Source organism: Pseudomonas sp. R4-34-07, assembly GCF_003852375.1.
In the GTDB taxonomy this organism is placed as follows: Bacteria; Pseudomonadota; Gammaproteobacteria; order Pseudomonadales; family Pseudomonadaceae; genus Aquipseudomonas.
The window spans coordinates 2,346,188-2,807,560 of the sequence record NZ_CP027760.1 but is presented as its reverse complement, the minus strand read 5'-3'; the positions used below and the strand labels follow the sequence as shown (position 1 = coordinate 2,807,560).

General features: G+C 61.7%; 371 protein-coding genes and 4 pseudogenes. 201 read left to right on the top strand and 174 right to left on the bottom strand.

All coding sequences use genetic code 11. From position 1 onward, the window contains the following. Positions 1–9 precede the first annotated feature (9 nt). From C4J85_RS12780 to C4J85_RS12765, 4 genes are read left to right on the top strand one after another with little or no spacing between them, the layout of a single operon-like run. Positions 10–1,188, top strand: a complete 1,179-nt coding sequence (locus C4J85_RS12780; RefSeq protein ID WP_124409788.1) for a sensor histidine kinase — start codon at positions 10–12, stop codon at positions 1,186–1,188. Then, a complete protein-coding gene (locus C4J85_RS12775; protein ID WP_124409787.1) occupies positions 1,185–1,838 on the top strand; it encodes a response regulator transcription factor in 654 nt (217 codons plus the stop codon). The genes C4J85_RS12780 and C4J85_RS12775 overlap by 4 nt, the downstream gene beginning before the upstream one ends. Positions 1,839–1,848: 10 nt before the next feature. Further along, positions 1,849–4,164 (top strand): ATP-binding protein, encoded by a 2,316-nt coding sequence (locus C4J85_RS12770; protein WP_124409786.1) that lies wholly within the window; start codon positions 1,849–1,851, stop codon positions 4,162–4,164. Further along, complete coding sequence (locus C4J85_RS12765; RefSeq protein WP_124362759.1) at positions 4,161–4,631, top strand: response regulator; 471 nt, start codon at positions 4,161–4,163, stop codon at positions 4,629–4,631. The genes C4J85_RS12770 and C4J85_RS12765 overlap by 4 nt, the downstream gene beginning before the upstream one ends. Here the strand turns inward: C4J85_RS12765 and C4J85_RS12760 are convergent. Further along, entirely contained in the window at positions 4,628–5,512 is an 885-nt protein-coding gene (locus C4J85_RS12760; protein WP_124409785.1) for an NmrA/HSCARG family protein, read from the bottom strand. The genes C4J85_RS12765 and C4J85_RS12760 overlap by 4 nt on opposite strands. A gap of 140 nt (positions 5,513–5,652) precedes the next feature. Here C4J85_RS12760 and C4J85_RS12755 point away from each other — a divergent pair, with 140 nt between their 5' ends. The 10 genes from C4J85_RS12755 to C4J85_RS12715 all read left to right on the top strand — a co-directional run bounded on the left by C4J85_RS12755 (position 5,653) and on the right by C4J85_RS12715 (position 19,311). After that, on the top strand, positions 5,653–6,528 hold the full coding sequence (locus tag C4J85_RS12755) for a LysR family transcriptional regulator (RefSeq protein WP_124409784.1): 876 nt from the start codon (positions 5,653–5,655) through the stop codon (positions 6,526–6,528). A gap of 209 nt (positions 6,529–6,737) precedes the next feature. Beyond that, positions 6,738–7,979: a multidrug efflux RND transporter periplasmic adaptor subunit MexE gene (gene mexE / locus C4J85_RS12750; RefSeq protein ID WP_124362756.1), complete on the top strand. Its 1,242-nt coding sequence runs from the start codon at positions 6,738–6,740 to the stop codon at positions 7,977–7,979. A gap of 15 nt (positions 7,980–7,994) precedes the next feature. Then, a complete protein-coding gene (locus C4J85_RS12745; RefSeq protein ID WP_124409783.1) occupies positions 7,995–11,174 on the top strand; it encodes an efflux RND transporter permease subunit in 3,180 nt (1,059 codons plus the stop codon). Beyond that, complete coding sequence (locus tag C4J85_RS12740; protein WP_124362754.1) at positions 11,171–12,586, top strand: efflux transporter outer membrane subunit; 1,416 nt, start codon at positions 11,171–11,173, stop codon at positions 12,584–12,586. Before C4J85_RS12745 ends, C4J85_RS12740 begins: the two co-directional genes overlap by 4 nt. A 433-nt stretch (positions 12,587–13,019) precedes the next feature. Further along, positions 13,020–13,160, top strand: coding sequence for a hypothetical protein (locus C4J85_RS27490; RefSeq protein ID WP_164487859.1), 141 nt, complete (start codon positions 13,020–13,022; stop codon positions 13,158–13,160). Between the two features lie 90 nt (positions 13,161–13,250). Then, complete coding sequence (locus tag C4J85_RS12735; protein WP_124409782.1) at positions 13,251–14,228, top strand: cupin-like domain-containing protein; 978 nt, start codon at positions 13,251–13,253, stop codon at positions 14,226–14,228. A gap of 158 nt (positions 14,229–14,386) precedes the next feature. Continuing rightward, positions 14,387–15,616 (top strand): hypothetical protein, encoded by a 1,230-nt coding sequence (locus C4J85_RS12730; RefSeq protein WP_124409781.1) that lies wholly within the window; start codon positions 14,387–14,389, stop codon positions 15,614–15,616. 39 nt (positions 15,617–15,655) lie between these two features. Then, on the top strand, positions 15,656–17,089 hold the full coding sequence (locus C4J85_RS12725; RefSeq protein ID WP_124409780.1) for a hypothetical protein: 1,434 nt from the start codon (positions 15,656–15,658) through the stop codon (positions 17,087–17,089). Next, a complete protein-coding gene (locus tag C4J85_RS12720) occupies positions 17,082–18,062 on the top strand; it encodes a ThiF family adenylyltransferase (protein ID WP_124409779.1) in 981 nt (326 codons plus the stop codon). Before C4J85_RS12725 ends, C4J85_RS12720 begins: the two co-directional genes overlap by 8 nt. A 70-nt stretch (positions 18,063–18,132) precedes the next feature. Then, positions 18,133–19,311 carry an MFS transporter gene (locus C4J85_RS12715; protein WP_124409778.1) on the top strand — a complete coding sequence of 393 codons (1,179 nt, stop codon included), beginning with the start codon at positions 18,133–18,135 and terminating at the stop codon, positions 19,309–19,311. A gap of 201 nt (positions 19,312–19,512) precedes the next feature. On the opposite strand, the gene C4J85_RS12710 is transcribed toward C4J85_RS12715, so the two are convergent. Then, a complete protein-coding gene (locus tag C4J85_RS12710; RefSeq protein WP_124409777.1) occupies positions 19,513–20,529 on the bottom strand; it encodes an AraC family transcriptional regulator in 1,017 nt (338 codons plus the stop codon). 168 nt (positions 20,530–20,697) lie between these two features. Between C4J85_RS12710 and efeU the strand changes: the two genes are divergently transcribed. The 4 genes from efeU to efeO (C4J85_RS12690) are packed head-to-tail and all read left to right on the top strand — an operon-like array spanning position 20,698 to position 24,910. Next, on the top strand, positions 20,698–21,543 hold the full coding sequence (efeU, locus tag C4J85_RS12705) for an iron uptake transporter permease EfeU (protein ID WP_124366950.1): 846 nt from the start codon (positions 20,698–20,700) through the stop codon (positions 21,541–21,543). Between the two features lie 10 nt (positions 21,544–21,553). Next, complete coding sequence (efeO, locus tag C4J85_RS12700) at positions 21,554–22,756, top strand: iron uptake system protein EfeO (RefSeq protein WP_124409776.1); 1,203 nt, start codon at positions 21,554–21,556, stop codon at positions 22,754–22,756. 13 nt (positions 22,757–22,769) lie between these two features. Next, positions 22,770–24,065 carry an iron uptake transporter deferrochelatase/peroxidase subunit gene (gene efeB, locus C4J85_RS12695; RefSeq protein WP_124409775.1) on the top strand — a complete coding sequence of 432 codons (1,296 nt, stop codon included), beginning with the start codon at positions 22,770–22,772 and terminating at the stop codon, positions 24,063–24,065. 26 nt (positions 24,066–24,091) lie between these two features. Then, positions 24,092–24,910 (top strand): iron uptake system protein EfeO, encoded by an 819-nt coding sequence (gene efeO, locus C4J85_RS12690; RefSeq protein WP_124409774.1) that lies wholly within the window; start codon positions 24,092–24,094, stop codon positions 24,908–24,910. A 66-nt stretch (positions 24,911–24,976) separates the two neighbouring features. Here the strand turns inward: efeO (C4J85_RS12690) and pssA are convergent, their stop codons facing one another. Beyond that, positions 24,977–26,320 carry a CDP-diacylglycerol--serine O-phosphatidyltransferase gene (gene pssA, locus C4J85_RS12685; protein ID WP_124409773.1) on the bottom strand — a complete coding sequence of 448 codons (1,344 nt, stop codon included), beginning with the start codon at positions 26,318–26,320 and terminating at the stop codon, positions 24,977–24,979. A 125-nt stretch (positions 26,321–26,445) separates the two neighbouring features. Between pssA and C4J85_RS12680 the strand changes: the two genes are divergently transcribed. Together C4J85_RS12680 and C4J85_RS12675 are read left to right on the top strand one after the other, a co-directional pair. After that, positions 26,446–27,009: a TetR/AcrR family transcriptional regulator gene (locus C4J85_RS12680; RefSeq protein ID WP_124366945.1), complete on the top strand. Its 564-nt coding sequence runs from the start codon at positions 26,446–26,448 to the stop codon at positions 27,007–27,009. A 42-nt stretch (positions 27,010–27,051) separates the two neighbouring features. Then, entirely contained in the window at positions 27,052–27,531 is a 480-nt protein-coding gene (locus C4J85_RS12675) for a nuclear transport factor 2 family protein (RefSeq protein ID WP_124366944.1), read from the top strand. Between the two features lie 132 nt (positions 27,532–27,663). On the opposite strand, the gene C4J85_RS12670 is transcribed toward C4J85_RS12675, so the two are convergent. Together C4J85_RS12670 and C4J85_RS12665 are read right to left on the bottom strand one after the other, a co-directional pair. Then, positions 27,664–28,821 carry a PQQ-dependent sugar dehydrogenase gene (locus C4J85_RS12670; protein ID WP_124409772.1) on the bottom strand — a complete coding sequence of 386 codons (1,158 nt, stop codon included), beginning with the start codon at positions 28,819–28,821 and terminating at the stop codon, positions 27,664–27,666. 11 nt (positions 28,822–28,832) lie between these two features. Next, complete coding sequence (locus C4J85_RS12665) at positions 28,833–29,159, bottom strand: hypothetical protein (protein WP_124409771.1); 327 nt, start codon at positions 29,157–29,159, stop codon at positions 28,833–28,835. A gap of 186 nt (positions 29,160–29,345) precedes the next feature. Between C4J85_RS12665 and C4J85_RS12660 the strand changes: the two genes are divergently transcribed. After that, a complete protein-coding gene (locus C4J85_RS12660; protein ID WP_124362743.1) occupies positions 29,346–30,185 on the top strand; it encodes a Ku protein in 840 nt (279 codons plus the stop codon). A gap of 24 nt (positions 30,186–30,209) precedes the next feature. Continuing rightward, a complete protein-coding gene (gene ligD / locus C4J85_RS12655; RefSeq protein WP_124409770.1) occupies positions 30,210–32,741 on the top strand; it encodes a DNA ligase D in 2,532 nt (843 codons plus the stop codon). 19 nt (positions 32,742–32,760) lie between these two features. On the opposite strand, the gene lpxO is transcribed toward ligD, so the two are convergent. Together lpxO and C4J85_RS12645 are read right to left on the bottom strand one after the other, a co-directional pair. After that, a complete protein-coding gene (gene lpxO / locus C4J85_RS12650) occupies positions 32,761–33,660 on the bottom strand; it encodes a lipid A hydroxylase LpxO (protein ID WP_124409769.1) in 900 nt (299 codons plus the stop codon). A gap of 267 nt (positions 33,661–33,927) precedes the next feature. Beyond that, entirely contained in the window at positions 33,928–35,265 is a 1,338-nt protein-coding gene (locus C4J85_RS12645; RefSeq protein ID WP_124409768.1) for a Wzz/FepE/Etk N-terminal domain-containing protein, read from the bottom strand. A gap of 333 nt (positions 35,266–35,598) precedes the next feature. Here C4J85_RS12645 and C4J85_RS12640 point away from each other — a divergent pair, with 333 nt between their 5' ends. From C4J85_RS12640 to C4J85_RS12625, 4 genes are all read left to right on the top strand, one after another. Beyond that, positions 35,599–35,985 (top strand): TIGR03067 domain-containing protein, encoded by a 387-nt coding sequence (locus tag C4J85_RS12640; protein ID WP_124409767.1) that lies wholly within the window; start codon positions 35,599–35,601, stop codon positions 35,983–35,985. Positions 35,986–36,214: 229 nt separating this feature from the next. Then, positions 36,215–37,453, top strand: coding sequence for an MFS transporter (locus tag C4J85_RS12635; protein ID WP_124409766.1), 1,239 nt, complete (start codon positions 36,215–36,217; stop codon positions 37,451–37,453). Positions 37,454–37,595: 142 nt separating this feature from the next. Then, complete coding sequence (locus C4J85_RS12630; RefSeq protein ID WP_124362737.1) at positions 37,596–39,182, top strand: ABC-F family ATPase; 1,587 nt, start codon at positions 37,596–37,598, stop codon at positions 39,180–39,182. Between the two features lie 177 nt (positions 39,183–39,359). Then, positions 39,360–40,532, top strand: a complete 1,173-nt coding sequence (locus tag C4J85_RS12625) for an MFS transporter (protein WP_124407116.1) — start codon at positions 39,360–39,362, stop codon at positions 40,530–40,532. Here the strand turns inward: C4J85_RS12625 and C4J85_RS12620 are convergent. Beyond that, complete coding sequence (locus C4J85_RS12620; RefSeq protein WP_124366929.1) at positions 40,526–41,563, bottom strand: dienelactone hydrolase; 1,038 nt, start codon at positions 41,561–41,563, stop codon at positions 40,526–40,528. The two genes, C4J85_RS12625 and C4J85_RS12620, sit on opposite strands and share 7 nt — an antisense overlap. Positions 41,564–41,755: 192 nt before the next feature. Next, complete coding sequence (locus C4J85_RS12615) at positions 41,756–42,367, bottom strand: FMN-dependent NADH-azoreductase (RefSeq protein ID WP_124407114.1); 612 nt, start codon at positions 42,365–42,367, stop codon at positions 41,756–41,758. 126 nt (positions 42,368–42,493) lie between these two features. Between C4J85_RS12615 and C4J85_RS12610 the strand changes: the two genes are divergently transcribed. Continuing rightward, a complete protein-coding gene (locus C4J85_RS12610) occupies positions 42,494–43,402 on the top strand; it encodes a LysR substrate-binding domain-containing protein (protein ID WP_124362733.1) in 909 nt (302 codons plus the stop codon). Next, the gene (locus C4J85_RS12605) at positions 43,399–43,749 is read left to right on the top strand and encodes an MmcQ/YjbR family DNA-binding protein (RefSeq protein WP_124409765.1); all 351 of its coding nucleotides are present in this window, start codon (positions 43,399–43,401) and stop codon (positions 43,747–43,749) included. The genes C4J85_RS12610 and C4J85_RS12605 overlap by 4 nt, the downstream gene beginning before the upstream one ends. On the opposite strand, the gene C4J85_RS12600 is transcribed toward C4J85_RS12605, so the two are convergent. Next, positions 43,744–44,127, bottom strand: a complete 384-nt coding sequence (locus C4J85_RS12600; protein WP_124409764.1) for a DUF1294 domain-containing protein — start codon at positions 44,125–44,127, stop codon at positions 43,744–43,746. The two genes, C4J85_RS12605 and C4J85_RS12600, sit on opposite strands and share 6 nt — an antisense overlap. After that, a complete protein-coding gene (locus C4J85_RS12595) occupies positions 44,124–44,954 on the bottom strand; it encodes an undecaprenyl-diphosphate phosphatase (protein ID WP_124409763.1) in 831 nt (276 codons plus the stop codon). Before C4J85_RS12595 ends, C4J85_RS12600 begins: the two co-directional genes overlap by 4 nt. A gap of 226 nt (positions 44,955–45,180) precedes the next feature. Between C4J85_RS12595 and C4J85_RS12590 the strand changes: the two genes are divergently transcribed. Further along, positions 45,181–46,815 (top strand): methyl-accepting chemotaxis protein, encoded by a 1,635-nt coding sequence (locus C4J85_RS12590; RefSeq protein ID WP_124409762.1) that lies wholly within the window; start codon positions 45,181–45,183, stop codon positions 46,813–46,815. A gap of 68 nt (positions 46,816–46,883) precedes the next feature. Here the strand turns inward: C4J85_RS12590 and C4J85_RS27970 are convergent. The 4 genes and pseudogenes from C4J85_RS27970 to C4J85_RS12575 all read right to left on the bottom strand — a co-directional run. Beyond that, positions 46,884–46,979 (bottom strand): annotated as a pseudogene (locus tag C4J85_RS27970) (N-acetyltransferase); the annotation flags it as partial. A gap of 83 nt (positions 46,980–47,062) precedes the next feature. Next, positions 47,063–47,803 (bottom strand): DNA polymerase III subunit epsilon, encoded by a 741-nt coding sequence (gene dnaQ / locus C4J85_RS12585; protein ID WP_164485286.1) that lies wholly within the window; start codon positions 47,801–47,803, stop codon positions 47,063–47,065. A gap of 70 nt (positions 47,804–47,873) precedes the next feature. Then, positions 47,874–48,326 carry a ribonuclease HI gene (rnhA, locus tag C4J85_RS12580; protein ID WP_057725161.1) on the bottom strand — a complete coding sequence of 151 codons (453 nt, stop codon included), beginning with the start codon at positions 48,324–48,326 and terminating at the stop codon, positions 47,874–47,876. A gap of 29 nt (positions 48,327–48,355) precedes the next feature. Next, positions 48,356–49,114 (bottom strand): class I SAM-dependent methyltransferase, encoded by a 759-nt coding sequence (locus C4J85_RS12575; RefSeq protein WP_124362727.1) that lies wholly within the window; start codon positions 49,112–49,114, stop codon positions 48,356–48,358. A gap of 65 nt (positions 49,115–49,179) precedes the next feature. Between C4J85_RS12575 and gloB the strand changes: the two genes are divergently transcribed. From gloB to C4J85_RS12535, 8 genes are all read left to right on the top strand, one after another. Further along, positions 49,180–49,947 (top strand): hydroxyacylglutathione hydrolase, encoded by a 768-nt coding sequence (gene gloB / locus C4J85_RS12570; RefSeq protein WP_124409761.1) that lies wholly within the window; start codon positions 49,180–49,182, stop codon positions 49,945–49,947. Positions 49,948–50,045: 98 nt separating this feature from the next. Further along, on the top strand, positions 50,046–51,446 hold the full coding sequence (locus C4J85_RS12565) for a transglycosylase SLT domain-containing protein (RefSeq protein ID WP_124362725.1): 1,401 nt from the start codon (positions 50,046–50,048) through the stop codon (positions 51,444–51,446). A 212-nt stretch (positions 51,447–51,658) separates the two neighbouring features. After that, positions 51,659–53,488, top strand: a complete 1,830-nt coding sequence (locus C4J85_RS12560) for an extracellular solute-binding protein (RefSeq protein ID WP_124409760.1) — start codon at positions 51,659–51,661, stop codon at positions 53,486–53,488. Next, positions 53,485–55,323, top strand: coding sequence for an extracellular solute-binding protein (locus C4J85_RS12555; RefSeq protein WP_124409759.1), 1,839 nt, complete (start codon positions 53,485–53,487; stop codon positions 55,321–55,323). The genes C4J85_RS12560 and C4J85_RS12555 overlap by 4 nt, the downstream gene beginning before the upstream one ends. After that, positions 55,324–56,397: a microcin C ABC transporter permease YejB gene (locus C4J85_RS12550; protein ID WP_124409758.1), complete on the top strand. Its 1,074-nt coding sequence runs from the start codon at positions 55,324–55,326 to the stop codon at positions 56,395–56,397. It begins immediately after the preceding gene. A 1-nt stretch (position 56,398) separates the two neighbouring features. Then, positions 56,399–57,418: an ABC transporter permease gene (locus tag C4J85_RS12545; protein ID WP_124362721.1), complete on the top strand. Its 1,020-nt coding sequence runs from the start codon at positions 56,399–56,401 to the stop codon at positions 57,416–57,418. Position 57,419: 1 nt separating this feature from the next. Beyond that, positions 57,420–59,021 (top strand): ABC transporter ATP-binding protein, encoded by a 1,602-nt coding sequence (locus tag C4J85_RS12540; RefSeq protein ID WP_124409757.1) that lies wholly within the window; start codon positions 57,420–57,422, stop codon positions 59,019–59,021. A 16-nt stretch (positions 59,022–59,037) separates the two neighbouring features. Further along, positions 59,038–59,931 carry an AraC family transcriptional regulator gene (locus C4J85_RS12535; protein WP_124409756.1) on the top strand — a complete coding sequence of 298 codons (894 nt, stop codon included), beginning with the start codon at positions 59,038–59,040 and terminating at the stop codon, positions 59,929–59,931. Here the strand turns inward: C4J85_RS12535 and C4J85_RS12530 are convergent. From C4J85_RS12530 to C4J85_RS12520, 3 genes are all read right to left on the bottom strand, one after another. Further along, the gene (locus C4J85_RS12530) at positions 59,873–60,460 is read right to left on the bottom strand and encodes a LysE family translocator (RefSeq protein WP_124366916.1); all 588 of its coding nucleotides are present in this window, start codon (positions 60,458–60,460) and stop codon (positions 59,873–59,875) included. The two genes, C4J85_RS12535 and C4J85_RS12530, sit on opposite strands and share 59 nt — an antisense overlap. Before the next feature lie 104 nt (positions 60,461–60,564). Then, positions 60,565–61,194: a ribonuclease T2 gene (locus tag C4J85_RS12525; protein ID WP_124409755.1), complete on the bottom strand. Its 630-nt coding sequence runs from the start codon at positions 61,192–61,194 to the stop codon at positions 60,565–60,567. 46 nt (positions 61,195–61,240) lie between these two features. Next, positions 61,241–62,218: a Gfo/Idh/MocA family protein gene (locus C4J85_RS12520; protein WP_124409754.1), complete on the bottom strand. Its 978-nt coding sequence runs from the start codon at positions 62,216–62,218 to the stop codon at positions 61,241–61,243. Between the two features lie 125 nt (positions 62,219–62,343). Between C4J85_RS12520 and C4J85_RS12515 the strand changes: the two genes are divergently transcribed. Further along, positions 62,344–62,706, top strand: a complete 363-nt coding sequence (locus tag C4J85_RS12515) for an NUDIX hydrolase (RefSeq protein ID WP_124365144.1) — start codon at positions 62,344–62,346, stop codon at positions 62,704–62,706. 441 nt (positions 62,707–63,147) lie between these two features. Here C4J85_RS12515 and C4J85_RS12510 read toward each other — a convergent pair whose 3' ends face one another. The 5 genes from C4J85_RS12510 to C4J85_RS12490 form a co-directional block, all read right to left on the bottom strand. Then, positions 63,148–63,594: a GNAT family N-acetyltransferase gene (locus tag C4J85_RS12510; RefSeq protein WP_124409753.1), complete on the bottom strand. Its 447-nt coding sequence runs from the start codon at positions 63,592–63,594 to the stop codon at positions 63,148–63,150. 96 nt (positions 63,595–63,690) lie between these two features. Next, the gene (locus tag C4J85_RS12505; protein WP_124362714.1) at positions 63,691–64,020 is read right to left on the bottom strand and encodes a hypothetical protein; all 330 of its coding nucleotides are present in this window, start codon (positions 64,018–64,020) and stop codon (positions 63,691–63,693) included. An 82-nt stretch (positions 64,021–64,102) separates the two neighbouring features. Beyond that, positions 64,103–64,540, bottom strand: a complete 438-nt coding sequence (locus C4J85_RS12500; protein ID WP_124366911.1) for a DUF3995 domain-containing protein — start codon at positions 64,538–64,540, stop codon at positions 64,103–64,105. Between the two features lie 125 nt (positions 64,541–64,665). Beyond that, on the bottom strand, positions 64,666–65,682 hold the full coding sequence (locus C4J85_RS12495; protein WP_124366910.1) for an ABC transporter substrate-binding protein: 1,017 nt from the start codon (positions 65,680–65,682) through the stop codon (positions 64,666–64,668). Positions 65,683–65,813: 131 nt separating this feature from the next. Next, positions 65,814–66,284, bottom strand: a complete 471-nt coding sequence (locus C4J85_RS12490) for a hypothetical protein (protein WP_057725140.1) — start codon at positions 66,282–66,284, stop codon at positions 65,814–65,816. A gap of 376 nt (positions 66,285–66,660) precedes the next feature. Between C4J85_RS12490 and C4J85_RS12485 the strand changes: the two genes are divergently transcribed. The 3 genes from C4J85_RS12485 (at position 66,661) to C4J85_RS12475 (ending at position 67,591) form a co-directional block, all read left to right on the top strand. Next, positions 66,661–66,936 carry a hypothetical protein gene (locus C4J85_RS12485; protein WP_124362710.1) on the top strand — a complete coding sequence of 92 codons (276 nt, stop codon included), beginning with the start codon at positions 66,661–66,663 and terminating at the stop codon, positions 66,934–66,936. A 110-nt stretch (positions 66,937–67,046) separates the two neighbouring features. Then, the gene (locus C4J85_RS12480) at positions 67,047–67,277 is read left to right on the top strand and encodes a hypothetical protein (RefSeq protein ID WP_124366909.1); all 231 of its coding nucleotides are present in this window, start codon (positions 67,047–67,049) and stop codon (positions 67,275–67,277) included. Positions 67,278–67,348: 71 nt separating this feature from the next. Next, complete coding sequence (locus tag C4J85_RS12475; protein ID WP_124366908.1) at positions 67,349–67,591, top strand: DUF2789 domain-containing protein; 243 nt, start codon at positions 67,349–67,351, stop codon at positions 67,589–67,591. Positions 67,592–67,657: 66 nt separating this feature from the next. Here C4J85_RS12475 and C4J85_RS12470 read toward each other — a convergent pair whose 3' ends face one another. The 13 genes from C4J85_RS12470 to iolC all read right to left on the bottom strand — a co-directional run bounded on the left by C4J85_RS12470 (position 67,658) and on the right by iolC (position 82,978). Next, positions 67,658–68,890, bottom strand: coding sequence for a methyl-accepting chemotaxis protein (locus C4J85_RS12470; RefSeq protein ID WP_372240634.1), 1,233 nt, complete (start codon positions 68,888–68,890; stop codon positions 67,658–67,660). A 544-nt stretch (positions 68,891–69,434) separates the two neighbouring features. Beyond that, positions 69,435–69,839 carry a TraR/DksA C4-type zinc finger protein gene (locus C4J85_RS12465; RefSeq protein ID WP_003191666.1) on the bottom strand — a complete coding sequence of 135 codons (405 nt, stop codon included), beginning with the start codon at positions 69,837–69,839 and terminating at the stop codon, positions 69,435–69,437. A gap of 416 nt (positions 69,840–70,255) precedes the next feature. Continuing rightward, positions 70,256–71,278, bottom strand: a complete 1,023-nt coding sequence (locus C4J85_RS12460; protein WP_124362706.1) for an ABC transporter permease — start codon at positions 71,276–71,278, stop codon at positions 70,256–70,258. A gap of 25 nt (positions 71,279–71,303) precedes the next feature. Next, the gene (locus tag C4J85_RS12455; protein WP_124409751.1) at positions 71,304–72,857 is read right to left on the bottom strand and encodes a sugar ABC transporter ATP-binding protein; all 1,554 of its coding nucleotides are present in this window, start codon (positions 72,855–72,857) and stop codon (positions 71,304–71,306) included. Positions 72,858–72,922: 65 nt separating this feature from the next. Beyond that, positions 72,923–73,858: a sugar ABC transporter substrate-binding protein gene (locus tag C4J85_RS12450; protein ID WP_124404074.1), complete on the bottom strand. Its 936-nt coding sequence runs from the start codon at positions 73,856–73,858 to the stop codon at positions 72,923–72,925. Between the two features lie 48 nt (positions 73,859–73,906). Next, complete coding sequence (locus C4J85_RS27485; protein ID WP_163001556.1) at positions 73,907–74,083, bottom strand: hypothetical protein; 177 nt, start codon at positions 74,081–74,083, stop codon at positions 73,907–73,909. A 128-nt stretch (positions 74,084–74,211) separates the two neighbouring features. Continuing rightward, a complete protein-coding gene (locus tag C4J85_RS12445) occupies positions 74,212–75,240 on the bottom strand; it encodes a Gfo/Idh/MocA family oxidoreductase (RefSeq protein ID WP_124404073.1) in 1,029 nt (342 codons plus the stop codon). A gap of 136 nt (positions 75,241–75,376) precedes the next feature. Then, positions 75,377–76,387, bottom strand: a complete 1,011-nt coding sequence (locus C4J85_RS12440) for a Gfo/Idh/MocA family protein (RefSeq protein WP_124409750.1) — start codon at positions 76,385–76,387, stop codon at positions 75,377–75,379. Positions 76,388–76,406: 19 nt separating this feature from the next. Then, complete coding sequence (iolD, locus tag C4J85_RS12435; RefSeq protein WP_124409749.1) at positions 76,407–78,338, bottom strand: 3D-(3,5/4)-trihydroxycyclohexane-1,2-dione acylhydrolase (decyclizing); 1,932 nt, start codon at positions 78,336–78,338, stop codon at positions 76,407–76,409. A 10-nt stretch (positions 78,339–78,348) separates the two neighbouring features. Continuing rightward, positions 78,349–79,164, bottom strand: a complete 816-nt coding sequence (locus tag C4J85_RS12430) for a TIM barrel protein (protein ID WP_124409748.1) — start codon at positions 79,162–79,164, stop codon at positions 78,349–78,351. A 26-nt stretch (positions 79,165–79,190) separates the two neighbouring features. Next, on the bottom strand, positions 79,191–79,979 hold the full coding sequence (gene iolB / locus C4J85_RS12425; protein ID WP_124366901.1) for a 5-deoxy-glucuronate isomerase: 789 nt from the start codon (positions 79,977–79,979) through the stop codon (positions 79,191–79,193). A gap of 2 nt (positions 79,980–79,981) precedes the next feature. Beyond that, complete coding sequence (gene iolE, locus C4J85_RS12420) at positions 79,982–80,869, bottom strand: myo-inosose-2 dehydratase (protein ID WP_124409747.1); 888 nt, start codon at positions 80,867–80,869, stop codon at positions 79,982–79,984. 171 nt (positions 80,870–81,040) lie between these two features. Further along, on the bottom strand, positions 81,041–82,978 hold the full coding sequence (iolC, locus tag C4J85_RS12415) for a 5-dehydro-2-deoxygluconokinase (RefSeq protein WP_124409746.1): 1,938 nt from the start codon (positions 82,976–82,978) through the stop codon (positions 81,041–81,043). Between iolC and C4J85_RS12410 the strand changes: the two genes are divergently transcribed. Both C4J85_RS12410 and C4J85_RS12405 read left to right on the top strand, forming a co-directional pair. After that, on the top strand, positions 82,977–83,180 hold the full coding sequence (locus tag C4J85_RS12410) for a hypothetical protein (RefSeq protein ID WP_124409745.1): 204 nt from the start codon (positions 82,977–82,979) through the stop codon (positions 83,178–83,180). The two genes, iolC and C4J85_RS12410, sit on opposite strands and share 2 nt — an antisense overlap. Before the next feature lie 82 nt (positions 83,181–83,262). Beyond that, positions 83,263–84,171: a MurR/RpiR family transcriptional regulator gene (locus C4J85_RS12405; protein WP_124362695.1), complete on the top strand. Its 909-nt coding sequence runs from the start codon at positions 83,263–83,265 to the stop codon at positions 84,169–84,171. A gap of 224 nt (positions 84,172–84,395) precedes the next feature. Here the strand turns inward: C4J85_RS12405 and C4J85_RS12400 are convergent, their stop codons facing one another. Next, on the bottom strand, positions 84,396–85,301 hold the full coding sequence (locus tag C4J85_RS12400; RefSeq protein WP_124409744.1) for a hypothetical protein: 906 nt from the start codon (positions 85,299–85,301) through the stop codon (positions 84,396–84,398). A 311-nt stretch (positions 85,302–85,612) separates the two neighbouring features. Between C4J85_RS12400 and C4J85_RS12395 the strand changes: the two genes are divergently transcribed. Further along, positions 85,613–86,296: a response regulator transcription factor gene (locus C4J85_RS12395; protein ID WP_122539638.1), complete on the top strand. Its 684-nt coding sequence runs from the start codon at positions 85,613–85,615 to the stop codon at positions 86,294–86,296. Further along, positions 86,274–87,665 carry a HAMP domain-containing sensor histidine kinase gene (locus tag C4J85_RS12390; protein ID WP_124409743.1) on the top strand — a complete coding sequence of 464 codons (1,392 nt, stop codon included), beginning with the start codon at positions 86,274–86,276 and terminating at the stop codon, positions 87,663–87,665. Before C4J85_RS12395 ends, C4J85_RS12390 begins: the two co-directional genes overlap by 23 nt. A 150-nt stretch (positions 87,666–87,815) precedes the next feature. On the opposite strand, the gene C4J85_RS12385 is transcribed toward C4J85_RS12390, so the two are convergent. Continuing rightward, positions 87,816–89,417, bottom strand: coding sequence for a murein L,D-transpeptidase (locus C4J85_RS12385; protein WP_124409742.1), 1,602 nt, complete (start codon positions 89,415–89,417; stop codon positions 87,816–87,818). A 39-nt stretch (positions 89,418–89,456) separates the two neighbouring features. On the opposite strand from C4J85_RS12385, the gene C4J85_RS12380 reads away from it, so the two are divergent. Both C4J85_RS12380 and C4J85_RS12375 read left to right on the top strand, forming a co-directional pair. Further along, complete coding sequence (locus tag C4J85_RS12380; protein ID WP_124409741.1) at positions 89,457–90,185, top strand: murein L,D-transpeptidase catalytic domain family protein; 729 nt, start codon at positions 89,457–89,459, stop codon at positions 90,183–90,185. A 30-nt stretch (positions 90,186–90,215) separates the two neighbouring features. Further along, positions 90,216–90,962 carry a creatininase family protein gene (locus C4J85_RS12375; RefSeq protein ID WP_124407090.1) on the top strand — a complete coding sequence of 249 codons (747 nt, stop codon included), beginning with the start codon at positions 90,216–90,218 and terminating at the stop codon, positions 90,960–90,962. Positions 90,963–91,090: 128 nt separating this feature from the next. On the opposite strand, the gene C4J85_RS12370 is transcribed toward C4J85_RS12375, so the two are convergent. Further along, positions 91,091–91,432: a hypothetical protein gene (locus C4J85_RS12370; protein WP_124404065.1), complete on the bottom strand. Its 342-nt coding sequence runs from the start codon at positions 91,430–91,432 to the stop codon at positions 91,091–91,093. A gap of 44 nt (positions 91,433–91,476) precedes the next feature. Further along, the gene (locus C4J85_RS12365; protein WP_124409740.1) at positions 91,477–92,121 is read right to left on the bottom strand and encodes an ATPase; all 645 of its coding nucleotides are present in this window, start codon (positions 92,119–92,121) and stop codon (positions 91,477–91,479) included. 144 nt (positions 92,122–92,265) lie between these two features. Between C4J85_RS12365 and C4J85_RS12360 the strand changes: the two genes are divergently transcribed. Together C4J85_RS12360 and C4J85_RS12355 are read left to right on the top strand one after the other, a co-directional pair. After that, a complete protein-coding gene (locus tag C4J85_RS12360) occupies positions 92,266–92,538 on the top strand; it encodes a hypothetical protein (protein ID WP_124362687.1) in 273 nt (90 codons plus the stop codon). A gap of 191 nt (positions 92,539–92,729) precedes the next feature. Continuing rightward, complete coding sequence (locus C4J85_RS12355) at positions 92,730–93,884, top strand: DUF1624 domain-containing protein (RefSeq protein WP_124409739.1); 1,155 nt, start codon at positions 92,730–92,732, stop codon at positions 93,882–93,884. A gap of 9 nt (positions 93,885–93,893) precedes the next feature. Here C4J85_RS12355 and C4J85_RS12350 read toward each other — a convergent pair whose 3' ends face one another. Then, entirely contained in the window at positions 93,894–94,523 is a 630-nt protein-coding gene (locus tag C4J85_RS12350) for a DNA-3-methyladenine glycosylase I (protein WP_124407087.1), read from the bottom strand. Between the two features lie 231 nt (positions 94,524–94,754). Here C4J85_RS12350 and C4J85_RS12345 point away from each other — a divergent pair, with 231 nt between their 5' ends. From C4J85_RS12345 to C4J85_RS12335, 3 genes are all read left to right on the top strand, one after another. Continuing rightward, positions 94,755–96,065 (top strand): C4-dicarboxylate transporter DctA, encoded by a 1,311-nt coding sequence (locus C4J85_RS12345; protein WP_124362683.1) that lies wholly within the window; start codon positions 94,755–94,757, stop codon positions 96,063–96,065. 126 nt (positions 96,066–96,191) lie between these two features. Continuing rightward, entirely contained in the window at positions 96,192–96,893 is a 702-nt protein-coding gene (locus C4J85_RS12340; RefSeq protein WP_124366891.1) for a FadR/GntR family transcriptional regulator, read from the top strand. Between the two features lie 17 nt (positions 96,894–96,910). Further along, on the top strand, positions 96,911–97,597 hold the full coding sequence (locus C4J85_RS12335) for a GntR family transcriptional regulator (protein WP_124409738.1): 687 nt from the start codon (positions 96,911–96,913) through the stop codon (positions 97,595–97,597). Between the two features lie 165 nt (positions 97,598–97,762). Here the strand turns inward: C4J85_RS12335 and C4J85_RS12330 are convergent, their stop codons facing one another. Beyond that, the gene (locus C4J85_RS12330) at positions 97,763–102,631 is read right to left on the bottom strand and encodes an NAD-glutamate dehydrogenase (protein WP_124409737.1); all 4,869 of its coding nucleotides are present in this window, start codon (positions 102,629–102,631) and stop codon (positions 97,763–97,765) included. Between the two features lie 471 nt (positions 102,632–103,102). On the opposite strand from C4J85_RS12330, the gene C4J85_RS12325 reads away from it, so the two are divergent. The 11 genes from C4J85_RS12325 to C4J85_RS12270 all read left to right on the top strand — a co-directional run bounded on the left by C4J85_RS12325 (position 103,103) and on the right by C4J85_RS12270 (position 117,054). Next, positions 103,103–103,456, top strand: coding sequence for a hypothetical protein (locus C4J85_RS12325; RefSeq protein WP_124409736.1), 354 nt, complete (start codon positions 103,103–103,105; stop codon positions 103,454–103,456). Positions 103,457–103,712: 256 nt separating this feature from the next. Further along, the gene (locus C4J85_RS12320; RefSeq protein WP_020301524.1) at positions 103,713–104,672 is read left to right on the top strand and encodes a MoxR family ATPase; all 960 of its coding nucleotides are present in this window, start codon (positions 103,713–103,715) and stop codon (positions 104,670–104,672) included. 5 nt (positions 104,673–104,677) lie between these two features. Continuing rightward, positions 104,678–105,610, top strand: a complete 933-nt coding sequence (locus C4J85_RS12315) for a DUF58 domain-containing protein (protein ID WP_124409735.1) — start codon at positions 104,678–104,680, stop codon at positions 105,608–105,610. Further along, positions 105,607–106,101 (top strand): DUF4381 domain-containing protein, encoded by a 495-nt coding sequence (locus C4J85_RS12310; RefSeq protein ID WP_124409734.1) that lies wholly within the window; start codon positions 105,607–105,609, stop codon positions 106,099–106,101. Before C4J85_RS12315 ends, C4J85_RS12310 begins: the two co-directional genes overlap by 4 nt. After that, entirely contained in the window at positions 106,094–107,182 is a 1,089-nt protein-coding gene (locus C4J85_RS12305) for a VWA domain-containing protein (protein WP_124409733.1), read from the top strand. Before C4J85_RS12310 ends, C4J85_RS12305 begins: the two co-directional genes overlap by 8 nt. Further along, positions 107,179–108,918 (top strand): tetratricopeptide repeat protein, encoded by a 1,740-nt coding sequence (locus tag C4J85_RS12300; protein ID WP_124366885.1) that lies wholly within the window; start codon positions 107,179–107,181, stop codon positions 108,916–108,918. Before C4J85_RS12305 ends, C4J85_RS12300 begins: the two co-directional genes overlap by 4 nt. After that, positions 108,915–110,555: a BatD family protein gene (locus C4J85_RS12295; protein WP_124409732.1), complete on the top strand. Its 1,641-nt coding sequence runs from the start codon at positions 108,915–108,917 to the stop codon at positions 110,553–110,555. The genes C4J85_RS12300 and C4J85_RS12295 overlap by 4 nt, the downstream gene beginning before the upstream one ends. Positions 110,556–111,102: 547 nt before the next feature. Further along, positions 111,103–111,342: a DUF6124 family protein gene (locus C4J85_RS12285; protein ID WP_124409731.1), complete on the top strand. Its 240-nt coding sequence runs from the start codon at positions 111,103–111,105 to the stop codon at positions 111,340–111,342. Between the two features lie 245 nt (positions 111,343–111,587). After that, positions 111,588–112,829, top strand: a complete 1,242-nt coding sequence (locus C4J85_RS12280; RefSeq protein ID WP_124366882.1) for an exonuclease SbcCD subunit D C-terminal domain-containing protein — start codon at positions 111,588–111,590, stop codon at positions 112,827–112,829. Continuing rightward, positions 112,826–116,464, top strand: a complete 3,639-nt coding sequence (locus C4J85_RS12275) for an AAA family ATPase (RefSeq protein ID WP_124409730.1) — start codon at positions 112,826–112,828, stop codon at positions 116,462–116,464. The genes C4J85_RS12280 and C4J85_RS12275 overlap by 4 nt, the downstream gene beginning before the upstream one ends. Continuing rightward, entirely contained in the window at positions 116,461–117,054 is a 594-nt protein-coding gene (locus tag C4J85_RS12270) for a glutathione S-transferase (RefSeq protein WP_124409729.1), read from the top strand. The genes C4J85_RS12275 and C4J85_RS12270 overlap by 4 nt, the downstream gene beginning before the upstream one ends. Positions 117,055–117,076: 22 nt before the next feature. Here C4J85_RS12270 and C4J85_RS12265 read toward each other — a convergent pair whose 3' ends face one another. The 3 genes from C4J85_RS12265 to C4J85_RS12255 all read right to left on the bottom strand — a co-directional run bounded on the left by C4J85_RS12265 (position 117,077) and on the right by C4J85_RS12255 (position 118,865). After that, positions 117,077–117,256 (bottom strand): hypothetical protein, encoded by a 180-nt coding sequence (locus C4J85_RS12265; protein ID WP_124407080.1) that lies wholly within the window; start codon positions 117,254–117,256, stop codon positions 117,077–117,079. Positions 117,257–117,412: 156 nt separating this feature from the next. Further along, positions 117,413–118,588 (bottom strand): lactonase family protein, encoded by a 1,176-nt coding sequence (locus C4J85_RS12260; RefSeq protein ID WP_124409728.1) that lies wholly within the window; start codon positions 118,586–118,588, stop codon positions 117,413–117,415. Next, positions 118,575–118,865, bottom strand: a complete 291-nt coding sequence (locus C4J85_RS12255) for a DUF5629 family protein (protein ID WP_124409727.1) — start codon at positions 118,863–118,865, stop codon at positions 118,575–118,577. Before C4J85_RS12255 ends, C4J85_RS12260 begins: the two co-directional genes overlap by 14 nt. 155 nt (positions 118,866–119,020) lie before the next feature. Here C4J85_RS12255 and C4J85_RS12250 point away from each other — a divergent pair, with 155 nt between their 5' ends. Beyond that, positions 119,021–123,898, top strand: a complete 4,878-nt coding sequence (locus C4J85_RS12250; protein WP_256657905.1) for a dermonecrotic toxin domain-containing protein — start codon at positions 119,021–119,023, stop codon at positions 123,896–123,898. 64 nt (positions 123,899–123,962) lie between these two features. On the opposite strand, the gene C4J85_RS12245 is transcribed toward C4J85_RS12250, so the two are convergent. After that, the gene (locus C4J85_RS12245; protein WP_124409725.1) at positions 123,963–126,338 is read right to left on the bottom strand and encodes an RND family transporter; all 2,376 of its coding nucleotides are present in this window, start codon (positions 126,336–126,338) and stop codon (positions 123,963–123,965) included. Positions 126,339–126,353: 15 nt separating this feature from the next. Further along, entirely contained in the window at positions 126,354–127,394 is a 1,041-nt protein-coding gene (locus C4J85_RS12240) for a YCF48-related protein (RefSeq protein WP_177413581.1), read from the bottom strand. A 375-nt stretch (positions 127,395–127,769) separates the two neighbouring features. Between C4J85_RS12240 and C4J85_RS12235 the strand changes: the two genes are divergently transcribed. Then, a complete protein-coding gene (locus C4J85_RS12235; protein ID WP_124409723.1) occupies positions 127,770–128,885 on the top strand; it encodes a Gfo/Idh/MocA family protein in 1,116 nt (371 codons plus the stop codon). A gap of 113 nt (positions 128,886–128,998) precedes the next feature. Here the strand turns inward: C4J85_RS12235 and C4J85_RS12230 are convergent, their stop codons facing one another. The 10 genes from C4J85_RS12230 to C4J85_RS12185 form a co-directional block, all read right to left on the bottom strand. Continuing rightward, complete coding sequence (locus C4J85_RS12230; RefSeq protein WP_124366872.1) at positions 128,999–130,702, bottom strand: AMP-binding protein; 1,704 nt, start codon at positions 130,700–130,702, stop codon at positions 128,999–129,001. A gap of 31 nt (positions 130,703–130,733) precedes the next feature. Continuing rightward, the gene (locus C4J85_RS12225) at positions 130,734–132,032 is read right to left on the bottom strand and encodes an acetyl-CoA C-acetyltransferase (RefSeq protein ID WP_124409722.1); all 1,299 of its coding nucleotides are present in this window, start codon (positions 132,030–132,032) and stop codon (positions 130,734–130,736) included. Then, complete coding sequence (locus C4J85_RS12220) at positions 132,025–132,933, bottom strand: MaoC/PaaZ C-terminal domain-containing protein (protein ID WP_124409721.1); 909 nt, start codon at positions 132,931–132,933, stop codon at positions 132,025–132,027. The genes C4J85_RS12225 and C4J85_RS12220 overlap by 8 nt, the downstream gene beginning before the upstream one ends. A 3-nt stretch (positions 132,934–132,936) precedes the next feature. Continuing rightward, a complete protein-coding gene (locus C4J85_RS12215) occupies positions 132,937–134,280 on the bottom strand; it encodes a 3-oxoacyl-ACP reductase (protein ID WP_124409720.1) in 1,344 nt (447 codons plus the stop codon). A gap of 138 nt (positions 134,281–134,418) precedes the next feature. After that, complete coding sequence (locus tag C4J85_RS12210) at positions 134,419–136,944, bottom strand: acyl-CoA dehydrogenase (RefSeq protein WP_124409719.1); 2,526 nt, start codon at positions 136,942–136,944, stop codon at positions 134,419–134,421. Between the two features lie 279 nt (positions 136,945–137,223). Next, positions 137,224–138,669 (bottom strand): outer membrane protein transport protein, encoded by a 1,446-nt coding sequence (locus C4J85_RS12205; protein ID WP_124409718.1) that lies wholly within the window; start codon positions 138,667–138,669, stop codon positions 137,224–137,226. Positions 138,670–138,870: 201 nt separating this feature from the next. Next, entirely contained in the window at positions 138,871–139,356 is a 486-nt protein-coding gene (gene praB / locus C4J85_RS12200; RefSeq protein ID WP_124409717.1) for an alkane oxidation protein activator PraB, read from the bottom strand. Between the two features lie 118 nt (positions 139,357–139,474). After that, positions 139,475–139,978: an alkane oxidation protein activator PraA gene (praA, locus tag C4J85_RS12195; RefSeq protein ID WP_124366866.1), complete on the bottom strand. Its 504-nt coding sequence runs from the start codon at positions 139,976–139,978 to the stop codon at positions 139,475–139,477. 124 nt (positions 139,979–140,102) lie between these two features. Beyond that, a complete protein-coding gene (locus C4J85_RS12190; protein ID WP_124409716.1) occupies positions 140,103–141,383 on the bottom strand; it encodes an alkane 1-monooxygenase in 1,281 nt (426 codons plus the stop codon). Positions 141,384–141,681: 298 nt separating this feature from the next. Next, positions 141,682–142,680: an alpha/beta fold hydrolase gene (locus C4J85_RS12185; protein ID WP_124409715.1), complete on the bottom strand. Its 999-nt coding sequence runs from the start codon at positions 142,678–142,680 to the stop codon at positions 141,682–141,684. A 266-nt stretch (positions 142,681–142,946) separates the two neighbouring features. On the opposite strand from C4J85_RS12185, the gene C4J85_RS12180 reads away from it, so the two are divergent. The 3 genes from C4J85_RS12180 to C4J85_RS12170 are packed head-to-tail and all read left to right on the top strand — an operon-like array spanning position 142,947 to position 146,230. Then, a complete protein-coding gene (locus tag C4J85_RS12180) occupies positions 142,947–144,485 on the top strand; it encodes an NAD(P)/FAD-dependent oxidoreductase (RefSeq protein WP_124409714.1) in 1,539 nt (512 codons plus the stop codon). Further along, positions 144,482–145,372 carry an SDR family oxidoreductase gene (locus tag C4J85_RS12175; RefSeq protein WP_124366862.1) on the top strand — a complete coding sequence of 297 codons (891 nt, stop codon included), beginning with the start codon at positions 144,482–144,484 and terminating at the stop codon, positions 145,370–145,372. Before C4J85_RS12180 ends, C4J85_RS12175 begins: the two co-directional genes overlap by 4 nt. A gap of 15 nt (positions 145,373–145,387) precedes the next feature. After that, positions 145,388–146,230, top strand: coding sequence for a metal-dependent hydrolase (locus C4J85_RS12170; RefSeq protein WP_124409713.1), 843 nt, complete (start codon positions 145,388–145,390; stop codon positions 146,228–146,230). Positions 146,231–146,293: 63 nt separating this feature from the next. Here the strand turns inward: C4J85_RS12170 and C4J85_RS12165 are convergent, their stop codons facing one another. After that, positions 146,294–148,363 carry an EAL domain-containing protein gene (locus C4J85_RS12165; protein ID WP_124409712.1) on the bottom strand — a complete coding sequence of 690 codons (2,070 nt, stop codon included), beginning with the start codon at positions 148,361–148,363 and terminating at the stop codon, positions 146,294–146,296. Between the two features lie 317 nt (positions 148,364–148,680). Between C4J85_RS12165 and C4J85_RS12160 the strand changes: the two genes are divergently transcribed. Continuing rightward, the gene (locus C4J85_RS12160) at positions 148,681–148,959 is read left to right on the top strand and encodes a hypothetical protein (RefSeq protein ID WP_124362645.1); all 279 of its coding nucleotides are present in this window, start codon (positions 148,681–148,683) and stop codon (positions 148,957–148,959) included. An 11-nt stretch (positions 148,960–148,970) separates the two neighbouring features. Then, on the top strand, positions 148,971–149,300 hold the full coding sequence (locus C4J85_RS12155) for a DUF6388 family protein (protein ID WP_124362644.1): 330 nt from the start codon (positions 148,971–148,973) through the stop codon (positions 149,298–149,300). 8 nt (positions 149,301–149,308) lie between these two features. Here the strand turns inward: C4J85_RS12155 and C4J85_RS12150 are convergent, their stop codons facing one another. The 16 genes from C4J85_RS12150 to tssA form a co-directional block, all read right to left on the bottom strand. Next, complete coding sequence (locus tag C4J85_RS12150; RefSeq protein ID WP_124407062.1) at positions 149,309–150,151, bottom strand: serine/threonine-protein kinase; 843 nt, start codon at positions 150,149–150,151, stop codon at positions 149,309–149,311. Beyond that, entirely contained in the window at positions 150,148–150,867 is a 720-nt protein-coding gene (locus C4J85_RS12145; protein WP_124409711.1) for a PP2C family serine/threonine-protein phosphatase, read from the bottom strand. The genes C4J85_RS12150 and C4J85_RS12145 overlap by 4 nt, the downstream gene beginning before the upstream one ends. Beyond that, positions 150,864–154,220 carry a type VI secretion system membrane subunit TssM gene (gene tssM / locus C4J85_RS12140; RefSeq protein ID WP_124409710.1) on the bottom strand — a complete coding sequence of 1,119 codons (3,357 nt, stop codon included), beginning with the start codon at positions 154,218–154,220 and terminating at the stop codon, positions 150,864–150,866. The genes C4J85_RS12145 and tssM overlap by 4 nt, the downstream gene beginning before the upstream one ends. Before the next feature lie 19 nt (positions 154,221–154,239). Next, entirely contained in the window at positions 154,240–155,097 is an 858-nt protein-coding gene (gene icmH / locus C4J85_RS12135; RefSeq protein WP_124409709.1) for a type IVB secretion system protein IcmH/DotU, read from the bottom strand. A gap of 5 nt (positions 155,098–155,102) precedes the next feature. Beyond that, positions 155,103–156,431, bottom strand: coding sequence for a type VI secretion system baseplate subunit TssK (gene tssK, locus C4J85_RS12130; protein WP_124366856.1), 1,329 nt, complete (start codon positions 156,429–156,431; stop codon positions 155,103–155,105). A 1-nt stretch (position 156,432) separates the two neighbouring features. Next, positions 156,433–156,918: a type VI secretion system lipoprotein TssJ gene (gene tssJ, locus C4J85_RS12125; protein WP_124366855.1), complete on the bottom strand. Its 486-nt coding sequence runs from the start codon at positions 156,916–156,918 to the stop codon at positions 156,433–156,435. Positions 156,919–156,923: 5 nt separating this feature from the next. Then, complete coding sequence (tagH, locus tag C4J85_RS12120; protein WP_124409708.1) at positions 156,924–157,712, bottom strand: type VI secretion system-associated FHA domain protein TagH; 789 nt, start codon at positions 157,710–157,712, stop codon at positions 156,924–156,926. 18 nt (positions 157,713–157,730) lie between these two features. Then, entirely contained in the window at positions 157,731–157,862 is a 132-nt protein-coding gene (locus C4J85_RS12115) for a type VI secretion protein (protein ID WP_124362636.1), read from the bottom strand. Positions 157,863–157,944: 82 nt separating this feature from the next. Beyond that, complete coding sequence (locus C4J85_RS12110; RefSeq protein WP_124409707.1) at positions 157,945–159,471, bottom strand: sigma-54-dependent Fis family transcriptional regulator; 1,527 nt, start codon at positions 159,469–159,471, stop codon at positions 157,945–157,947. Further along, a complete protein-coding gene (locus C4J85_RS12105; RefSeq protein ID WP_124409706.1) occupies positions 159,468–161,903 on the bottom strand; it encodes an AAA family ATPase in 2,436 nt (811 codons plus the stop codon). Before C4J85_RS12105 ends, C4J85_RS12110 begins: the two co-directional genes overlap by 4 nt. 12 nt (positions 161,904–161,915) lie before the next feature. Further along, complete coding sequence (gene tssG, locus C4J85_RS12100) at positions 161,916–162,923, bottom strand: type VI secretion system baseplate subunit TssG (RefSeq protein WP_124409705.1); 1,008 nt, start codon at positions 162,921–162,923, stop codon at positions 161,916–161,918. Further along, a complete protein-coding gene (gene tssF / locus C4J85_RS12095) occupies positions 162,887–164,674 on the bottom strand; it encodes a type VI secretion system baseplate subunit TssF (protein WP_124409704.1) in 1,788 nt (595 codons plus the stop codon). Before tssF ends, tssG begins: the two co-directional genes overlap by 37 nt. After that, a complete protein-coding gene (tssE, locus tag C4J85_RS12090) occupies positions 164,664–165,065 on the bottom strand; it encodes a type VI secretion system baseplate subunit TssE (RefSeq protein WP_124409703.1) in 402 nt (133 codons plus the stop codon). Before tssE ends, tssF begins: the two co-directional genes overlap by 11 nt. Before the next feature lie 14 nt (positions 165,066–165,079). Continuing rightward, a complete protein-coding gene (tssC, locus tag C4J85_RS12085; protein WP_124409702.1) occupies positions 165,080–166,561 on the bottom strand; it encodes a type VI secretion system contractile sheath large subunit in 1,482 nt (493 codons plus the stop codon). A 15-nt stretch (positions 166,562–166,576) separates the two neighbouring features. Beyond that, positions 166,577–167,086: a type VI secretion system contractile sheath small subunit gene (gene tssB / locus C4J85_RS12080; protein ID WP_124370536.1), complete on the bottom strand. Its 510-nt coding sequence runs from the start codon at positions 167,084–167,086 to the stop codon at positions 166,577–166,579. Positions 167,087–167,109: 23 nt separating this feature from the next. Continuing rightward, positions 167,110–168,663 carry a type VI secretion system protein TssA gene (gene tssA / locus C4J85_RS12075; protein ID WP_124409701.1) on the bottom strand — a complete coding sequence of 518 codons (1,554 nt, stop codon included), beginning with the start codon at positions 168,661–168,663 and terminating at the stop codon, positions 167,110–167,112. Positions 168,664–169,131: 468 nt separating this feature from the next. Here tssA and C4J85_RS12070 point away from each other — a divergent pair, with 468 nt between their 5' ends. Next, positions 169,132–169,647 carry an Hcp family type VI secretion system effector gene (locus tag C4J85_RS12070; RefSeq protein WP_124366844.1) on the top strand — a complete coding sequence of 172 codons (516 nt, stop codon included), beginning with the start codon at positions 169,132–169,134 and terminating at the stop codon, positions 169,645–169,647. Positions 169,648–169,696: 49 nt separating this feature from the next. Here the strand turns inward: C4J85_RS12070 and C4J85_RS12065 are convergent, their stop codons facing one another. Next, positions 169,697–170,518 carry an aldo/keto reductase gene (locus C4J85_RS12065; RefSeq protein WP_124366843.1) on the bottom strand — a complete coding sequence of 274 codons (822 nt, stop codon included), beginning with the start codon at positions 170,516–170,518 and terminating at the stop codon, positions 169,697–169,699. Between the two features lie 106 nt (positions 170,519–170,624). On the opposite strand from C4J85_RS12065, the gene C4J85_RS12060 reads away from it, so the two are divergent. The 13 genes from C4J85_RS12060 (at position 170,625) to C4J85_RS12000 (ending at position 187,241) form a co-directional block, all read left to right on the top strand. Then, positions 170,625–171,119 (top strand): DUF1543 domain-containing protein, encoded by a 495-nt coding sequence (locus tag C4J85_RS12060; protein WP_124409700.1) that lies wholly within the window; start codon positions 170,625–170,627, stop codon positions 171,117–171,119. Positions 171,120–171,234: 115 nt separating this feature from the next. Next, entirely contained in the window at positions 171,235–171,516 is a 282-nt protein-coding gene (locus C4J85_RS12055; RefSeq protein WP_124362625.1) for a peptidylprolyl isomerase, read from the top strand. Between the two features lie 129 nt (positions 171,517–171,645). Beyond that, entirely contained in the window at positions 171,646–173,505 is a 1,860-nt protein-coding gene (locus tag C4J85_RS12050; protein ID WP_124409699.1) for an extracellular solute-binding protein, read from the top strand. Next, the gene (locus C4J85_RS12045) at positions 173,505–174,563 is read left to right on the top strand and encodes a microcin C ABC transporter permease YejB (RefSeq protein ID WP_124409698.1); all 1,059 of its coding nucleotides are present in this window, start codon (positions 173,505–173,507) and stop codon (positions 174,561–174,563) included. Before C4J85_RS12050 ends, C4J85_RS12045 begins: the two co-directional genes overlap by 1 nt. Further along, positions 174,563–175,585 carry an ABC transporter permease gene (locus C4J85_RS12040; RefSeq protein ID WP_164484536.1) on the top strand — a complete coding sequence of 341 codons (1,023 nt, stop codon included), beginning with the start codon at positions 174,563–174,565 and terminating at the stop codon, positions 175,583–175,585. Before C4J85_RS12045 ends, C4J85_RS12040 begins: the two co-directional genes overlap by 1 nt. Positions 175,586–175,595: 10 nt before the next feature. Then, entirely contained in the window at positions 175,596–177,167 is a 1,572-nt protein-coding gene (locus C4J85_RS12035) for an ABC transporter ATP-binding protein (RefSeq protein WP_124404012.1), read from the top strand. A 73-nt stretch (positions 177,168–177,240) separates the two neighbouring features. Further along, the gene (locus C4J85_RS12030; RefSeq protein ID WP_124366837.1) at positions 177,241–178,644 is read left to right on the top strand and encodes a sigma-54-dependent Fis family transcriptional regulator; all 1,404 of its coding nucleotides are present in this window, start codon (positions 177,241–177,243) and stop codon (positions 178,642–178,644) included. 78 nt (positions 178,645–178,722) lie between these two features. Then, the gene (locus C4J85_RS12025; RefSeq protein ID WP_124409697.1) at positions 178,723–179,406 is read left to right on the top strand and encodes a peptidase E; all 684 of its coding nucleotides are present in this window, start codon (positions 178,723–178,725) and stop codon (positions 179,404–179,406) included. A gap of 540 nt (positions 179,407–179,946) precedes the next feature. Continuing rightward, positions 179,947–181,338 carry a GntP family permease gene (locus C4J85_RS12020; protein ID WP_124409696.1) on the top strand — a complete coding sequence of 464 codons (1,392 nt, stop codon included), beginning with the start codon at positions 179,947–179,949 and terminating at the stop codon, positions 181,336–181,338. A 7-nt stretch (positions 181,339–181,345) separates the two neighbouring features. After that, positions 181,346–182,119, top strand: coding sequence for a 3-hydroxybutyrate dehydrogenase (locus tag C4J85_RS12015; protein WP_124409695.1), 774 nt, complete (start codon positions 181,346–181,348; stop codon positions 182,117–182,119). A gap of 171 nt (positions 182,120–182,290) precedes the next feature. Continuing rightward, a complete protein-coding gene (locus tag C4J85_RS12010) occupies positions 182,291–184,243 on the top strand; it encodes an acetoacetate--CoA ligase (RefSeq protein WP_124409694.1) in 1,953 nt (650 codons plus the stop codon). Positions 184,244–184,384: 141 nt separating this feature from the next. After that, the gene (locus C4J85_RS12005) at positions 184,385–186,922 is read left to right on the top strand and encodes a PAS domain-containing sensor histidine kinase (RefSeq protein WP_124409693.1); all 2,538 of its coding nucleotides are present in this window, start codon (positions 184,385–184,387) and stop codon (positions 186,920–186,922) included. Positions 186,923–186,965: 43 nt separating this feature from the next. Continuing rightward, positions 186,966–187,241, top strand: coding sequence for a peptidylprolyl isomerase (locus C4J85_RS12000; RefSeq protein WP_124362615.1), 276 nt, complete (start codon positions 186,966–186,968; stop codon positions 187,239–187,241). A 108-nt stretch (positions 187,242–187,349) separates the two neighbouring features. Here C4J85_RS12000 and C4J85_RS11995 read toward each other — a convergent pair whose 3' ends face one another. The 8 genes from C4J85_RS11995 to C4J85_RS11960 form a co-directional block, all read right to left on the bottom strand. Then, on the bottom strand, positions 187,350–188,255 hold the full coding sequence (locus tag C4J85_RS11995) for a sugar kinase (RefSeq protein WP_124366831.1): 906 nt from the start codon (positions 188,253–188,255) through the stop codon (positions 187,350–187,352). Between the two features lie 109 nt (positions 188,256–188,364). Beyond that, positions 188,365–189,573: an amino acid deaminase gene (locus C4J85_RS11990; RefSeq protein WP_124407040.1), complete on the bottom strand. Its 1,209-nt coding sequence runs from the start codon at positions 189,571–189,573 to the stop codon at positions 188,365–188,367. Between the two features lie 9 nt (positions 189,574–189,582). Further along, positions 189,583–190,347 (bottom strand): IclR family transcriptional regulator, encoded by a 765-nt coding sequence (locus C4J85_RS11985; protein ID WP_124409692.1) that lies wholly within the window; start codon positions 190,345–190,347, stop codon positions 189,583–189,585. A gap of 166 nt (positions 190,348–190,513) precedes the next feature. Beyond that, a complete protein-coding gene (locus C4J85_RS11980; protein WP_124409691.1) occupies positions 190,514–190,903 on the bottom strand; it encodes a RidA family protein in 390 nt (129 codons plus the stop codon). A gap of 14 nt (positions 190,904–190,917) precedes the next feature. Continuing rightward, complete coding sequence (locus tag C4J85_RS11975; RefSeq protein ID WP_124362611.1) at positions 190,918–191,700, bottom strand: amino acid ABC transporter ATP-binding protein; 783 nt, start codon at positions 191,698–191,700, stop codon at positions 190,918–190,920. Continuing rightward, positions 191,697–192,359, bottom strand: coding sequence for an amino acid ABC transporter permease (locus tag C4J85_RS11970; protein ID WP_124366828.1), 663 nt, complete (start codon positions 192,357–192,359; stop codon positions 191,697–191,699). The genes C4J85_RS11975 and C4J85_RS11970 overlap by 4 nt, the downstream gene beginning before the upstream one ends. Positions 192,360–192,371: 12 nt before the next feature. Next, positions 192,372–193,034, bottom strand: a complete 663-nt coding sequence (locus C4J85_RS11965) for an amino acid ABC transporter permease (RefSeq protein WP_124362609.1) — start codon at positions 193,032–193,034, stop codon at positions 192,372–192,374. A gap of 52 nt (positions 193,035–193,086) precedes the next feature. Beyond that, positions 193,087–193,935, bottom strand: a complete 849-nt coding sequence (locus C4J85_RS11960) for a transporter substrate-binding domain-containing protein (protein WP_124362608.1) — start codon at positions 193,933–193,935, stop codon at positions 193,087–193,089. 277 nt (positions 193,936–194,212) lie between these two features. Between C4J85_RS11960 and C4J85_RS11955 the strand changes: the two genes are divergently transcribed. Beyond that, complete coding sequence (locus C4J85_RS11955) at positions 194,213–194,458, top strand: hypothetical protein (RefSeq protein WP_124409690.1); 246 nt, start codon at positions 194,213–194,215, stop codon at positions 194,456–194,458. Between the two features lie 19 nt (positions 194,459–194,477). Next, positions 194,478–194,813 (top strand): annotated as a pseudogene (locus C4J85_RS11950) (thioredoxin family protein); the annotation flags it as partial. Between the two features lie 28 nt (positions 194,814–194,841). Here C4J85_RS11950 and C4J85_RS11945 read toward each other — a convergent pair. The 3 genes from C4J85_RS11945 to rpiB all read right to left on the bottom strand — a co-directional run bounded on the left by C4J85_RS11945 (position 194,842) and on the right by rpiB (position 198,372). Beyond that, complete coding sequence (locus C4J85_RS11945; protein WP_124409689.1) at positions 194,842–196,410, bottom strand: TerC family protein; 1,569 nt, start codon at positions 196,408–196,410, stop codon at positions 194,842–194,844. Between the two features lie 456 nt (positions 196,411–196,866). Then, entirely contained in the window at positions 196,867–197,847 is a 981-nt protein-coding gene (locus tag C4J85_RS11935; protein ID WP_124362603.1) for a sugar-binding transcriptional regulator, read from the bottom strand. A 63-nt stretch (positions 197,848–197,910) separates the two neighbouring features. Further along, positions 197,911–198,372 carry a ribose 5-phosphate isomerase B gene (rpiB, locus tag C4J85_RS11930; protein WP_124409688.1) on the bottom strand — a complete coding sequence of 154 codons (462 nt, stop codon included), beginning with the start codon at positions 198,370–198,372 and terminating at the stop codon, positions 197,911–197,913. Positions 198,373–198,655: 283 nt separating this feature from the next. Here rpiB and C4J85_RS11925 point away from each other — a divergent pair, with 283 nt between their 5' ends. From C4J85_RS11925 to dhaL, 7 genes are all read left to right on the top strand, one after another. Further along, positions 198,656–200,143, top strand: a complete 1,488-nt coding sequence (locus C4J85_RS11925; protein ID WP_124409687.1) for a sugar ABC transporter ATP-binding protein — start codon at positions 198,656–198,658, stop codon at positions 200,141–200,143. Further along, positions 200,140–201,117, top strand: coding sequence for an ABC transporter permease (locus C4J85_RS11920; protein ID WP_124362600.1), 978 nt, complete (start codon positions 200,140–200,142; stop codon positions 201,115–201,117). The genes C4J85_RS11925 and C4J85_RS11920 overlap by 4 nt, the downstream gene beginning before the upstream one ends. Before the next feature lie 34 nt (positions 201,118–201,151). Beyond that, a complete protein-coding gene (locus tag C4J85_RS11915) occupies positions 201,152–202,159 on the top strand; it encodes a substrate-binding domain-containing protein (RefSeq protein WP_124409686.1) in 1,008 nt (335 codons plus the stop codon). Between the two features lie 138 nt (positions 202,160–202,297). Beyond that, positions 202,298–203,053, top strand: a complete 756-nt coding sequence (locus tag C4J85_RS11910; RefSeq protein ID WP_124409685.1) for an SDR family oxidoreductase — start codon at positions 202,298–202,300, stop codon at positions 203,051–203,053. A 27-nt stretch (positions 203,054–203,080) separates the two neighbouring features. Further along, positions 203,081–204,196, top strand: a complete 1,116-nt coding sequence (locus C4J85_RS11905; RefSeq protein ID WP_124407034.1) for a zinc-binding dehydrogenase — start codon at positions 203,081–203,083, stop codon at positions 204,194–204,196. 147 nt (positions 204,197–204,343) lie between these two features. Continuing rightward, positions 204,344–205,345: a dihydroxyacetone kinase subunit DhaK gene (locus C4J85_RS11900; protein WP_124409684.1), complete on the top strand. Its 1,002-nt coding sequence runs from the start codon at positions 204,344–204,346 to the stop codon at positions 205,343–205,345. A 3-nt stretch (positions 205,346–205,348) separates the two neighbouring features. Next, a complete protein-coding gene (gene dhaL / locus C4J85_RS11895; RefSeq protein ID WP_124409683.1) occupies positions 205,349–205,993 on the top strand; it encodes a dihydroxyacetone kinase subunit DhaL in 645 nt (214 codons plus the stop codon). 78 nt (positions 205,994–206,071) lie between these two features. On the opposite strand, the gene sohB is transcribed toward dhaL, so the two are convergent. Next, entirely contained in the window at positions 206,072–207,097 is a 1,026-nt protein-coding gene (sohB, locus tag C4J85_RS11890; protein ID WP_124370507.1) for a protease SohB, read from the bottom strand. Positions 207,098–207,289: 192 nt separating this feature from the next. On the opposite strand from sohB, the gene C4J85_RS11885 reads away from it, so the two are divergent. Continuing rightward, positions 207,290–208,000 carry a histidine phosphatase family protein gene (locus tag C4J85_RS11885; protein WP_124409682.1) on the top strand — a complete coding sequence of 237 codons (711 nt, stop codon included), beginning with the start codon at positions 207,290–207,292 and terminating at the stop codon, positions 207,998–208,000. 56 nt (positions 208,001–208,056) lie between these two features. Next, positions 208,057–208,371 carry an SCP2 sterol-binding domain-containing protein gene (locus C4J85_RS11880; RefSeq protein WP_005788868.1) on the top strand — a complete coding sequence of 105 codons (315 nt, stop codon included), beginning with the start codon at positions 208,057–208,059 and terminating at the stop codon, positions 208,369–208,371. Positions 208,372–208,495: 124 nt separating this feature from the next. Here C4J85_RS11880 and C4J85_RS11875 read toward each other — a convergent pair whose 3' ends face one another. Further along, positions 208,496–211,132, bottom strand: a complete 2,637-nt coding sequence (locus C4J85_RS11875) for a glucosidase (protein WP_124409681.1) — start codon at positions 211,130–211,132, stop codon at positions 208,496–208,498. A gap of 198 nt (positions 211,133–211,330) precedes the next feature. Between C4J85_RS11875 and C4J85_RS11870 the strand changes: the two genes are divergently transcribed. The 5 genes from C4J85_RS11870 (at position 211,331) to solA (ending at position 216,693) form a co-directional block, all read left to right on the top strand. Then, complete coding sequence (locus C4J85_RS11870; protein ID WP_124409680.1) at positions 211,331–212,707, top strand: VOC family protein; 1,377 nt, start codon at positions 211,331–211,333, stop codon at positions 212,705–212,707. A 148-nt stretch (positions 212,708–212,855) separates the two neighbouring features. Then, a complete protein-coding gene (locus C4J85_RS11865; protein ID WP_124409679.1) occupies positions 212,856–213,659 on the top strand; it encodes a pyrroline-5-carboxylate reductase in 804 nt (267 codons plus the stop codon). 5 nt (positions 213,660–213,664) lie between these two features. Then, positions 213,665–214,519, top strand: a complete 855-nt coding sequence (locus C4J85_RS11860) for a methyltransferase (RefSeq protein WP_124409678.1) — start codon at positions 213,665–213,667, stop codon at positions 214,517–214,519. Positions 214,520–214,680: 161 nt separating this feature from the next. Next, complete coding sequence (locus C4J85_RS11855) at positions 214,681–215,424, top strand: hypothetical protein (RefSeq protein WP_124409677.1); 744 nt, start codon at positions 214,681–214,683, stop codon at positions 215,422–215,424. A gap of 15 nt (positions 215,425–215,439) precedes the next feature. Further along, the gene (solA, locus tag C4J85_RS11850; protein WP_124409676.1) at positions 215,440–216,693 is read left to right on the top strand and encodes an N-methyl-L-tryptophan oxidase; all 1,254 of its coding nucleotides are present in this window, start codon (positions 215,440–215,442) and stop codon (positions 216,691–216,693) included. Positions 216,694–216,797: 104 nt separating this feature from the next. On the opposite strand, the gene C4J85_RS11845 is transcribed toward solA, so the two are convergent. Next, entirely contained in the window at positions 216,798–217,022 is a 225-nt protein-coding gene (locus tag C4J85_RS11845; RefSeq protein ID WP_124409675.1) for a DUF465 domain-containing protein, read from the bottom strand. Between the two features lie 174 nt (positions 217,023–217,196). Between C4J85_RS11845 and tkt the strand changes: the two genes are divergently transcribed. Continuing rightward, positions 217,197–219,254, top strand: a complete 2,058-nt coding sequence (gene tkt / locus C4J85_RS11840; protein WP_124409674.1) for a transketolase — start codon at positions 217,197–217,199, stop codon at positions 219,252–219,254. Between the two features lie 54 nt (positions 219,255–219,308). Here tkt and C4J85_RS11835 read toward each other — a convergent pair whose 3' ends face one another. Together C4J85_RS11835 and C4J85_RS11830 are read right to left on the bottom strand one after the other, a co-directional pair. Further along, positions 219,309–220,103 (bottom strand): class II aldolase/adducin family protein, encoded by a 795-nt coding sequence (locus C4J85_RS11835; RefSeq protein WP_124409673.1) that lies wholly within the window; start codon positions 220,101–220,103, stop codon positions 219,309–219,311. A 329-nt stretch (positions 220,104–220,432) separates the two neighbouring features. Then, the gene (locus C4J85_RS11830; protein ID WP_124366811.1) at positions 220,433–221,338 is read right to left on the bottom strand and encodes a LysR family transcriptional regulator; all 906 of its coding nucleotides are present in this window, start codon (positions 221,336–221,338) and stop codon (positions 220,433–220,435) included. Between the two features lie 213 nt (positions 221,339–221,551). On the opposite strand from C4J85_RS11830, the gene C4J85_RS11825 reads away from it, so the two are divergent. The 6 genes from C4J85_RS11825 to C4J85_RS11800 all read left to right on the top strand — a co-directional run bounded on the left by C4J85_RS11825 (position 221,552) and on the right by C4J85_RS11800 (position 228,383). Beyond that, positions 221,552–222,163: a cysteine dioxygenase gene (locus C4J85_RS11825; RefSeq protein ID WP_124366810.1), complete on the top strand. Its 612-nt coding sequence runs from the start codon at positions 221,552–221,554 to the stop codon at positions 222,161–222,163. Next, complete coding sequence (locus C4J85_RS11820) at positions 222,160–223,743, top strand: rhodanese homology domain-containing protein (protein WP_124409672.1); 1,584 nt, start codon at positions 222,160–222,162, stop codon at positions 223,741–223,743. Before C4J85_RS11825 ends, C4J85_RS11820 begins: the two co-directional genes overlap by 4 nt. Before the next feature lie 83 nt (positions 223,744–223,826). Next, positions 223,827–224,801: an ABC transporter substrate-binding protein gene (locus tag C4J85_RS11815; RefSeq protein ID WP_124409671.1), complete on the top strand. Its 975-nt coding sequence runs from the start codon at positions 223,827–223,829 to the stop codon at positions 224,799–224,801. 10 nt (positions 224,802–224,811) lie between these two features. Continuing rightward, complete coding sequence (locus tag C4J85_RS11810) at positions 224,812–226,152, top strand: LLM class flavin-dependent oxidoreductase (protein ID WP_124409670.1); 1,341 nt, start codon at positions 224,812–224,814, stop codon at positions 226,150–226,152. Between the two features lie 120 nt (positions 226,153–226,272). Then, positions 226,273–227,442: an acyl-CoA dehydrogenase family protein gene (locus tag C4J85_RS11805; RefSeq protein ID WP_124409669.1), complete on the top strand. Its 1,170-nt coding sequence runs from the start codon at positions 226,273–226,275 to the stop codon at positions 227,440–227,442. Continuing rightward, entirely contained in the window at positions 227,439–228,383 is a 945-nt protein-coding gene (locus C4J85_RS11800; protein WP_124409668.1) for a D-isomer specific 2-hydroxyacid dehydrogenase family protein, read from the top strand. The genes C4J85_RS11805 and C4J85_RS11800 overlap by 4 nt, the downstream gene beginning before the upstream one ends. 120 nt (positions 228,384–228,503) lie before the next feature. Here C4J85_RS11800 and C4J85_RS11795 read toward each other — a convergent pair whose 3' ends face one another. From C4J85_RS11795 to C4J85_RS11775, 5 genes are all read right to left on the bottom strand, one after another. Further along, entirely contained in the window at positions 228,504–229,253 is a 750-nt protein-coding gene (locus C4J85_RS11795) for an energy transducer TonB (RefSeq protein WP_124409667.1), read from the bottom strand. Next, the gene (gene tolR, locus C4J85_RS11790) at positions 229,250–229,696 is read right to left on the bottom strand and encodes a protein TolR (RefSeq protein WP_124362574.1); all 447 of its coding nucleotides are present in this window, start codon (positions 229,694–229,696) and stop codon (positions 229,250–229,252) included. The genes C4J85_RS11795 and tolR overlap by 4 nt, the downstream gene beginning before the upstream one ends. 15 nt (positions 229,697–229,711) lie before the next feature. After that, positions 229,712–230,404, bottom strand: a complete 693-nt coding sequence (gene tolQ, locus C4J85_RS11785; protein WP_124409666.1) for a protein TolQ — start codon at positions 230,402–230,404, stop codon at positions 229,712–229,714. A 47-nt stretch (positions 230,405–230,451) separates the two neighbouring features. Beyond that, on the bottom strand, positions 230,452–232,311 hold the full coding sequence (locus C4J85_RS11780) for a phytase (protein ID WP_124409665.1): 1,860 nt from the start codon (positions 232,309–232,311) through the stop codon (positions 230,452–230,454). Between the two features lie 143 nt (positions 232,312–232,454). Further along, a complete protein-coding gene (locus C4J85_RS11775) occupies positions 232,455–234,959 on the bottom strand; it encodes a TonB-dependent receptor (RefSeq protein ID WP_124409664.1) in 2,505 nt (834 codons plus the stop codon). A 380-nt stretch (positions 234,960–235,339) separates the two neighbouring features. Between C4J85_RS11775 and C4J85_RS11770 the strand changes: the two genes are divergently transcribed. Further along, the gene (locus C4J85_RS11770) at positions 235,340–236,254 is read left to right on the top strand and encodes a GGDEF domain-containing protein (RefSeq protein WP_124409663.1); all 915 of its coding nucleotides are present in this window, start codon (positions 235,340–235,342) and stop codon (positions 236,252–236,254) included. Position 236,255: 1 nt separating this feature from the next. Then, positions 236,256–237,293, top strand: coding sequence for an AraC family transcriptional regulator (locus C4J85_RS11765; RefSeq protein ID WP_124407014.1), 1,038 nt, complete (start codon positions 236,256–236,258; stop codon positions 237,291–237,293). Here the strand turns inward: C4J85_RS11765 and C4J85_RS11760 are convergent. From C4J85_RS11760 to C4J85_RS11740, 5 genes are all read right to left on the bottom strand, one after another. Further along, the gene (locus tag C4J85_RS11760; protein ID WP_124366798.1) at positions 237,280–238,161 is read right to left on the bottom strand and encodes a LysR family transcriptional regulator; all 882 of its coding nucleotides are present in this window, start codon (positions 238,159–238,161) and stop codon (positions 237,280–237,282) included. The two genes, C4J85_RS11765 and C4J85_RS11760, sit on opposite strands and share 14 nt — an antisense overlap. A gap of 196 nt (positions 238,162–238,357) precedes the next feature. After that, a complete protein-coding gene (gene ycaC / locus C4J85_RS11755) occupies positions 238,358–238,975 on the bottom strand; it encodes an isochorismate family cysteine hydrolase YcaC (protein WP_057722054.1) in 618 nt (205 codons plus the stop codon). Between the two features lie 27 nt (positions 238,976–239,002). After that, a complete protein-coding gene (locus C4J85_RS11750) occupies positions 239,003–240,841 on the bottom strand; it encodes an amidohydrolase (RefSeq protein ID WP_124362567.1) in 1,839 nt (612 codons plus the stop codon). Then, positions 240,838–241,428: an antibiotic biosynthesis monooxygenase gene (locus C4J85_RS11745; protein ID WP_124366795.1), complete on the bottom strand. Its 591-nt coding sequence runs from the start codon at positions 241,426–241,428 to the stop codon at positions 240,838–240,840. Before C4J85_RS11745 ends, C4J85_RS11750 begins: the two co-directional genes overlap by 4 nt. A 98-nt stretch (positions 241,429–241,526) precedes the next feature. Further along, complete coding sequence (locus tag C4J85_RS11740; protein WP_124366794.1) at positions 241,527–242,435, bottom strand: LysR family transcriptional regulator; 909 nt, start codon at positions 242,433–242,435, stop codon at positions 241,527–241,529. 204 nt (positions 242,436–242,639) lie between these two features. Here C4J85_RS11740 and C4J85_RS11735 point away from each other — a divergent pair, with 204 nt between their 5' ends. After that, positions 242,640–243,038, top strand: a complete 399-nt coding sequence (locus C4J85_RS11735; protein WP_124366793.1) for a helix-turn-helix domain-containing protein — start codon at positions 242,640–242,642, stop codon at positions 243,036–243,038. 58 nt (positions 243,039–243,096) lie between these two features. Continuing rightward, entirely contained in the window at positions 243,097–245,868 is a 2,772-nt protein-coding gene (locus C4J85_RS11730) for a winged helix-turn-helix domain-containing protein (protein ID WP_124409662.1), read from the top strand. Here the strand turns inward: C4J85_RS11730 and C4J85_RS11725 are convergent. Together C4J85_RS11725 and C4J85_RS11720 are read right to left on the bottom strand one after the other, a co-directional pair. Continuing rightward, complete coding sequence (locus C4J85_RS11725) at positions 245,815–247,266, bottom strand: winged helix-turn-helix domain-containing protein (protein ID WP_124409661.1); 1,452 nt, start codon at positions 247,264–247,266, stop codon at positions 245,815–245,817. The two genes, C4J85_RS11730 and C4J85_RS11725, sit on opposite strands and share 54 nt — an antisense overlap. Before the next feature lie 149 nt (positions 247,267–247,415). Beyond that, the gene (locus tag C4J85_RS11720) at positions 247,416–248,366 is read right to left on the bottom strand and encodes a GlxA family transcriptional regulator (RefSeq protein ID WP_124409660.1); all 951 of its coding nucleotides are present in this window, start codon (positions 248,364–248,366) and stop codon (positions 247,416–247,418) included. Positions 248,367–248,545: 179 nt separating this feature from the next. On the opposite strand from C4J85_RS11720, the gene C4J85_RS11715 reads away from it, so the two are divergent. Then, positions 248,546–249,268, top strand: a complete 723-nt coding sequence (locus C4J85_RS11715; protein ID WP_124409659.1) for a pirin family protein — start codon at positions 248,546–248,548, stop codon at positions 249,266–249,268. 116 nt (positions 249,269–249,384) lie between these two features. Beyond that, on the top strand, positions 249,385–249,732 hold the full coding sequence (locus C4J85_RS11710; RefSeq protein WP_124409658.1) for a hypothetical protein: 348 nt from the start codon (positions 249,385–249,387) through the stop codon (positions 249,730–249,732). Between the two features lie 90 nt (positions 249,733–249,822). Here C4J85_RS11710 and C4J85_RS11705 read toward each other — a convergent pair whose 3' ends face one another. Next, positions 249,823–251,175, bottom strand: a complete 1,353-nt coding sequence (locus C4J85_RS11705; RefSeq protein WP_124409657.1) for a Fic family protein — start codon at positions 251,173–251,175, stop codon at positions 249,823–249,825. Positions 251,176–251,396: 221 nt separating this feature from the next. Next, entirely contained in the window at positions 251,397–253,025 is a 1,629-nt protein-coding gene (locus C4J85_RS11700; protein WP_124409656.1) for a PvdJ/PvdD/PvdP-like protein, read from the bottom strand. A 142-nt stretch (positions 253,026–253,167) separates the two neighbouring features. Between C4J85_RS11700 and pvdM the strand changes: the two genes are divergently transcribed. The 3 genes from pvdM to C4J85_RS11685 are packed head-to-tail and all read left to right on the top strand — an operon-like array spanning position 253,168 to position 256,696. Further along, positions 253,168–254,529, top strand: a complete 1,362-nt coding sequence (gene pvdM, locus C4J85_RS11695) for a pyoverdine-tailoring dipeptidase-like protein PvdM (RefSeq protein WP_124409655.1) — start codon at positions 253,168–253,170, stop codon at positions 254,527–254,529. Beyond that, entirely contained in the window at positions 254,526–255,794 is a 1,269-nt protein-coding gene (locus tag C4J85_RS11690) for an aminotransferase class V-fold PLP-dependent enzyme (RefSeq protein WP_124409654.1), read from the top strand. Before pvdM ends, C4J85_RS11690 begins: the two co-directional genes overlap by 4 nt. A gap of 29 nt (positions 255,795–255,823) precedes the next feature. Beyond that, the gene (locus C4J85_RS11685) at positions 255,824–256,696 is read left to right on the top strand and encodes a formylglycine-generating enzyme family protein (RefSeq protein ID WP_124409653.1); all 873 of its coding nucleotides are present in this window, start codon (positions 255,824–255,826) and stop codon (positions 256,694–256,696) included. 121 nt (positions 256,697–256,817) lie between these two features. Here the strand turns inward: C4J85_RS11685 and C4J85_RS11680 are convergent, their stop codons facing one another. After that, complete coding sequence (locus C4J85_RS11680; protein WP_124409652.1) at positions 256,818–257,645, bottom strand: N(5)-hydroxyornithine transformylase PvdF; 828 nt, start codon at positions 257,643–257,645, stop codon at positions 256,818–256,820. 198 nt (positions 257,646–257,843) lie between these two features. On the opposite strand from C4J85_RS11680, the gene C4J85_RS11675 reads away from it, so the two are divergent. Both C4J85_RS11675 and C4J85_RS11670 read left to right on the top strand, forming a co-directional pair. Next, on the top strand, positions 257,844–259,496 hold the full coding sequence (locus C4J85_RS11675; protein ID WP_124409651.1) for a cyclic peptide export ABC transporter: 1,653 nt from the start codon (positions 257,844–257,846) through the stop codon (positions 259,494–259,496). A 109-nt stretch (positions 259,497–259,605) separates the two neighbouring features. After that, entirely contained in the window at positions 259,606–262,038 is a 2,433-nt protein-coding gene (locus C4J85_RS11670; RefSeq protein WP_218567706.1) for a TonB-dependent siderophore receptor, read from the top strand. Between the two features lie 200 nt (positions 262,039–262,238). On the opposite strand, the gene C4J85_RS11665 is transcribed toward C4J85_RS11670, so the two are convergent. Further along, positions 262,239–272,726, bottom strand: a complete 10,488-nt coding sequence (locus C4J85_RS11665) for an amino acid adenylation domain-containing protein (RefSeq protein WP_124409649.1) — start codon at positions 272,724–272,726, stop codon at positions 262,239–262,241. Between the two features lie 3 nt (positions 272,727–272,729). Continuing rightward, positions 272,730–286,766, bottom strand: coding sequence for a non-ribosomal peptide synthase/polyketide synthase (locus C4J85_RS11660; RefSeq protein WP_124409648.1), 14,037 nt, complete (start codon positions 286,764–286,766; stop codon positions 272,730–272,732). Positions 286,767–286,975: 209 nt separating this feature from the next. Here C4J85_RS11660 and C4J85_RS11655 point away from each other — a divergent pair, with 209 nt between their 5' ends. Continuing rightward, positions 286,976–287,227, top strand: a complete 252-nt coding sequence (locus C4J85_RS11655; RefSeq protein WP_057722035.1) for a type II toxin-antitoxin system HicA family toxin — start codon at positions 286,976–286,978, stop codon at positions 287,225–287,227. After that, positions 287,224–287,589 carry a type II toxin-antitoxin system HicB family antitoxin gene (locus tag C4J85_RS11650; protein ID WP_124362545.1) on the top strand — a complete coding sequence of 122 codons (366 nt, stop codon included), beginning with the start codon at positions 287,224–287,226 and terminating at the stop codon, positions 287,587–287,589. Before C4J85_RS11655 ends, C4J85_RS11650 begins: the two co-directional genes overlap by 4 nt. Here the strand turns inward: C4J85_RS11650 and C4J85_RS11645 are convergent. The 4 genes from C4J85_RS11645 to C4J85_RS11630 form a co-directional block, all read right to left on the bottom strand. Then, positions 287,556–288,761 carry an MFS transporter gene (locus C4J85_RS11645; RefSeq protein ID WP_124409647.1) on the bottom strand — a complete coding sequence of 402 codons (1,206 nt, stop codon included), beginning with the start codon at positions 288,759–288,761 and terminating at the stop codon, positions 287,556–287,558. The two genes, C4J85_RS11650 and C4J85_RS11645, sit on opposite strands and share 34 nt — an antisense overlap. A gap of 39 nt (positions 288,762–288,800) precedes the next feature. Next, on the bottom strand, positions 288,801–290,156 hold the full coding sequence (locus C4J85_RS11640) for an MATE family efflux transporter (RefSeq protein WP_124409646.1): 1,356 nt from the start codon (positions 290,154–290,156) through the stop codon (positions 288,801–288,803). Positions 290,157–290,365: 209 nt separating this feature from the next. Continuing rightward, positions 290,366–291,586, bottom strand: coding sequence for a hypothetical protein (locus C4J85_RS27560; protein ID WP_177413564.1), 1,221 nt, complete (start codon positions 291,584–291,586; stop codon positions 290,366–290,368). A 242-nt stretch (positions 291,587–291,828) separates the two neighbouring features. Beyond that, complete coding sequence (locus tag C4J85_RS11630; protein WP_124409645.1) at positions 291,829–292,662, bottom strand: IclR family transcriptional regulator; 834 nt, start codon at positions 292,660–292,662, stop codon at positions 291,829–291,831. 238 nt (positions 292,663–292,900) lie between these two features. On the opposite strand from C4J85_RS11630, the gene C4J85_RS11625 reads away from it, so the two are divergent. The 7 genes from C4J85_RS11625 to C4J85_RS11595 are packed head-to-tail and all read left to right on the top strand — an operon-like array spanning position 292,901 to position 299,339. After that, complete coding sequence (locus C4J85_RS11625; protein WP_124409644.1) at positions 292,901–293,929, top strand: ABC transporter ATP-binding protein; 1,029 nt, start codon at positions 292,901–292,903, stop codon at positions 293,927–293,929. Continuing rightward, complete coding sequence (locus C4J85_RS11620; RefSeq protein WP_124362539.1) at positions 293,926–294,771, top strand: ABC transporter permease; 846 nt, start codon at positions 293,926–293,928, stop codon at positions 294,769–294,771. The genes C4J85_RS11625 and C4J85_RS11620 overlap by 4 nt, the downstream gene beginning before the upstream one ends. Before the next feature lie 4 nt (positions 294,772–294,775). Continuing rightward, a complete protein-coding gene (locus C4J85_RS11615; RefSeq protein ID WP_124366769.1) occupies positions 294,776–295,570 on the top strand; it encodes an ABC transporter permease in 795 nt (264 codons plus the stop codon). Beyond that, a complete protein-coding gene (locus tag C4J85_RS11610; protein WP_124366768.1) occupies positions 295,570–295,860 on the top strand; it encodes a (2Fe-2S)-binding protein in 291 nt (96 codons plus the stop codon). Before C4J85_RS11615 ends, C4J85_RS11610 begins: the two co-directional genes overlap by 1 nt. Beyond that, positions 295,857–297,200 carry an NAD(P)/FAD-dependent oxidoreductase gene (locus C4J85_RS11605; protein WP_124409643.1) on the top strand — a complete coding sequence of 448 codons (1,344 nt, stop codon included), beginning with the start codon at positions 295,857–295,859 and terminating at the stop codon, positions 297,198–297,200. The genes C4J85_RS11610 and C4J85_RS11605 overlap by 4 nt, the downstream gene beginning before the upstream one ends. Further along, positions 297,197–298,294, top strand: a complete 1,098-nt coding sequence (locus tag C4J85_RS11600; RefSeq protein WP_124409642.1) for an FAD-binding oxidoreductase — start codon at positions 297,197–297,199, stop codon at positions 298,292–298,294. The genes C4J85_RS11605 and C4J85_RS11600 overlap by 4 nt, the downstream gene beginning before the upstream one ends. A gap of 13 nt (positions 298,295–298,307) precedes the next feature. Then, positions 298,308–299,339 (top strand): ABC transporter substrate-binding protein, encoded by a 1,032-nt coding sequence (locus C4J85_RS11595; protein ID WP_124366765.1) that lies wholly within the window; start codon positions 298,308–298,310, stop codon positions 299,337–299,339. Here C4J85_RS11595 and nadE read toward each other — a convergent pair whose 3' ends face one another. The 3 genes from nadE to C4J85_RS11580 are packed head-to-tail and all read right to left on the bottom strand — an operon-like array spanning position 299,340 to position 302,033. After that, on the bottom strand, positions 299,340–300,155 hold the full coding sequence (gene nadE / locus C4J85_RS11590; protein WP_124406994.1) for an ammonia-dependent NAD(+) synthetase: 816 nt from the start codon (positions 300,153–300,155) through the stop codon (positions 299,340–299,342). Between the two features lies 1 nt (position 300,156). Further along, the gene (pncB, locus tag C4J85_RS11585) at positions 300,157–301,374 is read right to left on the bottom strand and encodes a nicotinate phosphoribosyltransferase (RefSeq protein ID WP_124409641.1); all 1,218 of its coding nucleotides are present in this window, start codon (positions 301,372–301,374) and stop codon (positions 300,157–300,159) included. 11 nt (positions 301,375–301,385) lie between these two features. Then, on the bottom strand, positions 301,386–302,033 hold the full coding sequence (locus C4J85_RS11580; protein WP_124409640.1) for a nicotinamidase: 648 nt from the start codon (positions 302,031–302,033) through the stop codon (positions 301,386–301,388). A 146-nt stretch (positions 302,034–302,179) separates the two neighbouring features. Between C4J85_RS11580 and C4J85_RS11575 the strand changes: the two genes are divergently transcribed. Then, entirely contained in the window at positions 302,180–302,872 is a 693-nt protein-coding gene (locus C4J85_RS11575; RefSeq protein ID WP_124366761.1) for an NUDIX hydrolase, read from the top strand. A gap of 33 nt (positions 302,873–302,905) precedes the next feature. Here the strand turns inward: C4J85_RS11575 and C4J85_RS11570 are convergent, their stop codons facing one another. Then, positions 302,906–303,679, bottom strand: a complete 774-nt coding sequence (locus C4J85_RS11570; protein ID WP_124409639.1) for an L-iditol 2-dehydrogenase — start codon at positions 303,677–303,679, stop codon at positions 302,906–302,908. A gap of 17 nt (positions 303,680–303,696) precedes the next feature. Beyond that, positions 303,697–304,962, bottom strand: a complete 1,266-nt coding sequence (locus tag C4J85_RS11565) for a sugar ABC transporter substrate-binding protein (RefSeq protein WP_372240633.1) — start codon at positions 304,960–304,962, stop codon at positions 303,697–303,699. Positions 304,963–305,232: 270 nt separating this feature from the next. Here C4J85_RS11565 and C4J85_RS11560 point away from each other — a divergent pair, with 270 nt between their 5' ends. The 3 genes from C4J85_RS11560 (at position 305,233) to C4J85_RS11550 (ending at position 308,304) form a co-directional block, all read left to right on the top strand. After that, complete coding sequence (locus tag C4J85_RS11560) at positions 305,233–306,156, top strand: AraC family transcriptional regulator (protein ID WP_124409637.1); 924 nt, start codon at positions 305,233–305,235, stop codon at positions 306,154–306,156. A gap of 154 nt (positions 306,157–306,310) precedes the next feature. After that, on the top strand, positions 306,311–307,261 hold the full coding sequence (locus C4J85_RS11555; protein WP_124366757.1) for a nucleoside-specific channel-forming protein Tsx: 951 nt from the start codon (positions 306,311–306,313) through the stop codon (positions 307,259–307,261). Between the two features lie 14 nt (positions 307,262–307,275). Beyond that, positions 307,276–308,304, top strand: a complete 1,029-nt coding sequence (locus C4J85_RS11550) for a purine nucleoside permease (RefSeq protein WP_124370454.1) — start codon at positions 307,276–307,278, stop codon at positions 308,302–308,304. A 110-nt stretch (positions 308,305–308,414) separates the two neighbouring features. Here the strand turns inward: C4J85_RS11550 and C4J85_RS11545 are convergent, their stop codons facing one another. The 3 genes from C4J85_RS11545 to C4J85_RS11535 form a co-directional block, all read right to left on the bottom strand. After that, a complete protein-coding gene (locus C4J85_RS11545; RefSeq protein WP_124362520.1) occupies positions 308,415–308,591 on the bottom strand; it encodes a metallothionein in 177 nt (58 codons plus the stop codon). Positions 308,592–308,680: 89 nt separating this feature from the next. Then, positions 308,681–309,136, bottom strand: coding sequence for a DMT family transporter (locus C4J85_RS11540; RefSeq protein ID WP_124362519.1), 456 nt, complete (start codon positions 309,134–309,136; stop codon positions 308,681–308,683). Positions 309,137–309,140: 4 nt separating this feature from the next. Then, positions 309,141–309,629: a DMT family transporter gene (locus C4J85_RS11535; RefSeq protein ID WP_124406988.1), complete on the bottom strand. Its 489-nt coding sequence runs from the start codon at positions 309,627–309,629 to the stop codon at positions 309,141–309,143. 115 nt (positions 309,630–309,744) lie between these two features. On the opposite strand from C4J85_RS11535, the gene C4J85_RS11530 reads away from it, so the two are divergent. Further along, positions 309,745–310,677, top strand: coding sequence for a LysR family transcriptional regulator (locus tag C4J85_RS11530; protein WP_124411180.1), 933 nt, complete (start codon positions 309,745–309,747; stop codon positions 310,675–310,677). 1 nt (position 310,678) lies between these two features. On the opposite strand, the gene C4J85_RS11525 is transcribed toward C4J85_RS11530, so the two are convergent. Both C4J85_RS11525 and C4J85_RS11520 read right to left on the bottom strand, forming a co-directional pair. Then, complete coding sequence (locus C4J85_RS11525) at positions 310,679–311,998, bottom strand: Nramp family divalent metal transporter (protein WP_124409636.1); 1,320 nt, start codon at positions 311,996–311,998, stop codon at positions 310,679–310,681. 38 nt (positions 311,999–312,036) lie between these two features. Further along, on the bottom strand, positions 312,037–313,593 hold the full coding sequence (locus C4J85_RS11520; protein WP_124409635.1) for a DUF726 domain-containing protein: 1,557 nt from the start codon (positions 313,591–313,593) through the stop codon (positions 312,037–312,039). A gap of 283 nt (positions 313,594–313,876) precedes the next feature. On the opposite strand from C4J85_RS11520, the gene C4J85_RS11515 reads away from it, so the two are divergent. Further along, a complete protein-coding gene (locus tag C4J85_RS11515) occupies positions 313,877–315,685 on the top strand; it encodes a monovalent cation:proton antiporter-2 (CPA2) family protein (protein ID WP_124409634.1) in 1,809 nt (602 codons plus the stop codon). 72 nt (positions 315,686–315,757) lie between these two features. Beyond that, positions 315,758–316,312 (top strand): hypothetical protein, encoded by a 555-nt coding sequence (locus C4J85_RS11510; protein WP_124362511.1) that lies wholly within the window; start codon positions 315,758–315,760, stop codon positions 316,310–316,312. 241 nt (positions 316,313–316,553) lie between these two features. Here C4J85_RS11510 and C4J85_RS11505 read toward each other — a convergent pair whose 3' ends face one another. The 6 genes from C4J85_RS11505 to C4J85_RS11480 form a co-directional block, all read right to left on the bottom strand. Continuing rightward, entirely contained in the window at positions 316,554–317,273 is a 720-nt protein-coding gene (locus C4J85_RS11505) for an alpha/beta hydrolase (protein WP_124409633.1), read from the bottom strand. 12 nt (positions 317,274–317,285) lie between these two features. Continuing rightward, the gene (gene cobF, locus C4J85_RS11500) at positions 317,286–318,041 is read right to left on the bottom strand and encodes a precorrin-6A synthase (deacetylating) (RefSeq protein ID WP_124409632.1); all 756 of its coding nucleotides are present in this window, start codon (positions 318,039–318,041) and stop codon (positions 317,286–317,288) included. Positions 318,042–318,086: 45 nt separating this feature from the next. Further along, positions 318,087–318,641 carry a histidine phosphatase family protein gene (locus C4J85_RS11495; protein ID WP_124409631.1) on the bottom strand — a complete coding sequence of 185 codons (555 nt, stop codon included), beginning with the start codon at positions 318,639–318,641 and terminating at the stop codon, positions 318,087–318,089. A gap of 64 nt (positions 318,642–318,705) precedes the next feature. After that, on the bottom strand, positions 318,706–320,025 hold the full coding sequence (locus C4J85_RS11490; protein ID WP_124409630.1) for an MFS transporter: 1,320 nt from the start codon (positions 320,023–320,025) through the stop codon (positions 318,706–318,708). Positions 320,026–320,058: 33 nt separating this feature from the next. Continuing rightward, positions 320,059–321,588 carry a class I adenylate-forming enzyme family protein gene (locus C4J85_RS11485; protein WP_124409629.1) on the bottom strand — a complete coding sequence of 510 codons (1,530 nt, stop codon included), beginning with the start codon at positions 321,586–321,588 and terminating at the stop codon, positions 320,059–320,061. Positions 321,589–321,591: 3 nt separating this feature from the next. Continuing rightward, entirely contained in the window at positions 321,592–322,770 is a 1,179-nt protein-coding gene (locus tag C4J85_RS11480) for an acetyl-CoA acetyltransferase (protein ID WP_124409628.1), read from the bottom strand. Between the two features lie 129 nt (positions 322,771–322,899). Between C4J85_RS11480 and C4J85_RS11475 the strand changes: the two genes are divergently transcribed. Beyond that, positions 322,900–323,472, top strand: a complete 573-nt coding sequence (locus C4J85_RS11475) for a PAS and helix-turn-helix domain-containing protein (protein ID WP_124362504.1) — start codon at positions 322,900–322,902, stop codon at positions 323,470–323,472. 850 nt (positions 323,473–324,322) lie between these two features. Here C4J85_RS11475 and C4J85_RS11460 read toward each other — a convergent pair. Next, positions 324,323–325,390 carry an NAD(P)-dependent alcohol dehydrogenase gene (locus C4J85_RS11460; RefSeq protein WP_124409627.1) on the bottom strand — a complete coding sequence of 356 codons (1,068 nt, stop codon included), beginning with the start codon at positions 325,388–325,390 and terminating at the stop codon, positions 324,323–324,325. Between the two features lie 147 nt (positions 325,391–325,537). Here C4J85_RS11460 and C4J85_RS11455 point away from each other — a divergent pair, with 147 nt between their 5' ends. From C4J85_RS11455 to C4J85_RS11445, 3 genes are all read left to right on the top strand, one after another. Then, complete coding sequence (locus C4J85_RS11455) at positions 325,538–326,434, top strand: VOC family protein (protein ID WP_124409626.1); 897 nt, start codon at positions 325,538–325,540, stop codon at positions 326,432–326,434. Beyond that, a complete protein-coding gene (locus C4J85_RS11450; RefSeq protein ID WP_124409625.1) occupies positions 326,431–327,822 on the top strand; it encodes an alginate export family protein in 1,392 nt (463 codons plus the stop codon). Before C4J85_RS11455 ends, C4J85_RS11450 begins: the two co-directional genes overlap by 4 nt. A gap of 112 nt (positions 327,823–327,934) precedes the next feature. Further along, on the top strand, positions 327,935–328,753 hold the full coding sequence (locus C4J85_RS11445; RefSeq protein ID WP_124409624.1) for an alpha/beta fold hydrolase: 819 nt from the start codon (positions 327,935–327,937) through the stop codon (positions 328,751–328,753). Between the two features lie 117 nt (positions 328,754–328,870). Here the strand turns inward: C4J85_RS11445 and C4J85_RS11440 are convergent, their stop codons facing one another. Then, a complete protein-coding gene (locus C4J85_RS11440) occupies positions 328,871–329,257 on the bottom strand; it encodes a DoxX family protein (RefSeq protein ID WP_124409623.1) in 387 nt (128 codons plus the stop codon). A gap of 81 nt (positions 329,258–329,338) precedes the next feature. After that, the gene (locus tag C4J85_RS11435; RefSeq protein WP_124370437.1) at positions 329,339–330,214 is read right to left on the bottom strand and encodes a LysR family transcriptional regulator; all 876 of its coding nucleotides are present in this window, start codon (positions 330,212–330,214) and stop codon (positions 329,339–329,341) included. A 109-nt stretch (positions 330,215–330,323) separates the two neighbouring features. On the opposite strand from C4J85_RS11435, the gene C4J85_RS11430 reads away from it, so the two are divergent. Together C4J85_RS11430 and C4J85_RS11425 are read left to right on the top strand one after the other, a co-directional pair. Next, positions 330,324–331,553 (top strand): YbfB/YjiJ family MFS transporter, encoded by a 1,230-nt coding sequence (locus C4J85_RS11430; protein ID WP_124409622.1) that lies wholly within the window; start codon positions 330,324–330,326, stop codon positions 331,551–331,553. Next, positions 331,550–332,548 carry an NAD(P)H-quinone oxidoreductase gene (locus C4J85_RS11425; protein ID WP_124403926.1) on the top strand — a complete coding sequence of 333 codons (999 nt, stop codon included), beginning with the start codon at positions 331,550–331,552 and terminating at the stop codon, positions 332,546–332,548. Before C4J85_RS11430 ends, C4J85_RS11425 begins: the two co-directional genes overlap by 4 nt. Positions 332,549–332,625: 77 nt before the next feature. On the opposite strand, the gene C4J85_RS11420 is transcribed toward C4J85_RS11425, so the two are convergent. From C4J85_RS11420 to C4J85_RS11410, 3 genes are all read right to left on the bottom strand, one after another. Then, positions 332,626–333,753 carry an alkene reductase gene (locus C4J85_RS11420; protein WP_124409621.1) on the bottom strand — a complete coding sequence of 376 codons (1,128 nt, stop codon included), beginning with the start codon at positions 333,751–333,753 and terminating at the stop codon, positions 332,626–332,628. A gap of 77 nt (positions 333,754–333,830) precedes the next feature. Beyond that, positions 333,831–334,508, bottom strand: a complete 678-nt coding sequence (locus C4J85_RS11415; RefSeq protein WP_124409620.1) for a type 1 glutamine amidotransferase domain-containing protein — start codon at positions 334,506–334,508, stop codon at positions 333,831–333,833. After that, positions 334,505–335,134, bottom strand: a complete 630-nt coding sequence (locus C4J85_RS11410; protein WP_124409619.1) for a TetR/AcrR family transcriptional regulator — start codon at positions 335,132–335,134, stop codon at positions 334,505–334,507. The genes C4J85_RS11415 and C4J85_RS11410 overlap by 4 nt, the downstream gene beginning before the upstream one ends. Before the next feature lie 173 nt (positions 335,135–335,307). Here C4J85_RS11410 and C4J85_RS11405 point away from each other — a divergent pair, with 173 nt between their 5' ends. Continuing rightward, positions 335,308–336,270 carry a GlxA family transcriptional regulator gene (locus tag C4J85_RS11405; RefSeq protein WP_124409618.1) on the top strand — a complete coding sequence of 321 codons (963 nt, stop codon included), beginning with the start codon at positions 335,308–335,310 and terminating at the stop codon, positions 336,268–336,270. Here C4J85_RS11405 and C4J85_RS11400 read toward each other — a convergent pair. Next, on the bottom strand, positions 336,259–336,765 hold the full coding sequence (locus tag C4J85_RS11400) for a GNAT family N-acetyltransferase (protein WP_124366732.1): 507 nt from the start codon (positions 336,763–336,765) through the stop codon (positions 336,259–336,261). The genes C4J85_RS11405 and C4J85_RS11400 overlap by 12 nt on opposite strands. A 178-nt stretch (positions 336,766–336,943) precedes the next feature. Between C4J85_RS11400 and C4J85_RS11395 the strand changes: the two genes are divergently transcribed. Next, positions 336,944–337,816: an undecaprenyl-diphosphate phosphatase gene (locus C4J85_RS11395; protein WP_124366731.1), complete on the top strand. Its 873-nt coding sequence runs from the start codon at positions 336,944–336,946 to the stop codon at positions 337,814–337,816. Here C4J85_RS11395 and C4J85_RS11390 read toward each other — a convergent pair. From C4J85_RS11390 to C4J85_RS11375, 4 genes are all read right to left on the bottom strand, one after another. After that, positions 337,756–338,634, bottom strand: coding sequence for a sugar phosphate isomerase/epimerase (locus tag C4J85_RS11390; protein WP_256657902.1), 879 nt, complete (start codon positions 338,632–338,634; stop codon positions 337,756–337,758). The genes C4J85_RS11395 and C4J85_RS11390 overlap by 61 nt on opposite strands. A 1-nt stretch (position 338,635) precedes the next feature. Next, a complete protein-coding gene (locus C4J85_RS11385; protein WP_124409617.1) occupies positions 338,636–339,835 on the bottom strand; it encodes an NAD(P)/FAD-dependent oxidoreductase in 1,200 nt (399 codons plus the stop codon). A 2-nt stretch (positions 339,836–339,837) separates the two neighbouring features. Beyond that, complete coding sequence (locus C4J85_RS11380) at positions 339,838–340,158, bottom strand: MocE family 2Fe-2S type ferredoxin (RefSeq protein WP_053128781.1); 321 nt, start codon at positions 340,156–340,158, stop codon at positions 339,838–339,840. Between the two features lie 113 nt (positions 340,159–340,271). Further along, positions 340,272–341,357: a fatty acid desaturase family protein gene (locus C4J85_RS11375; protein WP_124409616.1), complete on the bottom strand. Its 1,086-nt coding sequence runs from the start codon at positions 341,355–341,357 to the stop codon at positions 340,272–340,274. Between the two features lie 162 nt (positions 341,358–341,519). On the opposite strand from C4J85_RS11375, the gene C4J85_RS11370 reads away from it, so the two are divergent. After that, positions 341,520–342,569, top strand: coding sequence for a LacI family DNA-binding transcriptional regulator (locus C4J85_RS11370; RefSeq protein WP_124409615.1), 1,050 nt, complete (start codon positions 341,520–341,522; stop codon positions 342,567–342,569). A gap of 181 nt (positions 342,570–342,750) precedes the next feature. On the opposite strand, the gene C4J85_RS11365 is transcribed toward C4J85_RS11370, so the two are convergent. Beyond that, positions 342,751–344,724 (bottom strand): sigma-54-dependent Fis family transcriptional regulator, encoded by a 1,974-nt coding sequence (locus C4J85_RS11365; RefSeq protein ID WP_124409614.1) that lies wholly within the window; start codon positions 344,722–344,724, stop codon positions 342,751–342,753. Positions 344,725–344,897: 173 nt separating this feature from the next. On the opposite strand from C4J85_RS11365, the gene C4J85_RS11360 reads away from it, so the two are divergent. From C4J85_RS11360 to C4J85_RS11350, 3 genes are read left to right on the top strand one after another with little or no spacing between them, the layout of a single operon-like run. Next, positions 344,898–345,902, top strand: coding sequence for a Gfo/Idh/MocA family oxidoreductase (locus C4J85_RS11360; RefSeq protein WP_124370426.1), 1,005 nt, complete (start codon positions 344,898–344,900; stop codon positions 345,900–345,902). After that, complete coding sequence (locus C4J85_RS11355) at positions 345,899–346,678, top strand: TIM barrel protein (RefSeq protein ID WP_124366725.1); 780 nt, start codon at positions 345,899–345,901, stop codon at positions 346,676–346,678. The genes C4J85_RS11360 and C4J85_RS11355 overlap by 4 nt, the downstream gene beginning before the upstream one ends. A gap of 18 nt (positions 346,679–346,696) precedes the next feature. Next, a complete protein-coding gene (locus C4J85_RS11350; protein WP_124409613.1) occupies positions 346,697–347,623 on the top strand; it encodes a sugar ABC transporter substrate-binding protein in 927 nt (308 codons plus the stop codon). A gap of 228 nt (positions 347,624–347,851) precedes the next feature. On the opposite strand, the gene yghU is transcribed toward C4J85_RS11350, so the two are convergent. After that, positions 347,852–348,679, bottom strand: a complete 828-nt coding sequence (gene yghU, locus C4J85_RS11345; protein WP_124406963.1) for a glutathione-dependent disulfide-bond oxidoreductase — start codon at positions 348,677–348,679, stop codon at positions 347,852–347,854. 45 nt (positions 348,680–348,724) lie between these two features. Beyond that, complete coding sequence (locus C4J85_RS11340; RefSeq protein ID WP_124409612.1) at positions 348,725–349,951, bottom strand: MFS transporter; 1,227 nt, start codon at positions 349,949–349,951, stop codon at positions 348,725–348,727. Positions 349,952–350,052: 101 nt separating this feature from the next. On the opposite strand from C4J85_RS11340, the gene C4J85_RS11335 reads away from it, so the two are divergent. Continuing rightward, positions 350,053–351,003: an AraC family transcriptional regulator gene (locus tag C4J85_RS11335; protein WP_124409611.1), complete on the top strand. Its 951-nt coding sequence runs from the start codon at positions 350,053–350,055 to the stop codon at positions 351,001–351,003. Between the two features lie 153 nt (positions 351,004–351,156). Here C4J85_RS11335 and C4J85_RS11330 read toward each other — a convergent pair whose 3' ends face one another. Further along, a complete protein-coding gene (locus C4J85_RS11330; protein ID WP_124409610.1) occupies positions 351,157–351,924 on the bottom strand; it encodes an SDR family NAD(P)-dependent oxidoreductase in 768 nt (255 codons plus the stop codon). A gap of 138 nt (positions 351,925–352,062) precedes the next feature. On the opposite strand from C4J85_RS11330, the gene C4J85_RS11325 reads away from it, so the two are divergent. Next, a complete protein-coding gene (locus C4J85_RS11325) occupies positions 352,063–353,211 on the top strand; it encodes an aldose epimerase family protein (protein WP_124362477.1) in 1,149 nt (382 codons plus the stop codon). Between the two features lie 127 nt (positions 353,212–353,338). On the opposite strand, the gene araH is transcribed toward C4J85_RS11325, so the two are convergent. From araH to C4J85_RS11290, 7 genes are read right to left on the bottom strand one after another with little or no spacing between them, the layout of a single operon-like run. Continuing rightward, positions 353,339–354,307 (bottom strand): L-arabinose ABC transporter permease AraH, encoded by a 969-nt coding sequence (gene araH, locus C4J85_RS11320; RefSeq protein ID WP_124362476.1) that lies wholly within the window; start codon positions 354,305–354,307, stop codon positions 353,339–353,341. Between the two features lie 9 nt (positions 354,308–354,316). Beyond that, positions 354,317–355,819, bottom strand: coding sequence for an L-arabinose ABC transporter ATP-binding protein AraG (araG, locus tag C4J85_RS11315; RefSeq protein ID WP_124409609.1), 1,503 nt, complete (start codon positions 355,817–355,819; stop codon positions 354,317–354,319). After that, positions 355,816–356,820, bottom strand: a complete 1,005-nt coding sequence (locus C4J85_RS11310; protein ID WP_124409608.1) for a substrate-binding domain-containing protein — start codon at positions 356,818–356,820, stop codon at positions 355,816–355,818. Before C4J85_RS11310 ends, araG begins: the two co-directional genes overlap by 4 nt. 44 nt (positions 356,821–356,864) lie before the next feature. After that, the gene (locus C4J85_RS11305; RefSeq protein WP_124409607.1) at positions 356,865–357,728 is read right to left on the bottom strand and encodes an SMP-30/gluconolactonase/LRE family protein; all 864 of its coding nucleotides are present in this window, start codon (positions 357,726–357,728) and stop codon (positions 356,865–356,867) included. A gap of 16 nt (positions 357,729–357,744) precedes the next feature. Next, the gene (locus C4J85_RS11300) at positions 357,745–359,325 is read right to left on the bottom strand and encodes an aldehyde dehydrogenase (NADP(+)) (RefSeq protein ID WP_124366718.1); all 1,581 of its coding nucleotides are present in this window, start codon (positions 359,323–359,325) and stop codon (positions 357,745–357,747) included. 11 nt (positions 359,326–359,336) lie between these two features. Beyond that, positions 359,337–360,326: an AraD1 family protein gene (gene araD1, locus C4J85_RS11295; protein ID WP_124409606.1), complete on the bottom strand. Its 990-nt coding sequence runs from the start codon at positions 360,324–360,326 to the stop codon at positions 359,337–359,339. Positions 360,327–360,341: 15 nt separating this feature from the next. Further along, positions 360,342–361,664 carry an MFS transporter gene (locus C4J85_RS11290; protein ID WP_124409605.1) on the bottom strand — a complete coding sequence of 441 codons (1,323 nt, stop codon included), beginning with the start codon at positions 361,662–361,664 and terminating at the stop codon, positions 360,342–360,344. A gap of 192 nt (positions 361,665–361,856) precedes the next feature. Here C4J85_RS11290 and C4J85_RS11285 point away from each other — a divergent pair, with 192 nt between their 5' ends. Beyond that, positions 361,857–363,593, top strand: coding sequence for an IlvD/Edd family dehydratase (locus C4J85_RS11285; RefSeq protein ID WP_124362469.1), 1,737 nt, complete (start codon positions 361,857–361,859; stop codon positions 363,591–363,593). A gap of 48 nt (positions 363,594–363,641) precedes the next feature. Next, positions 363,642–364,364, top strand: a complete 723-nt coding sequence (locus tag C4J85_RS11280) for a FadR/GntR family transcriptional regulator (RefSeq protein WP_124362468.1) — start codon at positions 363,642–363,644, stop codon at positions 364,362–364,364. Between the two features lie 33 nt (positions 364,365–364,397). Here C4J85_RS11280 and C4J85_RS11275 read toward each other — a convergent pair whose 3' ends face one another. Then, on the bottom strand, positions 364,398–364,958 hold the full coding sequence (locus C4J85_RS11275; protein WP_124366716.1) for a hypothetical protein: 561 nt from the start codon (positions 364,956–364,958) through the stop codon (positions 364,398–364,400). Between the two features lie 85 nt (positions 364,959–365,043). Between C4J85_RS11275 and C4J85_RS11270 the strand changes: the two genes are divergently transcribed. Then, positions 365,044–366,084, top strand: a complete 1,041-nt coding sequence (locus C4J85_RS11270) for a hypothetical protein (RefSeq protein WP_124366715.1) — start codon at positions 365,044–365,046, stop codon at positions 366,082–366,084. Positions 366,085–366,771: 687 nt separating this feature from the next. On the opposite strand, the gene C4J85_RS11265 is transcribed toward C4J85_RS11270, so the two are convergent. Both C4J85_RS11265 and C4J85_RS11260 read right to left on the bottom strand, forming a co-directional pair. Then, the gene (locus C4J85_RS11265; RefSeq protein ID WP_124409604.1) at positions 366,772–368,898 is read right to left on the bottom strand and encodes a TonB-dependent siderophore receptor; all 2,127 of its coding nucleotides are present in this window, start codon (positions 368,896–368,898) and stop codon (positions 366,772–366,774) included. Positions 368,899–369,172: 274 nt separating this feature from the next. Continuing rightward, entirely contained in the window at positions 369,173–370,264 is a 1,092-nt protein-coding gene (locus C4J85_RS11260) for an NADH:flavin oxidoreductase/NADH oxidase (RefSeq protein WP_124386170.1), read from the bottom strand. Positions 370,265–370,354: 90 nt separating this feature from the next. Between C4J85_RS11260 and C4J85_RS11255 the strand changes: the two genes are divergently transcribed. Next, positions 370,355–370,654 carry a helix-turn-helix transcriptional regulator gene (locus C4J85_RS11255; RefSeq protein ID WP_124366712.1) on the top strand — a complete coding sequence of 100 codons (300 nt, stop codon included), beginning with the start codon at positions 370,355–370,357 and terminating at the stop codon, positions 370,652–370,654. Positions 370,655–370,671: 17 nt separating this feature from the next. On the opposite strand, the gene C4J85_RS11250 is transcribed toward C4J85_RS11255, so the two are convergent. After that, positions 370,672–371,697, bottom strand: a complete 1,026-nt coding sequence (locus tag C4J85_RS11250) for a GGDEF domain-containing protein (protein WP_164487858.1) — start codon at positions 371,695–371,697, stop codon at positions 370,672–370,674. A 2-nt stretch (positions 371,698–371,699) separates the two neighbouring features. Next, positions 371,700–372,551, bottom strand: a complete 852-nt coding sequence (locus tag C4J85_RS11245; RefSeq protein WP_177412812.1) for a hypothetical protein — start codon at positions 372,549–372,551, stop codon at positions 371,700–371,702. A gap of 262 nt (positions 372,552–372,813) precedes the next feature. On the opposite strand from C4J85_RS11245, the gene C4J85_RS11240 reads away from it, so the two are divergent. The 10 genes and pseudogenes from C4J85_RS11240 to C4J85_RS11200 all read left to right on the top strand — a co-directional run bounded on the left by C4J85_RS11240 (position 372,814) and on the right by C4J85_RS11200 (position 381,138). Then, on the top strand, positions 372,814–373,704 hold the full coding sequence (locus tag C4J85_RS11240; RefSeq protein ID WP_124362462.1) for a bestrophin family protein: 891 nt from the start codon (positions 372,814–372,816) through the stop codon (positions 373,702–373,704). Positions 373,705–373,844: 140 nt separating this feature from the next. Beyond that, a pseudogene (locus tag C4J85_RS27965) lies at positions 373,845–374,924 on the top strand (cache domain-containing protein); the annotation flags it as partial. A 327-nt stretch (positions 374,925–375,251) separates the two neighbouring features. Then, positions 375,252–375,788, top strand: a pseudogene (locus tag C4J85_RS27960) (methyl-accepting chemotaxis protein); the annotation flags it as partial. A 165-nt stretch (positions 375,789–375,953) separates the two neighbouring features. Continuing rightward, the gene (locus C4J85_RS11230) at positions 375,954–376,544 is read left to right on the top strand and encodes an amino acid synthesis family protein (protein WP_124362460.1); all 591 of its coding nucleotides are present in this window, start codon (positions 375,954–375,956) and stop codon (positions 376,542–376,544) included. A gap of 39 nt (positions 376,545–376,583) precedes the next feature. Then, positions 376,584–377,417, top strand: coding sequence for an alpha/beta fold hydrolase (locus C4J85_RS11225; protein WP_124366707.1), 834 nt, complete (start codon positions 376,584–376,586; stop codon positions 377,415–377,417). Next, on the top strand, positions 377,414–378,895 hold the full coding sequence (locus C4J85_RS11220) for an aldehyde dehydrogenase (RefSeq protein WP_124409601.1): 1,482 nt from the start codon (positions 377,414–377,416) through the stop codon (positions 378,893–378,895). The genes C4J85_RS11225 and C4J85_RS11220 overlap by 4 nt, the downstream gene beginning before the upstream one ends. A 12-nt stretch (positions 378,896–378,907) precedes the next feature. Then, positions 378,908–379,393: a flavin reductase family protein gene (locus C4J85_RS11215; protein ID WP_065952751.1), complete on the top strand. Its 486-nt coding sequence runs from the start codon at positions 378,908–378,910 to the stop codon at positions 379,391–379,393. Between the two features lie 13 nt (positions 379,394–379,406). Then, positions 379,407–379,796, top strand: coding sequence for a carboxymuconolactone decarboxylase family protein (locus C4J85_RS11210; protein WP_065883580.1), 390 nt, complete (start codon positions 379,407–379,409; stop codon positions 379,794–379,796). 23 nt (positions 379,797–379,819) lie between these two features. Then, positions 379,820–380,572 carry a GntR family transcriptional regulator gene (locus C4J85_RS11205; protein ID WP_065952753.1) on the top strand — a complete coding sequence of 251 codons (753 nt, stop codon included), beginning with the start codon at positions 379,820–379,822 and terminating at the stop codon, positions 380,570–380,572. A gap of 2 nt (positions 380,573–380,574) precedes the next feature. Continuing rightward, positions 380,575–381,138 (top strand): NUDIX hydrolase, encoded by a 564-nt coding sequence (locus tag C4J85_RS11200; RefSeq protein ID WP_124409600.1) that lies wholly within the window; start codon positions 380,575–380,577, stop codon positions 381,136–381,138. A gap of 138 nt (positions 381,139–381,276) precedes the next feature. Here C4J85_RS11200 and C4J85_RS11195 read toward each other — a convergent pair whose 3' ends face one another. After that, complete coding sequence (locus C4J85_RS11195) at positions 381,277–381,570, bottom strand: DUF1330 domain-containing protein (RefSeq protein WP_124366697.1); 294 nt, start codon at positions 381,568–381,570, stop codon at positions 381,277–381,279. A gap of 69 nt (positions 381,571–381,639) precedes the next feature. On the opposite strand from C4J85_RS11195, the gene ribBA reads away from it, so the two are divergent. The 5 genes from ribBA (at position 381,640) to C4J85_RS11170 (ending at position 386,852) form a co-directional block, all read left to right on the top strand. Further along, on the top strand, positions 381,640–382,746 hold the full coding sequence (gene ribBA / locus C4J85_RS11190; protein WP_124406949.1) for a bifunctional 3,4-dihydroxy-2-butanone-4-phosphate synthase/GTP cyclohydrolase II: 1,107 nt from the start codon (positions 381,640–381,642) through the stop codon (positions 382,744–382,746). 178 nt (positions 382,747–382,924) lie between these two features. Continuing rightward, positions 382,925–383,950 carry an ABC transporter substrate-binding protein gene (locus C4J85_RS11185; protein WP_124406948.1) on the top strand — a complete coding sequence of 342 codons (1,026 nt, stop codon included), beginning with the start codon at positions 382,925–382,927 and terminating at the stop codon, positions 383,948–383,950. After that, positions 383,947–384,864, top strand: a complete 918-nt coding sequence (locus tag C4J85_RS11180; protein ID WP_164487653.1) for an ABC transporter permease — start codon at positions 383,947–383,949, stop codon at positions 384,862–384,864. Before C4J85_RS11185 ends, C4J85_RS11180 begins: the two co-directional genes overlap by 4 nt. 6 nt (positions 384,865–384,870) lie before the next feature. Beyond that, positions 384,871–385,680: an ABC transporter permease gene (locus tag C4J85_RS11175; protein WP_124406947.1), complete on the top strand. Its 810-nt coding sequence runs from the start codon at positions 384,871–384,873 to the stop codon at positions 385,678–385,680. Positions 385,681–385,697: 17 nt separating this feature from the next. Continuing rightward, positions 385,698–386,852, top strand: coding sequence for an ABC transporter ATP-binding protein (locus C4J85_RS11170; RefSeq protein WP_124409599.1), 1,155 nt, complete (start codon positions 385,698–385,700; stop codon positions 386,850–386,852). Between the two features lie 194 nt (positions 386,853–387,046). Here C4J85_RS11170 and C4J85_RS11165 read toward each other — a convergent pair whose 3' ends face one another. Next, a complete protein-coding gene (locus C4J85_RS11165) occupies positions 387,047–388,453 on the bottom strand; it encodes a cytosine permease (RefSeq protein ID WP_124409598.1) in 1,407 nt (468 codons plus the stop codon). Positions 388,454–388,770: 317 nt separating this feature from the next. On the opposite strand from C4J85_RS11165, the gene C4J85_RS11160 reads away from it, so the two are divergent. From C4J85_RS11160 to C4J85_RS11140, 4 genes are all read left to right on the top strand, one after another. Beyond that, on the top strand, positions 388,771–389,256 hold the full coding sequence (locus C4J85_RS11160; RefSeq protein ID WP_124362446.1) for a flavin reductase family protein: 486 nt from the start codon (positions 388,771–388,773) through the stop codon (positions 389,254–389,256). Positions 389,257–389,317: 61 nt separating this feature from the next. Beyond that, positions 389,318–390,361, top strand: a complete 1,044-nt coding sequence (locus C4J85_RS11155; RefSeq protein WP_124370403.1) for an LLM class flavin-dependent oxidoreductase — start codon at positions 389,318–389,320, stop codon at positions 390,359–390,361. Positions 390,362–390,687: 326 nt separating this feature from the next. Beyond that, positions 390,688–393,096, top strand: coding sequence for a glucose/quinate/shikimate family membrane-bound PQQ-dependent dehydrogenase (locus tag C4J85_RS11145; protein ID WP_124409597.1), 2,409 nt, complete (start codon positions 390,688–390,690; stop codon positions 393,094–393,096). Between the two features lie 57 nt (positions 393,097–393,153). Then, entirely contained in the window at positions 393,154–394,419 is a 1,266-nt protein-coding gene (locus C4J85_RS11140) for a carbohydrate porin (RefSeq protein ID WP_124409596.1), read from the top strand. Here C4J85_RS11140 and C4J85_RS11135 read toward each other — a convergent pair. Then, positions 394,416–395,591, bottom strand: coding sequence for a XylR family transcriptional regulator (locus C4J85_RS11135; RefSeq protein ID WP_124409595.1), 1,176 nt, complete (start codon positions 395,589–395,591; stop codon positions 394,416–394,418). The two genes, C4J85_RS11140 and C4J85_RS11135, sit on opposite strands and share 4 nt — an antisense overlap. A gap of 139 nt (positions 395,592–395,730) precedes the next feature. On the opposite strand from C4J85_RS11135, the gene xylA reads away from it, so the two are divergent. The 4 genes from xylA to C4J85_RS11110 all read left to right on the top strand — a co-directional run bounded on the left by xylA (position 395,731) and on the right by C4J85_RS11110 (position 400,908). Then, the gene (gene xylA / locus C4J85_RS11130) at positions 395,731–397,047 is read left to right on the top strand and encodes a xylose isomerase (RefSeq protein ID WP_124366686.1); all 1,317 of its coding nucleotides are present in this window, start codon (positions 395,731–395,733) and stop codon (positions 397,045–397,047) included. 169 nt (positions 397,048–397,216) lie between these two features. After that, positions 397,217–398,218 carry a D-xylose ABC transporter substrate-binding protein gene (gene xylF, locus C4J85_RS11120; protein ID WP_124370398.1) on the top strand — a complete coding sequence of 334 codons (1,002 nt, stop codon included), beginning with the start codon at positions 397,217–397,219 and terminating at the stop codon, positions 398,216–398,218. Beyond that, on the top strand, positions 398,215–399,771 hold the full coding sequence (gene xylG, locus C4J85_RS11115; RefSeq protein WP_124362439.1) for a D-xylose ABC transporter ATP-binding protein: 1,557 nt from the start codon (positions 398,215–398,217) through the stop codon (positions 399,769–399,771). The genes xylF and xylG overlap by 4 nt, the downstream gene beginning before the upstream one ends. Next, a complete protein-coding gene (locus tag C4J85_RS11110) occupies positions 399,772–400,908 on the top strand; it encodes a sugar ABC transporter permease (protein ID WP_124366683.1) in 1,137 nt (378 codons plus the stop codon). It abuts the gene before it with no gap. Between the two features lie 182 nt (positions 400,909–401,090). Here the strand turns inward: C4J85_RS11110 and C4J85_RS11105 are convergent, their stop codons facing one another. From C4J85_RS11105 to tpx, 5 genes are all read right to left on the bottom strand, one after another. After that, entirely contained in the window at positions 401,091–402,518 is a 1,428-nt protein-coding gene (locus tag C4J85_RS11105; protein ID WP_124409594.1) for an efflux transporter outer membrane subunit, read from the bottom strand. Between the two features lie 155 nt (positions 402,519–402,673). Then, positions 402,674–405,781, bottom strand: coding sequence for an efflux RND transporter permease subunit (locus C4J85_RS11095; protein ID WP_124366680.1), 3,108 nt, complete (start codon positions 405,779–405,781; stop codon positions 402,674–402,676). Beyond that, on the bottom strand, positions 405,778–408,879 hold the full coding sequence (locus C4J85_RS11090) for an MdtB/MuxB family multidrug efflux RND transporter permease subunit (RefSeq protein WP_124409593.1): 3,102 nt from the start codon (positions 408,877–408,879) through the stop codon (positions 405,778–405,780). The genes C4J85_RS11095 and C4J85_RS11090 overlap by 4 nt, the downstream gene beginning before the upstream one ends. Continuing rightward, on the bottom strand, positions 408,876–410,174 hold the full coding sequence (locus tag C4J85_RS11085) for an MdtA/MuxA family multidrug efflux RND transporter periplasmic adaptor subunit (RefSeq protein WP_124409592.1): 1,299 nt from the start codon (positions 410,172–410,174) through the stop codon (positions 408,876–408,878). Before C4J85_RS11085 ends, C4J85_RS11090 begins: the two co-directional genes overlap by 4 nt. A gap of 231 nt (positions 410,175–410,405) precedes the next feature. Next, positions 410,406–410,906 carry a thiol peroxidase gene (gene tpx, locus C4J85_RS11080; protein WP_124370392.1) on the bottom strand — a complete coding sequence of 167 codons (501 nt, stop codon included), beginning with the start codon at positions 410,904–410,906 and terminating at the stop codon, positions 410,406–410,408. Between the two features lie 159 nt (positions 410,907–411,065). Here tpx and C4J85_RS11075 point away from each other — a divergent pair, with 159 nt between their 5' ends. The 3 genes from C4J85_RS11075 (at position 411,066) to C4J85_RS11065 (ending at position 417,216) form a co-directional block, all read left to right on the top strand. Continuing rightward, the gene (locus C4J85_RS11075) at positions 411,066–412,355 is read left to right on the top strand and encodes a glycosyltransferase (RefSeq protein ID WP_124409591.1); all 1,290 of its coding nucleotides are present in this window, start codon (positions 411,066–411,068) and stop codon (positions 412,353–412,355) included. A 71-nt stretch (positions 412,356–412,426) separates the two neighbouring features. Continuing rightward, positions 412,427–413,332: an AraC family transcriptional regulator gene (locus tag C4J85_RS11070; protein ID WP_124362431.1), complete on the top strand. Its 906-nt coding sequence runs from the start codon at positions 412,427–412,429 to the stop codon at positions 413,330–413,332. A 110-nt stretch (positions 413,333–413,442) separates the two neighbouring features. Next, positions 413,443–417,216 carry a hypothetical protein gene (locus C4J85_RS11065; protein WP_124409590.1) on the top strand — a complete coding sequence of 1,258 codons (3,774 nt, stop codon included), beginning with the start codon at positions 413,443–413,445 and terminating at the stop codon, positions 417,214–417,216. An 85-nt stretch (positions 417,217–417,301) separates the two neighbouring features. Here the strand turns inward: C4J85_RS11065 and C4J85_RS11060 are convergent, their stop codons facing one another. Next, entirely contained in the window at positions 417,302–417,580 is a 279-nt protein-coding gene (locus C4J85_RS11060; protein ID WP_124409589.1) for a chitin binding peritrophin-A domain-containing protein, read from the bottom strand. A 310-nt stretch (positions 417,581–417,890) separates the two neighbouring features. On the opposite strand from C4J85_RS11060, the gene C4J85_RS11055 reads away from it, so the two are divergent. From C4J85_RS11055 to C4J85_RS11020, 8 genes are all read left to right on the top strand, one after another. Next, on the top strand, positions 417,891–419,162 hold the full coding sequence (locus C4J85_RS11055) for a sugar ABC transporter substrate-binding protein (protein WP_372240632.1): 1,272 nt from the start codon (positions 417,891–417,893) through the stop codon (positions 419,160–419,162). Between the two features lie 134 nt (positions 419,163–419,296). Continuing rightward, the gene (locus tag C4J85_RS11050) at positions 419,297–420,187 is read left to right on the top strand and encodes a carbohydrate ABC transporter permease (protein ID WP_065952553.1); all 891 of its coding nucleotides are present in this window, start codon (positions 419,297–419,299) and stop codon (positions 420,185–420,187) included. Positions 420,188–420,197: 10 nt separating this feature from the next. Next, positions 420,198–421,028: a carbohydrate ABC transporter permease gene (locus tag C4J85_RS11045; protein WP_003233033.1), complete on the top strand. Its 831-nt coding sequence runs from the start codon at positions 420,198–420,200 to the stop codon at positions 421,026–421,028. Positions 421,029–421,051: 23 nt separating this feature from the next. Then, a complete protein-coding gene (locus tag C4J85_RS11040) occupies positions 421,052–422,155 on the top strand; it encodes an ABC transporter ATP-binding protein (RefSeq protein ID WP_124409587.1) in 1,104 nt (367 codons plus the stop codon). 18 nt (positions 422,156–422,173) lie between these two features. Then, positions 422,174–423,655 carry a mannitol dehydrogenase family protein gene (locus C4J85_RS11035; RefSeq protein ID WP_124409586.1) on the top strand — a complete coding sequence of 494 codons (1,482 nt, stop codon included), beginning with the start codon at positions 422,174–422,176 and terminating at the stop codon, positions 423,653–423,655. Positions 423,656–423,793: 138 nt separating this feature from the next. Next, on the top strand, positions 423,794–425,275 hold the full coding sequence (xylB, locus tag C4J85_RS11030; RefSeq protein ID WP_124409585.1) for a xylulokinase: 1,482 nt from the start codon (positions 423,794–423,796) through the stop codon (positions 425,273–425,275). A gap of 12 nt (positions 425,276–425,287) precedes the next feature. Beyond that, on the top strand, positions 425,288–426,226 hold the full coding sequence (locus C4J85_RS11025; RefSeq protein ID WP_124409584.1) for a carbohydrate kinase: 939 nt from the start codon (positions 425,288–425,290) through the stop codon (positions 426,224–426,226). A 118-nt stretch (positions 426,227–426,344) separates the two neighbouring features. After that, positions 426,345–428,954, top strand: coding sequence for an autotransporter outer membrane beta-barrel domain-containing protein (locus C4J85_RS11020; RefSeq protein ID WP_124409583.1), 2,610 nt, complete (start codon positions 426,345–426,347; stop codon positions 428,952–428,954). Positions 428,955–429,020: 66 nt separating this feature from the next. Here the strand turns inward: C4J85_RS11020 and C4J85_RS11015 are convergent, their stop codons facing one another. Further along, positions 429,021–429,287, bottom strand: coding sequence for a DUF1652 domain-containing protein (locus C4J85_RS11015; protein WP_124366667.1), 267 nt, complete (start codon positions 429,285–429,287; stop codon positions 429,021–429,023). Between the two features lie 358 nt (positions 429,288–429,645). Here C4J85_RS11015 and C4J85_RS11010 point away from each other — a divergent pair, with 358 nt between their 5' ends. Further along, positions 429,646–429,849 (top strand): ParD-like family protein, encoded by a 204-nt coding sequence (locus C4J85_RS11010; protein WP_124362422.1) that lies wholly within the window; start codon positions 429,646–429,648, stop codon positions 429,847–429,849. Then, on the top strand, positions 429,846–430,601 hold the full coding sequence (gene map, locus C4J85_RS11005; RefSeq protein WP_124409582.1) for a type I methionyl aminopeptidase: 756 nt from the start codon (positions 429,846–429,848) through the stop codon (positions 430,599–430,601). Before C4J85_RS11010 ends, map begins: the two co-directional genes overlap by 4 nt. A gap of 3 nt (positions 430,602–430,604) precedes the next feature. Here map and sfnG read toward each other — a convergent pair whose 3' ends face one another. Then, positions 430,605–431,690 (bottom strand): dimethylsulfone monooxygenase SfnG, encoded by a 1,086-nt coding sequence (gene sfnG, locus C4J85_RS11000; RefSeq protein WP_124409581.1) that lies wholly within the window; start codon positions 431,688–431,690, stop codon positions 430,605–430,607. Positions 431,691–431,957: 267 nt separating this feature from the next. On the opposite strand from sfnG, the gene C4J85_RS10995 reads away from it, so the two are divergent. Next, a complete protein-coding gene (locus C4J85_RS10995) occupies positions 431,958–433,196 on the top strand; it encodes an acyl-CoA dehydrogenase family protein (RefSeq protein WP_124409580.1) in 1,239 nt (412 codons plus the stop codon). An 852-nt stretch (positions 433,197–434,048) separates the two neighbouring features. Here C4J85_RS10995 and C4J85_RS10990 read toward each other — a convergent pair. The 4 genes from C4J85_RS10990 to C4J85_RS10975 form a co-directional block, all read right to left on the bottom strand. Next, entirely contained in the window at positions 434,049–434,834 is a 786-nt protein-coding gene (locus tag C4J85_RS10990; RefSeq protein WP_124362418.1) for a sulfite exporter TauE/SafE family protein, read from the bottom strand. Between the two features lie 82 nt (positions 434,835–434,916). Continuing rightward, entirely contained in the window at positions 434,917–435,696 is a 780-nt protein-coding gene (locus C4J85_RS10985) for a class I SAM-dependent methyltransferase (RefSeq protein ID WP_124409579.1), read from the bottom strand. Positions 435,697–435,748: 52 nt separating this feature from the next. Next, positions 435,749–437,065 carry an ATP-binding protein gene (locus C4J85_RS10980; protein WP_124409578.1) on the bottom strand — a complete coding sequence of 439 codons (1,317 nt, stop codon included), beginning with the start codon at positions 437,063–437,065 and terminating at the stop codon, positions 435,749–435,751. Between the two features lie 3 nt (positions 437,066–437,068). Then, on the bottom strand, positions 437,069–437,770 hold the full coding sequence (locus C4J85_RS10975) for a response regulator transcription factor (protein WP_124362415.1): 702 nt from the start codon (positions 437,768–437,770) through the stop codon (positions 437,069–437,071). Positions 437,771–438,058: 288 nt separating this feature from the next. On the opposite strand from C4J85_RS10975, the gene C4J85_RS10970 reads away from it, so the two are divergent. The 5 genes from C4J85_RS10970 (at position 438,059) to C4J85_RS10950 (ending at position 444,697) form a co-directional block, all read left to right on the top strand. Then, the gene (locus C4J85_RS10970) at positions 438,059–439,201 is read left to right on the top strand and encodes an efflux RND transporter periplasmic adaptor subunit (protein WP_124409577.1); all 1,143 of its coding nucleotides are present in this window, start codon (positions 438,059–438,061) and stop codon (positions 439,199–439,201) included. A gap of 6 nt (positions 439,202–439,207) precedes the next feature. After that, positions 439,208–442,306, top strand: a complete 3,099-nt coding sequence (locus C4J85_RS10965; protein ID WP_124409576.1) for an efflux RND transporter permease subunit — start codon at positions 439,208–439,210, stop codon at positions 442,304–442,306. 195 nt (positions 442,307–442,501) lie between these two features. Beyond that, the gene (locus C4J85_RS10960) at positions 442,502–443,143 is read left to right on the top strand and encodes a DUF1345 domain-containing protein (RefSeq protein WP_124362412.1); all 642 of its coding nucleotides are present in this window, start codon (positions 442,502–442,504) and stop codon (positions 443,141–443,143) included. A gap of 72 nt (positions 443,144–443,215) precedes the next feature. Continuing rightward, positions 443,216–444,055 (top strand): AraC family transcriptional regulator, encoded by an 840-nt coding sequence (locus tag C4J85_RS10955; protein ID WP_124409575.1) that lies wholly within the window; start codon positions 443,216–443,218, stop codon positions 444,053–444,055. Between the two features lie 54 nt (positions 444,056–444,109). Beyond that, positions 444,110–444,697 carry a LysE family translocator gene (locus tag C4J85_RS10950; protein WP_124362410.1) on the top strand — a complete coding sequence of 196 codons (588 nt, stop codon included), beginning with the start codon at positions 444,110–444,112 and terminating at the stop codon, positions 444,695–444,697. A 54-nt stretch (positions 444,698–444,751) separates the two neighbouring features. On the opposite strand, the gene C4J85_RS10945 is transcribed toward C4J85_RS10950, so the two are convergent. From C4J85_RS10945 to C4J85_RS10935, 3 genes are all read right to left on the bottom strand, one after another. Further along, on the bottom strand, positions 444,752–447,025 hold the full coding sequence (locus tag C4J85_RS10945) for an autotransporter outer membrane beta-barrel domain-containing protein (protein ID WP_124409574.1): 2,274 nt from the start codon (positions 447,023–447,025) through the stop codon (positions 444,752–444,754). Positions 447,026–447,235: 210 nt separating this feature from the next. Then, positions 447,236–449,218 (bottom strand): hypothetical protein, encoded by a 1,983-nt coding sequence (locus tag C4J85_RS10940; protein WP_124409573.1) that lies wholly within the window; start codon positions 449,216–449,218, stop codon positions 447,236–447,238. A 190-nt stretch (positions 449,219–449,408) separates the two neighbouring features. Beyond that, entirely contained in the window at positions 449,409–451,418 is a 2,010-nt protein-coding gene (locus C4J85_RS10935; protein ID WP_124409572.1) for a hypothetical protein, read from the bottom strand. Between the two features lie 231 nt (positions 451,419–451,649). Here C4J85_RS10935 and C4J85_RS10930 point away from each other — a divergent pair, with 231 nt between their 5' ends. The 5 genes from C4J85_RS10930 to C4J85_RS10910 all read left to right on the top strand — a co-directional run bounded on the left by C4J85_RS10930 (position 451,650) and on the right by C4J85_RS10910 (position 456,836). Continuing rightward, positions 451,650–452,705, top strand: coding sequence for a LacI family DNA-binding transcriptional regulator (locus C4J85_RS10930; RefSeq protein WP_124366653.1), 1,056 nt, complete (start codon positions 451,650–451,652; stop codon positions 452,703–452,705). Positions 452,706–452,795: 90 nt separating this feature from the next. Then, on the top strand, positions 452,796–453,578 hold the full coding sequence (locus C4J85_RS10925; RefSeq protein WP_124409571.1) for a sugar phosphate isomerase/epimerase: 783 nt from the start codon (positions 452,796–452,798) through the stop codon (positions 453,576–453,578). Beyond that, on the top strand, positions 453,571–454,512 hold the full coding sequence (locus C4J85_RS10920; protein ID WP_124409570.1) for a sugar kinase: 942 nt from the start codon (positions 453,571–453,573) through the stop codon (positions 454,510–454,512). The genes C4J85_RS10925 and C4J85_RS10920 overlap by 8 nt, the downstream gene beginning before the upstream one ends. 54 nt (positions 454,513–454,566) lie before the next feature. Beyond that, positions 454,567–455,862 (top strand): MFS transporter, encoded by a 1,296-nt coding sequence (locus C4J85_RS10915; protein WP_124409569.1) that lies wholly within the window; start codon positions 454,567–454,569, stop codon positions 455,860–455,862. Continuing rightward, a complete protein-coding gene (locus tag C4J85_RS10910; RefSeq protein WP_124409568.1) occupies positions 455,862–456,836 on the top strand; it encodes a D-glycerate dehydrogenase in 975 nt (324 codons plus the stop codon). The genes C4J85_RS10915 and C4J85_RS10910 overlap by 1 nt, the downstream gene beginning before the upstream one ends. A 166-nt stretch (positions 456,837–457,002) precedes the next feature. Here C4J85_RS10910 and C4J85_RS10905 read toward each other — a convergent pair whose 3' ends face one another. After that, entirely contained in the window at positions 457,003–458,628 is a 1,626-nt protein-coding gene (locus tag C4J85_RS10905) for a methyl-accepting chemotaxis protein (RefSeq protein WP_124409567.1), read from the bottom strand. 232 nt (positions 458,629–458,860) lie between these two features. On the opposite strand from C4J85_RS10905, the gene C4J85_RS10900 reads away from it, so the two are divergent. After that, positions 458,861–460,291: a nucleobase:cation symporter-2 family protein gene (locus C4J85_RS10900; RefSeq protein WP_124370364.1), complete on the top strand. Its 1,431-nt coding sequence runs from the start codon at positions 458,861–458,863 to the stop codon at positions 460,289–460,291. Positions 460,292–460,303: 12 nt separating this feature from the next. Further along, complete coding sequence (locus tag C4J85_RS10895; protein ID WP_124370363.1) at positions 460,304–460,765, top strand: LEA type 2 family protein; 462 nt, start codon at positions 460,304–460,306, stop codon at positions 460,763–460,765. The last annotated feature ends 608 nt before the right edge of the window (positions 460,766–461,373 follow it).

Sequence of the window (461,373 nt, the reverse complement as noted above, 5' to 3'; positions counted from 1 at the left end):
GCATTATCCGTGCATGACAACCCCCATGACCCCGGCAGCGCCTTGGCCATGCGCGCGCATTTCCGCCAGTCGGAAAGTCGTACGGCGCGCCTGCGCCTGTTGGTGGATACCGGGCAACAACTGCGCGAACTGGCCCCCGACGCCATGCGCGAGCGCGTACTCGCGCGGGCCTGTGGGTTTCTGGCGATGGACCACGGGCTGCTGCAGGAGTGGGACGCCGACGGCATCGCACACACCAGCGCCTGCCATGGCAACCCAGCACGATTGAGCAGCCTCGCCCACCTCGCCGACCGCAGCCTGCGCACGCCGTGTTGGCAGGATCGGCCATCGGAGGACTTACCCAGCGTCCTGCAAGTGCCGTTGCGCGCCGGCGACGGCCCTGCCATAGGCGTGCTGGTGCTGGGCAATAGCGTCAGCCTGCGCACGCCGGAGCATGAGGACAGCGAATCGCTGCAACTGCTCGCCACCTTGCTGGCTGCCCACCTTGAAAACGATCGCCTGCTGAGCACCCTCAAGACGCGCGACAAAACCCTGTCCGACCTGGTCAACCGCTTGCTCCGCGCCCAGGAGGATGAACGCAAGCGTGTGGCCTACGACCTGCACGATGGCCTGGCGCAAACCCTCGCGGGCCTGCACCAACGGCTGCAAGGCTTCGCCGGGCGTTGCCCGCCGCTGCCGGATGCATTGGCCGCCGACCTGCAGGCGATACTGACCCTGGCCCAACACTCTGTCGGCGAGGGCCGGCAACTGATCGCGGGCCTGCGTCCGACGGTGCTGGATGATTTCGGTCTGTTCAAAGCGCTGGACAAAGAAGCCGACCGCCTGCGCGACGCCGGCATCAACGTGCTCTGGCAGGCGCACTGTGACACGCGCTTACCCAGCCAGGTGGAGATCGCCCTGTTCCGGATCGGCCAGGAAGCCATCAACAATGTGCTCAAGCATGCGCGCGCAAGCCAAGTGCAATTGACCCTGGCGCTGCGTGACGGTCACGCGTCGCTGCGGGTTGATGACAATGGCAAGGGCTTCACGTCGGAGCCGTCACTCGATGACGCCCAGCACCTGGGCCTCGCCACCATGCAGGAGCGCGCCAGCCTGCTGGGCGGCAGCTTTACCTGCGCCAGCGCCGTCAACGGCGGTACCCGACTGCACGCTCGCGTGCCAGCCCACTTGCCTGGAGTCCCTCAATGACCCACGTCTTGCGCCTGGTGCTGGCGGACGATCATGAAGTCACGCGCACCGGCTTCGTCTCCCTGCTGGCCGGCCACCCGCAGTTCGAGGTGGTTGGTCAAGCCAGCGATGGCCTGCAAGCGGTGGAACTGTGCGAGCGACTGCTGCCGAACATCGTCATCCTCGACATCCGCATGCCCGGCCTCAACGGCTTGGGCGCCGCCCGCTTGCTGCAACAACGCCTGCCGGAGGTGAAGGTGGTGATGTTCACCATGGACGACAGCCCCGAGTACCTCGAGGCGGCCATGCAAGCCGGTGCAGTGGGCTACCTGCTCAAAGATGCCAGCCGCGCCGAGGTGATCCAGGCGTTGCAACAGGTGGCCGCCGGCGGCGAAGCGCTTAACACGGCGGTCAGCGCCCGGCTGTTGCGGCGCATGACCGAACGCCAGGCCAGCGGTGCCGCCCCCGGCGAGCCACTCACCCCACGGGAACGCCAGGTGCTCGGCCTGGTCGCCAACGGCATGAGCAACCGGGCCATCGGCGAACAGTTGGGCATCACCACCGGCACGGCCAAGGCCCATGTCGAGCGGGTGATCGGCAAACTCGGCGCGGCCGACCGCACCCAGGCCGCCGTGCGGGGCATCGCCCTGGGCCTGGTGACGCCACCATGAAGCGCCGCCGATGAAAAAATATTGGGCCGACCTGCCGCTGCGCGGCAAGGCGCTGGTGGTCATTTCGCTGCCCCTGGTGGTGCTGTTGCTGTCCCTGGTGCTGATCTACACCACGGAGCGCCAGACCGCCCGCGCCGAAGAAGATGTGCGCCGCGTGTTGCGCGTGCAAGGCGATATCCAGGCCGTGCATACCCTGCTCGCCGAAGCCGCCGCCAGTGTGCGCGGTTACCTGCTCACACACCGCGAAGACTTCCTGCCAGCCTACCTGAACGCCAAGCCGCAGATCGAGTCAGCCCTGCGCCGGCTTGACCGCAATGTGCGCGATCAGCGCGTGCGCGAGCAGCTCAGCGCGATCAAACCGCTGATCGAGGCCAAGGTCGACGGGCTGGAGCAGATGCTCAAGGACAGCAAGGCCACACCGCAAGCCATCAGTGCCATCCTGATCAGCAACAAGCAGATCCTCGATGCCCTGCGCCAACACATCAGCACCATGCTCACCCTTGAAGACTCGCTGCTGGCCGAGCGCAGCGCTGCGGCGTCCGACACCCGGCAAAGGCTGTTGCTGTCCACCTGGCTGGCGGCGATCTGCGGGCTGTTCGGGGCGATTGTGGCGGTGCTGTTTCTGTCCAAGGGCATTGTGGCCCGGGTGCAGAATGTACAGCGCAACGCCCAGCGCCTGGCCCAGGGCTCGCCGCTGCTGCCCCGGCCCCCGGAAAATGACGAAATCGGCCAGTTGGGCACCCGCCTGGTGGAGGCCGGGTTATTGCTGGCCGAACGCGAACGGGCATTGCGCGACAACGAAGAGCGCCTGCGGCTGATCATCGACGGGGTCAAGGACTACGGGATCTTCGCCCTCGACACAGCAGGCCATGTCACCAGTTGGAACAACGGCGCGCAGCGGATCAAGGGCTATACCGAACAGGAGATCATCGGTCAGCATTTTTCCCTGTTCTACCTGCCCGAGGAATGCCCGCAGCACCCCGACCTGGCATTGCGCGAAGCCACCCGCAACGGCGACTACACCGAAGAAGGCTGGCGCTGCCGCAAGGACGGCACACGGTTCTGGGCCAGCGTGGTGATCACCGCGCAACACGACGCCACCGGGGCGCTGCGCGGGTTCTCCAAGATTACCCGCGACATTACCGACCGCCGAGCGGCGGAGATCGCCCTGCGCACCGCCCGCGAGGAAGCCGAACGCGCCAGCCGTGCCAAAAGTGAATTCCTCTCGCGCATGAGCCATGAACTGCGCACGCCGCTCAACTCGATCCTGGGCTTCGCACAGTTGTTGGACATGGACGTGCCCAAGGCGCAACAGGCCAATGTCGGGCACATTCTGCGCGCCGGCCAGCACCTGCTCACGCTGATCAACGAAGTGTTGGACATCGCCAAGATCGAGGCCGGCAGCCTGGCGTTGAGCATCGCGCCGATCCCCCTGGCGAGTGCCCTGCAGGAGGCGTTGACCCTGGTGTCGCCCATGGCCGCCGACGCGGGCGTGCAGCTCCAGCCGCTGCCGGCGCTGGCGGCGGATACCGGCATCGTCGCCGACCGCCAACGCCTGACCCAGGTGCTGCTGAACCTGCTGTCCAATGCGATCAAATATAACCGCCGCGATGGCCAGGTGAGCCTTGAGATCGGCATCCAGGGGCAGCGGATCAGCGTGTCGGTGTGCGACACCGGCAACGGCATCGCCGCCGATCACATCGGGCAACTGTTCAAGCCGTTCGAACGCCTGGGGGCCGACCCGAATGTGGAAGGCAGCGGCCTGGGCCTGGCCCTGAGTAAAAGCCTGCTGGAAAACATGGACGGCCAACTCAAGGTGCAGAGCCAGCCCGGCATCGGCTCGCGCTTCACCCTGGAACTGCCCTTCGTGCGCATGGCCCACGCCCACAGTGGCGCCGCACCCGGCATCGAGCCCGAATTGAAGCGCCCTGCCCCCGTCGTCAGCACGTTCCAGGGCAAGGTGTTATGCATCGAAGACAACCTCTCCAGCCTGGCGCTGATCGAAACCCTGCTGCAACGCCGGCCCGGCATACGCCTGCTGTCGAGCATGCAAGGCCAGCTGGGGCTGGACCTCGCCGCGCAGCATGCGCCACAGCTGATCCTGCTGGATGTGGCGCTGCCCGACATCGATGGCTTGAAGGTGCTGCAACGCTTACGCCAGTCACCGATCAGCCGCGACACACCGGTGCTGATGCTCACCGCCGACGCCAGCGACGTGACCCGCCAAGCGTTGCTGCAGGCCGGCGCCACCGCCGTATTGAACAAACCGATCAACGTGCCTGGGTTTCTCGCCCACCTCGACCAAGCTTTTCCGGAGCCTGCGTGAACCTCGACCTGCGTATCCTGATCATCGACGACCAACGCCCGAACCTCGACCTGGTGGAGCAACTGCTGGCGCGCGAGGGGCTGACCAACGTGCTGAGCAGCACCCAGCCGCTGCGCACCCTGGAGTTGTTCAACAGCTTCGAGCCGGACCTGGTGATCCTCGACCTGCACATGCCGGAGTTCGACGGCTTTGCCGTGCTGGAACAGCTCAACCGGCGCATCCCTCAAGGCGAATACCTGCCGATCCTGGTGCTCACCGCCGACGCAACCCGCGACACACGCCTGCGCGCCCTCGCCCTGGGCGCCCGGGATTTCATCAGCAAACCCCTGGACGCACTGGAAACCATGCTACGGGTTTGGAACCTGCTGGAAACCCGGGTGCTGTACAAGACGCTGCGGACGCTGGTGCCAGCGGACCAGATTGAATTACTGCAGCGCTGCGGTTCGACGGCTATTCGGCGCTGCTAGTGCGGTTGGCTGACGAAGCCGGCCGTCGCTTCACGCACAAAGTCTTCATAGGCACGCAACGGATGCCCGATGATCGCCTCCAACCGCTCCACGGTACCTTCGGCGGCGTGCATGCCGAACGTCTGGATAGCGGCCATCATCAGGCGCATGTCGTACGCCAACCAAGCGGGGCCGTAGGCCGCCAATTGCCCTTCGAAGGCCACCACGTCGTCACCGCCGTAGGCGATCTCGCGGCCCAGGGCTGCACTCCAGATCTTCGCCACGGAAGCACCCGTCAGTGCGGTTGGCCCGACCAACTCCAGGGTTACGCGCGCAAGCGCGGAAGGTGCTTTATCGCGGCGCAGCAGTTCTGCCACGGCCACATCGGCGATGTCGCGCGTATCGATCATTGAAACCCCGGCCGAGCCAATGGGCATCGGGTATACCGAGTAGTCCTGGATCGTCTGCCGGACCATCAGGTCGTTTTGCATAAAGTAAGCAGGACGCAGGATCGTCGCGGGCATATCGAGGCTTTCGAGCATGCGCTCAACCGTGTGCTTGCCGGTGAAATGCGGCACTTGGGTGAAGGTGTCGGCATGAATCACCGACAGGTAAACGATGCGCTCGATCCCCGCCTCACGCGCGAGGTTCAGCGTGATGAGGGCTTGGGTGACCTCGTCGGGCGTTACGGCATTGAGCAGGAACAGCGTGCGTACCGACGACAGTGCAGCGCGCAGGGAGAGGACATCGGTAAGGTCCGCAACAACCTCGGTTACTCCTGCCGGGAAATCGCGCTTGCCCGCCTGGCGAACCAGGGCCTTGACCTCGGCGCCCGCCTCGGCAAGGCCTTGGGTGACGAGTGAACCGATCGTGCCGGTGGCGCCGATAACCAGAATGCTCATGGTGAAACTCCTGCAGTGGGTTTAGGTGAGTCAGTGAGTGAAATCCGCAACGCTCGCTGCGATGTGTTCAAAGATATTCTGTTGCGCAGGCGGAGCACAGACGCCAAAATCCAGACACTTCGTTTCAAAAGTGGAACACCATGAACCTGAACGCGCTGATCGATTTTGCCCTCGTCGCCACCAATGAAGGGCTCGGAAAGGCCAGCCGTGCGAGCGGTATAGCCAAGGCGACCTTGTCGCGCCGCATCGCTGACCTGGAAGAGCAACTGGGCGTCAGGCTGATCGAGCGCAGCGCACGCGGCTTGAAACTCACCGAAGCCGGGGAAGTGCTGATGACGCGCACGGAAGGTCCGCTGGGCGAGGTGATCGAAGCCTTGACGGCGGCCCGTGAGGGCATCTCGACACCGCGCGGACGCTTGCGCGTGGCTGCCCCGGTTTTGTTCTCGCAGCTTGCGATGGGGCGCATTGGCGCCGAGTTCTGCGCCGCCTACCCTGAAGTGGAGATCGAAGTCGTCGCCGAGGATCGCCTGGTTGACCTTGTAGAGGAACGCTTTGACGTTGCCATCCGCATCAATCCCAGCCCGGACAGCAGCCTGGTTGGCCGCTGCTTCGCCAAAGACCGACTGATCGTGGTGGCGGCGCCGGCGGTGCTCAAGCCGCTGCCCGGCGCGGTCCGGCCCGTTGCCGCTATCGTGACGTCGAGTTTCGAGCCCACCCACTGGCATCTCGATGGCGGGGAACTGGTGCTGGAGCCCAACCCGAAGCTACGGTTCTCTTCATTACTGATGGTGCGGGATGCGGCTGTCGCCGGTGCAGGCGCCGCCCTGATTCCACAGTCCATTGCCGGGGACCAGCTTGCCCGTGGCGAGTTGGTCCAGTGGGGCACAGTGCACGGAATGGAACCCGCGCTGTGGGTGCTGCATACATCCAGGCGCCTCGCTGCCCCAAAGGTTCGCGCATTTGTTGAGTTCATCTGCGCCCACTATCCGGGCATGTCGTCGGTGTTGAAGGGATAACGGCGCTCTCGCGCGAGTCTCTTGCAGCCTGCGCAATAGACTATTGCCATCAAGGGCATTGATAGCACCCTAACGAAACCCCCATGCTAGTGGGCTGTCCGCGCGCTTATATCATTCCGAATGATAGTTACCTTTGCTTCATTCGATTCGTGACATACCGTCTCCCCGCGCATGATCCGCCCATCTCAATACATTGGCGGATGCACCTCATGGAACAGTCACTCAAACATTTGCGCTTCCCCCTGGCGATCCTGGCCGTGGTGGTGATGAGCGCGTGCGGCAAGACCCCGGACCAAGCGGCCGCCATGCCAGCGGCGAAAGTCAGCGTGGCCAAGGTGCTCGAGCAGCCGGTCAACGAGTGGGATGAATTCACCGGGCGCCTGGAAGCACCGGAAACCGTACAGATTCGTCCACGCGTGTCGGGCCAGATTGACCAAGTCGCTTTCACCGAAGGCGCTTTGGTCAAGAAAGGCGACCTGCTGTTCCAGATCGATCCACGTCCGTTCCAGGCCGAGGTACGCCGCCTCGAAGCCCAGTTGGCGCAAACGAAAGCCGCCGCCACCCGCAGCGATAACGAAGCGCAACGCGGCGACCGCCTGCGCCAGAGCAATGCGATTTCCGCCGAACTGGCCGACTCGCGCACCACCGCCGCCCAGGAAGCCCGCGCCGCTGTTGCCGGGATCCAGGCGCAGTTGGACCTGGCCAAGTTGAACCTGAGCTTCACCCGCGTCACGTCGCCGATCAGCGGCCGCGTGAGCCGTGCCGAGATCACCGCCGGCAACCTGGTGACCGCCGACACCACCGCGCTGACCAGCGTGGTCTCCACCGACAAGGTCTACGCCTACTTCGACGCCGATGAGCGTGTGTTCCTCAAGTACACCGAGCTGGCCCGCCAAGGCCGTCGCGGCGCGACCACCCCGGTGTACCTGGGCCTGTCGAATGAAACCGGCAACCCGCACCTGGGCCAGATGAACTTCGTCGATAACCAGGTCAACCCGGCCACCGGCACCATCCGTGGGCGCGCGGTGTTCGATAACAGCAAGGGCGAATACACCCCTGGCCTGTATGCGCGCTTGAAGCTGGTGGGCAGCGGCACCTACTCCGCCGTGCTGATCAACGACGAAGCCGTGGGCACCGACCTGGGCAAGAAGTTCGTGCTGGTGATGGAAGGCGACAAGCCCGCCTATCGCGCCGTCGAACTGGGGCCGAAGATCGAAGGCCTGCGCATCGTGCGCAGCGGCTTGAACAAGGACGACACCATTATCGTCAAGGGCCTGCAGCGTGCACGCCCAGGTTCGCCGGTCGCACCGGAAACCATTCCGATGGCCAGCCAGGAAACCCTCGCCGCCTTGGCCCAACAACGACAAGCGCTTGAAGCCAGCAACCTGGAGCAAGTGGCGCCGGAAAAACCCGCGCCCAAGCTCGCCAGCAGCGCGACTCCACGCGGTTAAGGGATACGACTCAAGATGAATTTTTCCAAGTTCTTCATTTCGCGGCCGATCTTCGCAGCGGTGCTGTCGCTGTTGATCCTGATCGCCGGCGCAATCTCGCTGTTCCAACTGCCCATCAGCGAATACCCGGAAGTGGTGCCGCCGACCGTGGTGGTACGCGCCAACTTTCCCGGCGCCAACCCTAAAGTCATCGGCGAAACCGTGGCGGCTCCGCTGGAGCAAGCCATTACCGGCGTCGAGAACATGTTGTACATGTCCTCGCAGTCGACCGCCGACGGCAAGCTGACCCTGACCATCACCTTCGCCCTGGGCACGGACCTTGACAACGCGCAGGTGCAGGTGCAAAACCGGGTGACACGGACTCAGCCAAAACTGCCTGAAGAAGTGACACGCATCGGTATCACCGTAGACAAGGCCTCTCCCGACCTGACCATGGTGGTGCACTTGACCTCCCCGGATCAGCGTTACGACATGCTGTACCTGTCCAACTACGCGATCCTCAATATCAAGGATGAGCTGGGCCGCCTGGGCGGCGTCGGCGACGTGCAGTTGTTCGGCATGGGCGACTACTCGCTGCGCGTCTGGCTGGACCCGAACAAGACCGCTTCGCGCAACCTGACCGCAACCGATGTGGTCAACGCGATCCGCGAACAGAACCGCCAGGTGGCCGCCGGTGCCCTGGGCGCCCAGCCGGCGCCGAGTGATACCAGCTTCCAGTTGTCGGTCAATACCCAGGGCCGCCTGGTCACCGAGGAAGAGTTCGAGAACATTGTGATTCGCGCCGGCGCCAACGGTGAGATCACCCGCCTGAAGGACATCGCCCGGGTCGAGCTGGGCTCCAGCCAATATGCGCTGCGCTCGCTGATCGATAACCAGCCTGCCGTCGCGATTCCGATTTTCCAGCGTCCAGGCTCCAACGCCATCGATATCTCCAACGATGTGCGCGCCAAGATGGCCGAGCTGAAAAAGGGCTTCCCGGCCGGCATGGATTACCGCATCGCCTATGACCCGACGATCTTTGTACGCGGCTCCATCGAAGCGGTGGTGCACACTCTGTTCGAAGCGTTGATCCTCGTGGTGCTGGTGGTGATCCTGTTCCTGCAGACCTGGCGCGCCTCGATCATTCCATTGGTGGCGGTGCCGGTGTCGTTGATCGGTACGTTCGCGGTGATGCACCTGTTCGGGTTCTCACTCAATGCCTTGTCGTTGTTCGGCTTGGTACTGGCCATCGGCATCGTGGTGGACGACGCCATCGTGGTGGTGGAGAACGTCGAACGTAATATCGAACTGGGCCTGGAGCCGTTCCCGGCCACCGAAAAAGCCATGCGTGAAGTGACCGGCCCGATCGTCGCCACGGCGCTGGTGCTGTGTGCGGTGTTCATTCCGGCCGCCTTTATCAGTGGCTTGACCGGGCAGTTCTACAAACAGTTCGCCTTGACCATTGCCATTTCGACGGTGATCTCGGCATTCAACTCGCTGACGCTGTCCCCTGCCCTGGCGGCCGTGTTGCTGCGCGCCCATGACGCACCGAAGGACCGTTTCTCCAGGTTCCTCGACAAGCTCTTCGGCGGCTGGCTGTTCCGTCCCTTCAACCGCTTTTTCGAAAAGGCCAGCCATGGCTACGTCGGTACCGTGCGCCGGGTGATTCGCGGCACGGGTATCGCCCTGTTCGTGTACGCCGGCCTGATGGTGCTGACATTCTTCGGGTTTGCCCACACGCCGACCGGTTTCGTACCGGCCCAGGACAAGCAATACCTGGTGGCCTTCGCCCAACTGCCCGACGCCGCGAGCCTGGACCGTACCGAAAGCGTGATGAAGCGCATGTCGGACATCGCCCTGAAGCAACCGGGCGTGGAAAGCGCGATTGCGTTCCCCGGCCTTTCGATCAACGGTTTCACCAATAGCCCGAACAGCGGCATCGTGTTCGTCACCCTGAAACCGTTCGACGAGCGTAAAGACGCGAGCATGTCGGCGGGTGCGATTGCCGGTGCGCTGAACGGCCAGTACGCCAGTATCGAAGAAGCCTATATGGCGATCTTCCCGCCGCCGCCGGTACAAGGCCTGGGCACGATCGGCGGGTTCCGCCTGCAGATCGAAGACCGTGGCAACCTCGGCTATGACGAGCTGTATAAAGAAGTGCAGAACGTCATCACCAAAAGCCACGGCGTGCCTGAGCTGTTCGGCCTGTTCACCAGCTACACGGTCAACGTGCCGCAGGTCGATGCCGCCATCGACCGTGAAAAGGCCAAGACCCACGGCGTGGCAATCAGCGACATCTTCGACACGCTGCAGGTCTACCTGGGTTCGTTGTATGCCAACGACTTCAACCGCTTCGGGCGTACCTACCAGGTCAACGTGCAGGCCGAGCAACAGTTCCGCCAGGACTCCGACCAGATCGGCCAGCTGAAAGTGCGTAACAACAAAGGCGAGATGATCCCGCTGGCGACCTTCATCAAGGTCAGCGACACCTCGGGGCCGGACCGCGTGATGCACTACAACGGTTTTATCACCGCTGAAATCAACGGCAACGCCGCACCGGGCTACAGCTCCGGCCAGGCCCAGGCCGCGATTGAAAAACTGCTCAAGGATGAACTGCCCAATGGCATGACCTACGAGTGGACCGACCTGACCTATCAGCAAATCCTCTCGGGCAACACCGCGCTGTTCGTGTTCCCGCTCTGCGTACTGCTGGCGTTCCTGGTACTGGCCGCCCAATACGAAAGCTGGAGCCTGCCATTGGCGGTGATCCTGATCGTACCGATGACGCTGCTGTCGGCCATCACCGGGGTGATCATCTCCGGCGGCGACAACAACATCTTTACCCAGATCGGCTTGATCGTACTGGTGGGCCTGGCCTGCAAGAACGCGATCCTGATCGTCGAGTTCGCCAAGGATAAACAGCAGGAAGGCCTCGACCCGCTCGCCGCGGTACTGGAAGCCTGCCGCTTGCGTCTGCGGCCGATCCTGATGACCTCGTTCGCCTTCATCATGGGTGTGGTGCCACTGGTGTTGTCCAGCGGTGCCGGTGCCGAGATGCGGCATGCCATGGGCGTGGCGGTGTTCTCCGGGATGATCGGGGTGACCTTCTTCGGTCTGTTGCTGACGCCGGTGTTCTACGTACTGATCCGTCGCTATGTGGAGCGCAGCGAAGCACGCAAAGCGGCCAAGGCCTTGAAGCTGGAGACACAGCAATGAGCGTGAAAGTATTCCTGCCGAGCTTGCTGGTACTGGCGCTGAGCGCCTGTGCCGTGGGCCCGGACTACAAAGCCCAGACCCCGGAAGCGGCCAACATCACGGCCGCCGCCGATGCCAAGCAATATGACCATGCCAGGTTCGAAGGCATCTGGTGGCAGCAGTTCGAGGACCCGACCCTCAACCAATTGGTCACCCAGTCGCTGCAGGGCAACCGCGACCTGCGCGTCGCCTTTGCCCGTCTGCGCGCGTCCCGTGCGATCCGCGATGACGCCAGCAACGACGCCATGCCGACCATCACCAGCCGCGTCAGCAGTGACCAGGGCAAGGGCCAGATCCCCGGCCAGACCACCCGCCGCGTCAAGACCGAGCGCTACGACCTCGGCCTGGACATGGCCTGGGAACTGGACCTGTTCGGTCGCATCCAGCGCAACCTGGAAGCCACCGACGCCGACCAGCAGGCCGCCGAGGCTGACTTGTACCAGCTGCAAGTCACCATGATCGCTGAACTGGTGGACGCCTACGGCCAACTGCGTGGCGCGCAACTGCGTGAACGCATTGCCCTGGACAACCTGAAGAACCAGCAGGACTCCCGCGGAATCACCGTCAGCCTGCGCGATGCCGGCGTGGGCGACCAACTCGACGTGGAACGCGCCGATGCGCGCCTTGCGTCGGTGGAAGCCAGCGTGCCGCAACTGCAGGCCGAGCAAGTGCGCGAGCGTAACCGCATCGCCACCCTCCTCGGCCAGCGCCCCGACAAACTGAGCGTGGACCTGAGCCCGAAAGACCTGCCGGCGATTGCCAAGGCGCTGCCGATCGGCGACCCGGGGCAACTGCTGCAACGGCGCCCGGACATCCTCAGCGCCGAGCGCAAACTGGCGGCCGCCACCGCACGCATCGGCGTGGCCAAGGCCGACCTGTTCCCACGGGTCAGCCTCAGCGGCTTCCTCGGCTTCACCGCCGGGCGCGGCTCGCAGATCGGCTCGTCCGCCGCCAATGCCTGGGCTCTTGGCCCAAGCATTACCTGGGCCGCCTTCGACCTGGGCAGCGTGCGCGCCCGCTTGCGCGGCGCGGACGCCGAAGCCGATGGCGCCCTGGCGAACTACGAACAGCAAGTGCTGTTGGCCCTGGAAGAATCCGAAAACGCCTTCAGTGACTACGGCAAGCGTCAGCAACGCCTGGTCTCGCTGATCCGCCAAAGCGAATCCAGCCGCGCCGCCGCCGACCTGGCCGCGATCCGCTACCGCGAAGGCACCGTGGACTTCCTGGTCCTGCTCGACGCCCAACGCGAACGCCTGGCCGCCGAAGACTCCCAGGCCCAGGCCGAAGTGGATCTGTATCGCGGCATCGTCGCGATCTACAAGGCGCTGGGGGGTGGCTGGCAGCCGGATACGGTGGTTGCTACCGCCAAGTGATGTAAAGAGCTCCTTTGGTTGGTCGCATCCAGCCAATTTTTAGCCCTGCAATCCATTCGGTTGTGGGGCTTTTTTTTGCTTGGAGCGTCCTAAAATGTTGAAGGCTACTTCTGTAAGCCGAATAAGAAGTCCTTTGTAAGTAATTTCCTAATACCGCGCTGGGCCTGGCGATCAGGATTAAGTGTTTTTTAACACTGCAGCCATTTCTCTTCTTGCAGATGTCCTGATACATAAAGTCACAACCTGTACATTTGCCTGATACTGCCAATATGGTCTTTACTCAAGACGTCACTGATCAGCTTTAACACATACGCGGATCCTCCTTGATTAAATCTAGGCCTGTCGCGTAGCTCTGGCCGGAACGTCAAATTAATCAGTGGCTGCTTAATCAAACGACGTCACCAGCCCATCAATTAATAAATGGAATAAAAATATGAAAAATGAAGAAGTAAATGACTATGCACCAGAACCGGATAGCAGCTTTTCTGCCACGAATGAAAATGAAGACGTCTCTTTCCTCATGGACCTAGCAGATGATGAATTGATGCTTCAGGCTGTTTTTAGTCGTTGTTAGTAGTTAGCTAGCACCAACATAAAAAAGGTCATTCATTAGTTTGACCTTTTTTATCAAACCAACAGCAATTCTTTAATCAGGATTATCCATTTGTTAAACAAAAACATAATTCCTCTTGAAAGCGTTGATGCTAGCGAGGTAATGGAATTTCAAAAAAACTACCTTATGAATGAAACTCCTGTCATTTTAAAAAGAATGGGAAAAAATTGGCCAGCTATGAAGCGATGGTCCGCAGACTTTTTCAAAGACAGTTATGGAAATGTCGACGTACCTATCTGTTACTACAAGACAAAACAGCAAGAACCTTACAATAATCAAGCTAGAATGCCTCTAAGGGAATATATATGTATAGCAGAAAACAACGACTTTATTGACCATAAGACTGAGTCACCATACATGGGCGGATGGATCTATCATAAAGAGTTTCCTGAACTCCTAAATGACATAGACATGACATTACCTTGCTTTCCTGATAACTGGCTGTACAAATTACCGCCTTCGATTTCAATACCACCAACAAACTTACTTATCGGCTATGAATCTGTATCTAGCCCTTTGCATACAGATTCTTTTTTCGTTAACTCCGTGCTAACCGTGATTGTAGGCGAAAAAAAAGCGCGTATGGTGTCGCCACTCCACACCTTTGCAGTTTCGAACGGACAAGACTTATTTGATATTGAAACTGCTAATAAAGTGCTCGGGAAAGGCGCCGATATTTTTGAAGGTACGATATCGGCAGGTGACGCATTTTATATTCCCCCCGGATGGTGGCACAATGTAATCAACTGTGGGTTCACTATCGCCGTCCAAAACTTACATGTAGACACTCATAGATTCCCACTATTTGAACAACAAATGCGTGGATTCGTTCTTCCCATATTAGGTAAAATCGAAGATCTAGGTAAAGAAGCTAGAGCAGAACTATTTGAAGCAGCAAAAACAATGCCCCCTCCCTTATCCCATCAAATCGGCAGTTTTATCGAGCACGAGAAAAAATATATCGTATTCCTCAAAAATACCGCAGAAAAAACTGAAGACTACCTAAACAGCTATTATTTAAAACCTTAGTTACTTAGAAGCCTTACACCCTACAAATTTAAATTGATAGAACCTATAGCATAGTATGCAGGACCTTATTGAAAAAAACCAATACTTAAAAATAACTTAATCCAAAAATATAAAAAAGCTTTCACATACTAACTCCAAGAAAGTAAGGAGGCTGCGCGGTGAACAAAAAAAATCTAGTTAGAATTGCTGTAGATGCAGTTCCCGGATCACTAAAATCCCCTCGCAACTATGGTGCACTACAATTAGCGAGCTTGGGAGCGCTTCCTCCACGAGCACCGTTATCTACACCGCTCCCAAACGTGGGCATAGAAGGCGGCTGTGATATCAGAGTTAAGGATGAGGAGCATACATACATTCTTTCCCCCAAAGCCAATAAAACCCGCGAACTGAATAATGTCTCAGGAGAAGACTATCTAAGCGGGCTTAACTATCTGGCAAGTCAAGACATCCTCGTCCGCCACCTAATTATGAGCAAAGCCAAATTAGAGTTATCACTAGATGGTAGCGCCATTATCAGATTTCAAGAGAAGGTGCCGGCCTTTGAAGGTTTACTATCGTCCCCTGCCTGGATACCGTTTCGTGCTGATATATGGCCTGGAGCACGGCAGATCTGTGAGATTGCTCCTAATCGGTGGGAGGCTTTTTGTCCCTACAACAGCATTTCTCCTATACTTATAGAAGTTGTTCGCAATCCTGAAGAAAATATCACTCTTTACGAAAAAGGAATCATTAATCAGACTGCAGACACCGCTACTCCATTTAACTCTACCGCATTAGTAAATGGGCAGCGTATCGTTAAAAAAACGTCCCTTAGAGCTGTTCTTGTTTTTTCAGGCGAGCTTATTGGGGATGACAAAAAATCACTCCGTAAAGAAATTAAAAATATTTTAAAAGAGGCAAACTGCGGAGAACATGTAGGTTGGGCAAGGGCTTCTACACCATCTGACGACCCCGTACCGCTAAAAAATTTAACACCTCTAGACTGGTGTCCTATAGCATCCAAAAATGGTCTTCTTCTAGCATTTTCTGATTATTATCCCAACGCTACGGTAGCTTGGTCCATTGCGATGACTCTTCATAAGAATGGTATACCTTGCACTCCAGTTTCTGACAGCTATTCAAATCCTAAAGTTAAAGCTGCTATGCGTCTAATGATTATTTCTGGACCAACCGATGATGCTTGGGGTAGATATGCGTCATTAATGTTATGCCCAGCTTGGCGAAATGAATCACAAGCCCAAAAACTATATTTCAATACATTAAAATCATCTATGTTTAGCAATCCGCATAGAAAATTGCTTAACCATCTATTAGACGATGTATGCCCAAGCGTTACTATTGGCGCCATTCCAAGTATCTGTTTGAGCAATATTAATTTCCAAAAGTGATAGACCTACTGTAGCTAGCAAGCCGACAGGAGCGATGCTATGAATATAATACACACAAAAGTAGACCTACATATTTCTCCAAAAGGCAACTCAAGCAAAGTCTGCCAGGATATAATTAAAACTTTTGGCTTATCTGAAAAAGGGTGGATTGAGTCACTATCAAATTTAGACATTCCTACAAACGGAATTGTTCTAATAACAGGCGCAAGTGGCGTTGGTAAAAGTTTACTATTAAAAGAAATATCTCAACACTTTTCAGCCATAAGAAAAATACCTGACCACATTGATAAAGCGAAATCTATTGCTGAGATAATATCTTATGACGATGCAGGAGCAGTCATCCGTTACCTTTCAAAATTTGGACTAGGAGAGCCACGTATTCTGATTGGTCCTTTCTCTCACCTATCTGATGGGCAAAAAGAACGTTTCCTTATTGCATTGGCCTTAATCCAGGGAAACGGGCCACTTATCCTTGACGAATTCACTACACGATTGGACAGGCGTACAGCTCACATTGTCGCCATAAATTTAGGGAAAATCCTGCGCTCCAATAAACAAAGCGCTTTTATTGCAAGTTGCCATGACGATATTGTCGGCTTTTTAAAACCTGACATTCATATTGCGCTTTGCTCGGACGGAAAACACCGTATTTTAAACAAAAAAACAAAAAACGCGAATATATTAGAAAGCCTAAAAATAGAAATAAAAAAAGGCACCATAGACGACTATAAAAAACTTTCTCGTTATCATTACGAAAATGACAACCCGAATGATATAGATATGTTGGCCCCTCTAGTTGACCATGTTGTTGCTGCTTATTCTCAAGGAGAGCTGGTTGGCGTTAACTTATGTATATGTCCATGGCCAAAGGCCTTTGAGATATTTCCTGAGTTTTCAGAAGTCAATAAATCTATATTGCAATCATTCCGGGTCATTATACATCCACAGTATCGTGGCATTGGGCTGACTAAGGCTTTAGATGTCATTCCCAACTCGAATACAAAAATACTATTGTCATGGTCTGCATTTTCTTCATATTACTCTTTCCCTATACTCGCAAACTATCAGCGATTTCATAGCCCATTTGAAATAATGAGCGAGGCTGAGATTTTGCTTCAATCATTTGTTGAGCCTAGACAAAAAAATAAAGAAAAATCACTTCACCTGATTATGGAGTGCCGAGAAATTTGGCAAGAGCTCACAAATGAGGAAAAAAAGATATTGAAAGCTTTAGTAGTAGATGCCGCCAGTGAGAAAAGTTTGCGCCTAACTCTCTTTCAAAGAAAAATATCTGGTTTGGAAACCTCCGTTGATTCCAGAAAACTTATTAAATCTATTTTTTTTAAACTTTATTCCAGATCCAGTAGTGACGCTTTACCCATGCTACTGGCTGAAACAGTTTATAGACCAATGGCTATGTTTGTTAAACATATAGGCGACAAACATATAACGGAGGGTTCTTCCCTTGTTTAAATTAGAAAGTCATTGGGTATTGCGTGGTGACGTCGCTATTCTTAGTGATAACAATCAACTTAAGTTGATCGCAGAGGACGGCATAAAAAACATCAAGTCTCACAACTCGGCTATTGCCAAGCTGCTTTATCTACTTAGTACAACAGGGGTTGTACTGGAAATTGAGAAGGAACCGGAAGGAAGCCTTCTTAGAAAATTAAAAGAGGCTAATCTTATCCATACAGCCCCTCCTTGCGGGATGACTCCGTTACAGTCTGTGCAATGGTCCTGGAACGAAGCAGTAGCGCCAAACCAAGAAATGAGTCAACAATTATACAATTCGTCAATAGTAATTGTTGGATGCGGCGGTACAGGATCGTTAGTTGCACAAAGCCTTGCTGGTTCAGGAGTTGGCTCCTTTGTCTTAATTGATTTTGATAAAGTGAGCATGAGCAATCTTAATCGTCAATTTGTTTTTGGCGCGCAGGATATCGGCCAATATAAAGCAGACATACTTGCTCAGCGATTAATGGAAAATCAAAAAGTAGTAAAAACAAAATCCATCATATTAGAGATAACTTCCAGCAGACAGCTAGCACGATTAGCAACGGGCGCAAATTTGATAATCTGTTGTGCTGATGAACCTAAAGGAGCCATTCAGGATTACGTTGCTAACGCAGCATTAAAGGCAGGCACCTCAGCGCTTTTCGGTGCCGTTGGTATTAACAACGGCACACTCGGGCCGCTTCTGAGAGAGAAACCTTCATTCCAGGCATATCTACGCTGGATTAGAGAAGTACACAGCGTTTGTAAAAAAATAATTATTCCTGCACGTTTTCCATCCAATGGAATAACAAACTCGATTGTCGCCAACCTCATGGCGTGGGAAGCCCTTCAATATTTGGCAAAGATTGGACCTTCAAAAATAGATGCATGCATTTTAAGCTTAGATTTCAGATCTTTTGAACTCACAAAGAAACAGGTATTTAAATAAAATGAATGCATTAAGTTTTTAAAAAAAAAAAAATGATAATTTATACTATTCTTTGTCTATTTTCCTAAACATGGATGTTCAAAGAAGCCTGTTCGTTCTTTACTTGCTCCAACTTGGCATCACACAAGGAGAGATAGGTGTACTCCAATCTTTTTTATTTTTTTCTTGTGTAGCATTAGAAATCCCATCTGGCTTACTCGCAGATCGATGTGGCCGTAAGTTTTCTCTTATAATCGGTTTTCTAGGGTTATGTATAAGCGGCATTGGTTTCTTGCTATTCTCCTCTTTTATTCCTTTTGCGATTATATTCTGCATATTCGGTGCCAGCATTGCGATGGGCTCCGGTTCAGACAGAGCCTTATTGTATGACAACTTACTGGCTGAACACCGAGCTGAAGAGTATCCCAAGATATTGTCACGTGCCCGTGCTATCGGTGCGGTTTCATTAGGCTTATCCATGCTTCTTGGTGGTGTATTACAAGATAGTTTCTCATGGAACAGCGTTTATATTTTTTTTGCGATATCAAAATTTATCGGTGCACTTATTGTAACGTGCATTCCCGAAATGAGGCTTCCGTCTACCTCTCCGGCGCTCCATAAAGAAAATGGAGTAGGCCATAACACAACAGAAAATGTTTCCACATCGCTCGTCAATTTTTTTCGCTCAAAAAAAGGGGCTCTTCTTATACCTCTATTTATTGGATATGCTTTATTCGAACTATCAACGATCCCCCTATTTATCTACGGCCAGCCGTTTTTTGCCATGCAGGGTTTAGAAGTACCTATTATTGCCGGCATTTATGCTGCCGTTGAAGCCATATCGGCAGTTATGTTCATGGCTGCGGGTTTTATTTGTTCTAGATTTTCTCTCGGCATAATTGCTCTTACCACTACCGTCGCTGTTACTTTTTTGCTAGGTATTTTATCATTAAATATTGGAACAATTACTTCGGTGGCAACCTTCCTTCTTATCATGTCGCTCCCTTCAATATATGAAACCTCCTATGAAACATATATTCATGAAAATATTGATTCACATATCCGAGCGTCCTGTCTATCTGTCGCAAACCTAATAAACTCAGTTGTCATCGGCATCTCTTATACTGTTTTTGGCGGGCTGCTGGATATTTATGGCTTCTCGTTGACTTTGATTATAGTTGCTGCAACCTGCTTTGCTGGTCTATTTGGTGTAAGCACAACATTATTCTTAAATGGACAGAGAAGTCATTTAAAAAAACAGGAAGTTTGAATCGCGCATACTTTTTGACATTCTACAGGCTCACTGCGTAACGCTTTCAAGCCGCGCCATTGATCGTTCCCACGCACCACGTGGCAATGCATCCCTTGACGCTCCGCGTCACCATTGCACAAGTGCCTGAGTTTTCGCTGAAAGCGGACGCGGAGCGTCCCGGGTGGCATTCCCACGCAGAGCGTGGGAACGATCATTGTTCTACGTTGCGTCGTTAAGAATCAAACTCCGATAATGCCCCGGATTCGACCCGCTCCATTTACGAAACGCCTTATAAAAGGAACTCGTATCGGCAAACCCCAGCCGCTCGGCAATCTGGGCGAAGCTGATCTGCGGCTCAGCCAGCCACACAATCGCCAGTTCCTTGCGCACGCTGTCCTTGAGGCCCTGGTAGGTCTGCCCTTCTTCTGCCAGGCGGCGACGCAGGGTGGACGCGGAGATGCACAGGGTGGCGGCAAGGCCGTCGGTCTCCGGCCAGGTGTGTGGGGGCATGTGGCGCAGGTCATGCTTGATGCGGCTGGCGAGGCTTTCCGGGTCGCGGTATTTGACCAGGATATTGGCCGGCGCGTGGCTGAGGAAACGCTGCAATTCCTGTGGGGTTCGTTTGATCGGCAGGTCCAGGCACTCGGCGGAAAAGATCATGCGGGTGCGTGGCCGATCAAAGCGCAGGTTGTCGGAAAACATCACTTGGTAATCATCACAAAAGTCCGGCCGTGCGCAGCGCAATTCGACGGCCAGAATCGGGATGCGCCGCCCCGCCAGCCAGCAGGCGACGCCGTGGACGATCATCCAATAGGTGAAATAGGTGAACGCGCGCTTGGGCTCGCGCTCCGGTTCGAGCAACACGATTTCCGCCAGGCTTTGTTGGCGCACCAACTGGGCAGGCAGGCGCTCAAACATCAGTGAAAGAAAATCCAGGCCGGTTTCCAGGCCGGCCACTAGGCTCGGTTGTGCCATAGCGGCACGACAGAAGAACGCCAGGCTGCCGGATTTAAGCTTGCGCGGGTCCATGCCAAAAAACTCGTCATCACTGCGCCGTGCGAGCAAACGCCACAAGCGCGCATAGGAGGTGGCGGCAACGCGTGCGCCGGGCTGTTCCAGCAGCACCGGGTCAATCCCGACTTTGCTCAACGCATCGACGGTAGCCGCGCCCGGCGCACAGCTCTGCAACAGGGCTTCGCGCACGAGGTGGATGGAGATGGTGTCTTTTTCCGACATGGGCTGTTGGGCAATCCGGCTGCGGTTCGGGTGGCCTGCATGATAAGGGCGGTTGCGCTTCGCCACCACCGTTCAGCCCACGTTCAGCAAAGGTCAATATTTCTTGTTTGGCAATGAGTATCATTATGTTACAACTTAGCCTCCTATCTAGTTACGCCCTGGTGCCCGATGCTTGTTCCCTTTTTAATCATGCTGCGCGAAGGCATTGAAGCGGCGTTGATCGTCGGCATCATCGCCAGCTACCTGCAACAGACCGGGCGCGGCCAGTGGATGCCCGCTGTGTGGATCGGTGTGTTTCTTGCGGCGGCGCTGGCGTTGCTGGTGGGCGGCGGGCTGGAACTGGTCAGTGCCGAATTCCCGCAGAAACAGCAGGAATTGTTCGAAGGCATCGTCGGACTGGTCGCGGTGGGCATTCTCAGTTCCATGGTGTTCTGGATGCGCAAGGTGGCGCGCTCGATCAAACATTCGCTGCATGCGTCCCTCGACCACGCATTGGCCGGCTCGCGGCATCAAGTCTTCGCGCTGATCGCCATGGTGTTCTTCGCCGTGGCCCGCGAAGGGCTGGAAACGGTGTTCTTCCTGCTCGCCGTGTTCCAGCAGAGCGAGGGCCTGGGTGCGCCTATCGGCGCCCTGCTCGGCCTGATCCTGGCGATCATCGTCGGTTTCCTGATCTACACCGGCAGCATGCGCCTGAACCTCGGTGCGTTTTTCCGCTGGACCGGCCTGTTCATCCTCGTAGTGGCGGCCGGCATTCTCGCCAACTCGGTGCAAGCCTTGCACGAAGCGGGCGTGTGGAATCACCTGCAGACCGTGCTGTTCGATTTCAGCGCCGCGCTGCCCATGGACAGCCCGCTGGGCTCAGTGCTTGCCGGTATGTTCGGTTATCAGGAAGCGCCGACCGTCAGCACCCTCGGCGCCTATCTGATTTATCTGGTGGTGGCGCTGGTGATGTTCTTTCTGCCGTCGCCTTCGGCCAAGCCTGTCACCCCCACTTCTTCCGTCTCCAGCCAGTAAGGACCGCCTCTTGTCCAACCCAACCCCTCAACCGGTTCCGTCGTCCCGCGCGCTGCGCTGGGCCGTGGCCGGCTCGGTGGTCGTGATGATCGCCGCCGGTGGCCTGTTCTATTACGCCGCGCAGTTGGCTGCCAGCAAGCGCCAGGCCAACCAGAATGAGATCGCGGTGACCATCCACGGCCACGCTTGCGAGCCCAACGCCCTGACGGTGCCCGCCGGGCGTGCGAGTTTTCGCATCATCAACCGCTCCGACCGCGCGGTGGAATGGGAAATCCTCGATGGCGTCCTAGTCGTCGAAGAGCGGGAAAATATTGCCCCCGGCCTGAGCCAGGTGATCAATGCCAACCTGCAGCCCGGCGACTACGCGATCACCTGCGGTCTGCTGAGCAACCCCCGCGGCACCTTGCATGTCACGCCGACTGCGCAATCCGAGGCCCAGGCCAAGGCCAAGCCGTCGATGGTCGCCTTTATCGGGCCGCTGTCGGAGTTCCGCGTTTACCTGAGCGGCCAGGGCACTGCACTGGTGAAGGCGGTCACCGCGTTGCAACACGCGATCGATGCCGGCGACCTCGCCCAGGCCCAGGTGCTGTATGTACCGGCGCGCGAAGCCTACCAACGGTTGGCGCCGGCATCGCAACGCCTGGCCGAGCTGGACAACGCGATCAACGCCCGCGCCGATTATTTTGAAAAGCGCGAACAGGACCCGGCCTTCAGCGGCTTCCATCGCCTGGAATACAGCCTGTTCCAGCAGCGCAGCCTCGACGGCCTGGCGCCCGTCGCACAGCGGTTGGTCAACGACGTCAGCACCCTCAAGCAACAGCTGCTGGCCCAATCCCTGCCGCCGGAGCAACTGGTGAGCATTGTTGTGCGCAATCTCAATAGCCTGGCGGATGTCCGCGCCAACAGCGGTGAAGAGGAACGCTACAGCCACATCGACCTTAACGGTTTCGCCGCCAACCTGGAGGTTGCCCACAAAGTTGTCGCGCTGATGCGGCCGCTGTTGGCCAAGTCCGCCGCCGAGCTGCTCCCCAACGTCGACAGCGCCCTCGCCGCCTTTGATGCCGAACTCCAAGGCTTCAAGGTCGACAAGGGCTACGCCACCTATGACAGCGTGAACGCCGATCAGCGCAAGCAGATCGCCGACAAGGCCAAGGCCCTGGCCGCCGCACTCGATGGAATCGACCCCGCCCTTGGCCTTTCCGGCCTGCAGTGAGACGAACGCATACATGAGTGATTCAGCACAATTTGACCTTCAACGCCGCCGCGTCCTGCTCGGCATGGCCGCCACCGGCGCGGCGATTGCCGGCAGCACCTTGACCTGTCCGGCCATGGCGGCGACCGCCGAGCAAGTCACCACCGCGCCACGCAGTGACAAGACCCAGGACCACCACGCGTTCTTCGGCAAGCACCAGAGCGGCATCGTCACCCCACGTCCCGCCTGCGGCATGCTCGTGGCATTCGACGTACTGGCCAGTGACCGTGAAGACCTGGAGCGCCTGTTCCGCACCTTGAACGAGCGCATCGCCTTCCTGATGACCGGCGGCACGGTGCCGCAAGTCGACCCGAAACTGCCGCCCACCGACTCCGGCATCCTCGGCCCGGTGGTGACACCGGATAACCTCACCATCACGGTCTCGGTCGGTGAGTCGTTGTTCGATGAACGCTTCGGCCTCGGCGCGGCCAAGCCCAAGCGCCTGACGCGCATGGTCGGTTTCCCCAACGATGCGCTGGAACCTTCGCAGTGCCACGGCGACCTGAGCCTGCAGTTCAGCTCCAACACCCCGGACACCAACATCCACGCCCTGCGCGACATCGTAAAGAACCTGCCCGACCTGCTGCTGGTGCGCTGGAAACAGGAAGGCAGCGTACCGCCCCAGGCGCCGGCCAAACCCGACGAGCCGGCGCAGAGTGCGCGTAACTTCCTGGGCTTTCGCGATGGTTCGGCCAACCCCAATTCCAACGACGCCAAGGCCATGGACCAGATCGTGTGGGTGCAGCCAGGCAGTGACGAACCGGCCTGGGCGGCCAACGGCAGCTACCAGGCGGTGCGCATCATCCGCAACTTCGTCGAGCGCTGGGACCGTACCCCACTGCAGGAACAGGAAAGCATCATCGGCCGTGTCAAACCCACCGGCGCGCCGATGGATGGCCACAAGGAATCCGAGGTCCCTGATTACAGCAAGGACCCGGAAGGCAAGCTGACCAAGCTCGATGCCCATATCCGCCTGGCCAACCCGCGCACTCCGCAGACCCAGGCCAACCTGATCCTGCGGCGGCCGTTCAACTACTCCAACGGCGTCAATAAAAACGGTCAGCTGGACATGGGGCTGTTGTTCATCTGTTACCAGGCTGACCTGGAGAAAGGCTTTATCAGCGTGCAAACCCGGCTCAACGGCGAGCCCCTGGAGGAATACCTCAAGCCGGTCGGCGGCGGCTATTTCTTCACCTTGCCGGGGGTCACGGGGCCCGACGATTTCATCGGGCGCACGCTGCTTGCAGCAACGCACCTTACCACTACCTAAAACACACTCAGAGCGGATACCGTCCCATGAAGAAGTCGACCCTCGCGTTGTCGTTGCTGATGACCCTTTCGCCACTGTCCGCCTTTGCCGCCACGGCGCCGCTGGACCTGGTCGGTCCGGTGTCGGACTACAAGATCTATGTCACCGAGGAGATCGGTGAATTGGTCACCCAAACCCAGGCCTTCACCGACGCCGTGAAAAAAGGCGACCTGGCCACCGCCAAGAAACTCTATGCGCCGACCCGTGTGCATTATGAATCCATCGAGCCGATCGCCGAGCTGTTCAGTGACCTCGACGCCTCCATCGACTCCCGGGTCGACGATCACGAAAATGGCGTGAAGGCCGAAGACTTCACCGGCTTTCACCGCATCGAGTACAGCCTGTTCTCCGAAAACACCACCCAAGGCCTCGACGCCCTCGCCGACAAGCTCAACAGCGACGTGCTCGACCTGAAAACCCGGGTCGACGGCCTGACCTTCCCACCGGAAAAAGTTGTCGGCGGCGCCGCAGCGCTGCTCGAAGAAGTCGCCGCTACCAAGATTTCCGGCGAAGAAGACCGCTACAGCCATACCGACCTGTACGACTTCCAGGGCAACATTGACGGTGCGAAGAAAATCGTTGACCTGTTCCGTGGCCAGATCGAGAAACAAGACAAGGTATTCCTGGCCAAGGTCGACAAGAACTTCGCCACCGTGGACAAGATCCTGGCCAAGTACAAGACCCCGGACGGTGGCTTTCAGACCTACGACAAGGTCAAGGATAACGACCGCAAGGCCTTGGTGGGCCCGGTCAATACCTTGGCTGAAGACCTGTCGATGCTGCGCGGCAAGCTGGGCCTGAACTAAGCGCCCCACACACAGAAACACCCAGGCCCCGTGAAGAGCCTGGGTGTTTTTGTGTGCCTGGTGGTTTTACAGGATCCGGTAGAGCAACCGCTCGATGCGTACCCGGCTGACCCGGCGCAGGAACTTGCCCACCGCCACCGGGTAATCCACCAGCGTCTGCAGCTGTTGGTAGCCGGCAATGCGCGTGGTGTGCTGGAAAATATGCGCAAGCTCTTGCGCACGCGGCGCCAGCCACTGGCCCTGGGGGTCATCGATCAGCAAGGCGTTTTCCAGGTCGAGTCGGAACGCCCTGGGGTTGAGATTGTTGCCGGTCAGCAGGGTGTAGCGCTGGTCGACCCACAGGCCTTTAAGGTGGTAACTGTTGTCGCCGTCGTGCCACAGGTGCAGGTTCAACTGGCCGCTGTCGATCATCGGCTGATGGCGCTTGGCAAAGCGACGCAGGCTGATTTCATACAGATACGGCAACGCCGCGATCACCTTGAAGGGTTCGCTGGGCGGAATGTAGAAGTCGTTGGCGGTCTTGTCGCCGACGATGATGTCGATCTTCACCCCGCGCGCCAGGGCCCGGTTGATCTCGCGCGTCACCGGCAGCGGCAGGTTGAAGTACGGCGTGCAGATAGTCAGTTGCTGCTGGGCGCTGGCGATCAGCTCGAGGATCACCCGGCTGAGCGGGTTGTTCTTGCCGACGCCGAGTAACGGGCTGACCTGCAAGTGCCCATTGGGCAACTGCCCGGCGCTGGTGTCATACGCCGCATGCTTGAGGCGGCTGCGCAGGTCACCGATGTCGTTGCGCAGGCTGCGGGTGGTGGGCGGGTTGGGCAGGTCGAGGCGATGCACCGCCTTGGACGCGACCAGGCCATGTTCCACCAGGTGCTGCATGGAGTCGGCCAGCGCCTGGCTGTGGATCAGGTGATAACGGTCGAAGCGGTACTTGTCGAATTTGTGCAAGTACACGTTGTTCAGGCTGGCGCCGCTGTACAGCACCGTGTCGTCGATCACAAACCCCTTGAGGTGCAGCACGCCGAACAGCTCGCGGGTTTGTACCGGCACGCCGTACACCGGCACTTCACTGGCGTGTCGCTGGGTCATGGCCTGGTACCAGGCGCTATTGCCCGGCTGCTTGCCGGCGCCGATCAGGCCACGCTGGGCACGCAACCAGTCGACCAACACGACGATGTCCAACGCCGGCCGTGCGGCTTTGGCGGCGTGCAGTGCGTCGTAGATCTCCTGCCCCGCCTCATCCTGCTGCAAGTACAACGCAACGATGTAGATGCGCCGGGTGGCCTGGGGGATTTTTTCCAGCAGGCAACGCCGATAGGCATCGGCGCTGGGCAGCACCTCGATGGCATCGGTGGACAGCGGGAAACCGCGCAGTTTAGGCAACAGGGAGCGTTTGAAGAACGACGGCATAAGGCTCGCAATGGGTCGAATCCGAAGAGGCCCAAAGCTTACACCATGGGGGTGCTCAGGTCTCGTCGGCGCACAGGGAAAAATGCCCATTGACCAAGAAGAACGATCGTTCTACTGTCTGAGGCATGAACGATATGACTCTTAATGAAACCCGCGACATTATTCTCGACGTGACCGAGAAGTTGATTTATCGCCACGGCATCGCCGCCACCGGCATGGACCTGCTGGTGAAAACCGCCGGCGTCTCGAGAAAAAGCATTTATCGCTACTTCAGCAACAAAGATGAGCTGGTGATTGCCGCCCTGCAGCGTCGCGACGAACGCTGGATGCGCTGGCTGCGCACGCAAGTCGAGCGCCATGAAGACAGTGGCGAACGCCTGCTGGCGCTGTTCAGCGCGCTGAAAAGCTGGTTCGGCTCGGCGGATTTTCGCGGCTGCGCCTTTATCAATACCAGTGGCGAAACCGGCAACGCGCAAGCCCCGGTACGCCTGCTGGCCAAGGCCCACAAACAGAAACTGTTCGAGTACGCACTTGAACTGTGTCAAGCACATGGCACCCCCGACCCGGAGCGGCAGGCCGCGCAGCTGCTGATCCTGATCGATGGCGCCATTACCGTTGCCCTGGTGATGGGCGATTCGACGGCTGCCGATACTGCGCAAGCGATGGCGCGGACCCTATTGGGGCTTTGAACTACTGTCGATGCACTTTCATAACTTTTCAGGAGCCGTTCCATGTCCTCTAACCCAGAAGTCCGCCCACCCCTGCCGCCCTTTACCCGCGAGTCGGCGATTGAAAAAGTGCGCCTGGCCGAAGACGGCTGGAACTCACGCGACCCACAACGGGTGTCACTGGCTTACACGCTGGATACCCAGTGGCGCAACCGCGCCGAGTTTGCCCATAACCGCGAAGAGGCCAAGGGCTTCCTCACGCGCAAATGGGCCAAAGAGCTGGATTATCGATTGATCAAGGAGTTATGGGCTTTCACCGGCAACCGCATCGCAGTGCGCTATGCCTACGAATGGCACGATGACTCCGGTAACTGGTTTCGTTCGTACGGTAATGAAAACTGGGAGTTTGACGAAAACGGCCTGATGGCCAATCGTTTTGCCTGCATCAACGATTTGCCGATCAAGGAAAGTGAACGCAAGTTCCACTGGCCGCTGGGACGGCGGCCGGATGATCATCCGGGATTGTCCGAATTAAGTCTGTAGCCCGATCATTCCCACGCTCTGCGTGGGAATGCCTCCCGGGACGCTCCGCGTCCCTAATACGCACAGGTGACGCGGATCGTCAGGGGCTGCATTCCCACGCGGGAGCGTGGGAACGATCCGCGCGGCTGTTACTCAGTCCTGATTCAGCCCAACTCGATACAGCACCCCATCATCCTCATCCGTCAGCACATACAGGTAGCCATCCGGCCCCTGCCGCACATCGCGAATCCGCGCGTTCAAATCACCCAGCAAACGCTCTTCATGGACGACCTTGTCGCCATCGAACTGCAGCCGGATCAGCTCCTTGCTGGCCAGCGCGCCGATAAACAGGTTGTGCTGCCAGGCCTTGAAACGGTCGGCGTCGTAGAACGCCATGCCACTGATCGCCGGTGACTTCTCCCACACATGATGCGGCGCCACGGTGCCTTCGGCAGTCTTGCCCTTGGCCTCGGGAATCGGCGTGAGGGAATAGTTGATGCCGTGCGTCGCCAACGGCCAGCCGTAGTTCTTGCCGCGTTCGATGATGTTGATTTCATCACCGCCCCGTGGCCCATGTTCGTTTTCCCAGATCGTCCCGCTCCAGGGGTTCAACGCCAGGCCCTGTGGGTTGCGTTGGCCGTAGGACCAGATCTCGGGGCGTACCCCAGGCTGGCCAACAAACGGGTTGTCGTCGGGCACGCGACCATCCGGATAAATGCGTACGACTTTACCTTGCAGCTTGTCCAGGTCCTGGGCGGTGGGCCGCACATTGTTTTCGCCCAGAGTCACGAACAGGTAGCCGTCACGGTCAAACGCCAGGCGCGAGCCGAAGTGGTTGCCGGTGGACAGCTTGGGCTCCTGGCGCAGGATCACCGTGAAGTCCTTCAAGCCGCTCAAGTCATCGGCCAGACGCCCTCGCCCCACGGCGGTCCCGGCCTTGCCGTCCTGGCCGCCCCCTTCGGCGTACGACAGGTAGACCATGCGGTCTTGCTTGAAGTCGGGCGACAGCACTACATCAAGCAAACCGCCCTGCCCCTTGGCCCACACCTGGGGCACGCCGGTCAACGGCGCGGACAGCTTGCCGTCCGGGCTGACAAAGCGCAGTTGGCCGGGCAATTCGGTCACCAGGAAACCTTGCCTGTCCGGCAGGAATGCCACCGCCCAGGGGCGATTCAGGCCCTTGGTGACCGGCGTCGCAGTAATGCTGCCTTGCTCACTGGGAAACTGTTGTGCATCGGCGGCTTGAACCGCAGCCATTGGCAGCAGCGTGGTTGCGCAAAGAGCGGCTAGCAGGGTTTTGCGTAGAAACATAAGACGGATCCTTACCGGCGATTGCCGTTGGCATCATAGGTGGGAGCTTTGGTTTCGGTGTTCGGGCGACTGGGCGCGGCGTCACGCTTGGGATAGCTGTTGCCAATCCCGCCGTTTTCCACGGTAGGCCGAGGTTGGGTCGGCGCCGTCTGGATACCGCGAACGGCCGGCGCATTGGGCTGGGTGCCCTGCATGCTGTTGGGGTTGGCCCGGTGGATAGGGCTGTTGTTGGAGTCGTAACGACCCGGCAGGTTTTGCGCCTGGGCCAGTGGCGCCAGGGTCAGGCCCGAGGCCAGCACTGCAACCAGCGCTGCAAGATGACGCACATAACGGTTCATGACGATGCCTCTCTATGCCGAGGAGTACGTGCTTTCGATAACACGCTACCCCAGGGGTTCGTCTGGCGACATTAAATAGTTGCTCATCAGGTGTAACACGATCTGTCCGAGCATCTGCTCGCCGAAACTTTTGCCCAGGCCCACGAGTCACCAGAACACAGACTTATCTTTGTAGGAGATGCACTTATGCCCCGGGCAATCTGGAAAGGCGCCATCAGTTTCGGTTTGGTTCACATCCCGGTGTCGCTGGTGTCGGCGACGTCTGCCCAAGGCGTCGATTTTGACTGGCTGGACAAACGCAGCATGGACCCGGTGGGCTACAAGCGCATCAACAAGGCCACGGGCAAGGAAATCACCAAGGAAAATATCGTCAAGGGCGTAGCTTACGAAAAAGGCCGCTACGTGGTGCTCAGCGAAGATGAGATCCGCTCAGCCCACCCCAAGTCGACCCAGACCATCGAAATCATCGCCTTTGTCGCCAGCGACCAGATCCCCCTGCAGAACATCGATACGCCCTACTTCCTGGCCCCGGATAAACGCGGCGGCAAGGTCTACGCGCTGCTGCGCGAAACCCTGAAAAAAACCGGCAAGGTCGCCCTGGCCAATGTGGTGTTGCATACCAAGCAGCACCTTGCCGCCTTGATGCCGCTGGAGTCGGCACTGGTGCTGGTCATGCTGCGCTGGCCCGCCGAGGTGCGCAGCCTGGATGAGTTGGAGCTGGGCAGCGATGTGACCAAACCCACCCTGGCCAAGGGCGAGCTGGACATGGCCAAGCGCCTGGTGGAAGACATGAGCGCCGACTGGCAACCCGAGGAGTACCGCGACAGCTTCCAGGAAAAAATCATGGCGCTGGTGGAGAAAAAGGCCAAGGCCGGCAAGATCGAAGACGTGGAATCGACCGAAGGCAGCGAAGAGCGCAAATCGGCCGATGTGATCGACCTGACGGAACTGCTCAAGCGCAGCCTTGCGGGCAAACCTGCGGCGAAAAAACCCGCTGCGAAGAAGTCCAACAAAAAGGCCTCTTGAGCCTGCCATTGGCTGGAGAACGACATGGCAAAGCCCCTGAGCGAGTACAACCGAAAACGCGACTTCGGGATCACCGCCGAACCCGCCGGCGACTCACCGGCCAGCAAGCGCAAAGCCTCGGCCTTGAGCTTTGTGATCCAGAAACATGACGCGCGTAACCTGCACTATGACTTTCGCCTGGAACTCGACGGCGTGCTGTTGAGCTGGGCGGTGCCCAAAGGCCCGAGCCTGGACCCGAGCCAGAAGCGCCTGGCGGTCCACGTTGAAGACCACCCGCTGAGTTACGGTGGCTTCGAGGGCAGTATTCCCGCCGGCCAATACGGCGCCGGGGATGTCATCGTGTGGGACCGCGGCATCTGGCAACCCCATGACGATCCGCACAAGGCCTACGCGGCCGGCAAACTCAAATTCAGCCTGGTCGGCGAAAAACTCTCGGGGGACTGGACCCTGGTGCGCACCCGGCTCAAGGGCAGCGGCGACAAGCAACAATGGCTGCTGATCAAGGAAAAGGACCAGCAGGCACGGCCCATCGCCGAATACGATATCGTCCAGGCCGAACCCGCCAGCGTGCTGAGCGACGCGGTGGTCGGCAAGCCCAAGGCCAAGGCTCAGGCAAAAACCAAAGCGGCACCCAAGGCAGCTCCCAAGGCGAGCACGCGCAAGCAGGCCACCGCCGTGCCCGAGCAGTTCTCCCCGCAACTGGCCACCCTGGTCGATCGGGCACCCGAAGGTGACTGGCAGTACGAGATCAAGTTCGACGGTTACCGCATCCTCGCGCGCATCCAGGGAGGTGAAGTGCGCCTGTTCACCCGCAACGGGCACGACTGGACCGAGCGCCTGCCGCGTCAGGCCAAGGCTTTGCAAGCGCTCAAGCTCAAGGACAGCTGGCTGGACGGCGAGGTGGTCAGCCTCAACGGCGACGGCCTGCCGGATTTCCAGGCGTTGCAGAATGCCTTCGACATCGGCCGCAGCCTCGACATCGTCTATTACCTGTTTGACGCGCCCTTCCTGAATGGCCGCGATCAGCGCGAAGACCCGGTCGAAACGCGTCGCGCCGCGCTCAAATCCGCGCTGTCCGCCAGCAAGAGCAAGCTGCTGCGCTTCTCCGAAGCGTTTGCGGCCAACCACCACGACATTTTCGAAAGCGCCTGCGACCTGGCCCTGGAAGGCGTCATCGGCAAGCGTGCCGGCAGCCCTTATGTGTCCAGGCGCAGTGACGACTGGATCAAGCTCAAATGCCGCTTGCGCCAGGAGTTCGTAATTGTCGGTTATACCCGCCCCCAAGGCTCGCGCACCGGGTTTGGCGCGCTGCTGTTGGCGGTCAACGACGACGCCGGGCTGGTATACGCCGGGCGCGTGGGCACCGGCTTCGACCAGGCATCGCTGAAAGCTATCTACACCCAGCTCACCGCGCTCGAGCGCGACGACTCGCCACTGCAAAAGCCGTTGACCAGCGCCCAGGCGCGTGGCGTGCACTGGGTCGAACCGAGCCTGGTCGGCGAGGTGCAATTTGCCGAATGGACCCGTGAAGGCGTGGTGCGCCAGGCCGCGTTTGTGGGCATGCGCACCGACAAGCCGGCCGCGCAGATCATTCACGAACTGCCGCGCGCGGCCAAATCGGTCAAGGCGCCTGCGGCGAAAAAAACCGAGAAGCAGGTGAAAACCGTGAAGGACCTGAAAATCACCCACCCTGATCGCGTCATCGACAAGCAGAGCGGTACGCAAAAGCAGCAACTGGCACAGTTCTACGCCGACACCAGCGCATGGATCCTGCCGTTCCTGCGCAACCGGCCCGTGTCGCTGCTCAGGGCGCCGGAGGGCATCGAAGGCGAACAGTTCTTCCAGAAGCACATCGAACGCATGACGATCCCCCACATCAAGCAATTGGACCAGGCCCTGGACCCCGGCCATGCACGCCTGATGGAAATAGACACTGCAGACGCCCTGGTCGGCGCCGTGCAAATGGGCACGGTCGAGCTGCACACCTGGGGCGCCACCACGGACAAGATCGAAACCCCCGACCTGTTCGTACTCGACCTCGACCCGGACCCCGCCCTGCCCTGGAAGGCCATGCTGGAAGCTGCGCAACTGACCCTCTCGGTGCTGGATGAATTGGGCTTGCAAGCCTTCGTCAAGACCAGCGGTGGCAAAGGCTTGCACCTGATCGTACCGCTGGCCCGGCGAGACGACTGGGACAGCGTGAAAGCCTTCGCCAAGGCCATTGCCCAATTCATGACCCAGCAATTGCCCGAGCGCTTCACGGCCACCAGCGGCCCGAAAAACCGCGTGGGCAAAATCTTCATCGATTATCTGCGCAACGCCAGGGGCGCCAGCACGGTTGCCGCTTACTCCGTGCGGGCGCGACCCGGCCTGCCGGTTTCGGTACCGGTCAGCCGGGAAGAGTTGAATGGATTGCGCAGTTCCCAGCAATGGACAGTGGCCAACCTGCACGAACGCTTGCAGAGTTTGCAGGCCGACCCCTGGGCCGGCTATGCCAATCGACAGAAGATCAGCAAGAAGATGTGGGACAAGCTGGGCGCGAAGCCACCGAACTGATCCGCGCCATGGGTGGGGCTCAGATAAGGATGAAGATCAGCGCGAGGCCAGCGAAGATCGCCCACTTTTCCAGGTAGTAGCGCGTGCGGTTGCGCTTTTTCAGCTCCTTGCCGCGCAGCCGGATCTTGTACAAGCGGGTAAAGGCGCGGTTGAGGCCGCCGGTCTTGTCGCCTTCATCATTGGGCGAACCCGCAGCGGCCATCACATTGCGGCTGAACCAGCGGTTGAACGCGGCTGCCCAGCGGTATTTCATCGGCCGCTCGATGTCGCAGAACAGAATGATGCGGTTGTGGGCCGTGGTGTTTTCCGCGTAATGGATATAGGTCTCGTCGAACATCACCGGCTCGCCGTCGCGCCAGTAATAGCTCTCGCCGTCCACATTGATATAGCAGCCCGGATCGTTTGGGGTATCCAGCCCCAGGTGATAGCGGTAGGAGCCCGCATAGGGGTCACGGTGACGCACCAGTTTGGAGCCCGGCGGCAGCTCGGCGAACATCGCGGCCTTGATCGAGCCGATGCTTTGCACCAGTTCGGTGGTGCGCGGGCACAGCTTCATCGCCGAAGGATGGCTGTCGCCGTACCACTTCAGATAGAAGCGCTTCCAGCCGGACTTGAAGAACGAGTTGAAGCCCACGTCATTGTATTGCTCCGAGCGCTTGATCTCCCCGGCGCGCATCAGGTTCTGAGCTTCCTGGCGGATCTCTTCCCAGTGCGCCTGCAACGGGCTCAGGTCCGGAAAATCGCTGGGCGACAGATAGGGGCGACTGGGTTGCTTGGAGAACAGATACAGGAAGCAGTTGATCGGCGCCAGGAACGTCGAGTGGTCGCTGAGCTGGCGGCCCAACTTGTGTCGCACCCGGCCACGCAAATGTACATACGCGATGGAGGCAACGTAGAGAGCAACAATGATGAGTTTCAAGGGATTCGTCACACGTCAGGGAGAGAACAGGCTGCTCCTGCGTGCCCACAACGGCCGAGGATGGATAAGCAGCACCTGAAATCACAATTCACATACAGGCGACACGACCGGCTGGAGGACCCTCCGATGTGTGACCATTGGCCGTTATTTAGCCATACTTTGTAACCAAAGGTTAACTAAGAATTGTGAAAAGCTGTCCACTGAGTGTGTTGGGGAGGTTGCGCAGGCGGGCCCCCAGGACCCGCCGGCCAGAGACGTCGCTACGGCTTAAAGCTGATCGTCCTTACGTTCACGGCGTGAAAAACTGCTGTCTTCCAATGCCGAATACGGTACCGCACCACGCTGGGTAAACATGAGGTGGCGGACCAGCGCGACCATCAGCCCGAGCAGTAACCCGCCCACCAGGCTCAACGCAATGACCAGAGCTTTTTTCGGTTTGATCGGTGCCAGAGGCTCCTGGGCGCGACGGTCAATTGTCACCAGCTTCAGGTTGCTCATGTCGATGTTCAAACCACGCAACCTGGCGACTTCGGCGCGAAGCGGCTCGACGTCCTGCAGGAAGATGTCTTCATTGCCACGTTTGCGCAGCACTTCAACTTCGCGGTTGGCGTCCAACAGCTGGAGCTCCTTGCCAATTTCGGCAATACGCGGATTGGTGAAGTCATCGCTGGTGCGCTTTTGCAGCGCGGCGCGTTCGGCCTCCAGGGCCTCGGTACCCATGAAGTACAGCGGAATTTTCTGATTGTTGACTTCGGTGCGCATCACCTGGCTCGAGCCGGTTCGCGCGGAGTCGGCCATGGAGGATGGCGTGGTCGGTGTCCTGATCCCCATGGACTGAGCGATGCCGATGGCTTCAGCCAATTCCGCCAGGCGGTTGGTCCGCTCCATTTTCATCTGCAAGCGCAGGGCGCTGAGTTCGTCCTGCAATTGGGCGCGCTTGAGACGGTCCGCCTCGAGCAACTTGGCGATTTTCGATTCCTTTTCGGTGTCGTAGTTGGCCCGGGCGGCGTCGATCTTGCCCTTGAGCTCAGCCAGCCGGTTGTTCACGATCACCTTGAGGTCGGCGCCGACCTGCTGACGCTCTGCGGCAATGGCGTAGTCGACAAACCCGTTGAGAATTTTCACCCCATCAACATCGGTCGGGTACTGCAATTCCAGACGGATGTAGTTGCTCAGCGAGTCGGACTTCTTCGGGTCCGGCAGGATCAGATTGACCGAGTTCCGATTGAAGGCTTCAAAACTCTGCTCCAGGGTTTGCCCCGGTTTCTGAAACGCCTTGAACAATTCCTCGTGATCCTTGAAGAACCCAAGGCGAGCCTCGTAGGAGTCCAACTGCGCGCCCACTTTGAGCAACGCATCGGCGGGGGGCAATTTATACACTTCAGAGCGGTTCAACGCGTCCAGCTCGTTGATCGCCGCAGGCCGTAGCACGCTGCTGACCTCGTAGGTCTTGGGCGCCAGGAAGGCATACCCCGCACCTAGAACGCCCGCCAGAACCGTACACCCCACGATCAGCTTTTTTTGTCGCCAGATGGCGTGAAACAATTCAAACAGATCAATTTCATCAGACGCTACAGCGGGCGCAGGCGGGGAAGTACGATTCAAAATAAGCACACCTTAATTAATACTAAAAGGCCATCACTCGAAGAAACCCTAAAAGCTTCAAATCAGGGACAACGCCCTGAGCACGGCGGACCAATGGCAATCTGACTACTGAGTCTGACGAAAAATCCCGCGTATTTAAGGATTATTTCTGCTTTATGTCGATGTGTAGCCAAAAAGATATTTTGATGTGGGATTAATCACGCTACAAGCGTAGCTAATACAACATGAAAATGCTGTCAAATAGCTGTCCTATAAAGAAAAAATCCTGCCACCTGAAAGCACTGCCCCTGTGCGGATACAATCCCCCTTCCCCCTTCAGCAAAAGGAAGTTGCATGTCATCCCCTTCAGTCACGGATTACCACGCCCTGCAAGGTGCCTGGGTGCAAACCGCCCTGGAAGACAATGGCGTACTCAACCCTGCCGATGCACATAGCGCGCCAGGTGCCCTCACCAGGATCAGCGGCGACACGTTTGAAGTCGTCACGGTGGAGGGCGATCTCTTGCTGGCGGGGCGTTTTGTCCTGGACGCCGACACCACGCCCAAGAGCATTACCTGGGTGGACGCCATCGGCGCGGACGCCGGCAAGTCGTTACCGGCCAGCTACCGGCTCGAAGGCGATCATTTTGTATTTATCGCTGCCGATGAAGGCATGCCCCGGCCCACCGTGTTCAGTACCGGCCCGGGGCAAACCATGCGCACCTTCGTACGCCGGGCATGAACGGCGCTCTTATCCGCTTTGATCACCGCATTTTCACAAGGCCTTCACTTTCAGGCCTATAGGGTGAAGCCTACCTACTCCAGTGATTCCCTTGGCCCGCCGTTATGTGCGGGCTTTTTTTTTGCGCGCAGAAAAACGCCCTGGGCCAGCGCGAAACTTATCGCCAGGCGCGCAGGTCACTAGCCCAACGCGTGTCCGGCCCCTGGACAGCGCCCTGGAAGGTTGCATCGTGGCCCATCATTCAGACCTGCGCATTACCTTGTCCCTGGACAGCCTGAATTTCTTCCTCGCGGATGTGCGCGACGGCCTGGGCCCGTACTTGGCGATTTATCTGCTGGCGGTACATAAATGGGACCCGGCCAGCATTGGCGTGGTCATGACCCTGGCGGGTATTGCCGCGCTGATCACCCAGGGTCCGGCAGGCGCATTGATCGACCGTACCCGCAGCAAACGCGCGGTGATTGCACTTGCCGCGCTGCTGGTCACGCTCAGTTGCCTGATGCTGCCCTTCGTCAGTTCGTTTGGCTGGGTGGCGCTGACCCAGGCCGCCAGCGCCATCGCCGCGTCGGTGTTCGCCCCGGCGATTTCCGCGATTTCCCTTGGCATCACCGGGCCGCGCGCGTTTACTCGGCGTACCGGACGCAACGAAACCTTCAATCACGCCGGTAACGCCGTGGCAGCATTGCTGGCCGGGGGTTTGGCTTATCTATTCGGGCCGGTGGTGGTGTTTTACCTGATGGCGTTTATGGCCGTCGCCAGTGTCATCGCGGTCGGTTGCGTGCCGGGCAAGGCGATCGACCATGAGGTGGCCCGGGGCTTCGACCCCGCGCATCATACTGACCATGAGCAGCCCTCGGGCCTGAACGTCTTGCTCGCCAACCGCCCCTTGTTGCTGTTCGCCATCTGCTGTGCGCTGTTTCACCTGGCCAATGCCGCGATGCTGCCGCTGGTCAGCCAGAAGCTGTCGCAGATCAACCTGCAGATGGCCACGCCATTGACCTCGGCCTGCATCGTCGCCGCGCAATTGGTGATGGTGCCGACGGCTATGCTGGTGGGGGCCAAGGCCGACCTCTGGGGGCGCAAGCCGCTGCTGCTGGCCGGTTTCATGATTCTGCCGTTGCGCGGCGTGCTTTATACCCTGTCCAGCGACCCCTACTGGCTGGTTGCCGTGCAGATGCTCGACGGCATCGGCGCGGGCATTTTCGGCGCGCTGTTCCCCGTGATCGTCAAGGACCTGACCCAAGGCACCGGCCGCTTCAATGTCAGCCTCGGCGCGCTGTCCACGGTATTTGGCCTGGGCGCGGCGCTGAGCAGCAGCCTGGCAGGCTTCGTGGTGCAAATGGCCGGCTACGACGCCGCCTTCCTGACCCTGGCCGGGGTGGCGGCCGTCGCGTTGCTGCTGGTAGGGCTGGCCATGCCCGAGACACTGGCAAAACCATCCTTCGCTCGCCATACACCTGTCGCCTGACATATGCGACAATGCGCGCCAAATTCCAACACACATTCCAGATTTTGCGCTCAGCGACCGGGTTTCGCGCCTCGATGTCGCTGTTGACGCATGCCTGAAGGCTCCTGCCGTCACGCTCGCAACCCATTGATAGGTAAAGTAATTGATCTCCACAGCTAACATCACCATGCAGTTCGGCGCCAAGCCGCTCTTCGAGAACGTCTCGGTCAAGTTCGGCGCCGGCAACCGCTATGGTTTGATCGGTGCCAACGGTTGCGGCAAGTCGACCTTCATGAAAATCCTCGGCGGCGACCTCGAACCGTCCGGCGGCCAGGTCATGCTGGAGCCGAACGTGCGCCTGGGCAAGCTGCGCCAGGACCAGTTCGCCTACGAAGAATTCACCGTGCTCGACACCGTGATCATGGGCCACGAAGAGCTGTGGAAGGTCAAGGCCGAACGCGACCGCATCTACTCGCTGCCGGAAATGAGCGAAGAAGATGGCATGGCCGTGGCCGAGCTGGAGACCGAGTTCGCCGAGATGGACGGCTACACCGCCGAATCCCGCGCCGGTGAGCTGCTGCTGGGCCTGGGTATTCCCCTGGAACAGCATTTCGGCCCGATGAGCGAAGTGTCGCCCGGCTGGAAGCTGCGCGTATTGCTCGCCCAGGCGCTGTTCTCCGACCCGGAAGTGCTGTTGCTCGACGAACCGACCAACCACTTGGACATCAACACTATTCGCTGGCTGGAAAACATCCTGACCCAGCGCTCCAGCCTGATGATCATCATCTCTCACGACCGTCACTTCCTGAACAGCGTGTGCACCCACATGGCTGACCTGGACTACGGCGAGCTGCGCCTGTTCCCGGGCAACTACGACGAGTACATGACCGTGGCGACCCAGTCCCGCGAGCAACTGCTGTCGGACAACGCCAAGAAGAAGGCGCAGATCTCCGAGCTGCAGTCCTTCGTCAGCCGCTTCTCGGCCAACGCCTCGAAAGCCAAGCAGGCCACTTCCCGCGCCAAGGCGATCGACAAGATCCAACTGGCCGAGGTCAAGCCTTCGAGCCGTGTGAGCCCGTTCATCCGTTTCGAACAGAACAAAAAGCTGCACCGCCAGGCGGTCATGGTCGAGAAGATGGCCAAAGGTTTTGACGGCAAACCGTTGTTCAAAGACTTCAGCTTCCAGGTTGAAGCCGGCGAGCGCGTGGCGATCATCGGCCCGAACGGCATCGGCAAGACCACCCTGCTGCGCACCCTGGTCAACGAACTGACCCCGGACGCCGGCAGCATCAAGTGGACCGACGCCGCGGAACTGGGCTACTACGCCCAGGACCATGCCCATGACTTCGAAGACGACCTCACCCTGTTCGACTGGATGGGCCAGTGGACCCAGGGCGAGCAGATGATTCGTGGCACATTGGGCCGCATGCTGTTCTCCAACGACGAAATCCAGAAGTCGGTAAAAGTGATCTCCGGTGGTGAACAAGGCCGCATGCTGTTCGGCAAGCTGATCCTGCAAAAGCCGAACGTGCTGATCATGGACGAACCGACCAACCACTTGGACATGGAATCCATCGAAGCGCTGAACCTGGCGCTGGAGAACTATCCGGGCACGCTGATCTTCGTCAGCCACGACCGCGAGTTCGTATCGTCCCTGGCTACCCGCATCATCGAGTTGAGCGCAGACGGCGTGATCGACTTCAGCGGCACCTATGACGATTACCTGCGTAGCCAGGGCGTGGTGTTCTAAGAACAGCGCATAGCTGCGGCCAAACAGGCTCCAATGTGGGAGGGGGCTTGCCCCCGATGGCAGTGGTTCAGTCAATACATCCATTGACTGACACTCCGCTATCGGGAGCAGGCCCCCTCCCACATTGAACAGCGCAGTGGCATCATGGCCGCACCGCCCGCCAGCGAACGAGTTCACATGCCTGCCGCCCCCTCCTCCCTGTCGATCACCCTGCAGATCGTCTCCATCGTCTTCTACACCTTCATTGCCTTCATCTGCATCGGCCTGCCGATTGCAGTAATTCCAGGCTATGTGCACGAACACCTGGGCTACAGCGCCGTGGTGGCCGGGGTCACCATTGGTTCGCAATACCTGGCCACCTTGCTCAGCCGGCCGATGGCCGGGCGCATGTCGGACAACGTCGGCACCAAGCGCGCCATTGTGCTGGGCCTGGCCGGCATCCTGATCAGTGGCGTGCTGACGTTTATCGCGGTGTTGCTGGAGGACCTGCCGGCGCTGAGCCTGACCATCCTGATCGCCGGTCGGCTGTTGCTGGGCGTGGCCCAGGGCTTGATTGGCGTGGGCACCATCAGTTGGTGCATGGGCGCGGTCGGCACTGAACACACGGCCCGGTCGATTTCCTGGAACGGCATCGCTTCCTACGGCGCCATCGCCATTGGCGCGCCGCTGGGGGTGGTGATGGTGGCCGACTATGGCTTCGCCAGCCTGGGCCTGGCGCTGACAGGGCTGGCCGCGCTGGGCCTGGTGCTGATCCGCAACAAACCCTCGGTGCCGGTGGTGCGCGGCGAACGCCTGCCGTTCTGGGCGGTGTTCGGACGTATCGCGCCGTTTGGCGCCAGCCTGTGCCTGGCCTCGATTGGCTACGGCACGCTGACCACCTTTATCACCTTGTACTACCTCAATCGCGGCTGGACCGGCGCAGCGTACTGCCTGACGGTATTTGGCGTGTGTTTTATCGCGTCGCGCCTAGTGTTTATTTCCGCCATCAGCCGCGTGGGCGGCTTCACCGCCGCCATCGCCTGCATGCTCATCGAGACCCTGGGCCTTACGCTGTTGTGGCTGGCGCCGTCGACCGGCGTGGCGTTGATTGGCGCGGGGTTGACCGGCATCGGCTTGTCACTGGTGTACCCGGCGCTCGGGGTCGAGGCCATCAAGCGCGTGCCGGACAGTAGCCGTGGCGCCGGGCTCAGTGCGTATGCGGTGTTTTTCGACTTGGCCCTGGCGATTGCCGGCCCGTTGATGGGCGCGGTGGCGCTGAACCTCGGCTATGGCTGGATCTTCTTCTGTGCGGCGCTGCTGTCTGTCACGGCGCTGGCACTGACCGTGCTGCTCAAGCGTCGCGCTTACTGATCGGCCGTCTGTAACCCGGCACGGGTGGCCTCGCCGAGGGTGTGACTGAAAAAGCGCCCGGCCTCGGAGACCAGATCGCGATGGATGCCCTCACGGTCGACGCCGTCGGCATCGGTGCAGATGGCCGGCATCGTCGCCAATTGGTCGCTGTCGCACGGCGCCATGAACACGAAGTGCCCTGCCCCGGCCAACAGTTTGAAGTCCGGCGGCTCCGGCAGTTTGCGCGCCAGGGCGGCGGCGTTCTTGTCCACGGCCACCAATTTGTCGCCATCGCCACTGTAGAGCAGCACCGGTACGTGCACGTCAGCCAGGGTGTGGCGACCAAACATCAGGCTCAGCGGCGCCATCAGCATCAGCGCATGGATGCGCGGGTCGGCCTGGGGCTGCAAGTCGTCACGGTCGACCACCAGTTCGCCTTTGGTGGTGCAGGCGTCACGGTCCTCCGGGCGCTGCTGGCAATAGCGGCGCAGGCGCTCGAAATCCGGCTTGGCCCCCGCCAGGATCAGCGCAGTTTCACCGCCGGCCGAATAGCCGATCACGCCCACCTGGTCGATGTCGACGAAGGGCGACAACATCGGGTCGTCCAGCGTCGCGGTGATTGCCTGGGAAATCTGGATCGGCCGGCCATACAGATTGCTCACGGTGCCCAGGCGGCTGTGATCCTTGTAGTTGTCACCGGGGTGCAGCACCGCCACCACCACAAAGCCCTTGCGCGCCAGCGAGGTGGCCAGGTCATGCAGGGCCAGCGGCGTGCCGGTATTGCCGTGGGACAACATCAGCATCGGGAAACGGCCGATGGCAACCTTCGCGTCTTCGCCGGCAGCCACATGGTAGGCGCCCAACGTCGTGGTGTGCTCGGTGTCGGTGGAGGGGTAGAACGCAATGGCCTTCATCGGCTGCGAATCCAGCGGGTCCAGGACGCTCATGCGATGAAAGCCCACACTCCAATGGGGGTGCGGCGCAGGCGCGGCGTGCACTGAAAGCAGGCCGCCGCACAGGGAAAGAACCAAAACAGCACAGAGACGCATCATGGGGATGTCCACCTTTGCTGCGTGAGAACCGGCATGCCGTATGAAAATTCCAGGGTAGTGAACCCAAGCGTGCATAACCTGGGCCATAAATGCAAAAACTCCGTACCCCGCTCGCGCTCAGGCGAACAGAATACAGAGTTTAGACGCCCGGCTTCAGATTGAAACCGGCCGCGACGAACATTTACACAAGCCTTACGCAGCGGCGAACAAGTGCTCGCTGATCAGCACGTTGGCGTCGCTCAAGGCTTTGCTGCGCACTTCGTCGCCGTAGGCCAGGCCTTCAGCACGTACGATTTCGATATCAGTGATGCCGAGAAAGCCGAACAGCAACTTCAAGTAGCCTTCATGGGCGGCACCGGACGCCTGGCCGGCATGCAGGCCGCCGGCGGTGGAGACGATGATGACTTTCTTGTTGCCGCACAGGCCTTCAGGGCCGGCCTCGGTGTAGCGGAAGGTCTGGCCGGCGACCGCGATGCGGTCGATCCAGGCTTTGAGCTGGGTCGGGATGGTGAAGTTGTACATCGGTGCGCCCACCACCACGGCATCGGCGGCGAGAAATTCAGCCAGCGACGATGCGCTCAGTTGCGCCTCATGCTTTTGCGCAGCATCGCGCAGTTCAGCAGCGGTGCCCAACGCACCCAGGGTGGCGCCGGAAAAATGGTTGATGCCTTCGCTGGCGAGGTCACGGTAAGTCACTTCCACGCCCGGCTCGGCGGCCTGCCATGCCTTGACCACGCCGGCGCTGAGCTGACGGGAAGCGGAGTTGTCGCCGAGGATGCTGGAATCGATATGCAACAGTTTCATGGTGGATCTCCGAGGGTGGGATCGACAGGGGCGATCAGATGGTGTTGATGCTACGCATCCAACCAATAGTCGATAAGCCATCTGGAATGCGATAGATTGTCCCACTGACAGGACAATAGGCTGACCATGCAAGACCTCAACGACCTCTACTATTTCGCCAAAGTCGTCGAAGCCGGCGGTTTCGCCGCCGCCGGCCGCCTGCTGGGAATTCCCAAATCGCGCCTGTCGCGGCGCATTGCCGAGCTGGAGGAACGCCTGGGCGCGCGCCTGCTGCAACGCACCACCCGGCAACTGACCCTGACCGCCGTCGGCGAGCGCTACCTGCGCCACTGCCAGGCGATGTTGCTGGAAGCGGAGATGGCCGATGAGGCCGTGGCCAGCATGTCCACCGAGCCCCGTGGGCGTCTGCGGGTCACTTGCCCGGTCGGCCTGGCCCAACAGATCCTGCCGGAACTGGTGGCCGGCTTTCTCGCCGCCCACCCGCTGGTGCAACTGGACATGACCCTGGTCAACCGCCGCGTCGACCTGGTGGGCGAAGGGATCGACGTAGCCTTGCGCGTGCGCGAACTGGGCGACGAAGACCCGTTGCTGGTCACCAAACGCCTGCGCCAGGCACACACAGTGCTGGTGGCCAGCCCGGCACTGCTGCGTGATCGGCAGGTCGACAGCCTGGACGACCTCAGGCAATTACCGATAATGGGCGCACTCGAGGCGGACCGCATGGTGCACCAGCGCATCATCGACCCCCAGGGCAACGCTCACGAGCTGGTCATGGAGGCGCGCCTGGGCATCGAAGACTTTATCGTACGCAAGACCAGCGCCCTCATGGGCGTGGGCTTCACGGTGCTGCCGATGATGTATTGCGAAGAGGAACTGGCCAGCGGCCGACTGGTGCAGCTGCTGCCGCAATGGTCGTTACCCGGCGGCTGGCTGCAAGCCGTGTACCCGCACCGGCGCGGCGTGCTGCCGGCCATTCGCGCCTGGATCGACTACCTGGAAGAAGGTTTCAAAGGCTGTGGAGATCGCCTGCTATGAGCATGACCGAAGCGCAAGTCGCGCAATTCTGCCTGAGCCTGCCGGGCGCACGCGAGGACTACAAATGGGGCGGCGTACGGGTGTTCTCGATTGCCGGCAACAAGATGTTCGCGCTGCAGAACCTGCGCGGCGACTCGCTGGCGTTCAAGGTCGACAAGGAACTGTTCCTCGGCCACGTCGACCGCCCCGGCATCCACCCGGCGCCGTACCTGGCACGCGCGCAATGGATCATCATGAACACGCCCTACCCGCTGGCGTCCGAGGAACTGCGCGGCTTGTTGCGGCGCTCCCACCAATTGGTGGTGAGCAAGTTGCCCAAGCGCACGCAGGTGGGGTTGTTGCTATAGGATCGACAGCAGCGTGCCGCCGAGAAACAGCTGGTCCAGCCAGAACACCTGGTGCAGCAGCACGATCACCCAGAACAGCACCTGGTAAGACACCTTGCGCGTCTTGTGCCGGAACACCTGCTGGGCGATCAACGCTCCCGGCCAACCGCCCGCCAACTCGACGGCGTGCAGGATGTTTTCCGGGATGCGCCGGCCCTCGGTCTGGGCCTTGCGCTTGTCACTCCAGTACAGAAAGAACGCCACCACGCTGACCACCCCGTAGGCCGCCAGTGGGATGACCGTCTCGCCGCGCTGCCACAGCAGCGCCGCACCCAGCAGCGGCGCGGCGCACAGCACTAGCAGGACCAACGCCTTCAGGCGCGGATGCTGAATGTTCATGGCTTGACGGCGGTCCAGTCGATCCAGCCGAATTGCCAGGTCGCCAGGATCACCAGGCCGAACGCGATCCGGTACCAGGCAAAGGCCGCATAGCTGTGGTTGGCAATAAACTTGAGCAGGCCCTTGACCGCGATCATCGCGAAGATGAACGAGGTGACAAAGCCGATGGCGAACACCGGCAGGTCCGCCGGCTGGAACAGGTCGCGGTATTTGTAGCCCGAGTACAACGCTGCACCGACCATGGTCGGCATGGCCAGGAAGAATGAAAACTCGGTGGCGGTCTTGCGCGACAGGCCGAACAGCAGGCCGCCGATAATCGTCGCACCGGAGCGCGAAGTGCCTGGGATCATGGCCAGGCACTGGGCGATGCCGACCTTGAGCGCGTCTTTCCAGGTGATGTCGTCCACGGTTTCGGCATGAACGGCATGTTGGCGACGTTCAGCCCACAACATGACCACGCCGCCCACCACCAGGGCCGTGGCTACGGTGATCGGGTTGAACAGGTAATGCTTGATCAGGTCAGCGAAAATCACCCCCAGCACCACCGCCGGCAACACGGCGATGATCAGGTTCACGGTGAAGCGCTGGGCGTTGCGCTGAGTGGGCAAGCCGATGACCACATCGAGGATCTTGCGGCGAAACTCCCAGACCACGGCCAGGATCGCGCCCAGCTGGATAATGATATTGAATGCCTCGAAACGCTCGCCGCCGAAGTTGATCAGGTCGGCGACGATGATCTGGTGGCCGGTGCTGGAGATCGGCAGGAACTCCGTCAGCCCCTCGACCACGCCAAGAATCAATGCCTGTATGGCAGTCCAAAAATCCATGCTTTCTCCAAAGGTCACGCGCCTGGCATGCCTCTTATGTTTTTTAAGTTCACTGACAACGAGCGCGCTGCAGCGCCCGGCATCGATTCTCAATGCCGGACTGCAAAAATTCCGTGAAAAATCAGGCAGTACTCAGGTTTTTCGATTACGGGCCGAAAGCCTATCAGACAAGCCGAAAAAGTCGATGCAACACCCACAATTATAAAAGGCACGGAGTGACAGGACGATGAACAGTTTGCGCAATATGTCGATCAGCCGACGCCTCTGGCTGATCCTGGTAGTCGCCGTGCTGATGCTGCTGACCTTGGGCGCGTTGATGCTCAAACAGATCCATGACGACCTCTACCAGGCCAAGCGTCAACAGACCCAGCACGTGGTGCAAACCGCCAGCGGCGTGTTGGGCTACTACCAGAACCTGGAAAAAACCGGGGTGCTCACCCGCGAAGCCGCGCAGCAGCAAGCCCTGAGCGCAGTGCGCGGCCTGCGTTACGACCACGACGATTACTTCTGGATCAACGATCTCACCCCCGTGATGATCATGCACGCGGCCAATCCCAAGCTGGACGGCCAGAACCTCTCGGCGATCCGCGATCCGGACGGGTTTGCGGTGTTCAACGAGTTCGTGAGCCTGGCCAAGGCCAAGGGCGCCGGCATCGTCAATTACCGCTGGCCGAAACCGGGGGCCGATGCGCCGGTGCAGAAAACCTCCTACATCCAGTTGTTCGCACCCTGGGGCTGGATTATCGGCTCGGGCGTCTACGTGGACGACGTGCAGGCCGAGTTCACCGTCCAGGTGTGGAAAGCCTCTGCCATCGGCCTGGGCATCGCGCTGATCATGGCCCTGCTGGTGCTGTTGATCGCGCGCAGCATCCTGCAACCGTTGCAGGCGGCGGTGAATGCCATGGGCAACATCGCCAGCGGTGAAAGCGACCTGACCCGCAGCCTCGATACCCACGGGCGCGACGAGGTCACCCAGCTGTCCCAGCACTTCAATACCTTCACCGCCAAATTGCGCCAGGTGGTCGGCCAATTGCAGGTGTGCGCCAACGCCCTGGGCGAGTCGTCCACCGAGTTGGGCCACAACGCCAGCCAGGCCCACGACCGCAGCCAGCAGCAGTCGCAACAGATGGAACTGGTGGCCACCGCGATCAATGAAGTCACCTACGGCGTGCAGGACGTGGCCAAGAACGCCGAGCACGCTGCCAGCGAAATGCGCGACGCCCAAGCCCAGGCGCAACAAGGCCAGGTCAACATCGACGGCAGTTTGCAGCAGATCGACCAGCTCTCCACCACCATCAGCCAGGCCGTGGAGGTTATCCGCACCCTGTCCAGCGAGAGCACCCAGATCGGCGGCGTGCTGGAAGTGATTCGTTCAATTGCCGACCAAACCAATTTGCTCGCCCTCAATGCCGCCATCGAGGCCGCACGCGCCGGCGAGCAGGGTCGTGGGTTTGCCGTGGTGGCCGATGAGGTACGGTTGCTGGCCCAGCGCACGCAGAAATCCACGGCTGAGATCCAGGCGATGATCGAGCGGCTGCAGGGCCATTCGGAAGCGGCGGTCAAGGTCATCAGCGACAGCCACAGCGCCTCGCAACTGACCATCGAACAAGCCGGCCTGGCCGGTGCAAGCCTCGGTGCCATCGGCCAGGCGCTGCATAATCTCAACGGCCTGAACGCCTCGATTGCCAGTGCCACCCTGCAACAGGCCCATGTGGTGGAAGACATCAACCAGAACGTCACCCAGGCGGCCGGCTTGTCCCACAGCACCGCGCTGGCGGCTGAACAGTCGAGCGTGGCGAGCGCGCAATTGCGCGGCTTGAGTGAGCAGCTTGACGGGCTCTTGCGCCAGTTCAAAGTCTGACGCCCATGTCATGAGCACCCTGTGGGAGGGGGCAAGCCCTAATGCCAGCCAGTTAAGGCGACACCGAACCTGTGGCGAGGGAGCTTGCTCCCGCTGGACTGCGCAGCAGTCCCATTGTTTGGGGCCGCTTCGCGCCCCAGCGGGAGCAAGCTCCCTCGCCACAAGTTAGTTCTCGCTCCTGCTACTTCTTAACTGACCGGCATTAGGGCTTGCCCTCTCCCACATTTTTTACTGCATCAAACCAGGATCATTGTTGGGTCAATTGAGTCCACAACGCCGGCGCACCGGCTGCCTTGGCGATCGCGTCCAATCGCGCGGCATGCTCGGCCAGGTCCTGCTCGCTGGCACGGATGATAGCCGTAGGCCTGCGATCAGCCGGCAGGCGACGAATCTCCGAGGGACGATTGCCCGAGCCTTCTGCCGAACCGTTGCCATCGGAGGCATTACCGGCCAGCGACAGGCTGGTCTGCCCACCGGTCATGGCCAGGTAGACCTCAGCCAGAATCTCGGAGTCGAGCAAGGCGCCGTGCAGTTCTCGGCCGGAGTTGTCCACGCCGTAACGTTTGCACAAGGCATCGAGGCTGTTGCGTTGGCCCGGGTGACGCTCGCGGGCCATCATCAAGGTGTCGAGGATCGAGCAGTGCTGGGAAATATCCGCTCGATCCATCTGCCCCATCAGGGAAAATTCATTATTGATGAAGCCGACGTCGAACGCCGCGTTATGAATGATCAGTTGGGCGCCGTTGATGAACTCGAAAAACTCATCGGCCACTTCGGCAAAGCGCGGCTTGCCCTTGAGGAACTCGTCGGTGATGCCGTGGACGCCGATCGCGCCTTCGTCACTGTCGCGGTCCGGTTGCAGGTAGACGTGAAAGTGACGACCGGTCAGACGGCGGCCCATCAGTTCGACACAGCCGATTTCGATGATCCGGTGACCATCGGTCACCGGCATGCCGGTGGTTTCGGTATCGAGTACAACGGATCGGATGGCCATCAGGGTTCAGCTCTCAACGGTGTGGGGTGAGTCAAAGGGCGCGATGTTAACACGTCAGCCGGCTTCAGCTCTGCTTGTAGCCGCGCACTTCATCCACGCCCCTGTTGGCGAGCTGGTCAGCCCGTTCATTGCCGGGATGACCGATATGCCCACGCACCCATTTCCAGGTGATGTCATGCCGGTTGCATTGCTCATCGAGCAATTGCCACAGGTCGGCATTCTTGACCGGTTCCTTGGACGCCGTTTTCCAGCCGCGCTTCTTCCAGTTGACCATCCACTCGTTGATGCCCTTCATCACATATTGCGAATCGGTCACCAGCAGGACGTTGCAGCGCCGCTTGAGCTCTTCCAGACCGCGAATGGCGCCCATCAGCTCCATGCGGTTGTTGGTGGTGTTGGCTTCGCCGCCCCACAACTCCTTCTCCACGCCCTTGCACACCAGCAATGCGCCCCAGCCGCCGGGGCCGGGGTTGCCCTTGCAGGCGCCATCGGTGAAGAGTTCTACGCTATCGGTCATCGGTTATTGAGCCTGAATCAAAAGAGGTTTTACGGTTCGCGCTGTTCGCGGTTGACCTTGGCCAGGGGCATCGGCACCAGCTTGGCGAGCGGTTCGCGGCGCACTTGCTGCACCGGCCGCAGCCCGACCGCGATCTTGCGCGCCACTAATAAATAGAAGCCCCCACCCGACAGTTGCCAGGCACCTGCGCGGCGTTCCCAGCCGGCGAGGCGCCCCTGCCATTTGGCGGACGCAAGCGGCGGACGATAGCACCCGAAGCGGCGTTTCTCCAGCGCGAAGCCCAGCAGGTTCAGCCAGTCGCCCACCCGAGAAGGCGCGATGCAGCGCGCCTGGCGCAGGCCGTCCTGGGCAAACGCGTGGCGCAGGCCCCAACTGCTCCAGGGGTTGATGCCGACAATCAGCAAATGGCCACCGGGACGCACGCTGCTGGCGGCTTCGCGCAACAAGCCGTGGGGAGACAGGCAAAAATCCAGGCCGTGCTGCAACACCACCACATCGGCGGCGTGTTCGCTCAGCGGCCAGGCCTGCTCCTCGCAGACGATTTCCACACCCGGCAACGGCGCCCCCAGGCGTACATTGCGTTGTACCTGCGGTGCGCACGGCGGCGTTTCGGCCGACGGGCCGTAATGCACCAGGTAGCCACCAAAGAACCGACCCAGCTCGTCGTCGAGCATGCGCCGCTCTTCATCCAGCAGAAATTGCCCAAGCGGCCCGGACAACCATTCGCGGGCTGCACCGATCAGGGCCAGCCACTCAGGATCGGCCTGGGCGAACGCTTTATCAGTCATTGCATTCTCCAACTCGCCTAGACGTTCTAAGATGCACCAATGTGTTCAGCTTGGCGAATCGAAGAATGATACAGATCAGTGCCCTGCCCGCCTTCACCGATAACTACATCTGGTTGTTACAGGATGAGCAAACCCACCGTTGCGCCGTGGTCGACCCCGGTGATGCCGCGCCGGTAATCGCCTGGCTTGAGCAGAACCCGGCCTGGGTACTCAGCGACATCCTGGTCACTCACCATCACCATGATCATGTCGGCGGTGTCGAGCAACTCAAAAAGCTCACCGGCGCCAACGTCTACGGCCCTGCGAACGAAAACATCCCGGCTCGGGACGTCGACTTGCAGGACAACGACCGCATCACCGTGCTCGGCTGGGACTTCGCCGTGTACGCCGTGCCCGGCCACACCCTCGGCCACATCGCCTACTACCATCAAGGCGTGCTGCTGTGTGGCGACACCCTGTTTGCCGGCGGTTGCGGTCGCCTGTTCGAAGGCACACCGCAACAGATGTACGCGTCCCTGGAACGCCTGGCAGCCCTGCCTGCCGACACCCTGGTGTACTGCACCCACGAATACACACAAAGTAACCTCAAGTTTGCCCAAGCCGTGGAACCGGATAATGCCGACATCGCTGAACGAGTGGCAGAAGTCGCTCAATTGCGCGCCCGTGGCGAGATGACGCTGCCGTCCAACCTGGCCCTGGAAAAACGCACTAACCCTTTTCTACGCACCTCTGAAACATCCGTTAAACAAAAAGCGGACGAACGGAACGGACGCGACAACCGCTCTGGGGCCGAGGTGTTTGCTAGCTTGAGGGCTTGGAAAGATAAGTTCTAAGCGGACGCAATCTGATACGTAATTTCTGAATGGTTGACCGGAACCGAAGCGCTTTCTAGAATCGCCCGACATTTTTGCCCGGAACTTACTTCCAGCCAATGTCGTCATCTATTCGTAAATCCATTTCTTCAGACGCATTGACCCGCCTGGCTCAAGCCGTGGCGGTGGCCGTTTCCGCAACTCTGGCGGGCTGCCAATCGACTCATTACGCTGCACAATCCACCGTGCAACCCAAACCCAATCTTGCTGCCAAGATCAAGCAAAAACCTATTTGGCTCTCAGAGAAGCCCAGCCCCGAAGTGCCCCAGGATGTCTGGGAACGCATGCGTCGGGGCTTTCAATTGCAGGACGGCGTAGGGGTCAACCCGCGCATCGAGCAACAACGCCTGTGGTTCGCCAGCAACCCGTCCTTCCTGGAGAACGCCGGCGAACGCGGCAGCCTCTACATTCATTACATCGTCGAGCGCCTTGAAGAACGCAATATGCCCCTGGAGCTGGCGCTGCTGCCGGTGATTGAAAGTGCCTACAACCCGATGGCCTATTCGCGCAGCGATGCGGTCGGCTTGTGGCAGTTCATTCCGTCCACCGGGCGCTACTTCAACCTGCGCCAGACCCGCGCCTACGACGGCCGCCGCGACATCACCGCCTCCACCACCGCCGCCCTGGACTACCTGACGCGTCTGCATGACATGTTCAACGGCGACTGGCTGCTGGCCCTGGCGGCCTACAATGCCGGTGAAGGCACCGTGAGCCGGGCCATCGAGCGCAACGAGAAGCTCGGCCTGCCGACGGACTACTGGAACCTGCCGCTGCCCCAGGAAACCAAGGACTACGTGCCCAAATTCCTGGCGTTGTCCCAGGTGGTGCTGGCCCCCGAGGCGTATGGCGTCAACCTCAACCCGATTGCCAACACACCGTATTTCGAAGTGGTTGAAGTCAAGCAAAGCATGGACCTGTCCCGGGTCGCCGCGCTGGCGGAAATCGATGAAGACGAGCTGTTCCAGCTCAACCCGGCCCTGAAACAACGCACCACCCTGGACGGCCCCCAGCATTTGCTGGTGCCCACCTCCAAGGCGCAACTGCTCACCAGCACCCTGTCGACGATGAAGCCGGAAGAATTGTTGAGCATGCGCCCGAAAAAGCCGGTGTTCGACGAAGTCGAGACCAAGGCGGTGGCCGGGCGTACCCGCAGCTACAAGGTGCGCACTGGCGATAACCTCACGCTGATCGCCAAGGCCAACAAGGTCGATGTGCATGACCTGCAGCGCTGGAACAAGCTCAACGGCCAGGCGCTCAAGGTCGGCCAGACCCTGGTGATGCAGGACACGCGTAAAGCCGCCGCGACCAAACCGGTGCAGTACAAGGTCAAGAAAGGCGACTCGCTGTACATGGTCGCCAAGCGCTTCAACGTCGAGATGCAACATCTCAAGCGTTGGAACCCACGTACCGGCCAGGCGCTGAAGCCTGGGCAGATGCTGGTGGTTTCCGGGCCGCGCTGATACCTCAAGAACGCTGAAGAGCTAATTGTGGGAGGGGGCTTGCTCCCGATAGCGGTGGGTCAGTTAGCCTATGTACTGACTGGCACAAAGCTATCGGGGGCAAGCCCCCTCCCACATTGGATCTTCACTGCTCTCAGCAGCCTTTTTCCATCCGGAACAAGCTGTTACTGTACCGATCATAAAGCCCAAGCCGCCCGGATCGGATCTCTGACTTGAAGCGTTCCCTCCTTCTACTAATAAGTCTGGCCTTGAGCTTTGCTGCGAACGCGACGATTACCGAGAGCCACGGTTACGCGCAGTTCGGCACACTCAAGTACCCGGCCAAATTCACCCATTACGATTGGGTAAACCCTGCAGCGCCGAAAGGCGGGACACTGCGGGTGATGGCCTTTGGCACGTTCGACACCCTCAACCCTTATACCTTCAAGGGCACCAGCCCGGTTTCCACCGGCAATTTCCTGCAGTACGGCGTCAATGAGCTGAACGAACCGCTGATGGTCGGCACCGGCCAGTACGCCCCTTCCGGCGATGAGCCGACGTCCAGCTACGGCCTGATTGCCCAATCGGTGGAATACAGTGAGGACCGCAGCTGGGTCGTGTTCAACCTGCGCCACGAAGCGCGTTTTCACGACGGGGCACCGATTACTGCCGATGACGTGGCGTTTTCCTACCGAACCCTGTTGACCGAAGGCCACCCGCAATACCGCACCAACCTGCAGGAAGTGGCGCGGGTCGACATTCTCAATCGCCATCGCATTCGTTTTGTATTCAAGCGCGCCGGCAATCCGCTGCTGATCCTGCGTTTGGGCGAGTTGCCCGTGCTACCCCAGCATTACTGGAAGAACCGCGATTTCAAGGCCACCACCTTCGAGCCGCCACTGGGCAGCGGGCCGTACCGCATCAGCAAGGTCACCCCCGGCCGCCAGCTGGTGTTCGAACGGGTCAAGGACTACTGGGGCAAGAACCTGCCGGTCAACCAGGGTTTGTATAACTACAACAAGGTCGAGGTGGAGTTCTACCGCGACAGCGACGTCGCCTTTGAAGCCTTCAAGGCGGGCGAATTCGACATTTATATCGAACACCAGGCCAAGAACTGGGACACCGGCTACCACTTCCCGGCGGTGAACCGCGGCGAGGTTATCAAGGCACAGATCGCCCACCGCATCCCCACCCAGAGCCAGGGCCTGTTCATCAACACCCGGCGCCCGGCCTTCAGCCAGACCCAGGTGCGCGAAGCCCTGGGGTTGATGTTCGACTTCGAATGGACCAACCGCACCCTGTTCAGCAATGCCTACAAACGCGCCTTGAGTTACTACCCCAACAGCGAATTTTCCGCCACCGGCGTCCCGGTCGGTCACGAGTGGCTGATGCTCTCGCCCTACCGCGACCAACTGCCTGCCAAGCTGTTTACCCAGGCCTTCAGCCTGCCGCAGACCGACGGTCGTGGCATCCCCCGCGACACCCTGCGCCGCGCCCTGGGCCTGCTCGGCGAGGCCGGCTGGAAGCTGTCCGGCCAACGCCTGTTGAACCAGGATGGGCAACCGCTTCGCCTGGAAATCCTGCTGGTCAACCCGAACCTGGAGCGCATCCTGCAGCCCTATGTCGAGAACCTGATCAGTATCGGCATCGACGCGCACCTGCGCACCGTTGACCGTGCGCAGTACAAGCAGCGCCTCGACCAGTTCGACTTCGACATGATCCTGGTCACCCTCAACCAGACCCTCAGCCCAGGGCTGGAACAGTGGCAGTACTTCCATTCCAGCCAGGCTGCCATCAAGGGCAGCAAGAATTACGCCGGCATCGCCAACCCCGTGGTCGACCACCTGTTGGAACAACTGCTCGCGGCCCAGACCCGCGAAGAACAACTGGCCGCCGGCCGCGCCCTGGACCGGGTGCTGCTGTGGCAGCACTACAGCATTCCCAATTGGTACCTCAACTATCATCGCCTGGCGTACCGCAACCGGTTCGCCTTTGTCACCACGCCGCCCTACAGCCTGGGCTTGAGCGCATGGTGGCTGAAAGCTTCGGAGAAAGCCCAATGATGTCTTTGCGCAGTACTCTATTCGCCAGCCTGTTGCTGTGCAGCGCGGCCCAGGCCGCCCCGCAACATGCGTTGACGCTGTATAACGAGCCGCCCAAGTACCCCGCCGATTTCAAGCATTTTGACTATGTGAACCCCGACGCCCCCAAGGGCGGCACCTTCCGCGAGTCGGCCATGGGCGGCTTTGACAGCCTCAACCCCTACATCAGCAAAGGCGTGCCCGCAGACAATCTGCCGTTGATCTACGACACGCTGGCCATGCAGAGCCTGGACGAGCCCATCACCGAATACGGCCTGGTGGCCGGCAAGATCGAAAAGGCGCCGGACAACAGTTGGGTGCGCTTTTACCTGCGCCCCGAGGCGCGCTTCCATGATGGCCACCCGATCCGCGCCGAAGACGTGGTGTTCACCTTCCAGACCCTGATCAAGGATGGCACCCCGCTCTACCGCACTTACTACGCCGACGTGGATGAAGTGGTCGCCGAGGACCCATTGCGGGTGCTGTTCAAATTCAAGCGCACCAACAACCGTGAGCTGCCACTGATCCTCGGGCAATTGCCGGTACTGCCCAAACATTGGTGGGCCAGCCGGGATTTTTCCAAGGGCAACCTGGAAATACCGCTGGGCAGTGGCCCGTACAAGGTGGCTGAGGTCAAGGCCGGGCGCATGATTCGCTACGAGCGGTTCAAGGACTATTGGGCCAAGGACCTGCCGGTCGCCAAGGGTTTCTACAATTTCGATAACCGCATCACCGATTATTACCGTGACAGCACCGTGTCCCTGGAAGCCCTGAAGGCCGGGCAGTTCGATTATTGGCTGGAGTTCAGCGCGAAAAACTGGGCCAACGCCTACAACATTCCGGCGGTAGCCGAGGGCCGCTTGATCAAGGAAGAAATCCCCAACGGTAACCCCACCGGTATGCAGGGTTTCGTGTTCAATACGCGCAAACCGATGTTTCAGGATGTCCGGGTGCGCAAGGCCATCAGCCTGTTGCTGGATTTCGAATGGAGCAACAAACAGTTGTTCAATGGCGCCTATACCCGCACGCGCAGTTACTTCGAAAACTCGGAAATGGCCGCCACCGGTTTACCCGGCCCGGATGAGCTCGCGATTCTCGAGCCCCTGCGCGACAAGATCCCTGCCGAAGTCTTCACCCAGTCCTTCGAGCCTTCCAAAACCGACGGTAGCGGCATGATCCGTGCGCAGCAGCGCGAGGCGTATCAGCTGTTGCAAGAGGCCGGCTGGAAGATCGTCGAAGACAAGATGGTCGACACCACCGGCAAACCGGTCACCATTGAATTCCTGCTGGCCCAGACCGAATTCGAGCGCATTCTGCTGCCGTTCAAGCGCAACCTGGCCGACCTGGGCATCGACCTGGTGATTCGCCGGGTTGACGTGTCGCAGTTCATCAACCGCCTGCGCTCGCGGGATTTCGACATGCTGGTGGGCAGCTTTCCGCAATCCACCTCCCCAGGTAATGAGCAGCGTGAGTTCTGGAAGTCGTCCAGCGCCGACAAACCCGGCAGCCGCAATTACATGGGCCTGAAAGACCCGGCCGTCGACCAGTTGGTCGAGCAGTTGATCGACGCCGACTCGCGCAAAAGCCTGATCGCCCACGCCAGGGCGCTGGACCGCGTGCTGCAGTTTGGTTACTACGTAATCCCCAACTGGCACATCAAGACCTTCCGTGTGGCGTATTGGGACCATCTGGGCCATCCGCAAGTCTCGCCGCGCTATGACGTCGGCACCGCCACCTGGTGGGCCAAACCCGACGTCAAACCGGCGATCCCCCTGGACACCACACAAAGCGCCGAAGCGGCGAGCGGGGGCGATTGAATGCTGGCCTATATTGTCCGTCGCCTGTTGCTGATCATCCCCACGCTGTTCGGCATTCTGCTGATCAACTTCGTGATCATCCAGGCCGCCCCCGGCGGGCCGGTGGAACAGATGATCGCCAAGCTCGAAGGCTTTGACGGCGCCACCAGCCGCATCGCCGGTGGCGGCGCCGAAGTCGCGGTGGCCGGTTCCAGCTATCGCGGCGCTCAGGGGCTGGACCCGGCGCTGATCAAGGAAATCGAGAAAATGTACGGCTTCGACAAGTCGGCGCCGGAACGCCTGTGGATAATGGTCAAGAACTATGCCCGGCTGGATTTCGGCGACAGTTTTTTCCGTGACGCCAAGGTCATCGACCTGATCAAGGAAAAGATGCCGGTGTCCATTTCCCTGGGGTTATGGAGCACCCTGATCATGTACCTGGTGTCGATCCCCCTGGGCATCGCCAAGGCCACGCGCCACGGCAGCCCTTTCGATGTATGGACCAGTTCGGCGATCATCGTCGGCTATGCGATCCCGGCGTTCCTGTTCGCCATTCTGTTGATCGTGGTGTTTGCCGGCGGCAGCTACCTGGACTGGTTCCCGTTGCGCGGGCTCACGTCCAACAACTTCGACGAATTGAGCTGGGGCGCCAAGGTGCTCGATTACTTCTGGCACCTGGCCCTGCCCGTGACCGCCCTGGTGATCGGCAACTTCGCCACCATGACCCTGCTGACCAAGAACAGCTTTCTCGACGAGATCAACAAACAGTACGTGGTCACCGCCAAGGCCAAGGGCCTGACCAACCATCGCGTGCTCTACGGCCATGTATTCCGCAACGCAATGCTGCTGGTGATCGCCGGTTTCCCCTCGGCCTTCATCGGCATCTTCTTTACCGGTTCCTTGCTGGTGGAAGTGATCTTTTCCCTCGACGGCCTCGGCCTGATGAGCTTTGAAGCGGCGATCAACCGCGACTATCCGGTGGTGTTCGGCACGCTGTTTATCTTCACCTTGCTGGGGCTGATCGTGAAATTGATCGGCGACCTCACCTACACCCTGGTCGATCCGCGTATCGACTTCGCCAGCCGGGAGCATTGAGATGAACCTGTCCCCCCTCAATCGCCGCCGGTTCGAGCGGTTCAAGGCGAACAAGCGTGGCTGGTGGTCGCTGTGGCTGTTCCTGATCCTGTTCGGGCTGAGCCTGGGCGCCGAGTTGATCGCCAACGACAAACCGCTGGCCGTGCACTTCGACGGCGACTGGTACTTCCCGGCGCTCAAGCGCTACCCGGAGACCACCTTCGGCGGCGAGTTCCCCCTGGAAGCCAACTACAAGAGCCCGTATATCCAGGAATTGCTCAAGGCCAAGGACGCCTGGACCTTATGGGCACCGATCCCGTTCAGCTACCAGAGCATCAACTACGACCTGAAAGTGCCGGCCCCGGCGCCGCCGTCCAGCGTCAACCTGCTGGGCACCGATGACCAGGGCCGCGATGTACTGGCGCGGGTCATCTACGGTTTTCGCGTGTCGGTGCTGTTTGCGCTGACGCTGACCGTGCTCAGCTCGATCATCGGCGTGATCGCTGGCGCCCTGCAGGGTTTCTACGGCGGTTGGGTGGACCTGGCCGGGCAACGTTTCCTGGAGATCTGGTCCGGGTTGCCGGTGCTGTACCTGCTGATCATCCTCGCCAGCTTCGTGCAGCCCAATTTCTGGTGGCTGCTGGGCATCATGCTGCTGTTCTCGTGGATGAGCCTGGTGGACGTGGTGCGTGCCGAATTCCTGCGCGGGCGCAACCTGGAGTACGTGCGCGCGGCCCGTGCACTGGGCATGCAGAACGGCGCGATCATGTTCCGCCATATCCTGCCCAATGCGATGGTCTCGACCATGACCTTCATGCCGTTCATTCTCACCGGCGCCATCGGCACCCTCACCGCCCTGGACTTCCTGGGCTTCGGCCTGCCGGCCGGCTCGCCGTCACTGGGTGAACTGGTGGCTCAGGGCAAATCCAACCTGCAGGCGCCGTGGCTGGGCATGAGCGCGTTTGCCGTGCTGGCAATCATGTTGAGCCTGCTGGTGTTTATCGGCGAGTCCGCTCGCGACGCCTTCGACCCGAGGAAATGAGATGAATCAGGACAATCTGATCGAAATCCGCGACCTCAGCGTCGAGTTCGTCACTGGCGAGCATCACCATCGCGTGGTCAATAACGTCAGCTTCGACATCAAGCGCGGCGAAACCCTGGCCCTGGTCGGCGAAAGCGGTTCCGGCAAGTCGGTGACGGCCCACTCGATCCTGCGCCTGCTGCCCTACCCTTTGGCGCGGCACCCGTCCGGCACCATCGCCTACGCTGGGCAAGACCTGCTGACGCTCAAGGAAAAGACCCTGCGGCACATTCGCGGCAACCGCATCGCGATGATCTTCCAGGAGCCGATGACCTCGCTGAACCCGCTGCACAGCATCGAAAAACAGATCAACGAAGTGCTCGGCCTGCACAAGGGCCTCACCGGTAAAGTCGCCACCCAGCGCACCCTGGAACTGCTGGAGCTGGTGGGCATCCCCGAGCCGCACAAACGCCTCAAGGCATTGCCCCACGAACTCTCCGGCGGCCAGCGCCAGCGGGTGATGATTGCCATGGCATTGGCCAACGAGCCGGAACTGCTGATCGCCGATGAGCCGACCACGGCTCTCGATGTGACGGTGCAATTGAAGATCCTGGAACTGCTCAAGGAACTGCAGGCGCGCCTGGGCATGGCGTTATTGCTGATCAGCCACGACTTGAACCTGGTACGCCGGATCGCGCACCGGGTGTGCGTGATGCAACAGGGCTGCATCGTCGAACAGGCCGCTTGCGAGACGCTGTTCCAGGCGCCGCAACACCCTTACACCCAGGAATTGCTGGCGGCGGAACCCAGCGGCGGGCCGGCCACCAACGCCGCCGGGCCACCGCTGCTGGAAGTGGACGACCTGAAAGTCTGGTTCCCGATCAAGAAAGGCTTTTTGCGCAACACCGTCGATTACGTCAAGGCCGTGGACGGCATCAACTTCAGCCTGCCCCAGGGGCAAACCCTGGGCATCGTCGGCGAAAGCGGCTCGGGCAAGTCCACCCTGGGCCTGGCGATCCTGCGCTTGATCGCAAGCCAGGGCGGCATTCGCTTCGAAGGCCAGCAACTCGACCGCCTCACCCAGCAACAGGTACGCCCGTTGCGCCGCGAAATGCAGGTGGTGTTCCAGGACCCCTTCGGCAGCCTGAGCCCGCGCATGTGCGTCAGCGAGATCGTCGGCGAGGGCTTGCGCATCCACAAAATGGGCACGCCCGCCGAGCAGGAGGCGGCGATTATTGCCGCCCTCAAGGAAGTCGGCCTGGACCCGGAGTCGCGGCATCGCTACCCCCACGAATTTTCCGGCGGCCAGCGTCAGCGCATCGCCATCGCCCGCGCCCTGGTGCTCAAACCGCGCCTGATCCTGCTGGATGAGCCGACGTCGGCGCTGGATCGTACGGTGCAACGCCAGGTGGTGGAACTGCTGCGCGGTTTGCAGGCCAAGTACAACCTGACCTACCTGTTCATCAGCCATGACTTGGCGGTGGTCAAGGCGCTGAGTCACCAGTTGATGGTGGTCAAGCAGGGTCAGGTAGTGGAGCAAGGCGATGCTGGGTCGATTTTCGCCAGCCCACAACACCCCTATACTCGGCAATTACTGGAAGCAGCCTTTCTGGTGCCCGCTTAACGTAGGAGCCCTCGCCATGTCGTTGAACACTCGCGCTCATCCTTCGCACTCGCCGCGCTTCTGGCGCGATGAGCGCTTGCCGTTCATTGAGGCGCGCACCATCGCCGACGGACGCAAGGTGACGTATACGCGGCATGCCCATGAACATTTTTCTATCGGAGCAATCACCCGCGGGCGCAGCTATTACCACCATGGCGCGCAGACCTACCAGATCAGCGCCGGCACCGTGGTGTTGATGAACCCCGGCGATGTGCATGCCTGCAATCCCATCGAAAACGAGCATTGGTCCTACCATATGCTCTACCTCGACACGCCCTGGCTGACCGACCTGCAGCATCAACTGGGCTTCAGTACCGACCAGGGTTACCGCCCGTTCAACACCCCCCACACGCGGGACCCGTCGCTGTACAACGGCTTGCTGGCGTTGTACCGCCTGTTGGTGGATGAGCGGGCCGAACTGCTGCACAAACAGAGCGCGCTGGTGAGCTACTTCAGCGAGGTGCAGCAGCGCCTGAACCCTTCGCTCGCACCGGTACGGGAGGTCAATCACAAGTTGGAGCGGGCCGCTGACTACATCCGTGAACACTGCACCGAGGCCCTGAAGCTCGAGGACATTTGCCAGGCGGCAGAACTGTCGCCGTCTTATCTGATCCGCGCCTTCAAGCAGTATTACGGGCTGACGCCCCATGCGTTTCTGGTCAATCGCCGTATCCAGTTCGCCCGCACCCAACTGCGCAATGGCGCGCTGATCGCCGATGTGGCGCTGGCCGCAGGGTTTGCCGACCAGGCGCATTTCCAGCGAGCGTTCAAACAGCACTTCGCCGCCACGCCGGGGCAATACCGCGAAATACTCAAGCCATCAGCAAATAACCCACACTGGCCACCAGCAACGCGGCCATCGAGCGGTTGAATACCCTGACACCCTGGGGATTGTGCAGGTAGCGCCGCAGAAACGTTCCGGCATAGGCCCAGCACGCCACCGACAGGTAGCAGATCACCAGGTAGAGGCCGGCGAACAACCAGACTTGCCCGGCATCGCCGTCCGCCGCAAACAGTCCCATCCCCGCCACGCAGGCCAGCCAGGCCTTGGGGTTGAGCCACTGCATGATCGCGCCGTACACCATCGATGGCGCCGTGGCGGCGCCATCGGCCTGCAACTGGCCATTATCCACGGCGAGCTTCCAGGCCATGTACAGCAAAAAGGCCACCCCGCCCCACTGGATCAACTGGGTCAGGATCGGCCAGCGCAGCAGCACCTCGTGCAGGCCCAGGCCAATCAGTATCAACAGCAGCGTGAAGCCGAGCGCAGCGCCGAACACGTGCTTCTGGCTGGCGGCAAACCCGAAGCGCGCGCCGCTGCTCAGGGCGACCACGTTGACCGGCCCTGGCGTAATGGAAGTGGCGAGGGCGAACGCCGCCATGGAAATGATCAAGCTCATTGCGGTTCCTTTTCGTGATGCCAGACGGGATGGCATCACGCTATAGGCTGGAGCGAACTCGGTATTGAACAAAATGCCCCTCAAGCTGCGCGAGGCATCCAGGCTCAGCGCTGCGCGGGGATCCGGATATCGCCGCTGCGGCACTGGCTTTTCACACTGCGTGGGCAACCGGCGAAGGCCAGGTCCTTGGTCAGGCATACCCGCACTTCAGACAGGACTTTGCCTTTGCAGATGACGGCCATCCCGTGATTGCCCATGCGTGGGTTACTGGCGCGAAACAGCGCCTCGATCTCGCTGGCCGCTAATGACGGCGGCGTATTGAACGGCTGCAGTTGTGGCGGAATGACCACCGCCCCCAGTGCCGTATCGGTTTTCTCCAGGTAATCCAGCGGCGCGAGTCCGCTGCAGGTGCCGTGCTTGGCCCATTCATGCTTTAGCAGCGCACGGGTGGGAAACAGCGTCGCGCCCTTGCGCATCTCCTCGTTGGTCAATCGCACGTCAGGGGCACAGGAGGCCGGCCACCCGCCTCGCGCGTACTGCGGCCACAAGCCATGCAGGACAAACCCGTAGCCTTTGCCCGAACACTGTTCATTGTTCGGGTGTGTCAGGCAAAACGTCGGCGACCATGACAGCGACAATACATAGAAATCAAAGTCCCCCGGCAGCCCTTGGCTGCGCGGCGCTGCCGTTGCGCCAGTGATGATCAGCAGCCACCCCACCATCCAGTATTTCATCGCGATATCCGTTCAAACAAAGTGAGTCACCACGCTATCGCGACGGCTAGGGATGTTGAGAGTAACGTTGTAGCACCTTGTCCAGGATTCGATCCGTCTTCAGCGCCTCGATCGCCAGCGAAGGGTGCTTGGCTTCCCCACGGATATGGGCATTCATCGCAAGCACGTGATGCCATTGGATGTGCGCATGACAAGGCACTTCCAGCACCTCATCGGACTCCCCTTCAAGACGCAGCGGCAGGTCTTCGAATACCGAGAACGTGATGCGTCCATGACTGCCGATCAGCTCGACCCGGTCTTCGCGGCGGTCTGCCACGAAGTTCCAGCAGCCCATGCCCAGCGCACCGCTGGCAAAGGTCCAGCAGGCGGTCACTGCATCTTCCGCCACGTAGCGCTCCGCTTGCCGCGCGCTGAAGCCCGAGACTTCGACGATGTCTCCCGCCAGGTACTGGAACAGGTCGAACCCATGGCTGGCCAGGTCGGCAAAATAACCGCCGCCGGCAATCGCCGGATCCGTGCGCCAATTGGCGGGATTGGTGTCGGCCTGTGTCGCGGGCTTGCACAGGGTCCAGGTCAGGTGGCGTAGCTCGCCGATACGGCCTTCCTGCAACCAGCTGCGCACTTGCTGGAAGCGTGGCAATGAGCGCCGATAGTAAGAGACGAACAGGTGCAGCCCGGCGCGCTCGAAGGTGCGTTGCATCAATGCGCTCTGTTCGGCGTTCAACGACATGGGCTTTTCGACGCAGCAATGCTTGCCTGCCGCTGCCACCATCAAGCTGTACTCGAGGTGGCTGTCGGGTGGCGTGGCGATGTACACCGCGTCCACCTCGGGGTCGTCGATCAGGGCCTGGGCGTCGGTATAGAAGCGGGCAATGCCATGGCGTGTCGCATAATCGCGCACGGCGTCCTCGCGCCGCCCCATCACGGCCACCAGGGCAGAATCTGGCGCTTTGTAGAAAGCGGGTCCACTCTTCAATTCAGTGACACTGCCACAGCCGATCATGCCCCAACGTACGGTGCTCATCTGCTCTCCTCGTTCGTTTATGTCAATCGGGCAGTATCCACATACGCACCCTGGCGCGCCATAACCACTTAGCATGACAATTGCATTACACTTTTATGACAACGATTTCGTTACGGGCATAGATGATGAAAATACGGGCCACGGTCATATGCGAACACGAGGGGCATATCCTCTTTGTGCGCAAGGCAAGATCGAAATGGGCGTTGCCGGGCGGTAAGGTCGAACGCGGTGAACGCCCAGTAGGCGCGGCAGAGCGCGAGCTGGAAGAAGAGACGGGGTTGAACGTAGACGGCTTGCTGTACCTGCAGGAGCTGAAGGCCCGCGACACCCTGCACCATGTGTTTGAGGCCTCGGTGGTAAACATCGACGAGGCGCGGCCGTGCAACGAGATCGTCGACTGCCAGTGGTACGCCTACAACGCTCTCGATGAATTGGACACCACTGACGCCACACGGCACATCGTCAAGTCCTTCCTGCGCCGCCTCTGACGCGACGGCTTGACGGGCGAGCCGTGCTGCCACTGCTGTGCACAGGGTCAAATTCAAGGCAAAAAAAATCCCAAGTAGCTGATGGAAACTTGGGATTTAAAAATGCATAAACCGTGGGAGGTGAACGCAGGGCTATATTAGCGATTGCAAAAACACGTCACAAGATTATTTTCTTCCTTTCGTCGGAATGGAAGCGTCGTAAGTCATTCAATAACCACATGTTTTTTAAGGAAAGAGGCAGATTTGTGCCACTTTTTGGTGCAAGTTAGGGAGCAGGCTTCTAACTTAATCCACTTATAAAAAAGGGTTATTAGTTATTCCACTTTCACAGTTTTCAATAACGGTTTATTCAATCGCCTGCATGCGCGCTGCAGCGCCCAACACTCCAGCACGAAGTTGCGCAAGCTGTTAGCTAATCGGGGGGCTTAGGCGCTCATTAAGTCAATGCGCCCTGCTTTTTTCGTAGCGAACGTCATCACCCTCAACACGGCCGGCCCTCAGCCACCCCAGACGCTGATAAAACCCGTTAGCGCGGACTTCATCGCGGCCATCAGTGACCAGGTACACGCGCTCGTGATGCACAAACAACGCGGCCTCGGCCACCGCCATCAACCGCCGGCCCAGGCCCAGGTTCTCGTGGGAAGGCAACACGAACATCGCGAACACCTCGCCGGTCTCAAGATCAACCATGGAAAAGGCCGCTGCCTGGCCGTCCACTTCCGCGACCCATGCGCACGGGGCTGCGCGCAGCGCGTCGGTCAGTACCTGCGGGGTAATTCCCAGATCAGCCATCTGCTCAACGCTCAAGTGGTTTTGCACCACCGAGGTACGAATTTTAATGAGCGTGTCGAGGTCTTCGACGGTCGCCACTCGAATAAGCACTTGCATACATGCCTCCTGATCAAGCACGCGATTGTATGCAAATACTTACACAGCATTTGTCGTGGATTTGTAAACCACTCGGCAGCACGGTAGGAAAAACGCTTACTTGCGCGCCACTTTATAGCGCACGCAATCCTGGTAGAAACTCTGGCGAATCGCCTCGGGTTTGAGCCGTGAGCGGCTGTCATAGGTCTGCTCGGTAATACCCATGGCCATCATGCGCATCCACGATTTGTTGAATTTGATGGTCTGGATCTTTTGCCGCGCGGCGTACAGCGACACCCCCGAAAGCTTGAGTTCCTGAGCCCTGGCAGCCGTGCCTGCGCCCCAACTGCACATATACTTGTCGCCCTCGCGCAACTCCCGAGCCTGCGCGGCTGCCGCGCCGCCGGCCAGGGAACAGGCAATCAGCATGATTCCAACAGTGCGCATTAGCTTCCTCACCTAACCACCTGAAAATAAAAGTGATTCTGGCGAGAATTTTGTTACAGAGGGGCCATCAGATTGCCTTATCTCAGGCCCATGCCACTACCAACAGGCCAGCGCCCAACACCAGACACAGCGGCGAATAAAAGTAGGTGTCCAGCCTGGCGAACCTTGAGCCCACCACCTTTTTGAAAAACCCCACCAGCTCCGAATCGCCGATCGCCCTGGCAAACATCACCACAGCAATCGCACTGATCCCCCATTGCAGCGCCCCATGGGACACCGGCGAAAAATACAGTCCGGCGCGCAGGCAGACCAGCAGCGCAATCGCCACCAATCCCATCGCCACCAGGAATGTACCCAGCGTCGAGGGCTTGAAAGCCGGCCTTGGCCCGCCGGCGAATTCGCCCGGTAATTGAGGAATGGCGGCCAGGCTCCCGAGTTTGCCGCCCGCAGCCCAGTACAGATGCACCATGCTGATGCAGGTGAAAATGGCGACGATCCAGCGCGCGATGATGAAGCTCATGGCGGGCTCCTCATAGAAATGTGCGAATGAGGATAGTCGCCCTGAAGGTTCCTGCAGGTATTTCGTCGGCGGAGCGGGCTCGCCGGGACAGCCCGCTCTCTCATGTGCCCCGGTTGACCCGCGCTCTACTTGAGGCTTGCCTCGACCTTGCGCGCTACATCGTCCGTCAACCACGCTTTCCACACGTCTGGATGCTCCTTGAGGAACGCCTGGGCGACGTCCCTGGGTGCTGTGTGATGCTCACTCATCGCCGCCAACGCTTTGTTGAGCGGCTCGATGGGAAACTCGACCTTCTCAAAGAACTCGGCGATCTGCGGATGCTCCTTCTGGAACGGCGTGGACACGCCGATGCTCAATTTCGAGGCCAGCGAGCGCGTCGGCTTGGGATCGGGATTGTCCGCATCCGTCAGCGTCTTCCAGGCCTCGGCGTCGAACGGCGGCTCTTGCAGCTGAATCAATTTATAGCGGCCCATCAACGGCGTGGGCGACCAGTAGTAGAACAGCACCGGCTTGCCCCGGCGGATCGACGACGCAATCTCGGCATCCAGTGCCGCCCCCGAGCCGCTGCGGAAGTTCACGTAGCTGTCGTCCAGGCCGTACGCCTTGAGCTTTTGCTTGTTGACCACTTCCGAGGTCCAGCCGATGGGGCTGTTAAGAAAGCGCCCTTTGCCGGGAGACTCAGGGTCCTGGAACACATCCTTGTAGCGCGCCAGGTCGTTTACGCTTTTCAGGTCAGGGGCCAGGGGCTTGATGTTTTTGCTCGGGTCTCCCTTGACCACGTATTCCGGCACCCACCAGCCCTCGGTGGCGCCCTTGACCGTATCGCCCAGGCCCACCACCTTGCCTTCAGCCTCGGCCTTGACCCAGACGGGGCTGCGGCCCGCCCACTCTTCACCGATCACCTGGATGTCGTTCTTGGCCAGGGCGGTTTCCAGAGTGATGGTGGTACCGGGCAAGGTGTCGGTGGGCAAGTCGTAGCCCTTCTCGACAATGAACCGCAGCACCTCGGTGATCAGGCTGCCGCTTTCCCAGTTCAGGTCGGCAAAGTGCACCGGCGCTTGGGCGGCCGATACCGGCATTGACGCCAGCGACAGGCCCAGGGCCGTCAACGATGCAGCCAGCAGTGTTCGCATTCCTTTCATACCCTCGCACCTCGCGATATCGCAGCCATCAGCGGACGGCTTTGCTGCTATGCGCGAAGCCTCTGAATAGTTAAGTCAACTCAACTGTAGTAGAGGTTCCGGAAGATAAAAGAAGTTCGCCGTGGCGATATTTATTCACTGGCCTTGAACGTCACCAGTTCGCCCTTGCGCCACTTGGCGGCTTTGCCTGTCACGGCCTTGAGGGTTTTGGTCAGGCCTTCCTGCAGCTGTTCGTGGGCAGCAAATACCAGCATGACGCTGTGGCCTTCCTTGAACACAATCCCCTCGCCCTCGGCCGATGACACAAACGCATAGTCGCCCAGGCCATACACGGTCAACTTGATATCGCGGAATTTCAGTTCGAACTTGCCACCTTCGCGGCTGGGCAATACCGCCGCGCGAAAATGGTCGCCGACCTTGAGTTCCAGGCGCGGCTTGTCGTCCACCACCAACGCCGCTTCGGTATCGATCTCAGCGATGTAGATACCTTCCGGTGTCTGCTCGGTGACGTAGACAAAACGAGATTGAAACTGCTTGACCAACTTTGCGCGCAAATCACCCAGCACGAATAACGCGTGCATATCCAGATTACTGACTGCCAAGGAAACGCCCCCACATCGAAATAGCACTGACCGCTTGAGCGGGCAGCACAAAAAAGCGGCCGTTACGGCACGATCACAGACTCGTTAAAAACCTGAAGAAAACCCATAAGACCCGTACAGATAAGCGCGGTGGCCCTTATGCGAGGTCATCCGGCAACACAGCAAATCACAGGTTCAACGACCCGAGAATACGGGTCGAACAACTTCAGAGAATAACCCGATTAAAAACGCAGTTTTCCGACACGCATCACAAAAGAAAACACCTGGGCATGGAACCAGGCGCGCGCCGCCAACGACAATACTAAAACAGTAACACTAGTCAAACCACCCGAAACGTGGCGGCTATATCAACAAGGTCGATCGACAGGAGCTGAGCATGCTACGACGTCAACACGACGATACGTCCTTCCACTCGCATTCATCATGTCCGGACGAACCGCAATACTACTGCTTACCTACGCCCGATGGGTACTCCCATTCCGTGCTTTATCGCGTTGTGCCGGCCGGAAGGAATTTTTTCCATATCCAGGAAGTGACCAGCGGCAGGATAAAAGGCTTTCGCAGCGATCACACCAAGGCCTGTGCACTGGCCAAAGCCCTGGAAGCCAATTTGTATAGCCTGCACGGCACACTCGTTTCGTCACCTGGCTGACTTTACTGCACAGCGGCCCTTCAACAACTGCCATACTGACCCGTCCATTGGAGTTTGCCCCGTGCGGGTCAGGTTTCATCAGTGCAGTTACCTTGAAGAGAAGCCTATACGTGACGGAATTTGATATTGGCGAATTTTTTATCCATGGCGATGCCAGGGAAGTAGACGGTGAGTTTCAAGCGGTCATCATCATGCGGGCCAAACCGCCGTTGACCACAGTTACAACGCATCAGGTAGAGAAAGACCGCTGGTTCAAAACCGTCGACGCTGCGGCCATCGCAGCGAAAGAGGCCGCCAAGGAGCTGAAAGCCGCCGTGGATTCAGGCGCACTCAGTTCTTGATAATCCGATAGAACTCTGACGTGCCATACCCCTCACATGCAGGACGATGATCAGCCCGCATGGAGAATGTTATGGACACCACCACCCCGACACTTGAAACCCTGTTCGAACAACTAGGCCTGGATTCCAGCCAGGAAGCCATCGAACGCTTCACCGCCGAACACCGTTTGCCGGATGACGTCAAACTCATCGACGCGCCGTTCTGGAGCGAGCAACAAGCGGCCTTCCTCAGGGAACAATTGCATATCGACGCCGAATGGGCGCCTGCGGTCGATGACCTCAACGCCCTGCTGCACGAGTCTCCCAGCGTTTGATGCAATGCAGGCTGTCTGCTTGCTCCGGGCGCAACAGCGCTTGCCAGGCAGCCTTGCATTCCTGCGTTATCGCCCTGGCTTTGCACCTTGCGGCTTGTAGCCCAGGCGCAAACCACCCCAATGGCGCCCCTGGACCATGATCGGCACCGACAAGTCGTGCATCAGCTCGCCGGTATCGCGCGTGTAAGTCTGCAGCAACATGGGCTGTTGATGGCTACCGCAGCGTATGCCGGTACGGTCGTCAAACTTGCGCTTGGTGCGGTTCTGCACTGCGTCCACTTGGTCATCCCCGGTCAAGGCGTGGGAAAACGCTTTGTTATGCGTCGGCACGTAGCCCTGTTGGGTGCAGGCGATGGCAAACACCAGGCCTTCATGACGTGGCAACAGCGCCTCTTGAATGGCGGGCAACACCTGGTCGGTGTAAGCGTCAAAACGGGTTTTATATTTGCTCGGGCGGGTGTTCGCAATCAGCGTGTAGTTGCGGTCAAACAGATCCTCTAGGCTGATCCGGCGGCTCAGCGCATCCGCCTCGAACTGTTCGGCAATGCGCCTGGCGCCTTCGCGAGCCAAGTCGTAGATACGCTGGTGATAATCATCCAGGCCGACTTGCGCCAGGCGCTCGCTGATGGTTTCCGCCTGCCCTTCCATTTGCACAGCGGCGTCGGCGAGCTGGCGGGTTTGCTGATCGCTTACCGCAAGGTCGCTGCGCATCTGCTCCACGGCGTGGAACAGGCTGTCGAGTTGCGTGCGATTAGTGTCGGTGCCCTGGGCGATTTCACTGACTTGGGTTTCCACATCCGCCGCCAGGCTGGCGATGCTCGCCAGGTGTTCGCCTGCAGATTCCACCTGTTCAACACCGGTGTGCAGGTCCGCCGACAGTTGGCGAATCTGTTCCACCACCTGGGCGGTACGTTGCTGGATGTCAGCGACCATTACCCCGACTTCATCCGTGGCCGTGGCCGTACGGCCAGCGAGGCCGCGTACTTCATCGGCGACCACGGCAAAGCCACGCCCATGTTCACCGGCCCGCGCCGCCTCGATCGCCGCGTTCAGCGCCAGCAGGTTGGTCTGGCTGGCAATAGACTGGATCACCAGCGTCACACGCTGGATTTCCTCGCTGCGCTGGCTCAAGGCTTCGATCAGCTCGCGGCTGGCATCGGCACGCTGGCTGAGTTGATGCATGCGGGTGATGGACTGCACCAGCACTTCCCGGCCTTCACTGCTGCGCTGATGGGCTTGGCTGGCCGCGCCCAAAGCCTGGCGGCTGAGCTGGGAAGTGACCTGTTCGGTGCTGATCATCACTTGCGCGCTGCTGACGATCTGTTGGGAGGCGCCCAGCTGCGACTGCAAACGCGCCGCCAGCTGCTTGACCGAATAGGCCACGCCCGCAGCGGAGAGTGCATTATGGCTGGTGGTATAGGACAGATCGCGCGTCAGCTCGCCAATCGCATCGCTGGCCGCAGCGTGCGCCACCCCAGGTTTGGGACTTTTCAGGCGGGGTAGCCAGATCACCAGCAAGGCCAGCGGCAGGCACACATAGAGTGGCAAGCGGGTAAACGCCAGGCCCAGCAGTAGCAGCACCAAGGCGGCGCTCTGCGCGAGCGGTGTGAGCCAGCCGGGCAGCACGCGCGCCACCGATTGCGGTGGCACTGCTGCGCCCGTCAGAGATCCGTCTCCAGCCATTGTCGTTACCCCGCTGCTTGTCGTTATTGTGTCTGCATTAAACGCCACTATCGGGCCATTATCCATGGGCCTTTAGTGCAAGTGCATGCAGTAGATCAATAACCAGGGCGTAACGAATAATTCTTTGGGGAGCCGAGCCTGCGGCCCCCCGTGCAGCACATCAGGCTTGACGCTGGTGCTTGTCGATCTGCTCGTGGCGCTCTTGCGCTTCGATGCAGTATTTGGTGGTGGGGCTGATCAGCAGGCGCTTGAGGCCGATAGGCTCGCCGCTGTCATCACACCAGCCAAAGGAATCTTCCTTGATACGTTCCAGGGCACGCTCCAGTTGCGGCAACATGCGCTGGTCGCGGTCGATGGCATTGACCAGCCAGGTGCGCTCTTCTTCCACGGAAGCAGCGTCAGCCGGGTCGGCAGGCGTGTCCAGGCTTTCAATGGCGATACGGTTCTGTTCAATGCGCTCGTGGTGTTCCACTTTCATGTCTTGCAGCAACTTCTCAAAAAAAGCGTGCTGTTCGGCATTCATGTAGTCATCCGCCGGCATGGCCAGCAACTTTTCCTTTGTCATTGATTTCTCTATAAAAAATACGTGCATTAAGGCGAATAAGGGAGCGTTCCGGCCGACCTCTGCAGGTCTCGGAAAGGCGCCATCCGTTCCAAGCGCCACCCGGCACTCAATTTACGAGGGGCGGCAGTCTAAGGCCGACTTGAAGGCGCAGCAACTGAAATGACAGGCATTTTTCCCGATCAACCCCCAAAAGCACCAGGACGGGCTTGGCGAACGGTCATCGGAGTGCGTTTATAGCAAGAAATTCAGTCCAGGTGAGCTATATAGAAGACAAACGGTTGAACAAGCTGGCGCATTACTCAATGTGGGAGGGGGCTTGCTCCCGATTGCGGAGTGTCAGTCGCCATCTGTTTGACTGAGCCACCGCAATCGGGAGCAAGCCCCCTCCCACCCTTGATCTGCTACAGCCATTGAATTCAGCGCTTGAGCTTGCGCTTGTTGCGGTATTGGTCGATCACTACCGCCACCACGATGATCAGCCCCTTGATGATGTCCTGGATATACGCATCCACCCCGACAAAGGTAAACCCGCTGGCCATCACCCCGAGGATCAGCGCGCCGATCACGGTGCCGGTGATGCGCCCTACCCCGCCCGCCAGGCTGGTGCCGCCAATCACTGCGGCCGCGATCGCGTCCAGCTCATAGGACATGCCCATGCCGGCCTGGCCGGTCGCCGCGCGGGCCGAGGCCACCACGCCTGCCAGGCCTGCCAGGAGGCCGGCGATGCTGTAGACGATGATCAGGTGCCGCTTGACGTTGATCCCCGAGGTCCGCGCCGCCTGCATGTTGCCGCCAATGGCATAGGTGTACTTGCCGTACTTGGTGTAGCGCAGGGCGATATGGAAAATTACCGCCACCACCAGGAAGATGATCACCGGCATCGCGCCATGGCCGATGGCCGTGTACGAGTCCGAGAGCATGCTCACCGGCTGGCCTTCGGTGTAATAACGCGCCAGGCCACGGGCCGAGACCATCATGCCCAGGGTCGCAATGAACGGCGGGATACCGGTCACCGCGATGATACTGCCGTTGATCGCCCCCGCCAGCAGCCCCACACCCAGGCCCATCGCCACCGGGATCCACACCGGCAAATCGGTCAGGGACGGAAACACCGCGCGGGAAAAATCGGAAGTCTGCGCCAAACTGGCAGCGATCATCGCGGACAAGGCCAGCACCGAGCCGGACGACAGGTCGATGCCGGTGGTGATGATCACCTGGGTCACGCCGATGGCCAGCAAGCCGATGATCGACACTTGCAGGATCATCAGCACCAGGCGCTGGGAGTTCATCAAAAAGCTCTGGTCGCGCACGATCCAGCCAAACAGTTCAAACACCAGGCCGATGCCGATCAGCACCAGGAAGATGCTCAATTCAGTGGGCATGCGTCGACGGTTCTTGACCGGTGCCATCGCCGGCTTGTTGTCTGTTATTGCGTTCATAGCCAATTACCTTCTTATTCTGGAGTCAGTGGACCACGGTCATACCGGAGGCCAATTGCATGACTTTTTCCTGGGTGGCCTCAGCCCGATCCAGGGTGCCCATCAGTTCGCCTTCGTGCATCACCATCACCCGGTCGCTCATGCCGAGCACTTCGGGCAGTTCCGAGGAAATCATGATCACCGCCATGCCCTCGCTGGCGAGGAAGGCGATCAGGCGGTAGATCTCGGCCTTGGCGCCTACATCGATGCCACGGGTCGGCTCATCGAGAATCAACAGTCGCGGGTTGGTCATCAGCCAGCGCGCCAGGAGCGCCTTCTGCTGGTTGCCGCCGGACAAGGTATCGATGCACTGTTCCAGCGAGGGGGTTTTCACTCGCAGCTTCTTGCACATGTCTTCGCACAAGGCGCGCAGGGCTTTCTGCTGGATGAAACCGTTGCCCGAATAGTGCGGCAACACCGCCATTTCCATGTTCTCCAGTACCGACAGGCACGGGAACAGGCCGCTGAGCTTGCGGTCCTCGGTCAACAGCGCAAAGCCCTTCTCGATGGCCATATGCGGGTCGCTGATGCGCACCGGTTTGCCGTCGAGGGTGATCTGCCCGCTGCTGCTTGGGGTGATGCCGAAAATGGTTTCCGCCACGTTGGTGCGACCCGAGCCCATCAACCCGGCGATGCCGAGGATTTCGCCCGCGTGCAGGTCAAACGAAACGTCCGTGAACACACCGTCCAGGCTCAGGTTGCGCACCGACAGCAACAAGTCGCCGATCGGCGTCTCGCGTACCGGGAACAACTGGCTCAGCTCACGGCCGACCATCATCGAGATCAGGCTGTCGCTGTTCATCGTGTCGGCACGCTGCAAGCCGATGTACTGGCCGTCGCGAAACACCGCCACTTCATCGGCGATGGCGAACACTTCGTTCATTTTATGCGTGATGTAGACGATGCCTTTGCCCTGGGACTTGAGGTCGGCAATGATCGAAAACAGATGGGCGACTTCCTTCTCGGTAATCGCCGAGGTCGGTTCATCCATGATCAGGATGTCGGAGTCATAGGACACGGCCTTGGCGATCTCGACCATTTGCCGTTCAGCGATGCTCAGGTTGCCGACCTGTTCTTCCGGGTCGAGGTTGATGCGCAGGCGTGCCAGCAGCTCGGCGGTACAGCGATGCATTTCGCGGTGGTTGACCATGTGCAAGCTGTTGAGCTGCTCACGGCCGATCCAGATATTTTCGGCGATGCTCATATGCGGCATCAGGTTGAGTTCCTGGTGGATCATCGCAATCCCGGCCTTCTGCGCCGCCAGCGGCGTCTCGAAGGTGATCGGCTTGCCGCGCAGGCGAATTTCACCGGCATCGGGCTGATAGATGCCGGCGATGATTTTCATCAGCGTCGACTTGCCCGCGCCGTTCTCGCCCATCAGCGCCAGCACCGTGCCGGGGCGCACCCGCAATTGCACGTCGTCCAGGGCCACGACGCCGGGAAAGCCTTTGCTGATGTTGAGAATTTCCAGCAGGTAGGGTTCGTCCTGCGCCAGCGGCTGGATACCCGGCGGCGGCGAGGCAGTGGCGTGAGCGAGCATAGGGAGGTACTCCATCTGCAGGGCGACCGTGACCGCCCTGCCGGCTTAGGGTTGTAAGGTCGGGGCTACTTGAAGTCTTTGACGTTGTCCGGGGTGATCAGCTTGAACGGGATCACCACGTTCTGCTCCACCGGCTCGTTCCTGGCCATCTTGCGCGCCGCTTCCACCGAGCCCACGGCCTGGCCCTTGGCATCCTGGAACGCCGAGGCGGCCATCTCGCCCTTGGTGATTGCATTGAGGCCGTCCGGCGTGCCGTCGACCCCGGCGATCAACACCGTGCCCGGCTTGGTGCCTGCCGACTTCAACGCCATGGCCGCGCCGATCGCCATCTCGTCGTTGTTGGCCAGTACGGCATTGAACTCACGGCCCTGGGTCAGCCAGTCGTTGACCAGGGTCATGCCCCTGTCGCGCAACCAGGTACCCGTCTGTTCCTGCTCGATCTTGATGCCCGGGTAGTTGGCCAGCACTTCCTTCACGCCCTTGGTGCGGTTGGTGGTGGAGTTGTTCGCCAGGTCGCCGAGCAGGATCACGATCTTGCCCTTGCCGCCGAGTTTTTCGGCGATGTACTGCATCTGCAGCTTGCCGGCTTCAACGTCATCGGACGTCACCGCGACCACGTCCTTGGGCAAGTCTTTCTGGTCGGGACGGCGGTTGACGAACACCAGCGGAATTTTCGCGGCGGTGGCGGCCTTGATGATGTTGGCTGTCGAGGCGGTATCCACCGGGTTGACGATGATGGCGTCGACTTTCTGGCTGATAAAGTTCTCGACCTGGCTCAGTTGCTTGACCACATCGGCGCGGGCGTCTTCGAACTGCAGTTGCACGCCGTCGCCCTTGGGATAGGACTTGGCTTGCTTGTCCATGTCTTCGCGCAGGTAGGTGAGGAAGGTGTCATCGAAGGCGGACATGCTCACGCCCACCTTGATGTCGGCGGCCGTGGCGACGCCACTGGCGAGCAGCATCGACAGGGCCAGCGCGGTAAAACGGATCGGGGTCTTCATGAACGGTCTGTCTCCACTTTCTTGTTGGTTTTATGGACGTTGCGTTTATCAGCGCTCGGCGGGCACCCGCACCACCGGCGCGCCTGGAATGCAGCAGACCAGCGCGCCCTGGTTTTCGACGCACAGCACATTGAGGAAGGAGAAGTAGAACGGCCGGGCGCGAGGCAGTGCGCGTGGCGTGTGGGCAGGGCGTAAAACTCGCAGTACAGCGTTGAAGATTTTCATCTGACGGTACCTGGTTGTTTTTGATCTTGTTTTTGTTGAGTCGCCGGGGTCGAGCCCAAGACGTACTTTATGCAACCTGGAAAAGACTTTATTGGAAAATAATTTCCATATCAACCTGTTTTAGAATTTTATTCTATTTTTGTTGAAACCACCTGCTGGCGCTCGGCGCTGAGGCGTGCGGCGTCCAATATACGGGTGGTTTCCAACGCGTCATAGGCGTCCACGGGCAATGGGCCCTGGCCTTGCACCGCCGTTTGCAACTGCCGATAGAACTGGGTCCAGCAGCCTTTTTCAGAGGGCACTCGCTCGCGTTCCGGCCCCTGTTCGAACCAGCCCCAGCGTCGATGTTCTTCTGCGCCCCAGTGCTCGCCTTCGGTTTTCGGCGACTTGCCGGCCATCAGTGCTTCTTCCTGGCCATCCAGCCCGTCAACGGTGTAACAACCCAAGGTGCCGCTGACGCGAAAACGCGGGGCCTGGCAGTTCTGCAGGGCGTTGCCCCACAAATGGGAGACCACTCCGTTGGCGTGGGTCAGGGACACGAAGAAGCCGTGATCGACGTTGGGGTGCTCAGGGGTGAATTGCAATTGCGCGAATACCTTGTCCACCGGGCCGAACAATTGCAGGGCCTGGTCCACCAAGTGGCTGCCGAGGTCGCGCAACCAGCCGCCGCCGCTGGCATTGCCCACTGCCTGCGGGCTGTAGCGTTCGACACGGGACTCGAAACGGGTGATCTCACCCAAGGCACCGGCATCGATGAGTTTGCGCAGGGTCAGGTAATCCGAGTCCCAACGTCGGTTCTGATAGACGCTGAGCAGCGTGCCTTGGCGTTCAGCGGCGGTGATCAAGGCCTGGGCCTGCTCGGCGTTGGCGGCGAAAGGCTTATCGCTGACCACCGCCACGCCATGTTCGATGGCTTCCAGCACTAGGGCCGGGCGGCCCTTGAGGGTGGTGGAGATGACCAGGGCATCGACGCCGGCTTCGACGATCTGGCCGATGCTGTCGAAGGCCTTGACCCCTGGCAGATCGGTATTCAGTTGCTGACGCCGCTCGGGTGAACGGGTCACCACCCCCACAAACGTGGCGCCCGGCAATGTTGCAATCAGTGGCGCATGAAAAAAGCGCCCTCCATGGCCATAGCCGACCAGTCCGATTCGCATGATTTATTCCTTCTTTGAGTGCAAACCCAATCCAATGTGGGAGGGGGCTTGCCCCCGATGACAGTGGATCAGTCACCTGATTTGCCAACTGACACACCGCAATCGGGAGCAAGCCCCCTCCCACATTGACCGAGTGTTAGCCGTAGAAGTGTGGGCGGTTTGGCAGGCTGACCTTGACGATCTGCCCACTGCCCTGCGCTTCAATACACGCATCCGCCGCCACCGCTGCGGCATAGCCATCCCACGCCGACGGCCCACCCACCTGCCCGGCCCGCACGCTGTCGATGAACGCCTGCAATTCCACGTCATAGGCACCGATAAACCGGTCCTTCCAATCCATCAGAATCGCATTCGACAGCTTGGCCTCGCTGCGCAGTTGCACCTGGGAAGGCTCGGGCAATTTGGCGATGCCGCTCTCCCCCACCACTTCGCACTGAATGTCGTAGCCGTATTGGCAGTTGACGAACACTTCGACGTCGATGCGCGTGCCCTTGGCGGTTTCCAGCAGCACGATCTGCGGGTCGCGCAAATGGGCCAGGGCTTTGCTGGTCTTGCGCGGGAACACCACCTGCACCGAGACGTAGTCGTCGTTGAGCAGCCAACGCAGTACATCCAGTTCGTGAATCAGGGTGTCGGTAATCGCCATGTCGGTCTTGTAGTTTTCGCCCACCGTCGGGTTGCGATGCGCGCAGTGCAGCATCAGCGGCTCGCCGATCTGGCCGCTGTCGATCACGGCTTTCAAGGCGCGATAGCCTTCGTCGTAGGGGCGCATGAACCCGACTTGCACCAGGCGTTTACCGTGCGCCACTTCGGCTTCGACGATTTTGCGGCAGCCTTCAGCGGTGACGGCCAGGGGTTTCTCGCAGAACACCGGTTTACCCGCAGCGATGGCGGCGAGCACGAACTCCTCATGGCTCGGCCCCCACGAGGTCACCAGTATGGCTTGCACCTGCGGCGAGTTGATCAGCGCGTGACCATCCGGGTATACCTCGGCGTCCAGCTTCAACTCGGCCACCACCTTGGCCGCCTGTTCCAGGTTGATATCGGTGACCGCCACCACCTGGCTATTGAGCAGGGTCTGGCTGCAACGACGAATATGGTCACGGCCGATGGCACCGGTACCGATCACTCCAAGCTTCAACGACATACAAACACTCCTCTTGTTATTAGTACTGCCGGGCCTTGGCCAGGTGTTCATTGAGTTTTTTCGCGGCGGCGTTGGTGCGTTCGCTGGTGGACACCTGCGCCACGCCCACCCGCCACCACGACAGGTAGCCATGGACCATGGTCTTGGGCAGTACCTTGATATCGATCAGGGTTGACACGGTTTGAGTACGCGCATCGGCCAGAGCCGCTTCAAGCTGTTCCACGCTGCTGACCTTGTAGGTCTTGCACCCATAGGCCGCCGCGCTCATGGCGAAATCCACCGGCACCAGGCCGCCGTCGAGCTTGCCGCTCTCGGGGTTGCGATAGCGGAACTCGGTGCCGAAGCTGTCCATGCCGTTGCCGATCTGCAGGTTGTTGATGCAACCGAAGGCCATGTTGTCGAGCAGCACCACGTTGATCTTGCGGCGCTCCTGGATCGAGGTGGCCAACTCCGAATGCAGCATCATGTAGGAGCCATCGCCGACCAGCGCGTACACCTCTTTGCTCGGCTCGGCCAGCTTCACGCCAAGGGCGGCGTTGATCTCGTAGCCCATGCACGAATAGCCGTACTCGACGTGGTAGGTGTTGACGCCCTTGCTGCGCCAGGCGCGCTGCAGGTCGCCGGGCAGGCTGCCGGCGGCGGCGACGATGATTGCGTCATCGGCGAGCGTCGCGTTGAGCACGCCGAGCACACGGCTTTGGGTCAGGCATGAGCCGGTCAGCTCGATGAATTCGCGCAGTACCGCGCGGTCCAGGTGGTCGTCGACTTCCGGCACGAAGTCATCGCCGTGGTATTCGACCTGATGCACGCGGTCGACCTCGGCATCCAACTGCGCCTTGGCGTCAGCAATCTGCTCGCCCCAGCCGGAACGGTAATCACCGAGGGCATCGGCCAACGCTTCGAGGGCAACCTTGGCGTCGGCCAGCACTTGCACGCCGTCGAGTTTCAACGCATCGCCGGGGCAGATATTGAGGTTGAGAAACTTTACCTCGGCGTGCTTGAACAGGGATTTGGACGACGTAGTGAAGTCGGTATAACGGGTGCCGATGCCGATGATCAGATCCGCCTCGGGTGCCAGCAGGTTGGCCGCCAGGCAGCCGGTCTCACCAATGCCGCCAACGTTCAGCGGGTGGCTGGACACCACCGCGCTCTTGCCCGCCTGGGTTTCGGCGAAGGGAATCTCGAAGCGCTCGGCAAAGGCCTGCAGTGCGGCATTCGCGCCGGAGTATTTAACCCCGCCACCGCAGATGATCAACGGTTTGCGCTTGCCGCTGAAGGCCGCCAGCGCATCGCCAAGCATTGCGACGGTGGCTGGGCGACGCTCAATACGGTGCACGCGCTTTTGCAGGAAATAGTCGGGATAGTCCCAGGCTTCGGCCTGCACGTCCTGGGGCAGGGCCAGGGTCACCGCGCCGGTTTCGGCGGGGTCGGTGAGCACGCGCATGGCCTGGATCGCCGCCGTCATCAGCTGCTCGGGGCGGTTGATACGGTCCCAGTATTTGCTTACGGAGCGGAACGCATCGTTGGTACTGATGCTCAAGTCGTGGAACTGTTCGACCTGTTGCAGCACCGGATCCGGTTGACGGCTGGCATAGACATCGCCCGGCAACAGCAGCAACGGAATACGGTTGGCCGTCGCGGTCGCCGCAGCGGTGAGCATATTTGCCGCGCCGGGCCCGACCGATGCGGTACACGCGTAGATCTTGCGCCGCAGGTGCTGCTTGGCGAAACCGATGGCAGCGTGGGCCATGCCCTGCTCGTTACGGCCCTGATGCACCACCAGGTCGCCGCTGTCCTGCTCCAGCGCCTGGCCCAGGCCCAGCACATTGCCGTGGCCGAATATCGTGAACACGCCGGCGACGAATTTGCTCTGCACGCCATCGACTTCGATGTATTGGTTATCCAGGAACTTCACCAGGGCCTGGGCCATGGTCAGTCGGGTTGTGGTCATGTCGCGCCCCTTAACGTTTTTGCAGGTGGGCGATGCTTGCCCCCAAGGCCTGCTGGATATCCGCCAACTCATGCACGCTTGTGGCAAACGGCTCGAACGACAGGTAGCCGCTGTAGCCAGTGCTGAGCAAGGTGTCGATCTGCGCGGCGTTACCGAGGATGTCGCCCTCGCCCACCAGTACGCGGTGGCCGTCGCGGATCGAATTGAGCGGCGCCTCGGCATCTTCCACGCCGGAGATGTGCACCAGCCCGGTCAGCTCAGGGAAGAACTCGTGCTCGCCGGCCAAGTGATGATGGAAGGTGTCGTGCACCAGGCGGAACACATCCAGGCCGCCGATGGACTGGATCGCGTCCACCGCTACGCGCTTGCGGCGCATGGCGCATTCTTCGAAGCCCAGCGGTTCGATAAAACCGAGAATCCCGTGCTCGCGCAGGATCGGCGCCAACTCGCTCAACGCCGTGCGCAAACCGGCGGCGCGCTGGGCTTCGTTGCGGGTGTCGCCCGGCTCGTTGAACGGGCACATCACCAGGCCTTGCGCGCCACATTCCCGGGCATAGGTGGCCAGCTCGATCGCTTGGGCCCGGCGCTCGTCGTTCCACACATCAAAGGGGTATAGCGCGTTGATCGACAGCACCGTGATGCCCTGGGCCGCGCACAATTGGCGCACGCGGCTGGCCGGGGCGCCGTATTCGATCTGGCGGTCCTTGAGGTCATTGCGGATCTCGATGGCGTCGCACTTCAAGGCCACGGCCAACTGGATGAAATCCGGCAGGGACAGGTTGGGCGCGACCATGCGGTTAAGGGCAAAACGTAACGGCGACTTCATTGTTGTTGTTCTCCGTGCAAAACCGTTCAGAGGTCCAGCAGCCAACTGTGCTGCGGGTCGTTATGGAAGTGCCAGGCGCGCTTGGGGCCGGCCATGACGTTCAGGTAATACGACTCGTAGCCGTACGGCACGCTGACCGGGTGATAGCCCTTGGGCACCACCACAAGGTCACTGTTTTCCACGGCCATGGCCTGGTCGATACTGCGATCGTCGGTGTACACCCGCTGGAACACGAAGCCCTGGGGCGGGTTGACCTGGTGGTAGTAGGTCTCCTCCAGAAAGCTCTGGTGCGGCAGGTCATCGGTGTCGTGCTTGTGCGGCGGGTAGCTCGACGAATGCCCGGACGGCGTGCGCACTTCCACCACCAGCAGCGAATGGGCCGGCTCGCTGTCGGGCAGGATGTCGCACACGTAGCGGGTGTTGGCGCCCTTGCCACGCACGCTGCGCTTGCACTGCTCCGGGCGGATCAGGCGCGGTGTGTAACCGCTGGCACCGGGCGCGGCGCAGACAGCGATCTGCACGTCACTCAAGGCGCTGACCTGGGCCTGGGTGCCGGGCGGCAGGTAGGCGGCGAACGGGGATTTGTCCTCGAATACCGATTGACGGTCCCCCAGGTTCTGCCAGTCGAAGCCCTCGCCTTCGATATTCACCCGGCCGCTGAGCAGCACCAGGCACAGCTCTTTATCGCCGGCGCTGACCGGCAGGGTTTCGCCCAGGCTCAGGCGATAAGCGCTAAAACCCACATACTCCAGGCGCCCGGCTTCCAGGGCGACCATGGTCTGCCCACGTTTATTGCTCTTGACCAGCAAGCTCATGGTTAAGTCCTCTCGTTGAGCAGCGCACGCAAGGTGTCATAGCCCTTTTTTGCATAGATGTAGCTGGGCGCCACGGCCGGGTCCTGCTCGGCCTCGACCACCAGCCAGCCCGCGTAGTTGGCGGCCAACAACACATCGAGCAATTCGGCAAAGTCGATATCGCCATCGCCGGGTACGGTGAAGGTGCCGTTGACGATGCAGTCGGGAAAGCTCCACATCTGGTTGCGCGCCAGTTGCACCACGGGTTTGCGCACGTCCTTGAAATGCACATGGCAGATGCGCGCGATGTGTTTGCGCAGCACCTCAAGGGGTTCGCCGCCGCCCATGTAGCAGTGGCCCGAATCGAACAGCAGGCCGACTTCCGGGCCGGTGCGTGCCATCAGTTGATCGATATCTTCGGGAGATTCGACATAGGCGCCCATATGGTGGTGGTAAGCCAGGCGCACGCCCTGGGACAGGGTGAAGCGCGCCAGTTCAGTGAGTTTGTCGGCGTAGGCCTGCCACGCCTGTTCGCTGTGAAAACGCGGGCGTTCGATCAAACGGATGCGCGAGCCCTGGATCGAATCGGCCACTTCGCCATACACCAATACGCTCGCGCCGTTCTGTTTGAGCAACTCGACGTGGCCGGCGATGGCCTCGATTTCTTCAGCCACCGAACGCCGCGCCAGGCGGCTGGAATACCAGCCGGACACCAGCGCCAGGTCGTAGGGACGCAGTACGTCGGCGACACCTTTGGCGTCCTTGGGGAATTTGCCGTTGAGTTCAAAACCTTCGTAGCCGATTTCCTTGCCTTCGCTCAAGGCGGTGCTCAGCGGCGTTTCACCGCCGAGGGCCGGCAGGTCGTCGTTGCTCCAGGAGATCGGGTTGATGCCAATTCGGATTGCGGGCATGGCTGCACCTTTATTGTTTTCAGGTATCACTGAGATCTGCTTTCTGCTTTATGTGGGAGGGGGCTTGCTCCCGATAGCGGAGTGTCAGGCAACACTTCTGTAACTGAACTATCGCTATCGGGAGCAAGCCCCCTCCCACATTGGAATTGCATTGCACATTTAGACCTGTGATCAGGTTCGGGCACTGCGCCAGGCGTTGATGAGCTGTTCGAACGTGGCCTGGACTTGCTGAATCAGAACCTCATCATCGATCTCTCCCGCCATCCACGCGCGGCTCGGTTCCTGGAAGATCGTGCGGCCCACGGCAAACCCTCGGCAGGTTGTACTCTGGCTGGCTTGCCGGAAGCCATCGGCGAGGCATTCGGCCGAGGCGTTCAGGCCCAACAGCACCACGCCCCGGCAGTACGGGTCACGTTCTTCGATCAGTTCGTCGAGCTTTTTCCAGTCCTCGGCCGATTGCGCCTCGATCTTCCACCACGCCGGGTAGATGCCCAGGTTGTACAGGCGCTTGAGGCTGCGGTAGAGCACGTCAGGATAGGTCGAGGGGTGATCCTTGGGCGGGATGACCTCCAGCAGCAGTTCATGCCCGCTGACAATCGACGCCTCGTACACCGCCTTGAGCTGCGCTTCCTGTTCCAGGCGCAGCAGCGGCGCGTCATCGGGATGAAATTGCACCAGGCACTTGATGATCTGTTCCTGAGGCCAGGCGATCAGGTTGCTGCCGATGGAGCGGCCATGCTCGAACGCCAAGGGCCGCGAGTTCTGCACTTCCACCGGGCGGGCGATCCACCAGCCGCGGCCGCTGGCCGCGTTGAGCGCGTCCTGGCCGAAGCGCTGGTCGGCGAGCAGGCCGACATCGGCTTCAATGCCTTGATCAGCCAGTTTTTTCTCGACGCGTTCGATGGCCTGAATAAACAGTTGCTTGGCATCACTGATGCGCGCCAGATCCTGGCCGCCGCGTTGAGCCAGGTCCACCAGCTGCCAGCGGTGGTCGAAGGCGAACACGAACAGTTGCTTCCAGGTTTTGCGCGGCACGCTGACGCGATGCAGGCGTTGCAGGGTCGCGTCCTGGTCCGGCCGGGTAATCGGCACCGGGCTGTTGAACAGGTATTCCAACTCGACAGGTGTGGGCATGGCCGGCGCGCAGGCGTGGCGCGACACCACCAGGCCGCCGCAGGCATTGGCCAACTGGCTGCAACGCTCATCGGTTGCGTCGTTGAGCCAGCCACTGAGGAAGCCCGACATAAACGCATCGCCGGCGCCCAACACATTGAGCACTTCCACGCGCACGCCGGGGTAGATCGCCCCGTCTTCCAGGCGCTCCGGGATAGCGCCATGGATCACCGTGCAGCCCTGTGGGCCGAGCTTGACCACCAGGGTGGCGGGGGTCAGTTCACGCACTTTGCGCAGTGCGGTGAGCAAGTCTTGACTGCCGCCGGCGATCAGGAATTCTTCTTCGGTGCCGACGATCAGGTCGAAGCGCGGCAGGATCTTCTGTACATGCTCGCTGACCTGCTGGTCGGCGACGAAACGGGTCTCGCCATCAGCCTTGCCGGCCAAGCCCCACAATACCGGGCGGTAATCGATGTCGAGCACGCGCTTGACGTTGTGCCGGGCCGCGTAATCCAGCGCCTGAATGCTGGCCTTGTACGCTCCGTCGGTAGAGAAATGCGTGCCGGTGATCAGCAGCGCCTTGCTGGAAGCAATGAAGGCTTCGCTGATGTCTTCGGCGCGCAGGGCCATGTCGGCGCAGTTTTCGCGGTAGAACACCAAGGGGAAGGTTTCACGGTCCTTGAGGCCAAGCAGCACCAGGGCGGTGAGGCGTTCCGGATCGACCTTGACCGCGCTGACGTCGCAGCCTTCACGGGCCAGGGATTCCAGGAGGAAGCGGCCCATGTGGTCGTCGCCCACGCGGCTGAGCATGGCCGACTTGAGCCCCAGCCGTGCGGTGCCGAAGGCGATATTGGCGGAAGAACCGCCGAGGTATTTGGCGAAGCTGGTCACATCCTCAAGCCGCGCCCCCACTTGCTGCGCATAGAGGTCGACGCCCAGGCGTCCGAGGCAAATCAGATCCAATTGACGCCCACTGGCAAAACGAGTCTGGCCCATGCTGGCTCCTGTTATTTTTATCAGCCTGCGTTGTGCCGCCGTGGCGACGGCAAACGCTCTTGGTGGGAGCAGACTAGAACGTCCGGCGGCCGCAATCAATATTTATTCCATAATTATTTTTAGTGGAATATTTTTTCCAATAAGCCAGCATAATGCTGCGGCAGCCGTCGTGCATCGTTTCAGCAGCCCAAGCGGGCCGTGATGCCGAGGTATTTTTTTGCGCCTACCCTGTAGACTTGCGCCACCCATCAGCGCACCAGACGAACACGCCAGAAGGATTGCCCATGTCCCGCACCGATCCCGAGACCCACCTGGAAGATACGATCGCCAGCCCTCCGATCAATGCCGAACGCCTGTTGCAGCTGATCACCGACGAATACGAAAGCCTGCCGCGCCAACTCAAGCGCATCGCCAGCTACATGAGCCAGCAGAGCGACCGGATCATGGTCGACCGCATCAGCGACATCGCCCGTGAATGCGAAGTGCACCCCTCGGCCATCGTGCGCTTCTCCCAGCGGTTCGGTTTCAGCGGGTTCAGTGAGATGCAGGCGCTGTTTCGCGAGGCGTACACCCACAAGACCACACCGGTGCAGAACTACCAGCAACGCATCCGCAGCATGATCGCCAACAAGTCGCAGAAGGCCAGCGGCGGCGATCTGGCGCGTGAATGCGTCAACGCGACGCTGTCCGGCATCGAACGCCTGGGGATGGAACTCGACGACGTGGCCTTCGACAAGGCCGTCGACCTGGTGGTGAATGCCGACAATATCTATGTGGTCGGTGTGCGCCGCTCATTCGCGGTGGCCGACTACCTGGTTTACAACCTGCAGCACACCAACAAACGCATTCACCTGATCTCGGGCCTGGGCGGCAGCTACCGCGAACAGATGCGCAGCGTGCGCGCCAATGACTTGGTCATCGCCATCAGCTTCACGCCCTACGGCAAAGAGACCCAGCACTGCCTGCGCATCGCCCAGCACCATCAGGCCAAGACCCTGATCATCACCGACAGCAACCTGTCGCCCCTGGCCAAGCGGGCAAACGCGGTGTTGTTGGTCAATGAAGGCTCGTCGTTCGCCTTCCGCTCACTGAGCGCAACGTTGTGCCTGTGCCAGGCATTGTTCATTGCGGTGGCGTATCGCTTGGAACTGAAGGTGGATGAGATTCACGAGCAGGTAGGGTTCGACGACTGAAGCGGGCTCACCGCAAACCAAATGTGGGAGGGGGCTTGCTCCCGATGGCGGTGTGTCAGTCACTTGCAATATCGACTGTTCCACCGCTATCGGGAGCAAGCCCCCTCCCACATGGGACCGAGTAATGCTCGGGTTTAGTGCATGAAAATTGCGATCAGGATGATCAACGGAATTGGAATGCCGAGGAACCACAGCAGTAATGAGCGCATCATGTTCTCCTTGAATTAACGAACGTAGGTTTCGGTTTCGACGTACACCACAGCATCGCGGCGGCGACCGCCGAAGGTGGCGGCGAAGCTGGCGAAGAACGCGCCGATCAGCAGGGCAACGAAGGTCCACAGCGACGTATAGGCAGCCACTTTGGCGGCCGTGTCAGCGGCTTGCTTGGCTTTGACCTTGGCATCTTCGATGGCTTTGCGGGCATCGCCATACACTTTGTCGATACGCGCTTCGGCATCGGCCTGGCTGAGGTTGGTGCGCTGGCTGATCAACTGGGCCAGGTAGGTACGGTCTTCCGGCGCCAGTTGGCCATCATTGCTCAGGGTACGAGCGAAGATGCGACCGACCACGGCATGTGCGGCGTCATCGCTGACAGCTGCAGGGCGGTCGTCGCGGAACAGGCTGTCGACGTAGTAGCCAAAATCACCGCTGTGTGCGCCTTTTGCTGCGTTGCCGGCGGCTTGAGTCATGCTGCTGGCGGCACCCGAGGCAACGCTGGCACCGGCTTTGACGCCGCCGCTGACCACACTGCTGACCGAACCGACCACCAGCATCGCGGTAATCAGCGTCGCAACTGCCCAGGCCAGGAACCCGTGGGCCGTGTCGCGAAAGTACACTTCATCGCCATGCATGTTGGCCCACTTCACGCGCAACCGGCCGGCAATGTAACCGCCCAGGCCCGACGCGACGATTTGGGTGAAAGCCAGCCAGACAATCGTGGAAATGCCAATCCCCTTGGCACTCATGCCGCTATCGGCCCACGGCGACACCGCCGAAAAACCCAGGCCGAAGCCCAGCAGCACCAGGATCAGGGACAGCGCAGCCGCCGCAGCGGCACCAGCAAAAATCGCCCCCCAGGAAACCCCGGAGAGCGCGCTCGACTCTTGCAGCGTGGATGAGGATGTGATCATTGTTGTTTTGCTCCAGGCATGAAAAATAGTGTTACAAGTCTCAAAAAGGACAGTGCAGGCAGCATGCCAGTGCAAACAAAAAATAAAATCCTTATATTTCAGCAAGTTAACTAAATTGAACTTCCTAAAGTCATGCAAGTTGCAAGAATTGCCTATAGAGAGCGGGCGTTATGCATTCCCTGTGGGAGAGGGCCCCTCCCACACTGGAATAGGTCACAATTTTGGGTAGATGAAGTTTTATTTAGGAAACATTCAGCAACTTCTTGGCAAAATGTCCGCACTTCTAGTGTGAACGCTCACCAGGTAATCCTATGACCCGCATTTTGACCATCGAGGATGACGCCGTAACGGCCCGCGAGATCGTCGCCGAGCTGAGTAGCCATGGACTGGACGTAGACTGGGTGGACAATGGCCGCGAAGGCCTGGTCCGTGCTGTGAGTGGTGATTACGATCTGATCACCCTCGACCGCATGCTGCCCGAGCTGGATGGCCTGGCCATCGTCACCACCCTGCGCACTATCGGGGTGTCCACGCCGATCCTGATGATCAGCGCCCTCTCCGATGTCGACGAACGCGTGCGCGGCCTGCGCGCCGGCGGCGATGACTACCTGACCAAACCCTTCGCGTCCGATGAAATGGCCGCCCGCGTCGAGGTGCTGCTGCGGCGTAAAAGCACGGTCAAGGAATTCGAAACCGCGCTGCGCGTGGCCGACCTTGAATTGAACCTGATCAGCCGCGAAGCCAGCCGCGCCGAGCAGCCGCTGAGCCTGCTGCCCACCGAGTACAAGTTGCTGGAATTTCTGATGCGCAACACCGGGCAGATCCTGTCGCGGATGATGATCTTCGAAGAAGTCTGGGGGTATCACTTCGACCCCGGCACCAACCTGATCGACGTGCACATCGGTCGCCTGCGCAAGAAAATCGACCCACCGGGCCTGCCGCCGTTGATCCGCACGGTACGAGGCTCGGGCTATGTCATTGCTGAACCCCTCTAAAGGCTGGCGCTCTTCCAGCAGCCGCTTGCTGGCGCTGTACAGCTCGCTGTTCGTGGCATGGAGCTGCATCCTCATGGGGGTGCTGTATTACGAAGTGTCCGGGTATCTGAGTGACCTGTCGCGCCATTCGCTGATGCAGCGCCAGCATTTGTTCCAGCATTTCGACGGTGAAGAACTGGTGGATGCGCTGACCACCAGCATGACCTTCGACATGAAGGGCGTGGATGCCTATGGCCTGTTCGACCAGCAGTTTCGGCCCTTGAGCGGGCCGATCCGCGCGGTGCCGCCCGACCTGCCCCTGGATGGCAAGATCCACGCCCTGGCCAATTGCGTTGACTCCGATGACCCGAAACTGCCCAAGGACAGCTGCGACGCCGTGGCCACCCACACCGAAGATGGCCGCTGGCTGGTGCTGGTGCGCGCCAACGGTTCGTTGTTCGGCGTAACCCGGATTATCTGGCATGCCTTGCTGTGGGCAGTGTCATTGACCATCATCCCCGGCGCCGCCGGCTGGCACCTGTTGCGCCGTCGTCCGCTGCGCCGCATTCGCGGGATCCAGGCCAGCGCCGAAGCCATCGTCGCCGGCGACTTGACGCACCGCCTGCCCCTGTCCGACCGGCGCGATGAACTGGACATGCTCGCGGCCATCGTCAACGCCATGCTCGACCGTATCGAGAAGCTGATGAACGAGGTCAAGGGCGTGTGCGACAACATCGCCCACGATTTGCGCACCCCGCTGACGCGCCTGCGTGCGCAGCTTTACAGAATCAAGCAACAAGCGGAGGAAGACTCGGCCCATGCGCTGCAACTGGATGACGCGATTGCCGAGACCGACACGCTGATGGCGCGTTTTCGCGGATTACTGCGCATTTCGGAACTGGAAGACCACCAGCGTCGCTCGGGTTTCTTGCTGATGGACCCACTGCCGCTGCTGCGCGAACTGCACGACTTCTACCTGCCCCTGGCCGAAGAAGGTGAGTTGGAACTGGTGCTGCAGACCCCGGATTCGCTGCCCTGGATTACCGGCGACCGCGCCCTGTTGTTCGAAGCCCTGGCCAACCTGCTGAGCAACTCGATCAAGTTCACCCCACCCGAGGGCAAAGTGATCCTGCGCGCGGTCAATGACCTGGGCAGCACACGGATCGAAGTCCTCGATTCCGGACCGGGCATTCCGGCCGCCGAACGCGCTTCGGTGTTCCAGCGCTTTTATCGGGTCGATGAAAGTGATCAGCAAGGCGGGTTCGGCCTGGGCCTGTCGATTGTGGCGGCGATCATCAACCTGCACGGCTTCAGGCTGGACGTCGGCACCAGCGAACTGGGCGGCGCACGGTTGCTGCTGGAATGCCGCCAGCAACTGATGCCTGAATAATTAACTGAATGAATACAGATCCAATGTGGGAGGGGGCTTGCCCCCGATGACGGTGTGTCAGCTACAGATGAGCTGACTGACATACCGCAATCGGGGGCAAGCCCCCTCCCACACAAGCCCTCTCCCACATGGGTACCGGGCCATTCAGTTCTACAGCACAGTCCCCATCGCCTTTATCAACACCGGGTCGCGGGCATAGATATCCGGCGCATATACCAGGCTGCCCTGGCGATCCACTTCCACGGTCCAGTACCCCAACAGAACCGGTACCGGCGTGGCCAGCCTGAACTCATGGGTCACGCCGGTCGCCAGCAATTCATCGGTGCGCGTGCGTTCAGCCGGGCTGACCAGCAGGTCGCGCAGTAACAACGGTTGCTCAACGCGCACACACCCCGAACTGAACGCCCGCGGCCCCTTGGTAAACAGCGGCTGGCTTGGCGTGTCATGCAGGTACACCGAATAGGGGTTGGGAAAGCGCATCACGATCTTGCCCAACGGATTACGCGGCCCCGCCTCCTGGCGCAGCAAGATGTTGCCGGGGCGCGTCCAGTCGACCTGATCCGGCGTCAGCGGGTGGCCTTCGGCGTCGAGCACTTGCAGGTTCTGCTGGCGCAGATATTCCGGGTTGAGGCGGATCGCAGGCAGCTTGTCCTCGCGCATGATGGTGGGCGGAATGGTCCAGGTGGGGTTGAGGGTCAACCGCGTGATACGCGACTTGAGCAGCGGCGTCTGGCGCTCGGCGCGGCCAACTTGCAGGCGGGTTTGCCACACCGGGATACCGCTCTGGTACACGCTCAATTGCGCGGCGGCGACGTTGACCACCACGCCTTCGGGCTCCAGGTCCTGGGCCAGCCAGCGGAACCGCTCGAGGTTGATACGCAGTTGATCGCGACGCACCGCCGGGCTGATATTCAGTTCAGCCACGGTGCCGGCGCCGATCACGCCGTCAGCCTGCAAGGAATGGCTGAGCTGGAAGGCCTTGACCGCAGCGACCAGTTCGGGGCGGTATTGCTTGGCGCTGCCCTTGGGTTCCTGGGTCAAGTAACCGCCGCTGTAGAGCCGACGCGCCAATTCCGGCACCCGTGGGTCTTCCATGCCGGGGCGCAACAGCGGGCCGTCGCCGACCGCCTCCCAATGCGGCAACGGCTGTTGGCGCACGCTGGAATAGGCGTTACGCAGGCTGCGATACAAGTCCGCGCTGGGCCGTGCCTGATCGAACGCCTGGGCCATGTCCTGCAGGCCGGTGGCGGCGAAGGCAAGCAACGCGGTGTTTGGATCGACGGCCGGCGGCTGGGCATGCCACAGCGGTTCGAAGCGTGACTGCTGCAGGCGTCCGTAGTGCAAATCCTGCAGGGCTTGCAGGTACTGCTGGCTGACCGCGATGTCGCTGCACAGCACGTTGGCCGTGGCATCCGCGCTGGGCAAGCTATAGTGAGTGGGGTCCAGGCCGTCATCGGCCAGCATCGACAGCTGGCTGTGCAAGGCTTGCCGGCGCGCGTCATCCGACCACAGCGGCGTGTCGCCCTGCTGCTGGTAAAAAGCTTGCAGACGCAATTGCGCGCTGGGGTCGATACGCGGTGCGAGTTGGGGGCAGACGCTGGGCAACTGCGCCAGGGCCTGTTGCAGCGGCGCCAGGTCAACCGGTGCAGGCGTCGTGACCGGCAGCGGTTCCAGCGGCAGCGTTTCGGCTGTGGCGACCAGTGGTGTAACGAGCAGGCAAATGCTCAAGTAACATGCGTGTTTTTTGAACAATTGACTTAGCTCCACTCCACAGCGGGGACTCGACTGTAGATGCTGACTTTTATCCGCCGGCTCGGCATCACCAAACTGGGCTTGATCACTGGGGGCCTGGCGTTACTGAGCAATGTTGCGCTCGCCGCCAATGGCTCCCCTCCTTCTTTGTATAGCAGCCTGGCGCGCTCGGCTCCAGAACTCAATCCCATCGTGCTGAAAAGTGCCTTGAACGCGGTGCAGTGTGCGGTCAGTAATGGCGAGGACCGTTCCGATCGCCTGGCGGTGATCGATTACTCCCAACCCTCGACCGCCCGTCGGCTGTGGATCTTCGACCTGCGCAAAAAGACCTTGGTCCTGCGCGACCTGGTGGCTCACGGTGCCAAGTCCGGGGAAAATTTCGCCACCCAGTTTTCCAATCTCGAAGGCAGCCATCAGTCCAGCCTGGGCCTATTCCGCACCCAGGAAAGTTACCTCGGCACCCATGGCTACTCGCTGCGCATGGATGGCCTGGAGCCCGGTTTCAATGACCTGGCCCGCGACCGCGCCATCGTGATTCACGCTGCCGACTATGTCAGCCCGTTGTGGAGCAAGCGCGAAGGCCGGATCGGCCGCAGCCAGGGCTGCCCGGCGGTGCGCCCGCAAGTTGCCCGCCAAGTGGTGGACAAGCTCAAGGACGGGCAGTTCATGTTCTCATGGTACCCCGACCAGCGCTGGTTGAAGTCGTCGACCTATCTCAATTGCAAACCCCAACAAGTGGCGAGTAGTCGTACAATCCGTGGCGGATAGCCTGTCCCCACCGATAAGAGAGAGCGTCGCATGCTTCTACATAAATCCACCTGGATCGAGATCGGGCAGTTTCTGGAGCGCAGCCGCACGGTGGTGATCCCCATCGGCTCCAACGAACAGCACGGCCCCACCGGCCTGCTGGGCACCGACTGGATGTGCCCGGAGATCATCGCCGTCGAGGCGCAGAAGAATGCCGACATCCTGGTCGGCCCCACCTTCAATATCGGCATGGCCCAGCACCACCTGGGCTTTCCCGGCACCATCTCGCTGCGCCCTTCCACCTTTATCGCCGCGATTGGCGACTGGGTGCGCTCGCTGGCCGGGCATGGTTTCGACAAGATCCTGTTCCTGAACGGGCACGGCGGCAATATCGCTACCATCGAAGCGGCGTTTTCCGAGCTCTATGCCGAAGCCAGCTATGCCCGCCGCCCGGCCGGCTTCGCGCTGAAGCTGGTCAACTGGTGGGACCTGGAGGGCGTCACCGACCTGGCGCAGCGCCAGTTCCCGGTGGGCCATGGCAGCCACGCGACGCCTTCGGAGATTGCCGTGACGCAATGGGCCTACCCGGACTCGATCAAGTCAGCCGATTACGCGCCGAAAATCGCCAACACCGGCCCGATCCGCGAGGCACTGGACTTCCGCGCCCGCTTCCCCGACGGGCGCATGGGCTCGGACCCGGCATTGGCGACGGTGGAGAAAGGCGGTGAATTGGTGGCGTTGGCAGCGCAAGGGCTGGTCAAGACCGTGAACAGCTTCAGCAACGAAGCAAAGCCCTGAATCGAACGCCATCCAAATGTGGGAGGGGGCTTGCTCCCGATAGCGGTGGGTCAGCTACAGTTTTGCTGACTGACACACCGCCATCGGGAGCAAGCCCCCTCCCACATTTGGGTCAGTGTGATCCTGGGTTACTGGCAATCCTGCGCCGCCTGCTCGAGCCGCGACGGCTTGAGTGCCGAAGCCAGGGGCTTGCGCTCATACAGGAACACCTTGGTGCCGTCCTGGGATTTGTAGGCTTCCAGCACATCATCGGCCGCGACCTTGCTGGTCAACAGCACCTTGGCGTGGCGCGAGTTCTGGGTCACGGTCGAGGTGATGCCGTGCTTTTCAAGCTTGGGCAAGACGCATTGCACATAGCCTTCAGGGGTCTTGGTGGTTTGCAGGGTCAGCGAGGGGGCATTGGGCGCCGTGATACAACCGGTCAGCAGCAGGGAAGCAAAGGCCAGAGCCGGGGCGAAAAAAGAGCGCATAAACATTCCTGAAAATAACAGATAGGTTTGCATCGGCCCGCGTATCAACCGGCGCGGACCAAGGCTTTTAGCGACGCATCGAACTGCTTCAAGGCATCTTGTTGTACATCTCGCTGCTGCTCGATCTGCGCGGCGATCTCGAGTGCTGACTTGTCATGCACCCACACCGACGGCACCTGCTTATCCACCGAGCCTTCGGCCTTGGCGATGTATTGCAGGTCGGCGTCATAGAACCGCGCGGTAAAGCGCGCCTCGACCACGTCATTACGCGGTGTCAGCAGCTGGCTATGGGTATCGAGCACCACCACCACGTCCGGATGCGCCTGCACCAAGTCATCCAGGCTGGCATAGACCGTGACCGAGACAAATGTGCCTTGCAGCGAGTGCATCAGCCAGTCGATGGCCAGTTCCGGATCGGAGCTGTTGACGAACGCCTCGCGAATGCGTGCATCCAGGGCATCCTTGGCGCCATTGAGCGCCATGGCGTGGTAGCGCTCGAGGTAGCTGAGGTTGTCGCGTGTGTTTTCGCTGTACAACACCCCCACCGACTGCGCGCGCTGCAGGGAGTCTACGCTAGCGGCGAGTGGCAGCAAATGGCCTGTACGCAGCTCATCGGCAATCGCCGGGTTGGCCAGCACCGCAGTGCCGAGCATCAGGGTCATCAAAGCCAGCTGGATTATTGTCCTCATCGCGCAGTTCCTTGAGCAGCGTTTCGATGAAGCGAATTCTGCGCTTTTGCCATAAAAACAGAACTTGTGATCCTTGATGGTGACTATCATTTGAACCGATAGTGTCAGGCAGCCCAGTTCCATAAAACCTATAAGGACCACGCCATGAAGCCGCACCAGAAAACCTTCGACCGCATCCGCGAAGCCGTATTGCCGGAGTTTCGCGAGCGGGTCGCCGATTACCTGGTCGAATATGAAAATGTGCTGCTGAACGAGGCCAGTGGCGCCGACGAACAAGCCTCCAGTGCCCAGCAGCTGCGTGGCTACCTGCGCGGCTTGAATACCACGCGCGTGCTGGGCATGGCGGACTGGGAAGACCTGGACCGGCGCGTCGCGCAAATCAACGAAAGTGCTACACCCCAAGGCGTGGCTGGTTGACCCACGCCTGCACCGACGGCCTTTGCCACTGACGCCGCGCGTACGCCACCCGCTGCGTCAGTGACAACTCCCTGGCGGAAATTATAGGCGCTCGCATCCAAGGCTGATTTCGCGCCCTGCGCAACGCGGCAAAGTGCGGCTTAATGTTATAGGATAACGCTTTTTTTCCGCCCAGCCTTGTGAACCGCCTCATGCCTGACGCTGTTGCGCTACGCCCACGCCTGCTTTCCATCGACGCCCTGCGCGGCCTGGTGATCCTGTTCATGTTGCTCGACCATGTGCGCGAAACCTTCCTGCTGCACCGCCAGGTGGGCGACCCGATGAGCATCGACACGACCGAGCCGGCGCTGTTTTTCAGCCGTACCCTCGCTCATTTGTGCGCGCCGGTGTTTGTGCTGCTCACCGGTTTGTCGGCCTGGCTATATGGGCAGAAATACCAGGGCCGGCGCGCGGTGTCGGCATTTTTGTTCAAGCGGGGTCTGTTTCTGGTGGTGTTGGAGTTCACGCTGGTCAACTTTGCCTGGACCTTCCAGTTGCCGCCCAGTGTGATTTACCTGCAGGTGATCTGGGCGATTGGCGTGAGCATGCTCGCCCTCGCCGCGCTGGTGTGGTTACCGCGCCCGTTGCTGATCACCCTGGCGCTGGCGATCATCGCCGGGCATAACCTGCTCGATGGCGTGCATTTCGCGCCCGGATCGGCCTTGCAGGTTGCCTGGTCGATCCTGCATGAGCGCAGTTGGATCGAGGTGTCCGATACCCTGCGCCTGCGCGTGACGTACCCGGTGCTGCCGTGGATCGGCGTGATCGCCCTGGGCTACGGCCTCGGCCCATGGTTTGCGAATGACGTGCTGCCCGCCGTGCGCCAGCGTTATTTGCTGCTGGCGGGTGCCGGTGCGTTGCTGGGTTTTGTGCTGTTGCGGGCGGCCAACGGCTATGGCGAAAAACCTTGGCAGGCCTATGACAGCGGCGTGCAGACATTGATGAGCTTTTTCAACATCACCAAATACCCGCCTTCGCTGTTGTTCCTGGCGCTGACGCTGGGCGTCGGCCTGCTATTGCTGCTGGCGTTCGAACGGGCCGGGCAGAAACGCTGGATCAGCATCCTTGCGGTATTTGGCGCGGCGCCGATGTTCTTTTATCTGTTGCACCTGTATGTGCTCAAACTGTTGTATGTCGCTGCCATCGCGTTGTTTGGGTTGAATCACGGCAATTACTTCGGTTTCGACAGCATGGGCGCCGTGTGGTTGGCGGCGTTCGCCTTGCCCCTGGCGTTGTATGTACCGGTGCGCTGGTTTGCCGGGCTTAAGGCGCGGCGCAGGGATATCACTTGGCTCAAATATTTTTGAGGCAATGACTCAGGGTCGTTCGAATTGGCGGCGTAGCGCTTCGATTTGCTCACGGCGAACGCAACCCTGCAGATGATCATTGACCATCCCCATCGCCTGCATCAACGCATACATCGTGGTCGGTCCGACAAAGGTCCAGCCACGTTTCTTCAGCGCCTTGGACAATCGCACCGAAGCCGGTGACGTCGGGTTGGCCGTCCAGTACGCCATGTCCACCAGCGCCGGGCGCTCCTCGGGGTCGGGCTCGAAAGACCACACCCAGCGCGCCAGGGAACCGGTCTCGCTGACCAGCTCACAGGCGCGGCGCGCATTGTTGATCGTGGACAGGATCTTCGCCCGGTTACGCACGATACCGGGGTCGTTCATCAAGCGTTCGATCTGCGCCTCGCCGTACTGCGCGACCTTGTGAAAATCAAAGCCGTCGAATGCCTGCCGAAACTGCTCGCGTTTGCGCAAGATGGTGATCCACGCCATACCCGCCTGAAAACCTTCCAGGCAAATCTTCTCGTACAACTGGTTGTCATCCGCCACCGGCACGCCCCACTCGTGGTCGTGGTACTGCGGGTATTGCGGCGCGGCGTTGCGCCACGCGCAGTGGGTGCGCCCGGTTTCGTCCGTTGTCAGCCCTGATGGGTCCATTTATCACCTCGCATGCCGAGCGCGGATGATACGCAAAAAAATTTGCGCCCCGTCAACCGCTCAAGCATCGCGGTTGCAGGCCGACCGGTCAGACCGGCACCGCTCAGTCGCCGAATATTTGCTTGTGGTTTGAAAAAAACCGCGCGTAGACTGGCCGCGCACTGGACTTACCGGTAAGACCACAACAATTAAGCCCTGGAACCACCAGGGCACCGAATAGAGATCCTTCCCATGCTCAGATGGTGCTCGCGTTCGATTTTCCTGCAAGTCGTGATTGGCCTGATGCTCGGCGTCATTTGCGGCCTGGCCCTTCCCGAATTCTCCTCGCAACTCAAACCCCTGGGTGATGGCTTTATCAAGCTGATCAAAATGCTGATCGGCCTGATCGTGTTCTGCGTAGTGGTCAGCGGCATTTCCGGCGCCGGCGACTTGAAAAAAGTCGGGCGCATCGGCTTGAAGTCAGTGATCTACTTTGAAGTGCTGACCACCGTCGCCCTGGTGCTCGGCCTGATCATGGCCTTCAGCACCGGCATCGGCAGCGGCGCGAATATTCATCTGGAGCAACTGTCATCCGCCGGCCTGAATGAACTGGCCGACAAGGGCCAGCACATTCGCGGCACCAGCCAGTTCCTGATGGACCTGATTCCCAACTCGGTGATCGGTGCCTTTGCCGAGAATAACGTGCTGCAGGTGCTGTTGTTTTCCGTGCTGTTCGGCAGCGCGCTGAACCTGGTGGGTGAAGCGGCTTCCGGCATCTCGCGGCTGATCAATGAATTGAGCCATGTGATCTTTCGCATCATGGGCATGATCGTGCGCCTGGCGCCGATTGGTGTGTTCGGCGCAATCGCCTTCACCACCAGCACCTACGGCCTGGACTCCCTGCAACACCTGGGCAGCCTGGTGGGCCTGTTCTACCTGACTTGCTTTGCCTTCGTCGGGCTGATCCTGGGCCTGGTGATGCGCCTTTCCGGGCTGCGCATGCTGCCGCTGCTCAAGTACCTGCGCGAAGAACTGCTGATCGTGATGGGCACGGCTTCTTCCGACGCGGTGCTGCCGCAGATCATGCGCAAGCTGGAGCATCTGGGCATCGGCAGCTCCACCGTTGGCCTGGTGATTCCTACCGGCTACTCCTTCAACCTGGATGGTTTTTCGATCTACCTGACCCTGGCCATCGTGTTTATCGCCAACGCCACCGGCACCCCGCTGTCGATGACCGACCTGCTGACCATCCTGCTGGTCTCGTTGATCACCTCCAAAGGCGCCCACGGTATTCCGGGCTCGGCGCTGGTGATTCTGGCGGCAACGCTTACGGCGATCCCGGCGATTCCGGTGGTCGGCCTGGTGCTGGTCCTGGCGGTGGACTGGTTCATGGGGATTGGCCGCGCCTTGACTAACCTGATCGGCAACTGCGTCGCTACCGTGGCGATTGCGCGCTGGGAAAAAGATATTGATATCCAGCGTGCCAACAAGGTGCTGGACGGCCAGCAAGGGTATGCCTTCCAGGCGAAGAAGCCGGTGGTGCCGGCGCATCAGGAATTTTGAAGGCGACACAGGCCAATCTGGGAGGGATTCTGTGACTGACACACTGCTATCGGGGGCAAGCCCCCTCCCACATTTGCCCAGTGTCAGCCTGACAATCGTATTCGCAACATTAAAGGAGATAACGACGTGATCAGCACCTCGACCGTCGTCAATTCAGTTGTAGAAAAACTGCGCGCTGCCCTGGCGCGCGGCCAGTGGCGGCGTGGGGAAATGCTGCCCGGCCAGCGTGAACTGGCCGAACAGATGGGCATCAGCCGCCCGAGCCTGCGTGAAGCGGTGATTGTGCTGGAAACCCTCGGCCTGGTGCGCTCCATGCCCGGCAAAGGCGTGGTGGTGCTGGAAACCAGCGTCAGCGGGTCGCAGTCGAGCGACGCGGTGGCGGATGCCAGCCTGGAAGACATTCTGCAACTGCGCTACACCCTCGAGCCCTTCATCGTCGGCCTGGTCGCCCAGTCCATCAGCAGCAAGGAAATTGGCCAACTGCGCCTGACCCTGATGGACATGCGCGAAGCCCTCGATGCCGACGATGCCGAAGCCGGCATGAACGCCTATATCGGCTTTCACGAAGAACTGTTCGCCCTGACCTCCAACCCGATCTTCCAGAACGTGGTGCAACAAACCAGCAACGCGCTCAAGCAAAGCGCCCAGGTGCTGCGCAATTCCCCAGAACACCTGGCCGAGCGCCTGCGCGAGAACGAGGCGGTGGTGCGGGCCATCCGTAACAAGAACAGCGCCCTGGCCAGCGCCGAAATGCGTCGGCACATCCTGCAGGAAGGCCTGCGCATGGGCATTCGCTTGAACATCCCGGACGACCATCTGGGCAGTTGATATTCTGGAGACCGGCCATGAACGCTCACGCGCTGCAACGCGACCCCCTCCTCCCCGCACTGCGGCTGGTAGCGGGCAAAAAGCCCTCGGTGGATGACATCTACCCACGCCTGTTCGATGCGATCCTTGAGCAGCGCATCGCCCCGGCCAGCCGCTTTACCGAAGAAAGCCTGGGTGAAACCTTTGGGGTGAGCCGCAGTGTGATTCGTCGGGTGCTGGCCAAATTGTCCCACCAGCAAGTGATCATCCTGCGCCCCCACCACCGCGCCCAAGTGGCGGCGCCGGATGCACACCAGACGCGGCAGATCCTCGAAGCGCGGCGCCTGACGGAAATCACCGTGGTGCAACTGGTGTGCACCCAGGCCACCGGTGCACAGCTACGTCAGCTACGGGAATTGATCAGCCGCGAACGCGACTGCATCGAGCGTGACCAGCGCGGGCCGGCGCTACGTTTGTCGGGGGAGTTTCACCTGTTGTTGGCCGCCATCGCAGGCAATGGCCCGCTGGCCCAGTTCCTCAACAGCCTGGTGCCGTTGACGTCGTTGGTGATTGCCCAATATGAAGCGAAAGCCTGCACGTATTGCGCGTGGCAGGAGCATGTAGCGATTGTGGATGCGATCGAGCAGCGCGACATAAGCGCTGCGGTGGGCTTGATGACCCAGCACCTGGATCACCTGGAAAGCAAATTACTCAAACACCCTTGAGCTGATCGTTCCCTCGCTCTGCGTGGGAATGCCGCTGGGGACGCTCCGCGTCCCGACTGAGAGCGGGCGACGCGGAGCGTCATGGGAGGCATTCCCACGCAGAGCGTGGGAACGATCAGTGTGGGAGGGAGCAAGCCCCCTCCCACATGGGGTACTACCCAAGCATCACGCCGGCTGCATCACCGACTGACCGCTCAACGCCAGGTCCAGCAACTCACGGTTGGCCACCGCATACATGGCGTAGTCCGTGCCGACCGCTGCACGAATTTCCACCATCATTGCGCGCCAGCGATCAGCCATATCCTGGTGCTGCTCAAGCCACAGGGCCACGCGGGCTTCCATGTCTTGTGGCGCGTCGGCCATTTGCAGTACCGAAATGGTGATCGCCCGTTGCTGCCAGTCCACGTCGTCGCGGAAGGCTTCGCGGGCCTGGGCCTGCCAGTTGTTGGCCACCGGCAGATCGCTGATTTGCTGCAGGTACCACGGCAGGTCCAGGGCGCTGCCGACGGCGAAGTAGGCCTTGGCCACTTCGGCGGCGTCATGCCCGGTCACGTCGGCGGCTTCGATGATCGGCAGCAGGGTGTACAGGTGGGTCGTGCCTGCAACCATGCGCGCCAACAACTCCGGAACGCCGGCCTGAGTGTAGGCCTGATAACGGTTCTGCCAGCCTTCACGGGTCGGGCCTTCCAGCAGTTCGTCGAGCTTGAGGCCCAGCGCCGCCAGGTGCGGACCGAAATGCGCGGTATCACGCCCGGCGTCCTGCTCGTTGCGACGGCTGCGCAGGAACCAGCGCGTGGCGCGACGGCCCAGGCGCATCAGCTCATCCATCAGCTCCAGTTGCACATCGGCGGACACCTGGTGATCCAGGGCTTCAATCTGACGGAACCAGTGCGGCAGGTGGAAGATGTCGCGCACGATCACATAGGCGCCAGCCACGTTCGCCGGGCTCATGCCGGTCGACTCTTTGAGCCGTTGAACGAAGGTGATGCCCATGTGGTTGACCAGGTCGTTGGCGATCTGGGTGCTGACGATCTCGCGCTTGAGGCGGTGACGACGCATCGCCTCGGAGAACTTGGCCACCAGGCTCGGCGGGAACGCGGTCTCCATGTCACGGGTCAGGTACTCGTCATCCGGTACCTGGGACTTGAGCAGCGCTTCCTTGAGGTCGATCTTGCTGTAGGAAATCAACACCGACAGCTCCGGACGCGTCAGGCCCTTGCCCTCCGCGGCGCGCTCGGCGAGCTGCTCCTCGGTCGGCAGGTACTCGATGGCGCGGTCAAGCTTGCCACGGCCTTCCAGGTCGCTCATCAGGCGCTTGTACTCGGCGGCACGCTCGTAAGCCTTGCGCGCGGCCAGGGACAGGGCCTGGGTCTGCTTGTAGTTGTTGCCCAACACCAGGCTGCCGACTTCGTCGGTCATGCTCGCCAGCAACTGGTTGCGCTGCTTGTCGGTCATGTCGCCGGCCTGCACCACTTCGTTGAGCAGGATCTTGATGTTCACTTCGTGGTCGGAGCAGTCCACGCCACCGGCGTTGTCGATGAAATCGGTGTTGGAACCGCCGCCATTGAGGCCGAATTCCACACGACCCAGCTGGGTCATACCCAGGTTACCGCCCTCGCCCACCACCTTGCAGCGCAACTCGTTGCCGTTGACGCGCAGCGCGTCGTTGGCCTTGTCGCCCACATCCGCGTGGCTCTCGGTGCTGGCCTTGACGTAGGTACCGATACCGCCGTTCCACAACAGGTCCACCGGTGCCTTGAGCAAGGCGTTGAGCAGTTCGGTCGGGGTCAGCTTGTCGGCCTTGATGTCAAAGCGTTCTTTCATCTGTGGCGAGATGGCAATGCTCTTCGCGCTGCGCGAGAAGATACCGCCGCCTTCGGACATGATGCTGGTGTCATAGTCGGTCCAGGCCGAACGCGGCAGTTCGAACAGGCGCTGGCGCTCGACGAAGCTGGTTGCCGGGTTCGGGTTCGGGTCGATGAAAATGTGCAGGTGGTTGAAGGCCGCGACCAGTTGCAGCTTGTCGGACATCAGCAAGCCGTTACCGAACACGTCACCGGCCATGTCGCCGACGCCCACCACGGTGATGCTGTCTTCCTGCACATTGATGCCGCGCTCACGGAAGTGACGCTGCACGCCGACCCACGCGCCCTTGGCGGTGATGCCCATTTTCTTGTGGTCGTAACCGGCCGAACCGCCGGAGGCGAACGCGTCGCCCAGCCAGAAGCCGTAGTCGATGGCGATGCCGTTGGCGATGTCGGAGAAGGTCGCAGTGCCCTTGTCCGCCGCCACCACCAGGTACGGGTCATCGTCGTCATGGCGCACGACATTGGCCGGCGGTACCAGGGCGCCGTCTTTCAGGTTGTCGGTGATGTCCAACAGGCCGGAAATGAAGATGCGGTAGCAGGCGATGCCCTCGGCCGCGATCTCGTCACGGCTGCCACCCAACGGCAGACGACGCGGCAGGAAGCCGCCCTTGGCGCCCACTGGCACGATCACCGAGTTCTTCACTTGCTGGGCTTTTACCAGGCCGAGCACTTCGGTACGGAAGTCTTCTTCACGGTCGGACCAGCGCAGGCCGCCACGGGCCACGTTGCCAAAGCGCAGGTGCACGCCTTCGACGCGTGGCGAGTAGACGAAGATTTCAAACTTCGGCACCGGCTTGGGCAGCTCGGGGATCGCATGGGGGTTGAACTTGAAGCTGAAGTACGACTTGTTCTGGCCGTTGGCGTCAGACTGGTAGAAGTTGGTGCGCAGGGTGGCCTTGATCAGGTCGAGGTAGCGACGCAGGATGCGGTCTTCGTTGAGCACCTGAACGTCGTCCAGGGCGCTGAGGATCGCTTGTTCCAGGCGTTGCTGCTTGTCTTCCAGGTCATCGGCGGTGAGCTTGCGCGCCAGATAGAAGCGGGTCTTGAACAACCGGGTCAACTCGCGGGCGATGTCGGTGTGGTTGTTCAGGGTGCTGGCGATGTAGCCGAGGTCGAAGCCCAGGCGGATCTGCTTCAGGTAACGGGCGTAAGCGCGCAGCAGCGCCACGTCACGCCATGGCAGGCCGGCGGTGAGCACCAGGCGGTTGAACGCATCGTTCTCGGCATCGCCGTGGACGATATGCACGAACGCGTCCTGCAGGGTGTCGTTGAGCTGCTGGATATCCAGGTTCACGCCTTCGGCGGCGATGAACGCGAAATCATGGATCCAGAACTCACGGCCATTGGCGTGGCGCAGGCGATACGGGAACTCACCCAGCACGCGCAGGCCGAGGTTCTCCAGGATCGGCAGCACGTCGGACAGCGCCAGCGGGGTGTCGGCGTGATACAGCTTGCAATGCAGCTCGCGCTGACCGGAAACCTGGCCCAGCGGCTGATAGAAGCTCATCACCAGCGGGTTGGCTTCGGTGAGGCTGAGCAGATGCTGCATGTCGACCACGGCCGAGTGGGCGGCGAAACGCTCGCGGTAGCCGGCCGGAAAACCTTTCGGGAAGTCCGCCAGCACATTGGTGCCGTGGGCTTCGCCGAAGCTTTCTACCACCAGGCTGGCGTAGTCGTCCTGCCAGCTGCGGCAGGCCTGCACCACTTCTTTCTCCAGCTGCAGCGGGTCGATGTCCAGGCGGTTCTTCGGGTCAACCCGCAGGATCAACTGCACACGGGCCAGCACGGATTCGGAGAAGAAGGTCCAGAATTCGCAGTCCGAGGCTTTCAGGCGATCCATCAGCACTTGCTGGATTTTCTGGCGCACTTCGGTGGAATAGATGTCACGCGGCACGTAGGCCAGGCAGTAGCAGAAACGGCCGTACGGGTCTTTGCGCAGGAATACGCGGATCTTGTTGCGTTCCTGGATCTGCACGATCGACATCACCGTGCTGAACAGCTCATCGACCGGGGTCTGGAACAGGTCGTCACGCGGCAGTACTTCCACCACCTGGGCCAGTTCTTTACCCAGGTGCGCCTTGGCCTGGAAGCCCGAGCGGCGCTCGATTTCCGCGACCTTGCGGCGGATGTAAGGGATCACCCGCACGCTTTCGCCGTACACCGAGGAGGTATACAGGCCCATGAAGCGGTGTTCCTTGATGACCTTGCCTTCGGCGCTGATCTCGCGGATCGACACGTAGTCCGGATAAGCCGGGCGGTGCACACGGCTGGGGTGTGCAGCCTTGGCGAACGACAGCACGGTCGGTTCGCGCAGGTAGGCCACGGCGTAGTCTTCGATGCGCAGGTCTTCGGCGGTGAGGCCGGCGCGCAGCAGTTTGGTCAGACCGAGGAAAGAGCTGGCGTCATATTCGATATGACCGCCGTCCGCCTCGTCACGTACCACGAACTCTTCGTAGCCAAGGAAGGTGAAATGGTTGCCCACCAGCCATTCGAGGAAGTTTTTGATCTCGGCTTTTTCTTCGCCGTCGATCACGAACGCGCTGGCGTCGACACCAGCCAGCAGGTCCTGGACCTTGGCTTTCATCGGCTCGAAATCGGCCACGGCCACGCGCACTTCGCCCAGCACCTGCTCGAGCTCTTTGCTCAACACATTCAATTCGGCGGCGTTGGCGCAGCGGTCGATCTCCAGGTACATCAGCGACTCTTGCAGGATGCCTTCGCCCTGGGTGCCCTTGGGCAGGATTTCCAGCAGCTCGCCCTTGCTGCCACGGCGCACGCTGAGCACGGTGGTTTGCAGGGTGTGGATGCTGTAGCCACGGCGGTTGAGCTCGGTACGTACCGAGTCCACCAGAAATGGCAGGTCATGGTGCAGCACTTCGACCGCGGTGTGGGTCGACTGCCAGCCATGACGTTCATAATCGGGGTTGTAGACCCGCACTTGCGGTTGGGTGTGGTCGAAGCGCTCAAGCAGGCGCCAGGCAGACAGGGTGCAACCGGCCAGGTCGGAAAGGCGACGCTGGGTCAGTTCGTCCAGGGAAATGATGCCGAAGAATTGCTCAGCGAACAGCGCCACTTGTGGCAGTGCCTGTTCACTGATGTGCTGCGCCAGTGCCGCTTGCAGTTGGTGCTGGAAGTCGGCCTTGCTGGCTGCGGTGAAGAACGCCATCTGTGGTACTCCGCTTGGGCTTGTTATTGATGGAAGCGTCGCGTGTTATCCCCTTGCGGGGAGACCGTCAGCTCTGTTCTGGTCGTGATGACAAGCACCATAAACCAATCAGAGTGACAGGTGGGTGAAGCTGGACAAGACAGTCAGGTCACATACAACTTCCACAAGATGCACACCGCGCCGGGTGACGGTACGACGGGCAGGTCAGGCGCCTGGCGCGGGGCACATCCGTTGCGCAGCTTAACGAGTGTAGGAAGCCGGCTGCTTGCGGTGCTGCGACATATTCGGTCATCGGTAAGCAGGTGCAGGGTTGCGACTTGGGCAACCGGCAATATTCAGGTCCGCCAGTATCAAAAATGACTGCTTTGGGCCGACAGGTCATGCACTCGGTCTGACACACAATGCAGCATAAAATTCGTCGCGATGGCACAATTGCCCGGCGCAAACGCCCTCCTCCACACAGGATTCCCCATGCTGCAGCTGAAAACCGACGCCTTGATGGTCACCCCGTGCGACGACGAAGAAGACAACATGGCCATGCTCTGCTGCCACGGCAAGAACGGCGAGATGTTCATGCTGAGCCGGTATCCGGATGAAGACGAGGTGGAACTGACCTGGGATTACGAGCCTTCAACCCTGGATGGGCTGAAAGTCACCTTGGGCGACACCCGCTTGTTGATCGAACTGGCGGCCGGCGATGCGGATGCGCTGGGGGGCAAGGATCAGTTGCAGATCACCCACGCCACGGCCGCCTCCGACCTGGCCGAGGTCGAAGAAACCCTGCAGAACATCCTCAGAGGTACTGGCACCTACACGCGAATTTAAGCTGCACCCAGGATCAAATGTGGGAGGGGGCTTGCTCCCGATTGCGGCGGGCCAGTCATATAGAAGTGCCTGACACACTGTCATCGGGAGCAAGCCCCCTCCCACATTGACCGCACTCCACACAAATTTCCTACAAGTTTTGCCAAAAATACCCGTCACGCCGTTAGTCGCCGCACCCCACGATGCATTAAAGTAAGCGCCCCAGGCCGGTGTTTTTCCCTGACACCCGGGCTCATCTTTCCAGGAACCGTCATCGATGGAACATCGTGAAGCGCTGCTTGCGCTGCGAACCTTTCTTTCTACGCAGATTCTCGGCCAGGAAAAACTCATCGATCGCCTGCTGATCGCCCTGCTCGCCGACGGCCATATGCTGGTCGAAGGCGCGCCGGGCCTGGCCAAGACCAAGGCCATCAAAGAGCTGGCCGAAGGTATCGAAGCGCAGTTTCATCGCATCCAGTTCACCCCCGACCTGTTGCCCGCCGACATCACTGGCACCGAAATCTATCGCCCGGAAACCGGCAGCTTCGTCTTTCAACAGGGGCCGATCTTTCACAACCTGGTGCTGGCGGACGAAATCAACCGCGCACCGGCCAAGGTCCAGTCTGCGCTGCTCGAGGCCATGGCCGAGCGCCAGGTCAGCGTGGGCCGCAGCACCTACGAGCTGTCGCCGCTGTTTCTGGTGATGGCCACGCAGAACCCCATCGAGCAGGAAGGCACCTACCCCCTGCCGGAAGCCCAGCTCGACCGTTTCCTGATGCACGTCAAGATCGGCTTTCCGGATGCCGCCGTCGAACGGCGCATCCTGCAACAGGCGCGTGGCGAAGCGCTCAACGGCGAAACCAAGCCCGAGCGCCGCGTCAGCCAACAGGCGATCTTTGCCGCGCGCAAGGAAATTCTCGGCCTGTACATGGCCGATGCGGTGGAGGAATACCTGGTGCAGTTGGTCATGGCCACGCGCACCCCGGCCAAGTTCGACCCGGAAATGGCCGAGTGGATTGCCTACGGCGCCAGCCCGCGCGGCTCCATTGCCCTCGACCGTTGCGCGCGCGCCCATGCCTGGCTGGCCGGCCGCGACTTCGTCAGCCCCGAAGACATCCAGGCGGTGTTGTTCGACGTGTTGCGCCACCGCATCATCCTGTCGTTCGAGGCCGAAGCCGCAGGCGTTGACCAGGACCGCGTGGTGCAACGCATTCTTGACGTCGTTGCCGTCGCTTGAAGCCGATGAACGCGAGCGCGGGTATCCACGTCACGCTCAGTGAGCTGATCGAGATGCGCCATCGCGTGCGTGAAGTGCAATTGTTCTCCACCCCCGGCCAGCGCAGCCCGCTGGTCGGCCTGCACCACTCCAAGCTACGCGGGCGCGGTGTGGATTTCGACCAGGTGCGCGTGTACCAGGCCGGGGACGACGTGCGCACCATCGACTGGCGCGTGACCGCACGCACCCAGGAGCCCCACACCAAACTGTTCCACGAAGAGCGCGAACGACCGATTTTCATCATGGTCGAGCAAAGCTGCCGGCTGTTTTTCGGCTCGGGGCAGATGTTCAAGTCGGTGCTCGCCGCACAAGCCGCCAGCCTGATCGGCTGGGCGGCGCTGGGGCATAACGACCGCGTGGGCGGCCTGGTGTTCGGCGACAGCGAGCACTACGAAATCAAACCCCGGCGCAGCAAGCAAAGCCTGCTGCAACTGCTCAACCGCCTGGTGCGGGTCAACCAGAGCCTGAACACCGAAAGCCTTCCTGAAGCCGACGCGCTGGGCATGGCCCTGCGCCGTGGCCGCGAAGTGCTGCGCCCCGGCAGCCTAGGCATTGTGATCTGCGATGAACGGGCGCTGACTGAAGGCGCCGAGCAGCAACTGAGCCTGTTGTCGCGTCATTGCGACCTGTTGCTGCTGCCCATCTCCGACCCGCTGGACCATGCCCTGCCCGCCGCAGGACTGCTGCGTTTCGCGCAACGAGGCGCGCAACTGGAACTCGATACGCTCAATTTCGATTTGCGCCAGGCCTACAAGGCCCAGGCTGAAGCTCGCATCGCCCGCTGGGAGTTGCTCGCGCAAAAGCTGCGCGTCTTGTTGATGCCGTTGAGCACCCAGAGTGAAATGGTCGAGCAACTGCGCGAATACCTCAACCCGCAACGCCCGGTCAGAAAACAATGAGCAGCCTCGACCAACTGCAACCGCTGATCGCCCCGCCAGCCATCGGCTTCTGGCCGCCCGCGCCGGGCTGGTGGCTGTTGTTGCTGCTGCTCCCGATGCTGGGCTGGGGCCTGTGGTGGCTGCGCCGTTTCCTGCCCACGCGCCGCCCCGTGGCCCGCGCCGAACAACCGCTGGACCCGCTGCGCATTGCGGCCCTGGCCGAGCTGGCGCTGATGCCCAAACCCTATGACGGCGCGCCCGCCGGAGCGTGGCTGCAGCAACTCAATGGCTTGCTCAAACGCCTGTGCCGCAACGACTACCCCTACAGCCAAAGCCACACCCTCAACGGCCGCAAATGGCTGGCGTTCCTCGATAACCGCTGCCCCGCCGCCGGCCTCACGCGCTGGATGGTGCTGGTCGAAGGCGCCTACAAGCCTGAATGCAAACTCGACGACAAGGCCATCGGTGGCCTGACCCAAGCCGTCGACACCTGGATTCGCAAACATGTTTGAGTTCGCCTGGCCGTGGATCTTCGTCCTGTTGCCGTTGCCGTGGTTGATGCGCCTGGTCCTGCCGGCGGCCGACAGTGGCGAACCCGCGTTGAAAGTCAGCTACCTCAACGACCTCGAAAGCCTGGCCCGGCGCCGCGCTCGGGTGAACCTGCCGGGCTGGCGCCAGCAGGCACCGTTCGTGGTGCTGTGGCTGTTGCTCTTGACCGCCGCCGCCCGCCCGGAATGGCTCGGCGAGCCGCTGCCGATTGCCGCCAGTGGCCGCGACTTGCTGGTGGCGGTGGATGTCTCCGGCTCCATGGATTTTCCCGACATGCACTGGCAGGACGAAGACGTCAGTCGCCTGGCGCTGGTCCAGCACTTGCTCGGGGATTTTCTCGAGGGCCGTGAAGGCGACCGTGTGGGCCTGATCCTGTTCGGCAGCCAGGCCTACCTGCAAGCACCGCTGACCTTCGACCGGCGCACCGTGCGCACTTGGCTGGATGAAGCGCGCATCGGCATCGCTGGCAAGAACACCGCCATCGGCGACGCCATCGGCCTGGCCCTGAAACGCCTGCGCCAGCGCCCGGCGCAAAGCCGCGTGCTGATCCTGGTGACCGACGGCGCCAATAACGCCGGGCAAATCGACCCGCTCACCGCCGCGCGCCTGGCCGCTGAAGAAGGCGTGAAAATCTACCCGATCGGCATCGGCGCCGACCCTGAGCAAACCGGCTCCCTGGGCATTCTCGGCGTGAACCCGAGCCTGGACCTCGACGAGCCGGCGCTGAAGGCGCTCGCCGAGGCGACGGGCGGCCAGTATTTCCGCGCCCGTGATGGCAACGAGCTGGAACAGATCAAGACCACCCTCGACACCCTCGAGCCCGTCGAACAGCAGCCCACCCAGGCCCGCCCGGCCCACGCGTTGTACAGCGGCCCGCTGGCCCTGGCGCTGCTCCTCAGCCTGTTGCTGGTGGTTCACGAACGCTGGCCGAACAACGCCTTGCAGCGGCTGTACACCAAACTGTCGAGCAAGGGCATGTTCCTGCCGCAGAGCCCGGAATGGCGCCAGCGCCTCAAGCGTCTGCGCTTGCGGAGGCGTCGATGATCGCTTTGTGGCCGCACTGGCTGCGCCCGTGGTGGCTGTTGCTGCTGCCGCTGCTCGGCTGGTTGCTGTGGCAACTGTGGCACCGGCAAAAACGCGCCGGGCGCTGGCAGCTCATCCTGCCCCAGGCCTTCCATGCCACGCTGCTCAGTGGCGGCAACGGCCGCGAAAGCAAATCGCCCTGGGTGGTACTGGGCATCGCCTGGCTGCTGGCGTTGCTGGCGCTGCTGGGGCCCAGTTGGCAACGGGTTGAACAACTCAGTCAGAAGCCTTCCGACCCGCTGGTGGTGCTGCTGGAACTCACCCCGCAAATGCTCGCCACCGACAGCCCGCCCAACCGTCTCGAACAGGCGCGGCGCAAGCTGTATGACTTGCTGCAGGCACGCACCGATGCGCAAACCGCCATCGTCGTGTATGCCGGCAGCGCCCACACCCTGGTGCCACTGTCGGATGACCTGGCCACCAGCCGTAACCTGCTTGAAGCTCTGCGCCCCTCGATCATGCCCGAGCCTGGCCACCGCGCCGACCTGGCCGTGGAAAAAGCCCTGGCCCTGCTCAAGCACGGCGGCCTCGGCCAGGGGCGCCTGCTGCTGATCGGCTCGTCGCTGTCCAAACAGGAGCGCCAGGGTATCCGGTTGCTGTTGCAAGGCAGCCAGGCGCCGAGCTTGTCGATCCTCGGCATCGGCAGTCGTGAAGGCACGCCAGTCACCCAGGAAAGCGGCGAATTCCTCAAGGACGAACAGGGCGCGATCCTGATCCCACGCCTCGACAGCCCGACCCTCAAGGCGTTCGCCAGCGAAATGGGCGGCCGCTACCGAGCCGCGCGCCTGGACGACAAAGACCTGCGCCAACTCGGCGTACTCGACCCGCCCCAGGCCTTGCGCGACGACGGTCAACTGCTGCGCCTGGACACCTGGGCCGACCAGGGTTACTGGCTGCTCCTGCCGCTGCTGCTGTTGGCCGCCTGCGCCGGGCGCCGCGGCTGGCTGTTCTGTCTGCCGCTGCTGTTGATGGCCGCACCGCAGCCCAGCTATGCCTTCGAATTCCAGGACCTGTGGCTGCGCCCCGACCAGCAAGGCCAGTACCTGCTGAAGAAAAAACGCCCGGCCGAGGCCGCCGAACGCTTCCAGGACCCGCAATGGCAAGGCGTGGCCCTGTACGAAGCCGGTAACTATGCCGAAGCCATCAAGCGTTTTGCCCAGGGTGACAACGCCTACGCCCACTACAATCGCGGCAATGCCCTGGCCCGATCAGGTGAGCTGGAAGCTGCGATCGATGCCTACGAACAGGCGCTGGAAGCCCAGCCCGATCTGCAACCGGCCCTGAAGAACAAGGCGCTGGTGGAAAACCTGCTGCGCGAACAAGCCCAGCCTGAGCCTGACGAACCGGCAAAAAACCAGGATGACGAAACCACCCAACCCGGCCAAACTGCGCAACCGGGCGCCGACGGACAAAATGCCCAGGGTGGCGAACAATCCACTCAGGGTCAGGGCCAAGCCGCCAACGGCGCCACCGACACCGCTGGCGCGCCGCCAACCGACGGTAACGACGTGCCAGGCAGCGAGCTGGGCGACGAGCAAACCACCACGCCGCCGCTACGCCCCGCCGATGCGAGCCTTGAAGGCGAACATCGCCAGGCGTTGGAGCAATGGCTGCAACAGATCCCGGACAACCCCGGTGAACTGCTGCGGCGCAAATTCTGGTACGAACAGCAACAACATCAGGACAAGACTCGATGAGCCGCCGCACCACCCTTCTGCTCTTGCTCGCCTTGTCGACAGGCCACGCCCAGGCGGCGAACCTGGTCGCCAGCGTCGACCGCAGCCGCCTCAACTCAGGGGAAACGGTGGAGCTGACGGTGGAATCCAGCGACGTGACCCAGTTCGGCAAGCCCGACCTGTCGCCCCTGGATGCGCAGTTCGAAGTCAGCGGCACGCGCCAGATCAACCAGCTCACCACCCTGGGCGGCGATAACCACGCGACCACGCGCTGGATCATCACCCTGCTGCCCCGGGAAAACGGCACCGTGGTGATCCCGCCGCTGCAAGTGGGCGACCTCAAGACCCAGCCGATCACCCTGCAAGTGCTGGAGACCGCCAGCCAGAACACCAGCGCCGAACTGGCACCGGTGTTCGTCGAAGCCAACCTCGACCAGACCAGCGTTTATGTGCAGGCCCAGGCCCTGCTGACGGTGCGCGTGTATCACTCGGTGTCGCTGTATGACGACAGCAACCTCACGCCACTGCAAATCCCCGACGCACGGGTCGAGCAATTGGGCGAGTCGCGCACCTATGAAAAAGTCATCAACAGTATTCGCCATGGCGTGATCGAAACCCGCTACGCGATCTATCCGCAGCACAGCGGGGCTTTGGCAATTGGAGCGCAGACCTTCAGCGCGACCCTGGTGGAATCGCGCCCTCCCCAGGAGAACACGCTGCAGGGCACCAAGCCGGGCAAGCTGATCCACGCCAGCTCAGCGCCGCTTGCGCTGACGGTCAAGCCCAAGCCCGAGTTCTACCCCGCCGACACGCCCTGGTTGCCGGCGCGCAGCCTGAGCCTGGATGAGGCCTGGAGTCCCACGCCTGAGCATGTGCAGGTCGGTGACTCGCTGACGCGCAGCCTCACGGTCAAGGTCGAGGGCCTGTCCAGCGCGCAACTGCCGGCGCTGCCCAGTACCGATGTCAACGGCCTGCGGCGTTACCCGGACCAACCGGTACTGGGCAACCAGACCAGCGACCGTGGCCTGATCGGCAGCCGCGAAGACCGCGAGGCACTGGTGCCCACGCGAGCCGGTGCGCTGGAATTGCCCGCCGTGGAAGTGGTGTGGTGGAACACCCACGAAGACCACCTGGAACGCACCAGCCTGCCGGCCCGCACCCTGCAAGTGGCGGTCAACCCGAGCCTGGTGGTGGACACCCCCGCCATGCCGACCGTCATCACCGCGCCGGATGACGAACGCCTGTGGCTGTGGCAGCTCAGCACCTTGCTGCTGGCCTGCACCACCTTGCTGGGCTTCGGCCTGTGGTGGCGCGCCCGCCGCCAACCCGCCGTGCAACGCGCCGCGCAAACCGGCCCCAGCCCGCGCACCCTGCTCGACGACCTCAAGCGCGCGACCCAGGCCAACGACCCCCACGCCACCCGCCAGGCCCTGGATGCCTGGGCCCGCCAACAACCGGAAACCCTCGCCGACATGGCGGCGCGGTTCGTGCCGCTGTCGGATGCGTTGGACGGGTTGAACGGCGCGCTGTACAGCGAAAGTGGCCAGTATTGGCTGGGTGAAGACCTGTGGCGCGCAATCAAAGCCATCCCCGTGGCCGAGCGCCAACAAGACCCGGCCACCGATACCACCAGCTTGCCGCCGCTTTACCCCAAATAACCCCTGACACGAGGCAAGCCCCCACCTAAGATCGTTCCCACGCTCCCGCGTGGGAATGCAGCCCGTGACGCTCTGCGTCACGGCTGCTTGGCGGGACGCGGAGCGTCCCAGGAGGCATTACCACGCAGAGCGTGGGAACGATCAATAGCGGTGTGTCAGTCAACATACTTGTCACTGATCCATTACCTATATCGGGGGCAAGCCCCCTCCCACAGTTGACCTGCGTCGCCTGCTGGACATGCATTGTTAAAGGCCAGCAATCCATATCGCTTTAATTTGCAGGACGTTTCCTAGACAATCCTTCGGCCTTGCGCCTGCTCAATCCACTGGCTAGCCTTCGCTTCGTCGCTGCATATCAGCGACCGGGTGTGAGATCCCGTGTATTAGCAGGCGCCATGCGCTACGTCCGTCTATGGCGGCTATGTGCGGGCAGGCTTTGGTCTGGCCGGGTCCTGCTTTCCGGTATCTCACCCCGCACATAGCTGCCACCTTTTGACGTGTGAGATCGGCAAAAGAATGGCTCCCAATCCAAGCAGGAGCTTCACGCATGAGCAAACTCGTCCCCGATCCCCCCTTTCCCATATTTGTCGCTCACGAAGACCTGAGCTTCGAAGACGCCATCGTCAGCATTGCCTCGCTATTACGCTGCGCCGCCACCACCGCAATACAGACTGCTGAAGACCTCAACGGCGCCCAACGCGACATGGCCTGCTCCACCGCCCACCTGATCGACATGGCCCGCACCCTGGCGGACCGAGCCTTGGAGTGCCTGCAGCCCCAGGCATAACGCACAACCCCTGTGGAGCGCGGCTTCAAAGATCGTTCCCACGCTCCCGCGTGGGAATGCAGCCCGTGACGCTCTGCGTCACCTGTGTGCAGTAGCGGAACTTGCAGCGCCTGGCGGGACGCGGAGCGTCCCAGGAGGCATTACCACGCAGAGCGTGGGAACGATCGCCCCCGGCGCCACCCAAGGCACTGCGCTAGTAATACAGGTAAACTCCCCTCCTTTTCATCTTCTCCACGGAGTTCGCCTTGCGTCTGTTTCACACCTCCGACTGGCACCTTGGGCAAAACCTGCACGGCCAGGAACGCGACTTCGAACATGCCTGTTTCCTCGAATGGCTGCTGGGCCAACTAAAGGCCCACCGCCCGGAGGCGCTGTTGATCGCCGGCGATATCTTCGACACGGTCAACCCACCGCTCAAGGCCCAGGAGCGCCTGTATGACTTCATCATCGGCGCCCACGAACAAAACCCCACGCTGACGATTGTGATGATCGCCGGCAACCACGACTCCGGTTCGCGCATCGAGCTGCCCGCCCCGCTGATGCGCCGTCTGCGCACCCATGCGTTGGGCCGTGTGCTGTGGCTGGATGACGGCCAATTGGATGCCGAACGCCTGCTGATCCCATTGCCGGACGCCAAAGGCAAGATCGTCGCCTGGTGCCTGGCGCTGCCCTTTCTGCGCCCGGCGGAAGTCACGGGGGCGCAGTTGGGCGATGATTACCTGCGCGGCATCGGCCAAGTGCATGAATGGCTGATTGCGGCCGCCAACGCCAAACGCAAGAAAGGCCAGGCGCTGGTTGCCATCAGCCATGCGCACATGGCCGGGGGTTCGGTGTCGGAAGACTCCGAGCGCAGCCTGATCATCGGCAATGCCGAGGCGCTGCCGGCCAGCCTGTTCGATAAGAGTGTCGGCTATGTTGCCCTCGGCCATCTGCACAAGCCGCAAAAAGTGAATGGCGAAGAGCGCATTCGCTACAGCGGCTCGCCGATTCCGCTGTCGTTTTCCGAAATCAGCTACAAGCACCAGGTGCTCGACGTGACGTTCCAGGGCGAACGACTGGTCGGCGTCGAACCGCTGCTGATTCCGCGCTCGGTCAACCTGCAACGCCTGGAAGCCGCGCCTCTGGCCGATATTCTCAAGGCCCTGGCCGAGCTGCCCGACATCGACCTGCTCGCCGAAACCCAGCGCCACCCCTGGCTGGAAGTGCGCGTGCGTCTCGACGAACCGCAACCGGACCTGCGCCAGCAGATCGAAACCGCCCTGCAAGGCAAGGCCGTGCGCCTGGTGCGCATCGCCGCCGAATACGCCGGCAACGGCCCGCGCGCCGACGGCGACGAAGAGCGCCTGGTCGAACTCGACCAACTCACGCCCCAGGAGCTGTTCAGCCGCGCCTGGCAGGACAGCTACGGCAGCGAAGTGGATGAACAGACCTTGAAGGACTTCGCCGTGCTGCTCCAGGAAGTGCAACAGGAGGACGAACAGCCATGAAGATCCTCGCCATCCGCCTGAAAAACCTCGCGTCCCTGGCCGGGCCGTTCGAAATCGACTTCACCGCCGAGCCGCTGGCCAGTGCCGGTTTGTTCGCCATCACCGGGCCGACCGGCGCCGGGAAAAGCACCCTGCTCGATGCACTGTGCCTGGCGCTGTTTGGCGCGGTGCCGCGTTTGGGCGATACCGGCCAGGCGAAGATGCCGGATGCCGACAGCGATATTTCCATCGGCGACCCGCGCACCCTGCTCAGGCGGGGTACCGGCGGGGGCTACGCCGAGGTGGATTTCGTCGGCGTCAGCGGCCGCCGCTACCGGGCGCGCTGGGAAGCCAACCGTGCCCGTGACAAGGCCAGCGGCAAGTTGCAGAGCAGCCGCCAGAGCCTGATCGACCTGGACAGCGAGCAACTGCTGGCCAGCCAGAAAACCGAATACAAGACCCAGCTGGAACTGGCCCTGGGCCTGAACTTCGAACAGTTCACCCGTGCGGTGCTGCTGGCGCAGAGCGAGTTCAGTGCCTTTCTCAAGGCCAACGACAACGAGCGCAGCGAACTGCTGGAAAAGCTCACCGACACCGCGCTCTACACCCAGCTGGGCCGCCGCGCCTTCGACAAGGCCAAGGACGCCAGGGACGCCCACAAACAGTTGCAGGACCAGGCCACCGGCGTGGTGCCCCTGGCCGCAGAAGCCCGCGCCGAGCTGGATCAACAGCTGAGCCAGGCGCAGCAACAACTCAAGACCCAGCAGGCCCAGCTCAAGCAGTTGGAGTTGCAGCACACCTGGCTCAAGGAACTGCGCGAATGGCAGGAGCGCCAGCAAAGCGCTGCCGAGCAGTTGCAGCACGCCCAGCAACAGTGGGACAGCCAGGGCCAGCAGCGCCAGGACCTGACCCGCCTGGACCAGCTCGCCCCACAGCGCCATCACTTCCTGCGCCGCGCAGAACTCGACGCCTTGCTGGCACCGCTCGCCACGCAGATTCAGCAGCACCTTGCGCAACAAGCCGTGCTGCACAGCCGCCAGGAACAGGCGCAACAGCAGCAGGCCAGCGCCCAGTCGGCACTCGGGCAAGCCCAGCAGAACCAGGCGCAGGCCGCGCCGTTATTGCGCCAGGCCTTCGAACAACAGACCACCCTCACCCACTTGACCAAGGAACTGGCCAAGCGCACCGAGGACCAGCAGCAGCACGCCACCGCCTGCAGCGAAGGTCAGATTTTGCTCAACAGCCTGCAAGAAAAGCAGGCCCAGGTCGGCGAGCGCCTGCAACGCCTGGCCGCTGAACTGGAGCGCAGCGCCGCCCTCACGCCCCTGAGCGACGCCTGGACCGCCTACCGCGACCGCCTGCAACAGCTGATGCTGATCGGCAATCGTCTGAATCAGGGCGAGACCGAACTGCCGCAACTTGAACAGCGCGTCAACGCCGCCGTGGCGCAATTCACCCAGCAGCGCGAAACCCTGGACCTGCTGTACCAGGAGGCCGGCGCCGAGCCGCACGCAGTGGCCGAACAACTGCAATTGCTCGCCAGCCTCTTGCAGGACAATCGCAAGCAACAACGTGCCTTCGAAGACCTGGCACGTTTGTGGGACAGCCAGCAGCAGCTCGACACCCAGGCCAGCAGCCTGGCGCAAAAACTCGCCGAGGCGGCGCAGCAGCGCGAGCAACTGAACCAGACCGGCCTGCAAACCAAAGCCGAACTGACGGTGGCCGAGCAAACCCTGACGGTGACCAAGCAACTGCTGGAGCGCCAGCGCCTGGCCCGCAGTGCCAGCGTCGAGGAACTGCGCGAGCAGTTGCAGGATGACCAGCCCTGCCCCGTCTGCGGCAGCCACGAACATCCGTATCACCAGCCCGAAGCGTTGTTGCAGAGCTTGGGCCGCCACGATGAAAACGAAGAGGCCACGGCGCAGAAAGCCGTCGACAGCCTCAAGGAAAAGCTCACCGAGCTGCGTGGCGAAGTGGGTGGCCTGATCGCCCAGCAAAAGGAATTCCTGGCGCAGCAGGAACAGCTTGCGCTGCAGCAGCAAGCGTTGGCGCCAAGCCTGCAAGCGCATCCGCTGTGCGCTGCGCTGTTCAACCAGGACGCCGCCAAGCGCAGCAGTTGGTTGGCCCAGCAACTGGCGCAACTGACGCAAAACATCGCCCAGGACGAACAGCGCCAAAGCGCCCTGCTCAACCTGCAACAAAACGCCGGGCGTCTGCAGCAGCAGTTGCAAGCCGCCCAGGACGCCAGCCAGCAGGCCCGCCAACTGTTGCTCGACCAGCAGCGCGCCCTGGCCAACGACCGCGAACGCCTCGATGCAGAACTTGCAAGCTTCGCCAGCCTGTTGCCCAGCGCGACGCTGGAAGGCTTGCGCAGCGAACCGGCGGCGACCTTCCTGCAGCTCGATCAGCAGGTCAGCCAGCGCCTGGAACAACTGGGCCATCAGCGTGATGAGCTGGCTGAACAACAAGAGCGTCAGCAGGCCATCGAGAAGCAACAGACCCACCAGCAGCATCGCCAGCAGCAATTGGAGGCGCTGAATCTGCAGGTCGCCGAGCTGTCCACCCAGCACCGCGACGCCCAGGAAACGCTCAGCGCCTTGCTGGGCGAGCACGCCAGCGCCGAACACTGGCAACAGCAACTGGATCAGGCCGTCGCCCAGTCGCGCCAAAGCGAAACCGACGCCAGCCAGGAATTACACGCCGTACACACCGCTCTGGTGCAGTTGATCGCCGATCTCAAGGCCGTGCAGGAGCGCCAGCAAGCGCTCGAGAGCGAACGACAGGCCCTGGACACGCGCATCAGCGCCTGGCGCGCCGCGCACCCCGAGTTGGACGACGAAGGCCTGGGGCGTCTGCTGGCATTGGACGACGCCCAGGTCATCAACCTGCGCCAGCAGTTGCACACCTGCGAAAAAGCCGTCGAACAAGCCAGCGTACTGCTGCAAGAGCGCGAACAACGCCTTGCCGAGCACCAGGCCTTGCACAATGGCAACCTCGACGCCGAACAGCTGGACAGCAGTCTCGCCGCGCTCAACCAGCAATTGGCCGAGGGCGAGAAACACTGCGCCGAACTGCGCGCCCGCCAGTCCGAGGACCAGCGCCGCCAGGATGCCAACAGCGCCCTGGCCGAACAGATCACCAAGGCCTATGACGAATGGCAGCGCTGGGCCCGCCTGAACGCGCTGATCGGCTCGGCCACCGGCGACACCTTCCGCAAGATCGCCCAGGCTTACAACCTCGACCTGCTGGTGCATCACGCCAACGTGCAGCTGCGCCAACTGGTGCGCCGCTACCGCCTCAAGCGTGGCGGCAGCATGTTGGGCCTGCTGGTGATGGACACGGAAATGGGTGATGAACTGCGCTCGGTGCACTCGTTGTCCGGCGGCGAGACGTTCCTGGTGTCCCTGGCATTGGCCTTGGGCCTGGCGTCGATGGCCTCCAGCACCTTGAAAATCGAGTCACTGTTTATCGACGAGGGCTTCGGCAGCCTCGACCCCGAATCCTTGCAATTGGCCATGGACGCCCTCGATGGCTTGCAGGCCCAGGGCCGCAAGGTCGCGGTGATTTCCCATGTACAGGAAATGCACGAGCGCATCCCGGTGCAGATCCAGGTCAAGCGCCAGGGCAATGGCTTGAGCACCCTGGAGGTCAAGTGAGCGAAGCGCTGCTGTATTCGTTCCGGCGCTGCCCCTATGCGATGCGCGCACGCCTGGCGCTGCGCTACTCGGGGGTGGCGGTGCAGATTATCGAGGTGAGCCTCAAGGCCAAGCCGGCCGAGATGCTGGCACTGTCACACAAGGGCACGGTACCGGTGCTGAGCGTGGAAGGCCGGGTGATCGAGGAAAGCCTGGAGATCATGCAATGGGCATTGGCCCGGTACGATCCGGATGATTGGTTGTTGCAGGGGAATCCAGCGGTGTTGGAGTGGATCGCCGAGAACGATTCAGCATTCAAACATCATTTGAATCGATACAAGTACGCCGAACGCTATCCGCAGCAGCCGATGGAACATTATCGGGCCGAGGGCGAGGTATTCTTGCAGAAGTTGGAGGATTTGCTGGCGGATCGTGAGTACTTGCTCGCCGCGCACATGAGCCTGGCGGACGCGGCCATCGTGCCGTTTGTGCGGCAGTTCGCCCATGTGGATCGCGAGTGGTTTGCGGGGGCGCCGTATCCACGGCTTCAGGCGTGGATACAGCGGATTCTGGAGTCACCGCTGTTTATCGCGGTGATGGCAAAGCCCTGAAACCAACATCAATCAACCTGTGTCAGCCCTGGGTCTTGTGATCCAGCGCCGCATAAAAGTTGGCGCTCTGTTGCAGGTATTTCTGGGTGTAGGCGCTGGTGCTGGATTTTTTCCCGGCGATGTCCACGCTGGCGTTGGCAGGCAAGGCCACGGTGGCGGAAACAGCGGAAGCGGCGATGATGGAGAAGAGGTTCAGATTCATGTCGGTAACCCTTGTGTGCGTTTGGTTGAGTGGCCTGGGAAGGCCTTGGAACCAAACTTACGCCCGGGGGTTGAACCTTAGAAATGCTTTGAAACAGTAGCCGTCATCAATGGAATTAATACTTAGGGTCAGGCCCCGCGTTGCGGGGCCTGTGGCTTATTGACGCACCAGGAACTTGAGGTCGCTGGGGGCATCGATCGGCAATTTCTGCACGATTTTACCTAGCAGGCCGGTGTTGGGGTCACGTTCGAGCACCACGATTTCGTTGCTCTTCTGGTTGGCGATCAGCAGGAACTTGCCGCTCGGGTCGAGGCTGAACTCGCGCGGGTGGTCGCCTTCCACGCTGCGGCGCTGCAGCTCTTTGAGGTGGGCGGTGGCCGGGTCTACGCCAAACACGATGATCTGGTTGGCGGTGCCGCGATTGCTCACATACAGGAACTTGCCGTCACTGGACGCATGCACGGCGGCGCCGGCCTTATCGGACACCGGTTGCCCGGCGGCGTAGTCGACCAACTGGGTCTGGGTGAGCTTGCCGTCGGCATAATCGAACACCGCGACCTGCGCGCTCATCTCGGTGGTCAGCCAGGCGTGCTTGCCATCGGCGCTGAACAGCAGGTGACGTGGGCCGCTGCCCGGCGGCAATTGCACCGATGCCTGGTTGGCCGGGGTCAGCGGCAATTCGTGATTGGCCTTGGGGTCGTAATGGTAGGCAAATACCTTGTCCGCCCCCAGGTCCTGCACAAACACGTACTTGCCATCCGGCGAAGACACCACTGAGTGCACGTGGTTGGAGGCCTGGCGCTCGGGGTTGACGCGACTGGCCGGGTGCCCGCTCAACTGCACCGGTGCCGACAGTTTGCCGGTAGCGTCCACCGGCAGGATTGCCAGGCTGCCGCCCGGGTCTTCCACCACCGAATAATTGGCGACGAACAGGTAACGCCCATCCGCAGCGATGCTCGAATGGGTCGGCTCGTTACCCAGGCTCTGCACCTGATTGATCAGGGTGAGCTGATGATTCTTCGGGTCGATGCTGTAGCTGCTGACGCGACCGACCGGGTCTTGCTGGCCGGGACCGTTTTCATTGACCACAAACAGGTGCTTCTGGTCTTTGGAGACCGTCAGCCACGAAGGGTTGTCGGCCTTCGCTGCCAGTACCGGCTTGCCCTGGAACTGGCCAGTGCGGCTGTCGAATTGCAGGCGATAAATACCGTCGCTGGCGCCAGCGGTGTAGCTGCCCACCAACAACTCATAGGTGTCAGCCGGCGCAGCCTGCACCGACATCGCCCCCACACTGCCGGCCATCAGCAGCGGCCAGAATTTACGCATCATCATGCTCGTCTTCCTCGTCGTTATTGTTGCCGGTGAACGCGGCCATGCACACCAGGCGGTGCTCGCCCGAATCACCGGTGAGGGTCCAGCTTTGCAAGGCGTCATCAAAGGTCGCGGCCTGTACTTGCGCGAGGCTGAACGTCCAGCGTTTCTCGGCCCGGCCGTCCATGCAGGTCATGCGCAAGCCTTGCTCGTCTGAGGTGAAATCAAAGGCATGCAGCCCATCGATTTCGAGCATGTCGCAGGTTTGAAGTTCAGTAAGCAGGGCGTCGGCAGTCATCGGGATCATTCATCGCTGGAAAAAACGCTGATGATAGGCCAATCCCCTGCGTCTTTCCCGTTTCCCATGGCCAAGCGGTAGTCGATTACCGCATCAAGCCCGTGGCTGCCATTACTTTACGAGGGCATAGCTAACCCACGTAAAGGATGACTCCCGTGCCAACCACCCCGACACCCCCGGCTGAAAACATTCTGCAAAAAGCAGTGGAGACGCAGTTTCGCACGCGCCCGTCCCTGCGCTCAGTCGTGACCCAGATGCTGACCTACACCTTGAAGGAACGCTTCCCGCACCTGCCCAAGCCCCTCTCCGATCTTTGCCTGGCGCTGCCCCGTGACGGCGGCGGCCGGGGCCTGCATCCGCTGCTGGAGGTGGCCCTCAAGCATATTGCCGACGGCAGCTTCCCCGACCTGTCCGTGCGCGACAACCTGGATGGTTACCTGAGTGACGCCACCGGCACCCGCCTCGTCCCGCCGACCGGTGAGCCTTCCAGCTATGACGTGCGCGCCGTCGAAGCGGTGATACGCGAACTGCCCTTGATTCTGTTTGTGGGGTATCAGGATGCACTGACCGAATACTGGGACCAGGACAGCGAGGCCGGCGGCAGTCGCTGGCGATGGCTGGCCAGTTTGCTGCAAGGCGTGCTGAGGACCTCGGCGATTCGTCAGTCCGGCGAGGATGCCCAACAACTGCAAATACTCAGCACGTTGGCCAACTACCCTACTCGTGAAGCCAGGGCGGGCCTGCCATGGCCCGACAATTCGATCCATGCCTACACCCTGGAAACGCACCTGGTACGGGAAGCCACCACCCTGACCGTGCAGTCCAGCGATCTGCTCGTGGTCAGCGGCCAGCACGTATGGTTGTGTGCCGTGTCCGGCCAGGTCGAGCCCTACGCCAGCCTCGACGCCTTCGGCCAGGCATGGGGCGAGCGCCTGTCACGGCAGTTCAGCGCCGACAAGATCACCTGGCACCGCTACGAGCCGGACGGCGATATATTCGAGGTTCAAGCGGCGCTGGTGCTCAACCGGCAATTGGAGGATCTCGCCGCGATACAACTGCCTCGCGCCAGCTCCATAGACGCCGCGCAACAGCTGTTCGAGTCGACTACCAACCCGGCCTCGTGGTTTGCCCGCGCGCCGCTCACGCCGATCGATAGCTTGTCGCCGATCCAGGCCGCCCTCCCCGACTGGCTGCGCGGCGCCTCGCCCGCCGACCGCTTCAGCTATCGCCAATGCCTGATCGAACAGGCCAACCTCAGGCGCCTGACGCAGGGCGCGGGCTACCTGGATGGGCTGGAGGATATCCGCACCTATGCCGCCAGCCACTTGAATCACCAACTGTGCCTGGAGCGCAATGCCGTGATACTGGGCACACGCAGTTGCACGGACCTTGAACACGCGCTGTACAAGGCCGAAGACCTGGAGCTGACCTTCGATGTGCCCGTCGGCACGTTGCAAGGTGGCTACATTCAGCACGTGTCCATGAGCCTGGTCGACCTGGCCCTGAAAAACCTGTCGGGAAGACCCAGCGGCCGCATGACATTACGCCATACCGGTGGCCGCGAGCTTGAAGCCTGGCTGACCCCGGCGTACCTGCTGCAACTGATCCAACGGGTGGATATCGGCCGCAACTACCCCGTCTATATTCAACAGGCGTTGCTCAGCGGCACCGAAGAGGCCGAACGGCGCGAACGCCTGTTCTGCGGGCAACGGCCTGTCGAGCTGAAAACCCAGGCGCTGGAACACCTGATAAAGGCTGAGGCGGGGCTTACGCGACGTGGCTTTCGTTGCGTCCAGGCAGTCGTCGGCACCGAGCGTGCGGAGCGCTGGGTCGACAACGATGAAATCGTCATGCGCGCGCTGGCCTTTCAACGCAAGCCTGGGGCCAAGGCTGATGTGGTGCAGAACATGTTCATTATCGAACCGCGCAATGGGCAGTCCGGTCCGCACCTGCTCTACCGGCCGGCCTATGGCGAATCTTTGCTGGAGTTTGCCGGCCGCGACGCGTTGCTGGCGGCCATCGCCCAGCCCGGCGCCCTGCAGGACAGCGTACTGGCCTGGCTCGCGGACGACGCCAGGGCCATTTACAGCAATGGGGGGTTTATTCAGCCGCACTATGTGCGTATCGGCGGTATAGGCTCGGAATTCGATCCATTGCCCGAGGTGCCGAAACCGGCGGCGCTGGCACCGGCCAATGATGAAAGTAACGACCCGATCCTGCAGGCGCTGAACAGCGGCCAACTGATGCAATACCTGTTCGTCTGCGAAGCCCGTCAACTTCTGGACCAGGCCGACCGCGAGTCAACCTCCAATGCTGAAAGCCGCTGGGCGTTGATCCTGGAAGGTGTACAACTGGGCTTCAACACCTTGTTGATGCTGGTGCGCGGCCCCCTGGCGGTCGTCGGCTGGCTCATGCAACTGGCGATGGGCCTCAGGCAGGACCTGCCGGCGCTGGAAAGTGCAGACCCGATTGCCAGGGAGTTGGCGTGGGTCGACCTGCTGCTCAACATCGGCATGGTCTTGCTGCACCATGGGCTGGCGACCGAAGCGCCAGGCAGCCCCGTTATCGAATCGCCGCCAGGCCCGCCGTTGAGGCGTGCACAGGCCAGCCCTGCGGTGATCGAACGCGGCGTGGTTGGCCTGCCCTCCGAGCCACCCGGTGGAGGCCGAACCCTGCTGGACTTTGACCGCTCCCTGGCCGGCGACAGCGCCTCGGCGCGCCTGCTGGAAAAACTCCTCGAGGTCAACGTGCCCTGGCCCGAGCCGCTGCCGGTCGCCGTTGCGCTGGGCAACCTCAAAGGTCTGTTCAAGGTCGACAACCTCTGGCACGCCTCGGTGGGCGGCCTGTTCTTTCGGGTCAGGGTCGTTCCAGGCGTTGGCGAGGTATTCATCATTCATCCCGACAAACCCGACCACCCTGGCGTCAAGCTCAGAACCGACGGCAATGGGCATTGGAGCCTGGATCGCGGACTGAAACTGAGCGGTGGAGGTCCCAAGCGCCTTGCGACCTTGCGCGTGGAAAACCGCCGCAAAACCGAGCAGCTACAAGTGCGGATGCAAGCGCTTGGCATCGAGCTCACGCCACCGATGACCGAACTTCGCGCCTCCCTGGTTCGAATGCGCACCGCCCACGCCGACCTGACCAAACAGGCCGCGACGTTAAAGCTGGTCTGGAAGCTTCTGGACAGTGCAACCGGCCCGCAAAAATCGACCCTTGAAACCCGTCATCAGCGCGAAATGCAAAGCTACGCAACGCTGCGTGCCCACTATGAAACGCTGCTGGAAACGCTGCAGGAACGACACACGCAGTTGCTGCCGGCACGCCATGAACTGGTCAAGGTCGGCCAGGACCTGGAAAAGTACCGCGGCGCCGGCAGTCACGTTCAGGACCGGGCAAAAACCCTGAGAACGCTCTGGGACGAACAATTGGCAATCCATACCTACCTGGGTTTGTGGGCAGACACGCTTCAATTCAGTGACGGTGGCGAGCCAATGCGTCATGTGTCTGAACGCATGATGCTGGAAAAACTGCTCGGCAACGCTGCGCCCTATGATGAACACACGGCCAAATCCATCGCGTTGGCCGATATCCAGCAACGCATGGCCGTAGGCACCCGCGGTATGGAGACCACGCTGGAGCTGTTGGAACAGGACTCAGTGGCGGGTCGTGCGATACGTGAAGAGTTGCTGGCAATGATCGCGCACCCACAGCACTTTTTCCCCGAGAGCCTGAAAATCAACGCGCTGATCCCGTTGTCGTGGGTGGCCATTGAGCTGTCGGCCACTGAAAGGTCGCCGCAGGAAGCGCTGTATAGGCAGCATGCCGACCATTCCAGCCTGAGCCAAGCGCTGCTGTCTCACATCGAAGTACGCAGCAGCAGCGGCTTTCCCCTTGATGAACAGCACCAGGTGTACAACACCGTGCTCGATCAATACCGCCGTTATGAGACGGCGATCGAGGCGCTCAAACTGATCAACCCGGCATGCTTGCGCCCGATGGCCGAGCGGCTTGTGAACGAACTGCGAGATGTCCGCGCCCTTGCCGAAAACGAACTGGAGGCCGTGGTCCGCAGGCAGGAGGAACTGGAAGTAGAACAGTCGCGATTAAAAAACCTGCGCCCGAAAGCGCCGACCAAACGCATCTTTAAAACCCGTAGAAGAAAATACCTCGTCGGCGACCTCAAGCCGGCCGATGGCCACATCAACCGCGAGCACTTCACCATCACCGACCCGGCTACCGGGCAAGCCGTCGCCTCGTTTCGCGAGCAGGCCGGCGAATGGGTAGACATCGCCGAAGACCTCGTGGCCGCGAAGCAACCGCCAGCCCAGGCCCGTCCACTGGCGGTACTCAAGCGCGAGGGCCAGATACTGCTCCAGCAGCGCGCCGGTATCGAACGTGTCATCAGCGCTCAACAGCAAGTGCTGGAATCTCCCGGCACTCGGCAAGCGGTCAACCCCGGCGACTGGGATGAACTGCTCAGCGACCAGGCCGGCAAGCTCACCGAGCTTGCCGATGAGATTGCACGGGAACACGCCGGCCAACCCTCGGCCCAGGGCTTGATCGACGAGTACCGGGCAGAAGCCAGGGACATGCAGCGAAAGGCGCAGGAGGTCTGCAGCGCCGCTTACAAACAGCAGTGGCCGACACTGGAAAGCCTCGATTACCTGTGGCGGCACCAGCAGATCGACATCAACCTGACCAGCCCGGCCGATCCACAGCGCCCTACCCTCAGCGGCGATTTTTTCACCGAGTACGCGGTGTACGACAAAGCTCAAAAACCGCCGAGCGTGTTGTGGTATGCCCACTTTCACTATGCGGCAGCCAACATGCCGCCCGCCCGCTATACCCGTGCGCACCTGAAACTTGCCGACCAGCGTAAATTCACACAGAAGGACCTGCTCAAGGCGCATGTGCAGGCGCGATTGAAGAGCCAGCAGGAGCCGGGGGCGGAACCTGTCAGGAAGATCCTCTATGTGCTGATCGCGCCGCCTCAGGATCAACTGTTCTTAGCCATCGCACCTGCGCCGCACTGACCGGCGTCCCCTGAAGCGCAAAGACCGCAGCCAAGGCTGCGGTCTTTTTATGTCGCTCGGGCAATCAGTGGGCAAACAGCGAGTTGCCCTTCTGCCCCGCCAGCTTCTCGGGCTTGATCAGGAACCGCGCCAGTGCCGGCAGCAGCCACAGCGCACCGAACATGTTCCATAGCAGCATGAAGGTCAGCATCAGGCCCATGTCAGCCTGGAACTTGATGGCCGAGAAGATCCAGGTGCACACGCCGATGGCCAGGCACAAACCGGTAAACAGCACGGCTTTACCGGTGGACTTGAGCGTCTGGTAATAGGCTTCCTGCAACGGCAAGCCCGCGCGCAGGAAGCTTTCCAGGCGACTGTAGATGTAGATGCCATAGTCCACGCCGATCCCCACGCCCAGCGCCACCACCGGCAAGGTCGCAACCTTGACGCCGATGCCCATGAACGCCATCAGCGCGTTGCCCAGCACCGAGGTCAGCACCAGGGGCAGCACGATGCACAGGGTCGCCGCCCAGGAGCGGAAAGTGATCATGCACATGGTCGCCACGCACAGGTACACCAGGATCAGGATGGTCAGCTCCGACTCCTTGATCACCTCGTTGGTGGCCGCCTCGATCCCGGCGTTGCCGGCGGCGAGGATGAATTCCAGGCCGTCCTTGTTGTTCTCCTTGGCGAAGTCCTGCACCGCATGCACGGCGCGGTCGAGGGTCTCGGCCTTGTGGTCGTTGAGGAACACCAGTACCGGCGCCAGGGAGCAATTGTTGTTGTACAGGCCGTCGGCGCGGGCGATGGAGTTGTTCAGCACGTCGGGGTTGCGCGACAGGGTTTCCCATTTCAGGTTGCCCTCGTTCATGCCCTTGATCATCTGCTTGGACACAGTGACCAACGAGATCGCCGACTGCACGCCCTCGGTGTTCTGCATTTTCCACATCAACTGGTCGATCGGCGCCATGGCTTCATAGCGCGAGCAGCCTTCGGCGCGGGTCTTGACCATCACCACCAGTACGTCGGAGCTGGTGGAGTAGTTGCTGATAATGAAATTGTTGTCCTTGTTGTAGCGCGAGTCGGGGCGCAGTTCCGGCGCGCCCTGGTCGAGGTCGCCGATCTTGAGGTTCTGGCTGTACCAGAGGCCGCCGCCGAAGGCGAGCAGCGCCAGGGCGATGGAGACCGGCGCGATTTTCGGGTTGGCGAAATTCGACAGCAGGCGCCAGAACGGGTGTTCGCGGTTTGCGTCCTTCTTGCTCCTGGCGATGGCCCGCGGGCTGATGCCGACGTAGGAAATTGCCACCGGCAGCAGGATCAGGTTGGTGAACACGATCACCGCCACGCCGATGGACGCGCCGATGGCCAGTTCGCGGATCACGCCGATGTCGATGATCAGCAAGGTGATAAAGCCGACCGCGTCGGCGAGGATTGCGATCATGCCCGGCAGGAACAGTTGCCGGAAGGTGCGCCGCGCGGCGGTCAGGGCGTTGTCCGCCTCACTCGACTGCAGGGCGATCCCGTTGATCTTCTGCACCCCGTGGGAGATACCGATGGCGAAGATCAGGAACGGCACCAGCATCGAATACGGGTCCAGCCCAAAGCCGAAGAAGTGCATCAGGCCGAGCTGCCAGACCACTGCCACCAGCGTGGTGCTGAGCACCGCGACGGTGCTGCGCAGGCAATTGGTGAACCACAGCAGCAGGATCAGGGTGATGACGAAGGCCACGCCGAAAAACAGCACCACCATCACCAGCCCATCGATCAGGTCACCGACCTTCTTGGCAAAGCCGACGATGTGAATCTTGACGTTGGGGTTCTGTGCTTCGAACTTGTCACGGATCTTGTCTTCGAGTTCATGGGAGAACTTGCGGTAGTCCAGGGCCAGTAACTTGCCCTGATCCTGCGGGTCCGGGTAGGACTCCAGCAGCGGGATATCGACGATGCTCGACTTGAAATCGTTGGCCACCAGCCGCCCGACCTGGCCGGACTTGAGCACGTTATTGCGCAACTGGTCGAGGCTTTGTGGCGAACCGTTGTAGCTCTGCGGGATCACCTCGCCGCCGGCGAAGCCTTCTTCGGTCACTTCGGTCCAGCGCACGCTGGGGCTCCACAGCGACTTGAGGCCCGAGCGGTCAACGCCGGAGATGTAGAACACCTCGTCGTTGATCTGGCGCAGGGTCTCCATGTACTCCCTGGTGAAAATGTCACCGTCCTTGGCTTCCACCGAAATGCGCACCGTGTTGCCCAGGTTGGCCAGGTCGTTGCGGTGTTCCATCATCTTTTCGATGAAGGGGTGCTTGAGGGGGATCATCTTTTCAAAGCTGGTGGACGGGCGAATCAAGGTCGCCTGCCAGAACAGGAAGAGGCTGACCAGCAGGCAGATGACGATCACTGCCGGGCGGTTGTTAAAGATCAGGCGCTCAAGAAAGGTCGCTTTATCGTTGTGATGACTGCTCATTCTTTCCCCGCCTTCTTATTGTTTTGTCGGTTCGGCGCCAGCAGCTGTAGCGACGCGAACGCCGCCCTGCCCGACCAGGATCAAGTTGCCGTTGCCCGCCGCAGTGACCGCCGAGAGTGAGATACGGTCCGGGCGGTTGAATACGCTGAAGGTCTGGCCGTCGTCATGGCTGACGACCACGCTGCCGCCATTGCCCACCACAACGATGGAACCATCCTCGAGCAGGGTCGCCCCTGACAGGCCGAACTCAAGAGCGCCACGGGCAGCATTCAATTCGACCTGCTCCCAGGTGCCGCCGAAGTCGGTGGAACGGTAAAGGTTGCCGCGCAGGCCGTAGGCCAACAGCGTGCGCGGCTGAGCGGTGCCGATCACGCCGAACAACGAGCCCTCATAGGGACCTTCGAGTTTTTCCCAGGTCTGGCCGTCGTCGCTGGAGCGGAACATGCTGCCCTGCTCACCGACGATAAACAGGCCGGCGTCCTTGATGGAGGCGATGGCGTTGAGGTGGAACTGGTCTTCGTTGTCGAGGCGGTCGCTGACGTCTTCCCAGGTCTGGCCGCCGTCGGTGGTCTCGATCAGCGCACCGTAGGCGCCCACGGCCAGGCCGTGATGGGCGTCGTTGAACCATACGTCGAGCAACGGCGCTTCGCGCTTGAGGTCTTGGTATTGCTGGCTCCAGGTGGCGCCGCCGTCGCTGCTGGCCAGGATCTGCGCATCATGGCCGACCGCCCAGCCGTGGCTGGCGTCGACGAAGAACACCGCCGTGATCAATTGCCGGGTGGGGACTTTGGCTTGGGTCCAGGTGCTGCCCTGGTCATCGGAATAGAGGATGTGCCCGCGATCACCCACCGCCACCAGGCGCTGGCCGGCGTGGACCACGTCAATCATCAGGCCTTTGGCGGCCTTGGGGGATTCAATCGCAAACACCGCTGCGGCCGGGGTATCGCTGGCGGCCCGGACGACGCTGGGTAACGCAACGGTGCCAAACAGCGAGAGCGCTGTGGCCAGCAACGCAAGCTTGCGTGCGGCGCGTGGGCGGCAAACAACCCAACCCATGACAGGCTCACTCATAGACCTTTCTCCCATTTATTATTGTTAGGTCGTGTTGCTTTGCGCGGGGCTCTGAAACCTGCAATCTAGAGCGCCTGACGCAAGCACGGGCCATCCTATCGGGCTTTGGAATCGTCTGACAATCGGCGCTACGTTATCTTTTGTTAACTGGCGGCGTTTGGCCACATGGTGAATATAGCTGCATCAGCTCAAATGATGATGTTATGGGACGCGGAGCGTCTCTGGCGGCGTTACCACGCGGAGCGTGGGAACGATCAGGCCGCCCTGCGTGAAATGAATTTTTATTCCATCTATTGAATTTTGAGAATATTTATTCCATTAATACGCTTCCTGAAAACAATAATCCAAAGGACCACGGCGATGCGTGAACTCGGAATCGGCTTGATCGGCACAGGCTTCATGGGGCGCGCCCACGCGCTGGCGTTCAACAACGCTCGGGCGGTGTTCGAACTGCCCGTCACGCTCACACTGGCGGCCCTGGCCGATGCCGACGCCGAGCGCGCGCAGCGTTGCGCCAGCGCCTGGGGGTTTGACCAGGCCCACGCCGACTGGCAGGCGCTGATCGACGATCCCAAGGTCGCTGTCGTGGCCATCACGACCCCCAACCACCTCCACTACCCCATGGCCATGGCTGCGATTGCGGCCGGCAAGGCGGTGTACTGCGAGAAGCCGCTGGCCGTCAGCCTGGAACAGGCCGATGCCATGCGTCGAGCTGCCAGCGCGGCCGGGGTGGTGACGCGCGTGGGCTACAACTACCAGCACAACCCGATGATCGTGCTGGCGCGACAGATGATTGCCAGGGGCGAGCTTGGCGAGATCATCAGTTTCCAGGGCGAATTCAGCGAAGACTTCATGGCCGACCCGGCCTCGCCCTGGTCGTGGCGCTGCGAGGTAGGACACGCTGGCGGCGCGCTGGCGGACCTGGGCAGCCATTTGCTGTCGATGGCCCATTACCTGGTGGGCGATGTGACCAGCGTGTGCGCCGATACCCACACCGTCCACGCTCAACGACCGGCCCTCAAAGGCAGCCATGAACTCAAGAGCATCGCGGTGGATGACCAGGTGCATGCCCTGTTGCGTTTTGCCAACGGCGCGCGCGGCACGGTGAGCAGCAGTTGGATCAAGCATGGCTATAAAAATCACCTGAGCTTCGAAATCAGCGGGACCCTGGGCACGCTGGCGTTCGATCAGGAGCGCTTGAACGAACTGCGCCTGTGCCGAGCCGGCCAGGATGGCTTCCAGCGCTTGCTCGCCGGCCCGGCCCTGCCCGGCTATGCCGCGTTCAGCCCGGCGGCGGGCCACCAGCTGGGGTACAACGAGTTGAAGACGCTGGAGGTTCACGAACTGATCATGGCGCTGGCGGGGCAAGGTGCGGATGGCACCGATTTTGAAGCGGCGTGGGCGGTGGAGCGGCTGGCGACGGCGATTCGAGTGGCCGCCCAGGAAGCACGCTGGGTCAACGTGAACTCAATCTAAATGTGGGAGGGGGCTTGCCCCCGATGGCGGTGTGTCAGCCAGTGCATTTTTAGCTGATACACCGCTATCGGGAGCAAGCCCCCTCCCACAGTTGATCGCAGTCGCCTTCAATATCAGCGCAAGGCTCGGCGCAGTACTTTGCCCACCGTGGTTTTGGGCAGTTCGGTGGTGCGGAACTCCACATAACGCGGCACCTTGTAGCCGGTCAGATATTCCCGGCAATGGGCGAGGATCTGCTCCTGGGTCAGGCTCGGGTCCTTGCGCACCACGATGATCTTGACCTTCTCGCCGGTCACGCCATCTTCCACACCGATAGCCGCCACTTCCGCCACCCCTGGATGCATCGCCACCACGTCCTCGATTTCGTTCGGGTACACGTTGAAACCCGAGACCAGGATCATGTCCTTCTTGCGATCCACCAGGCGGATGTAGCCGCGCTCATCCATCACGCCGATATCACCGGTCGACAACCAGCCTTCGGCGTCCAGCACTTCGGCGGTTTCCTTCGGGCGCTTCCAGTAGCCCTGCATCACTTGCGGCCCGCGCACTTGCAGTTCGCCTTGCTCGCCGATTTCGGCGATTTCGCCGTCTTCACGAACGAAGCGCACCCAGGTCGACGGCAAGGGCACGCCGATGCTGCCGGTGAATTCCATCTCGCGCATGCGGTTGATGTCGATGGGGCTTATGCTCACCACCGGGGAACACTCGGTCAGCCCGTAGCCCTCGACGATCGGCAAGCCGGTGACTTCCTTCCAGCGCTTGGCCACCGCTGTGTGCGTGGCCATGCCCCCGGCGATCACCATGCGCAGGTCGGAAAAGTCCCGCGCGCAGAACTCCTTGTTCTCCAGCAAACCGTTAAACAGCGTGTTGACCCCGGCGATCCCGTTGAAGCGCTCCTTGCGCAGGATCATCTGCACCCGTTTCACGTCCCGTGGGTTGGCAATCAGGATATTGCGCCCGCCCAGGCACATGAACATCAGGCAGTTCACCGTCAAAGAAAAGATGTGGTACAGCGGCAGCAAGGTGACGTTGGTCTCCTGCTTGTCCTGGTCCAGTTGATCACCGACCCAGGCCTTGGCTTGCAACAGGTTGGCAATAATATTGCGATGGCTGAGCATCACACCCTTGGCATCGCCGGTGGTGCCGCCGGTGTATTGCAGGAAGGCCAGCTCATCGCGGCTTATGCTCACGGGCAAAAAATTGAGCGCCCGCCCCTGTTTCAGCACCTGGTTGAAACGCACCGAGCCAGGCAGCGTGAAGGCCGGCACCTGTTTCTGCACGCTGCGCAGGATGAAGTTCATCGCCGCGCCCTTGAAGGTGCCGAGCAGGTCGCCGATGGCCGCCACCACCACGCGCTTGACACTGCTGCCGGCGATGACCTTTTCCAGGGTGTGGGCGAAGTTTTCGAAGATCACCACAGTCTCGGCGCCGCTGTCCTTGAGCAGATGCTTGAGCTCATGGGCGGTGTACAACGGATTGACGTTGACCACCACCGCGCCGGCCAGGATCGTGCCCAGCAGGCAGATCGGGTACTGCAGGCAATTGGGCATCATCAACGCGACGCGGTCGCCCTTCTTCACCCCCTGGCCCTGCAGCCACGCGGCAAATGCGCTGCCCTGGATGTGCCAGTCGGCGTAAGTCATGGGCGTGCCGATGCTGACATACGCCACCCGCTCGCGGAATTTTTCCAGGTGTTCCACGAACACTTCGCGCAACGAGGGGTAAGCCTCGATAGCGGCATCGATGTCCGCCGGCACGCCGGGCAGGTAGGCGTTCAACCAGATGCGTTCGGTGTGTTCCAGGCTGATGGCGTTCATGGCTGCGTCCTTATTGTTGTTGTGGATAGGGCTACTTTTCGACGATGGCGGTAATACCCAGCCCGCCTGCCGCACAGATCGAGATCAAGCCGCGACCGCCGCCGCGCTCATGGATGGCCTTGGCCAACGCCGCCAGTTGCCGGCCACCGGTGGCGGCAAACGGATGGCCGCAGCCCAGCGAACCGCCGTTGACATTCATTTTTGCGCGGTCGATGGCGCCCAGCGGTGCGTCCAGGCCCAGCCGCTCGCGGCAGTAGTCGGGGTCTTCCCAGGCCTTGAGCGTGCACAGCACCTGGGCGGCGAATGCTTCGTGGATTTCGAAGAAATCAAAATCGGCAAAGCCCAGGCCTTCGCGCTTGAGCATGCGCGGTACGGCGTAGGCCGGGGCCATCAACAGGCCTTCGGTGCCGTCGACGAAATTCACCGCCGCCGTTTCGCCGGTGCGCAGGTAGGCCAGCACCGGCCAGCCATTGGCAGCGGCCCACGCTTCGCTGGCCAGCAACACCACCGAAGCGCCGTCGGTCAGGGGCGTTGAGTTGCCGGCGGTGAGCGTGCCGTCCTGGCGGTCGAAGGCCGGCGCCAGGCTGGCGAGTTTTTCCAGGCTGATGTCGGCGCGCAGGTTGTTGTCCCCTGCGAGGCCCCGATGGGGGCTGATCAGATCGTCGAAGAAACCGCGCTTATAGGCCGCGTCGAGGCGTTGGTGACTGGCGAGGGTCAACTCATCCTGGGCCAGGCGCTTGATCTGCCAACGCCTGGCCATTTCTTCGCAGTGCTCGCCCATCGACAGGCCGGTGCGCGGCTCGCCATTGCGCGGCAGCAGCGGCTTGAACAACATCGAAGGGCGCACCTTCAACAAGGCCTTCAGTTTGTCGCCCATGCCCTTGGCCCGATTGGCCGCAAGCAAGGTGTGGCGCAGGGATTCGTTGATGCCAATGGGCGCGTCGGAGGTGGTGTCCGCGCCTCCCGCGATACCCACTTCGATCTGGCCCAGCGCGATTTTATTGGCCACCAGCAACGCGGCTTCCAGGCCCGTGCCGCAGGCCTGCTGCACATCGTAGGCTGGGGTCTGCGGGCACAGCGTGGTCGACAGCAATGACTCGCGCGCCAAGTTGAAATCGCGCGAATGCTTGATCACCGCACCGGCGACGAATTCGCCCAGGCGCTGACCGTGCAGGTTGTAGCGATCCACCAGGCCTTGCAGGGCGGCCACCAGCAAGTCCTGGTTACTGTCATGGGCATACACGGTGTTGGAACGGGCAAACGGCAGGCGGTTACCGCCGATGATCGCCACGCGTCGGGTCGGTGGCGGATTGAAGCTGCAGTCACTCATGTAAGGCTCTCATTCCAGGCGTTTGATCCCACAGCAACAACCCGCGCATATGCGGTTTGTCGCCGGCCACATTGCGCACTTCGAATTCCCGGAGCGGGCCGGTCACGGGGCGGCTCCACAGGGCGACCTGGCCGGGCAGGAAGATTGGCAACTTGAAATCGCAATGGGCCTCGGCGTGGTCCAGGCCACCCGGTGGCTGCTGTGCTGCCAGCGCACGGCCCAGGGTCCACATGCCGTGGGCGATGGCACGGCGAAAGCCGAAAAGTTTCGCGCCCATCACCGAGGTATGAATCGGGTTGAAGTCCCCCGAGACCTTGGCAAAACGGCGCCCCAGATCGGCGGGCAATACCCAGCGCTGGGTGCGTACCAAGCCCTCCTCCTGTAACGGCAGTGCGTCCACCCACAGCTCCCCGACGGGACTTTTCACATTCCGGCGCAGGTACAGGCTGTCGCTTTCCCACACCAGGGCCCCCGCGCCGTAGGCACGGGTCGCGATGCTCAACGCCTGCCCCTTGGGATGGGCGACCCAGCGTTCGCAAAACACTTCCAGGCGCAGCGCCTGGCCTTCATGCAACCGTTGGTGCTGGCGAATACGATTGGCCAAATGCACCATGCCGCTGGCCGGGTAGGGGAAGCCGGGTCGGGTCAGCAGCATCAAGTGCAAAGGGAACGCCAGCACGTGGGGATAGGACAGCGGCACGCCCTGCTCGCGACGAAAGCCACAGGCACGGGCATACGCCGCGATGGCGGCGCTCGACAGCACCACCGCCGGGCGTACCAGACGCTCCCTGGGCAATGGCGGCGCGGCGCCAGGCTCGGGCTTGCGCAAGCCGCGCACAGCGTCGAATACCAGTTGGATGCGCGAGGGTGGCGGGTCGATGATCTGGGTCACGTAGTCCATGGTTCAGGCTCCCAGCAGGCTTTGGCCGCACACCCGCACCACCTGGCTGTTGACCCCACCGGACGCCGGATGCGCCAGCCAGGCGATGGCCTCGGCCACGTCGACCGGTTGGCCGCCTTGAAGCAACGAGTTCATACGCCGCCCGGCCTCGCGGATCAACAGCGGGACTTTCGCGGTCATCTGCGTCTCGATAAACCCTGGCGCCACCGCATTCACCGTCACCTGCTGCGCCGCCGCACGCGGGGCCAGGCCCTGCACCAGGCCGATCACCCCGGCCTTGGACGTGGCGTAGTTGCTCTGCCCGAGGTTGCCGGCGATACCGGAAATCGACGAGACGCACACAATCCGCCCACCGGGGTTCAGGCCGTGGTTGTCCAGCAGCGCCTGGCTGAGCTGCAACGGCGCCTCGAGGTTGACCGCCAGCACACTGCGCCAGGCGGTTTCGGTCATCTTGGCGATGGTCTTGTCGCGGGTGATTCCGGCATTGTGGACCACCACATCGAAGGCGCCATACTGGCTGACATGCGCCTGCAATAACGCGGCGGCATCCGGCGCGGTGATGTCCAGGGGCAATGCCGAACCGTCCACACTGTCGGCGGCCTGCTGCAGGGCCAACTGGGCCTGGGGCACGTCGACGCACACCACATGGGCACCGTCGCGCGCCAACACCTGGGCGATGGCCAGGCCGATGCCGCGGGAGGCGCCGGTCACCAGGGCGCGACGGCCGGCGAACGGTTTGTCCCAGTGAAGGGTGATGTGACTGTCCACAGGCTTCTGGAGGCGTATCACTTGCCCCGATACATAAGCCGAACGGCGCGACAGGAAAAAGCGCAGGCTGCTGTCCAACGCGTCTTCAGCGCCCGGCGCCACGTAGATCAATTGCACGGTGATCGCCCGGCGCAGCTCCTTGGCCAGCGAGCGCACCAGCCCCTCGAGCGCGCGCTGGGCGACGGCCTGGGGCAAGTCCTGGCAATGTTCCGGGGCGGTGCCGAGTACCACCACGCGCGCGTGTTGGCCCAGGCGTCTGGCGTTGGCGTGAAAAAATGTATAGAGCTCATCCAGGTGCTGCAGGTCGGCCACGTGCGTGGCATCGAACACCGCGCCCTGCACCTTCACCGTCGACGGCGCCTTGACGGTCGCCGCAGTAGCGGCGACGGTGTCGGTGCTGCTGAAGAGGCGATGTACATGCTCGGTCAGGCGCCCTGCCCCGGCGACGATGACCGGGTTGGCCAAACCGGGCTGGCCGCTGCGATGGCGTTGCAGGGGCAAGGGTTGCGGCAAGCCAACGGCATGGGCCAGGCGGCGCCCCCAGGGGGAATTGACGAAAGAAAGGTAGCGGTCACTCATAACACAAATCCTGCTTTGTAAATCCGATCAAATGTGGGAGGGGGCTTGCCCTCGATAGCTGAGTGTCAGTCAGTGAATCTGCATCTGAGCCACCGTTATCGGGAGCAAGCCCCCTCCCACATTGGGACCGCGTTTGGATTAATTGACCGAAGCGTTCTCGCTTTGGCTGGCGCGACGTTTGGCGGCGGGCTCCAACGCCTGCTTGCGCTGCTGCAGGGCCTCCAGCAAACCGAAGTCCTGCGGGAAATCGTCGACCTGGATGCCGTGGTCGGCGTATTCCACATAGCGTGCGAGCAAAGCGTCTTCGTCGTCGCTGATCAGGTCCAACGCCCGTGCCTTGACGCGCCAGCCGGTAAAGGCCGCAGACGAAATCGGCATTGGCGCGAGCAGGCCTTGCTTGATGACGGGCTTGAGCCGTGCCTCGATCAGCTCCACTTGGGGCAACAGGCGGAACCCCAGTTCGCCATAGGCCAGCTTGTCGATTTCCGGGCGCGGGATGTAGGAGTTGGCGAGCAAACGGTCGCGGGTTTCGCCGGGGGTCTGTACGACCTCGGCGACTTGGGCCAACAGGCGATCCGACGGTTTGCGCAAAGGAATACCAAACGGGAAACTCAAGCCCCGCAGCACCGCCGCAGCGGCTTTCGACGGGTAATTGTCGAGCACTTCGTCCAGCGCTTCATGGGCGCGCAACAATGCGTCCTGGGCCGCCCAATGCACCAGCGGCAAGTCGGCCTGGGGCCGGCCGTCGTCCTCAAAGCGCTTGAGCACGCAAGACAGGATGTACAACTGCGACAGCATATCGCCCAGGCGCCCGGTGATACTTTCCTTGCGCTTGAGAGCGCCCCCCAGCACCCCCATGGAAACGTCCGAGACCAATGCCAGCACCACCGACAGACGATTGGCCTGGCGGTAGTAGGAAGCCAGCGCCGGGTCGGTCTTGGCCGGGGCAGAAAGCAGCCGACCAGCGGTCAGCGCATGCACCGTGGCACGCACGGTGTTGGCCAGTACAAAACTCACATGGCCGAACATCGCGCTGTCGAACGCCTGCAGGGCCTTGCGTCGATCCGGGTTGCGCGCCGCTTCCATTTCGCGCAGCACATAGGGATGGCAGCGGATCAGGCCCTGGCCGTAGATGATCAGGCAGCGGGTCATGATGTTCGCGCCTTCCACCGTGATGGCGATGGGGCTTTGCTGATAGGCGCGCGCCAGGAAATTATTGGGCCCCATGCAGATGCCCTTGCCGGCGACGATGTCCATGCCATCGTTGACGATCATTCGCGCGCGCTCGGTGACGTGGTATTTGGCGATGGCCGAGATGACCGAAGGTTTCTCGCCGGCATCCAGGGACGCCACCGACACCTTGCGCACCGCATCACAGGCATACAAGTGCCCGGCCATGCGGGCCAACGGTGCCTGCACCCCTTCGAACTTGCCGATGGGCAGACCGAACTGCTTACGCATCGCGGCGTAGGCGCTGGTACCACGGACCGCCACTTTGCCCAGGCCGACGTTGGCCGACGGCAGTGAAATCGCCCTGCCCGCCGCCAGGCATTCCATCAGCATGCGCCAGCCGTTGCCGACTTGTTCGCGACCGCCGATCACCCACTCCAGCGGAATGAACACATCCTTGCCGGTGGTCGGACCGTTCTGGAATACCGCATTCAGCGGCCAGTGGCGACGGCCGCTGTTCACGCCTGGATGGGAGGTGGGAATCAGCGCGCAAGTAATGCCCAGGGCACCTGCGGCACCGAGCAAACCCTCCGGGTCCTTGGCACGGAACGCCAGGCCCAGCACCGTGGCAATCGGGCCGAGGGTGATGTAACGCTTGTCCCAGGTTACGCTGAACCCCAGCACCTCCTCGCCTTCGTGCAGGCCCTTGCACACAATTCCCACGTCGGGAATGGCCCCGGCATCGGAGCCGGCATACGGGCTGGTCAGCGCGAAGCACGGAATATCCTCACCCCGCGCCAGACGCGGCAGGTAATAGTTGCGCTGGGCCTCGGTGCCGTAATGCAGCAGCAGTTCGGCGGGGCCCAGGGAGTTGGGCACCATCACCGAAATGGCCGCCGCCGAGCAGCGGGTCGACAGCTTCATCACCACTTGGGAGTGCGCGTAGTGGGAGAAGCCTTTGCCGCCGTACTGCTTGGGAATGATCATGCCGAGAAAGCCGGCTTCCTTGGTGTATTGCCAGCCCTCGGGGGACATGTCTTGCCACACCTGGGTGGTTTCCCAATCGTTGGCGATGTCGCACAGGGTTTCGACTTCGTTGTCCAGGAACGCCTGCTCTTCGGCACTCAGGCTGGCCGGCGCGGCTTGCAGCAGGCGCTGCCAGTTGGGTTTGCCGCTGAACAGCTCGGCGTCCCACCACACGGTGCCGGATTCGATGGCCGCACGTTCGGTGTCGGACATCGCCGGCATGACCGTACGAAACAGCCCCAAGGCCTTGCTGGTCAACAGCACGCGGCGCAGGGGTTTGATCGCCAGCAACAAGGCCGGCAACACCACCAGCACCGCTGCGACGGTAGTGCCGAATGCGGCCACTGCGTTGAACAGATAGCCAGCCGCCAGCCATACCAGGCCGGCGCCCAGCCACAGGGTGGCAGCGGCTTGTCGATACGCCAGGGCAATCGCCGCGACGAAACCCACCAATAACCAGATAACCATGGGATACCTCTACTTGATTCAGGGCGTGGCACCCGTGCGGACCGCTCGGATTGAGCGGGGCGTAGAGCCACACTACAAACTCGGGAAAATAAATTCAAATTTTGTTTTGAAATTTTTATTTAATGGTCTGGCGAAAATATTCAGGGCTGAACGAGTCAGCCTAATTGCATCAGTCATGTGGCTCCGATTAGGTTCTGCGGATTGTTCTGTAAGCGTGTCAGTGTGCGCCGGGTCTCAAGATGCGCTGAATACCCGGCTTCAACACGGTCAGGTGCGTGACTAGAACTTATAGGTCGCCGACAAGCTCACGACGTCACCTGACGACTCAGCCTTCCCGTCCAGTTGAGCAGCGCCGAGGCGATCGACGTTCTTGGTTTTCAGGTTGACCTTTTCGACGAACTGGTGCGAGTACGCGCCATCCACTGACAGGCCCGGCACTGCCTTGATGTCGTACCCGGCACCAAACGCCAGGAAATAACGATCGCCATCAGGGATCCGCGGATCGCGGGTGGAGTTACGGGTAGGCGTCTGGTCATACGCCACACCTGCACGCAGGGTGAGCTCGTCGGTGGCTTTGTAGTCGCCGCCGATTGAGGTCATCCACGCGTTTTTGTAGTTGTAGGGAATGGCAACAATGGTCGAGCCCTGAGACTTGAGTGTGAGGTCCTGGAACGAGGACCACTCAGTCCACTGCGCACTCACACCGAGCGTCCAGCGGTCATTGAACTGATGGACCCAGTCAATCGCAGCAGTCGCCGGGATATCCAGTTGCGCACTGGCATGCGCGCCATCCGGGAACAGCTTGAGACCGGGATAGGCCATTTCAACCAGCGTCTCTCCGTTCGGACCAATAGGGTTGGTCATTGTGTTACGACCGATGGCGTCCGTATAAACGTCGTACTTGCCGGTCATCTTGTTTTTGATCTTGGCGTGATAATTCAAACCCAGCGTGTCTTGCTGCGTCGGTTTCCACACAACGCCACCAAACCAGCCTACCGAGATGTTGTCGACTTTCACACGCATCAAGGAATGCCCGACACCGGTCGGAAAGCCGGTGCCGCCAAGCCCGGGTGATACATCTGCGGCAGCCAACACATCAACGTTCTGGCTGACGTTTCCCTGGCTGCGCTGAACGATGGCACCCCCACCGACCGAAAATTCATCATTGACCTTGAACGACAGTGAGCCTGTCAGGCCGATGGTCTCGATCTTGGTGTCGACCGCGAAATCCCGCAGCTTTGAGTTTTCGTTCCACGTACTTTTCATACCTTGCGGTACGACCTGGCTCAGGCCAAAAGCGAAGCGGTCGCCGATGGGCATGACCATGAAGCCGGTGGGTAGCCATGCGGTGAAACCGCCCTGGCCGCCATTATTGGTATTGAGCGTCGGATCGCCCAGGTTGCCTTGGTCATCCAGCACCGGCGTATTGGTCACCGGGTTGCCGTTATGGTCATACGCCTGGCCGGAATATTTGATCTTGATCCGGGCGTAATCGACGGTCTGCTGCACGATGGTTGAATCGATGAACGCCATGGCTGCTGGGTTGTTGTACGCCGCACTGGGGTCATTCTTGAACAGAGAACCGCCACCAAATGCGCGGCCCCAACCGGGGGCGCCATAAGTGGGCGTAGAGAACCCGCCCGCCTGCACATGCCCCGTAGTGATCAGGCCTCCCAACAGGGCCAGTCCCAGTAACGTGTAAGCGTGTTGTTTCTTATTATTCATGCGGTACTCCCTATTATTATGTGCGCCCGGCCCCTGCCGGTGGGTCGTGTAGCCATGGAGCGTTGTTCAAAAGCGCCTGTACTGGAACGGTGTATGACAATCAGGGATGGGTGATAGGCGAAGGCGATTTACCGTTGACCGGCGCCTCGCGGGGGGCGCCGGCATTTCAACGGGTGATCAGCCCTTTACGGAGTCACGCGCTTACGGGTTTACCGTGAGCGTCGGGGCCACAACGTTCAGCGAAACCACAGTGCAGTTTCCGCTCAGCGACTGATTGGCGGCCGAAAGGGTTTTGGTCCCTGCAGCCCAGTTGACTGCGATAGGGGTTGGTCCGCAGTTGGTGGCTGGGATCGAGCTGATCTTGTAGCCGACATTGGTCACGCTACCGGTGGTACCCGTCGAGGCAGTCAATACCCAAGGCAGGTTAGTCAGCGTTGGCAAAGCGCACAGACCGCCGCCGGTCAGCGTCGCGCCGTTGATCGAGGCCACGCCACCGCTAACGTTGCCGGTAAAAGTGATACCGCATGTCACTGCCGCGCCAAAAGACGAAGGCGACTTCACCACGATGGTGCCGGCGTTAGTCGAGAACGGACCGTCCGGAGAGACGGAAGCCGCACTGGCCATCGACGCGGCGCCGAAGCACATTGCAAACGAAGTTGCACAAACGAGGGTTTTCAAGCTTTTCATTATTTTGCCTCACATGTAATGGCGAGTTATTTCGCCTGGGGTAATGACCATGAACACGAAGTCACGGTGAAACTGCAGAACTTCGTATTCCAGCCAAATTCAGTTAAGTCCGACAACTTTATTCAACTACTTTGAAATCAGGCGGCATCTTGATTGATACCGTTTTAATGGTGCAGTCATCACCAATAGGTACATTGGCAGCCTCCAACTTGCCGGTGGCGTTATCCCACGTACCGACTGCAGTAGAAGGACCGCACTTGCCGCCCAGACCGAATGCATGCACGTCCACGCTGATCTTCGACATCGAGCCGCTTTTTGTATCCTTTGCAATCAAGATCCATGGCAAATTAATAGCTTCGACCCGGCTGCACTTGAGCCCGCCATCGAACACCACTTTGTCGATATTGACGGATGTCCCATCGGCCGTCACTTTGCCGGCCACCTTGATGGTGCAGTCAGCACTGATCAACGCGCCTTTGGAGAAGCTGATTGGGCCCTGGGCTGTAAACGCGCTACCGGCAGGTTCGATACGGGCGGCCTGTGCGTGATGCCACGCGATCAGGCCCAGCGCGGCCAGTATGACATTAACGGTGAACTTTATAGTGACCTGAGTTACTTGCATGTTTACGCCCTTCCCTTGAAATTATTTTCGTTCGGGTAAACAACCATCCTGCAACTAAGCTAACAAACAATCGACGTAGAAATCCTTATCGAAATACACTCGAAAAACGCGTTTTTATTTCAAATTAAAACGGCTTGGCTTCGCCGCTGTACTTCTCCAGATACTTCAAGCGCTGTGAAGGCTGGAGATTAGCCAAGGTGATATCACCGGCATAATGATTCAATACACGATGGTCCATCCGGCGCCGCCACAAATACGGCACATAGGCCCAGATAATCATGCTCGCGTAACCATAGGGAAGTTGCGGCGACTCATCAAAGTGGCGCAACGACTGATAACTACGCGTGGGATTGGCATGATGATCGGAATGCCGTTGCAATTGAAACAGGAAGATATTGGTGACTATTCGATTACTGTTCCAGGAGTGCCGCGGCGAACAGCGCTCATAACGACCATTGGGCAATTTCTGGCGCTTGAGGCCGTAATGCTCGACGTAATTCACCACTTCCAGTAACGAGAAACCGTAGACGCCCTGGATAAGCAGGAACGGAATCACTGCCGCGCCCAGCCAGGCAATCATCGCGCCCCAGAGCAGCACGCTGTACATCCAGGCGCTGAGCACCGCATTCTTCCAGTGCCAGGCCGGCAGGCCAAGTTTGCGCAGGCGTTCGCGCTCCAGGTTCCAGGCCGAGCGAGCGCTGAACCATACCGAGCGCGGCAGGAAGGCCCAGAAGCTTTCACCCAGGCGCGAACTGGCCGGATCTTCCGGTGTGGCGACACGTACGTGGTGGCCACGATTGTGTTCGGTGTAGAAATGCCCGTAGAACGTCGGCGCCAGCGTGACCTTGGCCAGGAACACTTCCAATGGCTTGGGTTTGTGCCCCAGCTCATGGGCGGTGTTGATCGCGATACCGGTAGCGGCCCCGGTGGACATCGCCATACCCAGATAAGTGAAGCCACTGACGGGGCCGTGCAACTCGGTGCGGGCGCTAATGAACGCTGCGGCATGTGCCAGCCCGCTCGATGGATCGAGGGTCGCGGTGGCCCGCAGCAGCCCGCCGCCGATGATCCAGTCAATGCCGCCGGCGGCGAGCCAACCGGTGATCACGACCGAGGCGATCACAAACAGCACGCCGGTATAGACGATCCAACGGTAGTAGTGCTGGGATTCGAGATGGCTGACGGCAGATTCCGGCGGGTTGCTGAGGTCTTCACCCAACAGGCCGTCGATCAATGGGATCAGGCCGAAGATGACCAGCACACCGATCCACCACAGTTGCTGAATACCGGTGCCGATAGCCAGGGCCCCCGAGAGCAGTGGAGTCGCCAGGGGCATGATGCCGAGCCACCATAGGTAACGCTTGCCGTCGGCCCAGACGCCTGGCACCGCCAGGGACGGGTTCATGCCCACCTCCGAGCGCAGGCGGAGGCAGCAAACAGGAGGGCGGAGCGCTGGCCGCTCCGAGACATCAACCATGCGATAAAAGGCGTTTTTTTCATTATTTTATTCGCTCTTAGGCATTTCAAAAAATGTTTCAAATTAGAAATTGAAATAATTTTTTAAATAAATAGCGCGGAATCGTTAGGTCGTCAACCAGTTTATCCGGGCCTTTTTGCGTGACCGGGCAGTCTCTTTTTCAGCGCGCCCGCCAGGTGTCTAGGGCGGGCGTTGACGCACTGGAACCGCAGATCGGATGGCATGGTTATTTACCCGCCATGGCAAACGAGGGCTGCAATACGGCGGCGCTTCGCGCAGGCCCAGCCCGTTTGGCGATCTGCTCGACCAACGCCACCACTCGTTCCGTGGCGGTAATCGGCAACATGTGCCCTCGGTCTTCCACCACCTGCAGCTTCAGCCCGGGCACCTTGCTGGCCAGGCCCTGACCGTGTTTCTGGAAGTCGAGCACGTTGTCCCGTGCGCCGTAGATGAGGCCGATTGGCAGCGTCAGCAGCGGGTAGCGCTTGACCATGTCCGGCAAGTGATCGTTGACTCGGTTGATCTCAGTGGACGCGGCAAAGAAGTTCTCGGGACGCATCCCCAGCAAACCGCCGCCGCGCGTAGCGAAGTCTGGCGGGGCGGCATCGGGGGCGAACACGCCCTTGACCACCGAGCCCTTGGTCAACAGGCCAATGGGAAGGGTCAAGGTGCGCGACACCCAGCGTCGCAGCCAGGCAGGGCGCACGGCCAGGGGCAGGAACACCAACGGCAGCATGCGCTGGGGATGGGTCAAGGGCGCCACCAGGATCAAGCCGGATACCGAATGCGGATGGTCAAGGGCCAGTGCCAGGGCAACCGCACCGCCCAGGGAATGCCCAAGCACCAGCGGCTGATCCAGCTCGAGGGTTTTGATAAAAGCGGCCATTTGGCGCGCCTGGGCCGGCAGGTCTGCCGCCGTGTGGTTGTGCCGACTGGAGTAGCCCGACCCTGGGCGATCGACGCTGATGACGCGGAACTGCCCACGTAACTGACCGGATAACGCGTAAGTCAGGTTGCGACTGCTGCCCATCAGCCCATGGATCATCACCAGCGCTGGGCCTTGGCCTTCGTCTACATAATGAAAGCGCTCGCCATCCACCTCGACGACGCGCCCGTTGATCGGAACGGCGGTTTCAATACGCCGTGTCATCCAGGCGCTGAAAGCCCACGACACAGCGCTCGCGCCTATTACTACACCCGCAGCGACAACCCACTCGACAGCCATAGCTCGGTCCTCTGCTTCCCTGCTGTTGGCGACCCGATCGGGATTGATCAGGCCTCAACCTTCGTCCACACCTTGGACCCAGCCTCTATGCGCGTCTGTCGGACAAGTCGCATAGATCGAACAAGGTCCTAGCGTAGGCGAAATTTTCAGGTAGATTATTTAAAATCTTTTTTAAAATAATTAATTCAATTTTCTTTTGCAACGGTGTTCTATCTAAAACACAAAAGAAAAACAGGAGCACATCCGATGCCCACCAAGGACCGCTTATGAATGCCCACAGCGACGCCATCGACATCGCCATCATCGGCTCAGGCTTCGCCGGCCTGTGCATGGCGATCAAACTCAAGCAAGCCGGGCTCAGCGATTTCTTCGTCGCTGAGCAGGCCGACACACTCGGCGGTACGTGGCGTGACAACCACTACCCTGGCTGTGCCTGTGACGTGCAGTCCCATGTCTACTCCTTTTCCTTTGCGCCCAACCCCGACTGGACGCGCCAATTTGCCCCGCAAGCGGAGATTCGCGCTTACCTGGAGCAATGCGCGCGGCGGTTCGGGCTGGCGCCGTACCTGCGTTTCGGCATGGGCCTGCAACGGGCGGTGTTCGATGATCAGCAGCAACGCTGGCAACTGACGTTCAGCGATGGCCGCCAAGTCAGTGCGCGAGTGCTGGTGTCGGGCATGGGTGGCCTGTCGCGTCCTGCACTGCCGGATATTCCTGGGCTCGACAGTTTCAAGGGCAAGCGTTTCCACTCGCAGCAGTGGGACCATGACTACAGTTTGAAGGGCAAGCGCGTGGCGGTGATCGGCACCGGCGCCAGTGCTATTCAGTTCGTGCCGCAGATTGCGCCGCAAGTGGCGCACCTGGACCTGTTCCAGCGCACCCCGCCCTGGATCATGCCCAAACCCGACCGGCCGATCTCAGGTATCGAACGCTGGCTGTTCAAGCATCTGCCGGTGACCCAAAGGCTGGTGCGCAGTGCCTTTTATTGGGCGTTGGAAGGCCGCGTGGTGGGCTTTGCCCTGCACCCGCGCTTGATGAAGATGGTGCAGAAAATCGCCCTGCGTCATTTGCGCAAACAAGTGGCCCGCCCTTCCCTGCGCAAGATTCTGACGCCGGACTACACCATCGGCTGCAAACGTGTGCTGATCTCCAACGACTACTACCCGGCGTTGTCACGCAGTAATGTCGAGGTGGTGACCGACCAGGTGCTGCGGGTCGAAGCCGATGGCGTGATCACCGCTGACGGCATCAAGCACCCTGCCGATTGCCTGATCTTCGGCACCGGGTTCCAGGCTGCCGATCCCCTGCCCCGTGGCTGCATCATTGGCCGCAACGGCATCGACCTGATGGACACCTGGCACGACGGCGCCCATGCCTATAAAGGCACCACGGTGCCGGGCTATCCCAACCTGTTCCTGATCGTCGGGCCCAACACCGGCTTGGGGCACAACTCGATGATCCTGATGATCGAAGCCCAGGTCGCTTACATCCTTGACGCGTTGCAACAGATGCAGCGCCAACGCATCGCCATGGTGGAGGTCAAACCCGCCGTGGAGCAGGCCTACAACGCGCAATTGCAAGGCAAGCTCAAGCGCACTATCTGGAATACCGGCGGTTGCCAAAGCTGGTACCTCGACCCGCGTACCGGCAAGAACACCACGCTGTGGCCCGGCTCGACGTGGCGGTTCAAGCAAGTCACCCGGCATTTTGCGCTCAAGGACTATGTGGTCAGCCGGGCGCCGGTTGTGCCTGTGCCGCGCGCCGCAGCAACCCCTCATTGCGCCACAGAAGGCAGTCTGTCATGAAGTCATTCACCGGCCGCGTGGCGGCAATTACGGGAGCGGCCTCCGGCATGGGTCGCGCACTGGCACTGGCCCTGGCACGGGAGGGTTGCCACCTGGCCTTGGCCGACAAGAACAGCCAGGGGCTGGAGCACACGCGGGACCTGGTCAGGACGTCAACCCTGTCGCCGGTGACCGTCACCACCCAGGTACTGGATGTCTCGGACCGCCAAGCCATGCTGGAGTGGGCGGCGCGGTGTGCGGCCGAGCATGGCCAGGTCAACCTGGTCTTCAATAATGCCGGAGTGGCGCTGTCGAGCACCGTGGAAGGCGTGGACTATGCCGACCTGGAGTGGATCGTCGGCATCAATTTCTGGGGCGTGGTGCATGGCACCAAGGCGTTCCTGCCTTACCTGAAGGCCAGTGGCGACGGGCATATCGTCAACACCTCCAGCGTGTTCGGCCTGTTCGCCCAGCCCGGCATGAGTGGCTACAACGCCAGCAAGTTCGCGGTGCGCGGCTTTACCGAAGCACTGCGCCAGGAGCTGGACCTGCAACGCTGCGGCGTCTCCGCCACCTGCGTGCATCCCGGCGGAATTCGTACCGACATCTGCCGCAGCAGCCGGATCGACGCGAACATGACCGGTTTCCTTATCCACAGCGAACAACAGGCGCGCGCCGATTTCGAAAAGCTGTTTATCACCGACGCCGACCAGGCCGCCAAGGTGATCCTGCAAGGCGTGCGCAAAAACAAACGCCGCGTGCTGATCGGTCGCGACGCGTATTTCCTCGACCTGCTCGCCCGTTGCCTGCCGGCGGCCTATCAAGCGCTGGTGGTGTTTGCCAGCAGGCGCATGGCGCCCAAACCACGCACGCCCGTGTTTGAAACCAACGACGAGCCCCGTCTCTGAACAGGAGCACACCCCATGTTGCCGATACGCCGTGATATCCGCTTCGCCCTGCCTGCCGGGCGCATCACCAACTGGCATGAACAAGGCCCGTTCATCACGCACTTTTTCAATGCCCTGTCGCTGCTGTTTCCCCAGGGCGAGCTGTTTTTCATGGACAGCGTGCGCCACTACCGCTCCTGCATCGACGATCCGGACCTCAAGAAAGAAATCCAGGGCTTCATCGGTCAGGAAGCCATGCACAGCCGTGAACACGTGGCCTACAACGACCTGCTGCAAGCGGCAGGCCTGCCGGCGCACAGCCTCGATCGCCGCTTGAAGTTCTTTCTCGACCTGCAAAAGAAACACATGCCGCCATCTTTTAACCTCGCGGTGACCATCGCCCTTGAGCACTACACCGCGATGCTCGCGGAAATCCTGCTGAGTGACCCGTCGCGTTTCGGCGACTCACTCAAGGGCTACCAGCAGATGTGGTACTGGCACGCCCTTGAGGAAACCGAACATAAAGCGGTGGCCTTCGATGTGTGGAACCGGGTGATCACGCCTGGGCCCAAGCGCTACTTGCTGCGTACCGGCACCATGCTGTTTACCACGCTGCTGTTCTGGCTGGTGGTGTTCGATTTCCATGTGCGCCTGTTGATTGCCGACCGCAAGTCGGGTGGGCATCTGCAGGGGTTCTGGCGCATGCTCAAGTTTCTGTACGCCCCCAAAGGCATCTTTGCGCGCATGCTGCGGCCGTGGCTGCACTATTTCAAACCGGGCTTTCATCCTTGGGACCATGACAATCGGGCACGGTTGGAGGAGATAGACGCACTGGTCGAGGAGATCGAGCGGACCAATCGGGGCTACGAGGCGGTCTAGCACGCCGGCGTGCTGTTTTGAACGGGGCCGGCTGCCAGAGCGGTCGGCCCCATGACTGCCAGATCACCCCAACCCCGCCCGCTCGCGCGCAAACTGCGGCACTTCATGCCCCGGCAACGCCCTGCTGAAATACCAGCCCTGAATGAACAACTCAGCCCCCGTATTCAGAAACGCCAATTGCTCGGCGGTCTCGACCCCTTCCACCACCACGCCCAGGTTGAGCGCCTCACAGAAACGCAGCATGCCGGTCAGCACCTGAGCGCCCTTGGGATCGTGCTGTGCAACCACGAAGCTGCGATCGATCTTGATGAAGTCCACCGGAAACTGATGCAGGTAACTCAACGCCGAAAACCCGGTGCCAAAGTCATCGATATATACCTTTGCCCCCAATGCCTGCAGTTTCTGGATGGTCTGACGGGTCGCCTGGATATCGCTGACCAGCGCATCTTCGGTGATCTCCACCGACACCCAGCCCTGGGCCTGGGCGAGAATCTCCACCAGACGATCACCATAAGCCGCGTCCTTGAGGGTAACGCTGGAGACATTGATGGTCATGGGCAATTCAAAACCGGCCTTCTTCCACTGTTGATACTGGCGTACGGCCTGGGACGCCACCCACACGTCCACATCCGGCATCAACCGCGCCTGTGCCAACCATTGCAGGAACTCCCAGGGTGAATGCACCGTGCCCTGGCTGTCCCGGGCGCGCATCAAGGCTTCGCAGCCGGTGCACAGGCCGGTACGGGTGGAGACCTGGGGCTGAAACTCAAGATAGAACTCGTAGTCGCTGATCTGCTGGATCCGGTTCAACTCAATGGCCTGCCGGGCCAGGGCGCGGTGCGACGCGAGTACCGGGTCGAACTCCAGCAACCGCCCCTTCTCCTCCAGGCCGCGAAATGTCATGTCCAGGGATTTGAGGTATACCGTGCCGCCGTCACTGGCCTGGCGATGGATCGCCCGTACATACGGCGCATACACCAGCGTCCCCAGGCCCATCAGTACAACCTGCAATACCACGGCCGCGACGTCGCCATGGGTACTGAGGTAAGCATTGAGAAACACCGGTGCGGTAAACGGCACGCTGGCCACGGCCGGTGCTACCCAACCCAGTTGCACCACCGCGAGCGCCACCGTCGCATTGACCGCCGGCACCAACAGAAAGGGTATGAACAACCGCGGGTTGAGGATGATCGGCAAACCGAACAACAGCACTTCGCTGACATTGAATAACGACAGCGGCAAACTGGCCATCGCCAGTAACCGCATGGACTGGCTCCTGGAAAACAGCAGGATTGCCAGGAGCAGGCACAGCGCGCCGCCCGACCCACCGATAAATGCGAAGCTGCCCAACAGGCCGCTGTTAAGCAGGTATTGAACCGGCTCACCCGCCGCCAGTGCCGCGCCATTGAGCACCACAGCTTGATCCAGTACATCGAACAGCGGCTGCATGGCATACACGCCATGAATCCCGAAAAACCACAACAGCGAGTTCATCAAAGTCACAAACAGGCCGCTGCCGTAAGGCGCCTGTAACGCATTGAGCACCTGCGGCCCCTGCAGTTGCGCCACATAGGGGATCTGCAGCAGCAACGACAACACCACCACCAATGCCAGCGCAGTGATCGCACCGGGCAGCACCATGTTGATCGTGCCCTTGAGGTTGTGTCCGATCAGGTCTTCATGCACCAGGCGAGTCCAACGCAAACGGTGCAGCCAGGCGATGGCCGGCACATTGATCAGCGGCGACGCGATGGCAATGAACAGCAGGAAGGTGGCCGAAGCCCGAGGGTATTCGCGCAAAAGAAACGTGGCCACCACTACGTTGGCAAGGCACAAAAAGGCTATTGGCAGTTGTGGCAAGCGGTGCTGAATGGCCAGCATATAGCCAATGGAAGCGGCGACCAGCAGTGGAATCACCGAGCTGATCCGGTCATGCAGGCCCGAAAGAAAGCTCACTATCGGTGGGCTGAAGCCCAGCACCTTGGCGCATTCGGACAGGATCAGGAAAACGGCAGACACCAACAGGCACGGCAGGATCCACAACAATCCCTCCCGAATCGCACGTAACGACTCGATACTGGCCAGGGCCGCCAGGCGCTGGGTAAGGAAAAGTTTGAACAGCGTTTGCGCCATGAGCCGCCCTCTGCCCGTATTCGCGGGGTCTGGAGATCAGCGCCGGAATACCCGTCAACGCTACACGCCCTGATGCTCGGCGCGAAAGCTTTTTGCCATCTCCCCGGGCTTTTCAGCAAAAAAACCCAGGGGGCTGTGAAAATTCCTAGATAAAAAATCGAACTTTCTGACCTGAGTCATCCCCTAAACCTGTCTGAGTCGGTATTATCCGCCGCGTTTCCGTTTGTTAAAGGATGTTACAACCTGGTTAACACCGGGTGCCCACTCAGGGAATATTGCCTGGCCAGAAGCAGGCACAAAGGAGAGAGAGCCTTACCATGCACCATAAGCGGTCCAGCACCATGCGCCCCCTATTTGTCACCATCCTGCTGTGGCTATGCAGCGTGGCGCTGTTATTTATCATCAAGAACGTCATCGAACTGTATACCGGGCCCGTCGCGGAGACCTGGATAGATTTGACGTTAGTGCTTGTCGCCTACCTGATGTTCTTTTTACTGGCACCGTTGCAACGCTGGCTCCAGCGCAGGTCGCGCAAGCGCGCTCGGCGTCACGTCGACGGGCACGCACCCGACGTCGACTCCCCTCTCTCTCGCTGAGGGGCTTGGCATTGTCAGCACCTGGCGATAACTATCAACGCGCACTGGACCGGTTCCTGCACGAACACCCGGATGTGGCCGCTGAATTGAACAACCTCAACCCACTGGCTGCCCAGGCCAGGGGAGAAACCGTGGCGCAGTATCGTACCGAGCGTCTGTATGAAGCCTTCGAAGCGCAGGCCGAGCGCCAGGGCCTGTTCGCCTGGGAGCTGACCCTCAAGCTGACTGCCGAGTCCAGCGAAGCCTTCGAAACTCAACGCCTCGAGGTGCACAAGGAAGTCGCACAGATGGCCGGCATGAGTTGGGCCGACTACTGCCAACTGCATGACCTGGCCGGCTGACGCGCTGGCTAGCCGAACCAGCGAAGCCGCCTGCACTCCATGACCTGCCGCAACTCGGCGACCGTCAGGGCCCGGCGTTGCGGGTCTTGCGCCAAGGCGGTGTGCAGTGCCGGCCAGCAACGTCGGGGCAACTGCCTGGGCCGAGGCAGTCCGGCGCCCGGTTGGCGTTCCCCGAGGCGCTTGCCCTGGGCCAACTCATACAGGATGCACGCCACGCCATAGAGGTCCGCAGCGGGCGTCAATGCGCCACCCGCGAGTAATTCAGGCGCCGCATAGGCCCGGGTCCAGGCATTCAACCGGCTGCGATTCACCGCCGCCAAGCCCGCCGGGTTTTGCATTAATGACTGCCCAAGGCCGAAATCGAACAAACGCACGCCCGCTTCGCCCACCATGACATTGGCCGGTTTGATATCGCCATGCAGCACGTTGTGTTGATGGGCATAAACCAACGCGTCCAGCAGTTGCAGGGCAATCGGTTGCAGCTCTGCCCACGGCAATCCATCAGGGCATTCCACAAGCAGTCGGTCCAGCGTCAGGCCATGCAGCAGCTCCATGGTAAAAAAGGCGATCTGGCTGGATGTATCCACCTCAAACGAATACACCCTCACCACGCGCTCATGTCGCAGGCGGCGCGCCAGCGCAAACTCGCTGAACAGCAATACATGGGCGTCCGGGCATGCAGACAAAGACTCGTCCAGCAGCTTGAGCGCCACAGCGGAACAAGGCTCGCCAAATTGCTCATGTAACAGGTCGCGGGCACGGTACACCACGCCCATCCCGCCCCGGCCCACGACCTGCTCAAGGTGGTAGCGGCCGACGAGCAAAACCGGGGGAGTGGATGCCGCACTCATGAGTGCACCACGATGGCGGTCAAATCATCGCGTGCCGGGGCGCGCAAAGCGCTGGCGAACAATCTTTCCACGACTTGCTGCGGCCCGCCTGCACTCAACGCCAGGCCCAGCTGGACATGGCTGAGTGCCTGGTAGAGACCATCGCTGCACAATAAAAATATATCGCCAGGGCGGGTCCTGAGCTCCAGCACCTCAAGCCGCAATGACGCGTGCGCGCCAATGGCCCGGGTCAAGGCTCTGGCATCAGGGTGGGCCCGAGCTTGCGTCGCACTCAACTGACCCTCGTCCATGAGGCGCTGCAACAGCGAATGATCTCTCGACAGCTGGTACAGGCGTTGTTCACGCCACAAGTAACAGCGGCTGTCCCCCGCCCACACACAGGCCGCACGCCCGTTATCCAGCAACAGTGTGACCACCGTACTCCCCATCGTCGCACTGCCGGTGCGCCGCGCATCTGCCAGCCGCCGGTTGACACCTTGCAGCCGTTGTCGAACCGCATCGACCCGCTGATCAAGGCTGCCCTGCGCCGACAACGAAGCCAGGCTGCTGATCACCCACTCGCTCGCGAGATCGCCGTGCCGGTGCCCGCCCATGCCGTCCGCCACGGCCCAACAGCCTCCTTGCGGGCAATCGAGCAGGGCATCCTCATTGCGCGGCCGTGACTGCCCGCGCTGTGTACGCCCGGCGCTGCGCCATGTGGGCCGCGCCGGGTTCACAGTTGCTCCGGCAGACGGAAGGTGCGCCACGTGTCCATCTCAAATGGGCTGGGTGTCCGTTGGCTGGTCAGCAGGTAGTTGGCGCGCAATCCGGCCAGGTCGGCCTTGACGATCTGCGCGTTGCGGTCACTCGCAGGCTCGCGTTGCAGCAAGTCGAAAAACCGGAACAACGACCAGGCGCCGGCGCTCTTCTCGATACCCAGGGGGCGCAATTCGCCCCCCCTCTCCAGTACGAGGCTGGCGCGTCCGTTATCTGTTTCGATGGGCCACCGGAACGTCATGGGTATGATCGGGCCGTGCCGGTATTCCAGCTGCTTTTCACCCAATCGCAGGATCGCTCGGTTGACGGACTGATCCAGGCTGTAGGGCGCCAAGGTAAAACCCACCGCCAACTCTCCCTGATCTTCGGTGAAAAAGCTGCGTCGGATGACCTGGGCTTTCGTCAGTTGATCCAGCAGCGAACGTGAGATCGGCAAACCCTGTCCGTCCAGCCCACGCAACCGGTAGCGCGTGCCATCCGCAGTGACAAACGAGCGCAGGTAACCCTCGTAAAAACGCGCCCACACGCCTTGGGGTTTAAAGAACTCACGAAAATCGTCAAGGGCCACATCATTCGTCGCGTGGGCGTTGAACGGATACCGTTGGCGAATCGCCCTGGCGTAAAGCCCCTGCACCTCGCTCTGGTAGCGCTGATTGACATGGGCATAGGCCTGGTCCAATAAATGGCGCCATGTCTGATCGCCAATCCCTTCAAACCAACCGGCAAGCGGAAGCGGCAAACGGCTGGACGCTGCACGCAGGTCGCCCAGCACGTCCTGCTGGCCGTCCATGCGCCGCTTTGCCCGCAAAAAGGCCGCCTGCTCCGGCGAACCCTCGCGGCTCAGGGTCGCCAATTGCAGGTGCAATTGGTCGAGCAGACGCAAACCCTGGGCCAGCTCCGCGCTGGGGTTCTGCTGCTCATCCAGCAACTGATGCAAGGGTTCAAAACGCCGCTGCAAGGCCCGGCGTGCCGAGTCGCCCAAGGCAGCCTGCCCCTGCGCCACCGCAGCCTTGGCGACCACGCCCAACGTGCCTGACGGCTGGGCCATCGTTGCCGGCAGCTCCAGGCCCGGCAGTAAACGGGTATTTTCACGAAGCTGCTGCAATAGCAGAAGGACTGGCGATTGGGCCGACGTCAGCCCGGCGAGACGTTCGGCATCCTCGCGCAGACCGTCGGTGTGCAGCAGCCTGATGCGACCAAGGGCATCGCTCCAGGCCTGGGCATACTCACTGAAGTAGCGCTGTTGCAGTTCGATCATCAAGCGCTGCAGATCCTCGCTGCTCAAGTCAGTGCCTTCGCCCAGTACCCAGTTATCCTGGGCAATGGCGTTCACCAGCTTGGGGCCTTGCGCTTCGAAGTACTGCACATACCTTTTGGTGTAGAAGCCAGGAACCGGTGGGTCGATGGCGGCGAAGACCTTGCCTTCGGCCAGACGCAACGGCTCCAGGTCGCGCGATTGTTCGCGCAGCACCCGGTACACCACGTCGGCCAATGACTCGCCCCGCAGCGCGGCCCGCGCCTGAGCCACCAGCTCGTCATTGAGGTGGGCGGAAAACGGTTGCTCAAGCAGTCGCGCCCAATGTTCATTCAGGCGCTTCTGTACCGGCATATCACCGGGAAACCGCAGCGACCAATGGCTGGCCATATGCTGCGCCAACCACGCGGTATCCCGGCGTTCGCGCAGATTGAGCATCAGGTACGCACGCAAGTTGTCGAGCAGGCGCTCGCGATCGCCGAGGCTGGCGCGTACCTGCTCTTCGAGCAGGTCAACAGTGCGGCCCAGCAGTCGCTGCTGCAACGTCTGCTCATAGGCGCGTGTCACCCACGGTCGGCTGACCTCGCCCTGATACAGGCCGGCTCGCTCGATCAGTGGAGCGTCGCCTGGTGTGGGAAACACCTGGGTCGCCGCCCAGCGAGCGTCCAGCAGCGCCAGGAGTGTCAAGGTTTCATCGTTACCCTGCACGACGGGAGCGCTAAGTGCAGCGATATGAGCCAAACGTTGTTGGTTGGCCGCGTAACTGTGCATCCACAGCCCCCCGGCACCCGCCAGGACCAGCGCAGCCGCCATCCCCAGCAACCCATTGCGCCGCCAGATGCGCTGGCGCTCGCGGGTCTGCAAGGCGGCCAGGTCCGCCCCGGCAAAGATCACCCGACTGAACAGGCCCTGCACGAAATGGCTGCGGCTGTCGCTGGCACAGGTCAGGTAGAACCCGCGCAAGCCGCTGATGCGCTGGTAGCGATGGGCGCAAAAAGCCCACTCGATAAACAGGCACAAACGCTCACCTATTTGCGCGGTCTGCTGGGGAAAATCAAGCATTCGTCCGCGGCGCTCGACATCGCGCTCCTGGTGCAATCGCTCAATCAATTCGCCGTGCAAACGTTGCAGTAATTGCTCGAACGCTCGGCGAACCTGGGTGATGTCATTGCCCGCCTTGTCAGCCTCCAGAGGTTGGCCCAGCACCGCTCCGACCTCGTCCCCTGACGGTGAGTCGAAGTACTCGATGAACCCCGCCAGTCGATCGGCCTGGGTCAACACCAGGTAGAGGGGTACATCCACCTGCAGTACCTGCTGAATTTCCTGCAGGCGCGAATGGACATGGCGCGCCAGTTGCTCCAGGTCGTGCTCATTACCGCTCAGGAGCCTGTCTACCGACAGCGTCACCACCACGCCGTTGAGCGGGCGCACTCGATGCCGCCACCTCAGACTGGCCAACAGCGTGGTCCAGCCGGCGGCGTCCACCGAACGGTCTGGTTGAATCAGATAGCGCCCTGGCGTGTCGATAAGCACCCCTTCATCGGCGAAGTACCAGTCACACTGCCCGCTGCCGCCCGTCGGCCGCGTGTCAGCCTGATCGAACGGTGACTGCAAACCCGCTGCCGCCAACAGTTGGGTCTTGCCACTGCGCGGTTCACCGATCACCAGGTACCAGGGCAAATCATGGCGCCAACGTGCGTTTCGCTCGCCATAGCGCGCAGACGTTTTCAACCGGTGGAGGGCGTCCTTGAAACGACCACGGACGTGCTTCTGCTCGTCCTCCACCGCTCTCAATGGCGGATGAGCGGTTGGCGGCGCCGGCCTTTCGAGTCCAGCAGCACGGCGCCCACCCGCCAGGACCATCGCCAATCCCCACAGTAGAAACAATACGCTGAGGGTCAACAGGCGGGCAGTGGCGCTTTGCCAGAACCGGTGGTCGTCCACGGCCAACAGCGGTCCGACGTACCACACGAATGCAGCACAGCAAAGCACCAGCATCAGGCTCCACACCCAAACCTTGGCCAGCACGGCACCCACGCCCTTGAAGAATGCGTTCATTCGTTGCTCCCTGCGTTTACTAGGGCGTGCGGGTAAGATCCGACGCCGACAATTGAAGGCTTTGCAGCGCACTTGCCCTGTCTCGCTCCAACACCCAGGCGAATCCCGTGTACATCGCGAGCAAACCGCACAGCGTGAAGGCCACACATCCGCCAACAGGAATGACGCGTACGTGCCTGCGTCGCGTGCGCCCCTGCCCTTCCGGCAACACCGGCGCCAACGGTGGATTGCCTCGCACCTGCCTGATCTGTCGATACAGGCCATCTCGAACGGCTTCGAGTTGCACCACCCCCCGCTCCATCACCCGGTATTGACCTTCGAACCCCAGGGACAGGCACAGGTACACCAGCTCCAGCATCGCCAAGTGTTTTACCGGGTCGCGCGCCAGGCGTTCCAGCAACTGGAACACTTTCTCGCCGCCGAACGTTTCGTGATGAAAGCGACTCAACAGGCTCATCTTCGACCAGTCACTTCGAGCGCCCCACGACGTGGTGACGACTGCTTCGTCAATCACGCTGCACAACACGTAGCGCGCAGACATGACCTGGGTATTTTCAATGCCACCCTGCAACGCACGGGTTTCGAATTGAGTCACCGCGGATGACAATCGGTCGTTGATCGTGATGAGGTTTTCCCGACCGGAGCAGCCCTTGAGCTGGACCACTTGCGACAATAGCTCCCAAGCGGCGACCACGAGGGGATTGAGCGCTGTGGTGAAGCTGTGTGCGCCCAGTGCTTGGCTCGCGTAGATCATCCGGTCCTGCAATTGTTCATAGCGCGGCGGCGCCGGGAACTCCGTGAGCGGCCCTTGCGCGGGCCCATGGCCGTCGCGATCGAGCAGGACGGTTTTTTCGTCCTGCGGGTATTCACTGTCCATAGCATTCAATTCCTGATGGCCCAGAAGGTCAGCTCAAGCCCGGCGAACTCGCCCCCGACATGGAACGCGAAGCCACCCGACTGCTCCAGCTGGGCGATATCGCGGGCATTCATATCCAGCATGAAATAGGTCTTGGCGGCGTGGAACGGGATCTGGCGCGGCGCTACGGGCAGTGGTTTGACCTTGATACCCGCCAGGTGCAGATTGACCAATTCGCGTATGCGCTCAACCGCGCCGACTTTCAAATGCGCCGGCAGGCGTTGGCGCAAGGCCTCCGAATCACACTGCGCCGTAGCCGCCAGGATGAACGTCGCAGTACCCAGCAATTTCAGGTCGCTGACCGGGCAAACCAATACGCCGTACTGACGTTGTTGCAACGGCAACTCGATGGAGTGTTGTTCCAGCACGACCGACAACACGGCACGCACAGCCTCCATCAGGCCCCGGAAACTTGCCCCCTGGTCGGCGTGCCGGTAATGCACATCCAGCGCCGGGCGCCTGCTATCGCTGGCGAACGTCGACAACTCACCGAGCAGTGCCACCAGTGCGCGGAATACCGCTTCAGGGCGAACCTGGGCCTGGCTCAGGCAGTGGCGCAGCTCCAACTCGGTACGATTGATTACTTGCAGCATGAGGAAATCGCCGACCTGCGTGCCGGCGGCGCTGCTCTCGCCCCGGATCCGCGCCGCGATGGCATCCCCCCGCGATGCCAGCAGGCCGATCACCTCCTTGAGACAAGACGATACATACCCGCGATCCTGCATAAAAATGAACGTCGGGACGAACTCCGCATCCAGGCGCACGCCCCCCGCGTCGGTAGACTCCAGCACCTGGGCAACCTTGAGTCTGACGAAGCCCTGTTCTTTGTGCTGCTCACCCAGCAGGAGACGCAAATCAGGTCGCGCGCAGTGAATTCGACAGCGAGCGTCGGCACCGGCGTTCGAATCACCTACCTCCACCTCACAAGCGAGGTAGCGCGCCAGGACATCACCCTGCTCCGGTTGGCGGGCTTCAATCTGATTGCCGGTTGCCAGCAGCAGCGCCAGGTAAACAGCCTGTTCCCCCGGGTTGGCGGGTACTTGTAATACCAGGGGCTCCATCGCGGTGCCATGGTCGAACAGGCTACCGTCCGGCAATACACCGCTGGCTTGAGTGACCACCAGTTTGCCCAGGTTGAGGTACTGCACATCGAGTTCCAGCGTGAGGAAGCCCCAGGCGTCAGGCCCCAGCAAACGCGTCTGGTTGAGCTGTTGCTGGTAATGGCGGTCGTTGTGCTGCAAGTGCTGCGGCCGCAACAGCATGCCTTCCTGCCAAATGACTTTATGCGCGTGCATATCACTGCACCTCCTTGCCGGAGCGCGGGTCGGCAAGCCGGATTCCGTCGTGGTCCAGTACCAGCTCGGCACGGTTCAATTGCTGCGCGGTGAGCGGAACGAGCAGCCGCCATTGAACGTGCGGCAAGTCTCGGTACGCCGCCAGCACGCCCACAAAATGACTTTTTGGCCCGACACTCAGCTTGAGCGCCAGTCGTTCCCCCGGGCGCAGCTCTATTTCCTCGCTGCTCACCCAGTCCTTTGGCAATACCTGCTCGGCGTGGTCATACAGGCTGAAGAAGTCGGCATTCTCGAAAGCTACGCCATGGCGCAGTTCAATCAGTTGCAGCACGACCGGCGAGGGTCGGCCATGAAGGTCCGGGTTGACCTGCTCACTGGCGGTCAGTACCAGGTCCAGTTTGGTCAATGTCGAAAAAGGCGATACGGCGCTGCAGCCAGCCAACAGGCCGAGCGTGAGCAACAGGGGCGTGAGGGTGACTCGATACATGGACATCATCCTGGATAATCGCTGTGCAGGGTTGAGATCAGGCGCACCTGTTCTTCAAAGGCCCGGCTGTGTTGCAGCCGTTCAACCTCCAGCCGACACAGGCGCGCCACCTTGATCGCCAGCGCCTTTCGTGCAACGTGGTCAAGCCGGCCCAGGTCAAGCCCCAGCGCCGCAGCAAACTCCGTCCAGAAGACGTCATCCGGCGGCGGTGCGGTCGCGACAGAGTCCGCTACGGGAAGCTCCTTGATGGGCTCAAACCGGCATGGCATTGCCACATGCTCACGGTCGGCGGCGTGCCGGTCCGCCCACTCTCCGGGCTCGCCAACGCCCGCATTCAAAGCTGCCAGTTCATCCGAGGTGCTATGTCGCTGATGCTCAAGGTCCAGTGCCCGCAACGGGTCCAGGGCCAGGAAAGCATCATCGGGAATCGGTACTCCCGTGATGATGGTCTGCTCACGCAAAGGTGGAGACGATTCCATCAGCCGCGCGCGTATCGACAGCGCACCCAGTTCGAACACGTCGCCATCTTCGATCAATCGTGCCTGCCCTTTGTGCAACCGTTCGCAACTGCCTGCCATGCCGATACCGTTGCTGCTGATATCCGTCAGAAAGTAACGACCTTCGCGGTAACCCACCAAACCGTGGTGACTGGAGAGCAGCCGACTGGGATCATGGATGACCCAGTCACAGCCAGAGCCACGCCCAATCACACCGCCCACGCCGTCAAACACTTTGCGCACCGTGGACACAGGGTCTGCGCCTGCGGCCTCACTTACCTCAAACACAAGCCGCATGGTCAAGCTCCCTCTTTCTTATCGGCCACGGGTCACCGCCTGGGGCTCACCCAAAGGACGGTATTGGGCATCATCGAATACGTAATTGGCGTTACAACCGCCAAGCAGACACAACACAAGCACGACGACGTGCCACGGACGATCAGGCATCAGGTTTCTCCTCGGTGAAAAGGCCCGCCGACTTCATATCGACGACGGCGGCAATGATCTCGGCAATCCTCGGATGCACCGTTCAACGCTCCCCGCTGGCTTCGCCGCAAGGAATGTTCAAGCGTGCAAGCCGGTAAAGCAGCGTGCGCCGTGCGACGCCGAGCTCACGCGCCGTACGGGTCCGATTGCCACGATTCTTGTGCAGGCAATCGAGCAGGAACACGCGCTCTACCCGCTCCAGACGCTGGCGCAGCGTGACATCATCAACGGCGGTCGCGGCCGACGCCTGGGGAAGCGACAGGTGCGCCGGCAGGATCACGTTGTCGTCACACAGCAGAACGGCTCGTTCCACCAGGCACTTGAGTTCACGCACGTTGCCAGGAAAGGCATGACTCGACAGTTGGTCAAGGGCGATATTCGACCATTCCACAGGTGTCCTTCCCAGGCTTGCGCACGCCTTGTCGGCGAAATGCCGTGCCAGCTGCAGCACATCCCCGTCTCGCTCACGCAAGGCCGGTAACTGGATGGGGAACTGGGCAAGCCGGTAATAAAGATCCTCGCGAAAACTGCCTTCGGCGACCATGGCTGCGAGGTCACGATGGGTCGCCGCGATGATGCGCACATCAACCTTGTGCGCAGCACTGGCGCCCAATGGGCGAACCTCACCTTCCTGCAATACCCGCAACAACTTGGCTTGCAGGGTCAGCGGCATATCGCCGATTTCATCCAGCAGCAACGTGCCGCCATGGGCGGCGTCGAACAACCCTGCATAGTTGCGCTCGGCACCGGTAAACGCGCCTTTGCGGTAGCCGAACAGCTCGCTCTCCAACAAGCCTTCCGGGAACGCAGCGCAGTTCTGCACCACGAAAGCCTTGGCGGCACGCGGCCCTGCCAGGTGGACGGCCCGAGCCACCACCTCTTTGCCGGTGCCGGTTTCTCCCCGTAGCAGGACGGTATAAGGGGTATGCAGCACCTTGCTGATCAATTGGCAGGTTTGCGCCATCGCTGTGCTGTTGCCAATCAGGCCATACGTGCCGGTCAGCGACACTGCACGCGGTGGCGGCGCAAGAGCCGGCACCCACCGCAGGCTGCGCAGCAGGGCCAGTTGGTGCAAGGCGAAGCTGGCGAACTGGCCCAGCGAGGACGCGTAGCCTTGCAACGCTGCCGGGCGTTGGGCCGCGCATAGCAGCACGCCCGTGAGCGTATTGAGGCGGTTGAACAGCGGCACACTCAACAAGGCGCGCCAAGGTGATGCGAGCACCGGCAAGAAACCCAGGTCGTAAGGACTGTTTTGCACATCATCCACACTGACCGCGGCGCCTTGATCCAGTGTGTCGCGCAGTAAAGGCACGTGTCGCGGATCGATACTTGAAGTCGCCACCGCCAACGAGGGCGTCGCGCTCAGGTGTTGGGCGGCCAGCTCAAGCCGGCCGGTCGCTTCGTCAAGCCGGTACAACTGGGTGAGCTCACAGTGACTCAGTTGCGCCACCGCTGAGACGCACGCGCCAGGCAATGAAGCGCCGTCACTGTCCAGGCCTATACGTGTGAAGCAGCCGATCAAGGCGCTGGCGTGGGCAAGCGAGTCAGGCAATTGATCAAGGTCGGTCATTGGCTGAACTCGCAGAGCGGCAGGCCGTTGCCATCCAATCGCGCATGCACCACGGAAACCGGGGTCTCCATGGCCATGGCGCCGAGCAGACCGTCCACCATCTGCGGCAACAAATGGCGCTCGATCCACTGGTCGATGTACCGCGCACCGCTGTCACCGTCCGCGCAACGCTCGGTCATGTGCGCGACCAATTCTGGCGTGTAGGTGAATGCCAGTTTGCGCGAGTGCAGCCGTTGGCCAAGGCCCGCAAGCTTGAGCTCTGCCACGTCGTGCAGCACCTGCTCGTCAATCGGGTAATACGGTATGACGCGCATACGGGCGAGCAATGCGGGCTTGAAGTGGGCACGCAGCACCGGATAGATGGCGTCTTGCAGCACCTGGGGTTCAGGTCGTTGACCGCCTGCGCAAAGCGCGTTGATACAGTCGCTGGCAAGGTTGGACGTCATCAGCAGCACGGTGTTGCGAAAGTCGATTTCCCGCCCTTCGCCATCATTCGCGCGCCCTTTGTCAAAGACTTGGTAAAACAGGTTCAATACCTCCGGGTCGGCCTTCTCCACCTCGTCGAGCAGCACGACTGAATAGGGACGCTGGCGTACGGCTTCGGTCAAAACCCCGCCCTCGCCATAACCGACATAACCCGGTGGCGCACCGATCAATCGGGAAAGCGCGTGCTTCTCTTGGTACTCCGACATATTGATGGTGGTGACAAACCGTTCACCACCGTACAGAAGATCCGCCAGGGCCAGGGCTGTTTCTGTCTTGCCTACACCGCTTGGCCCCACCAGCAGAAACACCCCGACAGGGGCATCGACCTTGTTGAGCCCGGCGGCAACGGCGCGCAAGGCACGATCAAGGGCCTGCACCGCGTGGTCCTGCCCAAGCACGCGCGAGCGCAAGGCCGCGGCAAACCCAAGCACTTTTGTGTTCGGTTCAAGGGCCAGCTGCTCGACGGGAATACCGGTCCACGCGCTGATGACATGCGCTACGCCGTGCGGGCAAACCTCAGGTTTCACCAACGGCCCATCGCGCTCAAGCCACTGTTGCTCCAGTACCTGGCGCTCGTGCTCAAGGGTTTCCAGGCGCAACTTCAGCGCCTGCAGAGCCTGCGCATCCACAGGCAATCCGCTATCAAAGTCTCGACTCAGCGCCCGCGCCTGCCGCTGGCCCTCGATCAGTTCGGCGCGTAGCGCCTGCAGTGCCTCAGGCGGCATTGCCTGACGCGTGCGAACGTTGGCACAGGCGGTATCCAGCACGTCCACCGCCTTGTCCGGCAACTGTCGGCCCACCAGATAGCGTGCGCTCATGTGGGCCGCTGCTACCACCGCATCATCACGGACATACACGCCATGGCTCGCTTCATAGACAGGCACCAGTCCCCGCAGAATCGACACTGCCTGCTCGACACTCGGCTCCTCGACCAGTACCGGCTGGAACCGCCGCGCCAATGCCGGGTCCTTCTCGATGTACTGCTTGTATTCCGACCAGGTGGTAGCGGCGATCGTACGCAGCGCGCCGCGCGCCAAGGCCGGCTTGAGCAGGTTGGCCGCGTCCAGGCCTCCCGGCTGGGCGCCAGCGCCCACCAAGGTATGGGCTTCGTCGATAAACAGGATGACCGGTTCAGGCGATGCGTTCACTTCATCGATCACACCTTTGAGACGTCGCTCGAACTCGCCTTTGAGGCCAGCACCCGCTTGCAGCAAGCCCATATCGAGGGTCAGCACGCGAACGCTTTTAAGGGCCTCGGGCACCTGCAAAGCCGCGATCTGCAACGCAAGCCCTTCGACGATCGCCGTTTTCCCCACCCCGGCCTCCCCCACGAGAATCGGGTTGTTCTTGCGCCGCCGCACCAGGATGTCGATCAATTGCCGTATTTCGCGCTCGCGGCACAGCACTGGGTCTATCCGGCCCTCACGGGCATGCTGGGTGAGGTCCTGGGTAAAGCGCTGCAACAGCGACTCCGTGGCAATCGGCTGATGCTCGCTGGGCTGGCCCAGCAGAAAATCACGCACCTTGCCGACATCCAGGCGGCTGAGCACAGCGTGATACCGGCTGCCCGCGTGCTCCAGCGGGTGCTGTAAAAGTGCCAGCAACAGCGCACCGTGATCGACAGAACGTTGGCCCAACTCCACGTGGGCAACCATAACGGCTTGTTGCAACCACAGCACCAAGGCCTGGGCGAACACCGGGTTGCGTGTAGCGCTCTGCTCGCTCCTGGGCTGTAGGGCTGCTTGCAGTTCGCCCAGGGAAACGTCGGCATCTGCCAGCGCCTTGGCCATCAGCCCGGCGGGATGCTCGAGCAAGGCCAGAAGCAGATCCTCCACCAACACTTCATGGCCACCACGCGCCATGCAGCGCTCAGCCGCGCGCGTCAGGTCCCGGCGGGTCGGGGCCGTCAATGTACGGATCAGTTGTTGCAGGTCCACATTAATCATGCGCATCAATCCTTAATGAAAATGGCCGGCGAGCGTGATCGCACCGTCCGCTCGCTCATGTTCCAGCCAACTGGTCCAACCCAGGCGGCACACATTGTTTTCGCCGATATGCAACGCCCTGATTTCGCCGGGTGCCAATACCAGGCGCAGGTCAAATTGCAACGCGTCTCGCGCGGTTAAACGCACCAGCGAGCACGCGGGGGCATAGGCCGTTCCCGTGGGCAGAAAGTCGTGAAAACGCTGCCAGCCCAGGGCCTTGATGTGCACCCTGAACTTGCCGCTGCGATCAGCGATGCGACGCCCCAATACCAGGTCGTGGCCAAGCGTGCAGTTGGCGTGGCCCAAGTCATTGCGCTGCGAATGCGCGAGGTCCACCGTGCGTTCGACCCATTGCTCGATGAACACCTGGGCATGCTTGAGGTAATACCGCAGGACGGTCTCCATCAACGCAGCCGAGTGCGCGCGCAGGCTCAGAAGCCCGAGGTAAGGCAGCAAGCGCTTGCAATCAAGAAGCGAGGCGCCCCGTATCGCGTGACTGCCGAGGCCAATCAGCGCAAACATTTGCTGGGAAAACCCATCACTGGCGCCCTGTTGAAAGCAGGCCCGGTAACGGTATTTGCGCCAGATCGGTAACATCAGACGGTGCAGTCGATGGTGGAACATATCGAGGAAGTCCCGCGTGGGGTTACCACCTGCGCGCTCCGCAAACGCCTGCTCGGCATAAAACGCGGGCAACGGTGAGCCCGCGCCAAACAACCCCAGCACGTTGATGCGCAGACGCGCCCGCAAGTGCCCGTGGTCCAGGAAAAATTCCACACGGTCGATATCGTGTCCTGCAAACCCCAGGCCTGGATTGGCCTGGAATTCCAGCTGGTCATACAGCGCATCCTCATCCAGCAGGGGATGAGCTTCACGTAAACGTGCGACCACCTGCACCACCGCCTGGAATAGCGTGTATTCGCGGATAGCACGGCAAAGCTGAGTCAAAGCAGGGGTTGCTGCCCCATCCGGAACGGCCATAGATACACGTCTCCTTGTGTGCTGATCACTCGCAACTCGTGATACGAATTGAGGCTGGCGTAAAGCGCAAAGAACTGATTGAGGACCGAAGCGAACACAAACAGATCGCCCTGGCCTGCAAACCCCAGGGGATCCACCGTCAGGTCCACCCGCAATCCGCGAATCGGCAGGCCGCGGTGCAACCGGTCAACCGCTTCGTGCTGGATAGAGCGCAGCGCGCCCAACTTTTTCTGGCTGATTTTCAGCGCCTGTCGATCGTGATAGCGCGGCAGGTCGTAGGTCGCGAGAATCACTTTCAATGCGTTGATATCGGTCAGCGACACATAGTTGAGCGACATGTTGCTGATGAGCTTCCAGAGATAATCCTGGTCCAGTGGCGGCGCAAAACTCGCGGTTGGCGCAGTGATGTTACGGAACGTCAATGACTCAGGGGTGTGCTCGCCGGGCTGGTTGATCTCACCTGCCCTTAGCTGTCGCGGCAGACCGGCATTGGTACAGGTCAGCTCGATCGACAGTGTTTCCGGGCCCTGCTCGCAGCGATCGCCAAAGCCTATCCAGGTAGCCGGCCCGTCATGCTGGACCGACGGCCGTTGACGGATGCTGAAGCTGGGTAACGCCGGCGAAGTTTCGCCATCACGGTCATGCTCGAACGACTCAAAGGGCACGTAGGTTTGATAGCCCAAGCCACCAGGACGCCATCCGGTAACACGGTCAACCGAAAACACCCCGGCGTTTTCCGGAGAATATTCCCCCGGCAACAGCAGGTATTCATCCTGTTTTCCATCCAGCCGAATGGGTATCGCGTCGTGACTGAACAGGTTGACGATAGGCGTGCAGTACAGCTTGACGTTGTCCAGGGTGGGGCGCTGGAGCGCATGCCCCTGGGGGCGCAGCTCGAAGCGCAACACCATGCCATGTGCCTGCTTGAGCACCTCATGGGGGAATCGATGCAGCGCACCCAACCCTTGAACATCGACAAACAGGTATTTCTCGGGAAACGTGAAATATTCCTGCAAGTGGCGATAACCACGGAAGGTGTTTTGCGGGTAAGGAATTAATGCGTGTTCCTCTGCAAAACCCACCGGCTGAACCTGGCTGGCGCCGAGCCGTAGCGTCGCAGGTTGACCATTGATCCCGTTGACCGGCAAATCGTTTTGGTCCAATAGCTGCAGATGGATGCCATCCAGATGTCGCAACAAGCTGAGGTACAGGCCTTGGCTCACATAGTGGTCTCCGGCCAGGTGCAGTCGTAACGATTCGAATGTCAGCGCACAGAAATTCCCCTCTGCACTCAGGGTCAGGCGCAGGTCCAACCAGGTTGCTTCGCCCTGGCAGGTGTAATCCAGGCGACGAAGTTGCAGCGGCATTACGTCGGTGGCATAGCAGGTTCTGAAACGGCAACGTTCGCCCTGGATAGGCATGCTTTCCACTGCGGTGTCCCGTGCCACGCGAACGCTGGGGCCGGCGCAGTTCAACGGGTCGAATTGCAGGATGCTGAAAGCAGGCATTGGCCGCATGTAATTGGGCCATAACAGCTGCATCAGGGAATGCGTCAACTCAGGCAGCTCGTCATCGAGCTTCTGGCGCAGGCGCGCGGTCAGGAATGCAAAGCCCTCCAGCAAACGCTCCACATCCGGGTCTTGACCGGTCTCGGCGAGAAACGGTGCCAGGGCCGGGTTGCGCTCGGAAAAGCGCCGCCCGAGTTGTCGCAGGGCACTGAGTTCGCTCTGAAAATAGCGGTTAAAGGCCATCTGCGCAGACCTCTACCTGCCCGGCATCCGCCAGGCGCGCGTGGAACACGACGGCTTGAGTGCCACCGTCGATGAGCAGCCCGGCCTCGATGGCAAAGGCCAGTGCCAACGTTTCATGGACGCGCGGGAGCACCCTGACGCGTACATTCACCAGCCGTGGTTCGTAAGCCTGGATGAAGCGCTCGATCAGCAGGCGTGACTGGGTCAGGGACTCATGCAGGCTGAGCCGCATATCATTGAGATCAGGCAAGCCGTAATCCGGCAGCGTCTGGACGCTGCCGGCGCGGGTGCTGAGCATTTTCGTCAAATGCGTGGCGACGGACGTCATGCGGCACACGCTGGCGCACGCATCGGGCTCGAGGCGCTCGAAAAGGCTGTTGTGGTGGCGCATCCCCTGGCCTCGGCTCATTCTTTGTCGAGCTTGCCGACGAGGGACAAGGTGAAGTCCGCCCCCATGTATTTGAAATGCGGACGTACGCTCAAACTGACGCGGTACCAGCCCGGCTCACCCTCGACATCGCTGACGACGATGCGCGCTGCGCGCAGCGGACGGCGCCCGCGTACCTCGGCACTGGGGTTTTCCTGATCCGCCACGTATTGGCGAATCCACTTGTTGAGTTCCAACTCCAGGTCGGTGCGTTCCTTCCACGAGCCCAGTTGTTCGCGCTGCAGGACCTTGAGGTAGTGGGCCAGGCGATTGATCACCATCATGTAAGGCAACTGGGTACCGAGCCGGTAGTTCAGCTCCGCTGCCTTGCCCTCTTCGCTGATGCCGAACGTCTTGGGTTTCTGCACGGAACTGGCGGAAAAGAAGGCAGCGTTGTCACTGCCCTTGCGCATGGTCAGGGCGATGAACCCTTCTTGCGCCAACTCGTATTCGCGTCGGTCTGAAACCAGTACCTCGGTAGGAATCTTGGTTTCAATCTCACCCATGCTCTGGAAATGATGCAACGGCAAGTCCTCGACCGCCCCGCCACTCTGGGGGCCGATGATGTTCGGGCACCAGCGAAAGCGCGCGAAACTGTCGGTCAGGCGAGTGGCGAAAGCGTAGGCCGTATTGCCCCACAGGTAATGCTCGTGGCTGTTGACCACATTTTCCTGGTAGGCAAAGGTTTTGACCGGACACTCAAGGGGGTCGTACGGCGTGCGCAATAAAAAACGCGGCACGGTAAGGCCGATGTAGCGGGCATCTTCGCTCTGGCGAAAGCTTTGCCACTTGGCAAACTGCGGGCCTTCGAAATGATCCTTGAGATCCTTGAGGTCAGGTAGACCGGTGAAGCTTTCCAGACCAAAGAAACCAGGCCCGGCGGCCGCGATGAACGGCGCGTGAGCCATACCGGCGACACTGGAAACGTACTGCATGAGTTTCACATCAGGCGCGCTGGGGGACAGGAAGTAATTGGCGATGATCGCCCCTACCGGCTGGCCGCCAAACTGGCCGTATTCAGCACTGTAGATATGCTTGTAAAGCCCCGACTGGGTCACTTCCGGGGAATCCTCGAAGTCGTCCAGCAGGTCCTGCCGCGAGACATTGAGCAGCTCTATCTTGATGTTTTCGCGGAAATTGGTGCGCTCGACCAGCAGTTGCAGCCCTCGCCAGGCTGCCTCGAGTGCCTGGAAGTCCGGGTGGTGCAGGATCTCATCCACTTGCTGGCTGAGCTTGGCATCGATCTCGGCAATCATTCGGTCGACCAGACGCTTCTTGACCGGTTCTTCGCGGTTGTGAGGCTTGACCAGTTCTTCGATAAACGCCGACACACCGCGCTTGGCGATGCTGTATGCCTCGTCATCGACGCTCAATAACGTCTGGGCAATGATGTTGTCGAGAATGCTGCACTCGTCGGCGGCTTTGGGCAGAGGCAGCGAGTTGTACTGGGTAGTCGTCATGGGATCAGTGTCCTTTTACTGAATAGGTTCGGCATCAGGGCTGCTCAGCCCCAGTTCGGCCAGCACCCGAGCACGGGAATCGTCATCGGCCAGCGCCTGCTCAATGGCTTTACGAAAGCTCGGGGTGTTGCCCAGCGGGCCCTTGAGCGCCACCAATGCCTCACGCAGCACCATCAGCTTTTGCAACTGCGGTATTTGCTCGACCAGGCTGGCGGGGTTGAAGTCCTTCATCGAGTTGATCCGCACCTGGACCGCCAGCTCTTCAACCTCAGCGTCATCCTGAAGGCGATTGGGCACGCTCAATGTCAAGTTCAGGGCCTGTTTGGCCAACACCTCGTCGAGGCTGTTCTTGTCGATCCCGATAGGCTTGCGATCCTCAAGCTTGCGCGGGTCGTCGCGCTGGGAAAAATCCCCCAACACCAACAGTTTCAACGGCAGCTCGACGTCCTCCTGTGCGCCACCCAGTGCGGGTTTGAAGGTGATGTTGATACGTTCCTTGGGTGCTACCGAACCGTCTTTGGCCATGGTGTTTCTCCTTTTGATGTTTTTTATTCGAGTACTGCTTCCAGATCGAACTGGCACAACCGGCGATGCGTGGCGTCTTTGCTTTCGCGCACGGCGTGGCTTTGCGGCAACAGGTCATAGCAGCGGTACAGGAGCCGGCCGACTTGCAGGGCCAGTTCCGGCTCCCAGCGGTCCAGGCCCGCGCGCTGTAATTCGAGGTCCAGCTGTTCCAGTTGGATTCTGCCCAGGTCAGGCTTGCCCGCGCGCATGCACAACCTGGCCAGTGCCAGGCGCCAATGAAAGCGCGCGCGTTCACTGCCAGCGCTGTGCAAACCCTGCTTGAGCACGCCGACGGCAGCCTTGAGCCCGTCCTTGCGCAAGCTGGGCATGACCGTCTGCAAGGCGGCTTCCCAGGGTTCGCTGCCGCCATCGGCAACGGCATTGAAAGGCTCGGCTTTGTGCAGGTGGCGAACAACATGAAGTGTGATCCACTCACAGGTCGCCGGGCCCGCAAACGGCGTGCCGTCGTCGAAGCTCAATTCAGGCAGGTTCGGTAGACGTTGCAATAACAGCGCGAAGCTCGTTTCCAGCTCGGTCATGGCCAGGTTCGCGTGCAAGGCTTCAAGGCATTCCCAGAGCATGCGTAGCCCATCGAACCAGAACAATGCACCCGCCAGGCTGACCTCGAGCTCAAGCAACAGCTCGGCGTGATGGCCTTGGCTGAGACGATCCTGGTAACGTTTAAGCTTGTCGGGAGCCAGCGGGCGCAACGCCGTCACCCCCTCACTGTTGGCATCGGGATAATTGACCAGGCTCAGCCACGCCAAGGTGCGTCCCAAACGCAAGGCCCGCAGGTCGGTGGCATTCTGGCGCAACCACCAGGCACACAACGTACGGGCCTGTTCCTGTAAGGCGCGCAGCACTTTGTGGGCATCTTTTTCATTGTTGATCAGCAACTCAGGCTTGAGCGACTGCGTGAGCGCCTGCTTGAACTGGGTGATCACGCCCGCAGCGCCCGCTGACTGCGCGCCGTCTTGCGTTGCACGCGCCAGACGTTCCGTCAGTTGTCGCCGGATTGGCAACAACAACGGGGCGTCGCTGCCAAGGCGTTCGTTCAATAGCTCATCAAGGCGCACGAGGTGTGCCTGCAGCGCCTGGAACAAGGGCAATCGGTCGACAAGCGACAGGTTCTGCGAGAAGAGCGCGGCCAGGCGCGTCACCAGCCAAGCCAATGCGGCAACGCGGGTGCGCAGCTTGGTGGGATAGACCGCCGCCCAGTGATGCTCACACAGATAAACCAGCAAACCGAGGCCGGCCAGCAACCCCGGGAATGAATCACGCTGATGCAGTCCCCAGGTGAGCCACACAGCGAGGCGCAGGTCCTTGGATTGCTCACGCAACAGGCGCTCGCTGAATTCGCAGACCTGCTGCCAGTCCGGCAGGCTCGCGCCATGTATGGATTGTGCCTTGGCAACCTCGGCTTCCACGGTTTCAAACTCACTCGAAAAGCGCACGTCATTGCCGGCAAAATCCCCTGGCGAACAAGGTATCCGTGCAAGTTCCTGGTAATAAGCGCACAACTTTTCTGAATGAACCATTTTTGGGCTGCACACAACTATGAAGGCTGAATAGGCAAACTTGATACTGGGAAATGCGTAGCAGAGCTCCGCTTAACCCTCGTTCAACACACAACGAAGTGAACGAACCTTAGCCATCAAAAAAACAGTCAGCAAGCCACAGCCTCACACTTAAGGAATTTCCTACGAGCCCTATAAAATCAAGGCCTGCGCAGTAATTTGCGCACTTAACAAAGTTAAATAACCGGCGATCACCGCCAACTGCGCCTGATTACTCACTTCTCACCATGAGCAATTAACTGCGCACTTATGTGCAACTTAAAATACTAAAAATCCGCAAAATCAGCCCCCTATGAAACGCTTTAACTTTCTACACCTTGATTTCATTGACCCACGCACTTTCAGGCACGCTTTTTGTTAAAGGCATTTCACCCGACCGGCAACTTCATCGCTCGGGAGCACCTACTCAATCAGACAAGGAAACCCGTCATGCCAACACCCGCGTACCTCACAGTCACCGGTGTCAAACAAGGTTTGATCACCGCAGGTACATTTACCCAGGACTCGGTAGGCAACATTTATCAGGAAGGCCACGAGGATCAGATTCTGGTGCAGGCATTTGCCCATCAGGTGATCATTCCCCGCGACCCGCAATCGGGCCAGCCTACCGGCCAGCGCGTGCATAAACCGCTGATGATCAGCAAGGTCTTCGACAAATCCTCGCCCCTGCTATTCAGCGCACTGACCTCAGGGGAAGAAGTGTCGTGCCGGCTGGAATGGTTTCGCACCTCTTCGGCAGGCACCCAGGAGCACTACTTCACCATTGAACTGGAAGGCGCGACGATCGTGGACGTCCAGTCGCGCATGCCCAGCTGCCAGGACCCGGACAACGCCCACTTCACCCATCTGGAGGACGTGTATTTCACCTATCGCAAGATCGTCTGGACCCATGAAGTAGCCGGCACTTCAGGCTCGGACGACTGGCGCAGTCCAGTAGCCGGCTAACCGCGGCGGTGGCGGGAACGGCCCAGGGAAGGTGCCGTTCCTGCTCGCGCTACACCATCGCCAGCGGGTGCTTGCGCTTGGGTGCGCCAAATACGCGGTCGATCGCGTCCAGGTCATGCTCGTCCAACACCAGCTTCGCAGCAGCGGCATTTTGTCGTATGTGGGCGGGCGTTACTGCCTTGGGGATGGCGATCACACCTTCTTGACGCAAAACCCAGGCTAGAGAGACTTGCGCGGGGGTGGCCTCATGACGATGGGCAATCTGCTTGAGCGTCGGGCTCGCCAACAGCTCGCCGCCCTGGGCAATCGGGCAGTAAGCCATCAAGGGCAGATGGTGCTGTTGCCACCATGGCAGCAGGTCGAATTCAATACCACGTTCTTCAATGTTGTAGAGCACCTGGTTGGTCGCACACGCGGGGGACGCCAGTTCCTGCAGGTCTGCCACATCAAAGTTGGAAACACCCCAACGGCCGATTTTGCCAGCTTCGCGCAGACGCTCGAACGCTTCGACAGTTTCTGCAAGGGGGTACTGGCCGCGCCAATGCAGAAGGTACAGATCGATGTAGTCGGTGCCCAGGCGCTGAAGGCTGGCTTCGCAGGCGCGGGGCACGCCTTGGCTGCTGGCGTTGTGCGGATAGACCTTGCTCACCAGAAATACCCGGTCGCGGCGGCCCTTGATGGCCTCGCCGACCACCTCCTCCGCACCGCCTTCGCCGTACATTTCAGCGGTATCGATCAGGGTCAGGCCTTCGTCGATACCCAGCTGCAAGGCGGCCACTTCTGCACGGCGCTGGTTTGGGTCTTCGCCCATGCGCCAGGTTCCCTGGCCGATGACAGGGACGGGAACACCGGCCAGATCGATAGTACGCATGACAACCTCCTGATGAGTTCGCGGATTAACAGTGTGGCATTGACCGGACAAAAGGGTTCAATCGCAGTATGGTTGGCCTCTGATCAATCGCCAGGAATCACCCGCAATGCTGTTTGTTGTCATGCTCGGGGGCAAGCATCCCAGGGCCCGAATCGAAGTACACGATGTCACGTTTGCCGTGGCGGATACGCTACAGGCCACCTACCCGCAATTGCGCGACGCGTGGTTCGGCAGCCCCAAGGGCGTGCACATCGATTCGTGGATGGCGGTCGATGGTGTCGACGGCTGGAAGGTCGAATTCAGCCAATTGGCGCCGCATGGCGATGCGCCTCGCTTGTATTTCCTCAACCTCGGCGGATATGAGGCCAACCGCTTCGGCGAGGCGCATCACTACCTGTTGCTGGTGGCGCGCGACAAACGCGAGGCGATGAGCAAGGGCAAGCAGCACCTGTTGCGCCACTGGTCCCAGGCCCACACCGACGCGGTAATGGATATCGACGATTGCCTGCCCATCGACTTGGTGGACGGCCGTTATGTGCATCTTGTACAAGGCCTGCACGCCCCCATCATCCAACAAAACGACTACATCGTTTTGGCCTGAACCCCGCGGGCCAGGCCGCTTCTGGCCCGCTCAGGCAAGTAGACGGAACTTTGCCAGGAAATAACCGCCTGAATCCGGTAGGCTCACCGTTTTTTTACTCAAGGAGTTATTTCCCATGGCCAAAGCCACCGCCCGCCACATCCTCGTTTCCACTGAAGACAAGTGCAACGAACTCAAGTCCCAGATCGAAGGCGGCGCTGATTTCGCAGAAGTCGCCAAAGCCAACTCCAGCTGCCCGTCCAGCCGTCAAGGCGGTGACCTGGGTTCGTTCGGTCCAGGCCAGATGGTCAAGGAATTCGACAGCGTGGTGTTCAGCGCCCCGGTCAATACCGTACAAGGCCCGGTGAAAACCCAGTTCGGTTATCACCTGCTGGAAGTCACCAGCCGCCAGGACTGATTCAGTCTGTGCTGATGTTGTAGACAACGGCCCGCCATTTGGCGGGCCGTTGTGCATGTGATGACTGACGACGCTTAAGCCGTTAACGTACAGCTCTCTATTTTTGTTCATCCGCGCTCAAGGCTGATAATGCGATTGGCTTTTTCCAGACTGTTCAGCATCACCCTGGTCGTGTTCCTGACCAGCAACGCCGTGATTGCGGCGCCACAAGCGTCCCTCACGGTGTATGGCGAGCCGGCCAAGTACCCCGACGGCTTCAGTCATTTCGACTATGCCAACCCCAATGCCCCCAAAGGCGGCAGCCTGCGCCGCTCCGCCCTGGAAATCGGGCGCTTTGACCATGTATTGCCGTATGTCGATAAAGGCATCGGTGTTTCCCAGGTCGATGGCTGGGTTTATGCGCCTCTGGCCCAGCGCTCCCTGGACGAGCCCTACACGGTCTACGGCCTGGTCGCGCAAAAGATGGAACGCGCCGACGACGGCCTGTCGCTGCGGTTCTACCTCAACCCCAAGGCGCGGTTCGCCGATGGCAAACCGATCACCGCCGAAGACGTGCGCTACAGCTTCGACTTGTTGATGACCCAAGGCAGCCTGCGCTTTCGCACGCTGTTCGCCGACGTCAAGCATGTCGAAGTCGAAAACGAGCGCCAGGTGCGTTTCGACTTTTCCAGCAATGAAAACCGCACCCTGCCCCTGGATCTCGCCACCCTGCCGGTGTTCCCCGAACATTGGTGGAAGAGCCGCGACTTCGCCAACGGCGGCGGCTATGAAGCCCCACTGGGCAGTGGCCCGTACAAGGTCAGCAAGATCGACTCCGGCAACACCATCACTTTTACTCGTGACCCCGATTGGTGGGGCAAGGACTTGCCGGTCAGCCGTGGCCTGTACAACTTCGATCACTTGAGCCTTGAGTATTTCGGCGACATCGAAGTGGCGCGCCAGGTGCTGCGCGGCGGTGCCTACGATTTCAATCGGGAGTTTTCCGCCACCGGATACTCCATCGGTTATAACGGCCCGGCCCTTGACGATGGCCGCCTGCAACGCGCGCATCTGGCCAAGGGGATGCCGCAACCGGCCCAGGGCTATGTCTTCAATGTGCAAAACCCGATGTTCAAGGACCGCCGCGTGCGCCAGGCCCTGGCTATGCTGTGGGATTTCGAATGGGCCAACCGGCAGATGATGCGCAACCTGTACATCCGCCAGCAAAGCTATTTCTCCAACAGCCCGCTCGCCGCCACCCTGTTACCGACCGAGGAAGAACTGGCGATCCTGGAACCCTTGCGCGGGCAGATTCCCGATGAGGTGTTCACCCAGGTATTCAAGGCGCCCGTTACCGATGGCAGCGGCATGATCCGTGACAAACAGTTGCAGGCCCTGGCCCTGCTGGAAGAGGCGGGCTGGAAGCCTGAAGGCGACAAACTGGTCAACGCCGAGGGCGAGCCGTTAGAGTTCACCTTCCTTAACGCCCAGGCAGGCCTGGAACGTCTGCTGCTGCCGTACAAACGCAACCTGGCGCAGATCGGCATCACCTTGAATATCCGCCGCATCGACTCCTCCCAGTACGTCAACCGCTTGATGGCGCGGGACTACGACATGATCGTCACCGGTTTTCCGGTGACCACCTCGCCGGGCATGGAGCTGTACAATTTCTTCGGTTCCGCCGCCGCGTTCGATCCGGGCGCCAACAATTACATGGCGCTCCAGGACCCGGCCGTCGACCGCCTGATCAAGGGCCTGGTCAAGGCCGACACCCAGGCGCAGATGCTCACCTATGCGCACGCGCTGGACCGGGTGCTGCAGTGGAACTACCTGTGGATTCCCAACTACTACCCGCCCGGCACGTCCGCCGCGTGGTGGAACCGCTTCGGCCGCCCGGCCATCGAGGCGAAAAACGATGAAGCCCTGGAAACCTGGTGGGAAGTCAGCCCGACGCCGCTGACCAACGCGCAGATGCAAGCCGAGCTGAAAAAACGCGGGGATGCGCGCTGATGTTTGCCTATATCGTGCGGCGCCTGCTGCTGATCATCCCGACCCTGGTGATCATCCTGCTGGTGAATTTTGTGATCGTGCAGGCCGCGCCCGGGGGGCCGGTGGAACAAGCCATCGCCCACCTGCAAGGCATCGGCGGCGGTGGTGTGGGCGGCGGCGCAGGCGAAGGCATCAGCGGCTCGCGGGCCAGCCGTGGCCTGGACCCGAAGCTGATCAAGGACATCGAAAAGCAATACGGCTTCGACAAGCCGGCGCCGGAACGCCTGTGGCTGATGCTCAAGAGCTACGCCCAACTGGACTTCGGCAACAGCTTCTTTCGCGGCTCGACGGTGATCGACCTGATCCTGGAAAAGATGCCAGTCACCATTTCCCTCGGCCTGTGGGCCACCTTGATCACTTACCTGGTGTCGATCCCCTTGGGCATCCGCAAGGCGGTGCGCCATGGCAGCAGCTTCGATGTGTGGAGCAGCACCGCCATCGTGATCGGCTATGCGATGCCGGCGTTTCTGTTCGCGATGTTCCTGATCGTGGTGTTTGCCGGCGGCACGTCGCTGAACTGGTTCCCGGTGCGCGGGCTGGTGTCGGAGAACTTCGAAACACTGGGCACCGTGGGCAAGATTGCCGACTACTTCTGGCACCTGGTATTGCCGGTCACGGCGCTGGTGATCGGCGGGTTCGCCACCTTGACCATCCTCACCAAAAACTCGTTCCTCAACGAAATTACCCGGCAGTACGTGGTCACCGCGCGCGCCAAGGGCTTGAGCGAACGCCGCGTGCTGTACGGCCATGTGTTTCGCAACGCGATGCTGCTGGTGATTTCCGGGATTCCCCAGGCGTTCATCAGCGTATTCTTCGCCGGTTCCCTGCTGATCGAAGTGATCTTCTCCCTCGACGGTCTGGGCCGCATGAGCTATGAAGCGGCCGTCTCACGGGACTACCCGGTGGTGTTTGGTTCGTTGTTTATCTTCACCCTGTTCGGCCTCTTGATAAAACTCATTGGCGACCTCTGTTACACCCTGGTGGACCCGCGTATCGACTTCGCCGCGAGGAACGGCTGATGCTCAATCTGTCGCCCGTGGCTCGTCGGCGTTTCGAGCGCTTCAAGAAGAACCGTCGCGGTTGGTGGTCCCTGTGGCTATTTATTGGCTTGTTTATCCTGACCCTCGGTGGCGAGTTGATCGCCAACGACAAGCCGCTGGTGCTCAGTTTCAAGCACGAGCTGTATTTCCCGGTATTCAAGCGCTACACCGAACAGCAGTTCGGCGGGCAGTTGCCGTTCCAGGCCGACTACCGCAGTGACTACGTGCAGAAGCTGATAAAGCAGGACGGCGGCTGGATGTGGTTCCCGCCGATCCCGTTCAGCGACGATACGCCCAATTACGAGCTGGCCCGCCCGGCCCCCAGCCCGCCGTCGACGGTGAACTGGCTGGGCACCGATGACCAATCGCGGGATGTGCTGGCGCGGGTGATCTTCGGCGCACGGGTGTCGATCCTGTTTGCCCTGGCGCTGACCGCGATCAGCGCCGCCATCGGCATCGCCGCCGGGGCGTTGCAGGGTTACTACGGCGGCTGGGTGGACTTGCTGGGGCAACGCATCCTGGAGGTGTGGTCGGGCCTGCCGGTGCTGTACCTGCTGATTATCCTGTCGGGCTTTGTCGAGCCGAATTTCTGGTGGTTGCTGGGCATCATGGCGCTCTTTTCCTGGCTGGCGCTGGTGGATGTGGTGCGCGCCGAGTTCCTGCGCGGGCGCAACCTGGAGTACGTCAAGGCCGCGCGCGCCCTGGGCCTGGGCGACGGTAAGATCATTGGCCGGCATATCCTGCCCAATGCCATGACCGCGACCTTGAGCTATTTACCGTTCATCCTGACCGGGGCGATTTCGACCTTGAGCGCCCTGGATTTCCTCGGCTTCGGCATGCCGGCCGGCAGCGCGTCGCTGGGCGAGTTGATCGCCCAGGGCAAGCAGAACCTGCAAGCCCCATGGCTGGGCCTGACGGCGTTTTTCACCCTGGCGCTGATCCTGTCGCTGCTGGTGTTTATCGGCGAGGCGTTGCGTGATGCCTTCGACCCTCGCTCATGAGTGACTGCGTATGAACCTGATCGAAATCCGTGACCTCAGCGTGGCGTTCAGCGGCCACACCGTGGTGCGCAATGTGAACCTGGACGTGCGCCCCGGCGAGTGCCTGGCGCTGGTGGGTGAGTCGGGCTCGGGCAAGTCGGTGACCGCCCATTCGATCCTGCAACTGCTGCCCGAAGCCGGCACGCTCAGCACAGGCTCGGTGAAGTATCGCGGCCAGGAGCTGATGGGCGCGTCGCCTAAGGCCCTGCAAAAGCTGCGCGGCAACCGCATTGCCATGATCTTCCAGGAGCCGATGACCTCGCTGAACCCGCTGCACACGATCGAAAAGCAGATCGGCGAGACGCTGCTGCTGCACAAGGGCCTGGGCGGCAAGGCGGCGCAGGCGCGTATCCTCGAGCTGCTCGACCTGGTGGGCATCCAGAAACCCCAGGAGCGGCTCAAGGCCTACCCCCATCAACTCTCCGGTGGACAGCGCCAGCGAGTGATGATCGCCATGGCCCTGGCCTGCGAGCCGGAGCTGCTGATTGCTGACGAACCCACCACCGCGCTGGACGTGACCGTACAGCGCAAGATCCTGCTGCTGCTCAAGTCGTTGCAGCAACGCCTGGGCATGTCACTGCTGCTGATCAGCCATGACCTCAACCTGGTGCGCAGCATTGCCCAGCGGGTGTGCGTGATGCGCGCCGGAGAGATCGTCGAGCAGGCCGACTGCCAGGCCTTGTTTGCCGCGCCGCAGCACCCCTACAGCCGCTTGCTGCTGGACGCCGAGCCTTCGGCTGAAGTGTTGTGCGGCGAGGAGCGCGAGACCGTATTGCAGGTGAACGACCTGAGCGTGCGGTTTGCTCTCGGCGGCGGGCTGCTGCGACCCAAGCGCTACCTGCAGGCGGTGGACGGTATCAGCCTCAGTGTGCAACGCGGCAAGACCCTGGGGATTGTCGGTGAGTCCGGCTCGGGCAAGTCGACCCTGGGCCAGGCGATCCTGCGCCTGCTCGATTCCACCGGCAGCATCCGCTTCCAGGGCGAGGCCCTCGACCCGCTCAACCACCGGCAGATGCGCCCATGGCGCAAGCAGATGCAGGTGGTGTTCCAGGATCCGTATGGCAGCCTCAGCCCGCGCATGTCGGTGCAGCAGATCATCAGCGAGGGCCTGGAAGTGCACGCCCCGTGCAGCCTCGACGCGCGCGAAGCCCAGGTGATCCAGGTGCTCAAGGACGTCGGCCTGGACCCCGCCAGCCGGCACCGTTACCCCCATGAATTTTCCGGTGGCCAGCGCCAGCGCATCGCTATCGCCCGGGCACTGGTGCTCAAGCCGGCGTTGATGCTGCTGGATGAGCCGACCTCGGCGCTGGACCGTACGGTGCAAAAACAAGTGGTGGCCTTGTTGCGCGAACTGCAGGAGAAATACGGCCTGACCTACCTGTTCATCAGCCATGACCTGGCGGTGGTGCGGGCAATGGCCCACGATATGATCGTGGTCAAGGACGGCAAAGTGGTAGAGCGCGGCCCCAGCCATGCCGTGTTCGAAGCGCCGCAGCATCCCTACACCAAGGAACTGTTGGCTGCCGCACACATCCCCTTGTAGAAGCGCGTTTATAGTGGCGAGCGGGCTCCCTCGCCACGCTTCACCTGCTGGACCATCAATCGGCGCTATGACTATGAACACCACCGAAAACCTCAAGGACTACCAACACGTTCGCGGCCTGGCCATTCAGTCGCTGTTCGAGATTATCGAGCAGTCCAGCGAAGGCACGGTGATCGTTGACCGTGATGCGAATATCGTCTGGATGAACGAGCGCTACGCCAAGCGTTTCGGCCTCAAGAGCGCCGAGCAGGCCATCGGCCAACCCTGCGAGCAGGTGATTTCCAACAGCCTGTTGCGCCAGGTGGTGCGCAACGACCGGCCGATTCTGCTGGATATCCAGGACACGCCCAAGGGCCCGCTGGTGGTGATGCGCCTGCCGATCCACGACGATGCGGGCGCGGTGATCGGTGCGATTGGCTTTGCGCTGTTCGATGAGCTGCGCAACCTGTCGCCGCTGATCGAGCGCTACCTGAGCATGCAGCAGGAACTGGCATCCACGCGTTCGCTGTTGCGCTCGCGGCAAAGCAAATACAACTTCGCGCACTTTATCGGCACCAGCGCCGCCAGCCTTGAAGTCAAGCGCCGTGCGCGGCGCAGTGCCAGCGCCGAATCGCCGGTGCTGCTGCTCGGCGAAACCGGCACCGGCAAGGAATTGCTCGCCCAGGCCATCCATGGCGCATCGCCCCGAGCCCACAAAGCGTTCGTCAGCATCAACAGCGCGGCGATCCCCCACGACCTGCTCGAAGCTGAATTTTTCGGCACTGCCCCAGGTGCCTTCACCGGCGCCGACCGCAAGGGCCGTCCCGGCAAATTCCAGATCGCCCAGGGTGGCACGCTGTTCCTCGATGAAATCGGCGACATGCCGCTGCCGCTGCAAAGCAAGTTATTGCGGGTACTGCAGGAAAAGGAATTCGAACCGGTGGGCTCCAACGAAATGCTGCACAGCGATGTGCGGGTGATCGCAGCGACGTCCATGGACCTGGAAGCGGCGATCAAGCGAGGCGAGTTCCGTGCGGACTTGTACTACCGCCTGAACGTGTTGCCGATCCAGGTGCCGCCGCTGCGTGAACGGCTGGAGGATATTCCGGCGCTGAGCGAAGCCATCCTCGAGGAACTGCGCAGCCAGCATGAACTGGACCGCGAAGCCCTGGCGCTGTTGGCGCAGCACGCGTGGCCGGGGAATATCCGTGAGCTGCGCAACGTGCTCGAGCGCGCGGCGTTGTTGAGCGATGACCTGGTGTTGAACGCCGGGGAGATGCGGGCGGCGATTGGCACGTTCAGGCCGGTGGCGCGTGGTGCGCCAGTACCGACTGTAGAAGGGGAAAGTTTCCATGCCGCGCGCGAGCGGTTCGACCGTAGGGTGATCGAGGGGATGCTACAGGCGTGCGAGGGGAATGTAATAGAAGCAGCCAGACGCCTGAAACTTGGTCGATCTACGCTATACAAAAAAATGGTCGCATTGGGCATGACGTCTTAGTAGACGACGTCGTTATTGTGAGTTTCAAAGCCAGCGCCTGCATAATCACGGTGTCTTTAAAACAGTAGGACAGAGTGCATGTCAGATACACATGTTATTGCTATTGGCGGCGAGTCCGATGACGATTTGAAGTGCATGACGCCGATTGATGAGTACATTATTTCGTTAACCGGAAAAGCAGCACCGGTGGTCCTTTACATCTCCACCGCCAATGGTGATGACCCGGTGAAAATCGCAGACTTCTCGAACAAGTATGCCGCCATCGGCTGCTCGGTCATTCCACTCGCATTCTTCATCCCGCCCTTCCCTCACGCGCAGCAGATTTCATCGATGTTCGAGAAGGCCGATATCATTTACGTCGCCGGAGGTAATACCCGTGCGATGCTGGCGGTCTGGCGCGAGTTTGGTGTTACCGACCTTTTGAAAGCAGCTGGGGATCAGGGCAAGATCCTGTGTGGCGTCAGTGCTGGCGCCATATGCTGGTTCGATTTCGGCCATTCGGATTCAGGGGGCGCGTTCGCGCTGATTAATGGCTTGGGCATGCTACCCGGCGCGCTGTGCCCGCATTTCAATTCTGAGGAGGGACGAAAAACATCCTTTGTCGAACTGATTTGCAACCAGCGCATTCAACCTGCCTACGCCGTCGACGACGGCATTGCCCTGCACTTCAAAAACGGTAGCTATCAGAAGACCCTTTACAATGACGCCAATTGCAGTGGTTACGCAGTCGCCGTGCGATCGCCCCACTTAACGCGGTTGTGATGGGCACGTTCAATGGATGCAAACGCCAGCACGACCTGGACAAGAAGATGGCGGCCTTGGGAATTGCATAGTCTCCGATATGAGACTCAAATCTCACTATGAGGACAAACCTTTGTGGGAGGGGGGCTTGCCCTAATGCCAGTCAGTTAAGGGCGAACACTGTACCTGTGGCGAGGGAGCTTGCTCTCGCTGGGCCGCGAAGCGGCCCCAAAAATAGGACTGCTGCGCAGTCCAGCGGGAGCAAGCTCCCTCGCCACAGGTTACTTTTTACCCTTTCCACTTCTTAACTGACTGGCATTAGGGCTTGCCCCCGATAGCGGTCAGCCAGCTTATATATCCACTGGCTGATCCGCCGCCATCGGGGGCAAGCCCCCTCCCACATTTGATCGGTGGAGGTCTCTGAATTGAGACAAAGTCGAAAATCACCACAGACAAAATAGTTAATTTACTTATATTTCAATAAGTTAGAAACATGGCACACATCTCGCTATAGCCCTTCTCCAGCGTTTCACCCACAAAAATAACAATTGGAGACACACCATGAGTGTGATCATTGCCCTGGCAGCCCTGGCGCTGCTGATGCTGGCTGCCTACCGTGGCTATAGCGTTATCCTGTTTGCCCCGATCGCCGCCCTCGGCGCTGTTCTGCTGACTGACCCTTCGGCTGTCGCACCCGCCTTCACCGGGGTGTTCATGGAGAAAATGGTTGGTTTCATCAAGCTGTATTTCCCGGTGTTCCTGCTCGGTGCGGTGTTCGGCAAGCTGATCGAGTTGTCGGGGTTCTCGCGTTCCATCGTCGCCGCCGCCATTCGTTTGCTCGGCACGCGCCAGGCGATGCTGGTGATTGTGCTGGTCTGTGCCCTGCTCACTTACGGCGGCGTGTCGCTGTTCGTGGTGGTGTTTGCGGTGTACCCGTTTGCCGCGGAGATGTTCCGCCAGAGCGATATCCCCAAGCGCCTGATCCCGGCCACCATTGCCCTCGGTGCATTCTCGTTCACTATGGACGCCCTGCCCGGCACGCCGCAGATCCAGAACATTATCCCCAGCACCTTCTTCAACACCACCGCCTGGGCGGCGCCGTGGTTGGGGCTGATCGGTACGATTTTCGTGTTCTGCGCCGGCATGCTCTACCTGTCGCGCCAGCGCAACAAGGCCCAGCGTGCGGGTGAAGGCTATGGCACCGAGCTGCGCAACGAGCCGGAGACCGCCGAGAACCTGGCCCTGCCCAACCCATGGATCGCGCTGTCGCCGTTGCTTCTGGTGGGGGTGATGAACCTGCTGTTCACCCACTGGATCCCGCAGTGGTACGGCAAGACCCACAGCCTCAGCCTGCCGGGCATGAGCGCCCCGGTGACCACCGAAATCGCCAAGCTCACCGCGATCTGGGCGGTGCAGGCGGCGTTGCTGGTGGGGATTATCGTGGTGCTGGTGTGCGGTTTTTCGGCGATCAAAAGCAAGCTGGCCGAGGGCAGCAAAAGTGCGGTCAGCGGCGCGCTGCTGGCAGCGATGAACACCGCTTCCGAATACGGGTTCGGTGCAGTGATCGCCTCGCTCCCGGGGTTCCTGGTATTGGCGGACTGGCTCAAGGGCATCCCCAACCCGCTGGTCAACGAAGCCATCACCGTGACCCTGCTGGCGGGGATCACCGGCTCCGCGTCCGGCGGCATGAGCATCGCCCTGGCGGCCATGTCCGAGAGCTTTATTTCAGCGGCCCATGCGGCCAATATCCCCCTTGAAGTGCTGCACCGGGTCGCGGCCATGGCCAGCGGCGGCATGGACACCCTGCCCCACAACGGCGCGGTGATCACGCTGCTGGCGGTGACCGGGCTGACCCACCGCGAAGCCTACAAGGATATTTTCGGCATCACGATCATCAAGACCCTCGCGGTGTTCGTGGTGATCGGTACGTTCTACGCCACCGGCATAGTGTGAGGTTTTCATGACGACATTGAACGGCAAGACCGCCCTGGTCACCGGCTCCACCAGCGGCATCGGCCTGGGCATTGCCCTGAGCCTGGCCAAGGCCGGCGCCAACCTGATCCTCAACGGCTTCGGCGATGCCAGCGGCGTGATCGCCCAGGTGCAGGCGTTTGGCGGCAAGGTCGGGCATCACCCGGCAGACGTCAGCGACCCGGCGCAGATCGCCGAGATGCTTGCGTATGCCGAACGCGAATTCGGTGGCGTCGACATACTGGTCAATAACGCCGGCATCCAGCATGTGGCGGCGGTGGAAGATTTTCCGGTGGAGCGCTGGGACTCGATCATCGCCATCAACCTGTCGTCAGTGTTCCACAGCACGCGCTTGAGCCTGCCGGGCATGAAGGCCAAGGGTTGGGGACGCATCGTCAATATCGCCTCGGTGCACGGTCAGGTGGGCTCGGTGGGCAAGGCAGCCTATGTGGCGGCCAAGCATGGGGTGATCGGCCTGACCAAGGTTGTGGGCCTGGAAACCGCGACCAGCAACGTGACGTGCAACGCGATTTGCCCGGGCTGGGTGCTGACGCCGCTGGTGCAGAAGCAGATCGACGATCGCGCGGCCAACGGGGTGGGCCCGCAGCAGGCGCAGCATGATCTGCTGGCGGAAAAACAGCCGTCGCTGGAGTTCGTGACACCGCCGCAGCTGGGTGAGCTGGTGCTGTTTTTATGCAGTGAGACCGGTAGCCAGGTGCGTGGCGCGGCGTGGAATATTGATGGCGGTTGGTTGGCCCAATAACCACGGTCTACCGAACAGAAGATATCCAAATGTGGGAGGGGGCTTGCTCCCGATAACGGTGGGTCAGTCAATGAATGTGCAAACTGAAACACCGCCATCGGGAGCAAGCCCCCTCCCACCTTGGACTTGCTTTGTCTGACAAACCTCACACAAGAACAAGAGACCTTGCTCATGTCCGACATCCTCTGGCAACCCTCCCCGGAACGCATCGCCAATACGCGCATGGACCAGTTCCGCCGCTACATCAATGCGCACCACAACCTGCAGTTGGGCGACTACCCCGCCCTGCACCAGTGGAGCATCGACCAGCGCCCGGATTTCTGGAAGGCCATCGTGGCGTTCTTCGAGGTGCAATTTCGCAGCCCGCCCAGCGCCACGTTGATCGAGAGCGCTGACATGCCCAGCGCCCAGTGGTTTCCCGGTGCTACCCTGAACTTCGCCGAGCACTTGCTGCGCCGTCGCGACGATCACCCGGCGGTGGTTGCAATCAGTGAAGACGGCCAGCGTGAACAATTGAGCTACGCGCAATTGGCCGAACATGTCGCCGGCCTGCAAAACAGCCTGCGCTTGGCCGGTGTTGGTGTGGGTGACCGTGTGGCGGCGTGCATGCCCAATACCTGGCAAACCCTGGTCGGCATGCTCGCCACCACCAGCCTCGGGGCAATCTGGTCGTGCTCTTCACCGGACTTCGGCACCCAAGGCGTGATCGACCGTTTCGGCCAGATCGAGCCCAAGGTGCTGATCACTTGCGCCGGTTATCGCTATGCCGGCAAGACCCTCGACCAGAGCGCCAAGCTCAATGAAATCCTCGCACGGCTGCCGTCCCTGGAACTGTTGATCATCGTGCCCTATGCCCGCCCTCAGGCGCAGGTCACGGATTACCGCACGCCCGCGCGCGTCGCACTGTGGCGCGACTTCTACCAACCCGGCGGCACGCCCGAGTTCGTCGCGGTGCCGTTCGATCACCCGCTGTATATCCTCTATTCCAGCGGCACCACCGGCGTGCCCAAGTGCATCATTCACGGCACCGGCGGCGTCCTGCTCACCCATCTCAAGGAACATGGCCTGCATGCCGACCTGTCCCGTGAAGACTGCCTGTTCTACTACACCACCTGCGGCTGGATGATGTGGAACTGGCTGGTATCGGTGCTGGCCCTGGGCGCCACGGCGGTGCTGTATGACGGTTCTCCGTTTCATCCGGGCCCGCAACGCTTGATCGACCTGATCGACGCCGAACGCATCAGCGTATTCGGCACCAGCCCCAAGTTCCTCGCCACCCTGGAAAAGGCCGGCCTGCAACCGCGCCTCAGCCATGATTTGCGCAGCCTCAAAGGGTTGATCTCCACCGGGTCGCCGCTGTCGCCCCAGAGCTACGACTACGTGTACCGCGAGATCAAGGCCGAGCTGTGCCTGTCATCGATGTCCGGCGGCACCGATATTGTCTCCTGCTTCGTGATTGGTAACCCGGTGTTGCCGGTGCGCCGTGGCGAAATGCAGTGCAAGAGCCTGGCGATGGCTATCGAAGTGTGGGACGACCAGGGCCGCCCACTGGTCGGCGAGAAAGGCGAATTGGTGTGTACCCGGCATTTCCCGGCGATGCCCATCGGGCTGTGGAACGACCCGCAGCAGCAGAAGTTGCGGGCCTCGTATTTCAGCCAGTTCCCCGGCGTGTGGGCCCAGGGCGATTACGCCGAGCAACGTCCCAACGGCAGCCTGCTGATTCATGGCCGCTCCGATGCGGTGCTCAACCCTGGCGGCGTGCGCATCGGCACTGCCGAGATCTATCGCCAGGTGGAAAAAGTCACGCAGGTGCTGGAAAGCCTCGCCATCGGCCAGCGCTGGCAGGACGACGTGCGCGTGGTGCTGTTTGTGCGCCTTGCTGACGGTGTCCAGTTGGATGACGCGCTGGAGCAGCAGATCCGCCAGGTGATCCGCGCCAACACCACACCGCGCCACGTGCCGGCGAAAATCCTCGCGGTCAACGATATCCCGCGCACCATCAGCGGCAAGATCGTCGAATTGGCGGTGCGCAATGTGGTGCATGGGGAACCGGTGAAAAACACCGATGCGCTGGCCAACCCCGAGGCCCTCGAACACTTTCGCGACCGCCCTGAGCTGGCGTGACAGATGAAAGGCTTCAGCCCTGATACGGCGTTTTGCAGAAAACCCGGCAATGCGTGCTATTTTTCGAGGTAGCCACCCGTCGTTGTCTCTTGGAATAATGGGTGTTGTCATTTTTCAAAGCGTGATACGCAAGGCTTTTTCATGAATGGAACATCCACCGGTAGCGAAGCCGCAGCAATGATCGAGCGGCTGGACTGGGCGCAAAGCCCCCTCGGTGAGGCCAATGATTGGCCGCAAAGTCTGCGCACCGCCGTGGATATCGTGGTGCATTCGCCCATGCCGATGCTGCTGCTCTGGGGCGAGCAGCTCACCCAGCTGTATAACGATGGCTTCGCCCGGCTGGCCGGCAACAAGCACCCCGGCGCCCTGGGCCAGCCGGTGCACGCGACCTGGCCGGAGCTGCAAAGCTTCGCCGCGCCGGTCTACGACGCGGTGCTCAGCGGCCAAGTGCGCACCTTCAGCGAGCAGCGCTTCGTGCTGCAGCGCAACCAGCGCGACACTGAAATCTGGCTTGACCTGACCTACAGCCCAGTGCGCGATGAAAGCGGCCGCGTGGCCGGCATCCTGGTCACGGCCATCGAAACCAACGAGCGGCGCCGCCAAGCCCTCGAACTGCAACAGCGCTCCGAAGACAGCCTCAAGGCCCAGCACAACACCGAGCAACGACTGCAACTGGCCCTGGCGGCGACCGACGCGGTAGGCACCTGGGACTGGGACATCGGCGAAGACCGGTTTATCGCCGACGCACATTTCGCTTACCTGCACGGCGTCGACCCCAATGACGCCGGCCTGCTGCCCATCAGCGCCTACCTGCTCGGCGTGCATCCCGAAGACCGTGGCACGGTCACGCGCAGCATCAAGCATTGCATCACCTTCGGCACCGAATACGCCGAGGAATACCGCCTGCTGCAAGCCGACGGCCAGGTACGCTGGGTGTTTGCCCGTGGCCGCTGCTACAAGGACCCGCAAGGCCGCCCCGCCCGTTTCCTCGGTGCCGCACTGGACCTCACCGAGCGCAAGCACACCGAGCAGGCGCTGCGTCAAAGCCAGACCGAACTGCAACTGATCATCAACGCCATGCCGGTGCTGATCGGCTATGTCGACCACGAGCAACGCTTTCGCTTGAACAACAGCGCCTACCTCGACTGGTACGGCAAGACGCCTCAGGAACTGTACGGCAAGACCATCCGTGAGGTGCTGGGCGACGAGGTGTACGCCGGGCGCGCAGACAAGATCGCCGCCGCGCTCAACGGCAAGGCGTGCAGCTTCATGACCGTCACGCCGCATCGCGACGGGCGGCCGCGCCATGCGTTGATGAAGTACCTGCCGCGCTTCTGCAATGACGGCTCGGTGAACGGTTTCTACATCTTTGTGATCGACGAGACCGAACGCAAACTCACCGAAGAAGCCCTGCGCCACCTCAACGAAAACCTCGAAGAGCGTGTGGCCCAGCGCACCCAGGCGCTGGCCGAGGCCAACCAGCGCCTGCAAAACGAAATGTTCGAACGCGAGCGGGCTGAAGACGCGCTGCGCCACGCGCAAAAAATGGAAGCCGTGGGCCAGCTCACCGGCGGTATCGCCCACGATTTCAACAATATGCTCACCGGCATCATCGGCAGCCTCGACCTGATGCAACGCTACATTGCCGCCGGCCGCAGCGAAGACATCGGCCGCTTTGCCGATGCCGCCGTGGCCTCCGCCCACCGCGCCGCCGCCCTCACCCACCGGCTGCTGGCGTTCTCGCGGCGCCAGTCGCTGGACAAGCGCCCCACCGATCCCAACCAGTTGGTGGCGTCCCTGGAAGATCTGTTCCGCCGCACCAAGGGCGCGCATATCACGCTCACCGTGCAGCTTGGCAAAGACATCTGGCCGGTGAACACCGACGCCAGCCAACTGGAAAATGCGCTGCTCAACCTGGTAATCAATGCCCGTGACGCCATGCCCGACGGCGGTGAACTGCTGATCGAAACCGCCAACAGCTATCTGGACGGCACCGATATCACCACCCTGGAGCCGGTCAAGGCCGGCGACTACGTGATGCTCGGCGTGCGCGACAACGGCAGCGGCATGGCGCCGAAAATCCTCGCCAAAGCCTTCGACCCGTTCTTCACCACCAAACCCATCGGCCAGGGCACCGGCCTGGGCTTGTCGATGATCTACGGCTTTGCCCAGCAATCGGGGGGCCACGTGACTATCCAGAGCGAACCGGGCCAGGGCACCTGCGTGCGCCTGTACCTGCCGCGCCTGCATGGCACCGCGCTGGAAAGCAACCTGCCCGCCAGCCTGGCCGAAGCGCCGCTGGCCCTGGCCGGCGAAGCGGTGGTGGTGGTCGAGGACGACCCGGCGGTGCGCATGCTGGTGGTCAATCTGCTCGATGAACTGGGTTACACCGCGCACCAGGCAGCAGACGCGCGCACGGCGCTGCCGTTGCTGGAATCGGATTTACGCGTCGACCTGCTGGTGACCGACGTCGGCCTGCCGGGCATGAACGGCCGGCAACTGGCGGAAATCGCCCGCCAGCACCGGCCGGGGCTGCGCGTGCTGTTCATGACCGGTTACGCCGAAAAAGCCGCCGAGCGCCAGGGCTTTCTGGAGCACGGCATGGACATGGTGGCCAAGCCATTTTCCATTGACCTGCTGGCGACCAAAATCCGCAGCATGATCGGCGTCGATGCCTGAGTTCAGGCATAATCGCGCGCCGTCGCACACCTGGTAGAGATCGATGAAAGCCCAAGCCCGTCATATCCTGGTGAAAACCAGTGAAGAAGCCGAACAGCTCAAGCAGCGCATTGCCAAGGGCGAAGCCTTTGATGTGCTGGCCAAGAAGTACTCCACTTGCCCGTCGGGCAAGCGCGGCGGTGATCTGGGTGAAGTGCGGCCAGGGCAGATGGTCGGGGCCATTGATGCAGTGATCTTCAAGAAACCGCTGCGGGTGGTGCATGGGCCGGTCAAGAGCAAGTTTGGTTATCACTTGGTGCAGGTGTTTTACCGGGATTGATGGGTTGGCTTTACACCGTAATCGGGAGCAAGCCCCCTCCCACACTTGATTTGTGAATACATCACAATGTGGGAGGGGGCTTGCCCCCGATCCGCCGCAGGCGGCCATTCACCTGGGTATCAATGCCCCCGGCACCTGAATCACTCGACTCGCCAACCGATGCCCAGCCAACGCAGCCTGCTCCGGCGAACCGCCCTTGAGCCGACCGGCCAAATACGCTGCGCTGAACGAATCCCCCGCCGCCGTGGTGTCCACGACCTTCTCCACCTTCAACGCCGGCACGGCAAAGCGCTCGTCGGCGCAACGGATCAAACAGTCATCCGCGCCGCGCTTGAGCACCACCTCCTCAATCTTCGGGTAGGCCGCAAACACCTGCTCGCTGTCGGCATAACCGAACAACGCGCGCTCGTCGTCCTCGGTCAGCAAGGCGATATCCACCTCGGCCAACACGCGGTGATACGCCGCGCGGGCCGCCTCGATGTTCGCCCACAGACGCGGCCGGTAGTTATTGTCGAATACGACCTTGGCGCCGCGACGCCGGGTTTCGATCAGGCTTTCCAGTAAACGCTCACGCCCGATTTCCCCCAGCACCGCCAGGGTGATGCCGCTGAAATACACCCAGTCATAGCCCGGCAGGGCTGCCAGGATCGGCTCGGCGGCCGGCGTGGTAAAACAGTCGCGCACAGCCGCTTCGTTGCGCCAGTAGAGGAATTTGCGCTCGCCGTTGGCGTCGGTCTGGATGCAATACAATCCCGGCAAACGCCCGGCCAGGCGCTGGACCATGCCCAGCCCGAGGCCTTCATCAGCCCACTGTTGGCACATGGCATCGCTGAAACTGTCATCGCCCAGGGCGGTGACGTAATCGACAGTGCCGAAGTCGCCCAGCTCGCGGCGCAGGTACACCGCCGCGTTCAGGGTGTCGCCGCCGAAGCTCTGGTGCAGGCTGCCGTCGGCGCGGTGTTGCAGTTCGATCATGCATTCGCCGATGAGGGCGATGCGCGGTTTAGTGGTCATGGCTGCTGTCTCGGTGGGGCTGATGGACTCTTCGGGGGCAAGCCCCCTCCCACAGGGGAATGCATTCCAAAGGTGGGAGGGGGCTTGCCCTCGATAGGCGCGACTCGGTCTAGAAGCAGGTGCGCAGGGACTCGATCACCCGCAGTTGCTCATCCACCAGGCAACCCACCTGCCACTTGTCGAAGGTCAGGCATGGATGGGAAGTACCAAACGAAATGATGTCGCCAATGCGCAGTTCCACCCCCGGCGCCACGGTCATGAACGCGTGTTGGTCCATCACGGCGGTCACCTGGCACGCGCTCACATCATCGCCCTCTGCCGGTAAAATTCCGGCCTTGTAGCGCTTGAGCGGCACCGGCAGACCGGCGTCGTAGGCTACGTCGCGCTTGCCCAGGGCGATCACCGCAAAGCCCGGTTCCGGCAACGATTGCACATGGGCCCAGACTTCCAGCGCCGGGCGCAGGCCTTCGTTGAGGTCGCTGCGACGGTCAAGCACACAGCATTGCGCGTCTTTATAGATGCCATGGTCGTGGGCCACGTAGCTGCCGGGGCGCAGGACGCTGAGGAAGCGGCCGGCGGCATTCTGCGCCTCGAACGATTCGGCAATCAGGTCATACCAGGCCGAACCCGACGCCGTCACGATCGGCGTGGGCAGGTCGAAATAGCCGTTGTCTTGCAGGTCTACCGCCTGGCGCACAAGGCTGGCCGCGAACGCGCGAATGCCGCTGATCGCCTGATCGCCATGAATCACGCCTTCATAGCCTTCAATGCCGGTAAGGGCCAGGGCCGGCTGGGCTTTGATCGCCTCGGCCAGCTCGCGCACTTGTTGCTCGCTGCGGCAACCGCAACGGCCACCGACCACGCCGTACTCGATCATCACGTTCAGGCGCAGGCCACGGGCGGCGAAGAACAGGCCGAGGTCGGCAACGTTGTCCGGATGGTCGACCATGCAGTGAAAATCGAAATCCGGGTCGCCCAGCAGGTCGGCGATCAGCGCCATGTTCGGCGCGCCGACCAGTTGGTTGGCCATCAGCACACGGCGCACCCCGCCGGCGTAGGCGGCGCGGGTCTGCACCGCAGTGGCCAGGGTAATGCCCCAGGCGCCCTGGGCGAGCTGACGCTGGAACAGCGCCGGCATCATGCTGGTCTTGCCGTGTGGCGCCAACTGCGCGCCGCTGTCACTGACGAATTGCTGCATCCAGCGAATGTTGTGTTCCAGGGCCTCGCGGTGCAGCACCAGGGCCGGCAGGCTGACATCGCGGACCAGGTGAGCGCCAACTGCGGCGGCGCCTTTTTCAACGGCATTGAAGGCAGACATGGGAAATTCCTATTCGTTGATGCGCCGGGCCAGGTTGTTGGCGCTGTCGATCAGCACCCGGCGATAGTCGTGATAGTTTTTGCTCGCATCGGCCCGCGGGGCGACGATGCACAGCGTCGCAATGCTCACGCCCTGCGCGTCGCGCACCGGGGCGGCAAAGCAGTGGGTAAAGGTGTCGGCGACGCTGTCGAAGGAGAAGAACCCGTCGAGGGTGGCCTGGCGGATCTGCGCCAGGAAGGTCTCCAGGGGCAGGCGCAGGCCACCCGGCAGGATGAAATCGTCGGGATCGATCAGGTCGATGATCTGCTGGTCGCTCAAGTGCCCGAGCAGCAGGCGCCCGGAGGCGGTCCAGGGGATCGGCGCGTTTTCGCCGATATCCGAGGAAATACGAAAATGCCGCTGGCCTTCGCGCATCAGCGCCACCGTGTACTTGCGCCCGTTGAGCAGGCACATCTGCGCGGTTTCGTGGGTCTGGCTGACGATCTCCTGCAAGGCGTGGTCGGCCTCGCGGGTCAGGTCGAAGTGGCGCAGGTGCGCCTGGCCGAGGAAGTACAACTGGCGTCCGAGGTAGACGTGACCGTCCTTGCCCACGGATTCCAGGATGCGCCGTTCGAGCAGCGAGGCGACCAGTTCGTAGACCGTGGACTTGGGGCTGCCGATGCCGCTGGCGATATCATTCGGGCGCAGTGGCTGGCCGATTTCCTTGAGAAAATCGAGGATATCGAACGCACGGTCCAGGCCTTTGGCGCGGCGTTTGATGGTGTCTTCGGTCATGGCAGTGTTAAGTCCCGTCAAATTCTATGGTCTGGCAGAGATCCCCTGTGGGAGGGGGCTTGCCCCCGATGGCGGTGTGCCAGTGGACATATCTGTTGCTGATACACCGCTATCGGGAGCAAGCCCCCTCCCACATTTGATTTGCAGCGTCCTCAAGTGGGCCAATTTAGCCTTTTTTCTTGTAGGCCACGCAATCGATCTCCACCTTGCAATCGACCATCATGTTGGCCTGCACACAGGCACGCGCCGGGGCGTGTTCCGGGGTGAAGTATTCGCCGAAGACTTTATTGAAACTCCAGAAATCCCGTGGCTCTTCCAGCCATACGCCGACGCGCACCACGTCTTTCAATTCGTAGCCGGCCTCTTCCAGAATCGCCACCACGTTGCGCATCGTCTGGCGGGTTTGCTCGATGATGCCGCCATTGATGATTTCACCGTCCACCGCCGGCACCTGGCCCGACACATACAACCAACCATCGGCTTCCACCGCACGGGCGAAAGGACGTGGCTGGCCGCCGCCGGCGGTGCTGCCGGTACCGTAACGAGTAATGCTCATAAAATAGCTCCTGATTAAAAACGAATGCTCTTGAGAAATTCCGCCAGACGCGGTGACTGCGGCCGCTCGAAGATGTCCTTCGACGAGCCCTGCTCTTCGATGCGGCCCTGGTTCATGAAGACGATCTTGTCCGAGACCTCATAGGCAAAGCGCATTTCGTGGGTGACCAGCAACATGGTCATGCCCTCCTCCGCCAATCCCTTGATCACGCTGAGCACTTCGCCCACCAACTCCGGGTCGAGGGCCGAGGTGACTTCGTCGAACAGCATCAGGCTGGGGTTCATGGCAATGGCCCGGGCAATCGCCACGCGCTGTTGCTGGCCGCCGGACAACTGGCCGGGAAAGTGATTGCGACGTTCCAGAAGTCCCACACGGTCGAGCCATTTTTCCGCGAGCGACACGGCCTCGTCCTTAGGCATTTTCTTAACTTTCAACAAACCCAGGGTCACGTTCTGCAAGGCGGTCAGATGCGGGAACAGGTTGAACTGCTGGAACGCCATGCCGGTCATGGCGCGGTGCTGGGCGATCACCCGCTCGGGGTGACGCACGCGCTTGCCGGCCACGTCGCTGTAGCCGATGGACGCGCCATCGAGGGTAATCTGCCCGCCCTGGAATTCTTCCAGCAGGTTGACGCAACGCAACAGGGTGGTCTTGCCCGAGCCACTGGAACCGATCAAGGTCACCACGTTGCCACGCTGCAGGCTCAGGTCGACGCCCTTGAGCACTTCGACGTCTCCGTATTGCTTGCGCAGGCCACGAATGTTCAGCAACGGTTCGATTGTTTGAGGTTGATTCATGGCAAGGCCACCCGCTTTTCAATGTAGCGCCCGAATAACTCGATGGCGTAGTTGATGACAAAGAACATGAAGCCTGCGAACAGGTAGAACTCCAGGGTCATGAAGGTGCGCGCAATGACTTGCTGGGTGCTCAGCAGCAGCTCGGCCACGCCGATCACCGAGAGCAGCGTCGAGGCCTTGACGATTTCCGTGGAGGAATTGACCCAGGTCGGCAGGATCTGCCGCAGCGCCTGGGGCAACAGCACGTAGCCCAGGGACTGGTAGAACGTCAGGCCAATTGCCTTGCCCGCTTCCAGTTGCCCACGGGGGATGGCCTGCAGCGCACCGCGCACGATTTCCGCGACGTGGGAGCCACAGAACAGCGTGAGCCCGACCGCGCCGGCCTGGAACGCACTGATCTGCCAACCGAGCGCCGGCAGCATGTAGAAACACGCCAGCACCAGCACGAATACCGGCGTGCCGCGAATCAGGTCGACATACAGGCGAAACGGCGCACGCATCCAGAACTTGCCGTAGGTCAGCACCAGCCCGGCGAAGATACCGATCAGGGTGCCGAAGATAATCGCCAGCGCCGAGCAGTAAATACTGGTCTGGAACCCGGCCCACAGCGTCTCCCGGGCGATCCACAGTTCATGCAGCCAGCTAGGGGATTCGTACATGGAAAACCCTCCTTAACGACGGATCGCCAGACGCTGTTCCAGGTAACGGAGCAGCATGGCAATGAGGTAACAGGCGGCCACGTAGAGCGCCGTCGTCACCAGCCAGGTTTCGATCACCCGGTAGCTTTCGACGTTGATCTTGCGGGCGTAATAGGTCAGCTCCGGCACTGCAATCGCAGCGGCCAGCGAGGTGTCCTTGAACAGCGAGATAAAGTTGTTCGACAGCGCCGGCAGCACGTTGCGCAGCATTACCGGCACGGTGATATAGGCGCGGATACGCCACTCACCCAGGCCGATCGCCAACCCGGCTTCGCGCAAGCCCTTGGGAATGTTCAACAGCCCGGCGCGGAACACTTCGGTCAGATAAGCCCCGGCGTACAGCGACAAAGTAATGATGAACGAAGGGATTTTATCCAGGCGGATACCCAGCGACGGCAAGGCAAAATAGATCAACAGGATCAGCACCAGGATCGGCGTATTGCGAACCACCGTCACATACACCGAAGCGAACACACGCAACGCCCGGTGCCTGGACAGCATGGCAAACGCCATCAGCAGGCCGATCACGCAGCCGATGGCGATCGACAGCAAAGCCAACTGCAGGCCCAGGCCGAGCCCTGCCAGCAAGGTGTCGAAATCACGCCATACGGCGGCAAAGTTCAACTGATAGTTCATGGTCGGCAGTACCTGAGTGGGGCGCCGTCAAGCACGCCCCGGTTGTTCTGGATCACTTGAATTCCACAGGAAAACCAATCGCCGGCTCTGGCAGGTCCACGCCGAACCATTGCTTGAACGACGCCTTGTAAGCGGGGAATTCAACGCCGGTCATAGCCTCATGCAGCGCGGTATTGACGAAGTTCAGCCAATCCTGGTCGCCACGCTTGACCGCGCACGCGTAGGTCTGCGGGCTCCAGGCGTAGGCCGGGCTGCGGTAGCGGCCGGGGTTCTGCACCATCAGGTATTTGACCGAAGACTGATCGGTGGCGGCGGCATCGGCGCGACCGGAGTTCACGGCCTGGTACATCAGGTCGACGCTGTCGTACTGGTCAACCTTGGCCTTGGGCAGCGCCTGGTGGACCAATTCTTCGGCATACACGTTCTGCAGCACGGCCACGGTGACACCATCGCCCGCCGCCTGCAGGTCTTCGATTTCCTTGTACTTGCTGTTATTCGGCAGCAGCAGGCCCACGCCTTCGCGGTAATACGGCAGGGTGAAGGCGACTTGCTGCGCACGGCTGGCGGTGACGGTGATGAACTGGCAGCTCATGTCGACCTTGTCGGTCAGCAGGTTGGGAATACGCGCGTCGGAAGACTGCACCACGTACTCGACCTTGCTCGGGTCGTTGAACAAGCCTTTGGCCACGATGCGGCCGATGTCGATATCAAACCCCTGCAACTTGCCATCCGCTCCCTGGAAGTGCCACGGCGCATTGGTACTGCCTGTACCCACGATGAGGTGCCCACGCTTGAGCACATCATCTAGCTTGCTGTCCGCTGCCTGCGCGAGGCTGGCAACGGTAGCCGATGCGGCGAAGAGAAAAACACACGCTTTGAACACGGAAGGTCGGTGATGCATGACAAGCACTCCAGGAGTTGTGTATTCCGCTATACCGGAACTTGGTATGTAACAACGGAATAGACAGCAGAAAGTGTGCCATAGGCGCTGAAGAAAACCTATGCCGGGGAGAAATCCTTTATGGATCAGCGAGATAGTTTCTGGAGGGTTTTACGGCGTTGCGCCATCATCCAGCCACGCTGCTACTCAATGCCCCACAACGATGTTACTGCGCACCAACTCTGCGCCCTTGGACTAATCTGTAGAGCGAGCAAGCCCCAACATGAAAGGACCCCCGATGAAATTGAGCCTTGGCCTGTTAATGCTGTGTTATCTGATGGCTGGCAACGCCGTGGCCAGCGACCGCCGCGACTGCAAGGAAGAACTGCAAAAACTCAAGGAAGCCTTCGACACCAACTACACCAGCCAGAACCATCACGGCTACCGCGAAGCCAAAGCGTCCCGCGACAATGAGGAATACAGGAAGTGCGCAAGCCAGGCGCGCAAGGCACGGGAACGGCTGGAGCGTGGGCCGGACCTGTGAAGGTTGACAGTAGACGCAGATGAGCCACCGGCTTAGCGTTGGCACACACCCACACTACCGGCAGGAGATCACCATGGGCGCAGCCACGCGAACAATTTCCAGCGCCAAGGACTTCCAGCGCGTGCTGAACACACCGCGCCCGGTCTTCATCCTGTTCGTTTCAGAGCACTGCCCTGCCTGCGCCAGCGCGGTCCCCTTATTCGAAAAGGTTGCCTGGCAACATCCGTGGATCGTGCGCGTGGTGCTCGATTGCGCGCACACCCCAAGGCACCCTGACGTTACCGGTACGCCAACGCTGCTCGTCTACGAGCGCGGCAACAGGGTGGAACTGCACAAGGGTTTCGGCCCCGTGGAGGAGCAACAGCAGTTCGTGCACGCGCTATTCATGCGCTTTGACCGGAGCAAGGCCGCAAAACCACCTGGGTCACCCGCCGCTCTTCAACCGCAGCCACCGTTAATCGCCAGCCCTCATATTCCAGGCTATCGCCCACCACAGGCAGACGATCGAGCAGGCTCATCAGCAGGCCAGCCAGCGTTTGATAATCCTCGGTAGCCGCCGCCTTGAAGCCCGTGCGCTGACCGACCTGGCTCAGGTTCAGGGCGCCACTGGCGCGAAATCCGTCACCCTCCTCGACGATATCCGGCCCCTCGATTTCGCTGGCGTCCGGCAATTCACCGGCGATGGACTCGAGGATGTCGGTCATGCTCAACACCCCCATGAAGTCGCCGAATTCGTTGATCACAAAGGCGATGTGCGTGGATTCCTGACGCATTTGCTCCAAGGCATTGAGGATCGAAAAGCTCTCCAGCAGGTTGATCGCACGGCGCGCCAGATGCGCAAGGTTCGGCTCGTTGCCGGCCAGGTACTCCTTGAGCAACTCCTTTTTGTGCACGAAACCCAAGGGCTCATCGACCGCGCCGTTGCGGATCAAAGGCAAACGCGAGTAGGACGAATGCATCAGCTTCAGGCGAATACTCTCGGCATCGTCCGCCAGGTCGATGCAGTCGACCTTGGCCCGTGGCGTCATCAACGTGCGAATCGGCCGTTCGGCCAGTTGCAGCACACCGCTGATCATCACCCGTTCGCGTCGGTCGAACAGCGGACCTTGCGCAGTATCCACCTCGCCCAGCAGGTCGGCGACCTCTTCACCCACCTCTTCCACCGCCAGGCTGCGACCGCCGAGCAAGCGCATCACTGCGTGGGCCGTACGTTCGCGCACCGGCAACACACCCTGCGCCGATTTCTTGCGCCGCGAACGGGCGATCTGGTTGAACACTTCAATCAGGATCGAGAAGCCGATCGCCGCGTACAGGTAGCCTTTCGGAATATGGAAGCCCAGGCCTTCGGCGGTCAGCGCGAAGCCGATCATCATCAGGAAACCCAGGCAGAGCATGATCACGGTCGGGTGCGCGTTGACGAAGCGGGTCAACGGCTTGCTCGCCACGATCATCAGGCCGATGGACACGATCACCGCGATCATCATCACCGCCAGCTCATCGACCATGCCCACGGCGGTAATCACCGCATCGAGGGAGAACACGGCGTCGAGCACCACGATCTGCGCCACGATCGGCCAGAACATCGCGTAAGCCACATTGCCCTTATGCTGAGCCACATGCCCTTCCAGGCGCTCATGCAATTCCATGGTGGCCTTGAACAACAGGAACACACCGCCGAACAGCATGATCAGGTCACGGCCGGAGAAGCTCTTGTCGAACACCTCGAACAGCGGCTGGGTCAGCGTCACCAACCAGGAAATACTTGCCAGCAGGCCCAGGCGCATCAGCAAGGCCAGGGACAAACCGATCAGCCGCGCACGGTCGCGCTGCTCCGGCGGCAGCTTGTCCGCCAGGATCGCGATAAACACCAGGTTGTCGATACCCAGCACCAGTTCCAGCACAATCAAGGTCGCCAAGCCGAGCCAGGCCGTTGGATCCGCTAACCATTCCATTTATAGAGTCTCTGTATTCAAGAATGCCGGGCACGGCAAAGCGCGGTCATTGGACCGGGACAAGGTTAGTCGATGCAATATGGGGTGCTTGGGCGGGAGTCTTGGGGAAAGACGACTAGGAGGCTCCGAGAGGGTGTTCATGCAAGTCCTGAGATAACGAAAGGACTTGAATCCTACAGCCCAAATACGATTTCCCTACAACGCGAAACTATTACAAAACCTGTCCTAAAAACTCACACAAAACCCATGTGGGAGGGGGCTTGCTCCCGATGGCGGTGTGCCAGTGAGCGCATCTGTCAAGATCGTGCCCACGCTCCCGCGTGGGAATGCAGCCCGTGACGCTCTGCGTCACCGGACGTTGGCGGGACGCGGAGCGTCCCGAGCGGCGTTACCACGCGGAGCGTGGGAACGATCAATCGGGAGCAAGCCCCCTCCCACATTTTGACCTGCGGCGTGTCAGGATTTTCGGGTGGCGTCGTCCAGCGCGAGGATGGTGTGGGCATTGGTGACGGTCGTTGCCAGGGTATTGATCACCCCAGACCGCAACGCCCCCAAGGTCGCCGCCGCCTTGGTGTTCTCACTGGCAATCGCCACCACGTCCGGGATGCGGAACAGTTCCTGCACCGTCAGGCCGATGACCCGTCCCTGGATGGCGTTGACCGCCGGCTGGCCGTGGATATCGATAAAGTCGTAACCCATCATGTCGCCCACCGTGCCGGACAAGCGTGCCTGGGCGATTTCCTGGGGCGAGAACCAGCCCATGCGCACCATGTTGCTGTTTTCACTCATGTCGCCGATGCCGATCAGGGCAATATCGGCGCGGCGCGCGCGGTCCAGGGTCGAGCGCACCGTGTCGTTGTTGATCAACACACCGCGCAGTTCCGGGTTGGCCACCAGCGCCGGGGCGTACAGGCTTTCACTTTCACCGCCAAAGCGCAGGGCCAGGCGCCGGCAGATATGGTCGGGGTTCATGTACTCGCCGGCCTTGAGCGAACCGCCGATGGCGCAGACAAACGTGCAGTTGCGCGTCACCGGCAGAAAGACGTTGTCAGCCACCGCGCCGACGTTACGTCCCATGCCCACCGCGACGATCATGCCGTCGCCCAGGGTTTTATTCAGGTAATTGGCCACCAGGCTGGCGACGGCCGAGCGCTGGGTGTCCGGGTCGCTGTGATCGACCGCGATCAACGCGCGATCCAGCTTGAAGCGCTCGACCAGCGCCCGCTCCAGCTCGTTGTTCATCGCCGGGTGCTGCAACACCCGCACCTCGACAATGCCTTCATCGCGTGCCCGCTTGAGCAAGCGGCTGACCTTGGCCCGCGACAGGTCGAAGCGCTTGGCAATGGCCTCCTGAGTGACGTTCTCGAGGTAATAGAGCATCGCCACTTCGGTCATCTGATCGATATCGCTGGCCATGCGCTGGCTACTGTCACTCATGGGGACGGGCTTCCGTTTCGGCGTCAAAGGCGCATTCTCCCGACTCTTGCCCCGCGCCGTCCACTATTGATGCCCATCGCGCTCGATCGCGTTGATGCGCGCAACCTTGGCCCCCGAGCGCGCAGCCTCGAACTCCGAGGCCAGGAACGCGGTGACGACGCTCTTGGCCAGTTCAGCGCCGATGACCCGCGCGCCGATGGACAGGATCTGCGCATCGTTGCTCTTGCGCGCACGCTCGGCCGAGTAGGTGTCGTGGGCCTGGGCCGCACGAATGCCGAGCACTTTGTTGGCGGAAATAGCCATGCCGATCCCGGTGCCACAAACCAGCACGCCGAGACGCTGCTGCCCGGCGGTGATGGCGTTGGCTACGGCCAGGGCAATGTCCGGGTACAGCACCGGCGCGGTGGAATGCGTGCCGAAATCGGTCACCGGGTAACCCAGCGTTTCGATATGCCGCTTCAACAATTCCTTGAGCTCAAAGCCCGCTTCATCGCATCCGATAGCCACCGGGAAAGGTGTGTTCATGGCGTCTGGCTCCGCTGCCGTCATCGTACTTACGACTGATCATATGATCATTCAATGAAATTTCGCTCAGGCATTTCTCGGGCATATGAGCTGATCTGTCAAGCTCGTTTTTATCAGAGCTCCCGCTAATGCGGCATTAAAAGCCAATACCGCCACGCCAGATGAGAATCATCGCTTTCAAGTGAAAGAGATTGACTGATCAGAATTTCATTTGGTACACATATGCTCACAGCGAAACATGACTGTGCGACCTAATAAGAATTCACAGCACGAGGACACGCCGATGGCCACGCCATTACTGCTCCAGGCTGAACACGTCGCCAAGGCTTACGCCGGGGTCCCTGCCCTGCGTGACGGGCGCCTCTCTCTGCGGGCCGGCAGCGTGCATGCCCTGTGTGGCGGCAACGGCGCCGGCAAGTCGACCTTCTTGAGCATCCTGATGGGCATCACCCCGCGCGACGCCGGCAGCATCCTGCTCAATGGTGTTGCGGTGCAGTTCAACCGCCCGAGCGAAGCCTTGGCGGCGGGGATCGCGATGATCACCCAGGAGCTGGAACCCATTCCCTACATGAGCGTCGCCGAAAATATCTGGCTGGGCCGCGAACCGCGCCGCGCCGGCTGCATTGTCGACAGCAAGGCCCTCAACCGCCGCACCCGCGAGCTGCTCGAAGGCCTGGAGTTCGACGTCGACCCCACCAGCCCCATGCACCGCTTGAGCGTGGCGCAGATCCAACTGGTGGAAATCGCCAAGGCGTTCAGCCATGACTGCCAAGTGATGATCATGGACGAACCCACCTCGGCCATCGGCGAGCGCGAGGCAGAAACCCTGTTCAAGGCGATTCGCCGCCTCACTGCACGCGGCGCGGGCATTGTGTACGTGTCGCATCGCCTGAGCGAGTTGGCGCAGATCGCCGACGACTACAGCATCTTTCGCGACGGCGCCTTCGTGGAAAGCGGGCGCATGGCCGATATCGACCGCAACCACCTGGTACGCGGCATCGTCGGCCAGGAGCTGACGCGGATCGACCACAAGGTCGGCCGTGAATGCGCTGCCGCCACCTGCCTGCAAGTCGACAACCTGAGCCGCAACGGCGAATTTCACGACATCAGCCTGCAACTGCGCCAGGGCGAAATTCTCGGCATCTACGGCCTGATGGGGTCGGGGCGCAGCGAATTTCTCAACTGCATCTACGGCCTGACCACGCCGGACGCCGGCAGCGTCACCCTGCAAGGCAAGCCCCTGCCCGTCGGGCTGCCCAAGACCACCATCAATGCCGGCATGTCGCTGGTCACCGAAGACCGCAAGGACAGCGGCCTGGTGCTCACCGGCAGCATTCTTTCCAACATTGCGCTGTCGGCCTACAAGCGCTTGTCGAGCTGGTCGCTGATCAACGCACGCAAGGAAACCCAATTGGCTGAAAACATGGTCAAGCGCCTGCAGATCAAGACCAGCTCCCTGGACTTGCCGGTGGCCTCCATGAGCGGCGGCAACCAGCAGAAAGTGGTGCTCGCCAAATGCTTGTCCACCGAACCGATCTGCCTGCTCTGCGATGAACCGACCCGGGGCATCGATGAAGGCGCCAAGCAAGAGATCTACCACTTGCTCGACCAGTTCGTACGCGCCGGGGGCGCGGCCATCGTGGTGTCGTCGGAAGCCCCGGAATTGCTGCACCTGAGCGATCGCATCGCTGTATTCAAGGGCGGCCGGCTGGTAACCATCAGCAGCGACACCGCCCTTTCCCAGGAAGCCTTGTTGAGTCTTGCCTCATGAATGCCAAAACGATTGTTGCGCCCGTTACCGCCGCACCGCGCAACCGCCTGCGCCTGTCCCTCGACCGCTTCGGCCTGCCGCTGGTGTTTATCCTGCTGTGCGTGGTGATGGCGTTTTCCAGCGAATACTTCATGACCTGGCGCAACTGGATGGACATCCTGCGCCAGACCTCCATCAACGGCATCCTCGCCGTGGGCATGACCTATGTGATCCTGACCAAGGGCATCGACCTCTCGGTGGGGTCGATCCTGGCGTTTGCCGGGCTGTGCAGCGCCATGGTCGCGACCCAGGGCTACGGCCTGCTGGCGGCGGTCAGCGCGGGGATGTTCGCCGGGGCGATGCTCGGCGTGGTCAACGGCTTCATGGTCGCCAACCTGTCGATCCCGCCGTTCGTGGCCACCCTCGGCATGCTCAGCATTGCCCGCGGCATGACCTTCATCCTCAACGACGGCAGCCCGATCACCGACCTGCCCGACGCCTACCTGGCGCTGGGCATCGGCAAGATCGGCCCGATTGGCGTGCCGATCATCATCTTCGCAGTGGTCGCGCTGATCTTCTGGATGGTGCTGCGCTACACCACGTACGGGCGCTACGTGTACGCGGTGGGCGGCAATGAAAAAAGCGCGCGCACCTCCGGTATCGGTGTGCGCAAGGTGATGTTCTCGGTGTATGTGGTGTCGGGCCTGCTGGCCGGACTGGCCGGCGTGGTGCTGTCGGCGCGCACCACCTCCGCCCTGCCCCAGGCCGGGGTTTCCTATGAGCTAGATGCGATTGCCGCCGTGGTGATCGGGGGTACCAGCCTGTCGGGCGGCACCGGCAGCATCGTCGGCACATTGTTTGGCGCGCTGTTGATTGGCGTGATCAATAACGGGCTTAACCTGCTCGGCGTGTCCTCCTATTACCAGCAGGTCGCAAAGGGCCTGATCATCGTGTTTGCAGTACTGATCGACGTGTGGCGCAAGAAAAAACGCTAGAGAACGACCCACAACAATAACCGGAGTTCTACTTATGAAACTGGGTACCACCTTGGCCGCTGCGGCGACCTTTACCCTGCTGGCCAGCAGTATCGCCCTGGCCGCCGATGGCAAGACCTACAAGATCGGCGCCGCCGTCTACGGCCTCAAGGGCCAGTTCATGCAGAACTGGGTCCGTGAGCTCAAGGAACACCCTGCGGTCAAGGACGGCACCGTGCAATTGACCGTGTTCGACGGCAACTACGACGCGCTGACGCAGAACAACCAGATCGAAAACATGGTGACCCAGCGCTACGACGCCATCCTGTTCGTACCCATCGATACCAAGGCCGGCGTCGGCACGGTGAAAGCAGCCATGAGCAACGACGTGGTGGTCATCGCCTCCAATACGAAAGTAGCCGATGCCAACGTGCCGTATGTGGGTAACGACGATGTCGAAGGCGGCCGCCTGCAGGCCCAGGCCATGGTCGACAAGCTCAATGGCAAGGGCAACGTGGTGATCATCCAGGGCCCGATTGGTCAGTCGGCACAGATCGACCGGGAAAAGGGCGAACTGGAAGTGCTGGGCAAACACCCGGACATCAAGATCATCGAGAAAAAAACCGCTAACTGGGACCGCGCCCAGGCGCTGACCCTCACCGAAGACTGGCTGAACGCCCACCCCAAAGGCATCAACGGCGTCATCGCCCAGAACGACGACATGGCCCTCGGTGCGGTACAGGCGTTGAAGTCCCATGGGCTGACTTCCAAGGACGTGCCCGTCACCTCCATCGACGGCATGCCGGATGCGATCCAGGCGGCGAAAAAAGACGAAGTCACCACCTTCCTCCAGGATGCCCAGGCCCAGTCCCAGGGTGCGCTGGACGTGGCGTTGCGCGCCTTGGCCGGCAAGGACTACAAGCCGCAATCGGTGATCTGGGCGCGCTACGGCAACGACGTGAAATGGGGGGATGGCACGGACAAGAACTACATCCTGCCATGGGTGCCGGTGACGAATGCCAACGCCGATGCGCTGTACAAGCAGGTCAGTGGCGGTAAGTAGTTATAGATCGTTCCCACGCTCCGCGTGGGAATGCATCCCATGACGCTCCGCGTCATCCATCATCAGGACGCAGAGCGTCCCAGGCGGCATTCCCACGCAGAGCGTGGGAATGATCGATTGCCAAAAATGGAGTCATTCATGTCAGGTTTCTGGAACCAAGCCTTCGACCTCAGCGGCCGTTGCGCCGTGATCACCGGGGGCGCCGCCGGCATCGGCCTGGCCTGCGCCACCCTGTTGGTGGAACGCGGTGCTCGCGTGGCCCTGCTGGACCGCGACCCGGCAGTGGTCGAGGTGGCCGCCCGCCTCGGTGCCGGGCACTTGGGCATTGCCGTCGACCTCAGCCAGATCGGCCAGATACAACCCACCATCGATCAGGTTTTCGAACAGTTCCAACGCCTGGATTACCTGGTCAACAGCGCCGGCGTGGTGTTGCTGGACAAGGCCGTCGAGGTCAGCGAAAGCGCCTGGGACACCACCCTGGATATCAACCTCAAGGCCAGCTTCTTCGTGGCCCAGGCCTGCGCCCGCCACATGCTGGCCCAGGGCAGCGGGCGCATCGTCAACCTCGCCTCCCAGGCTGCCGTGATCGGCCTGGACCGCCACGTCGCCTACTGCGCGAGCAAGGCCGCCATCGTCGGCATGACCAAGGTATTGGCCATGGAATGGGCGCCGCAGATCAACGTCAACGCCATCTCCCCCACCATCGTCGAGACCGCCCTGGGCAAGCAAGCCTGGGCCGGCGCAGTGGGCGAACGGGCCAAGGCGCAGATCCCGGCGGGACGGTTTGCCCAGCCCGAGGAAATCGCCGCGCTGGCGCTGTACCTGCTCAGCGATGCCGCGCAGATGATCACCGGCGCCAATATGCTGATCGACGGCGGCTACAGCATTCAGTAATTCATCTTTATGTCGTGAGGGTTTGTCATGTCCACCGTTACCGAACGCAGTGCTGAACAACTCGCTCCAGTCATCCCGAAAACCATGCAGGCCGTGGTGTGCCATGGCCCGGAAGACTATCGCCTGGAAACCGTCGACGTGCCCACACCGGGGCCTGATGAAATTCTCACCAAGGTCGAGCTGTGCGGCATCTGCATGGGCGACATCAAGACCTATCGCGGCGCGCCGTCGTTCTGGGGCGATGCCGAGCAGCCGCGCTACGTGAAACCACCAATGATCCCAGGGCATGAGTTCGTGTGCCGCGTGGTTGCCCTCGGCCCTGGCGCGGAAAAACGCGGCGTGGCGGTCGGTGAGCGGGTGATTTCCGAGCAGATCGTGCCGTGCTGGGGCTGCCGGTTCTGCAACCACGGCCAATACTGGATGTGCCAGAAGCATGACCTCTACGGCTTCCAGAACAATGTGCAGGGCGCCATGGCCCAGTACATGATTTTCACCAAGGAAGGCATCATCCATAAGGTGCCGGAATCCATCGCCCCGGATGAAGCGATCCTGATCGAACCCCTGGCCTGCTCGCTGCACGCGGCGGAACGCGCCGATGTCGACCACGACGACATTGTAGTGGTCGCCGGCGCCGGTACCCTGGGCCTGGGCATCATCGGCGCGGTGCGTTTGCGCAACCCGAAAAAACTCATCGTGCTGGACATGAAACCCGAACGCGCCGCCCTGGCCCTGCGCATGGGCGCCGATGAAGTGTGGAACCCGGCCGAGGTCGACGTGCTGGCGAAAATCCGCGCGATCACCGATGGCTACGGCTGCGACATCTATATCGAAGCCACCGGGCACCACAAGGCAGTGAACCAGGGCCTGGCGATGCTGCGCAAATTGGGGCGTTTCGTTGAATTCAGCGTATTCAATGATGAAGCCACGGTGGATTGGTCGATCATCGGCGACCGCAAGGAGCTGGATATCCTCGGCTCGCACCTGGGGCCGTATATGTACCCGCGCGCCATCGACTTTATCGGCAGCCGCAAGATCGACATGCGCGATGTGGTAACCCATAAGTTTGCGCTGGCGGATTTCAAGGAAGCGTTTGCGGTGATGGAGCGTGGCGACAAGTCGCTGAAGGTGGTACTTGAGCCCTAAGCACACCACAAATCCAAATGTGGGAGGGGGCTTGCCCCCGATGGTGGTGTGACAGTCAGCACATCTATCACTGAACCACCGCTATCGGGAGCAAGCCCCCTCCCACATTGGATTGGGGTGAACCAATAAAAAACAGGAACCCGCGTTATGAATCGAGTCATCAACGATCCGGACCAAGTGGTCGAAGACATGCTGCGCGGCGTCCTGGTCGCGCACCCTGAACTGCGCCAGTACGAAGCCAACCCACGAGTCATCGTCAAGGCCAAACCCTCGGCCCAGGGCCGTGTCGGCATCGTCACCGGCGGTGGTTCCGGGCATGAACCGGCCTTTCTCGGCTACGTCGGCCCGGGCCTGGTGGATGCGGTGGCGGTCGGTGAGATTTTCTCCTCGCCCACCGCCAAGAGCTTTTTCGACGCCTTCCGCGCCGCCGACCATGGCGCGGGCGTGGCCTGCCTGTACGGCAACTACGCGGGTGACAACATGAACGTGAAGCTGGCGATGAAAATGGCCGCCAGTAAAGACATGCGTATTCGCACCGTGGTCGCCAACGACGACGTCGCCTCCGCCCCCCAGGCGGATATCGCCAAGCGTCGCGGGGTGGCCGGGGAAATCTTCATGTGGAAGATCGGCGGAGCCGCCGCCGCCCAGCATTACGACCTGGACGGCGTGATTCGCGTCGCGCAAAAAGCCGTCGACCACTGTCGCTCGATCGGCATTGGCCTCACGCCGTGCACCATCGCCGCAGTGGGCAAGCCGAACTTCCAGATCCCCGACGGCCAGATGGAACTGGGTATCGGCCATCACGGCGAACCGGGCATCGAAGTGATCCCCATCGAGTCCGCCGCAGCCATGGCCGAGCGCATGCTCGCCCCCATCCTCGCAGACCGCGACTTCAGCCTGGACGACAGCGTGGTGGTGCTGGTCTCCGGTCTCGGCGCCACGCCGGTGATGGAGCTGTACGTGTTCTATGCCGAGGTGGAACGCCAGCTCACGGCCAAAGGTCTGAAGATTCACCGTTGCTATGTCGGCAACTACTTCACCTCCCTGGAAATGATGGGCGTGACCCTGACCCTGCTCGGCCTGGACGCGGAGCTGAAAACCCTGATCGACCAACCCTGCCGTTCCATCGGCATGACCCAGGCGGAGTGAACCATGAGTGAGCATTTTTCCAGCCACGACGGCAGCGCCATCGTCGCCGACCTGGTCAGCGTGATCGTGGCCAACCGTGACTACCTCAGCGAAATCGACGGTGCGATTGGTGACGGTGACCACGGCATCAACATGGCCAAGGGCTTCGCCCACTGCGGGCGCGCGCTTGAAGGTCGCCGACTGACCCTGGCGGCAGCCCTGGACGAACTGACCCTGAGCCTGATGGAGGGCATCGGCGGCTCGATGGGCCCGTTGTATGGCAGCCTGTTTATCGGCATGGCCGACGAAGTGCGCGGCAGTGAAGACATCGACGCCGCCACCTTCGCCCGTTTGCTGCGCGGCGGCCTGACGTCGTTGCAGGACATTACCGAGGCGGGTGTGGGTGACAAGTGTTTGATGGACACCCTGATTCCGGCGGTGCAAGCCTTTGAGCGAGCGCACGCCGATGGGGCTTCGTTCAACGCCGCGCTGGAAGCAATGAAAAGCGCTGCTTCCCAGGGGCGTGATTCGACCAGGGACCTGGTGGCGAAGATAGGCAGGGCCAGCCGCCTGGGTGAACGCTCGCTAGGGGCGCTGGATGCTGGGGCGGTGTCGTGCTGCCTGATCCTCACGCGGCTGGCGGATTCCATCCAGCCCCGCTTGGCCTGACCGGTGATCGTTCCCACGCTCCGCGTGGGAATACAGCCCTGGACGCTCCGCGTCCCGCCTGCGCGAGTTGGTAGTGGATTACCAGAACCGCTGCTGAGTCAGCCGGCTCCACCAGGTCAGTAACACCCGGTCCACCGAACCACTGGCCGCCAGCCCTACCCGCTCCTGCAGGCTTTTACGCTCGGCATAATGCAGATGGAACACCTCGGCGGTCTTGGCCTTGGTGGCCAGGTATTCGTCGCTGGTCTGCAGCTCGTCGACCAATTGCTTGTCGAGGGCGGCAACACCCAGCCACACTTCTCCGGTGGCTACCTCGTCAATCGCCAGCTGCGGGCGATAACGCGAGACGAAGTTCTTGAACAATTGGTGCGTGATGTCCAGGTCTTCCTGGAATTTCTCGCGCCCCTTCTCGGTGTTTTCGCCAAACACCGTCAGCGTGCGCTTGTATTCGCCGGCGGTGAGCACTTCGAAGTCGATATCATGCTTTTTCAGCAGGCGGTTGACGTTGGGCAACTGCGCGACCACGCCGATGGAACCGAGGATCGCGAACGGAGCGCTGATGATCTTCTCGCCGATGCACGCCATCATATAGCCGCCGCTGGCCGCGACCTTGTCGATGCACACGGTCAATGGCACACCCGCTTGACGAATACGCGCCAGTTGGGAAGAGGCCAGGCCGTAGCTGTGCACCATGCCGCCGCCGCTTTCCAGGCGCAGCACCACTTCGTCCTTGGGCGTGGCCAGGCTCAGCAGTGCGGTGATTTCATGGCGCAGGCTTTCAGTGGCGGAGGCCTTGATGTCACCGTCGAAATCCAGCACGAATACCCGCGCCTTAGGCTCGGGCTTCTTCTTGCCCTGCTTTTTTTCGGCTTTGCTTTCGGATTTGCGCAGGGCCTTGAGCTGGTCCTTGTCGAGCAGGCTCGATTCCAGGCGCTCGCGCAAGCCCTTGTAGAAATCGTTCAGCTTGCTGACCTGCAACTGGCCAGCGGATTTGCGACGCCCTTTGCTGCGCAGCGCCGCGAAGCTGATCAGCACCACCAGAATAGCGACCACCAGGGTGACGGTCTTCGCTAGAAAGCTCGCATATTCGGCCAAAAAATCCATATGTCTCCTTAAGAATGCACTGCGCCAGGCGCGGATGGCCCAGCATACCGGCGCCAATGCCCGCGGACCAGTGCCCAAACCGCCACCAGCGCACCTCTAACAGGCTTTTAAAACAAGCGTATGTTTTTTCATTGACAGCTTGCGGGCATCCTCATAACCTCGCCAGACTTTCAACGTACCGGGAAAACGGACGTGGGCAGCATCTATCTGATTCGACATGGCCAGGCCTCCTTCGGTGCAGACGACTATGACGTCTTGTCGCCCGTCGGCGTGGAACAAGCCCAGATACTCGGTCGCCACCTGGCCGACCTGGGACTGACGTTCGATCGCTGCCTGTCGGGTGACCTGCGCCGCCAGCAGCACACCGCCACCGCCACGTTCGATCAATACAGCGCCCTCGGCCTGCCGGTTCCGCCGCTGGAAATCGACAGCGCGTTCAACGAATTCGACGGCGAGGCGATTATTCGCGGCCTGCTCCCCGACCTGCTCGGCGCCGAACCCGACGCCGTGCACATCCTGCGCAATGGTGCGCAAAACCGCAGCGAATTCCAGCGCATCTTCGCCCTGATCATCGAGCGCTGGCTGGCCGGCACCTACGACCCGCCAGGGCTGGAAAGCTGGCTGGGGTTTGTCGAGCGTGTCCAGGGCGGCTTGCAGCGCATCCTTGAAGCAGCCGACAACTCGCAGAAAATCGCGGTATTTACCTCCGGCGGCACCATCACCGCCCTGCTCCACCTGATTACCCGAATGCCGGTGGCACAGGCGTTCGAGCTGAACTGGCAAATTGTCAACACCTCGCTCAACCAGCTGAAATTCCGTGGTCGCGAGGTGGCACTGGCTTCCTTCAACAGTCATGCCCACTTGCAGCTGTTGAAGGCGCCGCAGTTCATCACTTACCGGTGAACTGCGGCCAACCGTGACCCCAAGGTCACTGGACTCTACCCTAAAGGATCGAAACCATGACTGACGTAGCTAAAGCCGTAGAAGCAATGAAAGCCAAATTCAACCCAAGCGCTGCTGAAGGCCTGGACCTGGTATTCGGTTTCCGTATCGACGACACCAAGAACTTTTCGCTGGTGGTCAAAGACAAGACCTGCGAACTGCAGGAAGGTGAAAACCCGGACGCTCAAGTGACCTTGGTGATGGACAGCGAAACCCTGGAAGGCATTGTCGACGGCTCCACCGACGGCATGCAGGCCTTCATGGGCGGCAAACTGCGCACCGAAGGCGACATGATGCTGGCCATGAAGCTGAGCGAACTGTTTCCTTCCTGATTCCAGGGCAATCCTGAGTCAGATAAAGATCCAGGGTGGGAGGGGGCTTGCTCCCGATAGCGGTATATCAGTAACAGATGAGCTGGCTGACACACCGCCATCGGGAGCAAGCCCCCTCCCACATTTAGTTTTCAGGTTGCAGCAACAACGCCACCAGCGCACTCCACCCTGTCTGGTGCGACGCCCCCAGCCCCCTGCCAGTTTCCCCATGAAAATACTCATGGAACAACACCAGGTCACGGCTGAGCGGGTCCGCCTCCAACTGCGCATACGCCGCCATCGACGGGCGCAGGCCATTTTCGTCCCTTAAAAACAACCCGGTCAGGCGCTGACTGAGGCTGTCGGCCACTTCCTCCAGGGATGACAGATAACCGCTGCCCTTGGGGTATTCCACCGAAAAGTTATCCGCGTAATAGCGATGAAATTCGCGCAGCGACTCAATCAGCATGTAGTTGACCGGCATCCACAACGGCCCGCGCCAATTGGAGTTGCCACCGTACAAACGTGAGTCGGATTCGCCGGGCTGGTAACTGGCGCACAGAGTGTCGCCATTCATCTTCAGGGCCAGGGGCTGCTCGGCGAAAGCCTTGGACAAGGAGCGCACGCCAAACGCCGACAAGAACTCATCGTCATCCAGCATGCGCCGCAGCAAATCCTTGGTGCGCTCGCCGCGCAGCAACGCCAGGAGCAGCCGATTGCCCTGCCCCGGTTCGTTCCAACGCGATACCAGCCTGGCCAGGTCCGGCCGATGGTGCATGAAGCCCAGCAGCCGCTCGCGCAAGCCCTCCAGGCCTTCATGCTCGCGCTGCTCCAGCACCAGCACCGCGAACAACGGCATCAGCCCGACAATAGAGCGCAGGCGCACCGGTTCGCTCTCGCCATCGGGGCGATGCAGCACGTCGTAGAAAAACAGATCCTGCTCATCCCACAGCCCGTCGGCGCTGTCGTCGACGCGGTTGATGGCGCCGGCGATATACAGGAAGTGCTCGAAGAATTTCACCGCGATATCCACATACACGCCATTGCGCTTGGCCAGCTCCAGGGCGATGCGCATCAGGTCCAGCGCATAGGCGGCCACCCACGCCGTACCGTCCGCCTGGTCCAGCTGATAGCCCGGTGGCAGCGCGGCAGAGCGATCGAACAGGGCGATATTGTCCAGCCCGAGAAAGCCGCCCTGGAACAGGTTGCGGCCCTCGGCGTCCTTGCGGTTGACCCACCAGGAAAAATTCAGCAGCAGTTTGTGGAAAATCCGCTCCAGAAAGTCCAGGTCGCCCACACCGGTCAACGCCTTGTCCTGCTGATACACGCGCCAGCTGGCCCAGGCATGCACGGGCGGGTTGGCATCGTCGAAGCGCCACTCATAAGCCGGCAACTGGCCGTTGGGGTGCATGAAGCGGTCCTTCACCAGCAATAGCAGCTGTTGCTTGGCGTAGCCCGGATCGATCAGCGCCATCGCCACCGCCTGGAAGCCCTGGTCCCACGAGGCGTACCACGGGTATTCCCAGGTGTCGGGCATGGAGAGAATGTCGAAGTTGGACAGGTGCCGCCAATGGGTATTGCGCAAATGCAGGCGCTCGGGCGGCGGCGCGGGCTGGGCCGGGTCGCCGTCGAGCCACTGGTTCACGTCGAAATAGTACAACTGCTTGGACCACAGCAACCCGGCCAGGGCCTGACGCTGCACATTGCGTGCATCGTCGTCGGCGATGCCCTGTTGCAGCGCCGCGTAGAAGTCGTCGGCCTCCTGGCGGCGCTGCTCGAACAGCTTGCGCGCGTTGACCTCGGGCGCGTCCACAGGGGCAAAGCGCAGGTACAGGATTTTGCGTTCATCGCCCGCCAGTTCCAGGACGAACTGCGCAGCCACCTTGGTGCCCGTATCCCGGCGAATCGCGCCTTGCACACCGCCGACCACGTAATCGTTGATGCCGTCCTTGAACGGCCCCGGCGCCGCTGGCCCACCCAGCCTGGGGACGTTGGTCTGGTTTTCACAAAACAACCATTCCACGCCGTCCTGGCCCCAGGCGCTGAGATGGCGGTCGCCCAGCTCATGATGACGCGCTCGTACGCGGTCACCGTCCAGGGTCAAGCCGGGCTTGGGGGCGCCGAAGGTCCAGCTCCAATCATTGCGCGCCCACAGCTGGGGCAATACCTGCAGGCGCGTGGGTTGCTCGGCACGGTTGTGCACGGTGATGCGCATGAAAATATCGTCGGGTTGATGCTTGGCGTACTCAACGCTGACGTCGCAGTAGCGGTTATCGTCAAACACGCCGGTATCGAGGATTTCATACTCAGCGTCAGCCAGCCCACGGCGGGCGTTTTCGGCGATCAGGTCGGCGTAGGGAAACGCTCCATGGGGGTATTTGTAGAGCATGCGCATGTAGGCATGGCTCGGCACGCCATCGACGAAAAAGTACAGTTCCTTGACGTCTTCACCGTGGTTGCCCTCGGCGTTATCGAGGCCGAACAGACGCTCCTTGAGGATCGAGTCGCGTTCGTTCCACAGCGCCAGGCCCAGGCACCAGCGTTGCGCCTTGTCGCTGAAACCGGCCAAGCCATCCTCGCCCCACCGGTAGGCGCGGCTGCGGGCATGTTCATGGGGAAAGTAGGCCCAGGCGTCGCCGTCGGCGCTGTAGTCCTCGCGTACGGTGCCCCATTGGCGTTCACTCAGGTACGGCCCCCACTCGCGCCAGCACTCCGCATTCCCCGTCGCCAGGCGCTGGCCTTCGAGGGTGTCGAGCAATCGGGGTGTGGGTGCGGCCGTCATTGAGTCCTCCATCGCCGGTCTGATGAGCAGCAGTGTAGAACCCAATGCCGCCAGGATGCACATGAAGACTGCATAGGGGCGTCACCTCATTCATTTGCAGAATGAAGTCCAGAGGAAACTTCGTTTGCACGCGCCTCTTGGGCCCAACAAAATCCAGGGAAAGCCACACACCTCGCCTCAGCCTTCAGGAATTTTTCTATGCCAGGTACCGCACATGTCAGCCCCGACGAGATCCGTAAGGGCTTTTCCCGGGCGATGTCCGATATGTACAGGGATGAAGTGCCGTTGTACGGCGCGCTGATGACCCTGGTGGCTCAGACCAACGCACAGGTGCTGGAGAGCAACACGGGCCTGGCCGAGCACCTGCGACGTACGGGTGAGATCGAGCGTCTGGACATGGAGCGCCACGGTGCGATCCGCCTGGGCACCGCTGCGGAACTGGCGACCATCAGCCGTCTGTTCGCGGTCATGGGCATGCAACCGGTGGGCTATTACGACCTGACACCGGCTGGCGTGCCGGTCCATTCCACCGCCTTTCGCGCCGTTCACGAACAGTCGCTGCAAACCAGCCCGTTTCGCGTGTTCACCTCGCTGCTGCGCCTGGAACTGATCGAAAGCCCAGCGCTGCGCAGCTTCGCCGAAACCGCCCTGGCCAAGCGCTCGATCTTCACCCCAGGCGCCCTGGCGCTGATCGAACAGGCCGAAACAGACGGCGGCCTCGGAGCCTCTGACGCCGAGGAATTCATTCGCCAGGCGCTGGAGACGTTTCGCTGGCACCCCACCGCCACCGTCACGGCCGCGCAGTATCGGCAGCTCAGCGACCAGCATCGCCTGATCGCCGACGTAGTGGCCTTCAGAGGCCCGCACATCAATCACCTCACCCCGCGCACCCTGGACATCGACCAGGTGCAGGCGGCCATGCCCGGCCACGGCATCACCCCCAAAGCCGTGATCGAAGGCCCACCTCGGCGCAAGTGCCCGATCCTGCTGCGCCAGACCAGCTTCAAGGCCCTCGAAGAGCCCATTGGCTTTACCGATGCCCAGGGCAGCCACAGCGCACGTTTCGGCGAGATCGAACAACGCGGCGTCGCGCTCACCCCCAAAGGGCGCGCCCTGTACGACCAACTGCTGAATGCCGCCCGCGATGAACTCGGTGCCTTCCCCAACGAGTCCAATGCCACGCGTTATGAACAATTGATGGAGCAACACTTCCAGGCATTCCCGGATGATCACGCGCAAATGCGTGAGCAAGGCTTGGCGTACTTCCGCTATTTCCCCACTGAAAAAGGCCTGGCGGCCCGCCGCAAGTCCGACCAACCGCGCACACTGGAGGGACTGATCAGTGCGGGGCATGTAGCGGTTGAACCGCTGGTGTACGAAGATTTCCTGCCGGTCAGCGCGGCGGGGATTTTTCAGTCGAACCTGGGCGATGCGGCGCAAAGTCACTACACGGCCAATTCGAACAAGGCTGAGTTCGAGCAGGCGCTGGGCCGCAGCACGATTGACGAGTTGCAGCTGTATGGCGAGACGCAGCAGCGTTCGATGGATGAGTGCATGAGCATGCTGCGGGAGTAAAGGGGATGTCGGCTCGGCTCGCTGAACCAGCAACCACCAGAAACGCCCTACACCATTTTAGGAAGCCAATGATTTGATATAACTCCTACTCCATACGAAGCTGATATTTAGCCAACCCAGCAGTTTAATAACGCCGGAGGGGATAGTCATGTCAGCAGCAATGAATATCATGATCGTCGGTGGCGGGCATATGGGCAGTGCGATCGCATTTGGTTTAAAGCGATCCAGTGCAGACATGCTGATAACTGTCGTCGAGCCCGACGCCACTCGCCGAAACGACATCAAAAATGCAGGTATTTCAACGCTGGAAGAACTACCAAGTCCTTTAATAGCTGACGTTATCTTTCTAGCGATCCCACCTCAGGCTTTCCTGGGATTCCTGGAAAATAATGCTCGCATCGGACGGTATGCTGGCATCGTCATTTCAGTTATGGCTGGAATCCGTATCCGCGAACTTACAGCCCACTTGAAAAACTCGCAAATCTATCGAACGATACCCAATCTTCCGTGCGGCGTTAATGAAGGAATGACCGTTTTAATTACCGCAGCTGAGACAACAACTGCAAGCAATATCGTGGTTAATCAACTTCTCGCCAAGCTTGGAAATTTACTGGAGTTAAAAGATGAGGCTTTGCTGGATAGCGCCACAGCTCTCGTCGGCGGCGGCCCCGCTTACATTGCCTACTTCGCCGCGGCGCTCACAGAATATGCTATTTCGGCTGGCTTCGATAAATCAAGTGCTACCTCAATAATTCTCCAGCTGCTACACGGGACCACGGCAATTTTGGAGCAACGCAAGGAACCTGCGATTAATCTATGTGAAAAAGTGATGACTGCAGGTGGAACGACAGAGCGAGCAATTGATTGGTTTAATCAGCACGGGGTACGAGCCGCCATCACAGAAGGTCTCAAAATATCCTGCGCTCGCTCGATAGAACTGGGTCAGAGGTGATAGATATGCAAGGACTTATTGATCATGGGCTAGCAGGACAGCACTATTTAGATTTTGATAAATCGAATTGTCCGAGCGACAGCTACAGCATTTATTATGGACTGGGCCAACAACTTGACTTCATACATTCGCCCAACGTTTTCAGAGTAAGCCTCGCGGGCGTGAGGCTCGGCTGTTATCTGTTACGTTCACTCAGCTCCAGCAGATCAAGCAACAGCTTCCTGGATGTCGGAACAGGCAGCGGCGTCCATGCGCTATTGGCGCGCAAACTTGGAGTTCAAGACATCTCTGCCACGGACATCTCCCCATACTCCATTGAGCAGGCAAAACTTCACGAACACATAAACTTCAGGCAGCCAGCCATTTCTTTTTGTATTGGCGACCTGTTCGGCAATCTGCCTGAAAGACAATATGAAACAATCAGCTTTAACCCGCCTGGCTGGCGAACTCCCTCACCTTCGCTCACCCAGCAATTGGACATCATCGAGCCGACGGGACAGTTACCTATGGAAGCAATGTTCTACGGAGAGCAAATCATCGCCCGTTTTCTTGATAATCTTCCAAAATACCTGGCGCCCACGGGAACGGCCATTGTGGGGCTTAATTCTTTAGTGGGAATACGTGATGTATTGAACAAGTACAAGGAAAGGCATCACGGTACTCCGCCGCTGGCTTACAGACTCATGGAGCGCCATACACTCCCACTTCTTTATTACTCTGATCATTGGCAGGCCACGAACAAACTTTTAAAAAGCGAATTCGAACAGTGGGCAAATCAAGACTTGGCTGCATATTCCGTCGACGAACACGGCATAATTTTCTGGTCTTACGAAATCGTTGAATTCTACCACTCCAAATAAAAATCATGATTATACAACCAGCATTTTCTACAAGGCGTTTTACGGCAATCGTATTGTCGGCGCTCGCGAATTTAATGCTAGGAGCGTCATCTCTTTATTGGAGGGCGCTTGACGGATTATCCCCTGCAACACTAGTTGCCTATAGGATTGTCCTGTCCTGCTTGATTCTCAGTGCACTTCTTCTAGTTTTTCGACGCCTCAGCCAGATAAATCAACTGACAGCCAAACTAATAGTCCTGCACGGCACCGCTTCTATTTTTATTGCCGTTAATTGGGTCACATTCATGGGGGCTTCAATCAACGGATATATTTTGGAAAGCGGAATCGGCTACTTATTGGCGCCGTTCATACCTATCGCATTGGGAGCCCTGATCTATCATGAGCAATTTTCAGCGATCAAAACCCTGTCTACGGCTATCGCACTCGTCGCGATATTGCTTTTGATAACGTTCACTGAAAAGCTGAACCATTGGGTTTATCTATTGATCGCTGCAACATGGGGCGTGTACACCTACCTAAAAAAATACACATCTTTAAATGCAGTGACCGGCCTGTTCCTGGAAACTGTTTTCTTGAGCAGTTGTTTAGTAGTTGCCGTCTGGCTCTTCGATTTCCCAATCATATGGCCGAGTGAAGTGTCATATCGCTCAGCTCCGCTTATTTGGTTAGCCGGAGCGGTGTCAGTCACGCCGCTACTGATGTTCTCGTTCGCCACCGGAAAAATTCCGTTGTCCCTGACAGGTTTTTTGCAGTTCATACTTCCACTGACACTGCTAGCCATTGGCCTGATAACCAATGGAAAAGATATTCCTGCTTTGTCTCTGACCTTAATCATCTCCACCACGGGCGTATTAGTCTGCCTTCTGACTTACGACAGCCTAACTACCCGCTCGCCAGGAGAATAATAGGGAATTCTAACCATGAGGAACACTTACGACGTTATCGTAATTGGCTTGGGAATCATGGGTGCATCTGCATTGTGGAGAGTCGCTTCGAAATGCACTCGAGTACTTGGAATCGACGCATCGAGCCCCACTCACAGCTACGGGTCGTCACATGGAAACTCTCGTATATTCCGTCGCGCTTATTGGGAGGGCGAAAAGTACCTGCCATTATTGAACCAATCCGATTTGCTCTGGAAGGAATTGGAAGAGTTAATGCAGCAAAAGCTGCTTTTTCGCACAGGGGGGATTTTCGTTGGGCATCAGTCCAGCCACGTGGTAGCAGGGAGCATTGAAACCGCAAGGAAGGGAGGGATAGAACATGCTGTGTGGAGCGAATCAGAAACCAGGTCCCATTTTCCCGCATTCAATGTATCGGATGGGTCGCAGGCGGTATTTGAGCCCGGAGCCTATGCAATATCGGCCTGCGAAGCCAGATTAGGGATGCTCAACGAGGCTGTACACCAGGGCGCCATCATTGAATTTGGTAACAGCGTTACAGGCTTGCAAACCAGCGGTTTGGGGATGCGCTTAAGCACTCGAAGCGGGCAAACCTACTCTGCAAAAGCCGTAATAGTCACAGCAGGGCCCTGGATTGGCACTCACCTCCTGCCGGAGCTCGAACGCTATATAGAGCCGCGTCAGATTCCCGTATTTTGGTTCAAACCAAAAACGGGTTTTGGTAATCTTTTTTCGTCAGATCAGTTCCCCATTTTCTTATATGAACATCAGGATGGAGCCCTTCTCTACGGTGTGCCATCCATCCTTAGCAACGAGCCTGGTGTAAAAATCGGTTTTCACAACAGGCAACAGACGCCAGCTGCTCCTAACTGGAAAAATATTCCCGTGCACAAAAGATATTTAGACGAGATATCGCAGGTGGTTGGAGACCTTTTTCCCAAGTTGCAGCGTTCGCCTATCCAAGCAAAAAACTGCTTCTATACACTTAGTCCTGATGAGTCGTTTCTGATCGGGGAATCCCAAGCGTTGAAATCGTCTTTTTTCGCATCCGCATGCTCGGGGCACGGATTCAAATTTGCGCCTGCTATCGGTGATGCGCTTGCCTGCATGGCGGTTGGGCTAAAACCATATGTGTCTTTAGCGGCGTTTTCTGCAGACCGGTTCTACAACGTATCACCTGAATTTCGAGAGTGCCCGCCCGGCTCAACAACGCAATCCTTGCGCCGCGAAAAGCCCCAGAGCCGGGTGGACGGGGCGCATCATAAGGAGTGAGATAAAGCTTGTCCCTCAAACAATTCTGAACAAATGTGCACATTCAAGTGCGACCGGCTGGTAGTGGCGAGAGCAAGCTCCCTCGCCACGGGTTGGGGGTTTGCTCAACTCAACTTTGCGACAATCTCATCTTTGATCAGCAACCGTTTCTTCTTCAGTTTTTCCACTTCCTCATCGTTGGCACTTGCCGACTCCGCCTTCAGCACCTCCCCATCGGCAGCGTCGTATTGCGTGAGCAACGAGTCCAGACGCTTGTCACTCGCCCTGCGTTCGTGAACAGCTTCCTTGCTCATCCCCAAATCCTGATACAGGTCGTGTTTCACTGGCATGGCGTACCTCCACAAGTTGATCAATGGCCTACCCCTTGAAGCTAGCCCATTCCAAGGGGTCTTGTCATGTTCAAGGTCAAACCCTCCCCGTTCGTCGTAACCCCGGCGATGGGATCAAACCTTTGCCGTGCCCTGCCCTCCACTGTAGATCGCCACCCGAGGGAGACCGGTTTTATGAATCACACTGCCACTGCTGCCGACACGCAATGCATCAACACCATCCGCACACTGGCCATGGATGCCGTGCAGAAGGCCAACTCGGGCCACCCCGGCACGCCCATGGGTCTGGCGCCGGTGGGCTACACGTTGTGGAGTCGCTTCCTGCGCTACCACCCGGAGCATCCCGATTGGCCCAACCGCGACCGCTTCGTGTTGTCGGTGGGGCATGCGTCGATGCTGCTGTACTCGCTGCTGCACTTGGCCGGTGTGGTGGAAATCGATGCCCACGGCAAGCGCTCCGGGCAGCCGGCGGTCAGCCTGGACGATATCAAGCAGTTCCGGCAGATGGGTTCCAAAACCCCGGGCCACCCCGAATACCGCATGACCACCGGGGTGGAAACCACCACCGGCCCCCTGGGCCAGGGCTGCGCCAACAGCGTGGGCATGGCCATGGCCGAACGGTGGCTGGCCCAGCGGTTCAACCGCGACGGCCAGGTGCTGTTCGACTACGACGTCTACACCCTGTGCGGTGACGGCGACATGATGGAAGGCATCAGCAGCGAAGCGGCGTCGATGGCCGGGCATCTGCAGCTGGATAACCTGTGCTGGATCTACGACAACAACACCATCAGCATCGAGGGCCACACCGAACTGGCCTTCAGTGAAGATGTGATCAAGCGCTTCCAGGCGTATGGCTGGCACACCGTGCACGTCACCGATGCCAATGACCTGCAGGCCTTGAGCGTAGCGCTGGAAACCTTCAAGGCCAATACCGGCGCGCCGACTCTGATTGTGGTCGACAGCGTGATCGGCTACGGCTCGCCGCACAAACACAACACCGCTGCGGCCCATGGCGAGCCGTTGGGCGAGGATGAAATTCGTCTGACCAAAGCCGCGTATGGCTGGCCAGAGGATTCCAGTTTCCTGGTGCCCGATGAGGCGCGCACCACGTTGCGCGACGCACTGCATGAGCGTGCCGAGCCGCTGTATGCCGAGTGGAACCAGACCTTGTCATCCCTCGACCCGCAACGCGCCGATGAACTGCAGCGCATGCGCGCCGGGGAAATGCCCGAGCACTGGCAGGCCGACCTGCCGCGCTTTGCGACCGATGCCAAGGGTGTCGCCAGCCGGGCATCGGGCGGCGAGGTTCTGAACGCCTTCGCTCAACAGATCCCCTGGCTGCTCGGCGGCTCGGCGGATTTGTCGCCCTCGACCAAGACCAACCTCACCTTCGACGGCGCCGGCCGTTTCAGCGCCGATGACTACAGCGGGCGCAACCTGCACTTCGGCATTCGCGAGCACGCCATGGGCGCAATTGCCAACGGCATGGCGCTGTCCTACCTGCGGCCGTACACCTCGACGTTCCTGGTGTTCAGCGACTACATGAAACCGCCGATCCGCCTGGCGGCGATCATGGAGTTGCCGGTGGTCTTCGTGTTTACCCATGACTCGATCGGCGTCGGCGAAGACGGCCCTACCCACCAACCCATCGAACAGCTGACCCAACTGCGCGCCACCCCAGGCCTGCTGACCCTGCGCCCAGGGGACGCGAATGAAACCCTGGAATTGTGGAAGGTAGCGCTGGCGCAGACCGATCGGCCAAGCTGCGTGGTGTTGTCGCGCCAACCGCTGCCAACCCTGGATCGCAGCCGCTATGCCGCCGCCTCCGGTGCGGCCAAAGGCGCCTACGTGCTGGCCGGCGCAGACAAGCCTGAAGTGATCCTGATCGCCACGGGCAGTGAAGTCAGCCTGGCGGTCGCCGCCTACGAACAACTCACGGACGAAGGCATTGCCGCGCAGGTGGTGTCGATGCCCAGCTGGGAACTGTTCGAAGACCAGGACCAGGCCTACCGCGACAGCGTGTTACCGCCGGCGGTGAAGGCGCGCGTGGTGGTGGAACAGGCCGGCCCGTTGGGCTGGGACCGCTACGTCGGGCAGACCGGCGCCAAAGTGGTGATGAACAGCTTTGGCGCGTCGGCGCCACTGGCGAAGTTGCAGGAAAAGTACGGGTTCACTAAGGAAAATGTGGTGAAGCTGGCTAAACAGCAGATCCAGCACAACCGGGCTGAGTAACCCCTCTCGATGCGCAGGGGCTTGCTCCCCTGCTGCATCCGGACCGGCGATAACTCAATTCTTGTAGTCGGTATCCCTACGCTCCAACTGCCGGATCAACGCATTCCAATGCCGCGCCACCCCCGGCCCTTCCCCACTGCTGAAGACCTTGGCCTGCTGCTCGACCCTGTCTACCACCTCTGCGGGTGGAAAAATCAACTGCGCATTCCCGCCTGCCTGCGCCGCAATCTGGATGTTGCAGGCGCGCTCCAACCCCTGCAGCTGCTGGAATGCATGCTCCACGCTGATGCCTGCGGTCAAAAGCCCATGGTTGCGCAGGATCATCACGCTCTTGTCGCCCAGGTCCGCCACCAGCCGCTCGCGTTCGTCCAGGTCCAGGGCCACGCCTTCGTAGCCGTGATAGGCCACGCGTCCGGAAAACGCGATGGAATGCTGGGAGATCGGTAACAGCCCGTCCTTCTGCGCGGACACCGCAATACCGTCGCGGGTATGGGTGTGCAGCACCGCCTGCAGGTCGTGGCGCGCGCCATGGATGGCACTGTGGATCACGTAACCGGCGTAGTTGATGCCAAGGCCGGTGGGGTCATCGACCAGGGTGCCGTCGAGGTCGACCTTGACCAGGTTGGAGGCGCTGATTTCATCGAACAGCAGGCCGAAGGCGTTGATCAGGAAATGTTCCTCGGGGCCCGGTACACGGGCGGAGAAATGCGTGTAGATATGGTCGGTCCAGTTGTACAAGGCCGCCAGTCGATAGGCGGCGGCCAGTTTGACGCGCACCTCCCATTCCTCTGGCGTGACGCGTTGGCGGACGGTACTGGAGACGCTTGATAGCGAGGTGACGCTGCTCATGGCAAAACTTCCTGGATGGCCTTAAGGACTTCCCGGCCAGCCTAGGCGATGCGCAAAAATAATAAAAAGCACATTTTAATCTAAGCTAATTATTATTAATTTTTATAAATACACGTCATCAACACATAACAAATGTGGGAGGGGCTTGCCCTAATGCCAGTCAGTAAGCGAACGGGGCTCACTGTAGGAGCGAGCTTGCTCGCGAAAAACGCCCAGGCAACGCGTTCATTCTGAATAAACGCGGGGGCCCTGAGTTCTTCGCGAGCAAGGGCCAGCCGCCCGCCTCGCTCCTACAAAAAGCCTTAAGGCTTGCCCCCTCCCACACGGATTCAGGCAGCGTTGCGGATCTTGTGCAGGGAATCGGCTACCCATTGACCAAACGCATCCACCGGCCCTTGCAGGTTGCCAAGAAAGTGCGGATAGATCAGCCATAAATCCATCACCGGCTTGAAGTCCTTCAACGGCATCACCGCCAGTTGCTCGCGATGGGCACTGCGCGCAAGCAACGGGCGCGGCACCAGGCCAAGGCCCAGCCCATCCGCCACCAGCCCCAATTGCAACTCGGTGCCGAAGGTTTCCAGGTTCACCCGCAAGGCCAGGCCCTGGTCCGACAGGGTACGTTGCAGACCGGCACGGAAGCCGCAGCCGTCCGGGTTGAGGATCCAACCGTGCTGGTACACGTCGGCCAGCTTGCACGGCTTTTTCGGCAGTTGCGCCGTGGCGCACACCACCACCAGGTCCATCTTGCCGATGGACTCACCAACGATGTTGTCCGGAAAAATCTTGCCCGCCGGGAATAACGCCACCGCCGCATCCAGCTCGCCGCGCTCGATCTTGCCGACCAACTGGCTGCCCCAGCCGGTAGCCACCTGGGCGCGCAGGTCGGTGTACTCGCTGCGCAGGTGCTTGAGCGCATCGAGCAGCACCACGTCGCCGATGGTCTGCGGCACCCCCAGGCGCAGCACGCCGCTGGGCGGTGCGTCGGTGGCAACCAGCTCGCGCAGCGCGTCCATCTCGCGCAGGATCGAGCGGCACTGCTCATACACCCGGGTGCCGATCAGCGTAGGCTTGAGCGGTTTGGTGTTGCGGTCGAACAGCTCAACCCCCAGCGCCTGCTCGAAGTTCTGCACACGGCGGGTGATGGCCGGCTGGGTCAACTGCAACGACTCGGCGGCATGGCTGATGGACTGGCAACGAATCACTTCGACAAAGGCATCGATATCGTCAATTTTCATTTGGGCCGCACATAGAGAACAGTCATTAAGATGTGCGCCAAGCATAGTTGGCGCCACCCGGTCTGGATAGCCCGTGCTGTGATCAATAACGTCTAACGCTATACAGGACGATTCTAAATTACTTAAAGCTATAAGCTAATCATTAAAAAATAGCATATTAACCACAAACATTATGCTTAGATAAGCCCATCAACTACCGCGAATGGAATGTTCATGAGCCAGGCCCGACACCCCGAGAGATTACGCGCCTTTATCGGCGCCTTGGCTGAGCTGATCGACGGCAACCCGCGCGAGGGCGACCTGCTGCACCGTGGCGGCAAGCTGCTGGCGCAACTGGTCAGCCATGATGACTGGCTCCCCGACGCATTCGCCCAACCCGACCCCGAGCGCTATCAGCAATTTCTGCTGCATGCCGACTCGCGCCAGCGTTTCAGCATCGTCAGTTTTGTGTGGGGGCCGGGTCAACGCACGCCGATTCATGATCATCGGGTGTGGGGGCTGATCGGCATGTTGCGCGGCGCGGAATTTTCCCAGGGTTTTGCCCGGGCGCCCGATGGCGCGCTGGTCGCCGAGGGCACGCCGGTGCAACTGCTGCCGGGCCAAGTCGAAGCGGTGTCGCCCAAGATCGGTGATATCCATCAGGTGAGCAATGCCTACGACGACCAGGTGTCCATCAGCATTCATGTGTACGGCGCCAACATCGGCGCGGTGCGTCGAGCGGTGTATCAACCCGACGGCAGCGAGAAGCTGTTTATCTCCGGTTATTCCAACGCCTACCTCCCGAATATCTGGGACCTGTCCAAAGAAAAGAGCCCTGCCCTATGAGCACCGTATCGACCCGCAACTACGCCCGGATTCGCCAGGCCCTGTTGGACCATGAGGAAGTCGCCCTGGTAGACGTGCGCGAGGAAGCGCCGTATGCCGAAGGCCACCCGCTGTTTGCCGTGAACATTGCCCTGTCCAGGCTGGAACTGGAGGTGTATGCGCGCATCCCACGTCGCGATACCCAGGTCACGCTGTACGACAACGGTGAAGGTCTGGCCGAGCGTGCCGCCCAACGCCTGGTTGCGCTGGGCTACACCCGGGTCAGCCTGCTCGAAGGTGGGCTTGAGGGCTGGCGCCAGGCCGGTGGCGAGCTGTTTATCGACGTCAACGTACCGAGCAAGGCCTTTGGCGAACTGGTGGAAAGCCAGCGCCACACGCCATCCCTGGCGGCCGAGGAAGTCCAGGCGCTGCTCGACAGCCAGGCCGATGTGGTGGTGCTCGACGCCCGGCGTTTCGATGAATACCAGACCATGAGCATCCCCACCGGCATCAGCGTGCCGGGCGCCGAACTGGTGCTGCGCGCCCGTGAACTGGCCCCGGACCCGGCTACGCGCATTATCGTCAACTGCGCCGGGCGTACCCGCAGCATTATCGGCACCCAGTCATTGATCAATGCCGGCGTGGCCAACCCGGTGTCGGCGCTGCGCAACGGCACCATCGGCTGGACCCTGGCCGGGCAGACACTCGCCTATGGTCAAGCACGCCGCTTCGCGCCGACGTCAGAGGAACATCGCCTGATCGCTGCCCAGAAGGCCCGCGGCGTGGCCGACAAGGCCCGCGTCGGCCGTGCCACCCTCGATGATCTGCAACGCTGGCAGCAGGACGCGACACGCACCACCTACCTGTTCGACGTGCGCACCCCGGAAGAATTCGAGGCCGGCCACCTGCCCAGCGCCCGCTCCACACCGGGGGGGCAACTGGTGCAGGAAACCGACCATGTCGCCAGCGTGCGTGGCGCGCGCCTGGTGCTGGTGGACGATGACGGCGTGCGTGCAAATATGTCGGCGTCCTGGCTCGCCCAGCTGGGTTGGGACGTCTATGTGCTCGACGAGGTGCACGCCGCGCATTTCAGCGAACACGGCGCCTGGGTCGCGCCGGTGCCCGCGCCACCCCAGGCCGAACTGATCAGCGCGCACACCCTCGCCGACTGGCTCGAACATGGCGACACGGTGGTGCTGGACTTCACCGCCAGCGCCAATTACGTGAAGCGCCATATCCCCGGTGCCTGGTGGACGTTGCGTGCGCAACTGCCCCAGGCGCTGGCAAAGGTGCCCCGCGCGCAGCGCTACGTATTGACCTGCGGCAGCAGCCAATTGGCGCGCCTGGCGGTGCCCGAAGTCGAAGCCCTGACCGGCCGGCAAGTGTTCCTGCTGGAGGGCGGCACCGCCGCCTGGATCGCCGCGCAACTGCCGCTGGAGGAAGGCGATACACACCTGGCGTCACCGCGTATCGACCGCTACCGCCGCCCCTATGAAGGCGCCGATAACCCACGGGAAGCCATGCAGGCCTACCTGGATTGGGAATTCGGCCTGGTCGAGCAACTGGCCCGCGACGGCACCCACGGCTTCTACGTGATCTGATCCACCGCTACACCGTTCCCGGATATCCGACCCCTTCTCCAGGCGGAGGTACCTTCTTTTACCCAACGCCTGGAGTTTGTCCCATGCTGTTCAATACCCCCCTCTCACGCCTGCTGCTAGGCTGCGCCCTGGCGCTCGGCCTGCTTGCCAATGCCCACGCCGCCGACCTGCAACCTCTGCGCGTGGCCAACCAGAAGTCGACGATCAAGGCGCTGCTGGAAGCCTCCGGCGAAACTAAAAACGTGCCCTATGAAATCAAATGGTCGGAATTCCCCTCGGCCTCGCCGCTGGGCGAAGCGCTGAATGCCGGTGCGGTGGATGTCGGCGCCCTGGGCGACGCGCCCTATGTGTTCGCCCTCGGCGCCGGTGCGTCGCTCAAAGTGATCAGCATCATCCATGCCGAAGGGCGGAACACCACCGCGTTGCTGGTGCCCCAGGATTCGCCGATCAAGACCGCAGCCGACCTCAAGGGCAAGAAAATCGTCACCGGGCGCGGCTCCATCGGCCATTACCTGGCGATCAAGGCCCTGGCCAGCGCCGGCCTGACCTCAAAGGATGTGCAGTTCATTTTCCTGCTGCCCGCCGAATCCCGCTTGGTGCTGGATAACGGCACCGCCGATGCCTGGGCGACCTGGGACCCCTACACCACCGTAGTCACCTCACAAAGCAACGCCCGTGTGCTGGTCAGCGGCAGGAACCTGCTGAGCAACCACCTGTACTTCGCCGCCACCAGCCAGGCCATTGCCGACAAGCGCGTGCAACTGGACGACTTTGTCGCCCGCGTCGACCGGGCCTACGCCTGGGCCAACAAGCACCCCGACGAATACGCCGCCGCCCAGGCCAAAATCACCGGCCTGCCGTTGGCGGTGCACATTGAAGTGGCCAAGGACACCCACCTGTCCCCGGTACAAATTGACGACGCGGTGATCAGCGGCCTGCAAGCCACCGCCGACACCTACCAGAAGGAAGGCCTGTTGAGCCGGCGCATCGACGTGTCCCATGGCTTCGACAAGAGCTTCAACGCCCAGCGTGCCCCCAATTCCCAAGCATCGCGCTAAGGAGCAGAACATGAGCAAGCCACGTCAATTGAAACTCGGTGCCATGGTTCACGGCGTCGGCCACGGTTGGGGCGAATGGCGCCACCCGCAGGCGCAACCCGACGCCAGCACGAATTTCGGCTTTTACAAACAGCAGACCGAACTGGCCGAAGCCGCCCGGTTCGACTTCGTGTTCATCGCCGACAGCCTGCATATCCACGCCAAGTCCAGCCCGCACTACCTCAACCGGTTTGAACCGCTGACCATCCTGTCGGCCCTGGCCGCGCTGACCACGCACATCGGCCTGGTTGCCACCGTGACCGTCAGCTACACCGAGCCCTACCAGGTGGCGCGCCAGTTTGCCTCGCTGGACCATATCAGCGGTGGCCGCGCCGGTTGGAACGTGGTCACTTCGTGGCTGAGCGGCACCGCCGATAACTTCGGCAAAGCCGAACACCCGCCTCACGCCGTGCGCTACCGCATCGCCAAGGAACACCTGAATGTGGTCAAGGGCCTGTGGGACTCCTGGGAAGACGACGCCTTTGCCTATAACAAGCACAGCGGCGAATTCTTCACCCCGCACAAGTTGCATGCGCTTAACCACCAGGGCGAATTTTTCTCGGTCAAGGGCCCGCTGAATATCGCGCGTTCGCGCCAGGGCCAGCCGGTGATTTTCCAGGCCGGCACCTCGGAAGACGGGCGCAACTTCGCCGCGCAGAATGCCGATGCGATCTTTGTGCATGTGGAGACTGTCGACGAGGGCAAAGCCTATACCGCCGACTTGAAACGCCGGGCCAAGGGCTTCGGGCGTGAGCCCGACAGCCTGTCGATTCTGCCGGGTATCCGCCCGATTGTCGGGCGCGATGCCGCCGAAGTGGAAAGCCGTTATCAGCAGGCGGTGGAACTGGTCACCGTCGAAGATGCCATCGTCGCCCTCGGCCGTCCGTTCAACGACCATGACTTCAGCCAATACCCGCTTGACGCTCCGTTCCCGGAACTCGGCGACCTGGGTGCCAACAGCCAGAAAGGCGGCTCCGAACGCATCAAGCAATTGGCCAGGGACGAAGGCCTGACCCTGCGCGAAGTGGCGCTGCGGTACTCGCGGCCCAAGCGCGACTTCGTCGGCACGCCGGAGCAGGTCGCCGATGCGATCCAGCGCTGGTTCGAAGAGGGAGCCAGCGATGGCTTCATCATCAACTCGGTGCTGCCCGATGGCTTGCAGTACTTCACTGAGCTGGTAGTGCCGGTGCTGCAGCAGCGTGGGTTGTTTCGTACCGAGTACAGCGGCCAGACGTTGCGCGACAACCTAGGACTGGAGGTGCCGGCCAACCGCTACAGCGTGGTTGAAGCCCCCGAAAAAGCCCTGGCCTGATCACTATCCCTTGTGGGAGGGGGCTTGCTCCCGATGGCAATCTGTCAGGCGGTACATCCACTGGCTGAACCACCGCTATCGGGAGCAAGCCCCCTCCCACATTTGACCGAGTACATCTTCATGACTCAATCGTCTCTACGCGCCGTGGAAGTTGTCGATTTCGACGCCGTGCTCGAGCGCCTCAGCGCCGAGCTGGCCAGCACAGCCCACCTTTATGATGAAAGCGGCGCCTTCCCCCATGATAATTTCAAGCGGCTGCATGAACACGGTCTGATCGCCCTCACCGTGCCCAGCGCCCTCGGCGGCGGCGGTGCCAGCCTGCCCCTGGCGCGCAAGGCCATCAGCGCGATTGCCAAGGGCGAGCCCTCCACCGCGCTGATCCTGGTGATGCAATACCTGCAGCACAGCCGTTTGCAGGACAGCAAGACCTGGCCCCGGCACTTGCGTGTGCGCGTCGGCGAGGACGCGGTGCGCCATGGCGCGCTGATCAATGCCCTGCGCGTCGAGCCCGACCTGGGCACACCGGCCCGTGGCGGCTTGCCGGCGACCACCGCCGTACGCAGCGCCGAGGGCTGGCGTATCAGCGGGCGCAAAATCTACTCCACCGGCAGCCATGGCCTGAGCTGGTTCAGCGTGTGGGCGCGCAGCGACGATGCCGACCCGCTGGTGGGCGCCTGGCTGGTGCCCAAGGACAGCCCCGGCGTGAGCATCATCGATACCTGGGATCACCTGGGCATGCGCGCCACCTGCAGCCATGAAGTGGTGCTCGACAACGTGCTGGTGCCGCTGGACCACGCCGTCAGCGTCAGCCCGCGCAGCGCGCCGCAGCCGGAGCTGGATGGCGAAGGCCTGCTGTGGATGTCAGTGCTGCTGTCCTCGGTGTACGACGCCGTGGCCCAGGCCGCGCGGGACTGGCTGGTGAACTGGCTCGAAGAACGCCAGCCGTCGAATCTCGGCGCGGCGCTGTCCACCTTGCCGCGTTTCCAGGAAACCGTCGGCCATATCGACACCCTGCTGTTTGCCAACCGCAGCCTGCTCGATGCCGCCGCCGACGGCCATACGCCGGCCGCCAACGCGGCGCAATTGAAGTACCTGGTGACTGGCAACGCTATCCGCGCGGTCGAGTTGGCCATCGAAGCCTCGGGCAACCCCGGCCTGTCACGGCACAGCCCACTGCAACGGCACTACCGCGATGTGCTGTGCAGTCGCGTCCACACCCCGCAGAACGACGCCGTGCTGCAAGGCGTCGGTAAAGCGGTGTTCGCCCAACGCCAGAAGGAACGCACATGAGTCAGCTGATTATTGCCAGCCAGTTGGACGAGGACTACAACGAGGTGATCCGCGCACGTCTGGCCACGCGGCACCCCCACGCCCAGGTGATCGGCGTGCCCGCCGGCGTGCCGAGCGACCTGCCGCCCCAGGCGAATATCCTGCTGCTGCGCCCTATCAATGTGCGCGGCTACACCGCACCGGATACGCCACCACCGGGCTGGCCCTACGGCGCACAATGGGTGCACCTGGTGTCATCGGGCATCGACTTCTACCCGCATTGGCTGTTCAACGGCCCTCCTGTCACCACCTCACGGGGCAGCGCCGCCGACAACCTCGCCGAGTTCGCCCTGGCGGCGATCTTTGCCGCGTCCAAGCATTTGCCGGACATTTGGGTGAAAGACGCGCACTGGCAATTCACCGCCCTGCGCCCACTCAAGGGCACCACCCTGGGCATCCTCGGCTTCGGCGCGATTGGTCAAAGCCTGGCGCAGAAAGCCCTGGCCCTGGGCATCAATGTCGTGGCGTTGCGGCAGAGCCAGGCACCGTTTGGCGTGGGTGTAGAAGCCGCCAAGGACATCCACGACCTGTTCGCCCGTGCCGACCACCTGGTGGTGGCAGCACCGCTGACCGAGGCCACGCGGCATATCATCAACCGTGATGTGCTGGGCAGCGCCAAGCCGGGGCTGCACCTGATCAATATCGCGCGCGGTGGGTTGCTGGATCAGGAAGCATTGTTGGAAGCGTTGGATAACGGCCAGATCGGCCTGGCGTCACTGGACGTGACCGAGCCGGAGCCGTTGCCGGATGGGCATCCGTTGTACAGCCATCCGAGGGTGCGGTTGTCGCCGCATACGTCGGCGATTTCGACCGATAGCCGCAATGAGATTGCCGATACGTTTCTGGCCAATCTGGAGCGCTATTTGGACGGCCTTGAGTTAGCCAACGTAGCGAACGCCTGATGCAAAACCAACTGTGGGAGGGGGCTTGCTCCCGATAGCGGTGGGTCAGTCAAAAGATGCAGTGGCTGACACTCAGCAATCGGGAGCAAGCCCCCTCCCACATTGGTTCGGTGTCAGCCATTATTTGATGCGGTAGTGAAAAGTGTTGCGCACCGCCGGCACGGCGACTGGCTGGCCGTCGACGACCCTGGGCTGATAGCGAAAGGTATTCGCCGCCGCCAGCGAAGGCCGGATAAACAACGGGTGACAGCCGTCCAGCACCTTGGGATTTTCCACACGGCCCTGGGTATTGACGGTGTATTCCACCGAACAGTCGCCTTCAATATTTTTGTCCAGTGCGCGCTCCGGGTAGTCCGGCGCTTCCTTGCTCAAGGGCTGATATTGGCGGCTGTCGAACGCCGGAGTGGTTACCGGTACAGCAACTTGGGCTTTCTCGGAAGCCACACGCTCCTGGTTCAGGCGTTGCTGTTCCAGCTCCCGATTGCGTTGCTCGGTGGCCAGGCGCTGCTGTTGCTGCTCGATTTTCTGCGCTTCGACCCGTTTGCGCGCCAGAGCGGCCTTCTCGATTTTCTGCGCCTGGATCTGCGGGTCAACCGTCGGTTTGGCCGGTACCGGTACCGGGACCGCAACCGGCTCAGGCAATGCGGGCGCTACAAGCTCAGGCGCCGGCGCCGGCATCATCACCAGTTGCGTGTGCATCGCCCGTGGCGCGTCCGCCACCAGTTTCTCCGGCGTCCAGCCCAGCATCAGTGCCGCCACTACCGCCACATGCAACGCCACGGCGAGGCTTGCCGCCAGGCTAACGCGCAACATCCCGTCGCTGTGTAGCGCCCGCGCCTGTGTCGGGCTGTGCATGATCATCGCCGTCATTGCGGGGCCTCGGTCACCAGCCCCAGGTTGCTGACACCGCCCTTCTGCAACACCGCCATGGCCGCCACCACGCGGCCGTACCCCGCGTTGTCGTCCGCGCGGATATACACCTGGGTGTCGCTGCGCGCCGCCACCACCTGCATGACCTTGGCGCCCATTTCCTCCAGGCTCACGGCGCTGTCGGTCTGGTTGCGGGTGTCGAGCTCGCCGCCCAGGTTCCAGTAGTAACCGCCGTCCGCCTGCACCGACAGCGTGAGGATCTGCTGGCGGGTGTCGGTGGCCAGCGCCTCGGCGGCGACCTTGGGCAACTCGATCTTCACACCCTGGGTCAGCATGGGCGCGGTGACCATGAAAATCACCAGCAGCACCAGCATCACATCGATGTAAGGCACCACGTTCATTTCCGCCTTGGGCCCGTGCTTGCGTTGCGGCCTGGTCAACATCGGTTCGCTCCTTGTTCAGGCGGCCACGGCCAGGTTGATCGGGGTACCGCGCAGGGCACGGTGCAGGCGCACTTGCAGTTCGTTGCCGAAGGCGTAGTAACGGGTGAGCAGGCTCTGGCTGCGCGCGGCAAAGCGGTTATAGGCGATCACGGCCGGGATCGCCGCGAACAGGCCGATGGCCGTGGCAATCAAGGCTTCGGCGATGCCCGGCGCCACCGTCGACAGCGTGGCCTGTTGCACCTGGGACAAGCCGAGGAAGGAATTCATGATGCCCCATACCGTGCCGAACAGGCCGATGTAGGGGCTGACCGAGCCCACTGTCGCGAGAAATTGCAGGCCCTTTTCCAGCTCCAGCTCCTGCTCGGTGATCGCAACCTGCAAGGCGCGCTCCACGCTTTCGAGCACTGCGGGATCGTGGTGGTGCAGGTGCTGGTATTCCTGCAGGCCGGCGATAAAAATCGGCGCCACACCGCCCTCGCCCGCCTGCACGGCGTCGCGATACAGCGGTTGCAGATCCGATGCGGCGCGAAAGCGCACCACGAAGGCGTGCAACTGCCGCTCCAGGCGCCGCAGCACACTGCCGCGCCGGATGATCAGGTACCAACTGATCAAGGATGCCAACAGCAAGGTGACCATGACCGCCTTGACCAACAGGCTGGCGTCGCTGATCAAGCTCCAGGTCGTCATATGTTCCATCGTCGCATGCATGGTGAAGCTCCTATTCGATTAAAAACGCGTGACTGGGTGATGACAGCTCAGGGTAATTTCAATGCGCGAGTCACCTCGGCCCAGGGCACGAACTTGAAGTTCTGGGCTTGCTCGGGCATGCGCTTGCGCCCGTCCTGCACCACCAGCATGCCTTGGCTCCACGGCCCACCCAGGTTGACGGCGGTAGCCTCGAGGCCATCGGTTTCCGAGGCGCCATCGATGCCGGCGGCGGCGTTCAAACCGACGCGAAACGCCCCTCGCACGGCGAACGGCGGTTCGGCGTCGAGCACCAGGTAGCTGTCATTGCCCTGGCTGGAGACCACCAGGTAATCCCGTGCAGGGCTCTGATACAGCGCCAGGCCCTCGACGTCCGCATGCAGCTGCGCGCCCACCTTGATCACGCTGGTCAGCGTCGCGGGCTGGTCGGCGCGGGCATCCACCGCCCACACGCCGACGTCTTCTTCCCCGAGAAACAAGCGCTGGCGTTGATCATCGGCCACGCAGCCTTCCGGCTGGCTGTCGACCTTGAACTGGCGCACCAACTCGCCCTGCACACGCCCGGCCGGCGCACTCAGGCGGTATTGCAGGAAGGTGCCGTCCTTGCCATTGGCGATCGCATAGAGCTCGCCGCTGGCGGGCTGGAACAGGCAGATGCCGTAGATTTCCTTGAGCGGCGTCGGCACTTCGCCGGCTGCCTGCAGCTCGCCACTTTCACGGTCGATGCTGAACAGGCTCAGGCTGTTGCGATCGCGATTGCTGGCGACGGCGAGGTCGACGGTCTGTGCGCCAAGCTTGAAGTTGGGGCGCACGTCGACGTTGTTCAGGCGCCCCACGGCCAGTTCCTGCAACAGCTTGCCGTTGAGGTCGTAGGCCAGCAGGCCCTGTTTTTTGTTGGTGCCCAGCACGCGACTGTTCGCGGGGGTGTGCGGGTGAATCCAGATCGCGGGATCATCCGCCGCATCGCCCTGGCGGCTCACCGGTTCGGTCTGGCGTACTGCGGCGACCTGCGGCAGCACCGGGGCAACTGGCACCGGTGTGGCCTGCCAGTCGAGGCGGCCCTGATACAGCTGGCCGCTGTCGTCATCGCGTACCAGCAACTGCCGGCCGTGGATCGCCAGTTGCTCCGGCTCCTTGAGGCCCGGCAAGCGCAGGCTCGGCTGCTCGACCCAACGTTCGCCGGTTTGCTGGAACAGATGCAATTGCGCGGTTTTCGGGTCCAGGGCCACCATTCCACCCGGCACCAACGCCATGGCGCCGGCTTCGCGCGCGGGGTTATCGAATAGCGCCACGGGCGTGCGTTTCACCGCGGCTTCCGGGTGCGCCGGGTAGGCCCACCAGCCGATATTGGCCTCGTTCACCACCAGGCGCGCGGCTGCATCGTCCACCTGGCAAAACTGCGCCGATGGCGGCAGCGGCAGCCCGCGTACACGCTGCGCCTGGGCCAGCAGCGTCGCGTCGTTGCCCACCAGCCATTGCTCGCCCTTGCCCTCCTCGCCCACCAGGAACACAAACAGGTTGGCCGCCGAATCGCGGTACAGGCACAGGCCGTTCACCGGGTAATCGCGGGTCGGCAGGTACAAAGGTTTGCCCCAGGTTTTGCCGGCGCTGTCCAGGCTGATCAGCAAGGCCTGTTGGCGATCGTTGTCGAGGCTGGCAACCAGCGTTTGAGCACCGACGGTGCGTGTGTCGAGGCTGCTGAAATTACCCTTGAACCGGGCCAGTTCGGCGCCTTTTTCGTCAAGCAGTAACAGACCATCGCGGGTGCTGGCGGCGAGGCGTTCAGTGGCGTTGGGCAGGAAGACCACGGCTTCGGCTTTCAGGCTGGGTGCCCACGGGGTCATGTCGATGGCGAACGCATTGGCGCTGGTGACCAGGGCGATCAGCAGATACAGCTTGGAAATTCTCATGAACAAGCAAATCCTTCGAATACGATGGAGATCCAATGTGGGAGGGGGCTTGCTCCCGATAGCGGTGGCTCAGTCAATGCATGTGCTGCCAGACACACCGCTATCGGGAGCAAGCCCCCTCCCACTTTGGGAATGGGTTGAATTCAAAAATGAGTGAAGGTCAGGCCCAGCTTGTAAGTAGGCCCGTACTCTTCGTACTGGCCGTTGTAGCTGCGGTGGCCGGTGTAGACGAAGTACGACTCATCCGTGAGGTTCTGCGCCTCGAAGCTGACTTGCAGGTTTTTGCTCAGCGAATAGCGCGCGCTGAAATCGACGAAGGTCTGCGCATCCACATGCAGGTCGTGGGCCTTGTCGTTGATCGACGCCAGCTCGTACAGGTAGGCCGACTTGTAGTTGGCCGAAACGCGCAGGCTGAGCCTGTCGTCTTCCCAGCCCAGCATCAGGTTGCCGACGGTGTCCGACTGGTTGGGCAGGCTGATGTTGCGCTTGCGGTTACCGCCGCTGGCGCTGTCGAAGCCCTCGATATCCGCGCTGGAGCGGCTGAAGGTGCTGTTGGCGCCGATCAGCAGGCCGTTCCACGGCGCGGGCAGCCAGTCGAATTTTTGCGAGTAGGCCAGTTCCAGGCCATACAGCTTGGCGCTGTCGCCGTTGGCGAAGGTGTGGGCCTCGGCAAAGTTGGCCCAGGCACCAGTGCCGGCGACGTCGGTGTTGTAGACGAAATTCTGGATGTCCTTGTAGAACACGAACGCCGACACGGTACCGGCGCGGCCCATGAAGTGTTCGATGCCCAGGTCCAGGTTGCTCGATTCCAAGGGCTTGAGGTCCGGGTTGCCGAAGGTGGCTTCGTCATCGTCGATCACGAAACCGGGGGCCAGTTGGCCAAAGGTCGGGCGCACCACGGATTTGGTCCAGGCAGCCCGCACCTGGGTGTTCTTGTCGATCTGGTAGCGCGCATGCAGGCCTGGCAGCCAGTGGTGATAACGGCGTTTGGTCTCGGTGGCGCTGAACTGGCCGTCCGTGGCGCCGGTGCCTTTTGCGTCGAACTCGGTGCCCTCGTAGCGCATCCCGGCGATGAAGCGCCAGTCGTCGATATCGACGGTGTTCATCAGGTAGCCGGCGTTGATGTCTTCGTGGATGGTGAAGTCGTTGACCCGGGATTCGGTGGGGTCGTAGAAGTCATCGCGGTTGAGGCCGCCGATCAGTTGGCGGATGTTACCCGCGCTGATGCCCGGCCCGAAGCGGCCAAGACGGTAGTCGACATTGCCCTTCTGGAATTGGTTGAGGTTGAGCTGTTCGTCAGTCAAGCCCTGTTCATCCAGGTCCTTGTAGACCCAGGCCTCCAGGTCGTTGTCCTTGTGGCGCCGGCTGACCTTGCCGCCGAACTTGAACTGGGAGGCGTAGCCACTCAGGTCATAGTCGCGGGCCAGGTCCAGTCGCAGGTTTTTCTCGGTGTCCTGGGTGTGCTGTTTTTCCCAGTCGACCTTGTCGAGGGTGAAATTGCCGGGGTCATAGAAGCCGCTGCCGATGATCGGGCGTGGCTTGGCCGTGTCGTAGAAGCCGCTGTCGGCAAAGTCACCGCCGTCGAAGGTGGCCCCGGCGATATGCGCCGGGCTGTCTTCACTGGAGCGGCTGTAGCCGGCCTGGCCGCTCAAGGTCCAGAGGCCAAGCATGCGTTCGCCGCCGAACACGTAGGACTGGATTTGCTGGGTTTCCTCGCGGTTCTTCAGCTTGCGCTTGCCCTCGGCCTCGCCCAGTTCGCCCGGCGCCTGGGGGTCTGCGAATTCGAAGCTGGCGGCGTTGCGGGTTTCGGTGTCCTTGTAGCGACTGTAGAGGGTGCGCAGGTAGTAGCTGCTCAGGTCATCAGGCTTGTAGTCGAAGTTCAGCCCACCACCGGCGCGTTCGCGGCGGATGTCGTAGTCGCGCTGTTCGAACTCGTTGAGCCTGGCGCCGTTGCTGAAATCCCAGGCGCCGCCGGTCTCGACGTTGTCCGAGCCGAAATCACGCTGCTGCCAACTGAGGGCCGCGGCCACGCCGAAGTTGTCGACACCGTCGCCGAGGCTGAAGCGGTTGCTGGCGGCGCCGGAGAATTTCGGGCTGGTCTGGGCGGTGTTCTTGTCATAGCTGGCCTCGGTGCTGCCGGTATAGAACAGGCCCTTGTGGTCGAACGCCGACAGACTCTTCACGTCGACGGTACCGCCGAGGGAGTTGGCGTCCATGTCCGGCGTGAGGGTCTTGATCACCGACAGCGACTGCACCAGTTCCGAGGGCAGTACGTCGAGGGCCACCGCGCGGCGCTCGCTCTCGGGCGACGGCACCAGGGTGCCGTTGATAGTCACGCTGTTGAGGTCCGGGCCCAGGCCGCGCACGCTGACAAACCGGCCTTCGCCCTGGTCGCGCTCCACACTGATCCCCGGCAGGCGCTGCACCGCCTCGGCAACGTTCTCGTCCGGCAACTGCGCCACGCCGTCGGCATGCACCACGCTCTTGATGCTGTCGGAGCTGCGCTGTTCCTTGAGGGCGCTGCCGATGGCGGCGGCCTGGCCAACCACCTCGACATGCTCGGTCTCGGCAGCATTGAGCCGCTCGCAGGTGATCGCCAGGGCCAAGGCGGTAAGCGTAAAGCTGACGAGCCCGGTGCGCTTGTACATGAAACCCTCCCCAAGAATCCGTTGGCGCCAGGCAAGGGGCCCGGCAACTGGAAGGGCAAGCTAGGGGTGCGGGATGACGGTTCTGTGACAGAACTCGGTGTGAAGGCCCGTAAACCGGGGGTTAGCAAAGGTTTTCGGCCTGAAATGAGCTGATATGACCTCAGCAGTTCCCCTGTGGGAGGGGGCTTGCTCCCGATAGCGGTGGGTCAGCGACAAATAGGCTGGCTGATATACCGCTATCGGGAGCAAGCCCCCTCCCACATTTTGATGTTCATCGCCCTTTGACGTGAGCTGATCCGACCCTCCCCCACCGTCATCCAACCGTCACATGCATCTGCTGTGCTGGCGCTCACGACTGGCTCATCCAAGGACCCGCACCCATGTTCTGCGTGCTCAAACCCCATCGCTGGAAGCTCGCCCTGCTGCTGATCGCCGCCAACCTCGGGCTGATCCTGCACCTGGCCTGCGGCGAGCTCAAAAGCCTCAGTGAGTGGGTGTGGCTGGATATCGTCGGTGAAGGCGGTTCGGCGCTGCTCGCGTTGATATGGCTGGGCCTGGTGCTGAAAAGCCGCCCCGCCGGGCGGGTCACCAACTACTTGGCACTGGGCCTGTCGTGTATCTTTTTTTCCTGGTGGATCGACAGCCTCGACGAGTTCATTCGCCTGCCCGACAGCATCACCTGGGACCACTGGCTGGAGTCGGGGCCGATGCCGGTGGGCATGATCCTGCTGACGATCGGCATCTACCACTGGCACCGCGAACAACTGGCGATCAGCGCACAGATGGAAAAGCGTGAGCGCCTGTTCCGCGAGCATCGGCTGTTCGACAAACTCACGCCCCTGGCCGGTGCCGACTACTTCAAGCGCCAGCTCGAAAGCAGCCTGCACGACAGCCGCGACCAGCAGCAACCGCTGTCGCTGCTGGCCCTGGACCTGGACCACTTTGCCGCCATCAACCAGGCCTACGGGCATGCCGAGGGCGATGCGGTACTGCAGGCGGTCAGCCATGTGCTGTTGCTCAACCTGCGCCGCCAGGACCTGCTGTGCCGCCTGGCCGGCGACCGCTTTGTGGTGCTGCTGGCCAATACCGGCGAGCGCCAGGCCCAGGGGTTGGCGCTGGAGTTGCAGCAAGCGGTGCAGAGCCTGGCGCACAAAACCCGGCTGCAGGGCGAACGCCTGCAACTGGCGGCGACCACGGCGGTGGTAATGGCCCTGGACGAGTCGCCCCACGACCTGCTCAGGCGCTTGAACCTGGCGCTGGCGCGGGCCAAGCAACCCCTTGCGAAAAGCGCCTGAGATGGCCGTGAAAGCCAGCTGGTATGAAAGCGACAGCCGCTTCATCCCCGGCCATTACCAACCCGCCACGTTGATCGACCTGGCCTTGTCCCGGGACATCGACAGCCATCGCCTGCTGCGCGGCACCGGGCTGTTCCACGAAGACATCCTGGCCGGCAACGCCCGCTTGAGCCCCCGGCAGTTCCTCGACGTGATCGGCAACAGTCGCAAGTTGCTGGACGCCGATGACAGCAGTTTCCTGTTTGGCCAACGCTTGCTGCCCGGCCACTATGGCGCGGCCAGCCATGCACTGGGGCATGCGCAGAATCTGCACCAGGCGCTGGAGATCCTGATCCAGCAACAGGTGCTGCTCAGCCCGCTGGTCACGTTGAACCTGGAGCTGGATGAGCACCATGCCTACCTGTACTGGCGGGACAGTTGCGGCGCCGGCGAGCACTGGCGCTTTGTGCTGGAGGCGAGCATGACCTCGCTGGTGGCCATGAGCCAATGGCTCAGCGGCCAGCGCCTGCCGTGGGTGTGCGCTTTCAGCCACGCCGAGCCGCGCTATGTGGAGCAATACTGGGTACACCTGGGCGAACACACGCGCTTCGAACGTCCATTGGACATGATGTGCCTGCCGCGCGAGTACCTGACCCGCGCCTGGCCCGGTGCCTCGGCCACGGCAGGCCAGGTGGCGCGCCAGCACGCCCGCGAGCAGATCGACCAGTTGGGCTTTGCCGCCAGCTTCCTCGACTGCCTCCATGACTACCTGCGCGAGCACGTACGCCAGCCGCCGAGCCTGGAACAGGCCGCACTGGCCTTCGCTATGAGCCCGGCGACCCTCAAGCGCAAGCTGCACAAGCACGACACCGGCTTTCAGCAACAGGTGGACCGGGTACGCAAGCACATGGCGTTGCACCTGTATCAGGTCAAAGGCTTGAGCAACGATGAAGTCGCCGCGTACCTGAACTTCAACGATGCGGCGAACTTTCGGCGCGCGTTCAAGCGCTGGACCGGCAGCACGCCCAGCCTGATCCGCCAGTTGTTCAGCAGCCGCTAGCCAGGCGTTCGCGCAGGAACTCGACCAACGCCTGCACCGGCCGCGAACTCTGCCGATGCTGGGGGTATACCGCCGACAAGGTCAGGGCTTCGGGGGCGAACGCGTCCAGTACGCTGACCAGGCGGCCGTCCTTCAACGCGTCGCCGACGATAAAGGTCGGCAGGTAGGTCACGCCCAGGCCGGCAATCGCGGTGTCACGCAGCAGATCGCCGTTATTGACGCGCATGCGCCCGCTCACGTTCAGCGCTTGCAGCTTGCCCTTGAAGCGCCATTGCACGTGGCGGCCGTGGCCGTAGGGCAGGCAATCGTGGGCGGCGAGGTCATCGGGCTTTTGCGGGGTGCCGCGCAGGGCCAGGTAGTCGGGGCTGGCGCAGTAGACACGGGGGATGCTGGCGATACGACGGGCGATCAAGGTGGAATCTTCCAGGGTGCCGATGCGCAACACCAGGTCGTAGCCTTCACCGATCAGGTCCACCGGGCGGTCGCTGAGGTCGACTTCCACCGCCACCTCGGGATAGCGTTGCAAGAACAGCGGCAACAGGCAACCCAGATGCGCCATGGCAAACGACAACGGCGCGCTGAGGCGAATGGTGCCGCGCGGTTCGCTGTTTTGACCGGCGATGCCCTGCTCCACTTGCTCCACATCACTGAGCAGGCGCAAGGCGGATTCGTAGTAACTCTGGCCCAGTGGCGTGACATCCAGGCGACGCGTGGAGCGGTTGAGCAGGCGCACGCCGAGACGATCCTCGAGCTGAATCAGACGGCGGCTGACAAACTGCTTGGACAGGCCCAGTTGCTCGGCGGCGGCGGTGAAACTGCCGGATTCCATGACCTGGCAAAACAGGCGCATGTCTTCGAAAGGGTTCATTGTCGCTTCTCGGTGGACGATGGGCTGTTTTATAACCGGTTGGTCGCAGCACCACAAATCAAAATGTGAACACAGGCAAATGTGGGAGGGGGCTTGCTCCCGATAGCGGTCGGTCAGCTACAAATAAGCTGACTGATACACCGCTATCGGGGGCAAGCCCCCTCCCACATGGATTACCGACAGGTTTGAGGACGAGTTACTTGGCGGTGAACGCCGAGTAGCTGTTCATCAGGTTGCGGTAGTTGGGGATGCGCGGCGACAGCAGGTTGGCCAGGCCTTCCATGTCGTTGCGCCAGTCAACCTGCAGCTCGCAGGCCACGGCGAACCAGTTCACCAGTTGCGCACCGGCAGCGGTCATGCGCGCCCAGGCGGCTTGTTGCACGGTTTCGTTGAAGGTGCCGGAGGCGTCGGTGACCACGAACACCTCAAAGCCTTCATCGAGGGCACACAGGGTCGGGAACGCGACGCACACATCGGTCACCACGCCGGCAATGATGATCTGCTTGCGGCCGGTCGCCTTGACAGCCTTGACGAACTCTTCGTTGTCCCAGGCGTTGATCTGGCCAGGGCGGGCGATGTACGGCGCGTCCGGGAACAGCGCCTTGAGTTCCGGTACCAGCGGGCCGTTGGGGCCGCTTTCGAAGCTGGTGGTCAGGATGGTCGGCAGGTTGAAGAACTTCGCCACGTCGGCCAGGGCCAGTACGTTGTTCTTGAATTCGTTGGGGGAGAAATCCTGCACCAGCGAAATCAGGCCGGTCTGGTGATCGACCAGCAGTACAACAGCATCATCTTTGTTCAAACGCGAATAAGTCATGCGGGTAACTCCTTTGGGTAGTGACAATCAGAAGGCAAAGCACGAACAGCCAAACGCACCCCAGAAACCCTGGAAGTCGCTGACCGGCACGCTGGAAAGGCGGGCTTTTTCATGGCTGTGGGAATGCACGCCACACGGGCCGCTGCACTGGTGAACTTGAGCTTGCAGCGGTGAGCTGGGGCGCCAGTGCCCCGGTACCTTGACCACCGGCGACCAGTCCGGCAGTACCGGAACGCGCGGCGGTGCGTAATCTTCGAAGTCACCGGCGCCGTAGACGACCTTGCCGCCGACCACGGTCAGTACCGACTCGATCCACTTGATGGCTTCTTCATCGACACTGAAAAAATCCGCCGACAACGCCGCCACGTCTGCCAGTTGGCCGACCTTGATCTGGCCTTTCTTGCCCTGTTCGGACGAAAACCAAGCGCTGCCGTGGGTAAACAGTTCCAACGCGGTGAGGCGCGGCAAGCCCTCGGCGTGCAGCTCCAGGCCACCGACGGTGCGGCCGCTGACCATCCAGTACAGCGAGGTCCACGGGTTGTAGCTCGACACCCGCGTGGCGTCGGTGCCCGCGCCTACCGGTACACCTTCGGCGAGCATGCGCTTGATCGGCGGCGTGGCCTCGGCGGCCTTGGCACCGTAACGCTCCACGAAATATTCGCCCTGGAACGCCATGCGGTCCTGGATCGCAATGCCGCCGCCCAGGGCGCGCACACGCTCGATGTTTTTCGGGGTGATGGTTTCGGCATGGTCGAAGAACCACGGCAGGCCATTGAACGGTATGTCGCGGTTGACCTTTTCGAACACGTCGAGCATGCGCGAGATCGACTCGTCGTACGTGGCGTGCAGGCGGAACGGCCAGCGCTGTTCCACCAGATGGCGTACCACCGGTTCCAGCTCCTGTTCCATGGTCAGCGGCAGGTCCGGGCGCGGTTCGAGGAAGTCTTCGAAGTCGGCAGCCGAAAACACCAGCATCTCGCCGGCGCCGTTGTGGCGCAGGTAGTCATCGCCCTGGTGCAGAGTGACGCTGCCGGTCCAATTCTTGAAGTCGCTGAGCTCTTCCTTGGGCTTCTGGGTGAACAGGTTGTAGGCGATGCGCACCGTCAACTGCTGGTCCTTGGCCAGTTGCTCGATCACCGCGTAGTCGTCGGGATAGTTCTGGAAACCGCCGCCGGCATCGATGGCGCTGGTCAGGCCCAGGCGATTGAGTTCACGCATGAACTGGCGGGTGGAGTTGACTTGATATTCCAAGGGCAGTTTCGGGCCTTTGGCCAAGGTCGAATAAAGGATCATCGCGTTAGGGCGCGCCACCAGCATGCCGGTGGGGTTGCCGTTACTGTCGCGCACGATCTCGCCGCCTGGTGGATTCGGCGTGTCCTTGGTGTAACCGGCTACGCGCAACGCGGCCCGGTTGAGCAAGGCGCGGTCGTACAGGTGCAGCACGAACACCGGCGTGTCCGGCGCAGCCTGGTTGAGCTCCTCCAGGGTCGGCATGCGTTTTTCGGCAAACTGGAATTCGTTCCAGCCGCCCACCACGCGCACCCACTGCGGCGTGGGGGTGCGGTCGGCCTGGTCCTTGAGCATGCGCAAGGCATCGGCCAGGGACGGCACGCCTTCCCAGCGCAACTCGAGGTTGTAGTTCAGCCCGCCACGGATCAGGTGCAGGTGCGAGTCGTTAAGGCCGGGAATCACGGTGCGGCCCTTGAGGTCGATGACCTGGGTGCCGCTGCCGCGCAGGGCCATGGCTTCACCGTCAGTGCCCACGGCGACGAAGCGTCCGTCACGGATGGCGACGGCGGTGGCGCGTGGATTTTCCCGGTCCACGGTGTGGAACTGGCCATTGAACAGAATCAGATCGGCGTTCATAGGGTTTCCTTTTCAGAGGCTTCAAGCCAGGGAGCGAACAGGCGGGTGGCGGCCGGCATCAGCAGGTAAACCACCAGCAGCACGATGGTCAGGGTGACCAGGAAGGTGGAGACCACGTAGTTGGACAGAAACGGGTGCAACCGCAGGACCGGGCCCCAGATAAACGGCAGGAGCAGGGTTTGCGGCAGGATCACAAACAGGCTCACCACCGCCTGTTTCCAGCGCGGCGGCTTGGCCGCGCCATCGGCCTGGGGGGCGAACCAGAATTCATTGGCGCCGCCGATTTCAGTCTGGTCGCCGTCGGCCAGCATTGGCGCCGCTTCATCGATCAGGGCCCGACGTTGTGGCGACTCGAGCCACAACTCCAGGGCGTCGGTGGAGCGGTAGCGCAGTACGCAGGTAAACAGCGCCATGCCGCCCTGCTGGCTGCGCACTACGTCGACGCCAAGGTGGCCGGGGCGTTCACCGGCAATGCGCACGATGCGGCGCAGCCAGGCTTCGTACTCGGTTTCGCGGCCGGGCTTGACCCGGTGCTTGACGACCAGCGTGACGACTTCGTCGGGGCTGGTGTTAGGTGTTGGGTCCATGATGGGTGTTTCCCCAGGGCATTGAGCGATGGGGGAAGTTTGCCGAGCTGGGACGGCGGGGAATTGGATGTATGTGCTGTTTGGCTTTTATGTGGGAGTCAGTTCGCCGCCGCCATATGCTCCGCAATCCGCCCCCGCAACCAGCGCTCGGCCGGGTCATTGTCATGCACCCCGCTCCACACCATCGACAGCTCTGCCGCATCAATCGCGAACGGCGGGTCCTCGGCCCGCAGGCGGGTGCCTTCGGTTAACGCACAGGCCGCGTAGTCCGGCACGGTCGCGATGATCTGCGTCCCCGCCAGCAAGGCGCGCAACCCGCTGAACTGCGGCACCGCCAGCACCACCCGCCGCGAGCGGCCGATGCGTGCCAGATCCAGGTCAATATTGCCGCTCAGGTCGCCCGAGAACGACACCATCGCATGGGGCCTGGCGCAATAATCGTCCAGCGTCAATGGCTCCTCGCCATCATCGCCGCGCAGGACCTTGCATGGAATATCGCGCAGTTTCTTGCGCTTGGCATTGGCCGGCAGTTCCGTGGTGTAGCTCACCCCCACCGAGATTTCGCCGCTGGCCAGCAGCGACGACATCAGCAGGAAGTTGGCCCGGCGCACCACCACGATGATGCCCGGCGCCTCTTCGCGCAGGCGACTGAGCAATGGCGGAAACAACCCGAACTCCGCATCGTCGGACAGGCCGATGCGAAACACCGCGCAGCTGGTGGAAGGGTCGAAATCCTTGGCGCGGCTGACGGCGCCTGAAATGGTGTCCATGGCCGGTTGCAGTTCCTTGAGTATCGCCAGCGCCCGTGGCGTGGGTTCCATGCCGCGACCGTTGCGCAGCAGCAACGGGTCGTCGAACAAGTCGCGCAGGCGGCCCAGTGCCGCACTCACCGCCGGCTGGCCCATAAAGAGTTTTTCGGCGACCCGGGTCAGGTTTTTCTCGAACATCAGCGCTTCGAAAATCACCAGCAGGTTCATGTCGACGCGGCGCAGGTCGTTGCGGTTCATGGCGGTATCCAAACGGTGTGCAGAGGGTCAGGAAAGCATGCCCGGAACGCTCTGGATTGCATACCTGTGCTGTCTTTTCCACGCTCGCACCTGGCGAAATTAACAACGATTAACTCGTCAGCCAGGCGGTCCGGCAACAAGATAAGCGGCGTCTACACTGCATCCATTCACCGGGAACGCTCCCATCGACTGCGGATATTTGTCATGGCCCGACTCGAGCAATATGCCCCTCGTTTATCCGCCACCGGAGGCCTATGCCCCCGGCGCGAGCGTATCGCCAAGCAACTGATTCTCGCCAACCTCGGCGAAAGCCTGAGCATCGCCGAGCTGGCCCAGGCATGCGCCCTGTCGCGCAGCCATTTTTCCCGCGCATTCAAGTGCTCCACGGGGGTATCGCCCCAGGAATGGATTCGCCAGCAACGCATCCTGCGCGCCAAGGAACTGATCACCGGCTCGTCCCTGAGCCTCACCCAAATCAGCCTGGAATGTGGCTTCTGCGACCAGGCGCACTTCTGTCATATGTTCACCCGCAGCGAAGGCGTGAACCCGATGACCTGGCGAAACCACCACTCGCGTCCCAAACCCGGGGTAATCGCAGCCTAGTGGTCTTGATGCACCTGGAATATGCTGGCCCTTCCCCGACTCCTGAACCCGTGCAGCCATGAATGACTTGAGCGACCAGGCCGTGCACTTCGGCCCCTACCGCATCCATCCGCGCGAGCGCCTGGTGCTGGAGGCAGGTCGCCCGCTGCGCCTGGGACGGCGGGCGGTGGATATCCTGCTGATCCTGCTCGAGCACGCCGGCAATGTGGTGAGCAAGCAGGAACTGATCGCGCGGGTCTGGCCCAAAAGCGTGGTGGAAGACGGCAACCTGCGGGTGCACATGGCCGCGTTGCGCAAGGCCCTGGGCGACGGCCAGGCCGGGCAGCGCTATATCGTCACGGTCGCCCAGCGCGGCTACAGTTTTGTCGCGCCACTGAGCATCGAACCGATGACGCTACCCACCGACGGCGCGCCCCCACGCCCAAGCCACAACCTGCCGCTGCGGCGCACGCGCATGCTCGGCCGCCAGGCGCTGATCGACGCCCTGGTGCAGCAATTGCCGCAGCAACGCTTCATCACCCTCACCGGTGCCGGCGGCATCGGCAAGACCACCGTCGCCCTGCGCGTGGCGGAGTTGCTGATCGGCCATTACCGCGACGGCATCCACCTGCTCGACCTGGCGCCACTCAGTGCCGCCTCGATGATCCTGCCCAACCTCGCCGCCCTACTCGGCGTCCCGCCTGGCGAGCATGCGCCGCTGACCGGCTTTGCCCGCAGCCTGCAGGCACGCCAGATGCTGCTGGTGATCGACAACTGCGAACACCTGCTCGACGACATCGCCCTGATCAGCGAAACCCTGCTGCGCCATGCGCCGCACCTGCACATCCTCACCACCAGCCGCGAAGCCCTGCGCGCCGAAGGTGAATACGTGCAACGCCTCGAACCGCTGACTTGCCCGCCCGCCACCGGCAACCGCGCCCAGGCCCTGGGTTACCCGGCCATGCAGCTGCTGATCGAACGCGCCATGTCCCATCAAGACAGTTTTGCCCTCAGCGACGCCGAACTGCCGCTGGCGATCGATATCTGCCAGCGCCTGGACGGCATTCCCCTGGCCATCGAGCTGGTGGCCGCGCAGATCGAGCGTTTCGGCTTAGCGGGGCTCTTGGTGCAGATGGAAGATAACTTCCGCCTGCTGACCCGCGGGCGGCGCAGCGCCCTGCCCCGCCAGCAGACCCTGCGGGCCACGCTCGACTGGAGCTTCGATCTGCTGACCGACTGCGAAAAAATCTGCCTGCGCCGGCTCGCGGTGTTTCGCGGCGGCTTCAGCCTGGTCAGCGCGGCGGCGGTGATCGCCGGGGAGCATATAGCCCCCACCGAAGTGCTGGGCTCGATCACGCAACTGGTGGCCAAGTCGTTGCTGAACGTGGACGCCAGCGAGGACGAGATGGTCTATCGCCTGCTCGATATCACCCGCACCTATGCCCTGGAAAAGCTCAGCCTCGCCGGCGAGCTGCAAGCCACCCGCGAGCGCCACGCGGCACGCTGCCTGGCCCTGATGGAACAGGCCCAGGGCGATTGGGAACTGATTGCCACACAGCCCTGGATCGACCGCTATGCCCCGCTGCGTGAAGACGTGCGCGCCGCCCTCGACTGGGGCTTTGCCGACACTGCCGGGCACTTGCTGGCGATTCGCCTGACGGTCAGTGCGATGCCCCTGTGGCAGGAACTGTCGCTGCTGCGCGAGCACGCCGGCTATGTGGACAAGGCACTGGCGCTGATCGATCGGGTCGAAGCGCCCTGCACGCAATTGGCCCTGCAGCTGCAATTGGCCCTGGGCAGCCTCTCCTACCACGCCGTGGGTGCCGCGCCCCAGACCATCGCCGCGTTTGTCGGCGCCGCACGCCTGGCTGAAGAGCGCCAGGACCTGGCCGGCCAGTTGCGTGCGGTCTCCGGGCACATGGCGGCGAACCTGTGCGCCGGGCGCTATGTTCAAGCGCTGGAACAGAGCAGGCAGTTCGATCGCCTCGACCCGCGCACCGAGCCGCTGCTGGACCTGAGCACCCAACGCTTGCGCGCCCTGGCCCAGCATTACACCGGCCATCAGGCGCTGGCCCGACAGCAGGCCGAGCAGGTGCTGCAGCGCATGAGCCACAGCGCCCATGTGAACCGCTTCGCCCATGGCGTCGGCGTGCAATACGACCAGAGCGTCGCGTCCCTGACCGTGCTGGCGCGAATCCTCTGGTTGCAGGGCTTTCCCGAACGCGCCTGGCGCACCGCCAGCCAGGCACTGGAACTGGCGCTGCAGATCAACCACGGTACGTCGATCTGCTACACCCTGGCCCTGGCCGGTGTGGTGATCGCCCGTTACAACGGTGCCGAAGACGATGCGCAAACCCTGCAAAGCCTGCTGCTGGAGCAGTCCCACACGCATTCGGTGCAACTGTTCCAGACCTGGGCCGGGCATTACGCCGGCATTCTGTGCAACGGGGATTTACAGGGCCTGGGGCTGATCGAGGACACCCTGGTCACCTTCGGCATGCAGCACGTCGATGAGCCAGGTCTCGAACGGGCGCGCAGTGGCGCGGCGGGTTGGTGTGCCCCGGAGATCCTGCGGGTCTACGCCGGGCAGGCAGCGCTGCGAGGTGATACCCAGGGCGCGCAGACGCTGCTGCTCGAAGCCCTCGGCCTGGCACGCCAGCAAGGCGCCCTGGCCTGGGAGCTGCGGTGTGCGGGCTCCCTGGCACAACTTTGGCAACAGCAAGGACGCAAGCAGGCAGGCATCGACTTGCTGACCCCCCTCTACGCAAGATTTACCGAAGGCTTCGCCACCCAGGATCTACTGCGCGTACGCCGCCTGCTCGACGAGCTGCAGGACAAACGGCCGGCCTGAAAACGCGCCCAGGCACTCCCCGTAGCCTTGTTGCAAGCGCGCTACCTGAAGCGGGTCACGCAGTTGCGCCAACGCGTAGCTGCGCACGCAGTTGAGCAAGCGATAGCGCGTCGGGCCCAGGCCGGGCTCGACGCCCAGCAGCGACATATTCACCAGACGCGCCAGCAGGTAAGCCAGGTCGGCGTGTTCAAGCTCGGTACCGCTCACCATTTCGCTCAAGGTGGGCAGGGTCACCGCCATCTTGAACAAGCCCAGCTGCAGGAACAGCCAGCACTCCGGCAGGCTCAGGCGCGCATAGCTCCAGTCCAGCGCAGCGGTCAGTGAACGATGCCGCTCCACCGCGGTGCGACGCCCGCGGCTCAGCCCGTGCAAGCCCATGCACAATTGCTGCTGCACACCGCCGATGCCGAGTGCGTCGACCTGGGCGGCGGCCAGTTCAAGGGCCAACGGGATGCCGTCCAGCCGCCGGCAAATCTCACGCAACGGCGCCAACTCCTGGGGCCGCAACATAAACCCCTGCTGGCTGGCGCGTACCCGTGTGACGAACAGTTGCACCGCAGGCCAGGCCAGGGCCTGCTCGACACTGGCCAACGCCGACGGTGACGGCACGCTCAGCCGTGGCACCCGCACCACCCATTCACCAGGCGCCAGCAAAGCTTCGCGGCTGCTGATCAGCACGCTGACCTGGGGTGCCCGTTCGCCCAATATGCGCACCAGCGTGCGACAGGCACCGAGCAGCAGGTCGGCCCCATCGAGTACCAGCAACAACTGGCGCGAGGCTAACTGTCGGGCCAGCTCGTCGAGGCTGTCGGCGGGGTCCAGCTGTAATACCGTGACCAGATGGCCGAGCAGTTCGCCCGGGGTTTGCAGGCTGGTCACGTCGACCCACCACACCCCGTCGCGATAGCGGGGCACCACGCGCTCGGCGAGGGCCAGGGCCAGCGTACTCTTGCCGATGCCGGCCACCCCGGTAAGGGTCAACAGGCGCTGCCCGGCGATGCGCCGCACCAGCACAGCCACCAGTTCATCGCGACCGAGCACCGGGCTGAGCCGTGCCACCAGGTTGTGCTGTGCCGGCAGCGTCGGCAGTGTGCCTTGCACGGGCGCGGCGAAGCAGTAGCCACGCTGCGGGTGGTTGAGGATGACACGCTGCCCGTCGAGGGCGCGACGCAACGCGACAATGTGCACGCGCAGGTTATTGTCTTCGACGACGCTGTTGGGCCAGACCCGCTCGATCAAGGTCGCCTTGCTGATAAATTGCCCCGGTGCTTCCAGCAACACCGCGAGAATATCCAGCGCCCGCCCGCCCAGCGGCACCGGCCAACCGGCCTTGCTGACCAGGCGTTGGTGCCGATGAAAGGTGTAGGGGCCAAAGCTCACCGCCGCAGAATCATTCATGTCCGTAACCGCGCTGAAACACCCGTGCTTGAGTGCCTGCGCATCCTTTTCCGTGGGCTCGGGCTTATCTTGCCAGCTAGGGATGACAGGACAATCCCGGCACGGGGAGCGATACGGACAATCGGGTGCCTCAGACGGACATTGTGTCGTTAACTGAACTGTTGTCGGTATTGGGTAGGGTTCAGGCCGAGCTTTTCACTGAACAAAAAGCGCATATGCCGCACGCTGCCGAAGCCGGCGTGGAAGGCCACGGTCTTGAGCGGCAAATCGGTGGTTTCCAACAACTGCCGGGCGCGGTCGATGCGCGCGCCTTGCAGGAACGCCATGGGTGTCATCTGCACTTCCTTGGCGAACAGCCGCGCAAAGTGGCGCGCACTCATGCCGGCCAGCTCGGCCATGGACTCGATGGTAAAGGGTTGGTCGAGATGGGCCAGCACGTGGTGCTGCACACGGGTGATCGCGGTTTCCTGGGGCGCCACGGCAGCGGTCATCGGGCTGAACTGGGCCTGGCCACCCTGGCGCTTCATCACCACCAGCAATACCTTGGCCACGTCCACCGCCACTTGCTTGCCATGGTCCTGGGCGACAATCGAAAGGGCCAGGTCGATACCGGCAGTGACGCCGCCCGAGGTGATCAGGCGCCGGTCCTGCAGGTAGATGCGATCAGTCTCGACCATGGCGTGGGGGAACGCCTTGATCAGGCGCTCGGTATAGTGCCAATGAGTGGTCACGCGGTGCCCGTCCAGCAAGCCGGCATGCCCGAGCACAAAGGCGCCGGTGCAGATCGAACCGAAACGTCGAGCCCGTGGCGCCACCGCCTTCAGCCAGGGCAGCAGCGCGGGGTGGCATTCGTTATAGGCACCCGGGCCGCCCGGAACCAGCAGCAGGTCGTAGTCCGCCTGGGCCTGCTCCAGCAGCAGGTCGGTCTGCACCATCACGCCATTGGAGGCACGCAACGGGCCGGGCTCGGTGCCGATGGTGAGGATGCGGTAGTGGTCGGCCGCCGGCAGGTAGCGGTTGGCAATCGAAAACACTTCGAGCGGCCCGGCCATGTCGAGAAGCAGGAAGTCCGGGAACAGCGCCATGGCCACGGTTTTCATAGGTGGGAATGTCCATCAAGTAGAAAGGCGACGCGCATTATGGCATGACTTGACTGTCAACCCAGATATGACAGTTATTCAGATTCCATCTTCTTAATGAATTATCCGTAAACAATTAACCTTCTTCTCAACGCAAGCGCCCTGCATTTCGCAGCCCGCGCTCACTTGAGGACTGGACCATGCTGACTCTTCGCAAAGCTTCCGAACGCGGCGCCGCCAATCACGGTTGGTTGAAGTCATTCCACACCTTCTCCTTCGCCAACTACTGGAACCCCAAGGAGCAGGGTTTTTCTGACCTGCTGGTGATCAACGATGACCGCGTCGCCGCCGGCAAAGGCTTCGGCCAGCACCCGCACCGCGACATGGAAATCTTCTCGTATGTGCTCGAAGGCGCCCTGGAACACAAGGACACTTTGGGCACCGGCTCGGTGATCCGTCCCGGTGATGTGCAGCTGATGAGTGCCGGCAGCGGCGTGGCCCACAGCGAATTCAACCACAGCCAGCGCCAGGGCGTGCACTTCCTGCAAATCTGGATCGTGCCCAACGAAGCCGGGGCCAAGCCGCGCTATCAGCAGGAGCACTTCAGTGAAGCGCAAAAACGCGGGCGCCTGCAGTTGATCATCTCGCCGGATGGCGCCGACGGTTCGTTGAACGTTCGCCAGGACGCACGGGTGTACGCCGGGTTGTTCGATGGCGATGAAAGCGCGCAAGTGGACCTGGCGCCGGATCGCTACGCCTACATCCATGTGGCACGCGGCAGCGTCGAGCTCAATGGCCAGCGCTTGCAGGAAGGCGACGGTGTGCGGGTACGGGACGAGCGCGAGATTCGCCTGAGCCACGGCGAAGACGCCGAGGTGCTGGTGTTCGACCTGCGCCCCAACGAACTGCCGCAGATGCCATGACCATTGTTGGCATCGATAGTCACCATCAGCGCAATGAAGTTCTCTTAAAAACTGCGACGCGTAACATCAAACCCATGCCAAACGGCACCCAACCAAGACACTCGGAGCACACACTCATGAAACGCCAACTCTTGCTTAGCCTCGCTTTCTCGGTACTGGCTGCAAACGCTTTCGCCCACCCGGCAGTCGCTGAAGGCGGCGCGGAACGTCTGATTGAAACCCGCGTTGCCGAAGGCGGTGCCGATCGCTTGCAGGAACGTGGCCTGGCTGAAGGCGGTGCAGACCGTTTGCAGGAACGTGGCCTGGCTGAAGGCGGTGCAGACCGCTTGCAGGAACGTGGCCTGGCTGAAGGCGGTGCGGATCGTTTGCAGGAACGTGGCCTGGCTGAAGGCGGTGCGGATCGTTTGCAGGAACGTGGCCTGGCTGAAGGCGGTGCGGATCGTTTGCTGAGCAACCAGGTATAACCCCCTGCTGTTGAAGGGACACCCCAAACCGGCCTGATCAGCCGGTTTTTTTTCGTCTTCGATTTATGCGTTAAAGCAGGTTTGAAACGCTCAACCTATGGCTGTCAGCTTCTTCAAGTTGGCCTGCGCATCATCCCGCGCGATGTATAGGAAACTTTTTCCTTCCTGTACCTTGAATAAAAGTTTCATACCGACCAGCTTTTCAAGATCCTTGCGTGCGGTGTTTTCCGAAATGTCATAGTCATGGGTGAGTTCCTTGGGCGTATAAATGCGCCCAGGATGCTGCAGCACTTTCTTCAAGAAATGGCCCTGTCGGTAATTCAGCCCCTCCTTTAAATCAAGGGCATCCAACCAGCTCATCAGCTCTACGGCTTCTCGTCTTTTACCCTCGAAATACAGCATGAATTCGTTCATTGCGCGTTCGATGATCCGCAACTGATAGATGACGAAATAGGTCAGATCGAACCCATCGGTTTCCGTATGGATATACGAACGCCCATATTGCATGGGGGCTTCTTTAAGCAGTGCGCTGATGGAAATGTACTCAAAGGGCCAATAACCACTTTTGAGCATGAACCAATAAAACAAAGCGCGTGCGGTCCGACCGTTGCCGTCTCTGAAGGGATGTTCATAACCCAGCATGAAATGAAGGATGATGGCCTTGACCACTGGATGGATAAAGTGCGCGCCGCCTTGGCCGTCATGCTGATCGTTGGCAAACCTGCAAAGCGCCTCGAGCCTGTCCGGCAGCACTGCGGCCTGAGGTGGTTGATGAATGATTTCATTCCCGGCGCCGCCAACAAAAATATCGTTGGTCGTCCTGATATGCCCAGGGCGAACATCGTCCTCTTCAATACCCGCCGTTGCGATGGCATGAAACTCACAGATCAACCCGACAGACAGCGCTTCACCCTGGTGGTACTTGGCATGTTTCATCAGGTGATAGTTGTTGAGGATCATCCGCTCATCATCATTCTGCGGCGCACGCTCCTTGGCCAGCATGTCCTTGGCGATTTTGCGCGTAGTCGCCGCACCTTCCAGCTGGGCACTGGAGATGGCCTCCTCCATCATCAATGAATCGACCAGGTACTGAGCATTATCGCGGTACTGAGGAGACGCTGCTGCTGCACCGCCCAGGCTGGAGGTCACAGACTCGACGGCATGAATCACCGCATCACTGAAATCCGTGGAACATAAGAAAAAAGCGCTACCGCATTCGCTCTTGAGCTCAAGGGTCTTGCTTGCACAGGCCCGGGACATCTTGATGGCGGCCCATGCCGCTTCCTTATCGACGCCGGGTGTGGGGTAACGGCGAAATTCATCCCAATGCAGATACCGGCCTTTGTCATCGACTGCCTTGAAAATGCGTGCAAGCTCGAAAATCTGCAAGCCATGGCGACTCAATAACGTGCCGAAATCAGTGGGTTTATGGATTTTTGCCACAACTGAAACTCAATTTTTGAAAATTGAGTTGATCGTTACGCCTAACGACCAACGTGTCAACGTGTGCAGCGCAGAAAACTGCATTACGCTGCACTTTGTGGCGAGGGAGCTTGCTCCCGCTGGACTGCGTAGCAGTCCTTGAGCGGTCTAACCCATCTTCTGTGTCGATTGGGAGGCCGTCACGGGTGCAAGCTCCCTCGCCACAGGTAGGCGGGCTGCCCTCACGCTTCGCGCTTGACCTTCAAGTGCCGCGCATACCACGGTCGCTGCGGCACGCGCTTGAACAGGCCCTTGAGCAGATCGTCATCGGCGCCGAAGGTGATGCGCAGGGCCAGTTTCATGATTTCCGGGTCCATTTCCATCGAGCGTCCCGATTGCAACCCCGGCGTGGTGCTGCAGCCATGGGTGTCCGGGCCCAGCCAGGGGTCGCCTATTTCAACCCAGCGTCCCGGCGCAAACCAGGCTACGCCGTTGACTTCGAGCCGGGTTACTTCGCCGGGATTGAAGCGTTCGTGGGCGCGAAACCAGTCTTCGATACGGTCATCGATCCACCCGTGGAAGTGCCAGAACACCGGGTTGACATGGGATGAAAACGGATCGCCAAGGAAGTCGTTTTCCGGCGCATACCAGCGCGCGGCAAAGTCCGCAGGGTCGCGGGCGAACGGCACCGGGGCGCCGTTGGAGGGGTCGCGCGGCACCGAGGCCCAGCGCATGTGCAGCCAGTCGTGCAGGCCCAGTTCCATTTCCGAGCCCAATTGGCCGAGCGTCAATCGGGCCAGGTAGCGTGGGTCGCGGTATTGGGATTCCCACACCTGGAAATTGCTGTGGTAGGTCTCGGCGGCCTTGATGTCGCTGACCCACTGGGTGTAATCGGCGTCGTCCGGCGCCGACCAGCAGGGCGGCAGCGCAAAGCCGTCGTGGTTGTCGAAGTAACGCAAAAAGCCCTGGCGATCACGCTCCAGCGCCGGCTGCGGCGCGGGGAAATGCGGCCATGACGGCAGCTCCTGCAGGGAGCGGGCAGTGCCGAGCATATGGCGGTGCATGAAGAAGAAGTCGATGCCCGAGCCGTTACGGTCCTTGCGCTTGCCCCGCGCATCGCGCTCCTGGCCACGCGGCCCGGGTTGCCAGCCGATGCCGCGCAGGGCTTCGCGTTTTTCCTCGGAGAGTTTGTGCCATTGGTCACGGCTGGCGTGCCACAGCTGGTGAAACAGGCGATGTTCGGGAGCAATCAACCACGCCAGCAGGGCCTTGTTGAGGCCGATACGCTGGCGGGCTTCGGGGAACAGCTGTTTGTGGGCGATAAAACGGTTGTCGCGCTCGGTCGATGCCAACGGCCGCTCGAGGTCGAGGATCTGCCCACTGAGGGTGGCGCTGCCGGCATTGCCGAAGTCGGCCCAGACTTCATCGAGGGTCATCTTGAATTCGTAGGCCGCAATGCCCGCCGCCGAATCGCGGTCGATCAGCCGCCAATAAAGCAACGCGCCCTCGCCCGTCAGCAGATCGCCCAAGACACGGTAGCGTGGTTCGCCGTCGCCACGCAGGTTCTCGGCGGTGTCCAGATACCCGCGCAAGCCCCGCCCACGGGGTGCGACATCCAGCAGCAATTGCAGGCCCTGCAACGGCAAGCCCTTGAGGCCGGCATCACGGCCTTCCAGACGCAGATTCCACACGCCGCGCAAGGTGTTCGCCAAGTGCTGGCCCTGGGTGTCGGCCAGGTCAACCGTGGCTTCGCCGGGGGTGACCGGAAATTCGTCTTCCCGTGTCAGCTCGCGATGGGCATAAAAGGCCGCAGGCACGGCCGCGCCGGTCAGCGCCAGGCCTGCGATGAACCCACGTCGAGAGATCGTCATTGTCTACCTTAGGAAACGGCTTAATCAGAGCTAGAACGTTTTCAACCTGGGGAAATTTACCGGCCCTGGGCCGCCGGCTAAATTTCCCCGGCCATCGCTCGTTCTTCCCTGATAGCAACGGCCTCAACTGACTGAGATGGCAATGACAAAACCACGTTCGAAAAAGGCGCTGTATATCGGCCTGCCGCTGGCACTGGCCGTCGCCGCCGGGGCCGGCCTGCTGGCCTGGGATCACTGGTTCAAGGGTAACGCCGGCTACCCGCTGGAGGTGATCAAGCAAGCCAACGAAATGCAGGATCGCCTGTTGTCGTTCGACAGCCATATCACCGTGCCCATGGATTTCGGCACCGCCGGCAATGAAGCCGACAAGGATGGCAGCGGCCAGTTCGACCTGGCCAAGGCGGCGCGCGGCCGCTTGTCCGGTGCGGCCTTGACCATTTTCGGCTGGCCGGAGATCTGGAACGGCCCCAACGCCCCGCACAAGCCCACCGACGGCTTTGTCGAAGAGGCCCGCCACGAGCAGGAGGTGCGCTATAAAATCATCTCCGGCATGGTCCGCGACTTCCCCAACCAAGTGGGCATCGCCTATACCCCGGACGATATGCGCCGCCTGCACGGCGAAGGCAAGTTCGCGATCTTCATCAGCATGCTCAACGCCTACCCGCTGGGCAACGACCTGAACCAGCTGGACCTGTGGGCGGCGCGCGGCATGCGCATGTTCGGTTTCAGCTACATCGGCAACAACGCCTGGGCGGATTCATCGCGCCCGCTGCCGTTTTTCAATGACACCGCCGACGCCCTCGAGGGCCTGTCGCCCATCGGCCAGCAAGCGGTGCAGCGCCTCAATGACCTGGGCGTGATCATCGACGTGTCGCAGATGTCGACCAAGGCCCTGGAACAGGTCGCGCAATTGAGCCGTACGCCGATGGTGGCCTCCCATTCGGCACCCAGGGCGTCGGTGGACATCCCGCGCAACCTCAGTGACAAGGAGTTGCAGCTGATCAAAAACAGCGGTGGCGTGGTGCAGGTGGTGGGCTTTCCTGCCTACCTGCGCCCCCTGAGCCAGCCGACCCAGGACAAGCTCAACGCCCTGCGCGCACGCTTCGACCTTCCGCCCCTGCCGAATCTGGCGATGGCCCTGATGCCGGGCGACGCGATCATCGCCGCGTGGCCCGAACAGCGCTTCGGCCAATACGCCAGTGAGTTGTACGCAATTCTCGAAGAAGAACCCGAGGCAACCCTCAAGGACTGGGGGGACGCCATCGACTACACCGTGCGCAAGATCGGCATCGACCACGTCGGCATCGCTTCGGACTTCAACGACGGCGGTGGTCTGCAGGGTTGGGAGAACGTCGGCGAGGTGCGCAACGTCACCGCAGAACTGATCCAGCGCGGTTATTCCGAAGCCGATATCGCCAAGCTGTGGGGCGGCAACTTCCTGCGGGTGTGGGAGCAGGTGCAAAAAGCCGCCAAACCCTTGGCCAATCGCGAAGTCAGCCCATGACCGACCGCCGCACCTTTCTCAAGCAGGCCGGCGTGTTTGCCGCCAGCCTGCCGCTGGGCGCCGCGCTGATGCCGCAGGTGCTGGCAGCCGCCACCAACGATCCCTGGACGGGATTGAAGCAGCTTTTCGAGCAGGACCCGGATTACCTGCATTTTTCCAATTTCCTGGTGGCGTCGCACCCCAGGCCGGTGCGCGAGGCCATCGAGCGCTACCGCGCGCAGATCGACCGCAACCCCGGCCTGGCGATGGACTGGGATCTGCAGGAAACCTGGAAACGCGAAGGCCAGGTGCCTGAGTGGGCCGGTCGCTACCTGAACGCCACGCCGCCGCAGATCGCCCTGACCGGCAGCACATCCGAGGGGCTGGCGATGATTTACGGCGGGATCCAGGTGCGCGCCGACCAGGAAATCCTCACCACCGAGCATGAGCATTACGCAACACAGAACGTGCTGGATTTTCGCGTGCGCAAGGAAAGCACCCGGGTGCGCCGTATCCGCCTGTTCGACAGCGCCAGCCGTGTGTCCGTCGATGAAGTGTTGGGCAATATCCAGCGCAATATCCGCCCCAACACCCGTGTGCTGGGCATGACCTGGGTGCAGTCGGGCAGCGGGGTCAAATTGCCCATCGGCGAAATCGGCCAACTGGTGGATGAACACAACCGCCACCGTGACGACAACGATCGCATCCTCTATGTGGTCGACGGTGTGCACGGCTTCGGCGTGGAAGACCTCGACTTCCCTGGCATGCATTGCGATTTTTTCATCGCCGGCACCCACAAGTGGATGTTCGGCCCGCGCGGTACCGGCCTGGTGTGCGCTCGCGATGCCCAGAACAGGTACGTCACGCCGATGGTGCCGACGTTCTCAGAAGACAAGGATTTCGCCACCACCATGACCCCCGGCGGCTACCACGCCTTCGAACATCGCTGGGCCGCCGACGAAGCGTTCAAGTTGCACCTGCAGCTGGGCAAGGCACCGGTGCAGGCGCAAATCCACGCACTCAACACCGAGCTTAAAGAGCAGTTGCTGGCGCATCGGCAGATCGAACTGGTTACGCCGCGCAGCCCGGAGTTATCGGCGGGCTTTACCTTCTTTCGGGTCAAGGGCCAGGACAGCGATGCAGTAGCGGCGCACATGCGGCAAAACCGTGTGGTGATCGACGCGGTGGACCGCGATGTCGGGCCGGTCATTCGCACCGCCCCCGGCCTGCTCAACAGCTCGGCTGAAATCCAGCGCTTCATGGCGCTGCTGAGCCAGCGGCTGTGACCCCTTTTTTATTTGAACGAGACGCTCACATGATGCCCTTTCGACTCGAACCCCTGACCGCCCTGGCACTCGCCGCACTGTGCGGCGCCCTGCTCCCTGGCCTGGCCCAGGCGGCCGCACCGCAACCGGGCAAAGTTTTCAAGGACTGCAAGGACTGCCCGGAAATGGTGGTGCTGCCCGCCGGCACTTTCACCATGGGCACCCCGGAAGACGAAGTCGGCCGCGAGCCCGACGAAGGCCCAATGCATGCCGTGACCTTCGCCAAGCCCTTCGCCATGAGCCGCTTCCAGATCACCGCCGGCGAGTGGGACAGCTACGTGCGCCAGACCGGGGTAAAGATCGCCAATGGCGATGATCGCCCTGGCCGCGAATGCATCGCCAGCAAGCCGCGCTATCCCCAGGGGCCACGCCAGCCGGCCGTGTGCATGGACATGGGCGACATCAAGCGCTACGTGAGCTGGCTATCGAAGAAAACCGGCCAGCAATACCACATGGTCAGCGAGGCTCAACGCGAATACGCCGCCCGCGCCGGCACCAGCGGGCCATTCCCCTTCCCGTTCGACGAAGGCAAGGGCTACAGCATCGCCCAGCACGCCAACACCTACGGCCCGGCGGACGGCTACAGCTATTCGTCGCCGGTGGGCAGCTACCCGCCCAATGCGTTTGGCCTGTATGACATGCACGGCAACGTGTACGAGCGGGTCGCCGACTGCGAGCACGCCAACTACATCGGCGCGCCGACTGACGGCAGTGCCTGGGTGGAGCCGAACTGCGAGGCCTACCAGATCCGCGGCAATGACTGGGGCGAAGCGCCGGTGTTTTCCCGCTCCGGCAACCGCAACAACATCTACCCGCAGACGCGCGGTGACTGGATTGGATTTCGGGTAGTGCGCGACCTCTAAGCCATACGCACATCCACTGTGGGAGGGGGGCTTGCTCCCGATAGCGGTGATTCAGTCAATGCAGATGTCGACTGATACACCGCTATCGGGAGCAAGCCCCCTCCCACATTTGGGATTGCATTCAGCCCTTTTGGGCCAACAGCTCCAGGCCTTCATGCAACGCCGGGAACAGGCTGTTGTTGAAGTTGTTCCAGCGCAGTTCGAGGATCGTGTCTTCTGGTGAAATCTCGGTCTTCAATACGTCGTGGAACACTTCGCCGGAATCGATACCGTTATCCACATAGTGGAACGATGCACCGGTAAGGTACAGCGGCTCCGAAGGCGTGGTGGCCTTGGTCGCCCAGTCCACCACCGTCTGCCCGCGCGCGCCGTACAACGCGTTCCACGTGGCATAGGCGCCACGGCGCTCGTAAGGCGATTCGATACGCGTGATACCCGGATGAATGTTCATGATGCGCCGCGCAAATGGCGCGCCTGGGCGTACCAGGTCATCGAGGATCACCAGCAAGCCATCCAGCACCACGATGTCAGCGTTCAATTCAACCAGCGTGTCATGCAGGCGCCGCTCGAAATCCTGCTTGCCGGCGATATGTTCGGCGCTGCCCCGTGGCAGGCGCCGATAGGTCGACGGCACGCTCAGCAGCAGGTCGTTGACCAACGCGCCCTGCACGCGCAAGTCGGCCGGGTACAGCCATTGGCGGCCAGGCTGGTAAGCGAACCCGTAATCGGCGACCAGTGCCTTATCCCGCGGGTTTTGCTCATCATCGTCATACACCACGCCGACCAGGTTGTAGGCATCGCCCAGCGAGGTGTCGTTGAGCGAGCCCACCAGAAACTCCAGTACCGACTTCATGTAGCGCTCGTGGTCCTTGTAGGCCACTGGCTGCCCGGCCTTGTCGGCGGCGGCATTTCTCAGGGACCACACATACACCAGGTTCTTTTTCGTCATTGTCTCGCTCTCGCAGAAGGAATACGTACGGCGTGAATAGCCGTGCGCCTACCCAACAGGAACGAACCAGCCCACACGCAATTTATCCCTCGCCGGCACCGCCTGGCACGCCGGGCTAAATAGTCGCGCCGACACTTCGTTTGTCATGGGTAAGGGTCTGTGTGCCCAGCCCCTCTTTTCACTCTCCGGGATGTATTTATGACCGACCCCAAACGCGGCGCCTTCAACGGTTTGCTCGCCCTGCTGCGGCCCTTTCGCGCCATTGTGACGGTCTCCGTGGGCCTCGGCATGGTCGGCGGCCTGGCCATTACCCTGCTGCTGGCCACCATCAATAACGCGCTGCATTCGGCCGACGGCATGACCCAGGGCGTGGTGATGACCTTTGCCGCGTTGTGCGTGGTGGCGCTGCTCAGTTCGATCATCTCCGACATCGGCACCAACTACGTCGGGCAACGAATCATCGCCGCCCTGCGCAAGGACCTGGGCGAAAAGGTGCTGTCGGCGCCCATCGGGCAGATCGAACGGTATCGCTCGCACCGCCTGATTCCGGTGTTGACCCACGACGTCGACACCATCAGCGACTTTTCCTTCGCATTCACGCCCCTGGCTATCGCAGCCACGGTCACTCTCGGTTGCCTGGGCTACCTGGCCTACCTGTCCGTGCCGATGTTCCTGATGATGGTGGTGGCGATCATTATCGGCAGCGCCGTGCAATTCATCGCCGGCGGCAAAGGCATTCAGGGCTTCGACCTGGCGCGCAGCCATGAAGACGAGTTGCAGCGTTATTACAACGCGATTGCGTCCGGCGCCAAGGAACTGCGCATGCACCGGCCACGGCGGTTTCGCATGAACACCCATCGCATCCAGGAAACCGCCGACCGCATCAGCGATATCCAGGTGCGCTCGGTCAATATTTACATCCTCGCCAAGACGTTTGGTTCGATGCTGTTCTTCGTGGTCATCGGCCTGGCCCTGGCAATGCAGGCGTACAACCCCAACCCGGATCCGACCGTAATCACCGGGTTCGTGCTGGTGCTGCTGTACATGAAAGGCCCGTTGGAGCACCTGCTCGGTTACCTGCCTGTGGTCGGCAAGGCCAAGATTGCCTTTGGCCGCATCAGTGAGCTGTCGGAACGCTTCTCGTCGCCGGAACCGCACCTGTTGATGGACGACAGCGAAGCGCCAAAGCCGGTGGTCGACAGCCTGGAGCTGCGCGGCGTGAGCTACAGCCCGCCAGCGGTCGAAGGCAGCGAGCCGTTCCACCTGGGGCCGATCAACCTGAGCATCAAGCAAGGCGACATCGTGTTTATCGTCGGTGAGAACGGCAGCGGCAAGACCACTTTGATCAAGCTTTTATTGGGCCTGTACCCACCCCAGGCCGGCGAGATTCGCCTGAACGGCGAAGCGGTCACCGACCCTGAACGCGACGACTACCGCCAGTTGTTCACCACGGTATTTTCCGACTACTACCTGTTCGACGACCTGGTGCAAGGCAGCGCCACCCAGTCCCTGGACAGCGCCACTAAATACCTGGAACGCCTGGAAATCGCGCACAAGGTCAGTGTCAAGGACGGTGTGTTCAGCACCACCGACCTCTCCACCGGCCAGCGCAAGCGCCTGGCCTTGGTCAACGCCTGGCTGGAAGAACGCCCGGTGCTGGTGTTCGACGAATGGGCTGCCGACCAGGACCCGGCCTTCCGCCGAATCTTCTACACCGAGCTGTTGCCGGACCTCAAGCGCCTGGGCAAAACCATCATCGTGATCAGTCACGACGACCGTTATTTCGACATCGCCGATCAACTGGTGCGCCTGCGCGCCGGCCAGGTGGTGCACGAGATGGAACCGGCGTGAATTTTATTTTCCGGTTTTTCGAGGTAGGAACGTCTCACTAGTGGTAATGAGAATTAACCTCAATAGATACGTATAACTGCCCACTTAAAACCTAGAAGAGAAAGCATCCATGCCAGCACGACTCGGTCTCAGCCCCCTGAGCAAAGTGTTATCCATGCGCAGGGCCCTGAACATGAACCTTCTTCCGAGTGCCCTGGCACTGGCGGTGTCGCTGCCGATTGCAGGCTATGTACAGGCCCAGGAGATCGAGTTGAACATCCCTGCCCAGCCGCTGGGGAGCGCGCTGCAGGAATTCGGGCGCCAGACCAATGTGCAAGTGTTGTACAGCCCTGGCGATGTGCAGGGTAAGAACAGCCGGGCCATCAAGGGCAAGCTGCAGCCGCAGCAGGCCATCGATGCATTGCTGGCAGGCAGCCAGACCACCTACAGCCTCAACGGCAATACCTTGACCGTGGCTGCTGCCAGCGCGGGTGGCGGGCTGGAGCTGAGCCCGACCCAGGTAACCGGCAACATGCTGGGCAACGTTACCGAAAATACCGGCTCCTATACGCCAGGCTCCATCGCAACCGCAACGCGCCTGGTCCTGACGCCGAAGGAAACCCCGCAATCGGTGACCGTGGTCACGCGTCAGCACATGGACGACTTCGGCCTGAACAGTGTGGACGACGTGATGCGCCACACACCGGGCATCACCGTTTCCGCGTTCGACACCGAGCGCAGCAATTACTACGCCCGTGGCTTCTCCATCAACAATTTCCAATATGACGGCATCCCGTCCACCGCACGCAATGTGGCGTACTCCGCAGGGAATACCCTGAGCGACATGGCGATCTACGACCGGGTCGAAGTGCTCAAGGGCGCAACCGGCCTGCTGACCGGCGCCGGTTCGCTGGGTGCAACCATCAACCTTGTACGCAAGAAACCGACCGCCGAGTTCCAGGGCCATGCCACGCTGGGTGCTGGTTCCTGGGACAACTACCGCAGCGAGCTGGATGTCAGCGGCCCACTGACCGAAACCGGCAATATCCGGGGCCGGGCCGTCGCCGCCTACCAGGACAAACACTCGTTCATGGACCGCTACGAGCGCAAAAGCCCGACGTACTACGGCATCATGGAGTTCGACCTGTCTCCTGACACCCTGCTGACAGTGGGCGGTGATTATCAGGACAGCCTACCGAAAGGTTCGTCCTGGTCGGGCAGCTTCCCACTGATTGACGCCCAGGGTAATCGCAACAACGTCAAGCGCTCGTTCAACAACGCCGCCGACTGGAGCAGCTGGGAGCAGTACACACGTACCGTCTTCGCCATGGTGGAGCACGACCTGGGTGACGGCTGGGTTACCAAGCTGCAACTGGACCACAAGATCAACGGTTATCACGCGTTGATGGGTTCCATCCAGGGCGATACCCCGACATTGGATGGTACGTCACAGCTCACCTCGGGCAAATACACCGGCGAAACCGTCAGCGATTCCGCCGACGCGTATGTCAGCGGCCCTTTCAGCCTGGGTGGTCGCGAGCATGAGCTGGTATTCGGTGGCTCCATCAGCTCCTCGGAATGGAATGGCAACGGGTACTGGAACCTCGCTCCTAACCTGGTGGACTTCAACAACTGGCACGGCAACGCTCCTCAACCGGATTGGGGCAGGCCGCAATCGAAAATCGACGACACCGTTCGCCAGACCGGGATGTACATGACAACCCGCCTGAGCCTCACCGACGACCTCAAGCTGCTGCTGGGTGGTCGGGTGGTCAACTATACGGTGACGGGCAACAACCCAAGCTATCGCGAGTCGGGGCGTTTCGTACCTTATGTCGGTGCGGTGTACGACCTGAACGACACCTACTCGGTTTACGCCAGTTACACCGATATCTTCATGCCTCAGGAAAGCTACAACCGCGACAGGGATAACAAGCTGCTTGAACCGGACGAAGGCCAGAACTGGGAGCTGGGTGTAAAGGCAGACTTCCTGGACGGTCGTGTAAACGCCAGCGCAGCCTACTTCGAGATCCACGAAGACAACCGTTCCGTTTCGGACGACGACTACAACAACCTCAAGCCTACCCCCTCGAACTATGCGTTCAAAGGTACCCAGGCGGTGACCAAGGGTTATGAAGTGGAGATGTCCGGCGAACTGGCTCCGGGATGGCAACTCCAGGCCGGCTATACCCACAAGATCGTGCGCGACGACAAAGATGTGAAAATTTCCACCTTCGAACCGGAAGATCAGGTCAGCCTCTACACCACGTACAAACTCAAGGGCAACCTGGACAAGTTGACTGTCGGCGGTGGTGCTCGCTGGCAGAGCGTGGCCTGGCAGGACATCTACAACTCTCCCCGTGAAGGCTACGAAGAGTTCTCTCAAGAATCGTACTGGCTGGTGGACGCGATGGCCCGGTATCAGTTCACTAAAAACGTGTCGACCACGCTGAACATCAACAACATTTTCGACAAGTCCTACTACACCAACATCGGCTTCTATAACTCTGCTGCCTACGGCGAACCCCGTAACTTCATGCTCAGCACCCGCTGGGACTTCTAAGGCGCCTCATCAGCCGCCCCGATGCGGCTGACGGTTGCACTCCAAACGCCCCGGGGCATTCACTGCCCGGGGCGTTTTAGTGTGTGAAGATCGTTCCCACGCTCCGGCGTGGGAATGCAGCCCGTGATGCTCCGCGTCACCTGCGCTCGTCGCTCGGATATGCAGCGGTTGGCGGGGGCTTTTTTCATGGAGGGCGCGCCTCAGGCCATCGCCGCGGCGAAGCTACGGATGAACTGCGCGTTATCGATCAACCGGTCGTGGCTGGTCTCGATCAGCACCGAGCGCTCGACCTCTGAATGCCCGGTCACCTCCAGCATGCTTGCCTCGATCAACTGATGATGCACCCCGGTACGGCTCAAGGCTGCCCACCAGCAACTGATCGGTGCCTTGATCGCCTTGAAGTCGGCATCGCGCAAGCGCTCACCCAAAATGCGGTCGACCTCCCAGGAAATCTGCGCTTCCTGGCCATTGAGCAATTCCTCCTTGAGCTCGAGGAAGCGCTCGCCCAGAGTCTGCTCGGCCCAGTGGCTGAACGCGGCCCACCGCTCGCCGTCCTCAGCCTCTGCACATTGCAGCGCCGACCACTGGGCGTGAATCTGCTCGGAGAAATCCGGGAACATCACCCCCAGCAGCTCCACACGTCGCTCATTGGCAGAAATGTCGCGCCCATCGACCATCACCGCAGTATCCCAGAACGGCTTGAGCCACTGGGGCGGTGACGCATCGATCCAGCCGACGCACTCGACCTGCCGGCCCGCCTGCTCCAGGCCATAGGCAACTTCCATCGCCAAATTGCCGCCCAAAGACCAGCCGGCCAGACGGAACGGCCCCTCGGGTTGCGCCTTCAACAATTGCGCGGTGTAGTCTTCGACCATTTCAGCCCACGCAGGCACCTCGCTACCCTTTTCGGCCAGTGCGCGACACATGACCCCCAGCACCGGCCGCTGCTCGCGCAACGCCAGGGCTATCGCCTTGTAGCAATGCACCGAGCCATAGCTGGGATGAAAGAGATACAACGGAGTCCCTCGGGTTTGACTATTGAGCCTCACGATCAACGACGTGTCGGCACTTCCCTCCAGGCACATCGCCTGTGCGGCCACGGTCGGGTTGAGCATCAACTGACTCACCGACAAATCCACGCCGACGGCCTTGCGGATGCGCTCCTTGAGCATCAGCACCAACAACGAATGCCCACCCAACTCGAAGAAATTGTCTTCGACGCCCACCTGTTCAAGCTCCAGCACCTCGCTCCAGACGTTCACGAGCGTCTGCTCCAGTGGGCTGCGCGCTGCGACGAAGTGCCGTTCATACACGCTGGCATCCGGCGCGGGCAAGGCCTTGCGGTCCAGCTTGCCATTCGGGCTCAACGGCATCTGGTCCAGCAGCACCCACTGCGCAGGGACCATGTACTCCGGCATATGCGCCAGCAAGTGAATGTTCAAGGCATCACGCCATGCTTGCGTCGAGTCCTGCAGCACCAGGTAGGCAACGAGGTACTTTCCTTCATGCACTTGCACCGAGGCCTCGCGCACCAGCGGATGCTCCAGCAACCGTGCCTCGATTTCCCCCAGTTCTATGCGTAAACCGCGCAGTTTGACTTGATGGTCCAGCCGACCGATGTATTCGATCACGCCATCCATACGCTGGCGCACCCGGTCCCCGGTGCGATACAACCGCGAGCCCGGCTGGAACGGGCATGGTACGAAGCGCTCTGCGGTAAGGCTGGGACGCCGATGGTAACTGCGTGCCAGCCCGACCCCACCCAAGTACAACTCGCCGGCAACACCGGGCGCGACTGGCTGCAACTGCGCATCCAGCACATGCGTGCGCAGGTTGGCAATCGGTCGACCAATCGGCACGCTGTCGCGATGCTCGTCGACACATGTCCAGTGAGTCACATCAATGGCAGCTTCGGTCGGTCCATACAGGTTGAACAAGCCCGCGTCAGGCAGCTTGGCGAACACCTGCTGCTGCGCGTCCACCGGCAGGGCTTCGCCACTGCAAATGATGCGTTGCAGCCCCTGACAACTGGCCACCTTCGAATCCTGGAGGAAAGCTTGCAGCATCGAGGGCACGAAATGCAGGGTGGTCACTTGCTGGCGATTGATCAACTCGACCAATCGTGAGGGGTCCCGATGATCCCCAGGTGCCGCCACCACCAGCCGAGCCCCCGTTATCAAGGGCCAGAAAAACTCCCATACCGACACGTCGAAACTGAACGGGGTTTTCTGCAGCACCGTATCTTCGGCGCCGAGTGCATAAGCCTGTTGCATCCAGAGCAATCGGTTGGTCAACGCGCAGTGGCGGTTGCCTGCCCCCTTCGGCTGCCCGGTGGAGCCGGAGGTGTAAATGACGTAAGCCAGGTTTTCCGCATCCACCGCAACATCAGGATTGGTATCGGCATATCCGCGCAGCCAGAGATCACCAGGTTCCACCACCAGGCAGTGCGATGGATCGCTGACTGGCAGTGCCTGCAACAGGTGCGCCTGAGTCAGCAGCAGCTGTGCCTGGCTGTCTTGCAGCATGTAGGCCAGGCGTTCGCGCGGGTAGTCTGGATCCAGCGGCACATAGGCGCCACCCGCCTTGAGCACAGCCAGAAGCGCGACGACCATTTCAATCGAGCGCTCCATTGCCACACCCACTAGCACGTCCGGCGCAACACCGGCCTGGATCAGGCGGTGCGCCAAGCGATTGGCTCGGGCATTGAGCTGCGCATAACTGAGCGCCTGCGCGGCAAACATCACTGCCTGGGCATCCGGCGTGCGCCGGACTTGAGCTTCGAACATCTGCTGCACGGTGTGTTGCAACGGATAAGCCTGCGCCGTGTCGTTCCACTGTTCGACCATTAGCTGCTCTTCCAGGGGTTCCAACAGCGGTAACTGAGTGACCCGTTGATGCGGGTCACCCAACATGGCCTGCAAAAGGTTCTGCCAATGACGCGCCATGCGTCTGGCCGTAGCGACGTCGAACAGGTCGGTGGCATAGGTCAACGTCGCCGATAGCCCATCGACGGTTTCCTGGGTATCCAGGCTCAGATCGAACTGCGCGGTCTGCGTGCCCCAATCCAACGCCTCTACCTTCAGATCGGGCAGTTGCTGGCCGCGACTGGCCAGGCGGGCTTCGCTCTGATGATTGAACATCACTTGGAACAACGGGTTGTGGCTCAAGCTACGCTCGGGTTGCAGCGCTTCGACCAACTGCTCGAACGGCAAGTCCTGATGGCTTTGGGCGTCGAGCGCCCGGTGCTTGGCCTGCTGCAACAATTGGGTGACCGTCAGTTGAGGGTCAATATCGCCCCTGAGCACCTGGGTATTGACGAAAAATCCCACCAGACGTTCGGTCTCGACCCGGCTACGATTGGCGATTGGCACACCAACGCGAATATCCTGCTGCCCGGTATAACGGTGCAGCAGCGTCTGGAACGAGGCCAGCAGCACAGTGAACAGCGTGACGTTTTCACGCCGTGCCAACCCCTTGAGCCCCGTCACCAGCGCCGGAGCAAGGCAGATCTCCAGGCCAGCGCCACGGAAGCTCTGTACCGACGGCCGCGGCCGATCAAGCGGTAGCTCCAGCACGGGCTGCTCATCGCCCAGCAACGCCTGCCAGTAGCGCAGCTGACGAATGCGTTCTCCCCCTGCCATCCAGTCACGCTGCCACTGGGCATAATCGGCGTATTGAATCGACAGTGCCGGCAGTTGCAAATCCTGGCCTTGGCTATAAGCGGCGTATAACTGCACCAGCTCATCCACCATGACTTGCATCGACCAGCCATCGGAAACGATGTGGTGCTGCACCAGCACTAAGACATGGTCGTCTTCGGCGACCCGCAACAAGGTGACGCGTAGCAGCGGCCCTTGCTGTAGATCGAAGGGCCGTGCAATTTCAGCCTCGACCAGACGCTGCAAATCGCTTTCATTGGCCGGAGCATGGACGATGTCCACGGCACCCGCTTCGCGGATCACTTGAAAGGCGCGCCCTGCTTCCTGGTACACCTGAGTGCGCAGGCTTTCATGGCGCGCAACCAGGCGCTCGAAGGCGCGTTGCAGGGCGCTTGGGTCCAGCCAGCCGCGTAGACGCAACGTGCTGGGCAGGTGGTAGGCCGCACTGCGCGGGTCCAATTGCCAGAGAAACCACTGCCGCTCCTGGGCATAAGACAGCGCCAATGGCTGCTCACGGCTGACCGGCAGGATGGGCAGTGCGCTCGCCGCAGACGCTTGCAGGTCGCCCAGCATCTCGACAAAACCCTGCAGCCGCGGTTGTTCAAACAATGTCCTCAGGGGGACTTCCCGATCCAATAGCTGACGCAAGCGGGACACCACTTGCATCGCCAGCAATGAGTGACCGCCCGACTCGAAGAAATGATCGGCCAGGCCTACCCGCTCCACGCCCAGGATCTCGGCCCAGATGCTGGCTACTTGCTGTTCCAGCTCACTCTGCGGCGCCACATACACCTGCTGCATCAGGCTCACATCCGGCAACGGCAGGCCCTTGCGGTCGAGTTTGCCGTTGGGGGTCAGCGGCATGCGTTCGAGGAACATCAGGTGCGTGGGCACCATGTAGTCCGGCAAACGGGTTTTCAGGGCGCGGCGCAGGGCTTCGCGGCCGTTGGCTTGGGCGACGGCATCGTCGAGCAGGGCCGGGTCCAGTGGCACCACGTAGGCCACCAACTGCTTGCCGGTCGGGCCTTCCTGGGCCACCACCACGGTCTCGCCGACGCTGTCCTGTTCACGCAGGCGCGCTTCGATTTCGCCGAGTTCGATACGAAAACCACGGATTTTCACTTGATGATCCACGCGGCCGAGGTAGTCCACCACGCCATCCGCACGCCCACGGGTCAGGTCGCCGCTGCGGTACACACGGCTGCCGGGCTGGCCGAACGGGTCCGGCACGAAACGTTCGGCGGTCAACCCCGGACGTTCCAAGTAACCCCGCGCCACGCCCTCGCCGCCCAGGTACAACTCGCCGGCCACGCCGATGGGTTGCAGGTTGAGTTGGGCATCGAGTACGTAGCCACTGCGGTTGCCGAGCAAGGTGCCGATGGGCGCGTAGACGGCGCCGCAAGGGTCGCCTTTGCGCGCCTTCCATAGCAGCGGCGTGACCACGGTTTCGGTGGGGCCATAGCCGTTGAACAGGTAAGTCGGTTTCAGTGCGCGCCAGGCCAAGTCATAGCTGGCCTGGGCCACCGCATCACCGCCGAAGCAGAACACGCGCACTGCCGGTGGGTTGCCGTCGCGCTCGGCATGTTCGGCCAGTTGTTGCAGGTACACCGGTGGGAACACCGCCATGGTCACATTGTGGCGGTGCATCTGCGCGTAGGTGTATTCCGGCAACCACAGGCTGTCGTCACGGATCAGCACGCTGGCGCCGTTGATCAGCGGGTGCATCCAGCCTTCGTGGGCACCGTCGAAGGCGAACGACATGAAGTGCAGTTCGCAGTCGGCCGGGCTGGTTTCATAGCGCTCGCCGGTGGCGATGATGTGCGCGACCAACGGCCCGTGGGACACCGCCACGCCCTTGGGCATGCCGGTGGAACCGGAGGTGTAGATCACGTAGGCGAGGTTGTCGGCGTGCAGAACCACATTCGGCGCCGCGTCATGCGCATCGCACCCAGCCAGTAGCTGGTCCACCGCCAGGGCTTGCAGGCCTTCCGGGATCGGCAGGCGGTGTTGCACCGCCGAGTGGGTCAGCAGCAGCCGCGAGCGACTGTCCTGCATCATGTACAGCAGGCGGTCACGCGGGTATTCGATATCCAGCGGTACGTACACGCCCCCGGCCTTCAGCACGGCGAGGAAGGCCACCATGATCTCGGCGCTGCGCGGCATGGCGATGGCCACCCGCACTTCCGGGCCGACGCCACGGGCGATCAGCGCATGGGCCAGGCGGTTGGCCTGGCGGTCCAGTTGGCCGTAGGTGAGCTGCTCGTCCGCAAACTTCACCGCCACCGCCTCCGGCGTCTCGCGGGCGCGGTCGGCCACCAATTCATGCACCAGCCGCTGGGCCGAGAAGCCGGATTCGGTACGGTCCCACAGTTGCAGGATCTGTTGCTGCTCGGCGGCGTCCAGCAGGCTCAACTGGCCGAGCTGCTGCCGAGGGTTGGCGACCATGCCCTGCAACAGGTTTTGCCAGTGGCGCGCCATACGCTGCACGGTGCTGGCTTCGAACAGGTCCTGGGCATACCCCAGGGTGGCCCAGATACCTTCGGTGGACTCCTGGATATCCAGGTCCAGGTCGAAATGCGCGGTCTTGCTTTGCCACTCCAGCCCTTCGACCAGAAGTTGCGGCAATTGCTGTTGGACCTGGGCCTGGCCGACGTCGGTCTGGTGGTTGAACATCACCTGGAACAACGGGTTGTGGCTCAGGCTGCGCTCCGGTTGCAGCGCTTCCACCAACTGTTCGAACGGCAGGTCCTGATGGGCCTGGGCTTCCAATGCGCGCTGGCGGGTGTGTTGTAACAGCTGCTCGACGCTCATCTGGCCGTGCAGCTCGGCCTTGAGCACCTGGGTGTTGACGAAGAAGCCTATGAGACGCTCGGTTTCGCTGCGATTGCGGTTGGCGATGGGCACGCCGACGCGGATGTCTTCCTGGCCGCTGTAGCGATGCAGCAAGGTCTGGAACGACGCGAGCAGCAACATGAACAGGGTCACGCCCTGTTGCTGGGCCAAGGCCTTGAGATTGTGGCTCAGTTCGGGGGCCAGTTCGAAGGCCAGGCGCGCGCCACGGTGGCTTTGCACGGCCGGGCGCGGGTGATCGAATGGCAGCTCCAGCACGCTTTGCTCGCCGCCGAGCCGGTCACGCCAGTACGCCAGTTGGCGGTCCTTCTCGCCCGCCTCCATCCAGTTGCGCTGCCACACGGCGTAGTCGGCGTACTGGATCGGCAGCGCCGGCAGTTGCACATCAAAGCCTTGGCTGTATCCCGCATACAGCTGCACCAGTTCCTCGACCATCAACTGCATCGACCAGCCATCGGAGACGATGTGATGCTGCACCAGCACCAGCACATGCTCCTCCGCAGCCAGGCGCAGCAGCGACACGCGCAGCAACGGGCCGCGTTCGAGGTCGAACGGCTGCGCGATCAGCGCCTCGACCTGGGCCTTGAGTTCGGCTTCGTCGACCTCGGCGTGCGCGATCTGCAACGATGCCAACGGCTCGATAACTTGAACCGTGCGCGCGTGATCCTGGCGCAGATACGTGCGCAGGCTTTCATGCCGGGCCAGCAACGCATCAAAGCTGCGCTGCAGCGCGTCCAGGTCCAACTGCCCTTTCAGGCGCAGCGCACTGGGGATGTGGTACGCGGCGCTGTGGGGTTCCAATTGCCACAGAAACCACTGGCGCTCCTGGGCGTAGGACAGCGGCAAGGGGTGCTCGCGCCCAGTCGGCAATAAGGCTGGCGCGGCCGGCACCTGGCTGTCCTGGGCCTGCAATGCCGCGACAAATGCGTCCAGTCGCGGGTATTCGAACAGCGCCTTGAGCGGCACCTCCAGCTGCAATGCCTGGCGAATGCGCGACACTACTTGCATCGCCAGCAACGAATGCCCGCCCAGTTCGAAGAAATGCTGGTTCAAACCGACCTTCTCGACACCGAGAATAACCGCCCAGAGCGTGGCGATCTGTTGCTGCAACGGCGTGACCGGCGCCAGCCAGCCCGGTTGCGCCGCGTTGGCGTCGGGCTTGGGCAGGGCCTGGCGGTCCAGCTTGCCGTTGGGGTTGAGCGGCATGCGTTCGAGGAAGATCAGGTGCGCCGGCACCATGTAATCCGGCAGGTGCGCGCGCAGGGTGATCAGCAAGTGCTCGCCGGTGTTTTCGCGCTCGGCCTCGCTCAACGGTTGCGCGGGCACCAGATAGGCCAGCAACTGATTGTCAGCCGCCAGCAACAGCGCTTCTCGCACGCTGTCCTGGGCCAGCAGCAAGGTTTCGATCTCGCCCAGTTCGATGCGGAACCCGCGAATCTTCACCTGATGATCGACCCGCCCGACGTACTCCACCACCCCATCGGCGCGATAACGCGCCAGGTCGCCGGTGCGATAAAGCCGCTCGCCGCAGGCGTTGAACGGGTTGGGCACAAAACGCTCGGCGGTCAGGCCCGGACGCTGCAGATAAGCGCTGGCCAGGCCGCTGGCGCTGGCAATGTAGAGTTCACCCACGGCACCGATCGGCAACAGGTTCAGGTCGCGATCAAGCACCAACAAGCCACGCCCAGGCACTGCGCGGCCAATGGGGCTGGCGGTGACGCCGCTGATGACGTTGGGGTCGGTGCAGTCCAGCACGCTGGAGACCACGGTGGCCTCGGTCGGCCCATAGGTGTTGAGCAGCCGCACATGCCCCAGGCCGGCCCGTTGCCACAACAGCGGGCCGTCCAACGGCATGGCTTCGCCGCCGATATGCACCTGGCGCAAGGCGCCGTAAGGCCGCGAGCCCGCCGCCAGGCAATCCTGCAAAAACAGCTTCCAGTACGCCGTGGGCAAATCGGCCAGGGTGATGCCCTGCGCGATGATCTGCCGGTACAGCTCGGCGCCGTCCCACAGCTGCGGGCCGCGCAGCACCACCGTGGCGCCGAGGGTCAGGGCCGGATACAACTGCTCGACGAAGCCGTCGAAGTTCAGGGTCGCGAATTGCAACACCCGATCCTGCGCGACCAGGTGCGAGTACTCGGCCGCAATGCCGGCGAACTCACTCAACGCCGCGTGGCTGATGGCAACGCCCTTGGGCTTGCCGGTGGAGCCCGAGGTGTAGATCACATAGGCCAGGCTTTGCGGTTCGAAAGCGCCGGCAGGATTGTGTTCGGCACACAACGCCAACGGCGCCTGGGCAAGGTCGATCGCCACGGCGTCTACCTGCGCCGGCAATGGCAGGCGCTCGCGCAGGTGCGACTGGGTCAACACCAGGCGCACGCCGCTGTCCTCAAGCATGTGCAGCAGTCGCTCGCGAGGGTAGTCGGGGTCCAGCGGCACATAGGCAGCGCCGGTCTTGAGCACCGCCAGCAAGCTGACCACCATCGCAAAGGAGCGCTCCACCGCGATCCCGACCAATGCGTGCGGGCCTACGCCCTGTGCCATCAGGTAGTGCGCCAGGTGGTTGGCCTGGCGGTTCAGCTCGCCGTAACTGAGGGTTTGATCATCCAGGGCCAGGGCCTGGCGGTCGGGCTGCTCGGCGGCCTGGGCCTCGAACAAGTGGTGCACGCCTTGCAATGCACGGGCGCAGGCCGGGGCATTCCAGTCCTGGAGCATGCGCTGCTGCTCGGCGGCCCCCAGCATCGGCAGCTCGGCCAGACGGCTGCGCGGCGCGCTGACCAGCGCCTGCAACAGCTGCTGCCAGTGCTGCGCCAGGCGCTCGATGGTCGCTGCGTCGAACAGGTCGGTGGCGTAGCTCAACGCCGCCCACAGCCCGTCGGCTGACTCGTGGGTATCCAGGCTCAGGTCGAAATGCGTGGTCTGGCTGTCCCAGTCCAGCTCCACCACGCGCAGACCCGGCAATGCCTGGCCGTCGCGCGCGCCCTGGGCGTCGGTCTGATGGTTGAACATCACCTGGAACAACGGGTTGTGGCTCAGGCTGCGCTCAGGCGAAAGCGCCACCACCAACTGTTCGAACGGCAGGTCCTGGTGGGCCTGGGCCTCCAGGGCGCGCTGCTTGGTCTGTTGCAGCAGCTCGACAAAACTCATCTGCCCGTCCAGGTCAGCCTTGAGCACCTGGGTGTTGACGAAAAACCCGATCAGCCGCTCGGTTTCGACGCGGTTGCGGTTGGCAATCGGCACGCCGATGCGTATGTCCGACTGCCCGCTGTAGCGATACAACAGGGTTTGGAACGACGCGAGCAGCAGCATGAACGGGGTGACGCCCTCCTGCTGGGCCAGGCGCTTGAGGCCGGCGACCAGCTCGGGTTGCAGATGCACCTGCAAGCTGGCGCCGCGATGGCTTTGCTGCGCCGGGCGCGGACGGTCCAGCGGCAACTCCAACACCGGTTGTTCACCGCCCAGCAACGCCTGCCAGTAGGCCAGCTGCCGCGCCCGCTCCCCCGCTTCCATCCAGCCGCGCTGCCACAGGGCGTAGTCGGCGTACTGGATCGGCAGTTCCGGCAGTTGCAGGTCCTGGCCTTGGCTGTAGGCGGCATACAACTGCACCAGCTCTTCGACCATCACCTGCATCGACCAACCATCGGACACGATGTGGTGCTGCACCATCACCAGCACATGGTCATCTTCAGCCAGTTGCAACAGGGTCACGCGCAGCAGCGGCGCCTGGAGCAGATCGAAAGGCTGGGCCACCTCCGCTTCCACGCGCGCCATCAACTGTGCTTCATCGATCTGCGCCTTCCGGATCTGCACCCGCGCCTCGGGCAGCACGGCCTGGCGCACCTGCTCACCGTCCTCGATCAGTTGCGTGCGCAAACTTTCATGACGGGCCAACAGGCTGTCGAAGCTGCGCTGCAGGGCCGCCAGGTCCAGCCGCCCCTGCAAGCGCAAGGCGCCGGGGATATGGTAAGTGGCGCTGTCGGGGTCCAGTTGCCAGAGAAACCACTGGCGTTCCTGGGCGTAGGACAAGGGTACTGTGTCGCTGTCGTGACGCGTCGGGGCAATCGGCAGTTGAGCGAAACTCATGCCCCGGCCCTGCAGACGCTGATAGAACTGCTGGCGTTGTTCCAGAGGCAGGCGAAGAAAGCGCGACACCAGGTCGATGTTAGGGTTGGAAAGCATGGTTCAAATCGCCTCTAGTTCGCTCAAAAAGTCACGAAGATCATCAAAGTCTTCCTCGCTGCCGGCGCGGAAGGTGGCTGCGGCCTGCACGTAGGCGCGCAGCGATTCGGTCTGGAACAGTTCCATCAGCGGTACGTCCAGGCCCAGCTCGGCCTGGACCCGCGAGGTGATCTGGATGGCCAGCAAGGAATGCCCGCCGACTTCGAAGAAGTTGTCGTTCAGGCCCACTTGCGCCAGGTGCAGCACGTCGGCCCAGATCGCGGCGATGTACTGCTCCAGTTCGGTTTGCGGCGCCACGTAGCGTTGCTGCATCTGGCTGACGTCCGGCAACGGCAGGCCCTTGCGGTCGAGCTTGCCGTTGGGGGTCAAGGGCATCTGCGCGAGGAACACGAAGTGCGCCGGCACCATGTAATCCGGCAGGCCGCTTTTCAGGGCGCGGCGCAGGGTGTCGCGGAACTCGCCCTGGTCGGCCAGGCTGGCATCGGCCGGTACCACGTAGGCCACCAACTGCTTGCCGGTCGGGCCTTCCTGGGCCACCACCACGGTTTCGCCGACGCTGTCCTGTTCACGCAAACGCGCTTCGATTTCGCCCAGTTCGATACGGAAACCACGGATTTTCACTTGATGATCGACGCGGCCGAGGTAGTCCACTACGCCATCCGCACGCCCACGGGTCAGGTCGCCGCTGCGATACACGCGGCTGCCGGGCTTGCCGAACGGGTCCGGCACGAAACGTTCGGCGGTCAACCCCGGACGCTCCAGGTAACCCCGGGCCACGCCCTCGCCGCCCAGGTACAACTCGCCGGCCACGCCGATGGGTTGCAGGTTGAGCTGGGCATCGAGCACGTAGCCGCTGCGGTTGCCGAGCAAGGTGCCGATGGGCGCGTAAACGGCGCCGCACGGGTCGCCCTTGCGCGCCTTCCACAGCAGCGGCGTGACCACGGTTTCGGTGGGGCCGTAACCGTTGAACAGATAGGTCGGCTTGAGTGCGCGCCAGGCCAGGTCATAGCTGGCCTGCGCCACCGCATCACCGCCAAAGCAGTACACGCGCACCGCCGGTGGGTTGCCGTCGCGTTCGGCATGTTCAGCCAGTTGTTGCAGGTACACCGGCGGGAACACCGCCATGGTCACGTGGTGGCGGTGCATCTGCGCGTAGGTGTATTCCGGCAACCACAGGCTGTCGTCACGGATCAGCACGCTGGCGCCGTTGATCAGCGGGTGCATCCAGCCTTCATGGGCACCGTCGAAGGCGAACGACATGAAGTGCAATTCGCAGTCGGCCGGGCTGGTTTCATAGCGCTCGCCAGTGGCGATGATGTGCGCCACCAACGGCCCGTGGGACACCGCCACGCCCTTGGGCATGCCGGTGGAACCGGAGGTGTAGATCACGTAGGCGAGGTTGTCGGCGTGCAGAACCACGTTCGGCGCGTTGTCGCTGAAGTGCGCCCATTGCTCGGTGGAGTCAATGGCCAAGGTCTCCAGCCCCTCCGGAATCGGCAATTGCGCCAATGCCTGGGTATGGCTGAGCAGCAGTTGCGCACGGCTGTCCTGCATCATGTACAGCAAGCGATCACGCGGGTATTCGATGTCCAATGGCACGTACACGCCCCCGGCCTTCAGCACGGCGAGGAAGGCCACCATGATCTCGGCACTGCGCGGCATGGCGATGGCCACCCGCACTTCGGGGCCGACGCCACGGGCGATCAGCGCGTGGGCCAGGCGGTTGGCCTGGCGGTCCAGTTGGCCGTAGGTGAGTTGCTCGTCTGCGAACTTCACCGCCACCGCCTCCGGCGTCTCGCGGGCGCGGTCGGCCACCAATTCATGCACCAGGCGCTGGGCCGAGTAGCCGGCATCCGTGCAGTTCCACAGCTGCAGGATGTGCTGCTGCTCATGCTGATCCAACAGGTGCAACTGGCCAATGGATTGATGTGGATCAGCGACCATCGCCTGCAACAGGTTCTGCCAATGCGCCGCCATGCGCGCGATGGTGGCGGGCGCAAACAGGTCGGTGGAATAGCTCAGGGAGGCATGTACCGCCGTCGGGCTTTCTTCGACGTCCAGCGCCAGGTCGAACTGGGCCACGCCTTCGTCCCAACTCAGCACTTCAACGTGCAAGTCGGTCAGCTGCTGCAACTGGCTTGCAGCGGACGTCACGCGGTGGTTGAACAGCACTTGGAACAGTGGGCTCAGGCTGAGGCTGCGCTCCGGTTGGAGCGCCTGCACCAGTTGTTCGAACGGCAGGTCCTGATGGGCCTGGGCGTCCAGGGAGCGCTGGCGCACCTGGCTCAGCAACTGCTCGACGCTCATCTGCCCGTGCAGATCGGCCTTGAGCACTTGGGTGTTGACGAAGAACCCGATCAAACCTTCGGTTTCCAGGCGGTTACGGTTGGCAACCGGGACGCCGACGCGCACGTCTTCCTGGCCGCTGTAGCGGTGCAACAGCGCCTGATAGGACGCCAGCAGCACCATCGGCAGCGTGACGCCGACGTTGTGCGCCAACGCTCGCAAACCTTCCAGCAGCCCTGGCGCCAACTCGATGCCCAGGCGTGCGCCGCGATGGCTTGGCAGCGCCGGGCGCGGGTAGTCGAACGGCAGCTCCAGCACCGGTTGCTCGCCGCCCAACTGCTCGCGCCAGTAAGCCAGTTGACGCGCCTGCTCACCGGCCTCCATCCACTGGCGTTGCCACACGGCATAGTCGGCGTACTGGATCGGCAATGCCGGCAGGTGCGGCGTTTGCCCCTGGCTGAACGCGGCGTACAACTGCACCAGTTCCTCGACCATCAGTTGCATCGACCAGCCATCGGAGACGATGTGGTGCTGCACCAGCACCAGCACATGGTCGTCCTCGGCCAGGCGCAGCAACTTGACCCGCAACAGCGGCCCGCGCAGTAAATCGAAGGGCCGTGCGACCTCGGCCGCCACAGCGCCCTTGAGGTCGGCGTAGGCACAGGCGCCCCGGTCGATATCGATCAGGCCCAGCGCTTCGATGACTTGCACCGCGCCCGTGGCTTCCTGGCGCAGATGGGTGCGCAGGCTTTCATGGCGCGCCAGCAAGGTGTCGAAGCTGCGTTGCAGCGCGGCCTGGTCCAGCGGGCCATGCAAGCGCAAGGCACTGGGGATGTGGTAGGCCGTGCTGTGCGGGTCCAGTTGCCACAGGAACCATTGGCGCTCCTGGGCGTAAGACAGCGGCAAGGGTTGCGTGCGGTCGGCCTTGAGCAGCGCCGGCGCGCGGACGCCCTCCTCGCCCAGTGCGCGCACAAAGTCGCCCAGCAGGGGTTGTTCGAACAGGGTCTTGAGCGCGACTTCCAGGGCCAAGGCCTGGCGCACCCGCGACATCACCCGCGTGGCCAGCAAGGAATGCCCGCCCAGTTCGAAAAAGTGATCGTCGAGACCGACCTGCGGCACGTCCAGCACCTCGGCCCAGATCGCCGCGACCTGTTGTTCACGCGAGGTGACGGGGGCCAGATGGCCTTTACTCAGTTGGCTGGCATCCACCTTGGGCAAGGCCTTGCGGTCGAGCTTGCCGTTGGGGGTCAGGGGCAGACGGTCGAGGAACAGCAGGTGCGCCGGCAACATGTAGTCCGGCAGGCGCTCGCGCAACGCGGCTTTGTAGGCCTGTTGTTCGTCCGGTGCGGAGCTCACCAGGTAGGCGATCAAGCGGTCGTTGTCGGCCAGCACCACGGCTTCACGCACGCCTGGGTAGTCACGCAGGCAGGCTTCGATCTCACCCAGTTCGATACGGAAACCGCGCACCTTGACCTGATGATCGACCCGGCCGAGGTACTCGACCACGCCGTCTGCGCGGTAACGCGCCAAGTCGCCGGTGCGGTACAGGCGTGCGCCGGGCGCACCGAACGGGTCTGGCACAAAACGCTCGGCGGTGAGCGCAGGCTGCGCGTGATAACCACGCGCCAGGCCGACCCCTCCGATCAGCAACTCACCGGCCGCGCCTTGCGGGCATGGCGTGAGCCCGGCATTGAGGATGAACAGCGAAGTGTTGGCGATGGGCCGCCCGACCAAAGGCTGCGCTTCGTGCAGCCGATGGGCCGCCGACCAGATGGTGGTCTCCGTCGGCCCATAGAGGTTCCACACCGGGCCTTGCAGAGCGAGCAGGCGCTGGGCCAGGTCAGCCGGCAACGCTTCGCCGCCGCACAGGCACTGGACGCCGCGCAACAGCTGCGCGCGTGGGCTGTCGAGCAGCATGCGCCAGGTCGACGGCGTGGCCTGCAGCACCGTGGCCGCCTGGCTGTGGGCCAGGTCGAGGATGGCTTCCGGGTCCAGCGCCATGGCCTGCTCGCTCAGCAGCACTGTCGCGCCGACACTCAGCGGCACGTAGAGCTCCAGAGCGAAGATGTCGAACGAGAACGTGGTCAACGACAACAGGCGTGCATCAGCGCCGATGGACAAACTGTCGGCCATGGCGCAGGTGAAACTGCACAGCGCCTGGTGCCGCACCATCACGCCTTTGGGCTTGCCGGTGGAGCCGGAGGTGTAGATCACATAGGCTAGGTGTTCCGGCGTGAGCGCAACCTCGGGGTTGTGTTCTGCACCCGGTTCATCCTCGACCAGCAGCACCTGCAGGCCCTCGGGCTGCGCCAGCTGGCCGTGCAACCGCGCCTGGGTCAGCAGCACCCGGGCGCCGCAGTCGTCGAGCATGAAGGCCAGGCGCTCGGCCGGGAACTGCGGGTCGAGCGGCACGTAGGCAGCGCCGGCCTTGAGGGTGGCCAACAGGCTGACCGCCATGTCCAGGGAGCGCTCCACATGCACCGCCACCAGCACGTCGGGGCCGACGCCTGCCGCAATCAAGCGATGCGCCAGGCGATTGGCCCGGCGGTTGAGTTCGGCGTAGCTCAGGCGGTCGCCATTGAAGCGCAGTGCGACGGCCTCCGGCTGGGCAAGGGCTTGGGCCTCGAACAACTGGTGCACGCACTGCTCGCGTGGATAGTCGAATGAGGTGTGGTTCCAGCCTTCAACCATCTGCTGCCATTGCGGTGCGCTGAGCATTGCCAGGTCATCAAGCGCCTGGGACACATCGCGCACCACTGCGCGCAGCAGGTTGTGCCAATGCCCGGCCAGGCGTTCCAGGGTTGCAGCTTCGAACAGGTCGGTGGCGTACGTCAGCGACGCCCAGAGGCCATCGGCGGATTCTTCGGTTTCCAGGCTCAAATCGAACTGGGTGGTGTGCCCGGCCCAGTCCAGCGCCTGCAACGCCAGGCCCGGCAAGTGCACAGGGCCGGCGCGCAGGCTGTCCTGATGGTTGAACATCACCTGGAACAGCGGGTTGTGGCTGAGACTGCGCTCGGGCTGCAAGGCTTCCACCAGTTGTTCGAACGGCAGGTCCTGATGCGCCTGGGTCTCCAGGGCACGGCGCTTGACCTGGGCCAATAACTGTTCGAAAGGCATTTGCCCATGCAACTGCGCCTGCAGTACCTGGGTGTTGACGAAGAAACCGACCAGTCGCTCGGTTTCCAGGCGCGTACGGTTGGCGATCGGTACGCCGACGCGGATCTCGGATTGGCCGCTGTAGCGATGCAGCAAGGTCTGGAACGAGGCCAGCAGGAGCATGAACAAGGTCACGTCCTGACGCTGGGCCAGCGTCTTGAGCTCGGCCACCAGCGCGCGATCCAGATGGATCTGCCGGCGCGCGCCCCGATGGCTTTGCACTGCCGGACGCGGGTGGTCCAGGGGCAGCGCCAGCACCGGGTGTTCACTGCCCAGGCGCGCGCACCAGTAATCGAGCTGGCGCTGTTTCTCCCCGGCGGCCATCCAGTCACGTTGCCACTGGGCATAGTCGGCGTACTGGATCGGCAACGCCGGCAAGGCGTCATCGCCCTGATAGAGCGCCACCAGCTCATCGACCATCACTTGCATCGACCAACCGTCGGAGATGATGTGGTGCTGGGTGATCACCAGCACATGATGCTCTGGCGCGACGTCGAGCAATTTAACCCGCATCAGCGGGCCGCTGCGCAGGTCGAACGGGCGCTGGATTTCCTCGGCCACCGCCTGTTCGATCGCCGCCACATCGACGCGCTGCTGCTCGATGGTCACCGCCAGGTGCGGATGGATGACTTGCAAAGTGTGCTCGCCTTGCTCCGCAAAGGTGGTGCGCAGCGGCTCATGGCGTTGTACCAGGGCCTGGAACGCCTGCTCCAGTGCGGCGCGGTCCAGTTGGCCGCGCAGGTGCAGGGCGACGGGTACGTGATAGGCCGCGCTGGCCGGGTCCAGTTGCCAGAGGAACCATTGGCGTTCCTGGGCAAAGGACAACGCCAGCGGACGGCCGCGTTCCAGCGCCAGCAACGGCTGCGCCGTGCTCACCTGCAGCGCCGCGCAAGCGTCGGCAAATGCGCGCAGGGTTGGTTGTTCGAATAAGGTGCGTAGCGGCACCTCAAGGTTGAGCGCATGTCGCACCCGAGAGATCACCTGGGTGGCCAGCAACGAGTGACCACCGCGTTCGAAGAAGTGATCGTCCAGACCGACCTGCTCAACCTGCAACACCGCTTGCCAGACCGCCGCGAGCTGGATTTGCAGCGGGCTGTGGGGCGCCACGTAGGCCGGGGCGTGCAGGTTCAGGTCCGGCGCCGGCAGTGCGCGGCGGTCGAGCTTGCCGTTGCTGTTCAAGGGCAAGGCCTCAAGCACCACCCACTGCCCAGGCACCATGTAGTCCGGCAGCGACTGGCGCAAACGGCCCGCCAGTGCCTGTGTCTCCAGCACATGGCCCTCGGCGGCTACCACGTAGGCGACCAATTGCGTGCCCGTGGCGCTCGGCAGCGCATGCACCGCCGCTTCACGCACCTGCGGCAAGGCTTGCAGGCTGGCTTCGATTTCGCCCATTTCAATGCGCAAGCCGCGAATCTTCACCTGATGGTCGATACGCCCGACGTATTCCAGCGCACCCGCCTCGTTGTAACGGGCCAGGTCGCCGCTGCGGTAGAGCCGCGCACCGGGGACAGCGGCAAACGGGTCGGGCAGGAAGCGCTCGGCGGTCAGCGCCGGGCGGTCGAAATAGCCTTGGGCCAGGCCGGCCTCGGCACCAATGCACAACTCGCCCACGCCATCGGTCGCCTGCAGTTCCAAAGCGCTGTCGAGCACGTAGAGCGAGCGCCCTGCAATCGCGCGCCCAATCGGCACGCCGAACGCGTCGCTGGCATCAGCCAACCGGCAATCGTGCACGCTGGACACCACCGTCGCCTCGGTCGGCCCGTACGTGTTGACCAGCCGCACATCGCCCAACCCGGCGGCATGCCAGGCGCGCAGGCCTTCCACGGACATGGCCTCACCGCCCACATGCACCTGGCGCAGCTTGCCCAGGGGGCGGCGGTGCACGGCGCATTCCTTGGCCAGCAAGTACCAGTAGGCGGCGGGCAAGTCGGCCAGGGTCACGCCCTGTTCAACGATTTCTCGCACCAGTTGCCCGGCGTCCCACAGGTCATCGCCGCGCATGATCAGCGCCGCGCCCACGCACAGCGGCGGGTAGCACTGCTCGACAAAGCCGTCGAAACTGAAGGTCGCAAACTGCAGCACGCGGTCCTGGGCGCTCAGTTGGCTGTACACCACGGCGCTGTCGCAGAACTGGTCGAGGGCGGCATGGTCGATGGCCACGCCTTTGGGCTGGCCGGTGGAGCCGGAGGTGTAGATCACATAGGCCAGGTCCGCCGCCGTCGCGTGGTTGGGCGGATTGGTCGCAGGGTAGCTGGCCAATTCATCACCGCCGGCGCTGAAGTCGAGGCGGGTCAGCCCTGCCGGCAATGGCAAATCGGCCAGCAGGCCGGTTTCGCTGAGCAGCAGGTCGAGGCGGCTGTCCGCCAGCATGTAGGCCAGGCGCTCGGCGGGGTATTTCGGGTCCAGCGGCACATAGGCCGCGCCGCTCTTGAGCACCGCCAGCAGGCTGACGATCAACTGCGGGCCACGACGGGACGCCAGGCCCACGCGCTGACCGGGGCCGACGCCGCATTCCAGCAGGCGATGGGCCAGGCGGTTGGCGCGGGCGTTGAGTTGGGCATAGCTGAGGCGTTCGCTGCCAGCCTGCACCGCCAGTGCGTCCGGCGTGGCCTGGGCCTGGGCAGCGATGCGTTCATGGGCGCGCTGATGAGGCTGGGCGGCTGCGGGCAATTGGCTGAGGGCAAGCACGTCGCGCTGGGCGCTGGCGTCGAGCAGACGCAGGTTGCCCAGGGGGCTTTGCGCGTCTGCGAGCAATTGCGCGAGCAGGTACTGCAGGTTGTCGCTCAGGCGGATGACCTGGGCTTGGCTGAAGAGCGCCCGGTCGTAGCTGAATTCCAGGCGCAGGCTGGTACCCAGCTCGATGCCGAGGGTCAGCGGATAATGCGTGCGCTCATGGTTATGTAACGGCCCGAAGCTCAGCCCGGCCGGCGCACCCTGTTTCAAGGCTTCGGCCACCGGGAAGTTTTCGAACACCAGCAGGGTGTCGAACAGCGCGGCGCCTGGCTGGCCAGCCCAGCCCTGGATGTCGTAGAGCGGCACATGCTCGTGATCGCGCAGGCTGAGGTTCAGCGCTTGCAACTCGCCGAGCCAACTGATGGCCGATTGTGCCGGCAAGGCGGCGCTGATGATCGGCAAGGTGTTGATGAACAGGCCCAACTGCTGTTCGATCCCGGTCAACGGCGCGGAACGCCCGGCCACGGTGGCGCCGAACGCCACGCACGCCTGGCCGGTGTAGCGTTGCAGCAGCAGGCTCCAGGCCCCTTGCAGCACGGTGTTGAGAGTGACTTTGTGTTGGCGGGCGAACTCACTGAGGGTGTGGGTGAAGTCACGGCCCAGCACGACCTGATGATCTGCAGTGCCTGTCCGCGCAACCGGCGCACGCAGCGCTTGTGCCAGCAGAGTCGGCGCTTGCAACGGCGCCAGCTGGGCTTTCCAGAACGCTTCGCCGTTGCCTTGCCGTTGCAGCCAGCCCAGGTAATCGCGAAATTGCCCGAGCGGTGCGGGCACGGCCTGGCCGGCGTAATGGGCGAGCACCTCGCCGAGCAACTGGGCGTTGCTCCAGCCATCCATGAGAATGTGGTGGCTGGTGAAAATCAGGTGCCAGGTCGGCCCCGCGCCGCGCACCAGCATCAGGCGAAACAGCGGCGCGGTATCGAGCGCGAAACCGCGTTCACGCTCGGCGTGGGCCAGGGCTTCGCAATCGGCACTCGGGTCTTCAATCACCTGCAGCTGCAGGTCGACCTGGCGCCGGATCACTTGATGGGCGCTGTCCAAGCCCAACCAATGGAAGCTGCTGCGCAGGATGTCGTGACGGTCCAGCGCGGCCTGCCAGGCACGCCCGAACGCCAGCAGATCGAGGCCGTCGATGTCGACGCGCAACTGGTTGATATAGGCCTGGGCCTCGGGCGCCAGCAGGGTGTGGAACAGCATGCCCTGCTGCATCGGCGACAGCGGGTACAGGTCGGCGATGGCCGGCCCGGCCACCGGCAATCCATCCAGCTGCGCCTGAGTGACCTGTGCCAGGGGGAAATCCGATGGCGTGACCTGCCCGGCCGGTGTGGCACAGCAATGGGCGATCACGGCCTTGAGCTCACAGGCGAATTCATCCGCCAGGCGCTGGATGGTCGCAGCCTCGAACATCTCGCGACTGAAGCCCCACTGCAGCGCCAATTCACCGCCATACACCTGCCCTTCCACCGTCAGCCAGTTGGCCAGCGGTGCCTCGGGGTCCTGGGCCTGGCCGCTGCCCTCGGCGGCCGGTACAAACAGTGCCGATTCATCGAACTGGCGATCGAACTGCCCCAGATAGTTGAAGGTAATGCGTGGCACGGCTAGGCCGGCCAGGGATTCGCGGGCTCCGGGCGCGCCGAGGTAGCGCAGCAGGCCATAGCCCAGGCCCTTGTCGGGGACTGCACGCAGTTGTTCCTTGACCGCCTTGATCGCGCCGGCCAACTCGCCGTCCGCCTGTAGACGCAGCGGAAACAGGCTGGTGAACCAGCCGACGGTGCGCGTCAGGTCGATGCCGTCGAACAGGTCTTCGCGGCCATGCCCTTCCAGCTGGATCAGCGCGGCGGGCTGAGCGCTCCAACGGCTGACCACGCGCGCCAGGGCGGTGAGCAACAGGTCATTGACCTGGGTGCGATAGGCCGCAGGCGCCTCTTGCAGCAACTGGCGCGTGTGCTCGGCGTCGAGGCGCGTTTCCAGCTTGGCGCCCAGGCGATGCTGCAGGCCGCCTTCAGGGTGATCACACGGCAACTCGGCCTCGGCGGTTTGCGCCTGCCAGTACGGCAGTTGATGCTCGAGAGCGTGCGCGTGCTCTTGCAGCCGGTGCGCCCAGTGCTGATAGGCGCTGGTCTTTGCCGGCAACCGCTGCTCGCGATACGCCTGTTGCAGGTCTTCGAGCAGGATGCGCCAGGACACGCCATCCACCACCAGGTGGTGCACCACCAGCAGCAACCGCTGGGTGCCGTCGGCCATCTCGACCAGGGCGGCGCGCAGCAACGGGCCGTGCTCCAGGTCAAGGCTGCGCTGGGCCTTGTCACACAGCGCGGCCAATTCGGCGTCGGTGTCGACATGGGCCTGCCACAGCAGCGATGCATCGACCGCAGTGGCGTGGTGCTGTTGCCACCCTTGAGCCTGCGCCACGAAGCGCAGGCGCAGGGCATCGTGATGCTGGATCACTTGCATCACGGCCGCGTCGAGCCGAGCGGGCTGCAGTGGTTCACGCGGGGTCAGCAGCAACGACTGGTTCCAATGGTGACGCGCCGGGATGGCCTGGGCGAAAAAGCCCTGCTGCACCGGCGTGAGGATGACCTCACCGCTGACCGGCCCTTGATCGACCACGCTCAGTTCGTCGCAGCCCGCCACCAGCGCCAGGCTGCGCACACTCTGGTACTGGAACAGGTCGCGCGGACTGAGGCGGATACCGGCCTGGCGGGCCCGGCTGACCACCTGAATGGAGATGATCGAATCGCCGCCCAGCTCGAAAAAGTTGTCGTCCAGGCCGACAGCCTCGATGCCCAGCACGTCGCTCCAGATCGCGGCCAGGGCTTGTTGCACGGTATTTTCCGGGGCAGCAAAGGCCTGCTGCGCCGTGGCGTCCGGCAGTGGCAGCGCCTTGCGGTCGAGCTTGCCGTTGGCGGTCACCGGCAGTTTGGCAAGCGTGATGAAGTGGCTTGGCACCATGTATTCCGGCAGGCTGCCAAGCAGCCAGGCCTGGAGGTCGGTCGGGGCGTCGCGTTCAAGCACCAGGTAAGCCACCAACTGCTTGGCACCGTGTACCACCACCACTGCTTCGCGCACCGTGGGGTGCTGCATCAGGCGCGTTTCGATCTCGCCCAGTTCGATGCGCAAGCCGCGCAGCTTGACCTGATGGTCGAGGCGGCCAAGGTATTCGATCACCCCATCGGCGCGCTGGCGCACACGGTCACCGGTACGATACAAGCGCTCGCCGGCCACGAACGGGCTCGGCACAAAGCGCTCGGCCGTCAACGCCGGGCGGCGATGGTAACTGCGCGCCAGGCCGGTGCCGCCCAGGTACAGCTCGCCGGCGATACCGGCCGCAACCGGGTTGAGCTGGGCATCGAGCACATAGGTGCCGAGGTTGGCGATCGGCCGGCCGATAGGCACGCTGTCGGCGCCTTCGTCGATGCAGGTCCAGTGGGTGACGTCGATTGCGGCCTCGGTCGGGCCGTAGAGGTTGTACAAGGCCGCATTCGCCAGCTTGGCGAACACTTGGCGTTGCGCGTCCAATGGCAAGGCTTCGCCACTGCAGACAATGCGCTTGAGGCTGGCGCAGGCCTCCACGCCGGGCTCATGGATAAATGCCTGCAACATTGACGGCACGAAGTGCACGGTGGTGACGGCGTGCCGGCCGATGGTCTCGATCAGCCGGGCCGGCTCACGGTGCTCGCCCGGCGCTGCAACCACCAGGCGCGCGCCCGTCATCAGCGGCCAGAAAAACTCCCACACGGAAACGTCGAAGCTGAACGGGGTTTTCTGCAGCACCGCGTCGCCGCCATCGAGTGCGTAGGCCTGCTGCATCCAGCACAGGCGATTGACCAGTGCGCGGTGGCTGTTACCGGCGCCCTTGGGCTTACCGGTGGAGCCCGAGGTGTAGATCACGTAGGCGAGGTTCAGCCCATGCAGGATGACGTTCGGGGAGGCGGTGCTGTAGCTGTCGAGCCAGTTCGCCGGCTGATCCAGGGCAATCACCTGGAGGCCTGCGGTCGGCAGCCGTGCCAGCAGGCTTTGCTGGCTGAGCAGCAGCCTGATACCGCTGTCGTCGATCATGTACGCCAGGCGCTCCTCGGGGTATTCCGGGTCCAGCGGGACATAGGCGCCGCCCGCCTTGAGGATTGCCAGCAAGCCCACGACCATTTCAATGGAACGCTCGACACAGATGCCCACCAGCACGTCCGGGCCGACACCTTGTGCGCGCAATGCATGGGCCAACCGGTTGGCCCGCGCGTCAAGCTGGGCGTAGGTCAGGGTCAGCTCACCGAACACCAGCGCTGGCGCATCAGGCGTGCGTTGTGCCTGGTCTTCAATCAAGTGATGGATCGCGCGTTCGGTCGGGTACGGCGTGGCCGTGTGGTTCCAGGTCTTGACCAGCAGTTGTAGCTCGTCGGCGTCCAGCATCGGCAGCTCACCGATGCGCTGTTCAGCGTCCGCCACCATCGCCTGCAACAGGCGGGTCCAATGGCGCGCCATGCGCTGGATGGAAGGTGCGTCGAACAAGTCGTTGGCGTAGGTCAGCGCGGCATGCAAGGTGCCGGATTTTTCATAGGTGTCGAGAGTAAGGTCGAACTGGGTGGTGCGGCCCTGCCATTCCACCAGAGCCAGTTCCAGGCCGGAAGCGGTGCTGACGGAGGCGATATCCGCCACCACGGGTTGATGGTTGTACATCACCTGGAACAGCGGCGTATGGCTGAGGCTACGCTCGACGTTCAAGGCGTCGACCAAGCGTTCGAACGGCAATTCCTGATGGGCCTGGGCGCCCAGGGCGTGCTCCTTGATGCCTTGCAGCAGTTCGGTAATGCGGGTTTGGCCGGTCAGTTCGGTGCGCAGTACCTGGGTGTTGACGAAGAAGCCGATCAACCCCTCGACTTCAGTGCGGTTGCGGTTAGCGATGGGCACGCCGACACGAATGTCGCCCTGCCCCGTATAACGATGCAACAACACGTTGAAGGCGCCGAGCAACAGCATGAACAAGGTGACGTTGTGCTTTTGCGCGCACACGCGCAGTTGGGTGGCCAGCGCCGGGTCGATCTCGAAGGCATGGCGAGTGCCCTGGTAACTGGGCATGGCCGGGCGTGGACGGTCGGTCGGCAGCTCCAGAACCGGATGTTCATCGCCCAGGCGCGCCTGCCAATACGCCAACTGGCGCGCCTGTTCGCCGGCCTCCAGCCAGCGGCGTTGCCACAGGGCGTAGTCACTGTACTGGATCGCCAGCGCCGGCAATTGTGGCGCCTCGTTGCGCTCGTGGGCGTCATAGCAACGGATGAACTCGTCGATCAACACATTCATCGACCAACCGTCGGAGACGATGTGGTGCAAGGTCAGCAGCAGCACGTGCTCGTGTTCGTCGAGCCTGAGCAGCTGCACGCGCAGCAGCGGGCCATGCTCGAGGTCGAATGGCAGTAGCGACTGGCGCGTCGCCGCCGCGTTGACCGCCTGCTCACGGTCAACGGGCGCCAGGGTGCTCAAGTCCAGGTGCTCGATGGCCAATGACGGCTCGATTGACACCTGCGCCAGACGCTCATCCGCTTGACGCTGAAACACCGTGCGCAAGGTTTCGTGACGCGCCACCAGGCTGGCGAACGCTTGTTCCAGGGCGTCGAGGCTGAGCGCACCTTTCAAGCGTACGGCGCCGGGCAGGTTGTAGGCGCCGCTGGCCGGATCCAACTGCCAGAGAAACCACATGCGTTGCTGCGCGTAGGACAGCGCCCGGCGATCCTCGGCCTCAACCCCAGCCGGAATCGGAAACCGGGAAAAATCCACGCCTTCTTTCTGCAAGGCCTGCAGGAACACTTGGCGTTTTTCCAGGGGCAACCCGATAAACCGGCGAGCAAGTTTCAAGGAGTCTTCAGCATTCATTTGTTGGAGTCCGGAGCAATAGGCAGGAAGCACAAAGGCACGTCGTCCCTATAAAACGAACCGCAGAGGGAAAAATTAGCGAGGAATGGGGGCCTGCAAGCGAGGTGTCATCACGGGTTACATCAATCTCGGGAAAGGCGCATCAGACCGAGCTAGCATTGACGTACACCACTTTTTGCAACTACATTTAGTTACACGCAGGGAACGCCGTGTCCAAAAATGAAAAGCTGCTCGCCAAACTGCTCAATGAGCACATGGCATTCACCTGGTCTGAACTCGTAACCCTGTTACGGCGACTGGGTTACACACAGATTGAAGGGGCTGGAAGCCGGGTCAAATTCGACATTGGCGACCCCAGTGCACTGATCACCTTGCACAAGCCTCACCCCGGCAACGAACTGAAACACTACATTCGGCGCCAAATCATCGAACAATTGAAATCAGGAGAACTGATTCAGTGAACAACCAGCTGAAACACAAAGGCTACATCGGCTCCATCGAAGCCAGCCTCGAGGACAACTGCCTGTTCGGCAAAATCCTGTTCATCAAGGCCCTGGTAAGCTACGAAGGCAAAACCGTCGCAGAGTTGGACGCGGCCTTCCAAGAGGCAGTAGACGATTACCTCGCCACCTGCCAGTCGCTCGGGCAAACGCCTGAAAAGCCATGCAAGGGCTCGTTCAACGTACGCGTCGGCCATGACCTGCATCTGGCGGCAGCGTTGGCGGCGAACCGCAAGAAAGTGACGTTGAACGACCTGACCCGCCAGGCGTTGGATGAGTTTCTACACCATCATTTCCCGCAGCCTTGCGCGGCGACCGGCTGACTGCCTAACCGCCGATACCCCAGCACCGCCGAACCCAACACGACCAGCCCCGCCGCCAGTGCCACCCAGAACCCGCTGGCGGCGCCAAAGTGGTCAATCATCCAGCCGGAGCTGGCGGCGCCGATGGCCACCCCGATGCTCAGGCCGGTGATCAGCCAGGTCATGCCTTCGGTGAGGCGACTGGGTGGGACGACTTGCTCCACCAGCGCCATGGACACGATCAGGGTCGGGGCGAAGAACAGACCGGAGATAAAGATCGCCACGGCCAGCCCCGGAATGTCGGTCACCAAGAACAATGGCAACGTGGTCACCGCCGTGGCTACGCCGCAGTACAGAAACTGGCGGGGCAACGGCACCTTGAGCTTGAGCGTGCCGAAGGCCAAGCCTGCCAGGCAGGAACCGATGGCGTAGACCGACAACACAATACTGGCTGCCGTCGGGTGGCCCGCCTGCTGGGCGAACGCGACGCTGACCACATCCACCACACCGACGATCACACCCATGGCGAGCAACAGGGTCATCAGGATCAGCACCGACGGCGAGGCGATCAACCAGCGCCCGTGATGTTCATGACGTGCATGCACCGGCGGTTCAGTGGTGCGTTGCAATACGAAGGTGGTCACACCCACCGCCAGCAATACGGCCGCCACCAAAGGCCCGGCCTCGGGGAACAGCACCACACTGAGGCCGACGGAAATGGGCGGGCCGATGATGAAGCACACTTCATCGAGCACCGACTCCAGGGCAAATGCGGTGTGCAGCTTGGGCTGGCCACGGTACAGCTCGGTCCAGCGCGCCCGCACCATCGCCGACATATTGGGCATGCAGCCGGCCAGTGCGGCGAACAGGAACAACGTCCAGCCTGGCGCCTGCAAACGCGTGCACAGCAACACCATCAACAACGCACCGCCACCGATCGACGCCGCAATGGGCAGCACCCTGCCCTGGCTGTAGCGGTCCACCAGGCGTGACACCTGCGGTGCGCAAAACGCGGTGGCCAACGCGAATACCGCCGCCACCGAACCCGCCAGACCGTAACCGCCATGCACTTGCGAGAGCATGGTAATCAGGCCAATCCCGGTCATGGAGATCGGCATGCGTGCCAGCATGCCCGCCAGCACAAAGGCGCGAGCGCCCGGCACCTGGAACAGCTCGGCGTAAGGGTTAGCCATCGATAAAGCGCCTTCTCTGCTTGGGTGGGCAACCTTTTATCACAGCAGCCGCTTGATCTGCTTATGCCGCCATACCAGACGGTAATACGCGGTCTGCAGCACCAGCATCGCCAGGTAAGTCACCGGAAACGCCATCCACACGCCTTCGAGGCCAAAATGCGCATTGAACAGGTAGGCCACCGGCAATTCCACGCACAGCACACAGAAAATCGAGATGGCGACCGGCATCAACACCACACCGCTGGCGCGCATGATCCCGCCGATCACGGCCTGGAAGCCGAACACCAGGATGCTCCACAACACGATGTGCAACAGGTGCTCAGCGTTGACGCGCGCGGCGGCGTCGGTGATGAACAGCCCCAGCAACCAATGCGATAGCCCATAGCCGAGCACGATCAGGCCACCGGTAAGGGCGGTGTTGATCAACAGCCCGGTGCGCAGGATCGGCCCGATGCGCTCCAGGCGCCCGGCGCCAATCGCCTGTGCCCCCAGGATCGAGGCGGTGATGGCAATCGACAGCGCCGGAAACTGCACGTAGTTGACGATCTGCGTCACCGCGCCGTACGCCGCCGTCGCCTGGGAACCGTGGCCGTTGACCAGCGCCAGGATGACCAGTTCCGACAACGACAGCACCACCATCTGCAGGCCTGTCGGCAGGCCGATGCGCAAGACCTTGCCGAGGATCACCCGGTCCAGGCGCAAGGCGGCGAGCATGTCGCGATCCGGCGCCATGACCGAGTTTTTGTGCCGCAGGCGCAGGATCAGGAACAGCATCGCCAGGGTATTCCCCGCCAGCCCCGCGTATGCCGCACTCTGGATGCCCATGGGCGGCAGGCCGATCCAGCCGCGAATCAGCGCTGGCGTCAGCAGCAAACCCACCAGGGTCGACACCATCAAGGCCAACAATGGTGAAACGGTATCGCTGACACCGCGTAGCAGTTGGGTATAAAGAATGAATACCAGCAGCAGCGGCATGATCAGCATCATCACCTGGGCGTAGCCCACTGCATCGTCAAGCACATCAACAGGGGTTCCCAACGCCTGCAACGCGGGGCGGGCCAACAGGCTGCCAAGCAGGGCGGCAACCAGGCCCACCAGCGCGCCGAGGGTCAGCGTGGCGCCGGTGATCACCTTGACCATTCCCGTCTCGCGGGCGCCCCAGGCCTGGCCGATCAACACCGAGGCGCCAGCACCCAGGCCAATCACCAGGGCAATGAAGAAAAACACGATGGGAAACATGCCCGATACCGCCGCCAGCGCGTGGGTACCCAGCATCTGCCCGACATAGATACCGTTGAGCGTGCCGGAAAAGCTTTGCAGAAAGTTGGACAGCACCATCGGTGCCAGGAAAAACAGATAGACCTGCCACAGCGGTCGTTGTTGGATGACTTCCATGATGATTCGGGGCCCTGGGTCTCGGTGGTGTCGTCAATCGCTTGAGTCTATTGGCGCTGAACCGCGAATGCTACGCCGAGATGACGATCCCGCTGCACAAGCCTCTTGAGCACCGACGGCTGCTACCTGTGTCACCGGAAGCAGCCGTTGGCGCTCATTTGATCCTGCCCACCCGCAGCCACGGAGTAATTACCCAAAGGTGCGTTAGCTTAAGGCTTGGCTCGCTCCGTGGAGGATTCTTTCTCGATCATATGGTCGATGTTAACCATGTCGAAGCGTCGGTCTTCAAAGCCTGGCTTGCCGGCCTCCCCAACGCCGATATCCAACTCGCGCAATAAGCCCGGACGATTGAGCAGCTCCAGCGCCACTTCGCGCGCTTGCGGGCTGAACGTTCGGTCAGACGGAATAAGACCCGCCGCCTCTTTCAACTCATTGACATTGACATAGTCATCAGTCCCACCGGCGGTAAACTGCCTGAAATTATCTTTCACGGCCTGAAGCAGCCCGGCGTTGCTCATTGTGCGGTACTCACTCGCTGCATCGCCCAGATCCTGCCGGGAAATACTGCCGTCAAGTGTGCCACTGCGGCCTTGGTCAAGGGTCTTGAACAGTTGGCCCCGCTCCAGCAGCTCCTGCGCGATAGCGGCATCCGCCGCACTGATGGGCCGACCATCCAGAGAGTGTCCCGACGCTGCAGCACTCAGTGACGCGTCAGTGATCGTCCCCGTTGAGGGGTCTTGCAGGTTGCTGAAATGGGAGAGCACTTTGGCCGATAAGGACTCGTTACTCTCATTCGCATACGGTCGACCTCCAGCCATCGTGGGAGTCCATTGTTGATTGACTGGCGTCCCCCCATAGGACGGCTGCGGCGCCGCGTACACTCGTGGTGCAGGCGACAACGCGCCCCAGCCTTCCATGCCGCGCGGCCCACCGGACGAAGGCTGTGCGCAGAACTGAGAAGCAAACTGCTGGTTGACCCTCTGTTGCCGCATCGCGCCGTTATAACCCGTTGCGAACTCATTCCCCGCCCGTGGTTGCGGACCTAACTGGTCGATGGCTAGCTGCAAATCCTCTCGGTTGATCAGCCCATCTTCATGACCACCGTTCTGAGCGCGATCAAAAAAGTTTGAGAGACCGTCCCGTCCCACTATATCCCTGGCAAGCAACGTCATCTGATCATCGTAAACGCTGATTCCCAATGGACGATTGGCCACGTCAGTAAGCGAGTTTCGCGAAACGAAAGCACTTTCAGGCGTACTGAAGTATTCGAAGTTGTGGAGCAGCAGCTTTGCAACATCCGAATTGGAATAATAGCTGGTCATATTGCTCGGCATGTTCGCAGTAGCATTGCGCCCATAATCGGCAGGGCAATATCCGAAGTTCTGTGCGGGCGGAGGCGAATAGAGCGGCGGGTTGAAGTTAGGATTCATTGCAACACCTCATGTCTTGGACGTAACGACTGCTTAACCAGGCCAGTAAGCCCTCGATTCAGCTACCTCTTGGTGGCAACCGAAAACAGTGCAGTTCCAAATAAACATGCAGTTACACGCAAGGAATTTACCGTCGCACGCAAAGTAAAAGCCTGTGCAACGATGCGAAAAAGAATGGCATTTGCGTAGGACCAATCTGAAAAGCCCCGCTCTCTCATATACGCTTTCACATCAGAAATGGACTACCCACCAAATGCCTGCGAAGGCCGGCGCAACGTCGGATCAAACGGATTGATCCGCGGCCCGATCGCTGCCGCCTCTCGCTTCAACAATTCCACCACCATCGGCAAACGGCTCGGCCCCAGGCGATCACTGATGGTCGCTACGCTCAACGCCGCCACCGCATGCCCGTCACGGTTGAGAATGGGCACCGCCAGCCCGGCCATGCCTTCGAGCACGCCCGTGTTGCGCGCGGCATACCCCAGGCTGCGCACATTCTCGACCTCCGAACGCAACAGCACCTCGTCGTACACATGGAAATCCTTGAGCCGTGGCAGGTTGTAGCGGATTACCGTTTCGCGCTCTTCCTCGGGCAGGAATGCAAGGATCGCCAGGCTGCCCTGCCCCACGCCTAGCGCCACGCGCCCACCGATATCGCCGGTGAAGGTACGGATCGGGTACGGGCCTTCGCTGCGGTCCAGGCAGATTGCGTCGAAGCCACTGCGGGCCAGCAGGAACAGCGAATCGCCCAGCGATGCACTCAAGCGCAACAGGCTTGGTCGTACTAGGTCGCGCAGGTTGCCGGTCTTGCCGGCATTCGCCGCCAGGGCAAAGAACTCCAGGCTCAAACGGTAGCGCTTGCTGCGCGCGTCCTGCTCGACCATGCCTTCGTCCATCAGGCTGCGCAGCAGGCGGTGGGTGGTCGGTTGCGAGAGGCCGACCTGCTGCGCAAGCTGGGTCACGCGTTCACCGCCTTCCGGCACTTCACCCAGGGTGCGCAGCAGTGCGAACAGGCGAGAGACGCCGCCTGAGCCAACTTCCCTGGCTCCTTCATTCCGCTCAGTGGAATCATTCACGCCTTATCTCCAACTAAATTCTGATGAATGAATAAAACAGAAAATAATCATCCATTCAGTGAAATACCGTCTTCCGTCCACTCTAGTCTTCGTCCTAATCTGCGTCCACAGGGGCGAAACGAACAACAACCGGCAGCCGACCGAAGATCGAGCGCCAGCGCACCCGCAACTGTTCTTTCGCATCTGCCCAAAACAAAAAAGCGCGTTTCGACGCGACTCAAACAGGTGGAACGCAGACATGGCATTTCTCCAACTTCGCGCCTTGAGCAAACGCTACGGCGCCGTCGATGCGGTGGTCGCCACCGACCTTGCGGTGGAAAAAGGCGAATTCGTTTCCCTGCTCGGCCCCTCGGGTTGCGGCAAGACCACCACCTTGCAGATGATCGCCGGCTTCGTCGATGTGAGCGGCGGGCAGATCCTGCTCGACGGTCGCGACATCACCCATGCCAAGCCCGCCAGCCGGGGCCTGGGCGTAGTGTTCCAGAGCTATGCGCTGTTCCCGCACATGACGGTGCGCGACAACGTCGCCTTCGGCCTGAAGATGCGCAAGGTGCCCGCCGACGAGATCGCCGCCAAGGTCAAGACCGTGCTGGAGCTGGTGCGCCTGGCCCCCCATGCCGAACGCTACCCCCGGGAGCTGTCCGGCGGCCAACGCCAGCGCGTGGCCCTGGCCCGCGCACTGGTGATCGAGCCGCCGGTACTGCTGCTGGATGAGCCGCTGTCCAACCTCGACGCCAACCTGCGCGAAGAAATGCAGTTTGAAATCCGCCGCATTCAGTGTGCGGTGGGCATCACTACCTTGATGGTCACCCACGATCAGGCCGAGGCGCTATCGATCAGCGACCGTGTGGTGGTGATGCAGGCCGGGCGCGTGACCCAGATCGATGCGCCCTACCGGTTGTACGAGCACCCGCGCACACGGTTTATCTCGGACTTCGTCGGCAAGGCCAATCTGCTCGCCGGCGACTACGATGCCCTGGGCATCCCGCAAGTGCGCCATACGGGCGGCGCTGGCGCGCTGACCCTGAGCCTGCGCCCGGAGAAAATCCAACTGCTGGACGCGGGCTCGGGTCGCTTGCAGGGCAAGGTGCTGGACCGTTACTTCTTCGGCAGCCAGTGGCTGTACCGGGTCCATACCGACCTCGGCGAAATCACCGTGGTACGCAGCAACGACGGCAGCGCGCCGCTGGGCAACGGCGCGGCAGTGGGCCTGGATTGGCAAGCGGACCTGTTGCGGGTCTTGGCGCCGGACGAGGTGCACCCATGAGCCGGGGCTACTTGCTGTCCCTGCCGGCGCTGGTGCTGTTTGCCGGGCTGTTGGTGCTGCCGCTGGGCCTGACGCTGGTGCTGTCGTTCAACGTGTTCGATTACCAGGTAGGCGTGAAGGCCGATGAGTGGACCTTCGCTCATTACCTGTCGCTGTTCAGCGATGCCTACTTCTACGAGATCTTCTGGCGCACCTTCTGGATCAGTGCGCTGGTGACCCTGCTGTGCGTGGTGATCGGCGTACCGGAGGCCTATATCCTCAGCCGCATGGGCACGCCATGGCGCTCGATTTTCCTGATCCTGATCCTCACGCCGTTGCTGATTTCGGTGGTGGTGCGCGCCTTTGGCTGGAGCCTGTTGCTCGGCGCCGACGGGCTGGTCAACCAAGTGATCCAGATGCTCGGCGGCCGCCCGGTGAAGCTGCTGTACACACCGTTCGCGGTGATCATCGCGCTGGTGCATGTGATGCTGCCGTTCATGATCATCCCGGTCTGGACCTCCTTGCAAAAGCTCGACCCCTCGGCTGAACAGGCCGCGTTGTCGCTGGGTGCCAGCCAGGCCACGGTAATGCGCAAGATCGTCTTGCCCCAAGTGATGCCCGGCGTGCTGTCCGGCACCCTGATTGTGTTCGGCCTGGCCGCCAGCTCGTTCGCCATCCCCGGCCTGCTCGGCGGGCGCCGCCTGAAAATGGTCGCCACGGTGGTGTACGACCAATACCTCTCGGAACTCAACTGGCCCATGGGCGCGACCATCGCCGTGGTGCTGCTGTTGGTCAATCTGCTGATCATGCTGAGCTGGAACCGCATGGTCGAAGGCCGCTACAAAAAGTCCCTGGGGGTTTGAGCGCATGTCTAGAAACGGTCCGTTGGCCCTCGGTTTCCACGCCCTGGTGGTGGTGTTCATGCTGGCGCCGCTGGTGGTGGTGTGCCTGGTGGCCTTCACCCCGGAAAACACCTTGAGCCTGCCCACGTCGGGCTTCTCCCTGCGCTGGTTTCGTGCGGTTTTCGAGCGCGCCGACTTTATCCAGGCGTTCTACAACAGCCTGGTCCTGGCGTTTACCGCCGCGACCCTGGCCACGCTGATCGCGGTGCCGGCGGCTTTGGCGATCAGCCGTTATGCGTTTCCAGGACGGGATTTTTTCAGTGCGCTGTTTCTGTCGCCGATCATCATCCCGCACCTGGTCCTGGGCGTCGCCATGTTGCGCCTGTTTGCGCTGATGGGCGTGAATGGCAGCTTCACCTGGCTGATGCTCGCCCATGTGGTGATCATCACGCCCTATGTGCTGCGCCTGGTATTGGCGGCCGCCATCGGTATCGACCGCAGTGCCGAACAGGCCGCTGAATCCCTCGGTGCCGGCCGCTTTACGCTGTTTCGCCAGATCACGCTGCCGATGATTCTGCCGGGCGTGGCCGGTGGCTGGCTGTTGGCGTTCATCAACAGTTTCGATGAGGTGACCCTGTCGATTTTCGTCAGCTCACCGGCCACGCAAACCCTGCCGGTGCGCATGTACGTGTACGCCACCGAGTCCATCGACCCAATGATGGCGGCGGTCTCGGCGCTGGTGATCGCGCTGACGGCGGCAACCATGATTCTGCTCGACCGGGTGTACGGCCTGGACCGCGTGCTGGTGGGGAAACACTGATGGCCCTGTTCAAGCGACTCGCTGAAACCCAGCGCCCTGCCCTGGCGTTCACCCTGGACGGCCAACCGGCCGCAGGCTTGCTCGGCGACACCCTGCTGACGGCCATTCTGACCTGCGCCGAGCACCTGCGCGGCAGCGATTTCAGCGCTGAGCGCCGTGCCGGTTTCTGCCTGATGGGCGCCTGCCAGGACTGCTGGGTGCGCCTTGCAGACGGGCGCCGCGTACGCGCCTGTTCGACGTTACTGGAAGAGGGCCAGGCGATCAGCCGTGAACCGGGGCGCCACGCATGAAACCGATTGTGATTGTGGGCGCAGGCCCGGCCGGCATCACGGCGGCGCGAACCTTGCTCGACCATGGCATCAAGCCGTGCCTGATCGATGAAAGCCTGCGCGGCGGCGGGCAGGTCTATCGGCGCCAACCGGTGAACTTCCAACGCTCGGCCAAGCAGCTTTACGGCTTCGAAGCGGGTAAGGCCCAGGCCGTGCATCGCACCTTGGACGAGCTGGCACCGCTGATCGACTATCGCCCCGACACCCTGGTGTGGAATGCCGAAGACACATGCCTGGACACGCTCACTGAGGGCCGTGCCGAGCGCGTCGAGTACTCGCGGGTCATCGTCGCCACCGGGGCCACCGACCGTATCCTGCCGGTGCCAGGCTGGACCTTGCCCGGCGTCTACAGCCTGGGCGCCGCACAGATTGCATTGAAATATCAGGGCTGCGCCATCGGCGAGCGCGTCGCGTTCTGTGGTTCGGGGCCCTTGCTGTATTTAGTGGCTTACCAATATGCCAAGGCTGGCGCCCAGGTCGTGGCGGTACTCGACAGCGCGCCCTTGCGCGCCCAATGCCGTGCGCTGCCGGCGCTGCTCGGGCAGCCGCTGACCCTGGCCAAGGGCTTGTACTACCGCGCCTGGCTGACCGCCCACGGGGTTGCCGTGCATCAGGGCGCAACCCTGCGACAGATTGACGGCGAACAGCGGGTCAACGGCATTCGTTGGGGCGAACAGCGCCTGGCGTGCGACGCCGTGGCCTTCGCCCACGCGCTGCGCAGTGAGACACAACTGGCAGACCTGCTCGGTTGCGCGTTTGCCTGGAGCCCCCTGAACCGGGCCTGGTTGCCGCGCCGCGACAGCGCCGGGCGCAGCAGCGTGGCGCAGGTTTACCTGGCGGGCGACGGCGCCGGCATCATGGGCGCCGATGCGGCGCAATTGGCCGGTGAGCGTGCAGCGCTGGCCGTACTGGAAGATATCGGCAAGGGGGTCGATCAGCGTCGCATCACCCGGCTGGAACAGCAGCTGGCGCGCATCCAGCGCTTTCGCCAGGGCCTGGAAACCGCGTTTCCCTTCCCTGAACAATGGGCCGCGCAGGCACCGGATGCGTTGACCCTGTGCCGCTGCGAAGAAATCAGTGTGGGCGAGGTGCGCGCGGTGGTGGATGAAGGCCACTGGGAGATCAACCGGGTCAAGGCGCATTGTCGTGTTGGCATGGGCCGCTGCCAGGGGCGCATGTGCGGGCTGGCGGCGGCGGAGATTGTCGCCGAGCGCAGCGGGCGCAGCATTGAACAGGTCGGGCGCCTGCGTGCCCAGGCGCCGATCAAGCCGCTGCCGTTCGGCGTGCAGGTGCAGCCGTGATCGACGTTATTGTGTTGGGCGGCGGGATTGTTGGCGCGTCGGCGGCCTTGATGCTTGCGCGCCAGGGTCAGCGGGTGGCGCTGGTCGAGCGCGACTTTTGCGGCTCGCATTCCAGCGGCGTGAATTACGGCGGCGTGCGGCGCCAAGGACGGCCCTTGCATCAGTTACCGCTGTCACAGCGCGCCCATCAGCTGTGGGCCGACCTGCCTGGATTGATCGGCATCGATGGCGAATACGTGCGCTCCGGGCATCTGAAACTGGCGCGCAGTCATGGGGATTTAGCCGCGCTTGAAGCCTATGCCGCGCACACCCGTGGCTTTGGCCTGAACCTGCAATTGCTCGATTACACCCAGTTGCGCGCGCGCTTCCCGTGGGTGGGCGACATCGCAGTGGGCGCCTCACTCTGCCCCGACGACGGCCACGCCAATCCCCGCCTGGTATCGCCGGCCTTCGCCCGCGCGGCGCAGCGCAGTGGCGCCTGGGTTTATGAGCAGGCAGAAGTGAATCAAATCGACCATGACGGCCAGCGCTTCCAGGTGCATTGCGCCAATGGCCTGCACCTGCAGGCGCCATGGCTGCTCAACTGCGCAGGTGCGTGGGCCGGCAGCGTCGCCGCGCAATTTGGCGAACCGGTGCCGATGATCTCGGCACACCCGGCGATGTTAGTGACCGAGCCGTTGCCTAAGGTGATGGACGTGAGCACCGGCGTTGAAGGCGGCGGCATCTATGCGCGGCAAGTGGCGCGCGGCAACTGCATCCTCGGCGGTGGTCGCGGCTTCGCCCTTGGCCCGCAACAGGCCCGGCCCGGCCACGCGGCGGTGCTGGAGATCCTGCGCAATGCGGGTGAGCTGTACCCATTCCTGCGCGGGGCCCAGGCCATCCGTACCTGGAGCGGCACCGAAGGTTATCTACCCGATCATGAACCGGTGATCGGCCCCAGCAGCACCCAACCCGGCCTGCTCCACGGTTTCGGTTTTGCCGGCGCCGGGTTCCAGCTCGGCCCTGCGGTCGGTGAAGCCCTGGCAGAGATCGTCTGCGCGGGTGCCAGCCGCCAGCCCATTGAAGCGTTTTCCATCCGTCGTTTCCAAGCCTGAGAGGAAAAACCCCATGAACCCACGTACCGCGCTGTCCTGCTTGTCCCTCGCCTTGCTCGCGTCCAATGTCCATGCCGCGCCCACGCTGTACCTGGGCATGAACGGCGGCACCATGGAGCGGGTCTACGCCGATAAAGTGCTGCCCGCCTTCGAGAAGGCCAACAACGTCAAGGTGGTGATCGTGCCGGGCACCTCGTCGGACATTCTCGCCAAAGTCCAGGCCAACAAAGACAACCCGCAGATGCATGTGATGTTCCTCGACGACGGCATCATGTACCGCGCCATCTCCATGGGCCTGTGCGACACGCTGGCGCCCAGCCCGACCCTGGAACAGATCCCGGCCAAGGCTAAAATCAAGGACCAGGCCGTGGCCGTGACCCTAGGCGTCACGGGCCTTGGCTACAACGCCAAAATGTTCAAGGAAAACGGCTGGGCCGCGCCCACCTCCTGGATGGACCTGGCCGACCCGCGCTTCAAAGAAAAAGTGGTGTTCCAGTCCCTGGCCTCCTCCACCTTCGGCTTGCACGGTTTCCTGATGTTCAACCGTATCCAGGGCGGCAGCGAGGCCGACGTGGAGCCAGGCTTCAAGGCGTGGCCGAAGACCATCGGCCCCAACGTGCTGGAATACATCGCCAGCTCGGCAAAAATCTCCGAGATGGTGCAAACCGACGAAGCGGCGATCTTCCCGCTGACGCCGACCCAGGTCGCCACCCAGAAACTGCTCGGCGTGCCCATGGAGTATGCGCAACCCAAGGAAGGCGCAGTCGTGCTGAACGTGGCCGAATGCGTGATCGCGCGCAATGACCAGCCGGAACTGGCGCAGAAGCTCGCGGCGTTCCTGCTCAGCGCCCAAGCCCAGGCGCCAGCACTGGAAGACGGTGACCAGATCCCGTCAAACCCGACCACGCCGACCACCGACAAGACCCGCGCACGGGTCGAGGCGATGCAGGGTTACCTGCAGACGGCGATTTCGATCGATTGGGACCAGGTCAACCAGGCACGTCCGGAGTGGAACGCGCGATGGAGTCGTTCGATCGAGCGTTGATTACAACGGCACGAAGGGCAGCGCGCGTTTGTGCGCTGTCTTGCTGTAGGCCGTCTCGACTAGTCCCCTCACCCGCTCACTCACCGGCTCGCCCATCAGGTACGCATCGATTTCTTCATACGAACAGCCGTAGGCGTCCTCATCCAGTTTCCCCGGTGCCAATTCTTCAAGGTCTGCGGTGGGCGGCTTGTACGCCAGGTTCGTTGGAGCGCCGAGGGCCGTGGCCAGCAGGCGCACCTGGGTTTTGGTCAGGCCGGACAGCGGCGCCAGGTCGCAGGCGCCGTCGCCGAATTTGGTGAAAAAGCCCATCAGCGCTTCGGCCGCCTGGTCGGTGCCGACCACCAGGCCATTGTGCAGGTTGGCGACCGCGTATTGCGCGATCATGCGCGCACGGGCCTTGACGTTGCCCTTGATGAAATCGAGTTGGGCGGCGCTGGCTTCGGCGGCGGCCAGGCTGGCCATCAGGCCGTCGACACTGGCCGCGATGTCGAGGGTGTCGATATGGTCCGGCAGGATAAAGTCCAGGGAAGCCTGGGCATCGTGTTCGTCGCCCTGGGTTTTATAAGGCAGACGCATGGCGATAAAGCGCGCGGCGTAGTCTTCTTCGCGCAGTTGCTGCGCCGCCAGCTGGCACAGGCGGCCGGCGACCAGTGAGTCGACACCGCCGCTGATGCCCAGCACCAGCGCCTTGCAGCCTGAATGGCGCAAGGTGGTCTTGATGAAGTCGATACGCCGTTGAATCTCCTCGGGCTCGCCACCTTTGCCCAGCGAGCGGTTGACGTTCAGTGCACGTGCGATCCGTTCTTGAATTTGCATGTCATTCCTCCACGCTACCAACGTTGAATACTTGTGCCGCGTACTGCAAAAACGACGGGTCTTCGCAGACGTTCTTGACCGGGTCATCGGAGAATTTCACCACCGGCTCACCGTGTACCCGCACCAGCTTCATCACGATGCTCAGCGGCTCGACGCCGTCCACATCACAAGCCAGGCTGGTGCCCATGCCGAAGCCGAACCGCGCCTTGCCACGGATGTGCCGCAGAATCGGCAGGCATTTTTCGAAATTCAGACCATCGGAGAACATAAGGTCTTTGGTCATGGGGTCGATGCCGAGTTCCTTATATCTGGCCAGGACTTTGTCGGCCCAGGCGATGGGGTCACCCGAGTCCTGGCGCAGGCCGTCGTAGAGCTTGGCGAAGTACAGGTCGAAATCCTTGAGGAAGAAATCGGTGCTGATGCAGTCGGTCAGGGCTATGCCGAGACGGCCACGGTACTCGCGCACCCAGTTCTCCAGGGCGGCGTTCTGGCTTTCGCGCAGACGGCCCAGTTGCTGATGCACCATCAGCCATTGGTGGGCCATGGTGCCGATCAGTGGCAAGTTGAATTCGTAGGCCAGGTGCGCATTGCTGGTGCCCAGGAACTGGCCGGGAAAGTCGCGGCGCATGATGTCTACCACTTCGCGCTGGGCCTTGAATGACAGGCGCCGGCGGGTGGAGAAGTCGGAGACGCGCAGGTCGGCGAGCTCTTCGCGGCTGAGGTTCTTCTCCAGCCAGTCGAACTTCTGATACAGCTTGCGGGTGACGTCTTCGAGGGTCACGTCAGGGTATTTGTCGCGGTTGCGCAGTTCGCTGACCAGCGCCAGGACCGGTTGCTCGAACATGATGCAATGCAGCATCGGGCCGATCACGCGGATGTTCAGTTGGCCGTCTACTTCACTGACGTGGATATAGCGCAGGTCGAAGCGAAACAGGCCGAGGAAGCGCTCGTAATCCGGCGTGAGGTATTCGCGAAAACGCGGGTTGAACAGGAAGCGCAGCTCGCCTTCGCGCATCTGCAGGCCGGCAAGCTTTTCCAGCTCGGTTCGCAACGCCGGGATCAGGTGGCCGAGTTTTTCCCTGGAGCGGACGATGAAGTTGTATTCCACGTCTACGTTGGGATGCTGATGCAGCACCGCCTGCATCATGGTGAAGGTGTAGTAATCGGTGTCGAGCAAGCCCTGGATGACCGGGGATTTATCGTCATACGCGCTTTCCATGGTGAGTCTCCTTAACGCGTGGCCATCGCGGCCAGTTCTTCGCGGGTACTGCTGATGACAGCGCCGGCCTCGAGCAACGCATTGACGGCCTGAACCCCGCCCGCCTCAGTGATGCCCCGACACGCCGGCAAGTGCAGCACCACTTGCAGCCCGGCCTTGAGCAGTTGCAAGGCGGTGGTCTTGACGCAGTAGTCCAGGGCCAGGCCACCAACGATGACGCGCACGACACCGTGGGCCTTGAGGTATTCGATGACGCCCGTCGACAACTTGTCGTGCAGGTCGTGGTAGCACGCGCCGTAAGGGTGCAGGTCGGGTTCGACACCCTTCCAGATGAAGTAGTCGTAGTCATACGGGGTGGGCAACTCATCCAGCAAGGTGAAGCCCTCGGTACCGGGTACGCAGTGGCTGACCCAGGTGACATCGGCGTGAGCGAGGCCCGTGGGTTGCAGCATCTGGCTGTGCTGCGCGACCACCCAGGGCGCGTGTGGGGTGTGGGCGTCCTTGCTACCGATGCGATGCCCGGCAAGGCTGGCCATGTAGTTGAGCTTGGCGCCGATCAGATCACCGCCGGCTACGGGCAACTCGTCGGGACACAACGGCGTGAAACTCTTCTGGGCGTCGACATCGAATGAAGCGATGGCAGTTTTGGCGAGGGTCATGGTGATTCTCCGGTGGCCTGGAAACAAAAGTACATGTCATGTACTTTCATTGCAAGAAACATTTATTTACCGGTACTTCAGCAAGTACATGACATAGCGGTTCGATCCGTTAGACTGTGCCCCACTGCCGTTCAGAAGGACTTCACATGCCACTTAGCGCCTACCTCCACACCGTCGACCTGTGCGCAGTGTTTTACTGCCGCGCCTCGGGCGAACTCAAACTGCTGCTGAACAAGCGTGACGCCGAGCCCTTCGCCGGGCATTGGGCGCTGCCGGGCGTGGTGGTCAATGGCGGCGTGCAGGATCTGAGCCTCAAGGATGCCGTGGAACGGTTGCGCGCCAGTGACAAAGTCGGCCTGGAGCTGGCCTGGAGCGAGCAGGTTGGCACGGTGGGGGATGCGTTTCGCGACCCGCGCTGCTGGTCGTCGTCCACTTACTACCTGGCGATTGTGGCGGACGAGGTAACGCTGAGTGAACATCAGGCCTGGTTTTCCCTCAACGCGGTGGCGGACGGCAGCATCAAGCTGCCCTTCGATCACAACCTGATCGTCGCGGCGGTGCAGGAACGGCTGTTGTCCAAAGCGCTGTACAGCAGCTTGCCGCTGATGTTTCTGGGCAAGGAGTTCAGCGCGCCGCAAGCGACCGCGATCTTTTCCCTGGTACTGGCGCGGCCGGTGCTCAAGACCAGCGTGCGCCAGCGGTTGTTGAAGCTGACGCAAGCGGGATATTTGCGTGAGACGGGGCGCAAGAAGCAGGGTGAAGGCGGCAGGCCACAGGCGACGCTGGAGATGTTGAAGCCAGGAGAGATTTACTTCTTCGACCGCAGTTTTGCCGAGTGACCGGACATGGAGATCCACGGGTGACCGATGGCTCTAGCTCATCCAATTGCCACCATCGACGTTGTAAGTCTGTGCAACCACATAGTCAGCCTCCTTCGAAGCCAGGAAGATCGCCATGCCGGTCAGGTCTTGCGCCGTGCCCATCCGCCCATAAGGCACCTCGTCGCCTACCCGCTTTTTCTTCTCGCCCGGCGCCAGGCCCTCATGCCTGGCGAACAGCGCATCCACTCCATCCCAGTGCTCACCGTCCACCACACCCGGGGCGATGGCATTGACGTTGATGCCCTGTTTGATCAGGTTCAGCCCCGCCGATTGCGTCAGGCTGATCACTGCCGCCTTGGTCGCGCAATACACCGCCACCAGCGCCTCGCCGCGCCGTCCGGCCTGGCTGGCCATGTTGATGATCTTGCCGCCGTGGCCTTGGCGAATCATCTGCCGCGCGGCGGCCTGCAGGGTAAACAGCGTACCGGCGACGTTGATTGAAAACAGCCGGTCATAGCTGTCGCGGGTGATGTCGACGATGGGGGCCAGGTCGAACAGCGCCGCGTTGTTCACCAGAATATCCAGCTTGCCGGCATGGGCGACCACGGCGGCCATTGCCGCGTCGATGGAGGCCTGGTCGGTGACGTCCATCGCCACCGCATACGCCTGGGGGCCCAGTTCGGCCGCCGTCTGCTCGGCGCGCTGCAGGTTGATATCGGCAATGGCGACGGTGGCGCCTTCCTGGATATAGGCCTGGGCAAACGCGCGGCCAATCCCCCGCGCCGATCCGGTGATCAGCGCGCTCTTACCTTCAAGTCGTTTCATCGAGGTGTCCTGTGGAATTACTTCGGATAACCGGCACGCTTCATCTCGCGCTCAGTGGTGGACTGCGCCTGCTGCAGGGCCTGATCGACCGTCATGCCGCCGGTGAGCGCTGCCGAAAACAGTTTGCCGACGGAAGTGCCGATGGCCTGGAATTCGGGAATCGTCACGTACTGGATGCCCACGTACGGCACCGGTTTGACCGAGGGGTGCGCCGGGTCGGCGTGCTTCATCATCTGCAGCGTGACCTGGGCAAACGGCGCCGCGTTCAGGTACGCCTCGCTGTAGGTCGATTGCCGCGTGCCTGGCGGTACGTTGGTGATGCCTTCTTTTTCAGCGACCAGCTGGATGTAGTCCTTGGACGTCGCCCAACGGATAAAGGCTTTGGCAGCGTCTTTGTGCTTGGAGGTTGCCGGGATGGCCAGCGACCAGGCGTAGAGCCAGGAAGAGCCCTTATCGGTGACCTCGGTGGGCGCCGCAGCGAAGCCTACGCGGTCGGCGACTTTGCTCTGGCCGGTGTCGGTGGTGAAGGAGCCGGCGACGCTGGCATCGACCCAGATCGCACATTTGCCACTGTTGAACAGCGCCAGGGTTTCGTTGAAACCATTGCTGGACACGCCCGGCGGGCCGTATTGCTTGAGGCTGTTGACGTAGAAATTGGCCGCAGCCGTCCACTCGGGGCTGGTCAGTTCGGGCTGCCATTGCTCATCGAACCAGCGCGCGCCGAACGCATTGGCCATGGTGCTCAGCAACGCAACGTTCTCGCCCCAACCCGCCTTGCCGCGCAGGCACAGGCCATATTGATCTTTGCCCCTCACCGTCAGCTTGGCGGCGAATTCGCCGAGCTGGGTCCAGGTTGGATTCGCGGGCATGCTCAGGCCGGCTTGCTGGAACAGGTCGGTGCGGTAATAGGTCACGGTGCTTTCGCCGTAGAACGGCAAGGCGTAGAGCGTGCCATTCACCGACAGGCCCTGGCGCACCGAGGGAAAGATGTCTTCGACATCGTAGCCGGCCGGCAGGTCGGTCAATGGCTCCAGCCAGTGTTTGGCGCCCCATAGCGGGGTTTCATAGGTGCCGATGGTCAGCACATCGAACTGCCCGCCCTGGGTGGCGATATCGGTGGTGAGGCGCTGGCGCAGGACGTTTTCTTCGAGCACCACCCAATTGAGCTGGATGTCCGGATGTTGCGCCTGGAACACCTTGGACAGGCGCTGCATGCGGATCATGTCGCTGTTGTTGACCGTGGCGATGGTCAGGGTGTCGGCGGCCTGGCTGGGCAGGCTCATGGCCAGGCCGGAGAGCAGCAACAGCGTTTGGGCAAGCGTGGCTTTGCGGGTTGATAGCATGGCGGTGTCCACCGGTTGTTTTTGTTATTGAGCGCCGATTACAGCAGCTTGGGCCGGTTTCTCACAAACCCGTGGAGGATGCCCGACCGATACTTTTTTAACCGGCACCCCAGGCGCAAAAAAGTATCAGTGTGGGGCGACGCCGGGGGTAGCGCCAGGCCTGCCGAGGCGGGTATTTTGGCGGGTATCCAACGCACAAGAGGCAGCCGCATGCCCATCCGCGCCCCACTGTTCGAGCACCGTCCCGCCGAACTGGAAGTGATCCTGCCCGAACCGGAGCACTGCTTTCGCTGGTTCGAACACGACTACCCGATTGAGCTGGCGCGCTGGAACCATCACCCTGAGTTCGAAATCCACCTGATCCGCCACGGCAGCGGCAAGCTGGTGGCGGGCGACTATATCGGTGCATTCAGTGCCGGGCATGTCGCCTTGATCGGCCCGGACCTGCCCCACGACTGGATTGGCGACCTGGCACCCGGCGAGTGCCTGAGCGGTCGCGACGTGGTGCTGCAGTTCGACGGCGCCGCCCTCCTCGCCTTGCGCAAGGCACTGCCGGAACTCGGCGATCTGCAGCCGCTGTTCGAACACGCGCGACGCGGCCTTGAGTTCACCGGCGAAACAGCGGTGCACGCGGCGCGGTTGATGGAAGCCATCGGCAGCGCCCAGGGCCTGCAACGGCTGATCCTGTTCCTGCAACTGCTCGACACTCTCAAGAACGCCCCGCCCCGCCAGTTCAAGGTGCTGGCCAGCCCGCGCTACGCGCCGACCCTGGACCCGCGCAGCGCCGAACGCATCAACAAGGCCTTCGCCTACCTGATGCGTGAACTCGGCGGCGAGGTGCGCCTGTCAGACATCGCCCGGCAACTGGACATGAGCGAACCGGGTTTCTCGCGTTTCTTCAAACGCACGACCGGCCATGGCTTTATCGAGCTGATGCGCAAATTCCGCGTGCAGCGCGCCTGCCGGTTATTGCTGCAGAGCGATATGTCGGTGGCGGATATTTGCTTCGAAGTCGGCTACGCGAACCTGTCCAATTTCAACCGGCACTTTCGCATCGAGATGAACCAGACACCGAGTGAGTATCGGCGCGAGACCGGCAATCATCTGGAAAAAATGACACCCAGTCATTTCTGACCATAAAGACGACTAATCAGGCTTTTTTGCAGGCCTTTCAGACGATTGAGCAAAGTTGGTACAGCCTATGCAAACGTTTGCGGAACGGACTTGGCCACCGAGTTCACTCCACCCGCGCAAACGGGTTCAAACCGCGTACGAATAGGGATTTTCAATGCACCCCACCTCAACGCCTCGCGCTTGCTTTGGTGTTTCCTTGCTACTGGCCGCCGTTACGGGAGTACTCAGTGCACCCATTTTGGCGCAGGACAAACCTGCGGATGACTCAGCACAGGGCGAAACCCTCAGCCCCGAGGCCAACCCGCCGGCAAAAAAAGGCGTCTACCTATCGGAGTGGTTCAACCAGGACCTGACGCTGATCGGCAGCAAGGACATCAGCTTCGGCCCAAAACCGCAGGATGACGTTTACCTGGAGTACGAGTATTTCGGCCGCAAGGGGCCGTTCGAGCTGTACGGCTACATCGATGTGCCAAAGATCCTCGGCATCGGCAACAGTAATGACAAAGGCGCGTGGGACCATGGCTCGCCCGTGTTCATGGAGCATGAACCGCGAATCTCCATCGACTACCTCGCTGGCCGCAGCCTGGCGATCGGACCGTTCAAGGAATGGTATGTGGCGTTCGACTGGATCTACGACCACGGCAGCAACAAGGAGAACCGCGCCAACACCCTGTACAGCGGCCTTGGCACCGATATCGACACCCACTCGCGGGTCAACCTGTCGGCGAACTTCTACGGGCGTTACCAGTGGGAAAACTACGGCGCCAGCAATGAATATTCCTGGGACGGCTACCGCGCGCAGATGAAATACATCGTGCCCATCGGCAAATTCGACAATGGCGCCTCGCTGACCTACATCGGCTTCACCAACTATGATTTCGGCTCGGACCTGCACAAGGACAACCCGGCGCGCACCGCCAACTCCCTGGTGGCCACCAACGTGTTGCTGTACTCGTTCACGCACCTGCGTTTCACCCTGGTCGGCCGTTACTTCCATAACGGCGGCAACTGGGAGGATGGCAGCGAGTTGAATTTCGGTGAAGGCAACTTCCGCGCCCGCTCCGACGGCTGGGGTTACTACGCCGGCGTGGGCTACCAATTCTGATCAAGGAGCTGCAGATGAATACTTTTACCCGCCTCTCGCTGGCCATGGGCCTTGCCCTGCTGCCTCACATGGTGCTGGCAGACAACGCCGCGCCGATCAAACCCAAGGTCATGCTGATCACCATGTTCGCCCCCGAGGCGCAAACCTGGATCGACCGCCTGGAACTCAAGCAGCAAGTGCGCGTGCCGGGCCTGTCTGCCGAATACCCGGTGATTCGCTGCAACACCCAGGACGTGTGCCTGCTGGTCACTGGCATGGGCCAGACCAACGCCGCCGCCTCGACCCTGGCACTGGCCTTGTCGCCCAAGTTCGACCTGCGACAGAGTTATTTCCTGATCGCCGGGATTGCCGGTATCAGCCCCAAGCACGGCACCATCGGTACCGCCGCCTGGGCGCATTACCTGGTGGAATTCGGTACCCAGTGGGAGTTGGATTCACGGGATGCACCCAAGGAGTGGCCGACCGGTTATATCGGCATCAACACCAAGGGGCCCAATGAAAAACCGCCGCTGGACTACAAGACTGAAGTGTTCGAGCTCAACCCCAAGCTGCAAGCCAAGGCATTCGCCTTGTCGCACAAGGTGCAGCTGACGGAAAGCAAGGAATCCGCCGCCTGGCGCAAGCACTACCCCGCCGCGCCGGCCAATCAGCCGCCGCAAGTCACCCGCTGCGACACCCTGGCGGGCAACACCTGGTTCTCCGGTACCCGCCTGAGCGAGCGCGCCGAGGTGTGGACCAAACTGCTCACGGACAACAAGGGCGAATACTGCACCACCCAGCAGGAAGACAACTCCACTTACGAAGCGCTGCTGCGCGCCAGCCGTGAAGGCTTGGTGGATATCCAGCGCCTGGCCGTGGTGCGTGCAGGCTCGGATTTTGACCGCCCGTATCCGGGCTACAGCGAAGTGGACAACCTGCTCAAGTACGCCGATCAAGGCGGTTTCGTACCGGCATTGGAGAACCTGTACCGCACGGGCAATCCGCTGGTACAGGCGATCCTGAACAACTGGTCAGCCTGGAAAAACGGCGTTCCCGAGGCCTGATGCAAATCAAAATGTGGGAGGGGGCTTGCTCCCGATAGCGGAGTGTCAGTCACTGCATCTGTGCCTGAAACACCGCAATCGGGAGCAAGCCCCCTCCCACATTGGATGGTTCAGTTCGCGTTGGCAGCCGCTTTGGCGCATTCGCAGCCCGTCGCCGCAGCGCAGGGTTCACCGTGCGCATGATGCTCGGCGCAGCCCTGGCAGCAATAGCCCTTCCCGTCCTTCATGACCGCGTCGATGCCCAGTACGCATTTGCAGTGTGGGCAAGCACAGGTTTGATCCGGCATGGTCAGACTCCTTCTTCATGGTCGTCGCGGTGCAGCGAACGCCACACCTGAAACAGTGACCCAAGGCGCGGCGCCAAGGTTCAGCGCCGTCAGTCGGCCTGGCGCGTATTGCTGCGATACATGAACACCAGTGCCAGGGCCAGGCACAGCATCGCCACGATCCGGCTGCCGGACAGTTCGATCGCCGGGTTGCCCAGCCAGCCGAAATTGTCGATCAGCATGCCCATGCCCAATTGCCCCACAATCACTGCCACCGTGGCGACCGCCGTACCGACCACCGGCACCGCGCCGACCATTACCATCATGTACACCACGCCGAACAAGGCGCCGGTCAGTTGCCACTTCGGCACGTCCAACAAACTGACAGCCTGGGCGGGCTCGAAGAAAAATATCAACAGCGCGGTGGTGAGCGCACCGACCGCAAAGGTCAACAGGCTGCTGCGCAATACCCCAACGGTCTGCCCCAGGCGACCGTTGATGGCCGCCTGCACGCTCAATACCGCCCCTGCGGCGACCACCACAACCAACAACACAAACAGATTCATCGCCTTACCCTCGTGCAATCAGAACAAGTGCCGCCACAATCAACGCCAGGGCTATCCAGCGCTCCACATTGACTCGCTTGCGCGCCGTGCCGAACCAGCCGAAATGGTCGATCAGCACACTCTTGCCCACCTGCCCGGACAGAATCGCAATCATCGTCATTGCCACACCGATATGGGGCGTGGCCAGGGTCAGCACCACCACGTACATCGGTCCCAGGAAACCACCGATCAACTGCCAGCGCGGCAGTTGGGTCAAGGCCGGGCCCTTTTGCGGGCCGCTGAACAGCAACAGCAAGAACAGGATCGCCGAGCCGACGCCAAAGATGCTCAACGTCGCCCATAAATGCCCGACCTGCACGCCCAGTGGCCCCAACAGACCGGCCTCCACCGACAACCCCATGCCCGCGAGGATGACCAACGGCAGCAACAGCAGCCGGAGAATGTTTCGCTTCGGCCGGGATTGCGCCGTACCCTCGATAGAATGTGCCTGCATACATCACCTGCGCTTGAAGAAGAAAACAGGCGTGCATTATCCAGTGGCCTGGCTGTGCGATAAATGGCAGCATGCAGACAACACCTTTGCGCAAAACGCACAGCCTGGAGTCATGATGCAGGGTTTGAATGAACTGAGTTTCAAGGCGCTGCGCCTGTTCGTCGCCGTGCTGGACCATGGCAGTTTTTCTGAGGTAGCACGCCGCGAAGGCCTTGCGCCCTCGTCCATTTCCCGGCAGATCCAACTGATGGAACAAGCCCTCGGTCAGCAGTTGCTGTACCGCCACACCCGTGCCGTGAGCCCGACCGAAGCCGGACGCCTGCTCGGGCGACACGCGCGGCTGGTGCTGGAGCAGCTGGAAACAGCGAGCCAGGCACTGCAGGAACAAGACAGCGAACCCAGCGGACTGGTGCGCATCAATGCGCCCATGGTGTTCGGCCAGCGTCACCTTGCGCCGTGGCTGGGAGAGCTGTGCCGGCGCTATCCGAAGCTGCAACTGGACATCCAGCAGACCGATACCTTCGTCGACCCGCTGCAGGACGGCACTGACCTACTGTTTCGTATTGGCGTGCTCAATGATTCCAGCATGCAGGCGCGGATCTTCGCGCCGCAACGCTTTCGCCTCGCCGCCAGCCCCGCCTACCTGGCGCAGCACGGCACGCCGCGCCATCCCGACGAACTGGTCAACCACCAGTGCCTGGCCTACAAGGGCATAAAAGGCCAGGAGCGCTGGTTTTTCCGCCGCGACCACGGCGACTGGAGCGCCTACAGCGTCAAGGGCCCGATCACCGGCAACCACGCTGACACCCTGACCCACGCCGCCGAGCAGGGCCTGGGGCTGGTGGTGTTTCCTTCCTGGCTGATCGGTGAAGGCCTGCGCGCCGGCACCTTGCAAGCGGTGCTGACCGATTACGAAGTGGCGACCACCCTGGAGCCCCAGCAGATCGCGGCGTTGTGGCCGGGCAGCCGAAGGCTGTCGCTGAAGGTGCGCACGGTGATCGATTATTTTGTGGAATGTTTTGGGACGGTGCCGTATTGGGATCGGTGAGTCAGAACACCCACTGCCCGATCAACCACGCATTCGCCCCACTGATCACCGCAAACAAAAACCACGCCAGCATCCGCGTCGGCAGCCGGTTGACGAACGGGCCCATCAGTTGTTTGTCGCCGGTCATGCGGATCAGCGGGTATAACGCGAAGGGCAACTGCAGGCTCAGCACCACCTGGCTGAGAATCAGTAGCTTGCCGATGGCGTCGTCGCCCATCAGCCACACGCCGAGGAACGCCGGGATCAGCGCCAGGCCGCGGGTGATCAGGCGGCGCTGCCAGCAGGGGATGCGCAGGTTCAGGTAACCCTCCATGATCACCTGCCCGGCAATCGTACCGGTGAAGGTCGAACTCTGGCCCGATGCCAGCAAGGCGATGCCGAACAGGATGCTGGCGAACGCGCCGCCCACCAGCGGGTCGAGCAGATGATAGGCGTCCTGGATCTCCACCACGTCGGTATGGCCGGTTTTGTAGAACGCTGCGGCGGCCAGCACCAGGATCGCCGCGTTGACCAACAGCGCCAAGGCCAGGGAGCCAATGGTGTCGATGCGTGCAAGCTTGACCGCGTCCTGTTTGCTGGCCAGGTCTTTGCCGATCAGGCGCGTCTGCACAATCGAGGAGTGCAGGTAGAGGTTATGCGGCATCACCGTCGCACCGAGGATGCCGATGGCCAGGTACAGCGGCGCGGCATCGCTGATGGCCGACAGCGAGGGCGTGAAGCCACTGAGCACGTCCGGCCAGTAGGGTTTGATCAGCACCAGTTCGATGAAGAAACACACACCAATGGTCGCGACCAACGCCAGCATGATCGCTTCCAGCCGGCGGAAACCGCGGTTCTGCAGGGCCAGGATCAACAGCGTGTCGAAGGCAGTGATGACGATCCCGGTGGTCAGCGATACACCCAGCAGCAGGTGAAATGCCAGGGCGCAGCCGAGCACTTCGGCGAGGTCGGTGGCGATGATGGAAATTTCCGCCAACACCCATTGGGTACGCGCGGAGCGCTTGCTGTAGCGCTCGCGGCACAGTTGCGCCAGGTCTTTACCGGTGGCGATACCCAGCCGCGAGCACAGGCACTGCACCGCCATCCCCGCCAGGCTGGCCAGCAGCACTACAAATAACAGGCTGTAGCCGTAGCGCGACCCGGCTTCGATGGCGGTCGCCCAGTTGCCGGGGTCCATGTAGCCGATGGAAATCAACAGGCCGGGGCCGGCGAACATCAGCGCGCGTTTGAAAAACGACGCCTTGGGATCAACGACGACGGAGCCGGCCACTTCCGGCGGGCAGAAAGGGGCGGTAGCAATTTTCGGCAGGCTGAATTTCACGCGGGATCCCAGGCAAACACACAAGTCAGGGCGCCAGCTTAGCAGTCCGACGCAACGGTGCGCATCACCGTCTCCCGGGGCAGGTCAAATGCCTCAACCACTTGCACCACCAGGTCCAGTTCCTGGTTCAGCGCCTCACGTTCCAGGCGCTGGCGAATCACGCCAACCACCAACACCGCCAACGTAGTGATCGAATACGCCGGGCCGGAAAACGCCCGTACGCCGCTGACCAGCAACATCGCGGCCGCCAACGCCTGGCCCACCACCGGAATCGCCGTGGCGGCACCGCGTCGCAGCATAAACCCGGTGAGTCCCGCCAATGCCGTGCCGCTCAAGGCGGTGGTGGCCGTACGGCCCATGTCGAGACGCTTGAACACGCCCTGCTCTATTTGCATCGCGGCCTTGAGTTCGGCGTCGAACGCCTGTCGGTCGGCGCCGCTGAGGTTGTCCTGATACTGCTTGAGGAGTTTTTCCGCGACCTGCGCTTCGATATCCGCCAGGGCCACGCTGGCCATTGCATCCTCGAACTTGATGCCCAAGCGTTGCGCTACCGCTTCGGCGATCTGACGATAGGCCACGCCGTGACCACGGGCCAGGTTCATGAAACTGTCGCCGCCCATGCGCTGCAACTCGATGGCGAGCTTGCGCGGTTCGCGTACGCCGGCATCAATCGAGGCACTGCGCTTTTGCGCCATCAGCTCGGCGAGAAACTTCAGCTCATCCGGGCGCGCCTGCATCAGCATCGGAAACAGATCGACATCTTCTTCGGCAAAACGCGCTTCACTGCTGCGCAGGTCGGCGCGGATCAGGCCACGGCGCTCCTGCAGCAGGTCGGTGTACTGCACCACCGTGCGCAACTGCGGCCAGTAGGCGGCATGGTCGAAGCTGGCCAGATGCACGTTGGTGACCTTGGCCTTGAGTGCCGGCGTTACCGCAATCGCATAGCGGCCGATACAACGCTCGGTATCCGGCTTCATCGCCAACGCCCAGTCCTTGCTCGAGTAGCAATTGATCAGCCGTCCCTTGAGCGGTGCCGACACTGCCTCCCAAGGGCTCGACGTACAGATCGCCCCGCCCATCAGCAGCACATTATTCAATGGCAGTTCATGGGCGGTTTCAGGGTTGGCGAGCACACTCTTGACCAGGATCCGGGCGCCGAGGGAGTGGCCGATCAGGTTGATCTGCCGCACCTGGAGCGATTCGGCGTGCAGGTAGCTCGCCAGCTCGGGCAGCAAGGTCCTGGCCACTTCATCGACCCGCGCCTCGACGCTTTTGTAATGGTCGAGAAAATACGCGATCGCCTTGCCCACACCCACGGTCGCCGCGCCCAGGCCACCGCCGCCGAGCATCGAGGCGATTACCTCCTTGAACGGGGCAAACAGGTTTTCCAGGAAGTGCCCCGCCGGCCAGAACAACATCAGGTTGGTCGAGCCTTCAATGCCGGCCAGTTGTTCCTTGAAGCCGGCCAACTGCTGCTGGCTGAAAAACGCCGAATAACCGTGCACATAGAGATTGAGCACGTCCCCCTGAGGCTCGCCACACAGGACGAACGTAGGCTTGCGGGTGCGGTGCATTTCATCCCACTGCTGTTGCATGGGCCGGTGACTCCTGGTGACAAGGGGCGGCCATGGTAACAAAGAGCCAATCAAGCCGAGATGAAAACCACAGGCATCGCGACGCGGGGTTTGTTCGCAAGCGAAGTTGCTCCCACGAAAAGCAAACGTCCGTAGCTGCCGAAATCCGCCAGATAACAACCACATTCATTGACCTCTGCATCAAAAATACAAGTTTCAAAATGTGAAAACACGCTCTAATAGGGCCCTTTCCCTCGCCCTTGAAAGCGTCAGCATCTGATTCAAGCAAACAATGGAGTTCGCAATGCCCCATGAAGGCAACCTGTTACAAGCAGCCGTGGTGTTCCTGTTCGCCGCCGTACTGGCCGTGCCGTTGGCCAAGCGTCTGCAACTGGGCGCGGTGCTGGGCTATCTGTTCGCCGGGGTGATCATCGGCCCCTCGGTGCTGGGCCTGATCGGCAACCCGCAAAGCGTGGCGCAGTTCTCTGAACTGGGCGTGGTGCTGTTGCTGTTTATCATCGGCCTGGAGCTTTCGCCCAAACGGTTATGGGTGATGCGCAAGGCGGTATTCGGTGTCGGCCTGGCCCAGGTGCTGCTGACCGGGCTGGTGATGGGCGTGGTGGCGCTGTGGCTGTTTGGCCAGTCATGGAACAGCGCGATTGTGCTGGGCCTGGGCCTGGCGCTGTCCTCCACCGCGTTTGGTCTGCAAAGCCTGGCCGAGCGCAAGGAACTCAACCAACCCCATGGGCGCCTGGCCTTCGCGATCCTGTTGTTCCAGGACATTGCAGCGATCCCGTTGATTGCCATGGTGCCGCTGCTGGCCGGCAGCGATCATCCGACCAGTGAAGCCCAGGGCGTGCAGCACGTCTTGCAGATTCTCGGCAGTATTGCCGTGGTGATCATCGGCGGGCGCTACCTGCTGCGCCCGGTGTTTCGTATCGTCGCCAAGACCGGCCTGCGTGAAGTCTCCACCGCCACCGCACTGCTGGTGGTGATCGGCACCGCCTGGCTGATGGAGCTGGTGGGCGTGTCCATGGCCCTCGGCGCGTTCCTCGCCGGGCTGCTGCTGGCGGATTCGGAATACCGCCACGAACTGGAATCCCAGATCGAACCGTTCAAGGGCCTGCTGCTGGGGCTGTTTTTTATCAGCGTGGGCATGGGCGCCAACCTCAGCCTGCTGCTCAGCACACCGCTGGTGGTGATCGGGCTGACCTTGCTGTTGATCGGTTTGAAACTGCCGCTGCTGTATGCCGTGGGGCGCATGGTGGGCGAACTCAATCGCGAAAGCGCCCTGCGCCTGGGCGTGGTGTTGGCGGCGGGAGGTGAGTTCGCCTTCGTGGTGTTCAAGATCGGCCGCGACCAGGGCCTGTTCGAACCGCACCTTTACGATGTGCTGGTGTTGACCATCACCCTGTCCATGGCGGTGACCCCGCTGCTGCTGTTGGTGTGCCCGAAGCTGTTCAAGTCCAAGGCCAAGCCGGTGGACGTGCCCGAGGAATACCGCGCCATCGAAGGCGACGCGCCGCGTGTGGTGATTGCCGGCATGGGCCGGATGGGCCAGATTGTCGCGCGAATTCTGCGCGCACAAAACATCTCGTTCATCGCCCTCGACACCTCGGTGGAAACCATCGAACTGACCCGCAGTTTTGGCGGTATGCCGGTGTTCTACGGTGACCCGCAACGCCCGGAAATCCTCCATGCGGCCAAGGTCGACCAGGCGGAATTCTTTGTGATCGCCATGGATGACCCGGAGATCAACATCAAGACCGCCGAACTGGTGCGCAACCTCTACCCGCACATGAAGATCATCGCCCGCGCGCGTAACCGCCAGCACGTACACCGCCTGGTGGACCTTGACGCCTCACCGGTGCGTGAAACGTTCTACTCAAGCCTGGAGATGAGCCGCCGCACCCTGGTCGGCCTTGGTCTGAGCCAGGCCCAGGCCGATGCACGCATCGACCGCTTCAGGACCCACGACCAGCAAGTCCTCGCCGCCCAGCATGCGGTGTACGACGATGCGGCCAAAGTCATGCAGACCGCCCAGGAAGCCCGTGCAGAACTGGCGCGCTTGTTTGAGATGGACCGGCTTCAGGAAGAGTCCGACAAGGTGTGAGGCTGCAGATGAACGATATTGCGAATTTTCTGACAGAATACGCCGCAATTTCGTTCATCTCTGGAGCGCTTCATGGCCACCTTCACCAAGACTGCAGTGCTGCTGGCCCTCGCGCTTACCGCCAGCAGCGTGTTCGCCGCCGCCAAACCGGCCACGCAAACCCTTTCCACCCTGGGCGGCAAGTTCACCTTCAGCCTGCCCAAGGCCTACACCGCCGACGCCCTGCCCTCCGGCAAGGCTGAAGACGGCACCGCCGATACCCAAGGCACCCTGTACGCCAACGCAACCACGAAAAGTGTGGTGATCGTCGCCGAAACCGTACGTAACGATGGGGTTTCAATCCAGGATAACGACGCCAAATTTCTCGATGGCGCTGTGAGCGATTTCGTCAAGAACCAGAGCGCCGCCCTGCCCGACTTCAAGAAACTCGGCGAGAAAAAACTGACTTTCAAGGGCCTTGGCCTGCGCCAGGTCGACAGCACCGCCACCCAAGGCGGCGGCAAGACCCTGAACTCCACGTTCCTGGCTGGCTCCGGCAATCACCTGCTGGTGATCCAGGCGATTTCACGGGCGGACGATGTGAAGGGGCATGCGGCGCTGGTGAAGCAGATTACTGGTGGCAAGTAACACCACCGTCTGTAGGAGCGAGCTTGCTCGCGAAAAACGTCAACGATAACGCGTGCTTCCTGAATAAACGCGGTGCCTGTGAGTTTTTCGCGAGCAAGGGCTAGCCGCCCGCCTCGCTCCTACAAAAAGCCTTAACTGACTGGCATTAGGGCTTGCTCCCGATAGCGGTATCTCAGTCAGAGATGTATCGACTGATTCACCGCCATCGGGAGCAAGCCCCCTCCCACATTTTTTGCGGTGTTTACCGCAGGCTCTTCTCCAGCCAGACCTTCAGGTCCTGGATTTCCGCCTCGCTGATTGTATGGTTCATCCCCGGATACCCATGAAACTGCGGCTTCAAGCCAATCCCTTCCAGCACCTCGTTGGCCCGCGTTCCCGAGGCATAAGGCAGCGCCTGGTCCAAGGTGCCATGGCCGATAAAGATCGCCAGCTTGTCCAACGCTTCATTCGGCTTGAGCTCGGCCTTGAGCACCGGCAACACGCTGCCGCTCAGCGCCGCAATCCCGCGCACCAGCTCGGGCCTGCGCAAGCCCACTTCATAGGACATGATCGCGCCCTGGCTGAACCCGACCAGAAACACCCGGTCAGGCTCGGTGTGGTACTTGGCGGTGGCTTTGCCGATAAAGTCTTCGAGCAGCCTGGCACTGTTTTGCAGGTCGGCCGTCACCCCATCGTAATCACCATCGCCGGGGGTCTTGGTAAACCAGCGATAGCCACGCGGTTCCACCGGCATCGGCGCGCGCACCGACAGGTAGGTCCAGGTGGAAGGCAGCGCATCCTTGATACCGAACAGGTCTTCCTCATTGCTGCCAAAGCCATGCAGGAAAATCACCAGCGGTTGGTTGCGTGCATCGCCCTGGGTTTGCTCCAGGTACGACAACGACAGATCGGTATGCAGGTCGGAATCCGCGTGGGCGACACCGGCCAGCAAGGTCAGCGCGAGAGCGAGCAGTTTGAGCATGGGATCTATCCCTCAGGGTTTGCGCAACAAATAGGTGTCCATGATCCAGCCATTGGCGAGCCGCGCGGCCTTGCGCACCCGTTGGATTTCGTCCGCGACCTCACCGACTTTGCCGCTGATCAGGATTTCGTCCGGCGTGCCCAGGTAGGCGCCCCAATAGATATCCAGGTTCTGATCCGCCACGCTGCGGTAGGAATCTTCGGCATCGAGCATCACCACCAGGGTGTCGGCATCACTCGCCTGCCCCGCCGCCAGGCGGCGCCCGGTGGTGATTTCAATGGACTTGCCGATACGGTTCAACGCCACCTTATGCTGGGCCGCCAGGGCCTGCACGCTGGTAATACCGGGGATCACCTCGAACTCGAATGCACAGCGGCCCTCGGCAAGGATCGCCTGCAGAATGCGAATGGTGCTGTCGTACAACGCCGGGTCACCCCAGGCCAGGAACGCCCCCACTTCGCCGTCGGCCATGTCCTCGTTGATCATGCGCTCGAAGGTCTGCTGCTTGTCGCGGTTGAGGTCGCGCACGGCGGTGGTGTAATCGATATCACCGCGCACGCGCTCGGGGCAGTCCGCCTCGACAAAGCGATAGCCGGGCTCGGTAATGTAGGTTTCGCAGATTTCCCGGCGCAGGTCGATCAGCTTGTCCTTGCTCTGGCCCTTGTCCATCAGGAAAAACACGTCGGTGCGGTTCAGCGCTTTCACGGCCTGCATCGTGATGTAGTCAGGGTTGCCGGCGCCAATGCCGATGATCAGGATGCGTTTCATGGGTTGCTCTCATTGCGGGGCGTGGATTTTGCCATGATCGTGGGCTCAGGCATAAGTTTCCAGGCGCAGGCGCCAGACCGCGTTGAAGCGCAGTTCGGTGCGCGACAGTGGTTCTACGTCGATCCGGTAGAACATCGAGGCCGGGTACTGCATGACGTACAGCAGCGCGGCACGGATCACAAAGGGGTGGGTCACCGCCAGCACATGCCCTGGCTGGTTTTCCAGGGCCTTCATCCACTGCCCGACCCGCGTGCACAGTTGCGCCACTGATTCGCCACCATGGGGCGCATAGGCGCTGTCGGTAAGCCAGGCGTTCAGCTCAGCGCTGTCGAGCGCGCGCAGAGCCTGGCCTTTCCAGCGCCCAAGGTCGACGTCGCGCAGGGCCGGTTCGATGCCCGGCTGTTCGCCGAACAAACCCGCCGTCTGCCGGGTTCGCGCCTCCGGCCCGCACAGCAGGCGCGCAGGCTTGGGATAGTGGCCTGCCAACGACAGCGCCGCGCCCTGCCAGTCCATGACCAGCGATTCGTCATCGGCAAAGCGCGCCAGTTTTTGCGACGGTGTGGCCGCATGGCAGATCAGGGTCAAACGGGTAGCCTGCACGCGATTCATTCCGAAGGGATGAGGCTGCCAAGCCTGGCGCAGTCAGCGCGCCGATGCAACGCCCTCAGGCCAATGCCGCCCCCGCAGGCGCCGCCACCGGGCTGGCGCTGGCCACGAAGTCCTCCTTGCGCAACAGCACCAAGGCGATCAACGACACCACTCCGGTCGCCACATAGAAGTACCACGGCGAGGTGATGTCGCCGGTCACCTTGATCAGCCAGGTGGAGATCAGCGGCGCGCTGCCGCCAAACACCGCCACCGGCACGTTGTACGCCACGGCGATGCCGGTGGAACGGATGCGTGTGGGCAGCAGTTCGCTCATCAGCGCATAGGTGGACGAGGCATAGAGGCCGAACAGGATCGCCACCGCCATCAAGGGCGCAAAGAACGTCGCCGGCGTGGCGGTCGGGGCCATCTTGAACAGCCAGAACATCGCCAGGGTCGCCAGCGTGCCGACCACCATCAGGAACGGCTTGCGCCCGTATTTATCGGTGAATGCGCCACCGAACGGCATGACGAAGGCCGCCGAGAAACTGGCGACGAACACATAGAGCAAGGTGGTGCCGCTGTCGAACTTGAGAATCTTGGCCATGTAGGTCGAGGCGAAAGTCAGGACCAGGTAAAAGATCGAGCTGTGCAAGGTGATGATGAAGAACACCAGGGCGATGGCGCGCTTCCACTGCCAGACCTCGCGCAGGGGCGCACGGGAAGTTTGCCCGGCACGTTGCAAGGCCAGGAACTCAGGGCTGTCTTCAAGCTTGAGGCGGATGTACATGGAGATGAAGCCCAGGGGCGCGGCGATCAGGAACGGCACGCGCCAGGCCCATTCCTGCATGACCTCGGCGCCCAGCACCCAGGTCATGCCGTTGGCCACGGCGCCACCCAGCAGCAGGCCGAGCACCGCGGTGACCATCAGCCAGCAGGTGGCAAAGCCGCGTCGGCCAGGGCCGGCGTATTCGGAAATGAAGCTGGTCACGGTGCCGATCTCACCGCCCGCCGAGAAGCCTTGCACGCAGCGCACCAGGATCAACAGGATCGGGGCGACGATGCCGAGGGTGGCATAGGTCGGCAACAGGCCCAGCATCACCGTGGAGCCGGTCATCATCACCAGCGCCATGATCAGGGTTTTACGCCGGCCGATTTTGTCCGCCAGCGGGCCGAAGAACAGCCCGCCCAACGGGCGGATGAAGAAGCTCAGGGCGAACGCGGCAAAACTGGCCAGCAGGCTGGTGGTGGGGTCGTCGGAAACGAAGAACGCCTGGCCGATATACACGGCAAGAAAGCCGTAGACGCCATAGTCGTACCACTCGATCAAGTGGCCGGAGGTGGCACCGAGAAACGCGCGGCGGCGTTTGCGGACGGTGTCTTGCGCGTGATTGCCCATCGGGGGGACTCCTTGTCTGTTGGTCGATCCGTGCTAAAGCGCGGCGATAGTCGCTGCTTTCAACCACTGCCGCAAGTCGGTCTTGAGGACCTTGCCGTAGCTGTTCTTGGGCAAATCGCTGCGCCACACATATTTTTTCGGTTTTTTGAACGAGGCCATGCGCGCCACAAACCATGCCGTGAGCTCACCTTCGTCGAGGGGCTGGCCGCTGCGCGTCACCACAAACGCCACCACCGACTCGCCCCATTGCGGGTCCGGCTCGCCCACCACGCACACTTCGAACACCTCGGGATGCTGGGCCAGCACCTCCTCGACTTCGCGCGGGTACACATTGCTGCCGCCGCTGATGATCACGTCCTTGGAGCGATCCGTGAGGGTCAGGTAGCCGGCGGGGTCGAGAAAGCCGATATCACCGGTGAGCAGCCAACCCTCGACCAGGGTGTCGCTGGTGGCCTGCGGATTGCGCCAATAGCCTTGCATCACCGTGGCGCCGCGCACCGCGATCTCACCGCGCTCGCCGGTTGGCAACGGTCGGTGGCGGGCATCGAGAATGCGGATTTCCACGCAGGCTTGCGCGTAGCCTACGGACGCGGCCAGGGTCGCCCAATCGGCGCGCTGGCGGTCGGCGATCAGCCCACGGGGCAACACGCTGATGGTCATCGGGCTCTCGCCCTGGCCGTAGATCTGCACCAGGCGGGGGCCGAACGTATCGACGGCGTCGCGCAAGTCGGCCAGGTACATCGGGCCGCCGCCGTAGACGATGGTCTTGATGCCTTCGCCGTGATAGCCCTGCTGCCGTGCCTGCTCGACCATGCGCTTGACCATGGTCGGCGCGGCAAACAGTGAGACGCTGCCCAGCTCTGCAGCCAGCCCGAACAACTCGGCGACGTCAAAACCGTTGGACGCCGGCACCACATGCCGCGCACCGCAGCGTACGTGAATAAAGTTGTAGAGCCCGGCGCCATGGGACATCGGCGCGGCGTACAGCGCGGCATCGGCGGCGCTGACCGGGTCGACGTCGGTGGCGTAGCACAACGACATGGCGATCAGGTTGCCATGGGACAGCATCACACCCTTGGAACGCCCGGTGGTGCCGGAGGTGTAGAACAGCCAGGCAAGGTCGTTGTCCTGGCGCGGTACCGGTTGCTCCAGGGTTGGCCAGCCCTGGTTCGGTGGCAGCACGTGACCGTCAAGTTCCGTGCAGCGCGCAGGCAAATCCCGCGATGAAAACACCCGGCCGCCATCGGTAAAGATCACGCGTGCTTCGGCGTTATCCGCGATCCATGCCGCCTCGGTCGGGTGCAACTTGGCATTGATCGGTACCGCCACCGCGCCCATCCACCAGATGGCGTAGAGCAACTCCAGATAGTCGCAGCTGTTTTTCATCAGCACCGCCACCGCGTCCCCTGGCTGCAAGCCGTGCTGGTCGACCAGATGCGCGGCGCGCTGGCGCACATGGGCGGCGAACGTGGCGTAGTCGGCCACTTGCCGGGCGCCGTCGAACAGTGCCGGGCGTTGCGGGTCGCGACGCCGGGTGTCGTGCAACCAATTGGCAATGTTCATGGTTCAGTACCGACGCGCGTGCAGGACCGAAGCGTAGTTGGCCACCGCCATGCCGCCCATGTTGAACACCAGGCCGAACTCCGCATTGGGCACCGCCAGACCAATCGGCTCGCCGGTCAATTGCCGGAATGCCAGGGCATGCATCGAGACGCCGGTCGCGCCGACGGGATGGCCCTTGGCCTTGAGCCCACCGGAAAGGTTCACCGGCAAACGCCCGCCCGCACGCACCACGCCGCTGTCGAGCACACGGTGCCCCTCGCCCTTGGGCGCCAGGCCCATGGCTTCGTAGATCAGCAGTTCGGCGATGGTGAAGCAATCATGCACCTCGGCGAAGCTCAGGTCGGCCAGGGTCACATTCGCCCCGCGCAGCGCCGAATGAATCGCCCGCTGCGGGCCTTCAAACGCCAGGATGTCGCGCTGGGCGATGGGCAATGTGTCGTTGACCTGGGTCATCGCGCGAATCTGCACATCGCGGCGAAACGCCCGCGCACGCTTGGGCGACGCCAGCACAATCGCCGCAGCGCCATCGCTGATCAGCGAGCAATCGGTGAGGCGCAGCGACTCGGCCACGAACGGGTTGCTCTGGGACACGTTATTGCAGTGCTCGAAATTCATCTCGCGGTGCATCTGCGCCAACGGGTTGGCCATGGCATTGGAGTGGTTCTTGGTGGCAATCGCCGCCATCGAGCCCAGCGGGCAATGGTAGCGCTCGGCGTATTGGCGAGCGGCGCGGCCGAACAACTGCGGGAAACTCAGGCCGGCTTCGGCCGCATCGTTCTGGTAACCAGCGCCGGCCAGCGCCTGGGTGACGGCGGCCGTGGTGGTGTGGGTCATTTTCTCGGCCCCCACCACCAGCACCAATTCGGCGCTGCCGGAGAGAATCGCATTGACGCCGGCCTGGATCGCCGCCGAACCGGATGCACAGGCGTTCTCACAGCGTGTGGCCGGCTTGAAGCGCAGCCCGGGGTCGGCCTGCAGCAGCAACGACGCGGCAAACCCATCCGGCACCAGCCCGGCATTGAAATGGCCGAGGAACAGCGCGTCGATTTGCGCCGCATCGAGGGCAGCATCGCTCAAGGCCTCCCGCGTGACCTGAACAATCAGATCTTCCAGCGTGGTACCTTCCAAGCGACCAAAACGCGAATGACCAGCGGCAACGATAGACACGCAATCAGCAGGCATAATCAATTTCTTCTGTTCTTGAACCGGACTTTCCCTACAATGACCCACCTCTGGTCGCGGGCCAATTCGTGTAACTACTTACATGGATAAGTAGTCCGCCAATCAGTTGAATAACGAGGCAGGATGCCCATGACCGTGATTACCCCACCATTCCAGAACCTTGAACGCCTGGCGTTCAAGCTGTCCCCCGCGCCGCAGCTGGTCACCAGCAACCGCGTGATCATCGACTGCAACGACGCGTTCCTGAACCTGTTCGGCTACACCCATGCGACGTTGGTCAATCAATTGACCCTGCTGATTTACCCGTCCCAGGCCGACTACCACGCCATCGGCAAGCGCAGCCATGAGTGGTTGCTCGACAGCGACAGCGGTTTTTATTCCGACGAGCGCTTCATGCAGCATCGCAATGGCGAAGTGTTCTGGGCCAGGTCCCATGGCTACACGCTCACGCCCAGGGATCCGTTCAAGTTGATGATCTGGCACTTCGAACGGCTGGACCGCACCCATCAAGGCACAGGAGACCTTACGCCGCGGGAGCGGGAGATTGCCATGCACATTGTCAATGGGCTCAAGTCCAAGGAAATCGCGCTGAGATTGGGAATTTCGCATCGGACGGTGGAGGTCCATCGGGCGCGGTTGATGAGGAAGTTGCAGGCCAAGACGGTGGTGGAGTTGGTGTCCAAGATCATCATGGTGGCTTGAGGTTGGTTTTGGAGTTGATCGGGTACATATCCGTTGCTGCGGTAACGGCGGCTATTGGTTCCGCCCTTACGGCGGGTCACTTTTGGAAAAGAGCCCCAAAAGTAACCAAAAAGGCTCTTGCCCCACCACTCGGCACCTCGCCTAGGCTCGGTGTGCCCGTAATCCGACAGTGATTTGGGGGGCCGCCGCCACGCGCCATCCATGGCGCGGGGCGGCTAAACCGGCGTCCTGCCGGTTTACCCCCCAAATCACTGTCGAATTCCGGCCAGCGTGGTTTAACGGGGCGCTTAAGATCAAAATCAAAAGCAAAAGCGAGGCGACCTTAAAGCCGACCTGATCGGTGGAGGGTGCGCAATGGCTTAGCCAATCAATAACCTGTGGCGAGGGAGCTTGCTCCCGCTGGACTGCGGAGCAGTCCCAGTCTTGAAGAGCGGGGCCGCTACGCGCCCCAGCGGGAGCAAGCTCCCTCGCCACAGTACGGCGCTGATTCTTGCCTATCTACGATGCGCAGCGAGTCGCTTTTGCTCTTGATCTTGATCTCAGTCGCCCCGTTAACCACGCTGGCCGAACGCAGGCTTGAATCCGTGGGTAACCCGGCAGGACGCCGGGTTAGCCGCCCTGCGCCATGGATGGCGCATGGCGGCGGCCCACGGATTCAAGCCGGAGTGAGGGCACACCGAGCCCAAGCAAGCCGGAGTGAGGGCACACCGAGCCCAAGCGAGGTGCCGAGTGGTGGGGCAAGAGCCCTTTGGTTACTTTGGGGCTTTTCCAAAGTGACCCGCTGTAAGAGCGGAACCCTAAGTAGCCGTTACCGCAGCAACGGATATGTACTGAATCCAACCCAACTAGATCAAGCCACCCGACTCTCCTTCTTCAAACTCTCCATATCAATCACAAACCGATACTTCACATCCCCCTTGAGCATCCGCTCATACGCCTCATTGATCCCCTGGATATCAATCATCTCAACATCCGAAACAATCCCGTGCTTGGCACAAAAATCCAACATCTCCTGGGTCTCCTGAATCCCACCAATCAACGACCCCGCCAAACTGCGCCGCTTGAAAATCAGGTTGAATACCGCAGGCGACGGATGCGGACTGTCCGGCGCACCCACCAGCGTCATCGTGCCATCACGTTTGAGCAGGCTGATAAACGCATCAAGGTCATGGGGCGCAGCCACCGTATTGAGGATAAAATCCAGGCTGTTGACTACCTTGGCCATCTCATCGGCATTCTTCGACACCACCACCTGATCAGCGCCCAAACGCAGCCCATCTTCACGCTTGTTCGGCGAAGTGGTGAACAACGTCACATGCGCCCCCATGGCGTGGGCGATCTTCACCGCCATATGCCCAAGCCCGCCAAGCCCGACCACGCCGACCTTCTTGCCTGGCCCGACCTTCCAGTGGTGCAGCGGCGAATAGGTGGTAATCCCGGCACACAGCAACGGCGCTACCGCCGCCAGGTTCGAATCATCGTGGGAAATGCGCAGCACGAACTGCTGCTTGACCACGATGTTGTCCGAATAGCCGCCGTAGGTGTTCTCGCCACCGAACAGCGGGCCGTTATAGGTGCCGGTGAAGCCGTTCTCGCAATACTGCTCCTCGCCCTCGGCACAGGATGCGCACTGCTGGCAGCTGTCGACCATGCAGCCGACACCCGCCAGGTCACCCACCTTGAATGTCTTCACATTGGCGCCGACCGCCGTCACACGGCCGACGATTTCATGGCCGGGCACCGACGGGTAAAGGGTGTTGTTCCACTCGTTGCGCGCGGTGTGCAGGTCGGAATGGCATACCCCGCAGTAAAGAATCTCGATCTGTACGTCATCCGCCCCGGGGGCGCGGCGCTCGAAGGTAAAGGGCTTGAGCGAATCCTTGGAGTCCCGAGCGGCATAGCTGTGAGTCTTGGCCATTTCGTTCACCTGTGTGATCTGACGGAAGAGTTCGGTGGACACGCCTGGCCGCTGAAACGTTCAACCGAGCACGTCCATACAATTCCCAATGGCGCCTGCCCCCTAACCTCACGGCTTTCGAACCCGCAGAAGCGCTGGAGAATGGGCATGCGTAACAAAGCAATCAAGGTATCCGTAGCATTGACGCTGTTGGCAAGCGCCATGATGAACAGCGCTTTGGCGGCCACCCCAAGCGTCGCCGTGGCGCCCCAATACGACACCAGCCACGTGTATGTGGCGCCGGCCGATGTCGACCGTTTCGCCCAGAGCTTCCTGGCCACCTTCGGCGGCAAGAGCACACCCCAGGTGGTGGTGAATGTGCTGCCGGTGCCAAGCAGCACCACTTCGCAATTGCTGCAGACCCCGGCGGGCACGGTCTCGTTGTTCGGCTTCACCACGCCCGTGCCGCATCCGTTCGGCCAGGAACGCAACGGCTATCTGGTCAAGGACATGGATGTAGCCCTGAAAGCGGCGCGGGACAATGGCGCCGATGTGATCGTCAGCGATTTTCCCGACCCCATCGGCCGTGATGCCGTGGTGCAGTGGCCAGGCGGCGTCAACATGCAGCTCTACTGGCACACCAAGGCCCCGGACTACGCGGCGTTCGAGGCGGTTCCGGAGAACCGCGTGTATGTGTCCAATGACAGCGCCGAGCGCTTTATCAAGGCGTTCCTCGGCTTCTCCCACGGCAACATAGTGAACGACGACAAGCACGCCCCCGCCGCTGATATCGGCCAAGCGGGCGGCGAGTACCGTCGCGTCGAGATCGAGTCAGCCTTCGGGCGCATGGCGGTGCTGGTCACCAATGGCCATCTGCCCTACCCGTTCGGCCACGACACCACCGGCTATCAGGTCAGCGACCTGGCCGCCACCCTCGGCAAGGCCAGCGGGTCTGGGGCCAAGGTGCTGGTGCCCGCGTTCGACAGCAAAGGCCGGCGCAGTGCAATGGTCGAATTCCCCGGCGGTTATGTGGCGGAAATTCACCAGCTCACCGCGAAAAAATGATCCGTCATACAGGCTGGAGCCTGGCCGTGCTGTGGCCGCTGCTCGTCGGCAGCGTCCACGCCGACGACCCACCGAGCCGCCCGGCGATCAAGGCCAATCGCTGGCAGGAAGACTGGTCGGTGCTCAAGGATCCGGCGCTGCGCACGCAGCCGCTGGACACCCTCAAGTACATCCCGCTGTCGGGCGCCAACCCGTTCACCTACCTGTCTCTGGGTGCGACCTTGCGCGAGCGTTTCGAGATGAATGACGCCAGCGGTTTCGGCGTGAAGGACGTGGCCCGTGATCGCTACCTGATCCAGCGCTTCCAGGTTCATGCCGACCTGCATTTGAATGAACACTGGCGCGTGTTCACCCAGCTCGAAGACGTGCGCGCCTATGACAAAACCACCCTAGGCGGCGCCGATCAGAACCGCGTGGATTTGCGCCTGGCCTTCGCCGAATACGTGAACACCTTCAGCAGCGGCACGTTCAAGAGCCGTATCGGTCGCCAGGATTTTGCCTTCGACTTGCAGCGCTTCATTTCGTCACGGGACGGTCCGAATGTGCGGCAGTCGTTCGATGCGTTGTGGGCCGACTGGGAAACGCCGAACTGGCGCTTTATCGGGATCGCCAGCCAACCGGTGCAGTACCAGGATGGCCGGCATTTCGACGACAAGTCCAACAGTGACGCGCGTTTTCATATGCTGCGGGTCGAGCGCCTGGTGGGCGGCACGAATGAGCTGTCGGCCTACTACGGCGTGTACGAGCGCAGCGCGGCGCACTACCTGGACGCCGATGGCGACGAAACGCGCCAGCTGTTCGACGCGCGCCTGGGCGGCGCGGCCCAGGGCTTCGACTGGGACATCGAAGCCATGCTGCAAGGCGGCTCGGTGGGCAACAAGGACATTCGCGCCTGGGCCGGCGGCAGCCGCACCGGCTACACCTTCGACAGCCTGGCGTGGAAGCCGCGCCTGGGCCTGCAACTGGACATCGCCTCGGGCGATCGCAAAACCGGTGACGGCACCGTCGGCACCTTCAACCCGCTGTTTCCCAACGGCTACTACTTTTCCCTGGCGGGCTATACCGGCTACAGCAACCTGATTCACGTCAAGCCATCGATCACCGTCAAGCCGATCGCCAAGCTCAGCGTGCAAACCGCCATCGGCCTGCTGTGGCGGCAAACCACTGCGGATGCGGTCTACACCCAGCCCAGCGTGCCGGTCGCCGGCACTGCGGGCCAGGGTGAACGCTGGACCGGTGCCTACGGTCAGCTGAGAACCGACTACGCCTTCACGCCGAACCTGACCGGCGCGGTCGAAGCCGTGCACTACGCTGTCGGCCAGACCCTGCGTGATGCCGGCGGGCACGACAGCAACTACCTGGGCATGGAGCTCAAGTTCAGTTGGTAATTGAGGCAAGCACACCGATACAAGCCCGGCTTGGTTTTTTGGCGCAGGCTTTTCGCGATGTAACAAGGCGGATTTTTTACTCAGTCTTTTCATGCAGACACAGGAGTTTCAGATGAGCACATTCGTTGCCAAAGACGGTACCCAGATCTACTTCAAGGACTGGGGCAGCGGCAAACCCGTGCTGTTCAGCCACGGCTGGCCGCTGGATGCCGATATGTGGGAATACCAGATGGAATACCTGAGCAGCCGTGGCTTTCGCACGATCGCGTTCGACCGCCGAGGCTTTGGCCGCTCGGACCAGCCGTGGACCGGCAACGACTACGACACCTTCGCCGACGACATCGCCCAGTTGATCGACCACCTGGACCTCAACGACGTGACCCTGGTGGGTTTCTCCATGGGTGGCGGTGATGTGGCCCGCTATATCGCGCGCCATGGCAGCGCGCGGGTCGCCGGGCTGGTATTGCTGGGTGCGGTGACGCCGATCTTCGGGCAGAAAGCCGATTACCCGCAGGGCGTGCCCAACGACGTCTTCGATGGCATCAAGGCCGGCCTGCTGAAGGACCGCGCGCAATTCATCAGCGATTTCAACACGCCGTTCTTTGGCCTCAACAAGGGCCAGAAAGTCTCGGAGGGCGTGCTCACCCAGACCCTGCAGATCGCGCTGCAAGCCTCGCTGAAAGCCACCGTGGATTGCGTCACCGCGTTCTCCCAGACCGACTTCCGCCCGGACATGGCCAAAATCGACGTGCCGACCCTGGTCATCCACGGTGACGGTGACCAGATCGTTCCGTTCGAAACCACTGGCAAAGTTGCCGCCGAGATGATCAAGGGCGCGCAACTGAAGGTGTACAAAGATGCGCCCCACGGGTTTGCCGCCACCCACACCCAGCAGCTCAATGAAGACCTGCTGGCCTTCCTGAACCGCTGAGTAACCCCTGTGGGAGGGGGCTTGCTCCCGATAGTGGTGGTTCAGTCAGTGTACTGATAACTGACCCACCGCTATCGGGAGCAAGCCCCCTCCCACATTTGAATCACCTTTTACTATTCAGGCCAATCGCTGCCCCAGCCGTAGGCTCCCCGGCCCCGCAATCAGGATGCTGGTGAAGATAATCATCAACAGCCAGCCAAACTGCCCTTCGAACAGCGTCCATTCCGGATGCACCACCAGCAGCGCGATCACCAGCACCGCCAGGATCGGCAGGCATGCCAGGCGCGTCCACACCCCTGCGATGATCAACAGCGGGCACAGCACCTCGGCAAATATGGCCAGCAGCAAGGTGGTCGGCGCGCCCAGGTGAAACGGGTCTTCGATCAGCTTCAACTGGTCGCTGTAGTTGAGCAGTTTCGGCAACCCGTGCACCCACAGCAAAAACAGCGCCCCGCTGACCCGCAGGAACAACAGCCCGACATCCTGTTTTTTTGTTTCGTTCATATGCCACCTGTGTCCGTCGAAAATGACCGACCGCCAGTGTGGCCCTGGCCGCGACGATGGGCTTGCAGGCGTGTGCTGACCTTAGGTCGGCGACGCTGAAAAACCCGCAACAATTTCATCGATCACCACCCGCACCCGTGCGGTATGGCGCAGGTCGGCGTGGGTTACCAGCCAGACGTCATAGGGCAACGGTCGCGTGCGCTGCGGCCACAGGCGGACCAGGCCGTCGCGTTCGCCGGTGTACACCGGGATCTCGCCGATGCCGATGCCAGCGGCAATCGCGCGGCGTACCAGCAGGCTGGAGCTCAACGCTGCCACAATCCGCCCGCGCCCCAACGGTTCGCAGACCAGCGTCAAGTCTTTCTGGCTTTGCAGGTAGGGTTGATACACCACCAGGTCATGGCCTTCGAACAGGCTGCCGGGTTCCGGCACGCCGTGGCGGTCGATATAGGACTGCGCCGCGAACAGCCCCACCGGCCAGCGGGCGATGCGCCGGGCGATCAGGTCCGGGTTGTCCGGGCGGATGTTACGCACGGCGATATCGGTTTCACGCTTGGCCAGGCTGAGGAACTGGGTCGAGGCGTCCAGCTGCACGCGCACGTCCGGGTGCTGCTCATGCAGACGCGCGATGGCCGGGATCAGGAAGTCGATGGCCAAAGAGTCGGTGGTGCTGACGCGCACGGTGCCGGTGAGACGCTCATCCAGCCCTTGTATCTGGCGCTGCAACTCCAGGGCCGAACGCTCCATTTTTTCCACCGAAAGCAACGCGGCTTCGCCGACGGCGGTCAAGGCATAGCCCTCGGAAGTGCGCAGGAACAACGTCGCGCCGAGGGACTTTTCCAAGGCGTTGATCCGCCGCCCGACCGTGGCCTGGTCCACGCCCAGCACCCGAGCCGCGCCACGTAATGTGGTTTCCCGGCATACCGCGAGGAACACTCGCGCATCGTCCCAATTCATCAATACCTCCGCTGCGTAAACGCATCAACGCGCCGCAAATTCGCTGCATTATTGCATCAGCAATCCTGGCTATGCTGGGCGCCACAGAAAAATATCCAGGACCGCCATCATGCTGCACACACAGGCTTCATCCCGAAACGCCGTCTGGTTACCGATCTTCGCCGGGCTCTGCGCCAGCCTGGTCAGCATCGGCCTGGCGCGCTTTGCCTATACGCCGTTGATCCCCGCGCTGATCCAGGCCCAGTGGTTTTCCGCCAGCGACGTGGTCTACCTCGGCGCCGCGAACCTGGTGGGTTACCTGGTGGGCGCGCTGATCGGACGGCCCATCGCCCGAGCGACGTCCAACAAAACGGCGCTGCGCCTGATGATGGTGGCAGTGACCCTGGCGTTTTTCGCCTGTGGCTATCCGTTGTCGGTGCTGTGGTTCTTCGCCTGGCGCTTGCTGTCGGGCATCGCCGGCGGCGCGATCATGGTGTTGGTAGCGGCGACCGTGCTGCCGCATGTTCCGGCCCCGCGCCGTGGCGTGGCCAGTGGTGCGATCTTCCTCGGCATCGGCCTGGGTATCGCCGGCTCCGGCACAATCGTGCCGCCGTTGTTGAGTCTGGGCCTGCAGCAGACCTGGTTCGGCCTGGGCCTGCTGGCCCTGGTGCTGACCGCCGCCAGTTGGTTCGCCTGGCCCAACGGCACGCTGCAGGAGGCAACGCCGCCAACGGCTAAAGCGCCGACACCGGCAGCGGTGTACCTGCTGTTCGCGCAATACGCCTTCATGGCGGCGGGCCTGGTGCCGGCCATGGTGTTCCTGGTGGATTACGTGGCACGCGGCCTGGGTGCCGGGGCGCATGTCGGGGCGATGATCTGGGTGATGTATGGCCTGGGCGCCATCGTCGGGCCGGTGACCTACGGATTTCTTGCCGACACCCTCGGTGCCCGCTTGAGTATTCGCGTCGTGCTGGTGATACAGGCGATTGCATTGGGCTCGCTGGCGGTCTCCAGCTCGTTCGTGGCCCTTGCCGTGTTGGCGCTGATCCTCGGCTCGTTCCCGCCGGGCATTGTGCCGCTGGCGCTGGCGCGAATCCACGAACTGATTCCCGAGCATCACTCGCAGCAAATCGCCTGGAGCCGGGCGACGGTGTCTTTTGCCACCTTCCAGGCGCTCGCCGGCTTTGCCTACTCGGCGCTGTTCAATGGCAGTGGCGGCCAGCATGGGCTGTTGTTCCTGATCGCGGCGGGCGCCATTGTGGTTGCACTGTTGCTGGAAGCGGGCATGATCTGGCTGAACCGTCGACCGCTCGCCACGGTCCCAACCCATACGCTCATCGTCACAGGAACCCCTTCATGACCCTGCCTCAAGAAATGACCCTGATCGAAATCACCGCCCCCGGCGGCCCCGAAGTGCTGCAACCGCGACGTGCAGACGTACCGGTGGCCGGCCCGGGCGAGATCCTGATTCGCGTGCATGCGGCCGGGGTCAACCGCCCCGACGCCTTGCAGCGGGCCGGCAAGTACCCGATGAAACCCGGCATGAGCCCGATCCCCGGCCTGGAAGTGGCCGGTGAAGTGGTGGCGCTGGGCGAAGGCGTGGATCAATACGCGCTCGGCGATAAGGTCTGCGCCCTGACCAATGGCGGCGGCTATGCGCAGTTCTGCGCGGTGCCGGCCAGCCAGGCGTTGCCGATTCCCGAAGGCATGGACTGGATTCAAGCCGCTGCCGTGCCGGAAACCTTCTTCACCGTCTGGGCCAACCTGTTTGGCCTGGGCGGCGCCTGCAGCGGCGAACGCGCCTTGATCCACGGCGGCACCAGCGGCATCGGCACCACCGCCTTGATGCTCTGCCAGGAATTCGGTATCCAGGCCTTCGCCACCGCCGGCAGCGCCGATAAATGCGCGGCAATTGCCAAGCTCGGCGCGCAGCCGATCAATTATCGCGAGGAAGATTTTGCCCAGGTCATCGCCGAGAAGACCGCCGGCCAGGGCGTCGATGTGATCCTCGACATCATGGGAGCCTCCTACCTCAACAACAACCTCAAGGCTTTGGGCATGGACGGCCACCTGGTGATGCTGGGCTTTCTCGGTGGCGGCAAGGCCAATGATGTGGACCTGTTGACCATTCTCGGCAAACGCGCGGTGATCACCGGTTCGCTATTGCGCGCACGCACCCGCGAAGAAAAGGCCGCGATTGCCGAGCAGTTGCGTGAACATATCTGGCCAGTGTTGAGCGAGGGGCGCTGCCTGCCGATCATCGACAAGGTGTACGAATACACCGACGCCGCCCAGGCCCACGCCCGCATGGAAGGCGGGGACCATATCGGCAAGATTGTGTTGCGCGTCGAATAAACCCTTCACGCCCCTGTGGCGAGGGAGCTTGCTCCCGCTGGAGGGCGAAGCCCTCCCCTACAGGGGTAACGCTCAGCTCAGTCCGGTTTGGCATATTCCGGATAATCGACATACCCCGCCTCAGTCCCGCCATACAGCCCTTCAGCCTTCAACGCATTCAACGGCCAGCCATTGAAAATCCGCTGCGGCAAGTCCGGGTTGGCAATGAACGGCCGCCCGAATGCAATCAGGTCCGCTAGCCCCGCTTGCACCAGTTGCGCGCCGCGCTCAGCGGTGTAGCGGCCGGCGTAGATGATGCGCCCGCTGAAGGTGCTGCGCACGGCCTGGCGGAAGCTGTGCGGCAGGACGGGGGCGTTATCCCAGTCGGCTTCGGCGATGGAGACATAGGCGATACCCGACTGCTCCAGCACTTTGATCGCTTCGATGTAGGTGTGGTGCGGGTCTTCTTCCACCAGGCCGATGTACACGCGATCTTGGTCGGTGCCGCTGAACAAAGGCGAAAAGCGCACGCCCACACGCTCCGGGCCCACTACGCGGCAGACGGCTTCGACGATCTCGCGCAGAAAGCGCAGACGGTTGTCCAGTGAGCCGCCGTATTCATCCTCACGCTGGTTCGAATGGGCCGAGATGAACTGGTTGACCAGGTAGCCGTTGGCCGCATGAATCTCCACCCCGTCAAAGCCTGAGTCCAGTGCATTGCGCGCCGCCTGTGCGTAGTGACCGACCAGTTCCTCGATCTCCAGCACCGTCAGGGCACGGGGTACCGGGGGCTGTTTCAGCTCGCCGACACCCGGCGCGGTTTCGATAAATGCCTTCGCTTGCACGGCCTGGATCGCCGACGGTGCGACCGGCGCGGCGCCCTCGGGTTGCAAGGCGTTATGGGACACGCGGCCCACATGCCACAACTGGGCGAAGATCACCCCGCCCTCGGCATGCACCGCCTCGGTGACCTTGCGCCAGCCGTCGATTTGCGCCGGCGTGTAGATCCCCGGCGTCCACGCGTAACCCTGACCACGCGGCTCGATCTGGGTGCCCTCGCTGACCATGAAACCGGCGCTGGCGCGTTGACGGTAGTAGCGGGCCATCAAGTCGGTGGCGATATCGCCGGGCTGGGCACTGCGCTGGCGCGTCAGGGGCGGCAACACGATGCGGTTGTTCAAGGTGTGATGTCCCAGTTTTACTGGGGTGTTCAATGGATGAGCCATGGGATATTCCAAATTCAGGACGAACGAAAACACTGGCGACTCTCGCGAGCCGCCAACGCATCAATCGGTTATTTAAATTAAGCGGTGAGTTTGAGCAGCGCCTTGGCCACTTCGCTGGAGCTGCCGGGGTTCTGCCCCGTCACCAGCAAGCCATCGACGATCACGAAAGACTGCCAGTCAGCGCCCTTCTCATAGTTGCCACCCAGCTTCTTGAATTCATCTTCAATCAGGAAGGGCACCACCTCGGTCAATTCCACTGCCGCCTCTTCGGAGTTGGAGAACCCGGTGACGCGACGGCCTTTGATCAAGGGTTCGCCGTTGACCGCCTTGACGTGACGCAAGGCACCCGGTGCATGGCAGACCAACCCGACAGGCTTGCCGGCACGCTCGAACGATTCGATCAGCGCGATGGACACCGGCGACTCGGCCAGGTCCCACAGCGGGCCGTGGCCACCTGGGTAGAACACGGTGTCGAAGTCATCGGCGTTGACCGAGTCCAGTTTCACCGTGGTGGCCAAGGCCTGTTGCGCGGCCGGGTCGGCGGCGAAGCGTCGGGTTTGGTCGGTCTGGAAGTCCGGCTGATCGCTGACCGGGTCCAGCGGCGGCTGGCCACCGGCGGGCGATGCCAGCACTACATCGGCACCGGCGTCCTTGAACGCGTAATAGGGAGCGGCAAACTCTTCGAGCCAGAAGCCGGTCTTGCGGCCGGTATCGCCAAGCTGGTCGTGAGAGGTCAGTACCATTAATACTTTCATTTTCCAGTGCCTCGATCGTTGTGATTAACAGGGTTTTCGGGGTGGCCCAACAACTGTCGGGTCAGCCCCAGCGCCTCATCGAACGGCGCGGTGGTACGGGTAATCTTGCCCATGACGCTGGTCCCCAGCCACAACGCATACAGGCGTCGCGCCAGGCTTTCGGGGGGTTGCCCGATCATCAGCGAGCCGTCTTGCACACCGTGCTGCAGCGCCAGGGCGAGCAACTCGATGGTGCGTGAAGTGCCGCGTTGCAACGCCAGGCGCATCGGCTCTGACAGGTCAGACACTTCGGCGCCGAGTTTGACGGCCAGGCATTTTCCGGCGTCGGTGCAGCCGGTGTGGTTGTCGATCCAGGCCTGCCAGTAGCGCATCAGCTTGGCGTATGCAGACAGGTCCGCCTGGCTGAACAACTGCTGCATGCCGAGCACGTAGTTGTCGAAATACGTATCGAGCAACACCACACCGAAGGCGTCCTTGGAGCTGAAGTAGTGATAGAACGAACCCTTGGGCACGTCGGCGGCTTGAAGTATTTCGTTCAATCCCACCGCGGAAAATCCCTTGCTGCCCACAATCGCTTGCGCACTTTCAAGAATGGTCTGCCGTGCACTTTTGGTTTCGCTGTTCATGCTTCGCCCCTGCCGATTAGACCAGTCGTCTAGTTCGTTGGAGGAATGTTAGGGCCGCAAGCGCGGGCTCACAATGTCATATGCGCAAGGATTCCGGCCATCGGCCAAAGGCAGTTGCCGTTTACCTGGCACGCGCCGACAATCGCCTCTCCCGCGCCCCTTGGAGAATGCCGATGCACAGCGTTGCGTTGATGGTTTACCCGAATTTCCAGTCCTTGAGCCTCAGCCTGGGCTCGGTGTTCGAGTGCGCCAACCTGCTGCGGGGCGAGCCGGCCTATGAGTTTCACCTGGTGTCGGAAAGCGGCGGCGCGGTCATGACTTCCCAGGGTTTTTCGGTGAACACCGCGCCGATTCGACCGCAGGGTTACGACACGCTGATCGTCAGCGGCTACCTGGAGTTTCGCCTGCCGGAAGCCAATCTGCTGGAGATGGTCAAGGCCGCCTCCGCGCAATCGCGCCGCGTGGCCTCGCTGTGCATGGGTATTTTCGTGCTGGCCGAAGCCGGGCTGCTGGAAGGTAAGCGCACCACCACCCACTGGATCCACGCACCGGCGTTTCGCAAGCGCTACCCGGATATCCGCCTGGAAGAAGACAAGTTATTCGTGGTGGATGGCCAGGTGTGGACCGGCGCCGGCATGAGCGCCGGGGTCGACCTGGCGCTGGCCATGGTCGAGAACGACCTGGGCAGCGACCTGGCCCGGCGCATTGCGCGCAAGCTGGTGATCGCACAACGGCGCGGCAGTGAACAGTCGCAACTGTCGGCCTTGCTGGAACTGGACCCCAGGTCCGACCGCGTCCAACTGGCCCTGGCCTACGCCCGCGAAAACCTCACCCACGACCTGTCGGTGGAAGCCCTGGCCGATGTCGCCCGCCTCAGCCCACGCCAGTTCAGCCGGGTGTTTCGCGAAGAAACCGGGCAGACGCCGGCCAAGGCCATCGAAGCCCTGCGCGTGGAGGCGGCGCGAGCGATGATGGAAACCAGTCGCCACCCGGTCGAAGTGGTAGCCCGCGAAACCGGCTTTGGTGATCGCGAGCGCATGCGCCAGGCGTTCCTGCGAGCCTTCGGGCAACCGCCACAGGCGATGCAGCAGGTGTTGTTCAGCCCCGCCCAGGCCCATGGCCGCTCAATGCAGTGAAGCGTGGGTCACCAGGTAGCTGATCAAGTGCGGTTCATCCTCGAGTTCGAGGGTTTGCACCGGGCGCGGCAGGTTATCCAGCACCGTGCGCCAGAACGCCTGGGACACTTCGTCCTGGTCATAAAACCGCACCAGCCAATTGGCCTCGCCGCTGCACAGCACCTGGGTGGCGATGGCGCGGCCGATGCCTTTGCGGCGGTAGCGCTTGAGGATGAACAGGTCGGCCAGCTCCAGGGCATCGATGCCTGGCAGTTCGCTGCCTTCGATCAACAGGAAGCCGGCCACATAGCCGTCGACCAATAACAGGTTGGCGCTCCACTGCGGGTCTTGCCAATAGCGGGCCAGGTGCTCGTCGTGGATGTAAAAACGGCCATCGGCCTCGACATCTTCCTGCTCCCAATCCGAAGACTCATAGGCGTAGTACTGGTAGAGATTGCGGATCAGCTCGGCATGTTCAGGGCCGGTCTGGATCAATTCGACGGTGGTTTCAGGCATGGGGCTCTCGGTGGAAAAAAGCAGGGCGCCATTGTTCACAAATCGGCTGGCAAGGCCAATACATTGCCCAACCTTTCTATTGGCTGAACCGATTGCAAATAGCCCTGGCCCCTGGCCGAAATCCAGAAACATTTAGAATAAACTTCGCCGGCTCTCCCTTTTTTCAAGGACACGTATTTTGACTAACGTCTGCTCCGCCGGCCTGGATGTGGGGTTTGCCTCCCTGGATTATCTGCAGATTTTTATCCTGGGGGTGATCCAGGGCATTACCGAATTGCTGCCGGTGTCGTCCACCGCGCACATGCGCGTGGTGCCGGCCCTGCTTGGCTGGCAAGACCCTGGCTCGGCGTTTTCCGCAGCGATGCAGTTGGCGGCGCTGGCGGCGGTGGTGAGCTACTTCTGGCGCGATGTGCAGCAAGTGACCACGGGCAGCATCAGTGCCGTGCGCCGGGGCGACTACAACGACCGCTGGTTCAAGCTGGCGGTGGCGATTGTGCTGGCGACCATCCCGATCTGCATCGCCGGCCTGGCGCTGTCGTCAATCTTGAATACCTGCAACTCGCCGCTGCGTGGGCTGATGGTGATCGGTATTGCCTGTGTGGTGATGGCGGTGTTACTGGCTGCTGCCGAACTACGCGCTCGTCACACCCGCGAGGTGAGCGAAATGCGTTTGCGTGATGCGTTGATCGTGGGCATCGCGCAGATCGGCGCGTTGATTCCCGGGGTCTCGCGCTCGGGCTCGACCTTGACCGCCGCGCTGTTCCTGAATTTCAAACGCGAAGAAGCAGCACGCTTTTCGTTCCTGCTGGGCCTGCCCGCCATCGCCCTCGCCGGCCTGAAAGAACTGTGGGTGCTGCTGCATGCCGACCTGCCCGCCCATGCCTGGCCGCACTTGCTCTTCGGCCTGGTGGTGGCAAGCATTTCGGCGTTTTTCGCGATCTGGGGCCTGATGAAGTTTCTGGAACGCTTCTCCACCTGGCCGTTCGTGATCTACCGCGCGCTGCTCGGGGTGTTTTTGATTGGGGCGGTCAGCACCGGGCTGCTGAGTTGATCGTCCAGGCACTGCTTCCATAGGTTGCGAACCAGGGTTTTCAGGGTGAGCGCCTCAGCCCAGCGATCACTGAGTTCCCGGCCGTCCGCGCCGGTGATCGCATAGGGCGGCGGGCCGAGTTCGCAGGTGAAGGACAGGCTTTGGGGGGTGCTCGGGCGGGCCAACCAGTCCTCGATTCCGTAGCGCCACCAGCCGAGAAAGCGTTCCACCCAGGGTTGATGCTGCGCAAAATCCAGCGCGACCTGCACCTGTTCACTGCTGGCTACGCGCCCATGAAAGCCCCAGCTATGGCGCAGGATGGTGCGTATCTGTTCATCGTCGTCGGCGGCGCCGGGATCGGGCAATTCGCGACCGACCACGTAGTGGGACAGGTCCGCCAGCAGTTTCAGGTCAGGCATGTGCGCCAGCAGGTCGAGGGTGAACAGCAGGTCACTGGTCAGGCGATAACGGTGGGTTTCCAGCAGGATCGGGAAATCCAGCTGCTCGGCCAGGCGTTGCCAGCCTTCAATCAACCGGCCCGCCTCGGCCTGGGTACGCGGGCGCACGTCAGCTTGCAGGGTGAGGTGATGACAGCCGTAGCGGCTGATCACCTCCAGTGCCCGCGCCAGGTCATCCACCGATTGCGGAAACAGCTGGCCTTCGATCTGCAAACCCCGTGCGGCGGTGGCCGCGTGCAAGCGTGCGACCTCGGCCGCCTTCCAGTAGTGATCGGTGACGCCATCGAAACCGGCGGCGGCGATTCGATCCAACTGCGCCTCGAGCGGGCCGGGTTCGGTGTGCATCGCCCACAGCGATTGGAATACCAGAAATTCGCGCATGTCAGCCCCGCAGCCAGTGTTTGAGAGAGACCGCCGGATCAGCCAGGCCCACCGGCGGCAACGGCACATGGGCGATGATCAGGCGTTCGCACAGCTTGATGTCCTTGGCGACGCTGTTGCCCGACGCCCAACCGCAGGCGCCTTGCAAATACCCATCGGCATCGAGGTAGAACAGCAGCAAACCGCCGTGGGGCAAGGCGCGGCTGACCACCTTCGGCGTCATCACGCCGACTGTCTGCAAGCCCCAGTCATAGTGGTCGGACCAGAAACCCGGCACGGCGTCGAAGGGCAATGCCCGGCCCAGCAGGTTCAACGCGGCATGCCGCCCCTGGGCCTCGGCATTGCGCCAGGTTTCCTGACGCTGATAGAGGCCGTCAAGCCGGAACTCGCAGACGTCTCCTGCTGCGTAGATATTCGCCGCGCTGGTGCGCAAGTGCACGTCAACGCGAATGCCCTGCCCGACGTCCAGCCCGGCCGCTACGGCCAGTTCGATATTGGGTTGCATGCCGATACCGACCACCACCAAATCACACGGCAGCGTCTGCCCATCCACCAGGTGTACGGCGTCGGCCTGGATGGATTCCACAGTGACGTTCAAGCGCACGTCCACACCCTGCTCGCGGTGCAGATCCAGCAATGCTTCACTGATGATCGCTGGCAATACCCTGCCCGCCAGGCGCGGCCCGGCTTCGAGCACCGTCACCGCGCAGCCCAGGCCTCGCGCGGTCGCCGCCACTTCCAGGCCGATAAACCCACCGCCGACGATCACCAGCCGTGTGCCGGGGCGCAACTGGGCGCGCAGGGCCAGCGCTTCATCGTGGGTGCGCAGGTAAAGCACATTGGCCTGGGCTTGAGGCAGACGCCGCGCACGGCCGCCAGTGGCGAGTAGCACGCCGGCATAGTCCAGCCAGCGGCCATCGGCCAGTTGCAGCCGATGCTGCTGCGGCGCCAGCTGGCTGACCGCATTGCCGGCAATATGCTCGATATCCAGCTCGGCCAGCCGCGCGCTGTCGCACAGGCTGCACCCGGCCAGGTCCTGGCTGCCTTGCAACAGGCCTTTGGACAGCGGCGGTCGTTCGTAGGGTACGTGCGGTTCGTCGCCGATCAGGATCAGCCGACCGTCGTAACCCTCCTCGCGCAGGGTCAACGCCGCACGGCCACCTGCATGGCCGGCGCCGACGATAATCAGGGGCGCGCTCATCATCACGCCGTGACAGCGAGCAACACTCGCCCCGCTTCGACCCGTACCGGATAGGTTTTCAGGTTGACGCAAACCGGCGCGCCCAGGGCCTTGCCGGAGCGGTAATCGAAACGTCCGTTGTGCTTGGGGCATTCGATCACATGGTCCATGACCAGGCCGTCGGCCAGGTGGATTTTTTCGTGGGTGCACAGGCCGGCGGTGGCGAAAAACTCATTGTCGGCGGAGCGGAACACCGCATAGGTATGTGCCCCGTGGTCGAAGCGCAACACGTCTTCTTCGTCTATTTCGCCCACGGCGCAGACGTCGATCCATTGATCGTTCATGACTTTTTTCTCCAGGTGGATAACGTTCCTGGTGGCGAGCGAGCTTGCTCGCGCTGGGCTGCGAAGCGGCCCCAGGATCGCGATTGAGGGTTATCTGAAAGACCGCTTCAGGTTTATTGGGGCTGCTGCGCAGCCCAGCGCGAGCAAGCTCGCTCGCCACTATGGGTGGGGCGCTGGACGAAATAGGTCGGGTCGCTGCGCTGTTTCCACAGGGTTGGCAGGATTTCCTGGTAGGCCTCGAACAGATTGGCGTACGGCGGCGGGCAGTCGCTGCGGATTTCTTCGTGCAGTTGTTCGAGCGCGTGGTACGGCACCATCGGGTACATGTGGTGCTCGAGGTGGTAGTTCATGTCCATGTAGATAAAGCGCAGCACGCGGTTCATGTAAATGGTGCGGCAGTTGCTGCGATGGTCGAGCACATCTTCGGCCAGGCCCACGTGCTGGGTAAGGCCGAACAGGTAACCGAGCCAGGCGCCATAGAGACTCGGCAGGCCCACCAGCATCAGCGGTAGCCAGCTGTGCAGGTACAAGGCGGTGCCGATGATCAACGCGTAAATGCCCACCCAGATGCGCGCGGCGCGAAACACCTTGGGCCATTCGGATTCGGGGATGAAGTCCCGTTCCTGGGCGCTCATGCGGCCGATGGCATGGCGGGCCACACCACTGAAGGTCTTCCAGGCCAGGGGCAGATTGAACAGGCTCAGAAACATCATCCAAAAGCTCGGCGGGCGCGGCTCGACGATCTCCGGGTCGCGGCCGACGACGATGGTGTCGGTGTGATGCCGGGCATGGCTCCAACGCCACACATGGGGTTCGAACAGGCACATGAAGCACGCCAGCGGGTACAGCGCGTCATTCATCCAGCGGGTCTTGAACGCCGTGCCATGCCCGGTTTCGTGCCAGCGCGGGTTGGAGGCGGTGCCGTAGAGCACGCCATAGGCGAGGAAGAACGGCACACAGGCCCAGGAGCCCCAGAACCAGTAGCCGCCAAAGCCTGTGACGAACAACGCGGTGAACCAGATGGCCGTGTCGACCAGGGCCGGGCCGTCACGGCGCTGCATCAGTTCCTTCATGCGTTTGCGCGGGATCGGCGATTGGTACCAACGGGCCGAGACCAGGCCTTTTTCGGCGGCGCGGGCGGCTTCGGGGCCGGTCAGGCTGTAATCGCGCCGGGCGCGGTGAGCGGTGTGTTCAGGCATTGTTATTGTTCTCCGCAAGCGTGGGGTTTCAGGGGCTTTGCGAAACCAACCATAGAGCGCGGCCAAATCAGCCTCAAGGGCTTGAATCCATTCCCTATCAAGCTATCATCCAGGCCCAGCGGGGCTTGATAGTTTTCTATCAAGACGCTCAAGGGGCTCGCCATGAATACCCATAAACGCCCGACCATCGCCACGGTTGCCGCCCATGCGGGCCTCAGCGTGGCCACCGTCGACCGCGTATTGAACGCTCGCGCACCGGTCAATCCGGACACCGCCGAACAGGTGTTCCAGGCCGCCGAAGCGGTCGGTTATTTCGCCGCGCGACTGATCGGCCAGCGTATTCGCGAACGGCGTCCGACCTACCGTTTCGGCATTCTCCTGCTGGGTACCGCCCAGGCGTTCTATGCCAACCTGGCCCAGTCGATCAGCGCGGCGGCGCAGCAGCACGCCAGCGCCAACCTGAGCTGCCAGTTCGAGTACATCGTCGACCGCACACCCAGCGCCATCGTCGCGCAGATCGAGCAACTGGCCGTGCAGTGCGACGCGCTGGCGGTGGTCAGCTTCGCCCACCCGTTGATCAATGCGTGCCTGGCGCAGATCCGCGCAGCCGGGGTGCCGGTGGTGGCGCTGCTCTCGGATATCCACGAACGCGCGGCCGAACCTTATGTGGGCCAGGATAATCACGTCGTCGGCCGCACCATGGGCTGGCTGTTGGCGCGCACCTGCGGTGGGCGCAAAGGCAGCGTGGGCATTCTGCTGGGGGGCCACCGTTTTCTCGGCCACCAGGCGCGGGTCGAAGGCTTGCACAACTACCTGGCCGAACACGCACCGGGGCTCAAGCCCTTGGAACCCCTGATCAATCTGGACAACTGCGACATCACCGAGGAAGCCACCCTCGACCTGCTCAGCCGCCACACCGACCTGCGCGGCTTGTGCGTGGTGGGCGGTGGCGGTGACGGCGTGATCAACGCCCTGGCGCAACTGCCCAAGCGCCCGATGTTGTGCTGCATTTTGCAGGAGTCCACCGAACTGTCGCGCCAGGCCCTGGGCCGAGGGTTGATCGATGTGGTGATGGATTCGCAGCCGCGCCAGACCGCGGTGGCACTGGTGGACTTGCTGGTGGCGCTGCAGAGCGACGAGGCGTTCGATCCGGCGCGGCATCGGGTGCACATCCCGCCGCACATCGTCACCTCGGAAAACATGGGCACCTGAAGAGGGGGCTTGCCCTGATGCCAGTCAGTCAGAGCTTTTTGTAGGAGCGAGCTTGCTCGCGAAAAACGCCCAGGCAACGCGTTTATTCTGGATAAACGCGGGGGGCCTGAATTTTTCGCGAGCAAGCTCGCTCCTACAGAGGGCGGCGTGCGCTTCATCGCCCTCCCGCATCGGTAACCGTTCACCGGCCGCGAAAATCCCCGGCATTCAGCCCGAACCGATTCATCTTGTTGTACAGCCCGCCCCGCGACACGTTCAGCTGCTGGGCGGCCAAGCGGATATTGCCAGCGGTGTTTTTCAGCGCCGTGACGATGGCGTGCATCTCGTGGCTGCTCAGGTCTTGGGTGGGTGGCGCGGCATATGGGCTGGCCGGGGCGCGCGGCCTGGCCTCCAAGGGTAAATCGCCAGGCTCGATCAACGCGCCTATCGCTAGGTTGGTCGCCCGCTCAATCGCGTTTTCCAGCTCGCGCACGTTGCCCGGCCAGCCATGGGCCGACAGCAACGCCAACGCATCCGGCGAGAATCCTTGCAGCGATTTGCGCAATGAGTGCGCGCAACGCTGCAGGAAATGCCGCGCCAGCAAGGGAATATCGTCACGGCGCATCCGCAGGGGCGGCACGGTGATATTCAGCACGTTGAGGCGGTAGTAAAGGTCTTCGCGGAACGCTCCCTCGGCCACCGCCTGGCTGAGATTGCGGTGGGTCGCCGCAATGATGCGCACATCCACCTGCCGTGAGGTCTTCGCGCCCACGCGGGTCACCTCGCCTTCCTGCAATACGCGCAACAGGCTGACTTGCGCGTCGAAGGCCATGTCGCCGATTTCATCGAGGAAAATCGTCCCGCCATCGGCCAGTTCGAACTTGCCCGCCGAACCGCCGCGCGCCGAGCCGGTGAATGCGCCTTCGGTATGGCCGAACAATTCGCTTTGCACCAGGTCCCGTGGGATCGCGCCGCAATTGACCGCGACGAAGGGGCCAGTGCAACGCTCGCTGGCGTTATGAATGGCCTGGGCAAATAACTCTTTGCCGGTGCCGCTTTCGCCGAGGATCAAGGTGGTGGAATCACTGCGACTGGCGATGCGTCCCAGGTGCAGCGCGTCCTGGATCGCGCGCGAGGTGCCCTGGATGGTTTCAAAGGTGTAGCGGGCCTGGGTGCCGACAATGCGCCGGGTGATTTCGCGGATGCGGCGGTTTTCACGCACCGACACGATCACCCCGCCCTGCTCCAGCGGGCACACCGAGACCAGGCAGGCGAGTTGGCTGCGGTCGTGCAAGTGAAAGGTGCAGTCCAGATCGCGCACGTTTTCGCCGCCGCGCAGGAGCATGGCGTCGCTCAGCTCGCTGCGAGCGAGGCGATTGAAGGGGCTGCCGAGCAGCTCCAGGCCCACGTTGAACAGTTGCCGCGCGTAGCGATTGATCGCCTTGATGCACCCGCGTTCATCCAGCACCACCAAGCCTTCGTTAAGCACTTCAAGCACGGTTTGTTGCTCTTGCAGCAACGCCTGCAGCGCCATCTGCCGCGACACGGCCTCGGCGGCCGCCTGGACGGTGCCCAGGGTATGGAAGTGAAACCAGCCGGGCTCGGCCGTCAGCGTCAGCATGGCCAGGGTCTGGCCCTGGGCATTCTTGATCGGCGCGGCGGCGCAGTGCATGCGGCGTTGACGCAGGCCGACGGCGAAGTTTTCTTCGGCCAGCACATACACCAGATGATCTTCGGCCAGCGCCAGGCCGGTGCAGTTGGTGCCCTGCACCGATTCGAGCAGGCGACTGCCCACGGGAGTGATGTCCAGCCCGCAGAAATACAAAGTGGTGCCGTCAGCGTCGGTAAGGTTGATATGACCGCGCGGGTTGTACGCCAGCAATCCATGCATGACTTGCGCGGCGGCGGCGATCAGCACGCGGTGGCTGGCCAGGGTGGCCGCCAGTGTGTCGGCAGCGACGAAACGGTAGGCGTTGTCTGCCGGATCGATGCCGGCCTCGATGCTGCGCCGCCAGGAATCCCAGATCGTCTGACGCACCTCGGGCGGGCGCTGCAGCTGGCCGCTCAGGCAGGCCTGCCACGCCTGCTCCAAGGCTGCAACCGGGCCGTCATTCAGCGCCGCGGGGCCCAGCGCCGTCAGGTAATCGAGGTCTTGCGCACTGATCGCCATGCTCATAAGCGGTGTCCATGTTCATGTTTTCGACATATCAGCATAGACATGTCATTTAAATGAACACTATTTTATTTATACCCGTTAAATATCAGTCACTTATATTCTGGCACAGCCTTTGCTCTTGCCCCTCTACCCGCCAGGACCGTCCTGAGGCCAACAATAAGAAGGGGTCATACATGAATACAAAAAACATCCGCCTGGGCTTGATCGGCGCCGGTCGCATGGGCAGCTTCCACGGCCTGACCGCCGCCCGGCACATTCCCGGCGCTTGCCTCGCCGCCATCGCCGACCCTACGCCAGGGCAAGCCGCACGTCTGGCGGCAGAGCTGGGTGTAGCCAAGGTTTACACCGACCCGCAGCAACTGCTCGACGACCCGGATATCGACGGCGTACTCATCGCCGCCCCCGCCCGCAGCCATGCCGAACTGGTGATCAGCGCCGCCCGTGCCGGCAAGGGCATCTTCTGCGAGAAGCCCATGGCGATCACCCTCGATGAAGCCGACCGCGCCATCGCCGCTGCGGCCGATGCCCGAGTGCCACTGCAAGTCGGCTTCAACCGGCGTTTCGCCAAGAGCTTTCGCGCCGCCCACCTCGACGTCGCCGCAGGCCGAATCGGCACCCCGCAGTTGCTGCGCTCCCTGACCCGCGACCCGGCGCTGAACAACCCTGGCGCCTCACCGCAATGGGTGATTTTCCTGGAAACCCTGATCCACGACTTCGACACCCTGCGCTACCTCAACCCCGGCGCCGAAGCGGTGCAAGTGCAGGTGATGGCCGACGCCCTGATCGCCCCGGACTACAAAAGCCAGGGTTTGCTCGACACCGCCGTAGTCACGATCCGCTTCGATAACGGCGCGATTGCCACCGCCGAGGCCAGCTTCCAGGCGGTGTATGGCTATGACGTGCGCGGTGAAGTGTTCGGCAGCGCCGGCATGCTGACCATGGGCGGCGTGCAGGCCTGCGACCTGGTGCGCTACCAGGCCCAGGGCATCCAGGCCGACACCCAACGCCTGGACACCGACCTGTTGCGCGATGCCTACATTGCCGAGCTCAACCACTTCGTCGACTGCCTGCAAAGCGGCGCCAAGCCCCTGGCCAGCGGGGAAGATGCCCGCGCCGCCCTGGCGATTGCCCGCGCCTGTATCCAATCCTACGAGCAAGGCACGGCGGTGAGCCTATGAGCCCGTTCAAGCTGGCGGTGAGTGCCGAGATGGTGTTCCTCGACCTGCCCTTCGTCGAGCGGGTCAAGCGGATTCATGCCCTGGGTTTCAGCGCCGAAATCTGGAACTGGACCGACAAGGACATCAACGCCCTGGCCGCGACGGGCGCGGACTTCACCTCCATGACCGGCTACATCAGCGGCACGCTCACTGACCCCGACGGTATCCGCCACTTGCTCGACAGCGCCCGCGAATCCTTAAGCGTTGCCGAGCGCCTCAAGTGCCCCAGCCTCAACCTGCACGGCACCGGCCTGGGTGACGGCGGCCTGCCGGTGCAACCCGTCAGCCGGACCACCGGGCGCATGTGGCTGAGCGCCTGCAAGACGCTGGAGAAAATCGCTCGCCTGGGGCAAGACGCCGGCCGCGTGTTCCTGCTGGAAAACCTCAACACCGAGGTCGACCACCCCGGCACGCCATTCGCCCGCGCCGACGACACCCTGGCGCTGATCGAGGCGGTGGGCAGCCCGCATTTGAAAATGAACCTGGACCTTTACCACGCGCAGATCGGCGAAGGAAACCTGATCGAATTGATCCAGCGCGCGGGCAGCGCCATCGGCGAAATCCAGGTGGCGGACGTGCCCGGGCGCCAGGAGCCCGGCACCGGCGAAATCCACTACCCGGCGATTGCCAGGGCGCTGCATGCCATCGGCTACAGCGGCGTGGTCGGCCTGGAAGCCTGGGCCAGCGGCGACAGCGAAGCCGCCCTGGAGCGTTTTCGCCAAGCCTTCACCCTATAACAACAAGAGGAACACCTCATGCATCGCTATTCATTGATCGTTGCCACCCTGTTGCTGCTGTTCAGCCAATGGACCTTCGCCGCGTACCGCATTGGCGTGAGCATCGCGCGGGTTGACGATAACTTCATGACCTACGTACGCACCGGCCTTGAAACGGCCGCCAAACAACAAGACGTGCAGATCCAGTTCGAGGACGCCCAGGGCGACGTGGTGCGTCAGCTCAACCAGGTCGAAGGGTTCCTCAACCAGAACGTCGACGCGGTCATCGTGCTGCCGGTGGACACCGCCGCCACCGCCAACATGACCCGCGCCGCCGTGGCCGCCAACAAGCCATTGGTGTACGTCAACCGCCATCCGGACCAACGCACGCTGCCCAAGGGGGTCGTGACCGTGGCGTCCAACGACATCGAAGCCGGGCAACTGCAAATGCGCTACCTCGCGGAAAAACTCGGCGGCAAGGGCAACGTGGCGATCATCATGGGCGACCTGGCGCAAAACGCCACCCATGACCGCACTGAAGGCGCCAAGCAGGTGCTCAAGGACTTTCCCGGGATCAAGATCGTCGAGCAGCAAAGTGCCGAATGGCAACGCAGCAAGGCCATGGACCTGACCAGCAACTGGCTGCTGGCGGGCACGCAGTTCGATGCGATTGTGGCCAACAACGATGAAATGGCGATTGGCGCGGCCATGGCTCTGCAGCAGGCCGGCAAAGCCAAGGGCGAAGTGGCGATTGTCGGCATCGATGGACTGCCCGATGGCTTGGCGGCGATCAGGCGCGGCGTGCTCACCGCCTCAGTGTTCCAGGACCCCAAAGCCCAGGCGACGCAAGCGGTACAAGCGGCGGTGCGGATGATCAAGGGCGAGTCAATCGAATCGGAGGTGTGGGTACCGTTCGAACTCATAAAACCCGAACAGGTCGCGGTGTTCGAACAGCGCTACAAATAATTGAAGCCAAGAAGATCCAAATGTGGGAGGGGGCTTGCCCTAATGCCAGTCAGTTAAGGCGACACCGAACCTGTGGCGAGGGAGCTTGCTCCCGCTGGACTGCGCAGCAGTCCCATTGTTTGGGGCCGCTTCGCGCCCCAGCGGGAGCAAGCTCCCTCGCCACAAGTTAGTTCTCGCTCCTGCTACTTCTTAACTGACTGGCATTAGGGCTTGCCCCCTCCCACACTTTCAGTCCAAGTCGCTCGCACTATGGCGCTCGGCCAACTGATCATCGCCGGACACCCGATTCACCCGCCGCCCGCGCTGCACCGCCGGTCGCGCATCAATCGCATCCGCCCAACGCATGACGTGCTCGTATTCATGCACCGAGAGAAACTCCGCCGCCCCATACAACCGCCCTTTGACCAACCCGCCGTACCAGGGCCAGATGGCGATGTCGGCGATGGTGTAGGCGTCCCCGGCAATGTATTCGCTCACCGCCAGGCGCTTGTCCAGCACATCCAGCTGGCGCTTGGCCTCCATGGCGAAGCGATTGATCGGGTATTCCATCTTGCTTGGCGCATACGCGTAGAAATGCCCGAAGCCGCCGCCCAGGTACGGTGCGCTGCCCATCTGCCAGAACAGCCACGACAGGCATTCGGCACGGGCGGCAGGTTCGGTGGGCAAAAACGCGCCGAATTTCTCGGCCAGGTACTGCAGGATCGCGCCCGACTCGAACACGCGAATCGGCGCAGCGCTGCTGTGATCCATCAACGCCGGAATCTTCGAGTTCGGGTTCACCGCCACGAAACCGCTGCCAAACTGGTCGCCGTCACCGATCTTGATCAGCCAGGCGTCGTATTCGGCACCGGTGTGCCCGAGCGCCAGCAGCTCTTCGAGCAGGATCGTGACTTTCTGCCCATTGGGCGTGGCCAGGGAATACAGCTGTAACGGGTGCTTGCCGACCGGCAGTGCTTTTTCATGGGTAGCGCCGGCGATAGGCCGGTTGATGCTGGCGAAGGTGCCGCCGCTTTCGGTGTCCCAGGTCCAGACCTTGGGGGGTACATAGTCAGACATGCTCGGTGCTCCTCGGGGCGCTTGCGATCAACAAAGGGTTTTAGACTAAACCAAAGACGCGTGGCGCGTCACACTGGTGTCCCCGTCTTGCCCTGGCACCTGCACACGCAGGGCGATGAGCAAGGCTGCGAGCAACATCAACACACCCGCACCGACAAACACCCCGCCAATGCCACTGAAGCTGAACATCAGCCCGCCGCCGGCAGCGCCCGCCGCGATGGCCGATTGCACCGACGCGACCACCATGCCTCCGGCACTTTCCGCCTGGTCCGGCACCGCACGCGCGACCCAGTTCGACCACGCCACGGGTACGCCGCCAAATGCCATGCCCCATAGCGCCAGGAGCATCGCCTGGCCCGGCAGTGACGCCGGCAACCAGACCAAGGCCAGTGCCGCGATTGCCACCAACACCGGCATTAACACCAGTGTTGTGCGTGGGCGGCGCACCAGCAGCCACCCGGCGAACAGCGTGCCGGCGAAGTTCGCCACGCCGAAACCCAGCAGCATCAGCGCCAGCCCCTCGGTGTCGACCCCGGTGGTGCTTTCCAGGAACGGCCGGATGTAGGTGAACAGTGCGAAATGCGCGGTGTGCACCAGTACGCAGCCGAACATGCCGATGGCGATGCCGGGGCGCTGCAGTACGTCCAGCACGGTGCGCAGGCGCGCGGTGCCATGGGGTGCCATGCGCGGCAGGGTGAATGCCTGGAACGCCAGGGTCAGCAGGCCGACGGCGGCCGCCGCAATAAACGCACTGCGCCAGCCGTACAGGCCACCCAAATAGCTGCCCAGCGGCACGGCGACCACGGTGCCCAGCGCGATCCCGCTGAAAATGATCGACAGCGCACGGGGCAAGGACGCCGCCGGCACCAGGCGCATCGCCACTGCAGCCGCCATGCTCCAGAAACCGCCGAGGGCGATGCCCAGCAGGATGCGCATCAACAACAGCACCGTCAGGCTGGAGGACAATGCCACCAGCAGGTTGGAGGCGATCATCAGCGTGGAGAACCCCAGCAGCACGACGCGCCGGTCGATACCACGGGTCAGCCCCGGCACCAGCAGACCGGCGAACAGCGCCACCACCGCCGTCACCGTGACGGCTTGCCCGGCCAGCGCCTCGGTAACGCCCAGGTCCAGGGCCATCGGTGTCAACAAGCTGGCCGGCAAGTACTCCGCCGTGAGCAGGCCGAATACCCCCATTGCCAGGGAAAATACCGCCAGCCAGGCCGGCTCTGTCACAACGCCCGCAGGCGTATGGGCTGCACAATCAGTCATTGCAGGTCTTCCTCAAGTCATTGGCGAGGCGCTCAGTCTAGGTAGGCCGGCCAGGATGATCTATGATACAAAGCCTTGAGTTTTTAACCGAAACCCCGAGTATGACTTCAGTGGACGCATTCACCGCTTCTTCCGAGCTGATCAACGAATTGCTGCGCGGCATGCGCCTGCGGGGTGTGCAGTACCGGCGCATCCAGGCCGGGCCCACCTTCGGCATGGGCTTTGGCGCCCGGCCGGGCCACGCCTATTTCCACTTCATCGCGGCCGGCCGCGCCACGCTGCGCACCGAGGACGGCAGCCTTTTCGCGCTGTCGGCCGGCAATGCAGTGTTCATCTCCCACGGCGGCGCGCACGCGCTGTTATCCGCAGCGGATGCCGTCGTGCAGGACATCGACCATTTCGACAGCGCACCGTTGGGGGATACCGTGTGCGCCGTGAATGCATCACCCGATACCGTCCCCAGCCTGGTGTTGTTCAGTGCGTGCATGGAATTTGAGCTCGGCAGCCTCCAAGGGCTCGGCAACCTGATGCCGGCCCTGATGCTGATCGACGCCGGCGGCCAGCGTTACCCGGGGCTGATGCCGATCCTGGCGGTAATGGAACGCGAAATGTCCACGGCGCGCGTAGGCTTTGCCGGCATTCTTGCGCGCCTCGCCGATGTCGTGGCGGCGATGATCGTACGCGGCTGGGTCGAGTGCGCCTGTGGCAACGCCTCGGGGCTGGTAGCCGCGTTGCGCGACCCGCGCCTGGCCAGCGCCCTGCTCGCCTTGCACCAGCAGCCGGGCCACGACTGGAGCGTGGCGGAACTGGCCGCCCAGTGTCATACCTCGCGCTCGGTGTTCGCTGACCGCTTCCAGGCCGTCCTCGGCATACCGCCGCTGCGCTACGCCACGGAACTGCGCATGCGCCTGGCCAGCCAATGGCTGACCCTGGAACGCATGCCCATCGAAACCGTGGCACAACGCCTGGGTTATACCTCCCAGGCGGCGTTCAGCCGTGCCTTCAAGCGCATCACCGGGCAGCCGCCGGGGGCGGCCAGGCGTTCGGCATGAAGGCCTGGAACAGCACGCGGTCTCCATAAACACCACTGTTCAACTGTGGGAGGGGGCTTGCTCCCGATGAGGGCATGTCAGTCAATGCATCTTTGACTGACCCACCGCTATCGGGAGCAAGCCCCCTCCCACAGTTGAACAGTGGCGCCTGGCCTAGACCCAACCGCCATCCACGATAAAGTTCTGCGCCGAACACATCGCCGACGCCTCCGAGGCCAAAAACAGCGCCATATTGGCGATATGCTCGGGCATCACGCTGCCCGGCAGGCACTGGCTGCGGGCGATCAGCTCGCGGGCCGCGTCGTCCACCCACATGGCCAGTTGTTTTTCCGTCATCACCCAGCCCGGCACCAGGGTATTGACGCGGATGTGATGGGGGCCTAACTCCCGCGCCAGGCCACGGGTCATGCCGTGGGCGGCGGCCTTGCTGGCGGCGTACACCGGGTAGCCGGCGGAGGCCATCATCCAGCCGACCGAGCCCAGGTTGATGATCGAGCCGCCACCGGCCTGTTTCATCATCGGTACCACCGCCTTGGCGGCAAAGAAGGCGTGCTTGAGGTTGACCGCAATCAGCCGGTCGAACATTTCCGAGTCGATTTCTTCCAGGGTATGGCGTACGTCGTTCGCCGCGTTGTTGACCAGCACCGTGATCGGGCCGAGGGAATGTTCGAAACGCCCGATCGCCGCGCGATAGCCGATCTCGTCGGTGATATCGCAGCATTCGAACTCAACGCTATGCCCGTTGGAGTTCAACAGCGCGGCCAGGCGTTCGCCCTGGCTTTGGGCGCGGTCCACGAACGCCACCTTGGCGCCCTGGGCGGCGAACGCCCGCACCATGAACTCGCCAATCCCGGAAGCCCCGCCGGAGATCAATATGGTCTTGCCCTTGAGGTCGGGATACAGGGCCTGCTGAGTACTCATAACGTGATGCCTCGATCAATTAGTCTTATTTTATTTTACGAAATCGGCGTTAAAGGCTATAAATTCGCTGTCTCAATCATGAAATATCGCACATTAGTAGAACTATTCAATCCAAAAACAACAAAAGGAAGTTCGACCATGAAGCACCCTCGATACCTGCTGTCCGGCCTGGCAATGTCCATGTTGATCGCCAGCGGCGGCGCCCAGGCCGCAGGCCTGACCAGCGAACACAAACCCTTCGGCAAAACCAATGACGGCACCGCCGTCGAACAATACGTGTTGCGCAACAGCCATGGCATGCAAGCCACGGTGATTACCTACGGCGGTGTGCTGCAATCGCTGAAGGTGCCGGACAAACACGGCAAGGTCGACGACGTGGTGCTGGGCTTTGACGACGTACAAGGCTATCAAGGCGGTACCGCGTTTTTCGGCGCGACCATCGGCCGCTTCGGCAATCGCCTGGCCGGCGGTGCCTTCGAACTCGACGGCAAACGCTACCAGGTGCCGCTCAACGACGGCCCCAACTCGCTGCATGGCGGCGCCCAGGGCTTCGACAAGCAGGTATGGCAAGCCAAGCCGGTCAAGGACAAGGATTCGGTCGGGGTCACCCTCACCTACCTGTCCAAGGACGGTGAAATGGGTTTCCCCGGCAACCTGAAAACCGAAGTCACTTATCGCCTCAACGACAAGAACGAGCTGCACATCGACTATAAGGCCACCACCGACAAACCGACTGTGCTCAACCTCACCAACCACAGCTACTTCAACCTGGCCGGCGCAGGTAACGGCGATATTCTCAAGCAGGTCGCCACCTTGCATGCCAGCCATTACACACCGGTGAATGCCACCCTGATTCCCACCGGCGAACTGGCGCCGGTCAAGGGCACACCGATGGACTTCCTCAAGCCTACCGCCATCGGCCAGCACATCAAGGAGGATCATCCGCAGCTCAAGTTCGCCGAACCGAAACAGGGTGGGTTCGACTTCAACTGGGCGCTGGACACCAAAGGCGATGTGAAGCAACTGGCGGCCGAGGTGCATGATCCTGAGTCGGGGCGGCGTTTGCAGCTCTATACCAGCGAACCGGGCGTGCAGTTCTACACCAGTAACTTCCTGGATGGTTCGGTGAAGGGCAAGGCTGGCAAGACCTACCAGCACTGGAGTGGGTTCACCCTGGAGACCCAGCACTTTCCGGACGCGCCTAACCAGCCCAAGTTTGCCTCGACCCGCCTGAATCCCGGGCAGACCTACACCCAGAACACCATCTTCAAGTTCACCGCCAACTAAAACCCTACATTGATCGTTCCCACGCTCCGCGTGGGAATGCCACCTGGGACGCTCCGCGTCCCGATTCAGAAGTGGACGCAGAGCGTCCTGGGATGCATTCCCACGCAGAGCGAGGGAACGATCAGGTTCAGCGTTGTTTCATGCGGTCGATGACCACGGCCAACAGCAGGATCGAGCCGCGAATCACGTACTGGTAGAAGGTATCGATGTTCTTCAGGTTCATCGCATTCTCGATAATCGCCAGGATCAATACCCCGGCGATCACATGGCGGATCATGCCGATACCGCCACTCAGCGACACCCCGCCCAGCACACAGGCGGAAATCACCGTCAGCTCGAAGCCCTGGCCGATCATTGGTTGGCCGGAGGTCATGCGTGAGGCCAGGATCACCCCGGCCAACGCGCCGATCAAACCGTGCACGGCGAAGATCAGGATCTTGGTGCGATCCACATTGACCCCCGCCAGCAACGCCGCTTCCGGGTTGCCGCCGATGGCCATGGTGTTGCGCCCGTAGGTGGTGTAGTTGAGCAACCAGCCGAAGAACAGGAAACACACGATGGTAATCAGGATCGGTACCGGCACGCCCAACAGCTGGCCGTTGCCGAACACGAAGAACTGATCCTGGGACACGCCCACCGCTTTGCCGTCGGCGAAGATATAGGCCAGGCCACGCACGATCTGCATGGTTGCCAGGGTGGTAATCAACGCGTTGACCCGCAGCTTGGCGATCACGATACCGTTGATCAACCCCACCATCAGGCCCATCAGCAGCGCCGCGCCGATGCCGAGCATCACGCTGTCGGTGTCGCGCATTACAATCGCCGCCACCACGCCGGCGCAGGCAATCACCGAGCCCACCGACAAGTCGAAATGCCCGGAGGCCAGGCAGAACAGCATGGTGCACGCCGCAATACCCACCGTGGAAATCGCCAGGCCCAGCCCGCGCATGTTCAGCGGCGAGAGGAAGTTATCGATCAGCAAGGCACACAGGACAAAGATACCCACCGCGGCCAGCAGCATCGCCCAGTTGTCGAGCAAGGCGCGCAGATCGAGGGGTTTGCGTGCCGAGGGCAGCGCGTTGTTTTGAGTGGTCATGGTCGTCTCTCAGTTCGCCAGGCCGCGCGGCAAGGCCAGCTGCAGCAGGTTGGATTCAGTCGCGTGTGCGCGCAGTTGTTCACCGCGCAAGGCGCCTTCGCACAGCACCAGGATGCGGTCGGAAATGCCCATCACTTCCATCAGGTCGCTGGACACCACGATCACCGCAATGCCTTGCGCCGCGAGGTTATGGATGATCTGGTAGATCTCGGCCTTGGCGCCGATATCGATGCCACGGGTCGGTTCGTCCAGCAGCAGCACCTTCATCGGCATCGACAGCCAGCGGCCGAGGATGGCTTTCTGTTGGTTGCCACCGGACAGGTACATGATTTTCTGCGCCGCGTTCGGGGTCTTGACCTTCATCGCCTTGATCTGGTGGTCGGCGTTGCCTTTCTCCCAGCCATCGCGCAACAGCCAGCCGAACGCGGAATGCGCGCCACGGGCACTGATGTTGATGTTTTCGGCGACGCTGGACAGCGGAATGATGCCCTCCTTCTTGCGGTCTTCCGGGCACAGCAGCACCCCGGCGGCGATGGCATCGCGAGGTGAGCGCAATTGCAGCGGCTCACCGCACAACTCCAGGCTGCCAGCACTGGCACGCTCCAGGCCGCTGAGCAGTCGGAACAGTTCCGTGCGCCCTGCCCCTACCAACCCGAACAGGCCGAGGATTTCGCCTTTGCGCACCTCAAAACCGATCGGTTCGCGCAAGCCGGGACCGAGCAGACCGTTGACCTTGAGCGCGACGTCGCCCTGCTGCCGTGGCCGGTAGTCGTAGATGTCCTGGATATCGCGGCCGACCATGCAGGTCACCAACTGATCGTGGTTCAGCGCGCTCATGTCATCGAAGGTGCGCACGAAGCGGCCGTCCTTGAACACCGTCACCGCGTTGCAGATACGGAACACCTCCTCCATGCGGTGGGACACGTACAACACCACTTTGCCCTCATCGCGCAGGCGCGTGATGATCGCCATCAAGCGATCGATCTCCCGCGCCGAGAGGCTGCTGGTCGGTTCATCGAAGGCGATCACATGGGCGCCACGGGACAACGCCTTGGCGATTTCCACCAGTTGGCGCTGGCCCAGGGACAGGCGCCCGAGCTTTTCCTGGGGGTCGATTTCATCGGCCAGGCCCTTGAGACACGCCAGCGCCTGCTGGCGCAGCACGCTGCGGTTGACCACGCCAAAACGCGACGGTAAATGCCCGAGGAACAAGTTCTCGGCCACGGTCATTTCCGGCACCAGGTGCAATTCCTGGTGGATCACCGCGACGCCGCTGGCAATGCTGTCGGCGGCGCATTTGAAGGCCATGACCTGCTCGCCGATCTGCACCGTGCCGGTGCTGGGAATATAGGCGCCGCCGAGGATCTTCAGCAGCGTCGACTTACCCGCACCGTTCTCGCCCATCAGGGCATGCACTTGCCCCGGATGGGCGGTGAAGCTGATGCCGTCGAGCGCCTTGACCCCAGGGAAGGTTTTGCCGATACCGTCAAAACGCAGGGCCGCAGCGGTCATTTCCACAGCCCGATCTTGGTCAGTTCCGCCTGGAAGTTCTCGCGGGTGATCAGGGTCACTTCGTCCATGGCGGTGTACTTCGGCGGTTCAGTGCCTTTGGTGACCCACTCGTACATCATCAGCGCGGTGTTGTAGCCCTCGATATGCGGGCTGGGCAGCATCGAACCGAAGAAGCCGCTGTTGGCTTTCTTCAATTCACCGATGGCGTCGGTGCCATTGATGCCGATGCCGATCACATTAGCCGCCGCGAAGCCGGCGCTTTCGGTAGCACGTACGCCGCCGAGCACGGTGTTGTCGTTCATGCCGCCGATGATCAGGTTTTTTGCGCCGCTGGGCAGCTTGACCAGCGCCGAGTTGGTGGCGTCCATGCTGCCTGGGACGTCGAGGGTTTTCAGCGCGGCGGTCAGGATATGGTCCTTGGGAATGCCGGCTTCTTCCAGGGATTTGATCGAGCCGTCGGTGCGTTTCTTGCCGGTGTCGAGTTCGTTGAAAGTGTTGATCACCGCATAGGTGTCCTTCCAGTCCCAACCGCGTTTTTTCGCTTCGGCGGCCATGGCGGCGCCCTGCTTCTGGCCCACTTCGAAGGCGGCCATGCCCAGGTACGGCACGTCCTCCATGAACTTGCCCTTGGCATCGACGAAACGGTCATCCACCGCAATCACTTTCAGGCCGTTGGCCTTGGCCTTGGCGACAATCGCCGGGCCCAGGGACACGTCCGGCGGGCAGATCACAAAGCCCTTGGCGCCGTTGGCGGCCAGGCTGTCGATGGCCGAAAGGGTTTTCTCACCGTCGGGCACGGCGATCTTGATCACGGTAAACCCGTGTTCCTTGCCGGCTTTTTCGGCGAAGGCCCATTCGGTCTGGAACCAAGGCTCTTCGGCCTGCTTGACCAGAAAGCCGATCTTCACTTCTTCAGCAGCCAGCAGCAGGCCGCTCAAGCTCATGGCCGAGACCGCCACAGCGGCGCAGCACAGGGAACGCAAACCACGACGACGATTCATACGGGTGACTCCTTGTTGTTGTTTTTGAATATTCGTTTTTCGGTTTATCCGGCGAAGCGGTGACAGGGCTTGCCTGGCACCTCGACCTCCAGGCTCAGTACCGCACCGTCCAATGGGTGATCCAAGGGGCTGGCGGCGCTGGTGATATACAGGGTGGTCAGATCAGGCCCACCAAACACACAACTGGTGGGGCGGCTGACGGGCAGTTCGACGATGCGGTCCACCTGCCCTTCAGGCGTCAGGCGCAGCAGACAACTGCCGTCCCAGCGCGCATTCCAGATGTAGCCCTCACTGTCCATGGCCGAACCGTCCGGCCCGCCGCGTTCGTGGGCAGCGAACCACGTCCGGGCGGGCTCGAGCTGGCCGTCGGGCTGAATGGCATGCCGGTACAGCGTGCCATCCAGGCTGTCGCCGAAATGCACATGGCCGCCGTCGTCGCTCCATAGCAGCGTGTTGGGAATGCCCAGCCCGCTCAGCAGCGGCGTGACCGTCGCATCGGCGTCGATACGAAACAGGCCGCCGGAGCGTCGCGTGATGGGCAGGTCTTCACCGTGGGCGCCGATGTTGTTCTGCATGGTGCCCAGCCATAGTCGGCCCTGGGCATCGCAACGGGCTTCGTTGCCGCGGTTACCCGGTTGTGGGTCGGCCACGCACAGCAAGGTCAGGGCTTCGGTGTTCAAGTCCAGCCGGTATACACCGCTGCTCAGGGTCACCAGCGCATCCCCGCTTTCGCAGGGGATGAACGCCGAAACGTGTTCGGGTAATTGCCAGACTCGCAACCGCCCGTCCATCAGGCGCAGGGCTTGGCGGGCGGCGATATCCACCCAATACAGAGCCTGGGACGGAGCATCCCAGAACGGCCCTTCGCCCAACCGGGCACGGTGCGGGGTGACTGCGCTCAACGACATGAAGCCTCCGGATGACTTACAGCGATTCTCGAGACGGCGCGCCATCCACCAGCCGCTGGATACGCAACGGGTTGGCGTTTTTCAGCGCGTCGGGCAGCAGGCTATCAGGGTAGTTCTGGAAGCACACCGGGCGCAGGAAACGATCGATGGCCAAGGTGCCGACCGAGGTGCCACGGGCATCGGAGGTGGCCGGGTACGGTCCGCCGTGCACCATCGAATCGCAGACTTCCACACCGGTGGGGTAACCGTTGAGCAGGATGCGCCCGACTTTCTGTTCCAGCAGCGGCGTCAGCTCGGCGAACTGTTGCAGGTCAGCCGGTTCGCCAATGATGGTGGCGGTCAACTGCCCGTGCAGGCCGTGCAAGGCGGCGCTGAGCTGGGCTTGGTCGGCGACTTCGACGAACACTGTGGTCGGGCCGAACACTTCTTCCTGCAGCACTTCATCGCCGTCGATCAACAGGCGCACATCGGCCTTGAACAACTGCGGCTGGGCCTGGTTGCCCGATTGGGCGTTGCCCGCCAAGTGCTCGATACCGGGGTGAGACAGGAGCTTTTCTAGGCCCTTGCCGTAGCTGCCCAAGGTGCCCGCGTTAAGCATGGTTTGCGCCGGTTGCTCGCCGATCAGCTTCGCGACCTGTTGCGTGAACGCGGTGAACGCTGGGGACGTGATGCCGATCACCAGGCCAGGGTTGGTGCAGAACTGGCCGCAGCCTTGCACCACCGAGGCGGTCAGGTCGCGGGCGACGCTGTCGGCGCGGGCTTGCAGCGCCTGCGGCAGCACGATGACCGGGTTGATGCTCGACATCTCGGCAAACACCGGGATCGGCTGCGGGCGCGCCGCCGCCATATCGCACAGGGCACGGCCGCCCTTGAGCGAGCCGGTAAAGCCGACGGCCTGGATCGCCGGGTGCTTGACCAGCGCTTCGCCAACACCGCCGCCGAAGATCATGTTGAACACGCCCGCCGGCATTTCGGTGGTTTCGGCAGCGCGGATGATCGCATCGGCCACCTGCTCGGCCGTCGCCATATGCCCGCTATGGGCCTTGAATACCACCGGGCAACCGGCTGCCAGCGCAGCGGCGGTATCACCGCCGGCGGTGGAAAATGCCAGCGGGAAGTTACTGGCGCCGAACACCGCGACCGGGCCCAGGCCGATGCGGTATTGGCGCAGGTCCGGACGCGGCAATGGCTGGCGATCCGGCAGCGCTTTGTCGATGCGCGCGCCGTAGAAATCACCGCGACGCAGCACCGTGGCGAACAGGCGCATCTGGCCGCTGGTGCGCCCACGTTCGCCTTTGATGCGCGCCGCCGGCAAGGCGGTTTCGCGGCAGACCAGTTCGACGAAATCATCGCCCAATGCGTCCAGCTCGTCGGCAATCGCATCGAGAAATTGCGCACGGCGCGACGCGCTCAAGGCGCGGTAAGCCGGGTACGCGGCGGCGGCTGCTTTGGCGGCGGCATCGACCTCCTGCGGGGTGGCCTGGTAGAACGCCTGGGGCAAGGCTTCGCCGGTGGTGGCGTCGACGCTCTGCAACTGGGTGCTGCCGTTGGCACTGCGCTGGCCGCCGATGTAGTTGTGACCGAGGAACTGGGGCATGGGGCTCTCCTTTAAAGGGTAATGACGTTGCCGGGTTCGAATGCCGCATCACTGCTGCCGACACGGTTGACCAGCGGCGCGCCGAATTCAGCCTGGGTAATCTCGAACACATCGCCTTCCTGGGTACGTATACCGTCGGCAAATGACAGCGTGGCGGTGCCGAAGAAGTGGATGTGCACATCGCCGGGCTTGAGGAACTGGCGGTATTTGAAGTGGTGGTATTCGAGGTTTTCCAGGCTGTGGCACATATTGGCCTCGCCGCTGAGGAATTCGTTCCGCCAGATTTCCTCACCGTTACGCAGGATGCGGCTGGTGCCTGCCAGGTGCTGGGGCAACTCGCCCACGCGCAGTTCCGGCCCGTAGCTGCAACTGCGCAGTTTGGAATGGGCCAGGTACAGGTAGTTCTTGCGTTCCATCACATGGTCGGAGAATTCGTTGCCTACCGCAAAGCCCACACGGTAGGGCTTGCTGTCCGGGCCGATCACGTAGAGTCCACCGATTTCCGGCTCTTCGCCGGCGTCTTCGGCAAACGGCGGTACCGGGAACGCGGCGCCGGGGCGCACCACGGTGCTGCCGTCGCCTTTATAGAACCACTCCGGTTGCACGCCCGCCTGCCCGGCGGCTGGCTTGCCGCCCTCAACCCCCCATTTGAAGATGCGCATGGTGTCGGTCAATGCGGTGTCGTCACCGGCCTGGTGCATTTTGTCTCGCGCCGAGGCGCTGCCCAGGTGAGTCAGGCCGGTGCCGCTGATCAGCATATGGGCCGGGTCCGGGTGGTCCAGTGGCGGCAGCACCTTGAGCTCGGCCAACAACGCGGCGTAGTCGTGGCTGTCGCCCAGGCCAAGGCTGTTCACCTGCTGCTCCAGGCCGACACCGGCTTCGATCGCGGCCAGGGCCAATTCACGCACGCTGCGCGCCGCCTGGACTTCGCGCAGCTGTGTGCCTTCCACTACGCCGACGCGGCGTTCGCCGTTGGGCAACTCGAACTGAACTAAACGCATGCCATTTCTCCTGAATTAAGTACGTGTGGCGCCACGGGCACTGGCGGCGAATTGGTCGGCGGGCAGCACATGCTTGCGTTCCAGCAGGCGGTAAACCACCAGGGTCAGCACCAGCCCGAACAGCATCACACCGGACAAGAAGTACAGGCCCGAGGCCAGGTTGCCGGTGTATTCCTTGAGCGCACCGATCACGAACGGGCCGATGTAGCCGCCAAGGTTGCCCACCGAATTGATCAAGGCGATACCGGCCGCCGCACTGGCACCGGCGAAGAAGCGGCCCGGCAAGGTCCAGAACACCGCCGTGCAGGAAAACATCGCGAAGGCCGCCAGGCACAGCGCCGCCATTTGCAGCACCGGCACACTGAGCCAGGCGCTGAAGAACAGGCCGATGGCGCCCAGTACATAGAGCACGGCGAGGTGGCCGTAACGGTCATTCAAACGGTCGGAACTGCGCGGGATGATCAGCAGGCCGATGATGCCGAAGATGTAAGGCACGGCGGAGATGAAGCCGGTGGTGAGGTCACTGCCGCCAAATTGCTTGATCAAGGTCGGCAGCCACAGGCCCAGGCCGTAGATGCTCAGGGTCACCGGCAGGTAGAACAGCGCCAGCAGCAACACGCGCTTGTCCTTGAGCGCATGCAGCGGGTTGCCGTGGCGGGTCTGGCCGTAGGCTTGCAGGTCTTTGTTGAGCTCACCGGTGAGCCAGGCCTTTTCTTCCTCGCTCATCCACTTGACTTGGCTGGGGCCGTCCGGCAGGTAGCGCAGCACCGGCCAGGTGAGCAGGATCGCCGGGGTGCCGATCACGATGAACAGCCACTGCCAGCCGTGCAGGCCCAGAGTGCCGTCCATGCCCAGCAAGCCGCCGGACACGGGCCCGGTGATCATCATCGCGATTGGTTGGGAGAGGATGAACAGCCCGAGGATCTTGCCGCGATGGCGCACCGGGAACCACTGGGTGATGTAGTACAGCACGCCCGGAAAGAACCCGGCTTCGGCCGCGCCGAGCAGAAAGCGCATCACATAGAAGCTGTGCGGCCCTTGTACAAAGGCCATACCGATAGTGATGGTGCCCCAGGTGATCATGATGCGCGCGAACCAGCGCCGCGCGCCGAAGCGGTCGAGCATCAGGTTGCTGGGAATCTCGAACAGGAAGTAGCCAATGAAAAACAACCCCGCGCCCAGGCCATAGGCCGCGTCGCCGATGCCGACGTCGGCGCCCATGTGCAGCTTGGCGAAGCCCACGGCGGAGCGGTCCACGTAGGCAATCAGGTACAGCAGGATCAGGAAGGGAATCAGTTTCAGCGTGATGCGCCGAATAAGCCGCAGTTCCTGGCTCATGGGGTCGATCTCCGATTGTTGTTTTTATAGAAGCTCGGGGGACGCCTCTCGCGAAAATCCGCCAGGGTCATACCTCAGTTGAGAAAGACTATATAGTAGGACTATTTGCAAAACAACTCTTCCAAAGCTTCGATTTTGCGCTTATGTTTAACCACGCTCAGAACATATAGTCATACAATAAGAGAATCGATCATGTCTGATAAAAAGCCCGGCCTACGCTCCGCCCAGTGGTTCGGTACTGCCGACAAGAACGGCTTCATGTACCGCAGCTGGATGAAGAACCAGGGCATTGCCGACCATCAGTTCCATGGCAAGCCGATCATCGGCATCTGCAACACCTGGTCGGAGCTGACCCCGTGCAACGCGCACTTCCGCCAGATCGCCGAGCACGTCAAACGCGGTGTGATCGAAGCCGGTGGCTTCCCGGTGGAATTCCCGGTGTTCTCCAACGGCGAATCCAACCTGCGCCCCACCGCCATGCTGACGCGCAACCTGGCGAGCATGGACGTGGAAGAAGCGATTCGCGGTAACCCGATCGATGGCGTGGTGCTGCTCACCGGCTGCGACAAAACCACCCCGGCCCTGCTGATGGGCGCCGCCAGTTGTGATGTGCCGGCCATCGTCGTCACCGGCGGGCCGATGCTCAACGGCAAGCACAAGGGCCAGGACATCGGCTCGGGCACGGTGGTGTGGCAGCTCAGCGAACAGGTCAAGGCCGGCACCATTACCCTGGATGATTTCCTCGCGGCCGAAGGCGGCATGTCGCGCTCGGCGGGTACCTGCAACACCATGGGCACCGCGTCGACCATGGCCTGCATGGCCGAAGCGCTGGGCACCTCCCTGCCCCACAACGCGGCGATTCCGGCAGTGGATGCACGGCGTTATGTGCTGGCGCACATGTCGGGCATGCGTGCAGTGGAGATGGTGCGCGAAGACTTGAAGCTGTCGAAGATCCTCACCAAGGAAGCCTTCGAAAACGCGATCCGGGTGAACGCGGCCATCGGCGGTTCGACCAACGCGGTGATCCACTTGAAAGCCATCGCCGGGCGCATCGGCGTCGAGCTGGACCTGGACGACTGGACCCGCATCGGGCGTGGCATGCCGACCATCGTCGACCTGCAACCCTCGGGGCGCTTCCTGATGGAAGAGTTTTACTATGCCGGCGGCCTGCCCGCCGTACTGCGCCGCCTGGGCGAAGCCAACCTGATCCCCCATCCGAATGCCTTGACCGTCAACGGCAAAACCTTGGGCGAGAACACCAAGGACTCACCGATCTACGGCCAGGACGAAGTGATCCGCACCCTCGACAACCCGATCCGCGCCGACGGCGGCATCTGCGTGCTGCGCGGCAACCTGGCGCCGCTGGGTGCGGTGCTCAAACCGTCTGCCGCCAGCGCCGAGCTGATGCAGCACCGCGGCCGCGCAGTAGTGTTCGAAAACTTCGACATGTACAAGGCGCGCATCAATGACCCCGAGCTGGACGTGGACGCCAACTCGATCCTGGTCATGAAAAACTGCGGGCCCAAGGGTTACCCAGGCATGGCCGAAGTCGGCAACATGGGCCTGCCGGCCAAATTGCTGGCCCAGGGCGTGACCGACATGGTGCGGATTTCCGATGCGCGCATGAGCGGTACCGCGTATGGCACGGTGGTGCTGCATGTGGCGCCGGAAGCCGCAGCGGGCGGGCCGTTGGCGGCCGTGCAGGAAGGTGACTGGATCGAACTCGACTGCGCCAATGGGCGCTTGCACCTGGACATTCCCGACGCCGAATTGGCATCGCGCATGGCCGACCTGGCGCCGCCCGAGAAACTCATCGTCGGCGGCTATCGCCAGCTGTACATCGACCATGTGCTGCAGGCCGACCAGGGTTGCGACTTCGACTTCCTGGTGGGCTGCCGTGGCGCCGAAGTACCACGGCATTCCCACTAATTGGGATGCTATGATGCGGCGAATTTAAGCCAGAGCCTGCCCGTCGTTATGGATCACCAGCCGCCCAAGCCGCGCAAGAGCATGCATGCCCAGATCGTTCAGGACTTGGGCATGCACATCGTTTCCGGGCGCTTCAAGCCGGAAGAAAGACTGCCCATGGAAGCCACGCTGTGCGAGGAATACAAGGTCAGCCGTTCGGTGTTGCGCGAGGCGACGCGGGTGCTCAGCGCCAAGGGCCTGGTGTATTCCAAGCCTCGGGTGGGCGCCGTGGTGCGGCCGCGCTTGAAGTGGCACCTGCTCGACCCGGACGTGCTGTCCTGGTTGATGCAGTCCACGCCCCACAGCGAGTTTTTCAACACCCTGGCCGGGGTGCGGCGCATTCTCGAACCGGAAATCGCCGCCATGGCCGCGACCACCGCCACCGATGAAGACATCGCCACCATCGAAAAAGCCTATGTGGGCATGGAAACCGCGAAAACCCACGAAGACCTGTTGCAGGCCGACCTGGACTTTCACCGCGCCATTGCCGACGCCACCCGCAACGACCTGCTCGCCTATATGTGCAACATGCTGTCGCTGCCGTTGCGCGAGTCGATCAACATCACCAACCGCCGCCCGGATATCCAGGGCCTGAGCCTGCCCCGGCACAAGGCGATCCTCACCGCGATCAAAAACCGCGACGCACTGGGCGCGCGGCATGCATCGTTGGTGCAGTTGGATGACACGCGGGTGGCGCTGGACACGGTGATGAATGTGTTGACGCCGCTATAAGCCGTGTCGACGCTCAGTCCGGCAATCGCACCTTCATCGCGTCGACATTACGGCTGACTTGACCGGAAGTTGGGAAAATTGCGGGTGCTGCTTGACGAAGGTTCTTAGCGACTGTTCCTGGCGGTCTACAACGCATATGCCAATGCTGGGGTAATCCACCGTGCAGGTCGCCAGCGCAAGAAATCCGCAGTTTTTCACGCCATAGATCGCAGCCGGGCGCGCAGCGAGCGGGCAACCGTAGGTCATTTCGCCCACGTAATTGATTTGACCAGTGGTCACGGTAAAGCGCAGGGGTTTTGAATAGGGCCCCATCACGCCGCGACGCGAGCCAAGGTCGCTGACTTCATAAGTGCCCGCAGGCAACCATGCCGAGTAGTAATCCTTAGGACCCCAGCCATAATCCTTGCCGGTGTCCACGTTGCGAAAGTTCATCCAGGTGCCATAAGGCCCGCCCTGGATCAACGCCCCGACGACAAGACCGGCGTTGTCGGCAGAATAGACTGTGGAATCCAGCGCCATTTCGGGTGGCAATGTCGAACAGGCGCTCGCCAACGCCGAGATCCCGATCACAAACAACTTATTTATCGTGTGCATTCAATCCTCGTTCCATCGAAAAAAAATCAAGTTTGCCAGTATGATGCGACATTTATCACCCTCGGCGTTAAGGACGACCCCTTCCATGAGTAATTTTTTTGCCGGCCGCATGCTCGGCGCGACGCTTTTCGCCGTGATGCTCGGCGGCTGCAGTGTGTCGGGCACTTACCCGGATGCCACCGAGCCGGATGCTGCCAAGCTACGGTTTATCAGCGACACGAGCAGTGCCACGCTGAGCGTGATGGATGCGCAGCATTGTGATGGGCAAACCACCGGCATCCTCAACAACCTGTTCCTGGCCAACACCCGTAGGCGGGCCGACATGTCGATGCCGCCGGCCTCCGAAAAAACGCCTTACCTGGAAATCCGGCTGCCCCCGGATAAAGAGCTGCTCCTGCACTTGAATACCCAAGGTACAGGCTCAGTGTGTGGCATGGCGTTCACCCTCACGCCGCAACGCGGTGCGGAATACGAAGTGACGTTCAATCGCGCCGGCAGCCAGTGCGTGACCATGCTTAAACGCCTGCACTCGGTAAAAGGCCAAGTAGTGCGCTCACCGGTCCCGCTGATCAATAAAGGATTACCTGGCTGCGCAGGTGCTAACGCGCTGTTTCCCGTGCCCCCCAAAGGTCTTCCGGCCACCCCGGAACGTGATGCCCTGGTCGAGCAGATTATCTCGCCGAGCATCATCGCGGAAATGAAACCCCAAACCGTTGCCGTCAACGACAGCGCGCGGGCCGAGGCCATTGAGCTGGTGGTCAACAAGCGCAAGGGAGAGATGAACCTTGATTTGCCGGATGCCTATTGGACCCAGTATCGCCAGAACATCGCCAATTACTTGGCTCAAGCCTACGGCGTAAAGGCCGAGGCGCTCGAGCGATACAAGGTTGAGTACCGTGCGCGCCTCTCCCGACTGGATACACCTACGCTGAAAACGCTGGTGCCCGATACCCCGGCAACCGACCTCACTCAGGCATTGGCCGTCAACGGCGCGATGCTGCAGTACTACCGGCAGTTGAATGGATTGCTGGAGAAAGAAGCAATGGCCGACAACTGGGCACACATGGCCGAATTGGATAAGCGTTATGGCGTGTGTGAGCGGTATGCGCAGTGCTGGCAGAATTGAAGGATCTGACGACGCCTTGTGAAACTTAGCGCCAAGGGCTTGGTGTATGCCAAGCCCGGATGGGCGCGGTGGATCAGTCACAGCGTCATCGGCCGGTCTACCGTCATCGGGGCATAGGTATCTACACAACTTTGGCGTAGCCCTGAACCTGTGGCGAGGGAGCTTGCTCCCGTGGCGACCTGGCGGCCTATAGCTATCTGACTGATGCCGCGCGATCCAAATGTGGGAGGGGCGGTGCGACGATTCGACTTGCTCCCGATGGCGGCCTGACAGCCGACCAGGATGCTGGATCAGGGCGAGTACATATCCGTTGCTGCGGTAACGGCGGCTTAGGGTTCCGCCCTTACGGCGTCTCACTTTTGAAAAGCGCAAAAGTAAGCAAAACGCTCTTGCCCCACCACTCGGCACCTCGCTTAGGCTCGGTGTGCCCGTAATCCGACAGTGATTTGGGGGGCCGCCGCCACGCGCCATCCATGGCGCGGGGCGGCTAAGCCGGCATCCCTGCCGGTTTACCCCCCAAATCACTATCGGATTCCGGCCAGCGTGGTTTAACGGGGCGCCTAGATCAAAAGCAAGATCAAGAGCGACTCGCTTCGCATCGTGGTTACTGTTGGCTGCTACAAAGTTGTGTAGATACCTATGGTCATCGGGGGCAAGCCCCCTCCCACATTGAAACTGTGTAGGCCGTTAGAGGGTGTAGGCGATGCCGACCTGCACCGTGCGCGGTGCGCCTGGGTAGGCATATACGTTGCCGAACGCACCTTCTTCATACTCGCGGTTGAACAGGTTTTTCACGTCCAGGTTCAGGCGTACCTGTTCGTTGACCTTGTAGTAGCCCAGCAGGTCGACCACGGTGTAGGCGTCCATCGAGAAGGCGGTATTGGCGGTCTGCCCGGCGCGCTGGTCGACGTATTTGCCGCCCACACCGAGGCCCAGGCCCTTGAGCCCGCCGTCCTGGAACTCATAGACGTTGAGCAGGCTGAAGCTGTTGCGCGGGATGTTCAACAAGCGCGTGCCGGAGCGGATGCTGTTGTCCTTGGTGACTTCGGCATCCACGTAGGCATAGCCGCCGATGATGCGCCACTCAGGCGTGAGGTTGCCCGCGACGTTGAGGTCAAAGCCTCGGCTGCGCACTTCACCTGCGGCGACGCTAAACGTGTTGATCACCGGGTCGGTCGTCAGTACGTTTTTCTTGTCGATCTGATAGATCGAAGCGTCGACGCTCAGTTGGCGGTCCAGGGCTTCCCACTTGATCCCCATCTCATAGGACTTGCCCTTTTCCGGCGCGAAGCCACCGCCTTCGCGTGCCGCACCGGTGTTCGGCTTGAACGAACGTGCGGCGTCGGCATACACCGCGACGGTATCGGTGAGGTCGTAGATCACACCCACACGTGGGGTGACGGCGTTTTCTGCGCTCTGGAAGGGGTTCACGCCGGGCACATAACTTTCGTAGTCATGTTCAAAGCGTTCGAAGCGTGCACCGGCCAGGACTTTCAAGCGCTCGGTCAGGGCCACCTGGTCCTGCACGAAGGCCGCGTAGGTCTTGAGGTTTTCCTTGTCATGCGTCGGCGTGCGCGTCAGCGGCGGGCGCGCCTGGCCGTAGACCGGGTTGAAGATATCGATCGGGTAAGTGCCCGGGATGGTGCTGGAGCGCTGGATGATCGACTTATAGTCGTAGTCTTCGTACTCGATGCCGGTCAGCAGGGTGTGCTCGAAACCGGCGGTGGAGAAATGCCCGGTCAGGTTGAACTGATAATCCTTGTCGGTCCATTCCAGCTTGCGGTAATTGAAGTTGCGCTGCAGGGTGCGACCATCGGCGCCCAGGCCGTTTGCCTCGATCGCGTTGCCCTTCAACGTCCCGTCCAACCATTGGAAACCGCCACCCAACGTCCAGTTGTCATTGAGCGCATGCTCGAAACGCAACTGCGCCATGTTGTTGTCGTTGTGCAGCTTGCCTACGTCCTTGTCGCCCCAGAACGTCTCGCGCGACGGCGTGCCTCGCTGATTCGGGTAGCGCGTCAGGCCACGGTCCAACGGGGCATTGTTGCGCATGAAGTCGCCTTCGAAGATCACCTTGGTGTCATCGCTGGCCTGCCAGGTGAGCACCGGTGTCACGCCATAGCGTTCGGTCTCGACGTGATCACGGAAGGTGTCGCCGCCCTCGCCCACCACGTTCAGGCGATAGGCCAGGCGGCCTGCTTCGTCCAGCGGGCCGGAGGCATCCAGGGTGCCGCGCTTCATGCCTTGGTCATTGACCTGGCTGCCCAAGGTGACGCTGCGTTCGGCCAGCGGCTGCTTGGACACCACGTTGAACGTGCCACCGGGGTCGCCACGGCCGTAGAGCATAGTCGCCGGGCCGCGCAACACCTCGAGACGCTCGATGGTATTGGCATCCGGCATGTTCGGGTAACCGCGATTGATCGGGAAACCGTTGCGGTAGAACTCACCGGTGGTAAAGCCGCGCACGGTGAAGGTGGTCAGGCCCTGGCCACCGAAGTTGTTGGCGCGGCCAATCCCGCCGGCATAGTCAAGGGCATCCTGCAGGCGCGTTGCGCCGATGTCTTCGACCACATCCCTGGACACCACGCTGATGGACTGCGGGGTTTCATGAATCGAGGTGTCGGTGCGCGTCGCACTGGCTGATCGGGTGGCGTGATAGCCCTGCACCGGTCCCTGGGCCGACTCGAAATCCGCAGTGGCGGTCACATTGGTCGCTTGCAGCTCGATACCGGCTTTTTCAGCCGGGGCTTGTTCTGCCCAGGTAAAAGGGGAAAACGCCTGCAGCACACAGATGGAAATCAGGGTACGACGCATGGATGTTGAACCTAGTGAATGAGCCAGATGGGGCGGCAAACCTGCCAAGAATTCGCCGCGCATCATATATCAACGCATTCGCGTTTGACATCCATTCTCATTTGTTATTTTTCGCGTATGGCTTTTGTATCCAGTGACTCGGTATTCCTGATGTCCATAAACCAAATGTGGGAGGGGGCTTGCCCCCGATAGCGGTGGATCAACCAGACAATCTGGTACTGACCCACCGCTATCGGGAGCAAGCCCCCTCCCACAGTTTTACCGAGTCGCTAGCTCAGCGATAACGTTCCAACCAATGCGCGTAAGGCGCCGGCAAGGTCCAGGACGACTTGTCCACGCCCAGTTCCTTGGCCGCAAAGTACGCCCAATGCGGATCGGCCAAGTGCGCGCGGCCCACGGAGACCAGGTCAAGATGCCCGGCCTGCAGCGCGCCTTCGGCCAGTTGCGGTGTACCAAAGCCCCACGCCGACGTCACCGGAATACCGGCTTCACGGCGCACACGTTCGGCAATCGGCCCCATGAACGCCGGGCCCCATGGGATGTTGGTGTCGGGAATGGTGAACCCAACGCTGACGCTGAGCAGGTCCAGGCCACCGGCCTTGAATCGGCGGGCCAGTTCGATGGACTCGGTGAGGGTCTGCTCATCACGGCCGTCGTACTCGATCACGCCGAAGCGGGCGGTGAGCGGCAGGTTTTCCGGCCAGACTTCACGCACGGCGGCCAGGGTTTCCAGAAGGAAGCGGCTGCGGTTGTCGAAGCTGCCACCGTAGGCGTCAGTACGCTGGTTGGAGTGTTCGGAGAAAAAGCTCTGGCCCAGGTAGCCATGGGCGAAGTGCAGCTCGATCCATTCAAAACCGGCGTCACGGGCGCGGCGGGCGGCGTCGACGAAGTCTTGCTGGACGCGGGCGATGTCCTCCAGGGTCATGGCACGCGGTACGTTGGGCAGGTTCGCGCCGAACGCAATGGCCGACGGGGCGATGGTTTCCCAGCTGCGGGCATCGGAGGCCGGGATGTGGTCGTCGCCTTCCCATGGACGGTTGGCGCTGGCTTTGCGACCGGCGTGGGCAATCTGGATACCGGGGACGGAACCTGCAGCCTTGATTGCCTTGACCATCGGCACGAACGCCTCGGCATGGGCATCGCTCCAGATACCGGCGCAGCCTGGGGTGATACGCCCTTCCGGCGCGACGGCAGTGGCCTCGACCACCAGCAGGCCGGCACCGCCACGGGCCATGCCGGCCAGGTGCACGTGGTGCCAGTCATTGACCATGCCGTCGTCGGCCATGTATTGGCACATCGGCGGGATGGCAATGCGATTGCGCAAGGTAACGTCTTTGAGTTTGAACGGTTCGAACAAAGCGGACATCAGATACTCCGGATAAGCGTGCGTGATTCGATAGTTCGATGGTAATCGAACTATGGTATTCAACGCTACCCCGCTGTTATGATCCGCGCCATGCGAGCCTTCAAACACCCTACCCCGCAAGAGCTGACACTTGAGCGCGTGCTCTACGCCCTCAGCGACCCCGTGCGCCTGGACATCGTGCGCTGCCTGGCCGGCGTGCCCGAAGCCAGTTGTGGCGAACTGGACGGCGGGCGCCCCAAATCGAGCATGTCCCACCACTTCAGAGTGTTACGCGATGCGGGCCTGGTGAACACCCGCAATGTCGGCACCACCCACATGAACTCATTGCGTCGCGAAGAGCTCGAAGGCCGCTTCCCCGGCTTGCTTGCGAGCGTGCTTGCCCAGCGCTGAACGCCGCTCCCTGGGCTTCAGGCCGTGACCGGCCGCAGCGGCGCGCCATCCAGATGCACACAGTCTTTGCCGTTGCGCTTGGCGCCATACAGGTTTTTGTCGGCTAACTTGAGCACCGTCGACAATTCGTCACCTGCCGAAAAGCGCGCCATGCCGGCACTGCACGTGTAGTTGTGAGGCGGGGCGACGCTGCAGCGGATCGCCTGCAACAAATCCAGCACAAACTCGCCGGCCAGCGCCGGGTCATCGCCCAGCAACAACACGCCGAACTCTTCCCCACCGATCCGTCCAAAGCTGTGGCTGCCCTTGGCGTTTTTCAGGCAGAGCGCCATGGCGCGCAAAATCTTATCGCCGACGTCGTGGCCGTACAGGTCGTTCTTGGCCTTGAAACTGTCGATATCCAACATGATGAAGTAGCCGCCCTGGCCGCTGTCGAGCAACTTTTCGAAGCTTTGCATGAACGCGCGCCGGTTGAGGATAGAGGTCAGGTAATCGGTCTCGGCCAATGCGCGAAACTCACTTTCCACCAGCAACACCGAACGCAGGTTCTTCAAGTATGAGTAACTCAGGATGAAACCAATCGACACCGACGACGCGCAAAATATCAGCAGATAACTTTGGGTTGCGGCATAGAGTTCGGCCTGCATCGGCGACCACAGGATAAGCCAGACCGACAAGGCGCCGACCAGATAATCCTGGACACTGATAAACAGGATCGCGCTGCCGACCACCAGCGTGACAGCCAGGGGCAAGCCGTAAATACGCAATGGCGGATTCAAGTGGATGATGTAGGCAAACCCCACCGACAACAGCACGATATAGGTCACCCCCAGCAACCGCCACAGCAGGAAGTTCGTCGTCAGCGAATGAAAACGGCACACAACTAACAGGCCGAGGGTGACGCTCAACATATACGGGTCGAGCACCATGGCCTGGATCAAGCCGATACCGGTCCAGGCAACGATGCCTATCCATTCGGCTTGCGTTACCGCAGGCGACAGCAACCGGCGCATCCTGGGCCTTAACTTCAAGTGAGCAGGCATCCCTACGCTCCCATTTCAATAGCATGCAGGCCAACCGCAAATGAAAAGGCCATGAACCGCTTTACCAGGCTGACAAAGGGCGGCAAAACTTCCAGCCGGGTCTTGGAGTGCGCTTTGAAATAGCCTTTTTCCACGCCCTCCTGCACCATTCGGATAATGTGGGTCTTGGACACCGAAAGTTGCTTGGCCAATGCCAGATACGAAGATGACCTGAACGTTGCCCGATCATTTTCCGGCGCAAAGGCATCGTTATAAATGGCCAGCATCAACAGGTGCCCGGCGTCTCTTTTCACCAGCCAGTAACACTCGGGCAGCAATACATCGACCGTGAGGTCGGCGTCGAGAATGATGGCAAACCCCTTGAAGTAAAGGGCCAGGAAACCGCGGTCATCCAACTCGCGCAATTGTTGAAAAATCGCCCTCTCGGGATACAGCCGCGCCAACGACTCCGTGAGGGAGGTCAACATCAGGCGCGCTTCACGGCAGGCTTCGTCCGAGGGCGCGTACACCCTGAAGCGACTGTCTTCGGGGTGCGGCGCAACCTCCATGAAGCCCAGCGCACGAAACAACAGAAAGATCGATTCCAGGCTGTTTTTCGAACAATACCTGCGCGTGACGCACAGGTTTTTTACTTCGGACAACAACGGCAGCGGTGTGGCGAAGTACTCGCTCAATAACGCAAACGACACCATCAAACGGCTGTATTTAAGTGCACTCTTATAGAAAAACGGTCGTCTGGAATAGGGCACGAGCAGCACGTGGTAATGCGCTCTCAAGCACGATTCAAAATCCCTATGACGTTCGAGCGCTTGCGCGGTATTACACATAGCCGACTTCAACGAACTGACATGCATGAAAGAGCCCTGATCATCCAACTTGATTCCACTGATCTCAGCTACGAAATCCCTGCAGCCCGGCCCCAAAACAAATCACGTGGTAAACCCTGCGGTTAATGGCTTTTTGCCTCGGCGCAATGTACAGCGATTGCCGCGCCAGACGACATCAGTACCAAAGTTGTTCCAGATTTCCCGAACCGGGTCCCGTCAGGCGAACCTTCACCCGTCTACGGCGTCGTAACCTGGCACTGTTGCCAACCGCACGCCGCGAGGTTCTCGTTTGAAAGCTGCCCTTCTCAAGAAATACCGCCTGATCATCAAGACAATGGGCTATGTGGGCTGGGCCCTGTTCTGGCTGTTGCTGTGGGATATCGCCGTCACGGTGGATTTCATGCTGTTCCTCAACTCCAAGATCAACCTGCCGCTGATGCCCCTGACCTTGCTGGGTTCGGCACTGGTGGTGTTGATCAGTTTCCGTAACAGCAGCGCCTACAACCGCTGGTGGGAAGCGCGCACCTTATGGGGCTCGATGGTCAACAACTCGCGCAGCTTCGCCCGCCAGGTACTGACCCTGCTGGACGATCCCGACAGCGAAGTGAACCCGATCAAATCCACGCTGTTGCGTCGTCATGTGGCCTATGTGAATTGCCTGGCCGCGCACCTCAAGGGCGAGCCCTGCCCGGAGGAAGTGCGCGCGTTCATCCCTGACGCGGAATTCGCCCGCAATGGCGCAACCAACAACTTCGCCAACGACATTCTCACTGGCTCAGCCGCATTGCTGGCCCGGGAATACAAGGCCGGTCATCTGGACAGCATCCGCCTGGCGCGGTTGGAGTCGACCCTGGTGGACCTGTCCAACGCCCAGGGCGGCATGGAGCGGATCGCCAACACGCCGCTGCCCTACCCTTACGTGTATTTTCCACGTCTGTTCATCTCGCTGTTCTGCCTGATCGTGCCCGTGGGCCTGGTGGAATCCCTCGGCTGGTTCACCCCGCTGGCGTCCACGGTGGTGGGTTTCATGCTGCTGGCCATCGAACGCATCGGTACCGACCTGCAAAGCCCGTTTCGCTCCAGTGAACATCAGATTCAAATGGAAGCGATCTGCGAAACCATCGAGAAGAACCTGCAGTCGATGCGCCGTGACGCCCTGGCCGGTGACCAGATCGGCTGATTGCCCCCCTCCCCTCAAGTGCCGCCGCCCTCGGTCGATATACCGAGGGTAAGCATGACCATGTCCTCATAAAACGCATGCGACTCACAGCACGACCGTTTTCTCCCTTGCCAAAACTATAAATACCCGCGGGTGAAGTCATGAATATCAAGCAGAAGCTGACATGGGCGTTTGCGGCCATCGCGTGCCTCCCGGTCGTCCTGGTCGCGATGATCGTGGTGCTGAATGTGCGCGAAGGCGCCCTCGCCAACTTTCTCGACAGCAGCGGCCGCGAGATCCGCCAGATCGACAATGGCATGAAGCAGTTTTTCGACGGCATCAGCCAGAACGTCGAGTACGTGGCCAAGGACCCGCGCGTTATCGCGGCCAAGGACCTAAAGAGCTACGCCAGCGCGGACGCCGCGCAAATCCCGCTGACACCGACCAATACCGAACTGCTGGCGATTTTCGACCAGTTCGCCAAAAGCCATCCCAGCACTGCCTACCTGTCCCTGGGCCTGCGCGACGGCGGCTACGCCAGCTGGCCGGACGACACCAAACTGACTAACTACGACCCACGCGTGCGCCCCTGGTACCAGGCGGCTATCGCTGCGCCGGGCAAGACCGTGCGCACCGGTGCCTATTACTGGGCACCGGACGATGTGGTGCTGATCGGTACCGTGCATACCGTCGCCGACACCACTGGCAATATCCTTGGCGTGGTCGGCCTGGACGTGTCGCTCAAGCAGCTCACCGAACTGGTGCGCACCATCAAGCTGGGCGACAGCGGCTACCTGATGCTGGTGGAAGGCAACGGCAACGTGCTGGTAGACCCCAGCGACGCCAAGCACAACTTCAAGCCTCTGGCCGATCTGGGGCCCAACTACGCCGAACTGGCCAAGGGCGGCGACGGCGTGACCCGGATCGACATCGACGGCGTGGCCTACATGGCCAACGTGGTCAGCTCCAAAGACCTGGGCTGGCGCTTTATCGGCCTGATCAAGCGTGACGAAGTGATGGCCGGCGCCACCCGCCTGACGTGGTTGATCGCCGCCATCGCCGCCGTCTTGGCGGTGGTATTCGCCATCGTCGGCGCCAGTTTCGCCCGCGTGATCGTGCGTCCGATTCGCGGGGTGGCCGACGGCCTGCAGGAAATTGCCGAAGGTGAAGGCGACCTCACGCGCCAGCTCAAGGTGCAGGGCAAGGACGAAACCGCCAGCCTGGCCGGTTGGTTCAACCAGTTCCTGAGCATGATCGCCCAGTTGGTGCAGCGCATCGGCAACGCGTCTTCGGACCTGCAAACCGCCGCCGCCGACACCCGTGAAGTAGCCAATAACATGAACCAGGCCGCCGGCCGCCAACGCGAAGCCGTGGAACTGGTGAGCACCGCCTTCAACGAAATGGTGGCCACCGCCAATGAAGTGGCGCGCTCGTGCAGCGCCGCCGCGTCGAGTGCCGACGAAGGCTATCGCGACGTACACAACGGCCAGCAGCACATCGGCGAAGCCACCGGCAGCGTGCTCAAGCTCAGCGAAGACCTGCAGAAATCCACGCAGACCATGCAGTTGCTCGAACAAGACAGCCAGAACATCAACGCCATCCTCGACACCATCCGCTCGATTGCCGAACAGACCAACCTGCTGGCACTCAACGCTGCGATTGAAGCCGCACGCGCCGGCGATCAGGGCCGAGGGTTCGCCGTGGTCGCCGACGAAGTCCGCGCCCTCGCCCGCCGCACCGCCGACTCCACCGGCGAGATCGACAGCCTGCTGGGCAATCTCGCCCGCCGCACCAAGGAAGTCACCCAGCAGATGCAAAGCAGCCTGCAGGGCTCGCATACCAGCGTGGAACGCATCCAGCAGGCCCGCGACAGCTTTGACAAAATTCGCGGTTCGGTGGACTCGATTCGCGACCAGAACACCCAGATCGCCACCGCCGCCGAAGAGCAGCACCAAGTGGCCGAAGAGATCAACCGGCACATCGCACAGATTCATGCCGATGCGCAGTTGGTTGAAGAGTTTGCGCATACGGCGCAGAGCGGGTCGGGGCGTTTGACCGACATTTCCGGTCAGCTCAACGGCCTGGTGGGCCGCTTCAAGTTCTGACGTCCTCTCCCAAGGCAGGCGGTGAGCCCTTCACCGCCTGATCGCTGCATACCCCCTCCTCAACAAACCCACGCACGCCTGCCTGGGATCTTGCCGCACGCCTATTGCGCTTCTCGTATTATGGTATACCATCATACGCAGACCCTCACTTAGACGGAGCAGCCCATGAGTTTCGAAATCCGCAAGATCGTCAGTTATGTAGAAGAGACCTTTATCGAGGGCGGCAAAGCCTCCGACACGCCCGTGAAAATGGTCGGCCTGGCCGTGGTACTGAAAAACCCCTGGCTGGGCCGTGGTTTCGTCGAAGACCTGAAGCCGGAGATCCGCGCCAACTGCTCCGACCTCGGCGCGCTGATGGTCGAGCGCCTGGTGGGCATCATCGGCGGTGCCGACAAGATCGAGGCCTACGGCAAAGCGGCCGTGGTGGGCGCCGATGGCGAGATCGAACACGCGAGCGCGATCATCCATACCCTGCGCTTCGGCAACCACTACCGTGAAGCGGTCAAGGCCAAGAGCTACCTGAGCTTCACCAACAAGCGCGGCGGCCCGGGTACCTCGATCCAGATTCCAATGATGCATAAGGACGACGAAGGCCTGCGCTCGCACTACATCACCCTGGAAATGCAAATCGAAGACGCGCCGCGCGCTGACGAAATCGTCGTCGTGCTGGGCTGCGCCGATGGCGGTCGCCTGCACCCACGGATCGGCAACCGTTACATCGACCTGGAAGAGCTGGCGGCTGAAAAAGCCCAGTAAGCGACACCGGCCACAACAAAAAGCATGCAGGAGCGCTCCATGATTCGGCTCACCGCTGAACGCACCCCGGCGGGTACCAGTTACCTGGCGACCGGCCAAGGCCAGCCTGTGGTTTTGATCCACGGCGTGGGCCTGAACAAAGAAATGTGGGGCGGGCAAATCGTTGGCCTGGCCACCAATTACCATGTGATCAGCTATGACATGCTCGGCCATGGCGCCAGCCCGCGCCCGGCCGCCGGCACACCGTTGCTCGGCTATGCGGACCAGCTGCTGGAACTGCTCGACCACCTGCAACTGCCCCAGGCCACGGTGATCGGGTTTTCCATGGGCGGCCTGGTCGCACGGGCGTTTGCCCTGCATTACCCCGACCGTCTCAAAAGCCTGGTGGTGCTCAACAGTGTATTCAACCGCAGCCCCGAGCAGCGTGCCGGCGTGATCGCACGCACGGCCCAGGCCGCCGAGCACGGGCCGGATGCAAATGCGGAAGCGGCGCTGTCGCGCTGGTTCAGCCGTGAATACCAGGCGGCCAACCCGGCGCAAATCGCCGCGTTGCGCCAGACCCTGGCGGGCAACGACCCCCAGGGCTACCTCACCACTTATGAGCTGTTTGCGACCCAGGACATGTACCGCGCCGACGACCTCAAGGGGTTGCGCGTGCCTACCCTGGTCGCCACCGGCGAACTGGACCCCGGCTCGACGCCGGAAATGGCCCGGCAACTGGCCGACCGTATTCCCGGCGCCACGGTTGCAGTGCTGGCCGAGCAACGGCATATGATGCCGGTGGAATCACCGCGCCTGGTCAATAGCCTGCTGCTGGGGTTTCTTGACACCGTGTACGCCCAAAACAATCCAATAAAGGGGATCGTTGCATGACACTCGCACGCTTCCAGATGTGCATCGGCGGTGAATGGGTCGATGCCCTGTCCGGCAAGACTTTCGACAGCCTCAACCCGGCCTTGGCCGAACCCTGGGCGCAATTGCCCGATGCCGATGAAGCCGACGTTGACCGCGCCGTACAGGCCGCGCAATCGGCTTTCGAGAGCCCGGCCTGGCGCGGCCTCAGCGCTACTGCACGGGGCAAATTGCTGCGCCGCCTGGGTGACTTGATCGCCGAAAACACAGAACAACTGGCGCAGCTGGAAAGCCGCGACAACGGCAAACTGATCCGCGAGACCCGTGGCCAGGTGAGCTATCTGCCGGAGTTCTTCCACTACACTGCAGGCCTCGCCGACAAGCTCGAAGGCGGTACCTTGCCGCTGGACAAACCGGACCTGTTCGCCTACACGGTCCACGAAGCCATGGGCGTGGTCGCCGCGATCATTCCGTGGAACAGCCCGCTGTACCTGACGGCGATCAAACTCGCGCCGGCCCTGGCGGCTGGCAATACCATCGTGATCAAACCCTCGGAGCACGCTTCGGCAACCGTCCTGGAGCTGGCGCGCCTGGCGCTGAAAGCCGGGATTCCACCAGGCGTGGTCAACGTGGTGACCGGCTACGGCCCAAGCACCGGCGCCGCCCTCACCCGCCACTCGTTGGTACGCAAGATCGCCTTTACCGGCGGCGCGGCCACCGCACGGCATGTGGTGCGCAGCAGCGCGGAGAACTTCGCCAAGCTGTCGCTGGAACTGGGCGGCAAGTCACCGAATATCATTTTTGCCGACGCCGACCTCGACAGCGCCATCAACGGTGCAATCGCCGGGATCTACGCGGCGTCCGGGCAGAGCTGCGTGTCCGGTTCGCGCCTGCTGGTGCAGGATGAAATCTACGACGAATTCGTTGAGCGCCTGGTGCAGCGCGCCGAACGCATCCGCATCGGCAACCCGCAGGATGACGCCAGCGAGATGGGCCCCATGGCCACTGCCCAGCAACTCGCCGTGGTCGAAGGCCTGGTTGCGGATGCCATCGCCGAAGGCGCACGCCTGCGCACCGGCGGCAAGCGCCCGCAGAACCTCGGCGAAGGCTGGTTTTATGAGCCGACCTTGTTCGAATGCGACCACAACTCAATGAAGATCATGCAGGAAGAAGTGTTCGGCCCAGTGGCTTCGGTGATCCGTTTCAAGGACGAAGCCCAGGCCCTGGCCATCGCCAACGACTCGCAGTTCGGCCTCGCCGCCGGCATCTGGACCCGTGACCTGGGCCGTGCCCACCGCCTGGCACGCGACGTGCGCTCGGGGATTATCTGGGTCAACACCTACCGCGCGGTCTCGGCCATGGCGCCCATCGGCGGCTTCAAGAACAGCGGCTATGGACGCGAAAGCGGCATCGATTCGGTGCTGGCCTACACCGAGCTCAAGACGGTGTGGATAAACCTCTCCCAGGCGCCCATGCCTGATCCCTTTGTGATGCGTTAAGAGTCCACAACCATGATCGAACCCGGCATTTACAAAGACGTCATGAGCTCGTTTCCTTCGGGCGTCACGGTGGTCACTACCCTCGACCCGGACGGCGGCATCGTCGGCATCACCGCCAGCGCCTTCAGTGCGCTGTCGATCGACCCGGCCCTGGTGCTGTTCTGCCCCAACTACGCGTCGGACACCTACCCGATCCTGCGCGACAGCAAGCGCTTCGCGATCCACCTGCTGTCCGCCGGACAGACCGCCGAAGCCTATGCCTTCGCCAGCAAAGGCAAGGAAAAGGCCAAGGGCATCGAGTGGCACCTGAGCGACTTGGGCAACCCGCTGCTGGCCAACGCCACGGCCATCATCGAGTGCGAGTTGTGGCGCGAATACGACGGCGGCGACCACGCGATCATTGTCGGTGCGGTGAAGAACCTGATCCTGCCCACACAGCCGGTCACGCCGATGATTTATCACAAGGGCAAGCTGGGCCCACTGCCGACTCTGGCCTAAGGAGCGCTGAAGCATGAGCAACGACAAGTATGAACAGGGCCTGAAAATTCGTACCCAAGTCTTGGGTGAAGCCTATGTACAGCGTTCAATCGACAACGCCGACGACTTCACCCGACCGCTGCAGGAGATGGTCACCGAGTACTGCTGGGGCCATGTTTGGGGCCGGGAGGGTTTGTCGCTTAAAGAACGCAGCATGATAAACTTGGCAATGATTTCGGCCCTCAATCGGCCTCACGAACTCAAGCTGCACGTGCGTGGCGCCTTGCGCAACGGGCTAAGTCGTGAACAAATACGCGAAATTCTGCTTCAGGTCGGCATTTACTGCGGGGTTCCCGCTGCTGTGGACAGCTTCCGGCTGGCCCGTGAAGCCTTCGCCGAAGCCGATGCCGAGGCCTCCAGTTAACCGCTACATTCAGAGCAGACCCCATGAAACGCGCGCCCCTCGACGATAGCTTCAAGGTCAATCACAACCCGGTCACCCTGCGCGAAATCGTGCTGGAGAAACTGCGCAGCGCCATCATGAATTTCCAGCTACTGCCCGGTGACCGCCTGGTGGAGCGCGACCTGTGTGACCGCCTCGGTGTCAGCCGCACGTCGGTGCGCGAAGCCTTGCGCCACCTGGAGTCCGAAGGCCTGGTGGAATTCGCCGATGCCAAGGGCCCGCAGGTGGCGATCATCACCCTGGCCGATGCCGTCGACATCTATGAACTGCGCTGCGTGCTCGAAGGATTGATCGTGCAGTTGTTCACCCTGCGCGCCAAGGCCAAGGACATCAAGGCCCTGGAAAAAGCCCTCGAGGAAAACCGCAAGGCCCTCAAGGAAGGTGAACTGCAGCAAGTAATCGACTCCGTGCAGGGCTTCTACGATGTGTTGCTCGAAGGATCCGGCAACCACGTGGCCGCCACTCAGTTGCGCCAGTTGCAGGCGCGTATCAGCTACCTGCGCGCGACGTCTGTGTCCCAGCAAAACCGGCGTGGCGCCAGCAACCAGGAAATGGAACGCATGGTTCAGGCGATCAAGAGCGGTGACCCCCTGGCCGCCCACCAAGCCTGCGTCGATCACGTGCGTGCAGCGGCAGCCGTGGCCCTGGATTACCTCAAGCGCAAACAGGAAGAAACCGGCAAGCTCCCCGAGATCACCCTGCCTATCGCGCTCAAAGAACCGCGCATAGGTCACTGACCGTGCCCAGCCCCAGCTTCTGCCCGACCTGCGGCGGCCGTGACCTCGGTCACCAACTGCCACCGGGCGACACCCACGAGCGCCTGATGTGCCGGGGCTGCGGCTACATCCACTACATCAACCCCAAGATCATCGCCGGTTGCATCATCGAGCAGGACGGCAAGTACCTGCTGTGCCAGCGCGCAATCCCCCCGCGCCCCGGCACCTGGACGCTACCGGCGGGCTTCATGGAAGGTGGCGAAACCACCGAAGAAGCGGCGTTGCGCGAAGTCTGGGAAGAGACCGGCGTGCGCGCCGAGATCGTGTCGCCCTACTCGATTTTCAGCGTGCCGAAAATCAGCGAGGTGTACATCATCTTCCGCGCCATCGCGCTAGAGATCACCGGCCAGTTCGGCCCGGAAACCCTGGCCTACACATTCTTCGCCCCCGAGGACATTCCGTGGGACAGCATCTACTACCCGGCGATCCGGCAGATTCTCGAGCGTTACATCGAGGAACGCCAGGCTGGGGTGTATGGCATCTACATGGGGAATGATGACAGCGGCAAGATCCACTTCATGCGCTGAGCCCAGGCCAAACTCACTCAAATGTGGGAGGGGGCTTGCTCCCGATGGCGGTCTGTCAGCCAGCTTGTCTGTAGCTGACCCACCGCCATCGGGAGCAAGCCCCCTCCCACATTTTTGACCACACTTGGCCTGGTATGCCTAGGGCGCCAGCCCCTCCACAATAATGATCTGCGCCTCTCCCGCCCCCGCTCTATGCCCCTTTGCCTCCTGATATTCCACAGACTCATAGCACGCCACCGCCTGCTCATAGCTCTCAAACTCAATCACCACATTGCGCTGCCGCACAGGCCCGCCTTCCAGCGCTTCACTGCGCCCGCCCCTGGCCAGAAATCGCCCGCCGAACTTCGCGAAAGCAGCCGGCGCGCGCTGGGTGTACTGGGTGTATTGCTCTGCATCGGACACATCCACATGGGCAATCCAATAGGCCTTCATCGAGACATCCTCTTGCTTAGAATTTGTGGTATACCATAATACATACAACCAACAAACAGAGCACTCCCCATGCCCTTCAACAGCATCGCAGACATCCTCGAAGACTACCGCCAGGGCAAGATGGTGCTTCTGGTGGACGACGAAGACCGGGAAAACGAAGGCGACCTGCTGTTGCCTGCAGCGTGCTGCACCGCCGAGACTATCAGCTTCATGGCCCGCGAAGCCCGTGGCCTGATCTGCCTGACCCTTACCGATGAACATTGCCAACGCCTGGGCCTGGAGCAGATGGTGCCCAGCAATGGCAGCGTGTTCAGCACTGCGTTTACCGTGTCCATCGAAGCCGCCACCGGCGTGACCACCGGCATCTCCGCCGCCGATCGCGCACGCACCGTGGCGGCGGCCGTCGACAGCAATGCCGGACCGGCCGACATCGTGCAGCCGGGGCATATCTTCCCGTTGCGCGCCAAGGACGGCGGCGTGTTGACCCGCGCCGGCCACACCGAAGCCGGCTGCGACCTCGCGCGCCTGGCCGGGCACACACCGGCCTCGGTGATTGTCGAAGTGATGAACGACGACGGCACGATGGCCCGTCGTCCCGAGCTGGAAGCCTTTGCCCGCAAGCACGGGATCAAGATCGGCACTATCGCCGACCTGATCCACTACCGCCTCAGCACCGAACGCACCGTGGTACGCATCGGCGAACGCGACCTGCCCACAGTGCACGGCACCTTCCGCCTGATCACTTTTGAAGACCGCATCGACGGCGGCGTGCATATGGCCATGGTCATGGGCCAACTGCGCCGTGATGAGCCGGCGCTGGTCCGTGTGCACGTGATCGACCCGCTGCGCGACCTGGTCGGTGCCGACTACAGTGGGCCGTCCAACTGGACCTTGTGGGCCGCCCTGCAACGCGTGGCGGCAGAAGGCAGCGGCGTGGTGGTGGTGCTGGCCAACCATGAGTCGTCCCAGGCACTGTTGGAACGCGTACCGCAGTTGACCCAGGCGCCGCGTCAGTTCAACCGCTCCCAGTCACGGATTTACTCGGAAGTGGGTACTGGCGCTCAGATATTGCAGGACCTGGGCGTGGGCAAACTGCGCCACCTCGGACCACCGCTGAAATACGCAGGCTTGACCGGTTACGACCTGGAAGTCGTGGAAAGCATCCCCTTCACCTGAGGCTGGAAACCCAGCGTCGGCGGATAGCCGGTATGGCAAAGTGCTTGCGCAAATATTGGAATACCATAATATGATATTCCATAGGCCGGACGACCTGAATCAGGTCTCCCGGACCGACTGCTCCCGACAGGCGGGCACTCCAAGCCCCGCTCATAAACACAACAATGAGGGCGTAAAAATGGTGTTGAACACAGGTGTAACCGCGGTGCTGTTCGCGGGTTTGTTGAGCGTGGCCAGCCAGGCGGCGTTGGCGGCGGAAAGTGTCAACTTCGTCAGTTGGGGAGGCAGCACCCAGGATGCGCAGAAGCAGGCATGGGCCGATCCTTTCAGCAAGGCCAGCGGCATCACCGTCGTCCAGGACGGCCCCACCGACTACGGCAAACTCAAGGCCATGGTCGAAAGCGGCAACGTACAGTGGGACGTGGTGGATGTCGAAGCCGACTTCGCCCTGCGCGCCGCCGCCGAAGGCCTGCTCGAGCCCCTCGACTTCTCGGTGATCGAGCGCGACAAGATCGACCCGCGTTTCGTCTCCGACCATGGCGTCGGCTCGTTCTTCTTCTCCTTCGTGCTCGGCTACAACGAAGGCAAGCTCGGCACCGGCAAACCGCAGGACTGGAGCGCCTTGTTTGACACCAAGACCTACCCCGGCAAACGCGCCCTCTACAAATGGCCAAGCCCAGGTGTGCTTGAACTGGCGCTGCTGGCCGACGGCGTACCCGCCGCCACGCTCTACCCCCTGGACCTGGACCGCGCCTTCAAGAAACTCGACACCATCAAGAAAGACATCGTCTGGTGGGGCGGCGGTGCGCAGTCGCAACAGTTGCTGGCCTCCGGCGAAGTCAGCATGGGCCAGTTCTGGAACGGCCGCATTCACGCCTTGCAGGAAGATGGCGCACCAGTGGGCGTGAGTTGGAAACAGAATCTGGTGATGGCCGACATTCTTGTGGTGCCTAAAGGCTCGAAAAACAAAGCGGCCGCGATGAAGTTTCTGGCCAGTGCCAGCAGCGCCAAGGGCCAGGCGGATTTCTCCAACCTGACCGCCTACGCTCCGGTAAATATCGACAGCGTGCAGCGCCTGGATTCGGTCCTGGCGCCCAACCTGCCGACGGCGTACGCCAAGGATCAGATCACCCTCGATTTCGCCTACTGGGCCAAGAACGGTCCGGCCATTGCGACACGGTGGAATGAATGGCTAGTCAAATGAAAATGACGGCAACCACGCCGACCGGGAGCGCCCTCGGCGCTGCCGACGCGGTTTCCCACAAGGCCGGGGCGCTATCCCTGGCGCAACGCTGGCGGGGGTCGAGCAACTTGATCCCGGCCCTGCTGTTCCTCGGCCTGTTCTTCCTGGCACCGCTGATCGGCCTGTTACTGCGCGGCGTGCTGGAGCCGGTACCGGGCCTTGGCAACTATGAACAGCTGTTCGCCAACTCGGCCTATGCGCGGGTGTTGCTCAATACCTTTTCAGTGGCCGGCCTGGTGACCCTGTTCAGCCTGCTGCTGGGCTTTCCGCTGGCCTGGGCGATTACCCTCGTGCCGCGCGGCTGGGGCCGCTGGATCCTGAGTATCGTGCTGCTGTCGATGTGGACCAGCCTGCTCGCCCGCACCTATTCCTGGCTGGTATTGCTGCAGGCCTCGGGGGTGATCAACAAGGCGTTGATGGCCATGGGCATCATCGATCAACCGCTGGAGATGGTGCATAACCTCACCGGCGTGGTGATCGGCATGAGCTACATCATGATTCCGTTCATCGTGTTGCCGCTGCAGGCGACCATGCAGGCCATCGACCCGATGATCCTGCAGGCCGGCTCCATCTGTGGCGCCAGCCCTTGGACCAACTTCTTCCGGGTGTTCCTGCCGCTGTGCCGGCCGGGGTTGTTTTCCGGCGGGTTGATGGTTTTTGTGATGTCCCTCGGTTACTACGTCACCCCGGCCCTGCTGGGCGGTGCGCAGAACATGATGCTGCCCGAGTTCATCATTCAACAGGTGCAATCGTTCCTCAATTGGGGCCTGGCCAGTGCCGGTGCGGCGTTGCTGATTTTCATCACGCTGGTGCTGTTCTACTTCTACCTGAAGCTCCAGCCGGAATCCCCGGTTGGCGCCAGCAACGCGAGGTAAGCCGTCATGCTCCTGACCCCCAACGCCATGAGCCGCAGGATGCGCCTGGGCCTCTACACCACCACCGGTTTGATTGGCCTGTTCCTGCTCTTGCCGATCGTGTTTATCGTGTTGCTGTCGTTCGGTTCGTCGCAATGGCTGGTGTTCCCGCCACCGGGCTGGACACTGAAATGGTACGGCCAGTTCTTCTCCAACCCCGACTGGATGAGCGCGGCGATGGCCAGCCTCAAGGTGGCGGTGCTGACCACGCTGTTCGCCGTCGCGCTGGGGCTGCCGACCGCCTTTGCCCTGGTGCGCGGACGCTTCCCCGGCCGCGAGCTGCTCTACGGCCTGTTCACCCTGCCGATGATCGTGCCGCTGGTGATCATCGCCGTGGCGGTGTACGCGCTGTTCCTCAAGCTCGGCTATACCGGCACGATGTTCGCTTTCGTGGTCAGCCATGTGATTGTCGCGCTGCCGTTCACCATCATCTCAATCATCAACTCGCTGAAGCTGTTCGACCAGTCAATTGAAGACGCGGCGGTGATCTGCGGCGCCTCGCGCGTGCAGGCGGTGTTCAAGGTGACCTTCCCGGCGATTCGCCCAGGGATGGTCGCCGGTGCGCTGTTCGCCTTTCTTGTCTCATGGGACGAAGTGGTGCTCAGCGTGATGATGGCCAGCCCAACCCTGCAAACCCTTCCCGTCAAAATGTGGACCACCCTGCGCCAGGACCTGACGCCTGTGATCGCCGTCGCCTCGACGTTGCTGATTGGCCTGTCGGTACTGGTCATGGTGATCGCCGCCGCCCTTCGTCGGCGCACTGAAACCAGCGCCTAAGCGCCCAGGAGCAGAACATGAGTGCAGTGATCCAAGATGTCGCGCAGAATCCCGGCCAACCCCTGGTCAGCCTGCGTAACCTGAACAAGTACTACGGCGACTTTGCCGCCGTGGACAACATTTCCCTGAACATCCAGGACGGCGAGTTCCTCACCTTCCTCGGCTCCAGCGGCTCGGGCAAGAGCACCACCCTGTCGATGCTCGCCGGCTTTGAAACGCCGAGCAGCGGCGAGATCCTGGTGAGCGGGCAATCCCTGGTCAACGTGCCGCCGCACAAGCGTGACATCGGCATGGTGTTTCAACGCTACTCGTTGTTTCCGCACTTGTCGGTGCGCGACAACATCGCCTTCCCCTTGGCCATCCGCAAACTAGCCAGCGCCGAACGCGAGAAACGCGTGGACGCCATGCTCAAGCTGGTACAGCTGGAACCGTTCGCCCATCGCCGCCCTTCGCAACTCTCCGGTGGCCAGCAACAGCGAGTGGCCATCGCCCGCGCGCTGGTGTACGAGCCGCGTATCCTGCTGATGGACGAACCCCTCGGTGCCCTCGACAAGAAACTACGTGAAGACCTGCAGGACGAACTGCGCCAGCTGCACCGGCGCCTGGGCATCACCATCGTCTACGTGACCCACGACCAGGAAGAAGCCATGCGTCTGTCCCAGCGCATCGCGATTTTCAGCCACGGTAAAATCGTCGGCCTGGGCAGTGGTTTCGACCTGTACCAGAACCCGCCGAACGCGTTCGTCGCCTCGTTCCTGGGCAATTCCAACTTCCTCAAGCTCAAGGCCCAGGGCAATGCGGCAGCGTCGTTCGAAGGCCAGTCGCTGTCGATCCGCCTGACCAGCGGCCTGCAAACCGAGCAGGATGTATTGCTGATGGTACGCCCGGAAAAGGCCCTGGCGCTGAGCGTCGAACAGGCCGCCGAGCAACCGTTGGCCGCAGGCTGGAATGAGGTCTCGGCGATTGTCGGGGAGGTGCTGTTTCTGGGCGAGAGCCAGACCTGCGCGGTGAAGACCCTCGGCGGTACTTCGCTGACGGTCAAGGCGCTCTCGGCGGCGGGCATGCCGCTCAAGGCCGGCGACCCGGTGCGGGTGCGCTGGGCCACGGCGGATGCGTGTGTGTACACAGAGTGGGCGGAGAGTGATTTGAACAAGGCGGCCGGAGCGCATTGAGCCTGCCTAGGAAGGCTTCATGTGGCAGCGGCTGGCTCCCGATAGCGGAATATCCGCCAGCTAGTGTGTAGCTGGCCGTTCCGCCATCGGAGCGTCGCATCAAGTCTGTACCAAATGATCCAGACTACGTCGCCAGGAAAAACCGACTACAAAAAAATACCCGGCAGCGCCGGGTATTTGATTTGACGTGATGATCAGTCCGAATAACCCAGCTTCACCGCTCGGACGTTCTGCGTGTGCTTGCGTGTCGCCAGGCAGTAATACAACGGACACGTCACCGCCAACCCCACCAGCCACGACAAATCCGCCCCGTCCACCAGGTTGGCCCAGGGCCCCACATACAACGACGTATTGGCAAACGGCAGTTGCACGAGGATCCCGATGAAATACGCCACGATCGCATGCAGGTTGAACCGTCCATAGACTCCGCCATCCGCCTGGAAGATCGAGGCGATGTCGTACACCCCGCGTTTAATGATGTAGAAATCGATCAGGTTGATCGAGGCCCACGGCACCAGCACCAGCAACAGCGCGAGGATCAGCCCGATAAATTGCGCGATGAAGTCCGCCGACGCGCCCAGCGCCACCACACAGCAACCGGCGAGGATAATGCCCGAGAGCACCACGCGCACCTTGATGCTGGGGGTCCAGTGGCTGGCGAAGGTCTGGATCGAGGTGATGATCGAAAGCACTGCGCCGTACAGGTTCAGTGCGTTGTGGCTGATGATATTGAGCAGGAACAGCACCATCAGGATCGGCCCCAGCGCGCCCGTGGCTTGTTTGACCGCGACCATCGCTTCGGTGCCTTCCGGTGTCGCCAGTGCCGCCACCAGGCCGAAGGCGAACGACAGGATGGTGCCCAGCGTTGCGCCCAGGTAGGTGGCAATAAACGGTCGGGTGATGCCGATGTCCGCCGGCAGGTAACGCGAATAGTCGCTGGTGTAGGGTGAGAAGCTGATCTGCCAGATGATCCCGAGCGACACCGTGGCTAGCCATCCGGCGGCATTGAAACCGCCGCGGGTGAGGAAGTCGGCCGGCAGGTCGTGAGCAAAGATGTAGACAAAACCGGCGAGCAACGCGCTGCCCATCACCCAGGTGCCGATGCGGTTCAAGGCATGGATAAAGCGGTAGCCGATCACGCCGATGGCCGTGGCGCTGAGAGCGCCGATCAGGATGCTCGCTGGCACCGGGACCGAGGGCACGATGCCGACGATGGATTTGCCGGCCAGCACGATGTTGGAAATGAAAAAGCCGATGTAGATCAGCGCTGCGAAAAACACGATCAGCAACGCGCCATAGCGCCCGAACTGGCCGCGGCTCTGCACCATCTGCGGGATGCCCATGCGCGGGCCCTGGGCAGAGGCAAGGGCGATCACTACACCGCCCAACAGATGCCCGAGGGCAATCGCCAGCAGCCCCCACAGCAGGTTGAGATGGAACACCTGGGCCACCATCGCGCCGGTGACGATGGGCAGCGGCGCGATATTGGTACTGAACCACAAGGTGAACAGGTCGCGGGCCTTCCCGTGGCGCTCTGCGAGGGGGACGTAATCGACCGTATGATGCTCGATCAGGGGGTCTTGCCGGGACATCTGAGGCATAGGAATAACTCGCGTTTGTCTGATCTTATAGTTGTTTGACGCCAACCGAGGGGGCTCTACAGCCGCCCAAGATGAACACCATATTATGGTATTCCAACTATTTAACAAGATTGATTCGCTTTTTTCGCCCCGCCTCTGATCCGGTAATCCCGGTCCTTGAAAAACCGCTACCAGAGGATAAACCCCTGTAATAGAGGGCTCTGGTGGTCAGAGACACGTTTATCGCCCTGTCCAAAAAAGCCCTTGCAACTGCTGTATTACGGTATACCATCAGACCTATAAAATTAAAAACCCGCTTCATAGCAGAGGACCATCCCATGATCGATGCCGCCATCTACAAACAAGTGATGGGTTCGTTTCCGTCCGGGGTCACCGTGATTACTACGCTGGACGACGACGGGCAAATCGTCGGCCTCACCGCCAGTGCGTTCAGCTCGCTGTCCATGGACCCGGCCCTGGTGCTCTTCTGCCCCAACTACAGCTCTGACTCCTACCCCGTACTGATCAAGAACAAGCGCTTCGCCATCCATGTGTTGTCCGGCGGGCAGCAAAGCGAAGCCTATGCCTTTGCGCGCAAAGGCAAGGACAAAGCCCAGGGCATCGAGTGGACCCTGAGTGCTTTGGGCAATCCGATCCTGGCCAACGCCACGGCGGTCATTGAATGCCAGTTGTGGCGCGAATACGAAGGCGGCGACCACGCAATCATGGTTGGCTCGGTCAAGAACCTGATCGTGCCGACACAGCCCAATGGGCCCCTGGTGTATTGCCACGGCAAGATGGGTACCCTGCCGGTGCCTGCCTGATACCCCCCGCCAAAGCCGTTCTTTTTTCGCGGAAAATAACAATAGATCCGAGGTATGCGTCATGAAATTTTCGCTGTTCGTACACATGGAACGCTGGGATGAAAGCGTCAGCCACCGTCAGTTGTTCGAAGACTTGACCGAGCTGACCCTGATGGCCGAAGCCGGTGGCTTCAGCACCGTGTGGATTGGCGAGCACCACGCCATGGAATACACCATATCGCCAAGTCCAATGCCGCTGCTGGCTTACCTCGCGGCCAGGACCACCACTATTCGCCTGGGCGCCGGCACCATCATCGCGCCGTTCTGGCACCCGCTGCGGGTGGCGGGGGAATGCGCGTTGCTCGACGTGATCAGCAACGGACGCATGGAAGTGGGCCTGGCCCGTGGTGCTTACCAAGTGGAATTCGACCGCATGGCCGGCGGCATGCCCGCCTCGAGCGGCGGCCAGGCCCTGCGCGAAATGGTGCCGGTAGTGCGTGCCCTATGGAAAGGCGACTACGCCCATGACGGCGACATCTGGAAATTCCCCACCTCCACCAGCGTGCCAAAGCCGATCCAGCAGCCCACCCCACCGATGTGGATCGCCGCCCGCGACCCCGACTCCCACAATTTTGCAGTGGCCAACGGCTGCAACGTCATGGTCACGCCGCTGATGAAGGGCGACGAAGAAGTCCTGGACCTTAAAAACAAATTCCAGGCCGCCCTGGACAACAACCCTGGCGTGCCCCGCCCACAATTGATGGTGCTGCGTCACACCCACGTGCACGCCGCTGATGACCCGCAAGGCTGGGAAGTCGGGGCCAAAGCGATCTCGAAGTTCTATCGCACCTTCGATGCCTGGTTCGGCAACAAGAACGTGCCGGTCAATGGTTTCCTGGAGCCAAGCCCGGAAGAGAAGTTCGCCGCACGCCCAGAGTTCGAACTGGAGAGCCTGCACAAAACCGCAATGATCGGCACCGCAGCAGAGATCATCCCGCGCATTCGGTACTACCAGGAACTGGGCGTGGATGAGTTCAGCTTCTGGTGCGACAACAGCCTGCCCCATGCCGAGAAAAAGAAGTCCCTGGCACTGTTTATCGAGCAGGTGATGCCGGCGTTTCGTTGACCGGCGGCAGGCGCCCGCTCAATGCCAGTCAGTTAAGAAGTAGCAGAAGCGAGAACTAACTTGTGGCGAGGGAGCTTGCTCCCGCTGGGGCGCGAAGCGGCCCCAAACAATGGGACTGCTGCGCAGTCCAGCGGGAGCAAGCTCCCTCGCCACAGGTTCGGTGTCGCCTTAACTGACTGGCATCAGGGCTTGCCCGCTCCCCATTGTTTTGGCCTCGGGCCATCATCGCAGCATCGGTAACAGTCTATTGCGCTGCGCAATGTACTAACTGGTTACTTATCTTGCTAAAATCGCGCTTTGCCCTCTCTCACTCGAGTCTTTTCGACATGAAACGAGCATCGCGCGCCGCTGGCTTCTCACGTTTTCTTCTGCTGGGCCTGGGCGTGATCATCGCCCTGCTCGGCCTTGCGCTCGCTGTCGGCGGCGCCAAACTGGTCAGCCTGGGAGGTTCCTGGTACTTCCTGGTCGGTGGCGTGGTCATGGCCATTGCCGGGCTGTTGATTGCCCGGCGCAAGCCGGCGGGCGCGTGGTGGTTCGCCGCGTTCCTGGTCGGCACGGCCGTCTGGGCCGTGGCCGATGTAGGCCTGGTGTACTGGCCGCTGTTCTCGCGACTGTTCATGTTCGCGGTGATCGGCATCGTGGTTGCGCTGGTCTATCCATTGCTGGTCGGCAAACCGGCGCGCGGCGCGTATGGCGTTGCTGCCGTGCTGGCGTTGGGCGCGGCGGTGGCGGCGGGCAATATGTTCGTCGCTCACCCAAGCGTAGCGCCGACCGGTGCCGGCCCTGGCATCACCCCGGTGGCTGCGGCCGATGCCCAGAAAGACTGGGCACACTACGGCAACACCGAAGGCGGCAGCCGCTTCGCCGCGCTGGACCAGATCAATCGCGACAACATCGACAAGCTCAAAGTCGCCTGGACCTACCGCACCGGTGACGTGGCCATCAGCGACGGCAACGGCGCCGAAGACCAACTCACGCCCCTGCAAATCGGCAACAAAGTATTCATCTGCACCCCGCACAACAACCTGATCGCGCTGGACGCCGACACCGGCAAGGAGCTGTGGAAGAACGAGATCAATGCCCAATCGGCGGTCTGGCAGCGTTGCCGTGGCATGGCCTACTTCGACGCGACTGCGCCGATTGCCCAGCCGACCCAAGCGAACAGTTCGCCGGTGATCGCCGCCAGCGTGCCCGCCGGTGCGCAATGCCAGCGGCGCCTGCTGACCAACACCATCGATGCACGCCTGATCGCCGTGGATGCCGACACCGGCAAGTTCTGCGAAGACTTCGGCAACCACGGCCAGGTGGATCTGAAAGCAGGGCTGGGCAATGTCCCGGACAGCTACTACCAATTGTCTTCCGCGCCGTTGATGGCCGGTACCACCGTGGTGGTTGGCGGACGCGTTGCGGATAACGTCCAGACCGATATGCCGGGCGGCGTGATCCGTGGCTTCGATGTGATCAGCGGCCAGATGCGCTGGGCGTTCGACCCCGGCAACCCGCAAGACAAGCAGGCGCCGGCCGACGGCAGCACCTACGTGCGCAGCACCCCCAACAGCTGGGCGCCGATGTCTTATGACCCGCTGATGAACACGGTTTTCCTGCCGATGGGCAGCTCGTCCACCGACATCTACGGTGTTGAGCGCACCCAGCTCAATCATAAATACGGCGCTTCGGTACTGGCGCTGGACGCCTCCACCGGCGCAGAGAAATGGGTGTACCAGACGGTTCACAATGATCTGTGGGACTTCGACCTGCCGATGCAACCGAGCCTGATCGATTTCACCCCGCCCGGCAGCGACAAGGCGGTACCCGCGGTGGTGATCGGCACCAAGGCCGGGCAGATCTACGTGCTCGACCGCGCCACCGGCAAGCCGTTGACCGACGTGCAGGAAGTGCCGGTGAAAGCCGCGAACATTCCCAACGAGCCGTATTCCCCCACCCAGCCCAAATCAGTGGGCATGCCGCAGATCGGCGCGCAGACCCTGACCGAATCGGACATGTGGGGCGCCACGCCGTATGACCAGTTGCTGTGCCGCATCGACTTCAAGGGCATGCGTTACGACGGCCTGTACACCGCGCCGGGTACCGATAAATCCTTGAGCTTCCCGGGCTCGTTGGGCGGCATGAACTGGGGCAGTATTTCCACCGACCCGGTGCACGGTTTTATCTTCGTCAACGACATGCGCCTGGGCCTGTGGATCCAGATGGTGCCATCGCAGAACAAGGCCCTGGCGGCGTCCGGTGGCGAAGCGCTGAACACCGGCATGGGCGCCGTGCCGCTCAAGGGCACGCCGTATGCGGTGAACAAGAACCGCTTCCTGTCGGTGGCCGGCATTCCGTGCCAGGCACCGCCGTTCGGCACCTTGACCGCCATCGACATGAAGACGCAAAAAATCGCCTGGCAAGTACCGGTCGGCACCGTTGAAGACACCGGCCCCCTGGGCATCCGCATGCACCTGCCGATCAAAGTAGGCCTGCCGACCCTCGGCGGTACGCTGTCGACCCAGGGTGGCCTGATCTTCATCGCCGGCACCCAGGACTTCTACCTGCGCGCCTTCAACAGCGGCAACGGTGATGAAATCTGGAAAGCCCGCCTGCCCGTTGGCAGCCAGGGCGGCCCGATGACCTACGTGTCGCCGAAAACCGGCAAGCAATACATCGTCGTCACCGCCGGCGGTGCGCGCCAGTCCACCGACCGTGGCGACTACGTGATCGCCTACGCCTTGCCGTAACCACCCTCTGTTCGCGCGGTGCGCCCGCACCGCGCTTTGTGTCTGGAAAATCCCCCCATGAACCCTACTTCTCATATCGCCCTTGGGCGCCTGGTGCTGGGCCTGGCCTTTGTTGCCGCCCTGCCCGCCCAGGCCGACGACACCACCCTGACCGGCGACTGGGGCGGCCTGCGCCGTGAACTCGACGAACGCGGCGTGCGTTTTACCGGCGACTACAGCGGCGAGACCGCCTACAACGCCCACGGCGGCCAGCATCGCTCGGCGCGCTATTCGCAGAATCTAAAACTCGGTGTGCAGTTCGACCTGGGCAAGCTCTACGGTTTCACCCATGACGACCGCATCCAGCTGACCGTCAACGACCGGCGCGGCAACAGCGCCTCCGATGACCTGGTGGGCAACCGCCTGCCGATCCAGGAAAATTATGGCGGCCTGTATACGCGCCTCACCGAACTGAGCTATGAGCGCACGCTGTTCACCCCGGCGCTCAACGTCAAGCTCGGCTACATGGCCATGGGCAACGACCTCGGCGGCCTGGACAGCGGCATCCTGTGCAATTTCATGAACGCCGGTTTCTGCGGGCATCCGCTGAACATGTCGGGCGGCAGCGGCTGGGCCAACTACCCGAACGCGCACCTGGGCGCCCGCGTGAAATACGACTTTTCGCCGAGCTGGCAACTGCGCGTGGCGGCGTTCAATGTCGACCCGTCCAGCAACGGTAATTCCAGCCGCGCCTGGCACCTGGGGCCCAAGCACACCACCGGCACCGTGGTGCCCATCGAGCTGATCTACAAACACGCCGGCAGCCTGCCGGGGGAATACAAGCTGGGTTACTACTACGACAGCTCCGATGTAAAACGCATCGGCAGCAACAAGGAGGTCGGCGGTCGCGGCGGCCATTACCTGTTGATCGACCAGGCCGTGTGGGCTTCCCGGTCATCCCAGGGCCGCAGCCTGCACGCCTTCGGTCAGTATTCGGCGGCCAGCGAGGCGGCGTCGCCGTTCAGCAAGTGGTATGGCGCCGGAGTGGTGCTGTACAAACCGTTCGAAGGCCGCCCGCGTGACACCGTCGCCCTGGGCTATGGCCGCGCGGTGCCGAACCCGCGCAGTCGCGACGTGCAGGCGCTTGCCGCGTTCAATGCCGACCGCCCCTACCCTGGCCTCGACAGCGCCGAGCAGTTGATCGAACTCAGTTATGGCTATCAGGCCACGCCCTGGCTGACCCTGCGGCCGGACGTGCAATACATCATCGAACCGGGCGCGTTTTCCGGGCAGAGCATCGACGATGCGCTGATTCTGGGTTTGCAAGTCAAGGCGGTGTTCTAAGCCACGCCTTGCTGGTACTGCCTCGGCGTACACCCGTACTCACGACGAAACACCGTGTGCAGGTATTGCGCCGATGTGAACCCGCAGGTCTGCGCGATATCGGCAATCGCCAGCGCCTGGTTTTCCAGGCCCTTGGCGGCGGCGGCGAGTTTGAAGCGCAGGATCTCATCGTGCACGCTGCACCCGCGCACCTTGCGAAAGTGCGACTCCAACGATGAACGCGACACCCCGACATACGCCGCCACCTGCGCGGTCTTGATGCCCTGGCACGCATACTGGCGAATGAACAGCAGGGCCTGCATCACATAGGGATTGCCCAACGGTTGATGCAGGCTGGAGGCCTGCACGTTGATCGCGTCCGGCGGCACCAGCACCTGCGTACCTGCACAGGGTTTGCCATGCAGCATCTGGTGCAGCAGCGCGGCGGCGGTGCGGCCCATGGTCTCGGTGCCCTGGATCACCGAACTGAGCGGCACCCGCGTCAGGGTGCGGGTCAGCGGGTCGTTGTCGATACCGATCAGCGCCACTTCCTCAGGCACTGCAATGCCCGCCGTCAGGCAAGCTTGCAGCAGTTGCCGGGCACGGGCATCGGTCACCGCAATAATGCCGATGGGCTTGGGCAGGCTGTGCAGCCAGGCAATCTGCTGCTCCACCGCGCTGTCCCATAACGGCGCGCTGGTACCCAGGCCACGGTACACCTCGACGTGCAGGCCATCGCGCTGCATCAAGCGGCGAAAGGCCTTCTCACGCTCCTGGGCCCAGCGATTGGCCTGGGCTTCGGGCAGGCTGAAACAGGCAAACCGCGTCAGCCCGGCTTCGATAAGGTGCTCATAGGCCAACTTCATCAAGGCATGGTTATCGGTCGCCACATAGGGAATGCCCTTGGGGTATTGGCCGGCGTCCTCATACGAACCGCCCACCGCCACCACCGGTATTCGGCTCCCGGCCAACGCCTCGCCGATCAGCGGGTCATCGAAGTCGGCAATGATGCCATCGCCCTGCCAACGCTCGATGCCGCGCAACCGGCAGAGAAAATCTTCTTCCAGAAACAAATCCCAGGACGCCCGGGTGCTGCTCAGGTAATTGCCGATGCCGGCGATGATGCCGCGGTCGTAGATTTTGCTGCCGTTGAAGAGCAAGGCGATGCGGTGAACGGGCGGTAGGGTTTTCATTGTTTTTGTCCTGAGGCCAGTTGAGACAGACTAGACCTGACTGCACAAAATCGCACCATGCCTTGGTGATTTTCATAATCAGCAGCCCCAGTGCCGTTGCTAGTATCCAGACACCGCCAAGAACAATAAGGAAAACGCCATGCCGTACTTCCCCGGTGTCGAGCAGGTTCGCTTCGAAGGTCCTGCCAGCGATGCCCCTCTCGCCTTTCGCCACTACGACGCCAACAAGTTGATCCTCGGCAAACCCATGCGCGAGCACCTGCGCATGGCCGCCTGTTACTGGCACACCTTTGTGTGGCCAGGGGCGGATATGTTTGGCGTGGGCACCTTCAAGCGACCGTGGCAGCGCAGCGGTGACCCGATGGAGTTGGCCATCGGCAAGGCGGACGCGGCCTTCGAGTTCTTCTCCAAGCTGGGCATCGATTACTACAGTTTCCACGACACCGATGTGGCGCCCGAAGGCAGCTCGCTCAAGGAATATCGCAACCACTTTGCGCAGATGGTCGATCACCTGGAGCGTCATCAGGAACAGACCGGTATCAAGCTGCTGTGGGGCACCGCCAATTGCTTCAGCAACCCGCGGTTTGCCGCTGGTGCCGCGAGTAACCCCGACCCAGAGGTGTTCGCCTACGCCGCTGCCCAGGTGTTCAGCGCGATGAATGCCACGCTGCGGCTCAAGGGCTCCAACTATGTGCTGTGGGGCGGCCGTGAAGGCTATGAAACCCTGCTCAATACCGACCTAAAGCGCGAGCGGGAACAGCTCGGCCGGTTCATGCGCATGGTGGTGGAACACAAACACAAGATCGGCTTCAAGGGCGACCTGTTGATCGAGCCCAAGCCCCAGGAGCCGACCAAGCACCAGTACGATTACGACAGCGCCACGGTGTTCGGCTTCCTGCATGAGTACGGCCTGGAGCACGAGATCAAGGTGAACATCGAAGCCAACCACGCGACGCTGGCCGGGCACAGCTTTCATCATGAGATCGCCACCGCCGTGTCCCTGGGGATTTTCGGCAGCATCGACGCCAACCGTGGCGACCCGCAGAACGGCTGGGACACTGACCAATTCCCCAACAGCGTCGAGGAAATGACCCTGGCCACCTATGAGATTCTCAAGGCCGGCGGGTTCAAGAACGGCGGCTACAATTTCGATTCCAAAGTGCGCCGCCAGAGCCTGGATGATGTGGACCTATTCCACGGCCACGTAGCGGCTATGGATGTACTGGCCCTGGCCCTGGAACGCGCGGCAGCGATGGTGCAGAACGACCGGCTGCAGCAGTTCAAGGACCAGCGTTATGCCGGCTGGGACCAGCCGCTGGGCAAAGCCGTACTGGCGGGCGAGTTCAGCCTGCAATCCCTGGCCGAACACGCGTTCGCCAACGAACTGGACCCCCAGGCCGTGAGTGGGCGCCAGGAGATGCTGGAGGGTGTGGTCAACCGATTTATCTACACCTGACTGTGGCGAGGGAGCTTGCTCCCGCTGGGTCGCGAAGCGGCCCCGTCTACAGGTTCTGCGGTTTACCTGATATACCGAGGTGTCTGGTTTTGGGGCTGCTTCGCAGCCCAGCGGGAGCAAGCTCCCTCGCCACAGTGTCTTTCCAACAACAATAAAAGGACGCACCACCATGAAGTCATTCAAACGTACCCTGCTCGCCACCGCCCTGGCCCTGCTCGCCCTGCCGGTGATGGCCGATTCGGCGCACCCGAAAATCGGCTTTTCCATCGACGACCTGCGCCTGGAACGCTGGTCCCGAGACCGCGATTACTTCGTCGCGGCGGCGGAAAAGCTCGATGCCAAGGTGTTCGTGCAATCGGCCGATGCCAACGAGCAGAAGCAGATCTCGCAGATCGAAAACCTCATCTCACGTGGCGTCGACGTGATCGTTATCGTGCCGTTCAATGCCACGGTGTTGACCAACGCGGTCGCCGAAGCCAAGAAGGCCGGGATCAAAGTCGTGTCTTACGACCGGCTGATTCTCAACGCGGACATCGACGCCTACATTTCCTTCGATAACGAAAAGGTCGGCGAAATGCAGGCCAACGGCGTGCTGCAAGCGGCGCCCAAGGGCAATTACTTTCTGCTCGGCGGCGCACCCACCGACAACAACGCCAAGGTGCTGCGCGAAGGCCAGATGAAAGTGCTGCAGCCGGCCATCGACAAGGGCGATATCAAGATTGTCGGCCAGCAGTGGGTCAAGGAATGGAACCCCACCGAGGCGCTGAGCATCGTCGAGAACGCCCTGACCCGCAATAACAACAAGATCGACGCCATCGTCGCCTCCAACGATGCCACCGCCGGCGGTGCGATCCAGGCCCTGGCCGCGCAGAAGCTGGCGGGCAAGGTACCGATTTCCGGCCAGGACGCTGACCTGGCGGCGATCAAGCGCGTGATCGACGGTACCCAGACCATGACCGTCTACAAGCCGCTCAAGTTGATCGCCACCGAGGCGGCCAAACTGTCGGTGCAGCTGGCGCGCAATGAAAAGCCCACCTACAGCTCGCAATACGACAATGGCAGCAAGCAGGTCGACACCATCCTGCTCACGCCGACGCCGTTGACCAAGGCCAATATCGACGTGCTGGAGAAGGACGGGTTCTACACCAAAGAGCAGATCGCCGGGCAATGACCGCCATGGCCGCCGACTACTTGCTGCAAATGAACGGCATCGTCAAAAGCTTTGGCGGTGTCAACGCCCTCGACGGCATCGACATCAAGGTACGGCCGGGGGAATGCGTCGGCCTGTGTGGCGAGAACGGCGCCGGCAAATCCACCTTGATGAAGGTGCTGTCGGCGGTCTACCCGTATGGCACCTGGGAGGGCGAAATCCTCTGGGACGGGCAGCCGCTCAAAGCCCAGTCGATCAGCGAAACCGAGGCCGCCGGCATCGTCATCATCCACCAGGAATTGACCCTGGTGCCCGACCTGTCGGTGGCCGAGAACATCTTCATGGGCCACGAGCTGACCCTGCCCGGTGGGCGGATGAATTACCCGGCGATGCTGCACCGCGCCGAGGCGTTGATGCGCGAACTCAAGGTGCCGGACATGAACGTCGCGCTGCCGGTTTCGCAGTACGGCGGCGGCTACCAGCAACTGGTGGAGATCGCCAAGGCCCTCAACAAACAGGCGCGCCTGCTGATCCTGGACGAGCCCTCCTCGGCCCTGACCCGCTCGGAGATCGAGGTGCTGCTCGACATTATCCGTGACCTCAAGGCCAAGGGCGTGGCCTGTGTGTATATCTCGCACAAGCTCGATGAAGTGGCCGCCGTGTGCGACACCATTGCGGTGATTCGCGATGGCAAGCACATCGCGACCACCGCCATGGCCGACATGGATATCCCACGGATCATCACGCAGATGGTCGGCCGCGAGATGAGCAACCTCTACCCCACCGAGCCCCACGAGGTGGGCGAGGTGGTGTTCGAAGCGCGCAACGTCACCTGCTACGACGTCGACAACCCCAGGCGCAAACGCGTCGACGATATTTCGTTTGTGCTCAAGCGTGGCGAAATCCTCGGCATTGCCGGGCTGGTGGGCGCCGGGCGCACGGAACTGGTGTCGGCGCTGTTCGGCGCCTACCCCGGCCGCTACAGCGCCGAGGTATGGCTGGAGGGCCAGGTGATCGACACGCGCACGCCGCTCAAGTCGATCCGCGCGGGGCTGTGCATGGTGCCCGAGGACCGCAAGCGCCAGGGCATCATTCCCGACCTGGGCGTGGGCCAGAACATCACCCTGGCGGTGCTCGACACCTACGCCCACCTGACCCGCATCGACGCCGAAGCCGAACTGGGCAGCATCGATCAGCAGATCGCCCGCATGCACCTCAAGACCGCCAGCCCGTTTCTGCCGATCACCAGCCTGTCCGGTGGCAACCAGCAAAAAGCCGTGCTGGCGAAAATGCTGATGGCCAAGCCCAAGGTGCTGATCCTCGATGAGCCCACGCGCGGGGTGGATGTGGGGGCCAAGTATGAGATCTACAAACTGATGGGCGCGCTGGCGGCCGAGGGGGTGTCGATCATCATGGTGTCGTCGGAGCTCGCTGAAGTGCTCGGCGTGTCCAACCGCGTGCTGGTGATCGGCGACGGCCAGCTGCGGGGGGATTTCATCAATCAGGGGCTCACCCAGGAACAGGTGCTCGCCGCTGCGCTCAGCCAAAATAACAATGATCGGAAGACCGCGTAGATGAATCAGGTCAAACACCTTTTCACCCGCTACAAAATGCTCGCCCTGGTGATCGCCGTGGCGTTCATCTGGCTATTTTTCAGCTGGCAGACCGACGGCGGCTTCCTCACGCCGCGTAACCTGTCCAACCTGCTGCGGCAGATGTCGATCACCGGGATCCTGGCGTGCGGCATGGTGCTGGTGATCATCAGCGGCGAAATCGATTTGTCGGTGGGTTCGTTGCTGGGCTTGCTGGGTGGGCTGGCGGCGATCCTGGATGTGGTGTACCACATCCCACTGCTGGCCAACCTGAGCCTGGTGGCGTTATGCGGCCTGATGATCGGCCTGGCTAACGGCTACATGACCGCCTATCTGCGCATCCCCTCGTTCATTGTCGGCCTGGGCGGGATGCTGGCGTTTCGCGGGATCTTGCTGGGGATTACCGGCGGCACCACCATCGCACCGGTGTCGCCGTCGCTGGTGTACGTCGGCCAAGGGTACCTGCCGCACACCGTGGGCATCGGCCTGGGTGCAGTGCTGTTCGCGCTGACCCTGTTCCTCACCTGGAAACAACGGCGCAACCGCGCCCTGCATGGCCTGGCCGCGCACTCTCTGATGCGCGACGTACTGCGCGTGGTGCTGATCGGCGCGGTGCTGGCCGGGTTTGTCACCACCCTCAACAGCTATGACGGCATTCCGGTGCCGGTGTTGCTGCTGCTGGTGCTGCTCGGCGTGTTCAGCTACGTCACCAGCCAGACCGTCTTCGGCCGTCGCGTGTATGCGGTGGGCAGCAATATGGAAGCCACGCGGCTGTCCGGCATCAACGTGCAGGCGGTGAAACTGTGGATCTTCGGCATCATGGGCGTGATGTGCGCCCTCGCCGGCCTAGTCAACACCGCCCGCCTGGCCGCCGGCTCACCGTCGGCGGGCAATATGGGCGAGCTGGACGCCATCGCAGCGTGCTTCATCGGCGGCACCTCGATGCGCGGCGGGTCGGGCACGGTATATGGCGCCTTGCTCGGGGCGTTGGTGATTACCAGTTTGGATAACGGCATGTCGATGCTGGATGTGGACAGTTACTGGCAGATGATTGTGAAGGGCAGCATTCTGGTGCTGGCGGTGTGGGTGGATGTGAGTACACGGGCGGGTCGCCGGTAACCCTTGGGAGGGGGCTTGCTCCCGATGGCGCAGTGCCAGTCGATATTCATCAGCTGATACACCGCTATCGGGAGCAAGCCCCCTCCCACACTGTCCTCATTTTTCCTCGGGGGTGATCGCCAAGGCTAGCAACGGGGGATGACCGTCCCACGCAGGGGCGCGGAAACGATCGGTGTCTGCGGTCAATCCTTCTCGACCAGAGCAGTGTTGCCGTCCCATCCGCCACCCAGCGCCGCAATCAATTGCACGCTCGCCACCAGCCGCGACTGCAGCAAGGTCAATACCGTGCGCTCGTTGCTCAAGGCGGTCGCCTGTACGGTGACCACGTCCAGATAAGCGATCAACCCGGCCTTGTACTGGTTCTCGGTCAACCGCAACGACTCGCGGGCAGCCTCCAGCGCTTCGTTGCTGACCACCGCTTCATCCGCCAGCACCTTGAGCTGCACCATGTAGTTTTCCACTTCGCGGAACCCATCCAGCACGGTCTGACGGTACTTGGCCACGGTCTCGTCGTAACTGGCCACGCTGCGGTCGACTTCCGCCGAGCGCTGGCCGCCGTCGAACAGGGTCATGGCCAGCTTCGGGCCCACCGACCAGAAGCGGTTTGGCAGGCTGATCCAGTCTGCATAGGTGCTGCTGGAATAGCCCCCCGCCAGGCTCAAGGTCAAGTCGGGGTAATAGGCAGCCTTGGCCACGCCGATATTGGCGTTGGCCGCGATCACCGAGCGTTCCGCCGAGGCAATATCCGGGCGACGCTCCAACAGGTGCGACGGCAGGCCGACGGGAATCTGCGGCAGTGCCGGGATGTCTTTGCTCACGGCCAGGCTGAAATTGGCCGGCGCTTCACCGATCAGTACTGCAATGGCGTTTTCCAGCTGCGCGCGCTGCCAGATCAGGTCGATCAGGCTGGCCTGGGTAGTCTTGAACTGGGTTTGCGCCTGGGCGATGGCGTCCTTGCCGGCCACACCGGCGCGGTATTGGTTTTCGGTCATTTGCAGCGAGCGCTGGTAGGTGTCCAGGGTGGCTTGCAACAAGCGTGTCTGTTCGTCCATGACTCGCAACTGCAAATAGCTCTGCACCAGCTCCGACTGTTGGCTCAGGCGCATTGCGGCCAGGTCGGCCGAGCTGGCCTCGGCACTGGCTTCGTTGGCCTCCAGGCCTCGGCGCAATTTGCCCCAGATATCGGCTTCCCAGCTCACGCCCAACTGCGCATTGAGGGTGTCGCGGATACCACTGCTGGAACTGCTGAGGCTGGCGCTGCTGCTACCGGTGCCCTGGCTGGCGCGGGTTTTACCGACGCTCAGGTCGACGCTGGGGTAAAACGCCCCGCGAGCACTGCGCACCAGTGCCTGGGCCTGGCGAAAGCGCGCCTCGGCCTGGACGACGGTCTGGTTGGAGGTGTTGAGGCGCACCACCAGGTCGTTCAGTTGGTGATCGCCGTACAGCTCCCACCATGCGCCACGGGCCAGGGAATCGCTTGGATTGGCCTGGCGCCAGCCCTGGGCTTGCTTGAATTGTGCCGGTTCGACCACGGCCGGCCGCTGGTAATCAGGACCGATGGCGCAGGCGCTGAGTAGCACACCAGAGATAACCAGGGTAAGCACCCTCATACCCTTGCCGAGACTCGCGCTGTGGCGAGGGAGCTTGCTCCCGCTGGAGGGCGGAGCACTCCCAGGCGCTTTTGGGGCCGCTGCGCAGCCCAGCGGGAGCAAGCTCCCTCGCCACAACAAGCGGGAGCCTACCGGTGAGGGATTGGTTGAATCGGTCATAGCGCAGTGTCCAGGGCAGCATCGGTACGCACGCCGCGCCAGGCATTGAAGCGGTGGCGCGCGCGGTCAAGATAGAGGTAAACCACCGGAGTGGTGTAAAGGGTCAGGATCTGGCTGAACACCAGGCCGCCGATAATGGTCAGGCCCAGGGGCTGGCGCATTTCCGCGCCATCACCGGCGCCGAGCAGCAATGGCAAGGCCCCGAGAATCGCCGCCAGGGTGGTCATCAGGATCGGGCGAAGGCGCAGCAGGCAGGCGCTGCGAATCGACTCCAGCGGGCTCATGCCGTCATGACGCTCAAGCTGCAGCGCCAGGTCGATCATCAGGATCGCGTTTTTCTTCACCACCCCGATCAGCAGGAACAGCCCCAGCAGCGAGATCAGGCTGAACTCCCCGCCCAGCAGGTAGATAGACAGCAACGCGCCAACCCCGGCCGACGGCAAGGTCGACAGAATCGTCAGCGGGTGGATATAGCTTTCATACAGAATGCCCAGCACCAGGTATACCGCCACCAGCGCGCCGAGGATCATGAACGGCTGGCCTTTCTGGGTCGCGGCGAACGCGTCGGCGGTGCCGGCCATCTTGGCGATCACGTCTTCCGGCAGGCCGACCTTGGCAATCGCGCGTTCGATGGCAGCGGTGCCCTGCTCCACCGTGACGCCGGGCGCCATGTCGAACGCGATGTTTTCCGAGGCGAACTGCCCTTCATGGCTGACGCGGTCATCGGCCAGGCTGTTCTCATAATGGGCAATGGTCGACAGCGGCACGCGCGCGCCATCGGCGGTGATCACCTGCACCTGGTTAAGGGTGATCGGGTCCTGGGCATATTTGGGATTGACCTCCATCACCACCTGATACTGGTTGAGGCTGTCGTAGATCGTGGAAATCTGCCGCTGGCTGTAGGCGTTATTCAGCACCGAGGTGACCATGTCCATGTCGATGCCCAGGCGCTTGGCCTGATCGCGGTCGACGATCAGCGTGACCTGGGCCGCGCCGCGTCCTTCGCGGGCGTCGATGGCGGTCAGCTCCGGCAGTTCACGCATGGCGGCCACCACTTTCGGGTACCACTGGCGCAACGCGGCCAGGTCACCGCTTTGCAGGATGTAGGAGTACTGCGCGCTGGTCTGGTCGCGGCTGCCGCCAAACTGCAGGTCCTGGTCGGCCATCAGGAACAGACGACCGCCCGGCACCAGCGGTACCTCCTTGCGCAAGCGCTCGATCACCGCCTGGGCCGAGACCTTGCGCTCACCGATGGGTTTGAGGCGCACCAGCATCACCGCATTGTTGATGCCGTTGTTGCCGCCGATAAAGCCAGCCACGCTGAGCACCGCCGGGTCCTTGAGCACGGCCTGGCGAAAAATCTCCATCTTCGGCTGCATCACATTGAACGACAGCCCGTCATCGCCGCGCACAAAACCGATCAACTGGCCGGTGTCCTGCTGGGGCATGAAGGTTTTCGGCACCACCACGTACAGCGCGATGTTCACGCCCACGGTGACCAGCAGGCTGAGCAGGGTCAGGCGTCGATGGCGCAGCACCCAGTCCAGGCTGGTGGCATAGGCGGCGACCATGCGCTCGTTGATGCGGTGGCTCCAGCGCTGCAACCCGGTCATGTGCCCTTTGACATGGGGCTTGAGCCAGCGCGCGCAGAGCATCGGGGTCAGGGTCAGCGACACGATCAGCGAAACGATGATCGCCGCCGACAAGGTGATGGAAAACTCACGAAACAGGTTGGTGACAATGCCGCCCATGAACAGGATGGAGAGAAACACCGCCACCAGCGATACGTTCATCGACAGCAAGGTAAAGCCGACTTCCTCGGCGCCCAGGTAGGCGGCCTTCATCGGCGGCACGCCCTCGTCGATATGCCGGGAAATGTTCTCCAGCACCACAATGGCATCGTCCACCACCAGGCCGGTGGCCAGGATCAGCGCCATCAGCGAGAAGTTGTTCAACGAAAACCCGTACAGGTACATCACCGCAAAAGTGCCCACCAGCGACACCGGCACCGCCAGGGTGGGGATCAACGAGGCGCGGAAGTTGCCCAGGAACAGGTACACCACCAGCACCACCAGGGCCACGGCGATCAGCAGGGTCATTTCGGCTTCGTGCAAGGTGGCGGTGATGACCGGAGAACGGTCCATGGCCAGGTTGAGCTTGACGCTGGACGGCAACACCGCCTGCAACGCCGGCAACTGCGCCTTGATCTGGCGCACCGTCTCGATGATGTTGGCGCCGGACTGGCGGTTGATCACCAGCAGCACCGCCGAATCATTGTTGAAAAAACCGCTGTTGTAACGGTCTTCGACGCCATCGCTGATCTTCGCCACATCGCTCAGGCGCAGCGCCGCGCCATTCTGGTAGCGAATCAGCAGCGGCTCGTAGTCCTTGGCCTTTTCCAACTGGTCGTTGGCCTGGATCTGCCAGTTACGCTCGCTGTCTTCCAGGGAGCCCTTGGGCCGGCGCTGGTTGGCGTTGGCGATGGTATTGCGCACATCGTCCAGGGCCACGCCGTACTGGTCGAGGGCCTTGGGCTCCAGCTCGATGCGCACCGCCGGCAGGGAGCTGCCGCCAATCTGCACTTCGCCCACCCCCGGCACCTGGGACAGGCTCTGGGACAGGATGGTCGAGGCCAGGTCGTACAGCTGGCCCTTCTGCAGCACGTCCGAGGTCAGCGACAGCACCATGATCGGCGCCTGGGACGGGTTGATCTTCTTGTACGTGGGCATGCTGCGCATGCCGCTGGGCAGCAGGTTGCGCGACGCATTGATCGCCGCCTGCACTTCCCGCGCCGCGCCGTTGATATCCCGGTCGGAATCGAAAGCGAGGATCACCCGCGTAGAGCCCTGGCTCGACGAACTGCTCATGGTGGTGATGCCGGCAATCGCGCCGAACGAGCGCTCCAGCGGCGTGGCCACGGTAGACGCCATCACCTCGGGGCTGGCGCCGGGCAAGCTGGCCGACACCACGATCACCGGGAAGTCGATCTGCGGCAACGGCGACACCGGCAGCAGGTTGAAGCTGACGCCGCCGAGCAGCATGATCGCCAGGCTCAGCAGCATCGTGGCTACCGGCCGGCGAATGAACGGTCCGGACAGGTTCATGACTCAACCGGCTCCGGGCTCTGTGGCTCTTTGCGCCAGCGCCGTCCCAACCGATCGAAATACAGGTAGATCACCGGCGTGGTGAACAGCGTCAACACCTGGCTCACCAGCAACCCGCCGACCATCACCAGGCCCAGGGGCTGGCGCAGCTCGGCACCGGAACCGGTGGCCAGCATCAACGGCACCGCACCAAACAAGGCGGCCAGGGTGGTCATCAGGATCGGCCGGAAGCGCAGCAGCGCCGCCTGGTAGATGGCGGTCTGCGGGTCCAGGCCCTGGTTGCGCTCGGCGTCGAGGGCGAAGTCGATCATCATGATCGCGTTCTTCTTGACGATACCGATCAGCAAAATGATGCCGATGATCGCGATCATGCCCAGGTCATTGCCACTGAGCAGCAAGGCGAGCAAGGCACCCACCGCCGCCGAGGGCAAGGTCGAGAGAATGGTGATCGGGTGGATATAACTCTCGTAGAGCACGCCGAGCACGATGTACATGGTGACCACCGCCGCCAGGATCAGCAGCAAGGTGCTCGACAGCGAGGCCTCGAACGCCTGGGCCGCGCCCTGGAACTGGGTCTGCACGCCGACCGGCATGCCGATGTCCTTCTGGGTCTGGTTGATCAGCTCCACACCTTTGCCCAGCGCAACGCCGGGGGCCAGGTTGAACGACATCATCACCGCCGGGAACTGGCCGATATGGGCAATCGCCAACTGCGCCTGGCGCTGCTCCACATGGGCCAGGCTCGACAGCCGCACCTGGCCGCCGTCGGTGGTCTTCACATGGATCTGGTTGAGCGCGGCCGGGCCCAGGGTTTCGCCCGATTGGGCCTGCAATACCACGCGGTACTGGCTGGCCTGGGTGTAGATGGTGGAAATCTGCCGTTGGCCGAAGGCGTCGTACAGCGCGTCGGTGATGGTCGAGACGCTGACGCCCAGGCGCGAGGCGGCATCGCGGTCGATCACCAGGTACACCTGCAGGCCTTTGTCCTGCAGGTCACTGGCCACGTCGGTGAGTTCCGGCAACTGGCTGAGGGCATGCACCAGTTTGTCGCTCCACAGGGCCAACAGCTCGGCGTCCGGCGAGGACATGCTGAATTGGTACTGGGTGCGGCTGACACGGTCTTCAATGGTCAGGTCCTGCACCGGCTGCATGAACAGGCGGATGCCCACCAGCTTGTCGATTTCCGGTTGCAGGCGCGCGATCACCTGCGTCGCGCTCAAGTCGCGCTGCCCGTGGGCCTTGAGGTTGATCAGCAAGCGGCCGCTGTTGAGCGTGGCGTTATCACCGTCCACGCCAATGTAGGACGACAGGCTTTCAACCGCCGGATCGGCCAGGATGATCTTCGCCAGTTCCTGCTGGCGCTGACTCATCGCCGCAAAGGAAATCGACTGTGGCGCCTCGGAAATGCCCTGGATCACCCCGGTGTCCTGCACCGGGAAAAAGCCCTTGGGCACCACCAGGTACAGCACCACCGTAAGGCCCAGAGTGGCGATGGCCACCAGCAGGGTCAGCGGCTGGTGCCTGAGCACCCACTGCAACTTGCGCCCGTAGGCTTCGATCAGCCAATCGATCCAGGCGCCACTGGCCTTGTAGAAGCGGCCCTGCTCCTCTTCTTTCGGCTCACGCTTGAGCAAGCGCGCGCACATCATCGGCGTAAGCGTGAGGGACACCACCAGGGAAATCAGGATCGCCACGGCCAGGGTAATGGCAAACTCGCGGAACAGGCGCCCGACCACATCAGCCATGAACAGCAGCGGGATCAGCACGGCGATCAGCGACAGGGTCAGGGAAATCAAGGTGAAGCCGATCTGTTTGGCGCCTTTGAGCGCGGCGGCCATGGGCGTCTCGCCTTCCTCGATGTAGCGGGAGATGTTCTCCAGCATCACGATGGCATCGTCCACCACGAACCCGGTGGCAATGGTCAGGGCCATCAACGTCAGGTTGTTGACCGAAAACCCCGCCAGGTACATCACGCCAAAGGTGCCGATCAGCGACAGCGGCACGGCGATGGATGGAATAAGCGTGGCGCTGACTCGGCGCAGGAACAGGAACGTCACCATTACCACCAGGACAATGGCGATCAGCAATTCGTGCTGCACGTCTTTCACCGACGCGCGGATGGTCTGGGTGCGATCGGTGAGCACCGTCACGTCCAGGCCCGCCGGCAGGTTGTCGGTGATGCTCGGCAGCAGCGCCTTGATACGGTCCACCACCTCGATCACGTTGGCGCCCGGCTGGCGCTGGATATTGAGCAGCACGGCCTGGTTTTCATTGGCCCAGGCGGCAAGGCGCTCGTTTTCGGCGCCGTCGACAATTTGCGCCACGTCTTTAAGGCGCAGCGGCGCGCCGTTGCTGTAGGCCAGGATCAGTTCGGCATATTGCTGGGGCGAGACCAACTGGTCGTTGGCGTCGAGCATCGACACCCGAGTGGGGCCGTCGAAATTGCCCTTGGGCTGGTTGACGTTGGACGCGGCGATCAAGGTGCGCACGTCCGACAGGTTCAGGCCGTTGGCCGCCAGGGCCTCGGGGTTGACCTTGATGCGCACGGCCTGGCGCTGGCCACCGGCGATGCTGACCATGCCGACACCGCTGATCTGCGCGATCTTTTGCGCCATGCGCGTGTCGACCAGGTCATTGAGCTTGGGCAGCAGCATGGTCTTGGAGGTGATGGCCAACGTTAGTACCGGGGTATCCGCCGGGTTGACCTTGTTGTACACCGGCGGCGCCGGCAAATCCTTGGGCAGCAGGTTGGTGGCGGCGTTGATCGCGGCCTGTACCTGTTGCTCGGCGACATCCATGTTGATGTCGAGGTTGAAGCGCAGGGTCAGCACCGACGCGCCGCCGGAGCTGGTGGACGCCATCTGGGTCAGGCCGGGCATCTGCCCGAACTGGCGCTCCAGCGGCGCGGTGACTGCGCTGGTCATCACGTCGGGGCTGGCGCCGGGGTACAGCGTCATCACCCGAATCGTCGGATAGTCCACCTGGGGCAAGGCCGACACCGGCAACAGGCGATAGGCGATGAGGCCGGCCAATACAATGGCCAGCATGCTCAGCGTGGTGGCGACCGGGCGAAGGATGAACAGGCGCGACAGGTTCATGCGCCGACCTTTTGCGCCTTGCCGGCGTCAGTACCGGTCTCCCCTTTTGCCGCGGGCTTGCCTTGCAGGTGTTCGGTCGGGGTGGTCGGCACTTCACTGCTGTCGTTGACCACTTCGATTTCACTGCCGTCCTTGAGACGGTCGGTGCCTTCCATGACCACCCGATCACCCGCCGCGAGGCCTTGCTTGATCACGGTGTTGTCGCCATCGGTATCGCCCACCACCAGCGGCTGGACCTTGACCTTCTTGTCGCCATCGAGCTTGTAGACGAAGGTGCCGTTGTTACCGAACTGGATCGCAGCGGAAGGTGCCAGCACCACGTTGTGCAGGGTGTCGGCCAGCAGATGCACATTGACGAACTGATTGGGGAACAGCGCCTGATCCTTGTTATCGAAGCGCGCCTTGAATTTCAGGGTGCCGGTGGTCACGTCGATCTGGTTGTCCAGGCTTTGCAGCACGCCCACCGCCTGCTTTTTCGCGTCGCCACGGTCCCAGGCTTCCACCGGCAGTTTATTGCCGGCGTGGTAACGGGCGAGCACGGTTTCCAGGGTATTTTCCGGCAGGGTGAAGGCCACGCTGATTGGCTGGGTCTGGGTGATCACCGCGAGGGCGGTGGTGTCGTTGGCGGCCACCAGGTTGCCGACATCGAGCTGACGCAGGCCGACGCGACCGGCAATCGGCGCGCGGATCTTGGTGAATTCAAGGTTCAGCTTGGCATCGTCGACCGCGCCCTGGTTGGTCTTGACCGTGCCCTGGTACTGCATGACCAGCGCTTCGGCGGTGTCCAGGGTCTGCTTGGCGATGCTGTCCTGGGCGTACAGGCCGCGATAGCGCTCGACGTCGACCTGGGCGTTTTTCAACTGGGCCTGGTTCTGCAACAACGTGCCCTGGGCCTGGAGCAAGGCGTTCTGGTAGCTGCGCGGGTCGATTTCCGCCAGAAGGTCGCCGGCCTTGACCATCTGCCCTTCTTCAAAGGCGATCTTCACCAGCTCGCCGCCCACCCGGCTGCGCACATTAATGGTGTTGAGCGCCGTCACCGTGCCCAACGCCTTGTAGTACACCGGAAAATCCCCCAGCGCCGCCGATGCCACACGCACCGGAATCGGGCCGGTAGCACCGCCGAAACCCGGGCGCGCCATGCCGGTTTTACCGGTGTGCCCGGCCGGAGCGTCCTTATGGGCCGCGCTGCCGGGCCAGAACTTCCAGCACAGGCCGGCGATAACCAGCAGCACGAGCAGGCCGAACAGCCAGCGACGGGAGTTGCGGGGGGAGGATTGCATGGAGTGATCAACCATTGGGCGCGAGAGCTTCTTCTTTGGGAGGCTGAAAGATAAGCACTGGGGTGCGTTTAGAAAAGCACCTTTACCGGCTATTTACCTTGGGCTTACAACTTTTAACTTCTGATTTTAGTCCGCTGGCTATTTCGCTAAACCGCTGACGCTCAAATAAAAACGGCCTGGACTAGGCCAGGCCGCAATCATGCATCATACGTGTTACTGCCAAACGACAGTCACGCGCAGATACAGTTACTTCAACACCGCCAGGGCGGCGTCGTAGTTTGGCTCTTCAGCGATTTCCTTGACCAACTCGCTGTGCAGCACAGTGTCGTTTTCGTCCAGCACCACCACCGCGCGAGCGGTCAGGCCCTTGAGCGGGCCGTCGGCAATCGCCACACCGTAATCAACGGCGAAATCCGAATCGCGGAAGTCCGACAGGTTCTTCACGTTTTCCAGGCCTTCGGAACCGCAGAAACGCGCCTGGGCGAATGGCAGGTCGGTGGAGATGCACAGCACCACGGTGTTTTCCACATCGTTGGCCTGGGCGTTGAACTTGCGCACCGAAGTCGCGCAGGTTGGGGTGTCAACGCTTGGGAAGATGTTCAGCACTTTGCGCTTGCCGGCAAAGGTGGCCAGGGTGGCGTTGGACAGATCGCCGGCGGTCAGGGTGAAGTCTGCAGCTTTGGCGCCGACTTTCGGCAGTTCGCCTTCAACCTGGACCGGGTTGCCTTTGAGGGTAACTTGAGCCATGAACGGAATCCTTATGCTGGGTTTTGGTTAAACGAAATCGAGAGGCCGAAGTTAACCACAAAGTCCGTTGGCTACCTACCGCCAGACACAAATTGTCATGCCATCTGGTTGTGGTTTAATTGCGCGCTTTTCGCCTGTCCTTCAAGGAAATCAAAGCCGATGAATCATCCCGCCACCAAAGTCCTGGTCATCGGTTACGTCTGGCCGGAGCCGCGTTCTTCGGCTGCGGGCGGGCATATGATGCAAATTCTGCAGAGTTTTCTCACACAAGGTTGGGACATCACCTTCAGCAGCCCGGCCACCATCGGCGAGCACAAGGCCGACTTGCCGGCGCTGGGCATCCGTGAATGCGCCATTGAGCTCAATAACAGCAGCTTCGACGACTTCATCCGTGAACTGGCGCCGGACATCGTGCTGTTCGACCGCTTCATGATGGAAGAACAGTTCGGCTGGCGCGTGGAAAAAGGCTGCCCCAACGCCCTGCGCGTGCTGGAAACCTCCGACCTGCAAAGCCTGCGCGACGCCCGGCATGTGCGGCTCAAGGCGGCGCTCAAGGCCGATCCGGAGCGCGATGACTTTACTGCCCTGTTCGCCCCGGACCTGGAGCAAGAATTCCAACGGATGGCCGACACTGACCTGGCCAAACGCGAGATTGCCGCGATCTACCGCTGCGACATCAGCCTGATGATCTCCGACGTGGAAATCCGCCTGCTCACCGAGCAGTTCAAGGTGCCCGCCGCACTGCTCCACTGGTGCCCGTTGATGATGGAGCCGCCAACCGCAGCCTTTGCGCCGTTCGAAGACCGCGCGCACTTTCTCAGCATCGGCAACTTCCGCCACGCGCCCAACTGGGACGCGGTATTGTGGATGAAGCACAGCCTCTGGCCGCTGATCCGCCAGCAATTACCGGGCGCCCAGTTGCACATCTATGGCGCCTACACCCCGCCCAAGGCCACTGCCCTGCACAACCCGACGCAGGGCTTTCATGTGATGAACTGGGCCGAAGATGCGCTGCAAGTGATGACGGCGGCGCGTATCTGCCTGGCGCCGCTGCGCTTTGGTGCGGGGATCAAGGGCAAACTGGCGGACGCGATGCTGTGCGGCACGCCGACTATCACCACGCCAATCGGCGCCGAGGCCATGGGCGCCGGACAGCCTTGGCCGGGGGCCATCGAGCACAGCGCCACGGCCCTGGCCGCAGCCGCCGTGAGCCTGTACCAGGACCGCGAGCGCTGGAGCCAGGCCCAGGAACACGGCCGCCAACTGCTTGCCCGGCGCTATGACCAGACGGTCCACGGGCCAGCGCTGGTGGCCTGCCTGGAACACTGTCGCAGCCAGCTGGACGCCCATCGCCGGGACAACTTCACCGGCAGCATGCTGCGCCATCATGCGCACAAGAGCACCCAGTACATGTCTCAGTGGATCGAAGCAAAAAACCGCACCCTATAGCGCTGCCGCTGGCAGGGTCGCGCGCAACGGGGCATTATCCTACGCGGCACCCACAATAAAGCGACGGCAACATGACCCGAGCAACGCGCATCACCGACCCTTCCTACGAGTTGATGGACGACCATAACGGCCTGTCCATCATCTATCGCCAGCACGGCTTTCCCTGCCCGCTGGTGCGCTGGCACTTCCATAAGGAATACGAGCTGCACCTGATCGTCGCCAGCTCCGGCAAGGTGTTCATTGGCGACTACATCGGCAACTTCTATCCCGAAAGCCTGTTCCTGACGGGCCCCAATTTGCCGCATAACTGGATCAGCCAGGTGGAGGCCGATGAGACAGTCCCCAAGCGCGACATGCTGGTGAACTTTACCGACGAGTTGCTGGAAAACGGCAGTCAGATCTTCACCGAACTCAGAAGCCTGGCGCCGCTGCTCGAACGCGCCCAGTACGGCATCGAATTCCGCTGCAAAACCACCATCGCGCGAGCCATGGATCTGATGCAGCGCATCGAAGACACCCAGGGCATGGCGCGGCTGGGGCACTTCTTTATCTTGCTGGAAGTATTGAGCGCCTGCGAGGACTACCATCTGCTGTCGGGTGCCACTACACCCCAGCTGGCCGATGAGCACAGCATCGACCGCACCAACCGCGCGGTGGATTATATCTTTGCCCACTACGCCCGCGAGCTACCGTTGGAGGAAGTGGCAGACTACCTGGGCATGAAGCCCACCTATTTTTCCCGCGTGTTCAAACAGGCTACCGGGCGCACGTTTATCGAGTTCGTCAACCGGCTGCGCATCAGCAAGTCCTGCGAGTTGCTGGCCGATGGCGACAAGGCGGTGACGGATGTGTGTTTTGAGTCGGGCTTCAATAACATTTCCAACTTCAACCGGCGCTTTCAGCAGCTCAAGGGCATGACCCCATCGCACTATCGGCGCCTGGCCGTACAACGGTTGACCGAGCGTAACCAGGCCTGAGCCTGACGCAACCACTCGTCGCTTCTGTCAACTTTGACAGCTATCCGCTCTGCTGCCAGGGGTGTGTGATTTCCTTGCCCGGTTTCACCACTGTACAAGGAGCGCTCACGATGAAAGAACCAACGTCCTCCAACCTGCCCATTCCCCTGTGTGAATCCCCGCCCCACGAGCCCGCATCGCCCTCCGCCGTCAACCTTGACCCGCCTTATGTCAACGGCGCGCTGCAGCCGAATCTGGATGCTGACGTAGGATTGGGCATTCGACAGATCGATCCGTGGCTGATTGTGAATTTTGAAAAATGGGCGAACTTCAATGTCGGTGACACCTATAAATTTTTCGCCGGCAGTACCAACTACGCTTTGGGTGCAGGCGAGGTTTACCCGGAAGATTTGTACAAGGACCGTGTGCAGTTGGTCATTCCCGCATCGCTGGTGCCCGAAGGCACGATTTATCCCTGCTTCGGTGAAGTGATCAGAGTGGGCAGCGCCACGCCCAGCACATCCCCACCTCAGACCTGGTACACCAAAACCTCACGGCCAGGTGGTCGCAGCATCTACCCATGGTTCCACTCGAACCTGGTAATACACCTGCCTGAAGACCTGGAATACACGCCGCTGGACGCCGAGCGTGCCAAGGCAGGAGTGGACTTGACCTGTGACTTTTATCCGTTCTGCACGGCAGGCGACACTATTGAAGTGTGGTGGAACGGTATCGCTGTTTTTCAAAAAATCGATCAGCAACACGTTGATGGCACCAAGCCCATCATCGTGCATGTACCTGAACAAACGATTATTTCAGGGGGCAGCGGCGCAGTCTCGATTCTCTTCCGGGTGTTTGACCGCGTACTCAACTATTCCGGGGAAGACCCGCAGTGGTCGAAGGTGGTCAGGCTGGAGGCCGACCTTGAACCCGGCATGCTTGATCGGCCGCACTTCGTGGTCGGCGGTGAGTCCGTCGACGAGCTGAATTTTGATACCCATGGAGACGAGGTGTTCACTGCCGAAATGGTCGTTCCTCGAACGCTACCCGCTACGCCCAATGATACCGCCAGACCTACCCCAGCCGGCGCGCTGATCCATGTAACCCTGACCCAGTTTTACCCGGATGGCTCATCCAGCGTGGTGACGCTGCCTGGTTTTCCTGCACGCATCGGCCTTTCGTCCTCCATCGTGCTGGACAATAAGTACCTTGAAGACGTGATCGATGGCCAACTGCGCATCGAATATACCCTGACAACGGCCAGTGGCGCCTTCCTGCGCGCTTCTCGACGCCTGAGTATTCGCGTGTTCGGCACCAAAAAAATGATGCCCCCGATGCGAATCGAGCAGGACGAGGGCGGCCTGATTGATCCGGAACACCCTTTCATCAGGGCCATTTTCCCGGTCTACAGCCCTTACGCCCCCAGCAACAGCGTGACCTTTCGCATGGAAGCACCGCGACCTGGCGGCGGACTGATTGAATACGAAGAAACCGTGAATGCCGGCGCCCCACCGCCACCTGACCGCTTTCGCATCGTACTGCAGGAGGATTTTGCGCCCTTCATTGGCGTGGGACCGGTCAAGGTCTACTACCTCGTCAATGACCATCAAATGCGCACGCTTGGCCCAGGCGTACAGACGGTGCGCAAGTCCGAAGTGTTGGAAGTCATTTTCGGATCGGTCGTCGCCGAGTTGCCGGCGCCGCAATTGCAGTATGTCGACGTGTTCGACAACCTGGACCCAGCCAGCGTGATCGGAGGTCAGCTCAAGCTGACGTTGCCCTACACACGCACGTTCCCTGGGGACAAGTTCATCTGGGCATGGCTGGGCGCCAACGCCAGCGGAACCACTGGAGGGGAAGTCGAACTCTATTCCGATACGGCCGGCAAGCCGGTAGTGGTCCTGGTGGACGAAGCGTTCGTCATTGCCAATGACAATAAGGAAATCCGCCTGAGCTACGCCTTGGCACCCAAGGACAGCAGCCGACGCCGTTATTCGGAGCGCCGGACCATTACCGTGGGCCAGGCGCTGACCCTCAAGCGTCCCGAGGTCGTGCAGGCCACGCGCTATCCCGACCAGTTGGCGGCGGTGGCCGCGACAAAGGGCGCGACTGTCGTCGTCGAGTACCCGCAGATGCTGCCTTCCCATCAGGTTCGCTGTTGCTGGACCGGCATTGCGGACATCGGCACTTACTGCGAGACCCAATACGGCAGCTCTTCGAAAGTCCTGCACTTTGATATTGACCCGGAGGTGGTGGGCGCCAACATCCAGGCCCAGGGACACGTCATCCACGTGCAGTACTTCGTCATGCGGGGCGAGCACGAGTCCCCTTCGCCTGTGCTGGCCCTGGAGTTGTTGCCACCGCCGCTGCCTGAACCCTACATAGAAGGCCACTCCTATGATGGCGTGCTGAATATCGGCACATTGAACGGTACCGAACGCGCCATTGAAGACCGCTGGCACTTCAGTCATCGGTTCCAGCGCATGTGGTTCGAGATGTCCGGCACCTACGCTGACGGTTATCCCTTCCACCACACCTTTTACACGGCAGACCTGGTGACACAGGACGGCGAATTGAACGGTATTCGTGCACCGGCGCCGGTCGCTGAATTGCGCAAGCTCAAGGACGGTTCGCCACTGAACATGCGCTTCGGGGTAACGTTCGACCGCAGCGCCGAGCTGGCCAATGCGGTCTGGTTCAAGGAGCGGCGCTATACCATTCAGGCCTTGCCCGCGCAGTTCCCGGTGCCGACCCTGATCGAGGCAACCGGCTCCGGCACACTGGTCACCCTGGCCCCCTTGAACGCACAGTACGGGGCGCATGTGCAGGTGTCCATCAGCCCGATGTATACCAGCGACGTCATCTTCGTGGAGGTCGTGGGTAAAACCGCTGCAGGCTCGGCAGTGATCGGGCCGAAGTATGGCGAAACCGATGGCACCGTCATCGTCGACGTGCCCGCTTCAGTGATCGCCGCGAATATCGGCAACACGCCTACGCAGTTCACGATCAGGTATACGGTGACACGAGGCGGGCAAACCCGGCCCTCGGTACCGCTCACGGTCAATCTTGAAAGCCTGCCGCTGAGCGAACTGAGAAAAACCGTGATTCGTATCGATCAAGCATCCGCCAGCGGCGTGATCGATGTGGACGCCCTGCCCGGCAACGCCACCGCAAGGGTGACGACCTTCCCATTCATTGCCCCACACCTGCCCGTATGGCTGTATTTGTACGGTTTCAGAGCCGACGGTACGCCGCATAACCTGACCCTGATGAATGGTTCGAACAAGGCCGAGGTCGACTCGGCCTGGATCAGCCAGGGTTATCACCTGGAAACCGTATTGATCAACTACCTGCGAGACCTTGGCAATCGCAGCCAGCTGACCCTGCAATTCAAAGCGGCGCTCAATGGCGTAAGGGATGAATTGCAAGCGATTGAATTTCCACCCACCCGTTACACGCTGCAAAGCGTGATGATCAAGGAGTGCACGACGTTCAATGACAATTACATGAACTACTGGCTCAGTGAATGGCCGGACGCAGGCATTCGCCGCGAGTCGAATGGCAACTATTTCTGGCAGTCGACACCGACTACCGGCAGGGGCGTCAGCCTGTACAAAGTGCTGACGCCCGCCGCCGAGGGCTACTACCGCGTCAGCTTCCGCTACAGGATCAGCAAGTTTGCCGCGATTGGGGCGCCGACCTTTGTCGAGATTCATCTGGGCACATTGAAATGGACGCAAAACGTGCCCACGTTGAATACCTGGCTCAGCGTCAATGTGCCGCTCGGTTATTTGCCCGGCAAACCGTTCGAGGCCTCCGTTTCGGTCAGAAACCCGACCACCGGCGGGGTGTATGACATCGATGATATCTGTATCACACAGACGCCGTATCCGACCGTGATGTAGAGGTGAAAAAGGGATCTGTACCTGGGTACCGATCCCTTTTCAATGGCTTGCTGCGGCTTGAAAATGTTGGGGACAGGCAGTCCCGTCAGGGCCTTACACAGGTACGCACGGACTCATCGAACTCCAGCCCGGCCGGGCAGTTAAACGGGTATTGAATCCACCGACTAATGTTTGGTTTCCATACACAGCGATGGTAACCACCCACCACATTGGTGCTTTTGAAGTAGCCGTCTTTCGTGCATGCCGGTTCTCGTGACTCCAGTGGTGGCTCGGTGGTACAGGCACTCACAGCCATGGCGACGACCGCGCCCAGTGCAAATTTATAGAGCGTGTTGTTTTTGAAACTTGTGCGGAAAAGGTTCATAAACGTCTCCTGATTGGATTTTGCTCGGTCATTAGTCCTCAGTCCTGATAGTGCGTCTACTGTCAGAACTAACAGGTACACGACCCGAAATAGCGCATTGATTCGCTGTCCAGGGAGTGCAAAAAAGTATCAGTCCCAGTGTTCCCAAGGATTTGTCATCGCCGCGTTTGAGGGCTGTAATCAATGCACACTCTTCCTGACTCCCTGTGGGAAGACACAACAACAATAACCGTCCTTCTGTAGCCCTCTGGGCGCGGATATGGAGTGCGCGATGAAGTTCACAGCAAAAGCTCTGCTTGTCTCTACCTGCATGACCCTCAGCGCCGTCAGCCTCGGCGCGCAAACCCTGACCATTGCCACCGTCAACAACAGCGACATGATCCGCATGCAGAAGCTTTCGAAAACCTTCGAGGCCGAGCATCCGGAGATCAAGCTGAACTGGGTGGTGCTCGAAGAAAACGTGCTGCGCCAGCGCCTGACCACCGACATTGCCACCCAGGGCGGACAGTTCGACGTGTTGACCATCGGTATGTACGAAGCCGCACTCTGGGGCGCCAAGGGTTGGCTGGAGCCGATGAAGGACCTGCCGACTTCCTACGACCTCGATGATGTGTTCCCTTCGGTACGCGACGGCCTGTCGGTCAAAGGCTCGCTGTACGCCCTGCCGTTCTATGCCGAAAGCTCGATTACCTATTACCGCACCGACCTGTTCAAGGACGCCGGGCTGAGCATGCCCGAGCATCCGACCTGGAGCCAGATCGGCGAATACGCGGCCAAACTCACCGACAAGAGCAAAGAGCAATACGGCCTGTGCCTGCGCGGTAAAGCCGGCTGGGGCGAAAACATGGCGCTGATCACGACGTTGGCCAACGGCTACGGCGCACGCTGGTTCGACGAGAAGTGGCAGCCGCAATTCAATGGCCCCGAGTGGAAAGACGCGCTGAATTTCTACGTCGACAACATGAAGAAATCCGGCCCGCCGGGTGCGTCCAGCAACGGTTTCAACGAAAACCTGGCGCTGTTCAACAGCGGCAAGTGCGCGATCTGGGTGGACGCCAGCGTGGCGGGCTCGTTCGTCACCGACAAGAGTCAGAGCAAAGTGGCCGAGCATGTCGGCTTCACCTTCGCTCCACATGAAAAGACCGACAAGGGCACCTCGTGGCTGTACTCCTGGAGCCTGGCGATCCCCACCAGCTCCAAGGCCAAGGACGCCGCCAAGGTGTTCACCACCTGGGCCACCTCCAAGGAATATGGCGCATTGGTCGCCAAGACCGACGGCGTCGCCAACGTACCGCCAGGCACCCGTCAATCCACCTACAGCGACGCGTACATGAAGGCCGCGCCGTTCGCCAAGGTGACCCTGGAATCGCTGAAAGTCGCGGACCCGACCAAACCCACCGAAAAACCGGTGCCGTATATCGGTATTCAATTGGTGACCATTCCTGAGTTCCAGGCGATCGGTACCCAGGTCGGCAAATTCTTCTCCGGCGCGCTGACCGGCCAGCAGACGGTCGATGCCGCACTGACGGCCGCACAGACCACCACCGAGCGGGAAATGAAGCGGGCCGGTTACCCCAAGTAACCCCCGATCCTGTAGGAGCGAGCTTGCTCGCGAAAAAGGTACATCCGACGCCGCAATGCGCCTGGAATACCTTCGCGAGCAAGCTCGCTCCTACAGGGGTTTTGCGCACCTGTCCCTAACCGGTCTCGAATACCATGAATACAACACCCAAAAACCGCCTGGCCAACCCCGGCTGGTTCCTCGTCAGCCCCTCGGTGGCCTTGCTGCTGCTGTGGATGATCGTGCCCCTGGGCATGACCCTGTACTTCTCCTTGATCCGCTACAACCTGCTCTACCCCGGCGAAAACCAGTTCGTGGGGCTGGAGAACTTCACCTACTTCGTCACCGACTCGGGCTTCCTGCCCGGCGCCACCAATACGCTGTTGCTGGTGGGCAGCGTGCTGCTGATCAGCGTGGTGTTCGGCGTGCTGATCAGTGCGCTGCTGGAGGCCAGTGAGTTCTTCGGTCGCGGCCTGGTGCGGGTGTTGTTGATTTCGCCGTTCTTCATCATGCCCACCGTCGGCGCGTTGATCTGGAAGAACCTGATTTTTCACCCGGTGTCGGGGATTCTCGCTGCGGTGTGGAAGTTCTTTGGCGCAGAACCCGTGGACTGGCTGGCGCACTACCCGCTGCTGTCGATCATCATCATTGTGTCGTGGCAATGGCTGCCCTTCGCCATTCTGCTGCTGATGACCGCCATGCAGTCCCTCGACCAGGAACAAAAGGAAGCCGCACGCCTGGACGGTGCCGGCGCCATCGCGATCTTCTGGCACCTGACCCTGCCGCACTTGGCCCGCCCGATTGCCGTGGTGGTGATGATTGAAACCATCTTTTTGCTCTCGGTGTTCGCCGAAATCTTCACCACCACCAACGGTGGCCCCGGTTACGCCTCGACCAACCTCGCCTACCTGATCTACAACCAGGCGCTGGTGCAGTTCGACGTGGGCATGGCCTCGGCCGGCGGCTTGATCGCCGTGGTCATCGCCAATATCGCGGCGATCATCCTGGTGCGGATGATCGGCAAAAACCTGACTGACAAGCCTTGAGGGCCGCGCCATGACGCTTCAACAATCCCGCCGCCTGCAAAGCCTGTTGCTCGGCACCCTGGCCTGGGCAATCGCGATCCTGATTTTCTTCCCGATCTTCTGGATGGTGCTGACCAGCTTCAAGACCGAAATCGACGCGTTCGCCACGCCGCCGCAGTTCATCTTCACGCCGACGCTGGAGAACTACCTGCACATCAACGAGCGCAGCAACTACTTCGCCTACGCCTGGAACTCGGTGCTGATTTCGTTCAGCGCCACCGCCCTGTGCCTGCTGATTTCGGTGCCGGCCGCCTACTCCATGGCCTTCTACGAGACAAAGCGCACCAAGGGCACGCTGCTGTGGATGCTGTCCACCAAGATGCTGCCGCCGGTGGGCGTACTGATGCCGATCTACCTGTTGGCCAAGAGCTTTGGCCTGCTCGATACGCGCATTGCGCTGATCATCATCTACACCCTGATCAACCTGCCGATCGTGGTGTGGATGGTTTACACCTACTTCAAGGACATTCCCAAGGACATCCTCGAAGCCGCACGTTTGGATGGCGCCACCCTGTGGCAGGAAATGGTGCGGGTGCTGCTGCCGATCGCCAAGGGCGGCCTGGCCTCCACCGTGCTGCTGTCGCTGATCCTGTGCTGGAACGAAGCCTTCTGGTCGTTGAACCTGACGTCATCGAGCGCCGCGCCGCTGACCGCGCTGATCGCCTCCTATTCCAGCCCCGAAGGCTTGTTCTGGGCCAAATTGTCCGCCGTGTCGACCCTGGCCTGCGCGCCGATCCTGATTTTCGGCTGGATCAGCCAGAAACAACTGGTGCGCGGCCTGTCCTTTGGCGCCGTCAAATAATAATTCCAAGCGGAGGGCCCATCATGGCCAACCTGAAAATCAAGAATCTGCAAAAAGGCTTCGAAGGTTTTTCCATCATCAAGGGCATCGACCTGGAAGTGAACGACAAGGAATTCGTGGTGTTCGTCGGCCCGTCGGGCTGTGGCAAATCCACGCTGCTGCGGCTGATCGCCGGCCTTGAGGAAGTCAGCGAAGGCACCATCGAGCTGGACGGGCGCGACATCACCGAAGTGACCCCGGCCAAGCGTGACCTGGCGATGGTGTTCCAGACCTACGCCCTGTACCCGCACATGAGCGTGCGCAAGAACATGTCGTTCGCCCTGGACCTGGCCGGCGTCGACAGGCAACTGGTGGAGAGCAAGGTCAACGAAGCGGCGCGCATTCTGGAGCTGGGCCCGCTGCTGGAGCGCAAGCCCAAGCAGCTCTCCGGCGGCCAGCGCCAGCGCGTGGCGATTGGCCGGGCGATTGTGCGTAACCCGAAGATCTTCCTGTTCGACGAGCCGCTGTCCAACCTCGACGCCGCCCTGCGCGTGCAGATGCGCCTGGAGCTGGCACGCCTGCATAAAGAGCTGCAGGCGACCATGATCTACGTGACCCACGACCAGGTCGAAGCCATGACCCTGGCCGATAAAGTCGTGGTGCTCAACAGCGGGCGCATCGAACAGGTCGGCTCGCCGCTGGACCTGTACCACCAGCCGGCCAACCTGTTTGTGGCGGGCTTTCTCGGCACGCCGAAGATGGGTTTTCTCAAGGGCAAGGTCACGCGTGTCGAAGGCCAGGGCTGTGACGTGCAACTCGACGCCGGCACCCTGATCAGCCTGCCGCTCAGTGGCCCGACCTTGAGCGTGGGCAGCGCAGTCACCCTGGGCATTCGCCCGGAACACCTGGAAATCGCCACGCCGGGTCAAACCACCCTGACCGTCACCGCAGACGTCGGCGAACGCCTGGGCAGCGACACCTTCTGCCACGTCATCACCGCCAACGGCGAGCCTTTGACCATGCGCATTCGCGGCGACATGGCCAGCCAATATGGCGAAACGCTGCACCTGCACCTCGACCCGGCCCACTGCCATCTGTTCGACACCGAGGGCGTGGCCGTAGCCCGCCCCCTGCGCGCCGCCGCCTGATTTCGCGAGTATTACGTTATGAAGCTGAATAAACAGAACCTCACCCAGTTGGCGCCCGACGTGAAAGTGCCGGCCTATGCCATCGCCAGCACCTCCCAGGGCATTGCGCATATCGGCGTGGGTGGTTTCCACCGCGCGCACCAGGCGTTTTACACCGACGCCTTGATGAACACCGGCGAGGGCCTGGACTGGAGCATCTGCGGCATTGGCCTGCGGGCCGAAGACCGCAAGGCCCGCGACGACCTGGCCGGCCAGGATTATCTGTTCACCCTGTATGAACTGGGCGACACCGACGACACCGAAGTGCGCGTGATCGGCGCGATCAGCGATATGTTGCTGGCAGAAGACGGCGCCCAGGCCCTGATCGATAAACTGGCCGAGCCGGCCATCCGTATCGTCTCGCTGACCATCACCGAAGGCGGCTATTGCATCGACGACAGCAACGGCGAATTCATGGCCCACCTGCCGCAGATCCAGCATGACCTGGCGCACCCCGGCGCACCAAAGACCGTGTTCGGCTTTCTCTGCGCCGCGCTGACCCAACGCCGCGCCGCCGGCACTGCAGCGTTCACGGTGATGTCCTGCGATAACCTGCCGCACAACGGCGCCGTCACCCGCAAGGCCCTGCTCGCATTCGCCGCGCTGCACGATGCGCAACTGCATGACTGGATCGACGCCAATGTGAGCTTTCCGAACGCCATGGTCGACCGCATCACGCCAATGACCAGCACCGCCCACCGCCTGCAACTGCATGATGAGCACGGCATCGACGATGCCTGGCCGGTGGTGTGCGAACCCTTTGTGCAATGGGTGCTGGAAGACAAGTTCGTCAACGGCCGCCCGGCCTGGGAAAAGGTCGGCGTGCAGTTCACCGATGACGTGACGCCTTACGAAGAAATGAAGATCGGCCTGCTCAACGGCAGTCACCTGGCCCTGACGTACCTGGGCTTTCTCAAGGGCTACCGGTTTGTTCACGACACCATGAACGACCCGCTGTTCGTCGCCTACATGCGCGCCTACATGGACCTCGACGTCACGCCACACCTGGCACCGGTGCCGGGCATCGACCTGACGGCGTACAAGCAGACCCTGGTCGACCGCTTCTCCAACCAGGCGATTGCCGACCAGCTGGAACGGGTGTGCTCGGACGGTTCGTCGAAGTTTCCCAAGTTCACCGTGCCGACCATCAACCGCCTGATTGCCGATGGGCGTGAGACTGAACGCGCGGCGCTGGTGGTGGCCGCCTGGGCCTTGTATTTGAAGGGTGTCGACGAAAATGGCGTGGCCTATACGATTCCCGATCCGCGTGCCGCGTTCTGCCAGGCGCTGGTCAGTGATGACGCCCTGATCAGCCAGCGTCTGCTGGGGGTTGAAGAGATTTTCGGCACGGCTATTCCCAACTCGCCTGCATTTGTGGCAGCGTTCGAGCGGTGTTATGTGAGCCTGCGTGACAACGGCGTCAGCGCGACCCTACAGAACCTCCTGAACAAACTGGCTTGAAATGTGGGAGGGGGCTTGCTCCCGATAGCGGTATATCAGTCACAGATTTATCAACTGAACCACTGCTATCGGGAGCAAGCCCCCTCCCACATTTGACTGTGTTACCACTCCAACAATAAGACTGCTGAGCAAATCATCATGACCCAGCAAAACCTGTTCCTCGGCATCGACTGCGGCACCCAGGGCACCAAAGCCATCGTCCTCGACGCTTCCAGCGGCAAGGTGCTGGGCCTGGGCGCCGCCGCGCACACCTTGATCAGCGGCGCCAATGGCCGGCGTGAGCAACACACCCAGGAATGGCTGGACGCCTTCACCGAAGCCACCCACCGCGCCCTGCAACAGGCCGGGGTGGACGGCCAGGACATCCTCGGCATCGGTGTTTCCGGCCAGCAACACGGCCTGGTGTTGCTCGATGCCCAGGGTCAGGTGCTGCGCCCGGCAAAGTTGTGGTGCGACACCGAAACCGCTGCGGAAAACGAGCGCCTGCTGCACCATCTGGGCGGCGAAAGCGGCTCGCTGGAGCGCCTGGGCGTGGCTATTGCGCCAGGCTACACGGTGTCCAAACTGCTCTGGACCCGTGAACAGCACCCGGACCTGTTTGCGCGCATCGCCCATATCCTGCTGCCCCACGACTACCTCAATTACTGGCTCACCGGCCGCGCCGTCGCCGAATATGGCGATGCCTCGGGCACCGGCTACTTCAACGTGCGCCGCCGTGAATGGGACGTGGCGCTGCTCGCGCACATCGACCCCAGTGGTCGTCTGCAGGCGGCGCTGCCTGAGCTGATTGAAGCCGATCAAGCAGTGGGCACGATCCTGCCGGCTATCGCCGAGCGGCTGGGCATCAACCCCAACGCGGTGGTCGCCAGCGGCGGCGGCGATAACATGATGGGCGCCATCGGCACCGGCAACATCGCTCCTGGGGTGATCACCATGAGCCTGGGCTCATCGGGCACCGTCTACGCCTTTGCCGACCAGCCCAACGTCAGCCCCCAGGCGTCGGTCGCCACTTTCTGCGCATCCAGCGGCGGCTGGTTACCCTTGATCTGCACCATGAACCTGACCAACGCCACCGGGGTGATCCGCGAGCTGTTCGAACTCGACCTGCACGCCTTCAATGCCCTGGTCGAGCAGGCCCCCATCGGCGCGGACGGGGTGAGCATGCTGCCGTTCCTCAACGGCGAACGGGTGCCCGCCCTGCCCCAGGCCACCGGCAGCCTGCACGGCCTGACCATGACCAACCTGACCCGCGCCAACCTGTGCCGCGCGGTGGTCGAAGGCACCACTTTCGGCTTGCGCTATGGCCTGGACCTGCTGCGCCAGACCGGCCTGCAAAGCCTGCGCATCCGCTTGATCGGCGGCGGCTCGAAAAGCCCGCTGTGGCGGCAGATGGTCGCCGATATCATGAACACCGAAGTGGTCTGTACCGAACAGAGCGAGGCCGCGGCCCTGGGCGCGGCGATCCAGGCGGCGTGGTGCCAGTCCGGCGAATCCCTGGCCAGCCTGTGCGACAAATGCGTGAGCCTGGACCCGGCCAGCCGTACCGTGCCGGTGCCGGCCAACGTGAGCGCCTATCAACAGGCCTATGAGCGCTATCAACAGCTTGTGGCAACCCTTTAAGAGCGAGTGACTATGTATCTGGTGTGTGGTGAAGCGCTGTTCGATTTTTTCAGCGAGGAGGATGCCGACGGGCAGGCTGCCAAGCTCAATTACACGGCGATTGCCGGCGGTTCGCCGTTCAACGTGGCGGTGGGCCTGCGCCGCTTGGGAATCGAGTCCGGGTTCTTCGCCGGGATCTCCCATGACTACCTGGGCCGGCGCTTGCTACAGGTGCTCAAGGACGAAGGCGTGAGTGAAGATTTCCTGGTGCCCTTTGACGCGCCGACCACCCTGGCCATGGTGGCCGTGGGCGCCAATGGTTCACCGCAATACAGCTTTCGTGGCGAAGGCTGCGCAGACCGGCAACTGCAGATGACGCACCTGCCGCCCTTGGGTGATGAGATTCGCGGGCTGCATGTGGGCTCGTTTTCCCTGGTGGTACAGCCGATTGGCGACACACTGCTGGCGCTGGTCAAGCGCGAAAGCGGCAAGCGCCTGATCAGCCTCGACCCTAACGTACGGCTGAACCCGCAACCGGACATCCAGCTGTGGCGCGACCGTGTGACGGAGTTGGTCAAGCATGCGGATTTGATCAAAGTCAGCGATGAAGACCTGCACCTGCTCTACCCCGAGCAGTCCCCCGAAAGCGTGCTGCAAGGCTGGCTGCAACACCGCTGCCAGTTGGTATTTCTCACCCGTGGCGGCGATGGCGCCAGCGTGTTCAGCCGCCGCCACGGCAACTGGTCGCAACCGGCAATCGACATCGTGATGGCCGATACGGTCGGTGCCGGCGACACCTTCCAGGCGGCGCTGATCGCCTGGTTGACCGAGCACCGCTTGGACTCGGTCGCGGGGCTGCAACAGCTCAGCCGCGAACAGATCGACGCCATGCTCGGCTTTGCGATTCGCGCCGCGGCGCTGACCTGCACCCGCACCGGGCCGGACCTGCCTTACCGCAGCCAGCTCGGCTGAGCGCCCCACAGGCCATGCACTGCGTGGCCTGCAACCTTTTGTCAGAAATTTCACCGATGAACGAGGTGTGTGCTAGACCAAAGAACAGCAGTAATAAAAACACAACGTAGGACACGTTATGACCAAGGTCTCAGGCTTTCCAACCCGAGCCGTTATTGCTGTCGGCATCCTTTCACTGCAGTACATCACCCCCCAGGCCGCGCATTCCGCGTGTGCCTTTACCCCAGGCCCCGGCGACGATACCTACGTCTGCGACAGCGGCACCAGCACCGCCGGACTCACCGATCTTCAGGGCAACAATCGTCTGTCGCTGCCCGCCGGTGGTACGGGAACCGTCAACGGCCCTGTCACGTTCGGCGCGGGCGAAGATCGAATCCTGATTGATGACGGCAGTATCCTGGGTGCTGTGCAACAAGGCCCCGGCATCGATGACTTCGTGATGAACGGCGGGCGAATTCCTTCTCTGGCCCAGGGCGATGGCCTCGACACCTTTCTGATAACCGGCGGCGTCATCGAAAGAGAATTCGTCGACGGTGACGTGGCGAGACAAACCGGCGGCACCATTGGCCGGGTCGACATGAAGCTGGACGATAACGTATACGAGATGACCGGCGGCGAGATCCTCGGCAACCTGGTCACCGGGTTCGGCAAGGACAGGATCGACATCTCGGGAACAGGCAGCGTAGGCGGCAACATCAGCACCAGCGGCGGCGATGACATCATCAGGGTGAGCGGCGGCGTGATCAAAGGTGAAATCCGCGCCAGTTTCGGCAACGACACATTCACCTGGCGCAACGGCGGTGAGATCCAGTCTTCAGTATTGATGGGCGATGGTGACGATACCGCCTTGCTCAGCGGCCTTACTGAAAGCCGGTTGGCCGCCACGCCGTCGATTGACGGTGGTCTGGGCAATGATCAGCTGACATTGGATAACACCACCTCCGGCAACGCTGCGCGCTATGTCGGCTGGGAGACGGTCAACCTCAATAACGCCTCGCGTTTTGACTTGGCCGGTGACTTTTTCCTCGGCGACAGCACCAGCAACACCGGTACGTTCAACATCGATGGCAGCAGCACCCTGGCCGTGACGCAAGGCGCCATTCGCCCCTACACCACCGGCCAATTGGCCACGCTGAACAACGCCGGCACGATCGACATGACCACCGGCAGCGCCAGTGCCGCCGATGCGCTCACGGTGCATGGCAATTACGTGGGCAACAACGGTCAACTGTGGCTGCAAACCGTGCTCGGTGACGACAGCTCCGCCACCGACAAGCTGGTGGTGTCCAATGGCACGCTCAGCGGCCATACCCAGTTGGCCGTGACCAACCTCGGCGGTGCCGGTGGCTTTACCCAGAACAGCGGCATCGAGGTGGTCCAGGCCGTCAACGGCGCGGTCAGCAGCACGGATGCCTTCGCCCTCAAGGGCTCGGTGTCGGCCGGTGCCTATGAATACCGGCTGTTCAAAGGTGGCGTGACCGCCGGCACGGAAAACAACTGGTACCTGCGCTCCTCGGTGGTGGCCGTGCAGCCACCCGCCGTGCCGCCAGTGCCGCCCACTCCGCCAGTGGTGGTGCCGGTTCCGCCGATTCCGCCGACGCCGCCGGTGGTCGACCCCGATGAACCCCCGGTGGAGCCACCAACCGCGCAACCGGTCGCGCCGATCGAGCCCCCGGCGCCACCGCCGAGCCAAGTCGCGGCAGCCACTTCACCGCAATCGGCCGCCAGCAACCCGGCCGTGCCGACGGCGGTGCCCGGTGCCGAACCTATCGCGCTGTACCGTTTGGAAGTGCCGGTGTACTCGGTAGTGGTCCCGGCCGCGCAAGTCATGACCCGCATGGCCCTGGGCACCTTCCATGACCGCCAGGGCGAGCAAAGCCTGCTCAGCGAAACCGGCGCGGTGCCGGCCGGCTGGGCGCGGGCCTATGGCAGCGACTTCAACAAGCGTTGGTCGGGCACCGTATCGCCAAGCTTCGACGGCAGCGTCAAGGGCTATCAGGTGGGGCACGACCTCTACGCTGCGCACACCAGCGGTGGGCAACTGCAACGGTTTGGCTTGTTCGTCGGGCAGAGTCGCTTGAACGGCGACGTCAAGGGGTTTGCCGAAGGCTTCCAGGATCGGCGCTCGGGACGGGTGAAACTGGATGGCGACAATTTCGGCGCCTACTGGACCTTGACCGGCACCGAAGGTGGGTACGTCGATGTGGTCACGATGTTCACGCGCCTGGACGGTGAAAACAAATCCGACCGTGGCGTGAAGATGAACACCAAGGGCCACGCCCTGGCGCTGTCCGCCGAAGCGGGTTATCCGATCACCCTGTCCGAGCAGTGGGTGGTGGAGCCCCAGGTCCAGGTGATCCGCCAGACCATCGACCTGGACAGCCAGCACGACGGCATTTCCAAGGTAGCGTTCGATTCCCAGGAATACTGGACCGGCCGTGTTGGTGCACGCCTCAAGGGCCGCCAACTGGTGGGCAACACCCCCATCGAGCCCTACGTGCGCGCCAATGCCTGGCGTACGTTCGGCGGCAGGGACACGGTGACTTACGATGATGTGGACCGCATCAAGAGTGATCACAAGGCGTCCACCGCCGATGTGGGCGTAGGGATTGTCGCCCGATTGTCTTCAACGGTGAGCGTTTACCTGGCGGCGGACTACACCACCAACCTGGATGGCAACGCCCAGGAGGGCGTGAGCGGCAATGCCGGGGTGCGTATGAGTTGGTGAAGACCGTATGGTTTGAGGGCCTGGCAACTACCAGGCCCACAGGTCAGCGTTGAACGAAGCACACCCTTAAAATCTGCGCCCTCCTGCTCGTTGCAGGACAGGCGTGTGGCTGTGCTTGAGGTCTTCACGCAGTTCAGCGATCAGGTTGCAAATGGCGCGGCTGCTGTCGAGTTTGTCGGCGTTTATACCCTTGACCTCCAAGTCCACTCGATCACGGTCGCGGTCGTCGTACACCCGGATCGTCAGTGAAGCGTCTTCGGCTTTGGTGCATTCACACCGCTTAGGCAGGAAACTTCCTTCAATAATGCTGCGAAGCTCTAGTTCCGAAAGCATGGCTAACCTCTCCTTTGTTGAGACTGCCAATGGTTTTATGAGTATCCGGCAGGCACTTGCCTGCCACGTCTTGCCGGCCCTGGAAGACGCCTACAGAAATAAGCCTACTCGGCAAAATCTCCTGCTGTTGTAACCATTCTTCATAAGCGCTGACGGCGCTTATATATGAAAAATCTGACTGTCTGCATCCTCGGCGAACCACTTCGATTAAACGTTTAACCCACAGGACGCGTGCGCAGGCCGGTTTTTCCAGCAACATATGGCAACCAATTCATCTGTCGTCGTTGGGTCGAGAGGGACTTACGCAAACCATACGAAACATATACGCTTTGTATATCAACCCAACACAGTGAAGCTTATGGGCATCGTCAAGATCACCGACCAACTGCACGAACAGCTGCGCCTGGCCAGCGCCGCGATGGACCGCTCCATCAACGCTCAAGCCGAGTTCTGGATCAAGATCGGCCTACTGGCTGAACTCAATCCCCACCTGCCCTACAACGAGCTGATCAACAAGCTGTTGCTGGACAAACCCGACCTGATCCGAGGGCGCAGCCAATGATCAAGACGCCACAGCAGCTGGTGGTCATGCGCGAAGCCGGGCGCCTGCTGGCCCAGGTGTTCAGCATGCTCGACACCTTTGTCGTCGCCGGCCGCTCCACTCTGGAGCTGGACAGCGCCGTCGAAACCTTCATCCGCCAGGAGCTCAAAGCCCGCCCGGCCAGTCTCGGGCAATATGACTACCCCTTCTGCATCAATACCTCGATCAACGAAGTGGTGTGTCACGGCATGCCCAGCGCCACGCAATTGCTCAAGGATGGCGACATCATCAATATCGACATCACCCTGGAAAAAGGTGGCTTTATCGCCGACTCCAGCAAGATGTACATGATCGGTAATGTCTCACCCAAGGCGCAGCGCCTGGTGGAGATGACCTTCGAGGCCATGTGGGCGGGCATCCGCCAGGTGCGGCCCGGCGCCCGCCTGGGTGATATTGGCCATGCGATCCAGCACCATGCGCACACCAATGGCTACAGCGTGGTGCGTGAATACTGCGGCCACGGCATTGGCCAGGAAATGCACGAAGAGCCGCAAATCCTGCACTTCGGCCGCCCCGGCACCGGGCTGGAGCTGCGCGAAGGCATGGTGTTCACCATTGAACCGATGCTCAACCAGGGCAGCGCGAAGGTGCGCAGCCTCAAGGATGGCTGGACGGTGGTGACCAAAGACAACAGCCTCTCGGCGCAATGGGAACACACGGTAGCGGTGACGGCCGATGGGTTCGAAGTATTGACGCTGCAAGCGAGCGCTTGAACCTCAAGCCACCTGCTTGATCGCGGCCTTGGCCTCCAGCTCACGCACCAGCGGCAACACGCGTTTACCGAAGTACTCCACCTCTTCCTGGAAATGCAGGAAACCGGCCAGCACCAGGTCCACGCCCACCGCCTTGAGCGCCACGATGCGCTCGGCGATCTGCTGCGGTGTGCCGATCAGGTTGGTCTTGAAGCCGTCGTTGTACTGCACCAGGTCTTCAAAGCTGGACTTGGCCCAGTTGCCCTCGCCTTCCGGCGATGCCTTGCCGGCTTGTCTGGCCGCGTCACCGAAGGCGTTGACCGCTTCCGGGTCGGCTTTATCGATGATCTCGGCGAGCACGGCACGCGCTTCTTCCTCGGTGTCGCGGGCGATCACGAAGGCGTTGACGCCGACTTTGACCGAATGGTTATTCGCCGCCGCCTTGGCGCGGATGTCATCGACCTGGGCCTTGATGCCTTCCGGGGTATTACCGTTGGTGAAGTACCAGTCCGACACCCGTGCGGCCATGTCCCGCGCCGCCCGCGAACTGCCGCCCTGGAACACCTCGGGCTGGCCCAGCGGCTTGGGCTTGAGGGTGTAGTTGTTGAAGCGATAGAAGTCGCCCTTGAAGGTGAAATCGTCCTGGGTCCAGATGCCTTTCAAGGCGCGGATGAATTCTTCGGAGCGGCGATAGCGCTCATCGTGTTCCAGCCAGGGTTCACCGATCGCCTGGAACTCGCCCTTGAACCAGCCACTGACGATATTCACCGCGATACGCCCGTTGGTGAGCTGGTCGATGGTTGCCAGTTGCTTGGCCGCCAGCGCCGGTTGCCACGGACCCGGCAGGATCGCCGCAATCACCTTGAGGGTGGTGGTCGCCGCCAGCAGCGCGTGGCTGAAGGCCACCGACTCGTGCTGGTTTTCGGCGCCGTAGCCGGCGGTGAAGCGGATCTGGGTCAGGCCATATTCGAAGCCGGCGGCTTCGGCCAGTTGCGCCAGTTTACGGTTGTAGTCGATGCCCCAGTGGGTACGTTGTTCGATCTTGCTGACCACCAACCCACCGCTGACGTTGGGCACCCAATAGGCAAATTTCACGGCTTGCTGACTCATTGAACAGTTCCTCGCACACAGGGATGTACCCAGGGCTTGAGCAGCAAGTGTGCCAGTCACGGTTAAACGCCGTGGCCGTGCGGGTTGCGGCGCAAAACCCAGGTTTGCACGGCGTGCCGCGACTGTCATGGATCGCTGCGCTTTGTCCAAATGCTGTTGCTGGAGCAACAGTGGCGGGCGTCCCCGCGCCGTAAACACGGGCCCGCGCGCCCGGCACGGAGTGTGCAACCACCCTGGGACTTGATCACTGCCCAGGAGCCCACCCCCATGACCGAGCAACACGTCATCAACCCGCTGTCCATCGGCGTCGACTACACCACCCTGGCCGAACGTTTCCGCCCTATTTTCCAGCGCATCGCCGACGGCGCGGTTGAACGCGAGCACAGCCGCACCCTGCCCCATGAGCCGATCCGCTGGTTGAAGGAAGCCGGCTTCGGCGCGGTGCGAGTGCCGGTGGAATATGGCGGTGGCGGTGCATCCCTGCCGCAGCTGTTTGAACTGCTGATCGAACTCGCCGCCGCCGACTCCAACGTGCCCCAGGCCCTGCGCGGGCATTTCGCGTTTGCCGAAGACCGCCTGAACGCGCCGCCGGGCGCGGGGCGCGACCTGTGGTTCAAGCGTTTTGTCGACGGCGACCTCGTCGGCTGCGCCTGGACAGAAATCGGCGCTGTCGCAATTGGCGATGTGGTGACCCAGGTCAGCCCCAACGGTGACGACTGGGTACTCAACGGCGAAAAGTTCTACAGCACCGGCAGCCTGTTTTCCGACTGGATCGACGTGTACGCCCGGCGCAGCGACACCGGCGGCGACGTGATCGCCGCCACCCGCACGCGCCAGCCAGGCGTGGTGCAAAGCGATGACTGGGACGGCTTTGGCCAGCGCACCACCGGCAGCGGCACCACGCGCTTTACCGATGCGGTGGTCGAAGCGCACAACGTGATCGACTTTGCCGAGCGCTTCAAATACCAGACCGCGTTCTATCAACTGGTGTTGCTGGCCACCCTGGCCGGCATCGGCCGCGCCGCGCTCAACGACGTGGCCCAGCAGGTACGCAGCCGCAAGCGCATCTACAGCCACGGCAATGCCCCGCACGTCAGCCAGGACGCGCAGGTTCAACAGGTGGTCGGCGAAGTCGCCGCGCTGGTTTACGCCGCCCAGGCCAGTGCGTTGAAGGCCGCGCTGCCGGCGCAACGGGCTTATCTGGCACGTTTCGGTGGGGATGAGGTGGCCGAGCGCGAGGCCAACGTGGCGGCCGAGATCGAATCGGCGACGGCCCAGGTGGTGGTCTCGGAGCTGATCCAGCGTGCCACCAGCCAACTGTTCAACGCGTTGGGAGCCTCGGATGTGCGCCAAGGCAAGGCCCTGGACCGGCACTGGCGCAATGCGCGGACGGTGGCGTCGCATAATCCGCTGATCTACAAGGCGCGGATCGTCGGTGACTGGGTGATCAACGGCACTGAGCCGCCGTTTGTCTGGCAAATCGGCAACGGCCCGGCCAAGGCCTGAGGCCGGTTCCATATGTGGGAGGGGCTTGCTTCCGATAGCGGTGGGTCAGTCATGGATGTGTTGCTGACATCCCCTCATCGGGGCATAGGTATCTACACAACTTTTGGCGTGGCCTGAACCTGTGACGGCTCGGGAGCCGAAGCCTCTCTAACTGATGCTCCGCGACCTAAATGTGGGAGGGGGCTTGCTCCCGATGGCGGCCTGACAGCCGACCAGGATGTTGGATCAGAGCGAGTACATATCCGTTGCTGCGGTAACGGCTGCTATGGGTTCCGCCCTTACGGCGGCTCACTTTTGAAAAGCGCAAAAGTAAGCAAAACGCTCTTGCCCCACCACTCGGCACCTCGCTTAGGCTCGGTGTGCCCGTAATCCGACAGCGATTTGGGGGGCCGCCGCCACGCGCCATCCATGGCGCGGGGCGGCTAAACCGGCATCCCTGCCGGTTTACCCCCCAAATCACTATCGAATTCCGGCCAGCGTGGTTTAACGGGGCGCCTAGATCAAAAGCAAGATCAAGAGCGGCTCGCTTCGCATCGTGGTTAGCGTAGGCTGCTGCTACACAGTTGTGTAGATACGTATGCTCATCGGGGGCAAGCCCTAATGCCAGTCAGTTAAGGCTTTTTGTAGGAACGAGGCGGGCGGCTAGCCCTTGCTCGCGAAAAACTCACAGGCACCGCGTTCATTCAGAAAGCACGCGTTATCGTTGACGTTTTTCGCGAGCAAGCTCGCTCCTACAGACGGCGGTGTACGCTTAACTGACTGGCATTAGGGCAAGCCCCCTCCCACATTTGGAACGCGGGGCTTCAGTCAGAGAGGCTTCGGCTCCCGAACTGTCGCGGGACCGCGCCCCTCTTAGAACGCGAGTTTGTAGCCCACCGCCATCAACATCACCGCCAGGCACGGACGCAGCACCGCGTCCGGGATCCTGCCGGTCATGTGGCTGCCCAGGTAAATGCCCGGCAGCGAGCCCATCAGCAAAAAGCCCAGCAGGTGCCAGTCCATATTGCCCATGCTCGCATGGCCCAGGCCCGCCACCAGGGTCAGCGGCACGGCATGGGCGATCTCGGTGCCCACCAGGCGGCGCGTGGCGAGGAACGGGTACAGGATGAACAGTGCCACGGTACCCAGCGCGCCGGCACCGATGGAGGTCAGCGCCACCATGGTGCCAAGGACGACACCCGTTACTACGGTGAGCGCATTCAGGTTGCGCGGGCGCATGTGATAGTCGTCACCGGCATGGCGCTGGGCGAACGCCAGCAAGCGTTGCTTGAACAGGATCGCCAGGGCCGTCAGCAGCAACACCACACCCAGTGCCTGTTTGATCACCGCGTTCATGGCGCTGGGGTCGGTGTGCAGGCTGGCGAGGAACCACAGGGTCAGCAGCACCGCAGGCACACTGCCCAGGGTCAGCCAGCCGGTGATGGTCCAGTCGATGTTCCGGTTCTTGCTGTGCACCAGCACACCACCGGATTTGGTAATGGCGGCATACAACAGGTCCGTGCCAACGGCGGTGGCCGGGTTGATGCCGAACCACAACAGGATCGGCGTCATCAGCGAGCCGCCACCCACGCCGGTCATGCCCACGATAAATCCTACGATCAGGCCGGCAACCACGAAACCCACATTACCCACATCCATTACAGCTACCTGCGGCCTTATAAAATTCTGGCGGCAGGATAGCGATTTTTCTTATAACCACTTATATCAATATGATCTGACTTTATGCCTTTCCTGCTAATCGCCGGCAGGCATACGCTTGGGTCTGATACGCAAAGGCCACGGTGTCACGGCCCTTCAAGGCGGGATGGGTGTCGATCAGTTGCTGCAATTGCGCCGTGACGCCGGCTTTTTCTGCAGGAGGCAATGCGGCGATAAAGCTGACCGACAGGATGCGGTCCATGATCACTTCCTTCGGGCTGCCGACATGGTGATAGGCAAAGCAGGTCAGTTCAGGGGCGGAAAAATACTCACCGGTGAAGGCCTCGCGCCAACGTCCGTTATGAAAACGCGGGGTGTCGCCCTCGTAGGGGGTAATGATGGCCGTGATGGCAGCGATCCAGTCCACCGACTCATCGCGCACATTCCACACCAGCCCCAAACGCCCTTCGGGTTTGAGTACACGGTGGATCTGCGCCAGCGCCGCCTCACTGGAAAACCAGTGGAAGGCCTGGGCGCAGACCACCGCATCGGCGCTCGCGGACGCCAAAGGCATGGACTCGGCCGTGCCATTGACCAGCCGTACGCCCGGCAGCAGCTTGACCAACTGGGCGCCCATTTCCATCACCGGTTCGACGGCGATCAGCGTCGGCGCCAGGCTGCTGAGCAGGCGCGTGAACTTGCCGGTGCCGGCCCCCAGGTCGATCACGGTCGAGTGGGCATCGATGCCCAGCGCGTCGGCCAGCCAGCCGGTGAGTTGTCGCGGGTAGCCCGGGCGGCCTTGCGCGTAAGTACGGGCCTGGGTAGAGAAACCTTGCTGAGCGGACGCGTGGACACCAGTCATTGCCAATCTCTCTTCGGGTAAAGCGGGGGCCACAGTGTGCGCCGTCTCGCAGTTATTTTCTAATCGCTGGATCGACGGCAGGCAACCACACACGAAACCGCGCGCCGCCCAAGGGTGAAGCCTCGGCGGTCAAGCTGCCGCCTTGGGCTTGCAGGGCCCGCCGGCTGATGGCCAGGCCCAGGCCGAAACCACCGGTGGCGCGGTCGCGGCTACGGTCCAGACGGTAGAACGGTTCGAAGATGCGCTCGCGCTGGTCCGGCGGAATGCCGATGCCATCATCCTCCACGAAGATTTCACAGCCGTTGGGGCAGACCCTGACGCCGACCTGGATGCGCGTGTCGCAGTAACGCGTGGCGTTGCGCAACAGGTTCTGCAGGGCACGGGCGGTCAGGCGCGGGTCGAGGCTGAAGCGCTCCACGGCGCAGTCGAGCGCCACGTCGATAACGATCTCGGGGTTCTCCAGTTCATCGTCGACACTGCCCAATACGCTGTCGATGAATTCGTCGAGCACCACCTCCACGCGCTCCGGCTCCTGCGCCGGGTTTTGCAGGCGGCTGTAGGAAAGCAACTCCAGCACCAGCTCATCCAGTTCACGAATATGCGCCACCAGGCTTTGCAAGCGCTCCCGGCTGGCCGCAGGCAAGTCCTCTGCCAGCGCCAGGGCCAGGCCGAAATCCAGGCGGGTCAGCGGCGTGCGCAGTTCATGGGACACCGCGTTGAGCAGGTCGCGCTGCTGATTGAGCAGGTGTTCGATGTCGTCGGCCATGGTATCGAACACCGAGGCGAGGCTGCCGATGCTGGAGCTGGCGGGAATCAGCGTGCGCTCGGCCAGGTTGCCCCGCCCCAATTGCGCAGCGGTGCTTTTCAAGCGCTCCAGGTCGCGCCAGTGCGGGCGCAGCCACACCAGCAGGCAGGCGAGCAGCGCCGCGACGATCAGCACGTTGATCGCCCAATACAGCACGTTCATGTCCAATGGATCGGGCGGTACCGTCAGTTTGACCACGAATTGCTCGTTGATCGGCGAGCTGATTTCCTCCATCCAGCCCCACTCCCCCAGGCGCACCACCGATTTGCCCTGTTCCAGCAGTTTTTCTTCCGCCGGGGTATAGCGCGCATCCTGGCGCAGCAGCAATTGCACCTTCAACGGCGCAAAATCGCGGCCCAGCTGCTCGGTGACCTGTGACCAGCGCTCCACCGGTGCGCGCACGTATTGCTTGACGATCAGCTTCTGCTGGCCGCGGGTCTGCTCGATGTTGTAGTTCATGTAACGGTGTTCGAACAGCTGGATCACCAGGGAGGGGATCAAGTAGATCGCCGCGCTGTAGGTGACGATAGTGATCAGGTAGAGGCGCAGCAGGACTCGAAACATGGCTCAGCATTCCCACTCGGAACGGCTGAACAGGTAGCCCTTGCCCCACACGGTCTTGATCTTGCGCGCTTCGCCGGCGTGGTCGTCGAACTTGCGGCGCAGCTTGGAGATGGCCACGTCCACCGAACGGTCGGTGCCATTGAATTCGATACCGCGCAGGCGTTGCAGGATCTGGTCGCGGCTGAGCACTTCACCGGCATGTCGCGCCAGCACCACCAGCAGGTTGTACTCGCCGCTGGACAGCTCCACCGCCTGCTCGCGCCAGGTCACGGTACGCTCGCACAGGTCGATGCATAGATTGCCCATGATGATACGGTCGCTGGCCACCTGGGGTTCCGACAGGCTGCTGCGGCGCAGCAAGGTGCGCACACGGGCGAGCAGCACCCGTGGCTCGCAGGGTTTGGTCACATAATCGTCGGCGCCCATTTCCAGGCCCAGCACCTGGTCGTGACTGTCGTCACGGGCGGTGAGCATCAGGATCGGCAGGCCCGCCGAGTCGGCGCGCAGCAGGCGGCAGACCTGCAGGCCGTCGAGGCCGGGCAGCATCAGGTCGAGAATGACCAGGTCCGGCGGGTTCAGGCGCGCGCGTTCGCGCACCTGGTCGCCACGGCTGAGCACGCTGACGTGGTAGCCATTGCGTTCCAGGTAGCTGGCAATCAGCTCGGAGAGCGCGGCGTCGTCTTCCACCAGCAGGATGTTGGGCATGAAGGTGTTTCCAGAAAATACAATGATAAGTCGTACGCAAACCCCATGTGGGAGGGGGCTTGCTCCCGATGAGGGAGTGTCAGTAATACATCTGTGACTGACACACCGCCATCGGGAGCAAGCCCCCTCCCACATTTGGTCTTTGTTGTCAGCGAGGTTGTGCAAGGATATACGCCCCCGAGGCCAAGCGCCCCGGCCCTTACATTTCTTCACAGACGCACTACACAGCTTCACAGCACCACGGCGCAGGTGACCTTAGGATGCGCCAGTCAATATTGGGATAAGAGCATGTCGAAGAATCTGTTTGCGCCGTTTTGCCTGTTGGCGCTCACCCTGGCGCTGAGCGCGTGTGACAACTCCACAGCCGAGGCGCCGCACGCGCCGCTGGCCAAAGTGCGCATCGAGACGCTGCAGGCCAAGCCCCTGTCCATCACCAGCGAATTGAGCGGGCGTATCGCTGCGCCGCGTATGGCCGAGGTGCGCGCACGGGTGGCCGGGGTGGTGATGCAACGGGCCTTCAACGAAGGCCGTGACGTGAAACAGGGCGACGTGCTGTTTCGCATCGACCCAGCCCCGTTCAAGGCCGACCTTGACAGCGCCCAGGCCAACCTGAGCAAAGCCGAGGCCAATGCGTTCCAGGCGCGCCTGCAAGAGCAGCGCTACAGCCAGTTGGTGGAAGGCAACGCCATCAGCGGCCAGGAATACGACAACGCCCGCGCCGCCCTGCGCCAGACCAACGCCGAGGTCGCCGCCAACAAGGCCGCCGTCGAGCGGGCCCGGTTGAACCTGGGTTACGCCACGGTGACTGCACCGATTTCCGGGCGCATCGGCCGTGCGCTGGTGACGGAAGGCGCCCTGGTCGGCCAGAACGAAGCCACGCCGCTGGCGATCATCCAGCAACTGGACCCGATCCATGCCGACCTCACTCAGTCGACCCGCGAGCTGAATGACCTGCGCCGCGCGTTTCGCGCCGGTCGCTTGCAGCAGGTCGGCCAGGACCAGGCCAAGGCCAGCCTGATCCAGGATGACGGCAGCCTGTACCCGTTGCCGGGTAAGCTGCTGTTCGCCGAGATCAGCGTCGACCCGGGCACCGGGCAGATCATCCTGCGCAGCGAATTTCCCAACCCGGACCTCGACCTGCTGCCCGGCAGCTTCGTGCGGGTGCGCCTGGAACAAGCCGTCGACCAGCAAGGCCTCAGCGTGCCGCAGCGCGCCATCACCCGCGACAGCGCCGGCATCCCCATGGTGCTGTTGTTGGACGGCGAGCAAAGCGTGCGCCAGCAGCCGGTGGAGTTGGGCGCAGTGATCGACGATCGCTGGGTGGTCAGCAGCGGCCTCAAGCCCGGTGACCGCATTGTCGTCGAGGGCCTGCAACACGCGCGCCCCGGTGAAAAAGTTGAAGTGGACGACAGCCCGCTCGTAAAGGAATAACCCGCCATGCCGCAGTTCTTTATCGACCGCCCGATTTTCGCCTGGGTGGTGGCCCTGTTCATCTTGCTGGCCGGCTTCCTGGCGATCCCGCAATTGCCGGTGGCCCAATACCCCAACGTCGCGCCGCCAAAGGTAGAAATCTACGCGGTGTACCCTGGCGCTTCGGCCCAGACCCTGGACGAAAGCGTGGTCAGCCTGATCGAGCAGGAGCTCAACGGCGCCGATCATTTGCTGTATTTCGAGTCCCAGAGCAGCCTCGGTTCGGCGACCATTACCGCCACGTTCCAGCCGGGCACCAACCCGGAAATGGCCCAGGTGGATGTGCAGAACCGCTTGAAGGCGGTGGAGCCGCGCCTGCCGCAAGCAGTGACGCAACAAGGCTTGCAGGTGGAGAAAGTCTCGGCCGGCTTCCTGCTGCTGGTCACGCTGACATCCAGCGACGGCAAGCTCGATGACGTGGCGCTCAGCGATTATCTGGCGCGCAACGTGATGAACGAGCTCAAGCGCCTGGACGGTGTGGGCAAGGCCCAGCTGTATGGCGCCGAGCGTGCCATGCGTATCTGGATCGCTCCGCAGAAGCTGATCGGTTTCAACCTCACCCCGGCCGACGTGAATGCCGCCGTCAGCGCGCAGAATGCCCAGGTGTCGGCGGGCAGCATCGGCGACTTGCCGGGCACTAACACCCAGGAAATCACCGCCGCCATTCTGGTCAAGGGCCAACTGTCGACGCCGGCGGAGTTCGCCGACATCGTGCTCAAGGCCAACCCTGACGGCTCCACCGTACGCATCGGCGATGTGGCGCGGGTCGAAGTCGGCAGCCAGGAATACCAGTTCTCCACGCGCCTGAACGGCAAACCGTCCACCGCCGTCAGCGTGCAGCTGGCGCCGGGGGCCAACGCGCTGAACACCGCGACCCTGGTGCGGGCGAAGATGGACGAACTGTCGCGCTATTTCCCGGCCAACGTGGAATACAAGATCCCCTACGACACCTCGCCGTTCGTCAAAGTCTCGATCACCAAGGTGGTCTACACCTTGCTCGAGGCAATGGCGCTGGTGTTCGCGGTGATGTTCCTGTTCCTGCAGAACGTGCGCTACACCCTGATCCCTACGCTGGTGGTGCCGATTGCGTTGATGGGCACCTTTGCCACCATGCTGTTGCTGGGTTTTTCGATCAACGTGCTGACCATGTTCGGCATGGTGCTGGCGATCGGCATCCTGGTGGACGATGCGATTGTGGTGGTGGAGAACGTCGAACGGATCATGGCCACTGAAGGCCTGTCGCCCAAGGAGGCGACGAAAAAGGCCATGGGCCAGATCACCGGCGCCATTGTCGGTATCACCCTGGTGCTGGTCGCGGTCTTCCTGCCGATGGCGTTCATGCCAGGCTCGGTGGGGGTGATCTACCAGCAGTTCTCGTTGTCGATGGCCACCTCGATCCTGTTCTCGGCCTTTCTGGCCCTGACCTTGACGCCAGCGCTGTGCGCCACCTTGCTCAAGCCGATTGCCCAGGGCGAGCACCATGCCAGGGGTGGTTTTTTCGGCTGGTTCAATAAACGCTTTGAACAGCTCACCGACCGCTACGAAGGCTGGGTGGCCTATGCGCTCAAGCGCAGCGGCCGTTACCTGCTGATCTACCTGGTATTGCTGGTGGGCCTGGGGCTGCTGTTCAGTCGCCTGCCCTCCTCATTCCTGCCGGTGGAAGACCAGGGCTACACCATCACCGATATCCAGCTGCCACCGGGCGCCAGCAAAAACCGCACGGTGCAGGTGGCCGAGCAGATCGAGGCGCACAACGCCAGCGAGCCGGGGGTGGGCGATACCACCATGATCATGGGTTTCAGTTTCTCCGGTTCCGGGCAGAACGCGGCGCTGGCGTTCACCACGCTCAAGGACTGGTCTGAGCGCGGCAGCGATGACTCCGCGGCGTCGATTGCCGACCGCGCCAACATGGCCTTCAGCGGGCTCAAGGATGCGATCGCCTATGCGATCCTGCCGCCGCCGGTAGACGGCCTGGGCACCTCCAGCGGCTTCGAGTTCCGTCTGCAGGACCGTGGCGGCGTCGGCCATGCGGGGCTGATGGCTGCGCGCACCGAGCTGCTGGAAGCTGCCGGGAAAAGTCCGGTGCTGGCCAACGTGCGCGAAAGCGCCCTGGCCGAAGCGCCGCAGGTGCAGCTGGAAGTGGACCGCAAGCAGGCCAATGCGCTGGGAGTATCGTTCGCCGATGTGGGCAATGTGCTGTCGTCGGCCATCGGTTCGGCCTACATCAACGACTTCCCCAACCAGGGCCGCATGCAGCGTGTGGTGGTGCAGGCTGAAGGCGACCAGCGCAGCCAGGTGGCGGACTTGATGAAGATCAACGTGCGCAACAACGCCGGGAAGATGGTGCCGTTGTCTGCCTTTGTCGAAGCCAAATGGACCCAGGGCCCGACGCAATTGACCCGCTACAACGGCTACCCGGCCATCGCCATCAGCGGCGAAGCGGCGCCGGGCCACAGTACCGGCGAGGCGATGGACGAAATCCAGCGCCTGGTCAGCCAGTTGCCGGCGGGCCTGGGCCAGGAATGGACGGGGTTGTCGTTGCAGGAACGTTTGTCCGGCTCCCAGGCGCCGTTGTTGCTGGGCCTGTCGCTGTTGATCGTGTTCCTGTGCCTGGCGGCCTTGTATGAGAGCTGGTCGATCCCGACCTCCGTGTTGTTGGTGGTGCCCCTGGGCGTGCTCGGCGCGGTGGTGGCCGTGAGCCTGCGCGGCATGCCCAACGATGTGTTCTTCAAGGTCGGCTTGATCACCATCATCGGTTTGTCGGCGAAGAACGCGATTCTGATCATCGAGTTCGCCAAGGACCTGTACGAGCAGGGTGAAGATCTGATCGACGCCACCTTGAAGGCGGCGCGGCTGCGCCTGCGCCCGATCATCATGACATCGCTGGCGTTCATCCTTGGCGTGGTGCCGCTGGCGATTGCCACCGGTGCCAGCTCGGCGAGCCAGCAGGCGATTGGTACGGGGGTGATCGGCGGGATGATCACCGCGACATTGGCGGTGGTGTTCGTGCCGGTGTTCTTTGTGGTGGTGATGAAACTGGTGCGCAAGCGTCACACGGCAGATTAAGCTTTTTGTAGGAGCGAGGCGGGCGGCTAGCCCTTGCTCGCGAAGAACTCAGGGCCTGCGCGTTTATTCAGACAGAACGCGTTGGCTGGACGTTTTTCGCGAGCAAGCTCGCTCCTACAGGGGTTATCGATCAAGTTCATGATCAAGTACAACCGAATAAGCTATGGTGCTCACTACTGCCTATTGTGAGTCGCCATGCCCTTCCTCGCCCGCACCCACCCTCGCCTCTCAGCCGCCGCCGTGCTCGGCCTCGCCGTGGGCATCCTGGTACCCGCCGATACGCTGGCCAGCAAAATTTTGATCGGCTGGAACGCCGGGGTCTGGACCTACCTGGTGCTGATGCTGTGGCTGACCAGCCGTGCCAAGGCAGAGGACGTCAAGCGCATCGCCGAGGTCGAGGACGAAAACGCCGGCCTGGTGCTGTTCACGGTGTGCATCGCCGCCATCGCCAGCCTGGCCACCATCACCTTCGAACTGGTCGGCAGCAAAGACCTGGCGCCCACCGAACGTCTGTTGCACTACGGCTTCACCGGCTTGACGGTGATCGGTTCATGGCTGTTGATCGGGGTGATTTTCAGCGTGCACTACGCCAGGCTCTATTACACCTGGAACGGCAAGGAGCCGGCGCTGCGTTTTGCCGAAGGCTTGCTCACGCCCAACTATTGGGACTTCCTGTATTTCTCCTTCACCATCGGCGTGGCGGTGCAGACGTCCGATGTGGGCGTCGCCACCCGTGGCTTGCGCAAGGTGGTGCTGGGGCAATCGTTGATCGGTTTTCTGTTCAACACGGCGATTCTGGGGTTTTCGATCAATATCGCCGCAGGCCTGTTTGGCTGAGTTGCACAAACCTTCTAGACGCCTGGCCGCCCTTGGGCGCTAATGGCGATACACATTCACCCTCGGTGTTGTATGGCCGCGCACAATTGGATCGATCTGTCCCAGGACGCCGACACCGGCATCGAGACCCTGCGCGCGCATTTCGAGGGCCACGCCTACGATCCCCACTGGCACGACAGCTACCTGATCGGCGTCACCGAGCAAGGCGTACAGCAATTCAACTGCCGCCGCACGCGCCACAACAGCGTACCGGGCCAAGTGTTCCTGGTGGAACCCGGTGAGTTGCACGACGGCGACGCGCCCACCCCGGACGGCTTCACCTATCACATGCTGTACCTCGACCCGCACTGGTTGGCGCGTGAAGTGAGCGCAGTGTTCGAAGAGGCGCCGCTGGACAGCCAGTTGAGTTTCGCCAGCACCTTGACCGGCGATCCGCGCCTGGCCCTGGCCACCAGCCAGGCCTTTCAAACCTTGCACAGCGGCGAGCTGCGCATTGTGCGGCAACGCGCCATGGACCAATTGCTGGAGCGCCTCACCGGCCACCTCTACTGGCGCATCCGCTACCGCGAGGACCCGCGATTGCCGCAGGTGGCGCACAAGGCCAGGGAATACCTGCATGCCCATCTGCACGCAGACATCGGCATGGACGAACTGGCTCTGGCCTGCGGTGTCGACCGCTTCCGCCTCAGTCGCGCCTTCAAGAGCGCGTTCGGCCTGCCGCCTCACGCCTATCTGGTGCAACTGCGCCTGGCTCGCGCTCGGCATTTGCTGGGCAAGGGCGAGCAACCGGCGGATGTGGCGATGGCCCTGGGTTTTGCCGATCAGAGTCACCTGGGCCGCTGGTTCGTGCGCGCCTACGGCCTCACGCCCGCCGCGTACCGCAAGCGTTGCTCAAATGTTCCAGACAGGTAGCGTTCAGGCCTGTGAAGATCGACTCCATCAATTGATTATTGGGGGTCGCCCGCCATGTTGCCGTTTATCCTGTTTGCCTTTGTCGCCTCCATCACCCCGGGTCCTACCAATATCCTGGTGCTGAGTAACAGCGCGCGGTATGGCTTTAAGGCCGCACTGCCGATCATCCTCGGCGCCTGCCTGGGTGCAGCAGGCATTGTGCTGTTGGTGGGCTCCGGTGTGGGCCAGTCACTGGTGCATTTGCCCAAGGTACAAAGTGCGATGCAGTGGGCCGGCGTGGCCTGGCTGAGCTATCTCGCCTGGCAGATTTTCAGCGCGCCAGTGGAGGCCTTGGACGTACAGTCAGCGCAAAAGCGACTGGGTTTCAGCGGTGCCGCCAGCCTGCAATTGATCAACCCCAAGACCTGGATGATGGCGCTGGCAGTGGTCAGTGTATTTGCGGGTAATGGTGCCGAACGCCAGAGCCAGGTAATGACCCTGTCGATGGTTTTTTTCCTGATTTCTTTGCCATGCCTGGCAACCTGGGCCGTGCTGGGTGCGGGCTCAAGCCAGTTCCTGCGTTCGCCAAGTGCCATGCAACGCTTCAACCGCTGTATGGCCCTGCTTCTGCTGGGTTCGACCTGGCTGAGTGTAGTGATCTGAATGTAAAAAAAAGGGGGAAGCCGTAGCTTCCCCCTGTTCAATCGAACGACAACTTCAGAAGTCGTACCGCACGCCGAAGTTGACGCCCCAAGGCTGGTCGATCTTCTTGCCCTGGCTGGTTTCGAAGTCGGCATGCAGCTTGACGTTCTCCGATACGGCCATGGCTACACCGGCCGCCAGCTCGATGCGCGAGCCGGACAGGTCGTTGTTGAAGCTCTGGTCGTTGATGAACACCTTGTTGCTCTGGTCAAACTCGTGGGCGACCGCAGTACGCAAGTAAGGCTGCAGGATACCGCCGCTCTCCAGTTGGATGTTCTTGCCCGCCGTCACACCCAGCTTCCCGACCACCGAACTGGAACGATCACCCTTGGCGTGCAACCCATTGGTCAGGTCGTAGCTTTGCGCCTGGGTGATGGTGGCCGACAACTGCCCATAAGGCTCGACGAAAAAGCCGTCGTCCAGCTTGATATGGCGACCGAACTCAGCCGAGGCACCCACGGCGTTTTGCGCGTAGTTGCCTTTGGCTTTCTTGCCATCGCTCATGGTCACATTGTTGTCGGTGTGCAACCGGTTGAGCTTGGCCACACCGTCGAAGTACAGACCGCTTTCAGCGTCCAGCCAGGTGGCATAACCGCCCACATAGTAGCTCTTGACCTCGCCGCTGCTGCCACGGTTCAGGCTCAGGTCGGAGACGCTGTGACCGGCCATCATACCGGCGATCCACTGGCCGTCCCCTCCGGACAACGGCGCGTCGGCACCGATGGTGAAGCCCTTCTGGTTTTGCGTATAGCCCGCACCGTTCTTGTTGGCCGCCACATTGAATTTGTTGCCGTAGCTGCGCATCCACATACCGTTGCCCGCGCCTTCGCTGAAGCGCAATTCGCCCATGCGCGTACGCAGGATGCTCATCTCGCCATACAGCACGGTCGGCGCGCTGTTGAACAAGGCCAGCACCGAGTGGGCGGTAGTACTGGTGCCGCGACGAGAGGGGTCGAGCAGCCAGTCGGTACCTTCTTTCTTCAAGCCGTAATCATAGGCGCCAATATCAACGGTGCCGCCCGCCAGGGCGAACTGCGCATCACCGCCTTCGGTGTGCACCACCTTGATCGGCTCGCCCTTGGCCAGTTCGGACCCGGTGGCCGCCAACAGCAGGCTGTGGTTACCTTCGGCCTTGCCCTGCACGTTGAGGAAGTCGGTCTGGTTGGTGGAAAAGTCGGTGTGCATGACGAAGGTGCCGTTACCGTCCAGGCTCTTCACATCCAACTGGTAGAACTCATTTGGCCCGCCGAAGGTCACAGCACCGCCGCCCATCTTCAAGGCGTCGACATTGCTGTCGCCGACCAGCACCCAGTTGGACGCTTCGTTCACACTCAACTCGGCGACGTTTTTCAACTGGCCGGTCAGCCAGGCTCCGTTGTTGAGTTGCACCTTGGCATGACTGCCCTCTTCCACCACCACGTCGCCGAACAGTGAGCTGTTATCCACGTTCATGTTCGCGGTGGAACCACCGGTCACTTCCAGGATATTGCCGTTGTCGCCGGTCAAGGTAGAACCATTGAGGACCTTGATGTCGGCATCAGTCGCACCATACTCATCCCCCATCACCAACAGTGCCGCGCCGTTACGACCCTCGACATGGGAACCGTCCAGCACCAGGCTGCTTGAGTTCTTGTCGCTCGCCTCGTAGCGCAGCTCCACGCCATTCTGGCCGCCGACGATGCGACTGCCGCTGGCTGTCGCACCGGCACCCAGCAGCCGGACGCCCACGCCGGTTTCATCCGTCGCAATCACGTCCGAATTGATGAAGTTCAATTGGCTGAACGCCGAAGCAATCGCGCCCATGGTGGTGCCCGTAACGGTGCTGCCGGACACATTTACGGTCGAGCCGTTCGACGTCAGAAAATTGCGGCCCGCACTGATCCCTACACCGCCTTGGTTGGTGACCGTGCTGTTGTTGATGTCTGCGGTGCTACCGGTCAAATGAATCGCATAGGGAGAAGAACTACGCGCTTGAACTGTCGCGCCATTCAAGGTGATTTTCGAGCCACCGGACGCCTGGATTTCTTGTGCAATGGTGCCTTCATTCAGCGTCATCCTCGATCCGACCACTTGGGATTGACGCAAGGTGGCCCCGTTAGAAATCAGGTGAGAGTCCCCCGTGACATACCAGTTGTCGACGTAATAGCCCGCCCCAATCGTGCGTTCCTGCCCTTGAGACACTTCCTGTCGAGCCTCGGCAACCGAAGTACCGAGTATCAGGAACCCCATGGCGGGTGCCTGGATGGCAATGGCCAAAGGGTGTTTTCTAAAAAAAGCATTCATTCTCATTTTGCGCGCATACCCGTGAAGAACCTTCCCATCAGGGAACGAATTGACCGGCACCAAGCAAGGCAGGGGCAGGCCGTGACGGAGCGCAGATTAAGAAATAGGGAGGAAGGGGTATGTAGGACTTGTCCTAACCAAAGCAGCCAAAATCGCAGCGTCGAGCAACGCAGGCTTGAAGAAGACCCATTGCAGGTCCTCTTCAAGCCCAACCTGTTAAGCCCAGGTGGTTCCGTCGCAATAGGTTGGCGTTGAGCCCGACAGATACGTACGCACCAAGGCTAGTGTTTCGATAGAGCTCACCGGACTGGGACCTGCAATGGGTACCAAATACTTGATACGTACGGAGCCGGCAGAAAGGCTCGCCGCGTTGATAGGTTTGATGAATGTACTACCCGGTCTGACAGCAACTCTGAAACCTGTAACCACTTCGCTGCTATTGACCGTGTGAGTAAACGTATCCGAAGCCGCGGAAATTGGCGTCAGTCCTGCGTCATCGCTGAATGCCATCCACTCTAAAGGAATGACCATTCCCTCAGTAATGAGAGGATGGGGCGGTACGAAAACCATCAGGGTATCACTTGGCTGTGGAACCGCAGAGCAGCCGATGATGACCTGCCCGGTTGGTGTGGTGATGGCACCGACCACCGAAGGCTGCTGGAATGTAATGACATTGGCCGAGACATCAATACCTTGCACCAATGAATAGTTGGCGTTGATGCTAGTCGTCGTGACGATTCGATACTGCAATGGAATCCCAACGCCGTTGCCTTGCCTGGAAATGAATGGCCATGGCACATGCATAGGAATGACATCACCCGGGTTCGCCGTAGTGTTATCAACCGCAACACTGTCAACCCGCTCGCCCCCATAATACAGTTCAATTGTGAAGGGTCCGGCTGAAGGCAAGGGCGCGGCACTCCACAAAGTCACCGCGACCGGCGCGTCCTGCTGCGCGTCACGTGGGTCCAGCGCATTCGGCAATGCCGAGACGGGCCCCGTCAATACAGGCGCGGGCAGATTGGGGTTGTTCAAGTCAGGCTCGGCAGGGTTGACCGGGCCGGGCGCGAACAGGTATAGCTCGATCACCGCAGCCGTGAGCACCCAAGTGAACACACCGCCACGCTCAACGGCATATTCTACCGTCAATGCGATAGGCCCGTTGCTCGAACCATATAAGATGCGCAGTACCGGGTAATCCACCGGGAAATTATAAGGAAGCGCAGTGGATCCCAGCGGGATGGGACCGACCTGCTGATTACCGTGCAACGTGGTCAGGCGCACGTAAAGGTTGTCTTTACTGCGATCCGGGACATAGTTGGGGATAATCACATCCATTCCCGACGCTGCAGCCGCATCCATCCGGTCGATCAGGCGATCGCCGACCCCCGTAAGGCTCAATGCCAACCTGACGCCCGGCGTCTGAAGGACCGGAGCAGGCATGATGGCAATGACCACCGATAACCCGAGCGAAGGCAGAATGCTGGGGTTGCCGGAAGCGTCGCGTAACCGGTAATAAAGGCTTCGAGCGCCTTCCCACTTCTTCGCTTGATCCAGGGTGAGTACCACGACTTCATCGGGAAACACCGGGCCTGATGCAACGACATCTCCGAAAGGCCCCTCCAGCAACTCCCATGTGTCTCCCAGCTGTGCATCAAAGGCGTCATAATTGGGAATTGGAAATCTTGCCTCATTGCCGTTATCGGCAAAATATTTGGCATCCAGCGGCCCGGAATGCCCGACAGGCATCGACAACGGTCGCGGAGCAATACCGGCAGTCTGGTAGGGCCCGGTTCGATCGACAATAAACGTGACCGTATTGGAACCCGAGATATTAGTGCCGAAGGTATTGGTCACCTTATAACTGTACGAGTGAGTGCCTTCAGTTAGTTCAATCTCAGCTATCCGGGCCACATACGGTCCTGCCGTACGATGCACGTCTTGGCCAATATAGCCGGACTCGAAGTTACCCGTGTCATCAATATAATTATCTCGAGTGGCAGGATCCGCCGGGGACGGGACAGGTAACCACGCTGGAATGTCCAGCAGTAGATCCTGATCCACCGCAGCGCGGGTCAGCAAACCAGGATAAAGGGTGTTATCAACATACCCGCGCGGCACTGCCGCAGGCAGCGAAATGGGTACAGGGTCTGCCAGTTTGCTCTTTTGAATGGCGAAAGGGCCTAGTTTCTTTTTCATATCAAGTCACTCACCGTAGTTATATGCACCCGTGTTGAAATACTCGCCGCCTTGAGGCGAGCCTGTAATACGGATAACCCAGCGCATGCTTAACGTATTGAGAACCAGCAATGAAACATGCCATACAACACCCGAACAGCCGTTGGCATAGCGTCGAATCATTCCGCTTTATACTGTTGTGGCCGACCACTCACTCGCGCGTGTCATCCACCGCTGCAGGCAACCATTGCAAGTCCGTACCATCGCAAAAGCCGGGGTCTCCAGGCTGGCAGGGGTAATCGCCGCCAGGTGACTTTCGATCTATACGTACGCGCCCTTTCGGCCCCTCACTGGACTTGCCCAACAACGCGCCATTTCGATAGACGAAATATTTTGCTGTCGCGGACGCAAAGTTACGCATCGGCTCAATTTTAGTCTCCCAAGGCAACACGACTATCTCGGCCCCATTAATAAAATGTTCGGATATCAACGTTAAGCTGCCTTCAAACTCGGTGCCGAGGATAGGGTCCGACCAGTTGTTAGCCCTGAACCCCTGCCAAAAAAAATAGATGACATCGCCAACGTCCATCGGTGCCACAACAGGCACTTTCCACCGAACCCCGTGACAGATCGCAGGGCGTGAGGCACAGGTCAGATAAGGAACACTCCCATGCAACGTGTGCTTTATTTCCGGGTCGGGAAAATCGATCAAGGGGTCAACGTGAACATTGACCAACGTGTCTGGGGCCAGTTGTTCATTCACGCCGTTGCTGGTGGTGTAATGAACCGGCAGTCCAGGGTGATTGCCCTCTTCCACAACAAGGCTGCCGGATACATCCGGCACAAACCTGATTAATTGATCATAGACATCGCCTGGCTGGACCGTGTAATAGGCCACCGGCCCTCTATTGCCCCAGTACAGTGAAAGCACTTGGCCCGGTTGCGGGTCCATATAAAGTCGCACCCATACACTGGCACCAGCGATTCGGTCGCGCAAATCCAGCTCATTGAACAACCCCGACCCATTGCCGAACACCTGCACCTTGGTCAGTGAAGCGTTAAGCAACGCGGGGGCATTGGCATGGTCCTGGCCTGCAATCGTGAAGTCTGTCTCGAACGAACGTACCGGTGATGGAAAAGGGGGCCGGCCCGCTCGACGTATTTCGTATTGCACAGGTACCGACTCACGCATTAGCGGGCCCGGTATACGCAAAATTGACCAGGGGACAGTCACGGTAAATGGAAAACCAGTGATCGGCGTTTCCGCAACCGGTCGCCCGTGCCAGAGGACCACCACGGCGTCGCCTGGGGCGTATCCGTCGTATTGCGTCGGAATAACGACCGCGATGCCGGCGCGGGCATCATCGCGCTTGAGCAGCAGATCGTAGTAGGCCGGCGGCCGGATTTCGGGAGGTGGCAATCTACCGGGAGACGGAATCAGGTTGACCATAAAATCCATCGAAGCACTCAGGGGGCTGTAGTTTCCCGCCCTGTCGTAGGCACGCACCGTCATATAAGCCCTGCCGTTGGGCAGCGCGCGGAACAGGTCGCGATGAACCCTGAGCACCAGGGGTTCGTCAATGAAGTGAAACGTCTGGATATAGTCATAAATCATAGGAAACGGCGGCGTTTCATCCGACAAATACAGGGCAACCTGATCATCTCGCTCTCGCACTAGGAATTTCGGCACTTTGATCTCTATGAATTCGTAATTGGCAAGAACGCTTTCGGTAATGCCAGACGAGGCAATGTCAGAATCGACAAACTCGGGATGATCGGAAGGTGAAACAAACACCGGAGGATTGCGGTCCAGCCTCAGCATTCGGGGAGGTGAATCCACATCCGGGCTGCCCTCTTCTACAACCCGATACCGCAACTCGATGACTGCGTCGAAATCCATCATGTAGTGTGCTGGCACGTACAGGGAGTAAGGAAAGGTCGCTGCGGCAAAAGATATTTCGTCAAAAACGACGAAGTCAGCGACTCGCTCAACGCCGCCCACCTTCCAGATCAATTGGAGCGTATTGGTACGGCCCAGCGTTGGCCCCGGTGCCCATTTTTTGATACAGCACTCCAATGGCATTGCGTTGTAAGGGCTGACGATGAGCCCGTCCGGGTCTGATACCGGTACGCCGACGATCTCTGCGAAGGGGTCCAGCATCAGCACGCCATTGCGCTGTTTACGGAGGGTGGGCAATGGTCCGTTACCGGGCGTGTCCATGGTGCATGCTCCTATTCGAAGGCCGCCTGTTGAGCACGATTAGGCACCTGATTGGGGAGTGCGACTACTGTCAGACTTGACAGGTTTTCCTTGCCATTCGTCGGTTATTAAGGCTCGGGCTGCCGGCAATTTTTTCGTACAACTCTTGACGCGTTTGCTGACATGGTGTCTTCTGAAACCGGTTTCAGCCTGACCCCAAATTTTCTATTCCAATAAGAAAGGCCCGCCACCGTGACTTCATTTTCCGCCGCCCAGCGCAGCCGCGTGACCATGCTTGATGTCGCCGAGCGCGCTGGTGTGTCCAAGGCCAGCGTGTCGCGTTTTATCGGCGATGACCGCGCCCTGCTCTCCGATGCCATCGCCCTGCGCATCGAGCAAGCCATCGATGAACTTGGTTACCGCCCCAACCAGATGGCCCGTGGACTCAAACGTGGGCGCACGCGCCTGATCGGCATGCTGGTGGCCGATATCCGCAACCCCTATTCCATTGCCGTGATGCACGGCGTCGAAACCGCCTGCCGCCAGCATGGCTATAGCCTGGTGGTATGCAACACCGACCGCGATGACGAACAAGAGCGCCAGCACCTGGCGGCGCTGCGTTCGTACAACATCGAAGGGCTGATCGTGAACACCCTCGGCCATCACCTCGACCAACTGCTGGAACTGCAACGGGAAATGCCCCTGGTGCTGGTGGACCGCAAGGTCGAGCCGCTGCACAGCGACCTGGTGGGGCTGGACAACCCGGCGGCGGTGCGTATGGCGCTGGAGCACCTTGAGCAGCAGGGTTATCGCGAGGTGCTGCTGGTGAGCGAGGCGACCGACGGCACCAGTTCACGGCTCGAACGCCTGCACAGTTTCAAAACTGAAGTCGCCAACCGCCCGGACATGAACGGCGCCGTACTCGAGTTGAACGACGCGCTGGAAAATCACCTGCGCATCTTCCTGGCCAAACCCGCGCGCAAAGCGCTGTTCTGCGCCAACGGCGTGGCGGCGCTGGCGTGCACCCGTGCGCTCAAGGCGTTGGGCTGCCATCTGTTCAACGATATCGGCCTGATTGCCCTGGATGACCTCGACTGGTATCCGCTGGTGGGCAGTGGCATCACAGCGCTCGCCCAGCCGACCGAGGCGATTGGTGCCAGTGCGTTCGACTGCCTGCTCAAGCGCTTGCGCGGTGATACAGCCCCGACGCGTACCCTGGATTTTTTGCCCCAACTGATCATCCGAGGCTCCACCCAAATCCCTGTGGGAGGGGGCTTGCCCCCGATTGCGGTATATCAGTCAGCTTAGCTGTAGCTGACCCAACGCTATCGGGGGCAAGCCCCCTCCCACATGTTGTTCTGCGCATAAAAATGAAACCGGTTTCAGAGGTAAACAACAATGCATGAATATCCCGTCTCTATCAGCCTTTCCAGCTACGGCGCCGAGCTGGTCCGCCAGCAGGGCCAATTGAGTTTTGTCGCGCTGCTGCACGCCGCCGGTGCCCAACGCATCGAATGGCGTGAAGAACTGCTGACCACCGAACCGCCTGGCACCCTGGCCCAGGCCGCCGCCGAGCAAGGCCTGGAATCGGTGTTTTCCTCGCCCCTGGAACTCTGGGTTGCCGGCCGAGCCCAGCCCAATGCAGACTTGGCCGCGACCCTGGACCGCGCCCAGGCCTTCGGCTCGCGCTGGCTGAAAGTGTCCCTGGGTTACTTCACCGACACCAACGACCTCGAAAGCCTGCACGCCCTGCTCAATCGCCACGCGGTCAAGCTGCTGGTAGAAAATGACCAGACCCTGCACGGTGGGCGGATCGAGCCGATGCAACGGTTTTTCACCGAGGTCGACCGCCTGGGCCTGCCGGTCAGGATGACCTTCGACATCGGCAACTGGCAATGGCAGGACCAATCCGCGCTCACCGCCGCGCGCCTGCTGGGCCGGCACGTGGACTACTTGCACTGCAAGGCCGTGGCCCGTCGCCCGGACGGCAAGCTGGTAGCCCAGCCGCCTGGCGCCACCGACCTGCATCTGTGGGAACAACTGCTCACGCACATGACCCAAGGTATTACCCGGGCGGTGGAATTTCCGCTGCAGGGCGACGACCTGATCCAGGTCACTGCGCAACAGGTCGCCACCCTCGCCCGCCTTGGCCAACCCCGCGTGGAGAATGCCCATGTCTGAGATCGATATCCTGTCGTTTGGCGAGACCATGGCGATGTTCGTCGCCGAGCAGACCGGCGACCTGGCCCAGGTCGGCCAGTTTCACAAGCGCATTGCCGGGGCCGACAGCAATGTCGCGATTGGCCTGTCGCGCCTGGGTTTCAATGTCGCGTGGTTGAGCCGGGTGGGTAACGACTCCCTCGGGCGCTTCGTGGTCGACACCCTGGTCAACGAAGGCCTGGACTGTAGCCACGTAGCCATCGACCCGCTGCACCCCACCGGTTTCCAGCTCAAGTCCCGCGAAGAAGCTGGCGCCGATCCTCAGGTGGAGTACTTCCGCAAAGGTTCGGCGGCCAGCCATCTGTCGATTGCCGCCATCAGCCCGGCTCTGTTGCAAGCCCGTCACCTGCATGCCACCGGGATTGTGCCGGCGTTGTCCGAGGCCACCCGCGAATTGTCCGTGGAGTTGATGACACAGATGCGCAAGGCCGGGCGCAGCGTGTCCTTCGATCCGAACCTGCGTCCATCCCTGTGGGCCAGCCAGGCGCAGATGATCCGCGAAATCAACGCCCTGGCCGGCCTGGCTGACTGGGTATTGCCAGGCCTGGGCGAAGGCCAGCTGCTTACCGGCTTCGATGACCCGGCGGATATTGCCGGGTTCTACCTCGACCTGGGCGCCGAAGCGGTGGCAATCAAACTCGGGCCCGATGGCGCGTATTACCGCACCCAGATGGACCAGGGCTTTGTCGCCGCCGTGCGCGTGGACAAGGTGGTCGACACCGTGGGCGCCGGCGATGGTTTTGCCGTGGGCATGATCAGCGCCCTGCTGGAAAACGCCAGCTTTCCCGAGGCGGTACAACGCGGCAACTGGATCGGCAGCCGCGCCGTACAGAGCCGCGGCGACATGGAAGGGCTGCCCACCCGCGCCGAATTACCCAGCCGATCCGTTGCTTGACCCATTACCCAATCTCCCTGTTGCCACAACTACAACAAGCTCAGGAGCAACCTTATGGAAACCGTGAAACTCGCCACCCGCCGTTGGTGGTACATCATGCCCATCGTGTTTATCACTTACAGCCTGGCCTACCTGGACCGCGCCAACTACGGCTTCGCCGCCGCCTCGGGGATGGCCGAAGACCTGATGATCACGCCGGGCATGTCGTCCCTGCTCGGCGCGCTGTTTTTCCTCGGCTACTTTTTCTTCCAAGTGCCGGGGGCGATCTACGCGCAGAAGCGCAGCGTCAAAAAGCTGATTTTCGTCAGCCTGATCCTGTGGGGCGGCCTGGCTACCCTGACCGGGGTGGTCTCCAACGCCTACATGCTGATCGTCATTCGCTTCATGCTCGGGGTGGTCGAGGCCGCGGTGATGCCGGCGATGCTGGTGTACCTGTGCCACTGGTTCACCCGTGCGGAACGCTCGCGGGCCAACACCTTCCTGATCCTCGGCAACCCGGTGACCATGCTGTGGATGTCGGTGGTCTCGGGCTATCTGGTGCAGCATTTCAGCTGGCGCTGGATGTTTATCATCGAGGGCCTGCCGGCGGTGTTATGGGCATTTATCTGGTGGAAGCTGGCCGACGAGCGTCCCAAGGACGCCAAGTGGCTGAGCGACACGGAAAAGCACAGCCTGGAAACTGCCCTGGCCGCCGAGCAAGTCGGGATCAAGGCGGTGAAGAACTACGCCGAGGCCTTTCGCTCGCCGAAGGTGATCATCCTGGCGCTGCAGTTCTTCTGCTGGAGCATTGGCGTATACGGCTTCGTGCTGTGGCTGCCGTCGATCCTCAAGGCCGGCCTGAAAATGGACATGGTCGAAGCCGGCTGGCTGTCAGCCCTGCCCTACCTGGCGGCGGTGATCGGCATGCTGATGGTGTCCTGGGGTTCGGACAAGCTGCAAAAGCGTAAACGCTTCGTCTGGCCGCCGCTGTTGGTTGCCTCCATCGCTTTCTATGCCTCCTACGCGCTCGGGGCTGAACACTTCTGGTGGTCCTACACCCTGCTGGTGATCGCCGGGGCGTGCATGTACGCGCCTTATGGTCCGTTCTTCGCCATCGTTCCGGAAATCCTTCCGGCCAACGTCGCCGGCGGCGCCATGGCGCTGATCAACAGCATGGGCGCACTGGGCTCGTTCGGCGGTTCGTACCTGGTGGGTTACCTCAATAGCAGCACCGGCTCGCCGGGCGCTTCGTACCTGTTGATGAGCGGTGCGTTGATGCTGTCGGTGGTGCTGACGATTTTCCTCAAGCCCGGCGCCAGCGACCGCGTACGCGAGCCCGTGGCTACCCTCGAAATAAAGGCCCATTCCTGATGAAAAAATCCGTGGTTTTATACAAGAAACTCTCCGCGCCGCTGATGGCCCGCCTGCATGAGCAAGCCGATGTAACCCTGATCGACGCACTCGACGAGACCGGCCTGGCCCAACTGCGTAGCGCCCTGCCCGACGCCCACGGGCTGTTGGGCGCCAGCCTGCGCCTGGATGCCGGGCTGCTTGATCTTGCGCCGAAGCTGGAGGCGGTGGCGAGCGTTTCCGTGGGGGTGGACAACTACGATATCGACTACCTCACCCGGCGCGGCATCCTGCTCAGCAACACCCCGGATGTACTCACCGAAACCACCGCCGACACCGGCTTTGCGCTGATCCTGGCGACTGCCCGACGCGTGGTGGAACTGGCCGACATGGTGCGCGCCGGCCAATGGAACAAGAACATCGGCCCGGCACACTTCGGCAGCGATGTACACGGCAAGACCCTGGGCATCATCGGCATGGGTCGCATCGGCGAAGCCTTGGCCCAGCGTGGGCATTTTGGCTTCGGCATGCCGGTGATCTACCACAGCCATTCGCCCAAGCCTGCGGTAGAGGCGCGTTTTGGCGCGCAGTACCGCAGCTTGCCGGACTTGCTCAAGGAGGCCGATTTCGTCTGCCTGACCTTGCCGCTGACGGCTGAAACCGAGAAGCTGATTGGCGCTGAAGAGTTCGCGTTGATGGGGCCGGAGACGATCTTTATCAACATTTCCCGGGGCAAGGTGGTGGACGAAGCGGCGCTGGTCGAAGCCTTGCAACAGCGCACCATTCGCGCGGCCGGGTTGGATGTGTTCGAAAAAGAACCGCTCGACCACGCATCGCCGCTGCTGCGGTTGAACAATGTGGTGGCGACGCCGCACATAGGCTCGGCGACCCATGAGACACGCGAGGCGATGGCAAAATGTGCGGTGGATAATCTGCTGCAGGCGTTATCCGGCGAGCGCCCGCAGAACCTGGTGAACCCAGGCGCCTGGAAATAAGGGGCGAGCCCTATCACTGTAGGAGCGAGCTTGCTCGCGAAAAACGTCTAGGCAACACGTTCATTCTGAATGAACGCGGGGCCCCTGAGTTCTTCGCGAGCAAGCTCGCTCCTACAATGGCATCAGGGCAAGCCCCCTCCCACCCTTTTGCCTGCATTTCAAATGGTCAGATAACGAACTTGGCCACCATTCCATTCAAATCCACCGCCAACCGCGACAGCTCATGGCTGGCCGCGCTGGTCTGGTTGGCGCCCGCTGCCGACTGCGTCGCCAGGTCACGAATATTCACCAGATTGCGGTCCACTTCGCGCGACACCTGAGCCTGCTCTTCCGAGGCGCTGGCGATCACCAGGTTGCGTTCGTTGATCAGGCTGATCGACTGGGTGATCTGCTCCAGCGCCACGCCAGCGGCGCGGGCCAGTTCCAGGGTGTGTTGGGTGCGCTGGTTGCTCTGCTGCATGGATTGCACGGCTTCACCGGTGCCGTTCTGGATGCCGGCGACCATTTTCTCGATTTCCTGGGTGGACTGCGCGGTGCGATGGGCCAGCGCCCGCACTTCGTCGGCCACCACCGCGAAGCCACGTCCGGCTTCACCGGCACGCGCCGCCTCGATCGCGGCGTTGAGCGCCAACAGGTTGGTCTGCTCGGCAATCGCACGGATCACGTCCAGTACCTTGCCGATGTCACGCCCTTGCGCTGCCAGCCCTTCGATCATCGCCGCCGTGTTCTGCACATCCTGGGTCATGGTCTGGATTGCCCCGACCGTCTCCACCACCCGGTCGCGCCCTTCCCGCGCCGCCTGGTTGGACTGGCCGGACGCTTCGGAGGTGGACACCGCATTGCGCGCCACCTCTTCCACCGCTGCAGTCATCTCATTGACCGCCGTGGCCGCCTGGTCGATTTCATTGTTCTGCTGTTGCAAGCCACGGGAGGCTTCTTCGGTGACTGCGCTCAGTTCTTCGGCAGCCGACCCAAGCTGCGTGGCCGAGCCTGCAATGTGCTGGATGGTCTGGCGCAGGCTGGCCTGCATGGTTGACAAGGCACTGATCAGGCGCGCCGGTTCGTCCTTGCCGTCGTCCTCGATGGTTGTCGTCAGGTTGCCGCCGGCGATGCTTTCAGCCGCTTGCACGGCCTTGCGCAACGGCGTGACGATGCTGCGGGTCAGCAGCCAGGCCAGCAACACCGTCAGCAACGCAGCGGCGACCGACACCACGATGACGCCGGTAATGGCGCCTTCGTAACTGTGTTCTGCCTGGGTATCGGCAGCCTTGGCGCCGGCGGCGTTGAGGGCGATCAGTTTGTTCAACTGCTCGCCCATCTGGTCGGTGCCTTCCTTGATACGGCTGTTGATCAGGGCGCGCATTTCATCGACCTTGTCTTGCCTGGACAGGGCAATCATGTCGGCCTGGGCCTTGACGTAGTTGTCCAAGGTAGTGGCGAATGCCTTATACAACACCGCCTCCTCGACATTTGCCGGCAACGCGGCGTAATGGGTCTGCGCGACCCTGACCTTGTCCACCAACACGCCGATGCGGGCTTCGGCTTCCTGCAGGGCCGCCGGCTCACGGTTGACCAACACGCGAAAGGACAGGATGCGCATGCGCAACACGTTTTCCGTCATATGCCCCAGGTACGTCACACTGGGCAGCTGATTGGTGCTCATGTCCAGCGAAGCCTGGCGCATCAGGGTCATGCGGTTGACCGCAAATACCCCCAAAATGACCACCAGCACTGCAATGAAGGCAAACCCGAGAAATGCGCGAGGGGCAATATTCAGATGACGCAGGGACATAAGGGGGCTCTCAGAAGTGATGTTCGCCAGCGGCCTGCCGCGAATCGATCCGTCAGCGCCAACGCGCTACCCAGACCTTGGCCACCCCTGGTGTAATGGATAGGTGGGCCTATACGGGGTATCGGCTGATGTCGACGTTTTATGCAGGCGCTTTATAAATAATTTATTACACTTCTGACGACTGGCCGTTTCTGGCATCCTGCGCCTCCCTTTTCTGACCCGAGCCCTCATTTTGTCTGACGCTCAAGCCCCCCGCCCGCGCTATAAATCCGACCTGATCTACGGCCTGGAAGACCGTCCGCACTTCACGGCGGCGATATTTGCCGCCTTGCAGCATGTGCTGGCGAGCTTCGTCGGCATTATCACGCCGACCCTGATCGTCGGTGGTGTGCTGGGCCTGGAAAGCGAAGTGCCTTATCTGGTGAGCATGGCGCTGTTTGTCTCGGGGCTCGGCACTTTCGTACAGGCACGTACCTTCGGCCCCATCGGCTCGGGGCTGTTATGCCTGCAAGGCACCAGTTTTTCCTTTATCAGCGTGATCCTGAGTGCCGGCTTCATGGTCAAGGCCCGCGGCGGCGGCACTGATGAGATTCTTTCGACGATCTTTGGCATCTGTTTTTTTGCAGCCTTCATCGAAGTGGTGCTCAGCCAGTTCATCGGCAAGCTGCGCAAGCTGATTACCCCGGTGGTCACCGGCACCATCATCACCTTGATGGGCTTGTCGCTGATCAAGGTAGCGGTGACCGACATGGCCGGCGGCTTTGGTGCGGGCGACCTGGGCGCCGCCAGCAACATGGGCCTGGCGGCGTTGGTGTTGCTGACCATCGTGGTGCTCAACCGCTTCGACAACCCGTTCCTGCGCCTGGGCTCGATCGTGATCGGCCTGACCCTGGGCTTTGTGGTGGCGTGGTGGCTGGGCCGGGTGGACATGACCGCCCTGCCCCAGGTGCCCTTGATCAGCGTGCCGGTGCCGTTCAAGTACGGGTTTTCGTTCGACTGGGTGGCGTTTATCCCGGTGGCGGTGATCTTCCTGATTTCGCCGCTGGAGGCCGCCGGGGATCTGACGGCCAACTCGATGATTTCCCAGCAGCCGGTCAAGGGCCCGCTGTACATCAAGCGCATCAAATCCGGCCTGTTGGCCGACGGGCTCAACTCGGCCATGGCGGCCACCTTCAACAGCCTGCCGATGGTAACGTTCGCCCAGAACAACGGCGTGATCCAACTGACCGGCGTCGCCAGCCGCTACGTGGCGTACTTCATCGCCGGCCTGCTGGTACTGCTGGGACTGTTCCCGATGATCGGCGCGGTGTTGCAATTGATGCCCAAGCCGGTGCTGGGCGGCGCGACCCTGATCATGTTCGGCACCGTGGCCGTGGCCGGCATCAAGATCCTCGCCGAAGCCGGGCTGCACCGACGCAATGTGCTGATCGTGGCGATTTCCCTGGGAATGGGCCTGGGTGTGGCCGCCGTGCCGGAAGTGCTGCGCGACCTGCCCAAGGCGCTGCACAACATTTTCGAATCACCGATCACCGTGGGGGCGTTCTGTGCAATCTTGCTGAACATTTTCCTGCCGGAAGAGTTCATAGAGCTGCAAGAAGATGAATTCAATCCGGAGTCCTCTACCCTCAAGGTCATGCAGGACCCGGACGTTACCAAACACTAGGAGCACCTTTGTATGCGCAAGCTCATGGTTCTATCGCTGTTGCTACTGACCTTGAGCGCCTGCGCGCTGTTCCCCAATCGCGACCCGGTCAACATCAACGTGGTCGGCATCGAACCCCTGCAAAGCCAGGACCTGGAAGTACGCTTCGCCGTGAAGCTGCGGGTGCAGAACCCCAATGAAACGCCAATCGACTACAACGGCGTGGCCCTGGACCTGGAGGTCAACGGCCGGCCATTGGCCTCGGGCGTCAGCGACCAGGCCGGCAGCATTCCGCGATTCTCCGAAGCCGTGCTGATGGTGCCGGTCAGCGTTTCGGCGTTCACCGTATTGCGCCAGACTTTGGGCTTGAGCCAGACCCAGAGCTTGAACAACCTGCCCTATGTACTGCGCGGCAAACTGGCGGGTGGGCTGTTTGGGACGATGCGTTTTGTCGAGCGGGGCACGCTGGATTTGCCCAACACCGCCACCTGGTGAACGGCGGCGACAAACGCTGAAGATCCAATGTGGGAGGGGGCCTGCCCTAATGCCAGTCAGTTAAGCGTACACCGCCGTCTGTAGGAGCGAGCTTGCTCGCGAAAAACGTCAACGATAACGTGTGCTTTCTGAATGAACGCGGTGCCTGTGAGTTTTTCGCGAGCAAGGGCTAGCCGCCCGCCTCGTTCCTACAAAAAGCCTTAACTGACTGGCATTAGGGCTTGCCCCCGATAGCCATAGGTCTCTACACAACTTTGGCACGGCCCTGAACCTGTGATTGCTCGGGAGCCGAAACCTCTCTAACTGATGCCCCGCGACCTAAATGTGGGAGGGGCGGTGCGACGATTCGACTTGCCCCCGATGGCGGCCTGACAGCCGACCAGGATGTTGGATCAGAGCGAGTACATATCCGTTGCTGCGGTAACGGCGGCTTAGGGGTCCGCCCTGACGGCGGGTCACTTTGGAAAAGAGCCCCAAAGTAACCAAAGGGCTCTTGCCCCACCACTCGGCACCTCGCCTAGGCTCGGTGTGCCCGTAATCCGACAGTGATTTGGGGGGCCGCCGCCACGCGCCATCCATGGCGCGGGGCGGCTAAACCGGCATCCCTG

Bases quoted from the DNA above. Each gene is read 5' to 3' on its own strand.
- C4J85_RS12590 (WP_124409762.1), top strand. From the start codon at position 45,181: ATGAACAGTTTGCGCAATATGTCGATCAGCCGACGCCTCTGGCTGATC.
- C4J85_RS11575 (WP_124366761.1), top strand. From the start codon at position 302,180: ATGCCACTTAGCGCCTACCTCCACACCGTCGACCTGTGCGCAGTGTTT.
- C4J85_RS12675 (WP_124366944.1), top strand. From the start codon at position 27,052: ATGTCCTCTAACCCAGAAGTCCGCCCACCCCTGCCGCCCTTTACCCGC.
- C4J85_RS11220 (WP_124409601.1), top strand. From the start codon at position 377,414: ATGACACTCGCACGCTTCCAGATGTGCATCGGCGGTGAATGGGTCGAT.
- C4J85_RS11045 (WP_003233033.1), top strand. From the start codon at position 420,198: ATGACGCTTCAACAATCCCGCCGCCTGCAAAGCCTGTTGCTCGGCACC.
- tolR (WP_124362574.1), bottom strand. From the start codon at position 229,696: ATGTTGACCAGGCCGCAACGCAAGCACGGGCCCAAGGCGGAAATGAAC.
- C4J85_RS11810 (WP_124409670.1), top strand. From the start codon at position 224,812: ATGAGCAAGCCACGTCAATTGAAACTCGGTGCCATGGTTCACGGCGTC.
- C4J85_RS12235 (WP_124409723.1), top strand. From the start codon at position 127,770: ATGCGTGAACTCGGAATCGGCTTGATCGGCACAGGCTTCATGGGGCGC.
- C4J85_RS12255 (WP_124409727.1), bottom strand. From the start codon at position 118,865: ATGACTGCCGACGCCCTGCTTACTGAACTTCAAACCTGCGACATGCTC.
- C4J85_RS27485 (WP_163001556.1), bottom strand. From the start codon at position 74,083: ATGAAAATCTTCAACGCTGTACTGCGAGTTTTACGCCCTGCCCACACG.
- C4J85_RS12165 (WP_124409712.1), bottom strand. From the start codon at position 148,363: ATGGCGCAAACGCTGTTCAAACTTTTCCTTACCCAGCGCCTGGCGGCC.
- C4J85_RS12050 (WP_124409699.1), top strand. From the start codon at position 171,646: ATGCGATTGGCTTTTTCCAGACTGTTCAGCATCACCCTGGTCGTGTTC.
- C4J85_RS11985 (WP_124409692.1), bottom strand. From the start codon at position 190,347: ATGACCGAAGACACCATCAAACGCCGCGCCAAAGGCCTGGACCGTGCG.
- C4J85_RS11420 (WP_124409621.1), bottom strand. From the start codon at position 333,753: ATGGCTCATCCATTGAACACCCCAGTAAAACTGGGACATCACACCTTG.
- C4J85_RS12245 (WP_124409725.1), bottom strand. From the start codon at position 126,338: ATGAGCAGTCATCACAACGATAAAGCGACCTTTCTTGAGCGCCTGATC.
- C4J85_RS12475 (WP_124366908.1), top strand. From the start codon at position 67,349: ATGGACACCACCACCCCGACACTTGAAACCCTGTTCGAACAACTAGGC.
- C4J85_RS12310 (WP_124409734.1), top strand. From the start codon at position 105,607: ATGAGCAGCCTCGACCAACTGCAACCGCTGATCGCCCCGCCAGCCATC.
- icmH (WP_124409709.1), bottom strand. From the start codon at position 155,097: ATGGACAGTGAATACCCGCAGGACGAAAAAACCGTCCTGCTCGATCGC.
- C4J85_RS12320 (WP_020301524.1), top strand. From the start codon at position 103,713: ATGGAACATCGTGAAGCGCTGCTTGCGCTGCGAACCTTTCTTTCTACG.
- praA (WP_124366866.1), bottom strand. From the start codon at position 139,978: ATGCAAGTAACTCAGGTCACTATAAAGTTCACCGTTAATGTCATACTG.
- C4J85_RS12055 (WP_124362625.1), top strand. From the start codon at position 171,235: ATGGCCAAAGCCACCGCCCGCCACATCCTCGTTTCCACTGAAGACAAG.
- xylA (WP_124366686.1), top strand. From the start codon at position 395,731: ATGCCGTACTTCCCCGGTGTCGAGCAGGTTCGCTTCGAAGGTCCTGCC.
- C4J85_RS11995 (WP_124366831.1), bottom strand. From the start codon at position 188,255: ATGACCACTAAACCGCGCATCGCCCTCATCGGCGAATGCATGATCGAA.
- C4J85_RS12535 (WP_124409756.1), top strand. From the start codon at position 59,038: ATGTCGTTGAACACTCGCGCTCATCCTTCGCACTCGCCGCGCTTCTGG.
- C4J85_RS12350 (WP_124407087.1), bottom strand. From the start codon at position 94,523: ATGGACCCATCAGGGCTGACAACGGACGAAACCGGGCGCACCCACTGC.
- C4J85_RS11400 (WP_124366732.1), bottom strand. From the start codon at position 336,765: ATGCCTGAAACCACCGTCGAATTGATCCAGACCGGCCCTGAACATGCC.
- C4J85_RS12115 (WP_124362636.1), bottom strand. From the start codon at position 157,862: ATGCCTGATCGTCCGTGGCACGTCGTCGTGCTTGTGTTGTGTCTGCTT.
- C4J85_RS11565 (WP_372240633.1), bottom strand. From the start codon at position 304,962: ATGAGCCTGCCCAGCCAGGCCGCCGACACCCTGACCATCGCCACGGTC.
- C4J85_RS11055 (WP_372240632.1), top strand. From the start codon at position 417,891: ATGACCCTCAGCGCCGTCAGCCTCGGCGCGCAAACCCTGACCATTGCC.
- C4J85_RS12530 (WP_124366916.1), bottom strand. From the start codon at position 60,460: ATGAGCTTGATCATTTCCATGGCGGCGTTCGCCCTCGCCACTTCCATT.
- C4J85_RS11970 (WP_124366828.1), bottom strand. From the start codon at position 192,359: ATGTACGAATCCCCTAGCTGGCTGCATGAACTGTGGATCGCCCGGGAG.
- C4J85_RS11990 (WP_124407040.1), bottom strand. From the start codon at position 189,573: ATGTCTGCCTTCAATGCCGTTGAAAAAGGCGCCGCCGCAGTTGGCGCT.
- C4J85_RS11555 (WP_124366757.1), top strand. From the start codon at position 306,311: ATGCACCCCACCTCAACGCCTCGCGCTTGCTTTGGTGTTTCCTTGCTA.
- C4J85_RS12550 (WP_124409758.1), top strand. From the start codon at position 55,324: ATGCTGGCCTATATTGTCCGTCGCCTGTTGCTGATCATCCCCACGCTG.
- gloB (WP_124409761.1), top strand. From the start codon at position 49,180: ATGATACAGATCAGTGCCCTGCCCGCCTTCACCGATAACTACATCTGG.
- C4J85_RS12620 (WP_124366929.1), bottom strand. From the start codon at position 41,563: ATGATGCGTCTCTGTGCTGTTTTGGTTCTTTCCCTGTGCGGCGGCCTG.
- C4J85_RS12665 (WP_124409771.1), bottom strand. From the start codon at position 29,159: ATGAACCGTTATGTGCGTCATCTTGCAGCGCTGGTTGCAGTGCTGGCC.
- C4J85_RS11725 (WP_124409661.1), bottom strand. From the start codon at position 247,266: ATGAATGATTCTGCGGCGGTGAGCTTTGGCCCCTACACCTTTCATCGG.
- C4J85_RS11955 (WP_124409690.1), top strand. From the start codon at position 194,213: ATGAAATTGAGCCTTGGCCTGTTAATGCTGTGTTATCTGATGGCTGGC.
- tssJ (WP_124366855.1), bottom strand. From the start codon at position 156,918: ATGTATCGAGTCACCCTCACGCCCCTGTTGCTCACGCTCGGCCTGTTG.
- C4J85_RS12745 (WP_124409783.1), top strand. From the start codon at position 7,995: ATGAATTTTTCCAAGTTCTTCATTTCGCGGCCGATCTTCGCAGCGGTG.
- yghU (WP_124406963.1), bottom strand. From the start codon at position 348,679: ATGTCTGACTATGTACCCCCCAAGGTCTGGACCTGGGACACCGAAAGC.
- C4J85_RS11595 (WP_124366765.1), top strand. From the start codon at position 298,308: ATGAACCCACGTACCGCGCTGTCCTGCTTGTCCCTCGCCTTGCTCGCG.
- C4J85_RS12020 (WP_124409696.1), top strand. From the start codon at position 179,947: ATGAGTGTGATCATTGCCCTGGCAGCCCTGGCGCTGCTGATGCTGGCT.
- C4J85_RS12465 (WP_003191666.1), bottom strand. From the start codon at position 69,839: ATGACAAAGGAAAAGTTGCTGGCCATGCCGGCGGATGACTACATGAAT.
- C4J85_RS11770 (WP_124409663.1), top strand. From the start codon at position 235,340: ATGTTCTGCGTGCTCAAACCCCATCGCTGGAAGCTCGCCCTGCTGCTG.
- C4J85_RS11090 (WP_124409593.1), bottom strand. From the start codon at position 408,879: ATGAACCTGTCGCGCCTGTTCATCCTTCGCCCGGTCGCCACCACGCTG.
- C4J85_RS11505 (WP_124409633.1), bottom strand. From the start codon at position 317,273: ATGCTCAAACTGCTCGCTCTCGCGCTGACCTTGCTGGCCGGTGTCGCC.
- C4J85_RS12605 (WP_124409765.1), top strand. From the start codon at position 43,399: ATGAGCATGACCGAAGCGCAAGTCGCGCAATTCTGCCTGAGCCTGCCG.
- C4J85_RS11915 (WP_124409686.1), top strand. From the start codon at position 201,152: ATGAAACTGGGTACCACCTTGGCCGCTGCGGCGACCTTTACCCTGCTG.
- praB (WP_124409717.1), bottom strand. From the start codon at position 139,356: ATGAAAAGCTTGAAAACCCTCGTTTGTGCAACTTCGTTTGCAATGTGC.
- C4J85_RS11515 (WP_124409634.1), top strand. From the start codon at position 313,877: ATGCCCCATGAAGGCAACCTGTTACAAGCAGCCGTGGTGTTCCTGTTC.
- C4J85_RS11825 (WP_124366810.1), top strand. From the start codon at position 221,552: ATGAGCCAGGCCCGACACCCCGAGAGATTACGCGCCTTTATCGGCGCC.
- C4J85_RS11105 (WP_124409594.1), bottom strand. From the start codon at position 402,518: ATGAGGGTGCTTACCCTGGTTATCTCTGGTGTGCTACTCAGCGCCTGC.
- C4J85_RS11935 (WP_124362603.1), bottom strand. From the start codon at position 197,847: ATGAGTGACAGTAGCCAGCGCATGGCCAGCGATATCGATCAGATGACC.
- C4J85_RS12215 (WP_124409720.1), bottom strand. From the start codon at position 134,280: ATGAGTGACCGCTACCTTTCTTTCGTCAATTCCCCCTGGGGGCGCCGC.
- tssE (WP_124409703.1), bottom strand. From the start codon at position 165,065: ATGCGCCACCACAACAGCCTTTTCGAGCGCCTCGAGCCCGATGCGTGC.
- C4J85_RS11245 (WP_177412812.1), bottom strand. From the start codon at position 372,551: ATGCATGTCAGTTCGTTGAAGTCGGCTATGTGTAATACCGCGCAAGCG.
- C4J85_RS12110 (WP_124409707.1), bottom strand. From the start codon at position 159,471: ATGACCGACCTTGATCAATTGCCTGACTCGCTTGCCCACGCCAGCGCC.
- C4J85_RS11260 (WP_124386170.1), bottom strand. From the start codon at position 370,264: ATGTCCGCTTTGTTCGAACCGTTCAAACTCAAAGACGTTACCTTGCGC.
- C4J85_RS11035 (WP_124409586.1), top strand. From the start codon at position 422,174: ATGAAGCTGAATAAACAGAACCTCACCCAGTTGGCGCCCGACGTGAAA.
- C4J85_RS12185 (WP_124409715.1), bottom strand. From the start codon at position 142,680: ATGGCTGTCGAGTGGGTTGTCGCTGCGGGTGTAGTAATAGGCGCGAGC.
- C4J85_RS12510 (WP_124409753.1), bottom strand. From the start codon at position 63,594: ATGCAAGTGCTTATTCGAGTGGCGACCGTCGAAGACCTCGACACGCTC.
- C4J85_RS12775 (WP_124409787.1), top strand. From the start codon at position 1,185: ATGACCCACGTCTTGCGCCTGGTGCTGGCGGACGATCATGAAGTCACG.
- C4J85_RS12060 (WP_124409700.1), top strand. From the start codon at position 170,625: ATGCTGTTTGTTGTCATGCTCGGGGGCAAGCATCCCAGGGCCCGAATC.
- C4J85_RS11645 (WP_124409647.1), bottom strand. From the start codon at position 288,761: ATGGCTAACCCTTACGCCGAGCTGTTCCAGGTGCCGGGCGCTCGCGCC.
- C4J85_RS11145 (WP_124409597.1), top strand. From the start codon at position 390,688: ATGAAACGAGCATCGCGCGCCGCTGGCTTCTCACGTTTTCTTCTGCTG.
- C4J85_RS12450 (WP_124404074.1), bottom strand. From the start codon at position 73,858: ATGAAGACCCCGATCCGTTTTACCGCGCTGGCCCTGTCGATGCTGCTC.
- C4J85_RS11925 (WP_124409687.1), top strand. From the start codon at position 198,656: ATGGCCACGCCATTACTGCTCCAGGCTGAACACGTCGCCAAGGCTTAC.
- C4J85_RS10995 (WP_124409580.1), top strand. From the start codon at position 431,958: ATGACCGAGCAACACGTCATCAACCCGCTGTCCATCGGCGTCGACTAC.
- C4J85_RS12680 (WP_124366945.1), top strand. From the start codon at position 26,446: ATGAACGATATGACTCTTAATGAAACCCGCGACATTATTCTCGACGTG.
- C4J85_RS12260 (WP_124409728.1), bottom strand. From the start codon at position 118,588: ATGATGATGCGTAAATTCTGGCCGCTGCTGATGGCCGGCAGTGTGGGG.
- C4J85_RS11075 (WP_124409591.1), top strand. From the start codon at position 411,066: ATGAATCATCCCGCCACCAAAGTCCTGGTCATCGGTTACGTCTGGCCG.
- C4J85_RS11765 (WP_124407014.1), top strand. From the start codon at position 236,256: ATGGCCGTGAAAGCCAGCTGGTATGAAAGCGACAGCCGCTTCATCCCC.
- C4J85_RS12225 (WP_124409722.1), bottom strand. From the start codon at position 132,032: ATGAGTGACTGCAGCTTCAATCCGCCACCGACCCGACGCGTGGCGATC.
- C4J85_RS11675 (WP_124409651.1), top strand. From the start codon at position 257,844: ATGACCGACCCCAAACGCGGCGCCTTCAACGGTTTGCTCGCCCTGCTG.
- C4J85_RS11065 (WP_124409590.1), top strand. From the start codon at position 413,443: ATGAAAGAACCAACGTCCTCCAACCTGCCCATTCCCCTGTGTGAATCC.
- C4J85_RS11050 (WP_065952553.1), top strand. From the start codon at position 419,297: ATGAATACAACACCCAAAAACCGCCTGGCCAACCCCGGCTGGTTCCTC.
- C4J85_RS12440 (WP_124409750.1), bottom strand. From the start codon at position 76,387: ATGTCGTTGAAGCTTGGAGTGATCGGTACCGGTGCCATCGGCCGTGAC.
- C4J85_RS11665 (WP_124409649.1), bottom strand. From the start codon at position 272,726: ATGCTTTCCAACCCTAACATCGACCTGGTGTCGCGCTTTCTTCGCCTG.
- tolQ (WP_124409666.1), bottom strand. From the start codon at position 230,404: ATGCATGCGACGATGGAACATATGACGACCTGGAGCTTGATCAGCGAC.
- C4J85_RS10960 (WP_124362412.1), top strand. From the start codon at position 442,502: ATGCCCTTCCTCGCCCGCACCCACCCTCGCCTCTCAGCCGCCGCCGTG.
- C4J85_RS11410 (WP_124409619.1), bottom strand. From the start codon at position 335,134: ATGAACAGCGAAACCAAAAGTGCACGGCAGACCATTCTTGAAAGTGCG.
- C4J85_RS11715 (WP_124409659.1), top strand. From the start codon at position 248,546: ATGCTGACTCTTCGCAAAGCTTCCGAACGCGGCGCCGCCAATCACGGT.
- C4J85_RS11960 (WP_124362608.1), bottom strand. From the start codon at position 193,935: ATGCATCACCGACCTTCCGTGTTCAAAGCGTGTGTTTTTCTCTTCGCC.
- C4J85_RS12375 (WP_124407090.1), top strand. From the start codon at position 90,216: ATGCTTCTACATAAATCCACCTGGATCGAGATCGGGCAGTTTCTGGAG.
- C4J85_RS12230 (WP_124366872.1), bottom strand. From the start codon at position 130,702: ATGAACGCCATCAGCCTGGAACACACCGAACGCATCTGGTTGAACGCC.
- C4J85_RS11020 (WP_124409583.1), top strand. From the start codon at position 426,345: ATGACCAAGGTCTCAGGCTTTCCAACCCGAGCCGTTATTGCTGTCGGC.
- C4J85_RS11805 (WP_124409669.1), top strand. From the start codon at position 226,273: ATGACTCAATCGTCTCTACGCGCCGTGGAAGTTGTCGATTTCGACGCC.
- C4J85_RS10990 (WP_124362418.1), bottom strand. From the start codon at position 434,834: ATGGATGTGGGTAATGTGGGTTTCGTGGTTGCCGGCCTGATCGTAGGA.
- C4J85_RS12760 (WP_124409785.1), bottom strand. From the start codon at position 5,512: ATGAGCATTCTGGTTATCGGCGCCACCGGCACGATCGGTTCACTCGTC.
- C4J85_RS11570 (WP_124409639.1), bottom strand. From the start codon at position 303,679: ATGAAACGACTTGAAGGTAAGAGCGCGCTGATCACCGGATCGGCGCGG.
- C4J85_RS11110 (WP_124366683.1), top strand. From the start codon at position 399,772: ATGAATCAGGTCAAACACCTTTTCACCCGCTACAAAATGCTCGCCCTG.
- C4J85_RS12625 (WP_124407116.1), top strand. From the start codon at position 39,360: ATGCCTGCCGCCCCCTCCTCCCTGTCGATCACCCTGCAGATCGTCTCC.
- C4J85_RS12315 (WP_124409735.1), top strand. From the start codon at position 104,678: ATGAACGCGAGCGCGGGTATCCACGTCACGCTCAGTGAGCTGATCGAG.
- C4J85_RS11580 (WP_124409640.1), bottom strand. From the start codon at position 302,033: ATGACCCTCGCCAAAACTGCCATCGCTTCATTCGATGTCGACGCCCAG.
- map (WP_124409582.1), top strand. From the start codon at position 429,846: ATGATCAAGACGCCACAGCAGCTGGTGGTCATGCGCGAAGCCGGGCGC.
- ligD (WP_124409770.1), top strand. From the start codon at position 30,210: ATGGCAAAGCCCCTGAGCGAGTACAACCGAAAACGCGACTTCGGGATC.
- C4J85_RS11720 (WP_124409660.1), bottom strand. From the start codon at position 248,366: ATGAAAACCGTGGCCATGGCGCTGTTCCCGGACTTCCTGCTTCTCGAC.
- C4J85_RS11710 (WP_124409658.1), top strand. From the start codon at position 249,385: ATGAAACGCCAACTCTTGCTTAGCCTCGCTTTCTCGGTACTGGCTGCA.
- tssM (WP_124409710.1), bottom strand. From the start codon at position 154,220: ATGAACGCATTCTTCAAGGGCGTGGGTGCCGTGCTGGCCAAGGTTTGG.
- C4J85_RS12355 (WP_124409739.1), top strand. From the start codon at position 92,730: ATGCCTGACGCTGTTGCGCTACGCCCACGCCTGCTTTCCATCGACGCC.
- C4J85_RS12045 (WP_124409698.1), top strand. From the start codon at position 173,505: ATGTTTGCCTATATCGTGCGGCGCCTGCTGCTGATCATCCCGACCCTG.
- C4J85_RS12710 (WP_124409777.1), bottom strand. From the start codon at position 20,529: ATGTCGGAAAAAGACACCATCTCCATCCACCTCGTGCGCGAAGCCCTG.
- C4J85_RS11230 (WP_124362460.1), top strand. From the start codon at position 375,954: ATGAGTTTCGAAATCCGCAAGATCGTCAGTTATGTAGAAGAGACCTTT.
- C4J85_RS12525 (WP_124409755.1), bottom strand. From the start codon at position 61,194: ATGAAATACTGGATGGTGGGGTGGCTGCTGATCATCACTGGCGCAACG.
- C4J85_RS12565 (WP_124362725.1), top strand. From the start codon at position 50,046: ATGTCGTCATCTATTCGTAAATCCATTTCTTCAGACGCATTGACCCGC.
- tagH (WP_124409708.1), bottom strand. From the start codon at position 157,712: ATGCGGCTTGTGTTTGAGGTAAGTGAGGCCGCAGGCGCAGACCCTGTG.
- C4J85_RS12030 (WP_124366837.1), top strand. From the start codon at position 177,241: ATGAACACCACCGAAAACCTCAAGGACTACCAACACGTTCGCGGCCTG.
- C4J85_RS11435 (WP_124370437.1), bottom strand. From the start codon at position 330,214: ATGAATTGGGACGATGCGCGAGTGTTCCTCGCGGTATGCCGGGAAACC.
- C4J85_RS12190 (WP_124409716.1), bottom strand. From the start codon at position 141,383: ATGAACCCGTCCCTGGCGGTGCCAGGCGTCTGGGCCGACGGCAAGCGT.
- C4J85_RS11455 (WP_124409626.1), top strand. From the start codon at position 325,538: ATGCGTAACAAAGCAATCAAGGTATCCGTAGCATTGACGCTGTTGGCA.
- C4J85_RS12445 (WP_124404073.1), bottom strand. From the start codon at position 75,240: ATGCGAATCGGACTGGTCGGCTATGGCCATGGAGGGCGCTTTTTTCAT.
- C4J85_RS12205 (WP_124409718.1), bottom strand. From the start codon at position 138,669: ATGAATAATAAGAAACAACACGCTTACACGTTACTGGGACTGGCCCTG.
- C4J85_RS12070 (WP_124366844.1), top strand. From the start codon at position 169,132: ATGCCAACACCCGCGTACCTCACAGTCACCGGTGTCAAACAAGGTTTG.
- C4J85_RS12265 (WP_124407080.1), bottom strand. From the start codon at position 117,256: ATGAATCTGAACCTCTTCTCCATCATCGCCGCTTCCGCTGTTTCCGCC.
- mexE (WP_124362756.1), top strand. From the start codon at position 6,738: ATGGAACAGTCACTCAAACATTTGCGCTTCCCCCTGGCGATCCTGGCC.
- C4J85_RS12740 (WP_124362754.1), top strand. From the start codon at position 11,171: ATGAGCGTGAAAGTATTCCTGCCGAGCTTGCTGGTACTGGCGCTGAGC.
- C4J85_RS11060 (WP_124409589.1), bottom strand. From the start codon at position 417,580: ATGAACCTTTTCCGCACAAGTTTCAAAAACAACACGCTCTATAAATTT.
- C4J85_RS12330 (WP_124409737.1), bottom strand. From the start codon at position 102,631: ATGGCGTTCTTCACCGCAGCCAGCAAGGCCGACTTCCAGCACCAACTG.
- C4J85_RS11795 (WP_124409667.1), bottom strand. From the start codon at position 229,253: ATGACGGCGATGATCATGCACAGCCCGACACAGGCGCGGGCGCTACAC.
- C4J85_RS11440 (WP_124409623.1), bottom strand. From the start codon at position 329,257: ATGAACGAAACAAAAAAACAGGATGTCGGGCTGTTGTTCCTGCGGGTC.
- iolD (WP_124409749.1), bottom strand. From the start codon at position 78,338: ATGACCACAACCCGACTGACCATGGCCCAGGCCCTGGTGAAGTTCCTG.
- tssG (WP_124409705.1), bottom strand. From the start codon at position 162,923: ATGGCCGTTCCGGATGGGGCAGCAACCCCTGCTTTGACTCAGCTTTGC.
- C4J85_RS11845 (WP_124409675.1), bottom strand. From the start codon at position 217,022: ATGCCAGTGAAACACGACCTGTATCAGGATTTGGGGATGAGCAAGGAA.
- C4J85_RS12040 (WP_164484536.1), top strand. From the start codon at position 174,563: ATGCTCAATCTGTCGCCCGTGGCTCGTCGGCGTTTCGAGCGCTTCAAG.
- C4J85_RS12470 (WP_372240634.1), bottom strand. From the start codon at position 68,890: ATGATCAGCACCGAACAGGTCACTTCCCAGCTCAGCCGCCAGGCTTTG.
- pvdM (WP_124409655.1), top strand. From the start codon at position 253,168: ATGACAAAACCACGTTCGAAAAAGGCGCTGTATATCGGCCTGCCGCTG.
- C4J85_RS11085 (WP_124409592.1), bottom strand. From the start codon at position 410,174: ATGGTTGATCACTCCATGCAATCCTCCCCCCGCAACTCCCGTCGCTGG.
- C4J85_RS11875 (WP_124409681.1), bottom strand. From the start codon at position 211,132: ATGACGGCCGCACCCACACCCCGATTGCTCGACACCCTCGAAGGCCAG.
- C4J85_RS11010 (WP_124362422.1), top strand. From the start codon at position 429,646: ATGGGCATCGTCAAGATCACCGACCAACTGCACGAACAGCTGCGCCTG.
- C4J85_RS12500 (WP_124366911.1), bottom strand. From the start codon at position 64,540: ATGAGCTTCATCATCGCGCGCTGGATCGTCGCCATTTTCACCTGCATC.
- C4J85_RS10910 (WP_124409568.1), top strand. From the start codon at position 455,862: ATGAAAAAATCCGTGGTTTTATACAAGAAACTCTCCGCGCCGCTGATG.
- C4J85_RS10895 (WP_124370363.1), top strand. From the start codon at position 460,304: ATGCGCAAGCTCATGGTTCTATCGCTGTTGCTACTGACCTTGAGCGCC.
- araH (WP_124362476.1), bottom strand. From the start codon at position 354,307: ATGACCACTCAAAACAACGCGCTGCCCTCGGCACGCAAACCCCTCGAT.
- C4J85_RS12640 (WP_124409767.1), top strand. From the start codon at position 35,599: ATGTCATCCCCTTCAGTCACGGATTACCACGCCCTGCAAGGTGCCTGG.
- C4J85_RS11355 (WP_124366725.1), top strand. From the start codon at position 345,899: ATGAGCCCGTTCAAGCTGGCGGTGAGTGCCGAGATGGTGTTCCTCGAC.
- C4J85_RS12660 (WP_124362743.1), top strand. From the start codon at position 29,346: ATGCCCCGGGCAATCTGGAAAGGCGCCATCAGTTTCGGTTTGGTTCAC.
- C4J85_RS11880 (WP_005788868.1), top strand. From the start codon at position 208,057: ATGACTGACGTAGCTAAAGCCGTAGAAGCAATGAAAGCCAAATTCAAC.
- C4J85_RS11300 (WP_124366718.1), bottom strand. From the start codon at position 359,325: ATGCCCCAGTTCCTCGGTCACAACTACATCGGCGGCCAGCGCAGTGCC.
- C4J85_RS10985 (WP_124409579.1), bottom strand. From the start codon at position 435,696: ATGACTGGTGTCCACGCGTCCGCTCAGCAAGGTTTCTCTACCCAGGCC.
- C4J85_RS11095 (WP_124366680.1), bottom strand. From the start codon at position 405,781: ATGAACCTGTCCGGACCGTTCATTCGCCGGCCGGTAGCCACGATGCTG.
- C4J85_RS11670 (WP_218567706.1), top strand. From the start codon at position 259,606: ATGCCAGCACGACTCGGTCTCAGCCCCCTGAGCAAAGTGTTATCCATG.
- nadE (WP_124406994.1), bottom strand. From the start codon at position 300,155: ATGCAAATTCAAGAACGGATCGCACGTGCACTGAACGTCAACCGCTCG.
- C4J85_RS12175 (WP_124366862.1), top strand. From the start codon at position 144,482: ATGAAGTCATTCACCGGCCGCGTGGCGGCAATTACGGGAGCGGCCTCC.
- tssC (WP_124409702.1), bottom strand. From the start codon at position 166,561: ATGACGACTACCCAGTACAACTCGCTGCCTCTGCCCAAAGCCGCCGAC.
- C4J85_RS11815 (WP_124409671.1), top strand. From the start codon at position 223,827: ATGCTGTTCAATACCCCCCTCTCACGCCTGCTGCTAGGCTGCGCCCTG.
- C4J85_RS11680 (WP_124409652.1), bottom strand. From the start codon at position 257,645: ATGACGAAAAAGAACCTGGTGTATGTGTGGTCCCTGAGAAATGCCGCC.
- C4J85_RS11730 (WP_124409662.1), top strand. From the start codon at position 243,097: ATGAATGACTTGAGCGACCAGGCCGTGCACTTCGGCCCCTACCGCATC.
- C4J85_RS11900 (WP_124409684.1), top strand. From the start codon at position 204,344: ATGAATCGAGTCATCAACGATCCGGACCAAGTGGTCGAAGACATGCTG.
- tssA (WP_124409701.1), bottom strand. From the start codon at position 168,663: ATGGTTCATTCAGAAAAGTTGTGCGCTTATTACCAGGAACTTGCACGG.
- C4J85_RS12380 (WP_124409741.1), top strand. From the start codon at position 89,457: ATGCTGACTTTTATCCGCCGGCTCGGCATCACCAAACTGGGCTTGATC.
- efeU (WP_124366950.1), top strand. From the start codon at position 20,698: ATGCTTGTTCCCTTTTTAATCATGCTGCGCGAAGGCATTGAAGCGGCG.
- C4J85_RS12285 (WP_124409731.1), top strand. From the start codon at position 111,103: ATGAGCAAACTCGTCCCCGATCCCCCCTTTCCCATATTTGTCGCTCAC.
- C4J85_RS11625 (WP_124409644.1), top strand. From the start codon at position 292,901: ATGGCATTTCTCCAACTTCGCGCCTTGAGCAAACGCTACGGCGCCGTC.
- C4J85_RS11860 (WP_124409678.1), top strand. From the start codon at position 213,665: ATGCAAGGACTTATTGATCATGGGCTAGCAGGACAGCACTATTTAGAT.
- C4J85_RS11155 (WP_124370403.1), top strand. From the start codon at position 389,318: ATGAAATTTTCGCTGTTCGTACACATGGAACGCTGGGATGAAAGCGTC.
- C4J85_RS12520 (WP_124409754.1), bottom strand. From the start codon at position 62,218: ATGAGCACCGTACGTTGGGGCATGATCGGCTGTGGCAGTGTCACTGAA.
- C4J85_RS12410 (WP_124409745.1), top strand. From the start codon at position 82,977: ATGCTGGCTCCTGTTATTTTTATCAGCCTGCGTTGTGCCGCCGTGGCG.
- C4J85_RS11520 (WP_124409635.1), bottom strand. From the start codon at position 313,593: ATGCAACAGCAGTGGGATGAAATGCACCGCACCCGCAAGCCTACGTTC.
- pssA (WP_124409773.1), bottom strand. From the start codon at position 26,320: ATGCCGTCGTTCTTCAAACGCTCCCTGTTGCCTAAACTGCGCGGTTTC.
- araG (WP_124409609.1), bottom strand. From the start codon at position 355,819: ATGACCGCTGCGGCCCTGCGTTTTGACGGTATCGGCAAAACCTTCCCT.
- C4J85_RS10915 (WP_124409569.1), top strand. From the start codon at position 454,567: ATGGAAACCGTGAAACTCGCCACCCGCCGTTGGTGGTACATCATGCCC.
- C4J85_RS11450 (WP_124409625.1), top strand. From the start codon at position 326,431: ATGATCCGTCATACAGGCTGGAGCCTGGCCGTGCTGTGGCCGCTGCTC.
- C4J85_RS12595 (WP_124409763.1), bottom strand. From the start codon at position 44,954: ATGGATTTTTGGACTGCCATACAGGCATTGATTCTTGGCGTGGTCGAG.
- tpx (WP_124370392.1), bottom strand. From the start codon at position 410,906: ATGGCTCAAGTTACCCTCAAAGGCAACCCGGTCCAGGTTGAAGGCGAA.
- C4J85_RS11205 (WP_065952753.1), top strand. From the start codon at position 379,820: ATGAAACGCGCGCCCCTCGACGATAGCTTCAAGGTCAATCACAACCCG.
- C4J85_RS10980 (WP_124409578.1), bottom strand. From the start codon at position 437,065: ATGTTTCGAGTCCTGCTGCGCCTCTACCTGATCACTATCGTCACCTAC.
- C4J85_RS11250 (WP_164487858.1), bottom strand. From the start codon at position 371,697: ATGCCTGCTCACTTGAAGTTAAGGCCCAGGATGCGCCGGTTGCTGTCG.
- C4J85_RS11390 (WP_256657902.1), bottom strand. From the start codon at position 338,634: ATGCGCGAATTTCTGGTATTCCAATCGCTGTGGGCGATGCACACCGAA.
- C4J85_RS11475 (WP_124362504.1), top strand. From the start codon at position 322,900: ATGACCGTGATTACCCCACCATTCCAGAACCTTGAACGCCTGGCGTTC.
- C4J85_RS11975 (WP_124362611.1), bottom strand. From the start codon at position 191,700: ATGAATCAACCTCAAACAATCGAACCGTTGCTGAACATTCGTGGCCTG.
- C4J85_RS12105 (WP_124409706.1), bottom strand. From the start codon at position 161,903: ATGATTAATGTGGACCTGCAACAACTGATCCGTACATTGACGGCCCCG.
- C4J85_RS12670 (WP_124409772.1), bottom strand. From the start codon at position 28,821: ATGTTTCTACGCAAAACCCTGCTAGCCGCTCTTTGCGCAACCACGCTG.
- cobF (WP_124409632.1), bottom strand. From the start codon at position 318,041: ATGAAACGCATCCTGATCATCGGCATTGGCGCCGGCAACCCTGACTAC.
- C4J85_RS27490 (WP_164487859.1), top strand. From the start codon at position 13,020: ATGAAAAATGAAGAAGTAAATGACTATGCACCAGAACCGGATAGCAGC.
- C4J85_RS12610 (WP_124362733.1), top strand. From the start codon at position 42,494: ATGCAAGACCTCAACGACCTCTACTATTTCGCCAAAGTCGTCGAAGCC.
- C4J85_RS12015 (WP_124409695.1), top strand. From the start codon at position 181,346: ATGACGACATTGAACGGCAAGACCGCCCTGGTCACCGGCTCCACCAGC.
- ycaC (WP_057722054.1), bottom strand. From the start codon at position 238,975: ATGACTTATTCGCGTTTGAACAAAGATGATGCTGTTGTACTGCTGGTC.
- C4J85_RS12275 (WP_124409730.1), top strand. From the start codon at position 112,826: ATGAAGATCCTCGCCATCCGCCTGAAAAACCTCGCGTCCCTGGCCGGG.
- iolE (WP_124409747.1), bottom strand. From the start codon at position 80,869: ATGCCCGCAATCCGAATTGGCATCAACCCGATCTCCTGGAGCAACGAC.
- C4J85_RS12000 (WP_124362615.1), top strand. From the start codon at position 186,966: ATGAAAGCCCAAGCCCGTCATATCCTGGTGAAAACCAGTGAAGAAGCC.
- C4J85_RS12370 (WP_124404065.1), bottom strand. From the start codon at position 91,432: ATGCGCTCTTTTTTCGCCCCGGCTCTGGCCTTTGCTTCCCTGCTGCTG.
- C4J85_RS11275 (WP_124366716.1), bottom strand. From the start codon at position 364,958: ATGCACACGATAAATAAGTTGTTTGTGATCGGGATCTCGGCGTTGGCG.
- C4J85_RS11385 (WP_124409617.1), bottom strand. From the start codon at position 339,835: ATGAGCGCGCCCCTGATTATCGTCGGCGCCGGCCATGCAGGTGGCCGT.
- C4J85_RS11530 (WP_124411180.1), top strand. From the start codon at position 309,745: ATGCAGGGTTTGAATGAACTGAGTTTCAAGGCGCTGCGCCTGTTCGTC.
- C4J85_RS11735 (WP_124366793.1), top strand. From the start codon at position 242,640: ATGGCCCGACTCGAGCAATATGCCCCTCGTTTATCCGCCACCGGAGGC.
- C4J85_RS12170 (WP_124409713.1), top strand. From the start codon at position 145,388: ATGTTGCCGATACGCCGTGATATCCGCTTCGCCCTGCCTGCCGGGCGC.
- tkt (WP_124409674.1), top strand. From the start codon at position 217,197: ATGAATCACACTGCCACTGCTGCCGACACGCAATGCATCAACACCATC.
- C4J85_RS12010 (WP_124409694.1), top strand. From the start codon at position 182,291: ATGTCCGACATCCTCTGGCAACCCTCCCCGGAACGCATCGCCAATACG.
- C4J85_RS12035 (WP_124404012.1), top strand. From the start codon at position 175,596: ATGAACCTGATCGAAATCCGTGACCTCAGCGTGGCGTTCAGCGGCCAC.
- xylG (WP_124362439.1), top strand. From the start codon at position 398,215: ATGACCGCCATGGCCGCCGACTACTTGCTGCAAATGAACGGCATCGTC.
- rnhA (WP_057725161.1), bottom strand. From the start codon at position 48,326: ATGACCGATAGCGTAGAACTCTTCACCGATGGCGCCTGCAAGGGCAAC.
- C4J85_RS12615 (WP_124407114.1), bottom strand. From the start codon at position 42,367: ATGAAACTGTTGCATATCGATTCCAGCATCCTCGGCGACAACTCCGCT.
- C4J85_RS11865 (WP_124409679.1), top strand. From the start codon at position 212,856: ATGTCAGCAGCAATGAATATCATGATCGTCGGTGGCGGGCATATGGGC.
- C4J85_RS11775 (WP_124409664.1), bottom strand. From the start codon at position 234,959: ATGTACAAGCGCACCGGGCTCGTCAGCTTTACGCTTACCGCCTTGGCC.
- C4J85_RS11140 (WP_124409596.1), top strand. From the start codon at position 393,154: ATGAACCCTACTTCTCATATCGCCCTTGGGCGCCTGGTGCTGGGCCTG.
- C4J85_RS11685 (WP_124409653.1), top strand. From the start codon at position 255,824: ATGATGCCCTTTCGACTCGAACCCCTGACCGCCCTGGCACTCGCCGCA.
- C4J85_RS12150 (WP_124407062.1), bottom strand. From the start codon at position 150,151: ATGAGTGCGGCATCCACTCCCCCGGTTTTGCTCGTCGGCCGCTACCAC.
- C4J85_RS11160 (WP_124362446.1), top strand. From the start codon at position 388,771: ATGATCGATGCCGCCATCTACAAACAAGTGATGGGTTCGTTTCCGTCC.
- C4J85_RS12395 (WP_122539638.1), top strand. From the start codon at position 85,613: ATGACCCGCATTTTGACCATCGAGGATGACGCCGTAACGGCCCGCGAG.
- C4J85_RS11550 (WP_124370454.1), top strand. From the start codon at position 307,276: ATGAATACTTTTACCCGCCTCTCGCTGGCCATGGGCCTTGCCCTGCTG.
- C4J85_RS12555 (WP_124409759.1), top strand. From the start codon at position 53,485: ATGATGTCTTTGCGCAGTACTCTATTCGCCAGCCTGTTGCTGTGCAGC.
- C4J85_RS11480 (WP_124409628.1), bottom strand. From the start codon at position 322,770: ATGCCTGCTGATTGCGTGTCTATCGTTGCCGCTGGTCATTCGCGTTTT.
- C4J85_RS12460 (WP_124362706.1), bottom strand. From the start codon at position 71,278: ATGAACGCAATAACAGACAACAAGCCGGCGATGGCACCGGTCAAGAAC.
- C4J85_RS11740 (WP_124366794.1), bottom strand. From the start codon at position 242,435: ATGAACCGCAACGACCTGCGCCGCGTCGACATGAACCTGCTGGTGATT.
- C4J85_RS11660 (WP_124409648.1), bottom strand. From the start codon at position 286,766: ATGAATGCTGAAGACTCCTTGAAACTTGCTCGCCGGTTTATCGGGTTG.
- C4J85_RS11760 (WP_124366798.1), bottom strand. From the start codon at position 238,161: ATGAACCCTTTCGAAGACATGCGCCTGTTTTGCCAGGTCATGGAATCC.
- C4J85_RS11425 (WP_124403926.1), top strand. From the start codon at position 331,550: ATGACCCTGCCTCAAGAAATGACCCTGATCGAAATCACCGCCCCCGGC.
- C4J85_RS10945 (WP_124409574.1), bottom strand. From the start codon at position 447,025: ATGAGAATGAATGCTTTTTTTAGAAAACACCCTTTGGCCATTGCCATC.
- C4J85_RS11800 (WP_124409668.1), top strand. From the start codon at position 227,439: ATGAGTCAGCTGATTATTGCCAGCCAGTTGGACGAGGACTACAACGAG.
- C4J85_RS11980 (WP_124409691.1), bottom strand. From the start codon at position 190,903: ATGAGCATTACTCGTTACGGTACCGGCAGCACCGCCGGCGGCGGCCAG.
- C4J85_RS12325 (WP_124409736.1), top strand. From the start codon at position 103,103: ATGCTGCAGCTGAAAACCGACGCCTTGATGGTCACCCCGTGCGACGAC.
- C4J85_RS12770 (WP_124409786.1), top strand. From the start codon at position 1,849: ATGAAAAAATATTGGGCCGACCTGCCGCTGCGCGGCAAGGCGCTGGTG.
- dhaL (WP_124409683.1), top strand. From the start codon at position 205,349: ATGAGTGAGCATTTTTCCAGCCACGACGGCAGCGCCATCGTCGCCGAC.
- C4J85_RS11545 (WP_124362520.1), bottom strand. From the start codon at position 308,591: ATGCCGGATCAAACCTGTGCTTGCCCACACTGCAAATGCGTACTGGGC.
- C4J85_RS11310 (WP_124409608.1), bottom strand. From the start codon at position 356,820: ATGAATCGTCGTCGTGGTTTGCGTTCCCTGTGCTGCGCCGCTGTGGCG.
- C4J85_RS12360 (WP_124362687.1), top strand. From the start codon at position 92,266: ATGAAGCCGCACCAGAAAACCTTCGACCGCATCCGCGAAGCCGTATTG.
- C4J85_RS10975 (WP_124362415.1), bottom strand. From the start codon at position 437,770: ATGCCCAACATCCTGCTGGTGGAAGACGACGCCGCGCTCTCCGAGCTG.
- C4J85_RS11185 (WP_124406948.1), top strand. From the start codon at position 382,925: ATGGTGTTGAACACAGGTGTAACCGCGGTGCTGTTCGCGGGTTTGTTG.
- C4J85_RS11415 (WP_124409620.1), bottom strand. From the start codon at position 334,508: ATGAAAGTATTAATGGTACTGACCTCTCACGACCAGCTTGGCGATACC.
- tssB (WP_124370536.1), bottom strand. From the start codon at position 167,086: ATGGCCAAAGACGGTTCGGTAGCACCCAAGGAACGTATCAACATCACC.
- C4J85_RS12345 (WP_124362683.1), top strand. From the start codon at position 94,755: ATGCTCAGATGGTGCTCGCGTTCGATTTTCCTGCAAGTCGTGATTGGC.
- C4J85_RS12300 (WP_124366885.1), top strand. From the start codon at position 107,179: ATGATCGCTTTGTGGCCGCACTGGCTGCGCCCGTGGTGGCTGTTGCTG.
- C4J85_RS11270 (WP_124366715.1), top strand. From the start codon at position 365,044: ATGAGTAATTTTTTTGCCGGCCGCATGCTCGGCGCGACGCTTTTCGCC.
- C4J85_RS12335 (WP_124409738.1), top strand. From the start codon at position 96,911: ATGAACGCTCACGCGCTGCAACGCGACCCCCTCCTCCCCGCACTGCGG.
- C4J85_RS11610 (WP_124366768.1), top strand. From the start codon at position 295,570: ATGGCCCTGTTCAAGCGACTCGCTGAAACCCAGCGCCCTGCCCTGGCG.
- C4J85_RS11700 (WP_124409656.1), bottom strand. From the start codon at position 253,025: ATGACGATCTCTCGACGTGGGTTCATCGCAGGCCTGGCGCTGACCGGC.
- C4J85_RS10955 (WP_124409575.1), top strand. From the start codon at position 443,216: ATGGCCGCGCACAATTGGATCGATCTGTCCCAGGACGCCGACACCGGC.
- efeO (WP_124409774.1), top strand. From the start codon at position 24,092: ATGAAGAAGTCGACCCTCGCGTTGTCGTTGCTGATGACCCTTTCGCCA.
- ribBA (WP_124406949.1), top strand. From the start codon at position 381,640: ATGCCCTTCAACAGCATCGCAGACATCCTCGAAGACTACCGCCAGGGC.
- C4J85_RS11040 (WP_124409587.1), top strand. From the start codon at position 421,052: ATGGCCAACCTGAAAATCAAGAATCTGCAAAAAGGCTTCGAAGGTTTT.
- C4J85_RS27560 (WP_177413564.1), bottom strand. From the start codon at position 291,586: ATGAATCCTAACTTCAACCCGCCGCTCTATTCGCCTCCGCCCGCACAG.
- C4J85_RS10925 (WP_124409571.1), top strand. From the start codon at position 452,796: ATGCATGAATATCCCGTCTCTATCAGCCTTTCCAGCTACGGCGCCGAG.
- C4J85_RS11375 (WP_124409616.1), bottom strand. From the start codon at position 341,357: ATGCCTGAACACACCGCTCACCGCGCCCGGCGCGATTACAGCCTGACC.
- C4J85_RS12485 (WP_124362710.1), top strand. From the start codon at position 66,661: ATGCTACGACGTCAACACGACGATACGTCCTTCCACTCGCATTCATCA.
- C4J85_RS12390 (WP_124409743.1), top strand. From the start codon at position 86,274: ATGTCATTGCTGAACCCCTCTAAAGGCTGGCGCTCTTCCAGCAGCCGC.
- C4J85_RS11460 (WP_124409627.1), bottom strand. From the start codon at position 325,390: ATGGCCAAGACTCACAGCTATGCCGCTCGGGACTCCAAGGATTCGCTC.
- C4J85_RS12505 (WP_124362714.1), bottom strand. From the start codon at position 64,020: ATGCGCACTGTTGGAATCATGCTGATTGCCTGTTCCCTGGCCGGCGGC.
- C4J85_RS11745 (WP_124366795.1), bottom strand. From the start codon at position 241,428: ATGGACCCAACACCTAACACCAGCCCCGACGAAGTCGTCACGCTGGTC.
- C4J85_RS11615 (WP_124366769.1), top strand. From the start codon at position 294,776: ATGTCTAGAAACGGTCCGTTGGCCCTCGGTTTCCACGCCCTGGTGGTG.
- rpiB (WP_124409688.1), bottom strand. From the start codon at position 198,372: ATGAACACACCTTTCCCGGTGGCTATCGGATGCGATGAAGCGGGCTTT.
- C4J85_RS11380 (WP_053128781.1), bottom strand. From the start codon at position 340,158: ATGAACGATCAATGGATCGACGTCTGCGCCGTGGGCGAAATAGACGAA.
- tssK (WP_124366856.1), bottom strand. From the start codon at position 156,431: ATGCACGCGCATAAAGTCATTTGGCAGGAAGGCATGCTGTTGCGGCCG.
- C4J85_RS11340 (WP_124409612.1), bottom strand. From the start codon at position 349,951: ATGACTGATTGTGCAGCCCATACGCCTGCGGGCGTTGTGACAGAGCCG.
- C4J85_RS12600 (WP_124409764.1), bottom strand. From the start codon at position 44,127: ATGAACATTCAGCATCCGCGCCTGAAGGCGTTGGTCCTGCTAGTGCTG.
- C4J85_RS11165 (WP_124409598.1), bottom strand. From the start codon at position 388,453: ATGCCTCAGATGTCCCGGCAAGACCCCCTGATCGAGCATCATACGGTC.
- C4J85_RS11490 (WP_124409630.1), bottom strand. From the start codon at position 320,025: ATGGGCAATCACGCGCAAGACACCGTCCGCAAACGCCGCCGCGCGTTT.
- C4J85_RS11285 (WP_124362469.1), top strand. From the start codon at position 361,857: ATGTCTGATAAAAAGCCCGGCCTACGCTCCGCCCAGTGGTTCGGTACT.
- C4J85_RS11830 (WP_124366811.1), bottom strand. From the start codon at position 221,338: ATGAAAATTGACGATATCGATGCCTTTGTCGAAGTGATTCGTTGCCAG.
- sohB (WP_124370507.1), bottom strand. From the start codon at position 207,097: ATGGATTTTTTGGCCGAATATGCGAGCTTTCTAGCGAAGACCGTCACC.
- efeB (WP_124409775.1), top strand. From the start codon at position 22,770: ATGAGTGATTCAGCACAATTTGACCTTCAACGCCGCCGCGTCCTGCTC.
- C4J85_RS11780 (WP_124409665.1), bottom strand. From the start codon at position 232,311: ATGAGAATTTCCAAGCTGTATCTGCTGATCGCCCTGGTCACCAGCGCC.
- C4J85_RS11835 (WP_124409673.1), bottom strand. From the start codon at position 220,103: ATGAGCAGCGTCACCTCGCTATCAAGCGTCTCCAGTACCGTCCGCCAA.
- C4J85_RS11255 (WP_124366712.1), top strand. From the start codon at position 370,355: ATGCGAGCCTTCAAACACCCTACCCCGCAAGAGCTGACACTTGAGCGC.
- C4J85_RS11360 (WP_124370426.1), top strand. From the start codon at position 344,898: ATGAATACAAAAAACATCCGCCTGGGCTTGATCGGCGCCGGTCGCATG.
- iolC (WP_124409746.1), bottom strand. From the start codon at position 82,978: ATGGGCCAGACTCGTTTTGCCAGTGGGCGTCAATTGGATCTGATTTGC.
- C4J85_RS12220 (WP_124409721.1), bottom strand. From the start codon at position 132,933: ATGGACTACGTGACCCAGATCATCGACCCGCCACCCTCGCGCATCCAA.
- C4J85_RS11170 (WP_124409599.1), top strand. From the start codon at position 385,698: ATGAGTGCAGTGATCCAAGATGTCGCGCAGAATCCCGGCCAACCCCTG.
- C4J85_RS11305 (WP_124409607.1), bottom strand. From the start codon at position 357,728: ATGTCGTTGAGCGCAGTCACCCCGCACCGTGCCCGGTTGGGCGAAGGG.
- C4J85_RS11445 (WP_124409624.1), top strand. From the start codon at position 327,935: ATGAGCACATTCGTTGCCAAAGACGGTACCCAGATCTACTTCAAGGAC.
- C4J85_RS12540 (WP_124409757.1), top strand. From the start codon at position 57,420: ATGAATCAGGACAATCTGATCGAAATCCGCGACCTCAGCGTCGAGTTC.
- C4J85_RS11910 (WP_124409685.1), top strand. From the start codon at position 202,298: ATGTCAGGTTTCTGGAACCAAGCCTTCGACCTCAGCGGCCGTTGCGCC.
- C4J85_RS11820 (WP_124409672.1), top strand. From the start codon at position 222,160: ATGAGCACCGTATCGACCCGCAACTACGCCCGGATTCGCCAGGCCCTG.
- C4J85_RS10970 (WP_124409577.1), top strand. From the start codon at position 438,059: ATGTCGAAGAATCTGTTTGCGCCGTTTTGCCTGTTGGCGCTCACCCTG.
- C4J85_RS12715 (WP_124409778.1), top strand. From the start codon at position 18,133: ATGGATGTTCAAAGAAGCCTGTTCGTTCTTTACTTGCTCCAACTTGGC.
- C4J85_RS11225 (WP_124366707.1), top strand. From the start codon at position 376,584: ATGATTCGGCTCACCGCTGAACGCACCCCGGCGGGTACCAGTTACCTG.
- C4J85_RS11265 (WP_124409604.1), bottom strand. From the start codon at position 368,898: ATGCGTCGTACCCTGATTTCCATCTGTGTGCTGCAGGCGTTTTCCCCT.
- C4J85_RS11325 (WP_124362477.1), top strand. From the start codon at position 352,063: ATGAAGCACCCTCGATACCTGCTGTCCGGCCTGGCAATGTCCATGTTG.
- C4J85_RS11485 (WP_124409629.1), bottom strand. From the start codon at position 321,588: ATGAACATTGCCAATTGGTTGCACGACACCCGGCGTCGCGACCCGCAA.
- C4J85_RS11540 (WP_124362519.1), bottom strand. From the start codon at position 309,136: ATGAATCTGTTTGTGTTGTTGGTTGTGGTGGTCGCCGCAGGGGCGGTA.
- C4J85_RS11620 (WP_124362539.1), top strand. From the start codon at position 293,926: ATGAGCCGGGGCTACTTGCTGTCCCTGCCGGCGCTGGTGCTGTTTGCC.
- iolB (WP_124366901.1), bottom strand. From the start codon at position 79,979: ATGAGCTTGCTGGTCAAGAGCAATAAACGTGGGCAGACCATGGTCGCC.
- C4J85_RS10940 (WP_124409573.1), bottom strand. From the start codon at position 449,218: ATGAAAAAGAAACTAGGCCCTTTCGCCATTCAAAAGAGCAAACTGGCA.
- C4J85_RS11690 (WP_124409654.1), top strand. From the start codon at position 254,526: ATGACCGACCGCCGCACCTTTCTCAAGCAGGCCGGCGTGTTTGCCGCC.
- C4J85_RS11640 (WP_124409646.1), bottom strand. From the start codon at position 290,156: ATGGAAGTCATCCAACAACGACCGCTGTGGCAGGTCTATCTGTTTTTC.
- C4J85_RS11945 (WP_124409689.1), bottom strand. From the start codon at position 196,410: ATGGAATGGTTAGCGGATCCAACGGCCTGGCTCGGCTTGGCGACCTTG.
- C4J85_RS12180 (WP_124409714.1), top strand. From the start codon at position 142,947: ATGAATGCCCACAGCGACGCCATCGACATCGCCATCATCGGCTCAGGC.
- C4J85_RS12495 (WP_124366910.1), bottom strand. From the start codon at position 65,682: ATGAAAGGAATGCGAACACTGCTGGCTGCATCGTTGACGGCCCTGGGC.
- C4J85_RS11605 (WP_124409643.1), top strand. From the start codon at position 295,857: ATGAAACCGATTGTGATTGTGGGCGCAGGCCCGGCCGGCATCACGGCG.
- C4J85_RS11210 (WP_065883580.1), top strand. From the start codon at position 379,407: ATGAGCAACGACAAGTATGAACAGGGCCTGAAAATTCGTACCCAAGTC.
- C4J85_RS12210 (WP_124409719.1), bottom strand. From the start codon at position 136,944: ATGGTTATCTGGTTATTGGTGGGTTTCGTCGCGGCGATTGCCCTGGCG.
- C4J85_RS11905 (WP_124407034.1), top strand. From the start codon at position 203,081: ATGTCCACCGTTACCGAACGCAGTGCTGAACAACTCGCTCCAGTCATC.
- C4J85_RS12515 (WP_124365144.1), top strand. From the start codon at position 62,344: ATGAAAATACGGGCCACGGTCATATGCGAACACGAGGGGCATATCCTC.
- C4J85_RS10920 (WP_124409570.1), top strand. From the start codon at position 453,571: ATGTCTGAGATCGATATCCTGTCGTTTGGCGAGACCATGGCGATGTTC.
- C4J85_RS11920 (WP_124362600.1), top strand. From the start codon at position 200,140: ATGAATGCCAAAACGATTGTTGCGCCCGTTACCGCCGCACCGCGCAAC.
- C4J85_RS12365 (WP_124409740.1), bottom strand. From the start codon at position 92,121: ATGAGGACAATAATCCAGCTGGCTTTGATGACCCTGATGCTCGGCACT.
- C4J85_RS11015 (WP_124366667.1), bottom strand. From the start codon at position 429,287: ATGCTTTCGGAACTAGAGCTTCGCAGCATTATTGAAGGAAGTTTCCTG.
- C4J85_RS12065 (WP_124366843.1), bottom strand. From the start codon at position 170,518: ATGCGTACTATCGATCTGGCCGGTGTTCCCGTCCCTGTCATCGGCCAG.
- C4J85_RS10965 (WP_124409576.1), top strand. From the start codon at position 439,208: ATGCCGCAGTTCTTTATCGACCGCCCGATTTTCGCCTGGGTGGTGGCC.
- C4J85_RS11430 (WP_124409622.1), top strand. From the start codon at position 330,324: ATGCTGCACACACAGGCTTCATCCCGAAACGCCGTCTGGTTACCGATC.
- C4J85_RS12240 (WP_177413581.1), bottom strand. From the start codon at position 127,394: ATGGGTTGGGTTGTTTGCCGCCCACGCGCCGCACGCAAGCTTGCGTTG.
- C4J85_RS11330 (WP_124409610.1), bottom strand. From the start codon at position 351,924: ATGAGTACTCAGCAGGCCCTGTATCCCGACCTCAAGGGCAAGACCATA.
- C4J85_RS12755 (WP_124409784.1), top strand. From the start codon at position 5,653: ATGAACCTGAACGCGCTGATCGATTTTGCCCTCGTCGCCACCAATGAA.
- C4J85_RS11070 (WP_124362431.1), top strand. From the start codon at position 412,427: ATGACCCGAGCAACGCGCATCACCGACCCTTCCTACGAGTTGATGGAC.
- C4J85_RS10905 (WP_124409567.1), bottom strand. From the start codon at position 458,628: ATGTCCCTGCGTCATCTGAATATTGCCCCTCGCGCATTTCTCGGGTTT.
- C4J85_RS12160 (WP_124362645.1), top strand. From the start codon at position 148,681: ATGCACCATAAGCGGTCCAGCACCATGCGCCCCCTATTTGTCACCATC.
- C4J85_RS12430 (WP_124409748.1), bottom strand. From the start codon at position 79,164: ATGAAGTCGCCGTTACGTTTTGCCCTTAACCGCATGGTCGCGCCCAAC.
- C4J85_RS11510 (WP_124362511.1), top strand. From the start codon at position 315,758: ATGGCCACCTTCACCAAGACTGCAGTGCTGCTGGCCCTCGCGCTTACC.
- C4J85_RS11180 (WP_164487653.1), top strand. From the start codon at position 383,947: ATGAAAATGACGGCAACCACGCCGACCGGGAGCGCCCTCGGCGCTGCC.
- C4J85_RS11870 (WP_124409680.1), top strand. From the start codon at position 211,331: ATGCCAGGTACCGCACATGTCAGCCCCGACGAGATCCGTAAGGGCTTT.
- C4J85_RS11965 (WP_124362609.1), bottom strand. From the start codon at position 193,034: ATGAACTATCAGTTGAACTTTGCCGCCGTATGGCGTGATTTCGACACC.
- C4J85_RS12400 (WP_124409744.1), bottom strand. From the start codon at position 85,301: ATGATCACATCCTCATCCACGCTGCAAGAGTCGAGCGCGCTCTCCGGG.
- C4J85_RS12405 (WP_124362695.1), top strand. From the start codon at position 83,263: ATGTCCCGCACCGATCCCGAGACCCACCTGGAAGATACGATCGCCAGC.
- C4J85_RS11750 (WP_124362567.1), bottom strand. From the start codon at position 240,841: ATGAACGCCGATCTGATTCTGTTCAATGGCCAGTTCCACACCGTGGAC.
- C4J85_RS11560 (WP_124409637.1), top strand. From the start codon at position 305,233: ATGCCCATCCGCGCCCCACTGTTCGAGCACCGTCCCGCCGAACTGGAA.
- C4J85_RS11370 (WP_124409615.1), top strand. From the start codon at position 341,520: ATGAATACCCATAAACGCCCGACCATCGCCACGGTTGCCGCCCATGCG.
- sfnG (WP_124409581.1), bottom strand. From the start codon at position 431,690: ATGAGTCAGCAAGCCGTGAAATTTGCCTATTGGGTGCCCAACGTCAGC.
- C4J85_RS12455 (WP_124409751.1), bottom strand. From the start codon at position 72,857: ATGCTCGCTCACGCCACTGCCTCGCCGCCGCCGGGTATCCAGCCGCTG.
- xylB (WP_124409585.1), top strand. From the start codon at position 423,794: ATGACCCAGCAAAACCTGTTCCTCGGCATCGACTGCGGCACCCAGGGC.
- C4J85_RS11405 (WP_124409618.1), top strand. From the start codon at position 335,308: ATGCACAGCGTTGCGTTGATGGTTTACCCGAATTTCCAGTCCTTGAGC.
- C4J85_RS11290 (WP_124409605.1), bottom strand. From the start codon at position 361,664: ATGAGCCAGGAACTGCGGCTTATTCGGCGCATCACGCTGAAACTGATT.
- C4J85_RS11365 (WP_124409614.1), bottom strand. From the start codon at position 344,724: ATGAGCATGGCGATCAGTGCGCAAGACCTCGATTACCTGACGGCGCTG.
- C4J85_RS11135 (WP_124409595.1), bottom strand. From the start codon at position 395,591: ATGAAAACCCTACCGCCCGTTCACCGCATCGCCTTGCTCTTCAACGGC.
- C4J85_RS12295 (WP_124409732.1), top strand. From the start codon at position 108,915: ATGAGCCGCCGCACCACCCTTCTGCTCTTGCTCGCCTTGTCGACAGGC.
- C4J85_RS11025 (WP_124409584.1), top strand. From the start codon at position 425,288: ATGTATCTGGTGTGTGGTGAAGCGCTGTTCGATTTTTTCAGCGAGGAG.
- C4J85_RS12545 (WP_124362721.1), top strand. From the start codon at position 56,399: ATGAACCTGTCCCCCCTCAATCGCCGCCGGTTCGAGCGGTTCAAGGCG.
- C4J85_RS12025 (WP_124409697.1), top strand. From the start codon at position 178,723: ATGTCAGATACACATGTTATTGCTATTGGCGGCGAGTCCGATGACGAT.
- xylF (WP_124370398.1), top strand. From the start codon at position 397,217: ATGAAGTCATTCAAACGTACCCTGCTCGCCACCGCCCTGGCCCTGCTC.
- tssF (WP_124409704.1), bottom strand. From the start codon at position 164,674: ATGGCCTTTAACCGCTATTTTCAGAGCGAACTCAGTGCCCTGCGACAA.
- C4J85_RS12305 (WP_124409733.1), top strand. From the start codon at position 106,094: ATGTTTGAGTTCGCCTGGCCGTGGATCTTCGTCCTGTTGCCGTTGCCG.
- C4J85_RS10935 (WP_124409572.1), bottom strand. From the start codon at position 451,418: ATGGACACGCCCGGTAACGGACCATTGCCCACCCTCCGTAAACAGCGC.
- C4J85_RS11215 (WP_065952751.1), top strand. From the start codon at position 378,908: ATGATCGAACCCGGCATTTACAAAGACGTCATGAGCTCGTTTCCTTCG.
- C4J85_RS10950 (WP_124362410.1), top strand. From the start codon at position 444,110: ATGTTGCCGTTTATCCTGTTTGCCTTTGTCGCCTCCATCACCCCGGGT.
- C4J85_RS11350 (WP_124409613.1), top strand. From the start codon at position 346,697: ATGCATCGCTATTCATTGATCGTTGCCACCCTGTTGCTGCTGTTCAGC.
- C4J85_RS12725 (WP_124409780.1), top strand. From the start codon at position 15,656: ATGAATATAATACACACAAAAGTAGACCTACATATTTCTCCAAAAGGC.
- C4J85_RS11535 (WP_124406988.1), bottom strand. From the start codon at position 309,629: ATGCAGGCACATTCTATCGAGGGTACGGCGCAATCCCGGCCGAAGCGA.
- C4J85_RS12575 (WP_124362727.1), bottom strand. From the start codon at position 49,114: ATGACTGATAAAGCGTTCGCCCAGGCCGATCCTGAGTGGCTGGCCCTG.
- C4J85_RS11280 (WP_124362468.1), top strand. From the start codon at position 363,642: ATGGATCACCAGCCGCCCAAGCCGCGCAAGAGCATGCATGCCCAGATC.
- C4J85_RS11335 (WP_124409611.1), top strand. From the start codon at position 350,053: ATGACTTCAGTGGACGCATTCACCGCTTCTTCCGAGCTGATCAACGAA.
- C4J85_RS11195 (WP_124366697.1), bottom strand. From the start codon at position 381,570: ATGAAGGCCTATTGGATTGCCCATGTGGATGTGTCCGATGCAGAGCAA.
- solA (WP_124409676.1), top strand. From the start codon at position 215,440: ATGAGGAACACTTACGACGTTATCGTAATTGGCTTGGGAATCATGGGT.
- araD1 (WP_124409606.1), bottom strand. From the start codon at position 360,326: ATGCGTTTAGTTCAGTTCGAGTTGCCCAACGGCGAACGCCGCGTCGGC.
- C4J85_RS11175 (WP_124406947.1), top strand. From the start codon at position 384,871: ATGCTCCTGACCCCCAACGCCATGAGCCGCAGGATGCGCCTGGGCCTC.
- C4J85_RS12005 (WP_124409693.1), top strand. From the start codon at position 184,385: ATGAATGGAACATCCACCGGTAGCGAAGCCGCAGCAATGATCGAGCGG.
- pncB (WP_124409641.1), bottom strand. From the start codon at position 301,374: ATGGAAAGCGCGTATGACGATAAATCCCCGGTCATCCAGGGCTTGCTC.